The following is a 461,373-nucleotide window of genomic DNA, read 5'->3' as shown; positions in this document are numbered from 1 at the left end:
TGAGCGAACGACATTTCGCCCGCGCCTTCCGCGTCGAAACCGGAACCACCCCGGCCGCATTCGTAGAAGACCTCCGCATCGAAGCGGCCCGCCGCCTCCTGGAATCCACCGAACTCACCATCACTGCCATCGCCCGCGCGGTCGGCTACCGCCACGGTGAAACCCTCCACCGAGTCTTCACCCGCCGCCTCTCCACCACCCCCGAGCGCTACCGCCAGCACTTCGCCACCAGCGCAAGCCTCGCCGAAGACCGCCCATGAGCCCGATGCACAACAGCTGATCCTTCGGCGACCCGTCGCACTCCTCGTCGAGTTGTCCTAGCGCTTACTGCGGTGTCTCCCTGAGACGACGGCTGCCGGTAGCGTGACGATAGCCGTGCTCGAATGCCGACCGTCTCAACGGCGTCCGGTTCAGCGCCGGGAACCCGGAATCGTGCAACTGGATCATTACCGAGAGCGGGCTATCGAATAAGCATCTGACATGCGATGATCGGATACCCAAGTTTCCGATCGCACTCGAGGAGTCCCACGATCGAGCGCTACGAGATCGAAACGTTCCTGACATTGGCCGAGGAGTTGCACTTCCGACGGACCTCCGAACGGCTCGGGCTGTCGACGGGGCGGGTCAGCCAGACGATCAAGAAGTTGGAGCATCGCGTCGGTGTGCCACTGTTCGACCGCACCAGCCGCCAAGTTGTTCTCACCGCTACCGGACGACGACTCCGTGATGACCTGCGGCCTGCCTACCAAAGCGTCCAACTGGCGATTGTGCGGGCAATCGAATTCGGTCGTGGAATCACGGGCACACTCCGCGTCGGATACTCCACACCATGGGTAGCCGACCTGCTCGGTCTCGCCGCCGAAGCCTTCCAGCGTTCCAATCCCGACTGCGAAATCAAAGTCCACGAAATACAGCTCGGAAATCCGCTCGGCCGGCTCCGATCGGGCGACCTCGATCTACAGATCAGCGAATTCCCCGTCGACGAGCCGGACCTCACGGTCGGCCCCGTAATCTTCTCCGAACCACGTGCGCTCATGGTTCCGGCGCAGCATCCGTTCGCACGCCGGGACACCGTCTCGCTGGAGGATCTCGCGGACGCCCCGCTGGTGTCCATCCACGGCGACATCCCTGCGTATTGGCTGGACTTCCACCTCCCCACACACACCCCGTCAGGCCGGCCGATCCCGCAGGGACCGACCGCCACCTACTGGACGGAAGTACCTTCCCACGTCGCGGCTGGCCGCGGCGTCTCCCCCGTGGCTGTGCGAGGCCTTCGGTACCACGCTCGCCCCGGCATCACATTCGTTCCGTTCCGTGACGCTCCGCCCATCGAATACGGCCTGATCTGGCCGACGACCGGGGAGTCCGCCCTGGTGTGCGCATTCATTCAGACGCTACTCGAGATAGCTGCGGCGCAACGTATCGACGCGCTGGTCCCGACGCATAGCGCGAGCAATCGAGTCGACGATACGTGCGGCGCGCACTGCCTGCGTGACGTCGGACATTCGACCGAACCGGTCGCCTGATACTCCCCCATCAGTCGGCCTGCTCTTGTTTGCGCCCGGACCATTTTTCTTCGATACGGCCATAGCGCCAGACAAGCAGCGCCACCGCCCAGGTCAGGACGAACAGGCCAACGATGACGAACCCGACGCTGTTGAGGTTCAGGCCGCCGATCCAGTCCCAGAGTCCGCCGCTCCATCCGAGTTGGTCCACGAGCAGGCCGAGCAGTTCGATAGTCCCGATGATCAAGGCAACCACCACCGACAGGGCGGTGATGGTGATGTTGTAGTAGACCTTGCGAACAGGTTCGGACAACGCCCACCCGTAAGCGAAGTTCATGAACGAGCCGTCGATGGTGTCGAGCAGGCTCATTCCTGCGGCGAAAAGAATTGGCAGACACAGGATTGCATACCAGGGCAGTCCAGCGGCTGCGCTGGTACCTGCCAGGACCAGGAGCGCGATCTCGGTGGCGGTGTCGAAGCCTAGGCCGAACAGCACTCCGACCGGGTACATCTGCCACGGCTTGGTAATCGATTTCATCAACCCGCCGAAGAACCGGTTCATGAATCCGCGTTTTTCGAGCTGTTCTTCGAGTGCCGCTTCGTCATAGCCGCCTGCGCGCATCGCGCGAAACACTCGCAGGATTCCGACCAGGACCGTGAGGTTGATGATCGCGATGAGGTAGAGGAAGGCGCCCGACACGGTGGTGCCGATCAAACCGGTGTAGTGGTGCAGCACCGACGAGTCGTCCTGTACCGGGCCGACGATTGCCTTCACTCCGACAGCGAGCAGCAGCGCCAACGCGAACACGACGGTGGAGTGGCCGAGAGAGAAGAACAACCCGACCGACAATGGCCGCTGCCCGTCGTTCATCAGTTTGCGGGTCGTATTGTCGATTGCCGAGATGTGGTCGGCGTCGAAGGCGTGTCGCAGACCGAGGGTGTAGGCGGTCACGCCGACACCGATGCCGAGTGTCTGGTCGCCGAGATCGAAGTGTTGCGGGGCAACGAACGTCACCAAGGTGCCCCAGCCGATCACGTGTAAGGCCGCGATCAGTGCCACCATCGCGGCGACGCGGATCCATTCGCGTCGAGTCAGCGAGGCGCGAATTGTGATGCAGCGAGACGCTTTTCGGTCGATTGCCGGGGCCGCCATGGCATGTTCCTTTCGATCAATGCGCCGGACTGGGCTCGGCGGCCCGGCGGATCGGTTGCAGGGTCGGCGCGGGTTCGATGGTCAGGAAGTCGGCGATCAGCGGGTAGACCTGGGCCGGTTTCTCCACCACAAGCAGGTGCGAGGCGCGGGGCACGACGGCCAATTCGGAGTCCGGAATCGCGCGGTAGAGCGCGATGGTGTGTTCGAGTGTCACCGCGTCGTCGTCTGCGGTGATCACCAGGGTGGGGCTGGCGATGTGCGTCAGTTGCTGCTCGGTCAAGGTCGGCTCCTCGGCCATCATCCGCAGCAGTTTGTCCACTACGACCGGGAAGTGCTCCTCGCCGTCGGGGGACACCTCGCCGTATCTCGGTCCGAGCCGCTGCACCAATCCACCGGTCATGAACCCGTTCAGCAAGCCTGGTGTCATGCCGTCATAGTGGAAATTGCCGCTGATCAACACCAGTCTGCGCACGAGGTCGGGTCTGCGGATCGCGACCAGCATCGCCACGATCGCGCCGTCGCTGTAGCCGACCAGGTGGGCCGAGGCGCCGACCACCTGATCCAGGAACGCGATGGTGTCCGACGCCATCAGGTCGTAGGAGATCGGGCCGGGAAGGTCGGGCGTCCGGCCGTGCCCTCGCCGATCCGCTGTGAATACCCGCAATCGGTCGGTGAGCATGGCAACCGCCGGTCCGAAGGAGCGCGAGTCGACAAAACCACCGTGCAACAGCAGCACCGGCTCGCCGTCTCCATGAACGTCGTACCAGGTGCGAACGTCGCCGTGCTGGAAGTAGGGCATTGCGTCCTTCGTATCGTGCGAGTCGGGTTTCGAGGTTCGCGTTGGTGTGCGGTCAATCGACGGTGAGGACGATCTTTCCCGCAATGCGTCCACTGTGGCTGAGTTCGTGTGCCTCGGCGGCCAGTTCGAGGGGCAAGACCGTATCGATCTGTGGACGCAGACGGCCGGTTTCGACCAACGCGGCGATCTCCAGCATTCCGGCCCGGTCGGCTTCGACGATCATGAATGCGGCGCGCAGGCCGAGCGGGCGCGCCTCGTCGGCCAGATAGGACTCGGACGGCGCGGCCAGGGAGACGAGCAGACCGCCGGCGCACAGGGTCGTCAGGGAACGCGGACCGTACTCGCCACCGATCGTGTCGAGGACAACGTCGATGTCGCGGGCGACGGTGCTGAAGTCGACCTGGACGTAGTCGATGACCTCGTCGGCGCCGAGTCCGCGCACGAAGTCGTGTTTGACGGAGCGGGCGGTGCCGATCACGTAGGCGCCACGCGCCTTCGCGATCTGAACGGCCAGGTGTCCGACACCGCCCGCCGCGGCGTGGATCAGCACCCGCTGGCCGGGCCGGACGTCGGCGGTGTCCACCAGCGCCTGCCACGCGGTGAGCGCGGCCAGGGGCAAAGCGGCGGCCTCGGTATGCGATATTCGCGACGGCTTGCGGACAAGGTGCCGTGCGGGGGATGTCACGTACTGCGCGTAGGTGCCCGCCGGTTGTGGGTGCCGTGGCAGACCGAACACCTCATCACCTGGCGCGAAGATGGTGACGCCAGGTCCGACGGCTTCGACGACGCCGGATACGTCCCAGCCCAGCCTGACCGGTGTCTGCCCGCCCGCCAGTCCGCCGCTGGCTCGATGCCACGAGTCGGTCGGGTTGACCCCGATCGCGCACACTCGAACGAGCACCTCGGCGGGCCCGGGCTCGGGCCGCCGCACCTCGATGACCTTCAAGACCTCAGGTCCACCGAAGGTGTCCTGCGCGATAGCGCGCATGTTCATTTTCTCCATTTCCCCATACCGGGTCGCCGAGGGCGGCGGTTGGTCGATCAGACGGGCAGATTGTGCTGCTGCGGTGCGAGATCGGGTTGCGCTGTACTGGTGGGGATCTGCTTGCCGAGGTTGATGAAGAACAGAATCAGACCGATGGTGAGCACAATGTGTCCGAGCCCGGCAAGGCCGGAGATCGCGGCGCTGGTCTCGGCGCCGACGACGGTTTGGATACCGTGGGTGGTCATTATCGCGACGGTCAGTGCGAGACCCGCGTTATAGACCCAGAAGAACCAGTCGAACAATTTGCTGGTGCTCAGGGTGAACGCTTTCTCCAATGCCAGCACGATGAGATGGAACAGCATCCCGAGGGCGAGCAGGTGGGTGTGCACCAGACCGAGTTGGGAGTTGCCGGTGAAATCGTGCAACTTGGTGAACTCGCGATAGAACAAGCCGCTGATCACACCGATGATCATGTAGGTGTGCGCCGCGTAGTAGATCTTCTTCAAGATGGCCTTCGTTGAGTCAGGGTTTCCGGGTGGGCGGGCCGCCCGCGTGCGATCGGCCCGCCCTTTGTCGTTCAGGATCTGGCGTCGTTCCAGGTCGTGCTGTTGCCGAAGTAGGTGTCATAGATCTCTTGGACATCCAGCAGGGTTTCGGGCGGAACCTTCCCGTAGGCGATGCGCTCGAGGTGCCGGAAATACTCGAACCGTTCGACCCCGGGGGTGATGATGATGAGAATGTCGGCGTCGTGTCCCGGCGCCGCGGCGAATGCGTGCGCGAGGCCGGGCGGCACGACGACCACATCGCCGCGTTCGGCGGTCACCACCTGGTCGCCGGACAGCACCTGAGCTGTGCCGTCGAGCATGTAGAAAAGCTCCGCCGAGCGCGAATGATGGTGCGGGCCCGCACCATTCGCACCATCCCGCAGCGTGACCCGATGCGTGGACAGTGCGCCGCCGGTCGAGCTGCTGTCGGCAAGCAGGCGGATGGTTATGGGGGCCTGGCCGATTACTTCGGCGTCGTCGGAACGCACGATGGTGGACTCGGCGAATTCCGGCACGTTCAGTGACATGTGGGTGACTCCTTCGACAAATGGTTCTCGGTTCAGGCTGCTCGGTCGGCGGTACGCCGGAAACGCAACAGTGCCAATGCGAAGCCGCCGAGCGCACCGACGTTCACGATCGCGCGGGCGATATTCCAGGCCACCCACGGTCCCTCGAACTGCGCACGCACCGCGGCCAGATCGGCGATCTGAGCCGGGTCACCCGCAGCAGCCAACTTGTCGTTGAGCGGAACGTTCGCGCCGCTGGTGATCCCGAACATCACCACGTAGCAGACGAACCCGGCGATGGCCCAGTACCGAACCGCCGGATCATCCGACCGCCAGTTCGTCACCACAGCGGCCAACCCCGCAACCAGCCCACCCATGAACAAGGTCATGAACAACGGGTTCACAATGACCACGTTGATGTTCTGCATGACCTCGACGAAGGCGGTATCGCTGCTGCGGCGCAAGCCGGGCATCACGGAGTAGGCGAACCCGGCGAACAGCCCTGCCGTCAGACCGGCCGACACCATTGCCAGGACCAGCGTGGCCGCTCGGGCCGTCCTCACTGTGCGGCCCCGGCACCGATAAGCCGTGTGGCGGTTGCCTTTTCGCGGCCGGTCCGCAGCACGCGCTGCTCACGGAGCAATAGGCCACCGGTAAGCGCGACCAGCACCGCGGTGAGGCCGTGCACGCTCAGAGCGGTCGAGGTCGACCCGTGGTAGCGCAGCACCGTCAGCATGTCGGCGAACGGGGTCAGCGCGATGACCAGAGTCGCCAGGCCCAGCGCAAACCGCTGTCGAGCGGCAAGCAGGGCGAGGATGATCAGTCCCTCCGTGATATCGCGAATGCCCTTGATATTCAAGAAGGCGACCGCGTCACCGTGTGGCCACTCGGGGAGCCCGAATTGCGGGGCCATGGACGCCGGCGTGACCAGATAGCTGATGCCGACGTAGATGATGAACGCGGCGCCGATCAGCGAAAGGGTGGTGGCGATGCGGGAGAGATTCAACTTTGGTGCTCCAGAATGTCGATCGTCGAGCTGGCGATGCCGGAGTTGGGGTGCGCCCCAACGTCATTGAGCGCTGTCCTGCCAGATCCCGGTGGCGGCCGCTGTATCGGCGTAGTCGGTGAAGTCGCGCGGTGGCCGTCGATCCACATCCCGGCTTCCGGTCTTGCCTGTGTCACCGAGCACAAGGACGCTTTTGGTTTTCTCGGACATCGCTTCTCGTCTCTCATCTCTCTGGAAAACTGCGTCTCCAAGAATTCGGGAAGAGAGTCCCGGGAACAACAGCCCGTTGCCTAACAACCGTTTAGAACGACTCAACGATCCGTTCAGCGGTCTCGTTCGGGTGACCTCGGCAAAGGTCGCCCGGACGATCAGGAACAAATCCCGCTTCTCGGCGGTAGTTAGTAGGGCCCTCGAGTTGGCGGGCCTGAGCACGAGCGAGACGGAGTAGCGGTGGAACGGTATGAGATCGAGGCCTTCCTGGCGCTGGCCGACGAGCTGCACTTCGGTAAGACCGCGCAGCGGCTACAGGTGTCGACCGGACGGGTCAGCCAGACGATCCAGGGGATAGAGCGCCGCGTCGGCGCTCCGCTGTTCGAACGCACCAGCCGCCGCGTGGCGCTGACCCCGGTCGGCAAGCAGTTCCTCGACGACCTGCGCCCCGGCCACGACCTGATCCAACTGGCAGTCGAGCGCGCGACCGCCGCGGGCCGGGGTGTAACCGGCGTACTCGAGGTCGGCTTTGTCGGCGCGGGGGCAAGCACCTTCGTGCTGGATGCCGCCGACAGGTTCACCGCCACCCACCCAGGCACCGACGTCCGAATCCGGGAACTGCCCCTCTTCGAGGGTTCGGCAGCCCTGCGCGCTGATCTGGTCGAGATGGTGCTCATGTTTCATCCCGTAGATGGGCCCGACCTCGGCATCGGCCCGGTACTGCGAAGCTTGCCTCGGCTGCTTGCCCTCCCGAACGGACACCCGTTGGCCGCGCGCGACTCTGTGTCTCTGAACGATTTGGCCGACATCACGCTGATCGGAGCGCCCGACTCGACGCCGTCGGTCGTGGCCGACGATCGAGTGCCGAAGCGGACACCCGATGGCAGATTGATCCGGTACGGCAAGACTGCCAACACCTTTCAGGAGGCGATCAGTCTGGTCGGGGGAGGCGAGGGCGCGTTCGTGGTGGGCGACGAGGGTTCCTGCTACCGCGCCCACCCGCGCATCACCTACCTGCCCATCGATGACGCACCGCCGCTGGAAGGCCGCCTCATCTGGCGCGAATCCCGGGAGAACGCCCGGATCCGAGCGTTCAACGAGGCGGCAGTGACGACGAGCAGAAGCGACTGCCGCGGACCACAATCGGCGCAAATGGCCAGCGCCTGCATCGCCGCCGCGGCCCGGCACCCGAAAGGCCAACTGCGCCAACGCCGGTAGACCTCAACGGCAACGGGGACACCTGACCACCCCAAGCCACCTCGATGACGTCCTATTACTGGTGGCCGAGGTCGCCGAGCCTGGACACCTCTGCAACTTCACCGTCCCGATGCCCGGAATCGAGGCTTGTTGGACGCCGGAGTGGTTCGTCGACCTCGACGGCCGCGTCGGCATCATCGTGTCGCTGTTACTCGGTATGAAGTAGGTCCAGGGTGTCGAACCGGTGTGTATGCCAGATGTGGCGCGAGCGTTCCTCGGGGTAGGGCTGGGTGATCGGCTCGGCGGTGTAGACACAGGTGGATCGTGTGTCCGGATCGTAGGGCGCCCAGCCGGGGTTGCCGGTGGTCGCGAAGTTCAGCCAGTCGGTGCGCATGTGGTGTGCGACGCCGATGACCTCGTCTGCGGCGTTCATGCCGGCGGACGGATGGCTGCGCACATCCTCAACGCTGAGCGTGCCCAGGACGAGCAGCAAGTCGAGGCTGTGCGAGGCACCCTGCTCTTGGTTGTAGCTCCAGCAGAGTTCGTAGGTCCAGGCCTGCCCACCCCCGGCGTGCTGGGCGTCCGCGAGATGCAGACTCGGCATCCGAAACAGCCAGTCGGAGTTGACGAGTTCATACAGCTGCGCGGGGGTGGCCTCGGGATAGACGGTGCGGTAACCCCCGCTGCTGTTCGAGGCCGGCGCGAGACCCACGAGTGTGGCGGAAACCTGCTCATCGGTCACCTCGCTGCCCAGCCGAGTATTGAACAGCCGGAATTCGTCTCGGGTGTGCCCCACGAGAAGATCGATGCCCCGCGCGGCGCCGCCGACGAGCGCACGCCAGGGCGCGTGCGGGAGGACGTCACCGTCGACGATGGGTGAGAACGGCGTGGGGGTCAGTGCCATGGGGCCCCATGATTCGACGAGTTCCGGCATCCTCTGGATGATTGCGTCCGTTGCGTTGATCAGCGCGCGCGGAGAGATACGGGCCAGCTCACCAACAGTGGCTCGCACACCGAGTTCGGCGGCGATCGTTGCCGAGATCGCGGCGGCGAGCCTTCTCCGGCACATCCAACGGGTGCATCAATCTTGGCTGCCGCGCTCGGGGTGTGCGTCGTTTTCCTTGATCACGGCCTCGACCAAAACCCTTGCGACCCAGGTGACGGCGTCTTGTTCGGCCTACGGGTCCAGGCCGCGCACGTCGTGCAAAGCGATTTGGGCCTCCCAGCCGACGAGGATGGTGAGGGTCGAGATCAAGCGCTGGTACGACTGTTCGTTCAGGTTCCGCAGCGGTTGACAGGCATGCCGAACCCACACCCGTGGAGTGACATGCCTCACGCACTGTCACAACGATCCAGCACGCGGTGTCTTGTGCCCGAACCCCTTGTAAACGAAGGAGACACCATGACCGAGAACATCGATGTGGTCGTGATCGGCGGAGGATACGCCGGCGTCATGGCGGCCAACCGCCTCACGCAGCGCGACGACGTGACGGTGACCCTGATCAACCCGCGCCCGAGTTTCGTCGAGCGAATCCGCCTGCACCAACTGGTGGGCGGGTCCAACGACGCGGTCGTCGACTACCGAAAAGTCCTGGCCGAGGGCATCCGACTGACGGTCGACACCGTGACACGGATCGACGCGGCCGAGCGCAGGGTGGAATTGGCGGGCGGCGGCACGGTCGACTACGACTACCTGATCTACGCAGTGGGCAGCGGCAGCGCCGACCCCAGCGTGCCCGGAGCGGCGGAGCTCGCCTACCCTATCGCCAGCCTGGAACAGGCGCAGCGGCTGCGGCGGGTCCTCGACGCCGCGCAAGCAACGGCCGCGGTGACGGTTGTCGGCGCGGGTCCGAGCGGTATCGAGACCGCTGCCGAGCTGGCGGAACAGGGCCGCGCGGTGACCCTGGTCTGCGGCGAGGTACTCGGACCGTACCTGCATCCTCGGGGTCGACGCTCGGTCGCCAAGCGGCTGACCGAACTCGGCGTGACCGTGCTCGAAGGCCCCGACGCAAAGGTGACCGGTGTGACTCGCGATACCGTAAAGCTCAGTGGCGGCCACACGCTGCGGAGCGCGGTAACCATCTGGACCGCCGGATTCGGGGTGCCGGACCTGGCCACCCGTAGTGGGCTGAGCACCGACACCGTGGGCCGCCTGCTCACCGACGAGACATTGACGAGCGTGGACGACGCGCGCATCATCGCAGCCGGGGATTCGGCGGCACCGTCGGACCTGCCGTTCCGGATGGGCTGCCAGTCCGCAGTTCAGCTGGGCCCGCAGGCCGCCGAGACCGTCCTCAGCCGAATCGCGAGTGAGCAGCCCGCGACCATCGACGTAGGGTTCGCCGGTCAATGCATCAGCCTCGGTCGCCGCGCCGGCATCTTCCAGTTCTCCAGCAAGGACGACACCGCCAAGAAGTCCTACCTCGGCGGCTGGCCGGGCGCGAAGCTCAAGGAGCTCGTTTGCTGGAGCACCGTCTGGCAACTGACGTACGAGGCGCGCAAGCCCGGTGCGCGCACCTGGTGGGCCAAGGACGACAAGCGCCGGCAGCAGCTGCAGGCCAAGCACGAGAAAGCACTGACCACCGCTGAACTGGCAGCCTGACCCAAGTATCTGTTGGCCGATCCGGTCGATGACGAACGGATCCATACCGCATGCGTGTGGCGGTGCCCCGATTGCAGGACACCGCCACCTGACATGCATTGATCGACAGACCGCCGAGCAGCGGACCCATCGTCCAATCGGCATGTCACAGCCGCACGCCGAGTGTCCACTCTCGATCGCACCAATCGGGCGGGTCGGATCGAATGGCTATCAACGAAAGGACCATGCTGTGGATGCATGCTTGAAAGCCTTCGGCCACCAGGACCGCCCGCGAAGGATGAGCGCGAGATGAGCGACCACACCACCGACCCGGCGACCGAGGCCTTCGTCGCCTACCGCAACCTGCTCTTCACCATCGCCTACGAGATGCTCGGATCGGCGGCCGACGCCGAAGACGTCCTCCAGGAAACCTGGCTGCGCTGGGTGAAGGTCGATCTGGGACAGGTGAGCGACCAGCGCGCCTACCTGGTCCGGATCACCACCCGCCAGTCGCTCAACCGGCTGCGCACCATGAACCGCCGCAAGGAGTCCTACGTCGGCCCGTGGCTGCCCGAGCCGATGCTCACTGCACCGGACGCGTCCCAGGAGGCAGAACTCGCCGAGAGCATGTCGATGGCGTTGATGCTCGTCCTGGAAACACTGTCACCGACCGAGCGCGCCGTCTTCGTACTGCGCGAGGTCTTCGACATCGGCTACGACGAGATCGCGGCCGCCGTCGACAAAACTCCGGCGGCCGTCCGCCAGATCGCGCATCGCGCCCGTCAGCACGTCGATGCCCGCCGCCCGCGCTCGGTGGTCTCCCCGAGCCAGACCCGGGCGGCTCTGGAGTCGTTCCAGCGCGCGCTCGAAACCGGGAACCCACAGAGCCTCCTCGACGTGCTCGCCCCCGAGGTCGTCCTGATGAGCGACGGCGGCGGCATCAAGCGAGCTGCGCTGCGGCCGGTCATCGGCGCCGAGAAGGTAGCCCGCTACATCATCGGCGGCACCGGCAAGTTCGGAGCCACGCTCGCCATCGACCCCACCGTCGTCAACGGCAACCCGGCACTGCTCGTACACCTGGACGGCGAGCTCGACGGCATCATGGCGATCCGCGTCGAGGACGCCCGCATCACCGGCCTCTACTACATCCGCAACCCGGAGAAGCTGACCCGCATCGAATCCGAGACCCCGCTCACCCTGCGATGAATATCGGTGGCGGAATAGCCCTCTGGGACAGGAATATCGCAAGCGGCGTGTCTGCGACCCCAGGACGATCCGGCCTGAATAATTCGGGCGATGACGTCGGGAAGGGTCTGTCGGAGGTCGGTGCTGACGCTGGCGGCCGGTCTGCCGTTGGCTGCGCTGTCGGTGGGGCGCGCCGCGGGAGGCGCGACTTCGGTGCGGTACACGATGTCCGCATTCACCAACAGCAGCGAAACCGATTTGTATGTCTACGAATCCACCGATGCGACCGCATTCCAATTGCTGCGCGGCTCGGCCTATCGGCCGCCGAGCGGAGTAATGCGTGACCCGAGCATCTTCCGGAATGTCGACGGCGACTACTACCTCGCCTACACCGCGTCGGGCGACGGTCAGATCATCGGATTCGCGCGGAGCAGCGATCGAGTCACCTGGACACACCTCTTCGACTTCACGGTCCCGATGCTCGGTGTGGAGGCATGCTGGGCACCCGAGTGGTTCGTCGATGTCGACGGCCGTATCAGCATCATCGTGTCGCTGACCAACGGGCGCCGTTTCACGCCGTATCTGATGACGGCCACCGATGCGTCGATGCGTTCGTGGAGTGTGCTGACACCGATGGCAGGGCTGGCACCACCCAACCCGTTCGACACCGCCGCAATCGGCTACATCGACACCACCGTGGTCGCACACGGCGGCAAGTACTTCGCGTTCACCAAGAACGAGACCACCAAGTACATCGAGCTCGCCGTCGCCCTCAATGCGGCCGGCCCGTATGTCTTTGTCGCGACGGGCAATTGGGCAGGCTGGGGCACCCCACGCGAAGGCCAGTCGCTCATCCAGCTGCCCGGTGGCGGCTGGCGTATCTATTTCGACGCCTACACCGAGGACAAATACTTCTACAGCGACAGCCACGATGGTTTCCGCACCTGGACCGCGCCCCGCGAACTCCCCGGCCTCTCCGGAACCATCCGCCACGTCACCGTCTTCCCGGAGAACCTGCCAGAATCCGAAACCTGAGCGACGGTTCAAAACCCCACCCGGCCACCAGAAGATCAGTTGTCTTCGCAAACACCTATTGAAGATAAGAGTGTGGACATAGACGAGCAGTCCGAGGTGCGCGGCTACTTGCCTCCGATATCGAGAATTCGCTGGGTTTTTCGGTACAGGTCGCTACCGGGGTAGGGGATCGATGGCAGACGTTCAGTGAGCGGACGGGTAGTCCGTTACCGAATTCTTTGGTGAGCATCGCGGTACCGGATGCGGGGACTACCGCAGCCTTGATCCCAGCGGACCGGATAGTGCGACTGCCGAAGGGTTTGCGATGGCGTTGACGCGAATTTCTGCAGGACGACATCCAAATCCACATCCGCGAGCCGTGGCCGAGGGATCCAGCCGTCAGTGGTCGGGCGCTGGAACCGACCGAGCAACGCTGGCAAAGCCTAAAGGACCCTGCGTATCTCGTGCCGTACGGCCGACTCGGCACGCCGCGGTCACGACTAGCGCTGTACTCGATCTGCGGGCGAGCGCTGAGGGCGGTGAGCGCTCAGGACAGAGAAAGCCCGATCTACCCCACATCCCGGCGGAGCCAGGTGACTTCGGCGCCGGATTCGATGCCGTGACGGTAAATCTCCAGGTCCTCGTCCCATGCGGTGCCCAGGGCTCGGTCGATTTCGGCGGCGAGGTCGTAGCCTGCGTATTTGCCGAGTTCGCGGGAGGCTTGCAGGAGGGCGCGCAGGCGCATCTCACCGAGGGTGACATCGCCGTTGGCGCTCGTGGAACCGTGCCAGAGGCCGAGGTTGGGCACGAAGCTGTAGCGCTCGCCGTCGACGCCGTCGCTGGGGTCTTCGGTGACCTCGAAGCGCAGCACCGGCCAGGACCGCAAGGATTGGGCTATCCGGGCCGCGGTGCCTACCGGCCCGACCCAGTCACTGGTTGCGCGCAATTGGCCGTCGGCGGGCTGCGCGGTCCAGCGCAGTTTCGCGGGAGCGGCCAGGGCCGAGGTGAGTGCCCACTCGATGTGTGGGCACAGCGCGGCAGGCGACGAGTGGATGTAGACCACACCCGCCGTCGCGTCCGCGAACTGACTCGATGCGCGCACCACTAACACCTCCAGTTTCGACGAGGGACGTCTTCCCCAACGACCCGTCGAATCCGGCGTTGCCTGAGTGTACTGGAGTGCCCGGAGTTACACGTGTTACTTCGGAAGCACGTTCCGTGGTGTTACTCAGGCGCCTCATTTCGTGCAAACGTCGACTCCGCTATCACCGCATCGGAGAAGACCGGCCAAACCTCCCGCGCCCAGTCGCCGAAATTCTCGTCGGTCAGCGCGATACTCGCCACCCCTATTTTGGGATCGACCCACATAAACGTGCCGGACTGTCCGAAATGGCCATAGGTACCAGGCGAATTACCGCGACCGGTCCAGTGCGGCGATTTGCCGTCACGGATCTCGAAACCGAGCCCCCAGTCGTTCGGCCGCTGCGAACCGTAACCGGGCAGCACACCGCCCAGCCCAGGAAATTGGACCGACGTCGCTTCGGCGTGCGTCTGCGCGGAGATCAACTGCGGATTCAGCAACTCCGCGGCGAAGCGCGTCAGGTCGGCGACAGTGGAGCGGCCCGCGTGTCCGGCGGGGCCGGTCAGCACCGAGGCGGTCATGCCGAGCGGTTCGAAGACCGCGTCGTGCAGATATTCGGGGAACCCGATCCCGGACTGCTCGGCGACGAACGCGGCAAGCACCTCGAAGCCGATACTCGAGTAGATCCGTCGAGTCCCCGGCGCGGCCAGCACATCGGTGGTATCGAAGGCGAAACCGGAGGTGTGCGCCAGCAGATGTCGCACCGTCGATCCCGGTGGGCCCGCGGGCTGGTCGAGCTCGATCGCGCCCTCCTCCGCCGCGACGAGCACCGCATAGGCGACCAACGGTTTGGTCACCGATGCGAGCGGAAACACTCGCTCGACATCGCCCTCGGTCGTCGCGCCCGCGCTGGTGACGACGCCTGCCCCCGCATGCCGAACCGGCCAGTCCCTGATCTGCTCGAGTGAACGCACCAGGCGAGCGTACGAGACACCCGACAGGCCGGGGTAAGCGGACACTTCCACCGATTCCGCGACGTCTCCGGTGACTCGGACGGGTCCGCGCCGACCGACACCCACAGACTCCGGTACCGCCGGTACCATCTACGAACCATGAGCGCACAGCCCACTATCCATGGCGAGGTGGAGTCCGGTTTCGAACCCGTCGCCGACGCATTTCGCCGCAACTTCTCCCAGCACGGCGAAATCGGCGCCGCGGTAGCCGTCTACGCGGGTGATCGCCCGGTCGTCGATCTGTGGGCGGGTCATCGCGATCGGCGCCGGACGCTGCCGTGGGAGCGGGACACTATCGTCCCGGTGTTCTCCTCGACAAAGGGCATGGCCGGATTCGTGATCGCCGCGTTGGTGTCGCGTGGCCTGCTCGATTACGAGGAACGGGTCGCGACGTACTGGCCGGAGTTCGCCGTCAACGGCAAGGACGCCGTCACCGTCCGGCAGCTGATCGACCACCAGGCGGGCCTGTCCGGTCTGGACACCGTGGTCCGCCTCCCCCAGCTCGCCGACCTCGACGGGCTGGCCACCATCCTCGCCACGCAGAAACCTGCATGGCGTCCCGGCACCCGGCACGGCTATCACGCCATCACCCTCGGCCTCTATCAAGGCGAACTGGTGCGCCGCGTTGATCCCGCACGTCGCTCGCTGGGTCGGTTCTTCGCCGAGGAGATCGCGAAACCGCTCGGACTCGACTTCTTCATCGGCCTGCCCGCCGAGCAGAGCATGGATCGCATCGCGACCCTCGCCGCCACCGAAGGCATGGACATCCTGCGCTACGAGCGCGACATCCCCATGCGGATCGGCGCCGAATTATTCGCCAAGCGCGGGTTTTCCTATGCGGCGCTGAACAATCCGCGGGTGGGCGCGCCGGCAAGGGCGGCTCGGCGCGAGTTCCTCGAGGTCGAGATGCCCGGCTCCAATGGTGTCGGTAATGCCAGGTCGCTGGCCATGGCGTACGGCGCTGCCGCGGGCCGCACCGGAGCACTGCCGATCGACAACGACGTGCTCGACCGCCTCGCCGCCGCGGACACGGCCGATGATGTGCCCGCCGAGGATCTGGTGCTGCACACCAAGAGTCGCTACCACCTCGGTTTCCGCAAGTCGCGCGGCTCGTTCAGCTTCGGCTCCGACAAGCGGGCCTACGGCACAACGGGCCTCGGCGGCTCGTTCGGATTCGCTGATCCGGCAACCAGTCTCGGCTTCGGCTACTCGATGAACCGCCTCGGTCTCGCGGTGCTCGACGATGTCCGCAGCCGCAATCTGCGCGCGGCGCTGCTGCGCTGCTACCCCTGACCACCTCGCCGGATCAATCCATCGCCAACCGTGCACCGAATCGAGGAGCTCGTGGCAACGAAACCTGCGAATATCGACGCCTACATCGCCTCGTTCCCAGCGGATGTGGCAACGGTCCTCGAGGAAATCCGGCGCACCATCGCCGGCGTGCTACCGGACGCGACAGAGGCAATCGCCTACGACATCCCGACCTTCAAGCTGAACCGTCATAACGTCGTTCATTTCGCGGGCTGGAAACAGCACGTCAGCCTGTACCCGATCCCGGACGGCGATGCTGCGTTCGAACGCGAGGTCGAGCCGTACCGGGCCGGCAGGGGTACGGTGAAATTCCCGCTCGGCAAGCCGATTCCGTACGACCTCGTCGCACGAATCGCTGCCATGCTCGCCGAGCGGTGACCGCCGCGACTGTTACCAGTCGGCCTCGGTGTACTTGATGATGCCGCGAATGTTCTTGCCGTCCAGCATGTCCTGGTAGCCCTGGTTGATCTCCTCCAGGGAGTAGCTGCGGGTCACCATGTCGTCCAGGTTGAGCTGGCCCGCCTTGTACAGCGACAGCAGGTGCGGTGCGTCCTGGCGGGCGTTGCCGCCACCGAAGATGCAGCCCTTCACCGTCTTCTGCAGCATGGACAGCAGGAAGGTGTTCATCTTGACATCGCCGGCGTCCATACGGCCCATCGAGGTGATCACCAGGGTGCCGGCCTTGGCCGTCAGGATCAGGCCCTCTTCGACGTAGTCGCCGTGCATTTCCCCCATGGTGAGGATGACCTTCTGCGCCATCCGGCCCTCGGTGGCCTCGATCAGCGGCATGATCGCGGCGGCCATGCTCTCGTAGGTGTGCGTGGCGCCGAACTTCTGCGCCTGCTCGCGCTTCCACGGGTTCGGGTCGATCGCAACGACTTTGGAGGCGCCGGAGAGCACCGCGCCCTGCAGGGCGCTCATGCCGACACCGCCGATGCCGGCAATCACCACGGTCTCGCCCGGCTTGACCTCGGCGACATGGGTGGAGGACCCGAAGCCGGTCGGCACGCCACAGCCGACGAGGCAGGCGACCTCGAACGGGATGGTCGGGTCGATCTTCACCACCGAGGTGTGGTGCACCGTCATGTACGGCGCGAAGGTGCCCAGCAGGCACATCGGGATGACATTCTCACCGCGCGCCTGGATTCGATAGGTGCCGTCGCTGATCGCCTGACCCATCAGCAGCCCGGCGCCCAGGTCGCACAGCGCCATATTGCCGCTCACGCACGCCGGACAGCGGCCGCAGGCCGGGATGAACGACAGGATCACGTGGTCGCCGACCTGCAGGTCGGCGGGACAGTTGGGCCCGAGCTTGGTGATCACGCCCGCGCCTTCGTGGCCGCCCATCACGGGATAGCCGGGCATCGGGGTCGCACCGGTCACGATGTGGTGGTCCGAGTGGCACATTCCGGCGGTTTCCATCCGGATCTGGACCTCACCGGCGACCGGGTCACCGACCTCGATCTCCTCCACCGACCACGGCTGGTCGATCCCCCACAGGATCGCGCCTTTCGTCTTCATTCGTGTAGACCTCTCGCATGCACGGGCTTCTATGTGACTGCACCCACACTACGAGAAAACTGGAACGCGTTCTAGTACCGGGTCGAAAATTCGTCGGTACGGATCAGCCGAACCCCCGAACCGGTTCCAATTCCCGCCGCCCCCAGACCTGCTCGCTTCAGATCCTGCCCGATTTCACCCGCGCACGTCGTGAACATGGTGAATCACGTCATGCACGAAATAACCCGCGAGAGTCTCCACGGTGAAGGTCGAGCCGTCGCTGCGCCGCACCTGGAATCCACGGTCGGCAGCAGGCACCGATTCGAGCGCGCGCGCCACCTTGTCGGCGGCTTCGGCCAGCTCGGCGGCCACGATGGCCGGGTCCTGCTCGCCATATCGGTCAACGATCGCCGTTTCGTCCTGGTCCCAGTTCGAGAACACCGGCACCCCGTCGGCAGCCTCCGCGGCATCGAGCCCCCGCGCATCGAAGGCGGGCACCCGGGGGTCGACCGCCTCGACACGGGCCGCGACTGCGGTCCGATAGGCGAAGATTCGGCACACGTCGCGCACATGGGCGGCGTACTCCAGCGTCGACCACGTTCCCTCGTCCGGGCGGGTGACCGCGTCCGGCAGCGCCAACCTCGCCGTCAACCGACGGGCATACTCCCGTGCCAGCCCGGGGACCGCCTCGTACGGCGTCGCGGCCGCGTCGAATCCGCATTCCGGACAGGACCGCTCGAGGACCCAGGTCCAGTTCTTCACGTCAGGCACGATTGGCATGCGGCCCACCCTATTGCTGGCTGAATATCATCAGCCACACATATACAGCCACATGTCCGCAAGATTCCGACAACCAAAGGCCCGGATCCGTCGAGCCGAGAGAATGGCAGCCCCGGATCACCGACAGCCGCCATCCGGCTCCGTCGGACTACTCCATCAAGCTTTGCGCACGCTCGAAGAGCTCGAGAGTGATGGCGTGCAGGAAGTCGCCGACCTGCTTGGGCGCCTTGCCCGCGAAAGCGCGGGCATGGGTGCCTTCCAGCACGATGCCGAGCTTGAAACAGGCCAGCACCGTGTACCACGGAACCACGCTGAGATCACGGTCGGAGAACTTGCCGTAGTGCGCGATCATCTCCTCCGGGGTCGGCAGCCCGCCGACCGCGCCGAGCTTGCCGACCAGCGCCGCACCCGCGGTGCCCGGCACCGGACGGGTCGCGATCTGCCAGCCGAGGTCCAGCAGCGGATCGCCGATGGTGGACATCTCCCAGTCCACCATCGCCGCCACCTCGGGGCCATCGAAGGAGAACATCATGTTCGCCAGGTGACAGTCGCCGTGCAGGATGCCGGGAGTCCACTGCGCGGGCCGATTGCGATCGAGCCACTCGCCGACCTGCCGCACACCCGGGATCTCCGGGCCGGGGTAACCCTCGTTGGACGAATAGGACTCGAGTTCACCGAGCCAGCGCGGCACCTGCCGTTCCAGGAAGCCGTCGGGCTTGCCGTAGTCGGCGAGTCCGAGCGCCTGGTAGTCGAGCGCCCCGAGCCGTGCGATGGCCTCCACCGCCGACAGACCCATCTGCCGCCGAATCTCCGGATCTCCCGCGTGCAACTCGGGCAGCTCGTTCTGCGGGTTGAATCCGGTGATCGGCTCCATCAGATAGAAGACCGCGCCGAGGACCGTTTCGTCGGGGCAGGCGGCGATCACTCGCGGCGCGCGCACATCGGCGCCGTCGAGCGCCCCCAGCAGCCTCGCCTCGCGCCGGATCACCTCATTGCTCTTGGCACGCAGATGCTTGGGGCCGCGGCGCAATACGTAGTCCCGGCCACCCCTGGTGAAGCGCAGCATGATGTTCTGCGTCCCGCCCCCGAGGGGAGTCACCCCCTCGAACTCACCACCAGGCAGACCCTGCTCACCCATCCACTTCCCGACCACGGTGAAGTCGACAACGTCACGATCCACGTCGACCGGCTGCGCAACAGACATGTCCGACATTGTGCCTCATCGGCTCGCTCCAACTGAAGGCAGTCGACAACAGTTTGCCGTTCCGGGCTGCGCGTAGGGTTCCAGACACCATGCACACGTTGTTGATCGACAATTACGACTCGTTCACCTATAACCTGTATCAGCTGATCAGCGAAGTGAACGGCGTAGAACCGACGGTGGTGCGCAACGACGAGGTCGACGATCTCACGCGGCTGGATCTCGCCCGTTTCGACAACATTGTCATCTCCCCGGGCCCCGGCCGACCCGACGTCGCCCGTGATGTCGGCATCTCGGCAGCAGTGATCCGCGAGACGGAGCTGCCCTTGCTCGGGGTGTGCCTCGGGCACCAAGGGATCGTGGTCGCGGCCGGCGGCGTGGTCGCGGGCGCACCCGTGGCCCGGCACGGCTATCTCGACCACATCGAACACGACGGCAGCGATCTGTTCGCCGGACTCCCCCTCGGCTTCACCGCCGTGCGCTACCACTCGCTGTGCGCCCAACGTCCGCTTCCCGACAGCCTGGAAATCACGGCGGTCGCCGCCGACGGGGTGATCATGGGCGTCCGTCACCGCAGTAGACCGCAGTGGGGCGTGCAGTTCCATCCCGAATCGATAGCCAGCGAGCACGGCGCGGCGCTACTGCGCAACTTCGCCGAACTCACCATGGCCCAGCCGGTGGCACCGCATGTGCACCGGTTCGTGGCAGGCAGATCGGGGACCGGGCGGCCCTCGACCATCGGACAGTCCGGATCCATCACCAGGGTGCGCGAGCAACACGCTTCCGGCGCAATGGGATTCGTCCGAGCAGCCGAGCGGTTCACGCCCGCGATCGAGCGAGGAACCCGGCTCGGCTACGGCGAACCCGTACACCCCCGGCAGATCGAACACAGCGTCATCGAACGAGCCATCGATTCCGAGGCCGCTTTCCTCCGGCTGTATGCCGACTCGCCGACCGCATTCTGGCTCGACAGCGAGCACGTCGAACCCGGCCTGGACCGGTTCTCCTTCCTCGGCGATGCGGGCGGCCCGCTGGCCGAGGTAGTTCGCTATCGGGTCGGCGAGGGCGCGGTCACCGTCGAGTCCTCCGATGGGGGCCGACACCGCGTCCCCGGCACGATCCTCGATTATCTCGCCGCCGAGACCCGCCGAAGATTTGTCGAACTGCCCGATCTGCCTTTCGATTTCGCAGGCGGCTATGTCGGGTACCTCGGTTACGAAGTGAAGGCCGAGTGCGGAGCCGAGGCGGCACACCGTGCGCCGACGCCGGACGCGCAGTGGATCTTCGCCGATCGGATCGTCGTCGTCGACCATGTGGGTGGGCGCACTCATTTGCTCGCGCTCACCGATCCCGCGCCGGAGGCGCTGCGCGCGAGCGCGGACTGGCTGCGTGATACCCGTGAGATCCTGGAATCACTGCCCACCTGGGCGAATCCACCGACGCTCGAGGCGTTCTCCGACACCGCCGCCGTGGCGCCGCTGTTCACCAGGGGCCGCGATCGCTACCTGGCCGACATCGCCGTCTGCCAGGACCGGTTGCACGCAGGCGAGTCCTACGAAATCTGCCTCACCGACACCGCAACCTTCGCCGCCGCCGAGTCCGACGGCCTCGACTTCTACCGCCGCCTGCGCCGCTGCAATCCCGCGCCCTATGCCGCATACCTGCGCTTCGACGACCTCGAAATCGCGTGCTCCTCACCGGAACGCTTCCTCAAGGTCGATCGGGCACGCACCGTGGAGAGCAAACCGATCAAAGGCACCGCGCCCCGAGGCGGCAGTCCCGCCGAGGACGAGCGGCTACGCCGCGAGCTGGCCGACAGCCCGAAGACCCGCGCCGAGAACCTGATGATCGTCGACCTGCTGCGCAACGACCTCGGACGGGTGTGCCAGATCGGCAGCGTGCACGTCCCGAAGCTGATGGCCACCGAGACGTATTCGACCATGCACCAACTGGTCTCGACCGTCCGCGGCACGCTGCGCCCGAACATCGATGCCGTCGACTGCTTGCGCGCGTGTTTCCCCGGCGGCTCGATGACCGGCGCTCCCAAGAAGCGCACCATGGAAATCATCGACGAACTGGAAACCGAAGCGCGCGGCGTCTACTCGGGCACCATCGGCTTCCTCGGTCTGGCAGGCACCGCCGACCTCAATATCGTCATTCGCACCGCCGTCCGCCACAACGGTCTGTGGCGCATCGGCGCGGGCGGCGCCATCGTCCTCGACTCCGACCCCGAGGACGAGTACCACGAAACGCTCCTGAAGGCGGCCGCCACCTACCGGGCCGCGCGATAGGCAGCATCGGCTTCCGGCTTCGAATCCGCGCCGTGTCATAACAGCCGCTTTTCGGGTTCCGGATCGGTTGCGGGCAACTACTGCGGGCGTGAACGTCGACGGTTGACGCATGTTCACGGCCCTGCTGTCGCTTTCCGGCCGGCCGGGTTACTTCTTTCGGCCGCGCGACCGTGGTGGTTCGGGCTCGACCGGCGGCTCCGGAACCCGACCGGCGAATCGGCCGAGGATCGAGACGCCCGGTAACCGGGACAGGGCGGTGAAGAGGTCTTCGCCGAGCCCGATCATCGCCTCGAGCCTCGGCAGCAGTCGGTCGTAGGCCGCGAATGCCGGATCCGCGAGTGCCAGGGTGCGGTCGAGACGGTCGATGGTGGAGTTGAGGCGGTCGACCGCGGTCGAGAGATTCTCGATCAGGTCGGGCAATTGAGCCGCCAACTGTGCCGACGCCGGTGGCAGCCGCACTGCGGCGTCGAATGCCTGCCCTGCCGTCAGCTGAGCCGCGTCCAGCGCCGCGCCTGCCGCCGACTGGGCCGCGGCCGCCGCGGACTGAGCGGCGGCCAGGATGTCGCCCGCACTCGGCACACGCGGACCCGACGCTTTCGGAGGCGTCGTTCTACGGCCTTGCCCTTTTGGGGTGCTCATGACACCACTGTGCCGTACCCGACAGCCGATCGACCGGAAGCCGTACCGGTCAGTCCGTGACCGGTACCGGACAAGGCCGTCGCGGTGTGCTCGGGTACTGCCGCGCTCCACCGAATGAATCCATGTGGATCGGACGGCGCATGCCCGACCTGCTTTCGCTGACTCCGCTGCGCCTCGCACCGCCGAGCATCGACCTCGCGGAATTCGGCGTGTCGGACCCGCGTGGCATAGTTCCAGCACGATGGAACTCAGCAAAGGCGCCAACGCACCGGTACCGACATCCCTTCTTGCCGTGGTTGTTTCATGGCGGTCGGACCATGTCGTCGATGCGCATGCGCTGTTGCTGAGCGACTCGGGCTCGGTACGGACCGATCGCGATCTCGTGTTCTTCAATGCGCCACGGCATGTCTCGCAGGCGGTGACACTCGACCAGGAACCCGCGCCGGGCACGGCCCGGCTGAGCGTCTCGCTGCCGCGCACCGAAACCGACGTGCAGCGAATCGTCATCGCGGGCTCGGTCGACGAAGGCACCTTCGGCGACATCATCGGTTTGACGCTCACCGTCCACGCCGCCGACGGCCCGGTGACGCAGTTCGAGGTCACCGACACCGACTCGGTGGCCGCGATGATGTTCGGCGAGTTCTACCGCAGGGATGGTCAGTGGCGGTTCCGCGCCATCGGACAGGGGTGGTCGAGTGGGTTGGCGGGGCTCGTCACCGAATTCGGTGTCAGCGTCGACGATCCGGCCGAGCGGACCCCGGCGCGCCCGCAAGCCGCCCGGTCCGCGAACCCGTTCGGCAGGACACACCCTCCGACGACACCCCGACTGGTCGGCGACGCCGGCGGGAACCGGTCGGCGGCAACCGCTCCCCGATCGGTGGCCCCGCTCGACCGGGCTCGCGCGGCGGAGCGTGAGTCCCGATCCATCGAACACGCGCAGGGTGCCCGGATGCCCGCGCACGCCGACTCGTTCAATGACGCCGGACTACCCCCAAGTGCCGGCCGGTCGAGCGACCCGTCGGACGGAAGTCGAGCGGCGGCGCCATCCCGTCCGGTCGACCTCGAGCGCCACCGCGGATCGGTCGAACAAGCGCCACCGCCGCCCCCGAATCCACAACGTGCCGACTGGCATTCGGACCCGGAAGACTCCGCCCGGACGCGCTGGTGGGACGGGAACGAATGGACCGGGGCCACCTACCCGCGCAGGCAACTGGGTCCGCGCGACTGCGCTCGGTGCGCCAATCCGCTGCGCCGCAAGCTATTCGGCGGTCTCGCGCCGTGCCAGGTCTGTTCGGTCGAGATCGAGGAATTCCTCACCCACTGGCACACGCAGGCCTGGCGGGTGCTCACGACGTCGGGGCCACGCGGTGACGACTGGGCCGCATTGTGGGCGTCGCTGCGATATCAGCGCATCGACGAGAGCGCGGGTCGCGAAGCCCTGCGCGATGCCGCACTCAGCTATGTGGAGCGACTGGTCACCTTTGCCTTCACCGACGGCGAGGTGGAGCTCGCCGAGTTCGAGGCGTTCGAGCATGCCATCGCGGAGCTGGCGCTGAGCGGGCCACTGATCGAAGACCTGCACAGGCGAATGCATCGCGGCCGCACGCTGTCTCGACTGCGGGCGGGCGATCTGCCGATGATCCGAACTCCGGGACTGCACCTCGATCCGGAGGAGAAAGTGCACCTCGATCTGCCCGCGGTCCATGTCCGGCAGTTGGCACGTGGCCCGAAACTCACCGACGGCCGGCTGATCGGCAGCAATAAGAAGCTCCGCTTCGTCGGGGCCGACACCGGCATCGAACTGCCGTGGGCGCGAGTCGTTTCCGTGCGCCGGGAACAGAACACGGTTGTGCTCGCCGCCACCTCGGCACGCGGCGGCGCGACCTTCGAAGTCGCCGACCCCGACTATGTCGCCGCGGCTTTGGAAGGCGCGCTGCGGGTGGCCAAAAGACTGATCCTGACCCCGGGCCAACGTGACACCCGCAGCATCCCGCAGGAGGTCAAAGCCGAAGTGTGGCAACGTGACGGCGGGAAATGCGTCGAATGCGGCGACGGCCACTACCTCGAGTTCGACCACATCATCCCGCTCAGCCGCGGCGGCGCGACGAGCGCGTCGAACCTCCAAATCCTGTGCCGCGCCTGCAATCGCACCAAGGGCGCCCGCATCTGACCGCCGCAGGCACACACCCCTCTACCGAGGACCGCACTCGCCCGACGATTGCCTAGTCGGCGATCAATCCGGCGGTCCGCCCCAGTTCCGCCAGCATCGTGTCGAAAAGGATCTCGGGGTTGGACAGCGGAATCGGGTAATTGCCGAAGACTTCGAGGGTTACGTGGCCGTAGAGGCGGGCCCAGATCTGAATCATCAGATAGGTCACCCCGAGGTCCAGCTTTTCGGCAGGGAACTTCTGGCCTGCTTCCGACATCGCGGCGAGCAGCTCGGTCTGAAAGCCGACGAGATCCTCGCGCAGGTCCGCGGGAATCACATCGGTCGGCGGCGTCACGACGTCGTAGGTCGCGAGCAGGCGGCCCGCGGCGGCCAGAAATATACGGCCGAACGGTTCGTCGAAGCGCCGCATCACGCCCGAGCGGCCCGCGCCGGGCGAGGCGAACACCAGGGTGAACTCCCTGGTGTGCGCCAGCGCCCAGCGCCGGAAACCCTTGCAGATGGCGAAGAACTGCACCGCGCCGTCATCGGGCAGGGTGTCGATCTCGGCCGACAGCTCGGCCGCGAGATCCGCGCAGAACTCCAGGCGCAGGCTCTCCAGCAGATCGTCGAGCGACCGGTAGTAGCGGTACAGCGCAGGGGCGGTGATCCCGAGTTCGCGGGCGATGGCCCGCAACGTGACCGCCTCCGGCCCCTGCTCGACCAGCAGCGCACGGGCCACCCGCCGGATGTCTCCGTCGGAGACCACCGGCGCGCGGCCGCGCGGTTTACTCATACTGAGATTCAAGCGTATTCGACTTCCCAGCGCTTGATGCCGTTGAGCCAGCCCGAGCGCAGCCGCACCGGGTCGGACACCTGGCGCAGGTTCGGCATGACGTCGGCGATGGCGTTGAACATCAGGTCGATCTCCAACCGGGCCAGATTCGCACCGACGCAGTAGTGGGTGCCGGTGCCACCGAAGCCGACGTGCGGGTTCGGGTTGCGCAGCACGTCGAAGGTGAACGGGTCCTCGAAACCCTCCTCGTCGAAATTGGCCGAGCCGTAGAACAATCCGACCCGCTGCCCCTTCTTGATCTCCTGGCCGCCGATCTCGGTGTCCTGCGTCGCGGTACGTTGGAAGGCGGTCACGGGGGTGGCCCAGCGCACGATCTCGTCGGGCGCGGTCCGCGGCCGCTGCTGCTTGTAGAGCTCCCACTGGTCCGGATTGTCGACGAATGCCTTCATGCCGTGGGTGATCGAGTTGCGGGTGGTCTCGTTCCCCGCCACCGAAAGCAGGATGACGAAGAACGCGAACTCGTCGGAGCCCAGGTTCTCGCCGTTGATATCGGCACTGATCAGCTGGGTGACAATGTCGTCGGCCGGGCATTTACGCCGCTCTTCGGCCATGTTCCAGGCGTAGCCCATCACTTCGGCGGTGGCGGTGTGATGGTTGCCGTCGAACTCCGGATCGTCGTAAGAGATCATCTGGTTGGTCCAGTCGAAAAGCTTCTTGCGGTCGTCCTGTGGGACGCCGATGAGCTCGGCGATGGCCTGTAACGGCAGCTCGCACGCAATCTGCTCGACGAAGTCACCGCGGCCGGACTTCTTGGCGTCGTGCACGATCTTGGCCGCCCGCTCGGTGAGTGCAGCGCGCAGGCTCTCGACCGCGCGTGGGGTGAAGCCTTTGGAGATGATGCGGCGGATCTTGGTGTGCTGCGGCGGATCGAGGTTCAGCATCAGCATGTTGCCGAGCATGTCGATCTGCTCGCGCGTGGTCTCCTCGTTGAACCGGATGATCGCCGTGTTCTCATGCGAAGAGAACACCTCCGGATTCTTCGAGACCTCCTTGATGTGGTCGAGCTTGGACACCACCCAGTAGCCGCCGTCGTCGAAGCCGCTGGCCCGGTCGGACTGGGCGCACCACCACACCGGGGCGGTGCGGCGCAGCTCGGCGAATTCCTGGATAGGCAGACGGTTGGCGAGCAGGTCGGGGTCGGTGAAGTCGAATCCTGCGGGAATCGAGGGGGTGGTCACGGCTATCTCCTACCGGTCTGGGCTGCAGACCTCACAACGTTGTGTGGAACACGTTCCATAGGAGATAGAACCACAGCACACCCCCTTGTGAACAGTGTTTACTAAAACCTGTTTACTTTTCTTTGAGTGCGCTCAGGAAACCCTGACAGTTCGCGCGAAACGGTGCACGGTGACCGCGACCAAGGCTGTAATGGGGGTGACAGATTCGCCCGATGCTCCTTTCGGAGGCTCTCACCATGACCAGCCTGTACGAGCACGCCGGCGGCGACGAGGCACTGCACCGCGTCGAAGCGGCGTTCTACGAGAAAGTTCTCGCCGATCCGGTGTTGAAAACCCAGTTCACCGAACGGCTCCCCGGCCATGTCGACCACCTCACCTGGTTCACCGCCGAATCCTTCGGTGGCCCAGCCCGTTTCACCGAGCAACTGGGATTCGACTACATCATCGCCGTGCACCGCGGCCTAGCCATCACCGACGAGCAGCGCCAGCGGTTCGCCGAACTGTATATCGAGGCGTTCGAGGAGGCAGGCCTGCTCGACAACGAGGCCTTCCGGGCCGCCGTGCGCTCGCACGCCGAGTTCGGTGCGCAAGTGGCACAACAGAACTCACACGCCGAGACCGACGAGCAACTGCACCCGATCCGGGCGGTGCCCCGATGGACCTGGGAGGGCGACGATTGAACCGTTAGCCCCGCGGGATCCGCCCGGCTATCAGATCGATCATCATCTGTGCCAGCGCACCGGTGACATCGGCGGTCTGTTCGTCCGGGGTGCCGTGGGTGTGGGCGGCCACGGCGAAACCCTGCCCGAACGAGGCCGAAGCCACCTCCTGCGGCCCGGAATCAGACCAGCCCCACTTGGTTCCGATGACACCGGGCAACCTGCCGGTGCCCCAATCCTGGGCGGTGCCGTCGGAGGCTGTGGCGTCGGCCGCCGCCATCCAGCCGAAGATCGGCGACTCGGGGTCGGTGCGCTGCTTGATGTGCAGGAAGGTGGCCACGTCCGCAGTGCTGGTGTACGACATGCCCCAATTGGCGCCCGCCTTGGTCGCGGTGAGCCGGTATTCCGCGGCGACGGCGTCGATCGCCTGCGGATACTTGGCTGCCAGCAGCTCGGCCGCGCCGTCGTCGGAATCACGGATCATGCGCTCGGCGAGCGTCCGATCCGGCGGCGAGCCGTCGCCGTGTCGCAGCGCGTAGTCGACGATGTAGAGCTTGACCATCGACAGCCCGGTGCGGATCTCGTGCTCGTTGGCCGTGCCCCACTCGATACCGGGAATTATCGACCGGAACGAGATCGCGGTGCGCGACGGGACCGCACCGGGGTCGGTGGTGTCCAGCGCGCGGCTGAGCACCGCGGCCGCGACATCAACCCAGTCGGCCACGGTCGAGCTCGCGGATGCACCGGACGCATCGCCAACGGGGGTGCGCGGCGGCGCACCGGGGAAATCGGCGGCAGCACCGGGTGCCGCGAGCGCAAGAAGCGCCCCCGTAGTGAGGACCGAGAAGACAACAGCCCGGCAGCCCATCGCCACCCCTACGGCGCCACGTTGAGCACGGGCGGCTTCCACTGTCCATCGAGCGCAATAGGTTTCGGCACGTACAGACGCATCGTCAGCGAGAACTGGCCCGCCTCCGGTATCGGCAGCCAATTCCCGGTGGGCACCCGAGCGCCGGGGTCGCGGTGCTGGATCGCGAGATCCACTGAGCCGTCGGCATTGTAGGCAACTGGCACCTGGTGGCCGATCGCGTAGATATTCGCCGGGTTGGGTACCAGGAAGCCGTCGGCACCATAGGCGGTCAGCGACCAGAATGCCTCGACCGGCGGCAGCTGGCCCGGCGGGAAATGCAGCCGGAAGTTCGCGGGCACGCCGTTGAGGTCGGCGCTGCCGAAGAGGGTCGGATAGATCGCATCCTCGGGCAGGTTGGCGCCCAAGCCGTGCCATGCGACGTTGGCGCGCAACATGTAGTTGGTGCCGTAGGTGCCGATATCGCGGTCGAATACCCACCCGTTCTGGTTCACCGCGCTCGGGTCGGCGCTTGCGGGGATCACTTGCTTCGCTCGGTCCGCGGCGACGGTCAGATCCTCGGCGGAAATACCGGTGACGCTGCCACCCGGCCGGATCCCGATGGCCGCGAAGCGGTTCATCGCGAGCTGATCTTCGGCCCGCGGCGGATTCACCGCCATCACCGCGCACAACCGTTTGAAGAAAGTGCTCGCGTCCATCTCGACAACCTGTTTCGGCGGATTCGCCGATTCCCGCGTCGGCATCGTGGCAGACGGGGGCGCGGCTTTGCCCTCGATCCAGTCGGCGAGCCGAACGAGCTTCAGTTGCTGCTGGATGGCCTGCACGACGGGGAAGTCGTCGCTGCCGTTGACCTGTATCCGGCTGACCAACCACACCATCGGTGTCGGCACGGACAACTGCGTCACACCCTCGGGCAGGCTCCCCGCCCACTGCGGTCCAGTAATGGCATAGGTGTAGGGCGGCGCGGCCGCATCCGGCTTCACCTGCGGTCGAACGCTACTCGGGTTGTGCACGGTATTGGTCCAGGCATCCATCAGCTGCATCAGCCAGAATCGGCCGGGCTCGACAGCAGGCACTTGCAGCACCATGGGCTCGGTGGATACATCGAGCCATGCGGCGGAGTACAGCGTGTCCAGATTCGATCGAACAACATCGTGCTGCTCGGACGTCGGCAGCCCGGCGGCGTGCTGGAAGGTGTTCACCGGAGTGATCTTTTCGGCCGCGACCCTGGTCACGTCCATCAGCACCAGGGGGTAGCCGAAGATATAGGCGTCCGTAGCGATCGTCTTCGGCTCGTCCGGCATCAGAGTCACGGTGGTCGAGGAGCTCTTCTCCGACGTACTGCAGGCCGCGAGGGTGGCACTCGCCATGGTCACAGCGGCCACGCCGAACATGGTCCGGCGCGAGAGCTGCGCGAGTGAACGCTCGTCGCCCATGGTCTTTCTCCCTACTCCCCGATCGAGCCGGACACTTTCGAGAGATCCAGGCGGAAGTATAGCCACATATTTGCCAGACCTGCGGTTTTAGCGCACGCCGTCCGGGATACGGGCCATCAGCGCGAGCAGCATGGTCGTCAGAACGTCGACCAGATCGGCAATCGGCGGACGTGGATCGTCCAGGCTCCATTGATGCACGGTGGCATTGACCGCGCCGATGAAGGCGGTGGTCGCCATCCGCAGGCCACCGGAGGGCAGCTCCGCCACCGCGGCGGCACCCGCCAGCTCGGCCAGCACCTGTCCCCATTCCTGGCGCACCAGCAGCCGATGCGCTTCGACTTCGGCGCCGACCCCCACGATCTCCACGAAAGCCAGCTTCGCCCGCCGAGTATCGGTCGCCATGGCGGACACATACGCGGTCACCGCCGCGACGATGATCGCGGACAGATCTGCCGATCCCACCGACGCGACCGCGGTGCGCACCGCCGCGCGCGCGTCCTGCTGGATGTCGTCGTACACGGCGACCAGCAGTTCCTCGTGGCTCGCATACTCCTCGTAGAACTGCCTGCGCGACAGTCCCGCAACAGCACAGATATCGGTGACCGAGCTCTTCGCGTAGGTCCTTTCGGCGAAGACCGACAACGCCGCCTCCGCGAATCGCGCGCGGCGCTGCGCTCGACGCTGCGCCACCGGCAGGCCGCCGTAGCTGCGATTCGACTCCACCACGCTCATCACCAACAACCCTAACGGCGCTGTCGGGCGCAGTCCGCCGACAACCGTGCCGGGCTGCGCGAAGGCGAGGAAGCCGCCTGACCGGAGCGTGCCACTGCCGAGCCGCCTGCAGTTGCTGACCGGATGCCCGGCTCAGGCGCCGATGACGGCGTTCATGATGGTGCCCGCGCTGGTGGCGACAACACCGCCGATCATGGCTCCGGCCACCATCTTCGGTGATTCCAGGCCGCCGCCTGACCATTTCTCCCAGGCGAAGTGGCCACCGGCGTAAATGATGCTGAGGACCCCGGACAGGGTGGCGAACCAGGTGATGTACCGCACCAGCTGCATGATCTTGTCCGAGAGGGGCGGCGCTTCGGCGGTCGGGTTACCGACCTGCGCCAGTGTGGTGAAAGCGTCTGCAACCGACATCAGGATCGTGCTCACGGTCTGCTCTTCCGGTCGACAGTTGTTCGGACACCGGCGAATTCGTCTCGCTCCAGGACCAGCCCCTGCAGTGGCAGCATCACCCCCATCGGCGGGATCACCGGCTCGCGGCGGCCACCGTTCGACCACACGCGCTACCCATCATCCCATCGGCACCGACTATCGCAAGGTGTCGCGCGTTGCACTGTTGCCTCGACGTGCCTGCGCCACTTCGGATTAACCGATACCATCCCTGTGAGCGAAATCCATCCTGTCCCACATCCAGAATGAGCAGCACCACGATGATCCTGGCCGCCGTTTACGACACCTGGGCACAGATCGGCAATCCGACCCCAGAAGCCCCGCCCATCTCGGACAAGTTCCTCCAACTGGTCCGCTACCTGACCTGGTTCGTACTCTTGGCCGGTGTCTGCGCCATCATCTACGCGGGCGGTCGTTTCGCCTGGGAGAAGTGGTCCGGCGGCGGCCTGGAATCACCGAAGATGGTGGCCGGAGCCATGATCGGCGGTGTTGTCGCCACCAGCGCGGGCACCATCATGAACGCGGTCATCGGCTGACGCACGGCCGCGCCGCCATCGGGTAGTGGCTGCGCAGGCGAATCAATGCAGGATTCCCGCGGTTTTCGCCGCGCGGATCCAGTCCGGGAATTCGCCGAGCAGCCGCCCGTACAACTGGGCGTCGTCGACCTGGTCGATGTCATCGAGGGCGAAAAAGCCTGCATTGTCGACAAGCCGGTTGGCCATCTCGTCGAGCGAACGCAGCAGACCGTAGTTGGCCTTGCCGAGGCCGATGAACTGCCAAAAGGCAGGCAGGCGTGAGGCTTCCCGCATGAGTGCGGCGATCTCGCGTTTCTTGGCGAAGCCGCCGTCGGTGAAGAACAGCACCAGCGTCGGTGGATCTCCGGGTCGCAGCGACGCGATGATGTCGCGCATGATCGGCAACTCGTCGTTGCGGCCGCCCATCGCGTCGTAGCTGATTCCGGCGTGCGTGCCGGACAGATGCAGGAACGTCTGCGCCCACTGCTCGCTGTGCTCGACCGTGATGTCGGGCAGCTTCGCGAATGACAACGCAGAGAGATACGCCTCCAGCGTCCCGTCGTGATCGAGCTGTGTGGCCACCGGAATCATCCGCTGCACCACCCGGTGCACCACTTGTTGCCGATACTGCCGAATCATGCTGCCGGTCTTGTCGATGACCAACACCACGCGCGCGCGAACCCCGAAGGCGTTCTTGGTGATCAACACCTTCGCCACTTCTCGTTTGCGCATGTCCAGCCGGCCGCGCTTCTCGAACGACAGCTTCTCCTCACCGGGCACGGTGCGCACATCGAGGGCGTTCGGCGCCGCAGTCCCTGGCTGGGTCGCGGGTGCGGACACGATCGCCCCGGCGCCATTGCCCGCTCTGCTGGAGGCCGCAGCACATGTCGCATCAGGCGCGGACTGCACCTCGAGCGCCGGCAGTCCCACCCCCGCCGGGGGCGGTTCGTCGTCCACGCTAACGCCGTGGTCGACGACCAAAGCCGCAAATCCGCCTGCGTAGCCCTGCCCGACGGCCCGAACCTTCCATTCGGCATTGCGTCGGTACAACTCGAGTGCGATGACCACCGACTCGGTGCCGAGACCATCGATCACGTACTCGTACAACACGTTTCCGGCATCGTCACCGACGACAGCAACCGGCGGCGCACCCTGCCCGAAAGTAGCCGTCGGATCGTCCAGGGTGATCACCGCACGGATCTGCGCGATGTCCGCAGGCACATCGGCGAAGGAAACCGCCAGCAACGCAGGCATTCCCGGCCGTAACTCGACACCGGGCGCGCTCGGCTGATTGAAGAACACGAAGTCGGCGTCGGAGCGGACCCGGCCGGACTCGGTCACCAGCAGCCCCGAAACGTCCGCCACCATGGCGAGCCGAACCGACACCACGGCCGTCGCCACTGCGAGCGACCCGTTCTGCCCCTTGACGAGCGCCGTGCCCACCGATTCTCCTGCCAGTAGTGACCGACCGCCCGTGTCGTGCGATTACGAGTAGAGCTGCTCGACAACCCATTTCGCGGTGTCCGGGCTCGACCGAACAGTGGAGTGGTCGACGGCGGGGCTACCGGGAAACAGGTCTTCGTAGAAGACGTTGGTGACACCCGGTTCGGTGATGAACGAGCACACTCCAGGCGGTGTCGCGACCCCGTCGTTCTTCGTCGCCAGCACCGAGTACCGAACGCCCGGCTGCACCAGCGGTCCGTCCATGACGGCCTTGTAGACCTCGGAGGCCGGAGTCAGCTGCAGCGCATTGGCCATGCTCGGCATCAACGTCGACAGCACCGGCACCAGGAACGGCAGCGCCGTCACGAGTTGCACCGGCGTAATCGGCAAGTCCTTCAACCCGTACTGCGCAAGGAAACCGACACCGTCGCAACCACGGGCCTCCGGAGTCAGCAGCACCATATTCGGCACCTCCGCAGCGCCCCCGAGCACCTTGACGAAGTAGTTCGCGACGAAGGTGCCCGCCGAGTGCGCGACGATATCGACCTTGGCCGCCCCGGTGGTCGCCTTGACCTTCGCGATGAACTGCGCGAGCTGCCGAGCCGCGCTGGGCATGTCGCCCGCCCATCGCTTTCCGTCGACGATGCCGCCCTGGAACACCAGCGCGCAGGCCCCTTCGTGGCGCAGCGCCGAAACCATCGGCCCCCATTGTGCCGCGGTGTCCGCCGTGCCACCGTCCGCACCCGGCAGCACTATCACCGGATTCGGTCGGGCACTGCTGGGCAGGCAGTCGATCGCCGGTTCGATCACCGTCCCCGCGGACACGACCGGTGCAGCCGAGCCGCTGCCGGGGGCGGCCACCGCCGGTGCCGCTGCCATCGTGAGCGCCCCGGCGAGCAGGACCCCCACCATCCCCGCCCGCGCCGGAGCAATCCACTTCTGACGCCTGAAAATCATGTCCTGCAAAGCCTTTCGACATGTCGGCCGCCAATGCCGGCGCCAACCGAACCGGCCCCGACGACAGGCGCGAACCAACCGAACTCCAAGTCCCGACCAAGTCCTTTCGCCCACATGCCAACAGCTCCCACACCAGATGTCAACACCACTCCCGCAACCCCCGCTGTAGGAACAGGACCTGGCTGCACGGTCACTCGCCCGTTCGCCTCGGCCAGCGCCCGTTCGCCGGAAAGGATGTCAGGCGACGAATTCGCGGTCGCCGTAGCGGAGGGAGTCGGGGGTCCAGGTGCCGCCGATGCCGGTGACGAATTGCTGAGTGAGGGTCAGGTCGGTGAGGTCGGCTACCAGGATGAGGGTGCCTCGGTCGGTGATAGAGCCGCCGACGAGGTGGCCCCTTGCGGTCGGGTCGGCGACCAAGGCGTCGCGGAATCGGTGTACATCGACACCGGCAACCTCGATGGTGAACGCGTCGATTTCCGGTGCGCTCGGCGCCAAGTGCTGGAAGGTCAGCACCGATTCCTGATGGAAGCGGGTGCGCACCTGATCGGCGATGCGGTGCAGATCGGCGGCGTCGACACAGGCCAGGTGGAACTCGCGCGAGCGCTCGTAGGTCGCCTGCTGTCGCTCTTCGGACCAGAAGACGCCGCTGACCAGTGTGGAACCTACGGGAAGGCCGATGTTCTGCACCGCGATCCCGTCGACCGTGAGTTCGAACCCATCCAGCCGCGCGCGCAGCCGCTGATCATCGGGATCGGTGATGGTTGCGGTGTTGTCGGTCGCGAATAGTTCCGCGGTGGGCCGCAGGGGATTTCCCGCCGCACAGGCGGTCGGCGCCGCCTGCGCCGCTCGTGCTCCCCCGACCAGACCTGACGCGACGAACAATGCCGCAACCGCGGCCATGACCCGTGAGGTGATCATCCCGATCCTTTCCGGTCCTGAGTGACCATCCGAACCAGCACAACATGTTTCGACGACCATCGGATCGAATCGGGCATCACATGCTCGGCCCGGTCAGCCCGCGATGAGCACCGCGGTCAGCGCAGCAGCCCCGGGCACCGCCTGCGCGAACAAGATCCGAGGATTCGCCGTCACCGCGCCGTACACCCCGGCGATCACCACGCACGCCAGGAAGAACACCTGCACCCGGAAACCCGTCGGGTCCGCCGCGATCAACCCCCACACCAACCCCGCCGCCAGAAACCCGTTGTAAAGCCCCTGATTAGCAGCCAACGGCGCAGTCGCCTTCGCCATCTCGGCATCGAACCCGGACAACTCCCGCCCGGGCTTTCTCTCCCACAAAAACATCTCCAGCACCAGGATGTACGCGTGCAACACGGCCACCAAGCCGACCAGGATGTTCGCGATAATCGCCATTGCTCGAACAGTACTCACCCGAGTGCCCCATCGGCCGACGAAACGCTCGCCGGCCGAATCCGATGCCATTGCCCTTCTGGGGTCGGCGCCGCCGGGACCACGGCTGAACCGCCACCCGCCGGCGCCGACTATCCGAGATCCGCCTCCCGGTGATCGCAGAGGCGGTACGAGCTGAAGGGCAGCTCATAACTGCTGCATCGACCGCTACGGACGCCTCCGCCGATTCCCATCGAAATGCGCCGATACACCAGCAAATCGAACATAGCGAGCCAGAATCCGGTACACAGCACCGTTGCAGCAAATTAGGGGTTGTCATACACGTTACTGACAGTAACGGCTGAGGTCGAGCCGCTATCGGTGCGTAACCCGGGAGCAGATCCGACCAAAGGTACGAACTACTCCCATTGCTGGCGACCACGATGCCGGGGCAGAGGACTGCGCTATCCCGTCGAACTGGGATTGCGCGCCGGCCTGATCCGGACCGCGAACCCGGGACGACAATGGTCGTATGACCGCCAGTGTCGAACTGCGCGTATACGCCGAACTGAACGACTTCCTGCACCCGCAGGCGCGGTATGCGACGCAGCTGCGACCGATCCGTCCGCACCAGACCGTGAAAGACATCGTCGAGGCGGCCGGTATCCCGCACCCCGAGGTCGACCTGATGCTGGTGAACGGTGAATCCGTCGACTTCGGCCACCACCCGCAGCCGGGCGATCGGCTCGCCGCCTACCCGATGTTCGAGACCCTGGACATCGGACCGCTGACGCGAGTGCGTCCCCACCCGCTCCGCGATCCGCGTTTCGTCGTCGATGTCAACCTCGGCCGGCTCGCGCGGCTCATGCGATTGATGGGACTCGACACCCGCTACGAGTGGACCGCCGACGACACTGCGCTGGCCGAGACAGCCGCCACCGAGCATCGGGTCTTGCTCACCCGTGACCGCGGACTGCTCGAGCGACGCAAGGTGACCCACGGCGTTTTCGTGCGTTCGGACCGGCCGTTCGAGCAGATCGTCGAAGTGATCCGCCGGCTCGACCTGGCCGATCGGCTGGCACCGTTCAGTCGCTGTCTGCGTTGCGGCGGAATTGTCACCGCGGTGGCCAAGCAGGACATCATCGATCGGCTCGAACCACTCACCCGCCGCTACTACGACACCTTCCGGCGCTGCCCGGATTGCGGCCGGATCTACTGGGAGGGTTCGCATCAGCAACGGCTGAACGACCTCGTTACCCGGATCCGCGCCGCGATCAGGCCGGCGTAGACCGTGTCTCCCGTCGCTGATCGGACAGCATATGGATCTTCGATCCGGCTTACCGCGGTCGACCGGGCTAGGCCCGGGTCATGGCGCCCCCTTTCGTGCGCTCGCACCGACGCCGCGTCGATCACCACCTGGGACCACGATCAAGACGTAGCTGGGTAGGTGGGTTGCCGCGGCGGCGATGGTGAGGTGATCGACTGGTGGCAGCGTGGGGACAGGCCGGTCACTTCGCATCAGCCGGCGCACGGGGTAGCGGCGGGCGGCCAGGCCCGACGTGATCACGCCCGAGCGTCGCGATCAGATACTCGACCAGATAGTCGATCCGCGGGAGGTAGCCGTCGATCGTGACCTTTCAGCATCGTCACCGTTGCCCCTACCGCGCAAGAAGATGCCAGCCGGCCCATGCCCACACGAGCACAGCCGCAATCCTCACCACCCGGGTGCGCGTGAGGTACGCGATCGTTTCACCCACGGGCGCGACCAGATCCCGGCGCACATGCGTGACCACAACAACGCCGAGCGTGACCACCAACACCAGCACGAACCCGACGAGGACGATCACCCGATCGCTCATCTCGACACCAGCCACCAGCCGGCACCCAGCCACACCAGCCATCCGGCGAACCGCAGAGGCCACTGCTCGAGTGCCGGATCCAGCAGCGTCGACAATGTCGGGTGTACGTCGCTCGGCCGCGTCCAATCCGATTGCCGCGCAAAGGCATAAACCTCCCACACCGACGCCGTGACCAGCAGCGTCGACCACACGGCCACTCCGCGCCGCAGCCGGGTGGTGCGTGGAATCTGCACGGACCGCACGCGGAAGGCCAGCACCGAAACCACGACCACCGGCACCACCACCAGCACGGTTGCCGACCAACTGAACGGTCGGGTGGCGGCCCCACCCGCCGCCAGCACAGCACCGACAGCCAGTAGCCGCATCCACCGCCGGAATGGTCGCGCCGAGACCGTCGGTTCGCCTGTCACATGGGCAGAATAAGTCCCTGAACACCGGATTCGGGCAGGTATCGCCTACTCCTGGGCAACCGGTGCGCGACCAATTCGAGTAGCGCTCTACTCGTGATGCTCTGCGAGGCACTCGAAATGCTGGAGCAGCCAAGCGTAGAGGCACAACCCCTGACGTTCGGTAACAGCAGCACGGCGCCGATCGGTAGGGCGACAAGTCGCTGTCGGCGGCACTGGTTGTGAGCAACTCTCGATTCGTTCTCCGATGCTGCGGCACGTGCATACACATAATTGACGATCCCTGCCCTCCTGGGCGCGGCTTTCTCGATCCTTCGAGCCTGCCGGTCATGCAGGAGTCGATCGCAATGAGAAGGTCCGGAATCACCGATTCGTCGGGGCGTCGGACATCGACAATAACTATCGTTAGGGGGCAATCATGCCCGAGAGCAACAATCCGATGGCGAGCGCTGCCGTTTTTGATCCAAGAATTATCGCCCAGATCAATACTGTAGGTAACCTGGCAGATCTTCAGAAGAAATTGGCTGCGGTGGGCCAATTGGCTGCCGAATTGGTTTGGCTCGGCGAACCGGCAAGCGCTGCCGAGTCGACGAATAACATGGGCGGGAAATATCGTCACTTCACGAATGGAATTCTCTACAGGTACACGCATAACGACGGCAAGGAAGTCGTCGGAGGTGTCCCACGAGGTGGCGTATACGAACTGTGGACCAAGACGCACTGGGAATACGGGCCGTTCGGCTATCCCATCGACATGCCCGAGGTGAGCGGGAAGAAGACGGTGTGCCGATTCGAAGGCGGCACGATCACCTCGGTCGCAGAGAAACCGCGCTCTGTCATGTTCTACAACACCGCACTCATCGGCGTGGACGTCGATGGTGTCACTCAGAACAAGATCTTCGGGATCGACAAACAGATCTACACAGGTCGTGGGCGCGCCGCGCAGCTGAAGGCGTTGATCGACACGGTGTCTCGCTCGAAAGCCGACGTGGTGGTGCTTGCCGAGATGATGGGCGACGCAGAGCGCGCTCAGCTCGTGAAAGCGGTCAAGGGAACATTCCCGCACAGCGCCGAGGGACCCGACGAGAAGGATCCCGAGGAAGACAGCGGTTTGCTCGTCGTCAGCCGCCACCCGATCAAAGAGCTTCGGACCACGATCTTTCGGTCGTGTTGCGGTGAAGACTGTCTCGCCAACAAGGGTGCGGCGATGGTGCGCGTATCCCCAGCTGACGGGCCGGAGTTCTACGTGGTCGGCACCCACTTGCAGGCCGGCAATGCTTCCTCGTGTTCCTGGCCGACAAATGCCGGCGTCGGAACCGGCGCGAAGGGAAAACGGGAGGCTCAGTTGCGCCACCTCGACTCCTGGATCCTGGCGTCGCGCAACCCCGAACTTCCGGTGATCATCGTCGGCGACTTCAACATCGACGCCAAGAAACCGGCCAACCGCAAGACTCTCGCGGACAATCTCCCCAACGCCAGGGACTTGTGGCCCGAGTACCAGATGTGGCTCCCCAAGGACACCAAGCGATACGACCCCCTCACAAACGACGACGCCAGCGCATACCGACCAGGAAAGGAACCGCTCCCATTGTTGAGCCCCAAGCGCGGCAAGGAGGGTGGACGGATCGATCTGGCCCTCCTCGACCAAGGCGACCACATCACCGCCCACGTCACTCATATGGCCGTGTACGCCTACGAGCTCACTCCTGGTATCGACCTATCGGACCATTACGCGATCTATACCACCTTCGACATGTCGACGGTCACCCACAAACTGAATCGGAAAGTCCAGAAGACGACCGCCTGGCTGAAGTACAATCACGCACTCGAATTGACCGACGGTGCGGGCGTGCCGCACTGGTCGAAGAAGGACCCCGACGAAGTGGACGTCTCGGCACGCATATACAAGGGCAAGCCGGGCACGGCGGATCGCCCGTCTGTGAAAGTCGAGTATGACCCGCGCACAATGTCGATGGGCGAGCGTCACGAGTATTCTTACAAACCGGGAAAGACGCTGATCTTCGACGGAAGCGATGACGTCAATATGGATATTTCCCTTGTCGAAGTCGACACAGTCGGACCGATAACGACGGATCGGACAGCGATCGGGAAAGACCGTGCCGTGGTAGCGCCGAAAGCCTCACAACTGCTCCACGCATTCGAGGGACGCCGATACGCACCCAACGTCATGACCGGCGACGGCTCGGAATACGTCGCAATCATGCAGGTCTACGTCACTCTCGAACCGTTTGCGCATCGGCGGGAATACGAACCACCGTGGGGGCGAATCCTGATTTAGCAAGAGAGACTGTCAGTCATCACGCAGCGGCTCCGGGCCCTGCACGGACAGATCCGCCCCTTCGGGAAGTACTGGCGTAGCAGGCCATTGATGTTCTCGCGGCACAAATCCACGGCGTTCCCGGGTGTGCATGGCAACGGTCTCGTCGACCCGAAGTACGTCAGGCGAAGGCCCAAGCGTGCGGTCAGCGGCATGTACGCCGAGGAAGGTCACCGCCCCGACCACCCAGAGACGGGGTGCATTTCTCGAACGCCAGCCCGGAAAGCAGATTGCTGGAGATACGCTGATTGTATGGTGACAGTGCCAGCGCCGATGCTGGCCATCGAAGGGCAACCACCGGACACGGCTGGCTGGGCCATCGAGATGAAATGGGACGGCGCCCGCGCAATTGCTCTCTGTGAGAGCGGCGAGTGCCGCTTGTACAACAGGAATCGTCATGACGTCACCGACTCCTACCCAGAGCTAGCCTTTGCGCTCGCAAATCTGTCCGGCAGTCGGCAGCTTGTTGTCGATGGCGAGATCGTCGCGCAAACCGCCTCCGGCACACCGTCATCCGGTTTGCTACAGAGGCGTATGCACGTCACTCGTCCCACCAACGAACTGATTCGCACGGTGCCAGTCCGGCTTTATCTCTTCGACTTATTGTCTGCTGACGGCGAGTCGACGATGACGATGCCGTACCTCGCGCGCCGCCGCCGACTGGACGACCTCGAACTCTCCGGACCTCTGGTCACCGTGCCACCGTTCTGGGTGGACCTGGAAGCCGACCGGCTGATGGCGATGGCTCGTGAGCATCACCGCGAAGGCATCATGTCCAAGCAGACCACCTCCACCTACCAGTCTGGGCGCCGATCACCGGCCTGGATCAAATCCCCATTCTGGAAGACCACCGAAGCCGTCATCGCCGGATGGATGCCAGGCACCAGGATGACGGCGGCAACATTCGGATCACTCGTCCTCGGTGCCTACGACAGCGCCAGCCGGCTCGTCTACATCGGCAACGTCGGGACGGGATTCACCATGGCCACCCGCCGCCAACTGCGCAATGAGCTCGACTCGTTGACACAACCGAACAGCCCGTTCGACATCCAGCCACCTCCGGCCAGCATTGGTGCTGCACACTGGGTCCGGCCCCGACTGGTCGGTGATGTCGAATACCGAGAGTTCACCGGTGACGGGCTACGCCACCCCAGCTGGCGCGGCCTCCGAACTGACAAGGATCCCGAGCAGATCCGTCTACCACTTTGACGTCATGCATTACCGAGCCCTGCGCTTCAACTGTCGACGCGCCCCGCGCCTGACCGGCCGCGGACACGGTGCGCCTCGTCCACCGATTGTTCGCTGACCAGGCTCTTTGTTGCGAGTATTCGACTACTCGATTTCTCTCCGGCGCGCCCGGTCGGCACGCTGGCACTCGGCGGCGCCAGCGGATGCCGACCAGCCTGGGGGAAGGTGTCAGGTCCGGGCTGCAGGCCGCGCGGACGTCGGTCGGCCAGATGAAGAGCCGGTAGGTGGGGTCGACGTCGAAGTAGTCCTCGGGGCCGACCAGCACTCGCGTCCGCATGTCGGCGCAGTATCGTTCGCGCCAGGCGAAAGGATCGGCTTGTGCACGAACAGTGTTCGCCAGGTCTCGTCGGTCGTCTCAATAGTTGGGCCGCATTGGCTTTGGCGAAATCGGCTGCCCGCGTGCCAGGAGGAGATCGGCGAACCGGCGCGACACCGGTACGTCGTTGCAGATGGGCCGCCTGCCACTGCTCGGCGGGGCGTCCTTAACGAACACGATCTCGTCGACGGCGCCCAGGTCGCTGCGTTGCCGCCCGGATAAGACCACCCGGATCGTCAAGGCCATCCATGTTCTGCAGGACCGCGAGCTGCCTGAAACCGCGACGCCACCTGTCCACCACTCGGGTGAACCTCACCGCGATCACCGACTTCATCATCGCCCGCTGGATCAACCCGACCCCGCTGACGCTCGCCTATTCCTCGAAAATACAGCAGAGCATCAGGAGCCGATTGATACGGGCATCGTGCACAGAAAAGTAGTTGGTCCCTGCCCGGCCGAAGGGCTTGACCATATCGAAGCCAGGGCTTGAATCGCTGCGAAAATGAACATCCACCTTGGCGATCATGGTTGCGAGACCAGCGAGTGGGACAAAATCCAATCCGCGCCGACTCATAAACTTCGCGCTGGCGCCGACTTCTTTCCCGACAAGTTTACCCAACCCATCCTGGCGCAATTCTCGGATACGACCTAGGCTACCCAAACGGGTCTTCCGGGAATCGACATATCCGACACTTCTACCGTCCGCGTCGTATGCGGAGCGGGAGTTGATTGAACCGGCCCGATAATCGAGATTCGGCCCGGTATACACACCCAGGTCGCAATCCAGATCATCACCCCAGACCAATGATGACAACTTGTCGCGTCGGTGAATTCGAGCCACGGGCCTACCAGATCCGGGCACCAAGACGTCAAAAGTGGTGTCGCGGACTCCAAGTCTGGCGACCACTTTGAACTCGGAAATATTTTCCAGCACCGTCTACCCCGTCGCCGAAGGCAGCATCGTCATCCGGCCGACGCCGAGCAGCGGCGTCCACGCAACGTTCTTTTCGAACGCAAACCCGCGCTGTTCGACGTCCTGGACCACGCTGCCGATACTTACGCTAGTGGTTAAGCCCTCGATGGAATGCTTCGCTTCATCCCAAATCTTTGCGGCTTCCGCCTCGATCAATTGATAAGTCTGGTATATCGTCGCCACGATACCGACCACCAACTTGACTTTCTCGTATATCTTGACCATTCGCCAGGCAGTCCATGCTGCGGCCACAATATCGGCGAGCGGGTCTTCCGGGCCTCCGCCGACGGCTATGATTGCCGCGTCGCCGGCAATCATTTTCAGAGCTTCTTCAGCCAGCGCCTTGATGGCGGTACTGATGGCGCGATCGATCGCGGATACGACGACCCTCACCAGATTTACAATTGCCTCATAACCTGCTTTATAAGCATTTGCAACCACCTTTGCTCCATCCCCTATGCCACCGATGCCACTAGTCCAGCGGAACATGTACGAGTCGAATGCCTTGCCTGTCTCGCCTTGCCATTCACCACCTAGCTTCCAGGATCCCTTGCGCAATGTCGCCGCGACGGTGTAGCACGCGTCACCCAGCGTGTCATATGCGTCGTGCAGATACATGAGACGATCCCAGTCGCCAGCCAAGGGCTTGAACAGTTTATCTATGAGACTGTCCCCGGTCACCATCTTATATGCCTTGTCCGCGATCCATAGATGATTACCACCCATTACCGCTGACCATTTTCCACCGATGCCCTTAGCCTTGAGTGGACTACGGTACTCCACCAGATGCCCGAGCAGGCCCTTGTTGATCGAGTCCGGCTTCTCGGGTGCCTTCAGCGTGACACTCTCGTCATTGAAATTGCCTAGTGACGACGCTCCCGGTATCGCGGAGATATCCGGAAAAGAAGAGATGTCATCGGGAAAAAGCTTCACAATATCAGCGGCTCTGGCCCTATCCTGGGCGCCGAATCGATCGTCGACAATGGTGATCTTCCCTTGGATTGTCCCCATACCGGCCTGGCATTGTTTCAGTTCTTCCGCGAAGAAATCCGCAGGCTCATGCACATGTGGCTTCAAGAGCGATAACAGGCCATCCAAGCCTTCGGATTCCGTACACTCCTTGCCGGCCCAGTCGATCATCGGCGCGAAGTGCTCGGCCTGTTCGGCCAGCAATGTGTTGAAGGCCGTGAAGTCCTCGGTCGGCGGCACGTTCAGTACATCGGCCACGTAGCCTCTCCCAATCTTGTTGCAGGACAACGCATGCTATCCGACCGCGCCCAATCCCCAAGGGGCAGTGCGCAAGACTCCACAGGCCACAGCTACCATCGACGGCAACAGATACGGGTGTGGGAGTGTGACGTGGACGAGTTCAACCCCCAGGCTCTGCTGGCCGAGATCGATCGGCGGGAGGCCGAACTGGAAGAGGCAAACAGACAACTGTCCTCCATCTCCGCCACAGCACAATCCCAGGACGGCTTGGTCGAAGTCGTGGTCAGTGCGACCGGAGCGGTGAAGACAGTGCGCCTCGCTCCAGAAGTCTTTCGCCGTAGCAGTCCGCAATACCTCGCTGGCTCGCTGGTAGCGGCCATCCAGCAAGCCACCCGCAACGTAGCTCCGTCCAGAAAACAGGCGACGGCGCCGAGCGCCGCGATCCGCAGAGACTTCTCGGACCTGGCGGAGGCGAACCCGGAACTGTCGCCCACAACCCTGATTCCTGCACCACGTCCTGACGCCCTTCGTGCGGAGGTCGGCGGCCACGGGACCTCGAACGACCGGACGATCCGAGCAACGGTGAATTCGATGGGAATCATTACCGCCATTGATATTTCGCCGAGCGTCTTTCGTGGAAGCACCGTCATGCGGTTGGAGACTGCGATCGTTCAGGCGGCGCAAAGAGCGGCGCGTGCACTGTTCGAATCCCGATCCGATGCACTGGAGCCAGACCTTCGAGAATCCGAGACGGCGCCACAGGCCCCCGATCTGGATGCGCTCTACCCGGTTCCCGCCGCAGTCGAACCTCCTGCGCCCCCGACACATACGTTCACGCCCGAACCACCACAGCCCCGGCCCGCTCCTGCGGGTCCCACTGGACACGTCATTCCAGGAACACGCAAGCCTAATCGGGATGCGCTATACACCCCGCATGATCTAGACGACGAGGACGACTACTACCAGCACCACCGAAAGAACGGGTGGTTGGTCTGACCACCGAGAAGGGGTTTCTGGGCCTGGACCGTCACCACCCCCGCTCGATCTGCTCGTGGCCCGGATTCTAGATCGAAACCTCTCCAGAAAAACAAAAACCAGCTGGTCAGCGCGTTTTGTGGGGCAGGTGGGGCTCGAACCCACGACCAATGGATTAGCAGTCCATGGCTTGCCGCTCTGGTGCAAACCTCCGATGGCAAACGACACCGCACGGATCATGGCATCGTGATCCGTGCCGCTAGTCCGTTCAATTCGGAAAGACCATACCTGACACGATCCTTATTCCAGCGCTCGAACCAACTCCACCTGAACCTCTCGAGGCGCGGCGTCGACGACGTCCACCGAGCACACTGCTTCGAACAGGCGGCCGGATCGAACCACTGGACCGTCAAGGAACACCGCCTTCTGACACAAGCTGGCCGCGCCCGCGGTGCCGTACGCCGTCCCTCTCGCAAGGATCAGGACACGTCGACCCCGAGGTCATCGAGACGGTCGCGGACTGGCTGAAGGCGCGCTGACGCGGCTGGCATGATCGCGGTGTGAACCTACGATTCGGTATTCAGTTGGCGCCGACGGCGACCGAGCTGCCGCAGCTACGCGCGATGGCCAGGGTGGCGGACCGGGAAGGCCTGGACCTGCTCGGCATCCAGGATCATCCGTACTCGGGCGGGCTGGCCGATACGTTCGCGGTGATCGCCACGGTGCTGGCGGAAACCGAAAGGCTGCGGGTGTTTCCGGATGTGGCCAGCCTGCCGTTGCGCGGGCCCGCGATGCTCGGGAAGCAGAGTGCGACCTTGGATCTGCTCAGCGGCGGGCGATTCGAACTCGCTATGGGAGCGGGCGCGTTCTGGCCCGCGATCGGCGCCATGGGCGGCCCAGTGCGGTCGAATCCCGAAGCGCTGCAGGCGCTCGAGGAGGCCACCGCGATCATCCGGGCCATGTGGCGGCCGGGGACGAAGGCGAAAGTCGAAGGCACGCACTACACCGTGAAGGGCGTGCAGTCCGGACCCGCGCCCGCGCACCCGGTCGGAATCTGGTTCGGCAGCGTCGGCCCGAAGGCCAACGCCCTCACCGGGCGTATCGCCGACGGGTGGGCCGCGCCCATCCCGCACTATTTACCGTACGAGAAATGGCAAGCGACACAGGACATCATCTCTACCGCCGCGATCGACGCGGGACGTAACCCGGCCGACATCACCCGGATGGCACAACTCGTCGGAACGATCACCGACACTCCGGGGCCGGTCACACTGCGCGGCGAGGAACCGATTCGCACCGACGCCGCGGGCTGGGCCCACATTCTGGTTGATCTCGCCATGGAAACCGGCTTCGACACCTTCGTGTACTGGCCGGAATCTGCCGACGAAACCCAGCTCCGCCGCTGGATCGGTGACGTCGTTCCTTCCACCCGAGCCTTGTGCGCCTGACCATCCCCGGTGCCCACCCGCATTCGGTTTCCTACGTTGGACGCACCGATTCGACACCACCTCCGGCGACACACCTGCCGGGGTGGTGCCGAATTTCGCGATCAGAATCGGGTCGCCGGGCGGCCCGACCCGATGCCCGAATTCGCGACCAACTGACGCCGGATTTCACGACTGAAGCCAGTTCGGAAGCGAGCCTGGCGGACTTCCGCACTTGACGATTCGATTACTGCGATCAGAGGAGTGTGACTTCGTCGAGTTACTTGTCGCCAGGACCCCAAACGGAGAACTCCCTGCTGGCGCCAGCACCAACAGGGAAGTTCTCCGTTCGACGGTTGCCGTAGGTCAGCCTCCGGTCTGCGCGCCGTCGAGATGTACCGCTATCAACCTCGCCGTAGTACTCTCCGAAAATCGGGCGGATATCGGAGCAACCGCAGCTGAGGTTGCTATCGGTCGTGACGCCGGGTCCAAAGAGGCGCTGCCGATAGATCATCACCCCTACCAGTAGATATGCCGAACTTCGTTGGATTCTCGGCGATTACTACCGGAACCCCGATTTCTCGCAGATACTCCGCAACCCCTGACCAGTTGGCCGCTATTTCACCTGCCCATGATCACGGCTGGCCGGCGGCGAACGCCTGTACGGCGTCGAGGAACTCGGGGCCGCCCACGACGTATCCGCCGATGGTTCCACCGATCAGCGCCCCCACGGGGATGCTGATCCCCCATATCAGGGGCATACACGCCCCGAGGATGCCGCCCACGAGGGCACCGCCGACGACGCCAGGCAGGTTCTTGTTGATCTGCTCCTTGAGCCGGTCGTAGGAGCTGATGTCGTTCAGTTGCGCAATATCTTCTGCCGTCGGGGTCGGTGTCACCGCCGCTCCGTCGCTGGACTCGAGCACCACCGCACCGTTCTGCGCGATCTCGAACTTGCCATTCTCGACGGTGGAGACAATGACCCTGTCGACTGGCGAAACGGTGATCTGGTAGTTGATTCCGTGATCCACACCGGAAGTCGTGTCCCCCGCACTCACCGCAGTCGGCTGCTCCGTTACGGCCAGCTCTGCATGGGCGGTTGCCGCACTGATACCCACGGCCGAGATGGCCATAAAAACGGCAGCAGTGATTTTCTCGAACTTCATTCTTCGAATCCCTCCACTCAACTGCCCCTGATGGGCGGACCGAGTTCAGACCTTAGGCGGTAAGGACTTGGGCTCCGTCAGGCTGGCCGGAGGACGCGCTGTAGCGTCACGCCAGACCCCTTAACATGAATTATGTTCGCGAACAGTATTCACATTCCGGCTCGTCGGCCCGTCCGCCATCGCCCGCGATAGCGGATTCACCCGCGAGTACGTCGCCAAGATCCGTGACGGCAGAGGCCCGAAGGGCGTATAGACGGTGAGCACCAGCGAATCCCAGTGGCCCGACCACGGTCTATGTCTCAGCGAGTTCGAAGCGAAGCTTCGAACCAGGTTGTCACTCCAGGAAGTGCAGGTCTCGGGCACTCCCAACCAGTTCGTTGTGATTGCAGTCGGCGAGGTGTTCGCTGGCATGAGCCGCGTGCAACGCCAGCTGGCGGTGCAGACAGCGCTGGCGGAGTACATCTGCGATGGAGATGTTTGCGCTGTAGCGGTACAGGCTTACTCACCGACCGAGTGGGCGGAGGTCAGCTCGCCACCATCGTGAGTCGTCGATTCTCACACACAGTCCCATCAGTGCCCCGCGAACGGACTCGGAATCCGGCGGTTCCTCGGTCCGCCGATTCGCCCGGCAGAAACACAAAAACCCGCTGGTCAGCGGGTGTGGGGCGGGTGGGGCTCGGAGAGCAAACACTACAAACACTGTCCTGACCAGGCAATACACCGGTCAGCGGTATGCAAAATAGTAAAATACATTGCTGTCAATCGGTACACATCGCGATCTTGATGCGTTCCAGGGCGGCCCAGGTTCAATCCCAGTATTGCGCACGACGGGACTGCTGCACGATCGGGTGACAGGCTGGAACCCGACAGGCAGCCATACCAAGGACCGGAATAGATGGCGCGAAAGCCCTCACCGCAGGGATGGTGGGCGCGGCGGCGCGAGCGATCGTCGTGACCGTCTCCATAGGACATTTGCCTCCGTTCGCTGGTTGCCAAGGTTGATCGAAGTGCAGCGTCAGCGCACGACCCGGGACAGATCACACGGTCTACTATTCGAATCTATGTTCGATGAGTGGCAGGATGAGTTCGACCCACCCTCGTATCGCGTGGTGGACCCGCCGATGCGCGTTGTCGTCGACTTAGGACGGCTGATCTCGATGCCGGACGCCGTGTTCAATGCCAGCAGTGTGCCGTTGCGCGTGAAGAATGGCGGCTTGGAGCTGGCAGGAAATGCGCCGGGTCTATTGCATGCGTGGGCGCGGACTTCTTCACTGCACTTGGCAAGCAGCTCAACCGAATCGGCCGCAGCGCTCACCATAGAACGGCCGCACGCTGCGCCAGCTCGGCACGGTTAGCGACGCACTCTCATGCCGAGAAGCGCGCATCCCAGGTGGACACGCGCTTCTGCCGAATGCAGGCAGCGGGCGTCGCTACTTGATGCGGGCGACGTACTTGCCCGCCCCGTGACCCGATGCCAGCAGGTCGTGTGCGCCAGTGACGTCGTCCAGTGAGGGCAGTTCGGTGACCGGGAGCGAGAGTTCGCCCTCGGCGAGGTAATCGAGCACACGGCGGGTAGCGGCGGCGACCTTCTCCGGTGCGCCGGTCACGAGACTACGATGACTGAAGCCGGTGAGGGTCAGATTGCCGCCCAGCAAACGGCCGAAGGGCGGCAGGGAAGCGGGTGCGCCGCCCCCGGCATTGCCGAACAACACGATTCGGCCGGTAGGGCCGGTGACCGCGAGATCCAGGTCCAGGGCGTCGGTGCCGAGCGGGTCGAGCACGAGGTCGACGCCGCGGCCGTCGTTCGACGCGCGGATCTGCTCGGCCAGGTCGCTGCCACGGACAAAGACGGTGTCGTAGCCAGGCACTGGCCGGCCCGCGCGGCTGACGGTGCCCAGGAGACGGCCACCACCGAGTAGCGGCACCAACTGTGCCACCGCGCTACCGATGCCACCAGCGGCGGAGTGGACCAGCACTGTGTCACCGGGGGTGAAACGTCCGGCTTCGGTGAGAAGCAGTAACGCGGTGGCCAGGCCGAGGGGGGCGGCGGCGGCCAGCTGCAACGGGACCGCGGCTGGCACCGGGACGGTGAGTTCGGCTCGGGCTGTGGTGACTTCGGCGAATCCACCACCGCCGAGCGCAACCGCGGCGACCCGGTCACCAACGGTGAGATCGGTGACCCCGGCGCCCAGTTCGCGTACGGTGCCGGCGATTTCCAGCCCCGGGCGGTATGGCCAGGACGACGCGTAGCCCGCATCGCCGCGGCGGGCCATCACGTCCATGAAGTTCAGTCCCGCGCAGGCGACGTCGATGCTGACCTCGCCCGCAGCCGGTCGAGGCGTGTCCACCTCGCGGATCTCAGAGTTTTCCGCGCCGCCGGGGGCGGTCATCACCAGTGCACGCATCTTCACTCCACAAACTCACTGCCGTTGGTCGAATCGATCACCCGTGAGGGCTCCACCTTCATACACGATGGCTTGTGCTGGGATATCGATGGCGGTGATCACGCCAGCAATTCGAGGCGAGGTGTCCGGTTGCGCGGCAATGATTTCACCGCGAGCGAGGACATTCTCATTCCGACCAACCCTCGGCCGACGAGCATCTGAGCCAGGCGCGTCACCATCCGCTACTGCCGCATACCGCGCTGACCGAACCGGCCATGGGCCTTGCATCGGGTGCGCGGTCCGCGTCCGTGGCGGCGACGATTTTGGCCCACACCGCGGTCAACCCTCAACGGGTCGGGACTTCTGGTGTCCCGAGTGCTGTGGTGCGGTTGGACAGCCGGCTGGCGTCGTCGCGTTTGTGGCGAAGGAAGGTCAGGGTGAGGTCGATGCCTTCGATCTCACCGAGCCACCCTTCCTCGTGTGCCCGTTGGCGGCGTTGTTCAAGGTCGGTTTCAATGTCGTTGAGCCTGTGAATCATTCGCGGGTCGAATCGTCACCGGCAGCATCGGAGCGGGTTCCTCATCGGGCACTGTGCCTGTGAGACCGAGTGCGGCGGCGAGCTGCTGGCGCTGGCGCAATGGCAGCGAGGCGACGAACTCCCGCACGTCGAACACATCCTCGGGGTCTGGCTCATCGATATCAGCCCACGTCCCCGGTGAGACCAGCCAGTGAGGATCGCCGGCGCGCGGGGGCCGGTATTTGATGACCGGGTCTTTTACCGGGCGTGCACCGCAATCCCACAACCGGCGCGAGACCTGCCGCAGATGCTGGATCGGCAGCAGCGGTGGCGCGCCCTTCAATCCGGGCAGGCCGACGAGCATCCAGAGGAAGGCTTCTTCGGGGTCGGTGAGGTCGCAGTTGTCGCGGGTGGGGAACTGTCCGTCCGAGCTCATGCGAGGACCCCCAGTTCGTGCACACCGGAGACGAGGTCCGAGACCATGTCCAGGGTGCGTTGGCCGCGGTCCTTGTTGCTGGTGGGGTCGCCGATCACAGGCCGCCATTCGGGGAATTGGTCGCGGTCCCAGGCGAGGGTGAGTTCGCGGACGCGGTCGACGCGGATGGTGTAGGTGTCGTCGCCGGGTGCGGTGGCGCCTATGCGGTCGCCGAGGAACCAGTGCCCGTTCTCACCGATCACATAGCGTGCGCCGTCGCGGACGGTGATCTCATGAGAGAACCAGGATCTGGTGTCGTGGAAACCCTTGCGCAGGGCCATCATCGCGGCGATCGTGTAGACGCGGCCGGGCGAGTCGGCCATGTACTCGAAGAACCGCGACCAGCCCGAATTGCTCTTTGGGGAAGTTCACACCCCAACGCTGCGGCAAGGAGGTGGTAGTGGGTGGGTGCCCAGGTGGTGCGGCAGGCTTGGCAGATGCAGCCGTCCACGGTGACCTGAAGGGCCGCTTGGCGGACGAGTTCACCGCTGGCGTCGGGCCGATGGACGGTGCGGACTCCGCAGGCCGGGCAGGCGGCGACGAGTTCCCAGCGGTGCGCGGGCTCGAGCAACGCCTGCCGCTGGCTGCCCGCCGTTGCAGATCGGTGATCCACTCCTCGAGCATCGGCGTGTCCTGCTGGGGCTAGGACGTCGTGGCAAGCAGGTTGAGTCTGCGCACGGTGTCGGGTTGGCCGTTGTCCTAGCCGGCATCTGGGCACCATGCGCCGATGGTGGTGTCGACCTCTGTCAGCCAGTCCAGGCCCTCGACGCAGGCTGGGGGCAGTCTTCCCAGCTCCTCCAGATCAGCTTTGAACGTACCCATACGCCCCAGTCAACGGTGGAGCTGTCCAGCTTGAACCCCCCAAGTTCAAACGGTCCCGACTTCGTCGAGGATCCGCATAGGATCGACGTTCTCGATGAAGATCTCTATCCGTTCGGCAGGGGCCGGTAGATAGGGGCGATATTCGGCGACAGCGAAAACGAATGTCCACGCGCACAAACGGACGTGGTCCAGTAGCGGGTGACTGTTCAGGTGATCCAGTCGTTCCGAGATGGAGGTAGGGCCGTTCTGGATCGCAATCCACAGGGCTGCTTCGGCGTTGATGTCACCGACAGCGCCGAGGGGGTCGATGGCGTACCAGGTGCTGGGGCCTTGAAGGATGTTCTTGGCTTGCAGGTCTGCGTGGAGCACGTGCCGGGCCGAGCTTGTGCGCAGCAGTGCGTCCAGTACGTTCTCGGCGTGTGCGAGATGCGTTGTGGCGCCGAATCGCTTCATCGCTTCGGCGTATTGGGGGTCGGCGAATCGTTCACGGGCCCAGTCCATGCGCATGTGCGCGATGTCGGCGAGGTCTTTCAGCTCGGGTGGTTCCGGCAGGTGGGGTTGATTCAGCTGGGTGAGTAGCTCACCGAATTGGGTTGAGTCGGTGCCGTCATTGTCGGGCCAGGCGATGGCGCCGGGGATGATGCGAGTCATCAGGAACACTCCGGATGTGCTGGCGCGCTGCAGGACTGCTGGTGCGGAGTTTGCTGCGGCCCAGCGTTCGAGGAGCGCCATCTCGGTGTGTCCGGATTCTTGGTCGACGGGAATCTTCAGCACCGCTGGCGTGCCGTTAGGAGCTGTGCAGTAGACGCAGCAGGACATGGCTCCGCTGTCAGCGATGCTGTCGAGGGCCAGATCCCATTGCCGGGCGTAGTTGGCGATGCGCGCAGGCAGCGCATCGAGCCAGGATCGTCCGTCCTGCTCGCCGCGCAGGAAGATGATCGCCTTCTCGAGCCGGTTGGGAATGGCGGGCACGATCATCGGGCGAGTACCTCCTGAATCCGGGTGGTGAGGGTTTCGATGTCGTGCTGGTCGTTGTAGATGTGGGTGGATATCCGCAGCAGGCATTCACCTGCTGGACCGGGACCGACCCATGTTCGCACGTCGGCTGGGTGCAGGGCTGCTTTGACCTCGGCCACGGTCACACCGTCGAGGATGAACGATCGCATCCGTGGTGGCAGGTATTCGGTGGTCGCGGTCGGTCGTGCGCCGAGGCCGGTGATGGCATCGGATGCGTTGTCAGCGACCTTCTCACAGTAGGAGAATTGGTCGCCGCCGCGCCATCGGTTCCACTGCGCTATTGCGGTGTCGAGGCATAGGCGTGGGACGGGATCGAACGTTCCCGGCCACGAGAATCGTTCGATCAGGTCAGGAGAGTCCCATGTCAAGGATACTTCGGCGGGCCGGACTTGGGCCGTGAGTTCCGGTGCGAGCCAAAGAAATCCGACGGGTCGCAGTGTGGGTAGCCATTTGTGGAGGGTGCCGAACATCGCTGTGACGCCCCATTCCGTCGGGGCCATGGGGATGTGGCCGGGACCGTGGGCCGCGTCGAGAATCAGTTGGCCGCCGCGGCGTCGCACCCACTGTGAGATGTCGGCTACGGGTAGCCGGATGGCCGCCGATGAGGAGATCAGGCTCATCTGCAGATACGTCACCGAGTCCGGGACGCGAGCCTCGAGCTCGTCCAGTAACTGCTGCGGACCGTGGAATGGCAGCGACACCGAAATGATGATCAGGCGTGCACCGGTCTTGGCGCACGCGAGCTCCCAAGCTCGCTGGATAGAGGAGTATTCGGTGTCGAGCACGACGACCGTGTCGTCGCCCGCCAGTGGAAGCGACTCGATGATCGCAGCCGCGCCGGATGTGGCATTGGTGCACAACGTTGTTCGGTCCGGATCGATGCCGAATGTTGTTGCCGTGAGAGTGGTTTGGGCGGTGAGGCGTTCGGTGAGTTCGGTGCCGAGGTGGCGGGTCGGGTCGGATTCGATGTGCCCGCGGATGCGTTCGGCTTCGATCATCACCTGTCGTGAGGTGAGGCCGTAGGAGGCATGGTTGAGCTGGATCAGGCCGGGCGCGAGAGCGAATTCCTCATACGCGGCAGATTTCACGACCCGGCTCCGTTGCTTCGGACCGCGGTGCGTAGTTGGGACAGGCTGGGCACATCGAACCGGAAGATCGCGTCTGCGGCCTGCGCATCGTCTTGTGCGACGCCGAACTCCGTGACGGCGAATGCGACGGGGTCCCACTCGCGAGCCCGGTGACCGAGTGCGCGCAGGTAGTCGGCGAGTCGGTTGCATCGGTCGGCGGCGATAAGATCCTCACGGCACGCGTTGCGGAGTTCGATGAGCAGACGCTCTCCAGCGATTGGCCCGTACAGGTCTTCGAGTTCGCGGATCTGGCAGGCCAGTGTGGTTGCGACCCGACCGAGTGCCGAAGGCAGGCTGACATCGAGGTAACGGGCGAATGCTTCGGCGGATTCGGTGAGCCGGTGCTGCAGGCCGAGGACGCGGCTGGAATCACGCAAATGTGGCGGATTCTCGCTGGCGACCCCGGAGGTTTGCGACATCTGGGCCAACTCTTCGAGCAGCTGCCAGGAGCGGTCGAGTTCCAGGCAAGCCATAGTCTTCTTGCTCAACCAGTGCAGCGCTTCGTATTCGGCGTATGGGTGCCCGGTTGTCCGAGCCACCTCGATCGCGAGCGTCAGCCAGCGCTCAGCATCCACGGGCTCGTAGGCAGCCAGGTGGGCGAGTCCGCGATGCCCATATGCTCGCGACTGCACTTCCGCGTCGGCACCCATCGCCGTGACCGCATCGCACAGCTCGATACACCACGATGTGTCTTGTATCGGACCGCACAATTCGACTTCAGCCTTGAGGATCAGCGCCTGCGCCCGGATGTCGCTCGGTTCGGGATGGGCAGCGATCAGCCCGTCGAGCACCTGGCTGGTCTGATCCCAGCGGCATGTCATGCGCAGGTTGCGGGCCCACAGCAGCCGCACGTGCGCCTCGAGCGCTGGGGCTACCGTTTCGGTCCCGACGCAGGCGAGTGCCGCTGCGCAGGCTTCGGTGCCACCGACATGATCGCCCTCGGCCGACAAACATTCGGCCAGCAATGCGTATGCGTTGAATGATGGTGTCTGCTCGACGGCGATTCGCGCGAGGTCACGAGCCTTGGACACTGCGCCCAAGGTGAACTGGCGGCGCGCCGCAGCCAACGCCAGCGCGCCGGCTTTCGCGCGGTTGCCTGCGGCAACGGCTACCGCCGCGGCCCGGACCTGTAATTCGTCGTCCCAGTCCGGTTCGGCCTCCAGGATCTCCAGCAGGCGGGAGTGGTGTCGTCGCCAGCGAGGTGCGTTGGAAGCCCCACGCTCGCGCAGGATTTGGGCGAACAGCGGATGGTGGATGAGATAACGGTCGAAGTCGGCGCGCGGCTCCGCGGGCCGCACCAGTCCGTGTTCGGTGAACAGCAGATGCAGACGCTCGTATACGTCGTCGATATCCATGCGGGCTAGTTGTGCGAGGTAGTCGACCTCGAAGCTGTACCCGATCAACGCAGCGATCTCGAGCAGTTGCTGATCCGCTCCGGTCAGATACGACAACCGCTCTTCCAGGACCGCCGTGATCTGCCGCGGTGCTGACCTGCCCGCCCGATCGCCCAGACGCACCAACGACTCGGCGAACAATGGGTTGCCCGCACTCAGGCGGACAATCCTGGACACCACGTCACGGGCGACGGCGGTGCCGCTCGCGGCCTGGCGCACAAGCAGTTCTGTATCCGAGTTCGACAACCTGGGCAGATCTATCACCCCGGTCTCCGGGCGGTACCGGCACAGCCGAAACACTGCCCGCTGCAACGGATGTGTCTGTTCGGCCGAGTGCAGCTGATCAGGGCGGTAGGCCAAGACTAGGATCAACGGACCTTTGACCCGAAGCGCGATCGTGGTCAGCAAGTCGATGGTGGCGGTGTCGGCCCAATGCAGATCGTCGAGGACCATCAGCACGGGGCTGTCGGTGAGCAGGTCTTCGATGAGGCGTAGGAGTTGGTCGAGTCTGCTGTCGATTTCGGTCCGATCGTGGCCGGATGCGGCAAAGGCTTGCCCGGTGCGCACACCCGCTGCAAGGAGTTGGCCGACTACGGGAACCGACTCGATCCAGTCCGGGGCGTGCTGGCGGAAGGACGATGCGACCCGGTCGAGTCGAGTCCGCGATCCAGAACGCTCGGCCGATGAGGTCAGAGATCGGAGACACTCTCGGACGGCTTGAAAAGAGTCTGAGGCAAGGGAATTCAGCATCGCCTGCCCATAACCGGACAACAGACCAGCCTCCGCGTGCTGTTGCACCGCGCGGTGGGCAAAGGTCGCCAGCAAGCTGGTTTTGCCGACGCCGGCCTCACCGCGCAGGACGACTACAGCGCTTTCGTTGGCTTGTATCGCGAGGTGTACGTGATCCAGTAGTTGGGAAAGCTCGTCGGTACGGTCGACCAAGGGAGGGGGCGCAGCGAGGCCCGACAAGATTTCCCCTCCCACTCGTCCGACGGGTGTGATCACGAATTGTAGTCCTGGACTAAGGAATTCACCGAGCAATAAACGAGGACGAGGTTCATCGCGGACACGCCGAGTCTGGCGATGCAGGCCCTTGGTGGAGGCAGGAGTGCCGACCAGGCTGGCTTCCGCCCAGGTTACGTGAGCGATGATGGGTCTGTGTGGCGGAGGTCGAGTGTCGACTGGGATCTAGCGCCACACGAGTCACCCGCCGGTTAGACCCGCACCACCAAGCATGCGTCAGCTGTTCGGCTAGCTAGTGCCTCGTCCAGAAGGTTGGTGCTGTAGCGATTTTCAGTCTCGGCGTCGGTGTCGTTGCAGGTAGAGAGGAACTACGGGTGTGATGGTTGCCGATGCTCCGCTTTGACGTGGTGTAGCTTCGGTCTGTGCTGCGCTGGTTCCGGGTTCACGCTCCAGTGGAGCTATAGCGAGGTGCTCGACCTTTACATCGTGCCCAGGCTCGGGAAACTCAGAGTCGCTGAATGCACGACCGCCGTGTTGGAAGGCTTTCTCAACGACTTGGGCGACAACGTTGGCAAGCAAGCCAACCGCGAAACTGGCGAAGACCTGCCTGTCCGGGATGTGGACCATCGCGAGCCGCTACGGCGCCAGTCCCGGAAACATCGTCAAACTCCTCGCGCCCATCATCGTCGAGGACAAGCCCGTAGTCGCGTGGTCGGTCGAGGAGGTTCAGCGCATCCGCAGCGGCCTGCGCGACGACGAACTCGCCAGCGTCAACGGGATCACCGACCTGGTAGACCTCCTACTCGCCACCGGCTGCCGCATCGGCGAAGCCATGGCCTTGAAGTGGAAGCACTTCGACCTCGATGCAGCCAAGCCAACCGTCTTCGTCGAGGGCACTGTCGTCCGGCTGCGCGGCGGCGGAATGATCATCCAACCCCATCCCAAGGGAGGTCCGAACGGCAAGCGGCGTCTCATACTGCCCGCCTGGGCGGTGACACGGCTACGAGCCCGACGCACGCTTCTCCCCAACGATCCAGAAGACCTCGTGTTCCCGTCTACACGTGGCACACTGCGCGACCCGCGCAACGTGCGCAAGCAGCTGCTGCGGGCACTGAACCGGATCGGCGTCACCGACATCCCCACGAACCCGCACGCCGCCCGCAAGACCGTGGGAACACAGTTGTCGGAGGACGAGGACGGTGGCCAATCCGACGTCGCCGTCGCGGCAGCGCAGCTGGGCAACACCGAGGCAGTCACCCGACGGCACTACATCGAACGAACCCACCAAGGCCCTGACGCCCGGGATCGGTTCGACGCGTTTCGGCTCCCGGACGAAAACGGAGAGTAAATGGAGACCTGGCCGTTCCAGGCCAGGTCTCCAGCACCCATCCACCCTGCTCATCAGGGGTTTTGTGGGGCGGGTGGGGCTCGAACCCACGACCAATGGATTATGAGATCAAACACTCCGAACCGTGTGCTGACCAGCATTAATAGTGCTGCCTGACGAGCAAATAGTGAAAATACATTGCTGTCGAAAACTAGGTTTCCAGAGGCGGACAGATCGCCTCAGATCGTCACCAACACTGGGCATTGATCACCACACCCATTGGCACAGGACTGCGATCGCTACTCCTGCAACCAACAGCGGACCGTAGACAGGCGCGACGGCCCACGACCAGAGGTCTCGGCGGTCAGGCCAGTAGTTACTTTGGGTTGCCTCGGTGGCAGCGAGCGATACGTTCATAGAGAAGGCCGGGATGTCTCCACCACGGGCGACCCTGTCGTACAGAGTGCGAAACGCACGTTCCTGCTTGAGGTAGTTGGCGTCTAGAACCCCGAAGATCAGGACAGCCAGCACGCCCAGCAGGGCAGTCAGAGGTGCATCCTTCGTGACCGCGAAGCCGTAGGCGGCGGTCACGATAGGTAGAAGCCAGGCTTTTGCGGTCGAGGATGCCTGGGACATCCGTGCCACAACCGACTGGATAAATGCCAGGTGCTGCCGGCGGTCTTCCGCAGATACGTTCAGGTGGCTCCGGGTGAGAGCAGCACCGATATCGAGTGCGGCCTGATCCAGTGTCCGGTCTGTTTCGTCGGTCCCCGCGGGCCAGATCTCCGGCATACGATCCGCGTGCCCTCGCGGGACTAGGTGAATGTGCAGGTGTTCCACCGTTTGGGTCGCAGCCCGGCCATTGGACTGGATGATGTTGAGCCCCTCGGGTGCCAGTGCTGTCCGGATCGCTTGGGCGACTTTCATGGTCGTGCGCGCCAACGGCGACAGCTCTGTCTCCAACAGTCCCCAGACATCCGGGACGTGCCTCGTCGGGATGACAAGGGTGTGCCCGTGGGTTGCAGGTTCCAGCGGAAAGAATGCGACCGTATGGTCGTCGCGGTAGATCTCACGAACACTGAGGTCTTCGCCGGCCACGACCGCGCAGAACGGGCACCCGAGACTGCTCATCAGCTTCTCACAACACCTTGATTGGACCAGCCCTCAAGATCACGTTCGAGGACCTTGTACGTTGCTTGGGAGTCTATGTTCCCGTTCAGGTTCCGGACTGTCGGGTCGAACACCGGCACGCCGGAGATGCCAGCCTTGAGGAAGGGGTCAGCACCCTTGCGGTCAACCGAACCCATGCTTGAGAGGCCATAAATGTGGACGCCGAGCAGTGGTCTCTTCAGGTCCCACGCTCTCTTGATCTCGTACTGCACCCACGGACGGGACGCAGTCTCTTGGCCGATCAGCACGATCACAGCCTTCTTGTACTTCATTTGCTCGTCGATCCACGCCTCGATGGCGGCGTTGCCCTTCGCTTTCACCTCTTCCCACTTTTGGGCTCCGAGTAGGGGCTGCCCCTCAAGAGCACCGATGTTGCGAACAAGCTGGACGCGGTGCACATCTCGCTGGTAGTGGAAGCTGTAGAAGACGGTCTTAGCCAACTCAGTACCCTTCGCTCCGTAGTGATATCGCTTACATGTCGGTTATGCACGGCGGCTGTTACACCCTTCTCGGCGTCTCCTCCGCGACCTACCGGCGCCGAACCCCATAGCCGGGCAACGAGATTCCCAAACTGTGGTGTCTCATGACGTTTGGCTCCACGAGCGTGAACTCGAAGACGAATCGATCGGGTCCTGGGATCGGGCGGCGGGGATGGCAATCTCGGTGTCGGTAAGTCGGTAAGCGCATAGCTGAACACGGCTGATCGACGGGCGGTCCCTGACCTCACCCCGGTATCGGACACCGATCACCCAGTAACCGCGTCCCACAACGCAGCTACCGACTTACAGGTCTCGGCCGCACGGCTGCACCCGACCCACTCTCGTAACGAGAGCCACCCCCCATGAGACACTCCGCCTACTCCTCGACGATCGTGGTCAACCCCCAGCTGGAAACAGCAGCTTTGAAATGGTCGGTCAGTGCCGCCGTGCTGATGCCGGCTACCTTTACCTGCGTTCCGCGCAACTCGCTGTAGGCCGGGTAGGCGTCGAGCTGAGGCGACACGACCACTTCCATCGTCGTCGGATCGATCGCGATCAGCCCCGCATCGAACAGCTTGTGGATATCTGCCCGCAGCGGCAAGCCCTCTTCTGGCAGATGCTTTCCGTGGTCCGCGAACTTGCGCAGGTGCGCAGCTTCCAACGCCGTGGGATGGCAGCGGCCCGTGATCGCACACACCAACCCGTCGCGTTGGAGCACAGCATCCCGAAATTTGTCCTGCCCGTAGCGTGCCCGCGACGTCACCATCCGGTGCCCACCCGCGATTGGCTTCGATGCTTTGGCCTGCTCGCCGGTCGGTTGTCCGGATAGCAAGGTGGGACGGACGACGGCGGCCCTGTCGAGTAACCGATCGAGCAGCTCCATGTCGAGCGGTCGGATCGAGCTTTGCCGATCGTTGTTCGGCCTCGCTGTCATGAGACGTTCTGTCGACAGGGCACCGTCGATGGCCTGCCAGTGGTTGGCGATATGCGCGGTATAGACGGTGCGCGTCTCGTCGCTCAAGACTGGATCGTCGAACTTGTGGCCGCCGCGGTCGCAGCGGAACTTCGTCGGACTGCGCTTGAGCCGGCCGACCGAGGCTTTGCCACACTCCGGGCATCGTTTGATCTGAACCGGCACATCGTGTTCGATCGTGATTGCATCCACGACTGAAACACCATGCACGAGCGCACGATCATGCACCACAGCTGTGTCGCCGACATCCACGCGTCGGCAGTTGCCCACCGTGTTCGTGTAGACGTACTGCACACCCGGTACATCGGGGTACCCGTCGTTGCTGTGCCAGTCCCGATCATCGCCCACCGACTTGAAGGCCCATGCTTGCATCGGCGCCCCTCCCTTCAGCTAAATGTGTGCAGCCGAGACAGCATCGACCACGGCGCTAAGCGTACGCAGGCCCGCCGATAACACCTGACCTGCGGAGCAGGACCATCGACCCCTGACGACCTCGGCGTTGTCGAAGATCCCGATTCGAGATCAATGTTGACCGATGGCTACTGCACCACTCCTGGACTTGGGACGGGACCCAACCCTCACCCTTGCCAGAAGCTAACGATGCGCATGCGCCAACACGCCCCGTTTCGTCTTGACGCATAGGCATCAACTCGACCGTGCGGCTGACTCACGAGTCTTCCGGCCGGTGGGTTGGTGCAAGCAGCCCATTTTGGCGGCCGTAGGCCAGGTAAACGCAGTCGTCGCATACGACACGGTTACGGCCGCCGGGGTCGTAGATGAATCCTCCGTCGGCGCCGACCCCTCGATTGCATTCGATGCACAGGCTGCCGAACTGATTGCGTTGCATAACGTTCTCCCCTAAACAGGTTGGTTGATCCGGATCAGCGGGGCATAACTTGGCGATGCCAGTCGGCACCGCGACCGGTCGCAAGCGGGGGGCTCAGAGCATGATCAGCAGCGCCAGCAGGATTGCTGCGATGCTCCCGAGGGTGACGGCGAGTTTTCGCGCGGTCCGCGCCGCGCCGGTTTCGCTGTGAAGGGCTGTGGAGAGCCGTCGATTCTTGTCCTTCAGCTGATTCACGGCCGTGATGACTTTGTCGAGATCTGCTGTCGCCTTGTCGACTTCGGCGCTCTTGGTGCCGAGGTCGGCTTTGAGCTGACCGATCTCGTCATCCCGGGTTTGAAGGTCGCGTTTGAGGTTGGTGATAGTGGCGGATTGTTGTCGGGTGCGTTCTTCCCAGTCAGTCACGGTGGCCCATCCTCGACGGCTGAGGTCGATGTAAGCCCAGCCGAGTTCGTTGTCGATCCATTGCTGCAGAAAAGAACTCACCGACAGCTGCGACTCGCGCATCCCGCGGCTGTGCGCGCGGTAGAAGCCGGTAAACGCGGTGTATTCGTCGTCGGGTGGGTCGAAGTCGGCGATACCGAGCGCCGGTATGTGCGACAGCCAGTCACAGTGGCGGGTCAGCCAGACGATGTGGTCGACGCCAGCGGTTCTCAGTCCAGTTGTGCGCTCACGGGCGGCCTTTTCGGCCAGCGGCGACCATTGCACCTCGACGGCGAATGATCGGTCCTGGTAGTGGCCGTAGACATCCGGGGTCTGGTTGCCGACCGATTGTTCGACCTGGGCGTCGGTCATGCCCATCTGGCGCAGTCGATTGCGCACCCAGTGCTTCATCCGATTGTGCAGGAACGTTTCTTCACCGCTGTGGGCCTCGGACCCGCCGGCCGCGACCGTGCCAGGTCGGTGGCGCAGGAACCGGCTCTGGTCGCGTTCGACGACAGTGAGGTCGTTCTTACATCCCAGGCAGCTCAATCCTTTGCGGCGGTGCCAGCTGTTGAAGACAGCCGGATCGATGATGTCGACATACTCACCGCCCGGTGTCAGAGCTGCGGTCATCATCTGCCGGGCGGGGCGCCCCGCAGCCGATGCTTCGTTTCCGTTCCCCGCCATCGCCCTGCCCCTGCGTATTCTGATCCGGGTCCTACGATCGCTGACTGTACGGGTGGGCACCGACACTTTTACGGTCGATAGATTTTCTAAAGACGCGAAAGACGCTGTCCCCATTGATGTCTATGCCTCAAACGGTTTGATGCATAGGCACGATTTACGCCGCTGCGACGCCGAACGGCTGTTGGCATACCCCGCAGAGGATCGGCCCGGCGTCGATCGTGCGCTGGGCCGCCCGTACCCGACGCACCGGATTGCATTCACACGTCAGGGCTCGCCCGCTGCGCGGGGCGCGCTCCTCCTCGCCTTCGCCATCCTCACCGCCGTTGGCTCCGGTTCCGGCTTTGCCTCCTGGCCCCGGGTCATGCTCGGAACGCCGGTGCGCGATGAGCACGGCTTCCAATGCTTCGATCTGTTCTCGGTACGCGCGCGCGGTCGCGTCGGTGATGCTGGTCTCCGACCATCCACGGTTGGCCTGACGCGCGATCGCCAACCCGAGCTCCTTCGCGATGGACCGATATTTCGCGTTGTGGTAGGCCCCGCCGCGGCTGGTGTCCTGAATGCCTCGTGTGCGGGCAACCCCGTGGGCAGCTTCGTGAAGCAGTGTGCCGAGCACGTCTCGTGCACCGAGTGCGAACCCTTCGCCGCCAACGAACAGTTCTGGCATCCACTCCTCACCACGTACCCAGCGGTCCGCGCCGAAGTGACCCAACCGCACCCCGCGTGGTGAGCCGATCGAACCGGCCGCCATAGTCACGACCACGTCGGGAACGTCTGCGTGCTCGGTGCGGATGCTCGCCCACACCGCTTCGATGACGGTCACGACTGACCCCGCAAATGCATTCATCGCAGAACCTCCCCGGGGCTTGATGCTTATGCATCAATTTTACTCCCGAAAACTGTTGCCTACCAGTACTTTTCATGAATTTGATGCATAAGAATCAAGTTGATGCACAAGCGTCAATCTCCCGAATTCGCGTTGATGCGTATGCGTCAACGCACGCCATCTCCGACTTGACGCATACGCATCAATCCACCCCGAGCTCACTCCTCTGTTGTGGTCCCTAACTGCCCCAGCACCGACCGCCGCTCGCGTTCCACCACGGCCCCTATGCGCTCCTCGCGGCCTGAAGGTCAAGCCCAAACGCGTGGTGTAGCGGGGATGGTCACCGGTGATCCGGCTTTCATTAGGCGGTGAGAGCTGCGGGGGTGGTCTCCTCCTGTTCGGTGGGGTCGGTGGTGTCACGTGAGCGGGCCAGGACATCGAGTCCGAGGTAGCGGCGGCCTTCGATCCATTCGTCGTGCTGTTCGGCCAGGACGGCCCCGACGAGACGGATGATGGCGGTGCGGTCGGGGAAGATGCCGACGACGTCGGTGCGGCGCCGGATTTCCTTGTTCAACCGTTCTTGAGGATTGTTCGACCAGATCTGGCGCCAGATCTGTTTGGGGAAGCTGGTGAACGCAAGCAGGTCGGCGCGGGCCGCATCGAGGTGACCGGCCACCTTCGGCAGTTTTTCGGTCAAGGCGTCGAGCATCCGATCATATTGTGCGGCAACCGATTCCGGGTCGGCTTGATCGAAGACTGAATGCAGCAACGTGCGAACCCAGGGCCACGATGCCTTCGGTGTGATCGACATGAGATTGACCGTGTAGTGGGTGCGGCAGCGCTGCCAGGAGGCGCCGGGAAGGGTGGCGCCGATCGCGGCCACCAGTCCGGCGTGGGCGTCGCTGGTGACGAGGCTGACCCCGGACAGGCCGCGGGCGACCAGGTCGCGGAAGAACGCCAACCAGCCCGCGCCGTCTTCGCCGCTGGTGACCTGGATGCCCAGGATTTCGCGGTAGCCATCGGCGTTGACGCCAGTCGCGACCAGGGTGTGGACATTGACCACGCGGCCGTTCTCGCGGACCTTCAACACCAGGGCATCGGCAGCGACGAACGTGTAGGGCCCCTGGTCGAGCGGGCGGGTGCGGAACGCCTCGACCTGCGCGTCCAAGTCGGCGGCCATGATCGAGACCTGTGATTTGGAAAGCTTTGTGACACCGAGTGATTCGACAAGGCGCTCCATCCGTCGGGTGGACACACCGAGCAGATAGCAGGTCGCCACCACAGAGGTCAGGGCCCGTTCGGCGCGTTTGCGGCGTTCGAGCAGCCAGTCCGGGAAATACGTGCCCTGGCGCAGTTTCGGGACCGCCACGTCGATCGTGCCGACCCGAGTGTCGAAGTCGCGGTGGCGGTAGCCGTTGCGGTGGTTGACCCGATTCTCGCTGCGTTCGCCGTAGCCGGCACCGCACACAGCGTCGGCTTCGGCGCCCATCAGTGTCTGGATGAACGTCGAGAGCATGTTCCGCAGCAGGTCAGGGCTGGTGACAGCGAGTTGGTCGGACAGCATCTTGCCCGGGTCGATAGGCTGGACAGAGGTCATCGCGTGAAACTTCCTTCTCATGACTTGGTAGGTCTTCTGAAGGATCACGCGGTGACCATCCCATTCACGGTTACGACACACCCTTGCGCTGCAAGGGCGTTCAGTTCGTACACCATCTTGATGGACTCAACCGGCCTGAAACCTCCGCTCACGCACCTGACTTGCTTCCCCGCACTGAGCGCGTCCTGACGCGCTCACACGCCACCGAAGGTGGCGCTGCTCTGAACGTAACTTCCCCGCCTGATGCAACCCCGCTCCCAACCCTCCCTTTGTGGTCTCTCTTCTCCCTTGTGGTTTCTTTTTCTCTTCCTCTCTTGTCTCTTGTTCTTTGTGTTTTGTGTTGTCTCCTGTCTGCCCCGGTCCCTACTCTCTATGAACAGCGAAGCCATAGAGAGTAGGGACCGGGGCAGACAGGAGACGGCACAAAACACCCCAGGTCAAGCCATGTTTTCGGTGTGATTTGATCCGATTTTGATCGGACGGGGAGTCGTATCAAAATCGGATCAGGTCCGGATCAAATCCGAATCAGGTCCGGATCAAGATTCGTGCTCTAGCACGGGCGCAGTCCGGGCGCTGACAGCTGAAGGCCCGTAGGCGGGGTGCCTACGGGCCTTCAGCCGGGGTGTTATTCGGTTGTCAGGTCGGATGTTGGCTGCCTAGTCGAGTACGCCGAGTAGTCCGATTACGCCGTTGATGATGGCCAGGTAGATCAGGATGGGAACGCTCCAGCTGCTGAGGCCGCCGCCGCTGAGGCGGGTCAGTGGTTCGGCCATCATGACGAAAGCCAGCCCCATCAGCATCAGCGACGACGCCACATAGATCGCGCGCTTTCCACGGGTCCAGGGCAGTTGGGTGTTGCGGGCAATGCCGAGGCTGAGCAGGAACACCATGGCGGCGGGGACTGCGCCGATGCCAGCGGCGATCCCGGAGTTGAGCGTCGTGTCTTCGGTGTAGTCGATCGTGCTGGCCGCTCCAGCGACGGCCATCATGAGGCAGCCGAGAATCAACCAAGCCCAGAAGTATCGTCGTCTAAGCCCCGTACCGGGTCCGATCATCTGCTGGTCCCTTCCTCCCAGAGGCGCCTGCGCGAGCATGCTTCGCCCCATGCTGATCATGTTCATCGAGTATCCCTTCTCCCGATGAAACTGACTGCCGTGCAGCCGAACTCGATTTGTCACCGTCGCATCACCCATGGTGCTCGGTGTAGGGCTGAGCGGCGGTCAAGGTGCGAGTGACGGTAGATGCACTGACGTTCACTTCGTGGGCAATGCGGGCGTGTGACCAGCCTTCCTCCCTGCGGAGTCGCAGGATCGCTGCGACCTTGTCGGGGTCTCGGCGACCGGCGGGGTCGGCCTCGCAGATTTGCTCGGCGACTGCTGCCCACTTGTCGCTGCTGTGCAGCACCTCGATGCATTGCTCATCTGCCGGAGCTTCGATCGCAGTCGACTGGATCTCGGCCGGCGGCAGTGGACCATCCAGAGCGGTTACCCCACTTGTGGTGGATCGGGTCTCGGTGCGGACCTCGCGCACCGAGACGGTGCGTACTGGGTCGGATCGGTGCACAGGCTCGGTCTCGGTGCGCACGACTGGTGCGGTGTGGTGCTCACGGCTGATCATGTGCGCAAGGGCCGCCCCCATGCCGAGTACTGCGACTGGCAGGCAGGCGACCAGGACGGTGACCGGCGCGGGTGCATGGGTGACATTCGCTGCCTTCATCAGGTGGTAGGCGACCTGTCCGACGGCCCCGAGGATGAGGCTGCCGAATGCCGACCACTTCGCGTACCTGCGGGTTCGATCTGAACTGATGCGGCCCGACAGCCACACGGACAGCGCGTAAGACGCGTACGCTTCCATCCCGATCGGCAGGGTGATCGCGGTGTTGATCTCGAAGCCATCGGCGATTCCGGGCAGCGGGTGGACGGGACCGAACCCGGTCAGCTCTCCGAGCCCGACCCAGCCGGACCAGATCGCGACGAACGCCGGAAGCGCCAGCAGCAGCACCGGCCACGCCCGCAACGATCGCTGCGGGACCTGCTGTGCCCCATCGTGTGCACTGCCGTGCGCACCGTGGTGCGCAGCGTTGTTGCTGCGCACCACGTCCGCACCGGAGTTGAATCCGGTCACGCTCCACCTCCACCGACGGCCGGTTTGCTGGTGGTGTCGTGCTCGGCCAGCGCAGCGGGTAGTGCGGTGGCCAGTGCGCGGGCATCGTCGATGGTGAGGCTCAGGCGGGCATGCAGCGGACCGACGAGGGTCACCTCTACCGATGCCTTCAGAACATCGCCGTCGTAGACAGTTCGCTCGGGTTGATACCCGACCGTCACACCGCCGGTGGTGTTCGCGGTCATGACGCTCATGAAGCTGGCCATCATGCACCTGCATTCGTGGCAGGGTTGTAGACCGCGGTGAAGAGGCGGGCTTTCGGGTAGGTGGGATCGGGTCCCGTGTAGGTGACCGACAGGGTCGCACCGATCTCGAAGTCCTCGCTGCCCGCGTTCTCCAACGCGAGGCCGATGGCCTGTTCCATGCGCCACGACACATACAGGTTCCGGGGTCCGGCGCCGGTGTCGAGCGTGACGACGGTCTGCATCACGGGCTGGCCGTCATCGTCGAGTTCGACCTCGCCCGGCGCGCCGCCGAACTTCAGTTTCGGCTCTTCGACCGCGGCGGTGATTCGGCCGTAGACGGTGGTGCCCGGGTTGCTGGTCTTGGTGAACGCGCTCGCGGGGCGTGCAGCGCGGCGGAAACGCTGTCCGAAAGTGTTGGTGGTCATGACGGGTGGTCCTTCCTGTTGTGGTTGGCGGTTCAGCGGTCGCGACGAAAGTCGCGGTCGCGGTGCTGCGCTTCGGGGTTGCCGGAGTCGGCGTGCAGATCGGCCAGGTCGCGGCCTTCGGCAGCGAGGACGTCGAGCACGCCGTAATCGATCTCGAAATCGGAGTGCTGCTCCAGCTGGGCGCGGTGAGTGTCAAGGAAGCGGTAGTAGGCGTTCTCAGCGGCGACCTCCCGGTCCCAGAGATCACGCATTGGGTAGCCGCCGGAGAAGTCGGGGTACACCAGCTCCGGGTTGTTCGCGGCGGCGGTCGCGTTGAACGACCCACGCTGGAGTTGCAGTGCGCGCTGGTAGATCTCGCTCGGATCGAATGTCATGGTGCGGTGGTCCTTCCTTTGTGGTTGAGGTGGTCAGCGGGTGCGGGTCCGGTCGGCCCGGCTCGGCGCCAGGTCGTGGACGGCGCGGCGCGGGCGGGGCCGGTCGAGGTAGCGGACCGGTTCGAGTTCGGACAGGTCGTATCCGGCGTCGAAGTGGTCGGAAAGGTCCTTGCCGCTGCGGGCCTGCATCACCCGGACCTCACCGACGCGGTCGGCGAGGGTGTCGGCGACTTTGGCGGCGTGCCGGTAGCCGGGCCGGTCGCGGTCGGCCACCACGATCACCCGGCCGATACCGCGCAGCCAGCGGGCGTGCTCATCGCTCCATTTCCCGGCGCCCATCGCGTTGCACGTCGCCAGCTGTCCGGCCGCGCGGGCTCGCTGTACGTCCTTCTCGCCCTCGCACACGTACAACTCGCGGCCGGTGTCGATCGCCTCGCGCACGTCGCCCAGCTGCCACGGCAGAGGCGCGAAACCGGTATTGACCCATTCGGTTCCGGTCCAGCGCCGCTGGTAGAACGACTTGGCGTGCCCTTCTTCATGCGGGGTGTGCAGGCGCACCACCGCACCCTCGACCCGACCGTTGGGCCACCGGTAGACGTAGGTGTCCACCGCCTGCGGTTCCCCGGTCTGCCCGCCCAGGTCTCGCTTGGTGGGCAGCGGGAAATGCGCTGCCAGGATGGCCTTCTCGACGGGAGAGACGACGTTCGCTGCGGGGCGGGCGGGCCGCCCGCCGGCCGCGAACGGCCGACGGGCAGGGCCCGGCTGCGGGTTGGTGCGTTCGGGCAGGCGATCCCACAGGTCCCGAACCCGCAGCCCGACCCGGTCCAGCACCTCCTCGTCGTTGCAGCGCGCCCAGCACCGCACCATCGTTTTGCCCTGCTGCGGGTCGTACCGGACCCCCAGCGACGGGTTGTGGTGGTGACCGTCGCCCTCGTGCACCGGGCACAGGTAGTTCGTCCACTGCTGCGGCGCCCGCGGCATCGGCGGTGGCCCGACCCTGCGGGTCAACGCGGCGGTGACCACCTCGTACGAATGCCCTTGGGGCTGTTGCGGTTCCATCTCACCGCTCCCGCTCGATCCGAGGGCGGGTCCGGTCGTTGCCGGTCAGCTCACGAGCCTGTTCCTGACTTCGCCGTTGGATCTCGGTGAGCCCATGTCCGCCGTTGTGGTCGACGTCCTCCATAAATCGGGACATGGTTTTAGGAGCGCGCTGCCAGTCGGACTGGGCGTCTTCGAGGTAGTTCCAGTGCTCGGCGTGCGGGCCGGACCGCCACCGCTTCTCGATATCCACCCGATCCACATCGAGGCGCTCGATATCAGCCTCGGTCACTCCAGGGCCGTACATGTCCCGGCCCAGCTGGTAGTGCTGCTGGAAGTCGAGGCGCATCGCTTCTTCGTGTTCACGTTGCATCTCAACGGCTCCTTTCGATCCCGTTGTTGCGCGGCGCGGGCCACGGCTGGGTGTTGTGGGTGTTGGCGAGGTTGAGTGGGCGTGAGCCGCTGATCTGGGAACTGCCAGTGGTGTTTCGTGCCGAGTCGGTGACGTCGCGCTGCTTGGAGCGCTTTGCGCTGATTACTTGCAGCAGTGCCGCTTTCGGGTGTTCGATGTTGCGGTCGTTGCTGGGCTCGGGGTTGTGCCGGTCGTGGATGTAGACGTGTACGTCGCTGGTGCCGGCGTCCAGGGCCGAGACGCGGTCGTGGATCCAGTCGTACATTTCGCCCTCGGTCCCGAACTTGCCTTCCACGCTCCGCTGCGACTCGGGCAGCTCACGAACCTTCAAGCCCTGCGAGCGGGCCAGTTCCAGCTGGTCTGCACGGGCCACGACCACATCGAAACGGTGGTTAGCTCGTGGCGCCGATGCACCGTTGCGGCCGTTGGTATTCCGGTCGCGGTTACCGAAGCGGTCTTTGTCGGGGGTGCGGTCGATGAGTTTGCGGACCGCCTCGTCGCGTTCGGCCTTGTACTGGTCACGCTCGGCAGCGACCCGCTCGATAGTCGGACGCTGCCGCAGTTCGTCGATCTCGGCACTCAGCCGGATGTTGCGGTTCCTCAGTTCGTCGATCCGACCGTTCGCGCTGTCGAGTTGCCGCTTCATCTCGTCGCGAGCGGCGGTGACCGAATCCAAGCCGCGCTGTAGCACCCCGACCCGCGACTCCAACCGGTCTCGATCGGCGAGGACGTCTCTAAGCTGCCGTTCGATCTCGGCAAACCGTGCCTGAGCTCCCGAATCCTGCTGGCCACGGTCGGTTTCGGAATGTGCTTGATCAACTGACAGCTCGGCGGCCTGTGACCACTGGACTCCTCGCTGGCGGCCGTTGTGTGTGTTCGGTTGCTCGCCCGGGACGTGGTGAAGGTGCTCGGACAGCTCCGGTTGCAGCAGTTCGGTCTGCCGTTCAGCCAGCCGTTCGGCGACCTCGAAAGGATTTCCGTCGTCGCGGAAGAGCACGCCGCCGCGCTCAGCGCGGGTGTCAATGGTCTGCGCCTGCACGGTCGTGCCGGACACCCAGCCTGAATCGTTGATCGTGCGGTGCATCCACTCGGTAGCGACCTGTTCACTCGGGAACGACCGCGACTCTGTCGTCACCCCACCACGCAGGTCATTCCACGTCAGCTGCCCGTAATACCGTCCCTGACCTGGTCGATCGCCCATGCGCTGCCCCGGCGTCGGCTGCTCGACGTGACTTCGGTGATTCTTCTGGAGAGCGGTTGGTCGCTGTTCAACTTGCCTTGCGAGGGCGGCCGATTCCCGAGCGACGTTGGCGCGGTATCGCAATGCGTCCACACCCTTCACACGGTGGGAGCGGGCGAACAGATTCCCAGTCGGGAACTCTGGGAACACGGTCGCGGCGTCCAGACCGTCCAGGGCGATGCCCTGCTCGGTGCGCGACAGGTGCTCGTTGTCAATGAACTGCGCCGCCAGCCGGTTGCGGTGCTCGGCGAGAGCGTAGGTGTCGCGGGCGCGGCGTTCGTGATCAACAGTGGGGTCGTTGGCCCGCTGAGCCACCACCTGGGAGTGCACACGGTAGCGGTCGACAGCTTGGGTGCTGAACGTCAGTTGGTGAGCCCGCAGGATCTGTTGCTCGCGGCGCTGATGCCGGTTGAGCAGGCTGATCTCGCGGCGGACGCGGCGGCGTTCGGCCCAGTTCGATGCCTTGGCGTGCCGCTGCCACAGCATCTGCATCTTCGCAGCGAAAGTGGTTGCCTCGCTGATGATCTCGTCTTCGGGACTGCGCTCGGTCATGATGTGTTCTTTCCTTTCTGAGGGTTACTGCTGGGTCGCGGGAGTTGTGCGGTGGGCTTCGTGCCTGGTGCGGGCGGCATCGGCGCGGCCGATCGCTGATCGCGTGCCCCGGCACAGGGCGCGGGCAGGAACGGCCACGGCACTGCTGAGGGCGTGGGAGACGTGCCCGAGGGCGAGCGGGATCGGTGGCCGCAGGGCGGCGTTCCACCACAGGTAGGCCAGCCAACCTGCGCCGTAGACGGCGAGCGGGCCGGTCACCAGCAGCGGCTCACCCCACCCGGCGGTCACACCGAGGCCGACCACAACGGAAGAGCTCGCCGCTGTGCGGCCCAACATCCGGGCTCGCGGCCGGGCTGGGACCGGTGGCGCCGCAACATGTTCGGCGGGCTGGTCTTCGGTGTTGGGTACGACGGTCGGTGCGGCCCGACGGACCGACTGATCGGTGCTGATGGGTGGTTCGGTCGCGGCGACCGGAGCAGTACGGTCGGGGTTCGCCAAAGCGGCGAGGAATTCCTCGACCTCATCGGCGAACAGCTCCCCCGCGATCGCGGGGTCCGTCGGCGTGGCGGCCGGTTCCTGAGTGCGTCCGTGCTGACGGTCGTCGTCGTCATCGGGGTCGTGGGGTCGGATAATGCGCATTCGGTTGACTTCCAATCTGTTTCGGATCAATGGAGGGTTCAGGCAGTGGCGTCGGCGGTGACGCTCTCGACTACCGGATCGGTGGCGGTAGTGCCGGGAAGGGGTCGCAGAGTGGCGGGGTCGACAGGCACGACGTGCCCGAACACCGCGCGGCCACGGGCGGCGTAAACGAACTGACCGGTGGTGAATTCACGGACCCGGTTCGGGTCGACCAGCCACTTCTCACCGACAGACACTTGGCCTTCATCGCCGGTGCGCTGGCCCTTGATCAGGTGACGTGAGGGCAGCATCCGGTGGATCGGGCCGAAGTGTTTGCACAGCTCGCCCGCGTTCTCCGAATAGCCGATGAGTACTCCGCCCGCGCAGGACTTCAGGATTCGGTTGAGCGCCCACTGGTCCCCCGCCACGCCTTCTGGAGATTGCGCGGCGAACAACACACTCACGCCTTGGGAGCGGCCGCGCTCGCATACCTCTTCCAGCCCGATCGAGCCCTGGGAGGTGGTCAGTGCGCTGAGCTCGTCGATGATCAGGGTCACCGAGCGGCGCTGGTCTTTCGCGGTGCGACCGGCGCGTTGCATCAGCATCCGCAGGATCGCAGCGACCTGAGCGCGGGCGGCGTCCTTGTCCAGGCCCGGCACGGTCACATACAGCACGTCGAGGGCATCGAAGTCGACGCCACCGTCGAACACCATGCGCCCGTTCTCGTCCTGGAGGCTGTCGAACAGGTTGGTGGCCTTGATCAGCATGTCGTCGATCTGGGGAACCTTCTCCGCCTGCAAAGCGGCGACCATCCGCTTCACGTCCGGCGCGTTGCCCCACAGGTCGAGCAGCTTGGCGGCGTCCAAGCGTTCCAGGAACTCCGACGACGACCGCGGCGGACCGGCCGGCGCGTCCACGACCAGGGCCACGACGCGGCGGCGCAGCTCGTCGAAGTGTTGGCCCTCGCTGGTGGAGGCTTGCCCTGCGTTGAGCATGTCGCCGAGGACGGCACGCTGATCGCGGGCGGCCATGTTCCACACGTCCAGGCGAGCGCCGTGCGGGACCTCCGCGATCCGATCCGCGTCAATGCCCTTGCGCTGCGCGATATCACGCAGCTCGCGACCCAGGACCTTGTCGTCCTGACCGCCTTTGCAGGAGACCACGACCAGCAGCGGACGCGGGTGCTTGCCGCGCATCCCCGGCACGTCTATCCAGCGCTGCCAGGCGTTCCACTCGTACTCCAGCATCCCGACCGCGTACCGCTTGATCAGCTCGGTCTTGCCTGAGCCGGTCGAGCCGATCGCAGCCATCTGGCGGCGAGCTTCCTTGTGTGGCACCACCATCCACGGCTCGTGCCTGGTCGTCAGCTCCGACCACAACCCGAGAGGCCGCGAGGAGCGCCGGTCCGCGCACGGCCCCAGCACGATCCCGTCGTTTGTGGTGAACGGGGCGCCGGACTTCGCTGCTCGCGCGGCCCCGGCCAGCTGCCGCTGCGCCAGGGCGGCCTGTACTCGTTCGGTGCGCCCGAGGTCCTTCAACCCGACGGTGTTGGTTTTGTGAACGAACTGCGCCCACCAATACGTCGCCGTCAGTGCGGCGACCGGTGCGCCGAGCACGACCATTGACCGCAACCCAGTCAGGTCGCCGTCGGCGACCCGCGCCGCACCCGACCACAACAAGGAGGCCGGGGTCGACCACGACCCACCCGCTACCACCGATGCGACCGGTAGCAGCAAGGACCCGATCGTGAAGTTCCGCAGCCGGTGTGGGGCCAACGGTCGCCGCGCAGCGACCGCGACGATCATCACCAGCATCGCCACGACCACAACCCCGCACACGGTCGCCGTCGTCGCCGCATCACCGGCCGCCGACAGATCGAAACTCGGCAGATCCCAGCTCTGCACGTGCTTAACCGGTGGTGCCTCCGGCACCATCGGGCCAGCCGTCCCCGGGTCGGCGGCGGGAGGAATCTCGGGCTCGCCGGTGACGGGTACCTGTGCGGCGCCGTCGGGGTGGCAGTCCTCGGGGGTGATGATCGACTTGCAGTTGCTCATGACGCTTCCTGAGTGAGAAGAAGATTCGGGCGGCTGGTCTTGCGGGCGCGACGGCCCTGGTTTCGGCGGGTGAGGAACTTGCCCCACTCCTCGTCGAAATCCCCGATGGCGAACAGCAGCTTGACGGCGGCGAGTTCGGCAGGCAGCCGCTTGTACGCGGCATCCACTGTGTTCATGACGCGCGGGGACCGGCACAGGTAGAGCAGGCCCAGCACGGCCTCGTCCTCGCTGTCACGCGCGGCACGGATCGCGCCTTGAAGCGCGGTGTCCATGTGCACGCGGTCCTTGGCGCTCAACTCGATCTCCAGTGCCCACCAGCCGTGCTGACCCTCGACCTCGCCGAGGAACCGCCCGTCATGCACATGCGGGCGGCCCTTGTGCGGAGACCGGCCGTCGCTGAACACGATGTGACCGGACTTCGACTCGAAGGCAGCCACTTCCGCGCGGCGCCGCAACACGCGCTCCGACACCCACAGCTGCGGAGCGGAACCGACCAACATGACCCGGGCCTGAGCGACCGCGCGGTAGTGGTTGGCGAACATCAGCGGTGGCTTCCAGTCCTTCGGCCGCCAGCCCAGGTACCGCTCGGCCACTTCGCGTTTCGGGTACACCCACGCCCGGCCACGCTGCACCGACAGCAAGGGATGGACCATCCGCCGCTTCAGCAGGGCATCGGCGAGGTCATAGGCGCTGCTGAGGCTGTTGAAGCTCAGGAACTCGGCCAGTACGTCAACCTGCATCCCGTGCATGTCGACCAGCGCGGCCAATGCGGCGTCTTGCTGGAACGACAGACCCCTACTGCCATGCACAACCAGCACCCGACCCAAAGACCCGTAGGGGATGCCGATCTCGTCCGCAACCTCTTGCTTCGTCAGCCCCTGCTCACGCAGTCGTGCCGCCTCGCCCAAGCACGCCTCGACCTGAGCCAACGAAATGCCCAGCCGCTGGCCGATCTGCCGGTAGGACATGCCCTGATCGCGTAGTCCGCCGACGATCTGAGCACGGTGCCGACGCTCCAACGCGGTGTAGCGGTCGGCACTCTTCTTGTTGTGGTTCATCGGGTTCGCTCCCTTTCCTGCCGCAGTTCGCGGCTGTGACCGGCCGCGCGGCGACGCTCGGCGATATCGGCGCGGGCTTGCGCGATGAACTCGCGCATCTCCGTCACATCGACCCCATGCCGTTCCGCGGCGATCGCTGACCGCGTCCACCGCGCCAACTGCAATGCCTCCAGCTGCGCTTCACTCGGAACTCGTTTCGGGACAGCCGATTCCGCGTCGTACAGGTACGCCTTCAACGGCTCGCCACGGCGACCCCGCAGCACTTGCCCCTCGTACTCGTCGCCGGGTCGTAACCCCTCCCGCGCCAGCTGACGATTCGTCCGCAGATGCTGCGGCGCCATCCCCCACGGCCACGTCGGAATTCCGTACCGGCGGCCCTCCGGATCGAGGAACTTGCTCATCGCGACCGCTCGATCCCGCGCATGGTCGGCTGGCTCAGGTCCGGCGCCGTGCGACCTTCGGCGAATTTCTGTGCGGCTCGGGCACGAATGCGATCCGCAGTTTCCTGCCCGAAGTGGGCATTCATCCAGCCATGCCATGCGTCGCGCTTCTCGTCCCTTACGGACGGCCCGACCTTCTTGAGGTAGGCCAGCTTGGCGCGCTCACCCTCGGTGTCGGCGAAGTCGTTGCGCTCCATCGACTCCCACGCCGACTGGTTCATGTCGAAGAGGACTTCATCGATGGTCGAGAGCCGCTCGAACCGCGCCCACGCCTCAGCCTCCGTGCGTTTCTCGCTCGACGTGCTCATCGGTTTGCTCCCGATGCCTTGTCGTGCGGAACGCACGAACCCGGCTGCTCCGCGGGCACGCCAGCATTCGCGGATCGGCAGACGTTGATCGACGGCTGGTAGTCCTGCTGATCAACCCACGCGATGCTGCAACCGGCCATCCCGATCGAGATCAGCACCGCCAGCGCCAGCAACTGCGCACCCAGCGGCAACACCCGCAGTGGTGCGTAAACCGCACCCACACCGGTGAACTCCGGTCCCGCCATCGCCGACAGCGCATGCTGCCCGGTCCGATCGCGCCCAACCCCCGTCACCATGTACCCGGCAGGTGTCGGCTCGCGCCTCCAGTCGGTGTTCATCGCCGAACACCGACCCGACGAGTGGTCCGCCAGATCCACAGCGCCGCAGCGAGCATTAGCACAAACCCGACAAGATCGAGCAGCTGACGCGGCGCGGTCAGCAGTGAGTAACCGACGAGGATGACCGCGATCGCCAAGCCGACTGTCTTCGCGCGCATCAGAATTCACCGCCCCTGCGACGGTTCTCGCAGCGGCGACGACGACTCTGAGCCGACTTCAGTGCCAACCGCGTGTAGTGCGCCTTCCGCGCCTGATCGGCCCGATAAGCCCGTTCCTCCGGGCTCAACAGCCCGTCCGGATCGACGAGCCGATCGAACTTGCTGGCCATCGCGGCGCGCGCCTTCTCGGTCCGTGCGGCGCGGTCATCGGTCTTGGCCCATGACTCGTGCGCAGCGATCCGGGCTTGCAGCGTCCTCTCCACCGGCGTGCTCATGCCGCACCGCCGTCCGCGAGCATCGCGGCTGGCCGAATCAGCGCCAGCAGCTCGTCACGTTCCACCCGCAGGAGGTGACCGTTCACACGAAACCCGTTGAGATCACCGGCCGCGATCCAGTTCCGAATCGTCTTGGTATCGACGTCGACGAGCGCCGCCGCAGTCTTGAGGCTGATCAAATTCCGCGCCTCGTTAGAAGTCCTGTTCATTGATGTCCGCTCCTTCGAAAGTGGGAAATTTCTTGCTGTTCACCACTTTTCGCGGAATCAGCGGGCATAAGCACCGCCAGGATGGACTTTGTGCAGACATCTCAGGTACTGTTAAGAAGTCCCAAGACGTCCCTTCGATTGGAGACGACATGGCGAACGAACGCCTTCGCAGCGCGATCCAGCGGGCCGGCCTCGACATCTCGGATGTCGCAGAAAAGGCCCGCGTGGAGACCAAGACCGTTGAGCGCTGGATCACGAAAGCGCGCACGCCATACCCGAAGCACCGGCACAAGGTCGCCGCCCTTGTCGGAGAAACCGAGAATTACTTGTGGCCGGACGCGCTTGCACCGGAACGGAAAGTCGAGGTTGCCCAGGCAGAGGTGCTGACGGTCTACCCACACCGCAGTGCAATTCCAAGCGACCTGTGGAAGCGCCTGTTGTCGAGCACAAGCGAGCAACTCGACGTCCTGGTTCTTGCGGGCCTATTTCTCGCCGAGGAGCCCGAATTCGCACGAACGCTGCGCAAGAAGACCTGTGAAGGCCTGAAGGTCCGACTGCTGTTCGGTCGCCCATCGGCAGCCGAAGCCGACAAACGCAGCGCCGAGGAACGCTTGGCCGTGGGCACCGTGCCCTCGCGCATAAACAACGCACTCGCACTGGTCGAACCGCTCGCTGACATCGACGGCGTCGAACTCCGGTACCACGACACGACGCTGTACAACTCGGTATTCCGATTCGACAACGAGATGATCGTCAATATGCACGTCTACGGACTACCGGGCGCACACGCACCAGCCATGCATCTGCGCCAGCTTCCCGCCGGAGACATGTTCGAGACGTATATGACCAGCTTCGAGCACGTGTGGTCGAACGCGACTACCGAAGGGTGATCGCCCCATGAGCCGGACCGACTATTTCCATGACCCCGACGCTCCTGAGGCAAACAGCATCAAAGTAGCCGTGAGCGCACTCGTGCGTGATGCGCAGGGCCGAATCCTAATGATTCACCGCACAGACAACGACCGCTATTCGATCCCCGGCGGCGCGCTGGAGGCTGGTGAGACGATCACAGAAGCGCTCACACGAGAGGTCAAGGAAGAAACCGGAATTGACGTGCGAGTGGCCGATCTCATCGGCATCTTCTCCAATCCGGAGCATGTCATCGCCTATGACGACGGAGAAGTGCGCCAGGAGTTCTCGATCTGCTTCCACGCAGACCCGATCGGCGGCGAACTCCGAACCAGCTCAGAGTCGAAAGATGTCAGATGGGTTGAGCCGAACGAGATTTCGTCCTTGAACGTCCATCCCTCGATTGTGCTGCGAATAGAACATGGTCTGAGCACCTCAGCAGACCCGTACTACACGTGATAGCCGAACTATCCCCATTAGCCTTGCAGTAGCTTCTCGGTACGCTCAGCTGCCTCGATCAACGCAGGCGCCGCCTCGTCCAGGGACTTGGAGACGACATGGTCCGGGCCGTAGCGCTCGCAAACCTCGGCGACGCGACTGCGAACATCCGTTGTTTCTCCGGTTGGGGTCGTCGTCATATCAGCCCACCAGAGAGCATCACGCAGCGCCGTGTGCTCGTCCGGCCAACCAATCTCGATATCTCGATTTCGCGCCTCTATGCGAGCACAGGAATGGTTGGCGACGAGAGCGCACAGGCGGGGCGGCGCTCCCTGCTGGCGCAGGAACTCGGCACCGTCAACGGGGTGGAATCCAGTCCGACAGATCGACGGCGCATAGCCGATGTCGTGCAGCCAGGCCGCGGCAAGCAGCAGGTCTGCATCATCAACTACATCTATCGCCTGTCGGGCCTGTCGAGCGACGCCCTGAACGTGCTGCCACCGTCGAGACATACCGACAAGACTTTCCTGGGCAAGCCGCGCAGCCCAGGCGACGAAGTCTTCGGTCATAGGTGCAACCGTAACGCCTCGCTGAATGGCTCGCTGAGGCCGCAGAGTCCAATTGGCGACCAGTGAGGCCGGCCTACAGCTTGTCGCCCAGCCGTGCCCGGCGGTGCGCGGACTTCGCCCGGCTGTCCGCGACCGCGGCGCCGTACCGCGCAAGCATCTGACGCGACCGCCATCCCGCGAGCATCATCAGGTCTTGCTCCTGGCCTCCACTGTCGAGCCACGTATGGGCGAAGAAGTGTCGAAGCTGGTGCGGATGCAACCGCTCGATTCCAGCCGCGTCGCAGCGGCGTTCGAGCATCTGCCGTATTCCGGAATCAGTCATCGAGCCGCGGTACCCGAGCCAGAGGGCGGGATTGTCGTTCTTCGCGCCGGAATGCTTCGCCCGCACCCGGAGGTATCGCCGCAGCGCCGTTCGGGTCTTGTCGCCGAACGGGCACGTTCGCGGTCGGCCGCCCTTGCCTATCACCAGCACCGTGTTCTCGTTGAAGTCCAGAGAGTCCACCTCGAGCGGTGCGAGCTCTCCACACCGCATCCCGGTATCGGCGAACAGCCGGATGATGGCGTTGTCACGTCGATCGACGAAATCGACACCGTCGCACTCTGCGAGGAGTGCCTTTACCGCGTCCATACTCGGCACTGGCACTTGCTGATCGGGCACGGCCGGCGGGCTCATCTTGTCGAACGGATTCGCATCGATGATCTCCTCCGCGGCAAGGTACTTGAAGAACTGTTGCAGCGACCGGTACTGCCCGCGGGCGTACTCCGGCGACAGCGGCTCGCCGGTGCGCTGATTGGGCCGCGTGAGCAGGTCCTCGATGTAGCCGCCGATGTGGGCGCGGGTGATGTCCGGTGCCGTGGTCGGCAGCTCGCGCTGCTGGAGGAAGTCCGCGAAGTACCTGATTCGGATGAGGTAGCCGTCGATGGTCTGCTTGCTCCGGTTCTTGCGACGCAGCTCCGTCGCGAAGTCCTCCGCAAGCTCTCGGATGTCGTCCAGATCCAGCCCCATGTCCGGATTCTACCGGCAAAATACATTGCTGACCGAGCGTTGTTCTGGATCAACTCGGCTGTCGAGTTCACCATTCCCGCTGGTCAGCGGGTGTTTGTGGGGCGGGTGGGGCTCGAACCCACGACCAATGGATTATGAGTCCACGGCTCTAACCGACTGAGCTACCGCCCCTCTTCTGCGGGTGTCCCGCAGGCGTGGGGGATGCTACCGGGTGCGGCGTGGCTTGCACCAGTCGGATACCCAGGAGTGGTTAGGGTGGGGCGTCAACACCACCATTTGGAGGGTCGGGCCGTGGCCAGTGTGTTCGAGAATGTGCTGAAGGTTCATCAGTGGGTTTATGAGAACAGTGGCGGGGTGGTGGGGCATCGGGTGTTGTTCGGGAATCCGACCTTGTTGTTGCGGACGGTGGGGCGCAAGACGGGGCAGGAGCGGACGTCGGCGTTGACGTACGGGCGGGACGGGGATGACTATCTGGTGACCGCGTCGAATGGTGGGTCGCCGCGGCCACCGGGGTGGTTGGCGAATCTGAAGGCGAAGCCGGAGTGCGAAATTCAGGTCGGACGACGGAAGATGAAGGTTGTTGCACGGCCGACGTTGCCGGATGATCCGGATTATGCGCGGCGGTGGGAGATCGTGGACAAGGTGAATCAGGGGCGGTACACCGCGTATCAGAAGTTGACCAAGCGGCCGATCGCGGTGGTGGTGCTGACGCCGGTCGGCTGAGCGCCCTCAGTCGTCCTCGCTGTCATCCCAGTCTTCGTCGGAATCGCCGCTGTCCCAACGACCGTCGTCCTCCGGTGGCGTGCTGGCGAACTGCACGACCGCGGTGACGAGGGCCAGCACCGCGACAACAACGACAACGACAATCAGAGTTTGCACGCAGGCACATTAGCGCCCAGTCGGCCGGTCTGCAGCCAGTCTGACGACCAGTTGTCCACTGCCGCAGCTACTTTGCGAGTCTGCCTGTCAGCTCACACATTGAAATACCGCCGTCCGCTGTGCGATGTACCAGCCGACGATCGAACCAGCCTGCCCTTGTAAAGAACCGACTGGGCCTGAAGCCCAGACCAGCTGTCGCCCAGGCTCCGCCGGTCCCAGCTCACACCGTCAGCAGGGTGCGCCCCACCGTGGCGCGAGAGGCGATTGCGGCGTGCGCACGATCGGCCGCCTCCAACGGAAAGGTCTGGCCGATAACCACTTCCACGTTGCCCGCCACCACCGCGGACTGGGCGCGCTGTGCTAGCGCGTGCCAATCGGTGCTGTCACCGGTGATGTCGAACAACCCGAGCGCGCTGATGCCACGGGCTGCGGCATCGGCCTGATCCACCTCGGCGAATCCGCCTGCGGCAGCGCCGTATCCGATGAATCGACCACCATCGGCGGCAGCTTGGACGGCGGCCCCACCCAAAGCGCCACCCGCACCGTCCAATACGACGTTCGCACCTGTCCCGCCGGTCGCGGCACGCGCGGTAGCCTGCCAATCGGGCTCGGAGTAGTCGACGACGACCTCCGCACCGAGCCGGGTGGCCAGCTCCAGCTTCGCGGTACCGCGCGCAGCGGCGATCACGTGTGCGCCTGCGGCGCGGGCGAATTGGATCAGCAGGGTGCCCAAACCGCCACCCGCCGCGGTGATCAACACCCACTCCCCCGGCTTGATCTCTGCCCTGTCGAATACCGCGAGGGCCGTCTTGCCGTCGTGGGCCAGCGCGACCGCCTGCAGCACGCTCAGGCCGTCGGCGACGACGACAAGAGTGTCCGCCTTGGCCAGTGCCTTTTCGGCGTATCCCCCGATCGGCCGCCCACCGCCGATGCCACTGGCCGCGGTGGCCGTGGCAACCCGCTTCCCGAGCCAGGATTCCTCGACGCCCGCACCGACCGCCGAGACCACCCCGCCGATGGCGCCGCCCGGCACATACGGCGGTTCCAGCTCGAAGAATTCGGTGCCCCAACCGCTACGCAACTGTGTGTCGAGGAACATCACGTCGGCGGCCGAGACGTCGACGACAACCTCACCCGGCCCGGCCACCGGTTCCGGCACCTCACGCACCGCGAGTACTTCCGGTCCACCGAATTCTGTTGCCTGCACGGCCCGCATGACATCCTCCATCGCTTCTTGCTCGATCGGTTCGTGAACGAGCATGAAACCTGAAGCACTGTTCAGGTCAAGCCGACGACTGCCGATTGCGCTCCGAGCAGAATCACCGACGGCGGGGTCGACACCGGCCACGACTCCGAGCCGCTCGCTGCTGCCACGCTTCTCGATTGCCGAGAGTGCGCGTCGAGCGTCGCACGGACGCGCCGTCACGCCGACGCTGAACTGTCAGGGCCGCAGCAGTTCCGGCGGCCGCCGGAATCGGTCAGGAGCCGCCGCCGCCACAGCTGCTGCCCCCGCCCCCGCAACTGCTGCCGCCACTACAACTACTTCCGCCGCCGCCGCAGCTACTGCCCCCGCCACAGCTGCTGCCGCCACTACAACTACTTCCGCCACCGCAGCCCCCGCCGGAATCACTGCCACCGCCCGAGCCCCCGGCCATCCACGGCGAACCACGCCCGGGACGCCGGCGGCGCGGTGGCGGCGTACTGGACGCCTTGACGATTACCAGGATGACGACCGCGATTATGCCGCCGACCCCAGCCACCAAAACAAACAAAACGACGAGCGCGAGGCCGATCGACGACACCATACGGAAATCGTATCGGCCCGCACCGTCCACGTGCACGGATCGGAGCCGTTTATTTCACCGGCGAGCAGCGGTTGTGCGCTGTCCGGCCGACGATTTCCGCACCACCAAGATCGCGGCGGAATACGAAATAGCCGTACAGTGAATTGTGGTCCTCTTGCGCCTCCGAAACCGACTACGGCGTCGAATCGATCTCCACGAAGTCGACAGCACCGTGGCCGCGCTCGAATTGCCCGAGGCCGTCTTCAAGACCAGCCCGTGGCAGCCACGCGACCTGGTGGAAACCGGCCTGCGACAGTGGTTGCGCTGCTGTGGTGCCGCGATGCGCGACGGCCAGGTGATCGGAATGCCGTCGCACGCCGTCGACGAGGCATGGCACGGGTTCATTCTCTGCACCGAGCGCTACGCCGCGTTCTGCGCTACCGCCTACGGGCGGTTTCTGCACCACTATCCGGACGGCGTTGGACCACCGGAGAATTCGCCGAAGAAGTCCTCCCACGGCACGATGGCGGAACAACTCGGCCGCACCGTGGTCGCCTGGTCCATGGTCGCCGCGCCCGGCGAAACCTGCGTGCTCTGGGACCTCGACACCAAGGTCGGCGTCGACCATCCGTGGGGCATCGACGCCCGGCGAGTCGCGGCTATCGAAGCCGAACTCGGCCGAGCGTCGGAGTCATCCGGATGAGACTCAGGTGAGCTTCACCCGCGCGGCTACGAGCCGGACGATCGCCGGAGCGAACTTGTTGAACTGGTACTGCAACCGCGCCTCCGGAGTGACCGGGACGATGCTGCGGTCGCGTTCCACGGCCCGCACGATCTGCTCGGCGACCTTCTCCGGCCCGTAGCGCCGCATCCGGTAGAGCTTGTCGTACTGCTCCTGCTTGCGCTTCTCCTCATCGGCACTGACACCCGAGAAGGTCGTGGTGGCAACGATATTGGTGTGTACGACGCCTGGGCAGATGGTGTGCACGGAGATATTGTTCGCGGCCAACTCCGCGCGCAGGCAGTCGGAGAACATGAACACCGCCGACTTGCTCGTGGAGTACGCGCTGAACCCCTGCTGCGGGCTGTAGGCGGCCATGCTGGACAGGTTGACGATGTGCCCGCCGAGCCCACGCTCGGCCATGGCGGAGCCGAAGGCGCGGCAGCCGTTGACCACACCGCCCAGATTGATCCGCAGCACACGATCGAATTCCGCCGACGGGGTGTCGAAGAAGCCGCCCGCCTGGCCGATTCCGGCATTGTTGATCAGGATGTCCGGCACACCGTGCGCCGCGAGCACGGCCGCCGCATGCGCCGTCATGTCCGACTCGTTCGACACGTCCAGCGCATAGGCGTGCGCAACGCCGTGTTCGGCGGCGATCAGCTCCGCGGTTTCCTTGGCGGCCACCAGATTGATGTCCGACAGCACGATCTCGGCGCCGAGCCGGGCGAAGGCGAGCGCGGTCTCGCGGCCGATGCCGCTGCCGCCGCCGGTGATGACAACCAGCTGGTCCTCGAAGGGCCGCTTGCTGCGGCCGACCTCGGCGCGACGCAGCCCGCGCGGCATCGATCCGCCGTTGAGCGTATCGATGAGCTCGGTGGTCGCGGTGGCGAGCAGCTCGGGGTGCGAGAACGGCATCCAGTGCCCGGCCGGGATATCGCGCCGCCACAGCCGCGAGGTCCATTTGGGCTCGTCGTCGAAGCCCGCCGGTCGGACGGCGACGTCACGACCTGCGACGATCAGCTGCACCGGGACCTCGGTATGCCGCTCGCGCGGGGCAAGCATGCGCTGCACGATATTGGCGCGGTAGATGAGCAGACCGTCGACGATGTCCTTGCGGAAGGTCGGTCCGAGCGTGATGTTCGAGGTCGGGGTCTCGTTCATGATCGAGACCACCCGCTGCCACCGCTGCTCGGTGCCGAGCAACCCGAAGGTCGCCCGTGGTAGTCCGGGTGTCATGAAGAAGAACGTGTACGCCGAGGAGAGCAGCTGACTGAACGGCTGCCAGACATTGCGCGGCGTCGGCCGGGAAAGCCTGTCGCGCATCCACTTTCCGATGTGATCGAGGTTGGGACCCGACACCGAGGTGAAGGATGCGACCCGCTCGGCCGCCTGCGGCTCACAGACCGCCTCCCACACCTGCACCGAACCCCAGTCGTGCGCGAGCACGTGTACCGGCCGGTCGGGGCTGACCGCGTCGGTGACCGCGAAGAAGTCGGTCGCGAGGGCGTCCAGCCGGTAGTCCTCGGTGCGCCGGGTGCGGGTGGATCGACCGTGACCGCGGGTGTCGTAGGCGACGACGTGGAACCGTCCGGCGAGCAACGGCACGACCGCGTCCCAGAGATGATGGGTGTCCGGCCAACCATGTACGAGGACAATGGTTTGCGCGCTCGGATCGCCGTATTCGTATACCGCGATGTCGAATTCGCCGCTGCGGACGATGCGCTCGGTGACCGCCGAGCCGATGTCGGTCGTCGTCATTGCCGTGTCTCCTTGTTCCCCGGTTTCGTGCTCATGACCGCGCCGTGCGGGCGCTCGGATCCGTTGCGCCCGGCGGCGTGCTGTCGGTGGTCGGCCGGTCGCTCGCGGCCGCTGTGGCGCGGGTGCGCGCTCATAGGTCGAGCACCAATCGCCCGCCCTGCGACCGCGAGACACAGACGAGCATGTCGCCCGCCGCGTGATCGGCCGCCGTCAGCACGGTTTCGCGATGATCGGGCGTACCGGAGAGCACCCGAACCTTGCAGGTGCGGCAGAAGCCCTGGCGGCACGAGTACGGCCGGTCCGGGCGGCTCTCCAGGATGGTGTCGAGCGCGGACCGATCCGCCGCCACCTCGACGACCTCACCGGTAGAGGCGAATTCGATTTCGAAGGGTTGGCCGTCCACGATCGGCGGCGGTGAGAACCGTTCGGAATGCAACTCCACGCCCGGCATTTCGCGCACCGTGTCGGTGATAACGGTGATCATCGGCACCGGGCCGCAGCAGTACACGGCGGTATCGGCGTCGACGCCCGCCAATAGTGCTGCGGCAGTGGGCAGCCCGTGTTCATCGTCGGTGCGGATGGTGACACGATCGCCGAATGTCTCGATCTCGTCGAGGAAGGGGATGGTGTCACGGTTGCGGCCGGTGTACACCATCGACCAGTCGATGCCGAGGCGCATTGCCAGTCGTGCCATCGGCAGGATCGGCGTGATCCCGATACCGCCCGCGATGAAATGCAGACGGACGGCCGATGATCCGTGGCCGGGCACCGCGAACGGAAAGGCGTTGCGCGGCCCGCGCACCATGACGCAGGAGCCGACCGGCAGCTCGTCGTGCACCTCGATCGAACCACCGCCGCCATTCGGAATACGGCGCACCGCAACCCGATAGGCACGGGCGTCGGCCGGATCACCGCACAGTGAGTACTGCCGCAGCCGTCCCGAGGGCAGTTCCAGGTCGAGGTGCGCGCCGGGACGCCACGGCGGAAGTTCGCGACCGTCCGGCGCTTCCAATCGCAGGCTCACCACGTCCTGATCGTGCGCCTCGATCCGTCGGCCGGTCAGTATCAGCGCCAGTCGACGGTCGTCGATCCGCGGCGCGAGATCCTTGCGGTTGATCAGCGTGCTCCAACGCAGCCGCGCGGAGGCGACCACGTCGAGCACTCGAACTGCCCGGTCGCGATCGCGCTTGCCGAACAGGTCCGCCGGCAGTTGTCCCGGGGCAGGCAAGAAGCTCACAACGCCGCCTGGCTCGTGCTCAACGCCACCGTTTCGTGACGCCCGGCAACCAGGTTCCGCTCGCTCACGAGGCGATCGCACGGGCGGCGGGAGACTTGGCCAGATAGGCCACCGCTTGCGCGGTAGATCCGACCGATTCCGGGTTGTAGCCCGGCTTGAAGGTCGTCAACGCGCTCCACAGCAGTGACGGCACACCGGGCAGCGCGCCTCGCCACATCGATCCGAAGACACGTGTGATCAACCGTGGGTAGCCGAGGTCGGGCAGCGCCGGATCCTGATACACCATGAATTTGGTCCCGCGCACCACCAGGGTGATGAAGATCGGGAACACCATCATCATCACCGCCGCACGCCGGACGTAGCCCGCGTTGAAGTAGACCGCTACGTCATGCGCGACATGCCGGTGTTCTACCTCTTCGGCACCATGCCAGCGGAAGAGATCCGCGACGCGCGGGTCGGCCTCGAACCTCTCCAGATCCGCATTGAGCACCCAGTCACCGAGGTAGGCGAAGAAGTGTTCCAAACACGCGATGACCGCGAGTCGTTCCACCATCACCTGACGCTGCGCGATACCCGCTACGTCCTTCGGCCCCAGCGTCTTGCGGAACAGGAACTCGGCCTGGCGCACATACGGCCCGGGGTCGATGCCGTTGGCGGCGAGCACCTCGTGCAGCACCTTGTCATGTGTTTCCGCGTGCATGGACTCCTGGCCGATGAAGCCCAACATGGCCTCGCGCAGCTTCTCGTCCTTCACGAACGGCAGCGCCTCGGTGTACGCGGCACAGAACATGCGCTCGCCCTCGGGCAGCAGCAGATTCAGCGCGTTGATCAGATGCGACGCGATCGGCTCGGCCGGCATCCAGTGCAGCGGCGTATCGGCCCAGTCGAATTGCACATTGCGGGCATGCAGCGCGACCTCACCCGGATCGATGTCCGGTCGCCGCTCAGCCCGGCGAAGTAACTTCATCGGTACTCCTTTTCCGCACGAGCCACACCGCTTCGTTGCACACCTTCCTGCGTGGCTGTAGCAACGATCATACACATACATGGAACCACGGGTAACACACAATACGTGCCGGATATACCGCGCCCACCGGCCGCATCGACCGACGTGACAATAGAGACCCCCACTGTGATCCACTTCCCTCCTATTACCCAGAACGCTAGAACGCGTTCTAGTAGGGTTTTGCTATGGAGCGACTAACCGGATTGGATGCCAGCTTCCTGTACCTCGAGACCGGGACCCAGCACCTGCACGTCTGTGCACTGCTGATCCTCGATCCCACCGCAGGAGGCACGCACTACTCGTTCGACACGTTCAAAGCAGAACTCGGCAGACGATTACCGCTGGTCCCGCAGATGCGCCGGCGCGTGCACGAGGTGCCTTTCAATCTCGACCATCCGGTCTGGGTGGAGGACCCGGATTTCGACCTGGACTACCACATTCGACGCATCGGCATTCCGAGCCCCGGCGGGCGCGAACAGCTGGCCGAACTGGTCGGCGATATCGCGAGCAGGCCGATGGATCGCGACCGTCCGCTGTGGCAGATGAACGTGGTCGAGGACTTCGCAGGCGACAAGATCGCGGTGATCTGCAAGTACCACCACGCGGCCGTGGACGGCATCACCGGAGCCAACATGATGATGCACCTGTGCGATCTGGAACCCGGTGCGACGCGACCCGAACCGACCGAGCAATGGCAACCGGAGCCGAAGCCGAACGATTGGAAGCTGGCTGCCGAGGGGCTGATCAATTTTCCGAACAAGGCGGGCCTGGTCGGCATGGTGCCGAAGACCCTCGGCATGGTGGCCGGATTCGTACAGCGACGCCGAGAGAACAAGGCGGGCATGGCTTTACCGCTGACTGCACCGCGGACACCGTTCAATCGGGCGATCACCCCGCACCGGGCGGTCGCGTTCACCGAGACGAAACTCGATGCCATCAAGGAGATCAAGACCGCCTTCGGGGTCAAGGTCAACGACGTGGTGCTGACCATCGTCGCCGGAGTGCTGCGCACCTACCTGGAGAAGCATGACGAGCTGCCCGACCGTTCGCTGATCGCCTCGGTGCCGGTCTCGACGCACGAAGACTCCCGCCACGACGAGGGCATCAACAAGGTCTCGACGCTGTTCTCGCGCCTCGGCACCGATATCGCCGATCCGGTGGAGCGCCTGCAGCAGGTGGCCGAGTTCAATCGCGGCGCCAAGGAGGAGTACCAGCTCATCGGCGCCGATTTTCTGCAGGACTGGTCGAAGTACGCCCCGCCGAACACTTTTCAGCTCGCCGCCCGCGTCTACTCGTCGCTGAAGTTGGCCGAACACCATCCTGTGGTGCACAACCTGGTGGTCTCCAATGTGCCGGGCCCGCCGATGCCGCTGTATTTCCTCGGCGTCCGCGTGGACGGCATGTATCCGTTCGGTCCGGTCTTCCACGGCGCCGGGCTCACGGTCACCGTGCTGTCCAACAACGATGATCTGGATTTCGGCTTCATCGCCTGCAAGGAATTGGTGCCCGACGTCGCGACGCTCGCCGACGCCGTACCCGGTGTAGTCGACGAATTACTCGCCGCGGCACGCACCTTGCGCTGATCCACCACCGCCCTGTTCGCCATCGCCGCCGAACAGGGTCTGCCAACCAGGCTCACCGGGCATCGTCGCCCGAGCCAACCGGCGAAACCCCTCCCCGCGCCCGGCAGGTTGTAGCCCGCCGCCCGGCGCGAAATCGTCTTCCCGAGGCCCGCACGAGACCGATTAGCCGCGCGCGTCCGGTGCGTGATCACTCCCCTGTCGCAGCCTTGCTCGAGGTCACTCGGGCGGCAACCGCGGCGCACGCGTCCAGCAGTACCGGCACGAAGCGGTCGGCCGCCAGCACGCATGACGCGTGGCCGCCCTTGACCAGGTGAATAGTCGCACCGGGAATCAAGGTCGCCATCTCGAGCTGGCGATAGACGGGAATCGCCCGGTCCCGGGTCGTGATGACAACAGCTGTCGGCATTTTCAGGTCGGCGAGCCACGGGGTCGAATCGAATCGACCGACCTCCGCGATGACCTGCGCAAGCGCCCATCCGCTCGTGCTGCGGAATTCCGCCAGCGCCCACCGTTCGAGTTTGCCGGGCGGCCAGGTGTGATCCGGCAGTTCCGGCAGCCGTTCGTGATACAGCTCGGCCCGCTGAAAGGCGTAGGGGCCGAACGCATCCGCGAGTACACCGAAGGTTTGATGAAAGGCCCGCTCGCGCAACTTCTCCTGGAACCGATACGGCGTCGCACACAACACCAGACCGCTCACTCGATCCGGATGACGGTGCGCGGCAAGCAATCCGACGACTCCGCCGAGGGAGTATCCCGCGCAGATGGCGCGTTGCACACCCACCGCGTCGAGCACCGCGACGACATCGTCGGCGCAGTCCTGGACCGAGAACCGCGGTGAGCGAATGCCGCGGCCGTGCCAGCGCTGGTCGAACACGATCACCCGGAACCGCTCGGCAAGCGCGTCGAGCGCGGGAAACCAGGTGAGGTATCCGGTGCAGGCCGTCGCGTGCAACAACACCAGCGTCGGCGCACCCGCAGGCCCCGGTATGTCGACCACGTAGGTCCGCCCGCGCCCCGGCAAGTCCACCAATCGCCCACCCGGCACCTCGGCGATATCGGGCACCCGAGTGCGCCGCCCGAACCGTCGCATCGCCATCGCCGCATCGCGGTTCGGGTGCGTCATCGGGAGCCTCCTTCCGCACGGTCCACCGAACAGAATTAGAACGTGTTCCATATCGATGATGCCACAGGACCGCGCAGTGCTCCCGACGGAATCTCGGCTTCAGTCCAGGGCGCGGACGATGTATTCGGCGACGCATGCGGGCTTGTCGCCGCCCTCGCGTTCGATCGTCACCCGCACGACGGCCTGCAGACCGCCACGAACCTCCTCGACACTCACAATCCGGGCGCGGCCGCGGATGCGCGACCCCGCGGGCACCGGCGCAGGGAACCGCACGGTGTTCAGGCCATAGTTGAGTCGCGCCGCGGCGTCGGTGACGACCATCAGATCGGCCATGATCGGCGGGAGCAGCGACAGCGTGAGATAACCGTGGGCAACGGTCGTGCCGAACGGGCCGGTCGCGGCTCGCTCGGGGTCGACGTGGATCCATTGCCGGTCCTCGGTCGCCTCGGCGAACGCGTTGATGCGGTCCTGGCCGATCTCGACCCAGCGGCTCACGCCGAGCTCGGTACCCGCGGCTTTCCGCAGCGATTCCATGGTGAAAGAGGTGGGCTCGCTCATACGCCGCACCTTACGTTCCACCCGGAATATCGGCCCGAGACACTGCGCGAGCGGCCGCCGGTAGCTTCGTCGACGCAGCGCGATCGACACATTTCTGCAACGCGTTCCAGTAGGTTGACGGTGTTCGGCAACAGACGAGAAACGGAGGTGCCGCGATGGCGCGGTTGACCGGCAAGGTGGCATTGATCAGTGGCGGGGCGCGCGGCATGGGCGCCGCACACGCCAAGGCTCTGGTGGCCGAGGACGCGCGCGTGGTGTTGGGCGATCTCCTCGACGACGAAGGCGCCGCGCTGGCCAAGGAACTCGGCGACAACGCCGCCTACGTTCACCTCGATGTCCGCGAGCCACAGCAGTGGCGCGACGCGGTCTCCGCAGCGGTCGACCGATTCGGCTCACTGAACGTGCTGGTGAACAACGCGGGCATCGTCAACGGCAACCTGCTGGTCGACTTCGAACTGTCCGAATGGCAGCGGATCGTCGACATCAATCTCACCGGCACCTTCCTCGGCATGCAGGCCGCCACCCCTGCCATGATCGAGGCGGGCGGTGGCTCGATGATCAATATCTCCTCCGTGGAGGGCATGCGCGGCAGCCCCGGGCTGCACGGCTACACCGCGACCAAGTTCGCCGTCCGCGGCCTGACCAAGTCCACCGCACTCGAATTGGCGCAATACGGAATTCGAGTCAACTCGGTGCATCCCGGCCTGATCCGCACCCCGATGACCGAGGGCATTCCCGCCGACTTCCTGCAGATCCCGATGGGCCGCGCCGCCGAATCCGCCGAGGTCTCCGCACTGGTGACCTTCCTGGCCAGCGACGAGTCCTCGTATTCGACGGGCGCCGAATTCGTCATCGACGGCGGCCTCACCGTCGGCATCCCGCACAAGACCTTCTGAGCACCTACGGCGCTACCACGCGGCGGGCGGCAATCCCCATGCACTGGTCGCCGACCACCGGACGTGCCGGTGGACCACCACCATTCGGGATACCACCCGCTTCGCAATCGGCATGCTCGAGGCATCGGAGTTCGCCTACCTCATCCATCCCGAACACGGTGCGAGCGCAATTGCACCGGGGCGCTGTGCAATCCGTCACCAATGCGAATACGGACGGGCGCAGCACTACTTGGTTGCCGACCGACCGTCAAGCCAGCCATTACCCAGCAATGGGGGGGCATCCGTCCGATGCCGTGCTGCGGGTCGAGCCCGTACTATAGCGCCGGACTGTGACTAGCGTTAAGGACTTTCATTGAAGGGCTCGACCATAGCGATGCTGAGCGTCGCTGCGGTGGCGGCATTCGGCATGACTGCCGCCACCGCCACCGCGGATCAACTAGCGGACAAATCCCGCTCCATCAGCACCGAAGACGGCTGGGATCTGCAGGTCAGTAAGACTGCGGAAGACGTTCAACACGTCCCCAATCTGGCAGCGACGCCTTTTACCCGTGAGGGTTTCGTCAGCTTGTCGGCAGCCGCCGACATCGGTGGCGAAGGCCGGGCTGCGGTGAATTCGGGGACGGTGCAGCTGGGATACCAGATCGGATGCCAGGCGGATGTGACAAATGGCCTGTCTATGGGACTCTCGGCCGCGATCGGCCCGAACGCGATGGTGACCATCGTCCCGCAACCCGGCCTCGCGGTCGGCGGCAGCGCGCTCGTCCTGCCGAATATCTCGGCGACGATCAAGCCGGGCACCATCAGCAGCATCACGCTCGGCACGAAAACGCTTGCCGGAGCACATGGTTCGATCTCGGTCGACCAGGTGCAGATCAAGATCGATGCGTGTGCCGGTGCGGTCAGCCTGCGCTCGTTCGCGATCGTCTCGATATCCACGGCGACCGCCGACAATTCGGTCGCGGTCTACGGTGACCCGATATGGCTGTGATTCGATCGAGCGGGTGGCGCTCGTGGATCGTGCCTGCGGGGGCATCGGTCACGCTCGTCTTTGCCGCGGCGACCGCCGCTGCCGAACCGATCGTTCCGATCGGTCCGGCGGCGTGCAGCGAAAGTCAGGCCGCCGCATGCGAAAACGCCGGTCCGCCGCCCGCGCGCGGCCCGGCGCCCCAGGCACCGCCGTTGCCGTTACACATGCTCGCACCCCCGCCCGCGAAGTCCGCGCCGAGCGGGAATACACCGGCCGGCGCCCTGGTTCCCCCCGCACCGGGTCCCGGTGGCAGCACACCGATCGTCCCTGCCCAGCAGTGAGCAGGCTCTGACACAGGCCACGCTGCGCCGTGCGTGTCCGGCGGTCCGGGCACGCACGGGGCTGCGACGCGCCAGCTGATTGCCGGATGGTTGTCGTAGCCGGACCGGCGGGCAAGACTGAGCGGATGGCGGACCACACCATCGCGATGACCGCGCAGGCCGCTGCGAACATGGGCCGTGCGGCCCGGCGGCGGGTCCCCCGTTCCGCGCTCGGCAGCTGGGCGGCTGCCCCGGACCGCGCCGACCCGATTTCGGTGCTCGAGCGACAGGCTGCCACCCGGGTGCCAGAGCTCGTCCCCCTCCGCTACGCCCGGATGGCGGCAGCACAGTTTCCATTCCTGCGCGGCGCGGCGGCGATCATGGCCGCCGACCTCGCCGGCTCGCCGAATACCGGGCTGACCGTGCAACTCTGCGGTGACGCACACCTGTCCAATTTCGGGCTGTTCGCCTCGCCGGAACGCTCGCTCGTGTTCGACCTCAACGACTTCGACGAAACCCTGCCCGGCCCCTTCGAGTGGGACGTCAGGAACGGCACCGCGTGCTGGACATAGCACGCAAAGTGGTCGGGGTGGGCAGCGTCGGCACGCGCTGCTTCATCGTGCTGTTGGCCGGCCGCCAGACCGGCCATCCGTTGTTCCTTCAGGTGAAGCAGGCCCAGGCATCGGTGCTCGCACCACACACCACCCCCAGCAAGTTCCGCCACCATGGACACCGAGTCGTCAACGGACAGCGGCTGATCCAGGACGCGAGCGATATCTTCCTCGGCTGGGCCACCGGATCCGACAAACGCCACTATTACCTGCGGCAGCTACGGGATATGAAGGGCTCCGCGGTGATCGAGGACCTGTCTCGCACAACGTTGCGCCGGTACTCGGCATTGTGCGGGCTCGCCCTGGCCCGTGCCCACGCCCGCTCCGGCGAGCGCATTGCCATCGCCGCCTATCTCGGCCACCCGAGCCTTCGACCGTGCCATGGGTGAATTCGCCCTCGCCTATGCCGACCAGACGATCGCCGACCATCGAGCCCTCGTTGCGGCGATCGCGTCGGGGCGGGTGCCTGCGGCCGTCGACTGACCGCGCGCTCAGCGGTGTTGGCGCTGTTCGATCACCCACCGGCTGAGGTCTTCCGGTGTCGCGTCGTCGCCGAGCACGTTGTCGATCACGACGCGACCGGCGCAGGCCGCGCGCATCACTCGATCCGCGACGGCTTCCAGATCACCCCACGGCAGATACGGTTTGGCAATCAGCAGCGAGGCGATGCCGTGCGCGCTCGCCCACAGTTCAAGTACCACGGGGATGGGGTCGGCCGGTTCGAACAATCCGGCGGCCATGCACTCGCTCACCGCGGCGGCGAAATGCGTGAAGGCGCCGCTGCCGAGCACCTGATCGACCGCACCTGCGGTCTGACCGGGGGTGGTGGCCAGCCGGTATTGCTCGGGGTGTTCGATGGCGAACCGGACGTAAGCCAGGCCCTGTTGACGCAGGCGTTCCATCGGCGAGGCCGCAGGGTCGCCCACGGCGCGCATCACCGCCTCCAGGTCCTCGAAGACCTGCGCGACCACCGCCTCGATGAGCTGATCCTTGTCCGCGAAATGCCGGTAGATCGAGGGCGCGCTGACACCGACCATTTTGCTGATTTCGCGGATCGACACCGCTTCGACGCTGCCGGTGCGTGCCAGCAATTCCTTTGCAGCGCTGAGGATTTCGGCACGCAGCTGCTGTCCGGAGCCGCGGGCCGACCGTTGTCTGCGCGCAAAGGTCATCGGCGACCGGCCAGTGTGTGCTCGTCGGATGCGGGGACGACGGGCTCTTCGCTCAACCCGATCTTGGCGTGCAACCGAGCCAGCGGAGCCGGCGCCCACCAGTTCGCAGTGCCCATCAGCCGCATCAGCGCGGGCGCGAGCAGACCGCGGATCAGTGTCGCGTCCGCGAGCACCGTCAAAGTCAGCCCCAGGCCCATCATTTGGATGAACGACACCTTCGAGGTGACCATGGCGGCCATGATGATCGCCATCAACAACGCGGCGGCGGTGAAGATTCGCCCGGTGCGCGCCACGCCGATCGCGACCGCGCGCACGTTGTCGGCGGCGGTGCGTCCCGAAGCCAGCCATTCCTCGCGGATGCGGGATAGCAGGAATACCTCATAGTCCATGGACATACCGAAGGCGAGGCAGAACATCAGGATCGGCATCGTCGGGACCAGATATCCCGTCGCGGAGCTGCCGAGCAGGCTCGACAGGTGCCCGTCCTGGAAGATCCAGACCATCGTGCCGAAGGCCGCTGTCAGCGAGAGTGTATTGAGGGCAAGCGCTTTCAGCGGCAGCAGCACACTTCCGGTGAACAGGAACAGGACGACGAAGGTGGCGAGCACGATCAACGCACCGGCCAGCGGGATCCGAGCGCCCAGTGCGTCGAGCGCGTCGACATTGGTCGCCGCGGCGCCGCCGAAGAGCGCGGGCACCGGACTCGGCACCGCGCGCAGCTGCGCCAGTTGGGTCTTGCCCGCCGCGGTGAACGGATCGACCGTCGTTGCGACAGTGAGGAATGCGCCGGTGTTGTTCGACATGGTCGGCGGGCCCGCCGACACCTTCATGCCGCCCGAGTACACACCGACACCGGAGAGCACACCGGCCACGCCCTCCACCTTCGACAATCCGGCGGCATAGTCGCCGAGCGCGGCGGGGCTGCCCCGGTAGCCGTCCAGCACGATGGTGGTGTTCGCGGCCACATCGGCGGCGAAGTCGTTGCGCAGCGCGTCACCGACCTCGCGGCTGGTCGCGGCGGCGTTGGCATTGAGCACCCGATCATCCGGGTAGCCGAATTTCACCGAAAGGAATGGGGACCCGACAGCGAGCAGCAGCACGATGATCGCGATGGCAACCGGTGCGGCATGGCGCATCACCCGGCTGACCGTCCGATACCAGAACGTCTCCTCCAACGGGACATCGGCACGTGGGGCTCGACCGAGCAGGCGTCCCAATGGCTTTCGGACATCGGCCGCGTTCACCCGCTCTCCGAGCAGCATCAGGACGGCGGGCAGGATCAGGATCGAGGCCGCGGCGGCCGCGGCGACGACCGCGACGCCCGCGTAGGCAAAGGATTTCAGGAAGTACAGATTGAACACACCGAGCGCCGCCACCGACAGCGCGACGGTCAGCGCCGAGTAGAGCACCGTGCGCCCTGCGGTCTGCACCGCACGGACCACGGCCGCTTCCACCGCGAGGCCGTTGGCCAGTTCCTCGCGGTAGCGGCTCACGATGAACAGGCTGTAATCGATGGCGAGGGCGAGTCCGAGTGCGGTCGTCAGGTTCAGCGCGAAGATCGACACGTCGGTGAATACCGTCAGAGTGCGCAGGATCGCCAGCGTGGTGAGGATCGCGAAGATGCCGACGGCCAGCGGCAGCATCGCGGCGACCAGGCTGCCGAAGACGAGCACCAGCACGATGAACGACAGCGGGATCGCGACCCCCTCGGCGACCGCGAGATCGTGGGTGATCTGGGTGTTCACATCGTGATAGACGGAGCTGAGGCCGCCCTGATCGACGGTGACGCCGTCGGTGGTCCCGGTGAGCTGGTCGGCGATATCGCCCGCCACCTCCTGGGCCGCGGTCTCGTCGCCGGTGATGTACCCGAGTACCAGTGCGCTCTTGTTGTCCTTGCTGCGCAGCGCGGCGGCGAGCGGTTGTGGCGTGTTCCAGTAGGACTGGACGCCGATCACGTCACCGCGGGCCCGCAGGGAGTCGACCAGTCTGGCGCCCGTGGCCCGGGCCGCCGGGCTGTCGGCGCCCGCTTCGGCGCTGACCAGCAGGATGATATTGGGTTGGGCGCCGCCGAAATTATCGGCGATCAGCTGCGCCACCCGCGTCGATTCGGCATCGCCGGAGGTGAAGCCGCCCGTCTTCATGTGCGAGGTCGCCGAGGCGCCGAACACCCCGCAGAGCACCGCGAGCAATGCAGCGGCCAGCAAGATGGTGCGCGGGTGCCTGGTGGCCGCGTGCGCGATCCGAACGAGCATGAGCAACTCCCCTTGTTCGATTGCCCGTGGGTTTAACAGGGTTAGCGTAACGCCGTTAACACAGAACGAACAGAGCCCGTCGGCAACCGTTCAGTGACCCCCGACTCACTCGGTCCGATATGCCGGAATCGCCCATGCGCCGTCGACCGACTGCCCGGACACCACACCCGTCGGCGTCTCCGCACCGACCGGCCGGATCAGGCAGGCCAGAAAGCGGGGCAGGCCGTGCGGCAGCCGAATGCAATAGAGCTCGACGCGCAGCCAGTCGCGATCCATTGTCAGCAATCGCACCACTGCGCGCGCGTATTCGATGCGGTGCGCGGCCAGCTCGGCCATGGCGGCGAGATAGCATTCCCTATCGTCAGGGTGGATGAGATGTGTTGTGGCCAAATTGAATTCATCGCGATCAGTCGGATCCATATGCTTCGAGGCGGGATGGTGCCGCCAGGCGATTGCGGCCAGCGGCGGCGTCAGCCATTCGATGATCTGCATGCTCTCGATATCGATCAAGGCGGTGGTGCCGCCGAGCAGGGCGGCGGCTGCGTCATTGTGGTAGGTCGGCAGCACAATGCCCGCCACCCGTTCGGCTTCTACCTGCAACAACAGACCACGCAGCGCATGCGGTCCGTGGTAGCGGAAGAAGCCGAACACGCGGGTGGTCCGATCCCCTTCGGCGGTCAGCATCCGCATCGGGCCCTGCCATTCGACGCCCGGCCGCGGGTCGAGGGCCGCGGTGATCAGCCGGTCTCGTTCCTCACACTCGATGATCCGTGACAGGAACCACGCGCCGTGGAGCAACTCGTGACCGGCGGGAAGCACCGCGCCACCGGAACCGTGACTCATCAAGGTCCACTGCCTGTCGTCCCACACGAACAGATCGATGCCCGGCGGATCTACCCGGTCAGCGGGTCGTGCGCCCGCCCACAGCTGCACGGCCATCGGCTTCCCGTCCGGACCTGCCACCGGCACCGCCAGCACACCATGTAGCTCGCCGCGAATACGAACTTCACGTGCGCACTGCTCATTGGACTCGATCGCCTGTGCGAGAGCCGAGTTCGCCAAGACGGCGAGAGAACTCGGCCGGATCGCCCGGAGCAGCGACCGCTCGCGGGCCATGCCCTCCTCCGGCATGTACTGAATTCCCCGATCCGGCTCGGCGACGTCGATCAGATACCACATCCGGCCCACCCCTTCCCGTGCCCCGTCGGGCTGCGTGAACTCTCCTAGCTACCGCACCGCCGTATCGGCGGGATCAACGATGTCGAACGGGCAGGCTGTGCCGCCGGAGTGCGAGTCTAGTAGGACCGATGGTGGCCGGTCGCCGCTTCGTCGGCCACCGGTCGTGATCGGCTCGCCGCACCGAATCCGCATGGCAGACTGCGATTTATGAACGATGGTCCGGCCGGTTCACCAATCCCCACCATCGGCTGTGGCGCCCGCACCAGGAAGCAGGCGGAATCACATCGGCGGGGCCGGACAGCTCGCGGCAGCTCTCGCCGCCGCCGACCTCGCCCGCGGCGACCGCGTTGCGGTCATGCTGCGCAACGACATCGAGTTCCTCGAGGTCTCGCTGGCCATCGCGACGTGCGGGGCGAATCCCGTGCCCATCAACACTCGGTGGCAGGCCCTCGAGGTCGCACATGTACTCGCCGACAGCGGAGCCCGTCTGATCATCGCGCAATCCGAGTTCATCGGCATCGTCGAAGACGCCATTGCCCTGGCCGGTGTCGACCCCCGCCACGCTGCGCATCGTCACCGCACTGCCGCGCGACGACTCCGGCAAGATCTACAAGCGGCAGCTACAGGAGCTGTATCCGGCCTGAACCCGCCGAGCGCGGCATCCGTTACTCCGGCGGCATCCGCAGCACAGCCACGCACAGCCGAGCGCATTCGGCGGCGAGTTCCGCAGCGGTCAAACAGAACCCAGTACCCGCCAGGCGAGCAGCCGGACGGCTTCTTCGCTCGGCGAGCCATGGACCGAGCGCTGATCAACCGGTGAGCACCAACCCCAGGGCAAGACCGCACATCACCAACGCGATAACAGAATCCAGTACCCGCCAAGCGGCGGGACGGGCGAACAGCGGGCCGAGCAGCCGGGCCCCGTAGCCGAGTGCGGTGAACCAGATAATGCTGCCGAGCATCGCGCCGACCCCGAGGAACCAGCGGTCCGGGGTGGCGTAGGTGCTGGCGAAGGAACCGAGCAGCACCACGGTGTCCAGGTAGACGTGCGGGTTGAGCCAGGTCAGCGCCAGGCAGGTGGCGACGGTCGCGCCGAGGGCGACCGAGGCGCCGGTGGCTGCTGCGGCGAGCGCGTCGTTCGACAGCGCCCGGCGCGCCGCGAGCACACCGTATCCGGCCAGGAAGACCGCCCCGCCGTAGCGCGCGATCTCGACAACTGCGGGGACGGAGGTCACGACTATCCCGAAGCCGCCGATACCCGCGGCGATCAGCACCACATCCGACACCGCACACACCGTGACGACAGCCAGCACATGTTGCCCGCGCAGCCCTTGTCGCAGCACGAAAGCGTTCTGCGCGCCGATCGCCACGATGAGCGAGAGCCCGAAACCAAGACCTGAGATAGCAGCCAGGGCTGCCGAGGAAGCCGTCACGTCCGCCGACGTTAGGCGGGTAATCGAGGCAAGACCAGCTAAAGATTCTCACGTACCTTTACGATTTCTTAATGGATCTCCAGCTCGACCAGCTCCGTGCCCTCAACGCGGCCGTCACCGAGGGCACCTTCGACGCCGCCGCGCGCAGCCTGCGGGTCACCCCCTCGGCGATCAGCCAGCGGATCAAGGCGCTGGAGGATGCGGCGGGTCGCATCCTGTTGCAGCGCACCAAGCCCGTGCGCGCCACCGAATCCGGATTGGCGGTGCTGCGGCTGGCCAGGCAGATCGAACTGCTCGCCGGTGACACCGCCCGCGAATTGGGCGACACCGGCCAGGAGCCCAGCATCGATCGGCCGATTCGGCTGCCGATCGCGGTCAACGCCGACTCGTTGGAGACCTGGGTGATGCCGGCGCTGAGCCGAGCATCGTCCGGCGTGTGTTTCGAGATCCACCGCGAAGACGAGGAGCACACCACCCGGCTGCTGCGCGACGGGACGGTCATGGCGGCAATCACCGCCACCGCGGCGGCGGTGCAGGGCTGCAAGGTCGAACGGCTCGGCGCGATGCGCTACCGGCCGATGGCCAACCCCGACTTCGCCCGAACCTGGTTCGGTGACGGTGCCACCGCCAAGACCTACGCGGTGGCACCGGTCGTCCTCTTCGACCGCAAGGACGACCTGCAGGACCGGCACATGCGACGACGCAGCAGGCAACTCATCGACCCGCCCCGCCACTACATCCCCTCCTCGACCGGCTTCGGCGACGCCGTTCGCAGCGGGCTCGGCTGGGGCATGCTTCCTGACCTGCAAACCCAGGCGGATCAAGCCGCAGGCCGATTGGTGCCCATCGACGGCGACGCCTACATCGATGTCCCGCTGTACTGGCAGCAGTGGCGGCTCGAGTCCCCCGCACTGAGCGGCATCGCCACCGCAATAGCCGCAGCGGCCGCCGCCGCACTACTGCGATAAGGGTTGCACGCCAGCATGATTCATCCGAACTACCCGAGATACCTGACTATCGCAGCCGCAATGGCGTCGGCGAATCTCGCTCGCCCGTCGGGTGATTCGAGCATTGCCGCATCACCGGGATCACGCATGTTTCCGCACTCCACCAGCGCCACAGGGCGTTCCGAGAAGTTGAGGCCCGCCAGGTCCGCGCGAGGGTTCAGCCCGTCGGAACCGACGTAGGTCGAGGTGACGAATCCGAAACCGACCATGGTGTCGCGCAACGTCGTCGCCAGCCGAATCGACGGCTCACCTTGGGCTGGATTCAGCGGCGGCGAGGAATACGCGACATGGAAACCGTGCGCCCCCGCAGCCGCGCCATCCGCATGAATCGACACGACCGCCGCCGCTCCACTGCTGTTTCCAATGGCGGCACGCTCACCGATGCATGGCCCGACACCGGCATCGTCGGGCCGCGTCATCACGACGCGGACACCGCGGGCGACGAGTGCATCACGCACCAATGTCGCGACATCCCAGTTGAACTCGTGCTCGGTGTACCCGTCGCTCGCAGAGGTCCCAGTCGTATTGCACGGCTTGGTCCTGCCCCGGCCATCCGGGACCTGCTGATTGATCACTTCGGGATGGGCGGCGTTGCCACCGTTGTGACCGGGATCGAGCACCACGACACGGTCGTCGGCGATGGGGACTGTCGAGGCATCGGGCGAACCGGCAGCCGACTCCGGCGCTGCGCTGGTGGTCCGCTTGCTAGGGCGCGCAGTCGCCGAGTCGTGCGCGCATCCGACGAGCAGCACGCACCATACGCTGATCCCCGCAGCTACCTTCCAGTATCGATATCCCACGACGCCACAGTGCCACAAAACCAGGCGCGGCGACCGGCCACCTGTGTCCCACGACGACTGTTGTGAGTTGTCGGTCGAGATTTCACCCCCGTCGCTCGACATTTCACCTCTGCCAGTAAAGATTTCACCTTGTGGCAATGGGTGCGAGTCGTCACCAGAGTGTCGGTGTGTGACTACAGGCCGTAGCTGTCACCAGCGAGTTTCGTCGACCTGGGATTGGTGTCGTTTCTACAGGCGATGGTTGACACCGAATGTAGGTCGGTGAACGGTTCGGCGAGCGGCCATGAGAACCGCTGCCCAGCTACCTAGGCCGCTTCTGCAGCACTTCGGTCAACTGCTCGCCGATCGCCGGTGTCAATCTGCCCGTCAGCTCGAACCCGAGCTGGTTGGCGACGTCCCGGGCGTACAGGTCGACCGAGGCCTCCACGAGGTCCGCGTATACCCCCACCGCACGGCGAATCCGACGGCGTGACACCAGCAACGCGCACACCCCCGACACGAGCGCCGGCCACCAGTACACACCGACTGCCAGATAGGCCAAGCCCCACACCGGGGTGCGGGCGGCGGAGGCACACCGTTCCTGGACCATCGTCACCTCGGTCCGCGCCGCGTCGGGCAGCACCAGCCACAGCCGCGGCCACGTCGTGGTCAGGTCGAGTCCCGTGCCACGGCTGACGCGATCGTCCACGGTCCGCAGCCGGTCGCCCGCCCACGTTGGGCATACCGGTTCGATCTCGGAGATCGCGTCGCGCCTCAGCACGGCCCGACGCGCTTTGCTCTTGGCTCGCCGGTCCGATCGGTCGACCAGCACCGCCTTGACCGCGGCGTCCGCCTGCGCCGCCGCACGCCGCCAACGGCGGTGGCGCAGCGCGACGAACGGCCTGCCGGCACCCGTGCCTGTCGCTCCCCATGCGGCGATCACGACGCCGCCGAGCGCGGTCATCGCCAACCCCACCACGGCGGTCGCAGCGAGGAACGCCGCCGCGGCCCACACCAGCGCGGGCCCGGTCGACACCGCCGTCACCCGCGTCCGCAACAGGTTGACATCGAGTGCGTGAGAGGGCCCGAGCACGACCGCCACAACCACAACGGCCACGAACACCGCGGCGGGCAGCGCGACCGCGGAAGCCCAGCGGGTAGCCAGGTTCTTGCCGAGCTCGGTGAGAAACGCGTTCACAGGTCGATCCTGGTCTCGCGGAACGGCCGCCCGGTGAGCCGGCAGAACGGACGTTCGTCGGTCGCGGCACGCGTGCACGCACTCGTGGGGCACACCCATGCGGTGACCACGACGTCCCGCGCTCCCTTCCACGGCTCGAAGCCGCGGTGCGCCCGCGTCAGGTTGTCGATGCCATGCCGGGCGAAGGCACTGTCGAGCAGGTCGAGGTCTGCTTCGGACACCTCGCCCCGCTCGGCCGCCGCGACGATGCCGGCCAGCACGTCCGCGACGCCGTAGCGGGAAGCGCGTTCGGCCAGCGCCTCTCCAGCCTGCGCGCACAGGACTTCGACCCGAGGACCCGTCGTTGGTGCCATGCCGACTCCGAACCTCCTTCTCCGCCAACCAGATCACGCTACCGTGGACTGAAAGGGATTGGGGCTGCGCGTGTACGACGACGTCCGGTTGGTGGTCGAGAATTTCGAGTACACCGGCGACGTCGGCGCACTGCTCGCCGCCGGCCTGCCGCCACCGCAGCAGTGCCCTCGGCACCTGCTGCCGCACCTCGCCCAAGCGCACTGGCACCGGTTCCAGGCGCAGAGCGGGTTCACCGGCCTGGTCGACCGGGAGATCGCGGCCGCCCTCGCCGACAGTCCGGGTGATCCCACGGTCGCGCGCGTCACCGCCATGCCGCAGTACCGGGCGCTGGACGAGGCACGCGAGGAGTTCCAGAACTACCAGGACCGCGAGTCGCTGGCGCTGCTCGCGAACGCCTACACGACGTTGATGAACGCGCTGGACGACGAGCGAATGAAGGCCGCGCTCACCGCCGACCACGCCACGTTGCTGCTCATGCTCGACGAGCACGACGGTACCGACGCCTACCGCGAGATCGTCCTCAACGGGCTGAACTGGATGATCGCCCGCACACCCCGCGACGATCCGCAACGCGCCCGCAGGCTGGTCGACCGCGCCCGAGCACAGGTGAACGCAGGCAGGCGGCCGGGCAAGATCATCGCCGACTACCGGGCCGCTGCTCAGCTGGCGCTGCGGGAACGCCCGGTCTGGCGCGACGTCGTGCTCGAGCTCGCCCAGTACCAGTTCGATCTCTGCGCGGGCGGTGGGGCACCCATCCACCTGGCAGGTGCGCTGGTCGCATGCCGTGACCTCGCCGACGCGTTGGAGCGGGACTTCGGCAACACGGCTACCGTGCCCGAGCTCCGGCAGCTCGAGCAAGAGGTAAGCAGCGGGATCGGTCCCGAAATAGCGCGGTTCCTGCTGACATGCCATCGCGATCCCCATGCTCTCCAGACGCAGTACGACCTGGTCGGGAGCCTGCAACAGCAGCCGGTCACGCTTGATGTGCTCGTGCAGCGACGTGATCAGGCGTGGGTGCTCGCCATCGGGCTGCCGCTGGACCACGACGGCAGACTGGACGCGCTGCTGGACCTCTACCACGCGCACAACGACCTCTGGGAGATCGGCGGCGACACCGACGCGATTGCGCTCGCCTACGACACGGTGACCGAAGCGCTACTCACCACGTCACCGGACGACGCAGGCCGGGCGGAGCTGCTGACGGCACTCGCCAACTCCGCGACGACCGCCGCCATGCGGACCGGCTCCCGAGACGAGGCGAAGCAGGCGGTCGACGCCGCCCGCACCGCGCTGGACCTGCCGACCGCAGACCATGGCCAGCGTGCACTTCGGCTCTCCACACTGGCGTCCGCGCTGATCATGCAGTTCCAAGTCGGCGGCAACCCCGCGGCGGGCCAGGAGGCCATCACCGTCGCTGAGGAGGCCGTCACGCTGACCCCAGCCGGCGACTCGAACCTCCCGTTGCGCTGGTCGACGCTGTCCAGGGCGGCCGAGAAGGTGGCCGAGGCCGGTGACCACGACATGTTCACCAAAGCTGTCGACGCGGGTGCATCCGCCGTGGCCACCATCCCCACGGACGATGTACGCCGGATCGGCATGCTCTACAACTACGCCGGCGCCGTGCAGACCCAGGCGGTCAACACGAACGTGACGGACGCGGAACCGTTCCGCGAGGCCGAACGCGCCTACCGGGCCGCACTCGCGCTGGTGGGTCCCGATCACCCCGACGTTCCGCGGATCGAGAGCACCATCGCCGACGTGCTGTATCACCGGTATCGGCAGTGCGGCGACCTCGACGCGCTGGAGGACTCGCTCGAGCTCGCAGAGAAAGCCGTCGATCAGACACCGCAGGCCCACCACTGGTGGCCGTTGCGGGCGATCGCATTCGCGCGCTCGGCCCGTGAGCTCGCCATGTTCGGCGGGCCGCGTGCCGACCAGCTGCGCCAGCTCGCGATCACCCACTACCGGGCAGTCTCCGCGCACCCGGCCACCAGCGCACAGCACCAGATGATCTGCGAACAGGCCCAGGCCGCGATGCTCGCCGAGGCGGACCCGGCGACGTGGCTGGACGCGCAGGAACGAGTGATTGCCGCCATCCCCGCGACCGTCAGCCGGGCACTGTCGCGGTACCGCAGGCTGGAGGCCGTGCGGCAGCTGGACGGCCTCGCCGACCGGGTGGTGGACGCGGGGGTGCGGTCGGGCCAGCTCGACCGGGCGCTGGAGCTGGTCGAACAGTGCCGCGGCGTGCTGTTCGGCGACGCGTGGGGTATCCGCCGCGGCTGGGCACGACTGCGCGAGATACGGCCGCAGCTGGCCGAGGAGCTCAGCGAGGTCGAGCGCAAGCTGGCTGATGCCGACGGGTACGCCGACGTGACGTTCCACATCGAGGTGGAGTTCGACAGCCGGACCTCCACCCGAGACTGGGACCCGCGACCACAGGCCGTCGAACAGATCCGGCAGCTCGCGGGGCGGCGGGACCGGCTGCTTGCCGATGCGCGGGCGGTGCCGGGGTTCGAGGATCTACTGGCGCCGCCGAACCTCGAAGTCCTGCGCACGCGCACGGCCGGGCACACCGCGGTGGTCGTCAGCGCCGAGGGCACCGCGCTCGTGATTCCCGCCGACTACTGGCAGCCCGTCGAGGCTGTGCCGCTACGGCAGATGACCGAGACCACCGCCCGCGCCCAGGTCAGGCGGCTACGAGCGGCGCTCGCCGACGTGAAGGACCCGGCGTGCTCGTTCGACCGACGCGAGCATGCCCAGCTGGACGTGCACGCCGTGCTGGAATGGCTGTGGGACACCACGGCCGGGCCGGTGCTGGACCGGGTCACGACGACGCGGCTGTGGTGGTGCCCGATCGGAATCACGGCCCAGCTGCCACTGCACGCGGCGGGCAGGCACCGCGACGGTGCGGGACAGACCGTGTTCGACCGGGTCGTCTCCTCGTACACGCCATCGCTGACCGCGCTCGCCGACACGTTGACCACGCCTCGGCCGCACCACGCCCGCCACACCGCGCTCGTCGTCGCTGTCGGCGAGCGGAAAGGCGTGCCTGTGCTGCCGAGCGCCCGCGCCGAGGCCGAGGCGGTGGCGGGGCTGCTGCCCGGCTCCACTGTGCTCATCGACTCCGCCGCCAACCCGGAGGCCATCAAGCAGGGCCTGCACGAGCACGCGATCGCCCACTTCGCCTGCCACGGCCAGGCGGTCAGCTCGGCCAAGCACCCCGACCAGGGCGGACTGGTGCTCAGCGACGGGATGTTCGTGCCCTCGTTCGTGCGCGACCTGCGCACCACCCAGGCACAGCTCGCGTTCCTGTCCGCGTGCGACACCGCGGGCCCCGACCCGGCACTGCTGGACGAGCCGCTGAACCTGGCGTCGGCGTTCCACCTCGCGGGCTTCCGCGGCGTCATCGGCACGCTGTGGCACACCGCGGACAGCACCGAGACCGCCGAGGCGGTCTACGCGGCGCTCACTGCGCACGGCACCCGTCCTGCCGACACGGCCGAGGCGGCCACCGCGCTCACCGAAACGTTGCGCCGCATGCGGAACGCCTATCCAGCCGTGCCGACCAGGTGGGCCGCCCACGTGCACGTCGGCGACTGAGTTACCCGTGGTGGTGGAACGCCTCGGCCACCCGCGGACTTGCAAGGAAGCTCAACTGTTGCTTCCGGTTGACTCCGAACACCGCATCCGCGCGGCTGGCTTCCCGCGCGACAAATCGTCGCTCAGACCTGGTGGTGGGCAATGGCGCACTAGCTCCTGATCGTGAGATCTCCAGCGCTGGAGGCGAACTACGATGCGGATGGTGAAGCTCCTGGAACGTCCGGTTGTACTCGCAGTGCTCTATGTCGTCGGCTCGGTCTATCTCGGGCCAGCCCTCTTCCTGGGTGGTTATGCACTCTTCGCCGGAGGAGTCATGGATTACTGCGACTGGGTCAACGGTGACCCAGCTTCACGCGACGCGAAGTTCACAGCTGTTCAAAACTCTCCGGTCATCTGCGCCGTCACCATGCTGGCTGTCGGACTTGTCCTGCTGGCTAATCTGTGGGGCCGTCGCCATCAGGTCAGCCGACTTCGACTTACTTTGAGTAGCTTGGGGATTCTCGCCATGATGTGCGGGTACGGCTGCCTCATCCAGATGGGCAGCCTTCCAGGTCCCAGCTGCTGGCCGGAATGACACCTCGCAATGTGACAATCCCGTCGCCGATGCCTTGCCACTCACAGCGAGCCACCGAGAATCCCTCCCGAAAGGAATCCGTCCATGCCGAACCGCGAAGCCCTGCAACCCGCTGGTCTCGCCATACCGAAATCGCCCTATTCGAGCGTAATCGTCAGCGGAGACCTGGTTTTCACGGCCGGCCAGGCACCGTTCGACAGCGACGGCAACCTCGTCTCCGACGACTTCGCCGAGCAAACCCACCAGACACTGCGCAACCTGCGTAGCTGCTTGGAAGCGGCCGGTTGCAGGGTCTCCGATGTCCTCAAGGTCACGGCCTACATCGTCGACCCCGCGGACTTCGCCACGTTCAACGAGATCTATCAGCAATACTTCACCGAGCCGTATCCTGCTCGCGCCACCCTCGTCACCAACCTTCTGGGGTTCAAGGTGGAGATAGAGGCGATCGCGCGCAAACCGTAGATCATCAAGCGCCCGTGTGTATTTCGACGGAGTCATCACGGAGGTTGAGGTATATCCAGGATTCGGGCTGACACCCGACTGACGTGAACGGCCCCCAGCATCCGAGCTAGGGCCGTTCTAGTCTTTGCGCACTACGGGCGGTCGAACTCGCCGTCTTGCATGCCAACGGTGAAGGCTTCCCACTCGCCAGGGGTGAAGATCAGCGCAGGGCCAGTCGGGTTCTTACTGTCCCGCACGCCCACCAGTCCGCCGTCCAGGTGTGCCACCTCGACGCAGTCCTTGCCGCTGGCGCTGCGGCTGCTCTTGAACCACTTGGCCCCGGACAGGTCGATGTTCACGCTTCAGACTCCTTCGCTACCGCCTCGATGAGGCTCACTGTCTCCTGCTCGCTCAACGCTACCCGTTGGATGGCCGAGCACGCCGCCCGATACGGCTCCACCTCGCTGGCCTTGTCCAGGTACAGCACACCGGTAAAGCCCTCCACGTAGACCACGGGAGGCTCGGTCAGTGCGGGGTTCTGGTGGTTCGGGAACTCCATATATACGAAATCCTTGGTCACCAGTCCAAGGTGATTCGGAGCATCGAACCTGACAACCCGAATCGACACATGAGGTAGGTCGCTGATCTCTATGAGCCGGTTCAGTTGGCCTGCTACTACCTCTCTGTTTCCGATGCGGTGCCGTACGACCGCCTCACTCAACAGAACATCCAATGTGAAGGTCTCCGAGTCGCGCAGTCGGTCTTGGCGCTTCGCGATCAGATCAATCTCGCGCTCGATGTCCACCGGTCCGCCTAACTCTGCGGACACGCCCCACATGGCGCGACGGTAGTCGGGTGTTTGTAGCAAGCCGGGCAACGTCGTCGACTGCCAAGAGATGATGCGGCTTGCGGATTGCTCGAGCCCTACGAACATCTCGACTTCCGGAACCATCGCATCGGTATAGGACTGCCACCAACCATCTTTACGGGACTCCTGAGCAAGCCAAAGCAGTACGCGCCGCTCGTCGTCGGTCGCGCGGTACAAGTCACATAGCGCGTTGATGACCATCTTCTTGACTTCACTGCTACGTCCAGACTCCAAGCGCCACAACGTTTGTGAGCCCATCTCGCACTCTTCAGCGGCACGTGCTCTGCTCAGCTTGCAGTTCTCTCGCAGCTCGCGCAATCGTCGACCTAAGACCCGGCGCGGCAGCGTGGTGTTGTTCGACTCGGTCGGCAAAGGAAGCCACCTTTCGTTAGCTAGCGTCTCGGCTATACCAGGCTACGTGGAGTAATCAGACCGTTTGGAGTGATTTCAACTCGAGCTGAACCTCTTTGGAGTACTCCACCTTTACATCATTCAGTGTTTCACTGGACATGCGCCTCGAGCGACAACTCTCCCACTTCCTCATCGAGGACAGCTTTCCCAGGGGCTGGGCGCACCTACAGCCGCAGTCGATGCACCGGAGGTCGGCAAATGCCGAACAACCAGCTCCCGCAACGAGATCCGCTCAACGCTCCACCTGTCGCCTACGTCGGGGCAAAGGCCGACGTGGTCGATCGCTTCGCAACCGCGCTACGGGAGTGGGCAGGCCCGCCCACCGCAACCGAATCAACGCTGCGCTGGGCTGGCGAGTCCGCGGTACCAGGCGCACCTAACCCACTGTCGAACTGAGCAGAGGCCAAACCCGATGGACCACATACCGTTTGGTGACACCCCGATATCCCGCTGCGTCTTCTACAGGCGGGTATGCGACCTGCCCGCGACCATCGACCCACCGAGCCTGGGCCGCATCATCATGAAAGCCACCCACGTCGGAGGACTCACGATGCCCGCACCGCTGGGCCAATCGGTCAAACACGACATGAATCGACGCGGAGCCGCTATCGGCCCGATCCTGTCACACCCACGATCGAACCGATGGACCTTCTTGATCCGACCCGACGTACCCGACGACGTGCCGCTCTTCGCTGATCTGTTCCGGCACAACATATCTGTGATCCGCGACGGCGGAACAGTGGCACTACCGTCACCGACCACGCAATCCGGAGCCATCAGGCAATGGATCGAACCACCACAGGACACTTTCCGGCCCTCCGGCCTGCTGGTCATCGAATCGGTTCGCGCATGCGTGGGTCCAGGCCGGGTGCGCGCGGTGTCACATGCCTGACAACGACGGCAGGCCAGCGATCGCGTGGCCTGATCGCACCCGTCTCGGCGACACGACGAATACGTAAACCGATGTGCGACATAATCCCTCACCTGCCACCCGGCGAGATCGCCCCAAGCGTGTGGGCGCTACTCGCGGTCTTCCACGAGGACACCGCCCACAAACTCGCGATCGCCCCCACCGACAGTCGGCCCATCGTCCACAGGTCAGACGGCACCCTGTGTGCCGTCGACGAGAACGGCTGGCCCGAACTGCACGACAACCTCGACGAGCTCGAAGCGCTTCCGGTACGCCCCACCAGCGTCCGGGACACGGAAACATCATGAGCCCCAACGGTTCCCCGATGCCGGACGAGGCGGATGTACACCTGAGCGTGTTCCTGCATGGTGTGCGGCTGGATTTCGTCGCGTGTGTGACTGCGGCCCTGCGGTTCATCGAAGACCACCGCGCACGCCACTACGTCGATGCGGTGCACGTGATCCCCGGCGACACGACCGGGTTGGCAAGGCTGCCCAACGAACGGCTATTTCTGGAACCCTCAGCAACGACACTGAGTGGTTCGGCGGAAACACCGACCGGGGCAGCTGACGAATGGCGATGATGAACCGCTGAGAGACGCCGAGCACCGGTCCTACCGCCAGTCTCGAGTAGCCGATGAACGTGCGGGTCACAGGCCGCACGGAACCTCGACCGCAGGTGGGTTGCGCGGCTATCGCTCAGTTCGAAAACGTACGAATGAATCTGCCCCACCACTAACCGACCTCGATCCGCACATCACGTAATCGCCGAACGCGAGGGGCAGTTTCCTTCCTCAGTCCAGGTAGTCCTCTTCAAGGCGCTCCAACGCCCAAGCCCAATACGCCGACTCCGCCCACTCGTGGGCGCGGATCGCGGCGATCAGCTCCCGCGCGGCCTCGTCCGAGTCGGGACCCTCCAGCTGCGCGGCGAGTCCCGCCATCAACGCGACCGCCCCGGCCGCCTCCCGCACCGAGGCGAATGCGACGCCCTGGTCGCCCTCGCCGTGGTCCCAGCCGCTGGGCGCGTAGACCTGGACCACGCCGGTCTCACCGTCCAGCATCAGGGTCATCTCACCGTAGAACTCGCCCAGACCATAGGCGTACTTCGCGGGCGGGGAGTCGTCGTCGGGATAGCGGCGGCCGAACAGCTCGTCCGGGTCGGCCTCCCACATGCCCTTCTCCGGCAGGTCTGCCGAGTCGAACCACTCGCCGTCCAACGCCACCGCAGGAAACCCCACCTCGGTAAGGAAGGCCCGCGACTCGGCGTGCTCCAACCGCTCGGGCAGCTCGACCGGACGCCACAGGGCACCGACGCCGACCTGCGCGGCAAGCCACTCGAAGGTGGGGTCCGCCGCCTTGGTGATCTCGATTGTCATGGTGCCATTGAACATTGCGCCGACAAACCGAATCCGGTTCGGACCAGCCCTCCGCAGCGACCTCCCGCTGAACGCTCCCTGCGGGTTCGCGTGGGTGGGTGGGCTCGCGCTCTGCGGGTGGCGACTTCGTCACCCACCTACGCCGACTCGGCATGCCAGAATTCGCGGGTGTGCAGTCACTTGATCGACAGTGCCGCGGGCAGCGATATCGGCAAACGCTATTCGGCGAACTTCGATGTCACCTACCTCCGTGAGCGACCGCTGCTGGCGGTGCTTGCCGACGGCATGGGAGATGGACCGGGCAGTGCGGCTGCGGGTCGGACCGCAGTCGATATCTTCGTCGACCACGTCATGCGTGCGCCGGAACCAACCCCGGACACGCTGCGGGCTGCGGTGGCGGCGGCTCATGACCAGGTGAGCCGAATCGGCCACGAACTGCAGAGTCTGGCCGGATGCACGCTGACTGCCATGGTCGCCGCGTCGCAAGGCTGCTGGCTCGTACAGATCGGTGACTCCCGTGTGTACCGGTTGCGTGCCGGGCTGCTCGAACTGCTGACGACCGACCACACGATGGCGTGGTTGGGGGCCGTGCACGGCTGGTACCCGTTCGACTCGGCGCAGGCCGCGTCGGCGCGGTATCAGCTGACCCGTTATATCGGGCATGGGGGCGCACCGGAACCGGATGTGCTGAGCGTGACGATGAGACCGGGCGATCGATACCTGATGTGCACCGACGGCGTGTCCGATCAGGTCGACTACGACGACCTACGGACCTTCCTCGGTCGCGATACACGGCCACAGTCCGTCGTCAGCGACACTCTGACTGCCAGCGATAGGGCGGGCGGGAGCGACAACGCCACCGCCATCGTGATCCGCGTCGACTGAGCAGTGCCCTCGTAAGTAGCCGATGTCAGTGCCTACACCGAGTGGCATCTTGTCGATGATCTCGGCATCAGACCACAACCTCGAGTCGACCCTGAAGCGAATTGCGCTCGAACCATCCCGTTTCTCAGCTGATGCTCTGTTGGTCGGGCTCGATGAGAGCGACGACCCGATCCTCGCCGCGCGAGTAGGGACGGCCGATGTACTTCGTCGAGATCCGGTCGATAACTGCCCAGGCGGCGTCGCCCTCGATCCACTCGACGACCCTGCCTCGGATGGTAACCGGCTGAAATGGGTTGTCGGCCGGGGTCAGTGAGAGCGCGACCCGCGGGTCTCGCCGCAGGTTGCGGGCCTTGTGGGAGCCCGGCCCGGTGAGGATCGCGATGTGGTCACCGTGCGTGCCGATCCAGACCGGAACCGAGTGGGGAGCACCGTCGGGGAGGATGCTGGCAAGGTGGGCGAGCGGGGTGCCATCGAGCACCTGACGGACGGCGGGGTCGAGGATCATCGCTGGACCTCGTAGTGGAGATGGGTGACACCCGGCGCCGGGACGGCTTCGACGAGACGCAGGTGCACGTGCTCGGGGAGCGACCGGAAGAAGGGCCGGCCGCCGCCGAGCAGGATCGGCACCTGATGCAGGATCACCTCGTCGACGAGCCCGGCCTGCAACGCCGCGGTCAAGACGCCGCCGCCCATCAGACCAACGTCCTTGTCTCCGGCCGCCTTCCGGGCCGCCGCGATCGCCTCCTCGATCCCGGTGACGAGGGTCTGCCGCTCGGTCATCTCCGGTGCGGGCCGGTGACTGAGGACGAAGAGCCTGGCCGTCGGATGCGGGCTGCCGCCGCCGAAGCGCTCGGAGTCCTCGTAGGTATTACGTCCCGCCACGACCGCACCCACTCGCCCGGCCAGCGCGTCGAAAACGCGGGCGCTCGACTCGCTCAGCTTGAACATGTCGAACACCCGGCTGGAGGTGTCCCCGTCGGTGTACCAGTCGAACAGTGTCGCCCCGTCGCCGAGTCCGTGGCCGGCACCAGGATCGCGACCGGTGATGTACCCGTCGACCGAGACTGCGTGGGCGCTGAAGACCTTGCTCATCGCCGTGATCCTTTCGAAGTTCCTTCAAGAGACTCCAAAACCGTAGCAGTCGCAGTTCCTTAAGGGAACCCCAATTGCTAGACTGCTGGACATGCAACGGACGAACTTCGGCGAGATGGCCTGCTCGATCGCGCGCACCCACGATGTCATCGGCGAGGCGTGGTCACCGTTGATCCTGCGCGACGTGTGGGTGGGGCTCACCCGGTTCGAGCAGATCCAGGCCGACCTTGGCATCTCACGCAAGGTGCTGACCGAGCGGTTGAACCACCTCGCCGAGCACGGCGTACTCGAGCGAAAGGCCTATGACCAGCGGCCACGCTACGAATACCACCTCACACAGCAGGGCACAGAACTCGTCGACATGCTCATGGTCATGGTCGGCTGGGCAGACAAGTGGCTCGCGGGCGCGGCCGGTCCCCCGGTGCTCTACCGCCATCACGCATGCGGTGAGATCAGCAGAGTCGACCTGCGCTGCGCCCACTGCGGCGAGCCGATGCACGCCGGCGACGTCGATCTCCTTCCAGGCCCCGGCGCAGCCGCGTGATCGAGAGAAGGCGCTTCGACTATCGGCAAGTCAATCCTCACCAATTCGACATCGCCGCCAGCAGGCTCAGCCGCGGACTGCGCCCGCTGCGTGCCCGCCGTCGCAAGCGATGACGACGGCGAAGGAGAGTGGCAACCTCGAAGCCAATGGGTACAGCGTTGGACTCTCCCATCGCAGGAGGGTCCACCATGATGGCGTGCAAGACGAACTTCTCACCATCGGGCGTCTCGCTCGCGCCGTCGGACCGACAGAGGCACCGCAAGAAGCACTGATGACCCGGCTGATCATCCCCGTCCAGGAGAGCACGGCGTGACCACGGTAATAGACATCGATGCCCGCGATACGCAGCACTGCGAGACGACAGCTCTAGGGGTGCTGCTGCGGCACCAAGGACTCGATCTGTCCGAGCCCATGCTCTTCGGCCTCGGCTCCGGTCTGTCCTTCATCTACTGGGACAGCAAGAACATAGGCTTCCCGTTCCTCGGGGGACGGGTCAAGCCTTTCGACCTCACCAGAAACGTGGCCGCCAGACTCGAGCTGGAGCTCCTGGTCCAGGAGACCACCTCGCCCCGCAGAGCATGGGAGAACGTCGTGGCTCCCATCAATGCCGGTCAACCCGTCGGGCTGCAGCTCGACAGTTACTACCTGGACTACTTCGGTTCGAAGGTGCACTTCGGCGGTCATGTCGTGGCCATGTACGGCTATGACGACCACGACGCCTACCTGGTGGACACCGACCAGCAAGGCATAGCGGTATCCACCAGCCTGACCAGCCTCGCTCAGGCCAGGGCAGCGCGCGGTCCGATGACCGCCAAGCATCGGTCCTTCACTCTCACCGCTCCGAGAAACCTGCCCTCACCACAGGGCCAGATCATTCCCGCCATCACCGCCTGCGCCGACGCATTCCTCGACCCGCCTATCGCCAACCTCGGTTACCGAGGCATCGAGAGGGCCGGCAAGCTGGTACGCACATGGCTCCAGCGCACTGACAACCCGCAGCGGGACCTGCCGCAGGCCGCCCTCTTGATGGAGAAGGCCGGCACCGGTGGCGCCCTGTTCCGCAACCTCTACCGCGACTTCCTCGACGAATGCACCGAGCGACTCGACAGCAGCCACCTGTGCACCGGCCACAGGCTGTACATCGAGGCAGCCACTCTGTGGACAGAAGCCGCAGCACTGATCACGAAAGCTGGCGAATCGGGCGATGCGCAGTACCTCGTGCAGGCAGGCACTATCCTCTGCGATCTTTCACGAATAGAGCGCGAGGCCATGCAGGCGCTGAGCTGCCTGGGAAGTGCGACCCCGAGGACGAGCCGGCCCTGACCGTCTCCAAACGACCACGGTGCAATAAACGTGCCGAAAATGGTTGGTGTTCAACAAGTCCTGTCGGACGTACAGTCCGCGCGCGAACCCGGCCTGCAAAATGCCTGGGTGGGCAAGTTGCGTACCACTCATCGGTCCGGATCACGAAGGCCCGACGTCCGAGAATGCCGCATGGCCCACGGTCGGCGAACGTCCCAGAATGCCGAATTGAGGACGTTTTCGGTTCGTATGAAGGGTGGCTCGGTCGTGAGTTGTGTCCGGAGCGTCGTGCCGCCCGCGCCCGTCGAGGAACCGCCGGTCGATCAGAATCGGCGGCTACGGCCGGCGACCGTCGCGGAGGTCCGCGATATGGGGGGCTCGGAACCGATCGCCTGCCGTGGGACGACCCCGGCCTCGTGGGCGCTGACCAGGAACGGTTCGGATCGACCGATGTGCAACATGGACATGTTGAGCTCCTTCCCTCAGGGGCAATGACGAAAAGCGCAGTGTGCGTGCGGTATCGGACGAACTGCACTGCCGGAGGTCAGGAGGGGACCACCTCTTCTCGGCGAGCTGTGATGGCCTGGTGCACGGTGAGGAAGAACAGCACGAATCCGATCGTCAGCAGGATGTGACCGCCGCCGGCTAAGTGCGACAGCGGCCTGTATTCGCCGTACCCGAGGACGGTCCGGGCACCGATGATGGTCATGCACGCCACCATCCAGAGGACACCGGCGTTGTAGACGGCGAAGAACCAGCGATAGGCGCGGGTGTTCGACAGGGCGAGTTGGTGTTCGAGCACCAGGACGATGAGGAAGAACAGTGTTCCCAACGCCAGCAGGTGGGTGTGGACCACGGCGAGTTCGGTCTTGCCGGTGAACTGGTGGGCTTTGGTGAGTTCGCGGTAGAACAGGCCCGACGGCAGTCCCAGCGCGGTGTAGCCGACGGCGGCCCAGTAGAGCTGTTTCGGCCCAGTAGAGCTGTTTCATCGAGTCCTCGTTCGTGAAATATCGTGCGGTCTTTCGGGGGCGTGCAGAGGTCAGGCGGGCTGCGCGGCGGGCGCTGGGGCGGCGGCCTGCTGGGCCTTGGGCGCCTTGCTGGTTTCGCGAAGGATCAGCAGGCCCGTGACCGCGATCAGCGCCGAGGTCAGGCCGTGGACGCCGAACGCGGTGGCCATGGAGCCGTGGTGGGCCAGGACGGTGACCATGTCGCCGAACGGGGCGACGGCCGTCATCAGCAGGACCCAGCCCAGGGCGCGGCGCTGGCCCGTCACCAGCAGAATGCCCGTGCCCAGGCCCATCGCGAGTTCGCGGCAGCCTTTCACGATGAGGAAGCCGTCGCCGTCGCCGGCGGGCCAGTTCGGCAGGCCGAAGCCCTGGGCAACGGTCTCGGGGGTCAGGACGAACGAGATCCCGAGATAGAAGGTGAACAGAACGACGGCGGCGGCCAGGACGGTGTTGAGGGTCTTGCGCGACATGGCTGTTCTCCTGTGACGTTGAGACGGTGAACTGTTGTCCGACAAGGCATCCGGCCCTGCCGTGGGGTAATGCCCGGCTGGCTGCGCTCTCGTGCGAGTCGGCCGGGCGTTGAATCGTCGAGTTACCGATCGGCGGTCACTGGGACAGCATGTCGCCGGGTGCTAATTCGAGGGTGAGGTGGTAGATCATCGGTCGTGCGGTGAGGTCGAGGCCGTCCTGGATCCGCAGAGTCAACTCACGCCATTCCGGAGTGCCGAGGGCGTTGCGCAGGGCGGTGCCGCTGTCCCAGTCCCCGACGTTGACGAACACCACCTCGGCCGCCTCACCGGCCGCCTGGAACATCCGGGTTCGGCGGAAACCGGACGCGGCCGCCATGTACTGGGCACTATCGCGCCAGCGCTGCAGGAACAGGTCCCGCTGTGCCGCGGGTACCGACATCGTGTTGATCACTGTTACCGGGGCGTCGGTGTCAGGGACGGCCGGGGTAGTGGGAACCGCGGGGTTGGTTGGAATCGTCACATTGTCACCGTAAGATACAATCTTGTTAGATGTCAATATAGTTACATGGCAATCACGTTGAGTTGCTAGTATCGGGTCATGACAAACCGGCCGCTGGACTCACGCGGGGTATTCCTGTTGTCGCAGATCGGTCATCACGTGGCGTACCGGTTCACCGAGCAGCTGGCGCGATTGGATCTGGATCCGGCCCACTTCGCGGTCCTGGGCCACCTGGCAGCCACGGATGGCCGCAGCCAGCAAGAACTCGCGGATCTGCTGCGGGTGCACCGCAACGCGATGGTCGGACTGGTCGACGAGCTACAGGAGCGCGCACTGGTGGACCGGCGTCCGCACCCGATCGACCGTCGCGCACACGCGGTCCACCTCACCGATCACGCGCGCGAGGTGCTCGAGACGGTCCAATCCGAGGCCGATGCACTGGAATCGGAAATCCTCGCACCACTCGACGAGACCGAGCGAACTCTGTTCGTTCCGCTGCTTCAGCGCATCGCCGCGCACGCCAACCTCCCCGCCGGAATACACCCCGGCCTGCAACGACGGCGCCGCGCGCGCCGAGAACCGCAGTGAACTCAGCCCGTCGAGCATCCCACGGGCACCGGGACCCAAGGCGCCGGACAGGAGGGCAGGCAATTGCCGTATACCGCGCTGATTGAGCCGGCCAGCGAGTAACGGGGCGGTAGTTGGCAGGGCATTATCTCGTTGCGAGCCATCCGATTCGGGACCTAGAGTGTCTGCTGTCCTCGCCTAAGGCGCACTGGCTCCGGATGAATGCGCCCGCAGTTCGGAGAGGGAAGCTGCCTGTTCAAGTCGGGCCGAGTCCGAAGAGGAAGTCTGTATGCGTGTGCGGACTCCCTTGAGCCTCAGTCATCTTCGTCTGTGACGCCTACCCGGCGCCTACTCACCGAACGTCCTGTCATGCCGCGTGGCGCGCGTTCTCGAACGTCCGCAACTGCCGACTACATCGCAGTCGATCGCAGGGCGCATGCCGAGCTGCCCTCTCGAGTTTGTCCCGAATCAGGAAGACGATCGCCGAATCGGCCGCCGGACGGTGACTCGTGCCAGGCTCATGACAACCCCGCCGACTCCGACCCCCACACCCCATCCGGCCAGCACATCGGTCGGCCAGTGCGCCCCCAGGTAGACCATCGCGATACCGATCGATACGACAAGCATGGCAATAACGCCCACGATCCAACGCCGGCGCTCCGTCGGCCAGGGCAGCGCCAGATAGGCAGTGACCGCGACAGCCGCCGTCATCGCGGCCACAGTCGACGGCATCGAGAACGCACCGACCTGAACTACCGACAGATCTACCGGTGGGCGCTCCCGCTGAATCATATGCTTCACAGTCCTGGCTGCCGACTGCGCCGCCACTACCGACACAGCGATCGTAATCCCTTGCCACCACCAGTGTTTCGTGACCACAACAACCAGGCCCACCACACCGGCCGCAGCTATGACCGTGTTGCTCATCCCAGCATCCATTGCCAAACGCGCCACCGTTGTCAAAGCCGGTGTCCGATGTTGAGAAAGCCACCGCAGGATATCCATGTCCAGACTCACCGTGCACATTCTGCTCTGCCCTGCGACCGCTGCCGGATGCGATCGACTCAGCGAAACACCGTCCACCACTACCCGGAGAGACCAACGTCGGCACATGCCGCTGGGTGCGCGGTCGACCCAACGCACGCACATGGCCGGGATCAGGTCCTGGCAGCAGGGTTAAGTAGCCGATCAGCGAGCAATCCGGTCAGCTGCTTCCTTTCCTGCCGCATCGATCCGGCGACTGCGGTAAAACCCTGCGGTCACAGAGGTCGCGCTGGCGATCACCATGTCGGTGGACCATAATCCGGGCTCCCCAGTCGAACTTCGCTTCGAGTGATGCGCCCTCCGGGCTCTTTGTGATGCCATCCGTCGGCCGCTGTTTTGCAGGCGGCGTAGCGCTAACCTGGCAGGCGTGACGACTGACGCGCTTTCTGAGGTCCGCGGCCCCGCGCGGACACCGGTGGCGTGGATGCGGCCTGGTCACATCGGATACGTCGGGCCGGATCTCGGCGTCGACCCGCATTCTCCCTCGGTCGCGATGCTCAGCGTCGGGTTGGACGCGCCACTTGTGCTGCATACCGGCGCGCATGGGCGGATACTCACCGGCAGTTCTTTCGCTCCCGCCCGCACGACGTAGCGCATAGTCGCCACCGAGGGATGGATCCCGGCGCTGTTCGTCGAGCCCGCGGGCGCACCGGCCACCACAATTGTTGACGAGATGACCTCTGCTGCAGGATCTTTCGGACTCAACCATCGCCGGGAACGTGAGTTGGCCGAGCTGTGCCGAGCCGAGCGAGTAGACCCCGACCACATCTACGCCCGTGCCATCGCCGGCACCGCACCGCCCGCCGATCCGCGAATCGAGCAGGTCGCCGCCACTATTCGCACTGACCCGTCCCGAACCTTCCGCGCCGACCGGATAGCCGCGAACCTGGGCCTGTCCACCACCCATTTCCTGCGGCGATTCACCCAGCCGTATGGCACCACATTCCGCGGGTATCAGCGGTGGAACCGCATGACCCACACGGTCTCTAAGGCTGTGGCCGGACACGACCTCACCCGATCCGCAATCGACGCAGGCTTCGCCACCCCGTCCCACTTCAGCGAAACCTTCCGCGACATGATCGGACTGTCTGCCACAACAATGCTGCGTGCCGGTATCCGCTTCGATCTCGGAACCTAGTCCGCGCATTGATACTGCTGGGATAGTCGCGGAGCGCGCCTACATGGCCTCGGGCACATAACAACTCAACACGCGCACATGTCGGTGACAGGATCGGGGCCCGGGCGCTGCCGCTCCTCGGCGCGGTGTGGCTGCCAAGATGGCTCCATGGTTGACCGTGGGAATCGCGTAGGACCGGACTCGAACAGAGTGTTCGACTACGACGCTGAGCTACGCCACTATCATCAGCGGCTGGGCGACGCCATGGACGTGGCACCCGACGACAACGTCCTCGACATCGGTTGCGGCGCCGGGCAGACCACCCGTGACGCCGCCAGGCTCGCGATCCGGGGCAGTGCACTCGGCGTTGACGCGTCCTCGGTAATGGTGGCGCGTGCTCGCCGGCTCGGTGCAGCCGAGGGACTCCACAATGTGCGATTCGAGCAGGCGGATGCACAGGTCCATCCGTTCCCACCGGCGCATTTCACTCTCGGGGTCAGTCGGTTCGGCACGATGTTCTTCGCCGATCCGGTCGAGGCATTGACCAACATAGGGCGCGCGCTACTGCCCGGGGCGCGGCTGGTGCAACTGGTCTGGCAGGACAGTAGTCGACAAGAGTGGGTAACCGCGATACACCGCGCACTCGTGGGTGGTGACCCGCCGGTCCCCATTGCGGGTGACGGCCCGTTCTCCCTGGCCGATCCGGCCACAGTGAACGGCATTCTCACCACGGCCGGGTTTACCGACGTACGCTTCACCGACGTGTGCGAGCCCGTCTATTACGGCGTGGACCCCGATGCCGCTGTTGACGCGGTGCTCGTGTTGCGCATGGCCAGCGATCTGCTCGTGCAGCTCGATGCCGACGAGACCGAACGGGCGCTCGAACGACTGCGCCTGGTGATGGCCGCGCACAGCACAACCGGCGGCGTGTGGTTCGACTCGCGCGCCTGGCTGATAACGGCTCGCCGCTAGGCGAGGATCTCGATCTCGGCGATCTCCGGAAGGTCAGCTCAGGATGTGCGGTGGATGCTGGCGCGTACGGGTTGCACCACACGACCTTTACCTGAGTCGAACGCACCTTCAGCTACGGCGTTACCCGTGCATACGCCGGTGTTTCGCCGATGCGGGTCCAGAAGGGGTACGAAGTCGGCGTGCGGTGATGGGCTATGGACGGCCGATCACCATCTGCCGACCGTGGTAACCGCTACCGGCACCGACCAGTTTCGCGACGTACTCCCGACCGCGGCGGCGTTGGCGCGGATGGCATTCGGCGTTGAATGCTTGTGGGCTGGCCGGTGACTCGGCGAGGCGAACCGTTCACCCACCCGGGGCAGGCACATCGAAATGCGCTAGCGCCCCGAGGCGTCCGACACCGGGAATGACCGGTGCGGTTCTGGCAAATTCACTGCAATAGCGCGCGCTCGCTGATGCGTAGCGTAGCGGCACAAAGAAATCCGGCCCCGACGGACGAAGCGGTGCTCTACCGAGACCGAATCAGGCGGCGGGCTTGGGCTGGCTCAGGTCCCTGACGCCGGTGATCGCATCGATGATGTTGACGATGGCGGAGGTGCCGCCGTCGAGGGCCGAGCTGCCGGAGTCGAGCATGGCCGAACCGGAGGACGAGCCGGCCGAACCGGTGGAGGAGCCGGCCGAACCCGAGGCCGAACCCGAGGCCAGGCCCGCGGAGCCGGTGGCGGCGGAGTCAGCGGAGGTGGCGGCGGAGGCCACCGCGACCGGGCCGAAGAACAGGGCGGCGGCGGACAGGGTGCCGGCGGCGGCGAGGATCTTACGAGAGAACATGTACGGAGCTTCCTTCCACGGATGGATAACGACGCCATAACGGGCGGCACCAGCAACGTTATGAAATAGAGATCTGTAAATCCACTTATATTATTGTGAGATGAATCACCGTTAATAATGGGCTAACACTCTATTGTGTCGAGGTAACGCAATTTGATCTTCACTCCGGATGCGATATCGAAGATCAAATTCGGTTCGATTTATTCGACGGCGCCGTATCGGCGTGCGGCGGAGCCGATCTCGCATTTGATCTTCACCTCGGACGCGGATTCGAAGATCAAATTCGGTGATCGAATTCGGTTGGTTTATCCGACGGCGCCGTGTGTCGGTGTGCGGCGCAGCCGGCGGACCTTCGATCCCGGCGCGGCGCGACCCGAGCCGACGACGCGCTCGGGGGCCCGCTGGTATGACGCTGATCCGGCGCTACCAGGCGAGGTGGCGCGCCGCGCGACGGCGCGACACTCGAGACCCGATGTCGTCGTGTGCGGTCTCTGCCCTGCCGTGCAGCAGCGGGGATTCGTTATGGTCTCCGGTACCGGTCCGGGCGGGGATCCCTCTCACCTGCAGGTTCACAACATGTCGCTGCATCCACCACAGAACGCTGAACCGCGACCGGCCGGGATCGGGTCCTGACATCAGTCTCTAACTAGCCGATGAGCGTTCCGACCCGGCTCACACGGCTGGTAATCCGGCGACCGGGGTGTCGACGTGCTCGTGTGGACTTCAGGGCGCCGGGCAGACCGCGGCACTGAGCGCACGACTTCCAGCGGGCGAACGCTCTTCATCGGTGAAGTCTTGGTTGAGCGCGATGGTCACTGTCCGCCCTGTAGCCGGAACCGCGCCGGCATAGGTCAGCGACCCCGGTATGCCACCGGCGTGCCCCCAGAATTCTCTTTCGCAAGGCATCCAGATCCGTATCAACCCGAGACCGTATGCCATTTTGCTGCTCTCTCCGGTGGACCTGACATTCTTCATTTCTGCCAATTGCACTGGCGGAAGCAGTTTTCCGGCCAGCAGTGCGGTGAAGAACCGGTTGAGGTCCGCGCCGGTGCCGACCATCGCTCCCGCTGCACCAGCCGACGACACATTCTGGCTTGTGTAGTCGACCCGTTTGCCGCCGACCTCGCTGTAGCCGACGGGATGCGGACCGCGGATATCGGTTTCGTCAGGATCCGGATAGTAGGTGCCACGCAAGCCGAGCGGCTCGATGATGCGGTGGGTGATCTCCGCGCCGACCGAGCCTCCGGTGATCTTTTCGATCACCATCCCCGCCAGGGCGTAGTTGGTGTTGGAATATGCCCACTGTGCTCCGGGTTCGAAATCGGCGGGCGCGGTCAGCGTATTGCGCACCGCTTCGGCCATATCCGTTTTTCCCCACCGCACCTGCTCGGTGCGGATCTCGAGTTGTCCAGGCTTGGGGGTCGCCCCGAACTCCGCCGCGTATTCGGGTAGTCCGCTGGTGTGCTGCAACAGATTTCGGATCGTGATCCGATTCCCGTCGATACCCGGCCCGCGCACCGCTCCGGGCAGATATCGTTCCACCGACGCATCCAATTCGACCTTGCCCTCGGCCACTAGCTGCAGCATTACCGTCGCCACGAATGTCTTGGTGATGCTGCCTATCCGTACCCGGGCATCGTCGGGGAACGGCTCGCCCACTGCCAGGTCACCGACGCCCGCGGTGACCGTCCAGGTGTGACCTTTATCGCCGATCACGGCCTGCGCACCCGGATACCCCAGACGCACAGCATCATTCAAGGCAGCGGTGACCTGCTCCCGACCCGCTTCCCTCGTATCGGCCGAATTGTCCACGCCGCAGGACGTCGCTGTCGAAATCGCCACCACTAGCAACGCAAGTTTCAACCTCACGGCATCAAGCTACGGAAAGCGACCTGCAGCGAGCAGCCTGCTACCGCCCCAATGGCAGGTAGTGTCAGCACTACTCGCGACTACGCGAAACGGAACGTTCTGGTCAATCGATACAGGTTCGAGCCGCCGGCTGCGTCGGCTCGCAGAATCGACGACATCGTGACCCGAAATCCAAGTCCGGCCATGCCGCTGCGGGATGTTCGGGCGAGTACAGCCGATGGCTGTACTCGATCTCGCGAACGTCCTACTACCGGCTGGACAGTCGTCGCGATCTCTCTAGACCGGGCAGATGTCCTGAGCCGCAGCGGATTCCGTATGCGAGTCGGGCGCATGACGATGCAAGCCGGGCGCAAGGGCGGTGCAATCGCCGGCCAGCACCCTGGTCACCATGACCACTCCAGTAACGATCATCGGCGCCGGACTCGGCGGCCTCACCCTCGCCCGGGTCCTGCACGTTCACGGCATCGCGGCCACGGTCTACGAGGCAGAGTCCTCACCGACGGCACGCGCGCAGGGCGGGATGCTCGACATCCACGACTACAACGGGCAACTCGCTCTCGAAGCGGCCAGCCTGATGGACGAGTTCCGCGGCCTCATCCTGGAGGGCCGCCAGGCAATGCGGGTCCTCGACCGGGACGGCACCATCCTGCTCGACAAGGCCGACGACGGCACGGGTGGACGCCCCGAGGTGCAACGCGCCGAGCTGCGACAGATCCTGCTCGACTCACTCCCGGCCGGCACCGTCCAGTGGGGCCGCAAGCTCAGCGGTGTTCGTGCCCTGGGCGAGGGCCGCCACGAGCTCGCCTTTTCCGACGGCAGCACCGTCGTCACGAGCCTGCTGGTCGGCGCGGACGGCGCGTGGTCACGGGTGCGGCCACTGCTGTCCGCCGCCACACCCGACTACACCGGCGAGTCGTTCGTCGAGATCTACCTGTTCGACGCCGACACCCGGCACCCGGCCGCCGCGAAAGCGGTCGGCGGCGGATCGCTGATCGCGCCCGCACCGGGCAACGAGATCCACGCGCACCGGGAAAAGGACGCGACCCTGCACACCTACGTGGTGCTCGCCAGATCGCAGGACTGGTTCGCCGCCATCGACTTCACCGATGCCGCCGCGGCCACCGCGCGGATCGCGCAGGAATTCGACGGCTGGGCACCGGAACTCACCGCACTGATCACCGACGGTGACACCGCACCGGTCTGGCGCCCCCACTACGCTCTGCCGATCGGGCACCGGTGGGATCGGGTGCCGGGCGTGACCCTGATCGGCGACGCGGCCCACCTCTGCGCCCCGAACGGCGAAGGCGCCAACCTGGCCATGCTCGATGGCGCCGAACTCGCCAAGGCCCTCGCCGCACACCCCGACGACGTCGAGGCCGGCCTCACCGACTACGAGCAGGCCATGTTCCTCCGCAGCACCGAGATCGCCACCGAGACCACCGAATTCTTCGAAAACCTCTTCGACGGCACCGCCCAAAGCCTGGCCACCACATTCACCGGACACGAGCAAACCCCATGACTTCAGGCCACCGCGTCGGCAGCGGAGCCGCCCGTGCTGCCGGCGTACAGCAGCGCACAGTCATCGGCCCGGCGGTCGACCTTCGAGAACGTCCGCATCTGCCGATGTGCGGGCCTTCATGAACGGGAGTGCCGGATTTGTTCCGGCACTCCCGTTCGACGGGTCAGCTCAGCGGCCTGGTCTCCGGATGCGGCATCCGCCACGCTCCGGCCAGCCGGGACGGATGCAACTGTGTACTGTCGCCGAAGAACTCGCAGAACTTCATGATCAATGGATCCCATCCCACCGGGTCGACGTACTGAGTGCCGGGAATGACCAGATCGTCGGCCACATGAGCGCGCATAATCCGCACGGTGTGCGCGGTCGCATGAGTATCGATGCCGAACGGCTCGGCGGATAGCAGCTCACACTCCAGCTGAATCGGGCACTCGGCCACACGGGGTGCCGCGACGACATCTCCCGGGAGAGGGGTGAGGCCGGCAGCGGCGAACTTGTCCGGCTCGTACCGATATCCCTTCTCGATCTTGTGCGGCGTCATCACCGGCGAACCGGTCAGCAGCGCCAGCCGATCCACCGCCGCCACGAAGTCCGAGGACGGCAGATTCAGCACGCACTCGCGCTCGCGGAGCAGGTTCTGCGTCGTCTGTGACGCCGTATTCATCCCGAGCATGCACTGATCGCCCAGCCACCACGCCGAGGACATCGGCGCCAGATTCGGCGTCCCGTCCGGGTTTCGCGTGCCGATCAATACCACGGGCGTACCGAAGTAGAGAACCTTGAGATCAACCACTCGATGCATGCTGCCCACGATGCCGTCCGCGGGCGTGGGGGCGCTGGCGGTAAACGGACTCGACGTAGATGACCGGGTCGCACTTTCCGCTGCCATGCCCCGCTGATCATGCAGTCCTCCCGTATCGCGACTGAGTCCGACGAACACGCGCTCATGCCGCCTATCGCGCGTCCAGTGGACGAAACACGCTGCGGCTCAGGACATCCCCTAATGCCGATTATGTGGCGCCTGCACGCAAGGGCCTGTGTAGTCGGCAGCCTCTGTGGCACGGTCAGTGGTCAGCGGCGAGACGGTCGAGCCACTCTCGCAGGAGCTGTTGTTCGGCGGTGGTGAGTGTTGTTTCCTCGGGGAGGGTGGCGCGCAGGGCGCGGGCCGCGCTGGCTGGGCCGGTGTCTTGGAGGGCCGGGTGTTCGTTGGTGACCGCGGTGACCATGGCCTCTCGCAGGGCGGTGAGCAGGGCTGGGTCGCGGTTGGCTTCCGGGACGGACAGCCAGGTCAGGACCGCGCCCCGGCCTGTCGCGTGGATGATCCCGGCCGCAAGCCGCTCATCGACACGTAACCAACCGCCTGCGGCGAGGCGACGGACCCGTCCGCGCAGGATCTGCAATCCAGCCTGGAATGCGGCCGATTCGGTGCCAGCAGGCTCGCTGTACATGAGGGAGTAGAGCGCCGGGTTGGACAGGCCGAACTCGACCGCGAGGTCCCACCCGGCCCGGAGGTCCTCGATGGGGTCGGCTGGGTCGGGGTCGACGTGTTTGCCAGCGACGAACTTCGCGAAACCGTACTCCGCGACCGCTTCCAGCAGCCCGTCCTTATCGCCGAACAGCCGGTAGATCGCCGGCGGTTGCAGCCCTGCTGCGTCGGCAACCGCGCGAGTGGTTACCGCGCCCCGACCCGCATGCTCGAGTAGGTCGGCGGCGGCTTCGATGACGCGCTGCCGGTGCTGTTCGCGTCCCGACGCCGTGTCGCCGGGGTCGGCGGTGGTGCCATTCCTGCGCGGGATGGGCGATGTCATGAATCAAAGATAACGCTTGACTGTTTCCAGTGGAAGTATCATGGTTAACGTATTGTCGTTTCCAATGGAAACAGGATGGGGAACAGTATGATCATCGTGACCGGAGCCACCGGGCAGCTGGGCAGTCGGATTGTCGAGAGCCTGCTGACGCGGGTGCCTGCCAACCGGGTGGGTGTGAGCGTCCGCGACCCGCGAAAGGCGCAAGGCCTGGCCGAGCGTGGAGTACGGGTGCGACAGGGCAGCTTCACCGACCAAGACAGCCTGTCTCACGCTTTCGAGGGTGCTGGACAGGTGCTCATCGTGTCGGTCGACAAGCTCGGCACGGAGGCCATCCGACAGCACAGGGCGGCCATCGAGGGCGCCGTCGCGGCAGGCACACGCCGCATCCTGTACACCAGCCATATGGGTGCCGGCCCGACCTCGCAGTTCGAGCCCTGCCGCGACCACGCCGCCGACGAGGAGGCGCTTCGGGCCTGTGGTGTGCCGTTCACCTCGCTCCGCAACGGGTTCTACGCCGCCAGTGCAATGCGGTTGTTCGGGCAGGCCGCCGAGACCGGACGACTTGTGGTACCCACGGATGGGGCGGTGAGCTGGACCGCGCATGCCGACCTCGCCGACGCGACCGCGGCGATCCTTGCCGAGGAAGCCCGATTCGACGGTCCCACACCGCCATTGACCGCTGCGCAGGCCATCGACTTCGACGAGGTTGCCGCCCTCGCGGCCAAAGCCACGGGCCGAACCATCAAACGCGTCACCGTATCCGACGAGGAATTCCGTCAACAGATGGCGGGCTACGGTATCCCCGCCGCGCAGGCGGACATGATGGTGGATATCTTCGCCGCCAGCCGAGCCGGTGAATTCGCCACGGTCGACCCGACATTGGCGAAGTTGATCGGCCGCGAGCCAATCGGCTTCGACACGGTTCTGCGCGAGGCGTTGTCAGCGAGCTGACCACCCTCGGCCAGCGATCAATGCCCGGACGACACCCATATGCAGGACGGTACGAAACTCCCGGACGAACGTCCGCTCATGGCTCCCCTTTATGTCAAGACATGGCTGGGAGACGGTGGTTAGGCTGGGTGGTGGTAGGTCCGGGATGTGGCTTGTTCGAAGGGCCGGTGTGCGGGGTCAGGCCGGTCGCGCTGGATTGCAGAGCCGTTCCCGATTGCCCTCCCGGGCTTGCCGTTTCGCTTCGTTTCTGGTCGGCGAGTATGCGCGTGTAGACGACGTTGGATAGTTGTCGTTTGAGCGATCGCATGGCTTCCATCGAGGTCTTCCCGGCTGCTTTCCTGGTGTCGAAATAGGTGCGTCCTGGGGTGGGGTTGCGTAGTTGAACCACGGCCATGATGTGCAGGACTCGGTTGATTCGTCGGTTCCCGGCTCGGGAGAGGCGGTGTCGTTGCTGCTCGCCTGAGGATGCGTCCAAGGGTGCGGTGCCGTTCCAGGAGGCGAATCGGTCCCGGTTGCGGAAACGGTGGACGTCACCGGTGTCTGCGAGAAGTCGTGCGGCGCTGGAGGGTCCGATGCCGTGCAGGTCGGTGAGGGTCGAGCCGCGGTCGGTGACCAACTGCTGGAGTTCTTTGTCGGCGGCTTTGATCTTGCGGTCGATACTTTCGAGCTCACCGATCAGCTCGACGGCGAGGCGACGCCGGGTCTTGCCGACCGGATCGCGCGGTTTGATCGTCGCGATCAGCTTGCGTGCCTGCATGGCGGAGAGGAATTTCTTGGCGCCGCCGGGGAACAAGTCCAGCAATATCCGGTGCAGACGGTTGACGGTCTCGGTGCGGGCCGTGCCGAGACCATCGCGGCGATCAGCGAGCATGCCCAGCACGATCAGCTCCGAATCCGCCTCGACACGATGCAGATTCGGTGAATGCAGTGCTGCCAGTGCTACCGAGTGCGCATCCACTGGGTCGGTTTTGCGGCCGTTGCCGGTGGCGAACACGCGTACTTGCGCTGACAGTTTTGCCGGCACATCCAGCACCGTTTCGCCGTCGTGGACCAACCGGTGTGCGATATGGCGGCCGATGCCGTTGCAGCCTTCGATCGCCCACACTCGATCGGTGAATCGACGCCCGGCGCGCAGCATGTCGGCATAGCCGGTCTTGTCGGTGCCGTACCGGCCGAGGGCCAGAACCTTCCCGATGTCATCGATGATTTCGATGGTGGCCGAGCGTTTGTGTGGATCCATTCCGATGATGACCGCCACTGGTGTTCTCCCTGGCTAGCGTGTGTTTTCAGGCTAGGGAGGGCACCGCTACTTCGAGCCCGGGCAAACCCCTTTCGAGCCACTCCCCGCACGGCGCCCGGTGAGACGCAAGCCATGAGAGAGCCACACCGATCACGATGGTGGGCAGCCGCATTGGGGGAGCGTCTCACCGGGCACCTGGACCAGAGCTTGGCCGAGCACCGGTCCTATCGCCAGTCTTAAGTAGCCGAAGAGCGTGCGTGCATGGCGTCCGCCGACGAGTGTGCAGCATGTCGGTACCGGCAGACACAATGCAGGACATGGAAAACGGTGATGACAACGACGCGGCCCAGCCCTCCCCGGCCGTGAACAGATGGACGGTGGGTCTCACCTGCGCCGCGATCGTCGCGACCGGCTACCTTCTCGCCTGGCTGGTGCACGAGCCGGAGCCGTCGGAGCCCACAGATCGGGCCGAAAACTCCTATGTCACTCCGCCGGTCGCGTTTCCGGTGCAGATCCCAGGCTGTGATGTCGTGGAACCTCCGCGGGAAGGGCAAACGTTCGGGATGGTTCACTCCGTCACATACGAATACGACAATCCGTCCTATCCGTGGTTCTCCGGTCCCAAGGCGGGCGCGATGACGCAGGCGCTGCAGGATGGGCTGCCCGGTGATGTCGAGATCGCCTTCGCCCCGGTAACGCGCTCGCTGGTGTTCCAGCCGATCCTCGGCGATGCCACGCAGAACAAGGAATTCGGCGGTTGGACCAGTGCGAACGCCACGCTGCTGCGCGGTGACCGAGCGGGCGCGCTGTCGGTGACCGTGCGCCAAGCCACCAAGCCGATTCCACCGTGCGTCGCCGGCGAACTCGACGAACGGCGCCACCTTCCCGATGGCACGATCGTCGATACCGATGACACCTGGTATGAGATCAACGGGGTTCGCACCCTTACGCGCGACGCCACCGCTTATCTGCCCGACGGATCCGTCGCCCACGCGAACGCCACCGATCAACCCGCTGAGGGCAGCGGCCGTCCCCGAGCCGTCCCCTTGGCCATCGATGAACTCGTCGCGCTCGTGACCGATCCCGAACTACGCATCAGCGCGCCGGTTCCGCCCGGAACATCGAGCCCGCCCGAGGTCTGCCTGCCCTTCTCGAAATCCGGCGCGGTGATCGATCAAGCCCAGGCACGTCGATGGGATGCGGTGCTGGCCCAGATCCCGCTCGACGGTGTGACCCTGGACCGGCCATTGGGGACGCTGCTGCAAGGGCATAGGGGCGGCGGCGTGTGCCAGGCGGTTCAAGTAACCACGCCCGGCCGGCAATCGCGGTTGAGCGTCGTGATCAGCACCGAGCAACCCCTCCCGCAGGAGCCCGATACTTCCTCTTACGGCGGCGCGACGCGGCGGCTGCCGGACGGGACTGTGGTCGAGACCCACGAAGAGCGAAGTGCGGCGCTGGCGTCCACGCCGCGAACTGACCGTACGGTCACCGTCACCCGCCCGTCCGGGACACAGATCGAAATCTCCTTCGCCGACGCCCCCGCCGAGCTTCTGCCGTTAGCGCTGCTCGAGGAGATCGCCCTGAATCCGGGACTCGACGTGTCGTGATGAGAACGATCCGTGCTGACTTCAGTCAGCGCGAGTGAGCGATAATGCCGCGACCCGCGCGGTCCGGAGCTGCCAGGCGTGGGTTCGCGAAAGATCAACGGGCAGAGTTCATCTCGGCTTCAGCAACACACCATATTGCCGATGAGCGCGCACTTCGACCAGGCGGCTGTCCGAGAATCGGTCGGCTCATCTTGTCGGACGGGTTGTCTGTTCGACACGTTTAATCGACAGCGTCTGGCACGACGGCGCAGGGGATTCGCTGGTTGGGTCGGTGTGCAACAACCGAACGATTCTCGACACGAGGCGCGGGCGGCGGTTCCCATGCTCGTCCGCGCGGACCGGACACAACGGATACACCGGCAGCGGCCAGTCCGACCCAAGAGACGCGTTACGGGCTTACGGTCGTGGGACAGCGTCGAATATGACCGTCATGTCGGCCGTGTAGAGGCCATTACGGGCCGCGACTATCGGGATCGGCGTTGCCGGTTCAGCAGCGCCAGCCGTGTACGTGGCAAGCAGGTTGCCGGCCCATCGGTGACCGGGAGAAGCGTCGGGACGACGCGCCCACCGGTGAGCACCAATTCGGGCACACCATCGGTGTATCGAACCGACAACGCGCCCACATCCTCCGGCGCCACCTCTGTTGCCGGGATCACGATCAGTTCGGCGCCTGTCAGTTCGGATTGCGACTCAGTCATATCCAGTCCTCCCGTGGCCCTTGAACGTTCGCGAGCGCAGTTCACCCGCCAAAGACAGTCTGATGCCTATATCCGGCGGCTGTCTCGATTACGACCGCAACGGAGGTGGGCGCGCCGGGGCACCTGCATAGGCAGGACCGCCGCGAATCGATCGGTTCTTGAACACCTACCCAGGGCGGCCGGAATCGCCCGTCCAGTCCCGCCAGAGCGCTGCGACGAGCATCCCGCCCAACCAACGTCCGCACATGGCTCCCCTACTTATCCCCGGACGATCCGATCTGTGAGCTCGTGTCGTTCAGGTCTGGCGCGGTGACCCCTTTGGCTCCCCTTGGACTTTGAGACCTCACTAGAGGCCGCGGCCGTCGAGGCCGGACCTCGATCTGACGGCGGATCCGGTTGGCGCGGTGTGTCTTCCGGATCCGGCGTTGGTGAGCAGTAGAGATTGTTCGTGGTTCGAGCCCGCCCGCGCGACCAGACGCCCTGCTGAACCGAGAGCCTGTCGAGCTCTGACGCAGACCGGTGCCGTGCGGGTGCGCTGGGATCGCGAACAGCTCATCGGAGGCAAGCCCGAGAGGCTCGTAAGTAGGGTGCTGCGCGTTCTCGCCTGGGTCTTGGACCAGCGGAAACCGTCTGATGGAGGACAGATTTGAACCGATACTGCGGAATCGACTGGGCCGAAGGCCATGTGCGCCACGAGGCGCTTGAAGTCGAGCGGAGGTGAGAGACCTTCGCCATCCGGCCGTCGCAGCGGCCGGATGAAGCTGAGGACAGCCTGATCCGGGAGACGCCGGTGAGGGTGGGAGCAGTCCTGACAACGCCGGGACGTGCCAGCACTGCCAGATGGCGCGGGTCCGGTCAGCAAGACGGAAAGGTGTACGCGAGAAACCAGTGCTTGACGCCCCTTAACGGCCCTCCAGCTCAAATCTGGCGGATATGGGCTGGTCGCGGTGCGCACCCGACGCTGATGGAGGGTCGGGGAACTCTTGGCGGGGATGTGACAAGCCGTCAGGAGGCCACGGTGAATGCCTGCGGCGTAACCGTGGCGATGCCGCAGGGGTAGAGCTGGGCGCCTAATCCGTCGATCGACTCTCGAGTGAACGTGGGAACCGTTCGATGTCGTCCCTGTCTCGTGCAGCCAGCACGAACCGGGGACAGGCCCGTCGTCGGCTGACGACAGCGAACGGGGCGGAGGCTCCGTAGTAGTCCGAGATCGGGAAAGCCGATCACATGGCGAAGGGAGCCAGCAAATCAGCAGCGGAAGTATTGGAAGACCAGGAGGGCACTCGTGAATACAAGTGAGCTGTCGCTCAACGCGATTCGTGCTGAGCGGCGGGTACTGGAGATTCAGACCAAGCTGCATCGTTGGGCGAACGACGATCCTCATCGTCGGTTCGACGATCTGTTCAACCTCGTCACCGATCCCAGCTTTCTGCTGATGGCCTGGGAGAGGGTTGCGGGGAACAAGGGCGCGCGCTCGGCCGGAGTCGACGGCATGACCACCGCCTTCGTCCGGGACAGGATCGGCGAGGACCAGTTCCTCGTCGAGCTGCGGGATCAGTTGAAGGCCCGCAGTTTTCACCCGACACCGGTCCGAGAACGGATGATTCCCAAGCCAGGGTCGCGCAAGCGGCGTCGCCTGGGCATTCCGACCGTGGCCGATCGGGTGGTCCAAGCATCCTTGAAGCTGGTGCTGGAGCCGATATTCGAGGCGGACTTCGCTCCGTGCTCCTACGGCTTCAGACCGAACCGGCGTGCGCACGACGCGATGGCCGAGACGCGCTTCCTGGCATCCAAGACCTACGAATGGGTGCTCGAAGGCGACATCAAGGCATGCTTCGACGAGATCTCGCATTCGGCCCTGCTGGACCGGGTGCGGGCTCGAATCGGCGACAAGCGAGTGCTCGCGCTGGTGAAGGCGTTCCTGAAGGCCGGCATCCTCACCGAGGTCGGCACATCCAAGGAAACCGTCACCGGCACCCCGCAGGGCGGGATCCTGTCTCCGCTGCTGGCCAACGTGGCCCTGTCGGTTCTGGACGAGCACTTCACCAGAATCGAGGGCGGCCCGCAGACCAGCCCGAAGCGACGGTTCACCCGACGCCAGAAGGGGTTGCCCAACTACCGGCTGATCCGGTACGCGGACGACTTCGTCATCCTGGTCTCGGGCACCCGAGCCCACGCGGAGGCACTGCTTCCCGAAGTCTCGGAGGTCTTGTCCACCGTCGGCTTGCAGCTGTCGCCGGAGAAAACTCTGATCACCCACATCGACGAGGGTCTCGACTTTCTCGGCTGGCGCATCCAGCGCCACCGAAAGCGAGGCACGACAATGCATTTCGTCTACAACTACCCAGCTAAGAAGGCACTCCGGTCCATCAAGGCCAAGACGAAGACGATCTGCCGAATGAACGTCAGCCTGTCGCTGGCAGTCCTGCTGCACAAGCTCAACCAAGTGCTGCGGGGCTGGACCGCCTACTTCCGTCCCGGAGTATCGGCCCGCGCCTTCCAATATCTGCGCATGATCGTCTGGCGACAGGTATTCGGATGGCTGCGGCGCAAGTACCCCAACGCAGGATGGAAGGAGCTTCGCCGCCGCTTCTGCGACGGCGGATGGTGGCCACACGATCGAGAAGTCGTGCTGTTCAATCCCGGCTCGGTGGTCACGACGCGCTACCGACCACGGGGCACGACAATCCCCTCGCCATGGCCCAGCACACGGTGAGATAAACGACAGCTCAACGAGATTTGTGGAGAGCCGGATGCGGGGACAACTCGCACGTCCGGTTCGGGAGGGCGGCGTGGAGAAACGGACCGGGAGCAATCCCGGCACCGCGCTCCACGTCGACCCCACCACGACATCGCGATTGTCGATCGTGACGGTGTGCTGGTGGCGAAGAAGCGGATCAGCGACGACCCGACGGGTTTCGCCGAGCTGATCGAACTACTCGCCGACGCCGGTGACACCGCCGAGGAACCGATCCCGATTGCGATCGAAACCTCCCGCGGGCTGATGGTCGCCGCGCTGCGCGCGACCGGTCGACCAGTGTTCGCGATCAACCCGATGGTGGTCGCGCGTTATCGCGAACGCCGCAGCCTGGCCCGCGCGAAATCAGATCACCTCGACGCGATGACATTGGCCAACATTTTGCGCGTCGATGCCCATATTCACCGACAGCTGCCCGCCGACAGCGAACTCGCCCGGGCGATCACGGTGCTGGCCCGGGCGCAGCAGGATGCGACTTGGCGGCGAACCAAGGCCAGCAACGAGTTGCGCTCGCTGCTGCGCGAGTACTATCCGTCGTTCCTGGCCACCTTCGCGGCGAGATCTGTCACCAACCTTGCTAAAGCTGAAGCGCGAGCTGTTCTTTCGATCGCGCCGACTCCGGCGCAGGCGATGAAACTGACCAAGACCCGCGTCGCTGCGGCATTGCGCCGGGCCGGGCGTCAACGCGGCATCGACCAACTCGCCGCCGACATCGTGGACGGATTGCGCAAACCCCAACTGCGCCAACCCGAGTTGGTGGAAAAGGCGATGGGCCGCCAAGCCGAGGCGCTGCTGGCCATGCTCGATGCCGCCTGCGCCGGCGCTGCCGACCTGGAGCAGGCCGCCGCCGAGGAGTTCCGCAAACACCGCGACTACTCCATCATCACCAGCTTCCCCGGCTTGGCCGACCTCACCGGGGCCCGGATGCTCGCCGAACTCGGCGACGACCGCACCCGCTTCACCAACGCCCGAGGGCTGAAGGCTTATGCCGGCTCAGCGCCGGTCACGCGAGCATCCGGCAAGACCATTTCCATCACCCACCGCCGGATCAAAAACGATCGCCTGGCGGCCCTGGGCTGGGTGTGGGGCACCACCCTGATTGTTTTGTCCGGTCCTGCCTATGAGCACTACCGACGTCGTCGCGACCACGGCGACCGGCACGCCCCCGCGGTCCGGCACCTGTTCAACAAGATGCTCGGCCAGCTCCATCACTGCCTGCAAACCCGTCAAACCTACGACCCCGCAAAAGCTTTCAGCGAACCTCCCACGACGTCAACGGCATCCGCTGCAGCTTGACAGTTAGCGGAATCGGAGGTCTCTCGTGTCAAGACGTGGGTTCCAGGTCGGGGCTATTCTGGTTGGCGGTAAGTCCGGGTTGTGGCTTGTCCGAAGTGCCGGTATGCGGGGTTGAGCCGGTCGCGCTGGAGTCAGTAGTCGCCCCCGATTGCCCTCCCGGGCTTGCCGTTTCCCGTCTGCGCTAGTCGTCGAGCATGCCTGCTTAGACGACGTTGGAGGGGCGCCGTTTCAGTGCCCGCATCGCAGAAACTGATTGACAGCGCGCCGGGACATGTCGCACATGTGCGCCGACTCGTGTTCGACCCGCTGACCACCGTGCAGCGCCGAAAGCTCCGCGCCGCACTTTCCGGCATCGCGGAGACGGTGCGGCGGGAGGCGGCCGGTGGTCCCACCGGGTAAGCGCGCTCACCCGCCCGCTCGGCGCAGCCTTCGCTGCACGGCGCGGCCCGATGCGACGCAGGGTTCAAGTTTGTCGAATACTGCCGAGGCGGGCATTCGACGCTGCCGAATAGATAGCTGCGCCGCCCTTCGACAGTCCTGATCGCGATCATTCCGGGCGGCAGGTCGACCCTCGCCCCTTGACTTTCCCAGTAGGAAAGTGGAGACTCACTTTCCTACTGGGAAAGTGAGTTCACCATGGAAAACGTCGCTCCGGATCAGGCAAGCGCCGCGCTGGACACGGTCGAGCGGGCGCGCCGCCGTGTGGCCGAGGAGGTCGGGCTGCCGCGCGGATACTGGTGGGCAATGGCCGCCGGCTGGGTCGTGCTCGGCGCGATCGGGGACCTCGGGCCGCAATGGCTGATCATCGCCGCGACACTGATCTTCGGCGCCGGGCACTCGTTCGTCGCCTCGCGGCTGCTCAACGGGCGTCGCCGCACCGATCAGGTGCAGGTCAGCGCGGCCGTGGCCGGACGCCGCACCCCGATCGTGGTTGTGGGCATGCTGTTCGCGCTCGTCGCCCTCACCATCGGCCTGGCGATGGCTCTGGACGCGGACGGCGACCGCAACCCCGGAATCTGGGCGGGAGTGCTGGTGGCGGCGATCATCGGCTTCGGCGGCCCGGAAATCCTTCGCGTCCTGCGGCATTGGTTGCGCGCGTGACGCAGGCCCGCTTCGACGAACTCATCCACCCGAGCACGCGTCTCTCGCTGGTCGCGACACTCGCAGCCGCCGACTGGGCCGAGTTCGCCTTCCTCAAAGACCACCTGGGGCTGTCGGATTCGGCCCTGTCCAAGCAGCTCGCCACCCTCGAAGACGCCGGTTATATCGCCACCGAACGCCGCCTGGACGGCAGCCGCCGCAAGGTCCGTGCCCGGCTGACCGAGCACGGAAGGGCAGCCTTCACCGGCCATATCGCCGCCCTACAGGAAATCGTCGCCGCAGCGACACCCGCGGACCCGGCCACAACGTCCTGATTCGAAACCTCGGCGGAGGCCGCTGATCGCTTCGAATCGCCCTACCTAACAGGAGCTCGACATGGGAATCTTCCGCAAGACCAAACGTGACCCCGAACAGCCGCCCCAGCAGCAGCCTGCAGCGACGCCGCCCCGGCCCGACCAGGAAGCCAAGCGCCGCCGCCGGCGTCGCCTGCTGGGCGGCGCGTACACCGGCGGCTGGAGCGGGAGCTGACCGCGCCGCGCTGGATCCGCGGCCCAGCCTGCGCTACTGAACGCGCCGCCCTGAATCAGGTTGCCGTGCAAGCCGACCGAAGCAGGAACTACACGTTCTCGAGGGCCTGTTCGATCTGCTCGGCAGATTCCTCGCGGCCCGCGAAAGCACTTTGTGGAACGTCCGCACATCAGCGTAAGTGGTTTTGTGTCAAGCGGTTCGGTCGGTGCCTCGCCCGTCGTCGTCCCTGCATAGCGGTAATGGGGTTGAGCCCGGCAGCGTGTAATCGGGTTGAGGTGACGACGGACGGGGCTGCCCGTGATGTGCGTCGAGATCACGGTGTGTCTCTATGCCGCGTGGGGCTCGCCCTGACCGACCGCTCGGTGGTCGCCGTAATGTTCAGGCGGCCACCGGGATTGGGGGTCGTGTGCCGTGGGTTGCGGTCTGTGGATCCCAGCGTTGGCCGGTGGTGATGACGGCGTGGAGGTGGCGCAGGATCGTCGCGGCGATAGCGGCTTGGGTTTGGGTAGGGGTGAGTTTGTTGGTTTCGCGCCCGGTCAGGTGCTGGTAGCGGGCGGCATAAACAGGGTTGGCGCGTTGGGTGCCCCACACGGCTCGCCAGGCGGCTAGACGCAGGCTGGGTCGGCCTTGGCCGGTGAGTTTGGTGCGCCCGGTGAACGCGCCGGAGAGTTTCTCTCGTGGTGCCAGCCCGGCGTGTTTGACCAGCGCTCGGGCCGTCGCGAAGCGGGTGGGGTCGCCGGTTTCGGCCAGGATCGCCGCCGCCCCCACGCCGGAGAGCCCGGTGATGGAGGTGACCAGGTCGGTGAGTCGAAGGTCGTTGAGCACGTTGATCATTCGAGTCTCGGTGTCGGTGAGTCGTCGTTGGTTTTCGGCCCAGTCGCCCAGCAGTAGTTGTACTCGTTCCAGCGCGCCGCGCCGGTGCGCGATCACTCCGGCCGGATCGCCGAGGGCGGTGAACAGGTTTCGAGTGATGCGCAGCGATGGCTTCTGACCGCCTCGGCGGGTGATCTCGCGGCGCACCGCATGCTCGAAGCGGGTCGAGCCGAGGCGGCGAGTGCGCGTGAGGTCGCCGTTGTCGCGGTCGCAGATCACGCTCATCGCCGCGACCCAGGTGCGGGACCGAAACGGTTGTCGCGCGGTATCGAGTGCGGCCGGCCATACGCATTCCAGCAGTGAGCGCAGCTGCTGGATTTGGCTGACCATATCGACAAGTAACTGCTCGCGGCGAGCACCCAGATGCCGCAGCCTGCCCCAGGTCTCATCGACAGGTTCGGGGATATAGCAGCGCAACTGCGCGGTCAACCGGGCGATCAGCACCGCGTCTTTCTCATCGGTTTTGTCGCAGGTCAAATCCTCAGCACGGCGCGACCACGAAGTCATAGACGGCTGGACACACACAAACGCCATGCCACGATCGGCGGCCAGCTGTCCCAACACCCGCCACCGATGTCCGGTCGGCTCACACGCCACTGTCACACCCGCGAACCCCGCCGCGGTTGCGCGTTGGCCAGCCCAGTCCAACGCAACCCCTAGGTCCCACGCACGGCATCGGAATATTTTGCGGGCCAATACTTTCGAGTCGTGATCGGTCACCACGACCATTTGTTTGCGGTCGGCCAGATCGATCCCGACGATGGCATTGTTGACCGGGACCAGCGCTCGAAGCCGCGCCAAACGAGCGTTTCGGTTGCGATCACCCCGCGACAAACCATTACCGTTACCCATGAACGTCCTCCTCCTGCGATGGGACACCAAGCCCGACAAGCGCATCAGGAGGACGTTCGTCCGTTCCACACCGCAGCGCAGAACGTCTTTCTATGCCGCATATCGGGCGTTCGATCAGGGACAAACGTTGGCCAACAGTTGATCTCGCGATCGCGCGCTCATGCCGATGTCCGAGCAGTCAGAGCCGTCGATAGACGGAGCCTGTGCGGCTCGCGGGTTCGCCCATGACGACAGATTGGTCAACCTCCGCGAGCTGATTATGCAGATCGGCGAGCACGCTGGGCCGCCACCGCAGCAGGGCTGAGGCCGAGAATGGGACCGGTCGGCGAGTGTGGATTCGGGAGGTGATGCCGGTCTGCTGCTCGAGTGTGGCGAATCCATTTGCGATCACCTGCTGCCGAATGCCGTGCCAACATCGAGGTATGACGCAAATCCCTGTAGGCAGAACACCTTTCGACGACATCTATGACCAGCCGGACCCGCGGGGGTTCTTCGGCGGTCTCGGCCGGTTCGACTACCAGACCCCGCAGCATGCCCAACGGGTATTCCGCCGTCTGGCCGCGGCACGCGCACGATCGGGACCCGTGACGGTGCTGGACCTGTGCTGCTCGTACGGCATCAATGCGGCGTTGCTCAACCACCACCTGACCCTCGCCGACCTGTACGCCCGCTATACCTCCCCGGGGGTGGCCGCGCTGGACACGGCCGAACTGATCGAGTCCGACAAAGACTTCTACGCCGCTCGTCGCCGTGAAGATGCCGTGCCGGTCGTCGGGCTGGATATCGCCGCCCCGGCGATCGACTACGCGCTGGCCGTGGGTCTGCTCGACGCCGGCTTCTCCGAGAATCTGGAGACCGACACCGCTTCCACGGCCCTGCTGCGCGCGGCCGGAGCCGCCGGTTTGATCACTGTGACCGGTGGCGCGAGCTTCCTGACCGCCCGCACCATCCACCAGTTGCTGTACGCCGCAAAGGAACCGGTGTGGGTTGCCGCGTTCGTGCTGCGCACCGGCTCCTACCAGCCCATCGCCGACGCTCTGGCCGAGCATGGGTTGGTCACCGAGGTCGATTCGGAACGCACGATCGTTCAACGTCGATTCACCGATCCCGACGAACAGCGCTACGCCGTCGCGGCCGTCGCCGCGACCGGCGCCGACCCCAGGGGGAAGGAGACCGAGGGCTACTACCATGCCGCATTGCATCTGTCCCGGCCTCGGGACCGGACCTTGCCCTACGCCAGCCTCGCCGGGCCCGAAACCAGCTGAGCGATGCCTGGATACCACGCGAGACTCACACACCCGCCATCCGCTCACGCCGCTGGCGCGCGCCGAAGCCCGGCTGCGGCCCGCGCTCAGGTCGACTCACCAGCGGACGTGCGCACATGCCGATGATCGTGCGGGTTCTGTGACCGTCCCAAGGCGGCTAGTTCACCCTTAGTAGATGGATCCGGCCCCGCAGTATCGCATCGACCCGGCCGGACTGCCTGGTGACACTGCCCGGACGCTGTTCGAGGCGTGGGTTCTCGATCTGTCCCGCGAGCGATTTGGCAACCCGGGATGGGGAACGGGTGGCGACGGCGAGGGACCTACCTTCACGGTCGGCGACCAGGAGGGGGACCACTTTGTGCTGCGCTGGACAGGGCTGGACATCTCGATAGTGGCGTCGACCGGCATTGAGAGCGACATCGTTCAGTCGATTCTTGAGAGCGCGTCGGCCAGGGTCGCCGCGAGGGACACCGGAACACCGGTGATCTACAGCGTGGAGATGAAGCTGACCGGGCTCGACTTCAATTCGGGCGCAGCACACTTCATACGCGTCTTGGGCGACCAAGTCCATATCGAGGGCAGTCGTCGGCTGGGTGACGAAATCCTGCTCGACTTCGAGGAAGGGCGCTTGAGCGATACGCCCGTCCAAGGTCTGCTCTTGGCACCACCGAGCAAGGTACAGGTGACCATCTTCGCCCCAGGGCCTGGACCCAGCGAGTGGTCCCAACGCAATGTGGCGGGATGCGCCGAAGTGGTGGCGGCGATCTGCGCATTTGCCACCGGCCGTCCAGTCGAATACCAAGTGCCGCAGTTTCCAGCAAAAGATACCTACGCCGAACGAGCCGTTGCACGCCGGCACAGCCCGGAAATCATGGGGCTCGCGCGAGATTTCGTCTCCTTGGATGTAGTCGGTGACCTGCCGATGCGGGGCGGCCTGGATGCTGTGCTCCGGGTTCGCGGCGCCCTGCTCGCCTATCACGCGGCACTCAAACAAACCACCCCGGACGTCGCCGTGATGCTGTTCGTGACCGCGATCGAGTCACTGATCGCACCACACCCCGAATGGGGAAAGGACAAGGTGACAACTCGGTTCATAAAGTCGCTGATCGACCTCTGCCCGTATGCAGTAGATGCGCTGCTCGCGCACGACAATGTCGAGCAAGCTTTCGAATACCGGAAGCGAGGAAAGGTCAATCGGCAACGGCAGGACCTAGTCAATCGGATCTACCAAATGCGATCTACTCCTACTCACACCGGACTTGCCTTGTCGGCGACGGGCATGGCCATTCTCGGAACGCCGAGCAGCATGCGCGTCGCCTTGCTCTCCGATCTCGCTCGGGCCGCGATCTTGAGCTTCATTCGCGCGCCTCGCTCGTCAGTAATCGGTCACCCGATGATCGATCAATCAACTGATCGCCAGATGACGTACAAGCACCTCCCGATGCTGACAACCGTCGTTGACCCCCGGCATGCCGCCGGTCAGTACGTTTTCTCGATACCGCACTCATGAGTGGGAGCGATCTCACTCATGGTCAGCCACGATCCAGTTCGTCGGCGCTGGCGGGGATTCGGCAGGTAAGGGGGTGCGAGACGGTCTCGTCCCCCACCGCGTTCCCCGACGAGGTACACCACAATCCTGTCCGGTCCTTTTCACCGGGTGATTTCCTTCAGGATGCGCCCAGGTGCGGATGGTCGAAGCGGGGATACGCCAGAAGTATTCGATGTCGGCGGCGGACAGTTCGGCGTCGAGAGTCCGCAAATGCCGCGTGGCGCGCGTTCACGAACGTCCGCAACTGCCGAATTCCGGACATGCCGTCGATCCGCTCCGGCGGGCTGAGCGGGTACTCCGAATTGGTGCGGGGCTGCATGCCAGTGGCGTGTGAGGGCGGTGCAAGAGCCCGCTGTAAAGGTCGATGGCATGACGTGGCATAGCGGCCAGCAGGCCGAGGGGAAAACAATTCTGATTACCGGCGCTAACGCGGGCATCGGGTATTTCGCCGCCGAGCAACTCGCGGCCAACGGTGCCACGGTGGTGCTGGGCTGCCGTGACACCGCCAAGGGCGACCTCGCAGTACGTGCGATCCGGGCACGGGTTCCCAGCGCTCGACTGCGGTGCGTGCGCTTGGATCTGGCGGATCTGTCCGCACTGCCTGCGACAGTGGACGCCCTCGATGCCGACCGCCTGGACGCGGTCGTGCTCAATGCCGGGGTCCTGCTGTCGGGTCCCGATCGCCGCATGAGTGCTCAGGGGCACGAATTAATGTTCGCGACAAACCATCTCGGGCACTTCGCGCTGGTCGCTCAGCTGGCGCCGATACTGACCGCCACCGCGAACAGTCGGGTGATCACGGTGGGCAGCTTCGCCGCGCGGTCGGAGCGGCTGGATCTCACCGATCTGCAATCGGAGCACGACTATCGGCCCAAGCGCAGCTACGGGCGATCGAAACTGGCCCAGATGCTGTTCGGTTTCGAACTGGATCGCCGTCTGCGCGCACACGCTGCCGGCACCACCAGCATGGTCGTCCATCCCGGCGGTGCCCTGGACTCACTGACCCCGTCGCGGCCACCGTTGTTCATCCGCACCACCGCCCAGCGCCTGCGCGGGCTACCCGCAAGCGTTGCGCTGCACGGCAAACACGCAGGGGCCGAAACCCTTGTCCGAGCCGTTCTGGACACCGAAATCACCGGCGGGCAACTGTGGGGCCCAAGAGTTTTCGGTCTCCGCGGACAACCACACAGGGAAGCACCCCACGCGCATATGACCGACCTCGACACCGCCGCCGGACTGTGGGCCGCTAGTTCGGCACTCACAGGCGTCGACCCGCTCGGCGTTGGCTCGGCCTGAGACGGCTGCCGTGTCCTACCGCCGTATTTCGAGTGCCAACAGAACACAGGCAAACCACTTCGACTTCTCCAGTCTGAACGAATCCTCGAACTCCGACCAGGGTAAATCTCCGATCAGGCATGGTCGCCGAGGCCGCCCTCCTCGAATTCGACTTCGGGGCAACCCGACCGGACACTCGAGCGGCGCTACTCCATTACCTCCGCTGGTCAGCCGAACTCGGCGGGGTTCACCGCGGCCGCCATGGCGGCATAGCCCGCATCGCTCGGGTGGATGTGATCGCCGCTGTCGAATTCCGGGGCGAAGCGCTGGGGATCGGCCGGATCGCGTAGGGCGGCATCGAAATCGACCACGGCGTCGTATGCACCGGCGGTGCGGATCCAAGCGTTGAGTGCCTGGCGGGCGGACTCGGCCGCGGGTGAGAAGTAGGGCGAGCCGTGGATGGGGGTCAGGGTCGCACCGATTACCCGCAGGCCCTTGGCGCGGGCCTGGCGGATCAGATCGAGATGCCCGGCTACGAGTTGGTCGGTGGAGACGGGGACGACGGTGTCGGCAGCGCCCGGACCGTCGGTGCTGAGGCCGATGTCGTTGATGCCCGCGAGGATGATGACGGTGCCGACACCCGGCTGGTCGAGTACATCGGTGCGGAATCGGCGTTGAGCACTGTCCCCCAGCCAGGACGAGTCGACGGTGACCCGGTTGCCCCCGATGCCCTGGTCGATGACCGCGCGTGGATTGCCTTCGGCGGTAAGACGTTCGGCTAGTTCGTCAGGGTACCGGTTGTCGGCGTCGGGGGTCGAGCGGACGCCTTCGGTAATGGAATCACCGAAGGTGACCACACCGGAGCGGTGCGGGAGCACATCGAAGACCTCGACGCCCGACAGGTAGTACCAGGACTGGGTGGTCTCGGTGAAGGCGGTGCCGACGCCGTCCGCGCGGTGGTCGCCGGTCGCGCGGTAGGTGGCCGCGAGGGCCTGTGCATGATGGGTCGCCGGGCCGGTCGGCTCGGCGAGGTGGAGTGTGATGGTCAGTGACTGGAAGGGCGCGACCGGCAGCAGCACCGGATCGGTGGTGAGATCGGCCCCGGCCGGGATTCGGAATTCCGAGGCGAGACCGAAGGCCAAGGGCCGCAGGGTGTCCAGGCGAATGTTCGCGCCGGCATCGGTCACCGCGATCGTGGCCCCGGCGATTGCCAGTGGCTCGGTGCCATATCGATTGGTCAGCCGTACCCGGGTGGCGACACCACCCTGGCTCACCCGGACTACCTGCCGCAGAGTGTGATTCGAGAACCCCCCCTCGGACCAGTTGGGTCCCATTGTCTTACTCGGCATTTGTGCCGAGGTCGCCCACACTGCGGTCCACCCCGACTCCTCCACCGGTGCCGCATGCGCGGTTACGGCGGCCGCGAGCAGAAAGAGGCTGGTCACCAAGGCCCGAAGAAAACGCATGACGAAGTCCGTTCAACAGCAGGGATTCCGGATGGGTCAGAGAGCGGGAGCCGCGACTTCCGCAGGGGCGGAAGCGGTGATGGCGGGCCGACGCAACACGGTTAGGCTGACCACGAGCGCGGCGGCCAACAGCCCGGCCGCGACGGTGAAGGCCAAGCGGTAACCGCTGGTCAATGCCGCGGCCTCGGAAGCACCCGAAACCAACCGGCTCCCAGTGCGAGAGGCGGCGAGCGTGGACAGCACGGCAATGCCCAGCGCCATGCCGACCTGCTGCGTGGTGTTGAACAATCCGGAGGCCAGCCCGGCATCCTCGGCATCCGCATCGGACATACCCAACGTGGCCAGCGCGGGCAGCACCAGCCCGCCACCGGCGATCAGCACCATCATCGGCAGCAGATCGACGACGTAGGAGGCATCCACCGGAAGCCTTGTCAGCCAACCCATTCCGGCCAGCAGCAATACCAATCCAGCAACCAGCACGGCACGTTCACCGAAGCGGGTAATCAACCGAGCCGAGGCGAACAGCGACACCCCACCGATTGCGGCGGCCGCGGGCAGCATGGCCAGCCCGGTGGCCAGTGCGCTGTAGCCGAGGACCTTCTGCATGTACAGCGCGACAATGATCTGGAAGGCGAACATGGCCGACAGCGTCAGCATCTGCACCAGATTGGCGCCGGATACATTGCGGGAATGGAAGATTCGCAGCGGCAGCAGCGGCGTAGGCGCGGTCTGCTGACGCACGACGAAGGCGACGAGCATGCCGACCGCAACCGCTCCGAGCCCCAGCGTGTGCGCGGAAGTCCAGCCGTACTCCTCGATCTTCACCACCGTGTAGATACCCAGCATGAGTCCACCGGTCACCAGCAGCGCACCGAGCGCATCCGCACCCGCGGCCAACCCGATACCACGATCGGCAGGCAAGGCCTTCACCGCCAGCGCGACGGTCACCACCCCGATCGGCACATTGATGAGGAAGATCCAGTGCCAGTTCAGCGCATCGGTCAGCACCCCGCCCAGTACCTGGCCGATGGAGGCGCCGGCCGCACCGGTGAAGCTGAAAATCCCTATGGCCTTTGCCCGTTCACGATTCTCGGTGAACAAAGTGATCAGGATTCCCAGCACCACCGACGAGGCAATAGCACTGCCCACGCCCTGGAGGAAACGGGCGGCGACCAGCAGCTCCGGCGTAGTGGCCGCTCCGGCGAGCAGCGAGGCGACGGTGAATACCGCATTCCCGGTGAGGAACATGGTCTTTCGGCCGATCAGATCACCGAGCCGCCCGGCCAGCAGCAGCAATCCACCGAAGGCGATGAGGTAGGCGTTCACGGTCCAGCTCAGTCCGGCCGCAGTGAAGCCCAGATCGTTCTGGATGGCGGGCATCGCGACGGTCACGATGCTGCCGTCGAGGATGGTCATCAACGTCGCCGCCGACAGTACGGCGAGGGCGAGGCGCTTGGACATTGTCATGGGTCATCTCCCGTTCGGAACCAACAAGAGAGACCGTACTAGATAGTTCCGTTGCAGACAATATTGAAGCGGACTATTGCCTGGCGCGCCGCGCCGCCGACGCCTCCGCCGGTGCCGCGAGATGCCCTTCTGCCAGGGAATTCAAGGCGCGCAACAAGTTTTCGCGATCCCCCTTCGGCAGGGCCTCCAGAGCCTTCCGATGCACCCCATCGACAATCTTCTGACTCCGCTTGGCGACCTTCTCCCCCTCCGGGGTAACCGCGATTATCCGAGCCCGCCGATCCGTACTGGATGGCCGCCGCTCCGCCAACCCGGCCTTCTCGAGCGCGTCGACAGTGACCACCATGGTGGTCTTATCCATATCCCCGATCTCCGCGAGCTGAACCTGGGTCCGCTCTTCCTCGAGCGCATGCACCAGCACGCAATGCATGCGAGCGGTCAGCCCGATCTCGGCCAGCGCCGCCGCCATACGAGTGCGCAACACATGGCTCGTGTGATCGAGCAGAAACGACAGGTCGGGCTCATCACGCTTGGGTGCCAGTGCAGTCATACCCCCAATCATAGTTTTGTTGCAGATAATCTTCACACCCCACATCTTCCCCTCCCACGTGGAACGCACGCCCATGCCGCGATCAGCGCGGCTCGAGGTCCTGATCGGGTGCATCGTTGTTCATGAGTACTTCAGTGGACATCGATGTCGCCCTACCGCGCGGTCGGCAATGTCCGCTTCTGCCGATTTCAGGATGCTTCCGCGCCTCGCCCCTGACTGCCGATAACCGGGCTTACCAGCGGCCAGGTGCACACATTCGCGGCGATCACCGGCACCCAATTGGCCGGGATCCGCCTGGGCGCGGGCCGTGTCGGGTCGTCGTCCGACAGGGCCCACGCGGTGGTGCGGCGTCACGCGGTGACGGCGAGCGCCTCCGCCGCCACGATGATGTGGCGGCGGCGGGTCGGGAGCATATTCGTCGGGTGGGTGATGCTCCAGGCTGCGGACTTGCAGACGAACTCCTTGATGCGGGCGGCCGTCTTGCCGGTGATAGCGGAGGGCTTGGGTTGGTCGTCGGGGGTGACGAATTGGATGATGGCGTCGTAGCGGCCGAGGCTGATGCACTGGACGGTATAGCCGATGGTCTTCTGGGGAACCTTGCGGCCGGTCAGGCGGGCGGCGATGGCGTCGGCGGCATGATGGGCCATGGGGACGCCCGACGCGCAGGACATGCGGAGCGGTTTATTGCCCGCGCCCTGTGCCAGTGCGGCGTCGCCGACGGCGTACACGTCGGGATGCGAGACCGAGCGCATGGTTGCGTCGACGACGATACGGCCCGTCGCATCTACCTCGAGGCTGGTGGCCGCGGCGATGGGGTGGACCGCGAAACCGGCCGTCCACACCGTCGCCTGGGCAGGGATCACGCTGCCGTCGCCGGTGACCGCACCCTCGGCTCGGACGCGCGTGATGTCAGCGTGCTCGTGCACGGCGATGCCGAGGCGATCGAAGGTACTACGCAGGTGCTGCTGGGCCTTTGGGCTGAGCCAGTCACCGAAACCGCTACGGGCCGCGATCGATACGCGCAAATCGAGGCGGGACTCGGCGATCTCGGTGGCCACTTCGACGCCGGTGAGGCCGCCTCCGACAACCAACACGGCACCGCTCGCGCCGAGGTCTTGCAGCCGCTCATGCAGCCGCAGCGCGGACGGCTTGCCCGCGACGGCGTACGCATGCTCGGCGACGCCGGGGACGCCATTGTCGGCCGAGGTGCTGCCGAGGGCGTAAACGAGTGTGTCGTAAGCGATCTCGTTGACGCCCTGATCGTCGATGAGCGCGACTGTCTTGCGGTCCGCGTCGACGGCGGTCACCCGTGCGATTCGCACCTGCACGCCGGTACCCGCGTAGACGTCGATCAGCCTGCGGCGCTGCAGTTCCTGTCCGACCGCGAGCTGGTGCGAGCGGACCCGCTCCACGAAATCGGGATCAGCATTGACGACAATGATCTCGGTGTCGTCGAGGTGCAGCCGCCGAGCCAGGCGTCCGGCGGCATTTGCTCCGGCGTACCCGGCTCCGAGAACGACAATGCGGTGCTTCATGGCTTGCTCCTATCGGGTTTGACTCACCTCCTGAACCGGACAGCTCCGCAAACCCTGACAGCCATGGACTGTGAAGTGGATCACCACCCCGTGGTGAAGGGCCGCTGAGGTTCGGCGGCCTGCCACTGGCGCGTGATGTGTTCCAGCTTGTCGGGGTTGAGCTGGATGTGGATATTCGCGACGCCCTCGGCGGTCGTATCGAAGCCGAAGACGCCGTACACCCGCCCGTCGACCTCGACCAGCGCGGCCGGAGCGCCATTGACCTCTACGACATAGAGCGACGGCTCGCCGCCGACCAGATCGCGCTTGACCTTGGTTCCACGGAACACGTCGCGCAGGTAGCGCGCGATGCCCAGGGCACCGAGGACCGGCGTCCTGCGGGCGGGCACCTTGCCGCCGCCGTCGGCGATACTGACCGCATTGTCGGTGAGCAACCGGATCAGCGGCTCGGTATCGCCGCTGAGGGCCGCGGCGAGAAATTCCTCGACGATCCGGCGCGCGGCTTCCGCATCGACCGTGGTCCGGGAGCGCTCGGTGCTGACATGCTGTCTGGCGCGCCGATAGATCTGCTGGCAATTGACCTCGGTGAGGTCGAGGATCTCCGCGACCTCGCGATGCGAGTAGCCGAACGCCTCACGCAGCACATACACCACCCGCTCATTGGGCGTGAGCCGCTCCATGACCGCGAGCATCGCCATGGAGACCGACTCGCGCTGCTCGACGGTGTCGGCCGGACCGAGCATCCGGTCACCGGCGAGTACCGGCTCCGGAAGCCATTGCCCCACATAGGTTTCCCGTCGCGCCCGCGCCGAGGTGAGCTGATTGAGACAGATATTGGTCAGCACCTTCGTCAGCCACGCCTCGGGCGTCTCGATGTGCTCCCGGTCCACGGCATGCCACCGCAGGAACGCATCCTGCACCGCGTCCTCGGCATCGCTCGCCGACCCCAGCAACCGGTAGGCGATCGCCTCCAAACGGCCCCGGTAACTCTCGAACAGATCGGCCTCGCGTGTACTGAGCGACATCTGCCCATCGTCGTCCACGCGCACGGGCCGCGTCCACCTGCGCTGGGCTCGGCGCGGAATGGTGGCCGTCACGAGAATATTCGCCGGCAGGTCACCGGCCGCGCTTGTTATGGTCGCAATCGTGAGCTACCAGTTGTAGCTCTGATTCCTATCGAGTCGGGTCTGTTCACCGCGGCCTATCGGCTCTCTACCGGCTGATCCGGCGCGGAACCGCCGCCGTGACGAGTTTGTCCGGGTTGCGGATGGCATAGAAGTTGGTGATCGTGCCGTCGATGATCTCGATCAGGTAGATCCCTTCCAGGTGGTCGTCGCTGTAGACGGCGATCGCGGGCGTGTTGTTGCAGTTGACCATCTCGATCCGTAGGTTCGGCGTCCTACTCGCCCTGTGGAAAAGGTGCATCAGGTACTGGGCTATCCGCTCCGCGCCCACCACCGGCCGGCGCGCCGCGATGACCTTGCCGCCGCTGTCGGCGGTCCAGGTGGCGTCGGGAGCGAGTAGCGCGAGCAGTCCCTGTGTGTCACCGGTAGCCGCCGCTGTCATGAATTGTTCGGTGATCTGTGCGATCTGCGCCGCGTCGAGCGGCTCGAAGCGTTTACGCCGCGCCTGCACGTGCTCGCGGGCACGGTGCGCCACCTGGCGCACCGTCATAACGGACTTGCCCACGGCTGCGGCGATCTCGTCGTAGTCGAAGCCGAACACCTCACGCAGCACGAACACCGCACGCTCGTCGGGAGTGAGTGTCTCGAGCAGCACGAGCATCGCCATCGAGACCGACTCGGCGAGCACCATGTCAGCCGACGCGTCGTGCTCGTCGAGCAACAGCGGCTCGGGCAGCCACGGACCGATGTAGTCCTCGCGACGGCGCCTGCTGGCCCGCAATGCGTTGAGCGCCTGACGGGTCACCAGTCGTGCCAGATACGACTTGGTGTCGCGCACCGTCGCCAGGTCCACCTCGGCCCACCGCAGATAGCTGTCCTGCAACACGTCGTCGGATTCGGTTGTCGAGCCGAGGATTTCGTAGACGATCGTGAACAGCAGCGGCCGCAGCAGGGTGAACCGCTCGGCATGCTCGTCGGTCATCATCAGGATGTAACCACCAGCGCAGCGGAGGCCGACTGCTCGGGACGCGGGCCGCCCTTGGGCCAGATCAGCGAACCCGGCTTGCGGGCCTCGCGACGTATCTTCCACACCGCGACCTTGCAGGTCATCTCCTTGATTCTCGCGCCCATGCGGCCGCCGATGTAGAGGTTCACCGCGATGTCGTCTTTGCGGGCGAGCTGTCGGATGCCGACGCGACGGCCGAGGCTGATGCACGACCCCGTGAGGGCCAGGTCGATCACCGCGGGTTCGGTCCCCGCGATGTGACTCAGCACGGTATTGGCGGCCTGTGCCCCGAGCGCCCCCGCGCCCTGGCAGCTCATCCGCAGCGGCTGGCCCGACGGCGCGGCGGCGTCGCCGGTCGCCACGATGCGGTCGTCGTCGATACTGGTCAGCGTCTCGTCGGTGAGCAGCCGGCCGAGCGCGTCGGTCTGCAGCCCGCTCTCGGCCGCCAACTCCGGCACACCGAAACCTGTCGTCCAGATGGTGAGTGCGCTCGGACGTACCACGCCGTCGGCGAAGACGACCGCATCCGGCCGAACCTCGGTCACCGCGTCGGCCTCGAGCACGGTGACACCGTGCCGGGACAGCCACTTGGCGACGTGCCGGCGCCCCGACGCACTCAGTGACGGCATCAGGGTTCCTCCGCACACCAGCGTCACCGTGTGTCCTTGTTCGGCCAGTTCGGCGGCCGTCTCGATGCCGGTCGGTCCGCCGCCGACCACGGTGACCGGAGCATCGAGGGGCAACTCCTCCAGCCTGGCGCGCAGCCGTTGCGCGTACTCGAATTCAGCGAGGGGGAAAGCGAACTCGGCCGCGCCGGGCACTGACGACGGTATCGCAGCGGTGCTGCCGACCGCATAGATGACGTGGTCGTAGTCCAGCGCGTGACCCGACCCCAGCCGCACCACACGGGCGGCGGTGTCGATGCGGGTGGCGCTGTCGACAACCAACCGGATGCCCTCGCCGAGCAGTGTGCTGTAGTCCACCGTCGCATCGCCGGTGCCAGCCACGAACTGGTGCAGCCTGACTCGATCGACGAACTTCGGGCGGGGATTGACCAGCGTGATATCGACATCGGTACGCATCCGCAGATGGTTGGCCGCAAGTGTCCCGGCATAGCCGCCGCCGATGACAACGACCTTGTGGCGTGTGTTGTGTTCAGTCATGCCCTCGAGACACCGCGCATCGCCGAAACATGACACGAATGAATGTGATGTGCATCACTCGACTCGAGAGCGTGCGGACGCGCCGACCGTGCAGGTCGATGCGCCTGGACTTGTCGCAGGATACGACCGGCTCAGGCGACGATGCTGCTCCAGTGCCCGAAGCGTCCGGCCGGGAAGTCCACCATGTTGACGCATTTTCCGTCGGCGTCGATCCGAGCCGTTCGCGCTCGCCCCCTGCGTGGGTTGTAGAAGAAGACCACCATCGACGGAGACGATGTGCTGCCAGTCCTCCCCGTCGAACGTTCCAGACGCGTAGTCCCTCACATGCGTGTAGTTACCCGCCGCATCGATCCTCCCGAGCGAGCCATAGAACCTTTCGCGTAGAAGAACAGCCGGCCGTCGCCGAGTGACACGATGTGGTCCCAGAATTTCGAAAACTGCGGCGGCGGGAAGTTTTGCAAGTTGGTGAACTTTCCATCGGCGGCCACCTTGCCTGTAGCGACTTGTCCGGTGATCGAATTCGATTCGCCACCATTCGCCGAACGCTCCAGGCGGGAAGGTGTTCAGGTTGATGTAATTGCCATCGGCGTCGAGTTTCCCACCGCGCCCGCATGGGTCGAATAATCGTAGAAGAACATTGCATTCCCTCTTGTGCCGGTGTATCGAATTCTCGGCGCACCCGGCGGCTCCGATCACGAACGCACTGCTCGTCAGTACTACTGCCAGACATGCGCCGAATACTCTCGAGATTTGCCCCCGGCCCCCTATGCAGGAATGGGAACTATCCAGGCATACGACTCATGGGCAAGATCCATTTGAGATTCGGGTGCAGCGTGAGCACCGGATGTCCTCGGAACGCCCGCTCGAAGCCAAATCATGGCGCGACCTGTAGGGGTGGCCGCTGTTCCCGTGACCGGCGCGGCTGCTGCTACTCCGCGAGGTGTTCACCGCAGCAGGCGGCGTTCATGACGACCGGGAGGATCCGCGTGTCATGGCGCGGGCCTACCCGCTGGACAGCTCTGCTGTCTCACCAGAAAAGGCCCAGCGCTGCCGAACAACCTGCCCAAGGGCCCCAGCCCTGAGCGGCGAGCACCTGCTCGGCGACGGCGATCTGCTGTTCACGGGTGGCTTTGTCGGCAGTCGGCCCATACGCGACACCGCCATATGCAGCCCAGGTGCCCGGCGAGAATTGCAGGCCGCCCTGAAACCCGTTACCGGTGTTGATACTCCAATTACCACCCGACTCACACGCGGCGAGGCGGTCCCAATCCTGATCGGTAGCGGCGGAAGCTTGGCCAACGAATGCCATGCCGGCCCCGCCAATAATCGCGCTGGTAGCGACGATCTTCTTGATTGGGGTGCCCAAAGCGCTCATTTCGCAGTTCCTTTCGAGTCAGCAAACCTATACAGGTGTCCAAGCATGAAAGGTGATCACTGGATCTTTGGCCCGTTCGAGTCTGTGCTGGGCGCGATGAGCTGAAGTGGCAGTCCTCGATATCGTGTCCACATCGAAATACAGACCCATGTCGTGCGTGAACATATTGGCGGCCGCCGGTCGGTCGAAAAGCTGCATCGACCGGGCGGATGAATGGCGGTGTGCACGCGCGGTAATCCCGATTTCCGCGTGTTTCGCGATGTCCGAATCTGCCGAGTTGCGCGATCAGGACGGCTGGTATGTGATCGGCACTGCGGCCGGGTCGGGGGTGCGGACGCTGATGGCGTCGATGATGCGGGTTGCCCAGTCGATGGGGCGGTCGTGGCCTAAGAGGTCGGCCAGACGTTTCGCGCGAGTGCGGCGCTCGGTGCGGTCGAGGGACAGTGCGCGGGCGAGTGTGGCGGTGAGGTCTTCGGGGGAATGCGGGTCGGTGAGTAGGGCGGCGTCGCCGAGTTCTGTTGCGGCACCGGCGTAGCGGGACAGCACTAGCACCCCGGGCCGGGAGCCGGGTCCGGTCACTGCCGACTGGGCGGCGACGAATTCCTTTGCGGTCAGGTTCATGCCGTCCTGCAGGGATGTCACCCAGAACACGTCCGCGGCCAGGTAGTGGTCCATCACCTCGGAGAGCGGCAGGTTGTGCGGGATGTAGTCGATCGGTTGCCAACTGCCGACACGCCAGACGTCGTTGATCTCGGTGATGCGGCGCTCGAGAGCGCGGCGAGTGGTGTCGTAGGCGGAGATGCCTGGTTCCGGTGGTGGGCAGACGAGCCGGAACACCAATCGGCCGTGCAGGTCCGGGCGGTGCTCCAGCAACGCCGCTATGGCGTCGACCTTGTGTACGGGGGCTTTGGTGTAATCGAGACGTTCGACGGAGAGCACCATCGCGTGTCGGCTTGGCCGTATGCGCGAGGCACGGCTGCGGGCGAGTGTTTCGATGGCTGGACGATCGATACCCAGCGGATGGACACCCAAGACTGGCAGTGTGGGCTGGCCAACCAGGGTTTGTCGAAAGTTGTCGGCGAAGGCATTGGTGTGAAATCCAGCCCAGTCCAAATGTATGAGCGAGGAACGAACTTCGTCTGCCGTGGGCAGGGCGGCGAACACCTCCGGCGGCGGAAACGGAGTGTGGTGGAACAGTCCGATGCATAGATCGGGTCGGACCTGGCGAAGCAGGCCGGGGACGAGCCATAGGTTGTAGTCGTGTAGCCAGACGGTCGCGCCGTGTGCTGCTCGCTCGCCGATACGCTCGGCGTATCGCTGGTTGATGACACGATAGTGGGCCCAGGCCGCGGTATCGAAGCGCATGCGGTGCGGCTCGGACATGAGGATCGGCCACAGTGTGTCCTTGCATGCACGATGGAAGTAGCCACTCCATTCGTCGGGGGTCACCGGCAGCAGTGACAACGGGGCCTCGTGCTCGCGTGCGTCGACACCATCCTCGCCGACCTGAGCGGCGATCCAGATGCCCGGCAACCCCTGAGCGAACAGGGCGGTCAGGCTGGGCAGAATCCCGTTGGGGCTGGACGGTGATCGTCGCTCACCCCGGGGGACCGGTGGTCGGTGATAGCCGACTATCAGGCAGTGCCGGTCCTCGGTGCGGTTGTCCGGTGCGACCCACCCCAGCGCGTGTAGTGCTGTGAGAATCCCGCCCGCGCCCGGACGCTCGGGGCGATGGATACGCGCGTCGAGGGGAACCGCCCGGTATAGGGCCGGCTCGGCGGCGCCGACTATCACGCCGTGTGTGCCCAGTTCGAACAGCGATGCATCGTTGAGCGAATCACCGGCCACCAGGACGGAATCCATTGGCCAACCGAACTTTTCGGCCAACGCCGCCACGGCGTTGCCCTTCGATGCGTTCGGCGGCACGACGTCGAAGTAGCGGTCCGCCGAGTACAGCCACCGGCATCCGAGCGCGCGGACAGCGGCGGTGAGTTCGTCGGTCAGCTGGCCCGATGCCAGGTGATACGAGCAGCGCCCGTCCTGCGCCACCCGCTGGTACGTCAGTTGCCCGAAGCGGCCCAACGCATGCCGAACTTGTTGTGTCCCAGGCCATCCGGTACGAAGGTGGGCCTGAATATCCCCGACCGGCCGCAGGTCGGTGCCGTCGACCACGGTGGCACCGACATCGGCGATGATCCAGCGTGGTCTCGGCACCAGCGGGTCACACAGCACATCGGCGACCGACGCCACGCCGCGGCCGGTGGCGAAAACCACCGTCACCTCGGGATGGCGGGCCAACACCGCACACAGCCGACGCCGGTCGGCGATCTCCCCGCCCAGCAACGTACCGTCCAAATCGGTGACCAGAATTCTCATCACCAATCCAAAGCTAACACCCGCAACATGAATCCCTGTGCCGCCGTGACCGTCTCGACCTCCCACATCCGGCACCGCACTCCCGGTACGCTCATCGGATGGGCACAGACGAGCCGGATGGGCGGGAAATTCTCGTGGTGGGCGCCTATTTCGTGGATCTGATCTTCCACGGGCTACCCGAGCCCGTCCGACCCGGCCGAGAGGTCTTCGCCGATGGGTTCACAATGATGCCCGGTGGCGCCTACACCCTGGCCATGGCCGCGCATCGGCTCGGGCACGATGTTGTGTGGGCGACCGACTTCGGCACCGACCCCTTCAGCACCCATGTCCTCCACGCGGCACGCGCAGAAGGATTGGACGAGAGCGGCTTCCGACATCAGCCGACCCCGCTGCGTAGCCTGACCGTCGCCCTGTCCACGCCCGAGGACCGTGCGATGGTCAGTTTCCAGGACCCGAGCTCCCCGCAACCGCTCTCGTCGCTGCTGCGACAATACCGACCACGTGTCCTGATGGTGCCGCAACTACGCTACGACGCCGACACCGTGCACGCGCTGAAGCTCGCCCGCCACCTCGGCATCACCGTAGTGATGGACTGCCAAGACGTCGCCGTCGATGTCGACACCCCCGGAGTGCGAGCCGCGCTGGCTTCCACCGATATCTTCGCACCCAACGCCGAGGAAGCACTGCGGCTGACCAGGGCGCCGACCATGGATGATGCGATATCGCGGCTGACCGAACTTGTGCCGACCGTGGTGATCAAACTCGGCAGCGCCGGAGCCACCGCAACACACGACGGCGAACGTTACGACATTGCCGCACCACAGATTTCGGCTCTGGATACCACCGGAGCCGGGGACTGCTTCAACGTCGGTTTCGTTCATGGCCTGCTCGCCGGCTGGCCGCCGGCGAAATGCCTCGCCGCCGCCGTGGCGTGCGGAACGGCAGCCACCACCGGCCCAGGATCCAGCACGGCTCCGGGGACCGCCGACCTCGAGCGGTGGCTCGCGCGAACCACAATATCGAGTCGCGCGGCTGCGGCCCGCGAACAACGCCGGCAACCGGTTCAGCCTCCCGCAACGCACTGAAATGCCGACTAGCGGATGCTGAGGCTGACAGATTCTGACCGTCACGAGGTGGTGAGCCGGTAGGTCGTGAGGGGCGCGTCCACTGTCGCCCGCGTCAGATCTATTGAATGGCCGACCGCTGGATCCTGGAATGCAGGATTGTCCAAGCGACTGCCAGAAGCGCCGCAAGACCGAGGGCGGCAAAGGTCAGTGGCAGGTAGGTGAGGCGGACCAAGAGGAAGTCCTCGTCGACCATCGCGTGGTCAGTGTCGTCGGGGTCGTAGCGGACCGAGACATGGTCACCCGGATCGATATATCGCGACGCCGATCCGCCGTCGAACCGTACTGTTTTCCCGGATACGGTGGTGAACTCGATGACGGCGGAGGTGCCGTCCGGGCGGCTTCCTTTGGTGTTGTCGCTGAGTTCCCGCCCGTATCCGACCCCGGTGCCGCTCGCGAGTCGCGAGTTCGCCAGGAACAGCGCGTTGTATCCGATTGGAACTGCGGCGAACAGGATTGCTACCACAGCCATCAGTGAGATGGCGAGACCATTGGAGTTGACGTGAGCGGCGAGTGAACGTTGCACGTAGTGTCCTTCCTGGAAACCCCTAGCCTTCCTGGAAGTTCCGCGCCAGTAATCCTACTGGCGGGGCGAGATCAGCCGGTCATAAGCCGTAGCTCCTCGTCCGGCGCGGCAACGCACTGTAATGCCGCGACCCGCGCGTTCGATCAGGGACAAACATTGGCCAGCAGTTGATCTCGCGAACGCACGCTCATGCCGATGAGCGAGCTGCTATCACAGCGTGCGGGACCTGACTCCGGGATTTCCAGCTCTGGGAAATGGATGGCTTGCGGCGAGAATGGACCGCTGATGAGAGCGGACATGGATATCGAGGAAATGCTGGACAGGCTCGGCTCGGTGATCGGGTCACCGCCCGCGGGTGGAGTTGTTCCGGTTCCGTGGGAACTCGGCCCCGAGATGATGGGTTTTCAACTGCCTGCGGACTATCGGGCGTTCGTCGACCGGTACGGGATGGTGAGCATCAGCAACGAGCTGCACATCTACGCACCCTCGGCAGCGCCTAGTTCCCATATCGGGGAGCCGCCCGGTTTCGAGGGATTCCTGTACAACACCACGGACCCCTACGGATACTGCGCCATGCTGGCCCAGGCCTACCAGGGCGGGGACTACGACGAGTGCCCCTATCCGCTGTTCCCGGCCGAGGGTGGGCTTTTGAAGTGGGGCAACAACTACAACTCCGACCACTTCTTCTGGCTGATGCGGGGCCCGGACCCGGACCGGTGGCCGGTCGCCGCCAAGTTCGACGCGATGATGATGTGGGACGTGTTCGAGGGCGGCTTCCTCGAGTTCGTGTTGGCAGCGGTGACCGAACAGTATCCGTACCACGGGGCAGTCCTTCCCGGAGGGATGACGCCGGTCGGCGATGGCCGTGGTTACCGCCCTCGAGGCGACTGGTCCAAGCAGCTGTGAAAGCTGAAACCGCGAAAATGGTGAACAGCCATTCCCGGGGAGTCTCGGCGTGGTGACCTGAGGATCCCGTTTCCATCGGAAGTGGCGTCCTACGGCGGCTACGTGCCCAGGATGCATTCGCCAGGCTGACTTCAGTCAGGGCGAGTGAGCGGTAATGCCGCATATCGTGCTGTTCGAACCGGCCACGATGCGGCGACCTGACCCCTACGGCTGTCGCCGAATCGACGCCGGCCAGCCCCTCGAAAAGGCCGGGCCGCGCCTGGTGACAGCGACCATGGGCTGAACTTGCCGCGGCCAGGAAAAACGCTCGAACGCTGCACATCTGCCACTCCGGGTGCCGCCGAAGTGACCGCGCTTGCGACAGTCGGGGATCAGAGCGGCGGGTGAGGCGATGGCTGGGCTGGGAGTCGGTAACTTGTAGCATCAGCTGGTGAAAATTGGAATGTGCTCTGTCGCATGCGCTCTCGCAATCGCTGCAATGTCCGTCGCGGCTCCCACTGTCTCGGCCCTCCCCACCGGCTCAGCCGGGAGTGGAGACGACCGAGAAGTGGTGATCATCGAAGGCACTCTGGAGCTGAGCAACCTGGACTCGTGCTGGGCTAGTGGTTTCCCGCATGACATACGCTTCGAAAATCGCAGTAAGCGCAATTTCCTGGTGTACGCATCCAACGATTGCACAGGCGAGCCCACTGCGACCGTGGCTCCAGGTGGATTCGCGACACATTACGGCTGGTCGGCCGTGGCGGCCAGGTAAGAAGCGGTCGAACGCGCAAGGAGCAAGCTCCGAACGAAACTGGTTTCGTTCGGAGCTTACGTTGCAATAAACCGCGTCGCTCAGTCTGGTACGCCACCACCGGTGCTCAAACATTTTCAACGGCTACGGAGGTCCACAACCATGCAGGCATCGCAGGATCCTGCTTCCCCGACAGCTGAGCCCACTGGCCCTGGTGCCGCAGATTCTCCCACGGCAATGGAGCAAATAGTGGACTCGATCGGTGGACGAGCCGGTGCAGCAACAGTTTTCGGCGAACCGATCACCGCCGACGGCATCACCATCATCCCCGTTGCGCGCGCAGGCTTCGGATTCGGGGGCGGGGGCGACAGTGTCGGCGGCGGCACCGACGTACGCCCGCTGGGCTACATCGAAATCAGTCACGGCGTCGCGCGCTACCACCCGATCCGTGATGCATGGGGCCAGGTCATCGTGCCGCTGACCGCGATCGCTGCCGGACTCGCTGCGCCGTGGATGATCCGCTCGGCGATCAAATTTCGCCGCACTCTTCATCGATAACACCGCTGGACCTGAATATGGGTGGCGACTGGGCAGGCGTGGCGGAATCGTTCGAGCTGTTCGAGTCCTGATCAACTCAGTGAGACCGGCAGCGATTGCAGCCCGCGGAAGGACAGCCCCGACCGCCATATCTGTTCTCCCGCAGGCGCTATGGCAGGGAGCCGGGCCAGCAGGCGCGGGAAGAGTTCGATGCCCTCCATGCGGGCCAGATGTGCGCCGAGGCAGAAGTGGATGCCCGAGCCGAACGCGAGATTCGGGGAGCCGGAGCGGGTGAGATCGAGGCGGTCTGCAAGGAAGTCGCAGACCTGACCGGCGACAAGCCCTTCCGCGCAGCCGCCGACGCCTACCGCGACTGCGCCGACATCTGGAGCCGCTTCGCCGCGCTCGCCACCACCGACTCCCCCGACCACAACGACCTGGCAGCCTGCATAGCCGACCTACCTGCGGCCGAACACCGCGCCGCCGACGCCCTGTCCCTGGCCGCCGCCGCACCCTGAGACGATCGCGACGAGCGTGCACTCAGCGCGCCGACTACGTCGTGGCACCGAAATGCCTACTGCCACAGACTCGATAACCCCTGCAGCAGGTCGCAGTCTAGATCCGTTTGATTGTCGCGAACCAGGCCGGTGCGCCGTCGTCGTGGAATCTCGTGTGAATCCGGTCGGATTCGATTGCGGCGACATTCCATCCATTGCTGGGGTTGAACGCCGCCCTCAGCTCGTCCCGGCTGACGGGGTGCGGGCCGGTATCGGGACCATCGTCACTGAAGCACAACACATACAGGGTTCCGTTGTGCTCGGTCGCCGACGCCAGGCTCGCCACGTATCCGGGTCGCTCGTCGCCGTCGAAGGTGTGGAACAGTCCGCAATCCAGCACCGTTTCGAACCTGCGCCCCAATCGCTCCAGCTGGAACGCGTCAGCCGCAGCGAACTCGACCTCGACCTCGATCCCACGGTCCTGCGCCTTCTCCCGGGCGATCGCCAGTGCCGTCTCGGCCACGTCGACGCCCAGCACCGACAATCCCAGCGAAGCGACGTGCAGCGCGTTCTCGCCGGTCCCGCAGCCCGCATCGAGCACCGCTCCGACGAATCCGCCGTCGGATGCCACCCGCACTATTGCCGGCTGCGGCCGACCGATATCCCAAGGCGCAGGACCGTCGTGGTACGACGCATCCCAGGACAGTCCCGCCAGCCGCTCGTGACTGGTTGGGTGCCGACCACCGAACGGATCATCAGCGAGGGTTCCTGATCGCTCCGACAACTTCGTCCCCTTCCTGCAGAGTCAGGCCTGGTCGGTGCGGGCGGCGTTGCTGGCTGCCGCGGAGTCGCCGCCGTTGAGAGTCAGCGTACGGGCTTGTTGATAGGGGCAGCAGGCTGTTTCGAAAGCGGCTGCGATGGCGAGTAGCCGTGCAGGGTCGTTGTCGAGCAGAGCCGTGGCTCGGTCGACCATCGCACCGGCGATCGGGTTACCGGCCACCACGGTTCGAGCCGTGGCGAGGTAGTCACGGGCATCCGGATGACCGGCGAGCGCCGCGGCTTCGGCACGTAGTGCGAAGTACCAATGCCGCCACACCCAGATGGCCTGCTCGTCCATCTCGTCGGGCTCGGCCGATAGTTCCGCCAAGGCTCGGTCGGCCTGTCCGTGGTGAAGCAGGACGATGGCGTCGAACACGGCGCTGTAGGCGGCTTTCTGCTCGGGTGTCACACCGAGTTCGTCGACGATGGCCAGCCACTCGGCTCGCGCCGCGTCGTCACCGCGCAGGCCGTGGACCAGCGCCACCGCAGCCGCTGCCGTGGCGAGGTTGGGCGCGTGCAGGCGTCCGGAGAGCTCCCATGCGTCGATGAACCGTCTGCTGCCGGCGAGCACGTTGTCGACATTGCCCGCCAGCGCATCCGCCACCAGCAGCCGCGATGTCGCGAAGTCACCCCGTTCGGCCAGCAACGGCAGGTCGCGAAGCTGCTCACCCCACCGGCGAGCCCCCGCCAAATCACCCGCTCCGATGCAGGTCTCGGACGCCTCGGAGAGCGCGTTGACCCGCTCGAGCGCGCTGGCCGGTGTCATCGGAACCGCAGCGAGCAGCTCGACTCGCCGATGGGTTGTTGCCGCGGTGGCGAAGGGATCTCCCGCCCAGCACTGGGCCGCGGCGAGCGCGTCGAGAGCCGCACTGTGGGCCAGTGGATCGCCGGTCCGGTCGGCCAGGTCGACTGCCCGCTCGGCGAGCGTGATCGCCTCGGGCACACCGTGATCCGAATCGACGGCGTCGACGAGAACACCGCACTCGGCCAGGGCTACCGCGGCCTTTGCGGCCGGGTCGTCGCCGGCCAGCTCGCGTGCCTCCGACAGCAGCGCCGCGGCCTCACCCGAGGGCGGCGACTGGGAGAATGTGTCGGCCATCCGATAGACAGTGATTGCGGCCGTGGCCAGATCGCGGGCGGCGCGGGCCGTATCTCCGGCACTGCGCGCGGTGTCCGCGGCGGCGCGGTACAGGCGGTACATGTCCTTGCCGCGCATTCGACAACCGGCCACCACCGCGGCGTTCCGAAGCGCCGATGCCGCGACGACCGGGTCGTCGGTGAGCGATGCCGCCTGTTCGTACCGCTGCTGGGACTCGCCGACCAGATTCCGGGTGAAGGTCAGCTGAGCCAGGGCCAGTGCCAGGTCGTGCGCGTCGGCACGGTGATCGGACTGTTCCGCCGCCCAGGCCAGGGCTGCCCGGATGTCGTCGACCGCGGCCTCGAACCTCTTGCGCCAGTCGCCGCTGGCGGGCAGCGATTCCTCGGCCAACGCGGCGGCGGTCGTCGAGCACCAGCGCAGGTGGCGCGCAAGCATTTCGCGGAGCTCACTGTTCGCGATGAGTTGCTCGGTCTCGTACTGGCGGATTGTCTCCAAGGCTCGGTACCGAGTGCCGCCCGAGGAAGCCACGGTGGTCAGCAGGCTCTGCTCGGCGAGCCGAGCCAGGCCATCTGCGACCGCGTTCGGCTCCAGCGGTGGATATCCGGCCACCTCGGCGGCGTCGGCGGCAGTGAACGGCGAGACGAGGACCGAGATGCGCCGGAGCAGGCACCGGTCCGAGGTGGTGAGCAGGGCCTGGCTCCAGTCGAGCATGGCCCGCACAGACTGGTGCCGCTCGTCGGCACGACGTCCACCGACCAACAGCCGCAACGGATCGGCGAGGCTCGCGGTGAGACCGTCGAGACCGAGCGTGGGCAGCCGGGCGGCCGCAAGCTCGATCGCCAGAGCAAGCCCGTCGAGCCGCTGGCAGACCTCATTGACCCGGTCCAATTGCCCCGGATCTACGGGCCAGCCCAGGGCAGCGGCTCGTTCCAAGAACAGCGCAATGGCGTCCGCCGCGGCGGCGTCGCCGTCGAGGGACAGCGGGGGAACCGCATAGACCTGCTCGAAGGGCACCATGAGCCGGGCCCGGCTGGTGGCCAGTACGGTCACGCGCGTGCAACGAGCGAGTAGGCGCTCGATGAAGGGCACCGCGCCATCGAGGAGGTGCTCGCAGTTGTCGAGCACGAGCAGGACCTGGCGATCGGCGAGGGCGGTCAGCACCGAATCGTCGAGGCTGCGGCCCTGTTGCTCACCGAGGCCGAGAGCACTGGCCACCGCGGATCCGACCATCGCCGGATCCGTGACCGGCACGAGGTCAACGAACCAGACGCCGTCCGCGAAATCACCGGCCAGATCGGCAGCGACGGCCAACGCCAGTCGGGTCTTGCCGACCCCGCCGGGACCGAGGGCGGTCACGTGACGGTGCATGGAAACGGCCTCGCGCAGTGCGATGCGCTCCTGGGCTCGGCCGACGAACGACGTCAACGGCGAGGGAAGGGCGACCATCGTCTCGCTCATCTGCTCCGCACGGGCGAGCTTGACCGCGCGGGCAGCGAGCGCCCGCCTGTCGGGAACACCGACCTTGCGCAGCAGCGAGGACACATGGGTCTCCACGGTGCGCACCGAGATGAACAGCTGCGCGCCGATCTCGGCATTGCTGCAATGTTCCCCGACCAGGGTCAGGACCTCGGCCTCCCGGTCGGAGATCCCGGCGGCAACCTTCTGCTGTGACACTTCCCCATCTTCGCGCACCGGTCTCTTCCCGTCGCGCGGGCATAGCTACGTACTCATTCAGTGGAACGTTCCGTGCTCGACACGGATGTGACGCCGCCGAGCCGTGCCTACCGTAATTGCCATGGACGCAAGACGAACGGTTCAACGGCGAAGTCGCCATCCGAGTGAGCGGACTGTCGATTCCCGGCCTTCCCATTAGCCGTCACCCCCGACCGCACCCACGACATCAGGACTCATCATGACTGCCGCTTCCACCTTGGGAATCAAGACCGTGCTGTATCCCGTTTCCGACCTGGCGACGGCCAAGAGGGTGTACACCGCCCTGCTCGGCCTACCACCGCAGACCGACGGAACCTACTACGTCGGCTTCGAGACCGAAGGCCAGCACATCGGGCTGGTGCCGGGCGGTGGACCGCAGGGCATGACCGCACCGGTGGCGTACTGGCACGTGTCCGACATCGAGGCGAAGCTGGCCGAGGTAACCGCTGCGGGCGCCACCGTGAAAGAGCCCGTGCGCGACGTCGGTGAGGGCCGTCGGGTGGCCACCGTTACCGATCTCGATGGCAATGTCCTAGGGCTGCTTCAGGACCGGTGAGTGCCGCCCTCGGCGCTGCTGCTGCCGATCACCGACACCAACGTCTACAACTGACTCAACGCCCCCACCCCGCAGGTCGCCCGGGCTACTGATGCCCAGCATCAAGATCATCCCCAGCAAAACTGACACGAAGGAAACCAGCAATGAATGCGCAGAAGTCCACCACACGCACAACCGCGAAAAGCAAGACTTCCGTGGGTTTCACGGAGGAGGAGCGTGCCGCGATGAAGGAGCACGCCCAGGAGTTGAAGACGGCGGCGCGCCGCGGCTCGCGGGCATCGAAGGCGGACGGGGAGACCGACGTGCTCGCGAAGATCGCCGAGATGGCGGAATCCGATCGTGTCCTGGCCGAGCGGGTCCATGCCATCGTCAAAGCCAGCGCACCGGACTTGTCGCCCAAGCTCTGGTACGGGATGCCCTCGTATGCCAGGGACGGCAAGGTGGTGTGCTTCTTCCAGAGCGCGGAGAAGTTCAAAGCGCGGTACGCGACGTTCGGGTTCAACGACACCGCGAACCTCGACGACGGCACTATGTGGCCGACCGCTTTCGCGTTGACGACGTTGAGTGCCGCCGACGAGGCACGGCTCGGCGAGCTCGTCAAAAAAGCGGCGGGCTGAGGCCTATGCCTGCCACTGCACCCAGTGGCAGGCTAGCCTGCGTCAGCGCACTGCAGGAGTGCCGATCAACGATCGGCACTCCTGTTTTCAGGGTGCGCCGAACCAGCCGGAGAGCGCATCCCGCAGCGCGAGCGCGGCGGTATCGGCAGGTTCGTCGATCGTTGCGGCCCAGGCGATGTGGGCATCCGGGCGGATCAGAACGGCGTCGGCCGGTCGGTCATCGGTTTTTGCGATGCGGATTTCGATCCGATCCTGCCAGTCACCGGCGACCTCGCGGAGCTCAGGGCGGTCGGCGAGATCGAGGAGGATGGGCCGCGCGGTGTGCATGAGTTCCGCGACGCTGGTGACGCCCTGGTCGGTGTGCAGGGTGAGGTCGGGTGCGAAGGTGCCGGTCAAGGCATGGTGATTGGAGCCCGGCATCGGATAGCGGATGTCAGCGTGGCCGACAAGGGCTCCCATGCGACGCAATGCCGGCTCGTCGAGAAGCAGTTCCTGGAAGACTTCCCGCAGTGCCTCAGCGGCCAGGTCCTGTCCGCGCCGCAGTGCCACCTGGGCCCGGGTCTGCTTCAGTGCACGTGCGCCGGCGAAGTGACGCTCGTCGTGATACGTGTCCAGCAGGCCGGCCGGCGCCCAGCCGTGGATATCGGCGCCCAGCTTCCAGGCAAGGTTGACCGCGTCGAGCATGCCGACATTGAGCGCCGTGCCGGTGGCGGGAAGCAGGTGGGCCGCATCGCCGGCCAGCATGATCCGCCCATCGCGGTATCGTTCGACCTGCCGATCCTTGAAGGTGTAGCGCGACAGCCGAATCGGTTCTCCCAAGGGGAGATCCGCGCCGAGCACACGGCGAGCACTGTCGGCGAGCTCGGTCATGGTCAGCGGCTCGTCGTCGTCGTATTCGGTGGACTCGTCTTCGGTGGTCTGCATCGACAGCATCCCGTCCATGACCGCGAACGCGAACACACCGCGGTCTGTTCGGGTGAAACCCGCATGGATCGTGCCCAGCCCGGGGACGTCGATGTCGCCGTTGTCGAGCACGGTCACCGAATCGTGCACGGCGACCTGGGCCAGCCGGTTGACCTCCGGATATGTGATGCCAGGGAACGGGATGCCTGCCATATCGCGGACCCGGCTGCGCCCGCCGTCGCAGCCCACCAGGTATCGGGCGGTTACCTGATACGGCCCGTCCGGCCCCCGCACGTCCGCGGTCACCGTGGCATCGTCCTGGCTCACACCGACCACCTCGTGTCCGCGACGGATGTCGGCGCCGAGTTCAAGGGCGCGTTCGCCGAGTAGTCGCTCGATTTCCCGTTGTGGGAGCGGCAACGCCCGCATCGGGGGATCTACCAGTTGCGTGAGGTCCAAATACACATTGCCGAACGGGAATCGGGGAGCCACGTGGGGGGCGCTGCTGGCTGCTTCGAATCGGTCCAGAATGCCTCGGTAGCGCAGCAAGTCCAGAATCCGCCCGCCGATACCGCTGGCCTTCGGGGTGTCTCGCGGCTCCGGCTGCCGCTCCAGTACCAGCGTTCGCACTCCGGCCAGGCGTAGCTCACCGGCCAGCATCAGGCCACTCGGGCCCGCGCCCACGATGATTACGTCGATGTCCGTCACTCATTACTCCAATTTCCGCAGGTTCTGGCTTCGGCGGACGAGTATGCCGCACAACCCGGGCCTTGCCGCAAGCCCGCCAGTGCGCTATATATTGGGAGTGGAAAGGACTATGTACTCTCCTTTTCCGTTATCGCCCGCACTGGATGGGCAACCTCCTCGCTAAGCAGCGGCTTGCCGCGTACGTCGGCACAGTCAGCTCTCTATGAGCCTCCGGACGCAGCCGCGGTCCGAGAAGTTCTTCGCACCTTTGGGTGGGGCATTCGCCTGACCGCTGGTAGAGGCCGTCAGAGAAGCCGAGCCCGTTCGACGCGAGTCGTTCGCAACTTGTCGGGGGCAGCTATCGAGCTTTCAGCCGCGACGGATGAACTGCGCCTCACCCAGCGACTTACGAAATCCTTCTCGAAGCGCAACGCAGTGAGCGAAGCCCCTTTACGAGACCGCAGCGCATGCTCGTGACGTGATCCACAGCGGATGGGGCCTGAACCCCCAGCCGCTAGTTCGCCGGACGATCGGGCAGCAGCCGATTGTGGAGTCGCTGTCGTATCCGCCGAACGCCGGGGGCCTGTGATCCCGGTAGCAGCGGGCCTGGATATCTGCTCCGCAGATCGCCCACAGAGCCATTCGCGACGTCTGCTTCCAATTGCTGGAAATCGGTACGGATTCGGCTGTCCAGGCGGTACGGATCCGACGAGAGGCGATAGCCGACGATTCGTCGAAGCCGGGCGAGCTCCGCGCGCACCGTCACTGTTTTTCCGGCATTCCCGTACAGCTCTTCGGCCAATGCCGCCGCAGTCAATCCATCAGGGTTGGCGAGCAGGAGCACCACCAGCTCGCTGTGCCGGAGACTGAGCTCATGGACGACCCCATCCATCCACAGTTCGGCGCGGTTACGGCCCAGCGAGGTCACGTGTGGGGCTTGTCGGCCAGCAGCGTGGTCCGGCAGGGCATAGACGGAGAACGGTCCGCCCAGCGAGAGTCGTTCGACAACGACCCTACGTCCATCGGGTAATTCGGTTTCGCCCTCTATCACCGGTACGGGCCAGTTAGCAGGCAGCCAACTCGACGGAGCGGCATCCAACAACCGCCCCTCTTGCGAGATCAAAGCACAGTGGCCGCCGACACGATTGAGGACGCGGTCGCGGTAGCGGGTAAGTATCTCGGCATGACGTTGCCGGGCGAGATCACGCAGATGCGCCTCCGCGAGTCGCGCTGCTGTGGTAACCAGCGGCAGCGCAAGCGAATTCATGTTGCGGAGCTTGCAGGTGACGTCGACGACACCGATCACCGCACCACTGACCGGGTCTCTGATGGGTGCCGCGGTGCAGGTGAAGTCCGCGGCAACCGACAGGTAGTGCTCGGTTCCGCGGACTTGGAAAGGTCTGCTGAGGGCCAGGGCCGTGCCGACACCATTGGTACCGGCTTCGGCTTCGTGCCATCGTGCTCCTGGGACAAGGTTTGCTCGTTCCGCCACCCGGCGAGTCGTGGAATCACCCTGGACCCACAGCAGATGGCCGTCGGCGTCGCCACCGAACAACACGTGACCCGGTTCGAACGCGGCACTCTCCAGGCTCGCGAACAGTATCGGCCATACCGAAGCCATCTGATGGTCCCTGCGCCAGGTCCGGACCTCGTCTTCGGCCAAACCGACATCGGGCAGATGCCGGTCCGGATGCAGACCTCGACGTTGTGCACGATCCCATGAGGCGCGCACGTCTGCACGCATCAACTGCGTCTGCCCTGTCACCAAATGCGTTCGCCTCGTGGTATTCCGGTCGATTCGGAGTGGTCCCGCCGGCCGCCGTGTCAGGGCGTTCATCGGGCTCGAAACAAGAGTAAGCACGTCGCCATGGTCTGACAACGGGTTGCCTCTCGCTGCAACGTTGATGCAACCCCTGCTGTCCACCTTGGCCTTGCGACTGCAGGCACGCCATCGTGTGGGAGCACTTCTTCTCACGAGCTGGAGGTTGTTGATGCCTTACCTGGAACTGCCTGATGGTGTGCCGATGTACTACGAGGATCACGGTGCCGGTCGTCCCGTCGTGCTTATTCACGGCTGGACGATGAACACCACCTTCTGGGCACAGAACGTGCCTGCGTTGTCGGAGGGGAATCGGGTGATCAATGTCGATCTTCGTGGGCACGGTGCCTCCGGGAAAACCGACGAGGGCCACACCCTGGCGCAGTACGCGCGTGACATCCGTAGCCTGCTCCAGCATCTCTCGCTCGAGGACGTGTCCCTGGTGGGGTGGTCGATGGGCACCGCGGTGATCCTCGCCTACATTCAACAATTCGGGTGTGCGCAGCTGCGGTCGGTGACCTTCGTAGATCAGTCACCGCGTTTCCTCGACTCGGCAGGGTGGGAGTTCCCGCTGCAAGGTGGCTACTCCCAGAGCGACCTCGCCGTGTTCGTGCAGGCGGTGAAGCACGCCCGGCCGTCGGTGGTCAAGCCGTTCATCGCTGCTTGCTTCGCCGAAACACCGCCCGACGAGGTGATCGACGCCGTGTATGCGGAGACGACGAAGATGTCGACGTCGGCGGCATGTGCCATTTGGTACGACATGGCCTTCGCGGACTTCCGCTCGGTCCTGCCCGAGGTGACCGTGCCCGCACTGCTGATCTACGGCGCGCGCAGCAAAATCTTCCCCGGTGCACTCGAAGAATGGCTCGCAGGGCAACTGCCGGCTGCGAAGGCAGTGCGGTTCGAGCACAGCGGTCATGCGCCGTTCTCCGAGGAACCGGAGCGCTTCAACGAGGTTCTCTCCGATTTCCTTTGAAGAGCTGGCACAAGACAAATTCCGGCGGCGATCCTGTCCTTCCCGGCGGCACCGTCGGCAAAACGTCCCTCGGTAAGGGCATGTCCCGCACGATCGCCTCGGGGAATGCGCCATGCTCGGTGGCGGTGCCGATGAGAACCGTCGGATGCACGCGAGTGCTACCTCGGCCAGGCCGACGACGGATGCTGTTGCGCACTAATCCCATTCGCGGACCCCGGCGACAGGGCGAGCGTAGGGGACCTGGAAGTCCACGGAACCCGGGCATGCCCTCGGTGAGCAGGCCATAGCGGTCTATGCACCAGAATCGCGACCGCCCCTGGTCGCGGCCGTGCCCATCGACGGTCACGACGGCGCGGAGTTGGTCGGCGATGCCGATGCCGGCTGTGCCCCCACCGAGCAAGACGATCCGATGCTCGGTCAGCGGGGCACGGCCGGCGGATTCCGCAGTTCGGGGTTGACGCACTCGAACAGCAGCGTGATGAGCACGCCGCCGAGCACCATCAGTGCGGCGCCGGCCCACCCATCGCAACCGGATCAACCCTGCGCTTGCCTGTCGCGTCCGTGGCACCAGGCGCACCCAACCCCCTGTCGAACTGAGCAAAGGCCAAACCCGATGGACCACATACCGTTCGGGGATTCTCCGGTATCCCGTTGCGTCTTCTATCGGCGGGTATGCGATCTGCCCGCGACCATAGATCCGCCGAGCCTGGGGCGCATCATCATGAAAGCCACACACGTCTGGGCACTGACGATGCCCGCACCACTGGGCCAGTCGGTCAAACACGACATGGGCCGACGCGGAGCCGCCATCGGTCCGATCCTGTCGCATCCCCGGTCGAACCGGTGGACCTTCTTGATCCGGCCCGACGTACCCGACGATGTGCCGCTCTTCGCTGATCTGTTCCGCCACAACGCATCTGTGATCCGGGACGGAGGCACCGTGGCGTTGCCATCGCCGACTATCCAATCCGGAGCCATCAGGCAATGGATCGAACCACCACGCGACACTTTCCGGCCCTCCGGCCTCCTCGTGATCGAGTCCGTTCGCGCATGCGTGGGACCGGGCCGGGCTCGGACTGTGTCGCATGTCTGACGACATAGTCCCGCACCTCCAACCCAGCGAGATCGCCCCACCAGTGCAGGCGTAACTCGCGGTCTTCCACGAGGACACCGCCCACAAACTCGCGATCACTCCGACCGACAGTCGACCGATCTCCCGCGGTGGGTGGTGTGCATCCACCACCCACCAGCTCATCCTGCTTGTTGCCGCTCCAGCCGTCTCTCGAGCTGGTGACCGGCGATAGTGGGCAATCAGGATCGAGATGGGCAGCCGATTGCGAGAATTGGAGTCATGTCGACAGGGGTTGTTTCAACGTTGGTTACGGGCCTGCTACCACTACTCGGCGCGGGGCTCGGCTCATCGGCAACGCTTATGGTGCAACGGAGTTCGGCGCGTGCCGCGAAGCTCAAGTTCCGCGCGGAGAGTCGCCTTGCCCGCAGAGAAGAGGTGAAGTCAGCGATCATCGACTACTTCGAGACAACGCAGCGACTGCAGGGAGAACTCGATATCCGCGAGCGCGGAGGTACCCCCGCCGACATGAAGCCACTGATCGAAAGCGTTTGGCTAGCAGAGAAGCGGGTCGAGATCATCTGTTCGGACGCTCTGCGGGACCGCGTAGTTGCTCATGCCCGGGGATTGCACGACGCCGTTCGGGACCCTGTGACCTACCCTGACTGGTGGGCTCATTGCTCGTCGCTGCAATCCGACCTCCTCGCAGAAGCAAAGGCAGAGCTGAAACCAACGCACGATTGGTGAATGGGTTCAGGGCGCAACCTGGAGAAACTGGCCGACGACGGGCTGGCCGAGTGCCGAGCTGATTACGGCAGGGCAGGGCGGCCGAAGACTCGGTATCGCTGGAAGGGCTGAGCGCCCGTCCCAGGTGTCAGCTGCCGAGCATCCGGTCGCTGGATACCGTGGACGGGACAGCCCGCGCAACCGCCGGTCGCCCCAGCCGGGCAGGCAGGCATGTGCTCGTAACCGTGCAGGGTGGACAGGCCGCGGCGGCGTGGTTCGCACTGCCAGCGCAAGAGCATGAGCGAATCAAGGCCGATGATGTTGCGGCCGATCCCGCGAAGGCGGATACGAGAATGCTTGCGCAACACCCCCGTCCGCAGCAAGGTCGACTCACCCGTCAGCCCGCTGACGATCACCCCGACACACTGGGTCTCCCTGTGCTGCTAGTCACCGCATCAGATGGAACCAGGCGCGCCGCAGTCGAGTCGAAGACACGTAAAGGAAGATCTCGAGCAGGACGGGTCAAAGGTGGAGAAGCCCGCGAAATAGACTGTCCAACAACATGCTCCGGAGGCGACTACGCTCACCGCAATATCGGCATAGGTCACGTGATCAACGAGGGGAAGGCGTAGTGGAGGATCTCGCCGCGCGATTCGAGGAGCTGGGTCGCCTGGTACCGATCCCCCACCCATGGGACATAACGGAATACATCGCGCGGGTGGCAGAGTACCGGGGACGGCCGATCACGTTGTGCCCGATCGACGTCGGCGCACTCTTGGGTAACGGATGCGGCACCGGAAGCGGCCTGTGGATTGCCCGGGAAGGCGACGACGTGATCATGTACGGGGCCGACACCGCATGGCATGCCGATCACATCATCGCCCACGAGATCGGTCACATGCTGCTCGGCCACGGAGGGACTGCGAGCGGTTCCGGTGGTGCCGCGGCTGATCTGCCGTTGCGCGAATTGATGCCCTCGCTGTCGCTGGAAACCATCCGCAGCGTACTGCGCCGCCAAGACTACGGCAGTGAACGCGAGCGCGACGCCGAAACCTTCGCCGACCTGCTGCTGGTCGAAGCGATGCTGCCGAAGCGGTCGGCGAGCCGGTTCCGCTCGACGTTCTTCCGAAACCGGCATCGATGAGATGACCTCCCCGATCCCGGGTCTGATCACCTGGCCCGTCCTGACCGGTATGACGTTGGTGCTCGCCGGTCGGTGGTGGCTGTTGCGGGACAGCATCATCGACCGGCTCATCAACCGCGGGCTCGCCGCCGCTCTCGTCGAAAACCTGTTACGGGAGGCTTGGTTCGAACAGTCACTGGCCTGGCTGCTGCCCGGCGACGACAGCGACGTGGTGAACATCGCCCGACAGCTCTCGCTGGGAGCAACCGTGTTGACCATGTCGAATATCTACGGCCTTGCCAAGTTGTGGGCAGGCGCCGATCCCGCCCACACGTGGCGCAGGCAGCGGCGCTATTACCTAGTCACGATCACCGCCACCGCCGCCATCCTGATCGCAGGGACGCCCGCCCGCCACGCCGACCAGTTGATCGACCAAGCCCTCGGCTGGCCAGCTGTCGTGGTCTGCGTCGCGCTTTCCCTGCCGCTCGGCGCTACAGCCCTGCTCCTCGGCCGGGTAAGTGTGCGCGAGATGCGCACCGCAGGCGACACCACCTGGCAGGAACGTGCACTGTACACAGCGGTCCTGGGCACCACAGTGGGCCTGGGAATCGTAGCGGTTGGATACCCGCTCGGGACCATCATCAGTCTCATGACAGGCCAACCGTCATTCGACCCCGAAATGCGCTGGGAAGCATGGAGCGCCTTCCTTCTCTCTGCCGTCGGCGCTCCCGCCACGATCACCGTGCCGCTGATCAGCACCCTGCTCACCCACATCGGATGGGACCGCACCGGCCGATACTGCCGCCGCCTACGGCCGATGTGGGCCGATCTCACCGCAGCCGTACCCGAAATCGTCCTAGAGATGCGGCGCGACCACAACGGCCGAACAGACCCGGCCATCCGTCTGCACCGCATGACGGTCGAGATCCGCGACAGCCTGCTGCATCTCGAGCGCTACAGCGACAGCCCTGACGATCTGGCCGTTACAGGCGGTGACCCACATTTCTATGCCCGCCGCATCGCCGAGGCCATTGCCACCAAAGCTGCCGGGCACCCCCCGAGCGCGAGCCGGTTCACGCCCCACCAAGTCCAACCGGGGGCACGGGATCTCACCGCGGAGCTGCGCCAGCTACTCGCACTTGCCAAGGCATGGCCACACGTCCGCGGCCTGACCACCACCATCGACCATGGTCCCCCAGCCGACTCGGCCGCTGGCTGGATCCGCTGATCGAGTGGATTCCCCACACGCCCGGTCGCTGCACTCCGGCGCTTCGGCGGTGCGCCGATGACCGGTCCCCGACGACGAGACCACCCGGTGGTCGAGTCCGGTTGTTTTTTGACGCCGAACTCGAGGAATGGCAGGACTAGTACAAGTACCACCGGCCCCAGAGCGGTCTCGACGGCAGACCCCGATGGGCATGATTTAGCTTCCCGGGTTACATTTAAGATGGTTACACTAAATCTAACGAAAGGCTCTATAACCTATGGGTAATAGCTGGCTGCGGCGCCTATCCCCCTCCCCAGGGAATGGATCCCATAAATTGGTCTGCTTTCCCCACGCCGGCGGCTCCGCCATATCTTTCGGACCATTGGCCAAGTGCATAGGATCGGAATATGACGTTCTCTCTGTTCAGTATCCGGGACGACAGGACAGAAGACATGAACCGCTCGTGGACAGAATTTCAGACCTCGTCGACGGCCTGCTGCCCGAGCTGATCGAAACGGTCGAGGACGCCGAGAGCTTTTCCATCTTCGGCCACAGTATGGGATCTGTCGTAGCTTTCGAGGCCTGCAGGCGGCTCGAACAGGAAGTGGGAGCGACCGCGAGAGTCCTGTTCGCCTCCGGTCGGCGCGCCCCTTCGTCAACGCAACCCGGGACCGTGCACCTGCTGAGCGATCGAGAACTATGTGAACAATTACTGAGCGTCGGCGGCACACCACCGGCATTGCTAGAGGATCCTGAATTTCGGGAAATTATCCTCTCGACCACCAGAAACGACTACCGGGCTATCGAGACCTACGAGTGCACTACGGACGCAATCGTCAGCTGCCCCATCGTCGCAATTGCAGGCAACCGTGACCCCGATGCAAGTCTCGCGGACATCGAGGCGTGGAGATCACACACCTCTGGAAGATTTTTCGCGAAGTCATTTCCAGGCGGTCATTTCTTTCTCGATTCAAATTGCGGCCCAGTAGGGCAGCTGATCCGCGATCATAGCTCGCCAGCGCTCTCGAGCTAGGCGAGAATCGTTGGCGGATCATATCGAGGGGCTTCTGAACGCGGCCGCGCCGCAGTGAAGCCCGCCGTGTGCATGGAAATCACGCCCCTGCGATCGCACGACGGCGACGGCGGCAAACGCAGTCAATAAGCATGAAGACACAGAATGCCGAGCTATCGACAGCGGAAATCGCCCCGATCGTGCACCCCGACCAGCCGAGTAGCTCCGACCGCCTCCCGCTCCAGGTCACCACCAGCTCGTCGCGGGCCCGGCTGGCGGCGACGTACAACAGCGAGCGTTCGCGTTGCATGGCCTCGGCCTGCTCCTCCTGAGGATATCCACGCAGGGTTGCAGCAGAGGGGACGTGGCGTTCTTGAAATCGCGAAAGGTGCTCTGAACAGCGATAGTTCTTCTTGCTGAGGGAAGAAGGATCGAGTTCGAGGAGAACCTTTCTGGTGAGTGAGTCTATTGGATTGCGTACGCCGCGGCCATCGATGCATTACCAATCGCTACTTCAGCCGATAGTGTCCGGCAGCGCCGCAGCGAACTTCAGACCGCGCAGCACGCGGTCATCGACGTCTGGCAGTGGCCGCTCATCCGATCTCCGGACTCGATCGAGCGCGCGTTGTGCGCCTGCTCATTGCCCGCCGCCTAACCAGGTCGGCGGTCAGTGGCCACTAGCCGACCGACGGCGGGCTCATGTGTGCGGCATCGGGTTTGCAGCCTGCGGATAAGAGAGGTTGGCCTGAGGGGCGGCATCCCGCCGCTGCTGGGCGGCCTCTCGAGGTGGTCAGCGAGAGGCATACCTCTGCCTGTGTTCGAACTTGTTGGGTGAGAAGTGATGTGCGCCCGACCTCGACTGTGATTTATCCCGTATATCCGGTTCAATGACACGTTCCGTGTCGATACAGGCTTAACGTCGCGACGGCACAACAGTCGGTTTGGAAGGTGGCAGCGAGCGTGGCAGGTACCCAGGCGAAGATCGATGAACTGGTCAAGATCCTGACGATCGCTGCGGAACCGGCAGGTGAGGCCGGTGCCGCCAAGCGGGAGAAGAAGGGCATTCCGAGCGTTCGCCAGCGTGTGGACATGCTGCTCGACCGCGGGACGTTCCTCGAGACCGGTGCGTTTGCTCGTCAGCCCGGCCAACCTGATGCTCTCTACGGTGACGGGCTGGTCACCGGTCGCGGGCTGATCGGGGGCCGTCCGGTGGTGGTGATCGCCCACGATCAGACCGTCTACGGCGGGTCGGTCGGTATCACGTCCGCCCGCAAGTTCATGCGGGCGCTGCAACTCGCGTTCGACACCGCGTGCCCGGTGGTGACGATCAATGATTCCGGCGGTGCGCGTATCCAGGACGCGGTCGGTTCGATCGCTTCGTTCGGTGATATTTCCCGGGTGCTGGAGAAACTGTCCGGGTATGTGCCGCAGGTGTCGATCATTCTCGGCAAGTGCGCCGCGGGTTCGGTATACGGGCCGATCAACACCGACGTGCTCATCGGCACCAAGGATTCCTACATGTTCGTCACCGGGCCGGAGGTGATCAAAGCCGTCAACGGCGAGGACATCACCGCCGAGGAGCTCGGTGGCGCCAAGGTACAGGCCGAACGCGGCACCCTGCATCACGTGGCCGACACCGAGCAGCAAGCCTACGACTGGGCCCGCAACTACCTGAGCTACATGCCGACGAGCTGTCTCGAGCAACCGCCGATCGTGAACCCCGGTCTGGAGCCGGAGATCACTGCTTCCGATCGGGAGCTCGACACGATCATCCCGGATTCCGATCGCGCCGGTTATGACATGCATGAGATCCTGCTACGGATCTTCGACGACGGTGAATTCCACGAGATCCGTGCCGCGTTCGCCCCGAATCTGATCACCGGGTTTGCCCGGGTCGACGGATATCCGGTCGGTGTGATCGCCAACCAGCCATTGGTGTTGGGTGGTTCCATCGACGCCGCCTGCTCGGACAAGTCGACCTACTTCATCCGGCTCTGCGACGCGTTCAATATCCCGCTGGTGTTCGTCGCCGACACCCCGGGCGTGCTGCCGGGCCTCGAGCAGGAAGCCAATGGTGTGATCATCCGCGGCGGCCGGGTCCCGCGCGCGATCATCGAGGCGACGGTCCCGATCATCAACCTGGTCGTGCGCAAGTCCTACGGTGGCGCCTACGGCATGATGGCGGCCCGGCAGGTAGGTGCCGATATCAGTTTCGCCTGGCCGACGGCCCGGATCGCGGTGATCGGCGCCGAAAGCGCGGTCGACCTCATCGGCAGGCGGCAATTGGCGGCGGTGCCGGAAGAGCATCGGGCAGCAGCGCGCGAGTTCATGATCAACCAGTACAACGAGACGATCGCCACCCCGTGGATTGCCGCCGAACGCGGCTACATCGACGCGGTCATCGAACCGGCGCACACCCGTCTGGAGATCCGGCGCGCACTGCACCTATTGCGCGGAAAGCCGCCGGTCAAGCCGGAGTTCAACCCGCGCAAACACCCGGTGTATCCGATGTGATCCTCCCGAACCGCTCATCCATCCGGTCAGTAACAGCAGATCCATCGTGGCCATGAAGTCCGGGGCGAACGACCACCCACGCCCGGTGCGTGGGTGGAGCACCGGCGGCCGTGTCTTTGTGAACGGTTTTCGCCACTTGTCAACTCCGGTCCGAACGTGACCCGTATCTTCCGGGCGAATCGGGACCCGGCCGCCTACGTGGACGTCCGGAAATGCCGAGTTGAGCGCGGTGTGACGCTCACTCATGGCGCGGCCGCTACATCGATAATTGATCCAGCCACTGCTGGTACAACGGATTCTTGACACGAGATCGACTGCCCCGGTCAGGGGGCTCAGGCAGATGACCACTTCCGGCAGTTCCCAGGCGGTCTTGATTACGGGATCGGTTGTCTGCCGCGTCGGCGAGCCGAGTTCAGCAGTGAGGCTGTCGCACAATGTTGAAACGGCATGGTTCATCGGGTCCGGGGCCGACGTCGCGCGGGGGCGGTGGGTTTGCCCGTATTCCCACGGTCTCAGCTCAGTGGTGTGTTCCGTGGTCGGCACGGATGTGACCGTGGCGGCCCGTGTCTAGCGTTATGAGCATGGAAATCAACGCGACCATCGGCACCGGCATCAACGTTCACCTCGAGGTGGCCGATCCCCAGGCCGCTGCCGTGATCTACGACGCCGCGTTCGGACTGGGTGACCGGCTCGGGTTCCGGGCTTCGGCGGCGCCGGCTACAGGTTTCCGTGGATTCATCTTGTCGCTGGTGGTGTCGCAGCCCTCCACCGTCGACAGCCTCGTCGGCACCGCGGTCGACGCCGGGTTCACCGTCCTCGAGCCCGCGAAGAAGAGCCTGTGGGGTTACAGCGCGGTGGTGCAGGCGCCGGAGGGCACGATCTGGAAGATCGCCACCTCGAAGAAGAAGAACGTGGGCCCGTTCACCCGCGAAATCGACGACCTGGTGTTGCTGATGGGCGTGACGGATGTGAAGGCCAGCAAGCAGTTCTATGTCGATCGCGGCTTGACGGCATCGAAGAGCTTCGGCGGCAAGTACGCCGAGTTCGCGGACTCGGGCTCGCCGGTCACCCTGGCGTTGTACCCGCGCAAGGCTGCCGCCAAGGAGGCGGGGGTCTCGCAGGAAGGCAGCGGATCGCACCGCATCGTCATGGACAGCGGCATCGGCTCATTCACCGACCCGGACGGGTACGTGTGGGAGGCAACGGCCTGAGCTGGTCGAACCGTTCGCTCAGCCAGTCCTGCTCAACCACCGGTTACCTTCCTCATCCGGTCCTGTCATACCGATTGACCGGTACGTATACCTCCATAATGCAAGGAGTAAGACATGAAAGCGCACGTCAGCTCGATCCTCCTCGGTGTCCGGGACATGGACCGGGCCAAGCAGTTCTACACCGAGGGGCTCGGCTGGAAGATCAAGAACGACTACGGCATCTCGGTGTTCTTCGAATCGGACGGCGCCTCACCGGTCGGCTTCTACGGTCGCGAGGGTCTGGCCGGCCAGGTGGGCACGGACCCGGAAGGCAGCGGCTTCAGCGGGCTGGTTCTGACCTACGTCGTCCGCAGCGAGGCGCGGGTCGAGGAGATCATGGCGGAGGCCGAGAAGGCCGGCGCCACCATCCTCAAGCCCGCCGGTGCGCTGCCGTGGGGCGGGTACGGCGGCACCTTCGCCGACCCGGACGGCTATGTCTGGAGTCTCGGCTACAGCGCCCAGGGAACCGACCAGCCCTACGCCGAGTAACCGCGTTCTCTTGCCTAATGGCCCCCCGGGACGGCGCGGTGCATGCCGCAGCCGTCCCGGACACGGCGATGGTCCCGGTGTAGGAAGTGGGAGCGGCTCTCGGAGCCGGACGGGCCGGATCCGCGGTGAGCCGGTACAACAACAGGAGAAAGATCATGAAGTTTCGGACCCACGTCGAGCCACCCGAGCCAATGCGGGGCCTGGAAGTTCCGTCCGAGGTGGTAGCAGCGCTCGGAGAGGGCGCGCGGCCGCCAGTGACGATCACGATCAACGGGCATTCCTGGAAGAGCCGGGTCGCCCTCATGCGCGGCCGCTACCTGCTCGGCCTCAGCAACGCCAACCGGCAGGCCGTCGGTGTCGCGATCGGCGACGAGGTCGAGGTCGAGGTCGAGCTCGACACCCAGCCGCGCGTCGTCGTCGAGCCCCCGGACTTCGCCCAAGCCCTGGACGACGACCCTGTCGCCCGCACCGCCTACGACAACCTCGCCTACAGCCGCAAGCGCGAGCACGTGCACGCCATCGAGAGCGCGAAGAAGCCCGACACACGGCAACGGCGCATCGAGAAGGCCATCGTTACCCTGCGGGGCTGAAACCCGAGAAACGAGACGCCGCCGGCTATGAAATCGCCGCGCGGAGTCCTGACCCGGCGAAACGATATTCAGCGCGGCGTAGTGCTGTCTCGAAGCCACTGGACAAGTGTGCCGCGCGCGAGCTCGCCGATGCCTGCCGTCAACCTCGAACCACGCGACACAAACGCACTGTCATGCCGCCTATCGCGCGTTTAGTCAGTCGTTGGTCTTGGCCGCGGAGACGCGTCCGAGGTCGCGGTCCTCGAGGCGGTAGCTGTCTCCCTCGAGGGAGATGACCTCGGCGCGATGGACGAGGCGGTCGATCATGGCCGCGGCAACGATGTCGTCGCCGAACACCTCACCCCATCGGCCGAAGGGTTTACGTAATGGTCGCGAGGCAGCCGCGTCGATATCCGCCACCCAACGACCGAGTCGACCGGTCGGCAGTTCGAGCATCGCGGCTCGATCGCCAGACCAACGATCGACAGGTCGACAGGTCGACAGCCGATGCTGGCGCTGGTTGGCCCGGTCAAGCCACTCGGCGAGCTGGGTATTGAAATCATCAGGGCCAGTGAAGCTTCGACCGGGAAGGAACGAGGTCTCGAGGTAACCGTTCGCGCGTTCGACGAGCCCTTTGGCTTCAGGATCGCCGGGACGGCATTGGATTATCTTGATGCCGAGGGTTCCTCTGAAGGCGTTCAACGCGTCGGTCAGCTGGGGTTTGCCACCGCGCCATGGTCCGACTGCGGATTCGTTGTCCCACACCAGCGCTCGCGGCACTCGACCCCAATGCGAGATCAACGCCCAATGCGCAGCCAGCAGATCCGGGCGTTGCCGGGTCGGGAGCATCACCGCGGCGATCACCCGCGAATACCCACTCACCATGACCAGCACCGGTGGTCGGCCGACATGACCGAACCCCAGCGGGATATCAGCTGGCGGGAACCACAAGTCGCACTGAGCGAACTCACCAGCCTCATACTCGGTGCGCGAGGCCGGGTCCGGTGGCTTGAACAACGGCCGCAGCTGCTGCACCCGTTCGAAGAACACCGTCTTGCCGCGCTGCCAACCGACCCGTTCCATGATCACCGTCGTCGGCATGTCCGGGAACTCCGCTAGCAGCACCCGGATCTGCGGCTCGAAAACATCCACCGACGAACCCTTCGACACCCGTTGATATCTCGGTGGTTCGTGCGAGGCAAGCGCCTTCTTCACAGTAGTTCTTCGAGACGTGCAGATGCCGGGCGATGGCCCGGATCGGCATTCCCTCGGCCCGATGCAATCGGCGGATTTCCGCCCAATCCTCCACGTTGAGCACCTCATGATTCGTCACAGGGTGGGTCAGCGTTCGCCCGGAACTACCGGGTCAGGATCGCACTGGAATCGACAGACGGCGTCAGCAGAACACGCTGACCGGTTGCGGCAACGAGTCGACGATATCCGTGCAGGCAATCGGAATCGGAATACGTCTTGGAGCCAGTACATTCCGCATGGCCTCTAGCCGCTGGCGGGACCGATCGGGCCTGGTCCGTTGCTCTAAAATCTGCCCGGGTGTCCGATGCCAGATGACGGGACGCAGATCCAGCGCGGTGACCTGCAGTGTGTCAGGTATGTGGCAGATCGTGACCGCTGGTCTTCTGTCAGATTGCCGACGCAAGTCACCGCCCAGGTTCACGTGCGTTTCCGGCGGCGCCGACCACCCAAAACGTGGCCGGGGACGAGATCATCGCCAGGTACCGTTGAGCGGTGAACCCAGCCGATGCGCGACGCCTCAAAGACGGCGATCTCGAGACCCGCGAGGAAAATCTGCGGCACCTGCTCGCGCGAGCTGCTGACGGCGACACATCCGCCAAGGAAACACTGTGCGCGCTCGTCCGCGACTATCCCGACTACCACCGGTCGCTCTACAGCCGGGCGTTGAACCAGGCGGCGGTCTTCGGCGACGACACTCTGAAGGCACCACTGCTCGCGTCACTCGCCGACACTCGATACAACTGCCAGGCATGGGCCGCGATGGGCTGCGCGGCGCTCGGCTTCCGCGACGCGGTTCCCGGCTTGGTCGCGATGCTGGACCACCCACAGCAGATGGCTCGAGAGCAAGCGGTGATCGCTCTGGGCACCCTCGGCGACGAATCGGTCGTCCCGGCACTCACACCCCTGCTGCAGGACTCGATCGCAGGAATGCGCGAACGTGCCGCCGAGGCCCTCGGCATGATCGGTGGCGATGCAGCCCTGGCCGCACTATGGGACGAACTCGAGAACCGCCGGTACTACCGCATCGGCTATATCGCCAGCGCGCTGGCCAAATTCGCCCCGAACGTCATCCCGAGGCTGTGCGAGGCGGCCGACAGCGACGACCCGGACCAGCGATACTGGGCGGCTGTCGCGCTCGGCTCGACCGGCGACGATCGTGCCGTGCCGACGCTGGAACGGCTGATGGCCCAAGACCGGGGCTCAACAGTCTTCGACGGCATGGTGAGCGTCGCCGCGAAGAAAGGCCTGCGCACGCTACGACGAATCCAAGCCGCAATCGCAGCCCGCGAATCCTGAAAGTGCAGCGGCCGCGCTGATGAACTCGGCCCAGCAGTCCTCGTCAACCCCGCTCGCAGCGGCGACAACACGACCCACGACGACCACTCCAGGCAGGTAACTACCAACAACCTGCGTCAGAGTTGGTGGCAGAAACCGCGTGTTTGCGTCAGACACGCTGGCAATGTGTCAGGCCAACTCGCAAAGGACACCGGTGTCCTGTCTCGTTGATCATGGGCAGGGTGTGGGCGTTGACCTGCGGTGCCTCAGGTGTATGAGACTTGCAGTCCTGCAGCGTGTCTCACTGATCTGAGGCAAGTATCCGTGGCTGGAGACGCATTTCGAGGGTCAGTTCGTGGTGGAGTTCGGTGCGGTGGCTGCCGATGTCAGTTGTGGAGTTGGTGGCTGCGATATTCGGCTGGCGGCGCGCGGAATTCCAGCTGGTTCTCGTCCATTCCGTTGCTGATCGTCACCCGGTCGTCGGCAAAGATGAAACTGACCGCGACCATGCCGTTGGCAATATCCCCGCCGGTCCACTCGAGCAACTCGACCGCTTGCAGTTGCCGGCCTTCAAGGGCCGCCAACTCGCGGCAGGTGTCATGCCGCCAGCTCAAATGGAAGGTATGGACGTCCGGGTCATCGTCATCGCCGTTCGACCAGTTGGCCTGCACGACGGGGTCGATGGTGTTCCAGGTGATGGATAGATCGGCGAACTTCTGGTGATTGAGCTCTACCTGCTCGCCTTCGAAGTCCAACAGAACCGGGCCGTCGGCGAACCACTCATCGTCGTCGCGGTCCCAGATGAGCCACCCGCGGTTGAGGTGGCGCCCGACCAGCGCCTGGAGTCGCCGGCCATGAGCGGTGGCGATCGCGCGGCGGCCGCTGAGCCACTGCGGTTGGTAACCCTCGATATCGAAGTACGACATGTCCTGTTCCGTTTGATCGTGAGGCAGGGTTCGGGTGCTGAGCTGCGGTGCCTCAGTCTTGTGAGACAGCAGTCCGGCGACTTGTTTCGTCGATCGTGGGGCACGTTTCGAGCGCCATCAGGACGTCGTCGACGTAGCGGTCTTCGAGCAGGAACTGGCCGACGAGTCTGCCTTCGATGCAATAGCCGTGTGCGAGATAGAGTGCCTGAGCGCGAGTGTTGGTGCCCAAGACTCGCAGGGTGATCCGGCGGGCTCGGCGTTCGATTGCTTCTTGGTGGACAGCATCGAGGAGTAGGTGGCCGATACCGCGTCCTTGATGGTGTGGAGCGACGGCGAATCCGTTGATCTCTTGGACATGTCCGCCCGATGCCGGCATCAGAGAAGGCCGGAGTTTCACGTATCCGAGGATGTGGTTGTCCTCGTGTGCGAGCAGGACGTTCTGCGGTGATGTCGCGTCGTTGAAGAAGAGTGTGTCCAGCGGCCAAAGCGGGACAGGATGCACCTGCGTCGACCAGGTGGCGTAGTCGATGGCGGCCAGTGCCCGTTCATCGCTTTCGGTGGCGGATCGGATACCGATACCAGCTAGGCCGTCCATGTATAGCGATCTTTGTCGCCAACTGGTCTGACTGACGACCGAACTCGCTTGCCTGGGCGTAGTTGGGTCTGTGACCGCTGGTGTTTCGGTGTGGCCGATGACCAACAGGGGTGGTCGGGGTGCCGGGCCGCGGCGGCTGGCGACGTAGCCGCGGACCGATTCGTAGGTGACCGCGGCGTGGTGGTCGTTGAGCAGGTGTTCCCAGATTTCGCGGACCGGCATGGCCGGGGTGGCGGCCAGGACGGCGTCGATGTGCGGGATGAGCCCGTGCAGGCGGGCTCGTTCGCGGGTCGGGTATTCCTTGCGGGCTGGCGGGACCGGAGATTTGAGCGCCGCTTGGATAGTGCGGTGGCCGACATTGTGTTTGCGTTCGATCGCCCGGCCTGGCATTCCGGCCGCCGCGTCTGCGCGGATCGCGGCGTAGCGCTGCCGTTTGGCGTCGTCGTTGCGTTGTCTGCGGTTTCGCTGTTCGGTGGCAACGCCGGGGCGTCGTGGAGGGTGGCGGCGTGCCGCCAGTTCGGGGAACATGCGCAGAACGACCGGAGTGGTTCGGTCGCTGACGGCGGCGAGTTTGTCGGGGTCGATGGCGCCCATTCCCCGTCGGCCCGGAGTGATGTGGCGGCGTAGGTGGCTGGGCTTGAGGTGGTTGGCAACGGCCAGGCGCAGCACGAACGATTCGGCGGTTTCTGCGGGGGTTGGCCGGAGCCGGACCGGCAGTGGAGCGGGAAGGCTGTCGATGATCATTCGATCTCCGCGAATGCTGGTGCGTCTAACTGGATTTGGTGTGGGCGGCGTGGTCGAGGTCGATGGTGTCGAGAGCGGATTTAGTGATCTTCTCGGTCCCGGTGAGGATGGCGTCGAGCGCGGCTTCGCGGATCAGCGCGGACAGACTGCCGATCATCCCGGCGGTGCGCTGGTGTAGGTAGCGGTCCAGGCCGGTCAAGGTGCCCAGTCGGTGGTTGTGCAAGCGCAGAGTGTGTTCGATGGAGGCGACGACGCTGCGCCAGTCGTCGGTGTAGGGGAACCCGGTGGTGGCGATCAGGGTGTGACGCCCGGCGATCTGCTCGCCGCGGGTGCCGGTGAACAACCCTTCGCGTTCGACGTTGATCCCGGAGTAGATAAAGGTGGCCGGGACGCGCTCGGAGAAGTATTTCAACGTGTCGGAGACCTCGGCTCCGGCGCGGGTGGCCAACGAAATATTGTGCAGCTCATCGCAGATGACGACGCTGGTGCCGGTGTCGCAACAGACCCCGCAGACCGCTTCGATGAGGTCGGTCAGGTTAGCGCGCTGGGTGACGGGCAGGCCTAGGAAGCGGGCGAACTCGGCGGCCAGCATCCGTGGCGTCGCGGCGGGCGGGACGGTGACGTAGAGGACCGGGATGCGGTCGCAGGAGTGCGGGTGGCGTTGCCGGTCGGCGACTTCGTGCATCTTGCCGAACTGGGTGATCGCGGTGGTCTTTCCGGTGCCCGCGGCACCGGACAGGATCAGCCCGCGCCGCGCGCTGACCGCGTGCCGGTTCAGCAGGGTCAGCCGACGGCCTTTCTGCGCAACGGCTTTCACCGTCGAGGTCGCGATCACCGTCAGCCGGGTGTGGTAGTCGATGCGGTCCTCCTCGTCACGGTCACGCGTATCGGCGTCGAGGCCAGCTCGGTCGGGAGGTGGTAGGAGTTCGGGGATCATCGGCTGGTCGAGGGTGAATTGCCGCCATCCGCTCAGCGTGGTCAGCTGCCGTCTGGGTTGGGTGGCCGCATCATTGTCGGCCGTGGTTGTCACCAGCGTTTTCTCGCTTCCTCGAATGGGTCGAAGATCCCCAGCGGAATCACCTTCGCAAGCTGATCGGTGTCCTGGTTGTCTTCCAGCGGCGGCGAGGGCGACGGTGGAGGCAGCCGCCGATCGGCGGCAGTAACCGCCCTGGCCCGGCCGGCGACCCGGCGATCCTTCTTCGTCGGTTTCTCCCGCCCGGTCCCATGCTCGGCTTTGTCCAGCAATGCCGCTGCGGCGGTAGCGATCTCGGATTCGGTGGCCGGGTCCTGACCGCGTCGGGCCAGCATCTGGCGTGCGTGGTCCCAGGCTTGTTCACCGAACGGTGTCGGCTCGCTGCGTAGATGTGTCCATGGGGCTTGGATCCAGCCGCCGTCGCGATGGTTGCGGACCCAGATCCGGGTGACGTCGTAAGGGTCGTAGTGGACCTCCCACAACCCTTTCCGAGTATCGACCCCTGAATGCTGACGACGGTAAGGAGTCAGCTCGGCGCAGTCGTAGCTGCGGTGGTCGATCTTCACCCCGTAGGCGTTGATCGCCCGCCAGCGGACCGGCAGCAGTTCGATGTAGTCATCGGCTCCCAGTCCGACCGGCACGTATCCCGCGGTTTCCACCAGCGCGGAATACATTTCGTTCGGAGACAAGGCTTTTCCCGGAATCAGTGGGTGCCGTAGCCCGTCGTGGGGCCGGTTCGACCAGGTCGTGACCAGCCATTCATCCAGGAGTTCCTGTAACTCGAGCATCGACCAGACCGCGCCGGCCTCGGCGTCGCGCCCGCGACGTTCGACGCTGGAACCGACGTAGCCGGCGACGTATTGTGCGAACAGGGTGCCCACTGCGGAGAAACTGGTTTCGACGGTGCCCTTCTCCCAAGGCGAGCCCTCGTGGGACGGCTGCAGGGTGATGCCGATCGCGCGGCAGGCGTTGCGAAATGCTGCGGACATGTAGGCCATACCATGGTCGCAGACAATGGTTTCCGGCACGATCACCGGCCGCGCGGCCGCGTGTTCGAGCCGCTCGTCGATCGCGGTGAGCCGCCGGTGCGGCAGCACCGACCGTGACATCCGCAGCGCGTCGGGCCAGCCCGGCCGCATCGGTTCCGGGGTCATCGCGCGTGCCAGCAGCAGTGCCGCATCGACCGCCTTGGTCGTGGGCCGCAGCACCGCCGCCGGGATCGTGCGCGTGGCAAGGTCGATGATCCAGGTCAGCTCGACCCGGTCGACGACGCCGTTGTCCAGCACCACCCGGACATCCAAAGGGGTGGAGTCGATTTGGGTCCACTCACCCGGGCGCAGCGCGGTGACCGTGCCGAACGGGCCGTTGGGCCGCTGCGCCAACGACCGGCGGGTGCGCGCCGACTCGAAGGTGTGCTTGCCTGCCGCGACCTGCTCGACCAACCGGTAGAACGTCGCCCGCGCCGGCATCACCACCACCGGATCCACCCCGTCGACGGCCAGCAGTTGCTCCACCCGCCGCCGCAACCTGGTCACCGTGCCCGTCGACTGATCGGTCTGCTCGGCGACCGCTTTCCCGATCGCGGCCAGGACCCGCTCGTCGGTCCGCGCGCCCGGACGCTGCGTCGTGCGGTGGTCGAGCAGACCCCACACGCCCTGCTTCTCGTAAGCCAGCCGCAACCGCTGAAATGTGCTCAGCGGCACCGCGTTCTCACTGTGCGCCAGCTCGTCCACCTTCGCCAGCTCGCGGCGACGAAGACTGCGCGTAGCCGGGTCGTATTCCGGTTTGGGCCGCGCGGTGCGTCCGGCCTCGGGCGGTGTCCCAGTGATCACCTCGACGATGTGGTGTTCCCACCACCGCGCCTGTTCGACCAACTCCGCAGAGACATCGTCGAGCAGTCCGCGCGGCGGCAACGCCGCCGGTGACCGCGTCACCACCGCGAAACCGTTCGCGGACAACAACTCCGGCAACGCGACCTCGCACTCGATCCCCGTCACATCGGCCAGCCGGGCGCCGGTGCCGGACAGGGCGATGACCATGTAGGCAGCACCGTCCAGGCGGACCTGCGAACCCACCCGCAGTCGCGGCGGCCTTGACACCATCATCGGCCGCCCTTCGGCGCCTGAACCATCGACGCCCCAGTCAGCGGTGAGGACTCCAGATCCGCGGTCAAGACCTGCGACCACATCAGGTGGAACAGCGACGGCAGCACCGCAAGCCGATCACCGACCGTTTCGACCCCCTCCAGCAACGGCCGCGGCGCGGCGAAAGCTTCCTCCAACGCGCCCCGATGCTGATCGCGCAGGCACCGAGCATGCTGATACCCGGCCAGCCAGCGCACATTCGCCACCAGCACTGCATCCAGCACACCGACCCGGCGATAACCCCAGCCCACCGATTCACACGCCGTTGCGGTCACCGCGAACGCCTCGGCGTCATGGGGCTCGATCCGATCATCGGGCCGGACATCGATCACCACACCACCACCGTCGACCAAGCGGACGAAGAAATCCGGTGCGTGACGACGCATCCTTCCACCCGAGGGCCAGGACAACCAGAATGGCTGCGCAGCAAAAGATCTCACTCGTGGCGAATAGTCGAGCATCATCAAGTGATCACGCTCGAGCCACGACTCGAACCCCACATGACGGCCCGAGCACCCGGCGTAATACAGACCCGGAAAGTTCTTCTGCCCCTTGTGCGACGGGAACTGCCGCACCGGCGGCGCATCCTCAAACCGCGTACTCCAGCAGGCTGCCAACGGACCGCGCCGCTCAACAGCGCCAGCACGACCGATCTCCAAGTACCGCAATGAGAATGAGTCAGCTCGACCACTGGCAGCCGTCACCGCCGATACACCGCTACCGGCCATGGCAACCCCGGCCCCTCGTCGCTGCACGAACCGGCTCACCGTATCCGCCATGCCTCGAGTGCATGAGACGAATCAGCAAATGCCTCAGATCAACGAGACTGCCTCAAAACCAATGAGACAGGACAACCGGGTCCGGCCGCGTTATCGCGTGTCCTGTCTGGCTACGCTGGTGAATTCCGACGTCAATCATCGGTGAACTGTGACGTCGGTCGACCCAGTGGCTCGGTTCACCAACTGTGACGGCGGTTGTTCACGAATCTTGACGGCATTGAATCCGCACCGACCGGTACCTAAGTGCCTGTGAACAAACTGATCGTTTAGTGGCTTCGGTGGGCGGAGCTGCGGAAAGACTTTGGGCCCCTGTTGTGGTGGGCTCCGGTGGGACGTTCAGCGATTCCCGGCCCGATTTTGCTCGACCGCGGCCACGAAATCCAGGTGCGCGAAAACGATCAGCTGGTCGGCTGTTTCGTTCATCCAGACATCGGCGAAATAGCGGGAGCGACTCCAGGACAGCATCGCCACCAGCAATGCGATCGGCATGCATCCGGGCACGATCACGAAAGCCAAAGGTAGATAGAGCGGTTCGAGTTCGAGCGCCCGTACGATGAGAACGGCCGCGATTGCCAGTGGTATCGCCAGCAGTGCCAGCAGCGCGATTCGACGGAAGCGCCGGACCTCGTGGAGACAGAACTCGCAGGCCGGGCAGCCGAAGCGGACGCGCGCCAGGACGGGGTCCCGCCGCCCGGGTTTCATGGAGCGCAACATGGCTCGCGGTGTCGGCAGCTCCGATAGTGGGCCACTGGAATTGACTGCGAAGGAACGGGTCTCAATAGCGGTGAAACCGTGCTCGCTGCACAACCCCGGCATCGGCTCGGTGACAACGAGCTCCGTCGGTGCCGTCGCGAGAGTCGGCGTCCAATCCGGGTTGATCTCAGTGTCGAAGACCACCTGCGCCCGGGTCACTGCAGCCATCCGCGCTGCTGGCGGTCGCGGAAGTATTCGTCGTCCTCGTCGTCGTCATCAGTCGGGGTTACGATGCGATCGCGGTTGGGCTTGCGGGTGCCCGGGATAACGGCGTTCCCGGCGAGCGCCGGCCGATCCGCGGGAGGGGGCATCGGCCGGTCCGACGGCCGCTGGTCCCCTAGTGGTTCAGACCGGAGTCGCACCAACTCGGCTTCGCCCTGGGCGGCCAGCCGTTGCCGTTCCTCCTCCGGCATGTCCGCGAACTGCTGCATGGCGGCGGGCACCGTGCGATCGAGCACCCGATTGAATGCCTCGCTGTGCATCAATTCGCGTGCGCTGCCCTTGCCTTCGAGGACACCGCGCAGCTGCTCCTTCAATTGCGGATCGGTGGCGGTATCCATCAACACCCGAATCGCCCGGGACAGTTGGCGCGAGGCCCCGAGATCGCCATGGGCCAGATCATGAATCGGCTCGGGCGCGTTCATTCAGGCTCCAGGGTGGTCGTAGGTGGCGGTGGGCAGGCTCGGCATATCGGCGGACTCGACCACCGCGACCACGCCGAAACCGACCCCGGCGATGGCCTCGAGTGCTACATACGCGGCGTTGAACTTCTCGACCAGCAGGCCCCATTCCGCGATCACCTTCGCCGTGGTTGCGGTAGCAGCGGCGACCAGGGCCGCCGTTGCGAAAATTCCGACGCCGGTGAGCGCGGAGGCCTCGGCCGCGGCCCACTCGATCACCGCCATGGCGCCCCAGTCCAGCAAGGTCTGCAAGGCATTACTCATGGCGGTGGAGAGGTGGTACGCCGTCGACGCGAAGCGGTTGATCTCGGTCGCCATCTCCTTCAATGGCTCGACCTGCGCGGAAATGGCTGCCGAGAGCTTCGTGAAATAGGCTTGGGCGCTGGTCGCCGCGTTACCGTCCCACGTCGCGTCGACAGTCGTCGCGGCGGACTTGACCGATTCGGAGAAGCTCGCGCTGTAGGAAGCCAGGTTTTCCACCGCCTTGCCCGCCGTCTGCAGGGCCTCCCAATCACCGGAGATCTTGGTGGTGAGCCACTTCAGCGGGTCTGTCCCGAGGACGTTTTCGCACCACTTACAAGCCCAGTACGTCGGCGAAATGGCGTTCGAGGTGATGAGGAACTCGAAACTGTCGTTGAGCGGGTCCTCGAGCGAAGGTTCCGCCAGGTGCTCGGACGGCGTCTTGGTCATCAGTTGCTGCCTGTGGGGTACGTACGGTCCAACTCGTCGGCGCGCGCGTCGTCGGTGGTCCGGTAAACCTGCGCGACCTTGGTCAATTCGGTCGCCGCAGCCTCGGAGAGGGTGCCGAGGGTGGCGTAATTGGGCTTCAGCTTGTTGTGCGCCTCTGCAACGGCGCTCAGCCCGATACGGATGAGCCCGCCGTCGCCCCACACGGTGTTGTCCAAGACCAGCCACTTGTCCAGATAGGTCGCGACATTCGCATTGGCCTCGGCCAGCGTCTTCAAAGCCGCGGCGAACGTGTCCACTGCGGCTGGGTCGACTTTGAAAGTCTCCGACATCAGATCCCCCTCTCGGCCGCGCGCCGGCCGCTCTACACCGAAGCACCTTCACACAAAATGCCTGCTCAGCGCAACTTTCGCCGATATCTCGGGCGGCGGCGCGTGGCAACCGTCCCGACTGCGGACGATCTGCGGCACCCCCTGTGCGCGTCTTGGTGCCTGTGAGCCAAGCTGATCGTTTAGCGACCCGGGTCGGCTGACCTGCGAAAACGCTTGGGCCACTGTTGTGGTGGTTGCCAGGAGTTTATCGTCGACGCGGGGTGGGCGATGTAGGCGGCGATGGTGTCGTGGCGTGAGGAGCTGCACCGGCGTGAGGCGGCCGCAGCTGAACAAGTCGAGCAGCTGCGTCGCCAGATCGCGGAGCTGACCGAACAGCTGAATGCCGAGGAGCATCACTTGTCGCGGCTGGCGATCACGCGGGAACCGATGAGCGAGATCTGCGCCGAGACCGCCGAACCGACCACACCCGAGGTGGGCGAAGATTCGGCCGGTAGAGCGGGAACGGTTGCGTCGCAGCCGATTCCGGATGGATCGCCGATCGGGTTGGTGCTGGTGCCGCAGCGGGCAGCGGGGATGAACGCGTCGGCGCTGCCGGAGGATTGCGGCGAGATCCTGGCGGTGTTCGCCGAGTCCGGTGGCGGGTTGCGGGCCGGGCAGGTCGCCGCCGAGCTGGGTATCGATCGGGTCGATCGGTCGAAGGTCGAGTCGTTGCGGGGGAAGCTGAAACGCCTGGTGGCGCGTGGCTGGCTGGAACAGGAGCCTTCTGGGGTGTTCACGATCGCCGAATAATGCTGGTGCGGTGGGTGATTCATTGCCGGGTGCGGGCCAGGCGCCGCGACATCAGGATGATCATCGACCAGGTCACGAGGGCTTCGTGGTGTTCGGGTAGTCGTTCGTAGTCGCGGACCAGGCGGCGGCGCCGAGAGATCCAGGCCAGGGTCCACTCGACCACCCAGCGGCGGGGGAGGACGACGAATCCTTTTGTGTCGCTGCGTTTGACGATCTCGATGGTGAGGGCGAGCTCGTCAGCCGCTGCCTCGTCTCCGGCTTGGAACTGGACTCCGTCGGCAGTTGCCGTCACCTCGACGAGACCGACTCGAAGCATCAGGTCCAACCCTGCTTCGACGGTCTCGCGCTTAACACCGAGTGGCACCCTGGAAGTCCAGATAGGAAATCGTGTCGGCATCGTCGAGGATCTCGATTTTGGCGCCGCGAAGATCGGTATCGGGAGCGTCAAGTAGGTCTGGGCATGCTGACTATCGGTTGCCCCAGTCATGAGACCCTCTCCCCACCGAGATCGCCGTGACGGCGCCTCCCGCGGCGGCCCCACTGCCGGCACCGATCCCCAGGTTGGCCCGGGTTGACGAGAGGCTCGCCGCCACGCAGGATCGATCGTGAGATGAGCGATTCATGCTGGTAGGACTATTGGGTCCGGTGATGGTGGAGGCCGCGGACGGGACGAGGGCGTCGGTCGGGGGGCCGCGGGTACGGGCATTGCTGGGGTTGCTCGCGCTCGAAGCCGGGCGAGTGGTTCCGGTGGCGCGACTGGTGGACGGGGTGTGGGGAGAGGACCCGCCGGCGGGGACAGGGAATGCGTTGCAGACCTTGGCGAGTCGGTTGCGCGCGGCGGCGCCGGGGGTGGTGCGGAGGGATGGGGGCGGGTATGTGCTCGAACTTGCGTCCGAGGACGTCGACGCGCATCTGTTCACGCGTGAGGTCGAGGCGGGGCGGACATTGCTCGCGGCCGGGGAGACAGAACGAGCCATCGCGCGCTTCGATACCGCGCTCGCGCTGTGGCGCGGGGAGCCGTTGATCGATGTGGGGGAATCGGACGTATTGCACGCTGCGGCACTGCGATTGACCGAACAGCGGCTCGAAGCGATCGAACTGCGAGCGGACGCCTTGCGAGCCTTGGGCCGAGGCGGCGAAGTATTGCGTGAGCTCCGCACGGAAGTCGCGGCACATCCGTTCCGTGAGACGCTGGCCGCGCGACTGGTGCTGGCACTGGCGGCAGCGGGGCGCACATCCGAGGCGATACAGCAGTTTCAACGCACCGAGGCCCTATTACGGGAGGAGCTGGGCACGACACCCGCCGAGGTGCTGCGCTCGGCCCTGGCCGAACTTCACACCAACGCATCCCATGATCCCACCGTCGACGGACCTGTCTCCGAGACGACGTCCGGATCGGGTCGCACGGGAGTTGTGGCAGCATCCCCGACCACCGGGGCATCGATGGTATCCGCGCCGCTGCTGCCCGGGCGTCGCACCAGTTTCGTCGGACGCGGACACGATGTGGACGGAGTGCGGCAGGCGTTGCGCGAGTCCCGACTGGTGACACTGTCGGGTAGCGGGGGCGTGGGGAAGACTCGGCTGGCCGCCGAGACAGTCAGGGCGCACGCCGTGGACTGGGTGGATGACTACGCCTTCGTCGAACTGGCCGCACTCGAGCGAGAACGAGCCGGCCGATCTGCCGTGACCGCGGTCGGAGTGGCGATAGTGAACGCGCTCGCCGGGTTCGAGCGACCCGACGAACTGTGCACTGAGTGGGCCGAAGTACTGGAGCGGACGCTGTCCGGCCGCCGAATGCTGTTGGTACTCGACAACTGCGAGCATGTCGTGGAGGCGACCGCGCGCCTGATCGACGATCTATTGCAACGGCTACCCCTGCTGCGGGTCCTCACCACGAGCCGGGAGCCGATCGGCGTGGACGGCGAGCGACTGTATCCGGTCCGGACCTTGGACCTGCCCGAAGCCGACGTGGATTTCCCGGCGGCAGCCGCATCGCCCGCGGTCCGGCTGTTCCTCGACCGCGCCACCGCGGCCCTCCCGGATTTCGCGCTGTCCGAAAGCAATTCCGCGGATATCCGTGCCATCGTGCGCAGCCTCGACGGCATGCCGCTGGCCATCGAGCTGGCCGCCGCTCGCGTGCGGAGTCTGCCGCTGCCGGACCTCAGCGCGCGGCTCACCGATCGCTTCCGGCTGCTCACCAACAGCACTCGTCACGCGGTCCCGCGTCATCGCACCTTGCACGCGGCTGTCGCCTGGAGCTGGGAACTGCTCACCGATGCGGAAGCCGCAGCAGCCCGGCATTTTTCGATTTTCGCGGGCGGCGCGACATTGGACGCCATCACCAGGGTGTGTGGTCCGGACGCCATCGACACGGTCACCTCACTGGTGACAAAGTCGCTGGTGGATTTCGACGGACAGCGCTATCGAATGGCGGAGACCATCCGAGCCTATGCGACCGCGGAATTGACCGCAGTCGGCGAGGCGGACGAGGTCGCCCGCATCCATGCCGACTGCTTCCTGGACTTCACCGACGCCGCCGCCCCCGGATTACGCACTGCCGCACACCCCGATTGGCTCGCGCGTCTGATCGCCGAGCACGCCAATTGCGAAACCGCGCTGCGGTGGGCGCTGGACGCGGGCGACGGCGAGCGCGCGGTTCGCCTGTACGGGAATCTCGTCTGGTACTGGCTGCTGCGCGGGTTGCACGGCGACATCTCCGAACGCCGCCGCGAGGTCCTCGCCCTGCTCGGCGACACACCGCCGCCGGGGTGCACCGGGGCCTACCTGGCCTGCCGGTACGGCGAGGAGCTGCTCGCGTACTTCACCAACATCTGGTGGGGCCAAATCCGGGAGAACACAGGGCAATTCGAGCGACTGACCCGTGCGGCCCTCACCGAGGATCGGCCCCCGCACCCGATGTTCGTGCTCATACTGGCGCTGCGTGACCTGCTCGGCGACGACGACAGCCTGTTGACCGCCTGCACCACCTCCGACGATCCATGGCTACGCGGAAATGCGCTGATAGCACAAGGTTTCGATGAACTGGGAGGCGACCATCCGGCCCGCGCCCTGCCCACGTTGGAGGCGGCGCTGACCTGCCTGAGCGCGCACGGTGACGCCCGGTCACACAGCCGCGCCCTGATCTCCCTGGCCAGCTACCGGACCCGGATGCTCGGCCTGGACAGCGCCCGCCCGCTGATCGCGCACGCGCTGGAACTGCTCAGCGCCGACCTAGGCGCCGGTGAGCGCATCGGCGTGCTGCTCTTCGCGGCGGAGATGTACCTGGTCGGCGGCGATACCGACAGCGCGGCAACCTATCTCGACCGGGCCGAGCCCCTGATCACCCCGCACATCATCCCCGCACCCGGGCGCTTCCTGGCGGCGACGCAGGCGCACCTGGCGCACCTGCGCGGCGACAACGACCGCGCGATGGAACTGTTCCGGCGGATGTCCGAGCAGCCGCTCCCTGCCGGCCCGCCGCCCGCGGGACGCCACGATACCGTCCGCTTCGTGAACCCGGTCTTCGTGAGCACCGTGCACGCGGCGACCCTGGTCGCGGCGGGGCAGCCGGACGACGCGCTGCGAGAGCTGGCCATGCCTCGCGATCTGGCCGCCCAGACCTCGGCGGCGCTGCTGGCCGAGGTCGGTATCGGTTACGCCCTGGTCGCGCTGGCGAAGGATGCCCCGGGGCGCGCGGCCCGCATTCTCGGCGCCACCGACCGGATCAACCGCAGGGCCGGGGTGATTCGCATCGGCCCGTTGCGGCGGCGAGCGCTCGACCAGGCGGAAGCGGCGCTCGGGCCCGCGCGTCTGGGCGCGGAATTCCTCGCGGGCGCCCGGCTTCCGGACGAGGCGGTGCTCGAACTGCTGCGTACCGTTCGCTGACAACGACTGTCAGCGAACGGTACGGGCAGCACTGGATGCTCTGGACGCGTATCCCACCGATCCAGGAGTGCTCATGTCCGTTCCCTCGAATGCGGAATCAGTTGTTTCCGTGCGTAATTTCCGCCGACTCGGCGAACGTGTCGGCATGGCCGGCGCCGTACTGGGTGCCGGGTTCATCATTGCCGTCGGCGGCGGTTATCTGCTCGTCCCACAGCAAATGGCCCAGGGGTTCGGCTTCACTGATTGGCCGCACAGCGAAGCCGACGGTTTCCTGAACGTCAAAGGCGTCCGCGATGTGGTCTCCGGCCTGATCTTGCTCGCCTTGCTCGCGGCCGGGCAGCGGCGCGCCGTCGGCATCGCCACGCTCACCGTCGCCCTCATCCCGACCGGCGACATGCTCACCATCCTGCTGCGCCACGGTTCCACCGCCACCGCCCTGGGCGTGCACGGCTTCACCGCCGCCCTTGTGGCCGCCAGCGGCGCGCTGCTGCTACGCCGTGAAAACCGTTGAGCGCCCGATGAAGACGCTGGTCAATACCGCTCACATCTACATGATCATCGGCCTGATCTCCGGGTTCTACTACCGCGAGATCACCAAGATCGAACATTTCACCGGGAAGTCGCAGCTCAGTGTCGTGCACACCCACCTGCTGGCGCTGGGCATGCTGTTCTTCCTCATCGTGCTGGCCTTGGAGAAGCAGTTCACGCTCAGCGCCCGGAAAAGCCTGTACGGCTGGTTCTTCCGGCTGTACAACATCGGCCTGGTCATCACCGTCGCGGCCATGACGCTGCACGGCACCCTCACCGTGCTGGGCAAGAGCAGTGGTGCGGCAATCGCGCTCGTCTCGGGTGTGGGCCACATCCTCCTGACCGCCGGGCTGGTCCTGTTCTTCATCACCCTCGGCAAATCCATCGACGACAGCCGAACACCGCGCACCACAGCGGTATTCGCCGAACAGGAGGCATCGTGACCACCGGCCGGGACAGCGCGCTGTGGACGCGGGATGCGGTCTCGCTCGCTGCGCTGATCGCCGAGGGCGCCGTCACCGCGGCCCAGGTCGTCGAGGCGCATCTCGAGCGCATCGAGCAGGTTGATTCCGAAATCGGCGCGCTTACAGCGGTATTCGCCGACGCCGCGCGTACGGAGGCGGCCGCGGCCGACCGCAGGAGGCCGACCGGGCCGCTGCACGGGGTTCCGGTCACCGTCAAGAACAACCTCGATGTCGCGGGCAGCCCGACCACCTGGGGCGTGGCGGCCTTCGGACAGGCCATCGCGACAGCGGACGCACCCGCGGTGTCCGCACTACGGCGAGCCGGGGCGATCGTCATCGGGCGAACGAACATGCCGGACTTCGCCACTCGCTGGCACACCGACAACGACGAGGCGGGCCCGACGGTGAATCCGTGGTACCCGACCCGCAGCCCGGGCGGTTCCAGCGGCGGTGACGCCGCCGCGGTAGCGACGGGCATGACACCCCTCGGCCTGGGCACCGACTTCGGCGGTTCACTGCGGGTACCCGCCGCGTTCTGCGGAGTCGCCTCGCTGCGTACCACGCCCGGCCGGGTGGCGGTGGCCTCGAGCCTGCCCGGGGCCGCGCCCGCACCGACAAACCAATTGTTCGCGGCGCCAGGGCCGTTGGCGCGCAGCGTGCGCGATCTGACGACCGCCTTGGAGGTCCTGCGCGACAGCGCTGACGTGCGCGATCCCGGATGGATTCCGGTGCGTGACGCGACGGACACCGCTCTGCCCGCGGTCGCCGTCACGCTCGGTGACGATATCGATCCGCAGGTGCGGGCCGCGGTGCTCGGCTGCGCCGACGCCCTCGAACGCGCGGGATATCCGGTAGCCGAACTGGATCCGCCGCACTTGGGCGAGGTGGCGGCGGACTACGGCCGATTGGTCTCCACCGAGGTGGTGGTCCAGCGCCGCGAAGCCATGCGGCATGTCGGCAGCGCCGGACTGAACACCTTCGTAGACGCCGCGATCAACCTGTTCCCGCCGTTGGATCTGGCGGGCTACATGACCGCGCTGAGTGAGCGACTCACCCGCCGCGCGGCCTGGTCCCGTTTCCTCGCGGAGCACCCGATCGTGCTCGGCCCGGTCTCGACCGAACTGCCCTGGCCGGTCGGCTACGACCTGGGCGGCACCGCACAGGTCGCGACCATGTATGCGGCGCACCGCCTCACGATCGCCGCCAACTACCTGGCCCTGCCCGCGGTCACGGTCCCCGCGGGCGTCTCGGTCGAGGGTCTTCCCATCGGGGTCCAGTTGATCACCGCCCCATTCGCCGAGGTCCGCGCGCTGACCGCCGCCGCCCATATCGAAGCGGCCTTTCCGATGCCCACGCCCATCTCCCCGGCAACCGACCCGACCACCCGGCGCCCTGCCCCGAGCCAGGCTCCGTCCAGTGGCTCGGGCACGACGCGGTGAATATTTCGTAGCGAAGGAAATCCAGATGTCACACAACACATTGCGATCCGCCGTGCGCGGCCGAGTACTGCTGCCGGGCGACGAAGAGTTCGATACCGCACGGACGCCGTGGAATCTGAATATCGACCAGCCGGTCGCGGCGGTCGTGCACGTCGAAGACGCGGACGATATGGCCGCGGTGGTCGGCTACGCACGCGCCGCAGGTCTGTCGGTGACAGCTCAGCCCAACGGCCACGGCGCTTCCGGTGATACCGCCGGCACCATCCTGGTGCGCACCCGCCGACTCGATCGGGTCGAGGTGGATCCAGCGCGGCGACGTGCCCGCGTCGGTGCGGGAACCAATTGGGGCCAACTGCAGGCGGCGGCCGCCCCACACGGCTTGACCGGGCTGGCCGGAAGCTCCCCGGTAATCAGCGTTGTCGGCTATACCCTCGGCGGCGGATTGTCGTGGTTCGGCCGCAAATACGGTTGGGCGGCCGACAGCGTCCGAGCTTTCGACATCGTCGATGCCGACGGTCATCAGACCCGGGTCACCGCTGAATCCGACCCGGAGGTGTTCTGGGCATTGCGCGGCGGCGGTGGGGATTTCGCACTGGTGACGGCGGTGGAGTTCGATCTGTTCGCGGCTCCGGCCCTCTTCGGCGGCCTGATCGCCTGGCCGGCCGAGCAGACCGAGGCGGTCCGTGATGCCTTCCAGGACATCACCGATCACGCACCGGCCGAACTCACGGTCTGGCTCAATCGGCTGCAGCTGCCGCAGGCTCCGCCGGTAATCGCGATTGCCGCCACTTACCTGGGCGAATCGGCGCGCGGGCGGGAACTGCTGCGACGGCTGGACACGATCGACGGCATCCTCGCGGACACGCGCCGGGAATTGTCCCCGGCCGAGTTGGGCACCATCGTCAACGAGCCCACCGCACCGGGCCCCGGACTGGTGCGAACCGAGCTGCTGACCACACTGGACGAGGCCGCCGTCGAGATTCTGCTGCACGCACCGATCGATCCACTGATGGGCATCCAACTCCGGCAGCTGGGAGGCGCGCTCGCCGAGCCCACCCGAGGCGCGGTCCCGCCGTTCGCGGAGCCCTACGCACTGTCTCTGCAGGCCATCGGCTCGGACCCCGACACCCTCGCCGCGGTAAACTCCACTCAGAAGCGCATCATCGCCGATCTGGGCGCGCGAGTCAGCGGCCGCAAACCGTACACCGTCCTGTCCGCCGGCGACAGTGTCACAGAGGTTTTCGACACCAGCACCTTGGACCGGCTGCGAAAGCTCAAGCAGGCCCGCGACCCACACGGCGTATTCCGCGCCAACTTCCCGATTCTCCACTGAACCTTCGGTTTCGAGCCCGAGGTCAAGCACCTCCGCACCGCTGTGCCCCGCCGATCGTGATCGGCGGGGCAGCACCAGGTCGACACCGAAATACGGGACCGCCCACAACGGCGAATCCCGCAGCCTCGTTGGGGTCCACGAAGGTGCGGACGGCGACCATGACGTAGCGAGAGCACCGCGTCGACTCCGTCACCCCGGCAAGGAACGAATCGGCACACCAACGACGCCCGAACTATCCAGAGCCGCACGGTTCGGCGCTCACCACGGTGGACGACTCGGCCGAACCGCTCGACGGCGTCGGCCAAGTCGTCCGATCGTCACTTCGGCGGTGGAATGACCGGGGTGAGGAGCATTCGGCCTGCGGTGGAGACGGTTTCCTCGAGGGATCGTTTCGTCAATTTGAGGAGCAGGGTGTTGTCGCGCTGTATCCAGAGCATCTGGGTGGTGGCCCAGGCAGCGTCTCGGGCGCGGGTGATGCTGAAGCTGCTGAGGATGTGCTTCAGCGCTTCAGCGTCCCTGGTACTCAGTTTGAGCAGCGCGGGCTCGTATTCCGCCCGGATCTCCGCCTCGACCTTGGCCAGCAGTTCGTTGACCCTGAGGTAGTCGGCGTGCACCGGTTTGGTGTCGGGGGTGGTGGCCCGTTCCTTGCACGTTTCGACCACCGCGACCGCCAGATCGTGGTTGATATGGGCGTTCATGCCCGCCAGTGCGAATTGCAGCGGCCACACGGTGCGGTTGGCGCGGGAGTCGAAGACCGGTTTCCAGACCGGATTGGGCGGCTTACCGCGTTTGGCGGCGTCGACGGCGTCGAAATACAGCTGCGCGAAGATCACGTCGAGGCGTTCGACGAATCCGGGGTCCTTGAAGAAACCTTCGGTGATCTGTCGACCCACCAACTCGGTGACACGCAGGTACATGTTGTTGAAGCTCGCGACACCGTCTCGCGGGTCGAGTTCGTCCTTGATGGCGCGCATCCGCCGGATGACCTCTTCGACGGGTGCCGGAATCTGGGTGATTGCCATGATGTTCTCCTCCGCAGGGATCGTTCTATCCGTCACACGACATCGCGCGGATGCCGCACTGAAACGTGCATCACGAAATCCATTGGAACAGTGCCACTTTCACTGCAGCACAAACCTGAAGCCAAATGCGACGCTCCCCAGTGCAGCCGCCCCTCGTGGCAGCGACCCCTAGCGCTCGAGGTCGAAACCTCAGTACGGCGGCAGAGAGCGAAGCTCGGTATCTGCACTGAACACCGGTTCGCTTTCCCTGAGCAACATCATGATTGTCGCACCGACAGACGGTCCCGGGGCCGAATCGCCCGAAGCCTGCACCGCCTCCCCCGAGTACACGCCACAAACCGCTGACAGCTGCCCGCTAAGACCGTGTCTCACGTGGTCGCTTTGGCGAGTTTCTTGTAGCAGGTGAGTGTGGCCCCGAGGGTAAGGAAGGCGCAGAAGTGGTTGGCGTAGCGCTCGTATCGGATGCTCAAGCGGTGGTAGCCGAACAGCCAGGCGATGGACCGCTCGATCACCCAGCGATGCTTTCCGAGTTTCTGGCTGGATTCGATGCCTTTGCGGGCGATGCGCACCGCAATTCCCCTGTCGCGCACCCACTCTCGCAGCTCCGTGTGGTCGTAGGCTTTGTCGGCATGCAGCTTGTCCGGTTTGCGGCGACGCGGTCCGCGTCGGGATTTGATGGCGGGGATGGCCCTGACCAGCGGTTTGAGAGCTGCGGCGTCGTTGGTGTTCGCGGCGGTCACGGCGACCGACAGCGGCAGGCCGGCCCGGTCGGACAGCACGTGGATCTTCGATCCCGACTTGCCTCGGTCGACCGGGTTCGGGCCGGTCATGGGTCCCCTTTTTTCGCCCGCACGGACGCTCCGTCACAGACCGCGCGTGACCAGTCGGCCAGGCCCCGGCTGCCGAGTTCGTCGAGGACCGCGCAATGCAACTTGCGCCACAGGCCCGCTTCGGTCCAATCGCTGAACCTGCGATGCGCGGTGGGGACCGTCACCCCGAACGACGGCGGCAGATACCGCCAGGCACATCCACTGGTCAGGACGTACACGATCGCGGTGAGCACCGCACGGTCGTCCACCGGTGCCGTGCCGCCGCCCTGGGGGCTAGCGTCGAACTTCGGGATCAGCGGTTCGGCCAACTCCCACAACTCATCCGGCACCAACCGCCGCGAAAGCTCCTCCACCACAACAGATTAACCAACACCGATCAGCTAATTACAACCACGTAAGACGCGCTCTAAGGGATCGGATACATGGTGATGACGCCGCCGAATCGATCGGTTACCACCTTGTAGCGTCTGGTCGCGGCGCCACCGAGTTCTTTGCCCGCAGTTGGTGGCGTCGGGAACGCTGACGGTCACCCCGATGCTGGAGAGGACGCCCGTTCCCTCCCGTCTTGGGCCCTGCACCGACCGGTCACTTGATCTGCTCCGCCAACGCGACGATGATGCCCGCGGGGCCGCGCAGGTAGCAAAGCCGGTAGCTGTTCTCGTACCGCACCAGCTCTCCGACGAGTTCGGCTCCGTGTCGCCGCAAGCGGTCGACGATGTCGTCGATGTCTTCGACAGCGAACATGATGCGATGTGCGCCCACCATATTCGCGGGAGCGCGCGGGGCACCGTCTCGGCTCGACGGCGTGTGGTACTTGGTCAGCTCGAGCCGCCCGTGGCCGTCGGGGGTGCGCATCATCGCGATGTCTGATCGGACTCCCTCGAGTCCGACGAGGCGATCCACCGTGCCGCCCTCGACTGTCGCCTCGCCTTCCAGCTCCAGTCCGAGTTCGACGAAGAACGCCTTGGCAACGGCGAGGTCGTCGACGACGATGGCGACGTTGTCCATCCGCTGGATCGTCCCGCGCCCGAGGTGGGGGCCCTGCTGGTTGGTGTCGTCCATGATGATCTCCCTTCGGTTTGCGACCCTAGCTGGTCGCTCACCCTAGGACGGAGCTATCACGCCGTTCTCGACATCGACCGCGTAATTCGGCTCCTACGTCCGGGCTGCATCTCCTCGACCTCTTTGATGCAAACCGTCGTCAGGACGGCCGCACCAGATGGCTTGCCGTGCATGGACCAAGACCGACTCCGGCTACCGGACAGTCGTCCTCCCTCAGTTCGTCATCGACACCCTCCGACGGGTCGAAGCCGAAGCAGTCACCAACGAACTGGACCTGGTCTTCCCCAACCGCGACGGCGGCATCTGGGATCCCCATAACTTCAACCGCCTGTGGCGCCAAGCCCGCGGCGAGAAGTTCGCCTGGGTCACCCCCAAGACCTTCCGCAAGACAGTCGCATCCCTCATCGCCGACCAGTACGGCCCCCAGGCCGCGGCCCGGCAACTCGGCCACGCCAACGACTCCATCACCAAACGCCACTACATCGACCAACCCACCGAAGCACCCGACTTCACGGCGGCCTTGGGCCACCTCGCAGGCTGAAAGCGTGTCGTTCTACCCCAAAAACGACTAAAACCAGGGTCGAACGGTAACGTTCGCCCTGGTCAAAGCTCCCCCATCTGGACTCGAACCAGAAACCTGCCGATTAACAGTCGGCTGCTCTGCCAATTGAGCTATAGGGGACTATCCTTGGCTCGTCCGTGTCGGGCGCGCCGAGGAGAAACTTTAGCGTATTGCCGCGCGGCTTCCCAAATCGTGTCACTACCTGGGGACATGCGTCCAGTTCAGTATGTCCGGGCGGGTCGTGGGGTGCGGGCTATCCGGATCGACAGGCGGATGGGGCGTCGGGCAGGATAGGTGGGCGCGGACAGGCTATTGGGAGGAGCTCCAGGAGATGCTGCGGTTGATCATCGGCGTCGCGGCCGGCTATGTGCTCGGCACCAAGGCCGGGCGGGTTCGCTACGAGCAGATCAGTGCGGCGACCCGCGCTGTGACCGAAAGCCCGGTGACTCGCAAGCTCGTGCTGGTCGGCAGGCAGAAGCTGTCGGACAAGTTGAGCACCCGGCCGCAACTGGAGCCGATGGAGCCGCTCGATGAGCGGACCACCATTCTGGTTCCGCAGGATCAGTTGCGGCGCTGAGCAAGCCGGGCAAGGTGTAAACGGGAGGGCCGACCGAGGCAAGGGCGCGGTCGGCTACCCGTTCAGCTCGGTACGAAGTCGTCGTGGTTGCCCATGGCCTGCTCCAGCAGGCTCTTGCGGTACTGCTCCAGCGCGACCAGGTCGCCGAACAGCGCCATGTACGCCTCGGGTTCCTCGGTCGAGGACACCCGCTGCAGTTTCGATTTCAGCTCGGCGGTCTGACGACCGACCCACGCCTCCTGGGTGCGCGCCAGCACACCCGCGATGAAGCGGGGAATGCCATTGGCGGTCTTCACCGGCAGCGGTTCACCCGACAACTCGGACACCAGGGCACGCATGGTCAGGTCGTCGGTGCCGTCACAGACCGCGTTCACCCATTCCGCACCGCCCAGCCCGGCCGCCGTGCCGCCTGCCTTGGCGATCAGCGCACGCACCGCCGCGTAGGCGGGGTGGGTGAAGGCTTCGGGTTCGAGCGAGTCGAAGACGGCACCGGCCATCGCGGGATACTGCAGGGCCGCGCCGAGCGTCTGACGCTGCGGCAGCAAGGTGGGATCGTTCGGTTTCGGACGCGCAGCGGGGTGCTCGGCGACGGTGGCGCTCGCTTGCGCGGCAGTGCGGCTCGGTATTCCGGTGCGGCCCCCGCCATTTCGGTTCCGCTTGGCTTCCTCGCCTACCCGGCGCACGACGGTCTGGATATCGTCCCAGCCGACCCAGCCCGCCAGCTTCGTCGCATATGCCTTGCGCAGTGCGTTGTCTTTGATCTGCGCGACCACCGGCACCGCACGCCGCAACGCCTCCACCTGGCCCTCGGCGGTGTCGAGGTTGTGCTCGGCGAGCAGGCCGCGCACCACGAACTCGTACAGCGGGGTTCGCCGGGCCACCAGATCGCGGACGGCGCCGTCGCCGGAATGCTGCCGCAGCTCGCACGGATCCTGGCCGTCGGGTGCGATGGCGATATAGGTCTGTCCGGCCAGTTTCTGGTCCCCTGCAAAGGCTTTCAGCGCCGCTGCCTGGCCCGCCGCATCGCCGTCGAAGGTGTAGATGATCTCGCCGCGCCAGAAGTTGTCGTCCATCAGCAGGCGGCGCAGCAGCGCGAGGTGCTCGTCGCCGAAGGCGGTGCCGCAGGAGGCGACGGCGGTCTTCACACCGGCAAGGTGCATGGCCATCACGTCGGTGTAGCCCTCGACCACGACGGCCTGGTGGCCCTTGGCGATCTCACGCTTGGCCAGGTCGAGACCGAAGAGCACCTGAGACTTCTTGTACAGCAACGTTTCCGGTGTGTTGATGTATTTGCCGGGCATGGTGTCGTCGTCGAAGAGTTTGCGCGCGCCGAAACCGATGACGTCGCCGCCGAGATTGCGGATCGGCCACAGCAACCGCCGATGGAAGCGGTCGATCGGGCCACGCTGCCCCTGGCGCGACAGCCCGGCGGCCTCGAGCTCCTTGAAGTCGAAGCCCTTGCGGAGCAGATGCTTGGTGAGCCCATCCCAGCCTGCGGGCGCGTAGCCGCAGCCGAACTGCTGGGCGGCATTGGCGTCGAAGTTGCGTTCGGTGAGGTATTTGCGCGCCGTCTCGGCCTCGGGCTCACGCAGCTTGGCCATGTAGAACTCGTGCGCGGCCGCGTTGGCGGCGACCAACCGGGAGCGGGTGCCGCGATCACGCTGCACCGAGGTGCCGCCACCCTCGTAGTTGATCTGGTAGCCGATCCGGTCGGCCATCTGCTCGACCGCTTCGACGAACCCGATGTGCTCGATCTTCTGCAGGAATGCGAAGACGTCGCCGCCCTCACCACAGCCGAAGCAGTGGAAAAGCCCATGATTGGGCCGCACATGGAACGACGGTGACTTCTCGTCGTGGAACGGGCACAACCCCTTCGCGGAGTCCGCGCCCGCGCGCTTCAGCGCGACGTACTCCCCCACGACATCCTCGATCCGAACGCGTTCACGTATCGCCGCGATATCGCGATCTGGAAGTCGTCCGGCCACGGAGAGAGTCTAGGCCAGTCCGCCCTCGACGCGCCCAGCGGCTGGTCATGCCACTTTCGTTCCGGTTACGCACCGTTGGCGTATGGCTCGGTCAGCGCCATCGGGGTGCGGGCGATCTCCAGGGCCGCTTCGGGGAACCGTGATCCGGCGACGTAATACCGGGCACGAGTTCGCCCGACCGATTCGAGCACGCCGGCAGTGGCCAGGTCGCGCAAGTCCCGTTGCGCCTGTTGCATGCTGAGGCCCTCGGACTGTTCGTATCGGGTGCGGCGGACACGTCCGGCCATGGCAACGTCATGTAGCGCGGTGACCATGCGATCGTCCAGTTTGCGTTGCCGCGCGAATTCGGCCAGCGCCTCCCAGGCACGACTTGACCGATCGAGGCGAGCGTGCACGGATTGTGCCTGCTGGTGGTAGGCGGTCAGGTTGAACCGGATCCAACTGGCGACATCCTGATCCGGCCGGTAGGCACTGCCTCTGAGGGCGAGTTCCCGGTAATACTCCCACGTATTGCCTGGACGCCCCAGCCACGCTTCGATCGATGAAAACTCCGGAGCCAGCACGCCCTCACGGGCGATGATCAGCGTTTGCAGGGACCGGGACATACGCCCGTTCCCGTCCGCCCAGGGGTGGATGGATACCAAGTGCAGATGCGCCATCGCCGCCCGAATCAGCGAATGCGACTGGTCGTCGGCGTTGAGCCAGTCGACCAATTCCCCCATGAGTTCGGGCACGATTTCGGCGTTCGGCGCGGTGTATGCGGCGATACTCGGGTCCCGGGCATCGGTCACATAAACCGGTCCGTGACGCCACTGGCCTGCAGGTTTGCGCGGACTGTTGCGATGCCCCTGCAGCATCCAATGCAGCGCATTCAATTGGCCCTTGCTGTACTCGAAGTCATCGACGTCGTGCAGGGTCTGGATGTAGGTCATCATCCGCTGGTAAGCCAAGGTCTCGTCGCGGTTCTCATCCGAGACATCGACGTCACTCTCGCCTGCCATCAGATCCTCCACGTCGACCGTCGAGACCTTGAATCCCTCGATCGAGTTGGAAGCAGCGACCGCGTCGGCCTGGAGGAACTTGCGCAACCCGCCGGACCACTTCGCCGGGGTAGCGAGCAGCTGATGTCGGAGTTCACTACGCATCCGATCGACTTCCGCCAAGACACTTTTATCGCTCGGCGTCAGGGCAGGCGTAGGAAACAGCATGACGCTATCATAATATGACGTAATGATTACGTCAACGAATTTGTCGCGACCGTTAGTCGCCGAGCAGGGTGGCGACCCGCTCCAACCTGCTCTCGGTGTAGGAGGCGATCTGGTCAACGATGACGCGGACTCGGGCGGTGTCGTCGGTGGCGGCTTCCCACCAGGGCAGCAGGAGTGGGTCGAGGTGGGTGGGGGCGGCGGACAGGAGGCGGGTGGCGACGTCGAGGATGAGGTCGCGCTGGGCCGCTTGGCGTTGTTTGTGGTCGGGGTCGGACATGACGTAGCGCAGGGCGATGGTTTTGAGCATCGCCACTTCGGCGGCGACGATGCGCGGGATTTCGAGGTCGGCGGCGTAGCGGGACAGTGGGTCCGGGCCTGCGACCTCGCGGGTCGCGATGATGGCCGCGGTGGCGAAGCGGCCGACCAGCTCGCTGGTCAGGCGCTTCAGAGCCACCGAGCTGGTGAGGGTGCCATCGTAGTCGGTGACGGCGGCGACGACGGGCAGCTCCGAAAGCCGTTGAGCGGCGGCGACGAGTTCCTCCACCGACGACGCGGGGTGCTGGGCGTGGCCGAGGCGGGCCAGCGCTGCCTGCTCGGTCGGATCCGCGAGTGCGTGCAGTTCGATCCGGCCGGCGATGACGCCGTCTTCGACGTCGTGCACCGAGTAGGCGACGTCGTCGGACCAGTCCATGATCTGGCATTCGAGACTCTTGGTGCGATCGGGCGCACCCTTGCGGACCCATTCGAGGCGGTCGGCGTCGATGTCGTAGGCACCGAACTTGGTACTGGGTCCCGGTCTCTCCCATGGATATTTGATGGCGGCGTCGAGAGCGGCGCGGGTCAGGTTGAGGCCTGCGCTGACGCCGTCGGCATCGAGCACTTTGGGTTCCAGCCGAGTGAGGATGCGCAGGTTCTGGGCGTTGCCCTCGAATCCGCCGTAGGCGTCGGCGAAGGTGTCGAGTGCCTGCTCGCCATTGTGACCGTAGGGCGGGTGGCCGATGTCGTGCGCAAGGCCGGCCAGGTCGACGAGGTCGGGGTCACAGCCGAGGCCGTCGGCGATACTGCGGCCGATCTGGGCGACTTCGATCGAGTGGGTCAGCCGGGTGCGTGGTGTGTCGCCGTCGCGTGGACCCATGACCTGGGTTTTGTCGGCGAGCCTTCGCAGTGCCGCGGAATGCAGCACCCTGGCGCGGTCACGCGCGAATTCGGTGCGGTGCCCGGTTTCGAATTCGCTGCGCGGCGGACCGAGTCCGGCCGTTTTGGTTCCCTCGACGACCAGGCGCTCCCTGTCGTGCTCGGTGTAGCCGTCGCTCATCGAATTTCACTGCCCTGCTGTGTATTTGAAGTCTGCCGAGAAATGGGTGAGCTGGTACCAGAGCAATGCGCCGGTCTCGCGCAGGATGCCGTGGGCTTGCGATTCCCTGGTGTATACCGCAGGTCCGGTGCGGGTCGGTGCGGTCCATGCCTTCAAACCGGCGTCGCGCGCCATGGTCCGGGTGCGCAGCGAATGCCACGGATCGCTGACCAGCACCGCGGAGGACAGCTCACGGGCGTCCATTTCGGACGCGACCGCTTCGATACTGCGCAAGGTGTCCGATCCGGTCTCCACCGCGAGGATGTTGTCGGCCGGTATCCCCCTGGCCTCCAGATAGTTCTTGCCCGACGCGGCCTCGGTGTACAGATCACCGTCCTGTTTGCCACCGACGGTGATCACTCGGGGCGCGACACCGGCCTCGAACAGGTTGTAGGCCCGGTCCAGCCGCGCCTCGAACACTGTCGAGGGTGTTCCGGAGTACTGCGCGGCCCCGAGCACCACGATCGCGTCGGCCTTCGTGTAATCGTCGATGCGGGCGACCTGCCACACCCGAAAGGCAGTCCCGCCCACCAGTACCGACCCCATGAGCAGTGCGCCGACAACGAGCCGTCGCGCCCACCGCAGTAGCCCGGCGCCACAGCCACGCTGCTTGCCGGGTTCCATCGCGGTGCGCTGGGGAGCCATGGTCACTCCACCCAGTTTGCCAGGTCACCTGCGGTGTCGATGTGCCTCGGGTTACCGCTGGATCTCGATGGCGCGATCGCACCACCGCGACCCGATACTTACCTATGGGTAAGTACCCGACCAAATAGTAGGTACTTGCCGCTGCCGCGGTATGTGCCGAGAATTGGTTCCGGCGCGCCACACCGAAGTTCTTCCGCTCGACCGAACCGGACCCCCGGACGGCAGAGCGATTCGACAACACTGAGGAGTGGACAGGATGGCGGAATCTCCGCGCACAACGGTGACGGTGCTCGGGCTCGGCGCGATGGGACAGGCGCTGGCCGCGGCCCTCGTACGAGGCGGGCACCAGACGACGGTCTGGAATCGCAGCCCGGGCAAAGACATCGAACTCGTTGCGGCAGGGGCGAAGAGCGCGACGACCGTCGCCGAGGCGGTCGCGTCGGGCGACCTCGTCGTCACCTGCCTGTTCGACCGTCAATCCGTGCACGACGTGCTGGACGCGGTGGCCGATCAGCTGGCCGGGCGGTCAGTGGTGAACCTGACGAGCACCGAACCGCAGGGCGCGCGCGAGCTCGCCGAATGGGCGCAGCGGCACGGCATCGACTATCTGGACGGTGGCATCATCGCCACTCCCCCGATGATCGGACAGCCGGGGTCCTCGATCCTCTACAGCGGATCGCAGCGAATCTTCGACGATCACCGCGAGGTGTGGAAGCTGTTCGGATCCGCCGAATACTTCGGCACCGACGCGGGCAGCGCGTCGGTGGTCGATTTCGCGCTGCTGGCCGGGATGTACGCCATGTTCGCGGGCTTCTATCACGGCGCGGCGATGGTGCGGACGGTAGGAATCTCCGCGGCGGACTTCGGGCAGCGGTCCGCAGGGTGGTTGGCGGCGATGACCGCGTCGCTGCCCCGGGCCGGGGCCCAGATCGACACCGGCGACTACACCACGGTGTTCCAATCGCTCGACTTCACCAAGGCCGCGATGGACGCGATCGTGTCGGCCAGCCGCGACGCGGGTGTCGACCTCGACATCGTCGGCCCGCTCAAGAACCTCGTCGACCGCCAGGTCGCCGACGGCTACGGCGCCGAAAGCACCGAGCGGATGTTCGAAAGCCTCAACCCGCGGCCGGGAGGCAAGCCGCGCGCATAGCCTGTAAGTAAGCCGCGCGCGTAGACAAGGCGGCACCAACCTTTTTCGCACCACTCGGCCAGGTGCGGACGCTCGGTGCCGAGGTGGTGTCGTCGCCGTGACCCGGATAGATGATTGCGTCGTCCGGGTACCGGTCGAAGATGAGATCCACAAGTTCGTTCTGAAACCTAATTTGAACGAGAGTTTGGGCCATGCGAAAGTTTCCGCGCCCAGCCACTTCAGCCCATCTTGCAGCAACGGCAACAGCAGGCCACAGCGGGATTGGACCACTCGTCGTCTCGCAGATCACCACCAAGGAAGCACACAAGGTGTCGGACAGTCTCACCATTACCCAACGGATCGTTGTCCTGAAGGCACTCGGCATTCGTGTCACGATCCTTCCGGCTCGAGGCGGGCCAGGTTTCAAGCCGAAGAGCGTGCACATCAACCGGGATGGGGCTGACACTATGCGCGCTTGATAGCGCGGCGCAGCAGCAATGGATTATGAGTTCAAACGGAATAAACACTGCCCTGACCAGCAAGAAGACTGCTCACCGACGAGCGTGATCTCGTAATACATTGGTGTTCAACAGCTACCGCAACGATCTTGATCACGATGGATCCTTAATGCTTCGATCCCAGTATCGCGCACCACCGAATCATCGTGATTGCCACTTAGGCAGTACTTTCTCATCATGGGCGGGAGACTGGCACTGATCGTCGGATCCGAGTGTGACGCGCTGGCGCAGTTGGGTTTCACTGATGAGCTGGCGACTCGCCTCTACGACGATCTGCGCCGACTCGGCGGCTGGCAGTCTGCCACCGCAGACGACGGGCCGCTGCTCAATCCCACAATCAGTCAACTGAAGTCGGCGGTCAATGCCGCGTTCGCTGCCGCCGCTCGGCAGCAGGCCACCTTATTGATCAGTTTCATCGGACATGGCCAGTCCACAATCCGCGACCAGTTCTATCTGCTCGCCAGAGACTCGGATCCAGCAAAGGGCTTGGACTCCGACACAGCTTTCAACCTCGGCCACACAGTTCTCGAAAAGCTCGTTCCCGCCCGCTTAGATGGCTTGATCGTGCTGGTCGATGCTTGTGAAGCCGATGCCGGGGCGCGAGCAGCCCATGGTTGGACCGAAGGCATCGATCCTCGCTCTGGCCGGATCGAGTTGCTGGCAGCATCGAGCAACGGAAACGCATACGGCGGGTGCTTCACTCGCACGATGCTCGAAACCTTCAAGGACGGACTCCCGCAGCAAGGCACGTACCTGCTCCCAAGCGACCTCCGTCCCCACATTGCAGCGCACTGCACACGACAGACACCGCGACAGTTCAGCACGGCAGTCGGTGGTGACCCGGGATTGTGGCTGGTGCCCAACGCCTCCCGGATCAAAGATGCCGTATTCGGTCGTCCCTCAGCGGGATTCATCGACCAGCTCATCAATGGGCCAGCAATCAGCTCCACCCTGTGCGACCGCGCTGAACAGGTTTACGCCGACAACGCGCATCGTTTACGGACGGTGATCGGCCCCGCTGGGTGCGGCAAGTCCACCCTCATGGCGCTGCTGATCCGCCCCACACTGCTACCAGAGGCAACATTCAACTCCAAATACATCACCGCGGCAGTGTTTCTGGACTTGGCCAGCACTATCGAATCACTTACGCAGGAACTGTCGACCCAACTATCGTCACGGCTAAAGGACTACGCAACCGCCGTCGCCACTGTTGCCCAGCGCTACGATGGCCACGATGGTCCGCGGCCGGACAGTACCGAACTGCTCGTGTTGCTTCCACTTGAGCTGACGAAACCACGTTATGGCCAGACGGCCATCATCATTGACGGGCTCGATCAACCCGAAGATGGCGCTAAGAGACAGATCTTGGCTCTCCTCGGTGAATTGACCAATCGCGCCACTCTGTCCCACATCCGGGTCATCGTCGGAATCCGTGAGGGAACCGAGACTGAAACATCGTCCCATCTCGCTGGACAACACACCCACTATCTCACTGCCCCTACCGACTACGACATCATCGCCACAGTCCGCCAGGCACACGGCATACTCCGCCAACGAGACGGTGGACCCGAATGGCGCCAATGGCTGAACTCGCTGATGGACCGAACCAGTGCTGGTGGTTGGCTACTGGCGCGCTTGATGACTGAGATCCCTGGCTTCGACGCCGACGACATCAACAACCAAATCCAGCTCGGCAAGCTCGTCCAACGACGCGTCCACGCTGCCGTCAAAACCTCGGGGCCGGACTCCAGTCAGCCGATTGGTGCCATCCTCGGTGTCCTCGCCGCGGCAGGCACCGGCCCGGTACTCCCACTGACTTTGCTTCACGCCGCGCTCCCCGCGCTCGGTATACACACGCACACTTCTCAGATCCGCGATCTGATCGCCAACCTCGGCGTTCTCATCAGCCGCAGCAACCCCGGCACACCCGAGGAAAACCTGGGGCTCGCGCACACTGACTTCCTGGCACCGATACACGAAGTAGTCATCCAGCTCGATATCCAAGTAACCGAAACTCACCACGCCATCCTTACCGCAATCAGAACAGCCGCTAGCGAAGCGACGGGACGCTACGCCCGAACATCCGCAGTCCGCCACTTGCTCGCCATCGGCGATTCCAGTTCGGCCGTCACACTTCTGCGGACGTTGGACACAGCAGATTCGGCGGACAATCGCCAACGATGGGCTACTTGGCTACCGCTGTTTATCGAATCCCTCGGTCCAGACCACCCCGACACTCTCATCGCCCGAAACAACCTCGCCGCGCGACGCGGCGAGAGCGGCGACCTCGCCGGCGCCATCAACGACTTGACACAACTTCTTGCCGACCAACGACGCGTGCTAGGCCCCGACGACCCCATCACCTTCGCCATCCGAAACAACCTCGCCTCCTGGCGAGGCGAGAGCGGCGACCTCGCCGGCGCTATCAACGAATTGACACAGCTTCTTGCCGACCAACGACGCGTGATGAGCCCCGACCACCCCGACACCATGAGGGTCCGACACAACCTCGCTGCCCGGCGAGGCGAAAGCGGCGACCTCGCCGGCGCCATCAACGACACCGAACAACTCCTCACCGACCAACTCCGGGTGGCTGGCCCCGACCACCCTGCCACCCTCAGCATCCGACACACCCTCGCCCTCAGACAAGGCGACGTCGGCGACCTCGCCGGTGCCATCAACAACTTTGAACAACTCCTCACCGACCAACTCCGCATGCTCGGCCCCGATCACCCCGACACACTCGCTACCCGAAACAACCTCGCCTCCCGGCGAGGCGAGAGCGGCGACCTCGCCGGCGCCATCACCGACTTGACACAACTTCTTGCCGACCGTCGGCGTATCTCGGGCCCCGATCACCCCGCCACGCTGATCACCCGAGGTAACCTCGCCTCCTGGCGAAGCGAGAGCGGCGACCTCGCCGGCGCCATCACCGACATCGAACAACTCCTCACCGACCAACTCCGCGTGCTGGGCCCCAACCACCCCGACACACTCACCACCCGACACAACCTCGCATCCTGGCGAGGTCGAAACGGCGACATCGCCGGCGCCATCAACGACATCGAACAACTCCTCACCGACCAACTTCGGGTAGCAGGCCCCGACCACCCCGACACCCTCACCACCCGAAGCGCCCTCGCATCTTTACGAGGCGATGTCGGCGATCTCACCGGCGCCATCAACGACACCGAACAACTCCTCACCGACCAACTTCGGGTAGCAGGCCCCGACCACCCCGACACCCTCACCACCCGAAACAACCTCGCCTCCTGGCGAGGTCGAAACGGCGACATCGCCGGCGCCATCAACGACTTCGAACAACTCCTCACCGACCGCCTGCGCGTGCTGGGCCCCAACCACCCCGACACCCTCACCACCCGACACAACCTCGCATCCTGGCGAAGGCGAAACGGCGACCTCGCCGGCGCCATCAACGAATTCGAACACCTCCTCACCGATCAGCTCCGGGTAGCGGGCCCCGACCACCCCGACACCCTCGCTACCCGAAGCGCCCTCGCATCTTTACGAGGCGATGTCGGCGACATCGCCGACGCCATCAACGACTTCGAACAACTCCTCACCGACCGCCTGCGCGTGCTAGGCCCCAACCACCCCCACACCCTCACGAGCCGACACAACCTCGCCACTTTGCGAGGGCAAAGCGGCGACATCGCCGACGCCATCAACGACTTCGAACAACTCCTCACCGACCGCCTGCGCGTGCTGGGCCCCAACCACCCCGACACCCTCACCACCCGAAACAACCTCGCCACTTTGCGAGGGCAAAGCGGCGACATCGCCGGCGCCATCAACGACTTCGAACAACTCCTCATGGACTATCTGCGCGTGCTGGGGCCCGATCACCCCCACACCCTCACGAGCCGACACAACCTCGAACAGCTGCGTCGTCGTTACCAACAGCCCTGATGACTGGACCCCTTTGAGCAGGTCCAGCGGTTGTGAGAGTTCTGATGCACCAGAATGGGTGCAGGAGGACGAGATCACGACATGGCGCGACGACGACACACCCCCGAGCAGATCATCCGCAAGTTGCGCGAGGGCGAGAAGCTGATCGGGGAGAAATTCTCGATCGAGGAGGTGTGTAAGCACCTCGAGATTTCCGAGGCTTCCTGGCATCGCTGGCAAGCCCAGTACGGCGGCATGAAATCCGACGATGCGAAACGGCTCAAGGAGTTGGAGCGCGAGAACGCGCGGTTGAAGAAGATGGTCGCCGAGCAGGCCCTCGATATCGACATGCTCAAGGAAGTGAACCGGGGAAACTACTGAGCCCGGACCGCCGTCGCAGGGCCGTGGTGGTTTTGCAGCAGCGGTTTCGGGTCTCGCAACGCCGCGCCTGTGCAGTGGTGGGGCAGTCGCGGTCGGTGCAACGTCGGTCGCCGGCGGTCGCCGAGGTCGAACGGACGCTGCGGGAGCGGCTGCGCGCGATCTCCCGGCGTCATCCGCGGTGGGGCTGGCGGAAGGCCCACGCTTTGTGCCGCAGCGAAGGTCTGGTCACCAATCACAAACGCACCCAACGACTCTGGCGTGAGGAGGGATTGAAGCGACCGAGTCGAGTGCGTAAGAAACGCCGCATCGGGCCGGGTCGGAATCAGCGGTTGAAGGCGTCGTTTCCAGATCAGATGTGGGCCCTGGATTTCCAGGTCGATATCACCGTCGACGGCCGACAAGTCCGGTTCCTCAACATTGTCGACGAGTTTACGCGGGAAGCTTTGGCTACCAGGGCATTCCGGTCGTGCACCGCCGATCAGCTGGTCGGTGTGCTCCACGAGATCATCGTGGCAACCGGGCGGAAGCCAACACACATTCGCATGGACAACGGCACCAAGATGACCGCACACGCGATGCGGGATTGGTGCCGGTTCACCGGGGTCGATGCCTCGTTCATCGATCCGGGATCGCCGTGGCAGAACGGTGTCTGCGAGTCGTTCAATGGGCGTTTCCGCGACGAGTTCCTGTCCTGCGAGGTGTTTCATTCCCTGACCGAGGCGCGGGTCCTTGCCGAGGATTGGCGCATCGAGTACAACAGTTACCGGCCACACGGATCGCTGGGTTTCCTTACCCCGCAAGCATTCCGTGAGCAATGGGTACCGACCGAGTTCGAGCAGCAACTACAACTCGCATAGCCGGTGGACCTGCCATCGGGGCCCAGTCACTGACGTTATGTCCGCTCACCAACAGAACCGATGCGAAATCTAAAGCGCGACAACGAACCCAGTACATAGCCCCGGCTTCCGCCGCAGCTGATTCGGTACCCAACGGGCGCCCAGCACCTCGCCGGTCGGCGACGTCTGAAGCACGCCACTGGTGGCAGTTGACTGGTGCTTGTGCCTCAACGGAATTGATGCACACGCATCAATCAACCACGGGTTGCCGCCCTGAACACCATCACACTGCGTGCCCCAGGCAGGCCTAACGCCTATGACGAGGACACACACCGACCCCCTTCCGGCTACCGTAGTCAACGATCGCGGTAAGCAGCTTCGCCGCATTGATATACTCAAAGCGCGCAATATCGAGCCCAGTATCATCGCGGATGAGAGTAGCCGCAGACGATATGCGCATAACTGGGAGGCAATGGAAGATAATCTTGGAGAACGGAACTTCGAGGATCTATTTCACTTGCTTCGACTGATCTACGTCAAAGACAAACCTCAACAAGACCTGTTGAATGAGTTTCAGCATCGCGTTTTCGATCGGCCAGCAATGCCCACTCGCGGCAAGCGCTTTCTCGACGAGCTCGACGACTTTGCCCAGTTGTATCAGCAACTCTTTGTTGATCGGGATTTCATGGAAGGAGACGAGGAAGATACCAGATTCAAAACTATGATGTGGGCAATGGTTGGCCATTTTCACGCCTCCGAGTGGAAGGCTTGCGTCCTGTCCTACGCCCATTCGTTCGGCAAGGAAGGCATTTATACCTACCTGCTCTTTATCGAGAAAGTCTATCTGGGACATTGGGCAATGGCGATGCGCAAGGACGAGCGCTACGCCGTATATACAGATCTATTGAAGGCCATCGACTCCGGCAGGTCGGGCTCCGATGCCGTCGCAGCAGTAAAGCCTTCCGTCCACGACATCCGCGACGCTTGCCTTGTACCTAACTTCTATTCAACAGGGTACTGCAAATACATGCTTCTGCGAGCAGAGATATCCGCTAGCGAGCTTCATGACCCAAGATACTTTACAGTGCGTTCCATCGAGCATGTGCTACCACAGAATCCAGGGTCTGGAAGCCAGTGGCGGAAATGGTTCAATCAACGCGAAATAGATGATTCTGTAAACAAGGCCGGGAATCTCGTTCTATTGAGTAAAGGCAAGAATTCATCGGCAGGCAACCGCGAGTTGACAGAAAAGCAGGAAAAGTATCTGAAGCCTAGAGTTTCAGATTTTTCTCGGAGCATGCAGGTCCTCGGATACAGCGAATGGTCGAAACAGGCTATAGATGAGCGTACCGAGGCTTTCGCAGACCTCATACTGGCGAACCCCTAGATTGCAGTGATGTGGCGTCGGCGTGCCAGCCCAGCACGTCGGCGCCACTTCGAAACCACTTTGATCAATGAAGCACCGCAGTGAGCGGCACCACCGCACCAGCCGTCCGGTGAACTACCAGCTCGCGGTGGCCCAGGTGTAGTGCTCCCGCACCGCATCGCAATCCAGCTCTGCCTTCACTTCGGTGTCCCGCAACTGGTCATAGTGGAGGTAGGACGCCAGAGCAGGGGCGACAACCAGGCGCATGGTGTCGGGTGACACTGCCATGCGGCCGCTGTCGAACATCTTGTGGATGTCCGCGCGCAGAAGCAACCCTTGACGGGGGTCGTGGGACTTGTGGTCGGCAAACTTGCGCAGGTGCGCTGCCTCAAGGGTTTCCGCGGGATTGTCGCCGGTGATTGCGCAGCGAAGACCATAGTGGCGCAACAGCACCCGACGGAACTTGTCTTGGTTGATCCGCACGGCAACAGTCCTCACGCGATGCCCGCCGGCGGGAGTGGCAGCCCACTCGCACGTGTGCTTGGGCACGCGGGCGTGGATGCGGTCGAGGAGCTTGGAGAGTTCACCGAGATCGCAACGCCGGATCGCGCTTTGCCGATCGCGTGTCTTCACCGCGGTTTCGAGGTCGTCGGTTGTAAGCGCACCGTCAATCAACTGCCAGTGTGTTCCATAGCTGGCGGTGTAGAGAATGACCGGCTCCTGGCGCTCTTCAGGCACGTCGAACTCGCTTCGACACTTGCCGCACAAGTACATCGGCCGCTTGGTGACGCGCCGATCGATGCTTGTACGCCCGCAGTTGGGGCACATTCGTCGCAGCTTTCGTCCCGGGAGAGAGTCGATGTGGTCGATTAGGGACACCCCGTGCACGACCTCTCGACCGTAGACCACGATCATGTCGCCCACAGTCACCATCAAGTGGTTCCCGACGCCGCTGTCGTACACATACACCGAGCCGAGCACATCCGCATATCCGTCGTTGCTCTGCCAGCTGCGTTCCTCCCCAACGGATTTGAAAGCCCATGCTTGCACAGTTGCCCCTTCATCATCGCCAGCCACACCAGGTCACTCAAGCATACGAATCGGGTCCGACAGGACAATTGAACTGACCAGCTGGGCGTTATCCAACCCAGCGCGGCCGGCACCAGCCTGACGAGGTTGCACAATGGGCCCCGCCGCAACGACGGCGAAAGTTGTTACCGAATGCAGGACGCTGTTGTCACCGATCGATGTGAGGCGGGTGTATCACAGGCCGACCACCGCCCGTCGACGACAAGACCTCCGCCGCGGCGGGTTTGATAGAGGTATCCCGGCTCAACATGGCGGCTGTTGATCTCGTACACCGGCCCCAATCGTCGTGAGCATGAGCGAATGCGAGCCCATTCGGCTTTCCGTCCGCTCCGCCGCCTCCAGCAGATACGGCGCGGCCTCAGCGACCGATCGAGCAACTATGTGCTCCAGTCCGTAGCGTTCCTGAACCTCAGCAATACGCTCCCGAACCTCGGTGACGTCCCCTGACGGAGTCGTGGTCATATCCGCCCACCACAGCGCGTCTCGCACTTCTGATTCCTCGTCGGGCCAATCGATACGAACTCCACGGTGCCGGGCCTCGACGCACGCGCAGGAATGATTTGCGACCAGACCACACAGCCGGTCACTGATTCAGCGTTCGCGTAAGAACTCAGCCCCGTCGACCGGATGAAACCCGATTCTCGCGATATCTGGGGCGTAGCCGATATCGTGCAGCCACGCAGCGGTCACCAGCAATGAAGGATCGTCCACACGATCGCTGCCCGCGCGGCCTGCCGAGCCACACCCTCGACGTGTGCGAGGCGTCGCGGCAGGGGCGCTAGGTACTCACGGGCCAGCTGCTCGGCCCATTCCGCAGTCTCCCTGCCGGTCATAGTGCGACCGTAGCGAGCCAGAGTGCACCGCGAAACAGCGACCCGGCGACTCGACATACTGTGTTCGACTCGCGAGACGATTCGATCACCAGCCCCGGCTCCGCCACTCCCCCAGCTGCGGCCGTTCAGTACCGAGCGTGGTGTCATCCCCGTGACCCGGATAGACGAACGCGTCATCCGGGTACCGATCGAAGATTTTGCTGGTCACGTCAGCGAACAGCGAGTCGAAGTCGTTTGGATTTGTTGTCCGCCCAAGACCCCCCGGAAAGAGCGAATCACCAGTGAACAGGTGCGCGACACCGCTGTCGTCGATGAGAGCCAGCGCAACAGAGCCCGGAGTGTGGCCGCGAAGGTGGATTGCTTCGAAACTCAGGTCGCCGATGTCGATGAGGTCGCCGTCGTCCAGCAAGCGGTCGGGGCGGATCGGCAGGGCATCGGCGTCGAGGCGGTGGGCGGCGGTGGGCGCGCCGGTGGCGGCCGCGATGTCCTTCAGCGCCAACCAGTGGTCGCGGTGCAGGTGGGTGGTGACGATCAGGACTATTCGACCGGGCGCTTCCTGCGTGATCAGCGCCTCGATGCGGTCGGGTTCGTCGGCGGCGTCGATGAGCAGTGCGGCTCCGGTGGCGGTGCACTGCACGAGATAACAGTTGTTGTCCATGCCGCCGACGGACATTTTGACGATTCGGCCACCGGGAATATCGCGCTGCTGCGGATTCGATCCTGGGGATACATGACCGGTGTACGGGAGATCGATCGTGATCACCCCTCGATCGTATCCAGGGTGTCTGCGACAGGTGGGTGCTCGCGATACATTCGTGCCATGCTGCTGCCGCATCGTCGAGCCCGCTGGTCTGTCCGGGCGACGATCACCTTGCTGCTCGCGGGTATCGCACTGCTCGGCGTTGCGACCGCGACGGCCGAGCCACCGAGCCGGTTGGGCACCTATGTGGTCGACTCGGTGGAGGTACTCGACCGCGCACAGTTCGACGATGTGCGCTCGGCCGTCGACCAGTTGTACGCCAACCAGCAGGTTCGACTGTGGATCGTCTACGTGCAGGACTTCGACGGACTCGGTCCCGAGACATGGGCCGCGCGCACGGCGACGCTGTCCGGTTTCGGCAGGCGTGACCTGTTGCTCGCCGTGGCCACCCAGACCCGCGACTACTGGTTCTACGGCGACTTGCCGAGCGGCGTCAGCGATTCCGAGCTCGACAGCCTGCTCACTACGCGTGTCGAGCCCGCGCTGCGGGAGAGCAGATGGGCCGAGGCCGGGATCGCGACCGCCGAGGGCCTGGATTCGGCCATGCACGGCGATGGCGGCGTCAGCGTTCGCGCGTTGCTGATCGTCGGGCTGGTGATCGCGCTCGTCGTCGGCGGGCTGGTGCTGTATTCGCGCAAGCGGAGCAAGGACCGCAGCACCGCCGAACTGCGGGCCGCGCGGCAGTTGGATCCGGACAACAGCGTGGCGCTCGGGGCGTTGTCGCTGGAGGTGCTGCAGGTGCGGTCGCGGGAGGTGCTTGTCGAGATCGACAATGCGATCCGCACCAGCGGTGAAGAGCTGGAGCTTGCGACCGGCGAGTTCGGGGCCACCGCGGTCACCCCGTTCAGCACTACGCTGGCCCACGCGAAAACGGCCGCCTCCAAGGCATTTTCGATCCGTCAGCAGCTCGACGACGACATCCCCGAAACCTCCGACCAGCAGCGGACCATGCTCGTCGATCTGATCGGCACGGTCGGCCGCGCCGACCGGGAGCTCGACGCCCAGGTCACCGAGTTCGACGTGATGCGCGACCTGCTCATCAATGCCGCCGACCGGCTGGACGCGCTGACCAGGGATCTGGTCGAACTCACCGGACGCACACCGGCTTCGGAGACCGAGCTCACCCGGCTCACCACCGCCTACCCGGCCGGCGTGCTCGCACCGATCCGCGACAACGTGACCATGGCGCGTGCGCGAATCGCCTTCGCGGAACACAACATCGACAACGGGCGTGCCGTTCTTGCCCAGCCGGTCGGCAAGCAGGGCGGCGCGGTCGCCGCGATCCGCGCCGCAGAGGCGGCGGTCGGCCAGGCCCGCGCCCTGCTCGATGCCGTCGACAATGCGGCCGCGAATATCCAGCAGGCGACCGACGGGCTGCCTGCCGCACTGCAGGAGCTGCGCTCCGACATCGCGACCGCGAAAACTCTTGTGTCCTACGGTGGTCCGGAATTCGCCGTCGCCATCACCGCGGCGGAGGCGGCATTGGCGAAGGCAACGGCCAACGCGACGGATGATCCGCTCGATGCCTTCCACGACGCGATAGCGGCCGATGCCGAACTGGACCGAGCCAACGCGGCGGCGACGGATCGCAAACTGGCCGTCGAGGACCTACGACGCAGGCTGGAGCGGGCGCTGACCGACGCGCACACGCGGCTCGATGCCGCGACCGACTACATCACCACCCGCCGCGGTGGCATCGACGCCGACGCGCGCACCCGGCTCTCGGAGGCCCAGCGCAATCTCGATGCGGCCCGGCAGCTCGATGCCACCGATCCGGTGCAGGCGCTCGCGCACGCGCAGGCCGCCGCAGACATGGCCGGGCGCGCGCTGCAGGAGGCCCAGGCCAGTGTGCGGGCCTGGGAGAGCCGTCAGGGACCGTCCGGCACCGCGCAGGCAGGAGCGGTGCTGGGCGGCATCCTCATCGATGGCCTGTTGCGTGGCGCGGCGAGCGGTGGCAGGTCCGGGTCGGGCGGCTATCGCCCGGGCTCCTACGGCGGCTCTTCCGGGTCCCGCCGGACTAGCCGCGGTGGCCGATTCTGACGAACACCGGGTGGTTCCGACAACACCCTTGACCCTGACACCGTGTCAGGCCATAGACCAGGAGTCGTCATGTTCAGTATCGGAGACTTCGCCAGACACGGACGGGTATCGGTGCGCATGCTGCGGCACTACGACGCGACCGGGCTGCTGCGCCCGGATCGGGTCGACGCGGTGAGCGGCTATCGCTACTACGAGGCCGGGCAGTTGGCTCGGCTCAATCGCATTGTCGCGCTGAAGGATCTCGGCTTCACGCTGGAACAGGTGGGCCGGATCCTCGACGACCGGGTCGACAGCGCCGCGCTGCGCGGCATGCTCACGCTGCGCCGGGCGGAACTGGAGCAGCGGATCAGCGACGATCGCGCCCGGCTCGTCCAGGTCGAAACGAGGCTCCGCATCATCGAGAAAGAGGGCGCCATGCCTGCCAATGATGTGGTGATCAAGTCCATCCCCGCGGTACGAGTAGCCGAATTGACCGGCGTAGCCGGTGATTTCGAACCACAGTCGATCGGGCCTGTCGTCGGCCCGTTGTTCGAGGAAGTGTGCAAACGCCTGGAACAGGCCGGGGTGGCGATCGCGGGTCCCGCGATCGCGTACTACGACGAGAACACGACGGGCGACGGCTCGGTGCTCGTGCATGCGGCCGTTCCGGTCGACATCGAGCCCGATGCCGCGCACGACTTCGCTGTCGTCGATCTGCCCGCCATCGCACACGCGGCGACGGTCATCCACCGGGGCAGCATGGACAACGTCCTGGAGCCGTGGCAGGCGCTGGGCCGCTGGATCGACGCGAACGGCTACAAGTCGGCGGGCTATGCCCGTGAGGTGACTCTCGAATACACCGAGGATCCGAGCGGCTGGGTCACCGAACTCCAGGAGCCGATCACTACCGTGTGACCGTAATCAGCTCGGCCTCAGGGCTTTCGGTGGCGCGCAGTGCGTTTCCGGCCGCTGCCGTGCGACGCGGTCACGCTCTACCGCATGTCCGGCGGCGGTCGCCTGCTTCAGGAAGTCCGCGCCCCGGAAGCCAACCAAGGACGCCAAGAACTCCGCGACCCAGAGACCGACCAGCGAGAACGAATGGGCGGCGTCCCCGAGCCGGGATGCGGAGAGCTGAACTCGGGGCCGAATGTGTTCGGCTCAACCGGTAGTGCCGACGACCTGCCTCCGGACGAATGTCCTGGGGCAGGAACGCCGCCCTCAGACCCGAACCGTCACGGTGTGGAAGCCGCTCGGTCCAGCAGGGAACGCCGCGCGGTCCTTGCCGTCCTGAACCTCGCCGGAGCGGCTGATCGCGCGCGCCTGCACGGAGTGTGCACCCGCAGGCAGTTCGATGGTGGTGCGCCAGCGACGCCAGGCGGCGGGGGCGAGTTCGGTGCCGAGATCGACCGCGCGCCACTCCCCCTCGTCGACTCGGATCTCGACACCCGCGACACCATGCGGCGGCGCCCAGGCGACACCCGCGACGGTGGTGGTACCCGCCGCCGCACGACCGGGCGCGGCAACATCGATGCGCGCCTGTGGCGTGACCCAGATCGGCTCCGAGGGCCAGCCGCGCCGCACCCAGTAGTCGACGTGGGTGTCGTCGGTGAGTTGTAGTTCGGCAAGCCACTTCGCGCCGGTGTACTGGCCGTAAAGACCGGGGACGAAGACGCGAGCCGGGAAGCCGTGCTCCGGTGCGAGCGGTTCGCCGTTCATGCCGACCACCAGGTACCCCGGCCACGCCCCGGAGCGCAGTGGCTCGATCGGCAGCGAAATGGTGTAGCCGTCGACGGCCCTGGTCACCAGCCTGGTCGCGCCGACTTCCGGGATCGCGTGCTCCAGCAGCTTCGCCAGCGGGACACCGAACCAGCGGGCGTTGCCTGCCCGACCCTCACCGGGACGGTTGTGCACGCAAACCATCACCGCATCGAATTCCAGTGCGTCGGCGGCCAATTCGGCCAGCGAGAGCCGCAGCGGATGCGCGACCATGCCGGTGACCGACAGCCGCCAGCGAGTCGGGTCGATCCGGGGCGGACTCGGATTGACGTCGGCCACATAGAAACTGCGGTTGCGGGTGATCAGCGACGACAGCCCCGGCTCGTCCTCGAGCCCGTCCTGCGGCACCGCGGCGAGACTGCCCATCGGGCCGACCTTCTGGATCGCCTCGTCCCGGCGACGGTCGAGGTCACGATGCAGCGCCCGCGCGGCCACGAAGAGCCCGGCACCCACACCGGCCGTCGCGAGCGAGCCGATCAGTCCGCGCGGCTGCTTGCGCAGGCCGACACCGAGCACACCTGCGGCCGTGACCGCACCCGCGAGGGTGGCCGCGGATCGAGTCGCCTGCCGCAGCCCGAGCGCGGCCGCGCCGGCGCCGAATGCGGCGACAGCGGCGGTGCGCGCCCGATCTGGCAGTACGCCGAGACCGATGGTGGCCGCGAGAGCGCCCGCACCGACTCCGATTCGAATGACGGCCTTGTCGTGCCTGCCGGACAGCGCGACGGTGGCCTCGACGACCGGAACCGGCGCCACATCGGTCAACGCCCGGCCGATGGCATCGATCAGCGAATCGCCCCGCGTCGCGGCGACCACTTCGCCGACGCCGAGCGCCGCGACACCGACGGCGGCGGCACCGAGCCCACCGCGTCTCCGGTCTCTCTTGCTCCGCACCGTCGCAACACCCGCTTCCGTCGATCGCCACCTGTGCCGTGCTATCCAGCATTCTCCACGAACCCACCGACCCGACAGTCTTTTCCTCACGCGGCGTCGGTGCGGTGATGCCGCCACCGCGGCCAGTGCGAGACGGAAGACCAGATCGGGCACCCGAGCGGCTTCCGGCACCGAGCACCCTCAGTCGAGGTTCCTGGAGATTCGGATGAGGTGCCGATCCGCGCCCTCCACTTCTGTTATATCCCTTTCGTTACACCACACGCCGCTGAGCTTCAGCAGGTGCTGGAGGAAGCTGCTGTCGAGGCCGAGAGCCGGTCACCGGAGCGCGCGAGCAGGTTCGCTCTGCTCGTCGAGCAGTTCCAGGCTGCCGCTCAGGTGATTGCTCGGGCCGCCGAGTCCATCGCGCCAGATGCGCGCGCGGTTATCGAGGCAGCCGGAGCGGCGGGCGCGGCGGAGCACGAGATCATCCATATGGTTACCGTCACCGATGAGGAGCTGACGCACGCGCACACTCAGCTTCGAATCGCCGAGGCGCTGGCTGAGGAGCGAAAAAGCTGGCCGACAAGCACGCCGATGAGCGGCATCGGACGGCCGTGGAGCGCGATGAAGTGCGGGCAGCCGCGACCTCCGCGAAAGCGGAACCTCGCACCAATTCCCGACAGCCGGGCCTCGGTTGCCAGCGGCTCGGCCTTCTTCGGTCGGCCCGGTCTTCGACTCCGCCGAATCATGTATTTATACAACGGGTTTCAGGAGGGGATGCTAGTCGGCGACCAACTCGAGATCGGGGAGGCACTCGCCCCCAGCGGGACTCACCAACCCGATCTCCCCCAAGCTGCGGAGGCATCAAAAATGGCCGATACCAACATCTTCCGCGCCAGGTGGTGTCGAATTGCCATTGATCGGCGGTGTTGTAGATGACCGATGTAACCAGTCAGGAGTTCCCGCGTGCCACGTGAAATAGATTCCGCTGTCTTCCCGCACCTGGATGCCGACTTGGACCGTGTCCGTGACGTTCTCGGACCGGTGCGGTTCGAGGGCCGCCCCGAGTTGACTGCGCTCACCGATGAAGGGCCCGACACATCTCGTCGTCTGGTGCGTCCTACGTTGACGTTGCTGTCGTATTACCTGCTCACCGGTCCCGCGGCCCCGGCCGACGACCGGGTGGTGCGCGCCGCTGCTGCGGTGGAGTTGCTGCATCTGGGCTCGCTGTATCACGACGACGTCATCGATCACGCGGATCAGCGTCGCGGCCGCCCCAGTGCCAACACGGTGTGGGGTTCGCATATGGCCGTATTGGGTGGGGACTGCGTGACGTCCTCGGGCGGGCGCATACTGATCGAACTCGGCCAGCGCGAAGGGCTCGCGGGTGCGATCGCTGGTGAGCAGATGTGCGCGGGCATGGTGATCGAGGCCGCCGACCAGTATGTGGCCTCCCGCAGCGAGCAGTCCTACCTGGACGCGATCGACGGCAAGACAGCGGCGCTGCTCTCGCTGGCATGCCGGGTGGGCGCGATGCAGGCCGGCCGCTCCGATGAGCACGAACAGACACTGGCCGGGTTCGGTCGACACTTCGGGCTGGCCTACCAGCTGTATGACGACATCCTCGATTTGACTTCGACTGCCGACGAGATGGGCAAGCCCGTCAACGCGGATCTGCCCGAGGGCATCTACACGTTGCCCGTGATCCGCGCGGCTGTCCGCGACCGAAGCCTTGCCCGCCTGCTGCGCAGAGCAATGACGGGTGAGCAGGCCGCACGTGCCCGCGAGCTCGTCATCGACTCCGGCGCCGTGGAGGAAGCACAGGCGATGGCCGAGGAATTCATGGATCAGGCTGCCGGTCAGCTTGCCGCCGTCGCCGTCGACCCGCGCGCCTGCCACGCGATGAGCACCTACGCTCGGTCCATACTCGACCGGCGAACGCCCCGCTGTGTCGTCTCCGGGCCCTCAACGCAGTTACCCCTCGCCGACAGTAACCTCTTCTCGCCGCAGGCCATGTCATGGTTGAAGAGCTGGATGGTGGACACCGGCCTTGTCGCCTCCACCGCCGAAGCCGACTACCACCGGTGGACAGGAGCGTTCCGGTTCCCGGCACAGGCCGCCCTGACCCCGGCGGACGCGGCCCATGAACAGACCTCCGTCGCCATCGCCGTGCTGATCGCTGCGTGGGACGACCTGTTCGAAGATTCGCGGCTGACCGATCCGGAAGCCGTCACCGCGCTGCGGCGGGGCGCGGTGGCAATGCTGCGCCAGGACCCGGAGAAACCGTTGGGGCCCGGCGCGCTCCCGACGGCGTGGGCGAGTTTGTGGCCGCGCCTGCGCGAGGGCCGCACCACCCGCTGGCGGGAGCGGTTCCTCGACGACCTCGAAGAATGGTTCAACGCCTGCGAACGCGAAGCCCACCATCGCATCAACCGCTACATTCCCGCCACGGCCGACTACCTGCCGCTGCGGATGTCGACCAGCGGGTTCGACATCATCCTCGCCGGCCTGGAGGTGTACCAGGACCGGGAACTGCCGTCGAAGCTGCGCAACCACCCCGTGATCCGCCGTATCGAGGAACACGTCTTCTGGGTGACCTCCATGGAGAACGACCTGGCCGGGTTCGATCGAGACGAGGCAGACCATATCCCCTACAACCTGGTAAGGGCGATCCGTCACGAGACCGGCTGCACCCGGCGCGAGGCAGTCGAGCAGGTGCAGCGCCAGATAGCCGAGCAACGCGCCCAGCTCGACGCGGTGGTCCGCTACCTCCCCGCGCTCGTCCGCATGATTCCCGGCCTGCCCGGCCAGGTGAAGGAGTGCGTGTCTGTCTACGAGAACGTGACAAACGTGCTCGAGGTGCATCAGTCCGAGCGGTACACACAGACCTCGGCTTCCGCAGCGCCGGACCTGGAACGCTTGCGTCGCGAGATCTACTACTACCCGGCCGCCGACCCGGCTCCTACCGCACCGTAAGCCCCGCAGCCGGCAAAGCAGGGTGTGTCCCGCGCGATCCATCGTGGTGGTCGCGCGGGACGTCCCCTCAGTGCTTCGCCGACTGTGCGGCCTCGTCCGGTCCGGGGATGCGAGGTCCGGGGCTGCCGATCCGCATCGTGGGTCGAAGAGACGAGCGGGTGCGCAAACGGAAAGCAGCCGAGTCCACTTACACGCGGCCGCGAGTCACCGCGAACGCGTGGCATCCCGCGGTTTGATTCGGTGTGGCGGATCGCTGTGGTATTGGCCCCAGTTTGGTTGTGCCGGCGAACTCTGACGTCGTTCGTCGGCGAAATCTGATCTCGCGTGGGTTCGTGCGACGTGGTCGTGACGAGCCTGGGGCGGCCGGCGACTGCAAGCTTGCCGCTCACTGGATGTGTGTCAGGAGACCCTGAATGCTCGCCGGTAGGCGCTCGGGGTTGTGCCGACCTGAGCGCGGAAGCGGCGGCGCAGGTTGACCGCCGAGGTGAGCCCGACACGGGCCGCGATCGACTCCACCGGCAGGTCTGTCTCCTCCAACAGAGTGCGTGCCTCGGCCACTCGGCGCGACAGCAGCCACGCGCCCGGGCTCGTGCCGAGCTGGTCGGCGAAGCGCCGGGCCAGTGTGCGGGACGAGACGCTGAGATACGCGGCCAGCGCGCCCACCGACAACGGTGTTTCCAGACGCGCGCCGGCCCATTCGAGGAGGCCACCCAGCGCGTCCGCGGGCGGTGGGGGTGGCGCGTACTGCGCCTGACCGCCCTCGCGGTGCGGCGGCATCACCATATGCCGCGCGACGAGGGCCGCATGCGCGGCGCCATGGTCCTGCCGGACGAGGTGCAGGCACAGGTCGATTCCCGCACCTGCCCCGGCGCTGGTGGCGACATCGCCGTGGTCGACGTAGAGCACATCCGGCTCCACGCGCACCCGCGGGAACTCCTGGGCCAGCTGTGCGGCGCGCGCCCAGTGCGTGGTGGCCGAGCGGCCGTCCAGCAGCCCCGTGCGGGCCAGCGCGAACACTCCGGAGCAGATCGTGACCAGCCGTGCCCCACGGGCGTGCGCCCGCAACAGTGCGCGGCGCACGCAGGCCGACAGCGGCGCCTCCACTGGCGTCCAGCCTGGGATGAGCACGGTGTCCGCGCACGCGAGCGCCGAAAGGCCACGCGGCACGGACATCGCGTATCCGGCCGTCGTCGGCACCGAGCCGGGCGTCTCCGTGCACACCTCGAACTCGTAGTGCTGCGGTATCCCATCGCGCTGTGTAGCGAAAACCTCGACAGCGCAGCCGAGCTCGAACGTCGACTGCACCGGCCGCACCAAGGCCACCACACGATGCATGGCAGAAAAATACCCTATGGTGTCTTACTCGACACTTTCTCGGCGCCGCCGCGCGCGGCACCGTGGAAGGTATGCACCTCGAGATCCTCGCCCAGGAGGGATACACCTCCGCCTCCGTTACCGAATCCCCTATCCGAGAGCTCTTCCCCGGGATCCGGGTACGTCCACTGTGGAAAGGGCCGTCCGGTGCGCACGCCAACGTGTTGGAGATGGACCCGGGCACGGCGTGGCCGCGCCGTGATGTCCACGAACCCGGCCCGGAGGAGGTCTACGTGGTCGCGGGCACGTTCAACGACGGCGCTCGTGACTACCCCGCAGGCACATTCCTGCACGCACCAGCCGGGTCATGGCACGTGCCCGCCACCACAACCGGCTGCACCCTGTTCCTCTTCTACCCCGAAGGCTAGTTCGATGCTCAGGCAGCAGGCCGGCGTCATAGCAAGCCGTTGTCGACTGTTAGGGCTCAGGAGATGCTTGACCGCTGGTTCTCGAGAGACGCTTGACGTTCGGCGTGATCGAGCCGCCGCCGCACTCCATCGGCGGCGGCGCTGCGGTCGAGTTCGACCTGCGCGTGCCGCCTACCAGCAACCTGTCGGTTCGGTCGGGCCGCCAGATGGTGTCGCTGCACGAGAGCATGGCTCGGCAATGCCTGCGCATCCAGACCACCGGTCCCCGTACTGACGTCCGATCTGGACGATCTGACTCTGCTGTGCGGCAACGGGATCAGGATTGTCAAGGTATAGCCCCCACCATGGAGCTCATCCGTCGAGCGCTTCCTCCGACAAGGCCGTCAGTTCTTTGCGGACGGCGGAGAGGAGTCGGTCGGCGCTGGGGCCGCCGCCGAGTAGGCCGACGGTGAGGCGACCGGCGAAGGTGTAGACCAGGAAGGTGACGGCGGCGGAGGCGCCTGCGGAGGGGCGCGGATGGGCCGAGAGATAGACGATTTCGTAGTCGGAGAGTTCGAGGTTCGCGGGGACTCGGAAGGTGGGGACGACGCCGGTGTTGGTCACGGCGATGTGGCCGGCCAGGGAGTGGACTCTGGCGGGGCCGAAGAAGTCCGGGAAATGGAGCACCGACTGCTGGGTGATGCCCGCGGCCAGGTCGTGGTGTAGTCGGGACGAAATCCGTTGGGCGAGTTCGATGATTCCGGCCGAGACGTCGATGTCGGCGGCGAAGGAGGCCAGGCCCGCCATATTGGTGCCTGCGGCGGCGGGGGCGGGTGGGGTCAGGCGCGAGCGCATGTCCACGGGGTACAGACAGCCGAGCGGGACCGGATCGCCTGCGGCTCCGTCCTTTTCGGATGCGTAGGCGCGCAGCAGTGCGGCGGTGACCAGCCCGTTGACCGTGATGCCCTGGTGGCGACCGAGTCCGACGATGCGCGTGGTGGCCGCGCGGTCCAGCACCGCCCGCCGCGGTCGGACGAGCGCGCTCGGCGCCGGAGTGGCGGGGTCGGCGGGAACCGACCGCTCCTGCGGCGTGAGCGGCCGCGCGACGTCTTCGAACCCCGACGGCGTGCTCCGGCTGATGCCACGCGCCGCCGCAAACCATTCCAGCGCCTGCGGATACTCGTGCGGCACAACGGTTGTCGTTCCGTACTCGACATAATCGGTGTAGTGGTCCCAGAGCCGCGCCAACAACTCGACGCAGTGGCCCGCGTCGGCGATGCTGTGATGGGCGAACAACGTGATGCGCGACCGTGCCGTGTCCGTCCGCACGACGTCCAGGTAAACGAGCTGGAGCGCCGGATCGATCGGCTCGGCGGGCAACCGCACGGTATCGGGATCACCGAAGTTTGCCCAGACGCCGACCGGTGACTGCACCCCGGGACGCAGCAGATAGCCCTGACCTGCCGCATCCTCCACAATGCGGCAGGTCGCGACCGGATAAGCCTGCTGCAGCGCGGCGAACGCGGCGCTCAGTGCGTCTATATCCAGATCGCCGACCACCGACACGGAGCGACCGGTGTAGGTCCCGTGGCGTACAAATCGCTCCTCCGAGGGTGCCAGTACCCGCACCACATCGTCCTCATCCCGCAACACACCGCAAGCGTGCGGCAACTGCGAGCCGGGTGCAAACCGGAAACCGCGCAGGCTGCGAGAGACTGCATATATGAGTCTCGCGGCACATCTGGAGAAACTCGGCCGTCCGCTGGTCGAGCAACAACTCACACACCCCACGGTCGCCGGTATCGCCACCGGCGACCTGGCCGAGCCGATCTTCCGATCCTGGCTCGAGCAGGACTACTTATTCCTGCTCGACTATGTCCGGGTGTTCTCCCGACTGGCCTGGCAGGCGCCGGCAGCGCACCTCGGCGACCTGGTGGATCTGGCCCACGCCACCTATCACGAGGAGCTGTCGCTGCACCGTTCGCTGGCCGCCGAGTTCGACGCCGACCTCGACGGCGCGACGAAAGGCGGTCCGTGCGTTGCCTATACGGCCTTCCTACTGGAGTCGGCAGCCGATTACGGCGAGGGACTTGCCGCGCTGTACCCGTGCATGTGGGGCTACTCGACACTCGGTAGCATCCTCGCCCGCAACCCACCGGCCGAACCTCGCTATCGCCGCTGGGTCGACACCTACGCCGACCCCGGATTCGCCGCGCTGACCCGGCGCTGCGCCCAGATGCTCGATGAGGCCGGCATCGAGCAGGCCCGCGCCGAAGAGCTCTTCCTGGCAGGCATGGACCACGAACTCGCCTTCTGGGACGTGCCGCGCTGATCTGCACAACGCCCAGTTCCGAAGTCGCGCATCGTGATGGCCGACTCACCCGGTGACCGACTTCATCGCTGTCGTCCGAAGTCGTCCACACTGACGCGCTGGGCTTTGCGCGCCGCATCGCACCGGCCGTTCGGCTTCCCACACGTTCTGGCCAGATTACGAACGGCCCGAATTATGGGGAGACGCCACCTATCGGCGCACGGTGTAGTCGGCCAGTCCATGCTCCAGCACTTCGACCGCGCGCTCGCCCTGAGCGAGTACGTCACTGATCAGGTCGGGGCCGCGGCGGCCGGCGAGCACCGCACGGTGGATGTATTTCTGCATGGCGCGTAGTACGCCGATCAGGCCGTTGGCCACAACCCATGCGGCGATATCGGTGTCGGTGGCGCCTGCCTCTTCGGCCAACAGGGTGGCGAGGCTGTCGGTGCTGGCGTCGAAGAGTTGTCGTTGACGGGTTTGCAGGGTGGTGCTGTCGTCGATTATTCGGGCCACCGCGGCCAAGCGTTCGATGGCGTCGGGGTCTTCAGCAGCCAGCAGGCCACGAGGTTGGACCACGAATTCGCCGAATGCGGCGAATGGCGATACACCGTGTGGCCGTTCCCGGATCGCCTGCAGGAGGGCGGCGCTGAAATCGTCCATTCCGCTGAAGATCAGGTCTTCCTTGGTGCCGAAGTAGTTGAACACGGTCTTCTCGGAAACGTTTGCGGCGCGCGCGATTTCGGCCACCGTGACGTCGTCGAAGCCGCGTTCGGCGAACAGTACCGCCGCGGTGTCGACGATCTGCTGCCTGGTCTGGAGTTTCTTGCGCGCCCGCAATCCGAGTTCGGTCACCGGTTCACGGTAGCATTTGACGTACAGTCACAATATTTTTACAGTTCCAGCAATTTAGAGATTGCGGGAAGAGAACCGGACCACGACGGCCACGGATGACATCCCGGAGCCGGGCACTCGCCCGACTGAATCCATACCAGCCGAAGCGCTCGCCCATCAGTCTCGAGTCGGCGCGAGAATCGACCGCGCGATCGAGCTCACCCGCCTTCGCGAAGTGCCGACAACCGATTCGATCGCACGACAGTCGCTCCGAGTTACGCATCCCTGGCCGATCTCACGTCTCACAAACCGTCTCATAATTACTCTCCCGGCGCGTGCGACTCCCCCCGCACCGACAAGTGGCGATAGAGGGTTGCGCGCGAGACGCCCAGCTCGGCGGCGATGCCATCGACTGTGTACGCGCCGGCCGCGCGCATCTGCCGCGCGGATTCGACCATCGCTGCGCTCATCGTGCCCGGTCTGCCTCGAAGATTGCGCCGATCCGAACTCGACTGCGGCGTCGCCGCGACGACCGGTGAATCGGTCGAGATTCCTTGTGGCACAGCCATACCGAGGAGACGACGTGCCCCTTCCAGGATCGCGGCGCGCAACTCGGCGGTCGGCCGATCGGCGAAGATGACCACCGGGTCGCTGAGTGCGGCGTAGACCTGTGCGGCGTTCACCCGCGCGGCCAGGTCGGCGTCTGCGCCCGCGATCAGCTCTTGCGCGCGGAGAGCCGCATCACGCAGCCTGCCGAAGGTCGCGACGTGCGCCGAGAGCGCCTGGTCTCGCATGTGCATCTGCAGCAGCAGGCCATGTGAGAGCCACAGATCCAGCAGTCCGACCACAACCGCCCACCGCGCGCTCTCGGGATCGGACTGCCCGCCTGCCGTCGTGAGCACGGCGTCCATCTCGGTCAGCAGCGGCTCGGCCAGCGCGGGGATGATGTCGCTCTTGCTCGGAAAGTGGTAGAGCACAGCAGTTTTAGTCAAACCGAGATGTTGGGCGATCTCCCGCACGGTGACGGCGTGATAGCCGCGTGCGGCGAACATGTCCAGCGCTGCCCGCAGGATGCGGGCGCGAGTGTCATCGGTCATCCGCAAAATTCTAGCCCTTGACTGACCCATGGTCAGGAGCCTATGGTCGCGACTGACCATAGGTCAGTATTTATGAGATGCAGGAGCGGACATGAAGAACGAGCGAATTCTCATCTCGGGCGCCAGCATCGCCGGGCAGACACTGGCGTACTGGCTTGCGCGACACGGGTTCCGGCCCACCGTGGTCGAGCGAGCGCCGCAACTGCGCTCCGGCGGACAGGGCGTCGACGTCCGCGATCAGGCCATCCAGGTTGCCGAGCGGATGGGCGTCATGCCGCAGATACGGGCGGCCGCCGCCGATGTCGCCGGTATGCGGTTCGTCGACGCGCAGGATCGCGGCCTGGCCCGCATCGATATGTCCGGTATCCAGGACAAGTACGGCAGCGGCGAGGTGGAGATCATGCGCGGCGACCTGGTCGAGATCCTGCACGACGCCAACGCCGATCCCGTCGAGTATCTCTTCGGCGATTCGATTCGATCCCTCGAGCAGGACGACGACGGTGTCGCGGTCACCTTCGAAAACGGCCGGCCCCGGCGCTTCGACCTGGTCATCGGCGCGGACGGCATGCATTCGACCGTGCGCGGTCTCGTCTTCGGTCCGGAATCGCGGTTCGTGCACCATATGGACCACTACTTCGCTTTCGGCAACGCCGATTCGGCACATGGCCAGGACCGGACGATGACGGTGTTCAACACGCCGGGAACGATGGCGGGCGTCTACCGCTCGGGCAACCATGCCCAGGCCAAGGCGTACTTCATGTTCCGCAGCCCACAACGCGACTACGACCATCGCGATCCCGCTGCCGAGCGCCGCCTGCTCACCGACGCGTTCGCGGACCGAACCGATTGGCGGATACCCGAGCTCCTCGCAGGCGCGCTCGCCGACCCCGACCTCTACGTCGATGCCCTCAGCCAGGTGCGCATGGATTCCTGGGCGACCGGTCGCATCGCGCTGGTCGGGGACGCCGCGTACTGCGCATCGCCCGCCTCGGGCGCAGGTGCCGAGCTGTCGCTGATCGGCGCCTACCGGCTGGCGGGCGAGCTGACGGCCGCGGGTGGCGATCATCGAATCGCCTTCCGTCGCTATGAGGAAACCCACCGCGAGTTGGCGGACCGCAAGCAGAAGATCGGCCCGAACCTGCGCCTCATGGCCCCCAAGACGCGGATCGGCATGGCGGTGCGCAACACCATCGCGCGATCGCCGCTGCTGGAGTCCCTTGCCGGCATGGAGCGCATCATGGCGCCGTCGACGACCGCCGCGCTGCCCGAGTATCGTCCAGTGCCCTCGACGTCGGCGATCTGATCGCCGATGCGATGACTTCTGCTCGGCTGCCCGGTCTACATACGCAGACGTGTGTTCATCGGAGCCCGAGGAGAATTGTCATGAATCGTCCGACCGTGGTTTCCCGCGACGAATGGCTGACGGCGCGTGTGCAGCTGCTCGCCGAAGAACGGGAACAGACCCATCGCCAGGATGCGCTGGCCGCCCGGCGTCGCGAACTGCCGATGGTCGCCATCGACAAGAAATACGAATTCGAGGGGCCGAAGGGGAAGGTCGGCCTGGCCGAGCTTTTCGACGGGCAACGGCAGCTGATCGTCTATCACATGATGTGGCGCTGGGACCTCGATGCGGGCTGTCCCAGCTGCGCGCTGCTGCTCGACAACGTCGGTCACACCGAGCATCTCGAATACAACGACACCAGGTTCGTCGCCGTTTCGCGCGGGCCGTGGGACACGCTGAACCGCTACCGGGATCGCATGGGCTGGACCTTCCCGATGTACTCGTCCTTCGACAGCGACTTCAACTACGACTTCCACGTGACACAGGACGAGTCCATCGCACCCGTCGAATACAACTATGCGAGCAAGGCGGAAATGCAGGCCAAGGGACTCACCTGGCAGGCCGAGGGCGAACAGCCCGGCACCAGCATCTTCTGGCGTGACGACGACAACGCGGTCTTCCACACCTATTCGTCCTACGCCCGCGGCGGCGACATCCTCATCGGCACGAACAACTACCTGGATCTGACCCCGCTCGGCAGGCAGAAACACGTCGCCGAATTCCCCCACCACGACCGCTACGGCAGCACCGCAGACCACTGCCACTGACCCCACACCCACCGGGTCTGGAGCACAACCGAATCCATCGCCGGGACACCAGCCGACATCCGGACGGCTCGGTCGATTCTGTGACTCGAGGCCCGCATTTTCGCCGAACCCACAGATCACTGTGCGCACGAGCTCGATGTGCCATGGCCTGTCGAATCACGCTGCTGCCGAACACATCAGCATCTAAGCTGACCTTCGTGGGTGAGGACACGCTGCGCGCATCGGACGCAGACCGCGAAAAAATCGTCGAGCAACTGCGGCAAGCGATGGATGACGGGCGGTTGTCCCTGCACGAATACGACGACCGAATCCAGCAGGCCTATGCGGCCAAGACCTATGGCGAACTGACTCCGCTCCTGTCGGACTTACCTGTTCGCCAGAATCCGCCGAAGGCGGCGCCGCGCATACCGCCGTGGGTCGTCATCATGTGGATTCCATGGGTCGCGGTCAACGCGCTGTGCCTGACGATCTGGGTGGCGACCGGCGCCGGGTATTTCTGGCCGTTCTGGGTTGCGGTGCCTTGGGGTTTCGCGTTGCTGATCCCGACCGCCATCGGGCTGACCGTCGGATCACACACGACGTCACAGCGTTGAAACAGCGAGGCCGCCAGCACCTCTGCTGACGGCCTCGACGGTTCTGTTGGTCTCAGGAACCGATCAGGTGCTGAGCGAGGTAGCCCTCGACCTTGTCCAGCGCGATTCGCTCCTGCGCCATCGAGTCGCGCTCGCGGATGGTGACGGCCTGGTCGTCGAGCGTGTCGAAGTCGACGGTGATGCAGAACGGAGTGCCGATCTCGTCCTGGCGACGGTAGCGGCGGCCGATCGCGCCCGCATCGTCGAACTCGACATTCCAGTTCTTCCGCAGCTGCGCGGCCAGGTCTTTCGCCTTCGGCGTCAGATCCGCGTTGCGCGACAACGGCAGCACGGCCGCCTTCACCGGTGCGAGCCTGCGGTCCAGCCGCAGCACCGTGCGAATATCCACGCCGCCCTTGGCATTCGGAGCCTCGTCCTCGGCGTAAGCATCCACGAGGAAGGCCATCAGCGAACGGGTCAGACCGGCCGCCGGTTCGATGACGTACGGGGTGTAGCGCTCGTTGGTGTTCTGATCGAAGAAGCTCAGGTCGGTGCCGGAGTGCTCCGAATGCGTCTTCAGGTCGAAGTCGGTGCGGTTGGCGACGCCCTCCAGCTCGCCCCACTCGCTGCCCTGGAAGCGGAAGCGGTACTCGATGTCGACCGTGCGGGTCGAGTAGTGCGAGAGCTTGTCCTTGGGGTGCTCGTAGAGCCGCAGGTTCTCCGGGTCGATGCCGAGGTCGGTGTACCAGGCCAGCCGGGTGTCGATCCAGTACTGGTGCCACTGCTCGTCTTCGCCGGGCTTGACGAAGAATTCCATCTCCATCTGCTCGAACTCACGGGTGCGGAAAATGAAGTTGCCCGGCGTGATCTCGTTGCGGAAGCTCTTGCCGATCTGCGCGATACCGAACGGCGGCTTCTTGCGCGCGGTGGTCTCCACGTTCTTGTAGTTGACGAAGATGCCCTGCGCGGTCTCCGGGCGGAGGTAGTGCAGGCCCTCCTCGGACTCGATCGGGCCGAGGTAGGTCTTCAGCATCATGTTGAAGTCGCGCGGCTCGGTCCACTTGCCGACGGTGCCGCAATTCGGGCACGCGATGACGTCCATCGAGACGCTGTCCGGGTCGTCGAAGTTGTTCTTCTCGGCGTAGGCCTCCTGCAGGTGATCCTGCCGGTGCCGGTGATGGCAGTTGAGGCATTCGACGAGCGGATCGTTGAACACGCCGACGTGGCCGGAGGCCACCCAGACCTGGCGCGGCAGGATCACCGAGGAGTCGAGGCCGACGACGTCCTCGCGGCTGGTGACCATGGAGCGCCACCACTGCCGCTTGATGTTCTCCTTGAGCTCGACGCCGAGCGGACCGTAATCCCACGCCGATTTGGTGCCTCCGTAGATCTCACCGCACGGGTACACCAGACCCCGGCGCTTGGCGAGGTTGGCAACGGTGTCCACCTTCGACTTGGGTGCCACGCGAGAATTCTCCATCCACTGCGAGTCGGATTGGTAGTGACGACGGATTCGCGTAGTCACTACGCTGCAAGTGTCACCAGACTATCGGCATCGGCCAATGGGATTTCCACCGCACAGGGCGACACCGGCGGCGAGCCCGTTTGACATGCGCAACTGTGCATATCAAAATGGAATCGCTTTCCAATAAGGAGTTGGTTCGATGACCGCCGAGACCGCCACCGCTCATCCCCACAACCCGTATCGGTCGCCCGCGCCCGCCGCGGTGCCCGCACGGACCGTCCTGGAGGACGCAGGCGAACTGCTGCGCGCCCTCGCCGCCCCGGTCCGCATCGCGATCGTGCTGCAACTACGCGAGTCGCCGCGCTGTGTGCACGAGCTGGTCGATGCGCTCGGTGTCACCCAACCGCTGGTCAGCCAGCACCTGCGCATTCTCAAGTCCGCGGGCGTCGTGCACGGCGAGCGGTCGGGCCGTGAGGTGCTGTACGAACTCGTCGACGACCATCTTGCACACATCGTTGTCGACGCCGTGGCGCATGCCGAGGAAGGGTAATTCGTGACGGACAAGACGGTCTTCCCACAGAAGCCGGTGGGCATTCGCAGTACCCGCCAGCGCAGTGCGATCGCCGCGCTGCTCAGCGACATCGAAGAGTTCCGCTCCGCGCAGGAGCTGCACGACGAGCTGCGCCGCCGCGGCGAGGGCATCGGGCTGACCACGGTCTACCGCACCCTGCAGTCGCTGGCGGACGCCGGCCTCGTCGATGTGTTGCGCACCGACACCGGGGAGTCGGTCTATCGACAGTGCTCCACCGGACATCATCACCATCTGGTCTGCCGCCATTGCGGGCGCACCGTCGAGGTGGAAGGTCCCACGGTGGAGGCATGGGCCGAATCCATTGCGAGTGAACATGGTTTCACCGAGGTCAGCCACACTATGGAGGTCTTCGGCACCTGCAAGTCCTGCGCGAAAGCGGGTCGCACCGTCTGACAAGGATCAGGACCACGCGTCGTTCGCGGACCCCGGGTGGCCTTGCCTTGTTTGTTGAAGGCCACCAGCACTCGGCAGACCGGGCGGTGGTGGCCTTCGGGTTGTGCCGAGCGAGTCAGACGGCCGCGACCGGCTCGGGTGTGGCGGCCCGCGACTGCGGGGCGTCCGCGCGGGTGCCGCGCAGTGCGCCGACACCGAGCAGAGCCAGCGCCGCGACAGCCCAGATCAGCAGGACCACAAGGGGTTTCGTGGCACCAGCACCGTCGAAGTAGGCGACCGAGCGCAGGAGCGATGCGGCGGCGCCCGGCGGCAGCAGCTGACCGATGGCGCCCCACGGCTGCGGCAGCAGCTCCGGGGCCGAGGTGGCGGCGGAGAACGGGTTGCCGATGAGCAGCATGGTCAGCGCGGCGAGGCCGATGCCCGGTCGGCCGATGGCGGTGGCAAGGCCGACAACCGCACCCGAGACGGCGAAGGACACCAGTCCCGCGACCGCGGCCAGCCCGAGATAGGGACCCGGCACCACCGACATCCACCCCTCGACGATCGCCATGCTCAGCAGGCCACCGGCGACACCGAAGGTCACCAGACCGACCACTCGGCCACCGACCGCCGGAATCAGCAGGCTGAGCAGCACGCCCGCTGCGATACCCGACATGACCAGGGGCAACACCATGGCCCCGAAGGCGGTGCCGCGCGGGTCGTCGGAGTCGGCCGCGACCACGTCCTCGACCTGCGTGGCCGGTGCGCCGGAGAGCTGTTGCGCGATCGCGGTGAGCTGCTGAGCGACGGCGGGGCTTGCGCCGGAGGCAACGAGCACCCGCGGCGCGCCACCACCGGTGATGATCGCGCCGTAGACCTCACGGTCTTCGATGGCGGCGCGCGCGGCGGCTTCGTCGGCCGGGTTCGAGATGTCGAAGGCATCGGGGCTGTGCTGGCCGAGCTTGTCGGCGACCATGGCGGCCTGCGGTCCGGTGACGGCGAGCGGCACGTCGCGCGGCGCGATATTGGCGGCAGGCCAAGCGAATGCGATCAGCATCAACGCTTGGAGCAGGGCGGCACCGAGGCCGACAGCGAGCGCCCGCTGGGTGGTGTTCATGTCAATCTCCCGAAAATCGAATGTTCGTTCTCTTTCGATGAGAACACCGTTACACGGGGCAGGAAAGTTGTCAAGAACGGACATTCGTTTTACTTTGGAGACATGCCCCGAGTCAGCGAAGAACACCTGGAACGCCGTCGCCAGCAGATCCTCGACGCCGCGCAACTGTGCTTTGCCCGTAAAGGCTTCCACGAGACATCCATGCAGGACGTCTTCGCCGAATCCGGGCTGTCCGCCGGGGCGGTCTACCGGTATTTCAAAAGCAAGAACGAGCTGATCTCGGCGCTGGCCACGCAGACCATGGTCGACGTGCGCGCGACCATGTCGACACTGATCCACGGCGACCCGCTGCCCACCCCGGCCCAGTTGGTCGCCGCTCTCGCCCAGCTGATCGTCGCGCAGAGCGGGCCAGAGGGCACAATCCGACTTGCTCCGCAGGTCTGGGCGCTGGCCATGGTCCATCCCGAGGCGTCCGAGTACGTCAAAGACGCCATCCTCGCGATGCGCGAGCTGTGGCACGAGTACGCCGACCTGATGCACGCCGCGGGCTGGCTGCCCACGGACGCCGACACCCACGCGGTGGCGACCGCGATGATCTGCTTCATTCCCGGATTCATGTTGCAGCACTTGATCATCGGCGATCCGGACCCCGAAACGCTGGCTCGCGGCGTCCGGACCATGCTCCCCTACGGCGAACCTGTCGCACAGCCCGTGACGACCTGACCGACCTCCGCCGTGTCGGCGCGGGGCCGGGTTTCCGGCTCAGCGCCAGCCGCGGCGTTCGGCGGCGCGGACCGCTGTCGTGCGGGTACTCGTTCCGGGTGCGAAGCACAGCCGCTACTTCCGACCGCCCGATCATTTGCCGAGCATGCGGCCGCACTCGGCGATACCGCCCTGGCGAGCGTCTCTTCGACCGGACGCGGTCGACATGCTAGGTGCCGATCAGTCGCACGCTTTCGACGACAGTGAGATCGGGCAGCCGACCGATCAGGGCAGCAGACCCTGTCTGGCCCGGCCCGCGCCCGACAGCACCAGCAACAGCATGGTCGCCAACGCCTGATCGTCCAGGCCCGCGGCCGGGAAGGTGTAGCGCAGAATCACATCGGCCAGCTGCCCGTGTGCGATCAGGGTGATCGAGCCGAACTGCAGCGCACTGTTGCGTTCGGCGACGCGCTTGTGCAGCTGCGTTTTCAGCGGACGATCCCAGGCCAGCACACAGGTCAGCGTCAGCACGTCCAGTCCGGGCGCCAAGTTGACCGCGCGCAGCGAGCACAGCGCGCCTTCGTACTCGAAACCGAGCGAACCCTCCGGGTCGACGCGTACGTCGACGTCGTACAGCGACATACAGGCGCCGGCCCGCGCCTGTAGCTCCCGCTCCGGGGTGACCGCTGCGTCCATATCCGTGCCGCCGTTCAGTTGGTGCCGTCGTTCATTTGGTCCCACCGAAGCGGCGGTCACGCGAAGCGTACTGGAGGCATGCCTCCCACAGGTTGCGCCGGTCGAAATCGGGAAACAGTGTGTCTTGATAGACGAATTCGGCGTACGCCGACTGCCAGATGAGGAAGTTCGAACTGCGGAACTCCCCCGACGGCCGCAGGAAAAGGTCGACGTCCGGCATATCCGGCTCGTCGAGATACTTGGCGACCGTCGCCTCGGTGACCCGCTCGGGGTCGATCTCGCCGGCCGCAACGCGACGCGCGATTTCCCTTGCCGCATCGGCGATTTCGGCGCGGCCACCGTAGTTGACACACATGGTGAGGGTCATCACGGTGTTGTCCTTGGTGAGTTCCTGCGCGGTCTCCAGTTCGTTGATCACACTGCGCCACAACCGCGGCCGCCGACCGGCCCACCGAACGCGCACGCCCATCTCGTTCATCTCGTCGCGCCTGCGGCGGATGACGTCACGATTGAAGCCCATGAGGAAGCGCACTTCCTCCGGGCTGCGCCGCCAGTTCTCGGTGGAGAAGGCGTAGGCCGACAGCCACTTCACGCCGATCTCGATGCAGCCCTCGACGGTGTCCATCAGCACCGCCTCGCCGCGCTCGTGCCCCGCGGTGCGCGGCAGCCCGCGCTCCTGCGCCCACCGCCCGTTGCCGTCCATCACCAGTGCGACGTGGGTGGGCACCAACTCCGGCGGCAACTCCGGCGGCCGCGCCCCCGAGGGATGCTGCGACGGCGGACGGACGATGCGCTGGGCATCCGGCCGCGCGCTGTTCGACCTGGTCCCGGAAGAGTCTCGACGGAGGATCACGGCCTCCATCCTGCCTGATGCCACCCGCGCTTCGGAACGCCCTCCACCCTCGCCGGCCGGGAGGCACACCACTGTGCCGACGGTGGCGTGGCGCACGCCATGAGGTGCCGCTCAGCCGGGGTATCCGGAGGGGCCGGGGCGGTTGATCAGCCGGTGTGGCCGGCGGCCGCGGGTTGCGGGGCCGCCCCGCCGAGCGCCTGCTGGGTCTGAGAGCGTTCGATGAGGGGCAAAGTGCGCAGCTGACGCTCGAGGTGCCACTGCAGATGGGCCGCGACGAGACCGCTGGCTTGCCGGCGAACTCCGTCGGAGGTGGTCTCGATGTCGTCCCACTCGCCGCGGCGCAGTGCGATCAGCAGATCGAGCACTCCCGGCGCGGGGGTGGCCGCACCGGGCGGACGGCAGTGCACGCACACCGCGCCACCGGCGGCGACATGGAACGCTCGATGCGGACCGGGGGTCGCACACCGGGCGCATTCGTCCAGCGCGGGCGCCCAACCCGCGAAACCCATGGCGCGCAACAGAAATGCGTCCAGAATCAATTCGTGCGGCCGCTGCTTGGCCGCGATCGCCCGCAAGGCGGCCGCGGTCAGCGCATGCAACCGCGGCGCGGGTGCGCGCTCCTCACCGGCCAGCCGCTCGGCAGTCTCCAGCACCGCGCACGCCGTGGTGTAGCGCCCGTAGTCGTCGACGATGTCGGAGGCGAAGGCCTCCATCGTGTGCACCTGGGTGACGGTGTCGAGATTGCGTCCCGGATGCAGCTGCACGTCCACGTAGGCGAAGGGCTCCAGCCGAGCACCGAACCGCGACTTGGTCCGCCGCACGCCCTTGGCCACGGCGCGCACCAACCCGTGCTGGCGGGTCAGCAACGTGACAATGCGATCCGCCTCGCCCAGCTTGTGCTGGCGAACCACCACCGCCTCGTCCCGATACAACCGCACCCGGCCATCCTCCCACGCCCACCCGACACCCACCCTCCGACGCACCCACCGCTTCATCCCGCCGAGCGGGACATGGTGACGCGGCCTCTCGGCGTGTGCGCGGCCACGCCCCGTTCGGCGCTATCCGTTCTGGATGAGGCCGGCGACCAGCAGCATCAGGGATTGCTGGGCCTGGGAGCGGGCGGCGGCTTTGTCGGCGGCGTGGGCGACGATCAGTCCGGCCTCACTGACGGCGCTGAGGATCAGTTGGGCGAGCACAGTGATCGAAACGTCGGGGATCAGCCCTTCGGCGCGGGCGCGTTCCAGTTCGGAGATGATCAGTCCGAGTCCGTGGCGGGCCTCGAATTCGCGCCAGGCCTGCCAGCCGAGCACGGCGGGGGCGTCGAACAACCCGATCCGGATCATCTCGGGACGCTGGCAGATTTCCAGAAAGACGCCGAGGCCGATGGCCATGGAGGTCATGATGTCGTCGGGGCCTACCGCGCCGATGGCGTTTTCGATCTCTGCGGTGCTCTCGATCTCCAGTTGCTCCAGCACCGCGAGGAACAGACCGCGTTTATCGCCGTAGTGGTGGTGGAGCGCGCCGCGGGTGACGCCGGCCTCGGTGACCAGTTCTTCCGCCGAGGTAGCAGCGAAGCCGCGCTCGGCGAACAGGCGGCGGCCTGCCTGCTCGAGCGCGGCTTTCGTGGTGCGGGAGCGATCCTCCTGGCTACGGCGTGGCATGCAGCCGAGTGAACTCCAGAATCGTTTCGGCGAGCAACTCGGGCTGATCTTCCGGCAGGAAGGTGTAGGAGTCGTCGATGAGGGTCATAGTGGCGTTCGGCAGGTCATGAGCCAGGCGCTCGGCGAAGGAGACCGGGAAGAATTTGTCCTCGCGGGCCCAAGCGACCAGCACCGGAATCCGGACCGCCGCGAAATGGGTGGCAGCCTCCAGTGTGTAGCGGCGGTGCACCGACGTGATGAAGCGCCGCAGGTCCTTGCGGATGGCAGCGGAATTGCGGCTCGGCAGCAGATAGGAATCGACGATCTCGGGTGCCACCGGGTATTTGGCCGCCCACCCGAAGGCGATCGGCAGTCGGTGCAGTGCGCGGATGCGCATCAGCTCGGTCAACGGCCGCAGCGAGCCGGGGATGCGCGCGATCGCAGGCAGTGTGCTGAACGGCGGCGGGAAGAAGCTCTCATAGGAGTCGACGGAGGCCAGCACCACGCGCCCGATGCGGTCCGGTTTACGGGTCAGCAGGATCTGGGTGATCGCGCCGCCGGTGTCGTTGGCGACGATGGTGACGTCGGTGAGGTCGAGCTGTTCCAGGAAGGCGGCGATGAGATCGGCTACGCCGGTCGGCGTGAGGTCCGCGTCGGGGACCGGGATCGAATGCGCGCCGAGCGGCAGATCCGGACTCAGGCAGCGATAGCCCGCCGCGGCGACGACCGGGACGACCTCCCGCCATAGATCGGCATTGACCAGGAGGCCGTGTACGAACACGACGGGCGGCCCCTCTCCCGTGTCGTGATATCGGATGCGGCCGCCCGGTAGATCCACCTCATGCGTGCGGCCGAGTGACGTACTGATTCCCATGGTTCCTCCAAGGTGCTCGCGGTACCGATCCACTGTTACATACATACCGTATGTATGTCTACAGATTCGCGACGAACCCCTGGGCCTGTGCGCACGTAGACCCGACAGATCGCACCGATGTGGACGGTTGACCAAATGCGCGCTACCGTGCATATGCAGAGAATTAGAGACGGAGCTCACATGTTCGTAGCGGACCCCACCCAATTGCCGACCGACGACCTCGGACTTGCCGACCTCGCGGCCGCGATCGCCAAGGGTGCCGTCGGCTCCGTCGCGGCAGTTGGTTCGGTCCTCGATCGCATCGAAGCAAGCCAGACGACGCTCAACGCCTTTCGTCACGTGCGCCGTGCAGAGGCACTCGCCGAAGCAGCCGAAGCGGATCGGCGACTGGCCGCGGGTGAGCGCCTGCCGCTGCTCGGTGTGCCGATCGCGGTGAAGGACGACACCGATATCGCCGGTATGCCGACAGCATTCGGCTGCGGTGGCGACTTCGCGTCGAAAACCGAAGACGCCGAATCGGTTCGGCGACTGCGCGCGGCCGGTGCGGTGATCGTCGGGAAGACCAACACCTGCGAACTCGGACAGTTGCCCTTCACCAGCGGCGCGGCCTTCGGCCACACCCGCAATCCGTGGAACGCCGCGCACACACCTGGCGGCTCCTCCGGTGGTTCGTCGGCCGCGGTCGCCGCCGGATTGGTGCCCGCCGCACTGGGTTCCGACGGCGCGGGCTCGATTCGGATCCCTGCCTCATGGACGAATCTCGTCGGCATCAAGCCACAGCGCGGCCGGATCTCCACCTGGCCGGAGGCCGAGGCATTCCACGGCCTCACCGTGAACGGACCGCTGGCCCGGACCGTCGGCGATGCCGCACTGCTGCTCGACCTCGCCGCAGGCCCGCATCCCGGCGACAAGCACACCCCAGCCCCCTTACGGGTCTCGGACGCGGTCGGCCGCGATCCCGGGCGGCTGCGGATCGCACTGTCGCTGCGAATTCCCTTCACCGCCACCAGGACTGCGCTGCACCCCGAGGTCGAGGCCGCGGTCCAGGGCATCGCCACCGCGCTGCGCAGGCTCGGCCACACCGTCACCGTCGCCGACCTGAACTACGGCGTCATGATCGGCGCGACGTTCCTGCCACGGTCGATGGCGGGCATCAAGGCGCGGCACGAGCAAATGCCCGGCGCTGTCGTCGACCCGCGCACCAGCGCCAACGTCCGCGTCGGTCAATTGCTCAGCGGCCCTGCCCTGTTCGCGGCCCGCCAGGCAGAACCGTTGCTGCACAAACAAATCGGCAGCTTCTTCCGCGACTTCGACGTCGTCCTGTCCCCGACCACCGCCACCCCGCCACCCCGCGCCGAAGACATCGACGGCATCGGCGTCAATGCCACCAACAACCTCATCACCGCGGCCTGCCCCTACACCTGGCCGTGGAACGTCCTCGGCTGGCCGAGCGTGAACGTCCCCGCCGGCTTCACCGACACCGGCCTGCCCGTCGGCGCCCAGCTGATGGGCACCGCGAACTCGGAGCCATTGCTCGTTTCCGTTGCCGCCCAACTGGAATCGGAACTCCGTTGGGACCGACACCGGCCCGACCCCTGGTGGTGAACCAACCCGCTGCGGGGTTTACCGCCGTGGCCGTGCGCCACGACCGGTCGTGACCCCGCCGTTCGCCCCTGCCCACCGGGTGCGGACGCACACCGTCAGAAGCCGAGCTTGCCGAGCTGCTTCGGATCGCGCTGCCAGTCCTTGGCCACCTTCACATGCAGGTGCAGGTAGATCCGGACGCCGAGGATGTGTTCGATCTGGTGGCGGGCATTGGTGCCCACCTCCTTCAGGCGCGCGCCGCCCTTGCCGATGACGATGGCCTTCTGGCTGGGGCGTTCGACGTAGAGCAGCGCGTGCACGTCGAGCATGTCCTCGTTCTCTTCGCGCGGGAGAACCTCTTCGATGACGACGGCAAGCGAGTGCGGCAGTTCGTCGCGGACACCCTCGAGCGCCGCCTCACGGATGAGCTCGGCCATCAGCGTTTCTTCCGGCTCGTCGGTGAGTTCACCGTCGGGGTAGAAGGCCGGGCCCTCGGGCATTTTCGAGGCGATAACGTCGACGAGGACTTCGACCTGCTCACCCTTGACGGCCGAGACCGGCACCACGTCGGCGTCCGGGCCGAGCAGTTGCGAGAGCGCCATCAGCTGCTCGGCGACCTGGTCGCGGCTCACCTTGTCGATCTTGGTGACCACGCCGAGGACGGTGGTTTTCGGCGCCATCTGCTTGATCTGCGCGACGATCCACTTGTCGCCGGGGCCGATCTTCTCATCCGCCGGGATGCACAGCGCAATGACATCGACCTCGGAATAGGTGTCGCGCACCAGGTCGTTCAGTCGCTGGCCGAGCAGCGTGCGAGGACGGTGCAACCCGGGCGTATCGACCAGGATCAGCTGGGCGTGCTCGCGGTGCACGATGCCGCGGATGGTGTGCCTGGTGGTTTGCGGACGCGAGGAGGTGATCGCGATCTTCGAACCGACCAGCGCATTGGTCAGCGTCGACTTGCCGGTGTTCGGTCGACCGACGAAACAGACAAAACCGGAACGGAATTCAGCCACGGTGCACCTCGGTGGCCGCAGCATCGTCGACGATGTCGAAGACCGCACCGTCACGATCGGTGAAGACGATCCGCGCCTCGGCGGACACTTCCCGAACCGCCGAGACTCCGGCGTCGGAGAACCGGCCGCCGACAACCACCGCCGCCTCGAATCCCTCCGCGCCACTGGAGATCGCGGCAGCCACCGCGGCCTGCAGCGCGGTCAAGCGCAGCGATTGCAGTGCGACCTCGCCCGCCGCGTAGGTCCGGCCGTCGGTGTCGCGGATCGCCGCACCCGCACCACCACCGGTGCGGCCCAACGCGCCTCGCGCAAGAACCACGAGTTTGGTGTCCTCGGCATCCAATTCAGTCATCGCTGTCTCCATCCTGGTCCCGATCGGGCACGGTCTCCCGCTCCGATCCATTGGCTCTGCGTTTGCCGTTCGATTTCTCGGACTCGGCTTTGTCGCTGCGTGATTTCTCGAGTGCCCTGCGCACCACGATGGTGTTCACCCGCACCCGACCGCGGGCATCCGGGCCGCCTTCACCGCGCAGCATCAGGCCGTGCACGACGACCTTCGAACCGGGCAGCGGCACCCTGCCGAGCGCGTGCGCGAGCAGGCCGCCGACGGTGTCGACGTCCTCCTCCTCGATCTCCATGCCGTAGATCTCGGCGAGGTCGTCCACCGACAGCCGGGCCGACACCCGGTACCGGCCGTCGCCGAGATCTTCGATGGGCGGGGTCTCGTCGGTGTCGTATTCGTCGGCGATCTCCCCGACGATCTCCTCCAGCACGTCCTCGATGGTCACCAACCCGGCGATGCCGCCGTATTCGTCGACCAGGAGCGCCATATGGTTGCGCCTGCGCTGCATCTCGTCGAGCAGGCTGTCGAGCGGCTTGGAGTCGGGCATGAAGACGGCCGTGCGCATCACCTCGCGCACGTGCACCTTACGGCTCCGATCTGCGTACGGCACAAGGTCTTTCAGATAGACGACGCCCAGAATATCGTCGACGTTCTCGCCGACCACCGGAATCCGGGAGTGCCCACTGCGCACCGCGAGCGACATCGCTTGGGCCGCGGTCTTATCGGCCTCGATCCAGACCATCTCGGTGCGCGGGACCATGACCGCACGAGCTGGGGTGTCGCCGAGCTCGAAGACCGACTGGATCATCCGGCGCTCATCGTCGGCCACCACGCCGCGCTCGGAGGCCATCTCGACCACCTCACGCAGTTCGATCTCGGAGGCGAAGGGCCCGTTGCGAAATCCCTTACCCGGCGTAATCGCGTTACCGATCAGAATCAGCAACCTGCTCACCGGGCCGAGCAGCGCGCCGATGAACTGCAAGGGCACCGCGGCCGCCAAGGCAATGGAGTACGCGTGCTGGCGACCGAGGGTGCGCGGGCCTACCCCGATCACGACATAGTCGATGAGCACCATTACTGCGGCGGTGAACAGCAGCGCCCAATCGTCGTCCCAGAGCGGGATCAGCGCCGCCGCGAGCAGCACCGTCGCACTGATCTCGCACAGGATGCGCAGCAGCACAAGGAGATTCACGTACCGAGGCCGGTCGGACACGATCCGGCTCAGCCGGACGGCGCCGGCCCGTTCGATACGGACCATATCGTCGAGACGAGCGGGTGAGACGGTATTCAATGCCGCATCCACGGCGGCGAACACGCCGCCTACCGGGACCAGCAGGACTGCCGACAAGATGAGGGTCAGCGAACTCACGCGGGGCCCAGCGCGTCACCCGGTGTAGTGAAACCCGCCTTCCCCAGCAACCTGGCGTCGCGGGCGGCGAGTTCGGCGCGGCGCTGCTCCTCGCGCAGGCTCTCGTACCACTCTTCGAGCAGCCGGGCCTGCAGCGCGAACATCTCTTTCTCCTCCTCCGGCTCGGCATGGTCGTAGCCGAGGAGGTGGAGCACGCCGTGCACCGTGAGCAGCGCTAGTTCGTGGTCGAGCGAATGGCCTGCCTTGCGGGCCTGGGCCGCCGCGAACTCGGGGCACAACACGATGTCGCCGAGCATCGAGGGGCCGGGTTCGGGGCTGTCGGGCCGTCCGCCCGGCTCCAGCTCGTCCATCGGGAACGACATCACGTCGGTCGGACCGGGTAGGTCCATCCAGCGCATGTGCAGGTCCGCCATGGTGTCGAGATCGACGAGCACCATCGACAGCTCGGCCGCCGGATGCACGTCCATTTGGGTGATGGCAAAGCGCGCGACACTGACGAGGTCTTCTTCGGGCACGTCCATACCCGATTCGTTGGCGATCTCGATACTCACCCGATAAGACTACGGCCCGGCGGTTGTGCCGTCGGACCGGAGGCTGCGTGGCGGTTGGAAATCACCGCGGGACACGAAAGGCCGACGCCGCCTCGAGGCGGCGTCGGCCTTCCTGCGCTGACTATCGCCGATCGTTGCGGCCCGCGGCGCGGCGCTGTGCCCGGTTGCCCGCATAGTGCGGCGCGACCTGTGGCCTGTTCTCTTCCTCGAACCGGCCGTAGGCGTCCACGATGTCCGCGACCAGCCGGTGTCGCACCACGTCGCTGCTGGTGAGCGTGGCGAAGTGGATGTCGTCGATCTCGGTGAGGATTTCGCTGGCCATCCGCAGGCCGGACCGGGCGCCGCCCGGCAGGTCGACCTGGGTGACGTCACCGGTCACCACGATCTTCGAGCCGAAGCCGAGGCGGGTGAGGAACATCTTCATCTGCTCGGCCGTGGTGTTCTGCGCCTCGTCCAGAATGATGAATGCGTCATTGAGGGTACGACCACGCATGTACGCCAGCGGGGCTACCTCGATGACACCGGCCGCCATCAGCTTCGGAATGGCCTCCGGATCCATCATGTCGTGCAGCGCGTCGTAGAGCGGGCGCAGGTACGGGTCGATCTTCTCGTTGAGCGTGCCGGGCAGGAAGCCGAGGCGCTCGCCCGCCTCCACCGCGGGACGGGTGAGAATGATGCGGGTGACCTGCTTGGTCTGCAATGCCTGCACGGCCTTGGCCATCGCCAGATACGTCTTGCCGGTGCCCGCGGGACCGATGCCGAACACGACGGTGTTGGCGTCGATCGCATCGACGTAGCGCTTCTGGTTGAGCGTCTTGGGCCGAATGGTCTTGCCTCGCCGGGACAGGATGTCCAGGCTCAGCACCTCTGCGGGCGACTCCGAGGAGCCCTCGGTGAGCATCGAGAAGGTGTGCCGGACGGCCTCCGGTGTCACCACTCGATTACGCCCGGTCAGCGCGACGAGCTGTTCGATGACCCGCTCGGCGAGCGCGACATCGGGCGCCTTGCCGGTGAGGGTCACGGAGTTGCCGCGTACGTGAATGTCCGCATCCAGCAGCCGCTCGAGTTCACGCAGGTTCTGATCAGCCGAACCGAGGAACGGGAACACGGATTCTGGAGCGAGTTCGATGCTGGAACGCACGGTCCGTGCTGCGGGACCCGTACCGTTGTCACCGGCACCGATGCCTGCCGTGGGTGTGGATGGGTCGCCGATCTCGCCTTGTGTTCTCAAAAGTGGCTACCGCCTGCTTTCCGGTCTCGACTGCCTTGATGATGAAAGTTTAACGCGCCCCACTGACAACACACAGTGAATAAGTCGCTACCGCAGGGCACCCGATTACCGCCGCGGTAGCTGGATTCCCCGCCTGCGCACCGCCCAATCCTCGGCGAAATCACGGAACCGTCGCACCGCGTCCGAGGACGGACCCGCCGCAGACCAGATCAGCCCGACATCCCGGGCCGAACCCGCATCGGCCAGCGGCAGCGTCACCACTCCTGGCAGCGGGGCCGGATCTTCGAGCGGAACCACCGCGACACCGAGGCCCGCCGCCACCAAACCCGCGACGGTGACGAGATCGCTCGATTCGAATGCGATGCGAGGACGGATATCGGCCGCGGCGCACATTTCGTCGAAGATCCGGCGCATACCGAAGCCGGGATGCATCGTGATGAATTCCGCGTCGGCGACGGCGGCGAGCCGGATCTGCCGCCGCCCGGCCAACCGGTGGTCGGCAGGTACGGCCAGCACCAGCGGTTGATGCAGCAGGCTGCGCCAGCCGATGCCCGCCTCGGTCGGCCGCGGGGAGACGATGCCGAGATCGGCTTCCCCGTCGAGCACCTGCGCGGTCACCACTTCGGCGGCCGCCTGGCGCAGGGTGACGGTGATGCGGCCGGAACCGCGGCGGAAACCACCGACGAGCTGCGGCACCAACCAGCCGCCGAAGGAATGCAGAAAAGAAAGTCGCACAACACCTTTGGCTGGATTGGCCAGATCGGCAATGGCGTGTGCCGCGGCATCCAGTTCGGCGCGTGCGCGGCGCGCGTGCTCGTAATAGATCCGACCGAAATCGTTGAGCGCGATGCGTTTTCCGTTGCGGTCGAATAATTCCACACCCAGCCTGCGTTCGAGTCGGCCGAGCATGCGCGACAGCGTGGGTTGAGCGATGTGCAGTCGCTCGGCGGCAGCGCCTACCCGCTCCAATTCGGCAAGTGTCGTGAACCACTCCAGATCGTCACCCAGCACGGCCTGCCCTCTCTATATGCACTCAGTGCATCAGCAGACCAATTATTATTCATTTCCCTTCATAAAGGTGGATGGCAATCCTGGAGGACAGGAGGAGCCATGACCACAACCGCAATGCCCGGTGTCGCACCCTCGCACGAGCGCCGGATCACCACCGCGCTCTTCGCCGCAGGGCTGACCACCTTCGCGTCGATGTACAGCGCTCAGGCGTTATTGCCGAGCCTGTCCAGCGCGTTCGGCGCCACGCCCGCCCGGGCCGCGCTCGCGGTTTCGCTCACCACCGGGTTCCTTGCGCTGGCCATCGTGCCGGTGAGCGCACTCTCGTCGCGGATCGGCCGGACCCGGGTGATGATCGGGTCCGCAGTCACCTCGGCCGTCATCGGGCTGCTGCTTCCGTTCAGTCCGTCGCTCGATGTGCTGCTGGCCGGGCGTGCGCTGCAGGGTCTCGCGCTGGCCGGAGTGCCCGCGGTCGCGATGGCCTATTTGGCCGAGGAGATCGGCGCCGAGGGGCTCGGCGCCGCCATGGGCATCTATGTCGCGGGGACGTCGATCGGCGGATTGGCCGGTCGGGTGATTCCCGCCGTCACCCTCGACCTGACGTCCTGGCGCTGGGCCGAAGCCGCCGTCTCGGTGGCGGCCGCGGCATGCACCGTCTGGTTCGTGCGCGGCCTGCCGGAATCTCGCGGTTTCCAGGCCCGCCCCGCCGGAATCCGCACTGTCCTGAGCGATCTCGGCACTCCCCTGCGCAACCCCGGCCTGCTTGCCCTCTTCGGCATCGCCTTCGTACTGATGGGCGCTTTCGTCTCGGTCTACAACTTCCTCGGCTACCGCCTGACCGAGCCACCGTTCGAACTGCCCGCCACCATATCGGGATCGGTGTTCCTGCTGTATCTGGCCGGTACCGCAGCCTCGGCGGCGGCTGGACGACTGGCCGACCGACTCGGCAGACACCGGATGCTCGCCGCCTCGGTGGCCACCATGGGCCTCGGGCTGGCACTGACCATCCCCAACCACCTGACCGCCGTCATCTTCGGCGTATTACTCTGCACGGCAGGATTTTTCGGTGCACACACCGTGGCGAGCGCCTGGGTCGGCAGCATGGCGACCGATAACCGCGGCGCAGCATCATCGCTCTACCTGTTTTCCTACTACCTGGGCAGCGCGATCATCGGCGGCGCGGCGGGCATCGCCTACGCCGACGCCGATTGGATCGGCCTGGCCGTTTGCGTCGCCACCCTCATCACCATCGCCGCGGTCCTGTTGTGCACCTTGGCAACCCGGTCACGGCAGCTACCTCGCCACCTAGACACCACACCGGAGCTACCAGCGCGGAGTCAGGGCGCCTAGGGCGCCGAGGGCTACGGCGGCGGCGGTCGAGGTGCGCAGGACGGTGGGGCCGAGCAGGGTCACCGCGGCTCCGGCGTCGGCAAATGCCGTGAGTTCGGAGTCGTCGAGGCCGCCTTCGGGGCCGACGATCAGCATGATCTCGGCGGCCTCGGCGAAGGGCAGCTCGACGAAGCGGGCCGTGCCGGATTCGTGCAGTGCCACCACTAGTCCGCCCGAGTCCACGACCTTGCGGATCGCTTCGAGCAGGTCGCGGGTGCGGTGGAGGTCGGCGACCTCGGGGATATAGGCACGACGGGATTGGCGGGCGGCCGCGCGGGCGGCGGCGCGCCACTTGTCGACGGCCTTACCCGCCTTGCCTTCCCAGTTGGCGATACAGCGCGATGCCTGCCACGGGGTGATCGCGTCGGCGCCTGCCTCGGTCATCAGCTCGACGGCCAGCTCCGAGCGGTCCGACTTCGGCAGCGCCTGCACAACGGTCACCCGCGGTGTCGCGGGTGCGGTGAGCACGCGGTTGTTGACCTTCAGCTCGAGCCGATCTTTCTGCGCCGCAACGACTTCCGATTCGGCGAGCAGGCCGCGACCATCGGAGAGAGTGATCGGCTCGCCGACCCGGGTCCGGCGCACTGTCGCGGCGTGCCGTCCTTCCGGGCCGTCGAGGACCGCGATGGAGCCGGGCTCCGGGATGTCGTCGAGGTAGAAGACCGTGGCGGCCAACGACTATCGCCCGCTGAAGGACGCCCGCAACCGGGCGAACAGGCCGCTGTTGTGCTCGGACTGGGCCGACATCACCTCGGCGCGCTCCCGTTCCCGGGTGCCCTTGTACTTGCGCAGCAGGTCGGTCTGCTTGGCGTCGAGCTTGGTCGGCACCACGATGTCCAGGTGCGCGAGCAGGTCGCCGCGCGCGCCGGAACGAAGGCGGGGCATCCCGTGGCCGCGCAGCACCGAGATCTCGCCGGGCTGAGTGCCGGCCTGGATGGTGAGCTCGGTGGGGCCGTCCAGAATGGTGTCGATGACCACAGTGGTCCCGAGCGCGGCGTCGACCATCGGGAGCCGGACGGTGCAGTGCAGGTCGTCACCGTCGCGGACGAAGACATCGTGCGGCTGCTCGACGATCTCCACATACAGGTCGCCCGCATGCCCGCCGCCGGGGCCGACCTCGCCCTGCGCGGCCAACCGCACCCGCATGCCGTTGGCGACACCGGCCGGAATCGGCGCGGCGATTTCGCGCCGCGCCCGCACGCGGCCGTCGCCGCCACACTTGTGGCACGGGTCGGGGATCGTCTCGCCCGCACCGCGACAGGTCGGGCACGGACGCGAGGTCAGTACCTGACCGAGGAACGAGCGCTGGACCGACTGCACTTCACCCGCACCGCCACAGGTTTCGCAGCGCACCGGCTTGGAATTGCCGTTGGTGCCCGAACCGGTGCATACATCGCACAGGATGGCGGTGTCGACCGTCAGGTGCTTGGTGACACCGACCGCGCATTCGGCCAGGCTCAACCTGGTGCGCAGCAGTGAGTCGGCGCCGGGCTGCACTCGGCCGCGCGGCTTGCGGGTGGCGCCGGTGCCGCTCATTCCACCGAAGAACGCCTCGAACACGTCGCCGAGACCGCCGAAACCGGCGCCGGAATAACCCGCGCCGCCACCGGATTCGAGCGGGTCACCGCCCATGTCGACGATGCGCCGCTTCTCGGCGTCCGACAGCACCTCGTAGGCCGCCGACACTTCCTTGAATTTGGCCTGCGCTACCTCGTCGGGGTTGACGTCGGGATGCAGTTCGCGCGCCAGCTTGCGGTAGGCGCGTTTGATTTCCTGGTCGGTCGCGTTCTTCGCAACACCGAGCAGTCCGTAGTAGTCCCGTGCCACTTGAGTTCTCTAGTCCTTGGTCGCAACAGCATTAGTCGGATGCACTCAACTTTATCCGGCCGAAAGTTCGAGGGTAGCAGCGACGTCGGCGGACGCCGCTCCTCTTCAGCGCTCGGCGAGCACCTCACCGATATACCGGGCAACGGCCGCGACCGAGGCGATCGTTCCTGGGTAGTCCATGCGCGTCGGACCGAGCACACCCATACCGCCGAGCACCGCACCCGCCGCACCGTAGCCGGTCGACACTACCGAGGTCCCCCGCATCTGCTCGACCTGGGTCTCCTCACCGATGCGCACCGTCACGGTACCGGGGTGCTGCGCGGCCGCCAGCAGCTTGAGCACGATCACCTGCTCTTCGAGGGCCTCCAGCACCGCGCGCAACGAGCCGGGGAAGCCGAAGTCGGCGGCATTGCGGGTCAGGTTGGCGGTGCCGCCGAGAACCAGGCGCTCTTCCGGATGTTCCACCAGCGTCTCGACCAGCACGGTCGACACGCGCACCAGCACATCACGCAGCCGCTGCGGAGCCCGCTCGGGCAGTTCGGCGACCGCCGCCGAGGCCACGGCCAGGCGCTTGCCGTCCATCGCGCCGCCGAGCATGCCGCGCAATGCGGCCAGGTCGTCGTCGCCGATGAGCGCACCGAGTTCCACCAGGCGTTGGTCGACGCGACCGGTGTCGGTGATCACAACCAGCAGCAGCCGGGCCGGATTCAGCGCGACGACCTCGATGTGACGCACCGTGGACGCCGACACCGTCGGATACTGCACCACCGCGACCTGCCTGGTCAGCTGGGCCAGCAGGCGCACACCACGGCGCAGCACGTCGTCGAGGTCGACCCCCGATTCCAGGAAGTCCATGATCGCCCTGCGCTCGGCTCCCGACAGCGGCTTCACCTCGGAGATCCGGTCGACGAACTGCCGGTAGCCCTTGTCGGTGGGAATGCGGCCCGAGCTGGTGTGCGGCTGCGTGATGTAGCCCTCGGCCTCCAGCACCGCCATATCGTTGCGGACCGTGGCGCTGGACACACCCAGGTTGTGCCGTTCCACCAGGGTCTTCGACCCGATCGGCTCCTTGGTCGCGACATAATCCGCGACGATCGCGCGCAGGACCTCGAAGCGCCGATCCTCGGTGCTCGACATCGGCCCCACCTCCTCGCTTCGTCCACGGGTACGCCCCGCACTGATGGCGCAGCCGGAATTCCGGTTCGCTATTCACCCAGTCTAATTGCCAGGCCACCGACCGCTCGTTCACGCACCTGGGGATACGGGTCGAGCTCGGCCGATGCCCCGACCTCCAGCGGTACACGGCCGACGAATCGTCTTTCGACGGAAGCCATACGGCTGATAGCGTGCCCGACATCGTTCGCAGGCACGATGATCAGCAGGGGGGATCCTGGTTTGCTCCACGCGAGTGGTCGAACGCCGACCGTGAACCGACCGCCGGTGTACCCAGAGCTGCGGTGATCCCGTGCCGGCGGCGCAGGCGTTGTGATGGCAACCGACGGCGCGATTACCGGAACAACTGCGTGCCCATCGAAGCCGGCCGCGGCTCGGTCCCCGAGCCGGCGGCTCGCACCCGCCAGACTCATCCGCGCCTCGACCTCGGCATCGCCGTCTCCAGGTCCTTGGAACTCGACGAAGAACCACGCGCGGCCCATGGCCGACATCGCGGGCACCGGCAGCCCGATCGCTACTGACACAGCCGGATTCGAGACAGAGGTAGAGCTATGAGCAATCCCCTTGGTGAACAACAGAATTGGCAGCCGAGCAGACCAGGTCCGCAGCCACACCAGCCGTATGCGCAGCCACACCAGCAGCACCCGACGCAGCAGCAGCCACAGGTCACCGCACAAGCACCCACTACCGCGGGCCCATTGTGCCGATCCTGAACGACGCACTCGCACCACAACAGCCGAAATCGCCGGGTAGGACGTGGTACCTCATCGTGTGGGCCATCGTCCTCGTGCCCATCGTGCTCGCCATCGTCGCCAACTTCACGAACTGACGCCGAGTGGCACACCCCCGTGGTGGTGTGCCACTCGTGCGCCGGATCAGTGCGCGGCGGTTTCGACCAAGGCCGCCACCTCGCCGGGGTGGGAGACCAGAGACGCGTGGGATGAGTCGATCTCACGGGTCTGCGCGCCCATGCGGTCGGCCATGAATCGTTGGGACGCAGGCGGAATGATGCGATCGGCGCCGGAGACCAGATACCAGCTCGGCGTCGATGCCCAGGACGGCGCACCCGACGGTTCGAGATTCGCGACAACGGCGATCGAGCGCTGGTGGGCGAACATGTCGGCAGCGGTCGCGTCGCTGACGTCTTGGGCGAAGACCTCGTGGAAGTAACCGGGCGCGACGTATCCGTCGATGTTCTTGCCCGCGACGCCCTTGGGGTCGTCGACGACCGCGACCTGCAGTACCGGCGGCAGCAATCGGCTGCCGGGGAAGCGGATCGGGTCCAGCTCGGCTTGGGCGATCTCCGACTGCACCGGAGCGAAGGCCGCTACATAGACCAGCGATTCGACCTTGGGGTCGTGCACGTTGCTGATGACGAACCCGCCGTACGAATGCCCAACGAGCACAACAGGTCCCGAGATGGTATCCAGCGTCCGCTGCACGGCCGCGGCATCGTTGGCCGGGCCGCGCAGCGGGTTGTCCGGTGTCACCACCCGGTAGCCATCGGCGCGCAGCAGCGCCGCGACACCGTCCCAGCTCGTCGCGTCGGCGAACGCGCCGTGCACCAGCACGATCGTCGGCTGGTGCTCGGCGGTCGCGGGCGCCGCCACGACGGGCGTCAGAGCGAGAGTCAACGCGACCAGGCAGGCGCGCACGCTACGGGTGATGGTCATCAGTCCCTACCTATCCGTTCTTGATGAAGTCGAGCAGGTCGGTGTTGAAGAAGGTCGTCTCGAAGTCTCCGCACAATCCGTGCGGCGAATCAGGATAGGTCGGCGGCCGACCGTTGAGCGGTAGCCGCGCCGACTTCGCGCCCCGCCGCGACCGGCACGACCTGGTCGTTTCACCGAGTGCGACCAGCACCAGAACCTGGATGCCCCGCAAATCCCCGGTGGCCGGAGGCGGAAACGGGATTCAGGCCTCGACCTGCGCGGGCAGGCCGTTCTTGGCCAGAAAGTCCAATGCGGTGTCGGCGAGTTCGCCCCACCCGTGGTCGGCGGGCATCGAGTGACCGCGATCTTCGAGAACCACGAGCTCGGTCACACCGGGATTGCGCCGCTGGATGCCGAAAGCCGAGCGGGGCGTGCACGCACAGTTCGATGTGGAAGTTCGGCGACGCCAGCATTTTCCGTGCGCAGATGTCGGGCATCCAGCTGGTCCGCACCCCGAAACAGGTACTGACAACGCCTGCGCCGGTGCTGGCAATTGCCGACTGACCCGCGATGCCGATTCGCTCAGTGACGATCCTGCCGCACTGCTATCGGGCTGCGCCAGTATCGAACTCGTTCGCGGGTTGTTGTTGTCGGCCGGAGGCTCCGGCCGTGACGGTGGCGTTGTCCCCGCCGACATCATGCTGAGCCGGATTCGAGCGCACGTGCGCCGCAACCTCACCGACCTCGACCTCAGCGCCGAACAGATCGCTCGCGCGCACAACGTCTCGGTCCGGCACCTGTACAAAATCTGCGCGAGCGCCGAGTACAGCCTCGAACAGTGGATCATCAGCCAGCGGCTCGGTCAGGTGCGCGCCGAACTCGCTCGCGCGGACAGCAGACACCGATCAATCGCGATGGCGGCGCGCCGGTGGGGTTTCCGCGATCCGTCGCATTTCGCGCGACGCTTCCGCGCTGCCTTCGGCATGTCACCCGCGAATGGCGCCGGACAGCGCTGGAAGAAGCCATCCGCCGACCGCTCCGCGGGGAACGGGACACTCTGCTTCGACCGTGTCCCGTTCGCGGCGCGGGTGGAACTACAGCTCAGGGCCGGTGGTGACCCTGGCGAGCTTGCCGGCGAGGGCATCCAGACCGAGCATCGCCAGGAGGGACACGCAGTCCTCGGCGTTCTCGGAATGGCTGGCGACCGTCCTGGCCGCGATCGCGCTCTGTCGCGCGGTTTCTGCTTTTTCTGCGGCCCGCGCCTCAGCGAAGTCGCTTTGTTCGTGAATCAGAGTGATGTGTCGTGCCGGGGGCATAAGACTCCTTGGGTTACTTCGGAGCCTACGCGGGTTGACCGAACCGTGATAGTGCAACCATCGCAACACGCGCGCGACCGACAACAGATAGGCTGCGTCGGGCGCTCGGCCCGCCGACGACAGCGTGGTCGTCGAGGCGCCGCCGGCAGATGACCCCGCGCCACCGGATGACGCGCGGCGAACTCCACACAGTCGCACGCAGCGATCGGCGTGCCCCGCGCCGAAACCGCGGCCACGCCAGGATGCGCCGCGATCGCTGTCCAACGCGCACGCAGGCACCGCTCGATGCCCACGGAGGCAAGGGATTCCGATGCCTGGAAACGGCGCGGCGCCGCAGGCGAACAGCGGCGGCGCTGCTCAGTCCAGCAGCGTCCGCACCACACCGTCGGCGAGCAGGCGACCGCGATCGGTCAGCACCAGATGATCGCCCGAACGGACGGCGAGGCGGTCGGCGACAACACGTTCGGCCGCCGCGGTTTCCACCGCGTTCAGCTCGGCCAACGGCAATCCGCTGCGCAGCCGGGCGGCCAGCATGACGCGTTCGGTGTGGCGCTCCTCCTCGGTCAGTTCCTCCCAGCCCGCGGCAGGCAGGCCGCCGAGCGCGACGCGATCGGCATACCGTGCGGGGTGCTTCACGTTCCACCATCGGACGCCGCCGACGTGGCTGTGCGCGCCAGGGCCTGCGCCGAGCCAGTCGCCACCGTCCCAATAACCGAGGTTGTGTCTGCAGCGCGCGGAATCGCCTGCGGCCCAATTGGATACCTCGTACCAGGTGAGTCCGGCCGCGCTCAATCGCGCGTCGATGCGTTCGTAGCGGGCGGCGAGCACGTCGTCGTCGGGAGCGGGCAGTTCGCCGCGGCGGACGCGGCGGGCGAGGGCGGTGCCGTCCTCGACAATGAGCGAATACGCCGAGACGTGGTCGACGCCGGCGCTGAGTACCGCGTCGAGGCTGGCGTCGAGGTCGCCATCGCGCTCGCCGGGGGTGCCGTAGATCAGGTCGAGGTTCACGTGGTCGAACCCGGCCGCGCGCGCTTCCCTGGCAGCGGCGACGGCCCGGCCGGGAGTGTGTGTGCGGTCCAACACCTTCAGCACGTGCTGTGCCGCCGACTGCATACCGAGCGACACCCTGGTGAATCCGGCCGCGCGGATCCGCTCGAAGAATTCGGGCGAGGTCGACTCCGGATTCGACTCGGTGGTCACCTCGGCATCGGACTCGAGGGTGAAGTTCGCCCGTACCGCATCGAGGACCGCGGCGAGCCCGTCGCCGCCGAGCAGCGAGGGCGTCCCGCCGCCGACGAAGATGGTGGCAACCTCCGGAGTCGCTGTCGGCAGCGCGGCAAACCGCTCGGCCGCCGTGGCGAGTTCACCGCGCAGCGCCTCCAGCCAGGACTGCGGCGATGCCGACGTACCGAGCTCCCCCGCCGTGTAGGTGTTGAAGTCGCAGTACCCGCACCGCGTCGCACAGAACGGCACGTGCACATAGATCCCGAATGCCCCGCCCCCGAAATCACGCAGCACGAGGTCAGCAGTCTCGGCATCGGTCGCGGTAGCAGCAGAACTCACCCCACCAGTGTGAACGCCGCCCACTCGGCCTTCGCCCTCGGGCAGCCCGATCGGCCGGCCTGACACGCAGGACGCCGCGACCATCATCGGGATACGCCGCCTTGCGGCTGCCGGGAAGAGGACGGATCTCGATACAGGTGCGGCTATGGACCCGGTGTCGACGGCGGGCGTCAGGAATCGGCGACCACGGTGTTCTGGTTGGCGGTGAGCAGCCAGCGGCCGTCTTCCTTGGACATGACGTACATAGGGCTGCCCTGGCCGGCCTGCTGGCCGTCCGCTGCGAAATAGCGCTGGACGACTTTGACGGCGGCGACGTCAGGGCGGATGAACAGCACGTGTTCGACCTCGTAGGTCGCGGTGCCCGTACGCATCGCGCCGGGCAATACCTGGGCCGTGAATTCGGCGATGGCGCTACGACCGAACAGGCGTTTGCCGCCGCCGGTGGTCCAGATGGCGTCGGCACGGAACAAGCCGACGAATTCGTCGACGAGTTCGTTCTGCTGGGAATGCTGAATGGTGGCGACCACCTGGCGGATCGCTTCGATGTCGGTGTCTACGTCGACGGCTGCTGTGCTCATGACACCGAGCCTGCTACCTCGAGTTAACTTCAGGTCAATGAACGTGCGCCAGTTCACAGCGGACTCATCTGACGCATCACCGCCCGCATTCGTGCCACGAACTATGACAGCCATCACAGTTGCCGCCATCGGTCCAGGGAATTTCCCTCGAATCCGCGGGAAATATGGCCGCGCGGTCGGAACGTCCACCCTGACGTGGCACAATGGCCGCATGCGCGGATCCGGAGTACGACTTGTGGCACGTCGCCACGTCGACTTCAAGCGCGTCTGTAGCGCCTGCTGTCTGCCCGGTTGTCCCCGGTAGTTCAGCGGCGCGCATTCCCGGGTCTCCCCGGCGATCTTCCGATTTCGATGACATCGGCCCGCTGATACCGCAGGCGTGAGTCAGCCCCTCGCGCCCTCAGCACGGATGTTCACTCACCCCGCAGGAGCGACCCCATGACGTCGAGCACCGACGCCGGTCCAACCGATCAGCCTTCGCCGGAGTCCCGGCCCGGGCATCACACCCGCCCGGACCGCCCGGCCTCCGAGCGACGCGTGCGGCCGGACCGGCCACGCGCCGAGGCCGGTGCGGCCCCGCGCGCCCGCACCGGTAAGCCCGTTCGCCGCAAGGCGGAGGGCCAGTGGGCGCTCGGCTACCGCGAGCCGCTGAACCCGAACGAGCAGTCCAAGAAGGACGACAACCCGCTCAACGTCCGCGCCAGGATCGAGAACATCTACTCGAAGCAGGGCTTCGACAGCATCGATAAGGGCGATCTGCGCGGCCGGTTCCGCTGGTGGGGTCTCTACACCCAGCGCGAGCAGGGCTACGACGGCAGCTGGACCGGCGACGAGAACATCGACATTCTCGAGGCCAAGTACTTCATGATGCGCATCCGCTGCGATGCGGGCGCGCTCACTGTCGAGCAGCTGCGCACCCTCGGCCAGATCTCCACCGAGTTCGGCCGCGACACCGCCGACCTGTCCGACCGCGAGAACGTCCAGTACCACTGGATCGAGGTGGAGAACGTCCCCGAGATCTGGAAGCGGATCGAGGCCGTCGGGCTGAAGACCACCGAGGCGTGCGGCGACTGCCCGCGTGTGGTGCTCGGTTCCCCGCTGGCCGGTGAATCGCTGAACGAAATCATCGACCCGACGCCCGCCATCGACGAGATCGTGCGCCGCTACATCGGCAAACCGGAATACTCCAACCTGCCGCGCAAGTTCAAGTCCGCGATCTCGGGCCAGCAGGACGTGGTGCACGAGATCAACGACATCGCCTTCATCGGTGTGAACCACCCCGAGCACGGACCGGGTCTCGACCTCTGGGTCGGCGGCGGTCTCTCGACCAACCCGATGCTGGCTCAGCGGGTCGGCGCGTGGGTGCCGCTCGACGAGGTGCCGGACGTGTGGGAGGCCGTTGTCTCGTTGTACCGCGACTACGGCTACCGCAGGCTGCGCACCAAGGCCAGGCTGAAGTTCCTCATCAAGGACTGGGGCATCGAGAAGTTCCGCCAGGTGCTCGAGGACGAATACCTGAAGCGCAAGCTGATCGACGGTCCCGCGCCGGAGCAGCCGACCAAGCCGATCGACCACGTCGGCGTGCAGAAGCTGCGCAACGGGCTCAACGCCGTCGGCTTCTCTCCCATCGCGGGCCGGGTGTCGGGCACGATCCTGACCAAGGTCGCCGACGCGGCGGCCAAGGTCGGCTCGGATCGGATCCGGTTCACGCCGTACCAGAAGCTGATCGTGCTCGACGTCGCCGACGACAAGGTCGACGAACTCATCGACGAGCTGGCACCGCTGGGCCTACAGGCCCGCCCGTCGCTGTGGCGGCGCAACCTGATGGCCTGCTCCGGCATCGAGTTCTGCAAGCTCTCCTTCGCCGAGACCCGCAAGCGATCCCAGGTGCTCGTTCCCGAGCTCGAGGAGCGGCTCGCGGATCTCAATGCGCAGCTGGATGTTCCGGTGACCATCAACATCAACGGCTGCCCGAACTCGTGCGCGCGCTCACAGATCGCCGACATCGGGTTCAAGGGTCAGCTCGTCGATGACGGCAGCGGGAATCACGTCGAGGGCTTCCAGGTTCACCTGGGTGGCAGCCTCGGATTCGACAGCGCTTTCGGGCGCAAGCTGCGCCAGCACAAGGTGACCAGTGACGAACTCGGTGACTACATCGAGCGAGTGGTGCGCAATTTCATCAAGCACCGCGAGGACGGCGAACGGTTCGCGCAGTGGGCGGTTCGAGCCGACGAGGCCGACCTGAAGTGATGAGCGCGGCGAACAGCGGCGATCGGGCAGAGCTGTGCGACGGCTCGGTACGGGAGATCTGACATGACAACACAGTTGGTGGGCAAGCTGTCCGAGGACGAGCTGCGGGCGATCGCCGAGCGCGGCGCCGCGGAGCTCGACGGCGCTTCGGCCGCGGAACTGCTGCGGTGGACCGAGGACAACTTCGGCACCGGGTCGAACGGAGCGCAAGGCGATCGCGCCAGCTACATCGTCGCCTCGAACATGCAGGACGGCGTGCTGGTTCACCTTGCCGCGCAGGTCCGTTCGGGAGTCGAGGTGTTGTTCCTCGACACCGGCTACCACTTCGCCGAAACCATCGGCACCCGGGACGCGGTCGAGGCCGTGTACGGCGTGAACGTGATCAATGTGCGGCCCGAGCATTCGGTGACCGAACAGGATCAGCTGCTCGGCAAGGATCTGTTCGCGCGCGATGCCGCTGAGTGCTGCCGGCTGCGCAAGGTAGTGCCGCTGAAGAAGTCGCTCGCCGGCTACAACGCCTGGGTCACCGGCATCCGCCGGGTGGAAGCACCGACTCGGGCCAACGCGCCACTCATCTCGTTCGACGAGGCGTTCGGCCTGGTGAAGATCAATCCGATCGCCGCCTGGTCCGACGACGAGATGCAGGCCTACATCGAACAACACGGCATCCTCGTCAATCCTCTGGTGGAAGAGGGATATCCGTCCATCGGCTGCGCTCCGTGCACACGGAAGCCGGAGCCGGGTTCCGATCCGCGAAGCGGCCGCTGGGCCGGCCTCGCCAAGACCGAATGCGGGTTGCATCAGTCATGACCGAAACCATCGTGGGTGAATTTGTGAACGAATCGTCGAACACCGCCGAACGTGCCCTTGGCATTACCGAATTCGACACCCTCGCGGCGCTCGAATCCGAGTCGATCCACATCTTCCGTGAGGTGGCAGGCGAATTCGAGCGGCCGGTGATCCTGTTCTCCGGCGGCAAGGACTCGACGGTGCTGCTGCATCTGGCGCTGAAGGCCTTCTGGCCTGCGCCGCTGCCGTTCGCGCTGCTGCACGTGGACACCGGGCACAACCTGCCCGAGGTGCTGGAATTCCGCGACAAGATCGTCGAGAAGTACGGTCTGCGGTTGCACGTCGCGAAGGTCGAGGACTATCTCGCCGACGGACGGCTGACCGAGCGGCCCGACGGCATCCGCAACCCGTTGCAGACCGTCCCGCTGCTGGACGGCATCGCCGAGCACCGCTTCGACGCGGTATTCGGCGGCGGCCGCCGCGACGAGGAACGCTCCCGCGCCAAGGAGCGAATCTTCTCGCTGCGCAACGCCTTCGGACAGTGGGATCCCAAGCGGCAGCGTCCCGAGCTGTGGAACCTGTACAACGGGCGGCACGCACCCGGCGAGCACGTGCGGGTGTTCCCGCTGAGCAACTGGACCGAGCTCGACATCTGGCGCTACATCGCGCGCGAGGACATCGACCTGGCGAGCATCTACTACACCCACGAGCGCCCGGTGTACCAGCGCGACGGCATGTGGATGACGCCCGGCGTGTGGGGCGGCCCACGCGAGGGCGAGGTGCTGGAGACCCGTTCGGTGCGCTACCGCACCGTCGGTGACGGATCCAGCACCGGCGCAATTCTTTCCGAGGCGGCTGACAACGAGGCGATCCTCGCCGAGGTGGCCGCCTCCCGATTGACCGAACGCGGTGCGACGCGCGGTGACGACCGAGTGTCGGAAGCCGCGATGGAGGACCGCAAGCGAGAGGGTTATTTCTGATATGTCCGACCTATTGAGGCTGGCCACCGCCGGTTCTGTCGACGACGGCAAGTCCACTCTGGTCGGACGCCTGCTCTACGACACGAAGTCCGTGCTCGCCGATCAGATCGACGCCGTCACCCGCGCGTCGGTGGACAAAGGTCTGGCCACCCCGGATCTTTCGCTGCTCGTCGACGGGCTGCGGGCCGAACGCGAGCAGGGCATCACGATCGATGTCGCCTACCGCTACTTCGCTACGCCGCAGCGGTCTTTCGTGCTCGCGGACACCCCCGGGCATGTGCAGTACACCCGCAATACCGTGTCGGGCGCGTCCACCGCACAGCTGGTGATCCTGCTCGTGGATGCCCGCAAGGGTGTCATCGAGCAGACCCGTCGCCACGCCGCGGTGCTCGCACTGCTCGGCGTGCCCAAGCTGGTGCTCGCGGTGAACAAGATCGACCTGGTCGATGACGCCGCGACCGTGTTCGCCGAGATCTCCGCCGAGTTCAATCAGCTCACCAGCACGCTCGGGTGGGCGAGCGAGGACGTGCAGGAAATCCCGGTGTCCGCGCTGAACGGCGACAATATCGCCACCCGCTCGGCGAACACCCCGTACTACGACGGACCTTCGCTGATCGAGCATCTGGAGTCGGTTCCGGTGGATGCCGACAGCTCGGGTGCGCACGCGCTCGGGCTGCGTTTCCCCGTGCAGTACGTGATCCGGCCACGCACCGCCGAGTACCCCGACTACCGCGGTTACGCCGGCCAGATCGCGGCGGGTTCGGTCGCTCCCGGCGACGAAATCGTGGTGTTGCCTTCGGGTATCCGTTCCACGGTCGAGCGGGTCGATACCCCCGACGGTGAACTCGCGGTGGCACAGACCGGGCGCAGCGTCACGCTGATACTCGCCGACAATGTGGACATTTCCCGCGGCGACATCATCGCCTCGGTGGCCGACGCCCCCGAGCCCATCGATGCCTTCGATGCGACCGTGTGCTGGTTGGGCGACCGGCCGCTGCGCCCCGGCGCCCGGCTGCTGCTCAAGCACGGCACCCGCACCACCCAGGCCATCGTCGGCGCCCTACTGGAGCGGTTCGACGAGCAGCGCCTGATCGCCGACCCGAACCCGGAGTCGCTGGAACTCAACGACATCGGCCGCATCTCCGTGCGCGTCGCCGAGCCCGTCGCGGCCGACGACTACCGCGTGAACCGGCACACCGGCAGCTTTCTGCTCATCGACCCCGCAGGCGGCAACACCCTGGCCGCAGGCCTGGTCGGCGACGTGCTGTCGGCGGTCGAGGTCGGTACCGGGGTCTGATATGCGGTCCGCGCCAGCTCTTTTCGACCCCGCGCAGGCGCGGACCGCTGCCACAGCGCACACCACGTTCGGTCTCCCCGCATCGACGCACACCGCCACGGCCCTGTGCGCTTGCGAACCGATCGAGCCCACGCCACCGGAGGCCGCCGCAACGTCCTCGGCCAATTCCACACTCGCCGTGTCGACACCGACGTGGACTGCTGAGACCCACCCGCCGGCGCCTGACGTCGATCTCTCCACGTCGACTCGGCCCGGTGCGAAACTCCACGCACCCGCGGCGGCGTTCCCGACGGCCGCGTGGACGGTGGCACCGCGACCGGCACTGATCGCCGTTGCCCACGGCAGCCGCGACCCGCGCTCGGCCGCAACCATGTCCGATGTCGTCGCGCTGATCGCCGCAGCGCGCCCGGACGTCGACGTGCGGCTGGCGTTTCTCGATCTGAGCACCCCTTCGGTCGAGCAGGTCGTCGATGCCGTCGCCGCAGACGGCCACACCCATGCCGTGGTCGCACCCCTATTGCTCGGCAATGCCTTCCACGCCCGAATCGACCTACCCGGTCTCCTGGACACCGCCCGCACCCGCCACCCCCGCCTTCACCTCACCCAGGCCGACGTCCTCGGCCCCGACCCCCGCCTCGTCGCCGCGCTCCGCGACCGTGCTCTGGAAGCCCTCGCTTCCCACCCCGCCGGCGCCCCGCACCTCGCCGATGGCCACGCGGTGAGTGGCACATGGCTGCGGCATATCGCGAGAGACGCCCACGATGGCGTGCCACTCGGCACCCGCACGGAACGACCCGAGCGGGTCGGGATTGCGGTAGCGGCGGTGGGGTCGTCGTCGGGGGCGGCCAATGGACGGACGGCGCTGGTTGCGCAGCGGCTGTCCGCTGCGACGGGGTGGCGCACCGAGATCTGCTTCGCCACAACCGAACCCGGTGTCACCGAGGCGGTTTCGCGCCTCCGGTCACGCGGGGCGGACCATGTCCTGGTGGTCCCCTGGTTCCTGGCCCCAGGCATGCTCACCGACCGACTGGCGGCCGGCGCACCGGAACTCGTCCACGCCGAGGTCATCGGCGCGCACCCCGCCCTCGCCGACATCGTGTGGAACCGCTACGACGCCGCCTTCGCATCCACACTGACCCTCTCGGCCTGAACCAGAGCTCGTCGACGCCGAGGTCAACGGCCGGAACCTCGCTCTCGCCGGCAAGTCCGGACGCCGCGCACCAGTGATGTATTCCGTTGCGCCGACCACTGATCGATAGTGCGACCTGAGCGTCCGACAATGTAGAACCCACGTGAGCCACCTCACATGAGCCAGCCTTGCTTGATACCCCCAGGGGGTATACTTTCGATTCTGTCGGAACGAAGAACAAGATCAGAGAGGCCGAGCAATGAGCACTCAGGCGAATACCGCGCAGCACAACACCCCCGTGGACCACGAGGCCACTGCCGACCCTTCGACGCACGCGACCTCCGGCGCTCACACGGGTCATGACACCCACTCAGGTCATGACACCCACTCAGGTCATGACACCCACTCAGGTCATGACACCCACTCAGGTCACGACACCCACACAGGTCACGACACCCACAACGCTCATGCAGCGCACATCGCGGCGGGGATCGGTGGGCAACAGATCGCCCAGAACGGAATTCACGAGAACCACGCAGGCGACGACGACCACGCAGGACATGGGGACCACGCGGCCCACGGCGGCCACGCGGGTCATGGGGACCACGCAGGCCACGGCGACCACAGCGCTCATGCGGCGACGGGGCCCGGCGGGCTGCAGATCACCCAGGATGGGTACACCTTGGAGTTGGCGAGCACGATTGTGCAGGCGGGTGAGATCGACTTCCGGTTCCGGATTGTCGGGCCCGACGGGCTGCCGGTCACCGAGTTCGCATCAATCCATGACAAGGAGCTGCATCTGATCGTTGCGCAGCGGGAGCTGACCGGGTTCTGGCATGTACATCCCGAGCGTGCCGCCGACGGCACCTGGTCGGTGCGGCTGAATCTGCCTGCGGCGGGGGCATATCGGGTGTTCACCGATATCGCGCCGCGAGCTCTCGGGCGGACGATCACGCTGGGTGCGGATCTCGCGGTCGCGGGCGACTACGCGCCGCAGCCCACACCGGAGGTGGCTCACACCTACGTGGTGGACGGCTACGAGGTTGCACTGGATGGAGAGCTGGTTCCCGGCGCCGGCCGGCTGATCACGCTCACCGTGTGCAAGGACGGCGAGCCGGTCACCGACCTGCAGCCCTATCTCGCCGCATTCGGGCACCTCGTAGTGCTGCGCGCGGGTGACCTCGCCTACGTCCACGTCCACCCGAACGGCGAACCCGGCGACGGAGTCACCGCACCTGGCCCCGAAATCACCTTCCACACAGTGGTTCCCGGCCCCGGCACCTACCGCCTCTTCCTCGATTTCAAGCACGGCGGCACCGTTCGCATCGCTGCCTTCACCCTGGCCACCACTGCCACCCACGAACACTGAACCACTGCGGGTGCAGGACTCCAAGCGAGATCCAAACAGCTCACCACTACTGAAATACCCGCGAGCGGGCGCCCATTATCGGGCGCCCGCTACGGTTTTCGCCGATCGAGGTCGGCCGATCAGGGCGCTGGCTCACCTATGAGGTTGTCGACGATGGCACGAGCGGTGGCGACACCCCAGTCCTCGCCCATCTGCTGGGCGGTGTTGGCGGCGCTGAGCACGGCCTCGATTTCGAAGGCGATGATATCCGCGTTGCGCTCGCCGAGATGACCTTGCTCCTGGGCCTGGCGAATCTCTTTGGCCAGGAACGCGAGCCAGTCCCTACGGTCCTCGGCGATGGCGTCACGGACCGGGCCCGGCTTGCTGTCGAATTCGGCGATGGTGGCGACGCGGAAACATCCGCCGGGGAAGGTCGGGTCGGTGATGTGCCCGAACCACAGCTCGATCAGGACCCGGAGGCGGTCGTAGCCCCGCGGCTGGGACATGCTCGGCCCGATGACCCGCTCGATGAAGACTTCGCGGGCCGACTTCACCGCGGCTACCTGCAGCGCCTCTTTGGTGCCGAACAAGGTCGCGATGCCGCTCTTACTCAGGCCGAGATCGGCGGCGAGCCTGCCGATGCTGACCCCGGTCAACCCTTCGACGGAGGCCACTTCCGCGGCGTGCCTGGCGATAGCCGCCCTGGCTCGTGCGCCCTTGGCCAGGCGCTGGTCGGTGCCGGGCGGCAGCTCTGGAGGGATTGTCAACTCGGCCATGGCTGCCATTGTTCCACCTAGGGGTTGCAAATACGAACGTACGGTCGTACGTTAATTGCACGAACGATCGTACGCTTTGTTCGTCCTCCTCGCTAAAGGATCTCCCCCATGACCGAAGTGACCGCGCGGATCGACAATCCTCCGACCACGAACACCGCAGCACGCACCCTCCTGATCGCATCCGGCGCCGCGTTCATCGCCTTCCTCGACCTTTCCGTCGTCAACATCGCCTTCCCCTCGATCGCTCGTGACTTCCCCAGCACCCCGGCCACCACGCTGACCTGGATCGTCAGCGGCTATGCAGTCGCGTTCGCCGCACTGCTCACTCCGGCGGGCCGGTTCGCGGACACCCTCGGCAGGCGCAAGCTCTTCTTGATCGCCATGGCCGGTTTCGCGCTGACCTCCCTACTGTGCGGACTCGCGCCGAGCGCGCCATGGCTGATCGCCGGCCGCCTACTCCAGGGCGCGACAGCGGCACTCATGGTGCCGTCCGCGCTCGGGCTCGTACTCAGCGTCACTCCCCGCGAGAAGATCGGCGCGGCGATCGGAGCCTGGTCTGCCGCAGGCGGATTCGCCGCCGTAGTCGGTCCCGCGATCGGCGGCGCGTTGGTCGAGACGTTCGGCTGGCGCTCGGTATTCATGATCAATATCCCGATCGCGATCGCGCTCATCGTGCCCGGTCTGCGCATTCCGGTGCCCGACACCCGGCAGCCGGGCGGCGCCATGCCCGACCCGCTCGGCACGATGGCCATCGCGCTCGGACTCGGCGGCCTTGTCGTCGGAGTCACCGAGGGACAAGAGTGGGGTTGGAACGCACCGGTCACGCTGATCGCACTGATCGGCGGAACCCTGCTGATCCTCGTCGCACTGCTCCGCTCGACCCGCCACCACAATCCCGCCATCACCGTCCGGTTGTGGCGCAGCCGGCCGTACGCGCTCGCTACGGCTTCGACCTTCGTGTTCGGCGGGAGCATGTTCTCCTGGCTCTTGGCGGGACCGCTTTTCCTGGATGCGATTTGGCAGTACTCGGTGCTGGAATCGGCCGGCGCGCTGACCGTCGGCGCGGTGTCCTCGATGGTGACCGCCACCATTGCCGGTCGTATCACCTCCCCCACCACGCGGCGCTGGGTCGGTGTGCTCGGCGCGCTGATGTACACCGCCACCACGGCGTGGATGAGTACTGATGCATTCGGTTCGACACCGGCGCTGTGGTCGGCCTGGATCCCTGCGGGACTGCTCGGCGGCGGCGGCGTCGGGATCGTTGTCACGGTGCTCGGCACCGCTGCGGCGAGTTCTCTTCCGCCGCAGGAGTTTGCCGCGGGTATCGGGATGAACCTGACCGCGCGGCAGGTCGGCGGTGCGCTGGGCATCGCGGTGCTGGCCGCAGTGTTCGCGGCGCATCCCGGCGATCCGCTCGGCGGATTCCATACCGTGTTCGCCGTCTCCGCGGCCATCGGCGTGGCGGCTGCGCTGCTCATCGCGATCCCGGGTCGTACGCCCGCTACCGCACTCGCGACTCAGTAGGAGCAAGCATGCCGCACCACAGCATTCGGCCCGCCGACGTCGCCGAACCCTCAGCTCGAGAATTGGGAGTCACCGTGACCGACAACATTGTTCGTACTGAAGCCGACGACCCTATGCTGCTGCCCGCCGACGAAGCGCGGCGCCTACTGGTCGGCGCACCGTGGCAGCGTTACGCGGTGCTCGGCGACTCCATCGCCCAGGGCGTCGGCGATCCGAGCCCCGGCTATGCGAGCACCGCGTGGGCCGACCGTGTAGCGGGAACGCTTTCGTCGGTGAATCCCGGTCTGGCGTATCTGAATACCGGCCAGATCGGCGCCACCACCGCGCAGGTGCTTGTCGAGCAGCTGCAGTCGGTTCTCGATTTCGAACCCGACCTGGTGCACCTCAGTTGCGGCGGCAATGATTTGTTCCTGCCCGGCGGCAGTGTCGAGGAGTTGCGCACGAATCTCGATGCGCTCTTCGGCGCGCTGGCCCGCAGCGGCGCTCAGGTATGCACGTTCACGCTGGCCGATGTGTGGGAAGTGGAGCGAATGCTGCCGATGCGTCCGATGCGGGATCGGATGGCAGCGCTCAATGATGTTGTGCGTGAAATGGCCGCGCGCTACGACGCCATCCTGGTGGAATTCTGGGATCACCCACTGCGGTTGCGCCCCGACGTAATGAGCGCCGACCTCATCCACTTCACGATGAGTGGACATGCCGTGGTGGCAGCCGAGATGGTGCGCGCACTCCACAGTCGCTTCTCCACGCGCGCCGAAGAGCACGCACACTAATTACCCGCACGGCCATACTTATTCGAAGAATGCTCCCCGCAACGACGCTGGGCCGGGCCAGGACATTTCTGTCCTGGCACGGCCCAGCGTTCGCTAATTCGCCCCAGGAATCAGGGCAGCACCTGCGGCACCATCTCCGGAGCGAGCGCACCGACCAGCAGACCGATCACCGTGCCCCACAGCGCACCGTTCAGCGCACCGCTGATCGCACACGGGATCGCGCCGACGATGAAGGCGGGCAGGCACGCGACACCCGCGAGGACGCCCGAGCCTGCGGCGCCCGCGAGAGCACCGCCCGCCGCACCGTTGGCCAGCGGATCGTGGTTTGTCGCTTCCGGATTGGTCGCGATCTCTTCCAGCGGGATCCCGGCGGCCACCGGCGCAACGACCGGCTCGGCGACCAACTGCACCACCGGTGCAGGCGCCGGAGCGAGCTGCCCCGGATCGGCCGATGCCCCACCGGCGACGGTGACCGCAACCGCCAACGGCATCGCCGCGGCAACCAGCTTGTTCACGAAGGTCCGACGGACCATGTCTTTTCTCATTTCTCCCCGACCTCCGATATCGAATCGAACGTCTCCGAATTACTGTTCGGCTCAGGATGATCCGAACAGCTCAACGTAACGGACGACTGTTCAGATTTCAAACCGTGCTGCCGCAACCCTTTTCACCATTGGGAACCCGCCGCCGAGATCACGGCGGCACCCGCCGAATCAGATCGGGCACGACCGCGCCGATCGAGAATCCCTGGGCCACATCAATTAATCGCCGATGATTCGAAGACGAAATCTTGACGATTCGATGTGCAGGACTCATTCTGCGAATCCGATTCAGGTCCGATAACTGTCGACGAGTTCGGTGCCGAGTACCGCAAGCTGGTCGCGCACCGACTGCGGACCGAGCACTTCTATTTCGGCCCCCCAACCCGCCAGCTGCTGGGCGATCATGCGCGGTGTCGGCGCGGTGACACGGACTTGGATGCGGCCGTCCTCGACCGGGCCGTCCACCACACAGTGCCTGCCCTGCTGATTGTGCAAGACGGGCAATAGGTGCTCCGCGATCAAGGCGGTTGCGGAGGTGGCCGCCCGACGTTGCTCCATCTCGCCGACCACTTCGCCCCATGCGTCGGACAGATCGAAATCGGCGGGGCGAGGGGCTGTTTCGTCGGTGACGAGCGCGTCACGGATGCGGTCGACACGGAAGGTGCGCTTACCGCGATCAGTGCCCGCGATGAGGTACCAGATGCCGTCTTTGTCGACCAGACCCCACGGATCGACCAGCCGCTGCGTTTTCTCACCCTTGCGGTCGTAGTCCAGGCGCACCTTGCGGCGTTCGACGACGGCCCGCTGCAACCGGGTGACCATTTCCGGGCGTGTCGGATCATGGGCGCCCCAGCGCGCGGGATCGATGACCACGGCGTCGGCCGCGGCCTGCGCATCGTTGCGAAAGGTCTGCGGCAGGGCGCGCACCAGCTTCCGTAGCGCGGACTTCAGTTCGGGTACCGCGTTCGCCGACGGGCCTGCCAGGAGGAACAGTGCGCGCGCTTCCGATTCGTTCAGGCCGCTGAGATCGGTGCGTGCGCCGCCGATCAAGGACCAACCGCCGCCGCGCCCCATCTGCGGGTACACCGGAACCCCCGCCGCCGACAGCGCTTCGAGGTCGCGACGCGCGGTGGCGACCGAGACCTCGAGTTCCTCGGCGATCTCCGCCGCCGTCACCCGTCCACGCGCCTGCATCAACAGCAGGGTCGCCACCAATCTGTCTGCTCGCATGTTTTTCATTCTCCCCGTAAAAGTGCTCATTCCGTGAGCACTTTGGGTTGGATGATGGTTTTTACAAGAAGACGAACACCGACGAAGGAGACCGAAAATGCTGCGTGGAATGGCGACCGTGACGTACTGGGCCGAGGACTTCGAGGGCGCGAAGGACTGGTACACCGAACTGCTCGGAGTCGAGCCCTACTTCCACGTGCCCGGCGCGTACTACGAGTTCCGCATCGGCGACTACCAGCACGAACTCGGCATCCTCAACCGGCAGTTCGCCCCGGAGGGCGCACCTACCGAGCCGGGTGGCCAGGTCTTGTACTGGGCCGTCGACGACCTGCAGGCCGCCCTGGACCGGCTGATGGAACTGGGCGCGAAGGAGTACCAGCCGGTGCGGACACTCACCCAGGGATTCGCCGTCGCCTCCGTGGTCGACCCGTTCGGCAACGTGCTCGGCGTGATGAGCAACCCGCACTACATGGAGGTGCTGGCCGAGACCGGACCCGCGTAGCCGACTCGAGCAGTAGTCATCGGTGGTAGTGAAATGGTGGTTGCGTCAGACGCCATTTCACTACCCTCGATGCCGAAAGCGACGGTGTCCGACAAGGCCGGTTCGTCAAGCACCGAACCAGCGCTCGAGCACCTTTGCGACGCCGTCGTCCATGACGTCGTCGGCGATTTCATCGGCGAGTACTCGAATTTCGTCGGGTGCGTTTGCCATCGCCACGGAATGCCCGGCCCAGCGCAGCATTTCGCGGTCGTTGTAACCGTCTCCGATCGCCAGGGTTGCGTCGCGGGGGATGCCGAGGGAGGTGCGCAGGCGTTCCAGGGCCCAGCCCTTCGAGACACCCTGGCGCGAGACTGTCAGCCACGGACCGAATTCACCGTGTACCCAGCTCGCGCCGGGCACCTGCAGCGAACTGAGCAATCGCAGCATTTCCTCCAGCGCGCCGTCGGGCCACCAGCCGTTCAGTCGCGGCGTGGGCTCCTTGCTCAATTCACCGTCGTCGACCAGCAGGTATTCACCGATGGAGAACTCCCCCGGGCTGATACCGGTCGCCCAGGTGCCGATGCCGACCTTCTCCACCGCGAAGATCATGTTCGGGAACAGCGCACGCAAGGCGGTGACAGCGGGCGCGGGATCGAACGCCTGCACGGTGACCGGCTCGCCCCTCGCCACATCTATGTGGACGGCGCCGTTGGAACACAGCGCATGCCCTTCTATCAGTCCGATCTGCTCCAACACCGGACGCGTTGTCAGCAACGTCCGCCCGGTCGTCACGACCACATGCGCACCCGCCGCGACGGCTGCCCGCACGGCATCGGTCACCCGTTCGGTGACCGGCGATCCCGTCTGCAGCAGCGTCCCGTCCACATCCAGCGCAATCAGCTGGGGTCCCCCGACTACAACCACCCACCCATTGTGCATCGGCGCGCCGCCGGGCGTCATCCGATCAATTGTCACCGGACTTCCACGCGCACTCGGTCATTCAGACCTACCGACCCGGCGCGGGCGCGGTCATCCACTCGCTTGCGGGGGAGTAGGCCACACGACTTGATTCGATGTGCCGGCCGATCGCACGAGAGGCCGTTTCCCTATGACGTCCCGGGCCGACACCGCGAACACCGCGGGACCGACCAGAGCGAAGGCGGCGATGACGACCATCGCTCGAGCGACTCCCCGCACCCGTCCGATGCGCACCGACGAACAGCGCGTACACGGCCGGATACACCTAGCAGAGTTCGGTTGGCGTGGGTCCGCCGCATCCACGTCACGCTCGCCGCCGCCCTGGTCGTCGGCCGACATTCTTGGTTGCCGGCAGGCCGATGGCCAGGTAGGAGCTGGACCGGCGGATGGCATGGCCGACAAGCGCAAGGCAATGGCACGCGACCAGCTCGCGGACGGCCGGTGGGCAGTCGCTTACGTACGCGTCGGTGCAGCTCTCGAAGTCCTCGACTCGACTTCAGCGGCCGCGCGCACCACCACCGAAACCACCTGCGCCGCCCAAACCACCCGCGCCACCCGCGCCGCCCAAACCACCCGCGCCACCCAAGCCACCCGCGCCACCCAAGCCACCCGCGCCGCCCGAGCCACCAGAGTGGCCCGAGAAACCACCACTCGACGAAGCTCCACCTGAACTCGCGCCACCCGACGAAGCTCCACCCGAATCCGCACCGCCTGGGTAAGCACCGCCGGTCGAGACCCCACCCGAGGACGCACCACCCGAAGTGGCTCCGCCAGACGATGTTCCGCCAGTCGAGGCAGCACCGGGCGCAGCTCCCCCAGAGCTTGGACCACCCGAAGATGTCCCACCGGATGCACCCGACGACGAACCGTCCGCACCTCCGGAGGACGCGCCACCGGACGAAGCTCCTTCGGAGGAAGCACCACCCGAGGTGTCGCCGCCGGACGATGCGCCACCCGAGGCTGTGTCGGAGGACCCGCCGCCGGAAGTCGCACCACCGGGCGTTGTTCCCGACGTGGAACCGGAGGTGCCCCCGGAGGCTGGAGTGTCGGTCGCACCACCGGACGTCGGACTACCAGTCCCACCGCCGGACGTCGGGGTACCAGTCGAACCACCGGACGTCGGACCACCAGTCCCACCACCAGACGTCGGACCGCCAGTCCCACCACCAGACGGAGTTCCCGTGCCGGGAGTCGTTGGGGTGGTGGGGCCCGGATTGGACGGGGCGGGAGCAGGAGTCGTGCCCGGGAAGCCGGGCGGGAAACTGATCCTGGGAATGACGGGGACACCCGGCGGCAGGTTGAGGTCGGGTGCGGGAATGAAAGGCAGCGGGTTGATGAATTGAGCCGGGTTGGCGTAGGTGCCCAGGCCGGATTGCGGTGTGTCGCAACAGGATCGTTGGTTCTCGTGGGGGCGGGGGCCGGATTCGGCCAGCGTAGGGCCGAATCGGGTCGACCGGGCGACAGGTGCGATCGCCAGACCGGAGGGGATATAGGTGACCGGCCGCGATCCCGCGCCCCCGGTTCGCCAGAGCTTGTCGAGCGATCCGTCGCCGCTGGGTTCGTACAGCAGCGCGTCCGCGGGAACGTCGATGCCCGGTAAGAGCTCGAGCGCCGGGGATAGGCCGGTGTCGACAGGTCCGCCGAACACGGTGACGGCCGAGACGGCGATCGCGGATGCGACTGCGGCGCTGGAGAACACCGTGGGGTGCGGCACAAAATGATTGCCGGTGACGGCGGGGACGAAGGTGCGCGCGGCGTAGTAGGCGGCGCCGGCGGCGACGGTCTGACCAGGATCGGCCGACATCACCACGGGGCGACCGAGTTCGGCGAGCGTCCGCGCGACCTCTGCCGGCCGGCCTGCACCGCCGATGAGCAGGATGCGTCCGATATCGGAGAGGGTGAGGCCGGTCGACTGCACACACGCCCGCACCACATCGAAGGAATCGCGGATGTGCTCGGTGCGCAACCCGTCGACGTCGACGATCGACGTCAGCGATAGCGGCGCGGTGCGACCGGGCTGAGCGTATCGAGCGATCATCGACCCGAGCGGGCGGCCGCCGAAGTCGTAGGAGCGCAGCGGCTTTCCCACCATCGGATGGTCTTCCCAGTCGGGCCCGACCCGGACGACGGTGACATCCAGACAGGTGCCGCCGAGGTCGTACACCAGCATGAAGCCGGATTCCAGCGGACCCTGCTCCTGCTCGAGCCACTCTGCTGCGGCCACCGGTTCGGGCACCAGCAGCACGTCTCGCGCTCCGGCGAGATCCATGGCCTGACGCAGCAGCGCGACCTGTTTGTCGGAATACGCTGCCGGATAGGTCGATACGGCGCCCGCGATCGGCTCGACCGCCTCGATCAGGCCGTTCACCACGGCGGCAACCAGATTGGCGGGGGACCAGATCCGTCCGCCGACGATCACCGGCTCCGGATCGCGCGCCAGATCAGCGAAATCACTGACCGCCATACTGAATTGGGGTATCCCCCCGATTCTGATGCCGCCCGCGCTGTCGAACGTCACCGCCGAACGTCGAGTGCGCACCGATGGCCGGGAGCGTCCCTCGCTCACCGAAGCCGATACGGAGTTCACTGAACCGATGCTGAAGCCCACGCCAGTAGTCATTTGCTATCCCGTCAACGCACCGTGACCACGTCCATCACACAGGAAATCCATGTGGCCGCGGTCGTCTTCCAAACAGCCCCCACAGGTTAACTGGTTACCGGCCAGTACGGATGCTGAATTGATATGGAAAATTTGGCCGCCGTTGACATTCCATCATTTGCCCAGGTAGACGGGTTGCATAAGCGCGATTCAGACCCCTCGACGACGGCGATTCGACTGCGGCAAGGCGGATTCCGCTACCACACAGCGACCTGGATATCCATTTTGGATGCACCACTGTCGCCACTTGGCAGCCTTCGATCAAACCCGGACAACACACACCGACCGGTCGGTAACCAAATCGTTGCCAGTGCCGTGAATTTCGTGGCACGCGCGCCCCGTTCGATGAACATGACATGTCAAATGCAACGGCGGTTTTCCGCCAGCACCGCACTACCGCTGCGGCTTGACTGAGTACAGCGATGCGGCGCACGACCGAGACAAGATCCAGGTCTGCAGCTACATCCGACATGAAAAGGCAAGGACGAGAAGGGAACTGAAGACGATGTCTACACGCTTCGCGGAGAAGGTCGTGCTGATCACCGGAGCGAGCTCGGGGGTGGGCAAGGCTGTGGCCCTGCGCGTCGCCGCCGAGGGCGCGGCAGTGGTACTCGGCGCTCGTGGCAAAGACGCAGGCGAGCAGGTCGCCTCCGACATTCGCGCGGCGGGCGGCCGCGCGCTGTTCGTGCCGACCGATGTCACCGTCGAAGCCGACGTGGCCCGGCTGACACAGGCCGCGTTGACCGAATACGGCCGCCTGGACGGAGCCTTCAACAACGCGGGCGCGATCAACGCCTTCGGTCCGGTCTCCGATATCGAGGAGTCGGGCTGGCGCGCCGATATCGAGCTCAACCTGACCAGCGTGTTCTACGGTCTGCGCCACCAGGTTCCGGCATTGGTCGCCTCCGGCGGCGGCGCGATCCTGAACAACGCCTCGAACCTCGGCGTGGTGGGCATGGGCCAGGTGGCCCCTTATGTCGCGGCCAAGCACGGCGTGATCGGGCTGACCCGCGCGGTGGCGTTGGAAACGGCCGAACAGGGTGTGCGGGTGAACGCGATCGTCTCCGGCGCGATCGACACGCCTGCCTTCCGCAACTCGATGGGCGCGACACCGGAGGGCGAAGCGGCCATTGCCGCACTGCATCCCCTCGGCCGAATCAGCAAGCCCGAGGAAGTCGCCTCGTTCTGCGCGTACCTGCTCAGTGCTGAAGCAAGCTTCGTCACCGGCGCGGCACTCGCGATCGACGGCGGGTTCACAGCTCGATAAGTATCGCGTCCTTGTGGACAGGCGCGGCACCTCGGCTCGAACACGCCCTCATCGCGTGGCCGCCGGCCGAGGTGCCGACAACCGCTCTGGCGACCCTACCGCGTGATCGCGGCCGCCGGACCGAGTCCGGACAACAGTCCCGCATTCGGTCCGAGAGCGCGCCGGCCGAGGGCAGAAGGCGATCCGGCAGTGCCATGGCGGTCTGCGACTGTGCGTATCAGACCGCCCCCGCAGCCGTTGCCGCCCGTACCCACCGATCTGCGGGTTGCGAGGGGCAGCTCGGCCTGCGATCAAGCGCGGGCAAGCAGTCGGCGGATCGGGCCGGGACGCTGAGCCGCCCCTGTCGCGTGCACCGCAGGCTGACGGTTGCGCACCAGGCGATCGAATTCTTTGGCACTGCTGCGGGGTTCGCGCAGCAGACCGGCGTTGAAATCGTCGGCCAACTGCTGCACCGTCTCCTGCGCACACGACTTGTTGGTGCCGATGAAGCCGGTAGGGCCGCGCTTGATCCAGCCGGTGACGTAGGCGCCAGGAAGCACCGATCCGCCTGCCTCCTGTAGGACACGTCCGTTCCGGTTCGGGATCACCGCGGTCTGGTCGTCGAATGGCAAGCCGGGCAACGCAACACCGCGATAGCCCACCGATGTGAGGACAAGTCCGGCGTCGATCCGCTCGGTCTCCCCCGTTGCGACGGCACGTACCCGGCCGTCCGGATCGGTGCGGAGTTCGTTGCGACCGACCTCGATACCGGAGACCTCATCGGTGCCGAGAATTTCGGTCGGTGCGGCCAGGTAGCGGAAGATGATCCGTTTGCGGGCACCGAACGGCCGGTCGGCCACGCTGCGCAGCAGTCGCAGCTTCTGCTCCACCTGGTAAGGCAGGCCCTCGGCCGGTTCGGGCAGCTCGCCCTCGATGGCGATATCGACATCGGCACCGAGCAGACCCACGAATTCCGGAACGGTGAAAGCAGATTCGGCAGGACCACGGCGGCCGAGGATGACGACCTCCTCGATCTTGCTGTGCCGCAACGCCCGCAACGCGTACGGCGCGATATCGGTGCCTGCCAACGACTCCGGATCGCTGGCGAGGATGCGCGCGACATCGAGCGCCACATTGCCGTTGCCGACGATGACGACCCGGCGTTGCGACACATCGAAGGTGTCGCCCGCATGATCGGGATGCCCGTTGTACCAGGCGACGAAGTCGGTGGCGGAGACATTGCCCGCCAACCCCTCACCGGGGATACCGAGCTTGCGATCCGAGGACGCACCGACCGCGTAGATCGCCGCATGGAAGTGCCCGAGCAGCTCCTGATGCGAAACATGCTTGCCCACTTCGACATTCAGATAAGACCTGAACCCGGGCTGCGCCGAGATGACGTCGAACAGCTCGCTGACCTGCCTGGTCTTGCCATGGTCCGGCGCGACGCCGTGGCGGGCGAGCCCATAGGGCACGGGCAGGCGATCGAAGACGGTCACCGACACGTCGGGCTGGGTCAGCAGCTCATCGGCCGCATACATCGCCGACGGCCCCGACCCGACGATCGCCACCCGCAGCGGCTGGCGTTCGGTATGGATCTCGGCCGCGGGCACCGGCCGCGCGAGCAGCGGACGCGGGCGCGCCTGCCGGTAGAAGTCGGCGTTGATCTCGATGAACGGCTTCTGCTCATCGGTCAGCTTCTTCGACGAGGTGATGGCATCGACAGGGCAGGCGCTGGCGCAGGCACCACAGTCCACACACGCCTGCGGGTCCACGTACAGCATCTCCGCCGTCAGGAAGTCCGGTTCGTCGGGCGTGGGATGGATGCAGTTGACCGGGCAGGCGTAGACGCAGGACGCGTCGCTGCAACAGGATTGCGTGACAACGTAGGGCACGTCAGGCAGCCTTGCCCGCGCGCAACGGCTCCGAACGGTAGCGGGTGGTGTGGCCGTCGATCCGGAGCAGCTTCCAGACCGCCTTGGAGATCGGGTTCATCAGGCCGATGTCGTTGGCCAGGGTGCGCACGTCGGCGAAGTAGTCGCGGAAGACCTGCTTGGCTTCCTTGGAGCCGTAGAACAGCTCCTTGCGGACCGACTGCGGGATGTCGAACTCCTTGAAGAACGTCTTCGGCGGCGTCGCGATCGAGCGACCGAGGATCCACATGACGATCGGCATCGCAACCGACAGCACCAGCTTGCTGGCCGGGTTCGCCTCCGGCACATGCTTCTTCAGGAACTCGTGCGCGAAGGAGATATGGCGCGCTTCCTCGGCGACGTGAATGGCCATCACGCCGAGCATGATCGGATGGACCTCTTCGCCGGAGCGCAGGATGGCCTTCTGGATGTGGTCGATCGGCTCTTCGCCGGCCAGCACCGCCATGAAGAACAGATTCGGGAACAGCCCGGCCACCGGAGCACCGAGGTACTTGAACTTGCTCACCAGCGGGCCCATACCGGGAACGTCGACGCCGATCCGGTTCACCATCTCCTGGAACATCAGGGTGTGGTTGTGCTCCTCGATCATTTCGTGGGAGCAGTAGCGGAATTCGGGCGAGCCGTTGGGCAGGCCGAAGTTGTGCGTCGCCATACCGCTGATGAGGATCGACTCGAACTGCAGACCGACCTTGGCTACGTTGGCCTGACGGTACTTGCCGATCTTGATCTTCTCCTCGTCGGAGAGCGCGAGGTACCAGGGATGGCGGCCGAGGGTGTCGCCGGACATCGGCAGGATCCACCGCTCTTCGCCGGCGTCGGCCGCGTAGTCGGGGTTGTCCCAGTCGATGTCCTCGAACGGGTCGAAGTGCTTGTTGACCGAACCCTCGGAGAGCAGCAGCAATTTCGCTGCGTACTCCTGCGCCTTCTCCAGATCGGGATCGACTGCGGGCGTCACGGCTGCAGACATCGTCGTCACTGCCTCTCCTCATGGGACCAGTTACCTGTTTCCCATGGTTACACCAACGACGGCGGCAGTCAACCCGGCACCCACTCGGCCTCCCGGCGGCGAGCCGGATACTCGCCACCGCAGCCGCTCTCCCCCCGCGTGATCACACCCCGAGCTGCGACAATCCTGCGACCACCGAATCTGCGGACAAGGCGAGGACAAGCGCGACACCCCCCGCCGACATCCCCGCCGCAATGGCGACCTTCGTCAGCCTGCGCCGCGTCCGTCGTGACAACAACAAGGCCCTCGTCGTCGCCCTGCGGTGCGACCCGCGATGTTTGCGCCCGTGCGGAACGCCCGCTGCCTCCTCGACAGCGGCCGCCGACCTGCGTGCCATGATCGCGGCACCGTCGGCGATCGTGCGCTCCGGATCCGGGGCTGTGATCACCGGGCGCGCCAACTCACCTGCCAGCACCTGAGAGACCTCGATCGGCCGAGCCGCGCCACCGACCACCAGTACGCAGTCCACATCGGCCATCGTCACGTCGGCCATGCCGAGGCAGCGATACACCAGTTCCAAAGAGCGGCGCACATGCTCGGTACGCAACGCGTCGGCGGTCGTGCCGGTGACCGCCCCCGACAGCGAGGCGGCGACAACACCGGTCCCGACCCGCTCGGCAACCAGCGCGCCGAAGGCGCGGCCGCCGAATTTCGGTGAGCGCAGCGGGACGCCGACGATCGGATTGTGCGGACGGCCCGCGCCGACTCGGACCAAGGTGACGTCGAGGGTGGACCCACCTAGGTCGTAGACCAGCGCCAGCCCCGGCATGAGCGGGCCGCGCGTGGCTTCCAGCCAGGTCGCGGCGGCGACCGGCTCGGCGATCAGCGCCACATGCCCGAGAGCGACGGCATCCAGTGCCGCGCGCAACTCGGCCAGGTGATCGTCGGTGTAACCCGCCGGATGGGTCAGCGCGATCCCGGCCTCGACCGCCCGGCGATCGCGCCGCGCCTCGGTGATCAGACATTCGGCGACCACTGCGACCAGGTCTGCGGACGACAGGGCGCGGTGCCCGACTCGGGCCCGCAAGGTGGTGCGCTGGGTGAGGTCGGCGAATTCGGTGATGGCGCGACCGTGCCGCGGAATCATGCCGACCCGCGCCATTCCGGTGCTATCGAAGATGAGTGTGGTGCGGCGGGTGATGGCGGGCGAACGCTCGGCGGCGGAGCGTCGCCCCGGCGGAGCCTTGGCCGAACCCTCCTGCGCCAGAGCGGAAACCGTGTTCACTGTGCCGATGCTCAAACCGAGACCAACCGCCATCGCAATCCACCTGATCGCCGAGCCGATTTGCTTCGAACCCTACTAACGCAACCATTTGGCGACCCGCCTGCCAACCACCGGACATACGATTGTCCGCATCCCGCCTGCACCGACACACGTCGTATAGCGAAGGCACCGAGCGCCGCTCACCTGCCGCGTTGGGCCCAACTTTGCGCAGCCAGCCGGATTTCCTTACGGCGCGGCGAAATTCGAGGATGCCCTGTCCGAGTTAGCCAGCCGCGGAGCAGACCGTCCAGTTGCCAACAAATACACGTTCCGCCCCGCAATATGGGCACAGCGCCATCCCGTCCGGCAACAAGACAGCACCGACCCAGTTACCACCTGGCTGAATCCCTCCACGGCACAGGCACTTCCGGATCTCCACCGGGTGCACATTCGCCCGGTGCGTGACGATTTCCGTGACCATGTCCGCCGCCTACTCCTGCCGCCTGAGCAAAGAGCGTCGGGAACGCTGGGTTGCGACCTTCCAGAGGGGCCCGTGCACGAAGTCCCGCACGTGCACCTGAAGTGCCTTATCCGGCGGGCAACTCCGGAATACGGGTGGCACGGGCGAAGACCGTCTCCCCCTCGTTCAGGTGCAACGCCTCGGCATCGCCGCGAGTCACCTGAGCCGCGAACAGATCGCCGGTGGCGGCGTTGCGCAGCTCGACACGCACCTCGAAGCCCAGATGCACGATACGTTCCACGGTCGCCCGGGTGACACCCGCCGATTCCGCGGTGCCCTCGTGCGCGGCCAGCGCCATGCTCGCGTCGCGGCCGACTCGAATATCGTGCGGACGCACCAGGTGTCCGTTGAGCCGAGCCACCGCACCGAGGAACGACATCACGAATTCGTTGGCGGGACGGTCGTACACGTCCTCCGGAGTACCGACCTGCTCGATGCGCCCCTTGTTCATCACCGCGATCCGGTCGGCGACGTCGAGCGCCTCCTCCTGATCGTGGGTGACGAGCACGGTGGTCACGTGGACCTCTTCATGCAACCGGCGCAACCAGGTGCGCAGATCCGCGCGAACCTTGGCGTCCAATGCGCCGAACGGCTCGTCGAGCAGCAGCACCTGCGGGTCGACGGCCAGCGCGCGCGCCAGCGCCATGCGCTGACGCTGACCGCCCGACAGCTGTGCAGGGTAGCGATGCTGGAAGCCGTCGAGGCCGACGATGCCGAGCAGTTCGTCGACCCGCTTGGCGATTTCGCCCTTCGGGCGCTTGCGGATCTTCAGCCCGAACGCCACGTTGTCGCGCACCGTCATATGTTTGAACGCGGCGTAATGCTGAAACACGAAACCGATGTCACGCTTCTGCGGCGCCACCCTCGTGACATCGCGCCCCGCGATCACGACGACGCCGGAGTCGAGCGACTCCAGCCCGGCGATCGACCGGAGCAGCGTCGACTTGCCCGAACCCGACGGTCCGAGCAGCGCGGTCAGCTCTCCGGAGGGGATGTCGATGGAGACATCGTCGAGAGCGGCGAACGAACCGTAGTTCTTCTTCGCGTTGTTCACGGTAATCATGGGTGGCCTCCGGCAAGGGTGATCACTTGGTGCCCCGCTTACGTTCGAGGAGGGTCATCAGCAGCAGTACGACGAGCGCGATGCCCATCAGCAGGGTGGCGGCGGCATATGCGCCGAAGGTGTTGTGGTCGTTGATGTATCGGCCGTGCACGAGCAGGGTCAGCGTCTGCGACTTGCCGGGCAGCGCGGAGGACACCATGATCACCGCACCGAATTCGCCGAGCGCGCGAGCGACGGTGAGCACAACGCCGTAGGTCAGGCCCCAGCGAATCGCGGGCAGCGTGATGCGCCAGAAGGTCTGCCACCGGGATGCGCCGAGCGTAGCCGCGGCTTGCTCTTGATCGTCGCCGATCTCGTGCAGTACCGGCTCCACCTCACGCACCACGAACGGCAGTGTGACGAAGATGGTGGCGATCACCATGCCCGGCAGATTGAAGATCACCTTGAAGCCGAGGTCCTCCAGACCGCCGAACCAGCCGTTGGCGCCCCACAGCAGGATCAGCGCGACGCCGACCACGACCGGCGAGACGGCGAACGGCAGGTCGACGATGCCCTGAACCAGCGTGCGGCCGGGGAACTTACCGCGCACCAGCGCGAGCGCGGTGACGATGCCGAAGATGACATTCACCGGCACCACGATCGCCACGATGATGATCGAGAGCTGGAAAGCGGAGATCGCCGCGGGCGTGGTGATCGAGTCGATGAACGCGCCGACGCCCTTCTCGAAGGTGCGCCACAGGATGATGATCAGCGGCAACACCAGCAGGATGAACAGATAGCCCAGCGCGATGATCCGCAACGAAATGCGGGTCAGTGGAGAAAATTTCATCGAGCGGCCTGTTCTTTACGCGCACTGCGCTCGGCAAGCAGCCGCAGCACGAACAGCGCCACGAACGAGATGGCGAGCAGCGTGACCGACACCGCCGCCGCGTTCACCGGCCGGTCGATCTCGATCTGCTTCTGGATGTACTGCGAGGCCATCTCCGTCTTGCGTGGAATGGCCCCACCGATCAGCACCACCGAGCCGTATTCGCCGATGGCACGGGCGAAGGCGAGGCCGCCGCCGCTGATGACGGCGGGTGCCAGGGTCGGCAGCACAATCCGTCGGAAAGTGGTCCAGTTGTCCGCGCCGAGTGACAGTGCGGCCTGCTCCACCTCGCGGTCGGCCTCGATGAGCACCGGCTGCACCGAGCGCACCACGAACGGCAGCGTGACGAACGCCAATGCCACGATCAGGCCGGGCTGGGTGGCGTTGAGGTGGATGTCGATCGGGCTCTGCGGCCCGTACAGCGACAACAGCACGATGCTGGCCACGATGGTCGGCAATGCGAAAGGCAGGTCGATGAGTGCGTTGACGACGCCCTTGCCGGGAAATTCGTCGCGGACGAGCACCCACGCGATCAGCGTGCCCATCACAACGTTGATCACCGCGACCACCACCGACACCAGGATGGTGATCCGCAGCGAGTCGAGCGCGGCGGGTGCGGTGACGGCGTCCCAGAACCCGGACCAGCCGTTGTCGAAGGACGTGACGGTAAGGGCGGCCAGCGGCAACAGCACGATGATGCTGAGCCACAGCACGGCGGTGGCGATGCCGAGCGGGCCGACCGAGCCGGTGACCCGCAGCCACGACCAGTTGACGCGCCCGGGCGCTGCGGCGGGCACTTTCGCGCCCGCCTCTACGGAAACGCCGGAACCGGGCGCGGGCCCGGTTCCGGTGTTGCTGCTGTCTGTCACAGTCTCGAGTATCCCGTGTGGCTCAGGTCACCGAGCTACTTGGTGGCCTTGTCGTAGATGACCGCGACAGAGCCGGTGTTCGCGGTGAACAGCTCCTTGTCCACGGTCTTCCAGCCACCGAGGTCGGCGATGGTCCACAGCTTCTGCGGGGTCGGGAAGTCCTTGGCGTAGTCGGCGGCCACCTTCGGGTCGACCGGGCGGAAACCGGCCGAGGCCCACGCCTTCTGGCCCTCGGGGGTGAACAGGAAGTCGCGGAAGGCAGTGGCCTTCTCCAGGTTCTTGCTGTTCTTCAGTACGGCGACCGGGTTCTCGATCTTGAACGTGGTCGGTGGGACGACGTGCTCGATCGGGTCGCCGTTGCGCTCGGAGAAGAGCGCCTCGTTCTCGTAGCTGAGCAGCACATCACCGGTGCCTTGCAGGAAGGTCTCGGTGGCCTCGCGACCGGACTTCGGCTGGACCTTCACATGCTCCTTGGAGATGAGCTGGCTCAGGTAATCGAGGCCGGCCTGCGGGTTCTTGCCGCCATCGCTCTTGGCGGCGTACGGGGCGAGCAGGTTCCACTTGGCCGAGCCGGAGCTGAACGGGTTCGGGGTGACCACCTCGACGCCCGGCTTCAGCAGGTCATCCCAGTCCTTGATGCCCTTCGGGTTGCCCTTGCGGACCACGATCGCGACGACCGAACCGAACGGAATTCCCTTGGTGGCGTCGGCATTCCAGCTCGCGTCGACCAGACCCGCGTCGACCAGTCGGGTGATGTCGGGCTCCACCGAGAAGTTCACGATGTCGGCCTCGGCGCCGTCCTTGACCTTGCGGGACTGGTCGCCCGAGGCACCATAGGACCCGTTGACCTGGACGTTCTTGCCTTTTTCGGTCTTGTTGAACTCGGGGACCACCTTGTCGAAGCCCGGCTTCGGCACGGCGTAGGCAAAGAGGTTCAGGGTACCGCCGCTGCCGTCGGAACCACTACCTCCGACGGTGTCACTGGCTCCACCGCCGCACGCGGTGAGTGCAACCGCCGCGATCGCTGTGAGAGCGGCAGCGCCGTAGCGTCGACGCGGCGAGAGCCAAGATTTGCGAGACATCTGGGGTGGACCTTTCCAACGGAACCGTCACTGCCGGCACGGCGATCGATGACGGAGGAGCTGATGCTGATCGGTAGACCTGCCGCTGCGGCAGTGGCGCGACTCTCGGCCGGACGGCCGTCGGGGTTCGGACACATCTGCGAAAAAGGTGCGTGCCAGTCTACGAGGAAACGACGCGCAGAAGTGCCGGGTTACCGATCAACGACAGTGAATATCGGCGACATCGAGGTTGCCGACAGCGATCAACGCCAATTGATGGCGGACCAGCGGGACGGCACTCGAAGACACGGGCAGACTGTAGCAGAGCGGACGCCACTGTCTCGAATTGTGACTGCGACTGCTTGCAGGTTGCTGACAACAGGCAGAGTTCCAGGAAGAGGGGGTTTTCATCCCATGACTACCAGCCCGGATCGTGTCCGCATCTGGTTCCCGGGCATCAGCACGCGCGCCTGGGAACATCCGGCCGACCGCACCGCCCTGGTGACACTGCGCTCGCTGTCCGGATTCGACGTGGTGCTGCGCGCACTGTCGGGGTTGTTGCAGGAACGCCAGCACCGGCTGCTGTATCTGGCGACCGCCGTCCGGGTCGACGAGCGCCAGTTCCGTTCACTGCACCAGTTGCGCGAGGACTGCGTCGAGATCCTCGACGCGCGCACGACGCCCGAGATGTTCGTCTTGCAGAGCCCGGACGTCAACGCCTTCACCATTGGCATGGACACCCCGTTCATCGTGCTGACCACCGGACTCATCGACCTGATGGACACCGAAGAGTTGCGTTTCATCGTCGGCCACGAACTCGGCCACGCCCTGTCCGGCCACGCCGTCTACCGCACCATGCTCATGCACCTGTTGCGGCTGTCGGCCAGCATCGGCTGGATGCCGGTGGGCGGCTGGGCATTACGCGCCATCGTGGCCGCGCTGATGGAGTGGAGTCGCAAATCCGAGCTGTCCGGCGACCGGGCCGGACTCCTGTGCGGTCAGGACGTCGAAGCCTCGGTACGGGTGCACATGAAGACCGCAGGCGGCACCTGGATCAAGGAAATGAACCACGGCGCATTCCTGGCCCAAGCCGACGACTACGAACGCTCCGGCGACCTGCGCGACGGCGTCCTGAAACTGCTCAACCTGGAGCTGCAAAGCCACCCGTTCTCGGTGCTCCGCGCCGCCGAACTGCGCCGCTGGATCCAATCCGGCGAATACAACCGCATCCTGGCAGGCGAATACCCACGCCGCGAACACGACAAGAACACCAGAATCAGCGACGAAATGAAAGAAGCCGCCCGCACCTACCGACAGAACTTCGACCAGTCCGAGGACCCACTGATCCGCACCGTCCGCAACCTCGGCAAGGACGTCGGTTCCGCCGTGAGCACAGTAGGCCACGACGTCGGCGAAACGGTGTCCAAGATCGGCAAACGATTCAACGATTGGCGCACCGGCGAACGCGACAACCAACCACCGACAGACTAGGCCGATAACGCTCGAGTCGACGTGACACCAACCGTCCCGAGGGAGGGGTCAGCGGGTGAAGAGCCAGGCGACAAGTACGAGGACGAGTAGGGCGACGAGGGCTAGCTGAACGCGTGAGCGGGGCATCAACGGGCTCCGCTCTGGGCCGGCTCGCGCACTTCGGCGACGGGGAGGGCCGGCTCTTCGAGCGCGGCGGCGGCTACCACACGGTCGCGGCCGAGGGCGTGCATGGCGGCGCGCAGGATGCGATCGAGGCCGTAGGCGATGGCGAAGCTGGTCGGGACCATGCCGACCAGGACAACGAGGAACTGCGGGATGAACGGCAACCCGGCCACCCAGAGCTCGAACCCGTCCCACCAACCAGCAATCGCATGCACAGCGACAGCCTACTCACGCCGGATAAACGAGCCATAAACGAGCGCGGCTCGGCGGCCGGTGGACGTGTGGGCGAGCTGGAACGAAGATGAGGTATGGCGTCTTACGATGATCTGACCGTCCAGGAACCCGATGGCCTGCCGTCGTTGAGTCCGATGACGGTGTCAACGCACCACGCCACCTATCCGCCGATCGACGACTATGCGTTCCTGTCGGATTGCGAGACCACCTGCTTGATCGCCAGCAATGGCGCAGTCGAGTGGATGTGTGTGCCGCGCCCGGATTCACCGAGCATTTTCGGCTCCATGCTCGATCGCAGTGCCGGGCATTTCCGGATCGGTCCGTACGGCGTCAATGTGCCTGCCGCGCGCAGGTATCTGCCCGGCGGGATGATCCTGGAAACCACCTGGCAGACCGAGACCGGCTGGATCATCGTGCGCGACGCCCTGGTACTCGGGCCGTGGCACAACAACGATCAGCGCAGCAAGACCCATCGCCGCACCCCGATGGACTGGGATGCCGAGCACATCCTGCTGCGCACGGTGAAGTGTGTGAACGGCACGGTGGAGCTCGAGATGAGCTGCGAACCGGCCTTCGACTACCACCGTTCGACGGTGAGCTGGCAGTACACGGGCAAGGTCTACGAGGAAGCCACCGCGGTGCGCCCCGTCGACCCGGGCGCGGGTCCGACGCTGGTGCTGACCACCGATCTGCGGCTGGGGCTGGAAGGCCGTGAGGCGCGCGCCAGGACCAGGATGAAGGAGGGCGACGAGATATTCGTCGCACTGACCTGGTCGGAGTTGCCTGCGCCACGCACCTTCGAGGACGCGGCCCAGAAGATGTGGGCGACGACCGAATGCTGGCGGCAGTGGATCACCCTCGGCAAGTTCCCGGACCATCCGTGGCGCAACTACCTGCAGCGCAGCGCGCTGACCTTGAAGGGCCTCACCTACGCGCCGACCGGCGCACTGATGGCCGCCGCCACCACCTCGCTGCCCGAAACGCCTGGCGGCCAGCGCAACTGGGACTACCGCTACAGCTGGGTGCGCGACTCCAGCTTCGCACTGTGGGGCCTCTACACCCTCGGCCTCGACCGCGAGGCCGACGACTTCTTCGCCTTCCTCAACGACGCCACCACCGGCGAAAACGGCGAACCTGTTGCACTGCAGGTGCTTTACGGCATCGGAGGCGAACGGGAGATCACCGAATCCACCCTCGACCACCTGGCCGGCTACGACGGGGCCCGCCCGGTTCGCATCGGCAACGGTGCGTACAACCAAGACCAGCACGACATCTGGGGCACCATGCTCGACTCCGTGTACTTGCATGTGAAGTCGCGCCAGCAGGTACCGGAGACGCTGTGGCCGCTGCTGGAACGCCAGGTGCACGCGGCCATCATGCACTGGCAGGAGCCCGACCGGGGTATCTGGGAAGTACGTGGCGAGCCACAGCATTTCACCTCGTCGAAGGTGATGTGCTGGGTGGCACTGGATCGCGGCGCGAAACTGGCCGAACTGCACGGCCAGTTCGAGCACGCCACCGAGTGGTACACCATCGCCGAGCAGATCAAGGCCGACGTGCTGGCCAACGGCGTGACTGCCAACGGAGTGTTCACCCAGACCTACGGCGGCGACACCTTGGACGCCTCACTGCTGCTGGTGGTGCTGACGCGGTTCCTGCCACCCACCGACCATCGGGTCCGCGCCACCGTGCTCTCGATCGCCGACCGGCTCACCGAGAACGGCCTGGTGCTGCGCTACCGGACCGAAACCACCGACGACGGGCTCAGTGGCGAGGAGGGCACCTTCACCATCTGCTCGTTCTGGCTGGTGTCGGCGCTGGTGGAAATCGGTGAGCTACAGCGAGCCAGGCACCTGTGCGAGCGACTGCTCGGCTACGCGAGCCCGCTACGGCTCTACGCCGAGGAGATCGATTCGCGCAGCGGCCGCCACCTGGGCAACTACCCGCAGGCATTCACCCATCTGGCGCTGATCAACGCGGTTATGCATGTGATCCGCGCCGAAGAATCACGCCACACCGGCGCCTTCCAACCCGCCCACACCCCCGCCAGCCACCCCGGCTGAGCGGGGTTCGAAATCCCGGCCGAACACGACCTTCGCAACCCCGGGAGCGGGACTTTCGCTAGGCCGGGGCGAGATCGTCTGCGATCGAGCGCAATCCGCGCAGCTTGCCCAGTTGGAGGTCGAGGTCGGCGATCCGCTGTTCTCTGCGGTCGCCGTACTTCCCCGATGCTTCCTCGGCGGTGCGCAACGCCTCGTCGGCCGCGCGCAGCACGTCGGTGGCGATATCGGTGAAGTGGTCGCGCAGTGTGCGCTGCATGGCGCGCAAGCGGTTTCGCGATTCCTTGCCGACCTGGAAGACCACATCGTCCATCAGTCTGGCGACCGCGACCTTGGCCTCGGCTTGGCGGCGCTGCTTGCGGGCCTTGCGGTCGTCCCACAGCGCGTTGACGCCGAGCAGTACGGCGGCCGCGGCCGAATACCAGTTCACCAGTGGCATTTTCAGCAGGCTGGTGAGCAGGCCGACCATGAGCAGACCACCGTAGGAGCCGCGCATGGCGGTCAGCAGTTGGGTGAACACGCCGGCTTTCGCGCTCACCAGCGATTCCAGCGGTGCGACCGGCCCGAGTACTTCCCCGGGGTTGGTCAGCCGTAGATCCGGCAGCGATGGGGCGCGGTTGTCGGCGGGAAACCGCGCGGCAACCTGCTCGCACAGCTCGACTGCCCGGTAGTGCGCCATCACGAAGTTCTCCTCGACGGCCTCGCAAATGCGTGCGTCGAGATCGGTGCCGAATTCTTTCCACCGGCGGGCCGGATCGGTCTCGGCGATCTCGGCCTCGGCGTCCCGGACCAGGCTGCGCAGCCGATGCCGCAGGTCGTGTTCGATGTCGGCCATCAGTTCGGTGCTGCCGTCGACCAGGGTGACCTGCCAGTTCGCCGAGCGCTGCCGCAACTGGTCGGCCTGATCGCGGGCGATGACCAGCCGTTCGGTGATCTCGGCGCGCTTGCGCGGATCACGCAGTGTTTCCGCCTCGGTCCGCAGCGTCATGGCCAGGTGGTCGGTGACCAGGCGGATGTCCTGCACCGCAGCGTCGATCGCGACGGTGTCGGCCCGCGCCACCACGTAGTCGCGCAGGTGATCGATGAGCTGCGGGACGCCGGACTCGATGTCGCGCTGGTAATTACCCGCCTCGCGATGCAGCTGCGCGGACACCGGCGCGACCGCGAAACCGAGCCCGGCCGCGTCGAGCAGATCCCGGTTGCGCTGCTGAACCTGCGCCCACTGCGGGTATAGGTCGATCTTGTTGAGCACGCAGATCACCGTCGGGCACACCTGCTGGATGCGCTGCAAATGGGCGATCTGATGCGCAGTGAATTCGGTGCTCGCCTCGCCGACGTAGAGCACGGCGTCGGCGGCGGCGATCATCGACCAGGTGGTGTGGTCCTCACCATTGGCACCAGGGGCATCCATCACGACCACACCGTCGGCGAGCAACGGGCTCGGCTCGGTGAATTCGGCGCGGATCACGCCCTCGGCGTTGAGCGCGGGGGCCGGGTCGAGCGGATCGACCGCCTGGCGTTCGATGCGACCATTGCCGACCGACTTCACCAGGGTCGCAGAGGCTTCCGGCGCGTACTCCGCGATCACCGGAACGCTCAGCGCACTGTCGGTTGCGCTGACCTGCGCCCCGACCAGGCTGTTGACCAGGGTGCTCATGCCGTTCTTGGAATCACCGACCACCACGAGCCGAACCCGAGGATCGCTGACCCTGGCCCGCACCATATTGAGGCGCCCACCGAGATCTTCGCGACCGGCGGATCTGGTCATCTCCCGCAGTTCGTCGAGAATCCGGATGAGTGGCGCCATCGCGTCCGGGTGTTTCACCGTCACGGCCTCCAGCCCGGCTGCGGCAGACAACACTCCTCCTGACTATGGTTCGCTTCGCTCAACGATGACATGACGGTGCGCGGGCTCGTGCACGCACCCCGTATCGCGCTCTCGATGCGCTCCGACTACAGCAGCGCGCTGTCGAATCCGCCGGCCAGCTGGTGGTGCGCGTCGTGCATGCTCGCCTCCGGCATCAGCGGGGTGGCCAGGCCGCCCGCGGCCAGCAGCGTGAACGCCGAAGGGTCGTAGTACATCGACGGATCGGTGTGTGACAGCAACGCGCTCATTGGGTCGTCGAGCTCGCCCGCGACCCCGTGCGGCTTCGGGTCCACGCCCATCGGAGGCTTCATCGGGGTGACAGGCCCCGCTCCGGTCGGGAGGGGGTTCTGCGCGGTCGGCAGTTCGACGTCCATCGTCGGCGTGATCGGGATCATCGTCGGCGCGGGCGCGGCATGCGAGACCGTCGGCTGCGGCAGCGAAGGCTGCTGGGTCGGCACGACCACCGTCGGGATCTCGGCACTCGGCTGAGTGTGCGTGGAAGGGGTGGTGTGCCCGGTGCCCGCGCCGCCGCCGGTGCTCGGCAGCGTCATGTCGTCGTCCGGCGTGGTGGGGCGCGTCGGAACGGCGGTCGTGCCCGGGGTCTGGGTGCCGGGCAGGCCCGGTGTCTTGGTCACGTCGATCCCGGTGCCCGCGCCCGGCGTCGGCGTGAGAACCGCCGTCGGCAGCTTGGTGGTGCCGAGGTCGGGCAGCTCCGTGGTGCCGGGATCGGTGATGACGTTGCCCGGGGTCGGCACGGTGAGGGTGATGGTGGTCGGGATGGTCGGCAGCGTCACGGTCGGCACCGGGGTCAAGGTGGGCAGCAGGTCCACCACCGGCTTCACCGGAACCGGCGGCACAGGCTGGTCGAACAGTGTGGGCAGCACCGCGGCGGGCGCGGTCAGCGGCGACGGACCCGGTGGCGGCGCAAGCACATTGGCGATCGGCGTGCTCGCCGCGTCCGGCTGGATGGTGGTCTGCAGCGGCGTGGCCGCCACCGGCTGCACGACATTCACCACGGGTGCGGACGGCGCGATCGGCGCGGGCACCGGCGCGATCGGCTGCGCCGCGACCGTGGACAACGCGGGCGGCGCCACCGCAGGGGCAACAGCAGGAGCCACCGGCTGATGACCTACCCCGCTGTTGCCGAGACCCGAAGTGCCCGAACCACTTCCGTGCTGATCCGCCGTCGCGCGCCCGGACGGGCTCGCCGGGTGCGTGCCGTGCCCGTCGTGGTCGAGCCAGTCGTTGAACCGATCGACCTGATCACCGACGTTGCTACCCGCGGCCGCGACGACCTTCAGACCCGCGGAGGCTTCCACCTTCAGGTCGGTGCTCATATACGCACTCTTGGGGCCGATGCCGACGTCCACGGTGAACTCGGTGTGCACCTGCACCCCGGCTTGTGCGCCGAGGTATATGCCGAAGTCGCCGTTGCCGACTCCGTCGAAAGGATGGCCCGACGCCCCGTCGGACATCCCGTCCAGGTAGTGACCGGAAGTCCCGTCCACGTAATGACCTGACATCCCGTCGAACATGTGGCCCGGCACCGCATTCGGCGTTTCGTCGTACACGTGGCCCGGCACGGTGTCGGTCGCTTTATCGCTGACCGCTTGCACTTTCGCGCTCTCCGCAACCGGAACCTTGGTCAGGCCGAATACGTTCCCCGGCGGGACGAAACCACCGCCATCGGGAAGGCCGAAGCCATGACCGGAGGGGCCCAACCCGTGCCCGGGCAGCCCGAAACCAGGTCCGCTCTCGGTCGAATCGTCTTCTTCCGACTTGTCGGCCTTGCCGCCGGTGATCGCGTCCCACCAGTTGGGCGCGTGCCACTCGGGCAGCTGGAATCCGGGCAGACCCGACGGTGCATGCGTTTGCGGTGTCGGGTCACCCCATTCGGTAGTGGACGGCGCGCGCAACGTGGGTACGTTGCCGGATTCCGACCAATTCGGTTTGGTGGACTCCGACCAGTTCGGCGTCGAGGGGGTGTGCCCCTCGGGCGCGCCCACCCGAATGTAGGGACCGTTGGACGGCGCGTGTCCGTTGGGAGCCACCGGCGCGGTCGGGAAGGACGGCAGCTGGAAGCCGTGGTGGCTGTCGCGAGCGAGCGGCGGCGCGGGGATCGAATGCAGGTCCGGCTCCGGGAAAGTCACCACCGGGCTCGGCGCATCGGGTTCCGGATCGCTGCTGCCCGCGGCCCAACCGGTGTGCCAGCTGTCGAGCCGTTGCGAACCGGGATGGGTGGGTGCGCCACCGCCGTTGGACGCCACCAGGGCGCCGCCGGTCACGTAGGCGCCCGCCCTTGCCACCCGCGCTACGCCGGTGGCAATGCGGTACGCGGTATCGCCCGCGCGGTCGTCAGCTTCGGTGTCGTTGCTGTCGAAGGGCAGGTCACTCGTCATGCAAGCTCCACTCTCAGGGTTCCAGCATCCTCACCAACGCCGGGCAGACCCGAGTGAAGATCACCTAACGATATTTCCGGAAATCACAGCTGTCACATTCTCCGGCCACCCTGCCATGGCAATTACCAGAACGGAAGCCCTTTTTCCCCGGGCATTCCAAACCGGACGCAGCCTCAAATATATGCCGCGACCGGGGCCGATCCACACCGCAGACGCCCCCTTGCGCACGCGCACCGAAGTCGTGTCGACGAAGATTAAGAGATCTCTAACGAATGCTCAAGGGGCGCTGAAGATCCACTCCCTACCTTCGATCTCGCGCCGCCGATCGGTCGGCAGCATCGCAGCGAAGGAGACCTCAGCATGACGGCACTCACCGGACGCCGCCGAGCCCGCATCGCCGCCGTCCTCACCGGGACGACACTCGCAGGCGCGGCGGCCGCCATCGTCGCGGGCGCCGCGTCCGCCCACCCACCGCTGCCGGCCGAACCCGGCGGCCCCACCATTGTCTGCACTATCCAGGCCCCGCCGGATATGCCGCTGCCTCCCGGGCCTGTCCGCATCGAGCAGATCGAACCGCTGCCGACCGAGCCGGGCCCGCACGTCCGCATCGAACGCGCCGAACCGCTGCCGCCGGGCGTTGCTCTCCCGGACTGCCCCGATATCGGCCCGCACGGCATCATTTCGGTCCGGCCTGCGGAGCCCGGTGGGCCGCAGGTGACTATCGAAAGGGGCAGACCAGGCGAATCCGGCGTCGGCTACGTACAACCCGCACAACCTGCGCGGATCGCGCCGACCGGCAGTAGCGGCAGCTGATCGATCAGCGGCTCTATGGTGGCCCCATGACCCGACAACGCATCTTGGTCGTGGACGACGAGGTTCGAGTTCTCGCGTCCCTGCGACGCGGGCTCGAACTCTCGGACTTCGAAGTGATCACCGCGGGCGCACAGGCGTCGAAATCCTGATCGACGACGACGGCACCGGCATCCGCAACGACCTGCGCCCGGATGCCTTCGACCGTTTCGTCAAAGGCCCCGGCTCCCCCGGCTCCGGCCTCGGCCTAGCACTGGTCCGCCAGCAAGCCGAACTCCACTCGGGCACAGCCGAACTCGACGACAGCCCACTCGGCGGCGCCCGCCTTCGAGTACGGATCGCGACACCGAAGTCTCAGATGGAACTCAGTCGACCCAGTCTTTGAGCGGTGTGGTGTCCAGTGTGATGCCGACCGGTTCCGGAAGCGTCACCTCGCGCCCAAAGGCATAGCTGTGCGTGTCCTGGTAGTAGCCATCCTCATCGGGCTGGCTGTGTACCACGACTTTGCCGGCCTCACGATCGATGAGCAGATAGATCGAAATCCCGGCTTGCGCATAGGCAACCGGCTTCTCCACCCGATCACGCTGATTGGTGTCCGAATCGTGCGAAGTGACTTCGACGGCCATTGCGACGGCCTCAGGTGACGCCCATTCACCGGCCCCGACAAATGCATCAAGGGGCGCCAGAATTCCATCAGGACGTGCCCGACCTTTGCGTTAGGCCCCGACGGCCAACCCTTGCCCGATGACGTGCAGAAACAGCCCCGGGTTCAGCGGTAGCAGCAGCAGAAGCAGCCAGTTGAGGATCCGACCATGGTCGCCAACGGGCACTCGCTTGACCCCCAGTCGTCCGCCGATCAGCTCGACATGGACACCCGCTGTCTCGCGCTCGACCGCACGGGCGATCGATTCGAACTCGGTTGTGACGATTAGATCCGGCTCCACCGCAGGCATCGCCCTCCTCCTGGTACCTGCTCGGCACGCGATTCAGTCGGTAACCCACGCACTACCAGCGACGAGTCCGCGCGAATCATGGACACAGTACAACTGTGTCCACTGATTATGCGGCCCAACCTGGTCTACTACTTGCCCTTCGGCTTATCGGACGCCGCGTCCGAAGACAACGCCGCGACGAAGGCTTCCTGCGGAACCTCCACGCGACCGATGGTCTTCATCCGCTTCTTGCCTTCCTTCTGCTTCTCCAGCAGCTTGCGCTTACGGCTGATGTCACCGCCGTAGCACTTGGCGAGCACGTCCTTGCGGATGGCGCGAATGTTCTCGCGGGCAATGATCTTCGAGCCGATGGCGGCCTGGATGGGCACCTCGAACTGCTGGCGTGGGATGAGCTCGCGCAGCTTGGTTGTCATCTTGTTGCCGTAGGCCTGGGCGGCGTCCTTGTGCACGATCGCGGAGAACGCGTCCACCGCCTCGCCCTGCAGCAGGATGTCCACCTTGACCAGCTGCGAAATCTGCTCGCCCGACTCCTCGTAGTCGAGGCTGGCGTAGCCACGGGTGCGCGACTTCAACGAATCGAAGAAGTCGAAGATGATCTCGGCCATCGGCATGGTGTAGCGCAGCTCGACGCGGGTCTCCGACAGGTAGTCCATGCCGCCCAGGTCGCCGCGGCGCTGCTGACACAGCTCCATGATCGAGCCGATGAACTCGCTCGGCGAGATGACAGTGCACTTCACCTCCGGCTCGAAGACGGTGCGCACCTTGCCTTCCGGCCAGTACGAGGGGTTGGTGACGATGTGCTCGGTGCCGTCCTCCATCACCACGCGGTACACCACGTTCGGCGCGGTGGAGATCAGGTCGAGATCGAACTCGCGCTGCAACCGCTCACGGGTGATCTCCATATGCAGCAGGCCGAGGAAGCCGCAGCGAAAGCCGAAGCCGAGCGCCACAGAGGTTTCCGGCTCGTAGGTCAGCGCGGCATCGTTGAGCTGCAGCTTGTCCAGGGCGTCACGCAGATCGGGATAATCCGAGCCGTCCACCGGGTAGAGACCCGAGTACACCATCGGGCGCGGCTCGCGGTAACCGGTGAGCGGTTCGGTGGCGCCGTTGCGAGCGGCGGTCACGGTGTCGCCGACCTTGGACTGGCGCACGTCCTTCACACCGGTGATCAGGTAGCCGACCTCGCCGACGCCGAGCCCCTGGGTGGGCTTGGGTTCCGGGGAGACGATGCCGACCTCGAGCAGTTCGTGGGTCGCGCCGGTCGACATCATCTTGATCTTCTCGCGCGGCACGATCTTGCCGTCCACCACACGGACGTAGGTGACCACGCCACGGTAGGTGTCGTAGACGGAGTCGAAGATCATCGCGCGGGCGGGCGCGTCGGGATCGCCGACCGGCGCGGGGACGGTCTTGATCACCTCGTTGAGCAGCTCCGCGACACCGACGCCGGTCTTGCCGGAAACGCGGAGCACATCGTCGGGTTCGCAGCCGATGATGTGCGCGATCTCGCTGGCGTAGCGATCGGGGTCGGCGGCGGGCAGGTCGATCTTGTTCAGCACCGGGATGATCGTCAGATCCTTGTCCAGCGCGAGATACAGATTCGCCAGCGTCTGCGCCTCGATGCCCTGCGCCGCGTCCACCAGCAGCACCGCGCCCTCACACGCCTCGAGCGCCCGCGACACCTCGTAGGTGAAGTCGACGTGGCCGGGTGTGTCGATCAGATGCAGCACGTAATCGGTGCCGTCCACCTGCCACGGCAGCCGGACATTCTGGGCCTTGATGGTGATACCGCGCTCGCGCTCGATATCCATCCGGTCCAGATACTGGGCGCGCATCTGCCGCTCTTCGACCACACCGGTCAGCTGCAGCATGCGATCGGCCAGCGTCGACTTTCCATGGTCGATGTGCGCGATGATGCAGAAGTTCCGGATCCGCGCGGGATCGGTGAACGTCGTGTCGGCGAAGCTGGCGGGCACTCCACTCCTCATTGGTATCGGCAAACTGTCGTCTATCGTCCCATGGGCGGTGTACAGCGATCGCCATCGGTTGGCCGTTGTCCAGGTCACAATCGATCTGTCCGAGCCATCAGGTATCCCCGTTGCGCCGCGCGATCGGCACATTCGCCGCCGTACCAGTCGAATTCCCGCGCGGATGTCAGAACGGCGGCGCGCCGTTATTCTCCAGAGATGGCCCGAAGTTGGAACTCTCTCGGCAAGCAGTTAGGCCTCATCGCGAAGGAACAGGGTCCCAGGATCGTCAAGCAGCAGGGACCGCAGCTTGTCGACAAGCTGCGACGCTCGTCATTGCTGGAACGTGCGGTCGGCTCGATCGCGCAACGCAGGACACCCGCCGTTGCCGTGCGCCCCACTGCCTCCAGGCCCGTACCGACGGCCGAGCGCGCCAGGCAGATCGTCTACGCACCGCAGCTGGACGGCCGCGCCGACCCCGGTGAGATCGTGTGGACCTGGGTTCCCTATGAAGAGGACCCGAATAACGGCAAGGACCGTCCCGTCCTGGTCGTCGGGCGCGATCGCAAGACCCTGCTCGGGCTGATGCTTTCGTCGAATCCGGAGCGGGCGCACGACCGCAATTGGGTCGGGATCGGCAGCGGCAGTTGGGATCACGCGGGCAGGCCGAGCTGGGTCCGCCTCGATCGGGTGCTCGATGTGCCCGAGGACGGCATCCGTAGGGAAGGCGCCATCGTGGAGCGCAAGACATTCGACCTGGTCGCACACCGACTGGTTATCGAATACCACTGGAGCTGAGAATGATCGACAGGGTGCTCGGGCCGACCAAAGTCGCCATGCTGATCACCGACATCGGCTTTCTGATCTATTGGGCGATCGCCTTCGCCCATTTGATCCCGCCGGAATTCGCGTACAAGGACTACACCGATCCGGTGCTCAGCGACTGGAACTTCTCGTTCGTCGCGCTCGACCTGGCCGCCAGCGCAACCGGCCTCGCCAGTCTGTGCCGTGGCAACGGCTCGCGAACACTGATGACGGTGTCGCTCACCCTGACCAGCACCGCGGGACTCCAGGCGATCGCATTCTGGGCCCTGCGCGGCGACTTCAGCCTCACCTGGTGGATCCCGAACCTCGTCCTGCTGCTGTTCCCGATCCCCGCCCTGGTCACGCTGACCTGCGGCGCGGCACCTCGATCCGGTGCTGCGGCCGAACCGGGAGCGGTCCGCTAGCGACGTGCTCACCGAACGAACTCCGCTGCTCACTTCGCGGGAGCGGCCGGCATCACACGAGCCCGGGCCGACACGTCCATCGGAACGTGCGACCCGGGCTCGGGTTGTTCGATAGGCCGGATGCTCAGCTGATCATTTCGCGAGAGCGGCCGAAGAGCAGGCCGTAGACCAGCGCACCGAGGACGCCGCCGATCAGAGGGAAGACGACGAAGGCCCAGACCTGGCCCATCGCGCCGTCCTGATAGGGCGCGACGGCGAGGGCACGGGCCGGATTGATCGCCGCGTTGTCCACCGGGATCGCGACCAGATGGATGACGGTCAGGGTGACGCCGATCGAGAGGCCGGCCAGCGGGACGTCGGAAAGCTGGTCGGTCGAGGCGAGCACCACGAACACCAGCAGCGCCGTCAGCATCACCTCGATGATGATCACCGCGGCCAGGCCGTAGCCGTTTTCGATGATGACCTTGCCGAGGGGGCCGGTCTTCGCCGACGGGCTGTGCTTACCCCAGCCGTTGGCGGCGAGCCCGTCGGCCGCGCGATCGTAGGACGGCAGGTTCTTCGCGAGGGCGAACAGCACGAGACCGGCCAGGAACGCACCGATGAGCTGCGCGATCACGTAGCCTGCCGCGGTGAGCGCCGACAACCGGCCGAGCAGCAGCTGACCGACGGTCACGGCCGGATTCACGTGGCAGCCCGAGATCGGCCCGATCGCATACACCAAGAACAACAGGGTCAGCCCGAAGGCGAACGCCACCCCGAGCGCACCTACCCGCTGACCGGCCAGCACCGCGGTGCCGACACCCCCGATGACAAGAACGAACGTGCCGAGCGCCTCGGCGGCCCATTTCTTGGAGTCGGGAGTCGGTGCTAGCTCTGTGGCTTCCTCGATGACTTCCTGAGCAGTGGGCATACATGTCACCTTCCGAGAGAACACCCCGCGTGCACGGGGAGCACACTGGTTCTGCCTGAGGTCCTGCTGCGTTCGATAGTGCCGAGTAGTCGATCCGTTCGGGACGTTACGCGAGGTAGTAGTGCTCCACAACAACCCTCGACCTGCGACGACCGAATTCCCGAACCCCTGGGTGGCTCGCCGGGTGCGCCCAGAACCCGGCCGATCGCCGATTCACGGGCATCGGCGACTGAATAAAGCGCGAAAAGGCCGCAGTCTAGGCGAGACGGGTGATCTCCACGACGACCTCGAGGTCCGTGGAGCCGCCACCGGAAAAGATTCCCTTCAGCGGCGGCACATCCGCGTAATCGCGGCCGACCCCGACCGATACGTGCTGTTCGTTGCTGGCGATGTTGTTGGTCGGGTCATAGCCCCACCACTGGCCGGTCCATGCCTCGATCCAGGCATGCGATTGACCGGCCACCGTGGAGTTGATCTCGGCGTCCGGATGCGGATGCAGGTACCCGGAGACGTAGCGGCTCGGTATGCCCATGCTGCGCAACAGGACAAGGGTGAGGTGCGCGTAGTCCTGGCAGACGCCTTGCCGCTCGGCGAACGCCTGCACGGCCGAGGTGTGCACGGAGGTGGTTCCGGCCAGGTAGGTCATCTCCTGATGCACCCATTCAGCCGCTCGCACCACAGCTTTCGCCGGTGGCACCCCGCGCGCCAGCTGCCGCGCGACGGTCGCCAGCTTCCGATCCGTCGGCACATAGGTGGTGGCGGCGAGCATTTCGTCGAACCGGTCGGCGATCTGTTCGCGGCGCAGCTCTTCCCAGCCCAGTTCCTCGGCCGGACCGGCGAACGGCTCGGTCTCCACCACCGAGGAGCCGGTGACCTCCAATTCGGTGTGCGGCGCATGCAGGTCGAAGGAGGTGACCGCGGTGCCCCAATAGTCGGTATAGCGGTAGGAGCGGGTCGAGGGCACCGTCTCCACCCGATTGAGGATGACGTTCTGCCTGCTGTCGGCGCGTGGGGTGAGCCGGGCCTCGTTGAACGACCGGGTGACCGGCGCGTCGTACACATAACCGGTGGTGTGCACCACCCGAATCCGCCAGCTCACAGTTCTCCCTCCACCTGCGCGTGGTTGTCGTGACTGCTGCGCAGATCGGTCCACGCCACCCACGGCGCGGCATGGAAATATTGCAGCGCGATCGCCTCGCCGACCTCGCGGAAGTTCCGCTGCAGCAGCAGCAACCGATTCTGCAGGTCCTCCAGCAGCACACCGGGCGGCAGGAATTCGAGTTCACTGCGGGCCCGGCCCAGTAGTCGCTGTGCCTCGTGCCGTGCGCCGACCCGGCTGGTCGGCCGTTGGTCGAGTTCGGCGAGACAGTCCTCGGCAACCCGCACCGAATGGAACAGTGACCGCGGGAAAAGCCGGTCGAGCAGAATGAATTCGGCCACCAGATTGGCGTCGAGCGCACCGCGATGGGTGCGCAGATAGGTGTCGTGCGCGCCCGCCGAGCGCAGCACCGTCACCCAGGCCGGTGACGAGGTGCGGTCACCAGCTCGCGAAAGCAGTAGCCGCACAGTCATATCCGCACGTTCGATGGAGCGGCCGAGCAGCAGGAACCGGTAACCGTCGTCGCGACTGAGCGTCGAATCCGACAGTCCGGCGAACATCGCCGCCCGGTCCTTGATGTAGTGGAAGAACTCGTGCGGCCCGAGGCTGCGGGCGGCGCGTTCGGCGGCCGCCAGCCCGATGTAGGTGGCATTCAGGCACTCCCACATTTCACTGGAGGCGACTTCTCTTGCGCCCCTGGCATTCTCGCGAGCATTTGCGATCGAGTTGGTGATCGACGCACCGTGCTCGGGAGTGAACGCCACCAGATCGGTGACCGACCAGACATCGAGTTCGCCCTCGGGCGGCTCGATACCGAGCACCCGCAACAACACTCGCGAAGTACGGTCCGGATCGACCGTCGCATCCTCCAGCAGCTGATGCACCGCAACGTCGAGGATGCGTGCGGTGTCGTCGGCGCGCTCGACGTAGCGTCCGATCCAGTACAGCGATTCGGCATTGCGGGCCAGCATCAGCGCACCACCCTCGCACCGGATTGTCGCTGCTCTTGTTGTTGCTGCTGCTGTTGCTGATTCGACTGCTCGGCAGTCAGTTCCCGGCCGAGTTCACGCGAATCCGATTGCGGCGGTTCGCTGACCAGCTCCGCACCCGCCAGTTCCCGGTCGGCGAGCGAGTCGCGTCCGGACAACACCCAGGTGTCCTTGCTGCCGCCGCCCTGACTCGAGTTGACCACCAGGGAGCCCTCCGGCAGCGCGACCCGGGTCAGCCCGCCGGGCAGCACCCAGATGTCGTCACCGTCGTTGACCGCGAAAGGCCTCAGGTCGACGTGGCGCGGCACCAGTTCGTTGCCGATCTTGGTCGGCACGGTGGACAACTGAACCACCGGCTGCGCGACCCAGCCACGCGGGTCCGCCTTGATCCTGCGACGGGCGGCGTCCAACTCGCGCAGCGTGGCGTCCGGTCCGATGACGATGCCGTAGCCGCCGGAGCCCTCCACCGGCTTGACCACCAACTCACCGATCCGGTCGAGCACCTCCGCACGCTCGTCTTCCAGCCAGCAGCGGTAGGTGTCGACGTTCGGCAGCACCGGCTTCTCGCCGAGGTAGTACTCGATGATCGTCGGTACATAGGCGTAGATCAGCTTGTCGTCGCCGACGCCGTTGCCGATCGCGCTGGAGACGACGACATTGCCCGCGCGTGCGGCATTCAGCAGACCCGCGACGCCGAGCACCGAATCGGGACGGAAATGCATCGGGTCGAGGAAAGCGTCGTCGATGCGCCGGTAGATCACGTCGACCTGCCGCTCCCCCGCCGTGGTGCGCATGTATACGACGTTGTCCCGGCAGAACAGGTCCCTGCCCTCGACCAGCTCCACGCCCATCTGCCTGGCCAGCAGCGAATGCTCGAAGTAGGCCGAGTTGTAAACGCCAGGGGTCAGCACGACGACCGTCGGATCGGCCTCGTTCGGCGCGGCCGAAGCGCGCAGCGCCCGCATCAGATGACTCGGGTAGTCACCCACCGCACGCACCCGATGCGAGGAGAACAGGTCCGGGAAGACCCGTGCCATGGTGCGGCGATTCTCCATTACATAGGAGACACCTGATGGGGAACGCAGGTTGTCCTCGAGGACCCGGAATTCGCCGTGCTGGTCGCGGACCAGGTCAATGCCCGCGACGTGGATGCGCACGCCGTTCGGCGGCACCAGCCCAGCGGCCTCCCGGTGGAAATGCTGGCAGGAGGTGACCAGGCGTTTCGGGATCACCTCCTCGCGCAGAATGTTCTGCTCGCCGTAGATATCGGCGAGGAACAGCTCCAGCGCGGTCACCCGCTGCTTGATGCCGCGCTCCAGTTTGTTCCATTCGGCGGCCGCGATGACCCTGGGCACCAGATCCAGCGGGAACGGCCGCTCCTGACCAGACAGCGAGAACGTGATGCCCTGATTGATGAAGGCGCGATCGAGGGCGTCCGAACGCGCCGCGAGGTCCGCGACGTCGATGGGCGCGAGCGCGGAGAAGATGCCTTTGTAGGGCTGCCGGACCCGGCCCGAGCTGTCGAACATCTCGTCGAAGGCCTGGTCATAACGGCCGGGTCGATAGCCCTCGAACAGTCCGGTAGAAGGTGCTCGCCCATGGCCACCCGCACGTCCGTTCGACCGGACCGGTGTCGGCACAGGAGATCGGGCCGATCGCGGCGGCGAGGCGGAGGTCATGCAAGAATCGTGCGCCATGCAGCGGCTTTGCCGTGTGAGACACAGGTAAATTTCTTGCATCACTCGTGCGTTGCGTGTGAAAATTCTGTTCGACAAACTGGCGGGTCCGCAGCGGTGACTCGGGCGCCGGATGCACCGATTTCGTGTGCCAAGCCGTGGCTGGTACCCTCGATCTTCGGCGTTGCGTTACCGATTTACTTCGGGTGTGTCGCACGCTCGCAAACTTTTCAGCACAGTCCATTCAGCGACAGGAACACGAGGAAACAGGCGTGGCCAACATCAAGTCCCAGATGAAGCGGATCCGCACCAACGAGGAAGCGCGCAAGCGCAACCAGTCGGTCAAGTCCGCTCTGCGCACTGCGATCCGCAGCTTCCGCGAGGCCGCGGCCGCAGGCGACAAGGACAAGGCTGCCGAGCAGCTGCAGTTCGCCAGCCGCAAGCTGGACAAGGCTGCCTCGAAGGGCGTCATCCACGCCAACCAGGCTGCCAACAAGAAGTCGGCGCTCGCGCTGGCCCTCAACAAGATCTAGTCCGCCGGTATCGCGAGATACCGCATGTGCTTTTGACGCAGCCGCCGTGGCCTCGATGACCACGGCGGCTTTTGTCGTGCCCACCGACACGAGCTGGCCACACGACGCCGTGTCGACGCACCGCCGAGACCGTGATCTGCGGGGACGAGCGCGGCAGGAGAATGATGTGTGAACGGTTTCGGGCAAACGCCCGGCGTCCTCCGAATCGGCGGTAGTGTCTGCCAGGCGAGGGCACTCGTCAGCAATGTTTTCACCAATGATTGGAGTTACCGTTGGACGGCGACCGCAACACCATTACGTTGTATGCCAACCAGACCGTGGTTCGGTCCGAGGACCTGCCCGATGTCATCCGGGCTGCCGACGTTCTCCAGATCGGTCTGAAGATCGAGAACATCATGGTTCCCGCCGGTGAGGGCGCGTACTCGTTGGAGTGGATCGTCACCCGTGACGACGACGTGCCGTTCTACGAGGAATGGGACGGCCGCTACGAGGACTCCGACGAGGAAGACGAGCTGACGCTCGCCTCCGTCGAGTAGTTCTCAGGACTCGGCCAACCGGTCCAGCGCCGTTTGGGAATCGGCGTCCGCGGCTCGATAGATGACGATCCGCTGGTCGGGGTCCTGGATCGGCATCAGTACTTCGTAGTTGACGACCAAAGGCCCCACCACCGGATGCCGCAATGGCTTCCGGCCGCGACCGTTCACCCGCACATCATGCCTGTCCCAGGCCCGTGCGAATTCCTCGCTGCGGGTGAACTCGGCAATCAGGTCCGCAAGGGCCTGATCGTCGGGATGCGCCGCCCATGCGGCTCGCAGGTCAGCGATGCCTTCTCGGATGATCCGTTCCCGGTCGGCATAGAACTCGCGCATATCAGGGTGCATCAGGCACAGCCACATCGTGTTGCGCTGGCCCGGCGGCAAGGTGTCGAAATCGACGATCAACCTGGCCATTTCCCGGTTCCACGCCAGAATGTCGTAGCGATGATTGACCAGCATGGCAGGCAGTGGGGAAAGATCCTCGACCAGCATGACAAGCGCAGGAGCGGCCACCGTGCTCGGTTTGCCCGTGTCGGGTTGACGCTGCTGGGCCAGGTCGAACAGATAGGCGCGCTCGTCGGTGTCCAGCCGCAACGCACGCGACAGCGCCTCCAGCACGTCCGCGGACGGGCGTAATCCGCGCCCCTGCTCCAGCCGGACGATGTAATCGATACTGACCCCTGCCAATTCGGCGACTTCCTCCCGCCGCAGCCCGGGCGTGCGGCGGACCTGCCTGCGCTCGGGCAGCCCGAGGTCGCCGGGGGTGAGGCGCTCCCGCCGGGCCCGCAGGAAGGCCGCAAGTTCCTGTGTCGCGTTCACCGTGCCAGTCATCACCTTCGATCCTACGGCTGGGTGGTACTGGCCTTCCCAGGAAGAACCTTCCCTTATCGTCGGCCTCGCGCCGTTCCAGACTTGTTGCCGAACGAACGACGACAGGAGCCCGACATGTCCACAGGCCTCACCCTCGACACCTACCGGCTGCTCGGCCGCTCGGGGCTGCGGGTTTCCCCGCTGTCCCTCGGCACCATGACCTTCGGCGCCGACTGGGGCTGGGGCGCCGACAAGGACGAAGCCCGCAAGATTTTCGACACCTATGTGGAGCGTGGCGGCAATTTCATCGACACCGCCAGCCAGTACACCAACGGCACCTCCGAGCAGCTGCTCGGCGAGTTCACCGCGGACAATCGCGAAAGCCTTGTGCTGGCAACCAAATACACGATGCTGCGGCGACCGAGCGACCCCAACTCCGGGGGCAACCACCGCAAGAGCATGTTCGCTTCGGTGGAGGCTAGCCTGCGCAGGCTGAACACCGACTACCTCGACGTGCTGTACCTTCACGCCTGGGATTTCCGCACCCCGGTCGAGGAGATTCTGCGCGCGATGGACGACCTGGTCCGTGCGGGCAAAGTGCTCTATGTCGGCATTTCCGACGCACCGGCGTGGCAGGTCTCGCGCATGCAGGCCATCGCGGATCTGCGGGGCTGGTCACCGCTGATTGCGCTGCAGATCGAATACAGCCTCATCGAACGGACCGTCGAGCGCGACCTCATTCCGATGGCGCAGGAAATGGGTCTTGGTGTGATCCCGTGGTCGCCACTGGCCAGCGGCGTACTGACCGGCAAGTACAGCAGCGCCGACCTGGCGCATGATGCGGAGGCATCGGCGGAAGGCTCGCGCAAGAATGTGGCCGCCGCCAACGGCTCGCTCACCGCGCGCGGTCTTGCCATCGCCGATGTGGTGAAAGAGGTTGCGGCGCAACTGGGTAAGGCACCGTCACAAGTGGCGCTCGCCTGGACGCTGCGCAACCCCGCGGTTACCGCACCGATCATCGGCGCCCGCACAGCCGCACAGCTCGAGGACAACCTCGGTGCCCTCGATGTCGAGTTCGACGCGGCGCAGGTGGCTCGGCTGGAACAGGCCAGCGCTATCGACCTCGGTTTCCCGCACGAGTTCCTGGCCAGGCCGATGACGCAGAGCGTCACCTTCGGCGATCTGAAGGTGCAAGAGCGCAACTGAATTCGGCACGGTTCGCGGCGGCGCAGAGCTGGCTTGCACCGCCGCGAACCGCTGTCCTATGCTCGGTGCCACGACATCGCGTCGCCGTAAGCGTTCACGTCAACCAACGCGCCGATTCCGCCGCCCGGCGGAATCGGCGCTGTGACGACCTTACGGAGTGAACCGATGACTTCCGCGAACACCAACTCTCGCACCGGTTTCAAACTGCCCGCCCGCTATGCGTCGGTGCTCATGCCGATGCTGCTGTCGATCCTGATGACCTGCATCGTCTCCCTGATCAGCACCCTGATGAGCGATGGCCTCGCGGTAGGGATGTGGCTGCGCTCGTGGGTGGTGTCCTGGCCCATCGCCTTCCCCACCCTGCTCCTGGTGCTTCCGCTGGTACGCCGGGCCACGGCGGCACTGGTGCAGGCACCGAAAGCGGTGTGAGGCAACGCCTTACCTCGGATAATGCTGATCCGGCGGCGCCGGGGCAGGTGGCTGCCACGCACCGTGCCCCGCACCCGCCGTCTGCGCCTGGTGCAGCAGTTCGGGGACACGCTGGTGAGGCACTTCCGATTCCGCTCCGCACCACGTGCACTGCACGGTGTGCTTGGTCTTCAGCGCGAAGAGCGGGATGAAGAAGAGCGTGAACTTGGTGACAAGTTTGCGCAGAGCGTGCGCCGCCGGATTGTGGCAGTTGCCGCATACCAGCGTGAGCATGGCGAGTTGCTGGACGGTGCGCCGCCAGCCCCAAATCAACATAGGAAACCCCCAGGATGGAATCGAACGACGTCGACAGTACTCGCATGATCGAGGACCAGCGCACCGTCGGTGGAGTCGGTAGTGCGCTGTCCATGCCGCAGACGTCGTGCAGCGGTTGTGAGGGAAATACATGCCGCTGTTGGCCACGATGCCGGTGCGCTGAACAGGCCGGAGCCCCGTTCACTAGACCGGCCGGAAAGCGCGGCGCTTCGGTCAACCTGCGGAGTGCAGGTCGAGGATCTGGGTGAGAGCGTGTTCCAGGGCGTAGCCGGGGTCGGCGGCGCCGCCCTTGACGTCGGCGTTCAGGCTGGCGACCACTTGGAGGGCGGAGCCGATGGTTGCCGAGCTCCAGCCGCGGGCCTGGGCTTGGGCTTTCTTCACTTTCCATGGGGGCATGCCCAGCTGTTGGGCCAGCTTGAAGGGGTCGCCGCGACCCGCGGAGCCGACGCGGGCGATGGTGTGTACAGAGTCGGCGAGTGCGTCGGCGAGTAGGACATGCGGGACGCCGCGATCATTGGCCCAGCGCAGTGCTTCCATCGCGCCGGGACGGTCACCCGCAACGGCCAGCTCGGCGACGTCGAAGCCGGAGACCTCCGCTTTGCCGGAGTAATAGCGGCGAACGGCCGCGACGTCGATCTTGCCGCCGGTGTCGGCGGCAAGCTGCGAACAGGCGGCGGCGAGCTCACGTAGCTCCGAACCGACCGCCTCCAACATCACCTGCACAACCTCGCCCGACACCCGCACCCCTGCGGCCCGGAACTCGTTACGCACGAATTCGACCCGCTCGGCCGCCTTGGTCAGCTTGGCGCAGTTGTGCACCTCGGCGCCCAGCTTCTGCAGCGCAGGCGCCAGCGCCTTGGCCCGGCCACCTCCCGAATGCAACACCACCAGCACCGCGCCCTCGGGCGGATCCCCGGCAGCCTCGGTGATCACCGTGACGGCGTCCTTCCCCGCCTCGGCCGCCGACTCCAGCACGATCAACCGCTCCTCGGCGAACAACGAGGGGCTCAACAACTCGGCCAGCTCAGCCGTGCTGGCATCCCCCGCCCGCAACCGATCAATCGGCACCGCGTCACCACCCGACGCACCCGCCCGAACCTGCGCAGCGATCTGCGCGACCGCCCGCTCGATCAACAACTCTTCTTCGCCGAGAACCAAGTGCACCGCCGCAGCTTGCTCGCTCACGACCGCACCCCGCTGACGCTGGGCTCCCTGGTGCCGGCAATCGACCGCGACATGATCCGCTCGCTGCACACGCTCATGACTGCACCTCGCCGACGCTCGGCTCCAGCGCACCCGAAGGCGCCATGTCCCTGGTTGGCTCGCCGCGCTCGCTCACGGGCCCGATCCTACGGTCCGCCACCGACATCTTTTGCCACGACCACGCTGCTCGGCTGTCCCAACCAGAGCTGCCGACATCGACGGCGAAGAGAGCAGCCCGGGCCCAGACGAGCAAAACCCGATCAAACGCCCCGACGCTTGTCACACATGCCTTTGATCGAGACTGTCCGTCAGATTGTCAGCATGTCAGCTCGCGACTTTGGTGTTGTGGCCGGTCCAGCGATTGTTGGCGATCGCGAGACGCGGGTTGACGACAGCCGAGCGGACAGTATTTCTTTTCAGTTTTGCTCAGAAACATTATGAGCAAGTTTCGGTATCCAATGCGCAACGATCAAGGCCGGACTTCAGGTAGTCGCCTTCGGCTGGTTTTCAGGGGATAAAAGAGGTCAACGGTATCTCTTTCTCCGGCTGGCATTCGTCATCGACTGGGTGAAGACTGAAGAGGGGTGATGAGTTATTACAGTCGGAAATATATCCACACCGGAGGACGCAAAATGTCTACCAAAACCGTCAAAATCTTCGCCGCAATCGCCATGGCCTTGTCCCTGGGTGTCATCGCAGCTCCCGCGGCATCGGCCAACACAGTTCCATCCGCTGAGCCAACGTCGACCTCGGCCACTCCCACGGATGGATCAATCGCGCTGTGCTTCCCTCTCGGCAGTGTCGTCTGGTGCATCTGAGGCCACCGCCCTGAGAAGCCCGCAGAGGCGGGGCTGATGCGATCAGCTCCGCATATGCACTTCGGCGGACAACTTCGCCGTTTCGGCTGGTCCAGCGATTGCTTCGGCTGCGGCCTGCGGTTGTGATGCCCGAATGCTCAGCCCCGCATGCTGAGCTGCTTCCTCGTTGCTCCCACCCGCATGCCGAGCTGTCTTCTCGCTGTCCGCATGCCGAGCTGTCTCCTCGTTGCTCCCGCATGCCGAGCTGTCTTCGACGCTCCCGCATGCCGAGTCTGCCTCCTCCTTGCTAAGGAGATCCGACCGATTGCAATGTCACCACTCACACTTTCGATCCTGCACCGATGATCACAATGTCGCCGAACTGATCGGTGCGGATGATGCCGCTGCTTACGCATGCCAAGCGGCGAGTAGGCCGTGACGCGGGTGACCCAAGGCGTAGTCCGCACCGACGCCGACTATCGCGAGGCGCGAGCAAAGGATGAAGAAAGTGATTCTTTTCAGTTTGCTCGGCAACATTCCGAATAAGCTTCGGTCTCCAGTGCGCAACGATCATGCACCGAATCCAGGTGATCACCTTCGGCCAGACTATAGGGGATAAAAGAGGTCAGCGGTATTTCTTGACCCAGTCTGGCATTCGTCGACGGCCGGGGCCACACTGAGGAGGATGACGAGTTATTGAAGTAAGAAGTTTATCCAAACCAAAGGAAGCAAAATGTCTAACAGAACCGCCAAAATCCTCGCCGCGACCGCCATGGCTTTGTCGCTGGGTGTGATCGCAGCTCCCGCAGCTTCGGCCAGCACGATTCCATCCGCTGAGCCCACATCGACCTCGGCCACTCCAACCACCGGTGGATCAATCGCACTGTGCTTCCCTCTCGGCAGTGTCGTCTGGTGCATCTGAGGCCACCGCCTGAGAAGCCCGCAGAGGTGGGCCGAATGTAGTCCTTTCTGGGCCTCCGTCCAGTGCGTAAACGCACTGGACGGAGGCCCAGAAAGATCTCCGGACAACGCCTCCGAGTGCGAGTTGGATTCGCTGAAGGCTGCCGACCACCATGGCGGAGAGAACCGAGCCACAATTCAGCGCAATGTCACCACTTGCATTTTCGATCCTGCACCGGTGATCACGACGTCGCCCAACTGGTCTGTGCGGATCACGCCGCTGCCGGCGCGTGCCAAGTCGGCGAGTAAGCCGGGATGCGGGTGACCGAAGGGGTTGTCCGCGCCGACGCTGACTATCGCGAGGCGAGGGTGGACGGCGGCCAAGAATTCCGCTGCGGTGGTTCGTGATCCGTGATGTGGGACCTTGAGGATGTCGGCCTGGACCGGGGCTCCGGAGTTCAATAGGCGGTGTTGGGCGGGAGCCTCGATGTCGCCGGTCAGCAGGATCCGGCCCGCGGGCGTGGTGGCGGCGATGACGACCGACCGGTCGTTGGCGTCGTCGGCTGCCGCGCTGCCCGCTGACGGTCGCAGAGATGCTGTCGGCGCGAGAACCATCAATTCGACTGCGCCGAAGCTCATTACGTATCCCGCCGACAGTTCCACAACAGGAACACCGGCCCGCGCGGCAGCGGTTGCGACCTGGACCGGCCCATTGGTTGCGGCACGCGCGTGGCTGGTCGGAGCCCGCGGCTTACTGGTCGAACCGCGCGGATCGCCAGACGAGGCACGCGGCCCACTCGTCGTCACACTCGGATCGCCGGTCATGGCGCATGAGCCGGCGGTTCTCGGAGGGGGATCGCCGGTCACGGTGCACGGGTCGCCGACTGCGGCGTGTGGGCAGCCGCCCGTCATGCCGCACTGGTCGCCGATCGGGGCACACCGGTCACCGGGTGAGGCGCCCGGGCCGTCAGTCGCGGCACGCGAGTCGCCGATCGAGCTGCACAGGTCACCGGGTGTGACGTGAGAGTTGGCCGCAGGCGCTGAACTGGCGGTGTCATCACCCGTGCCGCCGTTGACGCTGGCCGCGATGTGACGCAAACCGGGTACTGCGGGGAGTTCGCCGGGGCCGACGGCCAGTGCTGCGACCGAGCGTCCTTCGAGTGCGCCGGTGAGGCCACCGATGTGGTCGGCGTGCGGGTGGGTCAGGACAAGCAGCGGGATTCGGGTGATATGGAGGCGATCGAGGCAGGTGCGGATGGCACGGGGTTCCGGGCCGACGTCGATCACTATCGCGGCACCGTCGCCGATCGACAGGACTAGCCCGTCTCCCTGTCCGACATCGCAGGCGGCAAGTACCCAGCCGGATGGTGGCCACCATGGGTGCCAGATCCGGAGGGGAAACAAGACGGCCGCTATCCCGAGAAATGTTGCGGCCGTGAGTCGGCGCACGATGGCCGACCGTAGGGACCACACGAATACCGCAACGACTGCGGCGGTGATCGAACCGCCGTACAAGCCACCGGGAAGGTCGATCGTCGCGCCGGGTATTCCTGCCGCGTGTTCGGCAATCGTCAGCAGCCACCACATCGGTGGTCCCGCACAGCGCAGAACCAATTCGGCAGGCAGTTGCCAGATACACGACAACACAGCACCGGTTGCGCCGATCACCGTGATCGGCGCGACAACAGGTGCGACAAGAACATTCGCGAGAACTGCCACGAGACTGAGCTGTCCGGTCAGCGCGACCATGAGCGGAGTGGTCACCACGAACGCGCCTGCCGACACGGCGACGATTTCGGCGGGCATCCGCCACCAACCGCGGGCGCGCAGCCAATCGGCCCAGCTGGGCGCAAGGAGTATCAAGCCGGCCGTGGCGACAACCGACAGCGCGAAACCGGCCCGCACGGCCAGCTCGGGCCATATTGCAAGCAGTCCGAGAACCGCCGCGCACAACGCGGGCAACGCCTGCTTCCTGCGACCGGTGACCAGTGCCAACAAGGTGATCGCGCCCATCGCACCGGCCCGCAACACACTGGGATCCGGCCTCGCCAGCACAATGAACATGAGCAACGCCGCCGCTGCGACCATCGCGGCAAGACGTGGACCGAGGGTGAGGGCACGCACTACGAGCAGCACTACCGAGAGCAGAATAGTGAAGTTCGCACCGCTGACGACGCACAGATGTTGCAGCCCAGCTATTTTGAACTCTTCCCGCACGTCATCAGGCAATGCCGAAGTGTCCCCCACGACGAGTGCAGGCAGCAGTCCGGCTGGATCCGCGGGTAGGGCACGAGACGCAGAGGCAGCGAAATCCGTACGCACCGCGGCGGCCACGCGTTGCCACCACGGCAGCCTTCCGACCACGACCGGCCTATCGAGCGCCCGCAACGTGACGACCGAAAGATCCTGATGCCACGGCTGATCTATTTGCGCGCGGAATTCGACCGGTCCGCCGGGCAACAGCTGCGCCCACTCCACACCCGAAGCCAGAATCACCACCACACCACCGGTCCGCACGGTCACCTCACCCTGTCGGTACTCGCGCAGCTCCGCGCGCACCGTCCACCGCCGCTCGCCCGCGAAAGAATTGGTGCGCACCGGTTTCGGATCATCGATCGGTGTCGCCACAACCCGCACCGACGCACCGATCGCTGTCCGCAACGGATGCGTGGCCACCCGATGCTCCCGCCACGCCCCCGCGATCGCGAACCCCACCCCGAGCAACACCGCCGCGAGCGCGACCACCGCGACGACCCGCCAACGTTCACTGCGGTGCGCAACCGCCCACAGCAACAACACCCACAACCCGATCGCCAGCACCGACAACCCCGCCGCGACCACAAGCCCAACCACCCACCCACTGGTGACCGCCACAATCGTTGCGCTCCAACAACACAGCGTCGCAGGCAGCAGCCGCGCATCGAGCACCTGCGGCTCGTCATCCCGATCTTCGTCCCGGTTGTCGCTGTCGCTTGGTCGACGGTCTACCCCAGGCCCGCTACTCATCGGACATGCACCTCTCATGCGCCACCGCTGAGGGCCTCTCGCCGCGTTGTGAAACCGGCGGACACTGCCGGTCTGTAGTCCTGGGTCTGCACAATCCCCGTGCTCGACCGACCGGCTCGCGCCCCTCGAGCCTCATACCTTCACCAGCCCGCGCAGGCGGGCAAGTCGAGCGGGTCCGATGCCGTCTATTTCGCCGAGCTGTTCGATATCGGTGAAGCGGCCATTCTTGGTGCGCCAGGCGATAATTGCGCGGGCAGTCACCGGCCCGACGCCCGGCAACGCGTCGAGGTCGGACTCGGTCGCGATGTTGAGATCTATGCGGGCGGTGATGGACGGTGACGATGCGGAACCCACATGCGGCGCCGGGCGGGTAGCGGTGTGGCCAGCACTGATGGTGGTGCTGCCCAATTGCATCGGCCCAGGACTTGGGCCGGTGGCGCCGACCAGCACCTGATCGCCGTCCTGCAAGCGCTGGGCCAGGTTGAGCCCGCTGAGATCGGCGCCTTCTTTCACACCGCCCGCCGCCGTGATGGCGTCGGCCACTCGAGATCCGTTCGGTATCCGCAACAGGCCGCCGTTGTGCACCAGACCGACAACACTGACGACCAGTTCGACGCCGGTGACGCCCTCGGGGCCGTCGGGCGACACCGGCGCTGCACCGGGTGGCGCAGCCACAATCGGCGCCGAAGTCAGCTGCGCCGAGGCGCGAACAGCGGTCGTCGTGCGTACTGCGGGCACCGGTGGAACGGGCTGCGCGACAGGCCGTTCCCGCAACACGACCACCGTCGCCGCGAGCATCGCCGCCAGCCCGACCAAGGCCAAAGTCACCACACCCCGCCAGCCCGGATCGAACCGCGCACCCCGAAACCGCTCCGGCACAATCCGGTCCCGCCACACCGAGCGGCTCCCTGCCTCCTCCAGCCACCCTGGCACGCGGACCTCACCGTCCCCGCCTGCCAGGTCGTGTTCGCCACCGGGCTCACCGTCCGACCCATCCGACTCCATTCCTCTCGTCGGCAACCGGTCGTCATCCCATCGCCCGCCACCGCGCACACCCTCTGCCCGCCCGATCTGCCCCACCCGCTGCGCCTTTCTCGATAGCTGCACTCCACCCGGCGACTGTGTCTCCCATGCCCGCTCGCCGCCTTCCGATCGCCCATGGGCCACGCGCAGCGCGATACCCTCCGGCCGCCTACGACCTACTGCCCGGTCGTTTTCGCCGACCAGCTCGCCCTCGCTCGCCGCTGCGGCGATCTCTGTCGTCGACCATCGCGTATGACTGCCGTCCCGCGATGTGGGCTCGATCGCGCCGCGAATCCCGGACCCGGCTGTCCTGCTCGCGCCGACCCGGCTCGTCAGTTCGCTGAGGCGCTGGCGGATTCGCCGGCGTTCGTCGTGTCGTGACATGGCGGTGACGGTAGTGCGATTCGAATTCCTGGGATCCGCGCTGAACAGCGGATTCGATGGATCTGTTGATAACCGCGTGGCTGTGGACAACCGCGTCGCGAACGATACCGACAAAGGCAGACCGGTCGGTACTATTCGGGGAGTTGCCAGCACAGCGTTCGAGTTCACGAAGGGACCGGCGATGTCGGCGAGGCGGGTGTGACACGACTGCCGCACTACGCGGCGATGCTGGCGATGGCGGGCGTTCTCCCCAGCGACGAACAGGGCTGGGCCTACGAGGCCAAATTCGACGGCATTCGCGCCATCGGCCACATCGAGGACGGCCTGCGACTGATGTCGCGCAACGACAAGAACATCACCGCAGCCTGGCCCGAGATCGCAGACATTGCTCCCGCGGCCCCTCGATTCGTCGTCGATGGCGAAATCGTCGCCTTCACGGCCGACGGCAGACCTTCGTTCGAGGCCCTGCAACTCGGATGCACCAGCGCAATCCCGCCAAGATCCACGCGCTCGCCAAGGCCGTCCCGGTCACGTACCTGATCTTCGACCTACTGCACATCGGTGATCGATCGCTGATCGGCCTGCCCTACCAGCAGCGCAGACAGCTGCTGGAACAGCTCGGCCTCGACGGCCCGCACTGGCAGGTCCCACCCCGCCTGCCCGGCACCGGTGCCGACGAGCTCGCTGAATCGAAGCGCCTGCAATAAAAGGACGTGCTCGACGTCAGAGAATTCGAACAGGAGCGAAGTCCACGTCGGCAGGGGTGTCGGTGACGGATACCGAGAGGCCGGTGATCCGAGGGGTTCCTCTCCGGATGGGGTGGTCCGGTCATCGCCCGGGCCGTCTCAACCGGAGCGGAATCCTGTGCACCCCGAGTTCGGTTGCGGTGTCGCTGAACTCGGGGTGCGCCGGTGGCATGGCCCCTGAGTGTCGGCGCATGGCATCTACCTCCGTTTCGGGTCGGCAGCATGTGCTGCCTGCTGGATCGGGTCGGATTGCGGTTAGGTGTAGAGCCTCGCGATGAAGGCGTTCATGTTGTCCCGGACCCGTTCGACCTTGGTTTCGACGGAAATGAGGTCTTCGCGGTACCGATTACCGAGTGCGGGCGTTCTCTTGCCGCGCGCATACAACGAACACGCGAGGTCGGTGCACATATAGGTGCCGACCGAGTTGCCGCGGCGGCCGGACTCGCCCGCCTTGTGCGCGGTCATCAACGAGACACCCTTGCTGGTGTGCGTGGTCATGCAGATCCCACACATCTGAGCTCGGCCGAACCCACCGATTTCGTAGCGCAGTGCGACACCGATGAGGCGATCATCTTCCTGCGGGACGACGAGGTAGCCGCGTCCGGGCAGCGATGGATCGCCCCAGCCGAGGAAGTCCAGGTCATCCCATGGACGATCGTCCAGGTTCCGAGGTGCGGGCAGCTTCTTGGCGGTGGTTTTGGAACAGTTGACGAACGACGACCTGATGTCGCGTTCGGTGACGGCTTTCATGACAGCATCGACTCCTTCGGTTGATCCGTTGACAAACCGAAGTGACGTTACAGCTGGTCGCAGCATCGAACAAAGGAATTTCCCGGTCATGGCGACGGAGTGTGGCCGCCACCATGACCGGTGCAAATGGCGCGACGGGTCAGACCCGGCGCATCACCGAGACCACCTTGCCGAGCACCACGGCCTCGTCGCCGTCGATCACAGCGTAGGCGGGGTTGCGCGGCTCCAGATATACGTGGCCGTTGCGACGGCGATACACCTTGACGGTCGCCTCGCCGTCGATCATCGCGGCGACGATCTCACCCGAGTGGGCTTCATGCTGTTTCCGGATCACCACGATGTCACCGTCGCAGATTGCGGCGTCGATCATCGAGTCACCGCGCACTCGCAGACCGAAAACCGTACCGCGGCCGACGAGTTCGCGCGGCAGCGTCATCATGTCGTCGGTGTGCTCCTCGGCAAGGATGGGACTACCCGCGGCAATGTCACCGACGACCGGCACGGCCACCGAGTCGTCCGACGGCTCCCGCGGCGCGGCAGCAGCAAGAAACATCCGGACATCGATCGGCCGCGACATCGTCTCGCTGCGGCGCAGGAACCCCTTGTCCTCCAGGCTTTTCAGATGCTTGGACACCGACGAGGAGGAACGCAGCCCCACCGCATCGCCGATCTCCCGCGTGTTGGGCGGATACCCGTGCCGGACAACGCAGTCCCGAATCGTGGTGAGAATCTGCTGCTGTCGCACTGGCAGCGTCGAGGTGTCGAGGTGCTCGAACGCGTCGAGGTGGTCGTATCCGGTCACCCGGGAATCGTAGATGGCACACCGAACCCACCAGCCGCACATCATGGACGACCATCGGCGTGTCGCCGACCTACCACCGAGTTCCCTCCGCATCCACTCCTGCGCCGCCGACCTCTGGCCACGCGGCACCGAACGGCACCACGGCGGGAAATCCTCGCGCTTCGCCGCAGTCATGTCCCGTTCGTCAATGGATCGCGTGGCGGAGGTCTGTCAGGGCAGGGCTTTGGCGAAGCAGTTGGAGAGAGGGAGGGGTTCGTAGGGGGAGAACAGGGGGATTCGGTGGTAGCCGCTGCGTTCGTAGAAGCGGACCGCTTCGGGCTGGAGGTGGCCGGTTTGCAGGATCAGGCGGGGTTGGCCGAGTTCGCGTGCGGCATCTTCCGCGGCGGCGAGCAGGCGGGCGGCGACGCCGGAGCCGCGGTGGGCGGGACGCACGAACATGCGCTTCAACTCCAGGTCGCCTGCATTCCATCGCACCGCGGCATGCCCGACCGGCTCGCCCGAATAGGCGACGAATGTCCGGTGCACCGTCGCGGGATCGACCGCTTGCGGATTGACGCGCAACTGCTCGGCCAGATAGGCGTACCGGGGGCCGACTTCGGCAGCCATCTCCGCACGAAGGATTACCGCGTCCTGATGCTCCCAGTCCGTCGACTCCACAGTCAGCGGCGGACGGGTCGGCGGCTGCGCAGAGCTCGTCATATCGCGACCCTAACCCGCCCCACCTCCACTGAACCCCGTTGCGATCAAGCAGATTGGTTTACTCACCGAGGGCCGACGGGCGGGTGATTCAGGCGCAGCCGCCGGGGACAACCAGGACGCCGACGGCTCCGTGGCCGAGGTGGACACCGAGGGCGGGGCCGAATTCGGCGATGATGAGTTCACGGATGCCGGGGACGAGGTCGCGGAGTTGGGTGGCAACGGTGTTGGCCACTTCTTCCGCGCCGAGATGTTGGACGGCTACCGCGGCGCCGTCGTCGCCTGCCGCATCGACTGCTGCCGCGACGAGTTTGGCGTAGGCCTTGGAGCGAGTGCGGACCTTTTCGCGAAGCTCGAGACGGCCCTCGACGATCTGCAGCAAGGGTTTGGTGACCAGTTCGCTGCCGAAAAATGCGGCAGCGCTGCTCAATCGGCCGCCACGGCGCAGCTGTTCGGTGCGGCTCACCAAGATGAAGGTGCGTGCGCGGCTCGACGCGGCAACGGCGGTGTCGTAGACGATGTCCAGTGCGGCGCCGCCGCGGGCTCGGCGGGCCGCCGCCAGCACAGGCAGCCCGGTGGCCAGGCCGGCGCCGAGCGAGTCGACCAGACGCACGCGGTCGGCGGCGTCCATATCGCGGACCGCCTGCCTGCCTGCCTCCCAGGTCCCCGAGAGCTGGCGCGAAATATGCACCGCGACAACACCGTCACCACCGCTGCGATCCAGCGCTTGCTCGTAGACCGCACGTAGTTCGCCGGGCGAGGCGGCCGAGGTGGTCACGGTGTCGGAGGAGTAGTCGATATCGATGGGGTCGACGCCCTCGCGGATCGCGCGATCACCCACCAGGACATGCAGCGGTACGACGGCGATGTCCAGCTCGTCGACGAGCTCGGCGGGGAGGCTGGCGGAGGAATCGGTGACGACCACAACGGCCAACTACCGAACCTCCTGCAAGGTCTTCACCATCGCAGTGGCCACCGCGGTGTGTCCGGCCCAGCCCCAGTGGATGCCGTCTGGGTTGGCCTCACCGGAGAAGATGTTGTCGCGCACCGCTTCGCCGAGATCGACCAGCGGCACCGAGGTCTTGGCCGACCATTGGCGCAACGCCTGCACCGCGCGCTCGCGGCCCGAGTGCACGCGACCGTAGGCAGCGCAGTTGTGCACCGACGGCAACACCGCGACGACCGGCAGGTCGGGACGCAAGTGCGACAGCGCTTCCCGCGACTGCTCCAGGTAGTCGACGCTCACCCTCGGCGGCAGCGCCACCGGACGGCCGAGCTTCGATAGCTTCGGCTGCAGCCAGTTGTAGGTGCCGCGCACCGCGCGGCGAATGGCAGGCGGACGCACGTAGCGGATCAACTCACGCAACGCGGTCGGCAGCGGCGACGGCAGCGTGTCCATCCCGCCGACCGCGAAAACCACCGCACCCGCACGCGGGACCGCGGCCCACACCCGAGGATCGCCGATCAGCGCCCAATACGCATCCCGGCAGGTCCAGCCGATCCGTCCGACCAGCTCGACATCCCAATCGAGTTCGGCGCCGACAAGGTTCGGCCAGATCTGCGGATGATCCGCAGGCAACCCGCCCTTCGGGCCGAAGTAGGACAGCGAGTCCGCGATCACCAGCAACACCGGCCGCGCCGGAGACTGCTTCGCCGCGACGATCGAGTCCGTGCCGGAAGTCACAGCGGCATCTGCATCAGCCGAGTCCGCACCAACAGCCGCCGGCGCGTCGACCTCGGCAGCTCCAACCGAGTCCGCACCAGCAGTCACAGATGACGTCTCGACCGCCACGGCGGAGTCCACCTCGGCCAACGCGGCCGAGTCAGGCCCAGTAGCCGCAGCGGAGGCCGCGCCGGCAGCCACAGTCTGCACGGCTGCGGCGGAACTGCCGGATTCGCTTGCTGTGGTATCGGATTCGGTATTCGAAGCCTCGGCAATGGACGGGGCGGTTCCTGCTACCGCGGACGCCACGTCGATAGTCGGGACGGCCGAGCCCGCGTCGTCCAACGGTGCCGCGGCGGTTTCGGTAGGCGCGCCTGCACCCTCATCCGACCTGACCGCGTCGGCCACCGATACCGGGTTGGGTGCGGATTTCATTGCGGCAGAGGAAGACTCTCCACCAGAAGCCGCCGAGTTGACGGCAGCAGCCACCGAATCCGCCGGGGGAGTTACGGAATCGGTGACTCCGGGAGGCTCTCCGGCAGCGGGTGCGACCGCACCTCCCCCGGATTCGGCTGCACTGGACGCGGACTCACCTGCACCAGCGACCGACCCAGCAGCATCGGACGCAGGTTTCGCGGCACGGGCTACCGCCTCGACAGCACCGGATACGGACTCGCCAGCACCAGACACCGAACCGGCAGCACCAGACACGGACTTACCAGCACCAGACACCGAACCGGCAGCACCAGACACGGACTCACCAGCACCACACACCGAACCGGCAGCACCAGATGCGGATTCGACTGCACCGCTGGCGCCGGACGCGGATTCTGCTGCGGCGGACGCAATCTCGGTTGCGTCGCGCGCGGATTCCGCGGCGTTCGCCTCGGCCTCCGCGGCGGCTACGGGTTCGGGTTCGACCGGCTCGACAGACTTCTTGACCGGAGGGGGTCCGAACAGCGCGTCGGGGGCAGCCCGTTCGGGCTTGGCCGATATGCGCCGGAACAGTTCATCCGGAACCTGTCGAATCGGTTCTTCAGAGGACATCGGGGGCCACCTTCGCCGCTGCGTTCCACACATCCAGGCGCCAACCGGGTTGATCGATGCTCGGGCCGTGGCTGCTCAGCTGCACCCAGCTGGTATTGGCCAAGCCCCCAAGGGCAGGCCAGTTCCGCGGCGGCAGGTCGAGCAGCGCGGCCGTGAGGGCGGCGATCAGCCCGCCGTGCGCCACCAGGATGATAGTCCGGCCCGGCCAATCCTGCCGGTCGGCGAACAATTCTTGTACCACCGGAAGTGACCGCGCACCGACCTCGAGCTTGCTCTCGCCGCCGGGCGGGGTGTACGTCGCGTCCAATCGCCAGGCCACGCGGGCACCGGGGTAGTCGGCGTCCACGTCGAGGTGGGTCAGGCCCTCCCAGTCACCGAGGTCGGTTTCGCGTAGCCGCGCATCCGTGACGACTGGCACCGTGGTGTGTTCGGCCAGCGCGGAGGCGGTGTCGAAGGCGCGCCGCAGATCGGAGGAAACGATGGCGATGGCGTTGCGCGAGACCAGCTCACGGGCAGCCTCTTTCGCCTGGCGGCGGCCCAGTTCGGTCAGGTCGGTGTCGATCTGGCCTTGCATCCGATCGGAGGCGTTCCATTCGGTCTGCCCGTGCCGCAACAGGATCAGGGTGCGGACGCCGGCATGTCTGCTCACTCGGAGTCGTCCCCCGCTTCACCGCGCACAGGCTCGCCGTTCACGGATTCACCATTGCTCGCGACCGGCAGCTGCTGCGGTGCGCCGATGCCCTCCACGGGAACCACCGGGCAGTCCTTCCAGAGCCGTTCCAGCGCATAGAAATTGCGCTCGTCGTTGTGCTGGATGTGCACCACCACGTCGACGTAGTCGAGCAGCGCCCAGCGACCCTCGCGGGTGCCCTCGCGCCGGACCGGCTTGTGCCCGGCCTCGCGGAGCTTCTCCTCGATATTGTCGACGATGGCGTTCACCTGCCGCTCGTTCGGCGCGGAGGCGATCACGAAGCAGTCGGTGATCACCAACTGCTCGGAGACGTCGAGCACGACGACGTCGGAAGCCAGCTTCTCGTCGGCCGCACGTGCGGCAACCTGCGCCATCTCCACCGATTCGACAGATGCGCTCATGCCGCAACCTCGCTGCGCTTGCTCACGTTCAGCTACCTTCCGCTCCTGCGGTCACGTAAAGGTGCCGCTTCGATATGTACTGCACAACCCCGTCGGGGACGAGGTACCACACCGGCCGATTCTCGGCCGCGCGGCGACGACATTCGCTCGACGAGATCGCCAAGGCCGGGATTTCGATCATGGTCACCGCGTCGACCGGCAGGTCGCGCAGATGCTCCGCGAGATGATCGGCATTCAGCTCATACCCCGGTCGACTCACCCCGACAAACTTCGCCAGTTCGAACAGTTCGGACCAATCCTGCCATGTCAGGATGTTGGACAGAGCATCCGCTCCGGTGATGAAGTACAGCTGGGCGTCCGGATGCTTGCTGCGCATCTCGCGCAGGGTGTCGACGGTATAGGTGACTTTTCCCCGGTCGATGTCGGCCCTGCTGACCGAGAATCGCGGGTTGGAGGCGGTCGCGATCACTGTCATCAGATAGCGATCCTCGGCCGGGCTGACCTGTTTGTCCGCTTTCTGCCATGGCTGTCCGGTCGGGACGAAGATCACTTCATCGAGGTCGAATCGATTCGCGACCTCGCTGGCGGCGACCAGGTGACCGTGATGGATGGGGTCGAATGTGCCGCCCATCACGCCTAGCTTGCGTTGGCGCCGACCTGTCTCGTGCATGAGTGCCGAGCTTAACGGGTTACCCGCGTGCGAGGTCGTCGAGCGTGCACGGAACCGGCTGCACGAGCGGGTGCGCGACGCACCGATTCGCTGTCAACTGCTGACGACTGCCCGCAGACCCGGCTTCAGCACACCGTCGAGCGCCGACCACGGCACGGTGATGTCGATGTAGCCCATCGCGTGCGACGCGATCTCGCCGAGATAGATGCGCATACCCGCCGGGGTCGCGACCCAGCGTTCATAGTTCTGCACCCTCGGCTCGAGATCTTCCTTGAAGTAGAAATTCGTGCCGACCCGCGTCTTCGGCAGCAGTTCCGCCGCCTGTATAGAAAGCACGTTCAGTCCCTGCTGCAGGTCGGTGAACAGATCGGGCAGGGTGAGCGCCGTCGCGGTGTCGACATTGGTCACGTGGGTGGCCTTGTAGGTGGCCGGATGCGCGCCGCCGGTGTCGACCTCGATCCCCAGCACGCCGCTGAGCACATGACGGCCGATTCGGGCGACCTCGCTGCGGAACCCGGTGACCTTGATGTCCGGGCCCGCGTCCCGGATGAACTTGTCCGCCTCGGCGTGCATCCCATTGTCGAATTCGGTTCGCGCGTCCTCTTTCCCACCGGCGACCTGCGGCAGATCGACGCTGTATCCCACGCCCTCCAAGCGCACCGTGGTCGCGGTGAACCCCCAGGTCGTGTCGGGCGCGGGCGACCCAGCAGCGGCGGACGTGGCGGACACCGTGGTGGCCGGGGCGGCCTGATCGGTGGATCCACACGCGGTGAGCACGGCGGCCAACGCTGCGGCCACGATGGCGGCGACGGTCTTCTTCATTCGCGGAACCCTCCCAGACGATGCCCGGTACAGCCTAGTGATTCGCGGCCGGATCGTCGGTGGACGACTGCCCGCATGTCGCAGCAGCGATCAGGAGCCGACGACCGCCCGCATGCCCGGCTTCAGCACACTGTCCAGCTCGGACCACGGCACCGTGATCTCGATCTTGCCCAACGCGTGCGGCCCGATTTCTCCGAGCACGATCCGCATGCCCGCCGGAGTGGCCAGCCAGTTCTCGTAGTTCCGCTCCTCGGGGGCGATGGCTTCCTTGCGGTAGTCCGCGCCGGCCCGTGTCTTCGGCACCAGCAGCGCGGCCTGCGCCGACAGCGCCTCCAAACCCGTGCGTGTGTCGGTGAACAGGGTGGTCAGCGTGATCGGTTGACCGGTGTCCACGTTCGTCACGTGGGTCCCGTAGAAGTTGTTCGGATGCGCGGCGCCCTGCGCGTACACGATGACGACCAGCTCGCCGCTGAGGACGTGCGTGCCGATGTGCACAACCGCGCTCTCGCCGCCGGTGATCGAGGTGCCGGGAACGAGCTGCGCGATCCATTCGCCCGCCAGCGCGCCCATTCCGTCGTTGAATTCCGCTCGCACGCCGGGGTTCCCGCCGTTCACCTGCGGTACGTCGATGGCGTAGTTCGGGCCTTCGAGCCGGATGGACGACGGGGTGAAGGCAGCATTCGGATCGGCCTGGGGTGAGGTAAGCGCGGTCGAAGGCGCGGTCGACCCTGTTGACGGTGCGGTCCCTCCCACCGATGGCACCGACGAACCCGCGGCACCGACCGACGACGGCGCGCCACCGGAGTTCGGAGCGTCACCCGGCCCGCAGGCCGTCAGCACAGTGGTGAGCGCGGCTGCCACGGCGGCTGCGGCAATTTTCTTCATGTGGAAGCTCCCGAATCGGCGACGCACCGAGCCCATCCCGGTGTCCATTCTCGACCATGCCGGGATCGCCTAACGATTCCCTTATCAAGGAGTAATGGACGTCAGGAATCCGGTGCACCCGTGTCGCCGACTTCGCGCCGCATATCCGCCAACTGGCTGTGGGTGTGCGCGAGTTCGTTGGTCACCTCGGCCGACGGCGCGGTGCCTGCGAGTTGTTCCAGTTCGGCGAGCAACCCACCCATCGTCGCGAGCCAGGGTCGCTCGTCGGATTCCGCGCTTCGGCTCCATACCTGCACCCAGGCGGCCGAGCGCAGGCACCTGGCCCGCGAACCCACTCGGCCGAGCTCGCCCCAGAGCTGAGCGGCACGCAGATAGGCCACCAGCGCCTGGTCGTCTTCGTCGCAGTTTTCCAGCGCGGTGGCCGCCGCCCAGGCAAGGTCGGCCTGTAGCTCGATGCGTTCGGGGTCGTCTTGAACCAAACGTGCGGCTTCGACGAATTGTCGTGCCGCAGCGCGGAATCGGCCGAGCCTGCGCAGTGATTCGGCATACTGCCTGCGCAGCACGGCCATCTCGGCGGCCGGGTAGGGCGCCTTTCCCGCGCCAATCGGCTGCTCGAACAATGCGGCGGCCTCGCCGTGCCGTCCGGCCCGATGGAAGGCACGCGCCGCAACGAAGGTGAGATGCACGGCGTCTGCGTCGGAAATCCCCTCCCATCGCGCGACGGCGTCGAGGGCCGCGTCGGCCAATTCGGATTCGCGCCCCGGCTGCCCGGACAACACCATGACGAGCTGCGAACCCAGCCGCGCCAGGTGCTCGGCAGGCAATACGGTCGCACCGATCGACAGTGCCCGCCGCAGATGCCGTTCGGCGACCGCAGGCTGGTCGATGAGCCGGGCCGCGGCCAGACCTGCCAGCCACAGTGCCTCGGCCTCCCGTTCGGTGCCAGCGGTGACCCGCGCTGCTGCGGTGGCGGGGCGGGCTGCGCGCGGCAATGTGTTGCGCAGACCGAGGGGAAGGTGTTCGAGCAGCGGTTGTTGTGCCAGTCGCGTCGCGACGCGGGCACTGACAACGGTGCTGTCGTTGCGGGCATCGAAGCGGTCCGACAGCTCACCGATCTCGATCTCGAGGTCCGCGCGCACCGAGCACACCGTTCCGGCACCGATGGCGAGATCACCGAGGCCGAGGGCTTCGAATCTGCGTAGCAGCACCGACACTCCCGCCGTGAACGACAGCCGGGCGGCGGCGTCGGCGCCCGGATCGGTCAGCCACGCGGCGTGCACGGCGAGGATGTCGAGGCCGCGCGCTTCGTTGCCGGTGAGAGCACAGAACTCGATGTGTTCGGCGACCGAGTGCCGGAGATCGGGACTGTGTCGGACCAGTGGATACCCGGTCAAGTGCGCATTGCGCGCTTGCGTGGTGCGGCCGGTACGCACCAGCGGAAGCAATGCATGCGCGAGCACCCGGTGCGGCTGCTCTGCGCAGCTGCGCGCACCGTCGAGAACCGGCTGCCAGTGGGCGAGTGCGGCCTCGTCGTCACCGGCCCGGGCACTATTGACGCCCCATTCGTTGCGTTCGCACGCCTCGCAGTCGGACATGCCGTCGCGCGGCGCGGCCATCGCGGTCTCGAGCAGGCGCGCGGCCTGCTCGTGCTCGCCCAGTTCCCGAGCCAGATCCGAGCGCAGCGCGAGCACCGGACGGGCACTGTAACCCTGCTGGCGATAACGGTTTTCGAGCTCATCGAGCCACCGGTAGGTTGTCGGAAGCGGCACCGCGGGGTTTCCGATCAAACCCGACGTCATCCACTTCAGATACCAGTGCACCGACGGCGCGATGGCGCCGAGTTCGGCAGGAAAGTCATCGTGGATCCGCAACAATCTCGCGTAGACGACCGGAGCCAGATCCCGTTCGCCCCCTTGCGCATACGCTTTGGCCAACTCCAGCAGCACCGCCCCCTCCAGGGCCCGGTCCGGCCCTACCTCAGCGGCCGCGGCGAGCATCTCCAATCGCTGCGTTCGTCCGCGCCCGTCCGGCAGCGAACAACTGAGCGCCAATGCGCTGCGGATCTCTGTCGCGTCCATCTCACGCCTCCCCTACCTGTCTCATATCACCCACACACCACCGCAACCTCACCCCGCCGCAGCCCACCGACCGAGCCTTGTGTCGCCCAGTCGAGGAATTCACCGAACGCTCGGTTGGCCAGCAGTGTGTCGGCCGGACGCAGCGGACGGTGGGTCATCAATAGCGCTCGGCCGTAGCAGGATTCGATCGCCGTCATGGTGAGGGCGGGGTCGGCGATTCGGCTCAGTCCGCGGACCACTGGTCTCGGCCACCGTGAACCAGGCGAGCAGCCCGGCGTTCTGTTCACCATGGCGACCGATAGTGCTGCTACCCGCCAATGGTCGGCTTAACGAAAGCTTGACAACCTTCAGGCGGTGGGGCGTTTCGACTTCGCCAGCTTGCTCACGACTGCGTCATAGGACTGGTCGACGAGTTCGGTGAGCTCGTCGTCGGGAACCGCGCCGCCGAGCTCGACACTGTTCCAGCCGTACCTGCCGATGTAGGCGGAGGCCGCTACGTCCTGCGGGTAGACCCGGATCAGCTCGTCGGCTTCCTCTCGGTTGCGGCCGCATTTGAGCCCGACCGAGGTCGAGCCCAGGAACGCGAAGATCTTGTCGCCGACCTTGGCGACGATATCGCCCTCCCACGGTTCGTCCTGCCAGGCGCCGGGTTTCGCCAGGCAATACTCCAGCAGTTTCGTCTCATCCATGTCGGCTCCTCACACCGGCAGCAGCCGAGACACCACCGCGGTCAGCTGGCTGGCGGAGCGACATTCGTGCATCTCGATCACCTGCTGGTACTTGTCGGCGGCGGAATCGCCGGAACCCCAGTTGACTCGCATCTCCGGATTGAGCCAGTGCGCATGCTTGGCGGTGCGCACCAGCGACCGCAACGTATCCAATTCGGGGTCACGGTAATTGGTGCGCGCGTCACCGAGGATCAGCAGTGAGCTGCGGGCAGTGACGGCATCGGGAAAGTCTCTGACGAATCCGGCCAGCGCGTTGCCGTAGTCGGAGTGTCCGTCCATGCCGACGACAGCCGCCTCGGTGAAGATCCGGGTCATTGCAGTGTCGAGCTGCGTGCGCGGATCGAAGAATCGGGTGACCTCATCGGTCTGGTCGACGAACGCGAAAATCCTTACCCGCGAGAATTGTTCACGCAGCGCGTTGACCAGCAGCAGGGTGAAGTTGCTGAAGCCGGCCACCGAGCCGGACACGTCGCACAGCAGGACCAGCTCCGGACGGCCGGGCCGCGGCTTGCGATTCACCAGGTCGATGGGCACGCCACCGGTCGACATCGACTTCCGCAGGGTTTTGCGCAGATCTATTTCGCCGCGACGGGAATGTCTGCGCCGCACCGCGAGTCGAGAGGCGAGGATGCGCGCGAGTCTTTGGGTGCTGCGCCGCATCTCGATCAGCTCGGATTCCGAGGCGCGCAGGAAATCGACGTCCTCGGATTGCCGCGAGACGGCGTAGCTCGCGACGCGTTCGCGGCCGATCCGCTCGGCCACCCGCCGTCGGGTTTCCGCTTCCACTGACGCACGGAACCCGTTGATGCGGCCGCGAGCGGCCCGCCTGGTGATCTCGGTGTCGAACGCGCTGGCGTCCGGCCCGGCCGCCAAGCCGGCCAGGATCTTGGCAAGCAGGGTTTGCGGCTGCACGTCTTTCAATGCCTTGTAGGCCGAAAACGACGACCCACTCGCGGACTGATACTGACCGAGCTGCTCGACCAGCTGGGCGGCCAGCGCCTCCAGCTGCGCCTCGGCCGATTCCTGGGCCAGCAGTTCCGCGAGCAATTCCCGCAGGGCTTGGATGTCTACCTCGCCCGAGGGTGTCTTGGGAATCTCGACCTCGTCGCCTACCGCGGTACGCTCACCCACCGCGATCGGAAACCACAGGTCGAACAGCCCGTCGAAGGTCGTGCGATGCGTGGTGCGGCGCAGCAACGCACACGCCAGCCCCTCGCGCAGCACGTCACGGTCCATCAGGTCCAGCACGGTCACCACCCGGCCCGCGTCCACGGTCTCCGACGGACCCACCGGAATACCGCGCGTCCGCAGCGCCTCGACGAATCCGACCAGGTGCCCGGGTAATCCGTGCGGCGCATCCATCAGCGCGGCGTCCGCAGGGATCGATCCCGCCGACATGGCTCAGGCCAGCTTCAGCTCGGCGACCGCACGCTGGTGGTCGGCCTGATGCTTGAGCACGACGCCGAGCGTGGCGCGCACGGTCTTGTCGTCCAAGTCGGTCAGCCCGAGCGCGAGCAGCGTGCGACCCCAGTCGATCGATTCGGCGACCGAGGGCAGCTTCTTGAGCTGCATATCGCGCAGCACGTGCACGATTCGCACCAGCTGGGTGGCGACCGCGGCGGACAGCTCCGGCACCCGGCTGGCCAGGATGCGGCGCTCCAGCTCTTCGTCCGGGAAGTCCAGGTGCAGGTAGAGGCAGCGACGCTTGAGTGCCTCGGACAGTTCACGGGTGGCGTTGGAAGTCAGCACCACGAACGGTTTGCGCTCGGCGGTAATGGTCCCCAATTCCGGGACGGTGACCGCGAAATCGCTGAGCACCTCGAGCAGCAGACCCTCGATCTCGACGTCGGCCTTGTCGGTCTCGTCGATCAGCAGCACCGTAGGTTCGGTGCGCCGGATCGCGGTCAGCAATGGCCGGGTGAGCAGAAACTCTTCGGTGAAGACGTCGGCTTTCGTTTCTTCCCAGTCGTTTTCGCTGGAGGCCTGGATGCGCAAAATCTGCTTGGCGTGGTTCCACTCGTACAGTGCGCGGGCCTCGTCGACACCCTCATAGCACTGCAGGCGGACCAATTCGGCGCCTGCGGTCTGCGCGACCGCCCTGGCCAGCTCGGTCTTTCCGACACCGGCCGGACCCTCGATCAACAGCGGCTTGCCGAGCCGGTCGGCCAGGAACACCGAAGTGGCGGTGGCCTTGTCGGCCAAGTAGCCGGTGGTCGCGAGCCGTTCGATCACATCGTCGACCGACGTGAAAATCGGCTGCTGCGGTGCTTCCGCCACGGGTTGTCCTTCCTCGGGGGTGAGCGGAACGGGCCGCCGCACTCCTTATCTATCCAGAGCTCTAAACCGGCCGGATCTGGCCGTCGCCCCACACGATCCACTTGGTGGAGGTCAGTTCCGGCAACGCCATCGGGCCGCGGGCATGCAGCTTCTGGGTGGAGATGCCGATCTCCGCGCCGAAGCCGAACTGCTCGCCGTCGGTGAACGCGGTGGACGCGTTCACCATGACCGCGGCGGCGTCGACTCGGCTGGTGAACTCGCGTGCCGCGGCGACCTCGCTGGTGACGATGGCTTCGGTGTGGCCGGTGCCCCAGGTGTTGATGTGCTCGACGGCCGCGTCCAGGTCGTCGACCACCTTCAGCGCGATGTCGAGGGTCAGGTACTCCTCGCCCCAGTCCTTCTCGTTGGCGGGCACCAGACCGGGCAGGTCACCGTGGACGGTGACGCCGTGCCGTTCCAGCGCCTCGATCAGGCGCGGCACCGCGGTGGTGGCGATCGCGTCATCGATGAGCACCGTCTCGATGGCGTTGCACACGCTCGGGCGGCGGGTCTTGCCGTTGATCAGGATGTTCTCGGCCATCTCCAGGTCGGCGGCGGCGTGCACGTAGACGTGGCAGTTGCCGGTGCCGGTCTCGATGGTCGGCACCGTCGCGTCGCGGACCACGGCATTGATCAGACCGGCGCCGCCGCGCGGGATCACCACGTCGACCAGGCCGCGCGCCTGGATCAGGTGCGTCACGCTGGAGCGGTCGGCGCTGGGCAGCAGCTGCACGGCGTCTTCCGGAATGCCTTGCGTGGCAAGCGCTTCCCGCAGCACGGCGACAAGGGCGCTGTTCGAATGCGCCGCCGAGGACGAGCCACGCAGCAGCACGGCATTGCCGGACTTCAGCGCCAACCCGAACGCGTCGACGGTGACATTCGGCCGTGCCTCGTACACCATGCCGACCACGCCGAGCGGCACCCGCACCTGGCGGATCTCCAGCCCGTTGGGCAGCGTCGAACCACGCACCACTGTCCCGATCGGATCCGGCAGCCCGGCGACCTGCCGCAGCCCGGAGGCAATGCCGTCGATCCTGGACTTGGTCAGCCGCAGCCGGTCCAGCAGCGACTCCTCCACGCCCGACGACTTCGCGACCAGCAGATCTTCGACATTGGCGTCGAGCACCCTGTCCGCGGTGGCGAGCAGCGCATCGGCCGCGGCATGCAGCGCGGCATCCTTCTGCGCAGTGGTCAGTCGAGCCAGCGCACGGGACGCGACGCGAGCCTTGCGCGCGGCCTCGTGCACCACTTCGCGAGTGTCCTGCTCGGTCGTCGTACCTGACGTCATGGGTACAGCCTACGCACCCGGTTTTGCACCGGTTTCACCCACTCGAGGCCCCGGTACAGCTGCGCAGCCACTTGTTAGAGGGCGATATAAAGCCGGGGTAGCGCACCAACGGCAACGCCGTGCTCACTACGTTGAACCCACTGGGACCGCACACCGGCCGGGTCTCCGGTGCCGAGGCACACGCCGCACCCCCATGTGACACGGAGCTGCGCAGGCTGGGACTACCGTCGCGCGTATGACCGCCGACCCGAGCAAGCCCGCAATCGCCGTGCTTGGCAGCATCAATATGGACCTCGTCACCACCACCGAGCAGCGCCCCGCTCCTGGGGAGACCGTGCTCGGCACCGGGTTCGCCATGGTGCCCGGCGGGAAGGGCGCCAATCAGGCGATCGCGGCCCAGCGCGCAGGCGGGGCTGTCGAATTCCTCGGCGCGGTCGGTGACGACGTCTTCGCCGGTGGGCTGCGGGGCGTGCTGAACGATTCGGGCGTCGGCACCGGGCGATTGCGCACTGTCGCCGGTCCGAGCGGAATCGCCGCGATCGTGGTCGATGCGGGCGGCGAGAACAGCATCATCGTGGTCGGCGGGGCCAATGCCGCCATGTCGGCACTCACCGACGCGGATCTGTCCGTGATCGCGGCCGCCGATATTCTGCTGTGCCAGTTGGAGATTCCGGTCGACACCGTGGCAGCCGCGGTCATGCATGCCAGCGCGAACGGGACCGTTGTGGTGCTGAATCCTTCTCCGGCACAACATCTGATGGCCGACCTGTGGGCACATGTCGATGTGGCGGTGGTGAATTCGGGCGAGGCCAAACACCTCGGCTCCGATCTCGAGCCCGTCGCGCATCTGGTGATCACCCACGGCGCGGACGGCGCCACTTACCGCGGACCCAACGGCAGGGAGCTGTCACAGCCCAGCCCTCGAGTCGAGGCGATCGACACCACCGGTGCGGGCGACACCTTCACCGGTGCTCTCGCCGCGGCCTGGCACCGCGGCCCCGAGGCCGCATTGGCATGGGCGAGCACTGCCGGTGCGCTGGCAACGACCACACTCGGCGCGAGTTCTTCGATACCGACACGGGAACGCATCGAGGCGGCGCTCCCGCCGCGGTAGCGCACCCCGGTTGCCCGATATCGAACATGCTGCCGCCGAGTCTGCTCCGACCGCGACCGTCGCCGACTATCGTTGCGGTTCATGCCAACCATGCCGGAACGCATACCCTCCGACGGCGACGCGGAGGCCGTCATCGGCAGGCTGGATGCCGATATGGTCGTGCTGTCGTTCGTGGACAACGCCGGTATCACCCGAGTCAAGACGGTGCCGAAATCCCGGCTCGCGCATGCGGCGCGGTATGGCGTCGGGGTGTCGCCGTGCTTCGAGACGTTCGCGTTCGACGATCTCATGGCCGTCGGGCGGTATCTCGGCGGCCCGGACGGCGATCTGCGTCTGGTTCCGGATTTGTCGAGGCTCACCGAGCTTGCCTGCCAGACCGGCTGGGCCTGGGCGCCCGCCGATAAGTTCACCCAGGACGGCATGCGTTTCACCGCCTGCCAGCGTGCCTTTGCGGCGCGGCAGACCGAGGCGGCGCAACGGGTGGGTATGCGGTTGTCGATGGCCTTCGAAACCGAGTGGTCGGTCGGACGGGACGATCCCGACGGCCACAGTTTCATTCCCGCCGTGCCCGGCCCGGCCTACAGCATCATTCGGTTCGGCCAGGTCGGCGACTACGCAAGAGACCTGGTCACCGCGCTGCAGCGGCAAGGAATCACGGTCGAGCAGTTCCATCCCGAATATGCGCTGTCGCAACTGGAATTATCGGTCGCGGCGACGGATCCGGTCGCGGCCGCCGACGACGCGGTGCTGGTCCGGCACACCATCCGACAGGTCAGCCTGCAACACGGTTGGCGTGCACTGCTCGCGCCCTGCATCGAACCGAACGGCGCGGGTTCCGGTGCCCACCTCCACCTTTCGGCACACGATGAGGACGGTTCGCTGTTCGTCGGCGGCCATGGCCCGTACGGTATGCGCGGCGCGGGCGAATCATTCCTGGCCGGTGTGCTGCGTGAACTGCCCGCCCTGGTCGCCGTCGGCGCGGGTAATCCGGCGAGCTTCCTGCGTCTGGAACCGTCCCGGTGGGCCGGGGTGTGGCAATGCTGGGGCCGCGAGACACGGGAGGCGGCGCTGCGCTACGTCACCGGGGTGCGCGGCACCGAACCATGGGCGGCCAATGCCGAGGTCAAATGCTTCGATGCGACCGGAAACCCCTACCTGATCGTGGGCTCGGTCATCGCCGCCGGGCTCGCCGGCATCGCTGACGAACTCCGACTGCCCGCCGAAATCACCGGCGACCCAGCGACATTCGATGCCGAAGCACTGATGATCTCCGGTGTGCGCCGACTGCCGACCGCGCCGTCGGAGGCCGCGGATCGACTTGCGGAGTCGGCCGTGCTCGCCGAAGCCATGGGACCCGAATTGCACGACGCGCTGCTCACCGTGCGCCGCGCCGAGGCCAAGCGCTATCGCGACACCTCCGCGGCAGAACTGGTCGAGCTCACGCGGTGGCGGTTCTAGCGATGCTCACCGACGGTGTCCCGCTCACCGACCACCATTGCCACGGCGTGGTCACCGACGACCTGGACCTGCCGCACTTCGAGGAGTTGCTGGGCGAAGGGCAGCGCGGAACGTTCGAGTCATCGATCGGACTCGCGGTGCGGCGCTGGTGTGCGCCCGTGCTCGACCTGCCGCCGCACGCCGAACCGGACGACTATCTGACCCGTCGCACCGAACTGGGCTGGCGCGAGGTCTCGGCGCGCTTATTGCGTGCGGCCGGCACGACTCGATGGTTCCTCGACACCGGTTTCGGGTCCGATGATCTGGCGGCCTTTGCCGAGCTCGCCGCGGGAGAGGTCGGCGAAGTTGTGCGCCTCGAGCAGGTCGCCGAACAGGTTATTGCCGAGATCGGCACGCCGGCAACACTATTCGATCATGTTGAAGCCGCACTGCGCGAGCGAGCCCGACATGCTGTCGGCTTCAAGACGATAGTCGCCTACCGGTGCGGCTTGGATTTTCCACTCGTGCACACGGACCCGACTACGGTCGCCTCCGAGCAACGCCTCACCGATCCGCAGACACTGGGCCGCCTTATCGGACTCGGCGCGCGCCTCGGCGCCGAGCTGGGTCTCCCGCTACAGTTCCACACCGGATTCGGCGACACCGACCTGCGCTCGACACGCGCCGATCCCCTGTTGCTCACCGATTTCCTGCGTTCGACCGCGGATACCGGGCTCACCGTCGTGCTCTTGTACTGCTGGCCCTTCCACCGCAACGCCGCGTATCTCGCGCACGCGTATCCACATGTGCTGATGGACGTCGGACTGGCGATTCCCTATGTGGGACACCGCTCTTCGGCTGTGCTGGCCGAGACGCTCGAGCTCGCGCCGTTCCGATCGCTGTGCTACTCCTCCGACGGCTACGGACTGCCCGAACTGCACTATCTCGGTGCGAAACTCTGGCGCCGCGGTCTCGGCCTGCTGCTCGACGAATGGCTGGCCGCGGACGCGATCACCGTCGCCGACGCCGAACGGCTGGTCGCCGCTGTCGCGCACGGCAATGCAAAGCAGCACTACCCGCCCATCCCGTATCACGGACCGACGTCGAGCACTCATTGGGGATGAATTCGGCCGCAGTGTTCGACGCACCGGACGCGCGGATGACAACGGGCACTCCGATCGACCAGCACCGACCCCGCGCTGGTTCGAGCCACCGGGACGAAGGCGCGTCGCGCGGCGGGGCCTGGAAATTTAGTGGTCTCGCGCCCTACTTCATAGAGCCCTGACGGCGGATAATGGAATGCGAGGCCGGCGCAACGACTCTAGCGTTGGGGGAACAGATCAATCGAGAGAAGGACGTTCCCATGTTTCCCGTCGAGCTGCGCGGTACCAGGGCGCAGACGCTGATGTGGGCCCACGAGCACGACATCGACCAGGCCGCGCTGCGGCAACTGCGAAATATCGCGCAACTGCCCTGGGTGCACGGCGTCCGCGTGATGCCGGACGTGCATCTCGGGAAGGGCGCGACGGTCGGCTCGGTCATCGCGATGAAGGACGCGGTGGCGCCCGCCGCCGTCGGTGTCGACATCGGCTGCGGCATGGAGAGCGTGAAGACCGACCTCACCGCCGCCGACCTGCCCGACAACCTGCATTCGCTGCGCTCGCGCATCGAGGCGGCGGTTCCGGTCGGTTTCCATGCGCACAAGGACGCGGTCGATATCACCCGGCTCGGCGCGGAGTTCACCGCATCGCACGGCGACCTCGCGCGGTACAAGACGGGCTGGGATCGGTTCTGGTCGTCCTTCGGGTCGCTGGACCCGGGAGTGCAGGCGCTGGAGTCCAAGGCGCACAGGCAGATCGGTTCGCTCGGCGGCGGCAACCACTTCATCGAGGTATGCCTGGACGAGAACGACTCGGTGTGGATTCTGCTGCACTCCGGCAGCCGGAATATCGGCAAGGAACTCGCCGAGCGGCACATGACCGTCGCTCGGGGGCTGCCGCACAACGCCGATCTGCCGGATCGCGATCTGGCCGTATTCCTTTCCGGCACATCGGAAATGGATGCCTACCGGCGCGATCTGACCTGGGCGCAGGAGTACGCCGCACGTAACCGCGCGGTGATGCTGTCGCTGGTCTGCCGTGCGGTCCGGAACGAATTCGCCGGACGTGTGGTGCGTTTCGACGACCCGATCTCCGCCCACCACAACTATGTGGCCGAGGAGACGATCGACGGCGTGCCGATGCTGGTGACCCGTAAGGGCGCGGTGCGCGCCGGGGCGGGCGACCTCGCGTTGATCCCCGGCTCGATGGGCACCCGCTCCTATGTGGTGCGCGGCAAGGGAAATCCCGCCTCGTTCCAGTCGGCCTCGCACGGTGCGGGACGGCGGATGAGCCGGACCGCGGCCAAGAAGCAGTTCACCGTCGCCGACCTGATCGCCCAGACCGAGGGCGTCGAGTCCCGCAAGGACGCGGGCGTGGTCGACGAGATCCCGGCCGCGTACAAGGACATCGACGAGGTCATCGCGGCGCAGCAGGACTTGGTCGACATTGTCGCCACGCTGCGTCAGGTGCTCTGCGTCAAAGGTTGACGGGTGGCCCCGCCCATCGAGTATGGGCGCGGCCGACCTGACAAGCGTGCCGGATTCGGATCGCCGATTTCTCGTTTCGCCACTGGCGACTGACCCGGCTGTCCGAGGTAACCGCAGGGGCAAACCGCGAGCTGGGTGAGGGCCGGGTTCAGCGACGTCTCATGGTGGCGGCGATGCCGGAGCCGACCAGCATCATGCCGGTGATGAGGGCGAAGCCGTTCATCAGCCAGGCGTGCAGCGCTTGGTGCATCTCGCCGGACAGACGGGGTAGGTCTTCGACGATTCGCCAGGTGTCGTCCGGGAAGCTGACGTGCGCGATGCCCGGGATGAGGCCCCAGACGAGGCCGGCGATCACGGTGCCTGCCGGGGAGTACCCCGCCAAGGTTGCCACCAGGAACAGCAGTAGCGCCCCGCCGACCATTTGGAAAGTGGATCCCCACCGCGCGCCCGCGTCACCGAAGATGACCCATTGCCGGGTGTCCAGTGCCCCGTGTGCGGCAAGCCCGATCCCGATCGGCGTCACCACCAAGCCGATCACGGTGCCGACCACGGTCCGTGAGGCATTGCCCCTGGTGCGGAACTGGGCACCGGGCGGCGACCAACCGGGCGGTGGCTGATAGCTGCTCGACATGGTTGCCTCCTGCGCGGTCCCGCGGTGCCGAGGAAATCCTCTCATCCTATTGTCCGGTGTCCAGCGGGATTTCACGTTTCGTAACGGGATCGGCGCAGGACAAAGCAGTGCCCGCGCATGTCCTGACAACCATCCGGCACTCGCCCTGGTCGCCATCGGGCACGCGGGTGCCCGCCGGCACCGGGCAGAGGTGTTTCTTGCGTCGGCGTCGGCGCGCACCGGTTCGTGCGCAGCGACACATGTCGGCTCGGATCACGTCCGCGGCGACTACCCCGGGATCGGCGGCGACGACGCGGCCCGAACCGCTGTCGGTGCCATCCGGCACGATGGAGCCCATGACCACGGCCGCGCACAGCGAAGCGATCGACCTCACCTCGCCAGATCTGCGCGAGCGTGCCGAAGAACTGCTGCGCGAACTCGCGGGGCCGCAGGCGCGGCTACGCGAGGACCAGTGGACGGCAATCGAGGCGCTGGTGGTGCAGCGGCGCCGGGCGCTGGTGGTGCAGCGCACCGGCTGGGGTAAGTCGGCGGTGTATTTCATCGCGGCCAAGCTGCTGCGCAGGGCGGGGCGCGGGCCGACGGTGATCGTGTCGCCGCTGCTCGCGCTGATGCGCAACCAGGTCGCGGCCGCGCAACGGGCGGGCGTGGTGGCGGCGACCATCAACTCGGGCAATGTCACCGAATGGGACGAGATCCACGATCAGGTGGCCGCGGGCGATGTGGACGTGCTGTTGGTCAGCCCGGAACGGCTGAACAACCCGGACTTTCGCGACCAAGTGTTGCCGAAACTCGCCGCCGACGCCGGACTCGTCGTCATCGACGAAGCGCATTGCGTCTCCGACTGGGGGCACGACTTCCGGCCCGACTATCGGCGGATCCGCACACTGATCGCCGATCTGGGCTCCGACGTTCCGGTCCTGGCCACCACCGCGACGGCCAACGATCGGGTGGTGACCGATGTGGCCACCCAGATCGGTACCGACACGCTGGTGTTGCGCGGCACCCTGGATCGGGAATCGCTGCACCTGTCGGTGGTGCGTTTCGCCGACGCGGTCGAGCGCACCGCCTGGCTGAGCGGACACCTCGGCGAGCTGTCCGGCTCCGGCATCGTCTACACCCTCACCGTCGCCGCTGCACACGATCTCGCCGACGTCTTGAATTCGCACGGGCACAATGTGGCCGCCTATACCGGGCAGACCGATACCGCCGAACGCGAAGCGCTCGAGACCGCGCTGCTGAACAACGAGGTCAAAGCGCTTATCGCGACCTCCGCGCTCGGGATGGGCTTCGACAAACCGGATCTGGGTTTCGTCGTGCATGTGGGCGCGCCGTCCTCGCCTATCGCCTACTACCAGCAGGTGGGTCGTGCGGGTCGTGGAACCGAGCGCGCCGAGGTGGTGCTGCTGCCCGGCCCGGAGGACGCCAGGATCTGGAGTTACTTCGCCTCGGTCGCTTTTCCACGCGAGCACATCGTGCGTGCCGTGTTGGATGCGCTGGATTTCGATCGGGCCATGTCGACCGCGGCCCTGGAGCCGTTGGTCGAATTGAACCGCTCCCGGCTGGAGATGGTGCTCAAGGTGCTCGACGTGGACGGCGCGGTGCGCCGGGTCCGCGGCGGCTGGATCGCGACCGGTCAGGAATGGGCCTACGACACCGAACGCTACGAGCGCCTCGCCGCGGCCCGCGAGGTCGAGCAGCAGGCCATGATCGACTATCAGTCCACGTCAGGGTGCCGGATGCAGTTTCTGCGCCGTCAGCTCGACGACCCGGGACTCCCTGCTCTGGAGGGGAATTCTCCCGGCTGCGGCCGCTGCGACAACTGCACGGGCACCCGGCCGGACGTCACGGTCGACGCCGCGGCCATCGCCGCGACCCGGGCCCGACTCGACCGCCCCGGCCTCGATCTCGCGCCACGCAAACAGTGGCCGACGGGCATGGCGAAGCTCGGAATTCCGCTGTCCGGCAAGATCTCCGACGGCGCGGAAACCGGCCGCGTCCTGGGCAGGCTCACCGATCTGGGCTGGGGCCAGCGCCTTCGTGCCCTGCTCGACGCCCCCGACGACCCCATCCCCGACGCGGTCTTCGATGCCTGCATCGCCGTGCTGCGCGACTGGAACTGGACCACCCGGCCCACCTCGGTCATGGCCCTGGAATCCCCCCGCTACCCCGTGCTGACCGCCACCCTCGCCGCCCGCCTCGCCGAGGTCGGCCGCCTCCGCGACCTCGGCACCCTGCAAACCCGCCCCGACAGCCCACCCGTCTCGGCCGCGAACTCCGCCCACCGCGTCGCCGCCCTCTACGACTCCTGGTTGCTCCCCGACCTCAGCTCGGTAGACGGTCCGATCCTCCTGGTGGACACCCTCACCGACACCGGCTGGACCATGACCCTCGCCACCCATGCCCTCCGCACCGCAGGCGCACCCGCAGTACTCCCCTTCGCCCTGGCGACACCCACCTGACAGACCCAGACGCAAGATCCGCACCTCATCTCAGGAATCCAGATCCCTTCAGCGCACCCGCAACGAGTACGGGCCCAGAGAAGGTGCCGCTGAACCCTGGCTGCTCGAGGACTGCTGGACACGCTGCACGCGGCCGGGCGAGCGGTGCGGGCATCGCTGTGATCCAGCCCGAGTCAGTTGATCCATGGTCAGCCCTGTTATGGCCTCGTACCGCAACGGCACCCGGTTCTCGTTCTTGGAGTTGGTCTTCGACACGCGATACGGTGGAGCCGTTACCAATTCAGGCCGCCGTATTCTGTGCCGACCCGTCCACGGCTGTGTATGTATTGGCGGAGTTGATTGCCAATCGGGTGCTGCCGTCGCGAGAGTGCTCCCCTGGTACACGCCCAGGTGTGCAACGGCGGGCGGATGCAAGAGGAAAGTGGTTGTAATAGACGCAATGGACGCACAGCTGTCGCGGATCGCGGACAAGCTCGAGCGGGCAGCAGCAGACCCGAGACTGCTGGAATCCTTCGGTGCACACAAACATGGCTTCCGACTGAACCCACCGCTGTCGGAGTCGACCGTCGCGGCGTTCGAAACCGAACATGGTGTTGTGCTGCCCGAAGGCTATCGTCGGTTCCTGCTCGAGGTCGCAGATGGCGGTGCCGGGCCGAGCTATGGGTTGCTCACATTGGCCGACGCACACGATATGTTCGCGGACTGCTTCGCCGGACACCTCACCGAGCCGAGCCCGTTCGTGCCCGGAATTGTGTATTCCGATGACTGGTGGGACCGGTTCCAGGGACCACAGGGCCGCCCGGACCCGATACAGGGAACGCTGTCCATCGTTCATCACGGCTGCACCAGCTGCACCCAGCTCGTGATATCCGGACCTGGGCGCGGCCGACTGGTTGCCGTCGATTTCAACGGTGTCCCGGCTCCGTATGTGCAGGAAGATCCCGACTTCTTGACCTGGTACGAGCGCTGGGTGGATGAACTGCTCGCTGGTTACGACGTCGCCGAGTTCGGACACAAGCTTCCTGGAGACGAAGCCACACTGCTCGGGATCCTGGCCACCGATCCGTCGCCCGAGCGACGTGCGCGCGCAGCCACATCACTGCAATGTCTCCCCCAGCTCTCTCCGACAGCTGTTCAGGCCTTGGCGACTTCGACTGGAGACCCTTCCGCACTGGTGCGGGCCACCGTGCTGGGATGCGCTTGGAGATCCGGGATCCCGATCGATGCGGCGGCGCGAGCGGCATTGAACGATCTGGACGCCTCAGTCCGCGCCGAGGCGATCAGTGTGTTGCGAGTCTCGAGAACAACCGATCTCGCCGAGCGAGCCCGTGCACTGCTCGAAGACCACGACCGGGAGGTGACGGGGCGAGCGCTGTGGGCATTGGCCGACAGCGGGGACCTGACGGTCGCGGACCTTGCCCCGTTGGCCGCACGACCTGATGCACGCGCCCGCGAATTGTCCCTGTACCGCCTTGCCGAAGCACGCGGTGACGCAACGGATCTGATCGCACGTACTCTCGCCGACGAACAACCGGAAGTACGCCGCGGAGCGATCCAGGCGGCAGAGACACGCGACGACCGGGTACTGCTCCCGATCCTGCAACACATGATCCGGTCCGAAACCGACACCTATGTCCTGATCAACCTTCGCCGCGTCATCTCCGCGTGGACGGATACCCCGTCGATCAATCAGACCAGCTGACCACGCGGGCGACACTGCACGAACCCACCCAGCCTCGTTGTGCTGGCAGCCATCGGGGCAGACGACGAGTTCGCCGACCTTCGGACACCGCTACCCTGTCCGTCACTGTGCTCGTCCCGGCGCCGATAAGCCACCATCCGACATGCCGCAGCCACAAGCCGCGCGAGCGCAATGAAATGGCGGCTCCCACCCCAAGAACCAACCACCATTCGACTACCCTCGCCACCGAAAATGCTTGGAGCGCAACCCAAGCCAGTCTTCACGCTGGAAGTTTTTGCCTGCCTGCCCAGCTTGCGGAAGAGAAAGTCGGGTACGGCGCACGACGTGCCCAGCACTGCCCGGAACACCGCTGGGACGTGAGTTCACGTGTCGAGCCGCGGCACGCCACCCCGCTTCGGCTCTGTCCGGCGCGGATTCACAGTGGTCGCGGGATGTCACTGTTGGGGTCCGGCAGGATGATGGTTTTGGGGTCGGGGTCTGGGGTGAAGGGGCGGGTCGCGCTCAATGGGTCTTCCGGTGGGATTGGTCGGCGTGGCTCTCTGACGCCTGCCGTGCCGCCGCTGTCGGGGCCGTCGCGGCCACCGGGGTTTCCGGCCGGTGCCTTCCTGCCCATCAGTCTGCGGATCGCCCGCATCAGTTTTTGCTTCATTCCTCCAGTGTGCTCGCGCAACACCACCTGGCCGACAGTTTTCGCAGGTAGCGAAGCGGCCGGAGGCTATTGCGACCTGAGTGGAACGACGGACACGGTTTCGGCGGCGCGGGACCCGTGATCGCGGGCGACCGCTTCGATGTGGCGAGGCCGAGAGTGCGCGGCATATCGCGCCTTGACTTCGGGACTGCCGAGTCAGCGAGCCGAATGTTCCGGCCTGCCCCTCGGCCGTTCAGAGGCTGAGCGTGGCGCGCAGGCGGGCATCCAGGGAGTCGGTTTCCGTGGGCGTCAGCTCGCCGAGGTGCTCGGCCAACCAGGGGCGGTAGATGCGGTGTAGCTCCAACGCATCGGCCCAGCCGTGTGCGGTCTCGGCGGCCAGGACGTGGCCGGGATCGTCGTCCATCAGCGGGACGGCGCTCAGCCAGCGATTGGGCGAGGTCATCACCGCGGTATCGGATACCAGCACAACTCTGGTTTGCCGCGGAAAAGGCGTGCCGTCACACAACGTCGGTGCGTAGCGCCAGATTTCGCCGCGCCTCATGCCGCGCCGCGCGGGCCGCGGTCATCGGACTCGGCCGCCCTCGTGTGGTCCAGATCGGCGTAAGCGGCCGCCAGCTCGGCGTCGTCGTCGACCACCAGCTTCGCCAGGCTGTCGTGCACCAGTGCGGTGCGCAGCGCGGAGTTGATCACCGACGACAGGCTGCGTTGCTGCCGGTCGGCCGCCTGTTCGGCCCATACGGCCACCTGCGGGTCCAGCGTGACCGTCACGCGCTTCGCCTTGCTCATACCGAAATGCATACCAGTTCGGTACCAGGGTGGATCGGCTATGGTCGGACTCGTGGCCAGCAAATCTGCGACGCCCGCCATCGAGCTGGATGTCGGCGACCGCACGATTCGTATCTCCAACCCGGACCGGGTCTACTTCCCGGAGTCCGGCGCGACCAAGCTCGATTTGGTGCAGTACTACCTGAGCGTCGGGGACGGCATCGTCAACGCGCTGCGCGACCGGCCGTGCATGCTGCACCGGTTCCCGAAGGGGCTCCCGGGTGACAAGGTGCACCAGAAGCGGCTGCCCGCAGGCGCGCCGGACTGGATTCCGACCGTGCGAGTCTTCTTCCCGCGCTATGGAAGACATGCCGACGAGCTGTGCGTGCGCGAGCTCGCCGATGTCATTTGGGCAGTGCAGATGTCGACGGTCGAGTTCCATCCGTGGAATTCGCGGCGCGCCGACACCGAGCGCCCCGACGAATGGCGGATCGATCTCGATCCGATGCCCGAATGTCCGTGGTCGCGGGTCCAGCGCGTGGCGGGTGTCGTGCACGAGGTGCTCGACGAGCTCGGCGCGGTCGGCTGGCCGAAGACTTCCGGGGGCAAGGGTCTGCACGTATATGTGCGCATCGCACCCGAATTCGGTTTCAAGCAGGTGCGCCGGGCCGCGCTGGCGTTCGCGAAAGAGGTCGAGCGGCGGGTGCCCGACGACGTGACAACCACGTGGTGGCGCAAAGACCGTGATCCGAAACTGCTGTTCGTCGACTACAACCAGAATGCCCGCGACCACACCATCGCGGCCGCCTATTCGGTGCGCGGTGTGCCGGAGGCCACCGTCTCCACACCGATCCGCTGGGACGAAATCCCCGATGTCGATCCGCACGACTTCACCATGAAAACGGTGCCCGCCCGCTACGCCGAACTCGGCGATCTACATGCGGGCATCGACGATGCGATATTCCGCATCGAGCCGCTGCTGGAGTGGGCGGAACGCGACGGCGTCGATGTCGACTTGGACACGGAGTAGCGGACCGATCCGACCCGGGACGACCCCAGCGCCGGGACCATCACGATCACGCAGATTCTGTCGCTGAGGTCCGACGGCCTCAGGTGCTACCTTCGCTTCTGGACACCCGCGAATAGTCCGCGGGCCGTCACCCTCACCGCGAACGCACCGTCGTACCTACTGCAGGAGGTCTCGAGATGAGCCGACCCGAGTTCCCGGTGCCAGTCGCGATCGGCCCGGCCGCCCCCGCCCCGACACTGCTGCAGAAGGCAGTCGTCGAAGGCGGGGCCACCCTGACCGAAATGGCGCAGGCCCGAGGATTGATCTGGGTCGGCGGCCCCGGCGAATTCCCCGACGAACTGCCCGAGCGCATCGAATGGGTGCAGCTGCCCGCAGCCGGTATCGAGGACTGGTTCACCGCTGGCATCTTCGCCAGGCACCCGGATATTCGATTCACCTCCGCCGCAGGCGCTTTCGCCGCCAGCGTGGCTGAACACGCGCTGATGCTGCTGCTGGCCGGCGTGCGCTACCTGCCCGAGCACCTACATGCGGCGAGCTGGCGGCAGCAGGACTTCTTCCCGCACATCGGCACCTTGCGCGGCAAGACCGTCACCATTATCGGCGCAGGCGGTATCGGCCGCGCCCTGATTCCCATGCTGGTGCCGCTCGGCGCGCACATCATCGCCGTCAACCGTTCCGGCGGCCCGGTGACCGGCCCCGGGATCCCCGACACCATCGAGACTATCGCCGCCGACCAACTCGGGAAGGTCTGGTCGCGCACCGACCATGTCGTGATCGCCGCTCCGGCGACACCTGCCACAGAGCGCCTGGTCGGTGCGGAGGAACTGGCTCGGCTGAAGCCGTCGTCCTGGGTCATCAACGTGGCCCGCGGCAGCCTGATCGACACCGACGCGCTGGTCGCGGCGCTGGCATCGGGCGCGATCGCGGGCGCGGGCCTCGATGTCACCGACCCGGAACCGCTGCCCGACGGCCATCCCCTTTGGGTCCTGCCGAATGCCATTGTCACCCCGCATGATTCGAACCCGCCGCAACTGCGCTTGGCGGCCTTCGCCGACCATGTCGCCGCGAATGTCGCACGGTTCGTCGAGGGCAGAGATCTGCTCGCCCCGATCGATACCGAGCGCGGATACTGAGGCCCACCCGACGGATCGCCCATCACCTGGGGATACGTGGTCCGGCCTGGCCGACGAGTGACGGCGACGACCAGGCCTGCTATTCGAGAAGCCGGCGGCCGAACTCTTTCGGCGGCCACCTGCTGGCCTACGGCGGGTCGGCCGTGCTCGCGGCCTGTGGCCGGTTCGGGAGGGGGCGCACAGGCGGGTGCTGTCGAGCGCCGTCGACATTGCGGCGGCGAGCCGACTCGACACAGTAATGCCCTGAAGCCGCGCCCAACCGAGGCCGGGCAGCCTCGAGGTGTGCCCCACCGCCCCAATCAGCCTTTTTTGAATGTGCCATTGACAACTGGCACATTTATAGATGACTCTTAATGCATGACAAGGTCAATGAGGACCTCGGTCCCCGGCGTTCCCTCGGCGCCATCCGCGCGGTCCCGGCTCGCTGCCACGGCAGCGGAGATCGGGATGCGGCCACTGAACAATGTGGTGCCGATGAACACCCCCGGCATCTGGTTCGCCCGGAAGCTGATCGCGACCGTTATGGCCGCGGCGGGGCCATCGCTGCGCGGCACCGCCGTCACCCAGGTCCGATCCGGTGCGGTCCGCGGCGAATGGGTGCGAGCGCCCGGCGTCGATTTCGGCAAGCGCGCCATCTACTACATTCACGGCAGCGGATACGTGCTGTGCTCGGCCCGCACCCATCGCGGACTTGCCTCGCAGCTGTCGAAAAAGACCGGGCTGCCGGTCTTCCTCACCGACTACCGGCTTGCGCCGGAGCATCGGTTTCCTGCCGCCGCCGACGATGTCGAGGCAGGATATCGGTGGCTGCTCGACCGCGGCATCGCCCCGCAAGATCTGGTGATCGCGTGCGATTCGGCGGGCGGACATCTGGCACTCGATCTGCTGATCGAAAACGGCCGCCGGGCCAGGCCACAACCCGCTGCGGTCGCCATGTTCTCGCCACTGATCGACCTCACCCTCGGGCTGGCCGCCGAACAGGAACGGCGCCAACGGGATCCGATCATCTCGGCACGTGCGGCGAGCAGGCTGCCCCACGCCTACACCCGAGACCTGCCCGCCGACGCACCCCGGCTGCGGTTGCGGGTACCACCCGGCACGGCGCTGCCACCGATGTTGGTGCAGGCCGGCGGCACCGAAATGCTCAGTGCCGACGCGCGACACCTGCACGACATGGTGCGCGCCGCGGGCGGCAGCTGCGAACTCGAGATCTGGCCGGGCCAGGTGCACGTGTTCCAGGCCCTGCCGCTACTAGCTCCCGAGGCCGACCGCGCGCTGGACCGGGTCGCCGACTTCCTGTGTGCCGCAATGGTTTTCCCCACCACCGTCTCGGAAAAGGTGAGCTGACATGTTCGGACTGGAGAGACTCATCCCCCTGGGTATCCGCTCGCGCCGCACCCACGGGGCACGAGCCGTGGTGACGGGCGCCGGCAGCGGCATCGGCCGCGCCTTCGCGCTCGAAATCGCCGACCGTGGTGGGCAAGTGATCTGTGCCGACATCGATGAGGCACGTGCGGAGGAGACCGTCGCCCTCATCGAACGCAAACACCCTGGTGCGGCGCATGCGTTCCGATGCGATGTCGCCAGCAGGGAAGACGTGGAAATCCTTGCGCGCTTCGCCGAATCGCTCTTCGAACGCCCCGTCACGCTGGTGATCAACAATGCCGGCGTCGGCATCGGCGGAAAGCACGTCGGCGATATCGGATTCGACGACTGGGAATGGGCGCTCGGCATCAACCTGTGGGGCGTCGTGCACGGCTGCGAGATCTTCGCGCCGCAACTGCGCGCGGCCGGACGCGGCGGCATCATCAACGTGGCCTCGGCGGCCGGATTCGCTGCCGCCCCCTCGATGGCCGTCTACAACACGTCCAAGGCCGCGGTGATGTCACTGTCGGAGACGATGGCCGCCGAAATGAGCGGCACCGGCATTGCGGTCACCGTACTGTGCCCGACCTTCGTCAAGACCAATGTCGCTCGCGACGGTCGCATTACGCAGGAGGCGACCCGACTGGCCGACACCCTCATGCGTTGGACCGGCTTCTCCCCCGAGCATGTCGCGCGCACCACCCTCGACGCGCACGACCGCGGCCAGCTGTATGTGCTTCCGCAGCTGGACGCACACCTCGTGTGGCGGCTCAAGCGCTACTTCCCCGCCCAGTACACCTATGCCCTCGGCCTCCTGGATCGACTACTGCCACAGGAGAACTCGACCACCACCGACCGTGTCACGGTCACCGACAAGACAGGAGTCTGACATGGCGACCGCTATGGACTTCGACGACATGCTCCGCAAGATCAAGGATCGGCAGTGGGCGCTGGCAGATATCGACTGGGACGCCCCTGGCGCGGAGACGATCTCGCCCGAACTGCACGCCAAGCTCAAGCCCTTCATGGCCGACCTGATGTGGATCGAGAATGTCGGCGCGCGCGGCTTCGCGGCAATGGCGAAGAAGGCGCCCACCGAAACGCTGCGCGAGATCTACCGCTACTTCCACGCCGAGGAGCAGAAGCACGCCAATGCCGAACTCGCGCTGATGCGGCGCTGGGGCATGCTCGACGGTGACGAGATCCCACAGCCGAATGTGAACGTCAAGCTGGTCATCGACTTCCTCGACAAGTACTCCGACGACATGTCGTTGTCGTTCCTCGGCACCGTGATCCCGATGCTCGAGGTGACTCTGGACGGCGCGCTGGTCAAGTTCATCATGGACGAGATCGAGGACCCGATCTGTCAGGAGGCGTTCAAGAAGATCAATGCCGACGAATCACGGCATCTCGCAGTGGATTTCGCGGTGATGGATCTGCTCGGCCACGCCACGCTGCGTAAGCTGCTCGTCGATCTGGTCGGTGGCTGGGCCAAGCCTTCGCTGCTCATCGGAGTGTTGAGCTACGTGCCGCTGCTGAACAAGATGCGCGACAACATCGTAGAGATGGGTGTCGACGAGGAGAAGCTGTACGCCGCGCTCAAGCGTTACGCGAATGTCGGTGAGCGTAGCGAATTCGCACGACGGCTGCCGATGTACCAGCTGGTCAAGATGCACGGTGGCTGGGTGATCAACCGCGATCATCCCTACCATCTGGTGGCCGACGCGCTGGTCAAGATCACTGCCCGGGTCCCCAAGCGGCTGCTGCGGCCGCAGCCGACCTGGTCGAAGGAACTCACCTACGAGCCCGCGGCGTGAGCACGATGAGCACCACGACTCTCGACATCGCTGTCATCGGCGGCGGGTTCGCCGGCATCGGCACCGCAATTCGCTTGAAGCAGCACGGGATCAGCGATTTCGCGATCTTCGAACGCGGCATGGCGATCGGCGGCACCTGGCGCGACAACACCTATCCCGGTGCGGCTTGCGACATTCCGTCGCGGCTGTACTCCTATAGTTTCGCGCCGAACCCGAACTGGTCGCACACGTATTCCGGGAGCGACGAGATCCTCGGGTACATCGAGTCGATGGCCGCGGAGTTCGGGCTGCACAGCCATTTCCGGTTCGGCCACAACATCACCGGCATCGTGTTCGACGAAACGACCGGGCGATGGGACATCACCGTCGAGGGCCGGTCGGATGCCGTCCATGCTCGCACGGTGGTGCTAGCCTCCGGACCACTGGCCAATGCCAGCTTTCCCGCCATTCCCGGGCTGGAGAACTATCAGGGCCACAAAATCCACAGTGCTCGTTGGGATCACGACTACGACTTCACCGGCAAGAAGGTCGCGGTGGTCGGCACCGGGGCCAGCGCGGTGCAGATCATTCCGGAACTCGTCGACAAGGCAGCCTCGGTGAAGGTGTTCCAGCGGACGCCGGGCTGGGTGCTGCCGCGAGTCAATCGGCGCACCAACGCACTGACCAAAGAGCTCTACCGGCGGGTGCCCGCCGCCGAGAACCTGGCCAGGCGGGCCTGGTTCTACGGGCACGAGTCGGTCGCGCTCGGCGTCGTCTGGAATACGCCGTTGACCAGGGTGGTCGAGCTCGTCGGCCGGGCCCAGCTGCATCGACAGGTGAAGGATCCGTGGCTGCGACGGCAACTCACCCCGGACTTCCGGGCCGGCTGCAAGCGTCTGCTGATGACCGACGACTACTACCCGGCATTGCAGCAGGACAATTGCAAACTGATCACCTGGCCGATCGCCCGTATCGCCGAGCACGGCATTCGGACCGCGGAAGGTGTTGAGCACCGGGCGGATTGCATCGTCTTCGCCACCGGATTCGATGTCTCCAAAACCGGCACACCGATCCCGATCACCGGACGCGACGGCCGGGTGCTCGCCGAGGAATGGCAGCGCGGCGCTTACGCCTACAAGAGCATTGCGGTATCCGGGTATCCGAACCTCTTCTTCACCTTCGGCCCGAATTCCGGCCCCGGCCACAACTCGGCGCTGGTCTATATGGAAGCGCAGATCAACTACCTGGTCGGTGCGATCGAGACCATTCTCGACAGAGATCTGCGGATGCTCGATGTGCGGCGCGACCGGCAGGACCGCTACAACGCGGGAATGCAGCGGCGGCTCACCGGGACCACGTGGAACTCGGGCTGCCGCAGTTGGTATCTCACCGAGGACGGATTCAACGCAACCATGTACCCGGGCTTCGCGACGCAGTACGTCAATCAGCTGCGGATGGTCGACCTCGACGACTACAACGTCGTGCCCGCCGATGCGCGGACGCCACGGATCGCGGCGGTCTCCTGAGGTGACGGTCGCCGGCCGCCGGAACGTTAGACTCGGTCGATCGATGACCGTGTTGTTCGGCTGCCGGCAGACCGGCGCCGCAGTGGGCGAGGGAGGTGAGGCCGATGCCGGAGTACCGGATCGATGACCTCGCTCGCGCCGCGGGCACCACCACCCGCAATGTGCGCGCCTACCAGGAACGCGGCCTGCTGCCGCCGCCCGCGGGCAAAGACGGGCGGGCCAGCATCTACGACGACGCGCACCTGGAGCGCCTGCGCCTGATCGACGCGCTGCTGCAGCGCGGCTTCACCACCGCGCACATCGCCGACTTCATCACCAGCTGGGAGACCGGCAAAGACCTCACCGAGGTGCTCGGCCTGCAGCACGCGGTGGCGGCCTCCTGGGCCAAGGACGAGACCTTCGAGGTGTCACGCGAGCTCATCGGCACCATCCTCGGCACCGACACCGACGAGCTCGTCGACCGGCTCGCGGAGATGAAACTGGTCCGGTTCGAGGGCGACACCGTGGTGTTCACCGACACCCAGCTGCTGGCCTCGTTCGCCGAACTGCACGAGTACGGCATCGAACTGCGCACCCTCATCGAGATCTACGCCAAGGTGGCCGACCGGATCGACGACATCACCCAGCTCATGATCACCGCGGCCAAACAGCACATCGTGGATGAACACGGCCCCGGCTGGCTCCCCCAGACCAGCAGCGAAATCGCCGACACCACAACAATGCTCAACAAAATGCGCGAGCTGGCTGTCGCCTCGGTGCACACCACTCTGGCCCGCTCCCTCGACGTCACCCTGCGCCGAGAACTCGGCGACTACCTCGCCACCGCCGCCGAACGCGAACGCCAACGCCACGCCGACCGCTGAGTTTTTGGCAGCGCTGTGTTTTTGGCCGCGCCTGCGGCGCGGCGTGTTCGCGGCCCCTTTGGTCTCGCTTCCGAGCGGCCGAGACTCGCGCCTTCGGCGCATGCGCTTCGGCCGCTCGGAAGCGAGACGGGCCGCGAACTTTAGTGCTCGGTCTCGCTTCGCTCGGAAGGTGTCATCGTGCCGAGTGGGGGCGTTGGTAGTTGAGCTTGCGACTTTGGTGGATGCGCTGCGGCTGTTGCGGAGGCGGGACGGGCCGGGACATCACATCTAGTGCTCGATCTCGCTGCGCTCGGAAGACATCATCGTGCCGAATGGGGGCGCGGGTGTGCCACAGTCGAGTTCCGTTCGCTGGCCTTCTGAGGCTGGCGGCCCCGACCCCCGACAACGACGAGTGATGCGGCCTGCGTCTTCGCAGGGATTGTGTCTGCCACGATGGACAGCGTGGGCGAGATCCGGATCGGCACATCGGGGTGGGTGTATCCGCCGTGGCGCGGCACCTTCTATCCCGAAGGGGTGACCCACAAGAACGAGCTCGCCTATCTATCGCAGCAACTCGACAGCGTCGAGATCAATGGTTCGTTCTATGCCTTGCAGCGTCCGTCGAGCTACCAGAAGTGGGCGAGCCAGACGCCGGAGGACTTCGTGTTCGCGGTGAAGGGCAGCAGGTTCATCACCCATATGAAGCGGCTGCGCGACGGTGACGCACTGCTGGCGAACTTCCTCGCGTCCGGTCTGCTTGCACTCGGCCCCAAGCTGGGGCCGATCCTCTGGCAGCTGCCTCCCAACTTGGCCTTCGATCCGGTCCTATTAGCCGAATTCTTCGGCCACCTGCCCCGCACGACGACACGGGCGGCCGAGATCGCAGCACAGCACGACCATCGGGTCGACCCCGGATTCACCACGACCGACGCCGAACGGCCGATGCGGTACGCGCTCGAGATCCGACATCCGAGCTTCGTCACGCCGCAGTTCACCGAACTGTTGGCCGCACACGACATCGCACTGGTCGTCGCCGACGCGGCAGGCAAATACCCGCTTATCGAGGAAGTCACCTCGGATTTCGTCTACATCCGGCTGCACGGCCACGACGAGCTCTACGTCAGCGGCTACACCGACGATGGCCTCGACATGTGGGCGGAGAAGATCCGCTGATGGGCCGCGGACCGCGATGTATTCGTCTACTTCGACAACGACGCGAAGGTCATGGCACCACGCGACGCCCTCGCACTCCAGGCGCGCCTCGGCGGCTGACCCTGCAGTCGGCATCGCGGTGCGAGGCGGCTCACCTCCGATACCGCCTCGTGTACCGGTCGGCCGAACCGGGTAGCGTGCCCGTCTCGACAAGCAAGCTCACGTCACCAGCGGTGGTCCGGCCAGTGCAGGGCGCACCACCTGCTCGCGGGAGCCGCGATCTGGGGGGCAGCGCCGCTGGCGGCGTTGCTGCTCATTCAGCCGCGCGAGCGGCGAATCGCCACGTAGCCTCCTGATAGAAAACTTCTCGATTCCCGACGGGATGGAGGCACGGTGGCATCCAACCGATCGAAAGTTCCACCGCAGGCGCTGTTGCGGGTGATCGAATTCGCCCGCAATTCGATGGCGGGGCTGCACCGGCGACTTGTGCCAGGGCATATCGCGCTGCTGGAAATGATCGTTGCCGGGTTCTTGACCCAGGCGGTCCACGCGGCCGCCGCACTCGGCGTGGCAGACGCACTAGCCAATGGTCCGCGTAGCAGTGCGGAGTTGGCGCGCGCCACCGGCGCGAACGAGGACGCGCTACGGCGCCTGCTACAGCTGCTGACGAGCCACGGCATCTTCGCTCGCCGATCGGACGGCAAATACACGCTCACCCCGATGGCACAGGCGCTGCGTCGGGATGCGAGCGTTTCGCTGCGCGATACCGTGCTCTTCTTCGGCTCGCCGATGCACCGCAATCATTGGACGCATCTAGTCGACGCGGTGCGCACCGGTGAAACCGTCGGCACAGATCTGGACGGCATGTCGTTCTTCGACTACGTGCAGAAAGACCGCGAGCTCGGCGAACTGTTCGACCGCGCCATGACCAGCATCGGCACCCTGGCGATAGAACCGCTGTTCGCCGCCTACGACTTCGGCCAGTACGGCACGATTGTCGATGTAGGTGGTGGACAGGGCACCCTACTCACTGAAATCCTCTCCCGCACACCGACATCACGCGGCATCCTGTTCGATCTGCCGGAAGTGGTCGCGTCGGCGCCCGCCCGCCTCGCCGAACTCGGCCTCACCGACCGCTGCACGGTCGAAAGCGGCTCCTTCTTCGAGACGGTGCCCAAGGGCGGCGACGCCTACATTCTCAAACACATCATCCACGACTGGTCCGACGACAAAGCCAAGCAGATCCTGCACACCCTGCGCGAGCAGATGCCCGATGACGCGACGCTGCTGCTCATCGAACTCGTTCTCCCCGAAGACAATCGACCGCACCCGGGAAAATTCATCGACCTGGAAATGCTCATCAACGTAGGCGGCCGCGAACGCACCGAAGACCAATACCGAGACTTCCTGGCCGCCTCAGGATTCACCCTCGTGCGCCGTATCCCCACCGTAGCCCCCGACAATGTCCTCGAAGTGCGCCCCAGTTAGGCGCCGAGTGGCACCTGGCTGCGGCAAACGTCGAGAGACGCACTCCACCATGTGCAACGCGCCGAAAGGCGTTCGCGGCGGTGGGCTGCGAAGGAAGATGATGCGATGACCACGGATCAGTCGGCGGAGTCCAGCGAGATGAATGACCCGCTACTGCTGGATGCGAGGCGGGCGCGGTTGCTCGAGCGAGTTCGCGAGTTACGAGGTGACCTCGAGGCGCTCGGCGCGGAATACCAGGCGTTGCCGGGTTCAGGAGTGCTGGTCGATACCGAAGGCGTCGGAGCGTTGACCACACCCGGGTACTGCATCGCGGGCGCGGTGGAAGTCTTCGAGGAGGCACAGATCGAGTTGGATGCGGCGGCGGATGCACTCGATCGGGCCGGAAGATTCACGACTCGACTGCGGCCTGTGGTGTTCGACTGACCTCGGTGATCAGGTCAGGACCAGCGCCTGAACGATCAGCACGAGGTAGAGGGCAAGAATGAACAGGACCGCGGGTAAGACCGGGTAGTCCGGTGTGCTCGCGCGTCGGAACTTCGATGCTGCCGTGGCTGGAATCAGTAGGAGCACCACAGGAATCCAGGCGATCAGTGCTTGCGGCCCGGAGTAGGTCCACGGCCGAACCAGGGCGAGGTCGCCGAAAACCGCTATCGCGGCGCACACCAGCGCAGCAGTCGCGCTGCCGTTGGCACCCAAGGCATTCGAGTAATACATCTCGCCGGGGCGCGGCGACTTGGATGTCTTGCGGGCGAATTCGAACTGGAGGAAAGCACCGGCGAAGATGATCGCGACGGCCGCTGCCTGCCAACGGGATCGGACTTCGCCGGTTCCGATCGCAGAAACGACGACGTACGCAGTGACGAGTAGCTGGACCGGGTAGGTGATGGCCAGGTTCAGCACGATGTCGGTGCGCACGGTTGTCGAAAGATTCTCCAGACCCCAGAGGACAAGGCCGTAGGCGAGTACGGCGGCGATCAGCACCGCCGAACCGATCGAGAGTGTCAGGCTGGCGGCGATGGCGCCCACCGCGATGACCGTCATCGCGCTGCGCAGCTCGTTCGCGCTGATCGCGCCGGTCACCAGGGGGCGGTCGGGGTTGTGCACCCTGTCGTAATCGAGGTCCTTCTGTTCGTCGACCATGCGCAGGTACAGCAGGACGAAGGCGACGACGACGATGCGGACAACAGTGGACGCGGTCGGATGCCACGACGAATCGGGCTGGGAGACAAGGGCTGCCGTGCCTTCGAGTGCGAGCACCCAGAGCACGCCGTACAGCAGGTAGTGCGGCTTGTACATCACCGCAGTGAATCGGGCGATGCGCGCGAGGGAGCCGAGCACGGGCGGAGTCGACGGTGTTGCTGCTGCACTGCTCATTCCGCGCCCCGATGCTCGCGACTCGCCGCACCCACCGATACGCCCCTCACTCCTCGCTCCAGCGGTTCCACATCGTCACCTCGGCGGCCGGAATGCGGCGCGGGCCTCGGCTTCTGGTACCGGGCAGCAGGTGTGCCACCGGGAGCATAGCGACCTGGGTTATCTGGTCGAAGGGGATGCCGAGGAGGTCGGCGATCTCTTGCTCGTATACCAGGTGCGCGGTGGTCATGGTGGATCCGAGGCCGCGCTCGTGCAGGGCCAGCATGAAGTTCCAGACCGCCGGGTAGACGGAGCCGTAGAAGCTGGCGAGTTGGAGGGCGGCGGCGTTCGCGGGTGGGCGGCCGAGCGAGCAGACGACCACCAGCGCCGGGACCTCGTGCAGGTGGGCGGCGAGGTAGCGGCCGGAGGCGAGGTCACCGAGTTGATCGGGGCGTGGAGTGCGAGCGGACAGGTAGGCGGCAAAGCCTTTTCGGTAGTACTCGGCGATCTGCTGTTTGGTATCGGGGTCCTCGACCACGAGGAAACGCCACGGCTGCCGGTTGGTGCCGCTCGGGGCGTGCACCGCGACGTCGAGGCAGTCGAGCAGGTCCTGCCTGGCGACCGGCCTGGTGAGGTCGAGGCGGCGCCGGAAGGCCCTGGTGGTGGTCAGCAGATCGTTGCCCATCGGGCTCCTGTCCATCAGACGATTACCGAGTCCGCTTCGGCCTCGGGATCCAGTGTGTCCTGCGCGAATTCGAGATCGACTTGGGCCGCGACCGCACCGGCCTGGTGGATCTCGCAGTGGATCACCACGGTGCCCGCACCCTGTTCGACGAATTCCGCCACGCATTCGGCTGGCAGGTCGAGTTCGACGAATCGATCGAAAGTACTTGCTACACAATCCAACCGCGGCAGTTCGTCGACGATCATCGATAGTGCGGTCTGGCGGCACGCTTCGATGAGCAGACTGCCGGGGACATGGTCGAGCTGATGATCGAACAAGAACGGGTGGCCGAGGTCGGCGACCAGCACGGCCCGCGCGGTTGCGCCGTCCCGGCGCGGTGGACCGATGACGACGTTGTGCCAGTTCTCCCGGCCCACCGCGGCGGGCACGGCGCGCTCGGTCAGTGCCGAAGCGCCGTGGAAAGGTCCGAGCCCCAGACTGTCCCGGAACGCGGAGCGCAGGCCCGACCACTGTCGCGAGGTGACCCAGGAGAAGGAACCGTCGACGGTCAGCATCGGCTCGCCCGCACACTCGATATCCAGCACCATGTCGAGGCCGTGCAGCACGCCACCGCGGCGATGCTGCTGTGGCACCCGTACCCGCATCACGAGGTCGGCGGGCGCGGTGCGGACTTCCCAGGCCGGGGTATCGGAGGCGGTGCCGTTGAAAGTCCTGACGACGAACGCCATTTCGGGCGGCACACCGTAGAACTCGTGGGTCAGCGCGATCGCCGCCTGCCTGGCTGCCTCCATCACCAGCAGCGGATCGTGTCGCATCGCGAGCGAACCGTGGTGGTCGCCGTAGTAGGCGTGCATTCTCGGTAGCTGTGCGCCCGCGACGAACTCGTCCGGTGCCGCGGTATCCAGCGAGGTCACGAAGACCTCGGAGACCGCGCAGCGATGAGCTAGTTCGCGGGAGATGGTGCGGACGTGGCTTGCTGCCCGTACCGGTGCTGCGTCTGTGGTCACGATCGACCCTCCAACCAATCTGTCGCGGACACGGGCCGCAAGGTCTGCGGCTGAGTGCCGGTCCGCATGGGAAGTACGTATGAGCCGAGCACGATCACCGACCACGGATCCAGGTCCTGGTCGGCGGCCCATGCCGAGTACAGCAATTGCGCGCAGCCCGTGTCGGATTCGAGGTCGAGCTCGGGCGGGAGCGTGAAACCTGGGCGGTCGAGATCGCTCAACAGTCGTGCCAGTGCGTCGGCACGATCGAAGCTGCGGGCAGGAGCGTGGGTGTACAGGTCATGAGCGATCGCGACGGCATCGGCCGAGCGGTCGACACCCGTGTCTGCCTGCGCGATCACCGCCGCCCGCGTCCGCTCGTCGAAGTAGATGGCGAGCTCGCGCAGCACATCGGCGGGATCGTCCGGCGAGTGCACAAGATTGAGCAGATAGTTGTGCCTGCCGAGCAGATACCGCAATTCGCCGGGCCGGCGTTTGCGTGGATCGGTCGCGCCTTTGGCCTCGGTGAGCCGCACCGAGACCGGCAGCTCCCCGTCGGGACCGTGCACCACCAGGACAAGCACATCCGAGATGCCGACCAGCAGATCGGCAAGCCGCCTGCGTTCGGGTGAGGCGATATTCCATGCGAAGTACCACAGTGCACGGGCCAGATGTCGATCTACCGGAACGCGGTAGGCGCCGACCACACGAAAACCGTTGTCGGCCAGCCATTGCAGCGTCGGTTCGACGGCGCGGGCGACGATCGCATCGGGTTTGAGCAGCAGCAGCGAATGTTGCATGGCAAATTTCGCCGCGTCGACACCCAACCGGTCGAGCTGGTCGACCGACTCCTGCACGTAGGTGTCGTCGAGGTAGACACCGGCTTTCTCCGCCGACGGTGTCGAACCCGCCAGCAGCTCGCGCAGCGAATCGCCGACGATCCCGTCACGCCCACCCGGTGATCCACTGCTCATCGCCCGCCTCCGAAGTCGTTGCTCGCCAATACATCTTCGATCGATGGCAGCGGAACGCCCAGGTATCCCGATTCCAGGCAGTAGTCGAGTAGGAGACGCAGGTAGTCCTTGCCGCTCGGTGGCGACGGCTTGCCCAGTAGTACCTCGGCATGGGCGGTGTCGAATATCAGACGCCGCTGGAAGTAACTGGTGTAGAGCGAGCCGATGCGCCGGTAGTACTCCCGTTCTACCGGGTCCAGGTCGTCCTCGGCAAAGGTCGCTTCCGGCACGAACGTGGCCACCTCGAAGGAGGGATATTCGGCGAGCACATCCGATACCTCGCGCAACGACAAAGTGTCTCGGCCGAGCGCGTGGAAGGTGCGGCCGTGCGCGGAGTCGAAATCCAGGACGGCCGCGGCGATGACGTCGGCGACGTGATCCACCGGGGCCAGCGACAAGGTCGCGTCGTAGCGGCCCGGCAGTGCCCGGAGTTTGCCTTCCACCATGAGTTTCACGACGGTGTAGAGGTTCTTGTATTCGCGGATCGCGCCCGAGTCGCCGATGCCGGTCACGATGCCGGGCCGTACGATCGCCCAGCGCAGGCCATGCTCACCTGCCGCGTGCACCAACTGTTCGGCGCGAAACTTGCTGTCCTCGTACCCATTCCCGAACGACTGGCCCGCATCCAGCTCGTCCTCGGTGACCACGCCGCCGCGCCGTCCGCACACATACGCGGTGCTGACGTGCACAAGCGGAACATCCCACTGCCTGGCCAGCGCGATGGCGTGCACGGTGCCGCGCACATTCAGTTCCTCGTAATCGGCATCTCGCGCGTCGAACGCGGTGGTCGCCGCACAGTGCACGATGGCGCCGACGCGCTCGGCCAGGTCGGCGGTGTCGCGCTCCGACATGCCGAAACCGCGTGCCCGAATATCGCCCGCCACCGGCGTGCCCGCCTCCAGCACTGTGCCGTCGTTACGGACAATGCTCGAATTGCTGTGCAGCACAGCAGCCACCGGTCGGCCGGCGGCGGCCAGCCGCGCCACGACTTCGGCGCCGACCAATCCGGTCGCGCCGGTGACCAGCACGGTGTCGCGCGCGCTCGTGATCGCACCGCGCTGCCGGTCAGCCCTGGCCTGCTCGCTCATGATGGGCCGCCTTCAGCCAGCGTCCCCGAGACGAGGGCGATCACTTGCCCGACGCGACGCACACCGATCAATTGCTCCGGGCGATAGCGCGGCAGGTCGAAGGAGCGCTCCAGCACCACCGTGAGTTCCATCAGGCGCAGAGAATCGAAGCCGAGGTCTTCGACCAGCCGCTTCTCGTCGTCGGTCGCCGATGGTCGCGGCGCCATCGCGAGGACGAGGCGGCGGACCTGCTCGGCGATCGCGGTATCGGCTACAGCGGTCATGCCGACTCTCCTTCCCGTAGATGAGGCTGGTGGCCACCAGAGGTCAGCAGATCGCGGGCCTCGTCGAGCGGCAGGTCGGTGTTCAGGTAACCGGCCAGGCGCAGCCAGTCGTAACCGATCGCCAGGGTCCGACGCCATTGCTCGCGCGAATCGAACGAGGCGGGGAAACCGGTCGCGGACTCCGAGCCGCCGGCGATCCGCCGCACCAGGGCGACGAAATCGTCGAGGACCGCAAGACCGGCGCTGATGTCACCGCTCGTGCGAAGGATGTCCGAGAAGCACACCTGCTGCACCGATTTCAGCTGTGTCAGTAGCTCATCGCGACCCGACGCGTGCGAGGGAAGTATGCGCAGCACGGTTTCGACGGGTGCCACGTCGGCGGGCAGTGGATGAATACCGAAGGCGGACAGCACGACCCGAACAGCCATCGCGATCAGACGGTGGGCGGCTATGTCGGCGACCGCGCCCTGGGAGTTCTTCACCGCACCGGCCAGGTCCTCCCTGGCATTCTCCAGAACGATGTTGGACCACACCAGATTCAGTGCGCATTCGGTGAATCTGGTCGCCGGCAGTGCAGAAAGGGTGACGATCGGATCGTCTCCCGCGGCTCCGGTCACGCCGAGCGCAGGGGCGCTCATACTCGGCACCGGCGTGTAGTGCTGCACCGGCTTGCACATTGCCAAGGCGGGTTCGATGAGTTCGCCGCCGCGCCATTGCAATCCGACGAAACCGAGCCGGACGAACTCGGACAGCTCGGTGGCGATGTCCGACTGGGCGCGGGCGAGCACGTCACGCACCGAATGCCGGAACACCACCGACCGCCAGGCCCGTGCAGCCGGGTCCGAGAGCACGAAGACATCCCGATCGTCGCGCACGACATGCACGCGCCCACCGATCGTCCAGGTGGTGACGCGGGGGCGGCGCGCGAACAAGATCTGATGCGGATCGTCCGCCACCGCGGGCACGCCGAGTGCGGCGGCCAGTTCCCACACCTTTTGCCAGGTCAGCTGTTCGGCCGCTGCTCCGGCTTGCGCGTCGCCGGGCCGATCGGCTTCAGCTACGGACACGGGGACGGCATGGTGCTCAGCTCCAGAACCCGGTTCCGCGTCGCCGACCTTCCGCGCCTGGTCGTCGAACGCCCAGGCGGCGGGATCACTGGTGTCCCGGTAGCGATCGATGAGGTCGTCGCGCCCGATCCGGTCCAGCTGCTGCGGCAGCCATTTGGTCTCCAGATAGCTTTCGCCGTGCCGCGCCGCCCACCCCTTCATCGCCTGCAAAAGACCATCGCGCGCCCAACCACCCGCTTCGGCGTGCGCTCCCAGCGCGCGCAGTGCGACCGCGAATCGCAATGCCTGCGTGGCCCGCGCGGTCCACCAGTGCGCCATCAGCTCCGTGAAGCCGGAATAGGGCAGCAGCGAGCGCAATTCGGCTACCTCGGGAGTGCCCGACCGGACCACGGTCGCCCGCAGGAATCGCTGACACCGGTTGAGCAGGTCCTCGTCGAGTTCTGTGGGGTTTCCCGCCGCCGCGACCTGCGCCAACTGTCTGCACAGCTGTGCCTGCGACCGGGTGCGCACCTCGACTCGACGCCCATCGATGAACAGCACTGTCGGCAGTGTCGGCATCTCCTCGTCGCCGGGCGCGAGGACGAGGAAGTCCACATCGGATCCCTCGTTGCCGAACCCCTCGGCCAGCGAACCTTCGAACAGCACCGTCGAATCCCGCGGTACCACTATGGTTTCCAAGGCTCGCTCGAGCAGCTGGCGGACCCGCTCCGCAGCCAGCGTGGGCTCCGGTGCGATGTCCTGAGCGGCGCGGCCAGCGCCGGCTTCGATGTTGTCTGCCCCGCCGGCGCCGGTGGTGCCGTCTGTCTCGTGGGCGATGGCGCCGTCGAGGACTCCATCGCGAAACAGCTGCCACATATGGCGGCGGCGCGGTTTGCCGCTGGAAGTGCGGCGAATGGTGCCGCGCGGTCCGGTGACGATGGTGACGGACTGCGCGGGGCCGAGCTCACCGCGAATAATGCTGCGAGCCTCGGAGATCCAGTCACCCGGCGCAGATTCGGCGAACAAGGCGATGCCCTGCGCACCCGCCTCGGTGATGGTGACCGCGGCAAGTTTGCCTTTGGTGATCCCGGTCTCCTGAGCGACCCGGGATTCGATGTCCTCCATGAACACCGAGCGACCGCGCACCTTCAGGCTCGAGCCCATCCGGCCGAGCACGAAAACTTCACCGCGATACAGGAATCCCGCGTCACCGGTGTAGAGCCTGCCGTCGGTGATCCGGGTGGACGAACCCGCTGCGGGCTCGCTGGAATCCGTCACCGAATACCCGAGCGCCACCGAATCGCCGACCACGACCATCTCGCCCAGGGTGCCGTCGGGGAGCTCGCGACCGTCCTCGTCGACCACCGTGACCGTCGACTCCGGCGTCGAATAGCCCAGGCCGGTAATCCATCCCGCGCCTTCGACCCGACGGGTGTCGTCGAGCAGTTGCTCGTCCAGGATCGTGATCCTGGACCCGAAGCGCAGACTCGGGTTGTCGAGGCGCAGCGCGGTGACAGGGCGGTTGCGTGCCGACGAGGTCACCATCAGCGTTGCCTCCGCGAGCCCATAGGCCAGCGTGTACGCCTTGGTCGAGAAACCTTGTTTGCCGGCGAGATTCGCAAACGACTGTAGATCGGCGGCCTCGACGGGTTCGGAGCCGACGGCGAGCGTGCGCCAGCCGGAGAGGTCGAGCTCGGCGATGTCCTCCTGCGGCACCCGATGCGCTACATAGCCGAGCGCGAACGAGGGTGACGACGAGTGCTGGGCATGGGTCATCGCACGCAGCCACCGCACCGGGTCGCGGACGAACTGGTCGGGTCGCATCAGGTACAGATCACCCTGATTGGTCACGGCAGTGAGGAAGGCGCCGACCAGGCCCATGTCGTGATAGAGCGGCAGCCACGAGACCACGGCCTCCCCAGGCCGCCAGTCGACGAGGGTGGAGATCATCGCGATGTTGTTGGCCAGGTTCTGCCAGCTGACGCGCACGCCGCGCGGTGTGCCGGTGGAGCCGGAGGTGAATTGCAGCAGCGCGCACTCGTCCGGCTCGCCGAACTCACGCGCCGCGGGTGGCGGCCCCAGGGTCTGAGCGTTGATCACCAGTGGCTCGTCGGTGCGGCCCGCTTCGATCGCCGCCCTGCGGACGAGTTGCTCGAACTCCGTCGAGGTCACCACCAGTCGCGGGCGGGCCTGCGCCAGGATCGCCGCGATGTGGGCGACGATCTGGTCGAGGTCGCCGAACATCGGCGGCGCGACCGGCGTGAAGACCCCGCCGCAGGCCCACACGGCGTAGAACGCTGCGGCACAAGGGAATCCGGTCGGCATGATCACACACGCGCCGTCGCCGCTGCCCATGCCTTGCGCCCGCATCAGGGTGGCGATGGACCAGGTCGTGTCAGCGAGGTCGCGATAGCTGCGATAGGTCCAGCCGTCGGCCTCGTCGGCCAGGTATACCCCGGCGTCCGCCGCGGGCTCGGCAAGCCAATTACGCACTGCCGCAACATATTTGTTATGCTCCATCGCGGAAGTCTCCTTCGGACAGCACGGTAACCGTCCCATTGGTTCCATCGACCCGAATCCGCATACTGGACCGTATCTTTTTCGTGAGGTCCTTGACCTGTACCACGGTGGGGACTCCTAATTCACGCGCCACGATCGCGACGTGCGTGAGGGGGCTGCCGCGCTCGATCACCAGCGCCGACGCCGAAGGCAGCGCAGCCACCCAGCCGGGGTCGGTTCGATAGGCCACCAGGATGCCGCCTGCGACGTCGCGTGGCTCGTCGACGACGATAGCCGTACCCTCGACAATTCCCGACGCCGACGGCGTTCCGGGCAGCACTGTTCCGACCGTTGCGGCCGGAGTGTCGGTGACCGGCACCCAGCCCTGAGCCGCAAGCTCGACCCGCCCGAAGGTCGGACCCGCTGTGACGAAGCGAGCCGGCGCGACCAACTCACCGTCCCTGGCGCGCTGAGCTTTTCGCGTCGCCACCAGATCGCGCAGCGTCTTGGTCTGCGCGCCTTCATAGCAGCCGCGCAATTCCTGCACGGTCAGGAAGAACACGTCGCCGAACTCGTCGATGACCTCGCGCTCGACCAGGTCGCGGCCCATCACCCGGATCATCCGCTTCACCATCCCGAAGGCTCGCGTCCGGCAGAAGCGCAGCCGTTCGCGGTGCGCGGCGCAACGATTCACCTTGGCGCGCAACCGTTCATAGATCCGACGGCGCAAGCCGTGCAGGTGCGCGTCGAGATATTCGTCGGCCTCGGCGCTGCGGCTGTGCTGTGCGGCGTCTCCTACCCGCCCGATGGCGCTGCGCAGCATGACGAACAGGCTGGCCGGGTCTTCCCGCAGATCGGGCGTCTCCAGTTTCAGCTCGTCGAGACTGCGATAGCCGTAGCGATCGATATAGGCATCGACGCGGGCCAGGAATTCGGTGCGCTCCGATCCGCGCAGTGCCGGGTAGATCTGTTCCGGCGGAGTCGAATTGACCAATGCCACGAGTTCCGGCTCGGCGCGCACGAACTGGGCCAGCTCGGTCATCGCGCGCGCGGGCTCGGCCGATTCGACATCGGCACCCGGGCCCACCACGGCATACAGGAACCACTCCGGCGCCTTGGGCAGCAGCAGTTTCGTCAGCAGGAACATCAATCCGGTGCAGGTCAGCAGGATCGCGTCCAGCACCATCAGCGGGCCCCAGCGCTGCACCAGGTCACGGTCGACGGTGCGGTAGGACGCGTAGGCCTGTTCGCCGGACAGGGTCGTGTAGTCCATGGCGTCGTATTCGTCGTAGACGCGATAGAACTCGGTCAGGAATTGCTCGACCATATCGTCGATTCCCCACAGCCGCCGCAGATAGGTCACCGTGGTGACGGTCCTGGAGCGAAGCCGGGCGAATTGCGTTCGGAAAGTGAACGGCCGCAGCGTCTTCGCGAGCTCGTCGGCGAGCGGTTCGTCGACGCCGAGCGCCGCCTCCAGCACCTTCCTGTTCAACGGGTAGCCGGGCGCGATGCCCACCATCCGGTACCAGTGCAGGAGGTTGTAGTAGACGCGGCCGTGAAAGTAGCCCAGCAGCACCGGAGTCCAGCGATCGGTCTGGCGCAACTGCTCATCGGGCACCCGCAACGATTTCGCGTAACCGTGATAGACCCGGCCGTAGATGTCGGCCGCCGTGGTGAACGTCAACGGCGAGGTGATGCCGCTGAAACTCTCGATGATGTTGGAGTTGTCCCAGATCCGCTGCTCGTCGTCTTCGAGGACCTCACCGGCGCCGCGCAACAGCGCGTCACCGGATCGGGAGGTGTCGCGCACGGCGGTGGTGATCGGTCGTGTCTGCAGCAACCAGAGCCCGCCGTCGTCGATCGCCCACTCGACGTCCTGCGGCGCGCCGAGGTCGGCCTCCAGCTTGCGCCCCAGTTCGACGACCTCGAGGAGCTCGGCATCCGACAGCGCGGCACGGCTGCGACGCTCCTGATCCACCTCATCGACCGCGACGCCCTGGTCACCGGCGGGTGTGTAGGACCGCTCCTTGTCCCCCAGCACCGTTTCCAGCACCGCGCCGGAGGATTTGTCGACGATTACCGAGTCGGCGTCCACCGCGCCCGATACGAGGCCTTCACCGAGCCCGTAGACCGCACTGATCACCAACTCCTCCGCCGTCCCGGTGATCGGGTTCGCGGTGAACATCACGCCGCTGGTCCGCGCGGAGATCAATCGCTGGAGGACGACGGCAGGAGCGCCGGTAGGCGGCAGCTCATGTGCGAAGGCGTAGCGGATGGACCGCTCGGAGAACGCCGACGCCCAGCACGCCCGCACCCGGGATGTCACCGCGTCGAGGCCGTTCACGTTCAGGAACGAGTCGAATTGGCCCGCGTAAGAGTGGCCGGGGCCGTCTTCAGCGGCCACCGAGGAGCGCACGGCGATCGAGCCGCCGTCGAGCCGGTCGTAGGCGTCGGTGATCAACGCGAGGACCGTCGGCGGCAGCGCGGCGGCGGCGACCTGTGTGCGCAGCGCTGCCCCCGCCGCCAACGCCGTTTCCAGGTCGTCGATGGCGAGAAAAGCCGTCAGCTCCTCGGTGAGGTCGCCCGCGTGCAGCACCTGCTCGAACGCGTCGATACCCAGCACGACCCATTCCGGTACGCGGAAACCACTGGTGTGCAAGCTGTGCAATCCGCGCGCTTTACCTCCCGCTAGCGCGGCGATCGTCGCTGTATCGGTCCACGGTCCAAGTACCTGCAAGGTGTCTCCCATCGCCCCCTCGGGACCGGGCAGGAGCCGGATGCTCCGGCACAAGGCACGCCGAACAAACAAAGGGGACTGTTTGGATATATCCGAGAATTCACCTCGACGTTAGCCCGCAATCCTGCGGGCTCGCTTGCCGACGAGTTGGTCGCAATCCTCGACTCGCCGCTAAGCTTCAGGCTGATTCGGTGGGTTCGGTGAGGATGTGAGTCTGCGTGGGTTGGACATTCACCCCGGATGAGTTCGCTCATGTCTGGCAGGAAACCAAGGTAGATCGCCATCCCTACCCCATCCGGATCCTCGAGACACCGCGCACGGAGCGTGACGCCGATGCGTTGCGCGCGCAGCTGGACGAGCGACTGCCGCCCGGCAGCGATCCGGACCTGACCGCATGTCTGCGGATCCTGGCCCAACCGCACACGCGGATAGTGGCTATCGGCGGGGCGCACCGCCCCGGCACCGAGATCCGATTGTTGGCGGGTGCGATCTTCGACCATGCCGTGCTCGCTCTGCAGGAGCCGGGCACCAGCCCGGATTTCGGTGGCCGAGTGCGCATCTCGATCGGGCACAGCGCCAAACTCGGCGCCAGGATCGCAGCGCTGCTGCCGAAGACCCCGCCGGGACGGGAACCGGCCAGAGCCGCACCTGCCGACACCATCCGCGACGAAGAGATAGTCGCGCGCCGACCGGCCGCGCCGCCGATCCGCAGGCTGTTGCTGAAGCCGCACACCGCGGAGGGACACATCCGGATCGAGGCACGGCTGGATCGGGCGGAACCGGCGCCCCCGATCCACTACACCTGGATCGATGTCGAAGGCGATGGGCGCTACCTGATCAAGGCGGGTTCGACCGTGCATGTTGTGCCCGCTTCGGCCGAGCAACTCGCCGCTCAGCTGCAGAAACGCGTTCCAGCGCAGGCCGGATGACTAGCGCCGCCGGGTAACTATTACTGACCGGAGACTTGGCTTCCGGTTAGTCTGGGTCGGACCGACCGATCTCAGGGGTGCGCATGACGATCGAGACCAGCCGAGCCGAAATCGCCCGGTTCAAGCAGCAGGCGCAGGCAGGAACAGTCAAGTTCGATCCGGCCGCGGCACGGCGCTGTGCCGAGATGTACGACCAGCAGGCCGATCGACTGATCTATCTGCAACAACGCCTCGAAACCGCGTCCGAAGCACAGGGCTTCGGCGGGTTCGTCTCCGCTCAGCAGCTCCAGGCCGGTTTCAGCCACAAGGCCCGCGACGCCGCCGCACTACTCGACAATTACATCGAGGCCGCCTACCGGATGAAGGAGGCGTTCCTGATCAGCGGCGGACTGCTCGAGGAGGCCGACGCCGCGAATGCCGCCGCGTTGCGGGCCATCGAAACGAGGGTGCCGCGGTGAACGGGAACGACCCCGACTACATCAGCTCGATGGAGCATTTCGAGTCGATGCGGCACGAGGAGATCTACGCCAAGACTCAGCAAATCGACGCCGCGCAGATCCTGAGTGCCTCGGCCGCCTGGCTGGAAGTGGCAGGCACACTTGCTACTTCGTTCCCGCTGACCCGCGCGAGCTCGGATCGCGTGATGAACTCCATGGAGTGGGAGGGCGCCACGGCCGACGCGGCATACGCCAGTGCCCGCAGCTACGCCGAGTCGGTGGACGAGCTCGCCGCCATCATGGGCCAGGTGGGCGCGCGGCTGGGTGGGGTCGCCGCGGCCGCCGAGGCAGTGAAGATTGCCGTGGTTCCCCCCGGCAGCTCGGGCCCGATCGGCGCGATCGCGAAACTGCTGGAGGCCGGCGGCATTATCGACGCACAGATGGCGGCGGAGACACTGCGCCAGGAAGCCGTCCTCGCGATGAACATGGTGTACAAACCGGCCTACAACGTGGCAGGCACCGGCGTTCCTGCCCTTCCCGAACCCCCACAGCTGCCCGGCGAGATAGCACCGCGGCCGAGCAGCCCACGACAGATCACACCGGAATACTCCGAACCCCCACTGCCGCAACAGGATCAGCAGTCGGCCACCCCGGTTCCATCCACCCCCGCCCCGATACCACCCGGCACCACTGTGCCCCCGGCTGCGCCGCCGACACCGGAACAGCAAGCCCCCCAGCCCGTTCCGACACCACCGTCCACCCCGACACCATCGACGCCGGCTGCTCCAGCACCGTCGACGCCTGCACCTGCGCCCGACCCGCAGCAAACCCCCAGCCCCACGCCGGAGCCGACCCCTCCGCCGACCCAGCAAACCCCGCCGCCCACACCAGCACCGGCTCCACAGCCGGAATCACCCTCTCCCGCACCGGAGCCCATTCCATCGACGCAGCAAGCACCGGAACCACCACCGGCCCCACAGCCCGAACCATCGGTCCCCACAGTCGAACCAACTCCGCAACCTGCTCCGCCGACACAACAAGCACCACCACCAGCCCCACAACCCGAACCACCGGTCCCCACAGTCGAACCAACTCCGCAACCTGCTCCGCCGACACAACAAGCACCACCACCGGAGCCGCCGCCGGCCCCACAGCCGGAACCATCAGCTCCTACACCCATACCTGCCCCGCAGACACAACAAGCACCACCACCGGAGCCACCCCCCGCCGCCCCGCAACCGGAACCACCGGCCCCCCAGCCGGGAGAACCCACTCCCCCACTTGTCGACCCCGGCGGCCAGCCCGGCGTCACCGGCCCCATCACAGAAGACCAAGACCAGTCACCTTCGACCACCAACCAGCCCGGCGTCATCCCCACACCCCACAAGTAGGCCACCGAGAGCACTCGCCGCTTGTAGTCGTGGGTCTGTCTCGCCCGGCCCTTCGACCATCGGCAGCGACGGCTGGGTGCGGTCCAATGCCTGCACCGAGGACTTCTCGGCCGCGCCCAGCACGATCGCCTTCTCGGGCGGATTCAGATACAGCCCGACGACATCGACCAGTTTCTCCTCGAAGCGCATCGTTGGACAGCTTGAACGTGTCCACCCGATGCGGTTTCAGTCCCCGCGCGTGCCACACCAGTTGCACCGTGGACTTCGACACCCCCGCTGCGTCGGCCTTTGTTCTACAGCCCCAATGGGTTTCACTCTTGGATCGGTAGTTCAGTGTCAGATCGAGGATCTCGTCGATCTTGGACTGCGGGATCGACGGTTTGCGGCCACGACCCTTGCGGACCTGCCCCAACTTCGTCAAACCCTCCTCGGCGAACCGCTCACGCCAGCTCTTCACCGACAACGGCGACACCGACAACGCCACGGCGATCGCCGTGTTGGCCACGCCGTCGGCCGCCATCAGCAGCGCCTTCGCCCGCACGACCTCCTGTTGCGCACCCGACTGCTACCGAGCCAACGACTACAGGCGCACCACTAGTTCAGGACCTCGGCGTCGCGACGGGCACGACCACAGGGGGCACGACCACGGCTGACGTCGGCTTGCGGCGGCGCAACAGGACGATCGTCGTCACGGCAGCGACGGTCGCGATCGCCGACGCCGTGGTGGTGGCGGCGTCGAGTCCGGTCGCGAACGCAGCCCGGACGACGCCACCGTCGTGGGCCTCCGTAATCGCCAGCGCGGCATGACCGCTGGTGAGCTGGTCTATCGTGGTTGAGACGTTGCTGACTTTGTGCTCCAGGGAATGCCCTACCGCTACTCGGAAGACACTGCCGAGAATTGCAATCCCCAATGCGTAGCCCAGTTGACGGAAAGCGCTCACGGCACCGGCGGCCATCCCGCCCCGCTCCGGCGGCACGGCGGCCATCGCCGCCGCCGTGACGCTCGGCAGGGCCATCCCGACGCCTACCCCGGTGATCGCGAAACCGGGTATGAGCGCGACCCAACCCGATCCCGCAGTAAGTACCGCCTGGCTCAACGTCCCGACACCGACCAACAACAGCCCGACGCCGATGGTCCACCGGGGCGAGAACCCGTGCAGGAAACGTCCGGTAAGCCAGGAGGCCACGAACGCCAGGCCGCTGATCGGGAGGATCACCAGACCGGCGCCGATCGCGCTCAACCCTTGTACCGTCTGCAGCCACAGCGAGGTGTAGAGCAGGTAGGCAAAGGCCGTCCCGGACATCACCAGCGAGGCGATCATGACCCCGGCAAAGGTCGGGTCACGGAACAGACGCAGATCCAAGATGGGATGTTGGCTCCGAATCTCGACTATGACGAAGACGAGCAGAGCGGCCGCCCCAGCGGCGAGCATTCCCACAGTCGTTGAAGCGGTCCATCCGACCTCACCCGCCTTGGTCAGCGCGGTGGTCACCACTGCGGCGACCACCGCAAACGACACGACCCCCGGCACGTCGATTCGCCGCGCCGCCGAACTGCGCGACTCAGCCACGACCCGCAGCGTCAGTACTACCGCCACTATGCAGACCGGCAGATTCACCAGGAAGATGCACCGCCAGCCGAACTGCTGCGTCACCAGCCCGCCCAAAATCGGGCCGACCCCGGCCGCAGCGCCATTGACCGCACCCCAGACCCCGAACGCCACCGCCCGATCGCGGCCCTCGTATGAGGCGTTCACCAGTGCCACCGTGGTCGCGAACATCATCGCTGCGCCCGCCCCCTGAATCGCTCGCGCGACGATGAGTGTCACCGCGTCCGGGGCCAGACCACAGATCAGTGACGCGAGCGCGAATACCACCAGCCCGGTCACGTATACCTTGCGGCGTCCCACCAGATCCGCGAGGGCGCCCGCCCCCATCAGCAGCGCCGCCAGCACCAGCGCATATATGTCCATCACCCATTGCAGCGACGAAAACGACGACGCCAACCCCGTCGACATTTCCGGCAATGCCACCGTCACGATGTTGACGTCCACCAGCAGCATGAACGCCCCGAGGCACACGGCCGTCAGCGGTAACCACTTGCCCATCTCGATCCTTTCGATCACTCGTATAGACCAGGCAACGATCACGGATGATCTGCGAGATAGCCACATACTCAGGTCATTTTTCAAACTTCTCGACATAAACTAGCCTTGGATGGTGAAATCCCCCACCGCTGACGACCTGGACCGCAGGCTGATCCACGCGCTCCAACTGGATAGCCGAGCCTCGTTCAGCCGCATCGCCGAGGTGCTCGGCGTTTCCGACCAGACCATCGCCCGCCGTTACCAGCGGATGCGCGCTCAGGACCAGCTACGAATCGTCGGCTCGCCTCCTGCCAACTTCGTCGCACACGGCCGATGGCTTCTCCGGCTCCGATGCGTCCCCGGTGCGGCTCCGAGCGTCGCCGCTGCTCTTGCCGACCGTCTGGACACCGCATGGGTTCAAATCACCTCCGGCGGCACCGAAATCCTCTGCATCACACGGGCCCGCAGCCAAGACGAGAGCGAACACCTGCTTCTGGACAAGCTGCCACGGCGCGGTCGGGTCGTCACAATCGCCGCCTATTCGGTCCTCCACACCTATTACGGCTCGCCGCAACGGATCCGAAGCCTGAACGCCCTCACGCCACACGAGATCGAACAGCTGAGTATCACGCAGGCGCCCGAGATCGATGACGTTCCGAACGTGGATCCTGGCGACCAACGCCTCCTGGACGTACTGGCCCGTGACGGCCGGGCCACCCAAGCCGAAATCGCCGCAGCGACCGGCTGGTCGCAGTCCACCGTCGGCCGCCGTCTCGACTGTCTCCAGGCCACCGGCCTTCTCCACTACTACGCCGAGTTCGATCTGCCATATGTGGGGCTGCACACCGCCGCGCGCCTCTGGATCACGGTCGCGCCCGGTGAACTGGTCGCCACCGGTCAGGCACTGGCCGAACACCCCGAGATCGTTTTCGTCGCAGCCACCACTGGCCCCACTAACCTCGCCGCCCAGGTCGTCTGCCGGAACTCCCGCGAGCTTTACCGCTACCTCACCGAACGAATCGCTCCGCTGAAAGCGATCGGCCACCTCGAGACCGCACTCATCGCCCAGAACGTCAAACGCGTCGGCGCCATCCTCGACCCCACCTTTCTGAATACAGCCAGTGGTGTGTCCTAGTCGGGTTCACATCGGGAGGTCGAGACGTTCAAGTTGTCCATCGCCAAGCACTTCGAGGAGAAACTGGTCGACTTCGTCGGCCTGTATCCGGACCCACCCGAGAACGCGATCGTGTTGTGGGCGCAAGCTGACCGACAGGGCGTTGCGGCGCGGGGTGTTCCGCTGCGTCCCGGAGCTGATCACCTCGATCCAGGAACACATCGGCGCCCACAATGACGACTCGAAGTCCTACCCGCGTCACCGGGCACCCACTTAACGAAGTGCCCTGCGGGATCCGGAGGCCAGGTGCGGATCTTGCGGAGTGCGGGTCAGACGTTGACGAGGTCGTCGGCGTGGATTACCGGGCGCTGCATGGTGTCCGGAAGTTCGGCGGTGGAGCGGCCCAGCATGCCGGCGAGTTCGGTGCTGTCGTATTCGATTACGCCGCGGGCTATTACGTGGTTGTCGGGGGCTACGAGGTCGACTACGTCGCCGCCGTGGAAGCGGCCGCGGACGCCGGTGATGCCTGCGGCCAGCAGGGAGCGGCGGCGGTGGGCCACGGCTTGGACCGCGCCTTCGTCGATGAGGACGGCGCCGCGACTGTCGGCGGCGTGGCGGACCCAGAACTTGCGGGCGGACAGGCGGACCGGGCGGGCGGCGAAGGCTGTGCCGACGGTGCCGGTGGTCAGTGCGGTGGCGGCTTCGGTGGCGGCCGCGAGCAGTACGGGCACGCCCGCGTCGGCGGCAAGGCGGGCCGCGGACAATTTCGAGGCCATCCCGCCGGTGCCCAGTGCGCCACCACTGCCTGCGATGACGCCGTCGAGATCGGCGCTGCTGCGGACCTCGGGAATGAAGTTCGCCGCACCCTTGCGCGGGTCGCCGTCATAGAGGCCTTCGACGTCGGAAAGCAGGATCAGCGCGTCGGCGCCGACCAGGTGGGCCACCAGCGCTGCGAGCCGGTCGTTGTCGCCGAAGCGGATCTCTTCCGTTGCGACAGTATCGTTTTCGTTCACTACGGCGACCGCACCGAGCGAGCGTAACCGGTCCAGGGTGCGTTGGGCGTTGCGGTGGTGCTCGCGGCGGGCGAAGTCGTCGGCGCTGAGCAGCACCTGTCCGACGGTGCGTCCGTACCTGGTGAAGGAGGTGCCCCACGCATGTGCGAGCGCCAGCTGGCCGACACTGGCGGCAGCCTGCTTGGTGGCCAGATCACGCGGGCGGCGGGTCAGCCCGAGCGGCGCGATTCCCGCGCCGATCGCGCCCGAAGACACTACGACCACTTCGGATCCCGCGCGCATGCGCGCTTCCACCGCATCGGCAAGCCGATCGAGACGCACGGTATCCAGCCCGCCCTTCAGGCTGGTGAGCGCGGACGAACCGATCTTCACCACCACACTTCGCGCCGAAGCGATCGCCTGCCGAGCCTCACTGAGCCCATCCTGCGACATCGCCTCGGCCATACCAGAACTCACCTGCATAGCAACCGAACTCCCTGCACCGCACCAGAACACACCGTCGCCCCGCCGAACACCGGGGCTCGAACGACACCAATGGCACCGCGAGACTCCAGCTTCCGCCCTGACGACCAGACGGCTCGCAAACGCACGACGCCTGCACTGGAACCCCAACACGTACCGCGCAATCCGGTCATAACCCGCCACGCAACAGCAGCGCGCGACCGCACCGCATCCACACCGGAAGCACCGGAACCCCAACGCACACCACCAAATTCCGGCGTGCGCCGCACCGACAAGGTGGCAGTTCCCGCGCCCCCGGGCAACATCACTGGTCCTCTTCCTCTTTCACCAGACCACGGCGCACTCGGGACGCGTGCTTGCGTTCGGCGGCGCCGATCCGGTCGTTCTGTTCCAGCCGCAGATCGGTGCCGCGGCCGGTCGGCACCATATCGATGCCCGCCGAGATCTGCGGCTCCCATTCGAAGGTCACATCGCCGATGGTGACCGGCGCTCCAGGCTCGGCGCCCTGTTTCACCAGGGCATCTTCGACACCGAGGCGGGCGAGCCGGTCGGCGAGGTAGCCCACCGCTTCGTCGTTGTCGAACTGGGTCTGGCGCACCCAACGCTCGGGCTGGCTGCCACGCACGATGAAGCCGCCCGGCTCGTCGGGATCGGCGATCACGCTGAAACCGGTCTCGTTCGCCGCGATCGGCCTGATCACCGGGCGTGCGGGCGCTGCCTTCGGATGTGCCTCACGGTACTTCAGCACCAGGTCGGCGAGGGCAAAGGTCAAGGGCCGCAGGCCTGCTCGGCTCACCGCGGAGATCTCGAACACAGGCCAGCCGCGCGCGGTGAACTCCGCCGTCACCATCTCCGCCAGCTCCGCGGCATCGGGCACGTCGATCTTGTTCAGGATGACCACACGGGGCCGATCAGCAAGGTCGCCGAGACCAGTGTCGGCGTTGAGCATGGACTTATAGGCCGCCAGCTCCGCCTCCAGCGCGTCCACGTCGGACACCGGATCGCGACCTGGCTCCAACGTGGCGCAGTCGACGACATGCGCGAGCACCGCGCACCGCTCCAGATGGCGCAGGAATTCCAGCCCGAGCCCGCGGCCCTCGCTGGCTCCAGGAATCAGTCCCGGCACGTCGGCGATGACGAACGTGGTGTCGCCACTGGCGACCACGCCGAGGTTTGGCACCAGCGTGGTGAAGGGGTAGTCCGCGATCTTCGGCTTGGCCGCCGACAGCACCGACACCAGCGAGGACTTGCCCGCCGACGGGAACCCGACCAGACCGACGTCGGCGAGCGACTTGAGTTCGAGAACCAGGTCGCCTTCTTCACCGTCCTCGCCGAGCAGAGCGAAGCCGGGAGCCTTGCGTGCCTTGGACGCGAGTGCCGCATTGCCGAGGCCGCCACGACCACCGCGGGCCACGATGAACTTGTTACCCGCGCCGACCAGGTCGATGAGGACCTTGCCGTCGTTGTCGAGCACCACGGTGCCGTCGGGCACCTTCAGCAGCAGATCGCTGCCTTGCTTACCGTCGCGGTTGCTGCCCTCGCCCGGCTTGCCGTTGCCCGCCTTGGCGTGCGGATGGAAATGGAAGTCCAGCAGGGTGTGCACATTCGGGTCGACCTCGAGGACCACATCCCCACCGCGACCGCCGTTACCGCCGTCGGGCCCGCCGAGCGGCATGAACTTTTCGCGGCGCACGGAGGCACAACCGTGACCACCCTTGCCCGCATGCACGTGCAATACGACACGGTCGATGAATTTGGACATAAGCCGAATCATCCTCCTCGGTGGTTGTGGTTGTCGGTGCCGACGCGATCGTTCGAAAACGCGAAAACGGGCCAGGGTGTGTCACCCTGACCCGCTCGGCTGTTGTCTGGAGTAGCAGGCGGCTGCCTCGCCTGCGCTCGGTCGGCGCAGTCGGTGGACGGACGCCTATCAGGCGGTCAGGCCTGAACCGGCTCCGGGACGACGATGTTGACGGTCTTGCGGCCACGCTTGCTGCCGAACTCGACCGCGCCCGCCGCGAGGGCGAACAGGGTGTCGTCACCGCCACGACCGACGTTGACGCCGGGGTGGAAGTGGGTACCGCGCTGACGAACCAGGATCTCGCCGGCCTTGACGGCCTGGCCGCCGAAGCGCTTGACGCCGAGTCGCTGGGCGTTCGAATCGCGACCGTTGCGGGAGCTGGACGCACCCTTCTTATGTGCCATTTCTGAACTCCTGTGAAGTAACTCGAAATCGAGGAGGCTTACTTGATGCCGGTGACCTTGATGACCGTCAGCGGCTGACGGTGGCCCTGCCGCTTGTGGTAGCCGGTCTTGTTCTTGAACTTGTGGATGCGGATCTTCGGGCCCTTGGTCTGCTCGACGACCTCGGCGGCCACGGAGACCTTGGCCAGCTTGGCCGCATCGGTGGTCAGCTCGGCGCCATCGACGACGAGAACCGGAGCAAGCGCCACGGAAGTACCCGGCGCACCCTCGATCTTCTCGACCTTCACCAGGTCACCGACCGCGACCTTGTACTGCTTTCCGCCGGTCTTGACGATCGCGTACGTTGCCATCGGTCGGCTGCCCTTCTTCCTGTAATGCGCGCGGCTGATGCTCACGCGGCTGCATGCTCCCACCCGGACAATTCCGCTTGGAAACCACAGCACTCTGGTCTGGTTGTCACCGCCGCCTCAGTAAACCTGAAGGCCCTCGGCCTCGGGGCCGAGTCACAAACACAGCGCAGTAGAGCGCTGTCGCCGGGCAGCGACTGTTCGAGATTACAGGACGCCTACCACCGGGTCCAAACCGGCGTCTCCCGAACAGGCGTACCTCCGCCTTCGCTCCGGCCATGCGCGGTAGTCCGGCACGCCCGAAATACGAGACCCCCGCCACCATCGTGACGGGGGTCTCGGTCGTTCGGCACGATCCGATCAGCTCGGACCGGTCAGTTCGCCTCGTCCACCGGCGGCCCCGCGGGACGTCCCGCGGCCCGGCGGCGCGTCTTGCGCACAGGCACCGCTACCGGAGCCTCGGCCGCAAAGTCCACGACCGGCGCTGCGGACGGCTGATCCGCCGACAGCACGAACACGGCACCGCTGCTGTCGGCTGCGGGCGCCGCGGCCGAACGGGCCACCCTGCGCCTGCGACCGGTCGTCCGCGGTGCGGCGGGCTCGGGAACACCGTTTCGGGCAGCAGGCTCCCGGACGGCGACCGGCTCCTGTGCAGCAGGGGCTGGGGCCTGCGGCTCCACCACGGCTGCAACAGGCTCGGCGGCCACATCGACCGGCTCGACCTCGGTCGCCACGGCCTCCTCGGTCACTGCCGCAGCTGTTTCGGTCGGCTCCTCGGCTACGGCCTCGGTCACCACAGCATCGATGTCGGCAGCTTCTGCCTCGACCAAGTCGACTGCTTCGGCGTCGGCCTCGGTCGCGTCACCGTGATGTGCTGCCATTGCCAACGCGACCGGATGCGCCCGCTTGACGGCGGCATCCTCCTCGACGGCCTCGGTCACCGGCGCAGTGCCGTTGGTCGCAGCGGGTGCGGCGGCCGCACCCTTGTCCCGGCCCCTACGTCGCCGCGAACCGGTCTCCCGGCTCTTCGCGCCGCCGTCCTCGCCGGCGGACGACGACTCCACCGGGTAGGCGTGCACCAGGATGCCGCGGCCATGGCAGTGCTCACAGGTGGTGGAGAAGGCCTCCACCAGCCCGGTGCCCAGCTTCTTGCGGGTCATCTGCACCAGGCCGAGCGAGGTCACTTCGGAGACCTGGTGGCGAGTCCGGTCGCGGCCGAGCGCCTCGGTCAGTCGACGCAGCACCAGGTCGCGGTTGGACTCGAGGACCATGTCGATGAAGTCGACGACGATCATGCCGCCGATATCGCGCAGCCGCATCTGGCGCACGATCTCCTCGGCCGCCTCCAGATTGTTGCGGGTGACCGTCTCTTCGAGGTTGCTGCCGCCCGCACCGGTGAACTTGCCGGTGTTGACGTCGACCACCGTCATCGCTTCGGTGCGGTCGATCACCAGGGTGCCGCCCGAGGGCAGCCACACCTTGCGATCGAGCGCCTTGGCGAGCTGCTCGTCGATCCGGTGGGTCTCGAACACGTCGATACCGTTGTTCTCGTGCCGGGCGACCCTGGCGAGCAGGTCCGGTGCGACGGTGCCGATGTACTTCTCGACGGTGCTCCATGCCCGGTCACCTTCGATGACGAGCTTGGAGAAGTCCTCATTGAACAGGTCGCGGATGACCTTGACCAACAGGTCGGGCTCTTCGTACAGGGTCTTCGGCCCGCCGGAGTCCTTACCGTCGGCAGCCTTCTCGATGGTGCGCCAGGTCGCCTGTAGCCGCTCGACGTCGCGGGCGAGCTCGTCCTCGTCGACGCCCTCCGACGCAGTGCGGATGATCACGCCAGCGTCGGCGGGCACGATGTCGCGCAGGATCTCCTTGAGCCGCTTGCGCTCGGTGTCGGGCAGCTTGCGGCTGATGCCGGTGGACGAACCGCCCGGCACGTACACAAGGAAGCGGCCGGCCAGGCTGATCTGCGTGGTCAGCCGGGCACCCTTATGCCCGACCGGGTCCTTGCTCACCTGGACGAGCACCTGATCGCCTGGCTTGAGCGCCTGCTCGATCTTGCGCTCCTTGCCGCCCAGTCCGGCGGCCTCCCAGTTCACCTCACCGGCGTACAGCACACCGTTGCGGCCACGGCCGATATCGACGAACGCCGCCTCCATGCTGGGCAGTACGTTCTGCACCTTGCCGAGGTAGACGTTGCCGACCATCGACGCGGAACCGGTGCTGGTGACGAAATGCTCGACCAGAATGTTGTCCTCGAGCACAGCGACCTGGGTGGCGGTGGGGAGATCGGGGAACGCCTTCTCGCGCACCACCATCACCCGGTCCACCGCCTCGCGGCGGGCCAGGAACTCCGATTCGGTCAGGATCGGCGGCCGACGGCGACCGGCCTCGCGGCCGTCCCGCCTGCGCTGCCGCTTGGCCTCGAGCCGGGTGGAACCGGTGATGCCCTGCACCTCGTCGGATGCGGCGGCGCGGTTGCGGCTCTTGTTCCGCGGTTCACGTTCGTGCACGACGGTGTTCGGCGGGTCGTCCTCGGAGACGGCTTCGGACTCGGCGCCCTCCCCTGCCACCTTGCGGCGACGGCGACGACGGCGACGGCGGGTCGAGCCCTCCGGCAGTTCGGCCTCGTCGTCATCGGACTCGGCGGTCTCGTCGGCATCGGCAGGCTCGGCGACGGCGTCACGCGATTCGGCGGGCTGCTCGTCCTCGGTGTCGGCATCGGAGTCCGCGGTGTCGTTCTCGTCACCTTCGGCATCGCTGTGCTGCTCGCCCCGACCACGACCGCGGCCACGACGACCACGGCGCCTGCGCCGCGGCTGGCCGTCGACATCACCCTGCTGGTCGGATGAGTCCTGATCGTCTTCGGTGGTGTCGACCTCGTCCTCGACCACCTCGACCGGCGGCTCTTCGGTGCGACGGGTATCGCGCTCGACGCGACGCTTACGCCGCGTCTGTTCGGCGGCGGCAGCGTCCGGTGGCAGGAACAACGGCGCCTGCACCGTGACGGCGGCCTCGAACACTGCGGGCGCCGCGACGTGCGGCTCCTCCCGGTCCAGGTGTGTGAACAGCTGCACCGACGGCTGGTGGGCGGGCTGGACCGCACCGGTAGCCGCCGAACCGGACTGATCGATCACCGGGTCCGGTGCCGAGAACAGCAGCCCTGGCTCTCGGGCCGGGGCAGCAGGCTCGGGCTCCGGCGCGGGACGCGTTGCCTCGGGCGCAGGAGGCGTTGCCTCGGGCGCGGTGACGGTGGCGGCGGGCTCGACCAACGCGTCGCGGACAGTCTCCGCAACCGCTCTGTCGACGTTCGACTGCGCACTGCGCGCATCGGACCCCAACTCGGTGAGCTTGGCCAGGATGCGCTTACTCGTCACTCCCAGCAGCTTGGCAAGCGCGTGAACTCGGATTCGCTCCGGCAATTGTTCGGCATCCTGTGATGTTGTTTCCAGCGGCTCTTGATCGGCCACGAAGTCTCCTCGGGACCCCCGGGCGCGTCCCTCCTGGCAGAAGTGACGCGGCCGACGCGGGGGCACTAATCGTTCGCCTCACGTGGTTGACGCAAGGTCATCTGGTCTCGCCCCGCATGCCCGGTTATCACCTGGTTGTTCGTCGGGCTAACTGGTCACGCGGCGCCTGGCTGTTGGCTGAACTCCACGAAGCGAGCGCTCATCCAGCGTGCCGACGCGAACAATCAACCCCCAACAACCGGGCTGTTTGTCCGTGGCAGCGATGATCGGCATCGAACCGCGGTGTCATCCGGCTGCTTCCGTCACCGATCGCTCACGTACCAGCGCGAACAGTCGATATCGGTTGCACCCGATGCCAGTATCCCACACCGTGCGCCAACAGTTCGCCATCGGCGCACGACTAGACCCCGCATTCGCGTGGTTTCGTCGTACGCCGAGGGCGCTGTGCCCACCGGTGCGCTCGCTACGCTCCCGCACGACTCGACCCCGCATTCGCGCGGTTTCGTCGCATGCCGAGGGCGCTGCGCGCACTGCGGACGTGACGCGTGGCGGAATTGGGTCAGGCCGGGAACTCAGGGAACCAGAGGGCAATCTCGCGCTTGGCCGATTCCGGCGAATCGGAGCCGTGGACCAGGTTCTCCTGGGTCTCCAGGGCAAAGTCACCACGAATGCTGCCGGGCACGGCCTTCTCGACCGGATCGGTACCGCCGGCGATCTGCCGGAATGCCGCGATGGCGCGGGGGCCCTCCAGGATGGCCGCGACGACCGGGCCGGAGGTGATGAACTCGATCAAGGAGCCGAAGAACGGCTTCTCGGCGTGCTCGGCGTAGTGGCCGCGGGCCACCTCTTCGGAAACCTGCTTCAGCTCCAGGGCGGCGATCTTCAGCCCCTTGCGCTCGATCCGGGCCAGCACCTCGCCGACCAGGCCACGGGCCACGCCGTCCGGCTTGATGAGTACCAACGTCTGCTCAGTCACGGCGCACAGCCTAACCGGCGGTCGGGCGAAGTATTCAACGGGCAACTGCGCAGCGGGCCGGACAGGCGGCTAGGCGGAGCGCCGAGTGCGCTGACTCGGCAGCAATCCCTGCTCCATGCGGCGCTTGACATCGTGACGCAAGACCAGGATGAAGCCCCACACCACGGCGAACAGAATCCCCATCACCCCGATGGAGACGTGCACGAATACGCCGAGTATCAACAGCACCTGGAGGCCGAGGTTGAACGGTATCGCCCACGGGCGGCGCTGGAGTCCCGCGCCGAGAATCATGACCAGCGCCAAGATCACGAGGTAACTGCCGGAGAACCAGCCCACCCCGCCGCCGACGGACCCGACGACGGGCAACGCGAGCAGAACCGTGATCGCCTCGAGAATCAGCGTGCCCGCCATGACACCGCGCAGCCCCTTCCATGGGTCCGGGGCAGTGGGCGCGGCGGCCTGGTCGCCGTCGGTCGGCTCACTCATGCTGTCTCCTTTGCCGCGGATCGAACCCTCATGCCGGATCCTTTCCGAACAGCGCACGGGCCGCGCCCGCCGTGACCACCGAACCGGTCACCACGACACCGGCGCCGGAGACCATCTCGCCGGGCTCGCCGACTTCCTCGGCCAGTGCGATAGCCGTTTCCAGGGCGTCGGGCAGTGTTTCGGCGGTGACGACCCGCTCGTCGCCGAAACGCTGCACGGCCAGGTTGGCGAGGGTGTCGACGTCCATGGCACGCGGCGATCCACTGCTGGTGACGACGATTTCGTCGAGGACCGGCTCCAGCGCCTCGAGGATGCCCGCGGCGTCCTTGTCGCCGAACACCCCGACCACACCGACCAGTTTGCGGAAGTCGAACTCCGTGGTGAGCGTCGCGGCCAGGGCTTTTGCGCCTGCGGGGTTGTGCGCGGCGTCGATGAAGATGGTCGGCGCGCTGCGCATACGCTCGAGCCTGCCCGGGCTGGTGACGCTCGCGAAACCGGCTCGGATCGCGTCGATGTCGAGCTGGCGGTCCGCGCCCGCGCCGAAGAACGCCTCGACCGCAGCGAGGGCGAGCACGGCATTGCGCGCTTGGTGCTCGCCGTGCAGCGGCAGGAAGATCTCGTCGTACACCCCGCCGAGGCCTTGCAATTCGAGCTGCTGGCCGCCGATCGCGATCTGCCTGGCCAGCACCCGGAACTCCGAGCCCTCGCGAGCCACCGCGGCGTCGACCTCGACGGCGCGCCGCAGCAGCACCTCCATGGCTTCCGGCTCCTGTTCGGCGATCACCGCGACGGTGTCGCGCGGAATCAGGCTGTCGGGCGCACGCTTGATGATCCCGGCCTTCTCCCCGGCGATGGCGGTGAGGTCGGGGCCGAGGTAGTCGGTGTGGTCGAGGCCGATCGGGGTGATCACCGCGACCTGCCCGTCGATCACATTGGTCGCATCCCAGGTGCCGCCCATGCCGGTCTCGACGATCGCGACATCGACAGGCGCCTCGGCGAAGGCCGCGAAGGCCATGCCGGTGAGTACCTCGAACTTGCTCATCGCCGGGCCGTCCGCGGCGTCGGACTGCTTGTCGATCATCTCGATGTAGGGCAGCAGCTCACGGTAGGTCGCCACGTACTGGGCGGGCGTGATCGGTTTGTTGTCGATGCTGATCCGTTCGGTCGCCAGCTGCAGGTGCGGGCTGGTGATCCGGCCGGTCCGCCGGTGCAGCGCGGTAAGCAGTGCGTCGATCATCCTGGTCACCGAGGTCTTGCCGTTGGTGCCCGCGACGTGGATCGCCGGATAGTGCTGCTGCGGTGAGGCGAGCAGATCCATCAGGGTGGCGATGCGGGTGAGCGACGGCTCGATCTTGGTTTCTGGCCAGCGGCGATCGAGTTCTGCCTCGACCAGGGCCATTTCAGCCAGGTCGACAGGAGAGGGCCCGGCACCGAGCCGGGTGGCGGGGATCGGTGACCCGTCGTCGTCGTACTGTGGTTCCGGCTCGGCGTTCATTTGCCGCTCAATTCCGCGAGCCGGGCGCTGATGCGGGTGACTTCGGACGCGGCGACATCGCGCCTGCCCTTGATCTTGTCGACCACCGGTTCCGGCGCCTTGGCGAGGAAGGCCTCGTTGCCGAGTTTGGCCGTGGTGGCTGCCAATTCCTTCTCGGCGGCGGCCAGGTCCTTCTCCAGACGACGGCGTTCGGCATCCAGGTCGACGGAGCCGGAGGTGTCCAGTTCCACGGTGACGGTTGCCGCGCTGAGCCGAATCTCCAGGGACGCGGTCGCCGCGAAATCCTCGCCCGGCTCGGTGAGCCTGGCCAGGTTGGCCACCGACGCCTGCTGCTCGGTGAGGCCCGCCGCGTCGAGGCCGATCAGCTTGGCCGCGACCTTCTGCTTGTCGGCGAGGCCCTGATCGCTGCGGAACCGACGGATCTCGGTGATCAACCGCTGCGCATCCGAAATACGCTGCGCCGCAGCCACATCGGTCGGCACGCCGCTGGCCTGCGGCCACGCGGCGATAACGACCGACTCTCCGCCGGTCAGCGCCTGCCACAGCGATTCGGTCACGAATGGGATTACCGGGTGCAGCAGTCGCAGCACCGCGTCGAGGACATTGCCGAGCACCACGGCGGTCGACTCGGCGCGCGGACCCGCCGCGGCGAACTGCACCTTCGCCAATTCCAGGTACCAGTCGCACAGTTCGTCCCACGCGAAGTGGTAGAGCGCCTCGCAGGCCTTGCCGAACTCGTAGGCGTCGAACGCCGAATCCACTTCGGCGCGAACCTCTTCGAGCCGGTCGACGATCCAGCGATCGGCGTCGGTGAGCTCGGCGCGCGCCGGTAGCTCACCGGTGTGCGCGCCGTTCATCAGCGCGAACTTGGTGGCGTTGAACAGCTTTGTCACGAAGCTGCGCGAGGCGAGTGCGTGCGGTTCGCCGACCGAAAGGTCACCGCCCGGCTGTGCGCCGCGCGCCAGGGTGAAGCGCAGCGCGTCCGCGCCGTAGGAGGTGATCCAGTCCAGCGGGTCGATGCCGTTGCCGCGCGACTTGGACATCTTCTTGCCGAACTGATCGCGAATCAGACCGTGCAGGAACACATCCTTGAACGGCACCTGTTTCGCGCCGTTCTTGCCCGCCGTGAGCACCGGGTCGTCGGAAACGAACGTGCCGAACATCATCATCCTGGCCACCCAGAAGAACAGGATGTCGTATCCGGTGACGAGCACGCTGGTCGGATAGAACTTCTGGAGTTCGGTAGTGGAGTCGGGCCAGCCCATGGTGGAGAACGGCCACAGCCCCGAGGAGAACCAGGTATCGAGCACGTCGGGGTCCTGCACCCAGCCTTCCGGCGCGGTCTCGTCCGGCCCGACGCACACCACTTCACCGTCGGGGCCGTACCAGATCGGGATGCGGTGGCCCCACCACAGCTGTCGCGAAATGGTCCAGTCGTGCATGTTGTCGACCCAGTCGAACCAGCGCGGCTCCTGGCTTGCCGGGTGAATGACGGTGTCGCCGTTGCGAACCGCGTCACCGGCGGCCTTGGCCAGTGCCTCGACCTTGACCCACCACTGCATCGAAAGGCGCGGCTCGATCGCCTCGCCACTGCGCTCGGAGTGCCCGACGCTGTGCAGGTAGGGCCGCTTCTCGGCGGCGATGCGGCCCTCGGCGGCCAGGCGCTCGCGCACCTTGACCCTGGCCTCGAACCGGTCCATGCCGTCGAATTCGGTACCGGTGTCGGCGATCCGGCCGCGCTCGTCCATGATGGTCGGCATCGGCAGGTTGTGCCGCAGCCCCATCTCGAAGTCGTTCGGATCGTGCGCGGGGGTGATCTTCACTGCGCCGGAACCGAATTCGGGGTCGACGTAGTCGTCGGCAACGATCGGGATCTGCCGTCCGGTGATCGGGTGGTACAGCGTGGTGCCGATCAAGGACTGGTACCGGGGGTCGTCCGGGTGCACCGCGACGGCGGTGTCGCCGAGCATTGTCTCCACACGGGTGGTCGCCACGATCACGTGCGGCTCGTTGTCGTCGAGGGAGCCGTAGCGCAGCGAGATCAGCTCGCCCGGCACCTCCTCGTGCTTGACCTCGATATCGGAGATGGCGGTGCGCAGTTCCGGCGACCAGTTGACCAGCCGCTCCGCGCGATAGATCAGGCCCGCGTCGAAGAGCCGCTTGAAGATGGTCTGCACGGCCCTGGACAGGCCTTCGTCCATGGTGAACCGGTCGCGACTCCAGTCGACGCCGTCGCCGAGCGCGCGCATCTGCCACTGGATGGCGCCGCCGGACTCGTGCTTCCAGTCCCAGACCTTGTCGATGAACAGTTCGCGGCCGAAGTCTTCTTTGGTCTTGCCGTCCACCGCGAGCTGTTTTTCCACGATGGTCTGGGTGGCGATGCCCGCGTGGTCCATGCCGGGCAGCCATAGCACCTCGTAGCCCTGCATGCGCTTGCGGCGGGAGAGGGTGTCCATCAGGGTGTGGTCGAGGGCGTGTCCCATGTGCAGGCTGCCGGTGACGTTCGGCGGCGGCAGCACGATCGAGTAACCGGGCTTGTCGCTCGCGACATCGGCGGTGAAATAACCGGCGGCTACCCAGCGCTCGTACATTTCGGCCTCCACCTCGCTGGGGTTCCAGCTTTTGGGGAGGGCATCGGCACGATTACGCGAGTTGTCAAAGGCTGCGCTGGTCACCCGACGATTCTAGTGGCCGAGTTCGGCGCGCTCACACCGCCCACCAGGCATAGAAAAAAGGCGGAGTCTTCGGTGGATGAGGGACACCGAACACTCCGCCTACAGGTGAGAGCTTACCGTCGATCCGGGGCAGGCCCCGGAATCCATAAGTAATTCTCAGCTTCTTTGCGCATTCAATGCGTGGCTGCCACAACGCTGGTGTCCTGCTCCACCAGATCGGCGTTTATCGCGATAGCGGCGGCCGATCCCGCGCCCGCGGCGGAGATCACCTGCGCGGCCGGGTCGGCCACATTGCCCGCGGCCCAGACGCCGGGCACGCTGGTCCGGCCCGACTTGTCGGTGTGCACCCAGCCGTTGCCGTCGACGTCACAGCCGAGCGCGAGGAGCACATCCGCATTGGGCACAAAGGGCGGCGCGACGAACATCGCCGCTCGCGGCACCGCGCGCCCGTCGACCAACTCCACACCCCGCAGCCGGTCCGCCACGACCAGCCGCGCGACCTGTCCGTCCACGACACGCACGCCACGACCAGCGAGCCTGGCCCGGTCGGCCTCCGACAGCGCCATGGTGTGCGCGAAGAAGATCACGTCGGCCGACCATTGGGGCAACAGCAACGCGACATGCACGGCTCTGGCACTCGCAGCGGGCTCTGTTCCGCCGAGGATCCCGAGCGGCTGGTCACGCACCTCGTAGCCGTGGCAGTACGGGCAGTGCAGTACGTCGGCACCCCAGCGCTCCCTGATGCCGGGTAGTTCGGGCAGCACGTCGCGCAGACCCGTCGCCACCAGCACCCTGCGCGCACGCAGTTCCCGCCCGCTCGCCAGTCGCACCGTGAAATCACCTGGCTCGCCGGTCTTTTCGGCGCTGGTGACCATATCGTCGATCAGCTCACCGCCGTATCCCGCGACCTCGGCCGAGCCGCTGGCAATCAACTCACCGGGGGGCATGCCGTCCCTGGAAAGAAACCCGTGCATGTGCTCGGTCGGTGCATTGCGCGGAGCACCACCGCGCACCACGGCAACCCGCCGCCGCGCCCTGGTGAGCACCAGGGCAGCGGACAGTCCCGCCGCACCGCCACCAACGATCACTACGTCATATGTTTCGCTCATCTGCGATCACCTCCGCGGTCACCCTGCCGCCGTCCACACGATTTCGGCAACAAATGTTGCTGATTCCGGGAATCAGCGGTGCACTGGTGGGATGAAGATTCAGCCGGGCATCACCCAGGCCATCGCCGACATCGGCCCGCGACTCAAGGCGTTGCGCACGCACCGTAACGTCACGCTGACGGCGCTGTCGGAGGCCACCGGGATCTCCAAGAGCACCCTGTCGCGCCTGGAGTCCGGCCAGCGCAAGGCCAGCCTGGAGCTGCTGCTGCCGATCGCGCTCGCCCATCAGGTGCCGCTGGACGAGCTCGTCGCCGCACCGAAGATCGCCGACCCGCGCGTGCACTCCAGTCCGCGGAAGATCAACGGCACCACGATCATTCCGCTCACCCGGCAGCCAGGTCCGCTACAGGCGTTCAAGATGGTCATCCCGGCCGAGCGCACCGAGCCCGATCCCCGTGTCCACGAGGGCTTCGAGTGGCTCTACGTGCTGTCGGGCCGATTGCGCCTGGTCCTCGCCGAACACGATGTCGTCCTCGGCCCCGGCGAAGCCGCCGAATTCGACACCAGACAACCGCACTGGTTCGGCAGTGCCGGGCGCGGGCCGGTGGAGATACTGAGCCTGTTCGGTAGTCAAGGCGAGCGCATGCATCTGCGGGCGCGCTCCCGCGGCCGCGCGACGACCTAGCATCATCAGGGAATTCTCAGCCGAAATCAGGGTTTTCCCTGTTGCCGAATCGAATTCGGCCCGCGACGCTGGAAAGGGTGAACCCTCCGCTCGACGGGCCGCCCTTCGCCGCTGCGCAATCGCGGCCGCCGCTCGCCGAATTCCCTGTCATCGCACCGGATTCCGTCCACGATCTGCGCGGACTGATCGTCGATGAGTTGCGGTATCCGGCGACGGCCGCGCTGATCGTCGCGGGGGTGCCCGGCGCGGGCAAGAGCACCGCGCTGCGAATGTTCTTCGGTGCGACAGCGGATGCCGACCAAGCGACGAGGGGACCGCAGGGTTCGGTCGTGCTCGATTCGAACCAGACCCGCAACTGGTGGCGACACCGGGTCGGCTGGCTGCCCTATCTCCTGTGGCGACCGGTGGTGCACATCGCGCATTTCGTCCGGATCCGAAATGCGCTGCGCGACAATGCAGGACCGGTGGTGATCCACGATTGCGCGACCTTCGGATGGACGCGCCGACTACTCACACGGTGGGCCACCGGGTACCACCGGGAAGTGCACGTGATCCTGCTCGATGTGCATGCCACCGCGGCCCGCGCAGGCCAGTTCGCACGCGGGCGCCGGATCAACGGGCCCGCGTTCACCCTGCACTGCCATCGATGGCGACGACTGATCCGCGAACTCGGTGCGGGCCGCGTGCCACAGCCCGCACCGGCCTCGACGGTGATCATCGACCGAACCAATGTCGACCGGATCAGCCGAGTCGGCTTCGCCGCCCAGGGATCCGACGACTAACGGCGAACCAGCACGGTAAGCGCGCCGGGTACGGCACTGATCGTGACCGGCAGCGTGCCCGCTGGTTCACCGTCGGCGGTGGCCGGGGCGCCTGCGGCGGTCAACGTCACCTGCGCAGTTCGATACTGCTTGGTCGCCGGATGGTCGATCCGCTTGCCCGCCGACAGGGCGGGAAGCAGCCGGAGCATGTCCAGTCGCGATACCGCGCCGACCACGGTCAGGTCGAGCAGGCCATCGTCCATGATCGCGTCCGGGCAGATCAGCATGCCGCCGCCGTAGGTGCGGGTGTTGCCCACCGCGACCATGACCGCCGCCGTCTCCACGACCGTGTCCGTCGCCGGATTGTCCAGTGCGCCCGGCGCGACCCCGGTCAGCTCGATCCGATAGGGCACGGTGAAGCGACCGGAGATCTCGGCCAGCGCCGCGAACGTGTACCGCAGTGGCCCCTTCGGCCAGCGCATGCCGTTGGCGCGCAGGGTGACTCGGGCATCGAACCCCGTGCCGGCCACGGTGGCGAACCACATCGGCTCCGACCCGGGCGATTCGATCCGGCCGAGATCGATGGTGCGAGTGTGGCCGTCGAGTACGAGATCCGCGGCGGCCACCGGATCATCGGTGGGGACGCCGAGTTCCCTGGCGAGGTCGTTGCCGGTGCCCGCGGGGACGAGCCCGAGCGGCACTCCGGTCTGTGCCAGTGCCTCGAGGACGACGTTGACGAGCCCGTCCCCGCCGATGCACACCACCGCGTCCGGTACCTGATCCACGCGGGAGATCGAATCCCGTACCAGGCGAACAGATTCGGCGGCAGATGGTGCGCGCACCTCGGTGACCGCGACACCACGCTCGGCGAATCGGGCCAGCGTGGCGGCCGCGACGTCGTGCCCACGGCCGACCCCGGACATGGGGTTGGTCACCACGGTGACCGCACCGATGGTGCGTGTCGAGTCCTGCGTCACGGGACCAGCTTTCCAGGATTGAGGATTCCTGCGGGGTCCAATTCCTGTTTCACCGCGCGCAATACCCGGACACCCAGGTCGCCGACCTCCGCAGACATCCAGGGGCGGTGGTCGGTGCCGACCGCATGATGGTGGGTGATGGTGCCGCCTGCGGCCACGATGGCGTCGCCGACCGCGTGCTTCGCGAGGCCCCACTGCGAGATCGGATCGTCCAATTGCTTGGCGATGATCGTGAAGTACAGCGAGGCGCCCGTCGGGTAGGTGTGCGAGATGTGGCACATCACCAGTGGCGGCGTGCCCTGTCTGCCCAGTGAATCCGTCAGTGCCGCAGTGACCTTCGCCTTGAGGTTGTCGAGATTCGACCAGGTGGTGGCGGTCTCCAGCGTCTCGCACAGCACCCCGACGTCGAGCAGCGCGTCGCGCATGTAGGGCGCGGCGAAGCGGCCGTGCTCCCACTCCTCGGCAGGAGTCGCACCCAAGTCCGTGCCGCCCGCCGCCGTCAAGAGCGCACTCGCCTCGGCGCTGCGCGACGCGACGTGGGCTCCGGTGCCTTCGAACGTGGTGATGGCCAGGCATCCCGACACCGGGGTGCCGCCGACATCACCGGAGCGGGCCAGGTTGATGCCGGTCTCGACCTCGTCGGACAGGCGCAGCACCGTCGGCGCTGCGCCCGTCTGCACCACCGAGCGCAGTGCGGCTGCGCCCGTGGCGAAGTCGGGGAACGACCAGGCCCGGTAGGCAATGGTTTCCGGCACCGGATGCACCCGCAGGGTGACCTCGGTGATCACGCCGAGGGTGCCTTCCGAACCGACGAACAGTTCGCGCAGGTCCGGACCCGCGGCCGAAGCGGGGGCACGGCCGAGCTCCAGCGTGCCGCTCGGCGTGGCGATCTTCAGGTGCTGGACCATATCGTCGAAGCGACCGTAGCCCGCGGAGGCCTGTCCGGAGGACCGGGTGGCCGCGAAGCCACCGATGCTCGCGAATTCGAAGCTCTGCGGGAAGTGGCCGAGCGAAAGTCCCCGGTCGGCGAGCAATGCCTCGGCGCGCGGGCCGGTGAGACCGGCGCCCAGCGTGGCGGTTCCGCTCACCGGATCGATGTCCGAGACGGTGTCGAGGCGACGCAGGTCCAGCGCGATGACCGCCTCGAAGCGGCCGCGCACCGGGTCGACGCCGCCGACCACGCTGGTGCCGCCACCGAAGGGAACCACCGCGATGGCGTGTTCGGCGCAATAGGCCAGGACCGCGAGCACCTGCTCGTGGCCGGCGGGGAACACGACCGCATCCGGTGCTTCCTGTGGCTCGGCGGCGCGGCGGCGCAGCAGGTCCGGGGTACTTTTTCCGCCTGCGTGCAGCAATCGATCGCGGTGGGCGAGCGACACGTTGTCCGCGCCGACCACCTCGACCAACCCATCTCGTCGGGCCGGGGTCAGCACCGACTCGCGCAGCGGTACATCGCCCTCATCGCGGCGCGCCACCGGGTCGCCGGACACTCCGAAAACCTGCGCCAGCAGGCCCCGGATCTGTGCCGAAAGCGGCTTGTGTCCGGCTGGAATACCCCAGGCGTCCCAAACCATACTTGCTGCGTGCTCCGGTACGCCCGGCTTTGCCACGTGGGCGTCCGAGCGGGGCGCCGAATCCTCGTCGGCATGCTGTTGCGTCTCGACCATGCGTTACAGTTTGACATATACTGTCAAGGAGTAACGATGCTTGCCCACTTCGACACCCGGCGGTGACACCCGAATGCCTGCCCCCGAAGAGCCCGACACCGCAGTGTCGGCCACCGACCTTGCGATTCTCGACGCCGCGCGAGACTGCGTCGAGGAATTCGGCGTGCGCCGCACCACCCTCACCGAGGTGGCACGGCGAGCCCGGGTAAGCAGGCCCACTGTCTACCGCCGCTGGCCCGATACCGGCGCCCTGGTGGCCGAACTGCTGGTACGCGAATTGCGTGCAATCGTCACCACGACCATGCCGGCCGGGGGGCCGGCGCGCACCCGCCTGGTCCGAGGCATTGTCACCGGCGCAGCGGCGATCCGGGAAAACCCCTTGTTCGGCAAGATCTTCCGCACCGACACCGACCTGATGCTCACCTACGTGTTCGGCCGCCTCGGCCGCAACCAACGCCACCTGATCGAGCTGTTCACCGCGGGAATCCACGAGGGCCAACAGGATTCATCGATCCGCGACGGTGACGCCGAGCAGATGGCGACCATGCTGCTGCTGATCGCCCAGTCCGCGGTGCAGTCGGCGGGCACCGTCGCCGCCCTGCTCAACGGAGCAGCACTCGACGCCGAATTGATGCGCGCTATCGACGGATACCTTGTTCCACCGGTCGGCTCGGCCGCGGCCGACACCAGCGGCGTCGAATCGTCGGACGCCGCACATGAGGAACGGACATGAGCGAGCGGACATCGGCCAGCACCGAGCCCGCCGACGGCAGTCCCCCTGACGCCCGATCCGCATTGTCAACGATCGATCACCTCCGCACCGGCGGCAGGTCCGACCCCGGAAAGAAGCAGTGATGACCGCTAATTCGGCCACCGTCGGCAACTCCGCACTGAACGCCGCCCGGCGCTCCCGCGAGCTGGCACAGCTCGGCGATGACACCGAGATCGATGTGCTGGTGATCGGCGGCGGTGTCACCGGCGCGGGCGCCGCACTCGATGCCGCCGCGCGTGGCCTGCGCACGGTGCTGGTCGAACGGCAGGACCTGGCGTTCGGAACCTCACGGTGGAGCTCGAAGCTGGTGCACGGTGGACTGCGCTACCTGGCGAGCGGTCAGGTCGGCATCGCGCACGAGAGCGCCGTCGAGCGCGGCATCCTGATCGGCACCACCGCACCGCATCTCGTACGTCCGCTGCCGCAGCTCGTGCCGCTGCTGCCGGAGATCGGCGTTGCGCAGAGCACGCTGATTCGGGCCGGTTTCGTCGCGGGTGATGTGCTGCGGCGCACCGCAGGCACCCCGGCCGCGATCCTGCCCCGTTCGCGTCGCGTCGCCACCGCGGAAGCGCTGCGGCTGGCGCCGACTGTCCGGCGCGATGGGCTGCGCGGCGGTCTACAGGCCTGGGACGGACAGCTCGTCGACGACGCCCGACTGGTGGTCGCGCTCGCCCGTACCGCGGCGGCCAACGGCGCAACAGTGCTCACCCGGGTGGAAGCCGTTGCTGTCGAAGGCAATTCGGCGACCCTGCGCGACACGCTGACCGGCGAGTCGATGACCATTCGCCCCCGCACCGTCATCAACGCCACCGGCGTCTGGGCCGACCAGGTGGACCCGAGCATCGAGCTACGCCCCAGCCGCGGCACCCACCTGGTGTTCGACGCCGAATCCTTCGGCGGCCTCACCGCCTCCCTGACGGTGCCGATTCCGGGTACCACCAGCCGCTTCGTGTTCGCGTTCCCGGCCGCGCACGGCCGGGTGTATCTCGGCCTCACCGACGAGGACGCCCCCGGCCCGGTTCCGGACGAGCCGCAGCCCACCGAGGCCGAGATCGACTTCCTGCTCGACACCATCAACACCGCACTGCGCGAGCCGTTGACCCGCGCGGATATCCGCGGCACCTACGCAGGACTGCGCCCGCTGCTGAAAACCGCGGACAACGCCACCGCCGACATCTCCCGCCAACACGCGGTCCTGCACTCCCCCACCGGCGTCATCACCATCGTCGGCGGCAAACTCACCACCTACCGCCAGATGGCCGAGGACGCCGTTGATGCCGCTGTCGCCCACGGCGACCTCGCCGCGGGGCCCTGCCGCACCAAGCGACTCCCGCTGGTCGGGGCGGTGTCGGGAGCCGCACGCGACCATATCGCCGCCCCACCGGTCCTCGTCGAACGCTACGGCAGCGAAGCGCCCACCGTTCTCGCTGTCGCACAAGATAATTCGGCCGCGCTCGAGCAGGTCGCCCCTGGCATCGACGTCACTGCCGCAGAATTCGCTTTCGGCATCACCCACGAAGGCGCACTGGACACCGACGACCTCCTCGACCGGCGCACCCGCATCGGCCTGGTCGCCACGGACCGGGCCGCCGCTCTGCCCGCGGCGGCAGCCGCCTTCGCCCGGGCTCGCGGTTAGTCGAACACCCAGCCCACCAGCTCCGCGCGCATGCAGGCGCGGGGCCATTGATCCAGCCCGTTGGCCGCCTCGGCGGCGCGGATCTCGCGCAGTCCCCGCGTCTCTTGCGCGGCGGTGAGGTAGCGAAAACCGAGCCGCTCGTAGTAGGGGCCGTTCCAGGCGACGTCGGTGAACGTGGTCAGGGTCATGGCCGGCAGCCCTTGCGCTTTCGCCCAGTACACCGCGTGGTCGATGAGTCGCTTGCCGATTCGGTTGCCGGCATACACGGGATCCACCGACACCTGATCGACATGTGCGTCGCCGTCGACGATTCCGAGAATCAGGTAACCGATCGGGCGGTCGGCGTCATCGGCGTACACCCACGCGCGCCCCGCGCGCAGGAACTCGCGCAGGGTGTCCAATGGCGGCGGATCGTCGTCGGCGACGGCCGTCATGCCGATGTCCGCGAACGGCTTTCCCGCCGCGCGCTCGATGTCCTGCAGGACCGGCAGGTCGTTCTCGGTCGCCGGTCGAATTGCTTGCATTGCCGCTCCTCGCGCGGGGCTCACTCGGCCGGGGTAGCCAAGATGCCGTTGATCAGCACCCGCAGCGCCCATACTTCACGGTCGTCGCCGTTGCCGCTCATCATTTCTTCCCGCAGACCGACAAGCATCGGATACCGGTCGGCAGGCAGTTCCGCGAAATGCCGCTGGACCTCGGCGACGTAGTCGTTCTCCTCGCGCCCTCCGACGTTGTAGGCGCTCTGCTCCGCAGCCTGCGCGGTGATGTGCAGGTAGAGCAGGTCGACGGCCCAGGAATTGGTCCTCTTGTCCAGACCGCCCTCGTCGAGCAGCGTCAGCATCCGTTCGACGAGCAGCAGCGCGTTCGGGCTGGTGGGAATCGAGCCGAGCGCGACGAGCGCCAGACCTTCGTGCTTGCTCATGGCCGCCACGGTCGACGCGACGAGGTCGCCGAGCCGTTCGCGCCAGGTGCCACCGGCCGGCTCGGGCACCGTGCCGAGCACGTGGTCGAGCATCGCGGCCATCAGATCGTCCCGGTTGGCGACATAGACGTACAGCGACGCCGCACCCGTATCCAGCTCCTGAGCGACGCGACGCATGGTGAGGGCGGATAGGCCGTCGTTGTCGAGGATGCGCAGACCGGTTTCGACGATGACATCACGGCTGAGTGGAGCCTTTGCGGGACGGGCCCGGCGGCTGACGGGTGCGGAGCTCATGCCGCCGAGCATACGCCGAAACGAACACCGTTTGACACGAACAGTGTTCGTCTCCTAGAGTTCGAACCAACCGAACAACGTTCGTCACGATCGATGTTCGCTCGATTTCTTCCTCGAAGGGGAACCTCATGTCCACCATCACGCATCCGGAAACGGCGGCAAACACCAAGGTCGGAGCCCGCATGTGGGCGATACTGGCCGTCATCCTGGCGGCCGACGTCCTCGATCTGCTCGACTCGACGATCACCAATATCGCCGCGCCGACCATCGCGAACGACCTCGGCGGCGGCCAGTCACTGATCCAGTGGCTCGGCGCGGGCTACGCCCTCGCACTCGGCGTTCTACTCGTCGTCGGCGGCAGACTCGGCGACCGGTTCGGCAAACGCCGCCTGTTCCTGATCGGCGTCGCCGGCTTCACCGTGGCCTCGGTCGCCTGCGGCCTCGCCATCGACCCGACCTCGATCGTCACCGCACGACTTGTCCAGGGCGCGTTCGGCGCGCTGCTCATTCCGCAGGGTTTCGGCATCCTCACCCAGGTCTTCCCGCGCGAACAGCTCGGCAAAGCCTTCGGCGTGTTCGGCCCTGCCCTCGGCCTTTCCGCGGTCGGCGGCCCGATCCTCGCGGGCTTCCTGATCGACGCCGACCTGTTCGGCCTCGGCTGGCGAGCCATGTTCCTGATCAATATCGTGCTCGGCTCGCTCGCCTTCGCCGCCGCATACCGCCTGCTGCCCGCCGACGACGGCGATCGCACCGTCGCCATCGACGTGCTCGGCTCCGCCCTGCTCGGCGCGGCTATGTTCGGCTCGCTGTTCGGCCTCATCGAGGGTTCGGCCAACGGCTGGACCGCCGCACCCTTCGGCTACCTCGCCGCAGCCGCCGTGGCCTTCGCACTCTTCGCCCGCCGCCAACTCACCGCGACGAATCCGCTCATCGAGCCGTCACTGTTCGCCAACCGCGGCTTCACCTCGGGCCTGCTGCTGGGCCTGGTGTTCTTCGCCGCGGTGTCCGGTCTGCTCTACGTGCTCTCGCTGTTCATGCAGACCGGCCTCGGCTACACCCCGACCGGCGCCGCACTCGGCCTTGCGCCACTCGCCGCCGGCATCATCGTTGCCTCGGTCGCCGCACACCAACTGCTTGCAAAACTCGGCCGCACCCTCATCCTTATCGGGCTGCTGATCACCCTGGCGGGCACCGGCCTGCTGCTCGCCCTCGCGCTGACCGCCGGAACCGGTATCACCGCATGGGTTCTGGCCGTACCCGTCTTCATTCTCGGTGTCGGCATGGGCACCTGCTTCGGCACCATCTTCCAGATCACCATCGGCGATATCGACCCGGCGGAGAGCGGCAGCGGCAGCGGTTCTCTCTCGGCCGTGCAGCAACTGGCCAACGCCATCGGTGCGGCCGCCGTCACCACCGTCTATTTCCGCACCGTCGGTCCCGGGCAGGCGCACGCGCTGACCGTCAGCCTCCTCGTCGTCGCCGCGATCACGCTGGTCAGCTGCGGCCTTGTCCGGCTGCTTCCCCGGCGAGCACCGGCAGCAGACCACTGATCGGCACGCCGATCGAACATCATCAACCGCACGACCCCACGGAGTTGTCATGATCCTCATCACCGGAGGCCGCGGCGCGGTCGCCACCAACCTGCTGTCCCTGCTGCTCGCCGACGGCCACGCCGTCCGGGTCGGCTCCGGCCGACCCGACCAGCTCGAACTCCCCGACGGGGTATCCGCCGTCACCTGCGACCTGCGGGACCCGACGACTTTCCCCGCCGCGCTGGCCGGCGTCACCTCGGTATTCCTCTATGCCGAGCCCGCGTGCATCACCGAATTCGTCACCACCGCAACCGAAGCCGGGGTCGAGCACATCGTGCTGCTGTCTTCGTCCTCGGTGCTCGACCCCGACACCAATCCGGTCGCGAAGTCGCACCTCGATGCCGAACTCGGACTCGCGGACGCGCCGATGGCCGTCAGCGTGCTGCGACCGGGCGCTTTCGCAGGCAATGCCCGTGGCTGGTCGTTCTCGATCAAGACCGACCGCCCGGTCGCCCTGCCCTACCCCAACGCCTACGCCGACCCGATCCACGAACTCGACATCGCCGAGGCCGTCCACGCCATGCTCACCGAGCCCGAGCACCGTGGCGAGGTCTACCACCTCACGGGCCCACAGACCCTGACCTTCACCGCGCAACTCGACCTGATCGCCGAGCTCACCGGCCGCAGCGTCACCATCGACCACGTCACCCCCGACACCTGGCGGCAGGAGATGGCCGAGTACATCCCCGCCCACTATGCCGACGGCCTGCTCGACTACTGGCGGCGTTGCGACGGGGTGCCCACCGTGATCACCGACACGGTCGCCACCCTCACCGGCCACCCGGCACGCACCTTCGCCGACTGGATTCGTGACAACGCCGCGGTATTCGCCGTCTGAACTGCGAACGCACGCAAGATGACTCGATAGCGCCACCTCCCACACCACCGACAACAGGGCGGGCACGGACGATTCCGTGCCCGCCCTTCGGTTGTTCGCCGCGCCCGTTCCGGGTGCCGTCCACGCTCTATGCTGGGGGCCGTAGTGCGCCGGGAAGGAGGGCACGGGTGCCGAAGGACCCGTCCACCGTTGGAATCGCGCCGGGCGATGGTTTGATCGCACGCTTCGGTGCGGTCGTCGTGTACTTGGCCGGCGAAACGTCTTCCACCGACCGCATACTCGGTGCGATCGAAGCCGTCGCCGATGGCGAGCATCCCGGCGCGGCGATTGTGCAGCGCCTGGCCGCGGTGGTGTTCGGCGGCGGGTCGGAGCCACCGCCGTTCGGCGTGGTCGCGCCGACCGGCGATGGCACGGTCATCCTGTTGCGCGGGCCGGTGAGCGCCGAGATCCAGGGCGCGGAGGGGACCAGGCGGCTGGCCGGTGCGCGTGCGTTCACCTGGGTCGACGAGATCGTGCGCGAGCCGGTGCGGCAGATTTCGGTCGGCGCCGACACCGCGCTTCCCTTGACCACGCACCCGCGCAGCAATTTGCGCGACGGCGTGGTTCCCGGAGGCGGTTTCGTGTTTCGTGTCGCGGTGCGGAAAACCGGGAAGGCCGCGCGCCCGGCGCCCGCCGCGCCGCAGTCCGCGGCCGGGGACGAGCCACCACCGACGGCTCCGGCCGGCATGGTCGCGCTGTCGGAATCCGATACCCCGTCGAGCCACGAAGCTCGGGCAAGTGCGGAGATCGGCACCCGGGCGGGGCCACTGGCCTGGTCCGAGACATCGGACGCGACCCGGCCGACCACCTCCTCGCGACCACAACCTGTTGCGCTGGACAAGGTTCCGACGCAGGGCGGCGCGCGACCGCGGCGCGTGCGTCCCACCGGCAGCGCACCGGCGCCGGCAACCTCGACACTCGGTCCGGCCACCGGCGCGCTCGTCTTCGAGGACGGCGCCGCCTACCCACTCGACCGCCCATACGTCATCGGCCGCAGCCCCATGTCCGACGATTCGGTGCGCACCGCCGCCGCCTCACCTATCGCCGTCCCGCGCGATCGGCATGTCTCGCGCGTGCACGCCTATGTCTCGCTCGAACGCGGCAAGGTCTATGTTCGCGACGCTTCCACTCCCGCGGGAACTTTCATCGCGGCGCCCGGCGCCGAGCAGTGGACCCGCGTCGGCACCGCACCCATCGAACTCCCGCCCGGCTGGAGTGTCCGCATCGGTGAGCGAATCGCCACCCATCGCATCGAAGATCGGCGCAAGGACGCCACGGAGATCTCCGGTGAACGCCACGCTCGCGGTTTGTCGTGACCGCCGCCGGAGTGCGGACCATTCGCGCGCGCAGGTCGTTCAGTGCGGCGCCGGGAACCTTGACTCGATACCGCACAGAATGCTGGGCCGCGGCCAGGTCGGCGGGGTGATGGCCGAGCACGGTCGCACCGACTGCCCTACCCTCTGACAAGCCGCAGTCGCACCATCCCACGTACCGCGGCCGAGCCGTTGCCGGGTGCCGCGGTCACGCGTCACGCGCTGCCCAAGCCGTCCCGCATGCCGCACTCAGGCCTTTCCACGTGCCCAGTCGCACCTCCCCTGCATACCGCTGTCGGGTCATCTCCCTTGCCGCAGTCGGGGGTCATGTCACGCCCACGCAACCGGGCCTTCTTGCGCGCACCGGTTGCGGAGCGGACCCGCGGCGGGTACGCACGATCGGACAGGCTGATCTCGGCCCCGCCGAGACAGCCTCCCTGCGGAGAGGACAATGACGACCATGCACCGTAATGGGCCGACACGCGACATCGACGAGACCGCGCTGAGCGTGACCGAACCGAAGGAGCAGGCGGCCGGGGTCACGGCCGTCGCCGTCGCGCTCAAACGCGCGGTCGAGGAGATGGGCGTGGTCCGCACCGCCCGCACGCTGGCCAGGGTCAACCAGGTACACGGTTTCGACTGTCCCGGCTGTGCCTGGCCCGAGCCGTCCGGCCATCGTCGCCCTGCAGAGTTCTGCGAGAACGGCGCGAAGGCGGTCGCCGAGGAGGCGACGCTGCGCACCGTCACCCCCGAATTCTTCGCCGCGCACTCCATCGAGGAGCTGGCAGACAAGTCGGGCTACTGGCTCGGTCAGCAGGGCAGGCTCACCCATCCGATGGTGCTGCGCCCCGGCGCCACCCACTACTCCCCCATCGAATGGGACGACGCCTACCAGCTGATCGCGGAGCAGCTGCGCGCCTTGACGACTCCGGACGAGGCGCTTTTCTACACCTCGGGGCGCACTGCCAACGAGACCGCGTTCCTGTATCAGCTGCTGGTACGCAGCTACGGCACCAACAATCTGCCGGACTGCTCGAACATGTGCCACGAATCCTCCGGCGCCGCGCTGACCAGTTCCATCGGCATCGGCAAGGGCTCGGTCTCGATCGACGACTTCGATGCCGCCGACCTCATCATCGTCGCAGGCCAGAACCCGGGCACCAATCATCCGCGGATGCTCAGCGCACTGGCCGGGGCGAAGGCAAAAGGCGCCAAAATCATCGCCGTCAATCCGCTGCCGGAGACCGGGTTGCTCGGCTTTCGCGATCCGCAGACCGTCAAGGGCTTCACCAGCGGCGTGTCCATCGCCGACGACTTCCTACAGATCCGCCTCGGCGGTGACATGGCGCTGTTCCAGGGGCTCGGCCGCCTGTTGTTCGAGGCCGAGGACGCCGCGCCGGGAACGGTGGTGGACCGCGAATTCGTCGACGCACATTGCGCGGGCTTCACGGAGTACGAAAAAAATGTGCGGGCCGTCGATTTCGACACCGTCCTCGCGGCAACCGGGCTGACCGACGACGAACTCCGTCGCACCGCCCGGCTGCTGGCCGAATCGCAGAACATCATCATCTGCTGGGCGATGGGCCTCACCCAGCAGAAGCACGGCGTCGCCACCATCGAGGAGGCGACCAACCTGCTGTTGCTGCGCGGCATGATCGGCAAGCCGGGAGCGGGTGTGTGCCCGGTACGCGGCCACTCGAACGTGCAGGGCGATCGCACCATGGGCATCTGGGAGAAGATGCCCGACTCCTTCCTCGACGCGCTCGATCACGAGTTCGGCATCACCAGCCCGCGCAAGCACGGCTTCGACACCGTCGATGCCATCCGCGCCATGCGCGAGGGCACGGCGAAGGTGTTCTTCGGGATGGGCGGCAACTTCGTCTCCGCGACGCCCGATACCGAGGTGACCGAGGCGGCGCTGCGCGGCTGCGCGCTCACCGTGCAGGTCTCCACCAAACTCAACCGCAGCCACGTTGTGCACGGGCAGACCGCGCTGATCCTGCCCACCCTCGGCCGCACCGACGAAGATCTGCAAGGCGGCGTGAAACAGCAGGTGTCGGTGGAGGATTCGATGTCGATGGTGCATCTGTCCACCGGACGGCTGAAGCCGGTGAGCGACCAGCTGCACAGCGAGGTCGCCATCGTCTGTGAGCTCGCGCAGAGCCTGTTCGGCGCCGACCACCCGGTGCCGTGGGCGCAGTACCAGCGCAACTACGACAAGATTCGCGATGCGATCGCGCGCGTGGTGCCCGGCTGCGCCGACTACAACACCCGGGTCCGGCAACGCAACGGCTTCGTGCTGCCCCATCCGCCGCGCGACTCCCGCGAATTCCGCACCACCACAGGTAAAGCCAACTTCGCGGTGAACGATCTCACCTGGACTCCGGTCCCCGACGGCAGGCTGATCCTGCAGACGCTGCGCAGCCACGATCAGTACAACACCACCATCTACGGCCTGGACGACCGGTACCGCGGCGTGCACGGGGGGCGCAAGGTGATCCTGGTGAACGCCGAGGACATCGCCGAATTGGGTTTCGCGGACGGCGAATTGGTGGATCTGATCTCCGAGTGGACGGACGGCACCGAACGCAAGGTGACCGGCTTCCGCATCATCGGTTACTCGACCCCGCGCGGCAACGCCGCCGCCTACTACCCGGAGACCAATCCGCTGGTTCCGTTGGATCATGTTGCGGCACGGTCGAATACCCCGGTGTCCAAAGCGGTGACCATCCGGCTCGAGCGGCACACGCATATCGGGCAGCCATCGTGACCGCGCAGACCGTCGCCACCGATCGCCTGCCGAGAGCAGTGAGGTGCCGCCGTGAGTAGAGTGACCGCGCGCCGGCCGACGATCCGCATCACCTCCCACGGTGAGATCACCAGGCCCGACACCCTCGCGGTGGAGGAGCCGCTCGAAATCCGCCTCGGCGGAGAGCAACTCACCGTCACCATGCGCACTCCGGGCAGCGATATCGACCTGGTGCACGGATTTCTGCTGGGCGAGGGCATCATCGGCGCCACCGACGATGTGGTGAGCGCACGCTACTGCGCGGGCACCGACGAAAACGGGCACAACACCTACAACGTCCTCGACGTCCACTTGCGCACGCCGGTCCCGGTGCGCGGCCGCCACGTTCTCACCACCGGCGCCTGCGGGCTCTGCGGCAAGACCGCACTCGATGATGTGCACACCCGCACCCGATTCCCGATACCGGCCGACGGCCTCCTCGTGGACATCGCCACCCTTGCCACCCTGCCCGACGAATTGCGCACCCGCCAAGGCGTTTTCGACGCCACCGGTGGTCTGCACGCGGCGGGGCTTTTCACCGCGGACGGCACCGCCCTCGTCGTCCGCGAGGATATCGGCAGACATAATGCCGTCGACAAGGTGCTCGGCTGGGCACTGCGCGAAAACCGTATCCCGGCCCACGATCTGGTGCTGATCGTCAGTGGCCGAGCCTCCTTCGAATTGGTGCAGAAAGCGGTGATGGCAGGCATCCCGATGCTCGGCGCCGTCTCCGCACCCAGCTCGCTCGCCGTCGACCTGGCAGCCGAATCCGGCCTCACCCTCGTCGGATTCCTGCGCGGTCGGACCATGAACATCTACACCGGCGCGCACCGGCTCGACCGCACGTCGGTCAGCGATGCGCCGATTGCGCCCACCAACGTAGGGACCCGCCCCTGACGGTGCGCCTATTGCCCGTTCCCGATGTCCGAATTACGGTTGCTTCACCCGATCCAGAAATTCGGCTTGAACGGAGCGCCCGATGCGGATTTCGGTGGAAGGCAAGTCCGGCGGCGTGCGCGTGCGCATGCGGTTCGAACAGTTTCGACGGCGGCTGCTGATCGTTCGGATCATGCTGGCAATCCTCGCGGTTCAGGGCGCGATCGTCGGCCTGTGGGCGGTCTTCGCACCGCACTCCTGGTACACCAGCTTCCCCGGTTTCGGCATGCACTGGATTTCGGTGGATGGGCCATACAACCATCACCTCGTAGGTGACGTCGGCGCCTTCTTCCTCGCCTTGACCGCGATCACCATCGCCGCGCTCGTCATCAACGGCACCGCGGTCGCCCGATTGGCGGGAATCGGCTGGCTGACGTTCGGTCTACCGCACTTCATCTACCACGCCTTCCACAAACCGGCCGAGATGGGCGCGGGCAGCTTCACGCTCAGCCTGCTCGCCGCCGCCGTGCTGGTCATTCTCGGCCTCGGCTGTGTAGTCATCCCGCCGCGCGGCGACATCCCCATGTCCGATCCGGCGCCGATGGACATCCGGTTCCCGCGCCGCCGCCCGCGCTGATCGATCGGCACCACTCGTTTGCGGGCCGTCGCTGCCGAGCAGCCGAACGACTTACGGCGAGCCCCAAGCATCGATGGAGGTGAGGTGGTCCAGGGCCTTGCCGACGGCCGGGGCGCATAAATGATGGTCCGCAGGACCGAGCCACGTCATTTCCGCGATCTCCGCGGCTGGAGCTGGGTTGCCGTGGCCCGGCGCGGTGAAGCAGTGCATTTCGACGAGAGTGCCGGGACGCCCGTGGGCAGGAGCGGTGATGGTCACCACGGGCGCGATCCGATGCGCCTCCAACTCGACGCCGACTTCTTCTCGAACTTCACGAACGAGCGCTCCCGCCAGGGTTTCACCCGGCTCGGGCTTGCCGCCCGGTAGGTAGAAGGCGTCGCGTCCTCTGGTGCGGACCGCAAGCAAGCGGCCGTTCTCGACGCACAACCACGCCACCGACGTGAGCGTTCGTTCCTCGATCATGGTTACCTCGACAGTTGAGACGCGATCAGGCGTCCAGTGCCTCGAGCAATGCGGCACGCTGGCGAGCGCCGAGTCCACCGATGCGGCGGTCCTCGGGAATCTCGGCCTGGTCCAGCAGCTTGGCGGCCTTCACCGGGCCGACGCCGGGCAGGGCCTTGATCACGGCCGCGACCTTGGTCTTCTTGACCAGCTCGTCGCTATCGGCCTTCTTCAGCAAATCGGCAACCGAAACCTTGCCAGCCTTCACTTTGCCGATCAGTTCGGAGCGCGCCTTGCGGACCGCAGCCGCCTTGGCCAGCGCCTCAGTGCGCTGCTCCGCGGTCATGGTAGGCAGTGCCATGTCTCCTCCGCTTTCACTCGTCACTCGAACATCTGGTTGACCGGACCGATTCAACAGCACGTCGCCGAGAGCGCAAGTCCGACACACCGGGGCGCGACCGGCGGAAATAGCGATGAGTTTTCCGGGCCCGCGCCGTCGAATCAGGTGAGAAGCCCGCGCGCGGCGGGCGACAAGGACGAAAGGAAGCCCCGCCATGGAGTTGTCCCTCACTCAGTTCGTCACCCTCGACGGCGTCTATCAAGCGCCCGGCGGACCGCAGGAGGACCCGAGCGGCGGGTTCACCCACGGCGGCTGGTCGGCACCCTACGGCGACGCGGACTTCGGCGCCTTCATGACCGAGGTGTTCGGCAAGGTCGACGCTTTCCTGCTCGGTCGGCGCACCTACGAGATCTTCGCAGGCTACTGGCCGAAGGTCACCGACCCGACGGATCCCATTGCCACCACACTGAATTCGCTTCCCAAATACGTGGTGAGCACCCACCTGGACAGCGCGGGGTGGGGCCCGGCCGAGATACTGCGGGGCGATCTGGTCAAGGAGGTGACCGCACTAAAGGAAAGCCCCGGTCGCGAACTGCAGGTGCACGGGAGCGGCAATCTGGCGCAGGGTCTGCTGGCCGCAGGCCTGATCGACACCATGCACCTGCTTACCTTCCCGGTGTTGCTCGGCACCGGCAAGCGGCTGTTCACCGAGGATGTGCAGCCCACCGGATTCGACCTCACCGATTCCCGCACCACCGCTTCGGGCGTTGTCATCGCGACCTACCGCAATGCGGGCGCCCCGAAGTACGGATCGCTTGAATAAGTGACGGGCGTAACATCGAAGGCCCCGCGTACGACACCATCAACGACAGCACCCGAATGGGACGAAGGTTCAATGGCGAACCAGGCGGATCAACGGCGATCCCCGACCCCGGGCGCGATCGAACGGCAGCAGCCGGCCGATCGTCACCGTGTCCCCGAGGGTGCTACTCACAGGGAGTTCCGGGGCCGTCCGCGCGCACGCATCCGCTCGGCGGCCGATCCGGTAGGTATCGAGAGTGCAATCCGCGACTCCGGCATCGTGGACACTGCTACGCTCCGAATTAGAACATGTTCCAATTCGGCAGGAGTTTCCATGGCACAGCAGATCCGCGATGTTGTCGAGCAGTACGTCAAGCTGGTCGGCTCGGGTCCGACCGAGGATATCGTCAACCTCTACGCCGCCGACGCGACCGTCGAGGATCCCATCGGCTCCGAGGTCAAACAGGGCCACGCTGCCATCCGTGAGTTCTACGACGTGCTCGCCAACCTCGATCGGGAAACCGAACTGAAGCCGGAGACCATTCGCATCGGGGGCAATCACGCCGCCTTCATGTTCAGCATCATCACCAAGTTCGGCGACCAGCGCTTCACGCTGACCCCCATCGACGTGATGGAATTCGACGACGACGGCAAGATCATCAGCATGCGCGCATACTGGGGCCCTGACGATATGCACACCGAAGCGGTGTAGCCCGACGGGCCAACACGTGCGGTGGATCACACCCGGCTGCCCGTCACATTCCATGATCCCTCCTCGTCCGAGTAGCAGGACAACGTTGGATCGAAGGAGAACCGTGATGGACACAACCCGTATCCCCGCCGTCACCCCCGAGCAGGCGGGGCCGCTCACCAAACTGTTGTACCGCATCGCCGAGCGACGCTTCGGCGCGGTGCCCGAACCGTTCGCGGTGACGGCCAACCACGGAAAGCTGCTGGCCGCCAGCGGTATTCACGAAGTGCTGATGGAACGAGCATGCACAAAATTGCCTGCCGCCATCCGCGAGATCGCCGTATACCGCGTGGCCTGGATCGTCGGCTGCTCTTGGTGCATCGACTTCGGCGCCATGCTCATGCGGCACGGCAATCTCGATGTCGACCGCCTCGAGCACATCGCGGAGTACGAAACCTCACCGCTCTACAGCGCCGGCGAACGCGCCGCGATCGCCTACGCCGACGCCCTCACCGCGACGCCGACCACCGTCACCGACGATCAGGTCGCCGACCTCGAAAAGCGTTTCGGCCGTGCGGGTGTCATCGAACTGACCTACCAGATCGGCCTGGAGAACATGCGTTCACGCTTCAACTCCGCGCTCGGAATCACGACACAGGGATTCAGCACCGATTCCTGCCGAGTTCCCTGGCCCCAGGACTGACCCCCGCGAAACGACCGTGCCGCCCGTCGAACAATGTCGACGGGCGGCACGAGAAAGCCGCTATGCGGCGTCGGCTATTACCTCGGCCAGGCTGGTCACCGTCTGGAAAACCGCCACATCGCCAGCGGCGGCGAGCAATCGGTCGACACAGCGTCGGCCGGTGATCAGCACGAACTTGCCTCCCGCAGACCCCACCACTGCCTCGGCCTCGATCAATACCCGCAGACCTGCGCTGCCGAAGAACGTCACCCTGGACAGATCGACCACCACCACAGACCCGGCGGTCCCGAGGGATCCGATCAGACTGCTCCGGAAGACATCGGCGCTGTAGTAGTCCACCTCGCCAACGAGGGCACACAGCGTGACCGAATCCGTGGGTGTCATCAGGGTGACCCGCAGGCGGTCGGACGGACCGCGACCGGACGGCCACGGCTCCGCGAAGTGAGTGGCGGATTGGCTGGAAGTAGCAACAACAGTCGACATAAGGACCTCGGTCCGGTCGCGCACGGCACGCTCGAAACATTGCCGGCGTTGATTTCGCCCGGATGCCTCAGCTCCAGGACTGGGCTGGTTGCTCAACCCTGGATAAGGACTACCCCAACAGACAGGTCTGTACACCTCTGATATGACCTGATGTCCACAATGGGCGACGACACGTCGCCTCTACTGCCGCTGGCCTCCATTACGACGACGCAGCATGGCGTAATAGATGTACTGCATCTCGAGCGGGTTGGTGAACACGCTCACCAGCTCGAATCCGAAGTGTTCGTCGAGCCATTCGACACACGTTGTCAGCCTCGCCAACAGGCCCTCCTGATCCGGGCCCGGGTCCCGGAGCATGCCGCCCGCAGTGCGCGAGAAGACCACGAGATGTGTGTGCTGATAGGTCCGCATGTCGACGGTGCCACTGAGCACGCCCCGGACATCCAGCAGCTGACCCGGCCCCGCCGGATGCCGCAGTGGCTGCGGTTGCACCCTGAAATCCCTTGCCGTTAAGCGACTACGCCGACTTCTCGCGCCGCTCGGTGCGCTGCGCCTTGCGCGGCACGATGGTGGGCAGCACGTTGTCGTTGACCGTGTCGGCGTCGACGACCACCTTGGCGACATCATCGCGGCTGGGGATGTCGTACATCACCGGCAGCAGGACCTCTTCCATGATGGCGCGCAGACCGCGCGCGCCGGTGCCACGCAGGATGGCCTGATCGGCGATCGCCTCCAGCGCGTCCGTGGTGAACTCGAGGTCGACGCCGTCCATCTCGAACAGTCGGATGTACTGCTTGACCAGCGCGTTCTTCGGCTCGGAGAGGATCTTGACCAGGGATTCCTTGTCAAGATTGGTCACCGAGGCGACGACAGGAAGGCGGCCGATGAACTCGGGGATCAGACCGAACTTGATCAGGTCCTCCGGCATCACCTCGGCGAAGTGATCCGAGGTGTCGACCTCCGCCTTGGAGCGCACCTCGGCGCCGAAGCCGATGCCGCGGTGTCCGGTGCGGTCGGAGACGATCTTCTCCAGCCCGGCGAACGCACCCGCCACGATGAACAGCACGTTGGTGGTGTCGATCTGGATGAATTCCTGGTGCGGGTGCTTACGTCCACCCTGCGGCGGCACGCTGGCCTGGGTGCCCTCCAGGATCTTCAGCAGCGCCTGCTGCACGCCCTCGCCGGAGACATCGCGGGTGATCGAAGGGTTCTCGCTCTTTCGAGCGATCTTGTCCACCTCGTCGATGTAGATGATGCCGGTCTCGGCCCGCTTCACGTCGTAGTCGGCGGCCTGGATCAGCTTCAGCAGAATGTTCTCGACGTCCTCGCCGACATATCCGGCTTCGGTCAGCGCGGTGGCATCGGCGATCGCGAAGGGCACATTGAGCATCTTGGCCAGGGTCTGCGCGAGGTAGGTCTTGCCGCAACCGGTCGGCCCGAGCATCAGGATGTTCGACTTGGCGAGCTCGACCGTCTCGCCACGGCTGTCGCGACCCTTGTCGCCGGCCTGGATGCGCTTGTAGTGGTTGTAGACAGCCACCGCGAGCGTGCGCTTGGCCGTGTCCTGCCCGATCACGTAGTTCTCCAGGAAGTCCCGGATCTCGGCAGGTTTGGGCAGCTCATCGAGTTTGACCTCGCTGGACTCGGCCAGCTCTTCCTCGATGATCTCGTTGCATAGATCGATGCACTCGTCGCAGATGTACACCCCTGGTCCCGCAATGAGCTTCTTGACCTGCTTCTGGCTCTTTCCGCAGAACGAGCACTTGAGCAGATCGCCGCCGTCTCCGATGCGCGCCATCTCGTGGGTCCCTACTTCCTTGTCCGCGTGCAACCGTCCGTCCAGGTTGCCGGCAATCCGCCACCCTCGGGTGTAATCACGAACACCTCGAGCGTTCCGGCGGGTCGAGCACTGCCGTCAACCGGGAGCAAAGGCCCCTAGGTTGACCGTACCCGGTGTGCGCGACGGAGGTCGACAACTCGAGCATGTTTCTCGCCGGGGTTGCGCGAGTTCTCACGGCACTAGAACACGTTCTCCCCGAGCTGCGGCCGAAACCAGGTCCGGCCGCCCGCCTCGTGGCCTATCCCGCCGGACACCCTTCCGGTCGGTCGGTTCCATCGAAGCAATCCGGCCGGAACGGATGCCGAGCGGCACCTGTCCCGGCCGGATTTACCTGACTAACAGCAACATACGAGCGACCGGCGCACCCGTATCCCGGGCTTACCCCGGAATCACTGCCTGACACCTGATCGCGCGCGGAGATTACTTCTGTGCGCTGAGCTTGCGGTAGTCGAACACCGTGTCGATGATCCCGTAGTCCTTGGCCTCCGCGGCCGTCAGGATCTTGTCGCGGTCGGTGTCCTTGCGGATGGTGTCCGCGTCCTTGCCGGTGTGGTAGGCCAGCGTGGTCTCCATCAGGCGACGCATGCGCTCGATCTCGGCGGCCTGGATCTCCAGGTCCGAAACCTGCCCCTGGATACCACCCTCCAGCGACGGCTGGTGGATCAGCACACGGGCGTTGGGCAGGCAGGCACGCTTGCCCGGGGTGCCCGCGGCGAGCAGCACGGCGGCCGCGGAGGCCGCCTGGCCGAGGCAGACCGTCGCGACGTCGGCACGCACGTACTGCATGGTGTCGTAGATGGCCATCAGCGACGTGAACGAGCCACCGGGCGAGTTGATGTACATGGTGATGTCGCGGTCGGGATCGAGCGATTCCAGCACCAGCAGCTGCGCCATGATGTCGTTGGCCGAGGCGTCGTCCACCTGCACGCCGAGGAAGATGATGCGCTCCTCGAACAGCTTGTTGTACGGGTTGGACTCCTTGACACCGAAGCTCGAGTGCTCGATGAACGACGGCAGGATGTAGCGCGCCTGCGGGCTCTGCGGTGCAATACCGCCGAGGCCGGCGCGTGGGTCGATCAGGTTGGCCATCTTCGTCTCCAAAGTCTGAGTGGGTGAGCGGTTCTCAGCCGTTGCGACTGGGTGCAGGTCGCTCGAAATGGTCGGCTACTTCGCGCCGTTCCCCGCCTGATTCGCGTGGCTGATCACGTGGTCGATGAAGCCGTACTCGAGCGCCTGCGTCGCGGTGAACCACCGGTCGCGATCGGCGTCGATGGTGACCTGCTCGACCGACTTGCCGGTGTGCTGCGCCTGCAACTCGTTCAGCTCACGCTTGGTGTGCGCGAACTGCTCGGCCATGATCGCGATGTCGGCCGCGGAACCACCGATGCCCGCCGAAGGCTGGTGCATCATGATGCGCGCGTGCGGCAGCGCGTAGCGCTTGCCCTTGGTGCCCGCGGTGAGCAGGAACTGCCCCATCGAGGCGGCCAGACCCATGCCGTAGGTGGCGATGTCGCACTCGGCGAACTGCATCGTGTCGTAGATGGCCATACCCGCAGTCACCGAACCGCCGGGCGAGTTGATGTAGAGCGAAATGTCCTTGACCGGATCCTCCGCCGAGAGCAGCAGGATCTGGGCGCACAGCTTGTTCGCGATGTCGTCGTCGACCTGCGTGCCGAGGAAGATGATGCGCTCACGCAGCAGGCGCTCGTACACCGAATCACTGAGGTTGAGACCAGCAGTAGCGGCTGTCATGACCCCTGCCTGGTTGATTGTCACGGATACCTGCCTTCTCTTCTCACCGGCTTGTCACTGAAACCTACACAGCGCTGATTGCTACAGAGCCATCACCGTTCGCTGTCACAAACATTAACGAAACAGGGCGGCACCGAACTCCCGGCACCGCCCTTATTCGCTCACAGCACAATCACACAACCACTCGGCCGTCGATCACGCTGGCATTCCATGGAATTATTCGGCGCTCGCGGCGGCGGTTTCTTCGGCGTCGGACTCGGCCGCGGAACCCTCAGGGGCGCCGAACATTTCGGCGGTGTCCACCGAGTTGCCCTCGGAGTCGGTGACCTTCACCTGGCCGACGACACCGGCGAGCGCCTTGCCGCGGCGCACATCGGCGAACACCGCGCCGAGCTGGCCCGCCTGCTGCACCTGCTGGATGAACTGTTCCGGCGACAGGCCGTAGCGCTGGGACTGGAACAAGATCCGCTCGGTGAGCTCCTCCTGGCCGACCTGGGTGTTCTCCGCCTCGGCGATGGCGTCCAGCAGCAGCTGGGTCTTCACCGACTTCTCGGCGGACTCCTTGGTGTCGTTGTCGAACTCTTCGCGGGTGCTGCCCTGCGCCTCGAGCGCGGCGGCGAAGGCGTCCTCGTCGTGGTCGAAGCCGTGCACGGCGTCGTGCAGCACAGCGTCGATCTCGGCTTTGACGACGGCCTCCGGCAGCGGCACCTCGACCTGCTCCAGCAGCGCCTCGAGCACCTTGTCGCGGATCTCGCCTGCCTGCTCGACCTTCTTGACCCGCTCGACGCGGGTGCGCAGGTCTGCCTTCAGCTCTTCGAGGGTGTCGAATTCACTGGCCAGCTGGGCGAAGTCGTCGTCGGCCTCGGGCAGCTCGCGCTCCTTGACCGAACCGACGGTGACGGTGATGACCGCTTCCTTGCCCGCGTGCTCGCCGGCGACCAGCGTGGAGGTGAACTCGGCGGACTCACCGGCCGACAGGCCGGTCAGCGCCTCGTCGAGACCCTCGATCAGCTGGCCGGAACCGACCTCGTGGGACAGGCCGGTGGTGGCGGCTTCCGGCACATCCGCACCGTCGACGGTGGCCGACAGGTCGATGGACACGAAGTCGCCGTCCTCGACCGGACGCTCGACACCGGTCAGGGTGCCGAAGCGCTGGCGCAGCGACTGCAGCTGCTCCTCGATGTCCTCGTCACCGATGCTGAACGCGTCGACCGACACCTCGATGCCGTCGTAGGCGGGCAGGGTGATCTCGGGACGCACGTCGACCTCGGCGGTGAACGCGAGCTCCAGGCCGTCCTCGATCTTGGTGATCTCGATCTCGGGCTGACCGATGACCTTCACCTCGGAAGTGGTGACGGCCTCGCTGTAGCGCGCAGGCAGCACATCGTTGACGACCTGCTCCAGGATCGCGCCACGGCCGACACGGGCCTCGATCAGCTTGGCCGGAGCCTTGCCCGGGCGGAAGCCGGGGATACGGACCTGGTTCGCCAGTGCCTTGTACGCCTTGTCGAAGTCGGGCTTCAGTTCCTCGAAGGGCACCTCGACGTTGATCCGGACCCGGGTCGGGCTCAGCTGCTCGACGGTGCTCTTCACGGACATGCTCCTTGTTCGTTGGTGGTTCTGGTCGACTTGCTTCTCATCGACATGGGCGCCTTGCTCTCATGGACATGGACGCAGCGCGCCCACGCGCACGCATCCCGACAAGGTTAGTTGACCGGTCGCGGCGGGTTGCGGGCAGCACCGTCCTAGACCGTCCCAGCGGCTGCTTGCGAGTCGCAGGCGAAAGATCAGCTCTTGGGAACGGTGACCGCGTCGGTGACGAAAACGAGAGTCTCGTTCGGCTTGATGCCGTTGCCACCCGCGCCGTATCCGAGGTCCGGCGGGATGATCAGCAGCCGCCGCGCGCCCTGCTGGACACCGACCAAGCCCTGGTCCCAGCCGGGAATGACCTGCCCGGCACCGAGGGGCAGCTGGAACGGCTTGCCGCGGTCGAAGGAGCTGTCGAGCTTCTTCTTGTCCGACCAGGTGACCAGCGAGTAGTTCATGGTGAGTTGCTGGCCCGCGACCGCGCCCGGTCCGCTGCCCTCGACCAGGTCCTTGACGATCAGCTGCTTGGGCGGGTCGCAATCGTCGGGGATGGTGATCTTCGGATTGGCGCCGAACCCACCGTCGACCTTGATGTCGTCGGCGGTGCATTCGCGACCCTTGCTCTGCGGCGCGCCGGCCGCGGACGAGGCCGTCTTCGCTGCCGCGGTGGTCGTCGCGGACGCCGAGTTGTTGTCGTCCCCCGACCCACACGCGGTCAGTGCGAACGCAGCCGCGGCGATGGCGCCGAGGCCGATGATCCTGCCGAGTATTTGCATGCGGCGCACCCTAATCCACGCGCGGCCACCGGCATCGTGCCGCCCTGACCACACGGCGGGTCGAACGGTCGACCGTCACGGAAGGACAAAGCAGGATTCGTACGCGTGCACAGAAGCCTGACTCGCAGGCCGGCTGCCGGTAGCCTGACGAGGAATTCTCCATCCGGTGTTGTCGATCGTTCTTCGACAGCCGTGCAGGACCCGGCGATAGCGGTTCCTCCGGTACCGCTCCCGATGCCCCGAGCGTGAGGAGAGTCGGCGTATGACGCAGATGGCCAATGTCGGGGGCGATACCTCGGCCGACAATGTCGACAGCAGTGGCGGTGCGACGATCGCGCCGCGGCCCTATCGGCTGGTGCAAGTGCCCGGTCCGCTCGACCGCGGCGAACTGGAGTCGATCGACGCGTGGTGGCGGGCGGCGAACTATCTCGCGGTCGGCCAGATTTATCTGATGAGCAATCCGCTGCTGCGGGAACCGTTGCGGGCCGAGCACGTCAAACCACGGCTGCTCGGACATTTCGGCACCGTGCCCGGCTTGAATCTGGTCTGGGCGCACGCCAATAGGGCCATCCAGCAGCGCGATCTGAACGCGGTGTTCGTCGCGGGGCCCGGGCACGGCGGGCCGGGCCCGAATGCGTGTGCCTGGCTGGAGGGCACGTATTCCGAGCTCTACAGCCATGTGCCACAGGACGGTTCGGGGATGGGTGCGCTGTTCGCGCAGTTTTCCTTCCCCGGCGGCGTGCCGAGTCACTGCGCGCCCGAAACGCCTGGCTCCTTTCACGAGGGCGGCGAACTCGGCTATTCGCTGCTGCATGCCTTCGGCGCGGCGCTCGACAATCCGGATCTCACCGTTTTCTGCGTGGTGGGCGACGGCGAGGCGGAGACGGGTCCGCTGGCCACCAGCTGGCACGCCGATAAGTTCCTCAACCCGGGCCGCGACGGCGCGGTGCTGCCGATCCTCGCGCTCAACCAGTACAAGATCGCCAATCCGACGGTCCTGGCACGCATTCCGGAATCCGAGCTGCTGATGCTGCTGCGTGGGTACGGCTACGAACCGATCGTCGTCTCGGGGGACGATCCGGCGGCCGTGCATCAGGCGATGGCCGCCGCCATGGACGACTGCTTGGACCGCATCCGGCAGATCCAGCGTGCCGCGCGCGCTGGTGCCGACGGGGTGCGCCCGATCTGGCCGATGATCGTGCTGCGCACACCGAAGGGCTGGACCTGCCCACCGGTGGTCGACGGCAATCAGGTCGAGGGCACGTTTCGTGCACATCAGGTGCCGTTGCCCGCCGCGCGTACCGACGACCGGCACCGAGCGGTGCTCGAACAGTGGCTGCGCTCGTATCGACCGGAAGAGTTGTTCGACGAAGCGGGCCGACCGGTGGCTGTGCTCGGCGAGCTGGTGCCGCGCGGCGATCGACGGATGAGCGCCAATCCAATTGCCAACGGCGGCACGCTCGTTCGGGATCTTCGGCTCCCGGACTGGCGCGACTACGGCGTCGAGGTCGGGTCACCCGGCGCGAGCAGTCACGAAGCGACCCGAGTGCTCGGCGGCTGGCTGCGCGACGTCACCGCCGGTAATACCGACAACTTCCTCACCTTCGCGCCCGACGAGCTGGCCAGCAATCGGCTGCAGGACATCCTGGAGGTCACCGGGCGCAATTGGCAGGCGGAGATGGGCGAATTCGACGTCGACCTCGACCGGTTCGGCCGGGTGATCGAGGTGCTGTCCGAGCACATGTGTCAGGGCCTGCTCGAGGGCTATCTGCTCACCGGCAGGCACGGAGTTTTCACCTGCTACGAGGCGTTCATCCATATCGTCGACGCAATGTTCAACCAGCACGCCAAATGGCTCGACGCCAGTGCGGAAGTTCCGTGGCGACGTCCCATCGCCAGCCTCAATTACCTTTTGTCGTCGCATGTTTGGCGTCAGGACCACAACGGATTCACTCATCAGGACCCCGGATTCCTGGACGTGGTGCTGAACAAGAAGCCGTCCATCGTGCGCGTGTATCTGCCACCGGACGCGAACACGCTGCTGTCTACCTTCGACCACTGTCTACGCTCCCGGCACTACGTCAATGTGGTGGTGGCGGGCAAACAGCCACAGGCGGACTGGCTTTCGGTGCCCGATGCCGCCGTGCACTGCGCCCGCGGCGCAGGCATCTGGGACTGGGCCGGGCACAATGACGATCCCGGCACCACACCGGATGTCGTGCTCGCCTGCGCAGGCGACGTGCCGACCTTGGAAACCCTTGCTGCCGCGGCCATCCTGCGCGAGCGGCTGCCCGAGCTGCGCATCCGGGTGGTGAATGTGGTCGACCTGATGCGGCTGCAGCCGCCCGACGCACATCCACACGGCCTGCCCGATAGCGAATTCGACACCCTGTTCACTCGCGGCCGTCCGGTGATCTTCGCCTTCCACGGCTATCCCTGGCTGATCCACCGCCTGACCTACCGTCGCGCGAACCATGACGAAATGCACGTCCGTGGATTCAAGGAAAAAGGCACCACGACAACTCCTTTCGATATGGTCATGCTCAACGACCTCGATCGGTACCACCTGGTGATGGATGTCGTCGATCGGGTGCCGACACTGCGGGACAAGGCAGCGGGCCTGCGTCAGGAGATGGTCGACGCCCGCTGGAATGCGCGTGCCTGGACCCGCGAACACGGCGAGGACATCCCTGCTGTCGCCGACTGGACCTGGCCGAAGCTCAGCCTCTGACGCGGAATACGGCCGCCGGGACCGCGAAACTTCCTTGCGGCGCCTGCCCGGCTGGGCCACGATCGCAGGATGCTCTTGACGATCACCTGCACACCACCGGAGGACGCCGCGTGGCCGGCGACCGACCTGGGCTTCTTGCTGCACAAGAACCCCGACCGGGTGCAGGCGTTCGAGCAGTCCTATGGCGTTGCGCATGTGCTGTACCCACAGGCCGACGCCGCACGGTGCACGGCGGCACTGGTGCTCGAGGTCGACCCGATCCGGCTGGTGCGCGGACGCTCGCGCAGCACACCGGATTTCAGCCTCGGACAGTACGTCAACGATCGGCCGTACGCGGCGTCGTCGCTGCTGTCGGTCGCGCTCGGCGCGGTGTTCCGCACCGCATTGCACGGGCGCTGCGACCAGCGCCCCGAACTGGTGCGCACCGCGCTGCCGTTGCGCATCGAACTGCCCGCCGTGCCGTGCAAGGGCGGGCCGGAGGCAGCCGAACGCGTCTTCGCCCCGCTCGGCTGGACTGTGGCGGTCACTCCCCTGCCACTGGACCCGGCCTTTCCCGAATGGGGCGATTCCCATTACGTGCGAATCGAACTCACCGGCACCCTGCGGCTCGCCGACGCCCTCTCGCACCTGTATGTCCTGCTGCCCGTCCTCGACGGCGCCAAGCATTATTGGGTGGCCGCCGACGAGGTCGACAAGCTGATCCGCGCAAGCTCGGGCTGGCTCGCCGAGCACCCTGATCGGGCCTGGATCACCCGGCGCTACCTGGCCCGGCGGCACTCCCTGGTCCGCACGGCGCTCGCACGTCTCGCCGAGATCGATGACACCGACCCGGAGCAACTGGGCGCGGTCGAAGACACCGGCGACGAGTTCGGCAAGGACACCGGCGCCGCAAGCCCGGCAGCCGAGCAGACCACCGTCGAAACAGCTGAACGCACACCATCGCTGGCAGTACTGCGGCGCGAAGCGGTACTTGCTGCACTGCGTGAGGCCGGCGCGCGGCGAGTGCTCGATCTCGGCTGCGGTGACGGGGCGTTGCTTCGAGAGCTGCTGGCGGAGAAAGCGTTCAGTGAGATCGTCGGAGTCGACGTGTCGATGCGGTCGTTGAACACCGCGAAGCGGCGGCTGCGGCTGGACCGGTTGCCGGAGCGGGTGGCGCAGCGGCTGACCCTGCGCCAGGGCGCGCTGACCTACACCGACACGCGGCTACGGGGCTACGACGCGGCGGTGCTGATGGAGGTCGTCGAGCACGTGGACCCGCCCCGCCTCGGGGCGCTCGAACACGCTGTATTCGGTTCCGCCGCACCGAGTTCGGTGATCGTCACGACTCCCAATGCCGAGTACAACGCGCTGTACGAGGGACTGGCGGCCGGCACCTTCCGGCACTCCGACCACCGGTTCGAATGGACCCGTGCCGAATTCGCGGCGTGGGCCCATCGAGTCGCGGCGCAACACGGATACCGCATCCGATTCGTCCCGGTCGGACCCGAGCATCCCGACGCCGGTTCATCCTCCCAGATGGCGGTGTTCACCAAGGCAACCACCGACGGCGCAACGAAAGGAGTCGCGCAATGACCGAGCTGTCCGTCCCCGAGCTTTCGCTCGTCGTGCTGATCGGCAGCACCGGCTCCGGGAAATCGACCTTCGCGCACAAACATTTCCGCTCGACGGCCGTCGTGTCCTCGGATGCCTGTCGCGGGATCGTCAGCGATGACGAGAACGATCAGTCGGCGACGCCGGACGCCTTCGCCCTGCTGCACCACATCGCGGGCGTGCGGCTGCGCCGCGGACTGCGCACCGTCGTCGACGCCACCAATGTGCAGCCGAAGGCGCGTCAGGAACTGATCGCGGTGGCCCGCGCGCACGATGTGTTCCCGGTGGCGATCGTGCTCGACGTGCCGGATTCGGTATGCCTCGAACGCAATGCGCTGCGCGCCGACCGATCGCACCTCGGGCGGCATATCGTCACCAGGCAGCAGCGCGAACTGCGCCGCGGTCTGCGCAGCCTGGCGCGCGAGGGCTTCCGCAAGGTGTATGTGCTGCGCGGAGTCGAGGAGATCGAATCCACGACGATCGTCGACGAGCGGTCGTGGAACGACAAGCGCGAGCTCACCGGCCCATTCGATGTGATCGGCGATGTACACGGCTGCCGCGCCGAACTGGAGACGCTGCTCGCCCGGCTCGGCTATGAGCTGCACCGCGACGACCTCGGCCGCGCCGTCGGCGCGAACCATCCGGGCGGGCGCACCGCGGTGTTCGTCGGTGACCTGGTCGACCGTGGCCCGGACACCCCCGGCGTCCTGCGGTTGGTGATGGGCATGGTGGCCGCGGGTACCGCGTTGTGTGTCACCGGCAATCACGAGAACAAGCTGGTGCACGCACTGGAGGGCAGGAACGTGCGCGTCGCACACGGCCTCGCCGAGTCGCTGGCCCAGCTCGAGGCGCAGGACGAGGACTTCCGCAAGGCGGCCACCGAATTCTGCCGCGGTCTGGTCAGCCACTATGTGCTCGACAGCGGCAATCTGGTGGTCGCCCACGCCGGGCTGAAGGAGGAGTACCACGGTCGCATGTCCGGCCGGGTCCGGTCCTTCGCCATGTACGGCGAATCCACCGGGGAGACCGACGAATACGGCCTGCCGGTGCGCTATCCGTGGGCCGAGGACTATCGCGGTCGCGCCACGGTGCTGTACGGGCACACACCGGTCACCGACCTGCAGTGGGTGAACAACACGCTTTGTCTGGACACCGGCGTGGTGTTCGGCGGCCGCCTCTCGGCACTGCGCTACCCGGAGCGGGAATCGGTTTCCGTGCCCGCCGAACAGGTGTGGTACGAGCCGGTGCGCCCGCTGCAGGCCACCACCATCGCGACGGCCGAGGGCGTGGTGCGCCGCGATCCCGGCGTACTCGACCTCGACGATGTGATCGGCCGCCGGGTGGTCGAAACCGGCCAGCACGGCCGCGTCGGCGTGCAGGAGGAAAACGCCTGCGCCGCACTGGAAGTGATGAGCCGCTTCGCGATCGACCCGCGCTGGCTGGTCTATCTGCCGCCGACCATGGCGCCCTGCGCGACCTCGGAGCTGGCGGGCCTGCTGGAGCACCCCGCGGAAGCCTTCGCCTATTACCGGTCCGAGGGTGTCGAGCGGGTCGTGTGCGAGGAAAAGCACATGGGCTCGCGCGCCATCGTTCTACTGGCACGCTCGGCAGCGGCGGCGCGTGACCGGTTCGGCGTCGAGGACGGCGGCACCGGCGTGATCTACACGCGCACCGGTCGTCCGTTCTTCGACGACACCGCGCAGACCGAGGCCTTGCTGGCCCGAGTACGTGCGGCCGCCGAAACCGCCGGGCTTTTCGAGGAGCTCAACAGTCAATGGCTCCTGCTGGACACCGAGTTGATGCCGTGGTCGGCCAAGGCGGTCGGCCTGCTGCGCAACCAATATGCGGCGGTAGGTGCGGCGGCACGGGCCTCGCTCGGCGCGGCCACCGAATTGCTGGCCGCAGCAGCAGGCCGTGGCCTCGACATCGCCGACCTCGCGGACCGCACTGCCGCCCGCAAGTCGGACGCGGACGCATTCACCACCGCCTATGGCCGGTACTGTTGGCCGGTCGACGGGCTGGCCGGACTCCGGCTCGCCCCGTTCCAGGTCCTGGCCGCCGACGGCGTCAACTACGCAGTGCGCGAACATGATTGGCACCTGGAGCGGGTCGACCGACTGGTCGCGGCGGATGGCGATCTGTTCGCCGCGACCGCACGGATGATCGTCGACCTCGCACAGCCCGACTGCGAAGCAGCGGCCACCGCGTGGTGGTCGGAACTGACCGCGGCGGGCGGTGAGGGCATGGTCGTCAAGCCGGTCGAGGCGCTGGTGCGCACCGCGGCGGACCGGCTGGTCCAGCCGGGCGTGAAATGCCGTGGACCCGAGTACCTTCGGATCATCTACGGCCCGGAGTACTTGCGCGAGGACAACCTTCGACGCCTACGCACTCGCGGCCTCGGCCGCAAGCGGTCGATGGCGCTGCGCGAGTATGCACTCGGCTTGGAGGCGCTGGATCGTTTCGTCGCGGGCGAACCGCTGTGGCGTGTCCACGAGGCCGTCTTCGCGGTCCTCGCCCTCGAAGCCGAGCCGGTCGATCCTCGGCTCTGACCGCCGAAAACAAGCCGGTCGCTACCCGGTGAAGCCGGGTAGCGACCGGAATCAGTCGCTGGTCGACGGCATCGTGTCGCCGGGCGGCAGTGGTCTCGACTGCGGTTGAGCAAGCGACCATTGCCGCCCGTAAGTGACACCCGTTACAGTTTGCGTTAGCACGCTGCTTGCAACTGTTACGTGCCAGCTTGCAGGCATTTTTGACAGACAAAGGAGTCTGACCATGCCCGCTGCGAGCATCGACGCGCCAGGCCACATGCTGATCGACGACCGGTTCACCGCGGTCGCCGCCAAGTTCTTCTCGATGTTTCGCCGCAAGAGTCAGGGCGGGGGCGGGCTTGCGGTCTATTTGCACGGCGAGCCCGTCCTCGACATCTGGGCGGGTTGGGCCGACACCGACCGACGCTGGCGGGCGGACTCCATGGCGCTGTCGTACTCGACCGGCAAGGGCGTCGCAGCGACCATCGCACATCGCCTCGTCGAACGCGCCGTGCTCGACCTGGACGAGCCGGTGGCGACCTACTGGCCGGAGTTCGCGGCGAACGGCAAGGCGGACATCACGATTCGTGAGGTCCTCAACCATCGCGCCGGGCTGCAGCGCACCCGCGGCCTGGTCGAGAACCCGGACGACCTGCTCGACCACGACGCCGTCGCGGCCGCCATGGCCGCCTCCGCGCCCGACCCGATGCGATTGCGCGCGTCCGGCTATCACGGCCTGACCTTCGGCACACTCGTCGCGGAGATCGCCCAGCGGGCCACCGGCCGCAGCTTCCTCGAGGTGGTGCGCAACGAACTCGCCGAACCGCTCGGCGACAACGACTTCTGGTTCGGCGTGCCCGAGCATCAGCGTCACCGCCTGACCCAGCTCGCACCCCGCCTCGGCGTCGCGGGAGTGCCGTTCGACACGCTGATCGCCCCGTTCGCGGCGGTGCGAATCGTCCGCTCGGCGCGCAGCGCCATCTACGACGGCTGGGCCGACATGACCCTCGGCCGGCGTCCCTACGACGCCATGATGCCTGGCTGGAACGGCGTTTTCACCGCACGCTCGCTGGCCAAGATGTACGGCGCCATCGCCAACGACGGCATGGTCGGCCACCGCCGCCTGCTGCGGCCCGAGACCACCCGCCGCATCGCCGAGATGCCGCCGAACGGCCGCTACGACTACGTCCTCGGCGCCGCACCCCATTTCGCCCTCGGCTACCACCGCGCCATCGTCGGCGCCAAACTCACCAGGCATGCATTGGGCCACTTCGGCATCGGCGGCTCCGGCGGCATCGCCGTACCTCGACTCGGCCTGTCGATCGGCTTCGTCACCAACCACCTCGGCAACCACGCCATGTCACTCGGCGACGCCCGCCTGCCCATGCTCGCCGCCATGTCCGAGCGCGCCGCCTGCTCGGCAGACACCGACAGCGCCTCCGGTCACCTCGATACCACCGCGGCGGCGAGCTGACCGGCCCGAGCCCGCCGCCGCTCGGCAGACACCGAGCGCCTCCGGTCACCTCGACGCATCGCGGCGGCGAGCTGACCGGCCGGGCGTCGGCAAGGACAGGCCGCCGCTCGGCGTGAATACACGGTCGGCTGTGGAGGCCCCCTCCAGGCGTCGATGGCCGGTCAGGTCGGCTGTTTCGGCAGTGTGAGGCCGAGGGAGCGCACGAGGTGGCCGATTTCGTTGCGGTAGAGCTTGTCCGGGGCATTTGTTTGTGAGCGCAGGTGGCCCAGGATCTCCAAGGAGACCAGGCCGTGCAGGTGGCCCCAGATGCGTAGCGCGATCGCGATGGCGGCCGGGGGCAATCCCGGGAAGTCCTGCGCGACCTCGCCGACGAGTTCGTCGTCGAAGTCCGACCACTCGAAGCCGCTGTCCGCGTACAGCTTTTCGGCATGCGGCCAAGCGCCTGCCGCCAGGCCGGTGAGGCCCGCGCACACCCGATGCTCGGCCTCGGGGGCCGCACCGCCCGCCGGTGGCTGATAGCCGGGCACCGGATCGCCGTAGATGAGGCGGAAACCCTCGGAATTGGCCAAAGCCCATTCGCGGAAGGCGCAGGCCCAGGCCAGGATTCGGCCTGCGGGGTCGGCCGGCGGGCAGGCGTCCCGCGCCGCTTCGACGGTGTCGGCGAGTTCGCTGTACACGTCGTTGATGAGCGCGGTGACCAGGTCATCGCGGGTGGCGAAGTAGCTGTAGACCGCGTTGGCGGTCATGCCCATCTCGCGGGCGATCGCTCGCAGGGTGATCGCGCTGGGTCCGCCATCGGCCATCAGGCGCAGGGCAACCTGCTTGATCTCGGTTGTCGTCTCGGAACGTCGTAGTTCCCGCCTGCTCGGCGCCGCAGTGGCCACGGAGGCCACTTTACAGCGGTGTGCAGAAACTAGACGTAGCATAGAAACTTCACGGCGTATAGTTTTTACACGCCGTACCAAACAGCTCTAGGAGAACCATGTTCATCGGAATCATCGGCGCGACCGGCACTATCGGCAGGCGGGTGCACGCCGAAGCCGTAGCCCGCGGCCATCACGTCACCGCGTTCAGCAGAGATGCGAGTGGACAGGCCGCCGATCAGCCGAACGTCGCCTGGCGCAGCCTCGACGTGTTCGACAGCGCCGCCGTCGCGGCCGCCCTGCCCGGGATGGACGTGCTGATCAGCTGCTATCAGCCAGGCAATGCCGCAACGGATTTCGCGGGCACGGTGGCGACATCGATCGCCGACCCGACCGTCTACGCGACCGCGGCGCGCTCGCTGGTCCAGGCGCTCGGCAGCCATCCACGCACCCGCCTGATCGTCGTGGGCGGCGCGGGCAGCCTGGAATTCGCGCCGGGCCGGGTCACCGCCGACGACGACCAGCGCCTCACCGACACCCTCGACAGCGTCGGCCTGCCCCGGGAGTACGCGGCGGCGGTGCGCGGCCACCGCGACGCACTGACCGTGCTGCGTAGTTCGAACCGGTGGTGGACCTACTTCAGCCCCGCCGAACTGATCGCACCGGGCGAACGCACCGGCCGCTACCGCGTCGGCGGCGATCAGCCGGTGCTCGATGCCGACGGTCACAGCCGCATTTCGATCGAGGACGCCGCCATCGCGCTGCTCGATGAGGCCGAGCTGCCGCGATTCGTGCAGCGCCGCTTCACGATCGGCTACTGACCCGACTCCTGCGCCTTCAGCTTTCGCCACCCACCGGCGCGGTTGTTGGCGATGATCTGGCGGACCATGGTCAACAGCGCCGGAGCATTGAGGGTTTCCCCCTCGCGGATCGCCACCGTGCGCGCGGTCTTGTTGTCGTGACCTGCGGTGATGATGCCCTCGGGGTCCGGCACGATGGCGCCGTCGTAGAGGAACACATTGACGTGCAGTCTCGCCGCGAGCAGCGCGCAGATATTGCCATCCAGCACGAAGTACGGCTGGACGTTCCGCTTGACCGTCTCGACGACCTCAGAGTCCGCCTCGTGCACCAGTTCGCGAACCTCCCGACAGATCCGCTGCTGCCACTCGGGTAGCGCGTCGATATAAGCGTCGACGCGTGGGTCGGCCTTATAGGACATGCGAATAATCCAAACACAGACACCCGCCGGCGCGTGCCGTGTTGCGGCAGGCGACGGCGGGTGTTCGCGCTCAGTAGTTGTGGCAGGTGTCGGCCACGGTCTGCATCTTGTCGCGCATTTCGGTGAAGCGCGGGTCGTTGCGGCGTTCCTCGATCTTCCCGCGGTGCTCCTCGATGCGCTCCTTGACCTTGGGATCGTCGAGACGCTGCTGGATGGCAGCCTTGCGCTGCTCGGGCGGCAGATTCAGCAACTGCTCCAGCTTCGCCTTGCGATCAGGGTTGGCGTCGAGGCGGGCAGCGAGCTCGGGGGCCGCCGCGTGCAGCGCGGCATCCACCTGAGCGAAGGAGCACGTCGTTTCGGCGAGCAGGTGGCCCGGCCCGCCCGGCGCTGCCGCGGCGATTCCGGGAACCAACAGCGCCGCCGATGCGCCGACGGCGAGCACGCCGCCCGCCACGGCGATCCGGATACGACTCGATGTGGACCTCATGTTCGAAACCTCTCCCAGTGGGTGAATCCGATGTCGATCAACGACACCTGGGATCGAACCCGCGAATTCTAAGACCAGCCTGGGAACCAGCTGCGAACCACATCCGTATCGAACCCGAGGTCGGTAACAGAAGCTCGGGACGCCGAATGCACCGGCCGCTACCGCACCGCTTCTTCCCAGCACGCCCGACAGCTACAACCGAGGGGGTGGGGGACCCGCTGCCGGAACCGGGCGGGCTGGCCGATCACGGCAACGCCACGGCCGACAGGCCGGAGAACATTGCTGTCGAACTGTTGTCGGGGTGACAGGATTTGAACCTGCGACCCTCCGCTCCCAAAGCGGATGCGCTACCAAGCTGCGCTACACCCCGTTGCCCTCGCGGCGGTATCGGCCGCCGCAGAGGATGAATAACCCTGTGTGGAGCGGGTGACGGGAATCGAACCCGCACCATCAGCTTGGAAGGCTGAGGTTCTACCATTGAACTACACCCGCAGGCATACGACATCAATGGGATCGCCACGATGCCGTGTGCGTACCGACTGTACCGAACGTCGCTTCGGAAACGCTAATCGCCCCACGCGGACCGGTGCGCCGCAATCGTTCTCGCCGGTACGGCCCCGGGTTGACCTCTGGTTGTAGGTCGCGGCTATGGCCGACGAGCAGGGTGGGTTCGCTCCTACTTCGGACCCGCTCCGGCGCGCCGTCGGCGTGTCGGTTCGCGACTTCCCAGCGAACGAAATTCATGTGTAACGCCCGGACCTCGATAGCGATGACATACCCGATCGCCATTCGTATGGGTTCGGGAACACGTTGTAAAACAGCGTTTTTCGAAGCCGGGTGGCTTGCTAGGATCCTTTTTGCCGGACGGGGGTATCTGGAAAGGGGGCGGTGAGCGTGCACCAGGCAAGGTGGACACAGCCGCATGGCAGTGAGAACGATCGGGGTGAGGCCGGCGCCGGTGTGGGTTCAACACACCGCGCTACCGACTCGAGCTGTGCCGGGTGAGTGCGATGGCGACCGACATCGAGCCCCCGGTAGCCGCCATGGCCCGAGCCTGGGCGCGTGCTGTCTGCGCCGAGCCGGGTTCGCACGCGGCACCCAGGCAACTGGAACCGGTATTGATCGAGATCATCGAACGACTGCTGCAACTGGCCAAGTCCGAGCCGTTCCCCGTGCCAGAGGCGCGGATGCTCGGCGCCCGGCTGGTCGAGGCCCCGTTCGAAAGGACCAGGATGTTGGCGCAGGCCACCAGGTGGCTGCTCGGCTTCCCGGCTGGCGCACCGGGATCGTTGGTCGCCACGCGCTGGCCGTTGGTCGCCAGCCAAGCCATCGACAGCTATGCCCAGGCCCTACAGGAGCGCGCACTCGCGCAGCAGGAACAACATATTTCGGCCGCGGTGTCGCTACGGGTGCAGGAAATTGCCGCGTTGCAGCATCGACTGCGCCACGAGGCGACCCACGATGCGCTGACCGATCTGGCCAACCGCACACTGCTGCAGGACCAGGTCCGGCTGATGGCGGCCGATCCGACCCGCGGCGTCGGCCTGCTGCTGATCGACCTGGACCGCTTCAAGCAGATCAACGACAGCTTCGGCCACGCGGTCGGTGACGAGGTGCTCGTCGAGCTCGCGCGCAGGCTGCGTGAGATCTGTCCGCCGGACACCGTGATCTGCCGCTACGGCGGCGACGAATTCGTACTCGCCACCAATCCACATCACAACACCCTCGGCGATCTCGCGCACCAGATCGTCGGTGCGCTGCGCGACCCGGTGTGGTCGACGGCCGGGCCGGTGCCGGTCTCGGCCAGCGTCGGCACCGCCTACTGCGCACCGGGCAGCCCCTGCGATTTCACCGACCTGCTGCGCCGGGCAGATCGCGCGATGTACTCGGCGAAGACCGCGGGCGGCAAGCGGTTCGCACTCGCCGAATCCGACGAACCGGAGATCAAGACGGCCGTCGCAGGCTGAGGACGACCCGCACAGCGTTCTACGTCCGCACTGCGGCTGTGGGTCAGCCTGCTTGGCAGCTGGGGCACCAGAACAGGTTTCGCGTCTCCAGCACGGCATGCCGGATCGGAGTGCCGCAGACACGGCATGCCGAGCCGGGACGGCGGTAGACGTAGGTCCGTGGCCGGTCGACCGCGTAGGACGGTTCACCGTGGTCGTGTTCGGGCCGGACGACGACCATCTTGCCGACCCGCACACCGACCCGCATCAGCGCGACCAGATCGGTCCACATCGCGGCCCACTCGTCGGCGCTCAGCGCAGTCCCTGGCCGCTGTGGCGAAATGCCGTGCCGGAATAGCAGTTCCGCCCGGTAGACGTTGCCGACACCGGCGAGCACCTGCTGATCCATCAGCAATGCGCCGATCGACCTGCGCGAGCGGTGAATTCGCTGCCAGGCCCGATCCGGGTCGGCGCCGCGCCGCAGCGGGTCGGGGCCGAGCCGATCGGTCAGCGCCGCCACCTCGGCGTCGGTGTACACCTCGCAGGCAGTCGGGCCGCGCAGGTCGGTGCCGAAGCCGGGCTGCTCGCCCGATCCGCTGCCGAACATCCGCATCCGTACCTGCCCGATCGGCTCACCCATCGGCACCGGCGCCTCGGTGAACTTCCCGTACAGTCCGAGATGCACGTGCACGACGAGCCCCGACTCGTAGTGGTGCAGTAGGTGTTTGCCCCACGCCTCGGCCCGCACCAGCAGCTGGCCATCGACCCGCGCGGCCCCGGCTGCGAACTTCCCCTGCGGGCTCGACACCCGCACCGCACCGCCCGCGAGGCGCCGCTGATGCAGCTTCGCGAGACGGTGCAGCGTATGTCCCTCAGGCACAGTTGATGACGACCGCGCCCGGATCAGTACGCGGGAACGGCCGGTGCGACACCGGTCTTTTCGTACTCGGCGAGGATGTCGATGCGGCGCTGGTGGCGCTCTTCGTCGGACCACTCGGCCGCGAGGAAGGCATCGACGATGGCGAGTGCTTCCTCGGTGGAATGCATGCGGCCGCCGATGCCGATCAGCTGAGCATTGTTGTGCTCACGCGCCAGCGTCGCGGTCTCGACGCTCCAGGCAAGAGCGCAGCGGGCGCCGGGCACCTTGTTCGCGGCGATCTGCTCACCGTTGCCGCTGCCACCGAAGACGAGCCCGAGGCTGCCGGGGTCGGCGACGGTACGGCGGGCCGCCTCGATGCAGAACGCGGGGTAGTCGTCGACAGCGTCGTATTCGAGGGCGCCGCAATCGACGGCCTCGTGGCCCGCCTGCTCCAGATGGGCCTTGACGAGATTCTTCAGTTCGAAACCGGCATGGTCGGCACCCAGGTATACGCGCATGGCAGCGATTGTGTCAGGCCGCTTCGGTGGGGTCGCGAGAGGGATCGGGAGACGACACGGCACAGGATCAACACCCGCACCGCCCTCCCCCGAAACCAATTGTGCACGATGCGCGACGGCGCCGATGGTCGCCCGGCACCGCGTGCGGCAAGCCTGTCCCGCCGACCGAACAGAGTGGCTTCCCATGCCCAACGATCCTCAGCCACAGGCTGATCCAGCGCCCGAGCCGGGCCGCCCACCGATCGAGGCCGACCGGTGGGCGGAGCCGATGGCCGGACCCGCAGACCGGATTCTGAATAGAGTTCTTCCCATGCAGCCGCACGAACCCCAGCAGGCAGGCCCGCCGGTCGACCCCTACACCCCGCAGCGGGCCGGGTGGGCACAGGCTCAGGACGCGGCCGCGGCACCCTACGGCTCGGCGCAGTATCCGCCGGTGCCCAATCCCTATCCGGGCGTGCCCTATCCCACCGGTCCTTATCCCACGGCTCCCTACGGCCCCGCACCGTACGGCGGGGCGCCGATGCCGCCCGCGGTGCCGCCGCAACAGCAGCCGCGCGGGCTGTCGCCCTTCGGGATGCCGGCTCGGCACAGCTGGGAGATTCCGCTGCTGATCGTCGTCGTCATGCTCACCGTTGTCACGTTCATGTTCGCGATCCTGTTCGCGGCGCTCGGCACCATCAACGAGTACATCCTGTTGTTTCTCGCCGCGCCGCTGCTGGTGTGGCTGGTGCGCGGTCAGACCTTCGCGAGTCTGCGGGTCAACGGCGTCAAGATGTCGCCGACTCAATTTCCCGAGGGCTATCGGATGGTGGTCGAGGCGGCAGCCAGATTCGGTATGAAGAAGGTGCCCGACGCCTACGTGCTGCTCGGCAACGGCCAGATCAACGCCTTCGCCTCCGGGCACGGATTCCGCCGCTTCGTCGCGGTCTACAGCGATCTCTTCGAAGTCGGCGGGACGGCGCGGGAACCCGATGCGCTGGCCTTCATCATCGGCCATGAGGTCGGGCATATCGCCGCGGGCCATGTGTCCTATTGGCGGCAGCTCGGCATGTACCTGGTGCCGTTCCTGCCGATCCTCGGCAGCTCGCTGATCCGCGCACAGGAGTACACCGCCGACAATCACGGCTACTGCTACCGGCACCTCGGCGCGCCGACGGCCATGGGCACCCTCGCCGCGGGCAAGTACATGAACACCCTCGTCGGCTACGACGAGATGGCCGACCGGGCGGCGACCGAGAAGGGTTTCTTCGTCTGGATCGTCAACGCCATGTCCTCGCACCCGGTGCTGACCTGGCGCATGTGGGCGCTGCGTGATCGCAGCAGGCACGGCAATATGTTCCTGCGTCCGAGTCGACCCGCGGGTGCTCCCCCGGCGGGCAACTACCCGGGCAGCTACGGCGAAGTCCCGGCGCTACCGCCGAAACCCGTGCCGTAACCGGGCGCGATCGGTGGCATCGCATGCTGCGCTGCCACCGATCGACGGCGAACAGCCCGTCTAGTCGAAGGCGGGGTCTTCGGTGCGGGTGCGCTTGAGCTCGAAGAAGTGCGGGTAGGACGCCAGCGCGACCGCGCCGTCCCAGAGCTTGCCCGCTTCCTCGCCGCGCGGGATCCGGGAAAGCACCGGACCGAAGAAGGCGTTGCCGTTGATGTGAATCGTCGGGGTGCCGACATCGGGGCCGACCTTGTCCATGCCCTCGTGGTGGCTCTTGCGCAGCGCCTCGTCGTAGTCGGTGCTTTCGGCGGCCTCGGCCAACTCGGCGGGCAGGCCGACCTCGGCGAGCGAATCGGCGATCACCGCGGCGAGGAATTCCGCCTGCGACTCCCGCTCGTACTCCGCGCGCCGGTTGTGGATACGTGATCCCATGGCGGCATAGAGCGGCGCGAGCACCTTGTCGCCGTGCTCCTGCGCAGCGGCGATCGCGACCCGGACCGGGCCCCAGCCGGTGGCGAGCAATTCCTTGTACTGCTCCGGCAAACCATCCCGGCCCTCGTTCAGCACCGACAGGCTCATGACGTGGAATCGGACCTCGATATCGCGCACCTGCTCGACCTCGAGGATCCAGCGCGAGGTGATCCAGCACCATGGGCACAGCGGGTCGAACCAGAAGTCGGCAACATCCTTTTCGGCGCTCACAGGTCGCTTCCTCTCGATCACATGCTCGTAGCGCGGCGGAAATTCGCCTCGCCGCCATTTGGGCCAACCACCCGATCGCGCGATTCGTTCCCGACTTCGGGTCCATTTTTCCGGTGGGTCGTTTTCGAGAACGACGACGACCTGTCCCAGTAGGGTGAAAGCGCAGGAGTCCGGTTCCCTCTCGACAAGGAGTCCGCAATGACCTCTGATCGGCGTTTCGTCATCGTCGGCGGCGGGCTGGCCGCAGCCAAGCTCGCGGAAGCGCTGCGAGACAACGATTTCGACGGGGCCGTCACAGTGATCGCCGCCGAGGAGCACCTGCCTTACGAACGACCACCGCTGTCGAAAGAACATCTGGCAGGCAAGAAAGCGCTCGCCGATTTCACCGTGGATCCGGCGCAGTGGTACCGCGACCACCACATCGATCTGCGGCTCGGCACCACCGTCACCGCGATCGATCCGGTGGCGAAGACCGTCACGCTGCCGGACGATTCGACACTGCCCTACACCAAGCTGGCATTGGCGACCGGTTCGACGCCACGTCGGGTGCCGATTCCGGGGGCCGAAGCCCCCAACGTCTACACATTGCGCACCATCGCCGACTCCGACACCCTCATCGACCTCTTCGGCAAGGCCCGCAGGATTGTGATCATCGGTGCGGGCTGGATCGGGCTGGAGGTGGCCGCCGCGGCCCGCGCGGCCCGGGTCGAGGTGACGATTGTCGAAACCGCCGAGTTGCCCTTGCTCGGGGCGCTCGGACCGGAGATGGGCGCGGTGTTCGCGGATCTGCACCGGGCGCACGGAGTCGATTTCCGCTTCGACACTCAGGTCACCGAGATCGTCACGCACGACGAGACAGCCACGGGGGTCCGGCTCGGCGACGGCAGCGTTGTGGATGCCGACGCGGTGCTGGTCGCGGTCGGCGCCCGGCCGAACATCGAACTGGCCGCCGATGCCGGGCTCGCCGTCGACGGCGGGGTGCTCGTCGATGCGAGCCTCGCCACCAGCGACCCGGATATCGTCGCCGTCGGTGATATCGCCGAGCAGCAGCACCCTGTGCTCGGGCGCCGAATTCGGGTGGAGCACTGGGCGACTGCGCTCAACCAGCCCGCCGTCGCGGCCGCGACCATGCTCGGCAAGTCCGCGTCCTACGACCGCATGCCCTACTTCTTCACCGATCAATACGACCTCGGCATGGAGTACACCGGGTACGCCGCACCCGGCGACTACGCGCGCGTGGTGGTGCGCGGCGATCTGGCGAAGCGCGAGTTCGTTGCGTTCTGGGTCGATGCCGACAACCGGGTGCTCGCCGGGATGAACGTCAATGTCTGGGATGTGACCGAACGGATCAAGGACCTGATCGGCGAACAGGTCGACCCGGAACGGCTCGCCGACACCACCGCGCCCCTCTGACCAATTCTTGTGATGCAAATCACATTTCGAACACCCAGAATATGTCGAACCGGAACCGCGGGCTCCGACCTCACCGCGAGAGCGTCGCATGGACGCACCGAACGGCAAGGAGCCGTGCCATGAAGTACATGCTGCTGAAGACCTACAGCCCCGCCGCCCACTGCGACACCCCGATCACCGAGTGGACGCCCGAGGAGATCCAGGCGCACATCGACTTCCAGCGAATGCTCGGCCAGGAGCTGACCAAGTCCGGCGAGCTCGTCGACGCGCAGGGCCTGGCCGGACCCGACCAGGCGCAGCTGGTCAGCTCGGACGGGCGGTCCGCGCCGGTGATCACTGACGGACCGTTCCCGGAGACCAAGGAGTTCCTGGCCGGGTATTGGATTGTCGACGTGGACAGCCCCGAGCGCGCCGTGGAGATCGCCGCCAAGGCGTCGGCAGCCCCCGGCCCCGGAGGCCAGCCGATCGGCGAGTACATCGAGGTGCGTGCGGTGATGGGCGCTCCTGCCAGCGAGCAGTGACCGGACCCGGCGCGGCGGCCGTCCGGATCAGCGTTGCACTAGAACGCCGCGGCGCAGACGGCACCACCCAGCGTCGAAACCGAACACGCCGACGCCAGGACCGCACGACGGGCCGAGCCGGCGACACCACCGAAAACCCCGACGCCAGGACCGCATGACCAGCCGAGCCGGGAACACCACCGCTCGGCTCACCACAGCGACTGCCGAGGGCACTTCACACCGTTGCGCACCTACCGAGCGAACAGGTGCGCTGTGATCTTGTCCCCCATCGTCGCGTCGCGGACAATCGCACAGTGACCGGGACGCTGCCTGTCGGCACGGAGGATCTGTTGCGCGAACTCGCACCGCAGGTCCTCGGCATCCTGGTGCGCCGATTCGGTGACTTCGACACCGCTGAGGACGCGCTGCAGGAGGCCATGATCGCGGCGGCGACGCAATGGCCGACCGAGGGACTGCCGGACACCCCGCGCGGCTGGCTCATCCAGGTGGCACAGCGCCGGATGGCCGACGTGGTGCGCGCCGAGGTGGCCCGGCGGCGCAGGGAGACAATGGTTTTCGAGCAAGACGTGTCCGGCGCGGAAGCAGTCGATCGCGATGACACGCTTGCCATGTTCTTCCTGTGCTGCCATCCGGCACTATCCTCGGCGAGCGCGATCGCACTGACGCTGCGCGCCGTCGGGGGTCTCACAACGAGCGAGATCGCCCACGCCTTCCTGTTGCCGGAGACCACTATGGCGCAACGTATCTCGCGCGCCAAGAAGCGGTTGTCCACTCTCGATCGCCCCTTCGCGCGACCGGGCGACGCCGAATGGCGGGAACGGCTCGGAGTGGTGCTGCACGTGCTCTATCTGATCTTCAGCGAAGGCCACACCACCAGCTCGGGTCCGAATCTGCATCGCACCGATCTGTCCACCGAGGCGATTCGCCTGAGCAGGTCGATCCACCGGCTGCTGCCCGGGGACACCGAGGTCACCGGCCTGCTCGCGCTGATGTTGCTCACCGACGCCCGCCGCGCCGCGCGCACCGGGGCGCATGGCGAACTGATTCCGCTCGCCGAGCAGAATCGCGCGCTGTGGGACCGCGCGGCGATCACCGAAGGTGTGACGCTGACGACCAGCACCCTCGCACGTGGCCTCACGGGCCCCTACCAACTCCAGGCCGCGATTGCCGTCCTGCACGCCGAAGCCTTACGCCCCGAGGACACCGACTGGCTCCGAATCCTCGTGCTCTACAACATGATCGAACGCATGGCCCCGAATCCGATGGTGACCCTCAACCGCGCCGTCGCCACCGCCATGGTGCACGGCCCCACCGCCGGTCTCGAACTGGCCGACACCCTCGACAACCAACTGGCGGGCAACCATCGGCTCGACGCCGTCCGTGGCCACCTCTACGAAATGGCAGGCGATGTCGACGCCGCCATCACCTCGTACACCGCCGCAGCGGGCCGCACCACCAGCACCCCCGAGCGCGACTACTTGACCATCCGCGCCGCCCGACTCCGTCGCATGCCTCCGGAGCACTGACCGGCCGAACTCGTCGGGATCACGAGCGGCCCGTCGACTTCCCGCCTCTCGACCGATCAGCGGCGTCGGTTCCCGACGGGTGCGGAACACACCTATCAGAAGGCAAGCGCGAACGCGGCTCTGCGATGTGGAGGGCGCAACCGCCGTGTCCGTCCGGAGCGTCCCGACAGTGCACGGCAGACTGCTTGCTGTGGCAGGCAAATACAGCGCGGGAATTCTCTTGTTCCGCCGGACCTCGGGCGACACCGAGGTCCTCATCGGACATATGGGTGGACCGTTCTGGGCGCGTAAAGACAACGGCGCCTGGTCGATTCCGAAAGGCGAGTACGAACCGGACACTGAGGACGCCGCTGCTGCGGCGCGTCGCGAGTTCACCGAGGAGCTCGGCCTGCCCGTGCCGGACGGTGAGTGGATACCGCTGGGTGAAGTGCGCTACGGCAGCGGCAAGAGCGCAAAGAACCTCACCGTGTGGGCGATCGAGGCGGACCTGGATCCGGCACAGGTGGTGCCGGGAACATTCGAGATGGAGTGGCCGCCACGTTCCGGTCGGATGGCGCTGTTCCCCGAAATCGACCGCGCGGCATGGTTCGACCTTGCCACCGCACAGGACAAACTGGGCACCGGCCAGCGGCCGTATGTGGACCGCCTTGTCGAATATCTCACCGGCCGGACACCGGCCTGAGCGGACATCTGCACACCCACCCCACCGTTCACCACGGAAGTGAACGGTGCCCGCCCGCGTCGCAACTGCGAGCTACGCGCTCCAGGTCTTTCCGGTGATCAACTCATAGGCCTGCATATAGCGCTGCCGGGTCGCTTCGACAATGTCGGCGGGGATTTCCGGGCCGGGTGGCTCCTTGTCCCAGCCGGTCGAGGTGGACCAGTCCCGGACGAACTGCTTGTCGAAGGAGCGCTGCGGGCGGCCCGGCTCCCACTCGTCGGCAGGCCAGAAGCGCGACGAGTCCGACGTGAGCACCTCGTCGCCGAGCGTCAGCGTTTCACCGTCCCAGCCGAATTCGACCTTGGTATCGGCGACGATGACACCGCGCTCGGCCGCGTGCGCCGCGCCGCGGGAGTACAGGTCGAGGGTCAGATCGCGCAGCCGCTCGGCGACCTCGCGGCCCTCCTGATTCACGACATCGTCGAAGGTCATGAACTCGTCGTGCCCGGTATCGGAGATCTTGGTGGTCGGAGTGAAGATCGGCTCGGGCAGCTTGTCGCCCTCGCGCAGACCCGCGGGCAGCCGCACGCCGGAAACCGCGCCGTCACGCTGGTACTCGCGCAGCCCCATGCCGACCAGGTAACCGCGCGCGATGCATTCGACCTGCACCATCTTCAACGGCTTGACCCGGATGGCGCGGCCTGCGAATTCGGCGGGTACATCGGTGGTGGACAGCACATGGTTGGGGATGTCGGCGAAGAACTCGAACCACCAGTTCGACAGCTGGGTCAGCAGCTTGCCCTTGTCCGGGATGGGGGTGGGCAGCGACACGTCGTACACCGACACCCGGTCGGTGGCCACGAGCAGCAGGGTATCGCCGTCCTCGTAGAGGTCGCGCACCTTTCCCGCGTGGATGTGCTTCACGTCGCAGCTCCGATCCTGGTCGATAGGGTTTATGAGAAAAAGTTCCGCGCGGGCAACCTTACCGAGGTGGCATTGTGGTCACTGTCGTGCCTGCCCGGGCACAGTTCTTCGACCAACGAAGGAGACTCATGTCTGCACCCAACCTGACTCGTGACCAGGCGATCGAACGCGCCTCGACAGTGTCGGTCGAGAACTACCGCATCGAACTCGACCTGACCGACGGGGCGGGCAAACCGGGCGAGCAGACGTTCTCCTCCCGGACCACGGTCACCTTCACCGCCACCCCGGGTGCGAGCACCTTCATCGATATCGTGGCGCGCGGGGTCGGCTCGGCGGTCCTCAACGGCCGGCCGGTCGATGTCGCCGACTACGACGAGTCCACCGGGATCACGCTGATCGACCTCGCCGAGCGCAACGAGCTCGTGGTGGAGGCGGACTGCCAGTACTCCAACACCGGTGAGGGCCTGCACCGCTTCGTCGATCCGACCGACGACACCGTCTACCTGTACTCACAGTTCGAGACCGCCGACGCCAAGCGCATGTTCGCCTGCTTCGACCAGCCGGATCTCAAGGCCACCTTCGACATCTCGGTCACCGCGCCTGTCGACTGGAAGGTCATCTCCAACAGCGCTGTCGTGGAAACCCTTGCCGCCGACCCCGGTAAGCACATCTTCCGCACCACCCCGAAGATGAGCACCTACTTGGTGGCGCTGATCGCCGGACCGTACACCGCGTGGACCGATGTCTACACCGACGACCACGGCGCCATCCCGCTCGGCATCTACTGCCGCGCCTCGCTGGCCGAGTACATGGACGCCGACCGGCTCTTCACCGAGACCAAGCAGGGATTCGGCTTCTACCACAAGAACTTCGGCGTGCCCTATGCCTTCGGCAAGTACGACCAGCTGTTCGTGCCCGAATTCAACGCGGGCGCCATGGAGAACGCCGGCGCGGTGACTTTCCTGGAGGACTACGTCTTCCGGTCCAAGGTCACCCGCGCCTCCTACGAGCGGCGCGCGGAGACGGTGCTGCACGAAATGGCGCACATGTGGTTCGGCGACCTGGTCACCATGAAGTGGTGGGACGACCTGTGGCTCAACGAGTCGTTCGCGACCTTCGCCTCGGTGCTGTGCCAGTCCGACGCCACCGAATACACCAGTGCCTGGACCACGTTCGCGAATGTGGAGAAGTCCTGGGCCTACCGGCAGGACCAGCTGCCCTCCACCCACCCGATCGCCGCGGACATCCCCGATCTGGCGGCGGTCGAGGTGAACTTCGACGGCATCACCTACGCCAAGGGCGCGAGCGTGCTCAAGCAGCTCGTCGCCTACGTCGGCCTCGAGCCGTTCCTGGCCGGGCTGCGCGCGTACTTCGCCGAACATGCCTACGGCAATGCCACTTTCGACGACCTGCTGAGGGCACTGGAGAAGTCGTCCGGCCGTAACCTGTCGACCTGGGGCACCCAGTGGCTCAAGACCACCGGCCTCAATATCCTTCGCCCGGACTTCGAAGTGGCCGCCGACGGTACGTTCTCGTCGTTCGCGGTCGTCCAGGAAGGCGCGGCGCCCGGCGCGGGCGAGCGGCGCGTGCACCGTCTGGCCATCGGCGTCTACGACGACCAGGACGGAAAGCTGGTCCGCACCGAGCGCATCGAACTCGACCTAGAGGCGGCCGAGCGCACCGAGGTCCCCCAACTCGTCGGCGTTGCGCGCGGCAAGCTGGTGCTGGTCAACGACGACGACCTCACCTACTGCTCGGTGCGCCTCGACCCCGATTCGCTCGACGTGCTGGTGAACCGCATCGGCGATATCGCACAGCCGCTCCCCCGCACCCTGGCGTGGTCGGCCGCGTGGGAAATGACACGGCAGGCCGAGATGCGAGCACGCGACTTCGTCGCACTCGTCCAGCGCGGCATCGGAGCGGAGACCGAAATCGGTGTGGTGCAACGGCTGCTGATGCAGGCCAACACCGCCATCGGCAGCTACGCCGATCCCGCGTGGGCCGCGGCCACCGGCTGGCAGGAGTTCGCCAACCGTCTGCTCGAGCTCGCCCGTGAGGCCGAGCCGGGCTCCGACCATCAACTCGCCTTCGTCAACGCACTCACCGGCGCCAAACTGTCCGCATGGCACACCGAGGTGCTGCGCGAAGTGCTCGACGGCGATCCCGCCGAGGTCGGCCTCCCCGGCCTGACCGTCGACACCGACCTGCGCTGGCGGATCGTCACCGCACTCGCGGCCGCAGGCGAGATCGACGCCGACGGTACGAGCACCCCGGTGATCGACCAGGAACTGGCCAACGACCCGACCGCGGCAGGCAAGCGGCAGGCCGCCGCGGCCTCGACGGCGCGACCGATCGCCGAGGTAAAAGAGCAGGCCTGGGCGACGGTGATGGGCGACGATTCGGTCGCCAACATCACCGCCCGCTCGATTGTCGGCGGCTTCGCACCGGCCGGTCAGGACGAGCTGCTGACGCCCTATCTGGACCGGTACTTCGCCGAGGTCCCCGGTGTCTGGGAGCGGCGCTCCAGCGAGGTGGCGCAAACCGTGGTGATCGGCCTCTACCCGGCCTGGGCGATCAGCGCGGACGCCGTCGCCGCGGCCGATAAGTTCCTTGCGGGCGATCACCCGCCCGCACTGCGCCGCCTGGTCACCGAAGGCAAAGCAGGCATCGAGCGCTCGCTGCGTGCCCGCGCGTTCGACGCCGAGTCGTAGAGACCAACGGCGGATTGGCGAAACGAGGCGTGCTCGTCCACCACAGCGGTGGGCGAGCACGCTCGTCGGGAGCAGCGTGGAACTTCGCGAAATCGGGATATTTTTGGTCCTGGCCGATGAACTGCACTTCGGCAGGACAGCAGAGCGGCTCGGGGTATCCCCGGGACGCATCAGCCAGGTGATCAAACAGCTGGAAAGCCGGGTCGGCGCACCGTTGTTCGTGCGCACCAGCCGTCAGGTGACACCCACCCCGGTCGGACGTCAGCTGCGTGACGATCTGGCCCCCGGCTACCAGCAGATCAAACAGGCGATCGCCAAGGCGACCGCGAATGGGCACGGCATCACCGGGGTCTTGCGGGTCGGCTTCTCCGGCGCCTGGTGCGGCAACCTCATCGTCGCGACGGGTGATCTGTTCCAGACGCGCTACCCCGGATGCGAAATCCAGATCCAAGAGGCGGCGCTCAACGATCGCTTCGGGCCGTTGCGTACCCGTGAGCTCGACCTCCAGCTCACCGAATTTCCTGCCGACGAACCCGATGTCACGACCGGCCCCGTCATCTTCTCTCATCCGCGCGCACTCACCGTTCCGGCGGCACACCCCCTTGCCGGTCGCGAATCGGTGTCTCTCGAGGACCTTACGGACTACCCCCTGATCACGATCGACGGGCCGCCGCAGTATTTTCTCGACTTTCATCTGCCGCGCCGCACTCCCTTGGGCCGACCCATCCCGCGGGGCCCGGCGACCACTGCGTGGCAGGAAGTCCTCTCCCTCGTGAGCGCGGGTAAAGCGGTCTGCCCCACCTCCATTCGCTCGGCCGACTACTACAGCCGCCCCGAACTCGCCTTCGTCCCCTTTCACGATGCCCCGACCATCGACTTCGGACTCACCTGGCTCACGTCGGCCGAGAACACTTACATTCGAACCTTCGTTCAGACGATCCTGGAGGTCGCCGCGGACTTCCCCGGCGCGGTCGACGCCGGACAGATCGTCAGCGAAACAGGTGGGCGTTAGCGGCTGCCCACCGGGCGAAGGTAGTGGCCGGGGCGCCGGTGATGTCGGCGACCGCGGTGGTCGGCTGTTGCGGATGCTCGACCATCATCTCGAGGCCGTCGACATACCATTCGGCGAACTCGCCCATGGTCGGCGTGAGCTGCTGGATCGCTGCTGCGCGTGACACTTTCACGAAGTCGATCGGGCTGCCGATGGCTTCGGCGAGCTGCCTGACCCGGTCGGCTCTGGTCAGTGTTTCCGGGCCCGTGAGGTGGTGGATTCGGCCTTCGTGTCCGTCGGACAGCAGGATGGCGGCGGCCACCCGTGCGATGTCGTCCATGGTGATCGGGGCGTTCGCGGAATCGGGGTATGGCTCGCGGATCTCACCGGTCGAGCGGACCTGGTCCGCCCACATGAAGGTGTTCTCGGTGAATTCGCCGGCGTATAGGTGGGTCCAGTCGACTCCGGACTTCGCCACGGCGGTGGCGATCGGCTGCCATTCGGTGTGCTCGTCACCCGAGAGGTCGACGATGTGCCGGATGCCCGCATCCTGTGCCAGCGCGACGACTTCGTCCACGGTCTCGAGCACCGGGGCGAGATACATCCGGTCCACACCGGCGAAGGCCGCGGGCAGCGACGAGACGCGGCGCAGGTAGCCCTCGGCGACCTCGACACCGGCGGGAAGTGCAGCGCGCTGCGGGTTGTTGGTCAGCGCCCGTACCTGCTCGGCTCCGGCGGCCAGCAGATGATCGACGACCATTCGGCCGATGTTCCCGGTCGCGCCGGTCACCAGAATCTTCATCTCCCTACTGTTCGCAGGTTGCCGGGCATCGCGCAAGGGGCACTTTCGCGGGCAGACACCGGGGACGTGCCCACCCCTCGTGATGAGCACGCCCCGTTCGTCTTTCGGCTCAGCCGAGCTTGCGGCCGAGGAAGTCGCGGATCAGCGCGGCGATCTCGGGGCCGTGCGTCTCCAGTGCGAAGTGGCCCGCGTCCAGCAGGTGCAGTTCGGCTTCGGGCAGGTCACGCAGGAAAGCGCGGGCGCCGTCGGGACCGAAGATCTCGTCGTGCTCGCCCCAGGTGATCAGGACCGGCGGCCGGTGTTCGGCGAAGTACTTCTGGAAATCTGGATAGCCGTCGAGATTGAGCTTGTAATCCGCGAACAGCTGGAGCTGGATCTCCTTGTTGCCGGGGCGATCCAGGTAGTGCTGATCCAGAGTCCAGGTGTCGGGGCTGACCAGCGCCAGCCGGTCGGCCGGAACACCATGCGTGTACTGCCATTTCGTCGCGTCGAGTTCGAGCAGCTTGCGCACGGCGGGTTCGTGGGTGGCCCGGTCGTTGGCGTGCGCGAAGAGCACCTCCCAGAACGGCGTGAAACCCTCCAGGTAGGCATTGCCGCTCTGGGTGATGATCGCGGTGACGCGCGCGGGGTTGCGGGAGGCGATCCGCAGCCCGATCGGAGCGCCGTAGTCCTGGATGTAGAGGGCGAACCGCTGGATGCCCAAGGTGTCCAGCAGTTCCAGGGTGATCTCGGTCAGCTTCTCGAAGCTGTAATCGAAGGCGAGCACCGACGGCATCGCCGACTGGCCGAAGCCGATATGGTCCGGCGCGATCAGGTGGTAGTCCGCGGCCAACTCGGGCAGCAGATTGCGGAACATGGCCGAGCTGGTCGGAAAGCCGTGCAGCAGAACAAGTGTCGGCTTGGACGGGTCGCCCGCTTCGCGGTAGAAGACCGGCAGGCCCTGGATCTCGACGGTGTTGTGGCGAACGTTGGTCATGTCATTTCTCCTGTTGGTGTGATCTGTTTCTGTTCGGGACGGACTATCGGTGGGTCAGCGGTCTCGACGACCCCGAGCTGCGTGACCGGGTGCTCGGCGGCGCGTTGGCCTGAGTGGCGCTCATGGATTTCCTCGGGGTTTCGGCGGTCAGGCCGCGCTGGCGACCAGTTCGATTTCGGGTTTCCTGGTGGGGGTGAGCAGCAATGCCGCGGCCACGCTGAAGGCCAGCCCGAGTGCGAAATAGCCTCGGTAGCTGTCGGTTTGGGCGTGGATGAGACCGGCGACGGCTAATCCCGCGGCGGCGGCGAGTTGATGGATCACCCATGCGGGCGACAGTGTCCGTCCCATTCGAGCGGGGTCGAGACCACGCGAGATGACGGCCATCGTCAGTGGAACGATCGGGAAGGAGGCCGCACCGAACAGCGTGGCAACCGCAATGAGCGCGGCGGGTGCGGTGGACGAAACAGCAAGTGTCAGTGCGACTATGCGCACGAGATAGAGAATGCGGAGCAGGGTTTCCTGGCGGTGTCGACGTTGCAGCCGAACCATGGCTGCGGAGGTGATCCCGGCGGCGAACGCGGCCAAGGCCACCAGGCGTCCGGCCCCGACCACCGACCAGCCCGCCTCGACGGCATGCTTGGGCAGCATCAAGATCACCACGTAGAGGGTCGCCGAGTGCAGGCCGAACGAGACCAGCACCTTGCCCCGGCCTGCCAGTGACTCCCCGCGCCTGGCAACGGCATTGGTGACTCGATCGGCGGGCAGGACGGCCCACAGGATTCCGGTGACCGCGAGCCCGACCGCACCGAGCAGGGCATAGGTCGCCCGGACGCCGACCGGTTCGAACAGCGCGGTCGCCGCCCACGGCCCGATCAGCTGACCCAGGTTGATGCCGACCGCCGCGCGGGTGAGAGCGGGCCCCACCTGGTTTCCGTGCGATCGCCCGATCAGCGTGGTGACCGTCAACGTGGACGAGGCCGCGAAGCCGAGCCCGCCGAGCAGCATGTAGGCGACCACGAATTCCCAGGTCTCACGCACTACCGCAAGTGCGAGGTAGCTGCCCGAGATGAGCGTGAGTCCGCCGATCAACACCAGCGTGGAACCGACGCGGTCGAGCAGCCTGCCGACGAACGGCTGAGCGAACCCTGTCACCGCGGTCCCCAATGCGGCAGCGATCGCCAGCACCGATGGGCTCACCCCGTAGGAGGCTGCGGTCGGTGCGAAGAACACACCCATCGAGAAGTTCAAGCCGAACGACACGGTCATTGCCGCCAACCCGGCCCAAGCGACCTGTTCGTGTCGCATGCTCACCACTTCCTAACTATCTAAACATTGTTTAACGGTTATAGCAAGTGGTGCGAGACCACTTGTGCGGCAATATCAATACCCTCGTGACCGCCGCGTCACAGAACGCCAGGGCCGATGCGTGCCACGCCGCAGCTCAGCGCGGCTCAGTTCGGACGCGGCGGTCCATCACTCGCAGCCGATACTCCCCCGCAGCTTCGCGTTCTCCCGTTCGAGCTCCGCGATCCGGTCCCGCAGCGATTGGACAGCGTCCAGGACTTCTTCGCGTGGATACAGCTCGGGGATGTGCTGACGGCAGTTCCAGTCGAACGCCTCGACCTGGATCAGCACCGCTCGCTCGACGCGCGCCTGGTAGCCGTCGACAGCCAGCGCCGCCATCAGCTCCGGATCATCCACCGCCTCGACAGCTTTGGCCCGTCCGAAGATCTTCATTCGAGTCTTGGCCGAGTAGTCCATCAGGAACAGCGCCACCCGGTCGTCATGATCGAGATTGCCGCGGCTGATGTACTGCCGGTTGCCACGGAAGTCGGCAAACCCGAGCGTCGATGAGTCGATGACCTTCAGAAACCCCCTCGGACCGCCCCGATGCTGGATATAGGGCCAGCCCGTCTCGCCGACTGTGGCCAGGTAGAAGCTGTCGCGCTCCCCGATGAACCACGCCTCGTCCTGACCGATCCGGTCGGCCACCGCGGGCACCTCGGCCATCCGCTCGTAACTGCGCAGGCTGCCGTGCTTGCGCTGATGCTCGCGGACGGCCGGGGTGAACGCCACCTGTGCGTAATGCCCGGTCATCTCGACGACTTTCGCTGCGGACGAATCTTTGACATGTCCGGATTCCCTTCTCGGAAGCGGCTATTCGCGCGCGCTCAGCACGGACTCGCCGCAGCGGCCGACGCTAGCTCGCGCGCTCGATCTTGACGGCGAGTACGGTGAGCAGGCTCTGCAGCAGCTCGATTGTGGTCTCGTCGACGAGGTTGCCCTCGTCGTCGAAACGCTCGTGTGAGCGGAAGGCGATCACCTCGGGCTTCACCACGACGTCGCTCTCGGTCCACACGAACACCTGACGCAGCGCGAGTTGCGCACGCACCGAACCGAAGTTGGTCGGCGCAGCCCCGAGGATCGCGACCGGCTTGCGCAGCAGCGGCAGCCCCTCGGTCTTGGTCCAGTCGGTGCTGACCCAGTCGATGGCGTTCTTCAGCACGCCGGGGATGGAGTAGTTGAACTCCGGAGTGGCGATCAACAGACCGTCCGCCTCGTTGATCCGCCTGCGCAGATCCACGACCGCGGCGGGCCGGTGCTGCGGGTTGTCCAGATCCATGTCGTACGGCGGGATTTCACGAAGCCCCTCGTAGATTTCGATATCCAGGCCGGTGTTGAACTTCTGCGCCGCGCGCAGCAGCGCGGTGTTGTGCGAGTCGGCACGCAGGCTGCCGGAGATGGCAAGGATCTTGAAGGGGGTCATTGTCATTCCTTGTTCGTCGTACTTGGTCGAAACAGCAGGCGCGCTCGGTCTTGCCTCGTGAGCAAGGCCCAGCGGGCCGCTGGTCAGTGCTGGTGGTGGCGCACGACCGGCCAGTCGATATCGGTGTCGACGGCCTTGTTCAGGTAGTTGGTGAACACATTGAGCGCAACGCCTGCGATGACTTCGGTGATCTCACCATCGGTCAGACCGGCGGCCGTCGCGGCTTTCAGGTCGGCCTCGTCGACACCGCCGCGGGTGCGGACCACCGCGGTGGCGAAGGCCAGCACGGCTTCGGCTTTCGGATCGGCGGACCGGCCGCGCCTGTTGCGCTCGATCTCGTCGGCGTCGAGCTTGGCGATATTGGCACCGATGTAGGTATGCGCCGAGAGGCAGTAGTCACAGCCGTTTTCCTCGGCCACCAGCAGCGCGATCCGCTCCCGGGTCGCGGCGGAGAGCTCACCGCCGGCCAGTGCGCTGGAGAAACCGAGGTATGCCTCGAGGACGGCGGGGCTGTTGACCATCGCCCTGGTCATGTTCGGAGTGACACCGAGCGTCTGCTGCACGCGTGCGAGCAGGGTGGCGGCCGCGTCGGCGGCGACATCGGACTGGATGAGCGGCACACGGGACATGAGGAAACCTTCCGTCGAAGCGGAGACAGGGTGATGACCGGTTGAGCAACAGATGCAGCCTAACTGCTAACGATCATATTAAAGGTTAGAACCATCCCGTTGATTCCCATTCCGTAGAAGTTTTTTCGCACTTGCGGCCGTTCGGCCTACATCCATGAATCTAGGGCGCACAGCGACCCCACCCTGCGGACCCGAGACGCCGCGATGCGGACCGAACACGACACGGGGCACCGAGCAGAACGCCATACGACCCCCCAACCCCAGGGCAGGTCCGGACCGAAGCGGACCCGACCGACCGGGATGCGGACTTTTCACGCCAGATATCCCGGATCAGTTGCCCCGACGGGGCCGGATATGCTCACGCCGGTGATAGCCGGCACGGTGTCGACCCAGTTGACTCGACTGCTTCGAACGACTGCCTTGCAGGGCGGTGTCGCACCGGAAGAACTCGCCCACCTGCCGGGGCTGACCCCGGAGCTGCTCGGTGACGACCTGATGCGGGTGCCGGTCGAAACAGCCTTCCGGATCTGGGAGCTGATCGGCGCCCGCGCCGGGCGGGGTTCCGGTTTGCGGGTAGCGGCCGGCGCGAACATCGGCAGCCTGCACGTCTGGGACTACTTGTTCACGTCAAAGGCCACCCTCGGCGCTGGCCTCCAGGCCGCATTCGACTTCCACGCCGCGATCACCGATCCCGCCGTCGGCGTGGAGGTGATCGATACCGGTCGGTTGCTCACCATCCGCTACACCGGGATCGATCCCGACTACATCGTCGCGTCGACAGAAGAGTTCGCCCTTTCTTTGCTGCTGCGGCGGATCCGCGAGGCCACCGGCCGACCGCTCGTTCCGGTCCAGGTGACCTTCGGTCATCAGGTGGACGGGAGATACCAGCACCTCATCGACGCATTCGACACCGGCCGTATCGACTTCGGCGCACAGCACACCGAACTCACGTTCCTCGACGCCGGATCACTGCCCACCGGAGCCGACCCCCATCTCGGCCGCATCATTCGGCAGCACGCCGAGCTAACCATCGCCGCCGCCAAGACCGCGCCCGGCTGGCACGATAAGCTCCGCGCCGCCATGACCGACGCCCTGATCCGCGACCAGCTGAGCCTTGACGTCGTCGCGCACCAGCTGGCCATGAGCCCGCGCACGCTGCAACGCCGCCTCGGCGAGCAAGCCACCAGCTGGCGTGCAGAGGTCGAGGCCGTCCGGCACGCACACGCCACCGCACTGCTGCGCGATACCGGACTACCGATGCAGTCGGTGGCTGCCCGGCTCGGCTACACCGATGCCCGCGCGCTGCGCCGCGCCTTCCACCGGTGGACCGGTCAGAGTCCCGACGCCTTTCGCCGAGCGATCGCGATCACCGCCGACGCCTGACCGAGGGCGAGATCAGCCGTAGGCGAGCCCGTCGCGAACCGCCAACGGCGGCAACCGCTGCCAGCTGCGCACGGCTCGGCACGGTATCCGACGTGAGCGGCAATCGAGCGCATCGACAGGTCGGTATCGATCAGCAGGATCAACGCTCGTTTTCCTGGCGCACCTGCTCGACCTCGGCGCGCCAGATGGTGTCGTGTTCGGCGAAGGGGCACTGCAGGGTGCGCGGGCTCATCGCGGGCCGCTCGGCCACCGGCGTCCAGAGCGTCATTCGCCCGCGCGGGCCGCGGCGCGGGTCACGAGAATCGAACGTTCCGTGTCGGCACGGAACGGGTGAGCCGTTCCGCGCCTTCAGGATTCAGCGACCGATGGCCGCGGCCATAACGCGGACCGCGGAGACGAGACCGTCGATGAGCTCGCCCTGGCGGAAGGAGCTCAGCGCAGCGGTCACGCCGAGCTGGCAGACGCGATCGTTGGCACGGTCGGCGACATCGCTGCCGGAACGGACCTCGATCGCGCGATCGTTGGGCGAGACAGCGATGAGCACCGAATGCGCCGCCTCGGGAGTCGTGGGGAAGATCGCGTCCGCGCCTGCGGCCGGGTCCTCGCCCAGATCGCCGACGTAGACGTTGAAGCGGACCTTGGTCGCCCTGGTCGCCTCGGTGAGCACGTTGTCCACCGTCAGCCGCTCGTCATCGCTGAACGGCGCTTCCTTGAATACATCGCCCGCCTCGTGCACGCCGGAAACCCGACCGCTCGTGGTGATGACGTACCCGTGCGGTAGATCGGCCTCGACCACCGCGGGCCAATTAGAACTTGCCACTTGCCCGGCCTCCGATCAGCTCCGCCTGTGCGGATTCGATAGCCGCATGGGAGCCATGCGGGGTCTCAGCGTGGTGACCCTGGGCGGTCACCTCGTCGGTAGCACTCCACAGCACCGGCGGCTGTGTCCACTTCTGACCGAGGTCGTAGTGGACCGGCTTCTCACCGGCCAGTGGCTTACCGAGAAACGACAATCCGGCGATCGCGCCGTAGATCACCAGCGGGATGCCGACGAAGATCAACACTGTCTCGAGAATGCTCACGGACCAACGGTAGACGATCGCGTGTAGTAGATCGCCTTCTGGTCGACACCGCCCGCCGTTCGTGTCGAAGTCAGACCAGCCAGGCCGCGGCGTTGGGGGGCAGCTGTCCGTTCTCCGGTGGCGCGCTCGCGAGAAGTACGTCGCCGGGCGGCAACGAGATCGGGACGGCCGAGGCATTCAGCACACAGACCAACCCACCAGGTCGCCGGAAGGCGAGGCAACCCGCAGGGCTGCCGTACCACTCGATCCGCGGACCCGCGAATTCCGGTCGCACGCCGCGCAATTCGATCGCCATCCGGTAGAGCGACAGGGTGGAACCCAGTTCTTCCAGCTGCGCCTCCACCGTCAGCGCCGCCCACTGGGGTGGGATCGGCAGCCAGGATGTCGCGGCGGTGGTGAATCCGAACGGCGGTGCGCTCCCCTCCCACGGCAGCGGCACCCGGCAGCCGTCGCGACCGCGTTCGGTGTGCCCGGAGCGTTCCCAGACCGGGTCCTGCAGCACCATCTCGGGCAGATTGTCCACATTGGGCAGGCCGAGCTCGGAGCCGTTGTAGATGAACACCGCGCCGGGCAGCGCGAGTTCCACCATGAACATCGCCCTGGCCCGCGCCACGCCTTCGAAACCACCGCCGTAGCGGGTGACCTCCCGGGCGATGTCGTGGTTGGACAGGGTCCAGGTGGGCACTGCGCCGACCGGCGCGACCGCGGCAAGGGAATTGTCGATCGCCACACGCACGGCATCGGCCGTGAACAGGGTCTGAGCGAGCCGGAAGTTGAAGGCCAGATGCAGTTCGTCCGCACGCACGTATTCACCGAAGCGGATGTTGTCGTCCACCCACACCTCACCGATGGAGACCGCGTCCGGATATTCGTCGAGCACCTTGCGGATGCGGCGGTGAATATCGTGCACACTCGGATTGTTGAAACGCGGGTCGCTGTCGTCGTTGACCAGCAGTTTGGTCTGTACGAGCGCCATGTCCGGCAGTCCGTCCGGCTTGGCCATCCCGTGCGCGACATCGAGCCGGAAACCGTCGACGCCCCGATCGAGCCAGAACCGCAGCGTCTCCTCGAAGTCGGCGGCCACCTCCGGGTTTTCCCAGTTCAGGTCCGGCTGCTCGGCCGCAAAGATGTGCAGATACCACTCGCCTGGCATGCCGTCGGCCTCGATGACCCGAGTCCAGGCCGGCCCACCGAAGATGCTCGGCCAATTGTTCGGCGGCTGCGCGCCATCGGGACCTCGACCGGGACGGAAGATGTAGCGGGCGCGCTCCCGACTGCCGGGCGCGGCGGCGAGTGCCGCGATGAACCAGGGATGTTGGTTGCTGGTGTGGTTCGGCACCAGATCCATGGTGACCTTGAGGTGGCGGCCGTGCGCCTCGGCAATCAGCGCGTCCATCGCCGCGATGCCACCGAACAACGCGTCGATATCGCGCGGATCGGCCACGTCGTAGCCGCCGTCGGCCATCGGCGAGCGCATCACCGGACATATCCACAGCGCGTCGACGCCGAGTAGTTCCAGATAGCCGAGCCGCTCACGGACACCGCCGAGATCACCGATGCCGTCACCGTCGGAGTCCGCGAAGGATCTGGGGTAAACCTGGTAGAACACGGCCGACCGCCACCATGGTTGCGTGGTGCGATCCACCGGCGCCGGAACGGCTGGTGTATCAGTCACACCCGCAATAGTGCCAAAACTATGCGGCAAAATCGCTCAGGCGGCGCAGTGTCCTCGACATCGGGCAAATCACCAGCATTCACCGACGCAGGTCGAAAACCCTGCCGCCATCCTCATACTCGACAGGAACCGCCTCAGAAGGTGGCGTTCATCAGCGAATTCGCCGCCATCTCCAAGTAGTCGAGCAGCGCCTTGCGATGCTCGTCGTCGAGCGTCGCGGGCTCTATCTCCGCCACGCCGATGTGCATGCAGCGCAGCCATGCGTCGCGTTCCACCGGACCGATGGTGAAGGGCATGTGCCGCATCCGCAGCCGCGGGTGCCCGCGCTCCTCGGAGTAGGTGCGTGGACCGCCCCAGTACTGCTCGAGGAACATCCGCAGTCGCCGCTCGGCCGGACCGAGGTCCTCCTCCGGGTACAGCGGACGCAGCACCTCATCGGTCGCCACCTCGCGGTAGAACGCGGCGAGGATCCGCTGGAACGTCTCCGCACCACCGACCGCCTCGTAGAACGACTGTTGTGCCGTTTTCTGACCCGCCGCTTGCTCGCCGGAAGTCATCAGGTCCTCTCGATCGGTCCGAATCCACCGCAGTCCATTGTGCCCGCGTCACGAATACGCGGCCCTTCAACCACAGTTCATCCGACATTGTGCGAAATCACCGTGCAATAGCCGTCGTTCCATGGTCAACTGGGTGGCAGTGTCTGCCGAGATACCACATGATCTTGAAATCAACGAAATCGGGGTCCCCATGAAGCAGCGGCACGGCCGATCACACGAGGCCAGGACGCACCGACAACTCCAGCCCGCCGACGTCCACAATCGTGGGTCGGGGGCTACTCCGCTGCACATTTTGTCCGATCACTATCCGGGTGCACATCGCACCGATGAGATTCCTCATCACGGTGACCCCTCCCATCACGGTGAGCATGGTCACTATCTCGCGTCCGTCCCGAGCGACGGCACCAACTGGTTGAAGCGCCGGGTGCTGCTTCTGAACGCCACCTACGAGCCGCTCACCGCCCTGTCCGCGCGCCGCGCCGTCGTCCTGCTCATCTGCGCCAAGGCAGACACCGTCCACCACGATCCCGAGGGCTCTGTAGTCCACTCCGCCGAAGCTGCCGTCAGCATTCCGTCGGTGATCCGGCTGCGCAGCTACGTGCACGTGCCCTATCGAGCCCGAGTTCCGATGACCCGCGCGGCCCTCATGCACCGCGACCGCTACCGCTGTGGCTATTGCGGCGGCAAAGCGGAGACCATCGACCACGTCATCCCGCGCAGTCGCGGCGGCGAGCATTCCTGGGAGAACTGCGTCGCCAGCTGCGCACCGTGCAATCACCGCAAGGCCGACAAGTTGCTCAGCGAACTGGGTTGGACGCTGCGCTCACCGCTGGTCTCACCGAAGGGTCCGCACTGGCGGCTGCTGTCGACCACCGCCGATCTCGACCCGGTGTGGTTGCAGTATCTCGGCGAAGGCGCCGCCTGAGCGGCGACCGCTCGGCTCACGTGTACTCGGCCACCAGAATTGCCCAGGTGCCCGGTTCGAGTGCCTCGAAAACATGCGGGACATCGCCCGGGTAGGAGATGTAGTCGCCGGGGTGCAGTTCCACCGGCGCGTCGATGAGGCCGACGAGCGCCCGGCCGGTGGCGAGCAACACGTGTTCGACGACACCGGGAATGTGTGGGTCGGATCGGCGTGCATGCCCCGGCTCGGCCGTGATCCGGAACAGGTCGCGGCGGGAACTGATCGGCGCCGCCGCGAGCAGGGTGGCGCGGTAGTCGGATTGTTCGGCGACCACCACCGGCCCCTCCCCCGCACGAATCACCTGAACGTTGGGGCGCGGCGGGTCGAGCAGGCGCGAGAAGGGCATATCCAATGCGACACACAACGCCCAGAGCGTCTCCAGACTCGGATTGCCGGTGCCCGATTCCAGTTGGGACAGAGTCGATTTCGCGATGCCCGCCCGGCTCGCCACCTCGGTGAGCGACAGGCCGGCCCGCGTGCGTTCCCGGCGCAACGAGGCGGCGATCACCGCCTGCGGCGTCGCCACCGTCGATTCTTCCGGCACCATGCCCGCTCCCGTCGAGTAGAAGACCGCCCAACAGAAAACCATATTGACGAACGGCTCGACCATGTTCAGTATAAGAAACATGCGTTCGATATGGCGAACACTCGATCGGGGCACGCTCTCCGGCATCGCGGCGGTGTGCGTTGCGGTCGCACTGATCGGTGTTTCCTACGGCGCAACGGCCGTGACCTCAGGTTTTCCACTCTGGCTTCCCATTGTGCTCGGTGTGCTGATTCTCGCGGGCGGCTCGGAATTCCTGTTCATCGGCATCGTCGCCGCGGGCGGCAGTCCGATCGCGGCGGCATTTGCCGGACTGCTCGTGAATGCCAGGCATGTGCCCTACGGCTTGTCGATTCCGGACGTGGTCGGCACCGGCTGGCGGCGGCCGATCGGCGTGCATGTGATGAACGACGAATCCGTCGCACTGGCCATGGCACAGCCCGACGTCGCCCGCAGGCGGGCCGCATATTGGATCAGCGGGCTCGGAGTGCTCTTGGCCTGGCCCGGCGGCGCCGCGATCGGCGCGGTGATCGGGACTGTGGTTCCCGACACCTCGGTGATCGGGCTGGATGCGGTATTCCCCGCGGTGCTGCTCGCACTGGTCGTTCCTGCGCTGCGGGCCAGAACGGCGACCATGCGCGCGGCATTGTTCGGTGCGGCTGCCGCCGTGCTCAGTTCGTTGTTTCTGCCCGCGGGCATGCCGGTACTCGTCGCACTGATCGGCGTCGTCTTCGCCGCGTGGGACCGGGGCGAAGCCGCCGCGCCGGAACCGAGCATCGAATGAGTGCACCTTCGGCACTTACGTCCGACCCGAACATGTTGGATAACAATAGCTTTCGACAGCGCGCGGCTCGATAGGCGGATGTGCACATGATGTCGCCGTTATTGCTTGCTGCCGCACTCGTGCTCGCGGTGGGAACCTACGCGTTCCGGTGGGCCGGGCCTGCGTTGCGGACTCGGATCCGATTCCCCGCTCGGGCAACGGCATTGCTCGATACGGGCGCGGTTGTTCTGCTCACCGCACTGGTGGCGATCACCACCCTGCCCGTCGGATCCGGCCACCTCGGATTCGCCCTGCCCGCAGGGGTTCTCGTCGGCGGCCTGCTGGCCTGGCGCAGCCAACCCATGCTCGTGGTCATCCTCGCGGCGGCGGGCACAACCGCCCTGCTTCGCTTGGTGGGCGTCAGCTGATATGAGTCAGCTGGGGGTGAGCGGGATGGCGCCGCCCATGCGGCGGGCGACCGAGCCATAGCGGGCATCGATGCGCAACCAGGTTTTGGTGGCGCGGACGCGGACTATTTCGGTGGGCAGGATGCGACGGGAGTCGGCCTTATCACCGGAGTGTGGGATGAAATCCATTGCAGTGAGGGCGAAGACGACTCGCATCGGCACCTCCACCTGCAGGTCCGCGGCAGAGACGGTCAGCACCGTCTGGTCGAGCAGCGAGGCGGGCGGCCCGTGGCTGCTGCCGTGCTCCTTGGCCAATTGCGCGCCTTGTTCGGCGAGTTCGACCAGGGTGCGGGCGGGCACATCATCGACGTGGACGAAACCTTCGGTGGGTGGCAGGGCGCCGCGCCAGGCCGAGTCCATCGAGTAACCCAGGTCGATGGGACTTCCGGTGGCCAAGCCCGCAAGCACCAGATCGGCGCCGACGGTGACATCGTCGACGCCGAGCTCGGCGACCACGGTGCGCGCGGCCAGCGCTTCGAAACCCGTTGCCACCCAGCCGGACACGAAACGATCCCCGCGACGGCGCAACCGCACCACCGTCGCGGGGTCCAAGCGCACCGCCCTGGTGAGAAAAGTTGCGAGGTTCTCTCGCTCGGCTGGATCGGACACTTCCAGCACGCGTTGCCCGGACATCACGCTGTTGTCACCACGCAGCTGTCACCGATTGCGCGACCTTTCACTCCATCCACTCGGCGAGGTAATCGCGCTCGGTGTCGGTGATCCGGCGCAGCCGCTGCTGCTGGATGTCGAATGCCGCGATCTGCGTCGAGGCGATCACCGCCGGCGGTGAGTCCTGCGCGGCGCCTGCCGCGCGCACCTCGTAGCCGATGGTGAAGTCGACCGCGCGCAGCTGCTCGATCCACATGGCGATATCGAGCGGGGTGTCCTCGTGACGCAACTGGCCGCGATAGCGCACCCGCAGGTCGGCGAGCACGCAGCCCTCTCGCAATGGCGCGGTCGGGCGGCCGTCCTCGAACAGCCACGGGATCCGCGCCTCTTCCAGCAGCGTCACCATCCGGGCGTGGTTGACGTGCTGGAACACGTCCATATCCGACCACCTGACGTCTACCTTGGCGTGGAAGCGCTTCGGCAGCACGATGCTGCTGCCGCGCGCCGACCCGCTACCGTTCAACGAACTCGTCAACGTGGTACCTCCGATTGGGCGCCCACCCCGCTCACCATGCTTCGCACTTGCCGCGCTGCAACCGACAACGTGGCGAGATCGTGGGTTCCGGACTCGAACAATTCCGACAGTGCGGCACGGGCACGCCCGAGCCGCGACTGATTCTTCGACTCCCAGTATGCAATCTTCTCGTCGGCAGTCTCTTCCGGGTCACCGCCGGAGAGCACGTCGAGGGTCAGCGAGCGCAGCGAGCCGTACATGTCGTCGCGCAGTGCCAGCCGGGCGAGTGCATGCCAGCGATCACCGCGTTCCAGGTGGCTGACGGCCTGCAGCAGCCAGTCGATCTTCAGGTGTTCGTTCAGCGCGTAGTACAGCGAACCGACCTCGTCGCCGCCGCGATCGGTGATGTCTGCGATATCCAACACATCCAGCAGCGGGAAAAGATTCAGCAGGCCGAAGATCTCGGTGGCCAGATCGGTTGGCGCGCCTCGGGCGATCACTTCCGCCGACTGATCGGTCAGCGTCGTGACGTGGTGACCGCGCAGCCAGCCGGGGACCTGCGGTGCCAGCTCCCGCACGCCCCTGCTGTACCTGTTGACCTCCGCACCGACCGCGATCGGCTGCGGCCGGTTGCTCAGCAGCCAGCGGGAGGCACGGTCGAGGATGCGCTTGGTTTCCAGCTCCAGTTCGTCACGGACCGCGACCGAGGCGTCGGTGGCGCGGATTCGCCGCCATACGTCATGCAAGTCGAAGATCTCGGTGGTCGCCGCGAACGCGCGCACCGCGTCGGTCGTGGTCGCGCCGATCTCCTCACTCAGCCGATGTGCATAGGTGATCCCGCCGTAGTCGACCATCTCGTTCACCACCACCGTGGTGACGATCTCGCGCCGCAGCCGGTGCTTCTTGATCGCGGTGCCGAACCGGCCGCGCAGCGGCGTCGGGAAGTAGTCGGGCAGCCGGGCCGCGAAGTAGGTGCTATCGGGCAGGTCGGTGTCGAGCAGATCGGCCTTGAGCGAAAGCTTCACGTGCGCCATGAGATTGGCGAGCTCGGGGGAAGCAAGGCCGGAACCCTCCTCCATCCTGCGCTTGATCTCGGCATCCGAGGGCAGCGCTTCCAACTCGCGGTCGATGCCACGGCGTTCCTGCAGGTGTTCGATGAGGCGATGGTGCACATTCATCATGCGCGGCGCCTCGGCCCGCGAGATGCCCATCAGGTAGTTCTGGGACACATTGTCCTGCAACACCATCTGCGCGACCTCGTCGGTCATCGAGGCGAGCAGCGGATTGCGGTCGGCCTCGACCAGCTGGCCCCCGCTGACCACGCCGTCGAGCAGTACTTTGATGTTGACCTCATGGTCGGAGCAGTCCACACCCGCCGAATTGTCCAGGGCATCGGTGTTCATCTTGCCGCCGTTGCGGCAGAACTCGATGCGGCCGAGCGCGGTCGCGCCCAGGTTGCCGCCCTCGCCGATCACCTTGACCCGCAACTGGTTTCCATTGACCCGCACCGGATCGTTGGACTTGTCGCCAACCTCGGCGTTGGTTTCGGTGCTCGCCTTGATATAGGTGCCGATGCCGCCGTTCCACAGCAGCCCGACCGGTGCGAGCAGGATCGCGCGCACCAGTTCCGGCGGTGACAGCGCCTCCACCCCGTCGGCCAGGCCGAGCGCCTTGCGCGCCTGCGGGCTGATCGGAACGGACTTCACCGTGCGGTCCCACACGCCACCGCCCTCGCTGATGAGCGAGGTGTCGTAGTCGGCCCAGGAGGAGCGGGGCAGCTCGAACATCCGCTGCCGCTCGACGAAGGAGCTGGCCGCATCCGGGTTCGGGTCCAGGAAGATGTGCCGATGGTCGAACGCCGCGACCAAGCGGATGTGCTCGGAGAGCAGCATGCCGTTGCCGAACACGTCGCCGCTCATATCGCCGACGCCGACCACGCTGAAGTCCTGGGTCTGGGTGTCGATGTCCATCTCTTGGAAGTGGCGCTTCACGCTCTCCCACGCGCCCTTGGCGGTGATACCCATCGCCTTGTGGTCGTAACCCGCCGAGCCACCGGAGGCGAAGGCGTCACCGAGCCAGAAACCGTAGCGCTGTGCGACGTCGTTGGCGATGTCGGAGAACGTCGCGGTGCCCTTGTCCGCGGCGACCACCAGATAGGTGTCGTCGCCGTCGCGGCGGATCACCCGCTCGGGCGGCAGCACAGCGCCGGTCGCGAGATCCACGTTGTCGGTGACATCGAGCAGGCCGGAGATGAAGGTGCGATAGCAGGACACGCCCTCGGCACTGAGCGCCTGCCGATCCACGCCGGGATCCCCGGTGGCCGTAGGCGGCTGCTTGACCACGAAACCGCCCTTGGCCCCAACCGGGACGATGACGGCGTTCTTCACCGCCTGCGCCTTCACCAGACCGAGGATCTCGGTGCGGAAATCTTCCAGACGGTCCGACCAGCGCAACCCGCCGCGCGCCACCGGCCCGAAGCGCAAGTGCACGCCCTCGACCCGTGGCGAGTACACGAAGATCTCGAATTGCGGCTTGGGCTTGGGCAATTCGGCGATCTCGCGCGGCTCGACCTTCACCGATATGTACGACCGCGGTGTGCCCTCGGCGTCGGTCACGTAATAGTTGGTCCGCAGCGTCGCCTTGATCAGCGACAGGATGGCGCGCAGGATGCGGTCGGCGTCGAGGCTGACGACCTCGTCGATGCGGCCGCGCACCTGGGTCTCCAAGTCGCCGACATGCAACGACGTTTCGGTGTCCGGATCGAATCGGGCCGCGAACAGGTCGACGAACAGCCGCGCGATGTCCGGATAGGTGAGCAGCACCCTGGCGATATTCGCCTGGCTGTACGGAAAATCGGCCTGCTGCAAGTACTTCGAGTACATGCGCAGAATCGACACCGCACGCCACGGCAGCCGGGCGCGCAATACGAGTTCATTGAGCGCGTCCGCTTCGGCGCGGTCGTACCAGACGGCTTCGAAGGCCTCGGTGAACCGCTCGCGCAGGCCACGCACCTCCGATGCCAAGGCGGCGACGCGGGCCGAGGACTCCAGCAGTTCCGCGTCCAGGTCCCGATCCAGGGAGCTGCGCAGCAGCTCGGGCCTTGCGACAAGGCCGAAGTCGTAGATCCAGCGTTCGACAGCCTGATCGCCGCTGGGCGGTGCGTCGAGCTGGACCTGGTACGGCCGCTCGTCGACCACCTCGACACCGAGGCTCTGCAGTACCGGAAGCACCTGACTCAGCGACACCCCGGTGCCGCCGATGTACAGCGTGAACCGCCAGGAACCCGGGTCCGAATCCGCACGGCGATACAGGTTCTGGTCGATGGAGCCTTCGGAGAGCCGCTCCAGTCGGACGACGTCGAACAGCGCACGGTCCGGTGTGAAGTCCTGCTTGTACCCCTCGGGGAACGCCTCGGCATAGCGCTGGACAACACCGGGATCGAGCACCGTCGAGGTGCTCACCTCATCATTGAGGTGGTCGTCCCAGGTCCGGCTCGCCTCGGCGAGCAGCTTCTGGATGCGTAGGCGGTTGTCCTCGGAGGTGTCGGCAACCGCCTCGGAGGTGCGCGGCACACCGAACTCGGCCTCCGGCATCCGCACCGTGAAATAAACGCTGGCCAGCTCGCTTTCACTGACCCGCGCCGAATAGTCGATGGAGACGCCGCCCAGTTCACGCACCAGGATTTCCTGCATCTCCAACCGCACCCGTGTGGTGTAGCGGTCCCGGGGCAGATAGACCAGGCAGGCGACGAACCGGCCGTAGCCGTCCGAGCGCAGAAACAGCCGAACCTGTCTGCGCAGGCCGACATTGAGCACCGCGGTCGCTGTCCTGCGCATCGTCTCGGCGTTCGAGGAAAACAGCTCGGTACGCGGGAACGACTGGATGACCTCGAGCATCGCCTGCCCGGAGAAGGAGTCCAGATCGAACCCGCTCTCCTCGATGACCGAACGCACCCTGCGCTCGATGACCGGAATGTCCAGGACGTTCTCGTGCACCGCCGTCACGGTGAAGACACCGATGAACAGATGCTCACCGATGATGGTTCCCGCCTCGTCGAAGTCCGCGACGCCGACGAAGTACGGGTACACCGAGCGATGCACCGTCGCGGGCACCAAGCCCTGGGTCAACATCAGCAGTGGCCGCTCGCCCGCGTTGACGGGCACCCGGAAATCGGTGCCGACATCGGGACGCAGCACGCCGAGGCAGGTGCCCGGCAGTGCGGCCGACACGGCCTGGCCCTCCGTGATGCTCTGCCGGTAACGGGCATAGCCGAGTACGGTGAAATTGCCACTGGCCAACCAGCGCAACAGGTTCGCGCAGTCCACCAGGTCGGTGCCGGAGAAGGGCGCGGTGCCGGCCTTGGCCGCGATTTCCAGCTCGTCGGCCAGCTTGCTCTGCACGTCGCGGATGGCTTCGGTGTCACCGGTCACCTGGCGCACATCGGCGATCACATCCGGCATCGCCCCCTCGATCCGGTCAAGCAGCGCCCGGCTGGTCGAGGGATGCAGCTGGATGTGCATCCATGATTCCTGCAGCCCGGTATTGCCGTTGCCGTCGACCTCGTGCGGCACCGCCCTGAGCAGTCGGCCCTCCGCGTCGCGCTCGACCTCGAAGATCGGGTGGATCACCTCGCTGACGCTGACGCCCATCCGGCTCAGTGACGAGGTGATCGACTCCACCAGCAGCGGCATATCGTCGGTGACCAGCTGCACCGCGGCGCCCAGCCCGGATGCGTCGTCCGGGTGATACACCCGAACCAGCGCCCGACCGGCCGAGCGGGTCATCGCCAGCTCTGTGTGCCGTCGGAAGATCTGGGTGATACCGGTGATCGCGCAGTCCACATCGCCCGCGTCGACGTGGCGGAAATACGCCTCCTCGAGTGGCCCGAGGTCGCCGCGCAACGCCTGCGGCAAACTCGCGGCCCACGCCGCACTGGACAATTCGGACGAGACCGTCATTTTTTCGCCAACTCCCTCGGATTCGGTTCCGCACCAAAGTGACGCCGGTCCGAGAGTAGCTGCGAGTCGCGGACATAGGGGTGAATTCCCTTTCGAACCCAGGGTGTTCACCGCGAACGCGAGGTTCGCCACTCGATTGCCGCAGTCGACGATCCCGGCACGGCAACCGATCGGACCGACGAAGTTATGTAGCCGCGTCGGCGATAAAACCTAACCAGTCCTCGGACTGCGCCTTCGCATGCACAGATCCCACCCTAACCAGATCCGATCCGTGGCGCGGGCCGACCGTATTTCCTTCGGCAACTGGTCCGTTCCGGCGGAGTTGTCCGTATTTCCTTCGGCAGAGTCGGCAGTTACTCGCCAGTCTGCTCGACCGCCTCGACAGGCCGCACCCGCAAGTGCGGCCTGTCGAGGCTCCGCTCAGTCGCGAGTGAGCTTGCGGTGGGTGACCCGGTGCGGGCGGGCCGCTTCCAGGCCGAGGCGTTCGATCTTGTTGGCCTCGTACGCCTCGAAGTTGCCCTCGAACCAGAACCACTTGGCGTCGTTGTCGTTGTCGCCCTCCCACGCCAGGATGTGGGTGCAGGTGCGGTCGAGAAACCAGCGGTCGTGGGAGATGACCACGGCGCAGCCGGGGAACTGCTCGAGCGCATTCTCCAGCGAGCTCAGGGTTTCCACATCGAGGTCGTTGGTCGGCTCGTCGAGCAGGATCAGGTTGCCGCCCTGCTTGAGGGTGAGCGCCAGGTTCAACCTGTTGCGCTCACCGCCGGAGAGCACACCGGCAGGCTTCTGCTGATCCGGACCCTTGAAGCCGAACGCACTGACGTAGGCGCGCGACGGCATTTCCTGGTTGCCGACCTGGATGAAGTCGAGGCCCTCGGAAACGACCTGCCAAACGTTCTTCTTCGGGTCGATGCCCGCCCGGTTCTGGTCGACATAGCTCAGCTTGACCGTCTCACCGACCCGCACGATGCCGCTGTCCGGATCCTCCAGCCCGACGATGGTCTTGAACAGCGTGGTCTTACCGACACCGTTCGGGCCGATGACGCCGACAATGCCGTTGCGCGGCAACGTGAACGACAGATCCTTGATGAGCTGCCGATCGCCGAAGCCCTTGTCCAGGTTCGCGACCTCGACCACCACATTGCCCAGACGCGGACCGGCCGGGATCTGGATCTCCTCGAAGTCCAATTTCCTGTGCTTGTCGGCCTCCGCCGCCATCTCCTCGTACCGGCCGAGGCGGGCCTTGTTCTTGGCCTGGCGGGCCTTGGCGCCCGAGCGCACCCAGGCCAGCTCGTCCTTGAGCCGCTTCTGCAGCTTCTGGTCCTTCTTGCCCTGGACCTCCAGCCGCTGGGCCTTCTTCTCCAGGTAGGTGGAGTAGTTGCCCTCGTAGGGGTAGGCGCGACCACGGTCGAGCTCGAGAATCCACTCGGCGACGTTGTCGAGGAAGTACCGGTCGTGGGTGACGGCGAGCACGGCGCCCGCGTACGCGGCCAGGTGCTGCTCCAGCCAGAGCACGCTCTCGGCGTCGAGATGGTTGGTCGGCTCGTCGAGCAGCAGCAGATCCGGCTTGCTCAGCAGCAGCTTGCACAGCGCGACGCGGCGGCGCTCACCACCGGAGAGGTTGGTGACCGGCTCGTCCGGCGGCGGGCAGCGCAGCGCGTCCATCGCCTGTTCGAGCTGTGAGTCGACATCCCACGCATCGGCATGATCCAGGTACTCCTGAAGCTTGCCCATCTCGTCCATGAGCTCGTCGGAGTAATCGGTGGCCATGAGCTCGGCGATCTCGTTGAAGCGATCCAGCTTCACCTTGACCTCGCCGAGGCCCTCCTCGACATTGCCACGAACGGTCTTCTCTTCGTTCAGCGACGGCTCCTGCATAAGGATGCCGACCGTGGCGCCTGGCGCGAGGAAGGCGTCGCCGTTGTTCGGCTGGTCCAAGCCGGCCATGATCTTCAGCACGCTGGATTTACCGGCGCCGTTGGGGCCGACGACGCCGATCTTGGCGCCTGGAAGGAAGTTCAAGGTGACATCGTCGAGCACGACCTTGTCGCCGTGCGCCTTACGAACTTTCTTCATTTGGTAAATGAACTCAGCCATATACACAAGCCTATCGGTGTGAGGTTTGGTGGAACGAAGCAGAGCTACCACTGCCGCCGAGCGCAAACCAGCCGTGCGGTCAGGCGTCTGCCGACGCGGATTCGGTGATCCGGGCCGGTACAGCAGGCATGGGCGACGCGCCCTCCCCCAGCGCCTCGCCGTCGACCCGTGCACGGTCTTCTGCGCTCGATCGGTCACAGGTATTGCGCCCTAGATTACCCGGGCCGAATGAACGGCCTGCTTCGGTCCGGCGGATCGGCTGCGCGGTGCAGCGCGACAGGTCGGGGCCCAATGCACTGGCTCGCATTTCGAGGTCGCGCCGTTCGACGCCATCCTTGGTCCGGTATTCGTGCGACCGCAGCTGGCCGTAGACGATGATCGGGTCACCCCGGCGGATCGACGCATCGACCCCGGCCACCAGCCTGCGCCAGCAACTGATGGTCAAATACAGCGTTCCACTGTCGACCCACTCCCCGGTCGCGGGGTCGAGCCTGCGGGAATTGCTGGCCATCCGAAAAGTGACCACCTGCTCCCCGTTCGTCAGATCCCGCTTGACCGGCTGGGTGACCACATTGCCGATCACCGTTGCCATTGCCTCGTACATGATCCCGCCCCTTCATTCATGTTTCGCCCCTCGGCCATCCGCCTCGGTCGCTGCCTCCCCCGCCAGGAGGGCACCTCCAGCCTGACCGATCCCGAGCCCGAACGGACCCCTGAATTCCGAACCTGTGGACAACTTTCCCGGATGTGGACAACGGCCATTTCCAGCGTTGTCGGCAGAAACCGGCCCTCGGATCAGGCGGCGACCGACACCAGCTGTCTCCGCGCTGAGATCCCCTGTGGTGTAACCGAGTCCGTAGCGGAACGGATATGCGAGCACCGCACGACTGCCGACCGGCACGACATCGAGCGGTTCGCTGTGCCGCCATCGGCCGATCTACGCTCCCGCAACGATCCAGCGATCCGACTTCGCCCAGCGACGAAACCGCGACATCGGCATGGGCGCACTCGCGATCCGCCCGGATCCGTTCGGAGCAACCGGTTTCCGCACGATAGCGGGGCAGCCGAGCGCTACAGGACCGCCAGATCGGTGTTTGCCCCACACAGCACCACTATCGGTCGCTCACCTTCCGCAGGAACATAAGCCCCACTCTGCACCGCCGCCAAGGCAGTCGCCCCAGCGAGTTCGACAACGACCCGGAACTCCCGCCACAGATACTCCCGGGCGGTCGTGATGGCATCATCGGTGACCAGTACCGAACGCACCTCGTGACGGCGGGCGACATCGAGGGCGATATCGCCGATCCTGGTGGCGCCGAGGGAATCCGCCGCGACACTCGACACATCGATGTCCACCGGCCGGTTCGCGACGAGCGCGGCGTGCAATGTGGGGATGCCCTCCGGCTCGATGCCGATCACCTGCTGGCGGCGACCGACTGCAGCGGCGATCCCGGCGACGAGTCCGCCGCCACCGACCGCGACGAGCACCGGCGGCCTGCCGCGTACCTGCTCCTCGAGCTCCAGGCCGACGACACCGGCGCCCGCTACGACGGCGGGCAGGTCGTAGGCGTGCAACTGCAAGGCCGCGCGCTCGGCGGCCAGATCGGTCGCATAGAGGTACGCCTCGGCGTATGTGGTTCCGTGCCACAGCACTTCGGCGCCGTATGCCCACATCGCGGCCACCTTGGTGTGCGGCGCCGATTCCGGCACGACCACGGTGCACGTCTTATTGAGGCGTGCCGAGGCCAGCGCTGCGGCGATGCCCGCGTTGCCACCGGAGGCGATGACCACCTGTTCGACGTCCGCGCCCGACTCGAGCAGCGCATTGAGACTGCCCCGCACCTTGAAGGTACCGCCGTGCTGGAGGTATTCGAGTTTCAATGTCACCGGTACCGGTCCGTGCGGACCCGAGACGGTGGTGTGGAAGACCGGCGTCTTGCGGGTCTGCCCGGCCAACCGCTTACGCGCGGCACGGACATCCGATCGGAATACCCGCCGAGACGTTCGGTGCTGCGGCTCAACTAAAGCCCGCTCGATCACTTGCGCACCTCTCGGTCACGTTTTGCCAGCTCGGCGAACATCGCGTTGTGCGCGCTGAGGTCCGCGTCGTTATCACGGTCGGCGGCTCGGTCGGTCCGCTTCGCGAGTTTCGCATCGCTGCGCGACCACTGGATCAGCAGCGCGAGCATTACGACAACCAACGGCACTTCACCGCTGGCCCATGCCAGGCTACCGCCGGTGCGCTGATCTCCGAGCAAATCGTTGTTCCAGCCCAGGCCGAGACTACGGAAGAACCACCCGCCCATGACGGTGGTCATGCTCATCAGCGCGATTCCGAAGAAGGCGTGGAAGGGCAGCGAACCGAATACCATGCCCAGTTTGGTCAGCGGTTGCACCTGGCGCGGCTTGGGATCGATGCCGATCACCACCCAATAGAACAGATAGCCGCTGAGCAGGAAGTGCGCATTCATCAGCAGGTGCGCGGCGTGCGAGTCGACGAACGAGTCGTAGATGCCGCCCATGTACAGCGCGTAGAAACCGCCGACGAAGATCACCGACGCGACGATCGGGTGGGTCAGGAAGCGCGACACGGGGTTGTGCACCGCAGCCTGGATCCATTCCCGCGGCCCTGGAGTGCCACCGCGCCCGGCCGGCGGCAGCGCGCGCAACGCCAGCGTGACCGCGCCGCCGAGCGCGAACAGGATGGGCGCCAACATCGACAACGCCATGTGCTGGCCCATGTGCACGCTGAACACGGCAGGCGAATAACGCCCGACGCCCGAGGACGTGGCGAACAACAGCACCGCGCACCCGGACATCCAGGCAAGGGTTCGACCGACCGGCCAGGCATCGCCTCGGGCACGCAGCCGTCGCACCCCGAGCAGGTACAGCACCGCGAGCACGATGGCCAGCGTGCCGAACATCAGGTCGAAGCGCCAGTCGAACAGCAATCGCATGGCCGTCGGCGGCCCGGCGAGGTTGTAGCCGAGCTCCACTTCGGCGGGTGTCGGCACCGATGTCGGCGGGGGCGGGGGCGTGCGGCCGAGGCCGACGGCCAGTCCCACGGTCGCGGCGAACACCAATGCCTCTACCCCACCGAACCGGATCAGTGCCGCGCGGTCACGTGGGTTCGCGGCCAGCGCAGGCAACGAAGCACGGCGCTGCAGATAGCCGAACACACCCAGCGCGACCAGCGCGGCGACCTTGGCAAGCACCAGCCGGCCGTAGGTGGTGGTGAACAGTTCATCCCAGCTCGGCACCCGGACCCACGAGTTGATCACACCGCTGAACCCGATCACGACGAATGCGATCGTGGCGGTCATCGAGAATCGCCGGGCGGCGACATCGGTGTGCGCGCCGTTGCGCATGGCGTGCGCGACCAATGCGAACAGTCCGCCGACCCACACCGCGGCGGAAACCAGGTGCAAGATCAGGCTGTTGGTGGCGAGATCGTGCGCACCGCCGGAGGATGAATGCCCGGTCAGCGCCAGCGGCATCATGGTCAGGATCGCGCCGCCGAACAGCACGGGAGTCCAGCCCCAGCGCAGCGCAAGGCGACAGCCGACCGCGACGACCAGCGCGAACACCATTGTGGTCCGCCAGGCCTCGGCCAGGTCGATCTGTCCGATCGCCCGCCACAGCTGTTCGGGCCGCCAGACATCGGCGACCGGTTGACCGGTCGTGTCCGAGACGGTCAATGGGATCAGCAGCGCCGCGCAGCAGGCCCAGACGACGGCGAAATTCGATGCACGTCGCACCGCGCGATAACCGCCGACATCCAGCAACCCGTTGGCCTGCGGCGGTACCAGAAATGCAGCGAACAGCAGCGAGCCGACGGTCAACGCCGCGGACAGGTCGGCGAGCGCGCGGATCGCGGGCAGACCGTAGGTGGTCAGCGGACCGGGATCGGGAATGCCGAGCAGGCTCAGCGCCTGCGCCGCGGACAGTCCGACCACCAGTGCGGCGACCACCGCCGCCGTCGCACCGGCCAGTGCGGTCAACATCGCGAAGGCCGACCAGGAACCCGACTTACCCGTCTCGACGTCGAGTTCTAATGGCGGGTCCTGCGCTGACGACATACAACTGAGCGTAGTTCGGTCGGGAATGCGTAGTCCGGTGGGGTTTGGGCCGATACTGTGGGGCGCGGACCCGGAGGTGCGATGTCGATCGTGTTGATTGCCGTGGTGGCGTTGTTCTTCGCCGGCATGGGAATTTATGGGCTGTTGCGGCCCAGCCAGCTGGTCGATCCGCTCGGCCTGCTCGCCGATCGCCCCGATGCTCGTGCCGAAGTGCGTGCCGTTTACGGCGGCTTCGGCATCGCGATCGCCGCGGTCCTCGGGTTCGCCGCCGCCGATGTCGGTGACCTGAGATATGGAGCATGCCTCGCCGTGGCAGCTGCGCTCGGCGGTATGGCGTTGGGCCGGGTGTGGTCGGCCTTCGTGGAACGCCCCTCCGCCTTCTATCCGGTCTGGTTCTTCCTGATCCTGGAGCTGATCATGGCCGGAATGCTGGTACTCGCCGTACGTGTCGACTGAGGTGACTGGAATGTTGCTAACGCTAAGAACCTAGCAATCTGGACAGTCGCTATACTTGCTGCGCTGGACAGCGCGGCCAATGTCGGCCATGGTGGATGCCACTGCCTCCGTAGCTCAGTTGGATAGAGCAAGGGCCTTCTAATCCCTAGGTCGCAGGTTCGATTCCTGCCGGGGGCGCAAAACCCGCTGTGACCTGCATAAACAGCAGGCCACAGCGGGAATACCCGAAGCGCACAATGCTTAAACACCTAGGGATTCAGCCGCGTAGGCCCCTGCTACCGGGTGGAACACACCCTCACTCGCCGTGCCGGCCGCCCCGTCACCCCGGCGTAGCCAGCTGCGGTTACCGCAGCCTCCAGCAGTTCTGCAAGTACCTCGTCCGCGAGGACCTCCTACCGGATGATCCGTTCCTCGAGGTGCGCCGGCCGACCGTCCCGAACAAGCCGATACAGGTGCCTCGCACCGAAGTGCTCCGAAAATTGCTGATCGAGTGCGAGGGAACAGATTTCGCGGCTCGACGGAACACCACGATGATTCGGCGCGGGCGAAAAACATTGACGACGACGCGGTCTCGCGAAGAGCACCGACTGTTCGGTGGGCCGCGAGGCCGCGCCCCCATCGCCGGACGACGGGCGATCGGTCGCCTATTTCGGAGTCGTGGCCTGTGCCAGGAAGGGTGTGATCGCCGGGAGCAGTAGGTCGGCGCGGAACATCATGTCGTAATGGGTTGTGCCCGGCGCGACTACCATGCGAGCGCCGAGAGCGGGACGGCTGCACCGAACCGGTCCCGGTGACCGGGCAATTCCCTCCCGCAGCCGGGCCCGCCACCGTACTTTCGGCGAGGTGGAGAAACTGGTCTTCGTCCTGCGGCATACCGATAGCGATGCCACCGAGTCGTGGTGTACCGCACTGCGCACCACCGTGGCCGACCGTCTCGTCGAACTCGGGGCGGCGGGTGTCACCGTCTACGTCCGCGATGCCGCGGTGCACGGCGCGCTGATGCGCTACGCAACGATGGATCCGCCGATCGCCGCGGTCGTCACGGTCTGGGTCGAGCAGAGCTACGGCGCCGAGGCGGCGGCGGACATCCTCGGCGAGGTCTCTGCCGCGGTGCACGGCTATCTGGTGACCGAGTCGGTGCCGCTACGGCTGGACGATTCGATCCCGGCGCGGACCGAAGGCTTCGGCAACCTGGCATTCCTGCGCAGGCCCGCCGAGCTCACGCCGGAGGAATGGCTGAGCCGCTGGCAGGGGCAGCACACCGCGGTGGCGGTCGAGACGCAATCGACGTTCGGCTATACGCAGAACGTAGTGGTCCGGGCGATCACACCGGACGCGCCGGTCATCGATGCCATTGTCGAGGAACAGTTTCCGGCCGCGGCGCTCACCGATCCGATGGTCTGGTACGGCGCCCGGGACGCGGCCGAGTTCCAGGATCGGGTCGGGCGGATGATGGCATCGGTCGCGCGGATCGGGGCCGATCGCAACCTCGATACCGTGTCGGTGAGCAGATATCCGGTCCGCAACCCGTTCGTTGTGACGAATCCCGCTGCGGTACAGAAGAACACCGGCGCATGAGATTCACCTACTCGCAGGCGATGACCGATCCGGCGCATTATGTGCCGCTGGCGCGGGCTGCCGAGGCGGCCGGGTTCACCAGCATGTGTGTGGCCGACAGCATCGCCTATCCGGCCGAGTCCGACTCGACCTACCCGTACTCCCGCGACGGCAATCGCGAATTCCTAGAGGACAAACCGTTCGTCGAGGCCTTCGTGCTGTCGTCGGCTTTGGCAGCCGCGACCACAACGCTTCGGGTGCTGCCGTTCGTGCTCAAGCTGGCAATCCGGCCGCCGGTGCTGGTCGCCAAACAGGCCGGTTCGCTGGCCTGTTTGAGCGGCAATCGATTCGGGCTCGGCGTCGGAATCAGCCCGTGGCCAGAGGACTTCGCGATCATGGGCGTCCCGTTCGAACGCCGCGGCAAGCGGATGGACGAATGCGTGCAGATCATCCGTGGGCTGTGCGCGGGCGGCTACTTCGAGTTCCACGGCGAGTTCTACGACATCCAGCGGATCAAGCTCACGCCCGCGCCGACCGAGCCACTGCCGATCCTGGTCGGCGGGCACAGCGATGCGGCATTGCGCCGGGCCGTGCGGCTCGGCGACGGGTGGATGCACGCGGGCGGCGACGATGCCGAGCTGACCCGGCTGCTCGACCGGATCGATGAACTGCGTAGCGAGCGTGATGATCCGAGGTCTCCGTTCGAAATCCACGTCGTCGCATCCGATGCCTACTCCCTCGACGGGGTGAAGCGGCTGGAGGATCGGGGCGTTACCGATGTCATCGTCGGGTTCCGCCCCTCCTACCGGCACGGACTCGACGTCGAGCCGCTGGCCGCAAAAATCGACCGGCTGGAGCAGTACGCGGAGACCATTATCGCCAACTCACCACGATGATCCGCGCGCGGCGCTGCCGGCGGGCTCCGGGTCAGGTGGCCGTGGTCGTCATCGGTGGAAGGTACTCGCCGACCAGCTCGCGATGCCACCATTGTCGTTCGCGCCGCAACTCGTCGCGGGTTGTGTAGCGGTACACGTAAATCCGCGCCCGCACGAACCGCGGCGGAGCGTCGGGGAAGGGGCACCGGCGCAGCAGTCGCAGTGTGGCGGGGTCGTTTCGCAACAGTCGCTCGACGAAGGCGAACAGCCAGCCGCGCGCGTACATCGGCGAGATCGCGGCGAACCACATCAGCCAATCCAACCGCAAATGGTAGGGGGCCCATTGCCTCGGCAATCGGCGCGGATCACCCGGCTTGCCTTTGAACTCGTACTCCCGCCACCGCGTCCGCTCGGTGATCTCCGCGTCTTCGGTGCCCTCGAACACCACCTCCTCGCGGATGCGGCCGATACTTCCGAAGGCCCCGTAGGCGTTGACCAGGCGAAATGGATTGAAGGACGTGTTCATTCGCTGATGCCGCGAGATCAGATTGCGCGCGGGCCAGTAGCTCAGGAAGACCACCGCGACGGTGAACGCGATCACCAGACCCGCGAACCACGGTGGTGCGTCAGGCAATGACGGCGCGTCCGGCACGGGCAGCACGGCCGCGGCCGACGGTCCATCGATCGCGGTGGCGGCCAGCAGAATCGTCACCCAGTTCAGCCAGGCGAAGTTTCCGGACAGCACCAGCCACAGCTGGGTGACGATGAGGAACGCCGCCGCCACACTCGCGACCGGCTGCGGTGCGAACAGCCCGAAGGGCACGACGAGTTGAGCGAAGTGGTTGGCCGCTACCTCCACTCGATGCAGCGGCTTGGGCAGATGGTGGAAGAACCAGCTCAGTGGACCGGGCATCGGCTGGGTCTCGTGGTGGTAGTACAGGCAGGTCAGATCCCGCCAGCAGGAATCCCCGCGCAGCTTTATCAGTCCCG

At 66.0% G+C, this 461,373-nt stretch carries 439 protein-coding genes, 5 tRNA genes and 10 pseudogenes (2 of these 454 running past the window's edge); 182 read left to right on the top strand and 272 right to left on the bottom strand.

Annotated elements, in window-relative coordinates; translation table 11 throughout:
- Both OHA42_RS14880 and OHA42_RS14875 read left to right on the top strand, forming a co-directional pair.
- Positions 1-260: the end of a GlxA family transcriptional regulator gene (locus OHA42_RS14880; protein ID WP_406237605.1), read on the top strand. It extends 733 nt beyond the left edge of the window; the window shows 260 of its 993 coding nt (coding positions 734-993); its start codon lies off the left edge, out of view; the stop codon is at positions 258-260.
- A gap of 225 nt (positions 261-485) precedes the next feature.
- On the top strand, positions 486-1,526 hold the full coding sequence (locus OHA42_RS14875; protein ID WP_406237604.1) for a LysR family transcriptional regulator: 1,041 nt from the start codon (positions 486-488) through the stop codon (positions 1,524-1,526).
- Positions 1,527-1,536: 10 nt separating this feature from the next.
- On the opposite strand, the gene OHA42_RS14870 is transcribed toward OHA42_RS14875, so the two are convergent.
- The 8 genes from OHA42_RS14870 to OHA42_RS14835 form a co-directional block, all read right to left on the bottom strand.
- On the bottom strand, positions 1,537-2,658 hold the full coding sequence (locus OHA42_RS14870; RefSeq protein WP_406237602.1) for a HoxN/HupN/NixA family nickel/cobalt transporter: 1,122 nt from the start codon (positions 2,656-2,658) through the stop codon (positions 1,537-1,539).
- Between the two features lie 16 nt (positions 2,659-2,674).
- Positions 2,675-3,457 (bottom strand): alpha/beta fold hydrolase, encoded by a 783-nt coding sequence (locus tag OHA42_RS14865; RefSeq protein ID WP_406237601.1) that lies wholly within the window; start codon positions 3,455-3,457, stop codon positions 2,675-2,677.
- A gap of 52 nt (positions 3,458-3,509) precedes the next feature.
- Positions 3,510-4,451 (bottom strand): NADP-dependent oxidoreductase, encoded by a 942-nt coding sequence (locus OHA42_RS14860; protein ID WP_406237600.1) that lies wholly within the window; start codon positions 4,449-4,451, stop codon positions 3,510-3,512.
- A gap of 47 nt (positions 4,452-4,498) precedes the next feature.
- Positions 4,499-4,948, bottom strand: a complete 450-nt coding sequence (locus OHA42_RS14855; RefSeq protein WP_406237598.1) for a DUF2871 domain-containing protein — start codon at positions 4,946-4,948, stop codon at positions 4,499-4,501.
- Between the two features lie 71 nt (positions 4,949-5,019).
- Positions 5,020-5,514, bottom strand: a complete 495-nt coding sequence (locus tag OHA42_RS14850; RefSeq protein WP_328411096.1) for a cupin domain-containing protein — start codon at positions 5,512-5,514, stop codon at positions 5,020-5,022.
- A 32-nt stretch (positions 5,515-5,546) separates the two neighbouring features.
- Positions 5,547-6,056 (bottom strand): DUF1772 domain-containing protein, encoded by a 510-nt coding sequence (locus tag OHA42_RS14845; RefSeq protein ID WP_406237596.1) that lies wholly within the window; start codon positions 6,054-6,056, stop codon positions 5,547-5,549.
- Positions 6,053-6,499 carry a DUF4267 domain-containing protein gene (locus OHA42_RS14840; RefSeq protein ID WP_406237594.1) on the bottom strand — a complete coding sequence of 149 codons (447 nt, stop codon included), beginning with the start codon at positions 6,497-6,499 and terminating at the stop codon, positions 6,053-6,055. Before OHA42_RS14840 ends, OHA42_RS14845 begins: the two co-directional genes overlap by 4 nt.
- 63 nt (positions 6,500-6,562) lie before the next feature.
- Positions 6,563-6,709: a hypothetical protein gene (locus OHA42_RS14835; RefSeq protein WP_328411090.1), complete on the bottom strand. Its 147-nt coding sequence runs from the start codon at positions 6,707-6,709 to the stop codon at positions 6,563-6,565.
- 240 nt (positions 6,710-6,949) lie between these two features.
- Between OHA42_RS14835 and OHA42_RS14830 the strand changes: the two genes are divergently transcribed.
- On the top strand, positions 6,950-7,927 hold the full coding sequence (locus OHA42_RS14830; RefSeq protein WP_406237593.1) for a LysR family transcriptional regulator: 978 nt from the start codon (positions 6,950-6,952) through the stop codon (positions 7,925-7,927).
- 61 nt (positions 7,928-7,988) lie between these two features.
- Positions 7,989-8,132: a hypothetical protein gene (locus OHA42_RS14825; protein WP_406237591.1), complete on the top strand. Its 144-nt coding sequence runs from the start codon at positions 7,989-7,991 to the stop codon at positions 8,130-8,132.
- On the opposite strand, the gene OHA42_RS14820 is transcribed toward OHA42_RS14825, so the two are convergent.
- Positions 8,115-8,975, bottom strand: coding sequence for a carboxylesterase family protein (locus OHA42_RS14820; protein ID WP_406237589.1), 861 nt, complete (start codon positions 8,973-8,975; stop codon positions 8,115-8,117). The two genes, OHA42_RS14825 and OHA42_RS14820, sit on opposite strands and share 18 nt — an antisense overlap.
- A 333-nt stretch (positions 8,976-9,308) precedes the next feature.
- On the opposite strand from OHA42_RS14820, the gene OHA42_RS14815 reads away from it, so the two are divergent.
- The 3 genes from OHA42_RS14815 (at position 9,309) to OHA42_RS14805 (ending at position 12,707) form a co-directional block, all read left to right on the top strand.
- A complete protein-coding gene (locus tag OHA42_RS14815; RefSeq protein ID WP_406237587.1) occupies positions 9,309-10,508 on the top strand; it encodes an NAD(P)/FAD-dependent oxidoreductase in 1,200 nt (399 codons plus the stop codon).
- A 288-nt stretch (positions 10,509-10,796) separates the two neighbouring features.
- On the top strand, positions 10,797-11,693 hold the full coding sequence (locus OHA42_RS14810) for an RNA polymerase sigma-70 factor (RefSeq protein WP_406237585.1): 897 nt from the start codon (positions 10,797-10,799) through the stop codon (positions 11,691-11,693).
- A 90-nt stretch (positions 11,694-11,783) separates the two neighbouring features.
- Entirely contained in the window at positions 11,784-12,707 is a 924-nt protein-coding gene (locus OHA42_RS14805; RefSeq protein ID WP_406237584.1) for a glycoside hydrolase, read from the top strand.
- Between the two features lie 547 nt (positions 12,708-13,254).
- Here OHA42_RS14805 and OHA42_RS14800 read toward each other — a convergent pair.
- On the bottom strand, positions 13,255-13,788 hold the full coding sequence (locus OHA42_RS14800) for a DUF3145 domain-containing protein (RefSeq protein ID WP_406237583.1): 534 nt from the start codon (positions 13,786-13,788) through the stop codon (positions 13,255-13,257).
- A 122-nt stretch (positions 13,789-13,910) separates the two neighbouring features.
- On the bottom strand, positions 13,911-14,741 hold the full coding sequence (locus OHA42_RS14795) for a serine hydrolase domain-containing protein (RefSeq protein ID WP_406237581.1): 831 nt from the start codon (positions 14,739-14,741) through the stop codon (positions 13,911-13,913).
- A 138-nt stretch (positions 14,742-14,879) separates the two neighbouring features.
- Between OHA42_RS14795 and OHA42_RS14790 the strand changes: the two genes are divergently transcribed.
- On the top strand, positions 14,880-16,073 hold the full coding sequence (locus OHA42_RS14790; RefSeq protein WP_406237580.1) for a serine hydrolase domain-containing protein: 1,194 nt from the start codon (positions 14,880-14,882) through the stop codon (positions 16,071-16,073).
- 51 nt (positions 16,074-16,124) lie between these two features.
- On the top strand, positions 16,125-16,469 hold the full coding sequence (locus OHA42_RS14785; protein WP_406237579.1) for an iron chaperone: 345 nt from the start codon (positions 16,125-16,127) through the stop codon (positions 16,467-16,469).
- 12 nt (positions 16,470-16,481) lie between these two features.
- On the opposite strand, the gene OHA42_RS14780 is transcribed toward OHA42_RS14785, so the two are convergent.
- From OHA42_RS14780 to OHA42_RS14770, 3 genes are all read right to left on the bottom strand, one after another.
- Complete coding sequence (locus OHA42_RS14780) at positions 16,482-17,612, bottom strand: NDMA-dependent alcohol dehydrogenase (protein ID WP_366527801.1); 1,131 nt, start codon at positions 17,610-17,612, stop codon at positions 16,482-16,484.
- Between the two features lie 174 nt (positions 17,613-17,786).
- Complete coding sequence (locus tag OHA42_RS14775; protein WP_406237578.1) at positions 17,787-18,371, bottom strand: DinB family protein; 585 nt, start codon at positions 18,369-18,371, stop codon at positions 17,787-17,789.
- Between the two features lie 148 nt (positions 18,372-18,519).
- Positions 18,520-19,584, bottom strand: coding sequence for a phosphotransferase family protein (locus OHA42_RS14770; protein WP_406237577.1), 1,065 nt, complete (start codon positions 19,582-19,584; stop codon positions 18,520-18,522).
- A gap of 80 nt (positions 19,585-19,664) precedes the next feature.
- Here OHA42_RS14770 and pabB point away from each other — a divergent pair, with 80 nt between their 5' ends.
- On the top strand, positions 19,665-21,863 hold the full coding sequence (gene pabB, locus OHA42_RS14765) for an aminodeoxychorismate synthase component I (protein ID WP_406237576.1): 2,199 nt from the start codon (positions 19,665-19,667) through the stop codon (positions 21,861-21,863).
- A 147-nt stretch (positions 21,864-22,010) separates the two neighbouring features.
- Here the strand turns inward: pabB and OHA42_RS14760 are convergent, their stop codons facing one another.
- Positions 22,011-22,502: a hypothetical protein gene (locus OHA42_RS14760; RefSeq protein ID WP_406237574.1), complete on the bottom strand. Its 492-nt coding sequence runs from the start codon at positions 22,500-22,502 to the stop codon at positions 22,011-22,013.
- A 241-nt stretch (positions 22,503-22,743) separates the two neighbouring features.
- Here OHA42_RS14760 and OHA42_RS14755 point away from each other — a divergent pair, with 241 nt between their 5' ends.
- The gene (locus OHA42_RS14755) at positions 22,744-24,672 is read left to right on the top strand and encodes a TerD family protein (RefSeq protein WP_406237573.1); all 1,929 of its coding nucleotides are present in this window, start codon (positions 22,744-22,746) and stop codon (positions 24,670-24,672) included.
- 52 nt (positions 24,673-24,724) lie between these two features.
- Here the strand turns inward: OHA42_RS14755 and OHA42_RS14750 are convergent, their stop codons facing one another.
- Positions 24,725-25,444, bottom strand: a complete 720-nt coding sequence (locus OHA42_RS14750) for a TetR/AcrR family transcriptional regulator (protein WP_406237572.1) — start codon at positions 25,442-25,444, stop codon at positions 24,725-24,727.
- 8 nt (positions 25,445-25,452) lie between these two features.
- A complete protein-coding gene (locus tag OHA42_RS14745; RefSeq protein ID WP_406237570.1) occupies positions 25,453-26,682 on the bottom strand; it encodes a cytochrome P450 in 1,230 nt (409 codons plus the stop codon).
- 236 nt (positions 26,683-26,918) lie between these two features.
- Between OHA42_RS14745 and OHA42_RS14740 the strand changes: the two genes are divergently transcribed.
- Entirely contained in the window at positions 26,919-27,362 is a 444-nt protein-coding gene (locus tag OHA42_RS14740; RefSeq protein ID WP_406237569.1) for a group II truncated hemoglobin, read from the top strand.
- A gap of 4 nt (positions 27,363-27,366) precedes the next feature.
- On the opposite strand, the gene OHA42_RS14735 is transcribed toward OHA42_RS14740, so the two are convergent.
- From OHA42_RS14735 to OHA42_RS14720, 4 genes are all read right to left on the bottom strand, one after another.
- A complete protein-coding gene (locus tag OHA42_RS14735; RefSeq protein WP_406237568.1) occupies positions 27,367-28,209 on the bottom strand; it encodes a hypothetical protein in 843 nt (280 codons plus the stop codon).
- 8 nt (positions 28,210-28,217) lie between these two features.
- On the bottom strand, positions 28,218-29,645 hold the full coding sequence (locus OHA42_RS14730; protein ID WP_406237567.1) for a DUF1254 domain-containing protein: 1,428 nt from the start codon (positions 29,643-29,645) through the stop codon (positions 28,218-28,220).
- A gap of 87 nt (positions 29,646-29,732) precedes the next feature.
- Complete coding sequence (locus OHA42_RS14725) at positions 29,733-30,377, bottom strand: TetR/AcrR family transcriptional regulator (RefSeq protein WP_406237566.1); 645 nt, start codon at positions 30,375-30,377, stop codon at positions 29,733-29,735.
- A gap of 132 nt (positions 30,378-30,509) precedes the next feature.
- Positions 30,510-30,803 (bottom strand): hypothetical protein, encoded by a 294-nt coding sequence (locus OHA42_RS14720; RefSeq protein WP_406237564.1) that lies wholly within the window; start codon positions 30,801-30,803, stop codon positions 30,510-30,512.
- 281 nt (positions 30,804-31,084) lie between these two features.
- Here OHA42_RS14720 and OHA42_RS14715 point away from each other — a divergent pair, with 281 nt between their 5' ends.
- Entirely contained in the window at positions 31,085-31,360 is a 276-nt protein-coding gene (locus OHA42_RS14715) for a hypothetical protein (protein ID WP_328412847.1), read from the top strand.
- A gap of 42 nt (positions 31,361-31,402) precedes the next feature.
- Here OHA42_RS14715 and OHA42_RS14710 read toward each other — a convergent pair whose 3' ends face one another.
- The 4 genes from OHA42_RS14710 to OHA42_RS14695 form a co-directional block, all read right to left on the bottom strand.
- Positions 31,403-32,782: a vWA domain-containing protein gene (locus OHA42_RS14710; RefSeq protein ID WP_406237563.1), complete on the bottom strand. Its 1,380-nt coding sequence runs from the start codon at positions 32,780-32,782 to the stop codon at positions 31,403-31,405.
- A gap of 42 nt (positions 32,783-32,824) precedes the next feature.
- Positions 32,825-33,739, bottom strand: a complete 915-nt coding sequence (locus OHA42_RS14705) for an esterase/lipase family protein (RefSeq protein WP_406237562.1) — start codon at positions 33,737-33,739, stop codon at positions 32,825-32,827.
- 237 nt (positions 33,740-33,976) lie between these two features.
- Positions 33,977-34,657 (bottom strand): hypothetical protein, encoded by a 681-nt coding sequence (locus OHA42_RS14700; RefSeq protein ID WP_406237561.1) that lies wholly within the window; start codon positions 34,655-34,657, stop codon positions 33,977-33,979.
- Between the two features lie 93 nt (positions 34,658-34,750).
- The gene (locus tag OHA42_RS14695) at positions 34,751-35,113 is read right to left on the bottom strand and encodes a DUF1304 domain-containing protein (protein ID WP_328411040.1); all 363 of its coding nucleotides are present in this window, start codon (positions 35,111-35,113) and stop codon (positions 34,751-34,753) included.
- Positions 35,114-35,621: 508 nt separating this feature from the next.
- Here OHA42_RS14695 and OHA42_RS14690 point away from each other — a divergent pair.
- Entirely contained in the window at positions 35,622-36,377 is a 756-nt protein-coding gene (locus OHA42_RS14690) for a Mut7-C RNAse domain-containing protein (RefSeq protein ID WP_406237560.1), read from the top strand.
- 370 nt (positions 36,378-36,747) lie between these two features.
- Here OHA42_RS14690 and OHA42_RS14685 read toward each other — a convergent pair whose 3' ends face one another.
- Both OHA42_RS14685 and OHA42_RS14680 read right to left on the bottom strand, forming a co-directional pair.
- Positions 36,748-36,948 (bottom strand): DUF6186 family protein, encoded by a 201-nt coding sequence (locus OHA42_RS14685; protein WP_406237558.1) that lies wholly within the window; start codon positions 36,946-36,948, stop codon positions 36,748-36,750.
- On the bottom strand, positions 36,945-37,358 hold the full coding sequence (locus tag OHA42_RS14680; protein ID WP_406237557.1) for a hypothetical protein: 414 nt from the start codon (positions 37,356-37,358) through the stop codon (positions 36,945-36,947). Before OHA42_RS14680 ends, OHA42_RS14685 begins: the two co-directional genes overlap by 4 nt.
- 415 nt (positions 37,359-37,773) lie before the next feature.
- Between OHA42_RS14680 and OHA42_RS14675 the strand changes: the two genes are divergently transcribed.
- Together OHA42_RS14675 and ligD (OHA42_RS14670) are read left to right on the top strand one after the other, a co-directional pair.
- The gene (locus OHA42_RS14675) at positions 37,774-39,654 is read left to right on the top strand and encodes an endonuclease/exonuclease/phosphatase family protein (protein WP_406237556.1); all 1,881 of its coding nucleotides are present in this window, start codon (positions 37,774-37,776) and stop codon (positions 39,652-39,654) included.
- A gap of 90 nt (positions 39,655-39,744) precedes the next feature.
- Complete coding sequence (gene ligD, locus OHA42_RS14670) at positions 39,745-40,902, top strand: non-homologous end-joining DNA ligase (RefSeq protein ID WP_406237554.1); 1,158 nt, start codon at positions 39,745-39,747, stop codon at positions 40,900-40,902.
- 728 nt (positions 40,903-41,630) lie between these two features.
- Here the strand turns inward: ligD (OHA42_RS14670) and OHA42_RS14665 are convergent.
- Positions 41,631-42,191: a hypothetical protein gene (locus tag OHA42_RS14665; protein ID WP_406237553.1), complete on the bottom strand. Its 561-nt coding sequence runs from the start codon at positions 42,189-42,191 to the stop codon at positions 41,631-41,633.
- A gap of 3 nt (positions 42,192-42,194) precedes the next feature.
- Entirely contained in the window at positions 42,195-43,457 is a 1,263-nt protein-coding gene (locus OHA42_RS14660) for a hypothetical protein (RefSeq protein WP_406237552.1), read from the bottom strand.
- A 132-nt stretch (positions 43,458-43,589) separates the two neighbouring features.
- Here OHA42_RS14660 and OHA42_RS14655 point away from each other — a divergent pair, with 132 nt between their 5' ends.
- Both OHA42_RS14655 and OHA42_RS14650 read left to right on the top strand, forming a co-directional pair.
- Complete coding sequence (locus tag OHA42_RS14655; protein WP_406237551.1) at positions 43,590-44,435, top strand: YbaB/EbfC family nucleoid-associated protein; 846 nt, start codon at positions 43,590-43,592, stop codon at positions 44,433-44,435.
- 539 nt (positions 44,436-44,974) lie between these two features.
- On the top strand, positions 44,975-45,862 hold the full coding sequence (locus OHA42_RS14650; protein ID WP_406237550.1) for an LLM class flavin-dependent oxidoreductase: 888 nt from the start codon (positions 44,975-44,977) through the stop codon (positions 45,860-45,862).
- Positions 45,863-46,473: 611 nt separating this feature from the next.
- Here the strand turns inward: OHA42_RS14650 and OHA42_RS14645 are convergent.
- Positions 46,474-47,004 (bottom strand): hypothetical protein, encoded by a 531-nt coding sequence (locus OHA42_RS14645; protein ID WP_406237549.1) that lies wholly within the window; start codon positions 47,002-47,004, stop codon positions 46,474-46,476.
- Between the two features lie 409 nt (positions 47,005-47,413).
- Here OHA42_RS14645 and OHA42_RS14640 point away from each other — a divergent pair, with 409 nt between their 5' ends.
- Entirely contained in the window at positions 47,414-47,548 is a 135-nt protein-coding gene (locus tag OHA42_RS14640) for a hypothetical protein (protein ID WP_406239365.1), read from the top strand.
- A gap of 517 nt (positions 47,549-48,065) precedes the next feature.
- Positions 48,066-48,359, top strand: coding sequence for a hypothetical protein (locus OHA42_RS14635; RefSeq protein ID WP_406237548.1), 294 nt, complete (start codon positions 48,066-48,068; stop codon positions 48,357-48,359).
- A gap of 75 nt (positions 48,360-48,434) precedes the next feature.
- Here the strand turns inward: OHA42_RS14635 and OHA42_RS14630 are convergent, their stop codons facing one another.
- The 3 genes from OHA42_RS14630 to OHA42_RS14620 all read right to left on the bottom strand — a co-directional run bounded on the left by OHA42_RS14630 (position 48,435) and on the right by OHA42_RS14620 (position 50,703).
- Positions 48,435-49,409 carry a zinc-binding alcohol dehydrogenase family protein gene (locus OHA42_RS14630; protein WP_406237547.1) on the bottom strand — a complete coding sequence of 325 codons (975 nt, stop codon included), beginning with the start codon at positions 49,407-49,409 and terminating at the stop codon, positions 48,435-48,437.
- A gap of 491 nt (positions 49,410-49,900) precedes the next feature.
- Positions 49,901-50,341, bottom strand: a complete 441-nt coding sequence (locus OHA42_RS14625) for a DUF2744 domain-containing protein (protein ID WP_406237546.1) — start codon at positions 50,339-50,341, stop codon at positions 49,901-49,903.
- Complete coding sequence (locus OHA42_RS14620) at positions 50,338-50,703, bottom strand: hypothetical protein (RefSeq protein ID WP_406237545.1); 366 nt, start codon at positions 50,701-50,703, stop codon at positions 50,338-50,340. The genes OHA42_RS14625 and OHA42_RS14620 overlap by 4 nt, the downstream gene beginning before the upstream one ends.
- A 107-nt stretch (positions 50,704-50,810) precedes the next feature.
- Here OHA42_RS14620 and OHA42_RS14615 point away from each other — a divergent pair, with 107 nt between their 5' ends.
- On the top strand, positions 50,811-51,026 hold the full coding sequence (locus OHA42_RS14615; RefSeq protein ID WP_406237544.1) for a hypothetical protein: 216 nt from the start codon (positions 50,811-50,813) through the stop codon (positions 51,024-51,026).
- A 53-nt stretch (positions 51,027-51,079) separates the two neighbouring features.
- On the opposite strand, the gene OHA42_RS14610 is transcribed toward OHA42_RS14615, so the two are convergent.
- From OHA42_RS14610 to OHA42_RS14595, 4 genes are read right to left on the bottom strand one after another with little or no spacing between them, the layout of a single operon-like run.
- On the bottom strand, positions 51,080-51,202 hold the full coding sequence (locus tag OHA42_RS14610) for a hypothetical protein (protein WP_406237543.1): 123 nt from the start codon (positions 51,200-51,202) through the stop codon (positions 51,080-51,082).
- Positions 51,203-51,247: 45 nt separating this feature from the next.
- Entirely contained in the window at positions 51,248-52,180 is a 933-nt protein-coding gene (locus tag OHA42_RS14605) for an aminoglycoside phosphotransferase family protein (protein ID WP_406237542.1), read from the bottom strand.
- Positions 52,177-53,307, bottom strand: coding sequence for an aminotransferase class V-fold PLP-dependent enzyme (locus OHA42_RS14600; protein ID WP_406237541.1), 1,131 nt, complete (start codon positions 53,305-53,307; stop codon positions 52,177-52,179). The genes OHA42_RS14605 and OHA42_RS14600 overlap by 4 nt, the downstream gene beginning before the upstream one ends.
- Complete coding sequence (locus OHA42_RS14595; protein WP_406239363.1) at positions 53,304-55,724, bottom strand: ATP-binding protein; 2,421 nt, start codon at positions 55,722-55,724, stop codon at positions 53,304-53,306. Before OHA42_RS14595 ends, OHA42_RS14600 begins: the two co-directional genes overlap by 4 nt.
- Positions 55,725-56,271: 547 nt before the next feature.
- Between OHA42_RS14595 and xerC the strand changes: the two genes are divergently transcribed.
- The gene (gene xerC, locus OHA42_RS14590) at positions 56,272-57,051 is read left to right on the top strand and encodes a tyrosine recombinase XerC (RefSeq protein WP_406237539.1); all 780 of its coding nucleotides are present in this window, start codon (positions 56,272-56,274) and stop codon (positions 57,049-57,051) included.
- Between the two features lie 246 nt (positions 57,052-57,297).
- Here xerC and OHA42_RS14585 read toward each other — a convergent pair whose 3' ends face one another.
- The 23 genes from OHA42_RS14585 to OHA42_RS14475 all read right to left on the bottom strand — a co-directional run bounded on the left by OHA42_RS14585 (position 57,298) and on the right by OHA42_RS14475 (position 75,873).
- A complete protein-coding gene (locus tag OHA42_RS14585; RefSeq protein WP_406237538.1) occupies positions 57,298-58,161 on the bottom strand; it encodes an HIT family protein in 864 nt (287 codons plus the stop codon).
- Entirely contained in the window at positions 58,161-58,640 is a 480-nt protein-coding gene (locus tag OHA42_RS14580) for a TIR domain-containing protein (RefSeq protein ID WP_406237536.1), read from the bottom strand. The genes OHA42_RS14585 and OHA42_RS14580 overlap by 1 nt, the downstream gene beginning before the upstream one ends.
- A gap of 415 nt (positions 58,641-59,055) precedes the next feature.
- A complete protein-coding gene (locus OHA42_RS14575) occupies positions 59,056-59,946 on the bottom strand; it encodes an HNH endonuclease (protein ID WP_406237535.1) in 891 nt (296 codons plus the stop codon).
- A 646-nt stretch (positions 59,947-60,592) separates the two neighbouring features.
- Complete coding sequence (locus OHA42_RS14570; protein ID WP_406237534.1) at positions 60,593-61,606, bottom strand: hypothetical protein; 1,014 nt, start codon at positions 61,604-61,606, stop codon at positions 60,593-60,595.
- A gap of 154 nt (positions 61,607-61,760) precedes the next feature.
- Positions 61,761-62,450, bottom strand: coding sequence for a hypothetical protein (locus OHA42_RS14565; protein WP_406237533.1), 690 nt, complete (start codon positions 62,448-62,450; stop codon positions 61,761-61,763).
- Between the two features lie 340 nt (positions 62,451-62,790).
- Positions 62,791-64,026 (bottom strand): IS256 family transposase, encoded by a 1,236-nt coding sequence (locus tag OHA42_RS14560; protein WP_406230349.1) that lies wholly within the window; start codon positions 64,024-64,026, stop codon positions 62,791-62,793.
- A gap of 656 nt (positions 64,027-64,682) precedes the next feature.
- A complete protein-coding gene (locus OHA42_RS14555) occupies positions 64,683-65,147 on the bottom strand; it encodes a hypothetical protein (protein WP_406237531.1) in 465 nt (154 codons plus the stop codon).
- A 64-nt stretch (positions 65,148-65,211) separates the two neighbouring features.
- Positions 65,212-66,150, bottom strand: coding sequence for a hypothetical protein (locus OHA42_RS14550; protein WP_406237529.1), 939 nt, complete (start codon positions 66,148-66,150; stop codon positions 65,212-65,214).
- Positions 66,147-66,383 (bottom strand): hypothetical protein, encoded by a 237-nt coding sequence (locus tag OHA42_RS14545; RefSeq protein WP_406237527.1) that lies wholly within the window; start codon positions 66,381-66,383, stop codon positions 66,147-66,149. Before OHA42_RS14545 ends, OHA42_RS14550 begins: the two co-directional genes overlap by 4 nt.
- A gap of 11 nt (positions 66,384-66,394) precedes the next feature.
- A complete protein-coding gene (locus OHA42_RS14540; RefSeq protein ID WP_406237525.1) occupies positions 66,395-66,799 on the bottom strand; it encodes a hypothetical protein in 405 nt (134 codons plus the stop codon).
- Between the two features lie 32 nt (positions 66,800-66,831).
- Positions 66,832-67,173, bottom strand: a complete 342-nt coding sequence (locus tag OHA42_RS14535; protein ID WP_406237524.1) for a hypothetical protein — start codon at positions 67,171-67,173, stop codon at positions 66,832-66,834.
- Between the two features lie 33 nt (positions 67,174-67,206).
- Complete coding sequence (locus OHA42_RS14530; RefSeq protein ID WP_406237522.1) at positions 67,207-68,232, bottom strand: toprim domain-containing protein; 1,026 nt, start codon at positions 68,230-68,232, stop codon at positions 67,207-67,209.
- A 1-nt stretch (position 68,233) separates the two neighbouring features.
- A complete protein-coding gene (locus OHA42_RS14525) occupies positions 68,234-68,584 on the bottom strand; it encodes a hypothetical protein (RefSeq protein WP_406237520.1) in 351 nt (116 codons plus the stop codon).
- A gap of 1 nt (position 68,585) precedes the next feature.
- Positions 68,586-70,415 (bottom strand): hypothetical protein, encoded by a 1,830-nt coding sequence (locus OHA42_RS14520; RefSeq protein WP_406237518.1) that lies wholly within the window; start codon positions 70,413-70,415, stop codon positions 68,586-68,588.
- 24 nt (positions 70,416-70,439) lie between these two features.
- Positions 70,440-71,054 carry a hypothetical protein gene (locus OHA42_RS14515; protein WP_406237516.1) on the bottom strand — a complete coding sequence of 205 codons (615 nt, stop codon included), beginning with the start codon at positions 71,052-71,054 and terminating at the stop codon, positions 70,440-70,442.
- A gap of 38 nt (positions 71,055-71,092) precedes the next feature.
- Positions 71,093-73,087 carry a hypothetical protein gene (locus tag OHA42_RS14510; RefSeq protein ID WP_406237514.1) on the bottom strand — a complete coding sequence of 665 codons (1,995 nt, stop codon included), beginning with the start codon at positions 73,085-73,087 and terminating at the stop codon, positions 71,093-71,095.
- Complete coding sequence (locus OHA42_RS14505; RefSeq protein WP_406237512.1) at positions 73,084-74,145, bottom strand: hypothetical protein; 1,062 nt, start codon at positions 74,143-74,145, stop codon at positions 73,084-73,086. Before OHA42_RS14505 ends, OHA42_RS14510 begins: the two co-directional genes overlap by 4 nt.
- The gene (locus OHA42_RS14500) at positions 74,142-74,546 is read right to left on the bottom strand and encodes a hypothetical protein (protein ID WP_406237510.1); all 405 of its coding nucleotides are present in this window, start codon (positions 74,544-74,546) and stop codon (positions 74,142-74,144) included. The genes OHA42_RS14505 and OHA42_RS14500 overlap by 4 nt, the downstream gene beginning before the upstream one ends.
- The gene (locus OHA42_RS14495; protein ID WP_406237508.1) at positions 74,543-74,893 is read right to left on the bottom strand and encodes a hypothetical protein; all 351 of its coding nucleotides are present in this window, start codon (positions 74,891-74,893) and stop codon (positions 74,543-74,545) included. The genes OHA42_RS14500 and OHA42_RS14495 overlap by 4 nt, the downstream gene beginning before the upstream one ends.
- A complete protein-coding gene (locus OHA42_RS14490) occupies positions 74,890-75,231 on the bottom strand; it encodes a hypothetical protein (RefSeq protein WP_406237506.1) in 342 nt (113 codons plus the stop codon). Before OHA42_RS14490 ends, OHA42_RS14495 begins: the two co-directional genes overlap by 4 nt.
- A complete protein-coding gene (locus OHA42_RS14485; RefSeq protein ID WP_406237504.1) occupies positions 75,228-75,389 on the bottom strand; it encodes a hypothetical protein in 162 nt (53 codons plus the stop codon). The genes OHA42_RS14490 and OHA42_RS14485 overlap by 4 nt, the downstream gene beginning before the upstream one ends.
- Positions 75,389-75,664 carry a hypothetical protein gene (locus OHA42_RS14480; RefSeq protein WP_406237502.1) on the bottom strand — a complete coding sequence of 92 codons (276 nt, stop codon included), beginning with the start codon at positions 75,662-75,664 and terminating at the stop codon, positions 75,389-75,391. The genes OHA42_RS14485 and OHA42_RS14480 overlap by 1 nt, the downstream gene beginning before the upstream one ends.
- A complete protein-coding gene (locus OHA42_RS14475; protein WP_406237500.1) occupies positions 75,661-75,873 on the bottom strand; it encodes a helix-turn-helix domain-containing protein in 213 nt (70 codons plus the stop codon). Before OHA42_RS14475 ends, OHA42_RS14480 begins: the two co-directional genes overlap by 4 nt.
- A 149-nt stretch (positions 75,874-76,022) precedes the next feature.
- On the opposite strand from OHA42_RS14475, the gene OHA42_RS14470 reads away from it, so the two are divergent.
- A complete protein-coding gene (locus OHA42_RS14470; protein ID WP_406237498.1) occupies positions 76,023-76,763 on the top strand; it encodes a helix-turn-helix domain-containing protein in 741 nt (246 codons plus the stop codon).
- A gap of 7 nt (positions 76,764-76,770) precedes the next feature.
- Positions 76,771-77,241 (top strand): NUDIX hydrolase, encoded by a 471-nt coding sequence (locus OHA42_RS14465; protein ID WP_406237496.1) that lies wholly within the window; start codon positions 76,771-76,773, stop codon positions 77,239-77,241.
- 17 nt (positions 77,242-77,258) lie between these two features.
- Here the strand turns inward: OHA42_RS14465 and OHA42_RS14460 are convergent, their stop codons facing one another.
- From OHA42_RS14460 to OHA42_RS14450, 3 genes are all read right to left on the bottom strand, one after another.
- The gene (locus OHA42_RS14460; protein ID WP_406239361.1) at positions 77,259-77,732 is read right to left on the bottom strand and encodes an HD domain-containing protein; all 474 of its coding nucleotides are present in this window, start codon (positions 77,730-77,732) and stop codon (positions 77,259-77,261) included.
- Positions 77,733-77,862: 130 nt separating this feature from the next.
- Positions 77,863-78,795, bottom strand: a complete 933-nt coding sequence (locus tag OHA42_RS14455; RefSeq protein ID WP_406237495.1) for a tyrosine-type recombinase/integrase — start codon at positions 78,793-78,795, stop codon at positions 77,863-77,865.
- A 97-nt stretch (positions 78,796-78,892) separates the two neighbouring features.
- Positions 78,893-78,966, bottom strand: a tRNA-Ile gene (locus tag OHA42_RS14450).
- A 120-nt stretch (positions 78,967-79,086) separates the two neighbouring features.
- On the opposite strand from OHA42_RS14450, the gene OHA42_RS14445 reads away from it, so the two are divergent.
- The gene (locus tag OHA42_RS14445; RefSeq protein ID WP_406237493.1) at positions 79,087-79,518 is read left to right on the top strand and encodes a nitroreductase family deazaflavin-dependent oxidoreductase; all 432 of its coding nucleotides are present in this window, start codon (positions 79,087-79,089) and stop codon (positions 79,516-79,518) included.
- Between the two features lie 6 nt (positions 79,519-79,524).
- Here the strand turns inward: OHA42_RS14445 and OHA42_RS14440 are convergent, their stop codons facing one another.
- Positions 79,525-79,674, bottom strand: a complete 150-nt coding sequence (locus tag OHA42_RS14440) for a hypothetical protein (protein WP_406237491.1) — start codon at positions 79,672-79,674, stop codon at positions 79,525-79,527.
- A 220-nt stretch (positions 79,675-79,894) separates the two neighbouring features.
- A complete protein-coding gene (locus OHA42_RS14435) occupies positions 79,895-80,935 on the bottom strand; it encodes a zinc-binding dehydrogenase (RefSeq protein ID WP_406237490.1) in 1,041 nt (346 codons plus the stop codon).
- Positions 80,936-81,633: 698 nt separating this feature from the next.
- On the opposite strand from OHA42_RS14435, the gene OHA42_RS14430 reads away from it, so the two are divergent.
- The gene (locus OHA42_RS14430) at positions 81,634-82,161 is read left to right on the top strand and encodes a hypothetical protein (RefSeq protein WP_328410947.1); all 528 of its coding nucleotides are present in this window, start codon (positions 81,634-81,636) and stop codon (positions 82,159-82,161) included.
- A 3-nt stretch (positions 82,162-82,164) separates the two neighbouring features.
- Here the strand turns inward: OHA42_RS14430 and OHA42_RS14425 are convergent, their stop codons facing one another.
- The 3 genes from OHA42_RS14425 to OHA42_RS14415 form a co-directional block, all read right to left on the bottom strand.
- Entirely contained in the window at positions 82,165-83,940 is a 1,776-nt protein-coding gene (locus OHA42_RS14425) for an SDR family oxidoreductase (RefSeq protein ID WP_406237488.1), read from the bottom strand.
- 130 nt (positions 83,941-84,070) lie between these two features.
- Complete coding sequence (locus tag OHA42_RS14420; protein ID WP_406239359.1) at positions 84,071-85,168, bottom strand: PDR/VanB family oxidoreductase; 1,098 nt, start codon at positions 85,166-85,168, stop codon at positions 84,071-84,073.
- Positions 85,169-85,241: 73 nt separating this feature from the next.
- Positions 85,242-86,144: a metal-dependent hydrolase gene (locus OHA42_RS14415; RefSeq protein WP_406237486.1), complete on the bottom strand. Its 903-nt coding sequence runs from the start codon at positions 86,142-86,144 to the stop codon at positions 85,242-85,244.
- A 224-nt stretch (positions 86,145-86,368) separates the two neighbouring features.
- On the opposite strand from OHA42_RS14415, the gene OHA42_RS14410 reads away from it, so the two are divergent.
- Positions 86,369-87,766 (top strand): WS/DGAT/MGAT family O-acyltransferase, encoded by a 1,398-nt coding sequence (locus OHA42_RS14410; RefSeq protein WP_406237484.1) that lies wholly within the window; start codon positions 86,369-86,371, stop codon positions 87,764-87,766.
- Positions 87,767-87,953: 187 nt separating this feature from the next.
- On the opposite strand, the gene OHA42_RS14405 is transcribed toward OHA42_RS14410, so the two are convergent.
- Together OHA42_RS14405 and OHA42_RS14400 are read right to left on the bottom strand one after the other, a co-directional pair.
- Positions 87,954-88,889: an alpha/beta fold hydrolase gene (locus OHA42_RS14405; protein WP_406237482.1), complete on the bottom strand. Its 936-nt coding sequence runs from the start codon at positions 88,887-88,889 to the stop codon at positions 87,954-87,956.
- Between the two features lie 99 nt (positions 88,890-88,988).
- Positions 88,989-89,447, bottom strand: a complete 459-nt coding sequence (locus OHA42_RS14400) for a MaoC family dehydratase (protein ID WP_406237480.1) — start codon at positions 89,445-89,447, stop codon at positions 88,989-88,991.
- 155 nt (positions 89,448-89,602) lie between these two features.
- Here OHA42_RS14400 and OHA42_RS14395 point away from each other — a divergent pair, with 155 nt between their 5' ends.
- The 4 genes and pseudogenes from OHA42_RS14395 to OHA42_RS14380 all read left to right on the top strand — a co-directional run bounded on the left by OHA42_RS14395 (position 89,603) and on the right by OHA42_RS14380 (position 92,724).
- Positions 89,603-90,343: a glucose 1-dehydrogenase gene (locus tag OHA42_RS14395; protein ID WP_406237478.1), complete on the top strand. Its 741-nt coding sequence runs from the start codon at positions 89,603-89,605 to the stop codon at positions 90,341-90,343.
- A gap of 352 nt (positions 90,344-90,695) precedes the next feature.
- The gene (locus tag OHA42_RS14390; RefSeq protein ID WP_406237476.1) at positions 90,696-91,331 is read left to right on the top strand and encodes an MspA family porin; all 636 of its coding nucleotides are present in this window, start codon (positions 90,696-90,698) and stop codon (positions 91,329-91,331) included.
- Positions 91,322-91,651 (top strand): hypothetical protein, encoded by a 330-nt coding sequence (locus tag OHA42_RS14385; protein ID WP_406237475.1) that lies wholly within the window; start codon positions 91,322-91,324, stop codon positions 91,649-91,651. Before OHA42_RS14390 ends, OHA42_RS14385 begins: the two co-directional genes overlap by 10 nt.
- Before the next feature lie 146 nt (positions 91,652-91,797).
- Positions 91,798-92,724 (top strand): annotated as a pseudogene (locus tag OHA42_RS14380) (DUF2252 domain-containing protein).
- Between the two features lie 8 nt (positions 92,725-92,732).
- Here OHA42_RS14380 and OHA42_RS14375 read toward each other — a convergent pair.
- From OHA42_RS14375 to OHA42_RS14365, 3 genes are all read right to left on the bottom strand, one after another.
- Entirely contained in the window at positions 92,733-93,413 is a 681-nt protein-coding gene (locus OHA42_RS14375) for a TetR/AcrR family transcriptional regulator (protein ID WP_406237473.1), read from the bottom strand.
- Positions 93,410-95,665, bottom strand: coding sequence for an MMPL family transporter (locus OHA42_RS14370; RefSeq protein ID WP_406237471.1), 2,256 nt, complete (start codon positions 95,663-95,665; stop codon positions 93,410-93,412). Before OHA42_RS14370 ends, OHA42_RS14375 begins: the two co-directional genes overlap by 4 nt.
- Before the next feature lie 105 nt (positions 95,666-95,770).
- Positions 95,771-96,844, bottom strand: coding sequence for a hypothetical protein (locus tag OHA42_RS14365; protein ID WP_406237469.1), 1,074 nt, complete (start codon positions 96,842-96,844; stop codon positions 95,771-95,773).
- A 214-nt stretch (positions 96,845-97,058) separates the two neighbouring features.
- Between OHA42_RS14365 and OHA42_RS14360 the strand changes: the two are divergent.
- Positions 97,059-97,346, top strand: a pseudogene (locus OHA42_RS14360) (AMP-binding protein); the annotation flags it as partial.
- A gap of 307 nt (positions 97,347-97,653) precedes the next feature.
- Here the strand turns inward: OHA42_RS14360 and OHA42_RS14355 are convergent.
- A complete protein-coding gene (locus OHA42_RS14355; RefSeq protein WP_406237467.1) occupies positions 97,654-98,277 on the bottom strand; it encodes a LysE/ArgO family amino acid transporter in 624 nt (207 codons plus the stop codon).
- A 71-nt stretch (positions 98,278-98,348) separates the two neighbouring features.
- Between OHA42_RS14355 and OHA42_RS14350 the strand changes: the two genes are divergently transcribed.
- Complete coding sequence (locus OHA42_RS14350) at positions 98,349-99,245, top strand: LysR family transcriptional regulator ArgP (RefSeq protein WP_406237465.1); 897 nt, start codon at positions 98,349-98,351, stop codon at positions 99,243-99,245.
- A 29-nt stretch (positions 99,246-99,274) separates the two neighbouring features.
- On the opposite strand, the gene OHA42_RS14345 is transcribed toward OHA42_RS14350, so the two are convergent.
- The 3 genes from OHA42_RS14345 to OHA42_RS14335 all read right to left on the bottom strand — a co-directional run bounded on the left by OHA42_RS14345 (position 99,275) and on the right by OHA42_RS14335 (position 101,614).
- Entirely contained in the window at positions 99,275-100,033 is a 759-nt protein-coding gene (locus tag OHA42_RS14345; protein ID WP_406239357.1) for an N-acetylmuramoyl-L-alanine amidase, read from the bottom strand.
- Between the two features lie 352 nt (positions 100,034-100,385).
- Entirely contained in the window at positions 100,386-101,261 is an 876-nt protein-coding gene (locus OHA42_RS14340) for a hypothetical protein (RefSeq protein WP_406237463.1), read from the bottom strand.
- On the bottom strand, positions 101,258-101,614 hold the full coding sequence (locus tag OHA42_RS14335) for a hypothetical protein (protein WP_406237461.1): 357 nt from the start codon (positions 101,612-101,614) through the stop codon (positions 101,258-101,260). The genes OHA42_RS14340 and OHA42_RS14335 overlap by 4 nt, the downstream gene beginning before the upstream one ends.
- A 70-nt stretch (positions 101,615-101,684) precedes the next feature.
- Here OHA42_RS14335 and OHA42_RS14330 point away from each other — a divergent pair, with 70 nt between their 5' ends.
- The 3 genes from OHA42_RS14330 to OHA42_RS14320 all read left to right on the top strand — a co-directional run bounded on the left by OHA42_RS14330 (position 101,685) and on the right by OHA42_RS14320 (position 106,251).
- Entirely contained in the window at positions 101,685-105,215 is a 3,531-nt protein-coding gene (locus tag OHA42_RS14330) for a CHAT domain-containing protein (RefSeq protein WP_406237460.1), read from the top strand.
- A gap of 199 nt (positions 105,216-105,414) precedes the next feature.
- Entirely contained in the window at positions 105,415-105,789 is a 375-nt protein-coding gene (locus tag OHA42_RS14325; protein WP_406237458.1) for a hypothetical protein, read from the top strand.
- An 84-nt stretch (positions 105,790-105,873) separates the two neighbouring features.
- Positions 105,874-106,251 carry a RidA family protein gene (locus OHA42_RS14320; RefSeq protein WP_406237456.1) on the top strand — a complete coding sequence of 126 codons (378 nt, stop codon included), beginning with the start codon at positions 105,874-105,876 and terminating at the stop codon, positions 106,249-106,251.
- A 131-nt stretch (positions 106,252-106,382) separates the two neighbouring features.
- Here the strand turns inward: OHA42_RS14320 and OHA42_RS14315 are convergent, their stop codons facing one another.
- Both OHA42_RS14315 and OHA42_RS14310 read right to left on the bottom strand, forming a co-directional pair.
- On the bottom strand, positions 106,383-106,589 hold the full coding sequence (locus OHA42_RS14315; RefSeq protein ID WP_406237454.1) for a DUF397 domain-containing protein: 207 nt from the start codon (positions 106,587-106,589) through the stop codon (positions 106,383-106,385).
- Positions 106,586-107,470, bottom strand: a complete 885-nt coding sequence (locus tag OHA42_RS14310) for a helix-turn-helix domain-containing protein (protein ID WP_406237452.1) — start codon at positions 107,468-107,470, stop codon at positions 106,586-106,588. The genes OHA42_RS14315 and OHA42_RS14310 overlap by 4 nt, the downstream gene beginning before the upstream one ends.
- Before the next feature lie 237 nt (positions 107,471-107,707).
- Between OHA42_RS14310 and OHA42_RS14305 the strand changes: the two genes are divergently transcribed.
- From OHA42_RS14305 to OHA42_RS14295, 3 genes are all read left to right on the top strand, one after another.
- Complete coding sequence (locus tag OHA42_RS14305) at positions 107,708-107,905, top strand: hypothetical protein (protein WP_406237450.1); 198 nt, start codon at positions 107,708-107,710, stop codon at positions 107,903-107,905.
- Positions 107,906-108,472: 567 nt separating this feature from the next.
- Complete coding sequence (locus OHA42_RS14300; protein ID WP_406237448.1) at positions 108,473-108,727, top strand: hypothetical protein; 255 nt, start codon at positions 108,473-108,475, stop codon at positions 108,725-108,727.
- A complete protein-coding gene (locus OHA42_RS14295; RefSeq protein WP_406237446.1) occupies positions 108,724-109,002 on the top strand; it encodes a hypothetical protein in 279 nt (92 codons plus the stop codon). The genes OHA42_RS14300 and OHA42_RS14295 overlap by 4 nt, the downstream gene beginning before the upstream one ends.
- A 210-nt stretch (positions 109,003-109,212) precedes the next feature.
- On the opposite strand, the gene OHA42_RS14290 is transcribed toward OHA42_RS14295, so the two are convergent.
- Positions 109,213-109,794: a hypothetical protein gene (locus OHA42_RS14290; RefSeq protein ID WP_406237444.1), complete on the bottom strand. Its 582-nt coding sequence runs from the start codon at positions 109,792-109,794 to the stop codon at positions 109,213-109,215.
- Positions 109,795-109,962: 168 nt separating this feature from the next.
- Here OHA42_RS14290 and OHA42_RS14285 point away from each other — a divergent pair, with 168 nt between their 5' ends.
- Complete coding sequence (locus OHA42_RS14285) at positions 109,963-110,679, top strand: PP2C family protein-serine/threonine phosphatase (protein WP_406237442.1); 717 nt, start codon at positions 109,963-109,965, stop codon at positions 110,677-110,679.
- Between the two features lie 124 nt (positions 110,680-110,803).
- On the opposite strand, the gene OHA42_RS14280 is transcribed toward OHA42_RS14285, so the two are convergent.
- A complete protein-coding gene (locus OHA42_RS14280) occupies positions 110,804-111,181 on the bottom strand; it encodes a PPOX class F420-dependent oxidoreductase (protein WP_406239355.1) in 378 nt (125 codons plus the stop codon).
- Positions 111,181-111,771: a dihydrofolate reductase family protein gene (locus OHA42_RS14275; RefSeq protein ID WP_406237440.1), complete on the bottom strand. Its 591-nt coding sequence runs from the start codon at positions 111,769-111,771 to the stop codon at positions 111,181-111,183. Before OHA42_RS14275 ends, OHA42_RS14280 begins: the two co-directional genes overlap by 1 nt.
- 91 nt (positions 111,772-111,862) lie before the next feature.
- On the opposite strand from OHA42_RS14275, the gene OHA42_RS14270 reads away from it, so the two are divergent.
- Together OHA42_RS14270 and OHA42_RS14265 are read left to right on the top strand one after the other, a co-directional pair.
- A complete protein-coding gene (locus OHA42_RS14270) occupies positions 111,863-112,315 on the top strand; it encodes a winged helix-turn-helix transcriptional regulator (RefSeq protein WP_406237438.1) in 453 nt (150 codons plus the stop codon).
- 309 nt (positions 112,316-112,624) lie between these two features.
- Positions 112,625-113,638, top strand: a complete 1,014-nt coding sequence (locus tag OHA42_RS14265; protein WP_406237436.1) for a BtrH N-terminal domain-containing protein — start codon at positions 112,625-112,627, stop codon at positions 113,636-113,638.
- A 302-nt stretch (positions 113,639-113,940) separates the two neighbouring features.
- On the opposite strand, the gene OHA42_RS14260 is transcribed toward OHA42_RS14265, so the two are convergent.
- The 4 genes from OHA42_RS14260 to OHA42_RS14245 all read right to left on the bottom strand — a co-directional run bounded on the left by OHA42_RS14260 (position 113,941) and on the right by OHA42_RS14245 (position 115,614).
- Positions 113,941-114,084 (bottom strand): hypothetical protein, encoded by a 144-nt coding sequence (locus OHA42_RS14260; protein WP_406237434.1) that lies wholly within the window; start codon positions 114,082-114,084, stop codon positions 113,941-113,943.
- A gap of 77 nt (positions 114,085-114,161) precedes the next feature.
- A complete protein-coding gene (locus OHA42_RS14255) occupies positions 114,162-114,530 on the bottom strand; it encodes a DUF2871 domain-containing protein (protein WP_406239353.1) in 369 nt (122 codons plus the stop codon).
- A 126-nt stretch (positions 114,531-114,656) separates the two neighbouring features.
- The gene (locus OHA42_RS14250; protein WP_406237432.1) at positions 114,657-115,094 is read right to left on the bottom strand and encodes a DUF4267 domain-containing protein; all 438 of its coding nucleotides are present in this window, start codon (positions 115,092-115,094) and stop codon (positions 114,657-114,659) included.
- 136 nt (positions 115,095-115,230) lie between these two features.
- Entirely contained in the window at positions 115,231-115,614 is a 384-nt protein-coding gene (locus tag OHA42_RS14245) for an antibiotic biosynthesis monooxygenase family protein (protein WP_406237430.1), read from the bottom strand.
- Between the two features lie 78 nt (positions 115,615-115,692).
- Between OHA42_RS14245 and OHA42_RS14240 the strand changes: the two genes are divergently transcribed.
- Positions 115,693-116,181: a MarR family winged helix-turn-helix transcriptional regulator gene (locus tag OHA42_RS14240; RefSeq protein WP_406237428.1), complete on the top strand. Its 489-nt coding sequence runs from the start codon at positions 115,693-115,695 to the stop codon at positions 116,179-116,181.
- Between the two features lie 447 nt (positions 116,182-116,628).
- Here OHA42_RS14240 and OHA42_RS14235 read toward each other — a convergent pair whose 3' ends face one another.
- Positions 116,629-116,952, bottom strand: a complete 324-nt coding sequence (locus OHA42_RS14235) for a phosphatase PAP2 family protein (RefSeq protein WP_406237426.1) — start codon at positions 116,950-116,952, stop codon at positions 116,629-116,631.
- A gap of 619 nt (positions 116,953-117,571) precedes the next feature.
- Between OHA42_RS14235 and OHA42_RS14230 the strand changes: the two genes are divergently transcribed.
- From OHA42_RS14230 to OHA42_RS14220, 3 genes are all read left to right on the top strand, one after another.
- Positions 117,572-117,796 (top strand): hypothetical protein, encoded by a 225-nt coding sequence (locus tag OHA42_RS14230; RefSeq protein ID WP_406237424.1) that lies wholly within the window; start codon positions 117,572-117,574, stop codon positions 117,794-117,796.
- An 81-nt stretch (positions 117,797-117,877) separates the two neighbouring features.
- Complete coding sequence (locus OHA42_RS14225) at positions 117,878-118,342, top strand: helix-turn-helix domain-containing protein (RefSeq protein WP_406237422.1); 465 nt, start codon at positions 117,878-117,880, stop codon at positions 118,340-118,342.
- A gap of 147 nt (positions 118,343-118,489) precedes the next feature.
- Positions 118,490-119,293 carry a class I SAM-dependent methyltransferase gene (locus OHA42_RS14220; RefSeq protein ID WP_406237420.1) on the top strand — a complete coding sequence of 268 codons (804 nt, stop codon included), beginning with the start codon at positions 118,490-118,492 and terminating at the stop codon, positions 119,291-119,293.
- Between the two features lie 522 nt (positions 119,294-119,815).
- On the opposite strand, the gene OHA42_RS14215 is transcribed toward OHA42_RS14220, so the two are convergent.
- Positions 119,816-120,121, bottom strand: a complete 306-nt coding sequence (locus OHA42_RS14215) for a hypothetical protein (RefSeq protein WP_406237418.1) — start codon at positions 120,119-120,121, stop codon at positions 119,816-119,818.
- Positions 120,122-120,844: 723 nt separating this feature from the next.
- Positions 120,845-121,990, bottom strand: a complete 1,146-nt coding sequence (locus OHA42_RS14210; protein ID WP_406237417.1) for a serine hydrolase domain-containing protein — start codon at positions 121,988-121,990, stop codon at positions 120,845-120,847.
- Positions 121,991-122,378: 388 nt separating this feature from the next.
- On the opposite strand from OHA42_RS14210, the gene OHA42_RS14205 reads away from it, so the two are divergent.
- The gene (locus OHA42_RS14205; protein WP_406237415.1) at positions 122,379-123,509 is read left to right on the top strand and encodes an FAD-dependent oxidoreductase; all 1,131 of its coding nucleotides are present in this window, start codon (positions 122,379-122,381) and stop codon (positions 123,507-123,509) included.
- 163 nt (positions 123,510-123,672) lie between these two features.
- Here the strand turns inward: OHA42_RS14205 and OHA42_RS14200 are convergent, their stop codons facing one another.
- Together OHA42_RS14200 and OHA42_RS14195 are read right to left on the bottom strand one after the other, a co-directional pair.
- Entirely contained in the window at positions 123,673-124,308 is a 636-nt protein-coding gene (locus OHA42_RS14200; protein ID WP_406237413.1) for a flavin reductase family protein, read from the bottom strand.
- A gap of 262 nt (positions 124,309-124,570) precedes the next feature.
- Complete coding sequence (locus OHA42_RS14195) at positions 124,571-125,314, bottom strand: TetR/AcrR family transcriptional regulator (RefSeq protein ID WP_406237411.1); 744 nt, start codon at positions 125,312-125,314, stop codon at positions 124,571-124,573.
- A 75-nt stretch (positions 125,315-125,389) separates the two neighbouring features.
- Between OHA42_RS14195 and OHA42_RS14190 the strand changes: the two genes are divergently transcribed.
- Entirely contained in the window at positions 125,390-126,265 is an 876-nt protein-coding gene (locus OHA42_RS14190; protein WP_406237409.1) for an SDR family oxidoreductase, read from the top strand.
- Between the two features lie 94 nt (positions 126,266-126,359).
- On the opposite strand, the gene OHA42_RS14185 is transcribed toward OHA42_RS14190, so the two are convergent.
- On the bottom strand, positions 126,360-127,523 hold the full coding sequence (locus OHA42_RS14185; protein ID WP_406229495.1) for an IS110 family transposase: 1,164 nt from the start codon (positions 127,521-127,523) through the stop codon (positions 126,360-126,362).
- 299 nt (positions 127,524-127,822) lie between these two features.
- Here OHA42_RS14185 and OHA42_RS14180 point away from each other — a divergent pair, with 299 nt between their 5' ends.
- Positions 127,823-129,112, top strand: a complete 1,290-nt coding sequence (locus OHA42_RS14180; protein ID WP_406237407.1) for a hypothetical protein — start codon at positions 127,823-127,825, stop codon at positions 129,110-129,112.
- Positions 129,113-129,576: 464 nt separating this feature from the next.
- On the opposite strand, the gene OHA42_RS14175 is transcribed toward OHA42_RS14180, so the two are convergent.
- Complete coding sequence (locus OHA42_RS14175; RefSeq protein WP_406237406.1) at positions 129,577-129,810, bottom strand: hypothetical protein; 234 nt, start codon at positions 129,808-129,810, stop codon at positions 129,577-129,579.
- Between the two features lie 1,285 nt (positions 129,811-131,095).
- Between OHA42_RS14175 and ltrA the strand changes: the two genes are divergently transcribed.
- The 6 genes from ltrA (at position 131,096) to OHA42_RS14145 (ending at position 135,493) form a co-directional block, all read left to right on the top strand.
- Entirely contained in the window at positions 131,096-132,526 is a 1,431-nt protein-coding gene (gene ltrA, locus OHA42_RS14170; protein WP_406237404.1) for a group II intron reverse transcriptase/maturase, read from the top strand.
- Positions 132,527-132,661: 135 nt separating this feature from the next.
- Positions 132,662-133,864 (top strand): IS110 family transposase, encoded by a 1,203-nt coding sequence (locus OHA42_RS14165; RefSeq protein ID WP_406239351.1) that lies wholly within the window; start codon positions 132,662-132,664, stop codon positions 133,862-133,864.
- Between the two features lie 231 nt (positions 133,865-134,095).
- Positions 134,096-134,263, top strand: coding sequence for a hypothetical protein (locus OHA42_RS14160; protein WP_406237402.1), 168 nt, complete (start codon positions 134,096-134,098; stop codon positions 134,261-134,263).
- A 237-nt stretch (positions 134,264-134,500) separates the two neighbouring features.
- A complete protein-coding gene (locus tag OHA42_RS14155) occupies positions 134,501-134,965 on the top strand; it encodes a hypothetical protein (protein ID WP_328401007.1) in 465 nt (154 codons plus the stop codon).
- On the top strand, positions 134,962-135,279 hold the full coding sequence (locus tag OHA42_RS14150; protein ID WP_328401005.1) for a transcriptional regulator: 318 nt from the start codon (positions 134,962-134,964) through the stop codon (positions 135,277-135,279). Before OHA42_RS14155 ends, OHA42_RS14150 begins: the two co-directional genes overlap by 4 nt.
- Positions 135,280-135,340: 61 nt before the next feature.
- Positions 135,341-135,493 (top strand): hypothetical protein, encoded by a 153-nt coding sequence (locus OHA42_RS14145; protein ID WP_328401003.1) that lies wholly within the window; start codon positions 135,341-135,343, stop codon positions 135,491-135,493.
- Positions 135,494-135,871: 378 nt separating this feature from the next.
- Here the strand turns inward: OHA42_RS14145 and OHA42_RS14140 are convergent, their stop codons facing one another.
- Positions 135,872-137,218: an IS110 family transposase gene (locus OHA42_RS14140; protein WP_406237399.1), complete on the bottom strand. Its 1,347-nt coding sequence runs from the start codon at positions 137,216-137,218 to the stop codon at positions 135,872-135,874.
- A gap of 422 nt (positions 137,219-137,640) precedes the next feature.
- Here OHA42_RS14140 and OHA42_RS14135 point away from each other — a divergent pair, with 422 nt between their 5' ends.
- The 3 genes from OHA42_RS14135 (at position 137,641) to OHA42_RS14125 (ending at position 141,328) form a co-directional block, all read left to right on the top strand.
- Positions 137,641-138,483 (top strand): hypothetical protein, encoded by an 843-nt coding sequence (locus OHA42_RS14135; protein WP_406237397.1) that lies wholly within the window; start codon positions 137,641-137,643, stop codon positions 138,481-138,483.
- 175 nt (positions 138,484-138,658) lie between these two features.
- Complete coding sequence (locus OHA42_RS14130) at positions 138,659-139,993, top strand: hypothetical protein (protein WP_406237395.1); 1,335 nt, start codon at positions 138,659-138,661, stop codon at positions 139,991-139,993.
- A 408-nt stretch (positions 139,994-140,401) separates the two neighbouring features.
- Positions 140,402-141,328 (top strand): SDR family NAD(P)-dependent oxidoreductase, encoded by a 927-nt coding sequence (locus tag OHA42_RS14125; RefSeq protein WP_406237393.1) that lies wholly within the window; start codon positions 140,402-140,404, stop codon positions 141,326-141,328.
- Positions 141,329-141,534: 206 nt separating this feature from the next.
- Here the strand turns inward: OHA42_RS14125 and OHA42_RS14120 are convergent, their stop codons facing one another.
- The 10 genes and pseudogenes from OHA42_RS14120 to OHA42_RS14075 all read right to left on the bottom strand — a co-directional run bounded on the left by OHA42_RS14120 (position 141,535) and on the right by OHA42_RS14075 (position 153,369).
- The gene (locus tag OHA42_RS14120; RefSeq protein WP_406237391.1) at positions 141,535-142,773 is read right to left on the bottom strand and encodes an SGNH/GDSL hydrolase family protein; all 1,239 of its coding nucleotides are present in this window, start codon (positions 142,771-142,773) and stop codon (positions 141,535-141,537) included.
- 36 nt (positions 142,774-142,809) lie between these two features.
- Positions 142,810-144,240, bottom strand: a complete 1,431-nt coding sequence (locus OHA42_RS14115; RefSeq protein WP_406237389.1) for an MFS transporter — start codon at positions 144,238-144,240, stop codon at positions 142,810-142,812.
- 73 nt (positions 144,241-144,313) lie between these two features.
- On the bottom strand, positions 144,314-144,790 hold the full coding sequence (locus tag OHA42_RS14110) for a MarR family winged helix-turn-helix transcriptional regulator (RefSeq protein ID WP_406237387.1): 477 nt from the start codon (positions 144,788-144,790) through the stop codon (positions 144,314-144,316).
- Between the two features lie 350 nt (positions 144,791-145,140).
- Positions 145,141-146,325, bottom strand: coding sequence for an NAD(P)/FAD-dependent oxidoreductase (locus OHA42_RS14105; RefSeq protein ID WP_406237385.1), 1,185 nt, complete (start codon positions 146,323-146,325; stop codon positions 145,141-145,143).
- An 80-nt stretch (positions 146,326-146,405) separates the two neighbouring features.
- Positions 146,406-147,350 carry an RNA polymerase sigma-70 factor gene (locus OHA42_RS14100; RefSeq protein WP_406237384.1) on the bottom strand — a complete coding sequence of 315 codons (945 nt, stop codon included), beginning with the start codon at positions 147,348-147,350 and terminating at the stop codon, positions 146,406-146,408.
- Between the two features lie 187 nt (positions 147,351-147,537).
- Complete coding sequence (locus tag OHA42_RS14095) at positions 147,538-148,434, bottom strand: RNA polymerase sigma-70 factor (RefSeq protein ID WP_406237382.1); 897 nt, start codon at positions 148,432-148,434, stop codon at positions 147,538-147,540.
- Positions 148,434-149,618 (bottom strand): NAD(P)/FAD-dependent oxidoreductase, encoded by a 1,185-nt coding sequence (locus tag OHA42_RS14090; RefSeq protein ID WP_406237381.1) that lies wholly within the window; start codon positions 149,616-149,618, stop codon positions 148,434-148,436. The genes OHA42_RS14095 and OHA42_RS14090 overlap by 1 nt, the downstream gene beginning before the upstream one ends.
- 131 nt (positions 149,619-149,749) lie before the next feature.
- Positions 149,750-149,881, bottom strand: coding sequence for a hypothetical protein (locus tag OHA42_RS14085; protein WP_406237380.1), 132 nt, complete (start codon positions 149,879-149,881; stop codon positions 149,750-149,752).
- A 773-nt stretch (positions 149,882-150,654) separates the two neighbouring features.
- Positions 150,655-150,993, bottom strand: a pseudogene (locus OHA42_RS14080) (transglycosylase family protein); the annotation flags it as partial.
- Between the two features lie 285 nt (positions 150,994-151,278).
- Positions 151,279-153,369, bottom strand: a complete 2,091-nt coding sequence (locus OHA42_RS14075) for a trehalose-6-phosphate synthase (protein WP_406239349.1) — start codon at positions 153,367-153,369, stop codon at positions 151,279-151,281.
- Between the two features lie 98 nt (positions 153,370-153,467).
- Here OHA42_RS14075 and OHA42_RS14070 point away from each other — a divergent pair, with 98 nt between their 5' ends.
- Positions 153,468-154,454 (top strand): carbohydrate kinase family protein, encoded by a 987-nt coding sequence (locus OHA42_RS14070; RefSeq protein WP_406237378.1) that lies wholly within the window; start codon positions 153,468-153,470, stop codon positions 154,452-154,454.
- A 100-nt stretch (positions 154,455-154,554) separates the two neighbouring features.
- On the opposite strand, the gene OHA42_RS14065 is transcribed toward OHA42_RS14070, so the two are convergent.
- Positions 154,555-155,019, bottom strand: coding sequence for a DUF3592 domain-containing protein (locus OHA42_RS14065; RefSeq protein ID WP_406237376.1), 465 nt, complete (start codon positions 155,017-155,019; stop codon positions 154,555-154,557).
- Between the two features lie 297 nt (positions 155,020-155,316).
- Here OHA42_RS14065 and OHA42_RS14060 point away from each other — a divergent pair, with 297 nt between their 5' ends.
- The 3 genes from OHA42_RS14060 (at position 155,317) to OHA42_RS14050 (ending at position 157,713) form a co-directional block, all read left to right on the top strand.
- Complete coding sequence (locus tag OHA42_RS14060) at positions 155,317-155,925, top strand: hypothetical protein (RefSeq protein ID WP_406237375.1); 609 nt, start codon at positions 155,317-155,319, stop codon at positions 155,923-155,925.
- A 982-nt stretch (positions 155,926-156,907) separates the two neighbouring features.
- Positions 156,908-157,216, top strand: coding sequence for a hypothetical protein (locus tag OHA42_RS14055; protein WP_406237374.1), 309 nt, complete (start codon positions 156,908-156,910; stop codon positions 157,214-157,216).
- 95 nt (positions 157,217-157,311) lie between these two features.
- On the top strand, positions 157,312-157,713 hold the full coding sequence (locus OHA42_RS14050) for a DUF4872 domain-containing protein (RefSeq protein ID WP_406237373.1): 402 nt from the start codon (positions 157,312-157,314) through the stop codon (positions 157,711-157,713).
- A 97-nt stretch (positions 157,714-157,810) separates the two neighbouring features.
- Here OHA42_RS14050 and OHA42_RS14045 read toward each other — a convergent pair whose 3' ends face one another.
- Positions 157,811-158,476, bottom strand: a complete 666-nt coding sequence (locus OHA42_RS14045; RefSeq protein ID WP_406237372.1) for a class I SAM-dependent methyltransferase — start codon at positions 158,474-158,476, stop codon at positions 157,811-157,813.
- 21 nt (positions 158,477-158,497) lie between these two features.
- Entirely contained in the window at positions 158,498-161,284 is a 2,787-nt protein-coding gene (locus OHA42_RS14040) for a LuxR C-terminal-related transcriptional regulator (protein ID WP_406237371.1), read from the bottom strand.
- A gap of 238 nt (positions 161,285-161,522) precedes the next feature.
- On the opposite strand from OHA42_RS14040, the gene OHA42_RS14035 reads away from it, so the two are divergent.
- Together OHA42_RS14035 and OHA42_RS14030 are read left to right on the top strand one after the other, a co-directional pair.
- On the top strand, positions 161,523-161,879 hold the full coding sequence (locus OHA42_RS14035; protein ID WP_406237370.1) for a VOC family protein: 357 nt from the start codon (positions 161,523-161,525) through the stop codon (positions 161,877-161,879).
- Between the two features lie 143 nt (positions 161,880-162,022).
- On the top strand, positions 162,023-162,496 hold the full coding sequence (locus OHA42_RS14030; RefSeq protein ID WP_328410852.1) for a DUF1801 domain-containing protein: 474 nt from the start codon (positions 162,023-162,025) through the stop codon (positions 162,494-162,496).
- 87 nt (positions 162,497-162,583) lie between these two features.
- Here the strand turns inward: OHA42_RS14030 and OHA42_RS14025 are convergent, their stop codons facing one another.
- Positions 162,584-164,107 carry an FAD-dependent monooxygenase gene (locus tag OHA42_RS14025; RefSeq protein ID WP_406237369.1) on the bottom strand — a complete coding sequence of 508 codons (1,524 nt, stop codon included), beginning with the start codon at positions 164,105-164,107 and terminating at the stop codon, positions 162,584-162,586.
- A 493-nt stretch (positions 164,108-164,600) separates the two neighbouring features.
- Positions 164,601-165,851 (bottom strand): GAF domain-containing protein, encoded by a 1,251-nt coding sequence (locus OHA42_RS14020; RefSeq protein WP_406237367.1) that lies wholly within the window; start codon positions 165,849-165,851, stop codon positions 164,601-164,603.
- Between the two features lie 226 nt (positions 165,852-166,077).
- On the opposite strand from OHA42_RS14020, the gene OHA42_RS14015 reads away from it, so the two are divergent.
- Positions 166,078-166,881 carry an alpha/beta fold hydrolase gene (locus tag OHA42_RS14015; protein WP_406237365.1) on the top strand — a complete coding sequence of 268 codons (804 nt, stop codon included), beginning with the start codon at positions 166,078-166,080 and terminating at the stop codon, positions 166,879-166,881.
- Here the strand turns inward: OHA42_RS14015 and OHA42_RS14010 are convergent.
- Positions 166,853-167,710 (bottom strand): malic enzyme-like NAD(P)-binding protein, encoded by an 858-nt coding sequence (locus OHA42_RS14010; RefSeq protein ID WP_406239347.1) that lies wholly within the window; start codon positions 167,708-167,710, stop codon positions 166,853-166,855. The two genes, OHA42_RS14015 and OHA42_RS14010, sit on opposite strands and share 29 nt — an antisense overlap.
- Positions 167,711-168,232: 522 nt before the next feature.
- Between OHA42_RS14010 and OHA42_RS14005 the strand changes: the two genes are divergently transcribed.
- From OHA42_RS14005 to OHA42_RS13965, 9 genes are all read left to right on the top strand, one after another.
- A complete protein-coding gene (locus OHA42_RS14005) occupies positions 168,233-168,697 on the top strand; it encodes a hypothetical protein (RefSeq protein WP_328410842.1) in 465 nt (154 codons plus the stop codon).
- 610 nt (positions 168,698-169,307) lie between these two features.
- Positions 169,308-169,820 (top strand): hypothetical protein, encoded by a 513-nt coding sequence (locus OHA42_RS14000; protein ID WP_406237363.1) that lies wholly within the window; start codon positions 169,308-169,310, stop codon positions 169,818-169,820.
- A gap of 1 nt (position 169,821) precedes the next feature.
- Complete coding sequence (locus OHA42_RS13995; protein WP_406237362.1) at positions 169,822-171,027, top strand: MAB_1171c family putative transporter; 1,206 nt, start codon at positions 169,822-169,824, stop codon at positions 171,025-171,027.
- Positions 171,028-171,283: 256 nt separating this feature from the next.
- A complete protein-coding gene (locus tag OHA42_RS13990; RefSeq protein WP_406237360.1) occupies positions 171,284-172,039 on the top strand; it encodes a thioesterase II family protein in 756 nt (251 codons plus the stop codon).
- Positions 172,040-172,170: 131 nt separating this feature from the next.
- A complete protein-coding gene (locus OHA42_RS13985) occupies positions 172,171-172,350 on the top strand; it encodes a hypothetical protein (protein ID WP_406237359.1) in 180 nt (59 codons plus the stop codon).
- 628 nt (positions 172,351-172,978) lie between these two features.
- On the top strand, positions 172,979-174,532 hold the full coding sequence (locus OHA42_RS13980; RefSeq protein ID WP_406237357.1) for an acyl-CoA carboxylase subunit beta: 1,554 nt from the start codon (positions 172,979-172,981) through the stop codon (positions 174,530-174,532).
- A 581-nt stretch (positions 174,533-175,113) separates the two neighbouring features.
- Positions 175,114-175,743: a glyoxalase gene (locus OHA42_RS13975; RefSeq protein WP_406237355.1), complete on the top strand. Its 630-nt coding sequence runs from the start codon at positions 175,114-175,116 to the stop codon at positions 175,741-175,743.
- A gap of 114 nt (positions 175,744-175,857) precedes the next feature.
- Positions 175,858-176,271, top strand: coding sequence for a VOC family protein (locus OHA42_RS13970; RefSeq protein ID WP_406237354.1), 414 nt, complete (start codon positions 175,858-175,860; stop codon positions 176,269-176,271).
- Between the two features lie 155 nt (positions 176,272-176,426).
- Positions 176,427-176,861 (top strand): YdeI/OmpD-associated family protein, encoded by a 435-nt coding sequence (locus OHA42_RS13965; RefSeq protein WP_406237353.1) that lies wholly within the window; start codon positions 176,427-176,429, stop codon positions 176,859-176,861.
- 195 nt (positions 176,862-177,056) lie between these two features.
- Here the strand turns inward: OHA42_RS13965 and OHA42_RS13960 are convergent.
- Both OHA42_RS13960 and istA read right to left on the bottom strand, forming a co-directional pair.
- Positions 177,057-177,221 (bottom strand): annotated as a pseudogene (locus tag OHA42_RS13960) (ATP-binding protein); the annotation flags it as partial.
- A gap of 117 nt (positions 177,222-177,338) precedes the next feature.
- Positions 177,339-178,163, bottom strand: a pseudogene (istA, locus tag OHA42_RS13955) (IS21 family transposase); the annotation flags it as partial.
- Between the two features lie 423 nt (positions 178,164-178,586).
- On the opposite strand from istA, the gene OHA42_RS13950 reads away from it, so the two are divergent.
- Positions 178,587-179,390, top strand: a complete 804-nt coding sequence (locus tag OHA42_RS13950; protein ID WP_406237351.1) for a HEAT repeat domain-containing protein — start codon at positions 178,587-178,589, stop codon at positions 179,388-179,390.
- 365 nt (positions 179,391-179,755) lie between these two features.
- Here the strand turns inward: OHA42_RS13950 and OHA42_RS13945 are convergent, their stop codons facing one another.
- The 9 genes from OHA42_RS13945 to OHA42_RS13905 all read right to left on the bottom strand — a co-directional run bounded on the left by OHA42_RS13945 (position 179,756) and on the right by OHA42_RS13905 (position 187,982).
- A complete protein-coding gene (locus OHA42_RS13945) occupies positions 179,756-180,295 on the bottom strand; it encodes a hypothetical protein (RefSeq protein ID WP_406237349.1) in 540 nt (179 codons plus the stop codon).
- A 52-nt stretch (positions 180,296-180,347) separates the two neighbouring features.
- Positions 180,348-181,634 carry a GNAT family N-acetyltransferase gene (locus tag OHA42_RS13940; protein WP_406237347.1) on the bottom strand — a complete coding sequence of 429 codons (1,287 nt, stop codon included), beginning with the start codon at positions 181,632-181,634 and terminating at the stop codon, positions 180,348-180,350.
- Positions 181,635-181,659: 25 nt separating this feature from the next.
- On the bottom strand, positions 181,660-182,667 hold the full coding sequence (locus tag OHA42_RS13935; protein WP_406239345.1) for a TniB family NTP-binding protein: 1,008 nt from the start codon (positions 182,665-182,667) through the stop codon (positions 181,660-181,662).
- Positions 182,661-184,712 carry a Mu transposase C-terminal domain-containing protein gene (locus tag OHA42_RS13930; protein WP_406237345.1) on the bottom strand — a complete coding sequence of 684 codons (2,052 nt, stop codon included), beginning with the start codon at positions 184,710-184,712 and terminating at the stop codon, positions 182,661-182,663. Before OHA42_RS13930 ends, OHA42_RS13935 begins: the two co-directional genes overlap by 7 nt.
- Positions 184,709-185,479 carry a TnsA-like heteromeric transposase endonuclease subunit gene (locus OHA42_RS13925; RefSeq protein WP_406239343.1) on the bottom strand — a complete coding sequence of 257 codons (771 nt, stop codon included), beginning with the start codon at positions 185,477-185,479 and terminating at the stop codon, positions 184,709-184,711. Before OHA42_RS13925 ends, OHA42_RS13930 begins: the two co-directional genes overlap by 4 nt.
- 387 nt (positions 185,480-185,866) lie before the next feature.
- Complete coding sequence (locus OHA42_RS13920) at positions 185,867-186,451, bottom strand: hypothetical protein (RefSeq protein WP_406237343.1); 585 nt, start codon at positions 186,449-186,451, stop codon at positions 185,867-185,869.
- Positions 186,439-186,927 (bottom strand): hypothetical protein, encoded by a 489-nt coding sequence (locus OHA42_RS13915; RefSeq protein ID WP_406237341.1) that lies wholly within the window; start codon positions 186,925-186,927, stop codon positions 186,439-186,441. The genes OHA42_RS13920 and OHA42_RS13915 overlap by 13 nt, the downstream gene beginning before the upstream one ends.
- Complete coding sequence (locus OHA42_RS13910; RefSeq protein WP_379062702.1) at positions 186,928-187,653, bottom strand: WXG100 family type VII secretion target; 726 nt, start codon at positions 187,651-187,653, stop codon at positions 186,928-186,930.
- Positions 187,653-187,982 (bottom strand): type VII secretion target, encoded by a 330-nt coding sequence (locus tag OHA42_RS13905; protein ID WP_406237339.1) that lies wholly within the window; start codon positions 187,980-187,982, stop codon positions 187,653-187,655. Before OHA42_RS13905 ends, OHA42_RS13910 begins: the two co-directional genes overlap by 1 nt.
- A gap of 279 nt (positions 187,983-188,261) precedes the next feature.
- Here OHA42_RS13905 and OHA42_RS13900 point away from each other — a divergent pair, with 279 nt between their 5' ends.
- Positions 188,262-188,771 (top strand): hypothetical protein, encoded by a 510-nt coding sequence (locus OHA42_RS13900; RefSeq protein ID WP_406237337.1) that lies wholly within the window; start codon positions 188,262-188,264, stop codon positions 188,769-188,771.
- Positions 188,772-188,790: 19 nt separating this feature from the next.
- Here OHA42_RS13900 and OHA42_RS13895 read toward each other — a convergent pair.
- Positions 188,791-188,994 (bottom strand): annotated as a pseudogene (locus OHA42_RS13895) (transposase); the annotation flags it as partial.
- Between the two features lie 398 nt (positions 188,995-189,392).
- Here OHA42_RS13895 and OHA42_RS13890 point away from each other — a divergent pair.
- The 5 genes from OHA42_RS13890 (at position 189,393) to OHA42_RS13870 (ending at position 196,420) form a co-directional block, all read left to right on the top strand.
- Entirely contained in the window at positions 189,393-192,656 is a 3,264-nt protein-coding gene (locus OHA42_RS13890; protein ID WP_406237336.1) for an AfsR/SARP family transcriptional regulator, read from the top strand.
- Positions 192,657-192,729: 73 nt separating this feature from the next.
- Complete coding sequence (locus OHA42_RS13885; protein ID WP_406237334.1) at positions 192,730-193,167, top strand: DUF4267 domain-containing protein; 438 nt, start codon at positions 192,730-192,732, stop codon at positions 193,165-193,167.
- A 7-nt stretch (positions 193,168-193,174) separates the two neighbouring features.
- Positions 193,175-193,627: a DUF2871 domain-containing protein gene (locus tag OHA42_RS13880; RefSeq protein ID WP_379062718.1), complete on the top strand. Its 453-nt coding sequence runs from the start codon at positions 193,175-193,177 to the stop codon at positions 193,625-193,627.
- Complete coding sequence (locus OHA42_RS13875; protein ID WP_406237332.1) at positions 193,624-195,087, top strand: amidase; 1,464 nt, start codon at positions 193,624-193,626, stop codon at positions 195,085-195,087. The genes OHA42_RS13880 and OHA42_RS13875 overlap by 4 nt, the downstream gene beginning before the upstream one ends.
- A 25-nt stretch (positions 195,088-195,112) precedes the next feature.
- Positions 195,113-196,420 carry an FAD-binding oxidoreductase gene (locus tag OHA42_RS13870; RefSeq protein WP_406237330.1) on the top strand — a complete coding sequence of 436 codons (1,308 nt, stop codon included), beginning with the start codon at positions 195,113-195,115 and terminating at the stop codon, positions 196,418-196,420.
- A 317-nt stretch (positions 196,421-196,737) separates the two neighbouring features.
- Here OHA42_RS13870 and OHA42_RS13865 read toward each other — a convergent pair whose 3' ends face one another.
- From OHA42_RS13865 to OHA42_RS13855, 3 genes are all read right to left on the bottom strand, one after another.
- Positions 196,738-197,442, bottom strand: coding sequence for a DUF5995 family protein (locus OHA42_RS13865; RefSeq protein WP_406237328.1), 705 nt, complete (start codon positions 197,440-197,442; stop codon positions 196,738-196,740).
- A gap of 368 nt (positions 197,443-197,810) precedes the next feature.
- Positions 197,811-198,628, bottom strand: a protein-coding gene (locus OHA42_RS13860; RefSeq protein ID WP_406237326.1) for an IS5 family transposase whose coding sequence is annotated in 2 segments (ribosomal slippage) — positions 197,811-198,272 and positions 198,275-198,628 — 816 coding nt in all. Because the reading frame shifts where the segments join, the coding sequence is not laid out codon by codon here.
- Positions 198,629-198,857: 229 nt separating this feature from the next.
- Positions 198,858-199,334, bottom strand: coding sequence for a VOC family protein (locus OHA42_RS13855; RefSeq protein ID WP_406237324.1), 477 nt, complete (start codon positions 199,332-199,334; stop codon positions 198,858-198,860).
- 157 nt (positions 199,335-199,491) lie between these two features.
- Here OHA42_RS13855 and OHA42_RS13850 point away from each other — a divergent pair, with 157 nt between their 5' ends.
- Positions 199,492-199,875 carry a tyrosine-type recombinase/integrase gene (locus tag OHA42_RS13850; protein ID WP_406237322.1) on the top strand — a complete coding sequence of 128 codons (384 nt, stop codon included), beginning with the start codon at positions 199,492-199,494 and terminating at the stop codon, positions 199,873-199,875.
- Positions 199,876-199,943: 68 nt separating this feature from the next.
- Here OHA42_RS13850 and OHA42_RS13845 read toward each other — a convergent pair.
- A tRNA-Asn gene (locus OHA42_RS13845) sits at positions 199,944-200,016 on the bottom strand.
- 211 nt (positions 200,017-200,227) lie between these two features.
- Between OHA42_RS13845 and OHA42_RS13840 the strand changes: the two genes are divergently transcribed.
- Positions 200,228-200,473, top strand: a complete 246-nt coding sequence (locus tag OHA42_RS13840) for a hypothetical protein (RefSeq protein ID WP_366528207.1) — start codon at positions 200,228-200,230, stop codon at positions 200,471-200,473.
- 62 nt (positions 200,474-200,535) lie between these two features.
- Here the strand turns inward: OHA42_RS13840 and dnaG are convergent, their stop codons facing one another.
- The 4 genes from dnaG to OHA42_RS13820 form a co-directional block, all read right to left on the bottom strand.
- The gene (dnaG, locus tag OHA42_RS13835; RefSeq protein ID WP_406237321.1) at positions 200,536-202,458 is read right to left on the bottom strand and encodes a DNA primase; all 1,923 of its coding nucleotides are present in this window, start codon (positions 202,456-202,458) and stop codon (positions 200,536-200,538) included.
- A gap of 65 nt (positions 202,459-202,523) precedes the next feature.
- A complete protein-coding gene (locus OHA42_RS13830; RefSeq protein WP_406237319.1) occupies positions 202,524-203,666 on the bottom strand; it encodes a Fic family protein in 1,143 nt (380 codons plus the stop codon).
- A 52-nt stretch (positions 203,667-203,718) separates the two neighbouring features.
- The gene (locus OHA42_RS13825; RefSeq protein ID WP_406237317.1) at positions 203,719-204,981 is read right to left on the bottom strand and encodes a deoxyguanosinetriphosphate triphosphohydrolase; all 1,263 of its coding nucleotides are present in this window, start codon (positions 204,979-204,981) and stop codon (positions 203,719-203,721) included.
- Between the two features lie 6 nt (positions 204,982-204,987).
- Positions 204,988-205,665 carry a YdcF family protein gene (locus OHA42_RS13820; protein ID WP_406239341.1) on the bottom strand — a complete coding sequence of 226 codons (678 nt, stop codon included), beginning with the start codon at positions 205,663-205,665 and terminating at the stop codon, positions 204,988-204,990.
- A 256-nt stretch (positions 205,666-205,921) separates the two neighbouring features.
- On the opposite strand from OHA42_RS13820, the gene OHA42_RS13815 reads away from it, so the two are divergent.
- Positions 205,922-206,818: an NAD(P)-dependent oxidoreductase gene (locus OHA42_RS13815; RefSeq protein WP_406237315.1), complete on the top strand. Its 897-nt coding sequence runs from the start codon at positions 205,922-205,924 to the stop codon at positions 206,816-206,818.
- A gap of 35 nt (positions 206,819-206,853) precedes the next feature.
- Here OHA42_RS13815 and OHA42_RS13810 read toward each other — a convergent pair.
- Positions 206,854-206,957 (bottom strand): annotated as a pseudogene (locus OHA42_RS13810) (MBL fold metallo-hydrolase); the annotation flags it as partial.
- Positions 206,958-207,492: 535 nt separating this feature from the next.
- On the opposite strand from OHA42_RS13810, the gene OHA42_RS13805 reads away from it, so the two are divergent.
- The 3 genes from OHA42_RS13805 (at position 207,493) to OHA42_RS13795 (ending at position 213,828) form a co-directional block, all read left to right on the top strand.
- Complete coding sequence (locus OHA42_RS13805; protein WP_406237313.1) at positions 207,493-211,245, top strand: tetratricopeptide repeat protein; 3,753 nt, start codon at positions 207,493-207,495, stop codon at positions 211,243-211,245.
- Between the two features lie 81 nt (positions 211,246-211,326).
- Positions 211,327-212,462, top strand: a protein-coding gene (locus tag OHA42_RS13800; protein ID WP_406237311.1) for an IS3 family transposase whose coding sequence is annotated in 2 segments (ribosomal slippage) — positions 211,327-211,588 and positions 211,588-212,462 — 1,137 coding nt in all. Because the reading frame shifts where the segments join, the coding sequence is not laid out codon by codon here.
- 295 nt (positions 212,463-212,757) lie between these two features.
- On the top strand, positions 212,758-213,828 hold the full coding sequence (locus tag OHA42_RS13795) for an HNH endonuclease family protein (protein WP_406237309.1): 1,071 nt from the start codon (positions 212,758-212,760) through the stop codon (positions 213,826-213,828).
- A gap of 114 nt (positions 213,829-213,942) precedes the next feature.
- Here the strand turns inward: OHA42_RS13795 and OHA42_RS13790 are convergent, their stop codons facing one another.
- From OHA42_RS13790 to OHA42_RS13775, 4 genes are all read right to left on the bottom strand, one after another.
- Entirely contained in the window at positions 213,943-214,857 is a 915-nt protein-coding gene (locus OHA42_RS13790) for an HNH endonuclease (protein ID WP_406237307.1), read from the bottom strand.
- 630 nt (positions 214,858-215,487) lie between these two features.
- Positions 215,488-215,586 (bottom strand): hypothetical protein, encoded by a 99-nt coding sequence (locus OHA42_RS13785; protein WP_406239339.1) that lies wholly within the window; start codon positions 215,584-215,586, stop codon positions 215,488-215,490.
- Positions 215,583-215,729 carry a hypothetical protein gene (locus OHA42_RS13780; protein ID WP_406237305.1) on the bottom strand — a complete coding sequence of 49 codons (147 nt, stop codon included), beginning with the start codon at positions 215,727-215,729 and terminating at the stop codon, positions 215,583-215,585. Before OHA42_RS13780 ends, OHA42_RS13785 begins: the two co-directional genes overlap by 4 nt.
- Positions 215,730-215,814: 85 nt before the next feature.
- A complete protein-coding gene (locus OHA42_RS13775; RefSeq protein WP_406237304.1) occupies positions 215,815-216,492 on the bottom strand; it encodes an MBL fold metallo-hydrolase in 678 nt (225 codons plus the stop codon).
- A 57-nt stretch (positions 216,493-216,549) separates the two neighbouring features.
- Here OHA42_RS13775 and OHA42_RS13770 point away from each other — a divergent pair, with 57 nt between their 5' ends.
- The gene (locus tag OHA42_RS13770) at positions 216,550-218,529 is read left to right on the top strand and encodes a TPM domain-containing protein (protein ID WP_406237302.1); all 1,980 of its coding nucleotides are present in this window, start codon (positions 216,550-216,552) and stop codon (positions 218,527-218,529) included.
- A 69-nt stretch (positions 218,530-218,598) separates the two neighbouring features.
- Positions 218,599-219,423 (top strand): MerR family transcriptional regulator, encoded by an 825-nt coding sequence (locus tag OHA42_RS13765; RefSeq protein ID WP_406237300.1) that lies wholly within the window; start codon positions 218,599-218,601, stop codon positions 219,421-219,423.
- 303 nt (positions 219,424-219,726) lie between these two features.
- Here OHA42_RS13765 and OHA42_RS13760 read toward each other — a convergent pair whose 3' ends face one another.
- A complete protein-coding gene (locus OHA42_RS13760; RefSeq protein WP_406237299.1) occupies positions 219,727-221,175 on the bottom strand; it encodes a molybdopterin-dependent oxidoreductase in 1,449 nt (482 codons plus the stop codon).
- A 279-nt stretch (positions 221,176-221,454) separates the two neighbouring features.
- On the opposite strand from OHA42_RS13760, the gene OHA42_RS13755 reads away from it, so the two are divergent.
- On the top strand, positions 221,455-222,093 hold the full coding sequence (locus tag OHA42_RS13755) for a hypothetical protein (protein ID WP_406237298.1): 639 nt from the start codon (positions 221,455-221,457) through the stop codon (positions 222,091-222,093).
- A gap of 27 nt (positions 222,094-222,120) precedes the next feature.
- Positions 222,121-224,130 (top strand): polyprenyl synthetase family protein, encoded by a 2,010-nt coding sequence (locus OHA42_RS13750; RefSeq protein WP_406237297.1) that lies wholly within the window; start codon positions 222,121-222,123, stop codon positions 224,128-224,130.
- 399 nt (positions 224,131-224,529) lie between these two features.
- On the opposite strand, the gene OHA42_RS13745 is transcribed toward OHA42_RS13750, so the two are convergent.
- Entirely contained in the window at positions 224,530-225,465 is a 936-nt protein-coding gene (locus tag OHA42_RS13745; RefSeq protein ID WP_406237295.1) for a GlxA family transcriptional regulator, read from the bottom strand.
- A gap of 71 nt (positions 225,466-225,536) precedes the next feature.
- On the opposite strand from OHA42_RS13745, the gene OHA42_RS13740 reads away from it, so the two are divergent.
- The gene (locus OHA42_RS13740; RefSeq protein WP_406237293.1) at positions 225,537-225,872 is read left to right on the top strand and encodes a cupin domain-containing protein; all 336 of its coding nucleotides are present in this window, start codon (positions 225,537-225,539) and stop codon (positions 225,870-225,872) included.
- A gap of 351 nt (positions 225,873-226,223) precedes the next feature.
- On the opposite strand, the gene OHA42_RS13735 is transcribed toward OHA42_RS13740, so the two are convergent.
- The gene (locus tag OHA42_RS13735) at positions 226,224-227,504 is read right to left on the bottom strand and encodes a phthiocerol/phthiodiolone dimycocerosyl transferase family protein (protein ID WP_406237291.1); all 1,281 of its coding nucleotides are present in this window, start codon (positions 227,502-227,504) and stop codon (positions 226,224-226,226) included.
- Between the two features lie 70 nt (positions 227,505-227,574).
- Between OHA42_RS13735 and OHA42_RS13730 the strand changes: the two genes are divergently transcribed.
- Positions 227,575-228,183 carry a TenA family protein gene (locus tag OHA42_RS13730; RefSeq protein WP_406237289.1) on the top strand — a complete coding sequence of 203 codons (609 nt, stop codon included), beginning with the start codon at positions 227,575-227,577 and terminating at the stop codon, positions 228,181-228,183.
- Between the two features lie 189 nt (positions 228,184-228,372).
- Here OHA42_RS13730 and OHA42_RS13725 read toward each other — a convergent pair whose 3' ends face one another.
- Complete coding sequence (locus tag OHA42_RS13725; RefSeq protein ID WP_406237287.1) at positions 228,373-229,014, bottom strand: TetR/AcrR family transcriptional regulator; 642 nt, start codon at positions 229,012-229,014, stop codon at positions 228,373-228,375.
- A gap of 299 nt (positions 229,015-229,313) precedes the next feature.
- Positions 229,314-230,090, bottom strand: coding sequence for a TetR family transcriptional regulator (locus OHA42_RS13720; protein ID WP_406237286.1), 777 nt, complete (start codon positions 230,088-230,090; stop codon positions 229,314-229,316).
- A gap of 91 nt (positions 230,091-230,181) precedes the next feature.
- Here OHA42_RS13720 and OHA42_RS13715 point away from each other — a divergent pair, with 91 nt between their 5' ends.
- The 3 genes from OHA42_RS13715 (at position 230,182) to OHA42_RS13705 (ending at position 232,792) form a co-directional block, all read left to right on the top strand.
- Entirely contained in the window at positions 230,182-231,393 is a 1,212-nt protein-coding gene (locus OHA42_RS13715; protein WP_406237285.1) for an FAD-dependent monooxygenase, read from the top strand.
- An 80-nt stretch (positions 231,394-231,473) separates the two neighbouring features.
- A complete protein-coding gene (locus OHA42_RS13710; protein ID WP_406237284.1) occupies positions 231,474-232,199 on the top strand; it encodes a DUF899 domain-containing protein in 726 nt (241 codons plus the stop codon).
- 197 nt (positions 232,200-232,396) lie between these two features.
- Positions 232,397-232,792 carry a DUF1707 domain-containing protein gene (locus OHA42_RS13705; RefSeq protein ID WP_406237282.1) on the top strand — a complete coding sequence of 132 codons (396 nt, stop codon included), beginning with the start codon at positions 232,397-232,399 and terminating at the stop codon, positions 232,790-232,792.
- Between the two features lie 52 nt (positions 232,793-232,844).
- On the opposite strand, the gene OHA42_RS13700 is transcribed toward OHA42_RS13705, so the two are convergent.
- Complete coding sequence (locus OHA42_RS13700) at positions 232,845-234,236, bottom strand: glycine--tRNA ligase (RefSeq protein ID WP_406237280.1); 1,392 nt, start codon at positions 234,234-234,236, stop codon at positions 232,845-232,847.
- Between the two features lie 199 nt (positions 234,237-234,435).
- On the opposite strand from OHA42_RS13700, the gene OHA42_RS13695 reads away from it, so the two are divergent.
- Both OHA42_RS13695 and OHA42_RS13690 read left to right on the top strand, forming a co-directional pair.
- Positions 234,436-234,786: a metalloregulator ArsR/SmtB family transcription factor gene (locus OHA42_RS13695; RefSeq protein WP_328410690.1), complete on the top strand. Its 351-nt coding sequence runs from the start codon at positions 234,436-234,438 to the stop codon at positions 234,784-234,786.
- Between the two features lie 3 nt (positions 234,787-234,789).
- Positions 234,790-235,221 carry a Fur family transcriptional regulator gene (locus OHA42_RS13690; RefSeq protein WP_406237278.1) on the top strand — a complete coding sequence of 144 codons (432 nt, stop codon included), beginning with the start codon at positions 234,790-234,792 and terminating at the stop codon, positions 235,219-235,221.
- Between the two features lie 115 nt (positions 235,222-235,336).
- On the opposite strand, the gene OHA42_RS13685 is transcribed toward OHA42_RS13690, so the two are convergent.
- Entirely contained in the window at positions 235,337-236,317 is a 981-nt protein-coding gene (locus OHA42_RS13685) for a hypothetical protein (protein ID WP_406237277.1), read from the bottom strand.
- A 102-nt stretch (positions 236,318-236,419) separates the two neighbouring features.
- On the opposite strand from OHA42_RS13685, the gene OHA42_RS13680 reads away from it, so the two are divergent.
- Positions 236,420-237,040: a TetR/AcrR family transcriptional regulator gene (locus OHA42_RS13680; RefSeq protein ID WP_406237275.1), complete on the top strand. Its 621-nt coding sequence runs from the start codon at positions 236,420-236,422 to the stop codon at positions 237,038-237,040.
- Between the two features lie 264 nt (positions 237,041-237,304).
- Here OHA42_RS13680 and OHA42_RS13675 read toward each other — a convergent pair whose 3' ends face one another.
- The 5 genes from OHA42_RS13675 to OHA42_RS13655 form a co-directional block, all read right to left on the bottom strand.
- Entirely contained in the window at positions 237,305-237,661 is a 357-nt protein-coding gene (locus tag OHA42_RS13675; protein WP_328412832.1) for a YbjN domain-containing protein, read from the bottom strand.
- 85 nt (positions 237,662-237,746) lie between these two features.
- Positions 237,747-238,577 (bottom strand): isoprenyl transferase, encoded by an 831-nt coding sequence (locus OHA42_RS13670; RefSeq protein ID WP_406237274.1) that lies wholly within the window; start codon positions 238,575-238,577, stop codon positions 237,747-237,749.
- A 137-nt stretch (positions 238,578-238,714) separates the two neighbouring features.
- Positions 238,715-239,506: a DNA repair protein RecO gene (gene recO / locus OHA42_RS13665; RefSeq protein ID WP_406237272.1), complete on the bottom strand. Its 792-nt coding sequence runs from the start codon at positions 239,504-239,506 to the stop codon at positions 238,715-238,717.
- A gap of 120 nt (positions 239,507-239,626) precedes the next feature.
- Complete coding sequence (locus OHA42_RS13660) at positions 239,627-240,229, bottom strand: TetR/AcrR family transcriptional regulator (RefSeq protein ID WP_406237270.1); 603 nt, start codon at positions 240,227-240,229, stop codon at positions 239,627-239,629.
- Complete coding sequence (locus OHA42_RS13655) at positions 240,216-241,082, bottom strand: alpha/beta fold hydrolase (protein WP_406237268.1); 867 nt, start codon at positions 241,080-241,082, stop codon at positions 240,216-240,218. Before OHA42_RS13655 ends, OHA42_RS13660 begins: the two co-directional genes overlap by 14 nt.
- Positions 241,083-241,262: 180 nt before the next feature.
- On the opposite strand from OHA42_RS13655, the gene OHA42_RS13650 reads away from it, so the two are divergent.
- Entirely contained in the window at positions 241,263-242,687 is a 1,425-nt protein-coding gene (locus OHA42_RS13650) for an amidase (RefSeq protein WP_406237266.1), read from the top strand.
- Between the two features lie 95 nt (positions 242,688-242,782).
- On the opposite strand, the gene era is transcribed toward OHA42_RS13650, so the two are convergent.
- The 6 genes from era to OHA42_RS13620 all read right to left on the bottom strand — a co-directional run bounded on the left by era (position 242,783) and on the right by OHA42_RS13620 (position 248,187).
- Positions 242,783-243,706, bottom strand: a complete 924-nt coding sequence (gene era, locus OHA42_RS13645) for a GTPase Era (RefSeq protein ID WP_406237264.1) — start codon at positions 243,704-243,706, stop codon at positions 242,783-242,785.
- A complete protein-coding gene (locus OHA42_RS13640) occupies positions 243,675-244,034 on the bottom strand; it encodes a cytidine deaminase (RefSeq protein ID WP_406237262.1) in 360 nt (119 codons plus the stop codon). Before OHA42_RS13640 ends, era begins: the two co-directional genes overlap by 32 nt.
- Positions 244,027-245,394 carry a hemolysin family protein gene (locus OHA42_RS13635; RefSeq protein ID WP_406237260.1) on the bottom strand — a complete coding sequence of 456 codons (1,368 nt, stop codon included), beginning with the start codon at positions 245,392-245,394 and terminating at the stop codon, positions 244,027-244,029. Before OHA42_RS13635 ends, OHA42_RS13640 begins: the two co-directional genes overlap by 8 nt.
- Positions 245,391-245,945, bottom strand: coding sequence for an rRNA maturation RNase YbeY (ybeY, locus tag OHA42_RS13630; protein WP_406237258.1), 555 nt, complete (start codon positions 245,943-245,945; stop codon positions 245,391-245,393). The genes OHA42_RS13635 and ybeY overlap by 4 nt, the downstream gene beginning before the upstream one ends.
- Before the next feature lie 121 nt (positions 245,946-246,066).
- Positions 246,067-247,128: a PhoH family protein gene (locus tag OHA42_RS13625; protein ID WP_406239337.1), complete on the bottom strand. Its 1,062-nt coding sequence runs from the start codon at positions 247,126-247,128 to the stop codon at positions 246,067-246,069.
- A gap of 153 nt (positions 247,129-247,281) precedes the next feature.
- Positions 247,282-248,187 carry a LysR family transcriptional regulator gene (locus OHA42_RS13620; protein WP_406237256.1) on the bottom strand — a complete coding sequence of 302 codons (906 nt, stop codon included), beginning with the start codon at positions 248,185-248,187 and terminating at the stop codon, positions 247,282-247,284.
- Positions 248,188-248,286: 99 nt separating this feature from the next.
- Between OHA42_RS13620 and OHA42_RS13615 the strand changes: the two genes are divergently transcribed.
- The gene (locus OHA42_RS13615; RefSeq protein WP_406237254.1) at positions 248,287-249,534 is read left to right on the top strand and encodes an MFS transporter; all 1,248 of its coding nucleotides are present in this window, start codon (positions 248,287-248,289) and stop codon (positions 249,532-249,534) included.
- On the opposite strand, the gene OHA42_RS13610 is transcribed toward OHA42_RS13615, so the two are convergent.
- From OHA42_RS13610 to OHA42_RS13585, 6 genes are all read right to left on the bottom strand, one after another.
- Positions 249,508-250,248, bottom strand: coding sequence for a 16S rRNA (uracil(1498)-N(3))-methyltransferase (locus tag OHA42_RS13610; protein WP_406237252.1), 741 nt, complete (start codon positions 250,246-250,248; stop codon positions 249,508-249,510). The genes OHA42_RS13615 and OHA42_RS13610 overlap by 27 nt on opposite strands.
- A gap of 3 nt (positions 250,249-250,251) precedes the next feature.
- Complete coding sequence (gene dnaJ, locus OHA42_RS13605; RefSeq protein WP_406237250.1) at positions 250,252-251,400, bottom strand: molecular chaperone DnaJ; 1,149 nt, start codon at positions 251,398-251,400, stop codon at positions 250,252-250,254.
- Positions 251,401-251,505: 105 nt separating this feature from the next.
- Positions 251,506-252,537: a heat-inducible transcriptional repressor HrcA gene (gene hrcA / locus OHA42_RS13600; protein WP_328410654.1), complete on the bottom strand. Its 1,032-nt coding sequence runs from the start codon at positions 252,535-252,537 to the stop codon at positions 251,506-251,508.
- Positions 252,538-252,605: 68 nt separating this feature from the next.
- Positions 252,606-253,250 carry a hypothetical protein gene (locus OHA42_RS13595; RefSeq protein WP_406237248.1) on the bottom strand — a complete coding sequence of 215 codons (645 nt, stop codon included), beginning with the start codon at positions 253,248-253,250 and terminating at the stop codon, positions 252,606-252,608.
- Between the two features lie 198 nt (positions 253,251-253,448).
- Entirely contained in the window at positions 253,449-254,246 is a 798-nt protein-coding gene (locus tag OHA42_RS13590; protein WP_406237246.1) for an alpha/beta fold hydrolase, read from the bottom strand.
- A 241-nt stretch (positions 254,247-254,487) separates the two neighbouring features.
- The gene (locus OHA42_RS13585; protein ID WP_406237244.1) at positions 254,488-254,616 is read right to left on the bottom strand and encodes a hypothetical protein; all 129 of its coding nucleotides are present in this window, start codon (positions 254,614-254,616) and stop codon (positions 254,488-254,490) included.
- 307 nt (positions 254,617-254,923) lie between these two features.
- Between OHA42_RS13585 and OHA42_RS13580 the strand changes: the two are divergent.
- Positions 254,924-255,178 (top strand): annotated as a pseudogene (locus tag OHA42_RS13580) (helix-turn-helix domain-containing protein); the annotation flags it as partial.
- A 141-nt stretch (positions 255,179-255,319) separates the two neighbouring features.
- On the opposite strand, the gene OHA42_RS13575 reads toward OHA42_RS13580, so the two are convergent.
- The 3 genes from OHA42_RS13575 to OHA42_RS13565 form a co-directional block, all read right to left on the bottom strand.
- Positions 255,320-255,541 (bottom strand): hypothetical protein, encoded by a 222-nt coding sequence (locus OHA42_RS13575; RefSeq protein WP_328410647.1) that lies wholly within the window; start codon positions 255,539-255,541, stop codon positions 255,320-255,322.
- A 357-nt stretch (positions 255,542-255,898) separates the two neighbouring features.
- Positions 255,899-257,059 carry a radical SAM family heme chaperone HemW gene (gene hemW / locus OHA42_RS13570; RefSeq protein ID WP_406239335.1) on the bottom strand — a complete coding sequence of 387 codons (1,161 nt, stop codon included), beginning with the start codon at positions 257,057-257,059 and terminating at the stop codon, positions 255,899-255,901.
- A gap of 215 nt (positions 257,060-257,274) precedes the next feature.
- Complete coding sequence (locus OHA42_RS13565; protein WP_406237242.1) at positions 257,275-257,682, bottom strand: SgcJ/EcaC family oxidoreductase; 408 nt, start codon at positions 257,680-257,682, stop codon at positions 257,275-257,277.
- Between OHA42_RS13565 and OHA42_RS13560 the strand changes: the two genes are divergently transcribed.
- From OHA42_RS13560 to OHA42_RS13530, 7 genes are all read left to right on the top strand, one after another.
- The gene (locus tag OHA42_RS13560; protein WP_406237241.1) at positions 257,618-257,986 is read left to right on the top strand and encodes an Ms4527A family Cys-rich leader peptide; all 369 of its coding nucleotides are present in this window, start codon (positions 257,618-257,620) and stop codon (positions 257,984-257,986) included. The genes OHA42_RS13565 and OHA42_RS13560 overlap by 65 nt on opposite strands.
- Before the next feature lie 134 nt (positions 257,987-258,120).
- Positions 258,121-259,932 carry a nitrite/sulfite reductase gene (locus OHA42_RS13555; protein ID WP_406237239.1) on the top strand — a complete coding sequence of 604 codons (1,812 nt, stop codon included), beginning with the start codon at positions 258,121-258,123 and terminating at the stop codon, positions 259,930-259,932.
- Positions 259,933-259,995: 63 nt separating this feature from the next.
- Complete coding sequence (locus OHA42_RS13550; RefSeq protein WP_406237237.1) at positions 259,996-260,742, top strand: phosphoadenylyl-sulfate reductase; 747 nt, start codon at positions 259,996-259,998, stop codon at positions 260,740-260,742.
- Positions 260,721-261,701, top strand: a complete 981-nt coding sequence (cysD, locus tag OHA42_RS13545; protein ID WP_406237235.1) for a sulfate adenylyltransferase subunit CysD — start codon at positions 260,721-260,723, stop codon at positions 261,699-261,701. Before OHA42_RS13550 ends, cysD begins: the two co-directional genes overlap by 22 nt.
- A gap of 1 nt (position 261,702) precedes the next feature.
- Positions 261,703-262,998 carry a GTP-binding protein gene (locus OHA42_RS13540; protein ID WP_328410636.1) on the top strand — a complete coding sequence of 432 codons (1,296 nt, stop codon included), beginning with the start codon at positions 261,703-261,705 and terminating at the stop codon, positions 262,996-262,998.
- A 370-nt stretch (positions 262,999-263,368) separates the two neighbouring features.
- Positions 263,369-264,148, top strand: coding sequence for a sirohydrochlorin chelatase (locus OHA42_RS13535; RefSeq protein WP_406239333.1), 780 nt, complete (start codon positions 263,369-263,371; stop codon positions 264,146-264,148).
- Positions 264,149-264,386: 238 nt separating this feature from the next.
- Positions 264,387-265,496, top strand: a complete 1,110-nt coding sequence (locus OHA42_RS13530; RefSeq protein ID WP_406237234.1) for a hypothetical protein — start codon at positions 264,387-264,389, stop codon at positions 265,494-265,496.
- A 119-nt stretch (positions 265,497-265,615) separates the two neighbouring features.
- On the opposite strand, the gene OHA42_RS13525 is transcribed toward OHA42_RS13530, so the two are convergent.
- The gene (locus OHA42_RS13525; RefSeq protein WP_406237233.1) at positions 265,616-266,251 is read right to left on the bottom strand and encodes a TetR/AcrR family transcriptional regulator; all 636 of its coding nucleotides are present in this window, start codon (positions 266,249-266,251) and stop codon (positions 265,616-265,618) included.
- Between the two features lie 108 nt (positions 266,252-266,359).
- Here OHA42_RS13525 and OHA42_RS13520 point away from each other — a divergent pair, with 108 nt between their 5' ends.
- Positions 266,360-267,775 carry an MFS transporter gene (locus OHA42_RS13520; RefSeq protein WP_406237231.1) on the top strand — a complete coding sequence of 472 codons (1,416 nt, stop codon included), beginning with the start codon at positions 266,360-266,362 and terminating at the stop codon, positions 267,773-267,775.
- A gap of 8 nt (positions 267,776-267,783) precedes the next feature.
- Positions 267,784-268,548, top strand: a complete 765-nt coding sequence (locus OHA42_RS13515; protein WP_406237229.1) for an SGNH/GDSL hydrolase family protein — start codon at positions 267,784-267,786, stop codon at positions 268,546-268,548.
- Between the two features lie 110 nt (positions 268,549-268,658).
- On the opposite strand, the gene OHA42_RS13510 is transcribed toward OHA42_RS13515, so the two are convergent.
- Both OHA42_RS13510 and OHA42_RS13505 read right to left on the bottom strand, forming a co-directional pair.
- Complete coding sequence (locus OHA42_RS13510; RefSeq protein WP_406237228.1) at positions 268,659-269,081, bottom strand: hypothetical protein; 423 nt, start codon at positions 269,079-269,081, stop codon at positions 268,659-268,661.
- A 297-nt stretch (positions 269,082-269,378) separates the two neighbouring features.
- Positions 269,379-270,320, bottom strand: a complete 942-nt coding sequence (locus OHA42_RS13505; RefSeq protein ID WP_406237227.1) for a helix-turn-helix transcriptional regulator — start codon at positions 270,318-270,320, stop codon at positions 269,379-269,381.
- A gap of 97 nt (positions 270,321-270,417) precedes the next feature.
- On the opposite strand from OHA42_RS13505, the gene OHA42_RS13500 reads away from it, so the two are divergent.
- The gene (locus OHA42_RS13500) at positions 270,418-270,822 is read left to right on the top strand and encodes a VOC family protein (RefSeq protein ID WP_406237226.1); all 405 of its coding nucleotides are present in this window, start codon (positions 270,418-270,420) and stop codon (positions 270,820-270,822) included.
- 105 nt (positions 270,823-270,927) lie between these two features.
- Here OHA42_RS13500 and OHA42_RS13495 read toward each other — a convergent pair whose 3' ends face one another.
- Entirely contained in the window at positions 270,928-271,776 is an 849-nt protein-coding gene (locus OHA42_RS13495) for an HAD family hydrolase (protein ID WP_406237224.1), read from the bottom strand.
- Between the two features lie 499 nt (positions 271,777-272,275).
- Positions 272,276-274,366, bottom strand: a complete 2,091-nt coding sequence (locus OHA42_RS13490; protein ID WP_406237222.1) for an Hsp70 family protein — start codon at positions 274,364-274,366, stop codon at positions 272,276-272,278.
- A 577-nt stretch (positions 274,367-274,943) separates the two neighbouring features.
- Between OHA42_RS13490 and OHA42_RS13485 the strand changes: the two genes are divergently transcribed.
- Positions 274,944-275,705 (top strand): SDR family NAD(P)-dependent oxidoreductase, encoded by a 762-nt coding sequence (locus OHA42_RS13485; protein WP_406237220.1) that lies wholly within the window; start codon positions 274,944-274,946, stop codon positions 275,703-275,705.
- Between the two features lie 290 nt (positions 275,706-275,995).
- Here OHA42_RS13485 and OHA42_RS13480 read toward each other — a convergent pair whose 3' ends face one another.
- The 8 genes from OHA42_RS13480 to OHA42_RS13445 all read right to left on the bottom strand — a co-directional run bounded on the left by OHA42_RS13480 (position 275,996) and on the right by OHA42_RS13445 (position 284,518).
- Positions 275,996-277,579 carry an FAD-dependent oxidoreductase gene (locus tag OHA42_RS13480; protein ID WP_406237219.1) on the bottom strand — a complete coding sequence of 528 codons (1,584 nt, stop codon included), beginning with the start codon at positions 277,577-277,579 and terminating at the stop codon, positions 275,996-275,998.
- Position 277,580: 1 nt separating this feature from the next.
- Positions 277,581-278,585 carry a diiron oxygenase gene (locus OHA42_RS13475; protein ID WP_406239331.1) on the bottom strand — a complete coding sequence of 335 codons (1,005 nt, stop codon included), beginning with the start codon at positions 278,583-278,585 and terminating at the stop codon, positions 277,581-277,583.
- 142 nt (positions 278,586-278,727) lie between these two features.
- The gene (locus OHA42_RS13470; RefSeq protein WP_406237217.1) at positions 278,728-279,882 is read right to left on the bottom strand and encodes an Hsp70 family protein; all 1,155 of its coding nucleotides are present in this window, start codon (positions 279,880-279,882) and stop codon (positions 278,728-278,730) included.
- A 533-nt stretch (positions 279,883-280,415) separates the two neighbouring features.
- Positions 280,416-281,411 carry a sulfate ABC transporter ATP-binding protein gene (locus tag OHA42_RS13465; RefSeq protein WP_328410611.1) on the bottom strand — a complete coding sequence of 332 codons (996 nt, stop codon included), beginning with the start codon at positions 281,409-281,411 and terminating at the stop codon, positions 280,416-280,418.
- A 22-nt stretch (positions 281,412-281,433) separates the two neighbouring features.
- Positions 281,434-282,240, bottom strand: a complete 807-nt coding sequence (gene cysW, locus OHA42_RS13460) for a sulfate ABC transporter permease subunit CysW (protein ID WP_406237216.1) — start codon at positions 282,238-282,240, stop codon at positions 281,434-281,436.
- Complete coding sequence (gene cysT, locus OHA42_RS13455; protein ID WP_406239329.1) at positions 282,237-283,076, bottom strand: sulfate ABC transporter permease subunit CysT; 840 nt, start codon at positions 283,074-283,076, stop codon at positions 282,237-282,239. The genes cysW and cysT overlap by 4 nt, the downstream gene beginning before the upstream one ends.
- Before the next feature lie 107 nt (positions 283,077-283,183).
- Entirely contained in the window at positions 283,184-284,230 is a 1,047-nt protein-coding gene (locus OHA42_RS13450; protein WP_406237214.1) for a sulfate ABC transporter substrate-binding protein, read from the bottom strand.
- A gap of 198 nt (positions 284,231-284,428) precedes the next feature.
- Positions 284,429-284,518 (bottom strand): Ms4533A family Cys-rich leader peptide, encoded by a 90-nt coding sequence (locus OHA42_RS13445; RefSeq protein ID WP_406237212.1) that lies wholly within the window; start codon positions 284,516-284,518, stop codon positions 284,429-284,431.
- A 105-nt stretch (positions 284,519-284,623) separates the two neighbouring features.
- On the opposite strand from OHA42_RS13445, the gene OHA42_RS13440 reads away from it, so the two are divergent.
- Entirely contained in the window at positions 284,624-285,700 is a 1,077-nt protein-coding gene (locus tag OHA42_RS13440) for a M48 family metallopeptidase (protein ID WP_406237210.1), read from the top strand.
- A gap of 125 nt (positions 285,701-285,825) precedes the next feature.
- On the opposite strand, the gene OHA42_RS13435 is transcribed toward OHA42_RS13440, so the two are convergent.
- A complete protein-coding gene (locus tag OHA42_RS13435) occupies positions 285,826-286,077 on the bottom strand; it encodes a hypothetical protein (RefSeq protein WP_406237209.1) in 252 nt (83 codons plus the stop codon).
- A gap of 153 nt (positions 286,078-286,230) precedes the next feature.
- Here OHA42_RS13435 and OHA42_RS13430 point away from each other — a divergent pair, with 153 nt between their 5' ends.
- Complete coding sequence (locus tag OHA42_RS13430; protein ID WP_406239327.1) at positions 286,231-288,159, top strand: glycoside hydrolase family 15 protein; 1,929 nt, start codon at positions 286,231-286,233, stop codon at positions 288,157-288,159.
- Between the two features lie 58 nt (positions 288,160-288,217).
- Here OHA42_RS13430 and OHA42_RS13425 read toward each other — a convergent pair whose 3' ends face one another.
- Both OHA42_RS13425 and OHA42_RS13420 read right to left on the bottom strand, forming a co-directional pair.
- Positions 288,218-290,014, bottom strand: a complete 1,797-nt coding sequence (locus tag OHA42_RS13425) for a dynamin family protein (RefSeq protein ID WP_406237208.1) — start codon at positions 290,012-290,014, stop codon at positions 288,218-288,220.
- 95 nt (positions 290,015-290,109) lie between these two features.
- Positions 290,110-292,422, bottom strand: coding sequence for a hypothetical protein (locus tag OHA42_RS13420; RefSeq protein WP_406237206.1), 2,313 nt, complete (start codon positions 292,420-292,422; stop codon positions 290,110-290,112).
- 360 nt (positions 292,423-292,782) lie between these two features.
- On the opposite strand from OHA42_RS13420, the gene OHA42_RS13415 reads away from it, so the two are divergent.
- Genes OHA42_RS13415 through OHA42_RS13405 form a run of 3 tightly spaced genes read left to right on the top strand, consistent with a single transcriptional unit; the run spans position 292,783 to position 293,617 of the window.
- Positions 292,783-293,235 carry a hypothetical protein gene (locus OHA42_RS13415; protein WP_406237204.1) on the top strand — a complete coding sequence of 151 codons (453 nt, stop codon included), beginning with the start codon at positions 292,783-292,785 and terminating at the stop codon, positions 293,233-293,235.
- Between the two features lie 26 nt (positions 293,236-293,261).
- Complete coding sequence (locus tag OHA42_RS13410; protein WP_406237202.1) at positions 293,262-293,384, top strand: hypothetical protein; 123 nt, start codon at positions 293,262-293,264, stop codon at positions 293,382-293,384.
- Positions 293,378-293,617 (top strand): ATP-binding protein, encoded by a 240-nt coding sequence (locus OHA42_RS13405; protein WP_406239325.1) that lies wholly within the window; start codon positions 293,378-293,380, stop codon positions 293,615-293,617. The genes OHA42_RS13410 and OHA42_RS13405 overlap by 7 nt, the downstream gene beginning before the upstream one ends.
- Here OHA42_RS13405 and OHA42_RS13400 read toward each other — a convergent pair.
- The 3 genes from OHA42_RS13400 to lepA all read right to left on the bottom strand — a co-directional run bounded on the left by OHA42_RS13400 (position 293,598) and on the right by lepA (position 296,173).
- On the bottom strand, positions 293,598-293,918 hold the full coding sequence (locus OHA42_RS13400; RefSeq protein ID WP_406239323.1) for a Uma2 family endonuclease: 321 nt from the start codon (positions 293,916-293,918) through the stop codon (positions 293,598-293,600). The genes OHA42_RS13405 and OHA42_RS13400 overlap by 20 nt on opposite strands.
- 30 nt (positions 293,919-293,948) lie before the next feature.
- Complete coding sequence (locus OHA42_RS13395) at positions 293,949-294,185, bottom strand: hypothetical protein (RefSeq protein WP_406237200.1); 237 nt, start codon at positions 294,183-294,185, stop codon at positions 293,949-293,951.
- Positions 294,186-294,313: 128 nt separating this feature from the next.
- Positions 294,314-296,173, bottom strand: coding sequence for a translation elongation factor 4 (gene lepA, locus OHA42_RS13390; RefSeq protein WP_328410591.1), 1,860 nt, complete (start codon positions 296,171-296,173; stop codon positions 294,314-294,316).
- 198 nt (positions 296,174-296,371) lie between these two features.
- On the opposite strand from lepA, the gene OHA42_RS13385 reads away from it, so the two are divergent.
- Both OHA42_RS13385 and OHA42_RS13380 read left to right on the top strand, forming a co-directional pair.
- Complete coding sequence (locus OHA42_RS13385) at positions 296,372-296,950, top strand: type II toxin-antitoxin system PemK/MazF family toxin (RefSeq protein WP_406237198.1); 579 nt, start codon at positions 296,372-296,374, stop codon at positions 296,948-296,950.
- A gap of 2 nt (positions 296,951-296,952) precedes the next feature.
- Complete coding sequence (locus OHA42_RS13380) at positions 296,953-297,381, top strand: DUF5360 family protein (protein ID WP_406237196.1); 429 nt, start codon at positions 296,953-296,955, stop codon at positions 297,379-297,381.
- A gap of 124 nt (positions 297,382-297,505) precedes the next feature.
- Here the strand turns inward: OHA42_RS13380 and OHA42_RS13375 are convergent, their stop codons facing one another.
- From OHA42_RS13375 to OHA42_RS13360, 4 genes are all read right to left on the bottom strand, one after another.
- Complete coding sequence (locus OHA42_RS13375) at positions 297,506-298,291, bottom strand: aquaporin (protein ID WP_406237194.1); 786 nt, start codon at positions 298,289-298,291, stop codon at positions 297,506-297,508.
- Between the two features lie 256 nt (positions 298,292-298,547).
- A complete protein-coding gene (locus tag OHA42_RS13370; RefSeq protein WP_406237192.1) occupies positions 298,548-299,390 on the bottom strand; it encodes a transglutaminase domain-containing protein in 843 nt (280 codons plus the stop codon).
- Positions 299,387-300,361, bottom strand: a complete 975-nt coding sequence (locus OHA42_RS13365) for an alpha-E domain-containing protein (RefSeq protein WP_406237190.1) — start codon at positions 300,359-300,361, stop codon at positions 299,387-299,389. Before OHA42_RS13365 ends, OHA42_RS13370 begins: the two co-directional genes overlap by 4 nt.
- Positions 300,361-301,908, bottom strand: coding sequence for a circularly permuted type 2 ATP-grasp protein (locus OHA42_RS13360; protein WP_406239321.1), 1,548 nt, complete (start codon positions 301,906-301,908; stop codon positions 300,361-300,363). The genes OHA42_RS13365 and OHA42_RS13360 overlap by 1 nt, the downstream gene beginning before the upstream one ends.
- A 419-nt stretch (positions 301,909-302,327) precedes the next feature.
- Here OHA42_RS13360 and rpsT point away from each other — a divergent pair, with 419 nt between their 5' ends.
- Both rpsT and OHA42_RS13350 read left to right on the top strand, forming a co-directional pair.
- A complete protein-coding gene (gene rpsT / locus OHA42_RS13355) occupies positions 302,328-302,588 on the top strand; it encodes a 30S ribosomal protein S20 (protein WP_366528276.1) in 261 nt (86 codons plus the stop codon).
- Between the two features lie 272 nt (positions 302,589-302,860).
- Positions 302,861-303,124 (top strand): hypothetical protein, encoded by a 264-nt coding sequence (locus tag OHA42_RS13350; protein WP_328410577.1) that lies wholly within the window; start codon positions 302,861-302,863, stop codon positions 303,122-303,124.
- Positions 303,125-303,127: 3 nt separating this feature from the next.
- Here the strand turns inward: OHA42_RS13350 and OHA42_RS13345 are convergent, their stop codons facing one another.
- A complete protein-coding gene (locus tag OHA42_RS13345; protein ID WP_406237188.1) occupies positions 303,128-303,955 on the bottom strand; it encodes a helix-turn-helix domain-containing protein in 828 nt (275 codons plus the stop codon).
- A gap of 114 nt (positions 303,956-304,069) precedes the next feature.
- On the opposite strand from OHA42_RS13345, the gene OHA42_RS13340 reads away from it, so the two are divergent.
- Together OHA42_RS13340 and OHA42_RS13335 are read left to right on the top strand one after the other, a co-directional pair.
- Positions 304,070-305,140, top strand: a complete 1,071-nt coding sequence (locus OHA42_RS13340; protein ID WP_406237186.1) for an aldo/keto reductase — start codon at positions 304,070-304,072, stop codon at positions 305,138-305,140.
- Between the two features lie 165 nt (positions 305,141-305,305).
- Complete coding sequence (locus OHA42_RS13335; protein WP_406237184.1) at positions 305,306-305,569, top strand: DUF2798 domain-containing protein; 264 nt, start codon at positions 305,306-305,308, stop codon at positions 305,567-305,569.
- A 9-nt stretch (positions 305,570-305,578) separates the two neighbouring features.
- On the opposite strand, the gene OHA42_RS13330 is transcribed toward OHA42_RS13335, so the two are convergent.
- From OHA42_RS13330 to OHA42_RS13315, 4 genes are all read right to left on the bottom strand, one after another.
- Entirely contained in the window at positions 305,579-305,884 is a 306-nt protein-coding gene (locus OHA42_RS13330) for a hypothetical protein (RefSeq protein ID WP_406237182.1), read from the bottom strand.
- Between the two features lie 213 nt (positions 305,885-306,097).
- Positions 306,098-307,069 carry a DNA polymerase III subunit delta gene (holA, locus tag OHA42_RS13325; RefSeq protein ID WP_406237180.1) on the bottom strand — a complete coding sequence of 324 codons (972 nt, stop codon included), beginning with the start codon at positions 307,067-307,069 and terminating at the stop codon, positions 306,098-306,100.
- Between the two features lie 1,913 nt (positions 307,070-308,982).
- On the bottom strand, positions 308,983-311,790 hold the full coding sequence (locus OHA42_RS13320; protein ID WP_406237178.1) for a ComEC/Rec2 family competence protein: 2,808 nt from the start codon (positions 311,788-311,790) through the stop codon (positions 308,983-308,985).
- Between the two features lie 132 nt (positions 311,791-311,922).
- Positions 311,923-312,795: a helix-hairpin-helix domain-containing protein gene (locus OHA42_RS13315; protein WP_406239319.1), complete on the bottom strand. Its 873-nt coding sequence runs from the start codon at positions 312,793-312,795 to the stop codon at positions 311,923-311,925.
- A 600-nt stretch (positions 312,796-313,395) separates the two neighbouring features.
- Between OHA42_RS13315 and OHA42_RS13310 the strand changes: the two genes are divergently transcribed.
- Positions 313,396-313,737 (top strand): hypothetical protein, encoded by a 342-nt coding sequence (locus OHA42_RS13310; protein WP_406237176.1) that lies wholly within the window; start codon positions 313,396-313,398, stop codon positions 313,735-313,737.
- Positions 313,674-313,904 (top strand): hypothetical protein, encoded by a 231-nt coding sequence (locus OHA42_RS13305; RefSeq protein ID WP_406237174.1) that lies wholly within the window; start codon positions 313,674-313,676, stop codon positions 313,902-313,904. The genes OHA42_RS13310 and OHA42_RS13305 overlap by 64 nt, the downstream gene beginning before the upstream one ends.
- A gap of 294 nt (positions 313,905-314,198) precedes the next feature.
- Here OHA42_RS13305 and OHA42_RS13300 read toward each other — a convergent pair whose 3' ends face one another.
- The 16 genes from OHA42_RS13300 to OHA42_RS13225 form a co-directional block, all read right to left on the bottom strand.
- On the bottom strand, positions 314,199-314,693 hold the full coding sequence (locus OHA42_RS13300) for an FBP domain-containing protein (protein WP_406237172.1): 495 nt from the start codon (positions 314,691-314,693) through the stop codon (positions 314,199-314,201).
- Positions 314,694-314,832: 139 nt separating this feature from the next.
- Positions 314,833-315,495: a transcriptional repressor LexA gene (gene lexA, locus OHA42_RS13295; protein WP_406237170.1), complete on the bottom strand. Its 663-nt coding sequence runs from the start codon at positions 315,493-315,495 to the stop codon at positions 314,833-314,835.
- Positions 315,496-315,705: 210 nt separating this feature from the next.
- Positions 315,706-316,194, bottom strand: coding sequence for a GNAT family N-acetyltransferase (locus OHA42_RS13290; RefSeq protein WP_406237168.1), 489 nt, complete (start codon positions 316,192-316,194; stop codon positions 315,706-315,708).
- A gap of 88 nt (positions 316,195-316,282) precedes the next feature.
- On the bottom strand, positions 316,283-317,125 hold the full coding sequence (locus tag OHA42_RS13285) for a DegV family protein (protein WP_406237166.1): 843 nt from the start codon (positions 317,123-317,125) through the stop codon (positions 316,283-316,285).
- Positions 317,126-317,854 carry a diglucosylglycerate octanoyltransferase gene (gene octT / locus OHA42_RS13280; RefSeq protein WP_406239317.1) on the bottom strand — a complete coding sequence of 243 codons (729 nt, stop codon included), beginning with the start codon at positions 317,852-317,854 and terminating at the stop codon, positions 317,126-317,128.
- Positions 317,855-318,890: 1,036 nt separating this feature from the next.
- Positions 318,891-319,550: a histidine phosphatase family protein gene (locus OHA42_RS13275; RefSeq protein WP_406237164.1), complete on the bottom strand. Its 660-nt coding sequence runs from the start codon at positions 319,548-319,550 to the stop codon at positions 318,891-318,893.
- Positions 319,547-319,993: a ribosome silencing factor gene (rsfS, locus tag OHA42_RS13270; RefSeq protein WP_366528293.1), complete on the bottom strand. Its 447-nt coding sequence runs from the start codon at positions 319,991-319,993 to the stop codon at positions 319,547-319,549. Before rsfS ends, OHA42_RS13275 begins: the two co-directional genes overlap by 4 nt.
- 28 nt (positions 319,994-320,021) lie before the next feature.
- The gene (gene nadD / locus OHA42_RS13265; protein ID WP_406237161.1) at positions 320,022-320,663 is read right to left on the bottom strand and encodes a nicotinate-nucleotide adenylyltransferase; all 642 of its coding nucleotides are present in this window, start codon (positions 320,661-320,663) and stop codon (positions 320,022-320,024) included.
- Between the two features lie 93 nt (positions 320,664-320,756).
- Positions 320,757-321,485 (bottom strand): RsiV family protein, encoded by a 729-nt coding sequence (locus OHA42_RS13260; protein ID WP_328410544.1) that lies wholly within the window; start codon positions 321,483-321,485, stop codon positions 320,757-320,759.
- 90 nt (positions 321,486-321,575) lie between these two features.
- Positions 321,576-322,370 carry a hypothetical protein gene (locus OHA42_RS13255; protein WP_406237159.1) on the bottom strand — a complete coding sequence of 265 codons (795 nt, stop codon included), beginning with the start codon at positions 322,368-322,370 and terminating at the stop codon, positions 321,576-321,578.
- A 101-nt stretch (positions 322,371-322,471) separates the two neighbouring features.
- On the bottom strand, positions 322,472-324,448 hold the full coding sequence (locus OHA42_RS13250; protein ID WP_406237157.1) for a hypothetical protein: 1,977 nt from the start codon (positions 324,446-324,448) through the stop codon (positions 322,472-322,474).
- Between the two features lie 26 nt (positions 324,449-324,474).
- Positions 324,475-324,687 (bottom strand): hypothetical protein, encoded by a 213-nt coding sequence (locus tag OHA42_RS13245; protein WP_406237155.1) that lies wholly within the window; start codon positions 324,685-324,687, stop codon positions 324,475-324,477.
- 108 nt (positions 324,688-324,795) lie between these two features.
- A complete protein-coding gene (locus OHA42_RS13240) occupies positions 324,796-325,137 on the bottom strand; it encodes an MmcQ/YjbR family DNA-binding protein (RefSeq protein ID WP_406237153.1) in 342 nt (113 codons plus the stop codon).
- A 9-nt stretch (positions 325,138-325,146) separates the two neighbouring features.
- Positions 325,147-326,574 carry a vWA domain-containing protein gene (locus OHA42_RS13235; RefSeq protein ID WP_406237151.1) on the bottom strand — a complete coding sequence of 476 codons (1,428 nt, stop codon included), beginning with the start codon at positions 326,572-326,574 and terminating at the stop codon, positions 325,147-325,149.
- 3 nt (positions 326,575-326,577) lie between these two features.
- A complete protein-coding gene (locus OHA42_RS13230; protein ID WP_406237149.1) occupies positions 326,578-327,453 on the bottom strand; it encodes an AAA family ATPase in 876 nt (291 codons plus the stop codon).
- A 61-nt stretch (positions 327,454-327,514) separates the two neighbouring features.
- Complete coding sequence (locus OHA42_RS13225) at positions 327,515-328,780, bottom strand: glutamate-5-semialdehyde dehydrogenase (protein WP_406237147.1); 1,266 nt, start codon at positions 328,778-328,780, stop codon at positions 327,515-327,517.
- A 235-nt stretch (positions 328,781-329,015) separates the two neighbouring features.
- Between OHA42_RS13225 and OHA42_RS13220 the strand changes: the two genes are divergently transcribed.
- From OHA42_RS13220 to OHA42_RS13205, 4 genes are all read left to right on the top strand, one after another.
- Positions 329,016-329,894 carry a ribokinase gene (locus OHA42_RS13220; protein WP_406237145.1) on the top strand — a complete coding sequence of 293 codons (879 nt, stop codon included), beginning with the start codon at positions 329,016-329,018 and terminating at the stop codon, positions 329,892-329,894.
- An 81-nt stretch (positions 329,895-329,975) separates the two neighbouring features.
- Entirely contained in the window at positions 329,976-331,352 is a 1,377-nt protein-coding gene (locus tag OHA42_RS13215; RefSeq protein WP_406237143.1) for a glutamine synthetase, read from the top strand.
- A 2-nt stretch (positions 331,353-331,354) separates the two neighbouring features.
- Positions 331,355-332,455: an amidohydrolase family protein gene (locus OHA42_RS13210; RefSeq protein WP_406237141.1), complete on the top strand. Its 1,101-nt coding sequence runs from the start codon at positions 331,355-331,357 to the stop codon at positions 332,453-332,455.
- 239 nt (positions 332,456-332,694) lie between these two features.
- Complete coding sequence (locus OHA42_RS13205; protein WP_406237139.1) at positions 332,695-333,918, top strand: RtcB family protein; 1,224 nt, start codon at positions 332,695-332,697, stop codon at positions 333,916-333,918.
- A 148-nt stretch (positions 333,919-334,066) separates the two neighbouring features.
- On the opposite strand, the gene OHA42_RS13200 is transcribed toward OHA42_RS13205, so the two are convergent.
- Positions 334,067-334,549 carry a hypothetical protein gene (locus tag OHA42_RS13200; protein ID WP_406237137.1) on the bottom strand — a complete coding sequence of 161 codons (483 nt, stop codon included), beginning with the start codon at positions 334,547-334,549 and terminating at the stop codon, positions 334,067-334,069.
- A 335-nt stretch (positions 334,550-334,884) separates the two neighbouring features.
- Here OHA42_RS13200 and OHA42_RS13195 point away from each other — a divergent pair, with 335 nt between their 5' ends.
- Positions 334,885-337,008: a RecQ family ATP-dependent DNA helicase gene (locus tag OHA42_RS13195; RefSeq protein ID WP_406237135.1), complete on the top strand. Its 2,124-nt coding sequence runs from the start codon at positions 334,885-334,887 to the stop codon at positions 337,006-337,008.
- 439 nt (positions 337,009-337,447) lie between these two features.
- Positions 337,448-338,710, top strand: a complete 1,263-nt coding sequence (locus OHA42_RS13190; protein ID WP_406237133.1) for a hypothetical protein — start codon at positions 337,448-337,450, stop codon at positions 338,708-338,710.
- A 415-nt stretch (positions 338,711-339,125) separates the two neighbouring features.
- On the opposite strand, the gene OHA42_RS13185 is transcribed toward OHA42_RS13190, so the two are convergent.
- From OHA42_RS13185 to OHA42_RS13175, 3 genes are all read right to left on the bottom strand, one after another.
- Positions 339,126-339,359, bottom strand: a complete 234-nt coding sequence (locus OHA42_RS13185) for a hypothetical protein (protein ID WP_406237131.1) — start codon at positions 339,357-339,359, stop codon at positions 339,126-339,128.
- Positions 339,360-339,591: 232 nt separating this feature from the next.
- A complete protein-coding gene (locus OHA42_RS13180; RefSeq protein WP_406237129.1) occupies positions 339,592-339,900 on the bottom strand; it encodes a hypothetical protein in 309 nt (102 codons plus the stop codon).
- Positions 339,897-340,145: a hypothetical protein gene (locus OHA42_RS13175; RefSeq protein WP_406237127.1), complete on the bottom strand. Its 249-nt coding sequence runs from the start codon at positions 340,143-340,145 to the stop codon at positions 339,897-339,899. Before OHA42_RS13175 ends, OHA42_RS13180 begins: the two co-directional genes overlap by 4 nt.
- Before the next feature lie 40 nt (positions 340,146-340,185).
- On the opposite strand from OHA42_RS13175, the gene ligD (OHA42_RS13170) reads away from it, so the two are divergent.
- The 10 genes and pseudogenes from ligD (OHA42_RS13170) (at position 340,186) to OHA42_RS13125 (ending at position 350,879) form a co-directional block, all read left to right on the top strand.
- Positions 340,186-341,154 (top strand): non-homologous end-joining DNA ligase, encoded by a 969-nt coding sequence (ligD, locus tag OHA42_RS13170; protein WP_406237125.1) that lies wholly within the window; start codon positions 340,186-340,188, stop codon positions 341,152-341,154.
- 176 nt (positions 341,155-341,330) lie between these two features.
- On the top strand, positions 341,331-342,287 hold the full coding sequence (locus tag OHA42_RS13165; RefSeq protein WP_406237123.1) for a D-isomer specific 2-hydroxyacid dehydrogenase family protein: 957 nt from the start codon (positions 341,331-341,333) through the stop codon (positions 342,285-342,287).
- A 357-nt stretch (positions 342,288-342,644) separates the two neighbouring features.
- Positions 342,645-343,634 (top strand): alpha/beta hydrolase, encoded by a 990-nt coding sequence (locus OHA42_RS13160; RefSeq protein ID WP_406237121.1) that lies wholly within the window; start codon positions 342,645-342,647, stop codon positions 343,632-343,634.
- Between the two features lies 1 nt (position 343,635).
- On the top strand, positions 343,636-344,541 hold the full coding sequence (locus OHA42_RS13155) for an SDR family NAD(P)-dependent oxidoreductase (RefSeq protein ID WP_406237119.1): 906 nt from the start codon (positions 343,636-343,638) through the stop codon (positions 344,539-344,541).
- Between the two features lies 1 nt (position 344,542).
- Complete coding sequence (locus OHA42_RS13150) at positions 344,543-345,469, top strand: ferritin-like domain-containing protein (protein WP_406237117.1); 927 nt, start codon at positions 344,543-344,545, stop codon at positions 345,467-345,469.
- 5 nt (positions 345,470-345,474) lie between these two features.
- Positions 345,475-346,974, top strand: a complete 1,500-nt coding sequence (locus tag OHA42_RS13145) for a flavin-containing monooxygenase (protein ID WP_406237115.1) — start codon at positions 345,475-345,477, stop codon at positions 346,972-346,974.
- 104 nt (positions 346,975-347,078) lie between these two features.
- The gene (locus OHA42_RS13140) at positions 347,079-347,837 is read left to right on the top strand and encodes a MerR family transcriptional regulator (protein ID WP_406237113.1); all 759 of its coding nucleotides are present in this window, start codon (positions 347,079-347,081) and stop codon (positions 347,835-347,837) included.
- 441 nt (positions 347,838-348,278) lie between these two features.
- A pseudogene (locus tag OHA42_RS13135) lies at positions 348,279-349,088 on the top strand (DUF72 domain-containing protein).
- 273 nt (positions 349,089-349,361) lie between these two features.
- Positions 349,362-350,456, top strand: a complete 1,095-nt coding sequence (locus OHA42_RS13130) for a methyltransferase (RefSeq protein WP_406237111.1) — start codon at positions 349,362-349,364, stop codon at positions 350,454-350,456.
- A gap of 105 nt (positions 350,457-350,561) precedes the next feature.
- A complete protein-coding gene (locus tag OHA42_RS13125; protein ID WP_406237109.1) occupies positions 350,562-350,879 on the top strand; it encodes a hypothetical protein in 318 nt (105 codons plus the stop codon).
- A 9-nt stretch (positions 350,880-350,888) separates the two neighbouring features.
- Here OHA42_RS13125 and OHA42_RS13120 read toward each other — a convergent pair whose 3' ends face one another.
- The 8 genes from OHA42_RS13120 to OHA42_RS13085 are packed head-to-tail and all read right to left on the bottom strand — an operon-like array spanning position 350,889 to position 362,126.
- On the bottom strand, positions 350,889-351,830 hold the full coding sequence (locus OHA42_RS13120) for a hypothetical protein (protein WP_406237107.1): 942 nt from the start codon (positions 351,828-351,830) through the stop codon (positions 350,889-350,891).
- A 46-nt stretch (positions 351,831-351,876) separates the two neighbouring features.
- Positions 351,877-352,494: a nitroreductase family protein gene (locus tag OHA42_RS13115; RefSeq protein WP_406237105.1), complete on the bottom strand. Its 618-nt coding sequence runs from the start codon at positions 352,492-352,494 to the stop codon at positions 351,877-351,879.
- Positions 352,495-352,508: 14 nt separating this feature from the next.
- Positions 352,509-353,501 carry a ScbA/BarX family gamma-butyrolactone biosynthesis protein gene (locus OHA42_RS13110; RefSeq protein WP_406237103.1) on the bottom strand — a complete coding sequence of 331 codons (993 nt, stop codon included), beginning with the start codon at positions 353,499-353,501 and terminating at the stop codon, positions 352,509-352,511.
- Positions 353,498-354,454: a nucleoside-diphosphate kinase gene (locus OHA42_RS13105; protein WP_406237101.1), complete on the bottom strand. Its 957-nt coding sequence runs from the start codon at positions 354,452-354,454 to the stop codon at positions 353,498-353,500. The genes OHA42_RS13110 and OHA42_RS13105 overlap by 4 nt, the downstream gene beginning before the upstream one ends.
- The gene (locus OHA42_RS13100; RefSeq protein ID WP_406237099.1) at positions 354,451-355,581 is read right to left on the bottom strand and encodes an SDR family oxidoreductase; all 1,131 of its coding nucleotides are present in this window, start codon (positions 355,579-355,581) and stop codon (positions 354,451-354,453) included. Before OHA42_RS13100 ends, OHA42_RS13105 begins: the two co-directional genes overlap by 4 nt.
- Positions 355,578-355,844 (bottom strand): acyl carrier protein, encoded by a 267-nt coding sequence (locus OHA42_RS13095; RefSeq protein ID WP_406237097.1) that lies wholly within the window; start codon positions 355,842-355,844, stop codon positions 355,578-355,580. The genes OHA42_RS13100 and OHA42_RS13095 overlap by 4 nt, the downstream gene beginning before the upstream one ends.
- The gene (locus OHA42_RS13090; RefSeq protein WP_406237095.1) at positions 355,841-359,410 is read right to left on the bottom strand and encodes an AMP-binding protein; all 3,570 of its coding nucleotides are present in this window, start codon (positions 359,408-359,410) and stop codon (positions 355,841-355,843) included. Before OHA42_RS13090 ends, OHA42_RS13095 begins: the two co-directional genes overlap by 4 nt.
- Positions 359,400-362,126: a phosphoenolpyruvate synthase gene (locus OHA42_RS13085; protein WP_406237093.1), complete on the bottom strand. Its 2,727-nt coding sequence runs from the start codon at positions 362,124-362,126 to the stop codon at positions 359,400-359,402. The genes OHA42_RS13090 and OHA42_RS13085 overlap by 11 nt, the downstream gene beginning before the upstream one ends.
- A 218-nt stretch (positions 362,127-362,344) precedes the next feature.
- Here OHA42_RS13085 and OHA42_RS13080 point away from each other — a divergent pair, with 218 nt between their 5' ends.
- The 3 genes from OHA42_RS13080 (at position 362,345) to OHA42_RS13070 (ending at position 364,883) form a co-directional block, all read left to right on the top strand.
- Entirely contained in the window at positions 362,345-363,055 is a 711-nt protein-coding gene (locus OHA42_RS13080; RefSeq protein ID WP_406237091.1) for an ESX secretion-associated protein EspG, read from the top strand.
- A gap of 83 nt (positions 363,056-363,138) precedes the next feature.
- The gene (locus OHA42_RS13075; protein ID WP_406237089.1) at positions 363,139-363,513 is read left to right on the top strand and encodes a hypothetical protein; all 375 of its coding nucleotides are present in this window, start codon (positions 363,139-363,141) and stop codon (positions 363,511-363,513) included.
- On the top strand, positions 363,510-364,883 hold the full coding sequence (locus OHA42_RS13070; protein WP_406237087.1) for a hypothetical protein: 1,374 nt from the start codon (positions 363,510-363,512) through the stop codon (positions 364,881-364,883). The genes OHA42_RS13075 and OHA42_RS13070 overlap by 4 nt, the downstream gene beginning before the upstream one ends.
- 17 nt (positions 364,884-364,900) lie before the next feature.
- On the opposite strand, the pseudogene OHA42_RS13065 reads toward OHA42_RS13070, so the two are convergent.
- Together OHA42_RS13065 and OHA42_RS13060 are read right to left on the bottom strand one after the other, a co-directional pair.
- Positions 364,901-365,448: pseudogene (locus tag OHA42_RS13065) on the bottom strand (helix-turn-helix domain-containing protein); the annotation flags it as partial.
- Positions 365,449-365,482: 34 nt separating this feature from the next.
- Positions 365,483-366,991, bottom strand: coding sequence for an MFS transporter (locus OHA42_RS13060; RefSeq protein ID WP_406237085.1), 1,509 nt, complete (start codon positions 366,989-366,991; stop codon positions 365,483-365,485).
- A 109-nt stretch (positions 366,992-367,100) separates the two neighbouring features.
- Between OHA42_RS13060 and OHA42_RS13055 the strand changes: the two genes are divergently transcribed.
- Positions 367,101-368,105, top strand: a complete 1,005-nt coding sequence (locus OHA42_RS13055) for an AsnC family transcriptional regulator (RefSeq protein ID WP_406237084.1) — start codon at positions 367,101-367,103, stop codon at positions 368,103-368,105.
- A gap of 33 nt (positions 368,106-368,138) precedes the next feature.
- Positions 368,139-368,321: a hypothetical protein gene (locus OHA42_RS13050; RefSeq protein WP_406237082.1), complete on the top strand. Its 183-nt coding sequence runs from the start codon at positions 368,139-368,141 to the stop codon at positions 368,319-368,321.
- A gap of 92 nt (positions 368,322-368,413) precedes the next feature.
- Here OHA42_RS13050 and proB read toward each other — a convergent pair whose 3' ends face one another.
- The 10 genes from proB to OHA42_RS13000 all read right to left on the bottom strand — a co-directional run bounded on the left by proB (position 368,414) and on the right by OHA42_RS13000 (position 382,322).
- A complete protein-coding gene (gene proB / locus OHA42_RS13045) occupies positions 368,414-369,529 on the bottom strand; it encodes a glutamate 5-kinase (RefSeq protein ID WP_406239315.1) in 1,116 nt (371 codons plus the stop codon).
- 334 nt (positions 369,530-369,863) lie between these two features.
- Positions 369,864-371,321 carry a GTPase ObgE gene (obgE, locus tag OHA42_RS13040; protein ID WP_406237080.1) on the bottom strand — a complete coding sequence of 486 codons (1,458 nt, stop codon included), beginning with the start codon at positions 371,319-371,321 and terminating at the stop codon, positions 369,864-369,866.
- A 176-nt stretch (positions 371,322-371,497) separates the two neighbouring features.
- A complete protein-coding gene (rpmA, locus tag OHA42_RS13035; RefSeq protein ID WP_328410470.1) occupies positions 371,498-371,764 on the bottom strand; it encodes a 50S ribosomal protein L27 in 267 nt (88 codons plus the stop codon).
- Between the two features lie 38 nt (positions 371,765-371,802).
- A complete protein-coding gene (rplU, locus tag OHA42_RS13030; RefSeq protein WP_228002256.1) occupies positions 371,803-372,114 on the bottom strand; it encodes a 50S ribosomal protein L21 in 312 nt (103 codons plus the stop codon).
- 371 nt (positions 372,115-372,485) lie between these two features.
- Positions 372,486-375,581, bottom strand: a complete 3,096-nt coding sequence (locus OHA42_RS13025; RefSeq protein ID WP_406237077.1) for a translation initiation factor IF-2 N-terminal domain-containing protein — start codon at positions 375,579-375,581, stop codon at positions 372,486-372,488.
- Between the two features lie 559 nt (positions 375,582-376,140).
- On the bottom strand, positions 376,141-376,557 hold the full coding sequence (ndk, locus tag OHA42_RS13020; protein WP_228002254.1) for a nucleoside-diphosphate kinase: 417 nt from the start codon (positions 376,555-376,557) through the stop codon (positions 376,141-376,143).
- Positions 376,558-376,626: 69 nt separating this feature from the next.
- Positions 376,627-377,043, bottom strand: a complete 417-nt coding sequence (locus tag OHA42_RS13015) for a DUF4233 domain-containing protein (RefSeq protein WP_406237075.1) — start codon at positions 377,041-377,043, stop codon at positions 376,627-376,629.
- Positions 377,044-377,071: 28 nt separating this feature from the next.
- Positions 377,072-378,442 carry a bifunctional folylpolyglutamate synthase/dihydrofolate synthase gene (locus OHA42_RS13010; protein WP_406239314.1) on the bottom strand — a complete coding sequence of 457 codons (1,371 nt, stop codon included), beginning with the start codon at positions 378,440-378,442 and terminating at the stop codon, positions 377,072-377,074.
- A gap of 92 nt (positions 378,443-378,534) precedes the next feature.
- A complete protein-coding gene (locus OHA42_RS13005) occupies positions 378,535-381,213 on the bottom strand; it encodes a valine--tRNA ligase (RefSeq protein ID WP_406237074.1) in 2,679 nt (892 codons plus the stop codon).
- Between the two features lie 173 nt (positions 381,214-381,386).
- Entirely contained in the window at positions 381,387-382,322 is a 936-nt protein-coding gene (locus tag OHA42_RS13000) for an NAD(P)/FAD-dependent oxidoreductase (protein WP_406237072.1), read from the bottom strand.
- A 91-nt stretch (positions 382,323-382,413) separates the two neighbouring features.
- Here OHA42_RS13000 and OHA42_RS12995 point away from each other — a divergent pair, with 91 nt between their 5' ends.
- Together OHA42_RS12995 and OHA42_RS12990 are read left to right on the top strand one after the other, a co-directional pair.
- Positions 382,414-383,007, top strand: coding sequence for a helix-turn-helix domain-containing protein (locus tag OHA42_RS12995; RefSeq protein ID WP_406237070.1), 594 nt, complete (start codon positions 382,414-382,416; stop codon positions 383,005-383,007).
- A 77-nt stretch (positions 383,008-383,084) separates the two neighbouring features.
- On the top strand, positions 383,085-383,789 hold the full coding sequence (locus OHA42_RS12990) for a hypothetical protein (RefSeq protein WP_406237068.1): 705 nt from the start codon (positions 383,085-383,087) through the stop codon (positions 383,787-383,789).
- Here the strand turns inward: OHA42_RS12990 and OHA42_RS12985 are convergent.
- Both OHA42_RS12985 and OHA42_RS12980 read right to left on the bottom strand, forming a co-directional pair.
- On the bottom strand, positions 383,786-384,745 hold the full coding sequence (locus tag OHA42_RS12985; protein ID WP_406237066.1) for a diacylglycerol kinase: 960 nt from the start codon (positions 384,743-384,745) through the stop codon (positions 383,786-383,788). The two genes, OHA42_RS12990 and OHA42_RS12985, sit on opposite strands and share 4 nt — an antisense overlap.
- Positions 384,742-386,319: an FAD-binding oxidoreductase gene (locus OHA42_RS12980; protein ID WP_406239312.1), complete on the bottom strand. Its 1,578-nt coding sequence runs from the start codon at positions 386,317-386,319 to the stop codon at positions 384,742-384,744. Before OHA42_RS12980 ends, OHA42_RS12985 begins: the two co-directional genes overlap by 4 nt.
- 166 nt (positions 386,320-386,485) lie before the next feature.
- Between OHA42_RS12980 and OHA42_RS12975 the strand changes: the two genes are divergently transcribed.
- The 3 genes from OHA42_RS12975 to OHA42_RS12965 are packed head-to-tail and all read left to right on the top strand — an operon-like array spanning position 386,486 to position 388,820.
- The gene (locus OHA42_RS12975; RefSeq protein WP_406239310.1) at positions 386,486-387,145 is read left to right on the top strand and encodes a TetR/AcrR family transcriptional regulator; all 660 of its coding nucleotides are present in this window, start codon (positions 386,486-386,488) and stop codon (positions 387,143-387,145) included.
- Positions 387,142-387,267, top strand: coding sequence for a hypothetical protein (locus OHA42_RS12970; protein ID WP_406237064.1), 126 nt, complete (start codon positions 387,142-387,144; stop codon positions 387,265-387,267). The genes OHA42_RS12975 and OHA42_RS12970 overlap by 4 nt, the downstream gene beginning before the upstream one ends.
- A complete protein-coding gene (locus OHA42_RS12965; RefSeq protein ID WP_406237062.1) occupies positions 387,267-388,820 on the top strand; it encodes a glycerol-3-phosphate dehydrogenase/oxidase in 1,554 nt (517 codons plus the stop codon). The genes OHA42_RS12970 and OHA42_RS12965 overlap by 1 nt, the downstream gene beginning before the upstream one ends.
- On the opposite strand, the gene OHA42_RS12960 is transcribed toward OHA42_RS12965, so the two are convergent.
- Together OHA42_RS12960 and OHA42_RS12955 are read right to left on the bottom strand one after the other, a co-directional pair.
- Positions 388,817-389,344, bottom strand: coding sequence for a GNAT family N-acetyltransferase (locus OHA42_RS12960; protein WP_406237060.1), 528 nt, complete (start codon positions 389,342-389,344; stop codon positions 388,817-388,819). The genes OHA42_RS12965 and OHA42_RS12960 overlap by 4 nt on opposite strands.
- Before the next feature lie 20 nt (positions 389,345-389,364).
- Positions 389,365-390,036: a TetR/AcrR family transcriptional regulator gene (locus tag OHA42_RS12955; RefSeq protein ID WP_406237058.1), complete on the bottom strand. Its 672-nt coding sequence runs from the start codon at positions 390,034-390,036 to the stop codon at positions 389,365-389,367.
- Between the two features lie 128 nt (positions 390,037-390,164).
- Here OHA42_RS12955 and OHA42_RS12950 point away from each other — a divergent pair, with 128 nt between their 5' ends.
- From OHA42_RS12950 to OHA42_RS12925, 6 genes are all read left to right on the top strand, one after another.
- On the top strand, positions 390,165-391,586 hold the full coding sequence (locus OHA42_RS12950; protein ID WP_406237056.1) for a DHA2 family efflux MFS transporter permease subunit: 1,422 nt from the start codon (positions 390,165-390,167) through the stop codon (positions 391,584-391,586).
- A 49-nt stretch (positions 391,587-391,635) separates the two neighbouring features.
- The gene (locus OHA42_RS12945) at positions 391,636-392,466 is read left to right on the top strand and encodes an SDR family oxidoreductase (RefSeq protein ID WP_406237054.1); all 831 of its coding nucleotides are present in this window, start codon (positions 391,636-391,638) and stop codon (positions 392,464-392,466) included.
- 167 nt (positions 392,467-392,633) lie between these two features.
- The gene (locus tag OHA42_RS12940; RefSeq protein WP_406237052.1) at positions 392,634-393,821 is read left to right on the top strand and encodes an FHA domain-containing protein; all 1,188 of its coding nucleotides are present in this window, start codon (positions 392,634-392,636) and stop codon (positions 393,819-393,821) included.
- Positions 393,822-394,278: 457 nt separating this feature from the next.
- Positions 394,279-396,588, top strand: coding sequence for an FdhF/YdeP family oxidoreductase (locus OHA42_RS12935; protein WP_406239308.1), 2,310 nt, complete (start codon positions 394,279-394,281; stop codon positions 396,586-396,588).
- Between the two features lie 51 nt (positions 396,589-396,639).
- Positions 396,640-397,503, top strand: coding sequence for a formate dehydrogenase accessory sulfurtransferase FdhD (gene fdhD / locus OHA42_RS12930; protein ID WP_406237050.1), 864 nt, complete (start codon positions 396,640-396,642; stop codon positions 397,501-397,503).
- 82 nt (positions 397,504-397,585) lie between these two features.
- A complete protein-coding gene (locus tag OHA42_RS12925; RefSeq protein WP_406237049.1) occupies positions 397,586-398,119 on the top strand; it encodes a hypothetical protein in 534 nt (177 codons plus the stop codon).
- A 51-nt stretch (positions 398,120-398,170) separates the two neighbouring features.
- Here the strand turns inward: OHA42_RS12925 and OHA42_RS12920 are convergent, their stop codons facing one another.
- Both OHA42_RS12920 and mihF read right to left on the bottom strand, forming a co-directional pair.
- Positions 398,171-398,581 carry an NUDIX domain-containing protein gene (locus OHA42_RS12920; protein WP_406237047.1) on the bottom strand — a complete coding sequence of 137 codons (411 nt, stop codon included), beginning with the start codon at positions 398,579-398,581 and terminating at the stop codon, positions 398,171-398,173.
- Positions 398,582-398,606: 25 nt separating this feature from the next.
- A complete protein-coding gene (mihF, locus tag OHA42_RS12915) occupies positions 398,607-398,921 on the bottom strand; it encodes an integration host factor, actinobacterial type (RefSeq protein WP_328410432.1) in 315 nt (104 codons plus the stop codon).
- A gap of 193 nt (positions 398,922-399,114) precedes the next feature.
- On the opposite strand from mihF, the gene OHA42_RS12910 reads away from it, so the two are divergent.
- From OHA42_RS12910 to OHA42_RS12900, 3 genes are all read left to right on the top strand, one after another.
- Positions 399,115-399,723, top strand: a complete 609-nt coding sequence (locus tag OHA42_RS12910) for a dihydrofolate reductase family protein (protein ID WP_406237046.1) — start codon at positions 399,115-399,117, stop codon at positions 399,721-399,723.
- 312 nt (positions 399,724-400,035) lie between these two features.
- A complete protein-coding gene (locus OHA42_RS12905; RefSeq protein ID WP_406237043.1) occupies positions 400,036-400,413 on the top strand; it encodes a nuclear transport factor 2 family protein in 378 nt (125 codons plus the stop codon).
- Positions 400,414-400,519: 106 nt separating this feature from the next.
- Positions 400,520-401,095, top strand: coding sequence for a carboxymuconolactone decarboxylase family protein (locus tag OHA42_RS12900; protein ID WP_406237041.1), 576 nt, complete (start codon positions 400,520-400,522; stop codon positions 401,093-401,095).
- Between the two features lie 60 nt (positions 401,096-401,155).
- On the opposite strand, the gene OHA42_RS12895 is transcribed toward OHA42_RS12900, so the two are convergent.
- From OHA42_RS12895 to OHA42_RS12865, 7 genes are all read right to left on the bottom strand, one after another.
- On the bottom strand, positions 401,156-401,578 hold the full coding sequence (locus OHA42_RS12895; RefSeq protein ID WP_406237039.1) for an STAS domain-containing protein: 423 nt from the start codon (positions 401,576-401,578) through the stop codon (positions 401,156-401,158).
- Between the two features lie 180 nt (positions 401,579-401,758).
- Positions 401,759-402,070 carry a hypothetical protein gene (locus OHA42_RS12890; protein WP_406237037.1) on the bottom strand — a complete coding sequence of 104 codons (312 nt, stop codon included), beginning with the start codon at positions 402,068-402,070 and terminating at the stop codon, positions 401,759-401,761.
- A gap of 25 nt (positions 402,071-402,095) precedes the next feature.
- Complete coding sequence (gene clpX / locus OHA42_RS12885; protein WP_328410422.1) at positions 402,096-403,376, bottom strand: ATP-dependent Clp protease ATP-binding subunit ClpX; 1,281 nt, start codon at positions 403,374-403,376, stop codon at positions 402,096-402,098.
- 462 nt (positions 403,377-403,838) lie between these two features.
- On the bottom strand, positions 403,839-404,507 hold the full coding sequence (locus tag OHA42_RS12880) for an ATP-dependent Clp protease proteolytic subunit (protein ID WP_328410420.1): 669 nt from the start codon (positions 404,505-404,507) through the stop codon (positions 403,839-403,841).
- A gap of 75 nt (positions 404,508-404,582) precedes the next feature.
- Positions 404,583-405,170 (bottom strand): ATP-dependent Clp protease proteolytic subunit, encoded by a 588-nt coding sequence (locus OHA42_RS12875; RefSeq protein WP_366528059.1) that lies wholly within the window; start codon positions 405,168-405,170, stop codon positions 404,583-404,585.
- 216 nt (positions 405,171-405,386) lie between these two features.
- On the bottom strand, positions 405,387-406,763 hold the full coding sequence (tig, locus tag OHA42_RS12870; protein ID WP_406237036.1) for a trigger factor: 1,377 nt from the start codon (positions 406,761-406,763) through the stop codon (positions 405,387-405,389).
- Positions 406,764-406,957: 194 nt separating this feature from the next.
- Positions 406,958-407,533 (bottom strand): FKBP-type peptidyl-prolyl cis-trans isomerase, encoded by a 576-nt coding sequence (locus OHA42_RS12865; protein WP_406237035.1) that lies wholly within the window; start codon positions 407,531-407,533, stop codon positions 406,958-406,960.
- A 262-nt stretch (positions 407,534-407,795) separates the two neighbouring features.
- Here OHA42_RS12865 and OHA42_RS12860 point away from each other — a divergent pair, with 262 nt between their 5' ends.
- The 4 genes from OHA42_RS12860 to OHA42_RS12845 all read left to right on the top strand — a co-directional run bounded on the left by OHA42_RS12860 (position 407,796) and on the right by OHA42_RS12845 (position 415,856).
- Positions 407,796-410,264, top strand: coding sequence for a phosphoketolase (locus OHA42_RS12860; RefSeq protein WP_406237033.1), 2,469 nt, complete (start codon positions 407,796-407,798; stop codon positions 410,262-410,264).
- Positions 410,265-410,333: 69 nt separating this feature from the next.
- Entirely contained in the window at positions 410,334-411,836 is a 1,503-nt protein-coding gene (locus OHA42_RS12855; RefSeq protein ID WP_406237031.1) for a 3' terminal RNA ribose 2'-O-methyltransferase Hen1, read from the top strand.
- Positions 411,833-414,403: a polynucleotide kinase-phosphatase gene (locus OHA42_RS12850; protein WP_406237030.1), complete on the top strand. Its 2,571-nt coding sequence runs from the start codon at positions 411,833-411,835 to the stop codon at positions 414,401-414,403. Before OHA42_RS12855 ends, OHA42_RS12850 begins: the two co-directional genes overlap by 4 nt.
- Before the next feature lie 223 nt (positions 414,404-414,626).
- Entirely contained in the window at positions 414,627-415,856 is a 1,230-nt protein-coding gene (locus tag OHA42_RS12845; protein WP_406237028.1) for a serine hydrolase domain-containing protein, read from the top strand.
- A gap of 161 nt (positions 415,857-416,017) precedes the next feature.
- Here the strand turns inward: OHA42_RS12845 and OHA42_RS12840 are convergent, their stop codons facing one another.
- On the bottom strand, positions 416,018-416,740 hold the full coding sequence (locus tag OHA42_RS12840; RefSeq protein ID WP_406237026.1) for a TetR/AcrR family transcriptional regulator: 723 nt from the start codon (positions 416,738-416,740) through the stop codon (positions 416,018-416,020).
- Between the two features lie 98 nt (positions 416,741-416,838).
- Between OHA42_RS12840 and OHA42_RS12835 the strand changes: the two genes are divergently transcribed.
- Entirely contained in the window at positions 416,839-417,540 is a 702-nt protein-coding gene (locus tag OHA42_RS12835) for an NAD(P)H-binding protein (RefSeq protein WP_328410407.1), read from the top strand.
- On the opposite strand, the gene OHA42_RS12830 is transcribed toward OHA42_RS12835, so the two are convergent.
- From OHA42_RS12830 to OHA42_RS12815, 4 genes are all read right to left on the bottom strand, one after another.
- Complete coding sequence (locus OHA42_RS12830; protein WP_406237025.1) at positions 417,534-417,938, bottom strand: DUF1801 domain-containing protein; 405 nt, start codon at positions 417,936-417,938, stop codon at positions 417,534-417,536. The genes OHA42_RS12835 and OHA42_RS12830 overlap by 7 nt on opposite strands.
- Positions 417,939-418,008: 70 nt before the next feature.
- Entirely contained in the window at positions 418,009-418,425 is a 417-nt protein-coding gene (locus OHA42_RS12825; RefSeq protein ID WP_406237023.1) for a hemophore-related protein, read from the bottom strand.
- Positions 418,426-418,721: 296 nt separating this feature from the next.
- A tRNA-Pro gene (locus OHA42_RS12820) sits at positions 418,722-418,795 on the bottom strand.
- 48 nt (positions 418,796-418,843) lie between these two features.
- Positions 418,844-418,917 (bottom strand) — tRNA-Gly (locus OHA42_RS12815).
- Between the two features lie 518 nt (positions 418,918-419,435).
- Here OHA42_RS12815 and OHA42_RS12810 point away from each other — a divergent pair.
- Positions 419,436-420,392, top strand: coding sequence for a diguanylate cyclase domain-containing protein (locus OHA42_RS12810; protein WP_406237021.1), 957 nt, complete (start codon positions 419,436-419,438; stop codon positions 420,390-420,392).
- Positions 420,393-420,435: 43 nt separating this feature from the next.
- Here the strand turns inward: OHA42_RS12810 and OHA42_RS12805 are convergent, their stop codons facing one another.
- Positions 420,436-421,251 carry an Fpg/Nei family DNA glycosylase gene (locus OHA42_RS12805; RefSeq protein ID WP_406237020.1) on the bottom strand — a complete coding sequence of 272 codons (816 nt, stop codon included), beginning with the start codon at positions 421,249-421,251 and terminating at the stop codon, positions 420,436-420,438.
- Positions 421,252-421,274: 23 nt separating this feature from the next.
- Positions 421,275-421,748, bottom strand: coding sequence for a ribose-5-phosphate isomerase (locus OHA42_RS12800; protein WP_406237018.1), 474 nt, complete (start codon positions 421,746-421,748; stop codon positions 421,275-421,277).
- A 310-nt stretch (positions 421,749-422,058) separates the two neighbouring features.
- Here OHA42_RS12800 and OHA42_RS12795 point away from each other — a divergent pair, with 310 nt between their 5' ends.
- Positions 422,059-423,183, top strand: a complete 1,125-nt coding sequence (locus tag OHA42_RS12795) for a M48 family metallopeptidase (protein ID WP_406237017.1) — start codon at positions 422,059-422,061, stop codon at positions 423,181-423,183.
- 60 nt (positions 423,184-423,243) lie between these two features.
- On the opposite strand, the gene OHA42_RS12790 is transcribed toward OHA42_RS12795, so the two are convergent.
- Complete coding sequence (locus OHA42_RS12790; RefSeq protein ID WP_328410396.1) at positions 423,244-423,882, bottom strand: DsbA family protein; 639 nt, start codon at positions 423,880-423,882, stop codon at positions 423,244-423,246.
- A gap of 198 nt (positions 423,883-424,080) precedes the next feature.
- On the opposite strand from OHA42_RS12790, the gene OHA42_RS12785 reads away from it, so the two are divergent.
- The 4 genes from OHA42_RS12785 to OHA42_RS12770 all read left to right on the top strand — a co-directional run bounded on the left by OHA42_RS12785 (position 424,081) and on the right by OHA42_RS12770 (position 428,024).
- Complete coding sequence (locus OHA42_RS12785) at positions 424,081-425,295, top strand: NAD(P)/FAD-dependent oxidoreductase (protein ID WP_406237016.1); 1,215 nt, start codon at positions 424,081-424,083, stop codon at positions 425,293-425,295.
- Positions 425,296-425,414: 119 nt separating this feature from the next.
- On the top strand, positions 425,415-425,816 hold the full coding sequence (locus OHA42_RS12780) for a YciI family protein (protein WP_406237015.1): 402 nt from the start codon (positions 425,415-425,417) through the stop codon (positions 425,814-425,816).
- Between the two features lie 293 nt (positions 425,817-426,109).
- Positions 426,110-427,342 carry an RNA polymerase sigma factor gene (locus tag OHA42_RS12775; protein WP_406237013.1) on the top strand — a complete coding sequence of 411 codons (1,233 nt, stop codon included), beginning with the start codon at positions 426,110-426,112 and terminating at the stop codon, positions 427,340-427,342.
- Positions 427,343-427,532: 190 nt separating this feature from the next.
- On the top strand, positions 427,533-428,024 hold the full coding sequence (locus OHA42_RS12770) for an NUDIX domain-containing protein (protein ID WP_406237011.1): 492 nt from the start codon (positions 427,533-427,535) through the stop codon (positions 428,022-428,024).
- Between the two features lie 72 nt (positions 428,025-428,096).
- Here OHA42_RS12770 and OHA42_RS12765 read toward each other — a convergent pair whose 3' ends face one another.
- Positions 428,097-428,927, bottom strand: coding sequence for a phosphoribosylaminoimidazolesuccinocarboxamide synthase (locus OHA42_RS12765; RefSeq protein ID WP_406237009.1), 831 nt, complete (start codon positions 428,925-428,927; stop codon positions 428,097-428,099).
- A gap of 128 nt (positions 428,928-429,055) precedes the next feature.
- Here OHA42_RS12765 and pepN point away from each other — a divergent pair, with 128 nt between their 5' ends.
- A complete protein-coding gene (gene pepN, locus OHA42_RS12760; RefSeq protein ID WP_406237007.1) occupies positions 429,056-431,638 on the top strand; it encodes an aminopeptidase N in 2,583 nt (860 codons plus the stop codon).
- Positions 431,639-431,714: 76 nt separating this feature from the next.
- A complete protein-coding gene (locus OHA42_RS12755) occupies positions 431,715-432,650 on the top strand; it encodes a LysR family transcriptional regulator (RefSeq protein WP_406237005.1) in 936 nt (311 codons plus the stop codon).
- On the opposite strand, the gene OHA42_RS12750 is transcribed toward OHA42_RS12755, so the two are convergent.
- The 6 genes from OHA42_RS12750 to OHA42_RS12725 all read right to left on the bottom strand — a co-directional run bounded on the left by OHA42_RS12750 (position 432,628) and on the right by OHA42_RS12725 (position 437,803).
- The gene (locus OHA42_RS12750; protein WP_406237003.1) at positions 432,628-433,431 is read right to left on the bottom strand and encodes an SDR family oxidoreductase; all 804 of its coding nucleotides are present in this window, start codon (positions 433,429-433,431) and stop codon (positions 432,628-432,630) included. The two genes, OHA42_RS12755 and OHA42_RS12750, sit on opposite strands and share 23 nt — an antisense overlap.
- Positions 433,432-433,540: 109 nt before the next feature.
- Positions 433,541-434,407: an alpha/beta fold hydrolase gene (locus tag OHA42_RS12745; protein ID WP_406237002.1), complete on the bottom strand. Its 867-nt coding sequence runs from the start codon at positions 434,405-434,407 to the stop codon at positions 433,541-433,543.
- A 147-nt stretch (positions 434,408-434,554) separates the two neighbouring features.
- Positions 434,555-435,712: an MFS transporter gene (locus OHA42_RS12740; RefSeq protein WP_406237000.1), complete on the bottom strand. Its 1,158-nt coding sequence runs from the start codon at positions 435,710-435,712 to the stop codon at positions 434,555-434,557.
- Positions 435,713-435,880: 168 nt separating this feature from the next.
- Complete coding sequence (locus OHA42_RS12735) at positions 435,881-436,504, bottom strand: pyridoxamine 5'-phosphate oxidase family protein (RefSeq protein WP_406236998.1); 624 nt, start codon at positions 436,502-436,504, stop codon at positions 435,881-435,883.
- Between the two features lie 103 nt (positions 436,505-436,607).
- The gene (locus tag OHA42_RS12730) at positions 436,608-437,174 is read right to left on the bottom strand and encodes an NADPH-dependent FMN reductase (RefSeq protein ID WP_406236996.1); all 567 of its coding nucleotides are present in this window, start codon (positions 437,172-437,174) and stop codon (positions 436,608-436,610) included.
- Between the two features lie 83 nt (positions 437,175-437,257).
- Positions 437,258-437,803: a carboxymuconolactone decarboxylase family protein gene (locus OHA42_RS12725; RefSeq protein ID WP_406236994.1), complete on the bottom strand. Its 546-nt coding sequence runs from the start codon at positions 437,801-437,803 to the stop codon at positions 437,258-437,260.
- Positions 437,804-438,169: 366 nt separating this feature from the next.
- Here OHA42_RS12725 and OHA42_RS12720 point away from each other — a divergent pair, with 366 nt between their 5' ends.
- Complete coding sequence (locus tag OHA42_RS12720) at positions 438,170-439,186, top strand: helix-turn-helix domain-containing protein (protein WP_406236992.1); 1,017 nt, start codon at positions 438,170-438,172, stop codon at positions 439,184-439,186.
- 139 nt (positions 439,187-439,325) lie between these two features.
- Here the strand turns inward: OHA42_RS12720 and OHA42_RS12715 are convergent, their stop codons facing one another.
- The 5 genes from OHA42_RS12715 to OHA42_RS12695 all read right to left on the bottom strand — a co-directional run bounded on the left by OHA42_RS12715 (position 439,326) and on the right by OHA42_RS12695 (position 442,500).
- Positions 439,326-439,454, bottom strand: a complete 129-nt coding sequence (locus OHA42_RS12715; protein WP_406236990.1) for a hypothetical protein — start codon at positions 439,452-439,454, stop codon at positions 439,326-439,328.
- Between the two features lie 87 nt (positions 439,455-439,541).
- A complete protein-coding gene (locus tag OHA42_RS12710; protein ID WP_406236989.1) occupies positions 439,542-440,006 on the bottom strand; it encodes a DUF5130 domain-containing protein in 465 nt (154 codons plus the stop codon).
- Positions 439,993-440,268, bottom strand: a complete 276-nt coding sequence (locus OHA42_RS12705; protein WP_366527982.1) for a hypothetical protein — start codon at positions 440,266-440,268, stop codon at positions 439,993-439,995. Before OHA42_RS12705 ends, OHA42_RS12710 begins: the two co-directional genes overlap by 14 nt.
- A gap of 70 nt (positions 440,269-440,338) precedes the next feature.
- A complete protein-coding gene (locus OHA42_RS12700) occupies positions 440,339-441,943 on the bottom strand; it encodes an alpha-amylase family glycosyl hydrolase (RefSeq protein WP_406236987.1) in 1,605 nt (534 codons plus the stop codon).
- A gap of 134 nt (positions 441,944-442,077) precedes the next feature.
- Complete coding sequence (locus tag OHA42_RS12695) at positions 442,078-442,500, bottom strand: globin (protein WP_328410364.1); 423 nt, start codon at positions 442,498-442,500, stop codon at positions 442,078-442,080.
- Positions 442,501-442,690: 190 nt separating this feature from the next.
- Here OHA42_RS12695 and OHA42_RS12690 point away from each other — a divergent pair, with 190 nt between their 5' ends.
- A complete protein-coding gene (locus OHA42_RS12690; protein WP_328412803.1) occupies positions 442,691-443,425 on the top strand; it encodes an HNH endonuclease in 735 nt (244 codons plus the stop codon).
- Between the two features lie 16 nt (positions 443,426-443,441).
- Here the strand turns inward: OHA42_RS12690 and OHA42_RS12685 are convergent, their stop codons facing one another.
- The gene (locus tag OHA42_RS12685) at positions 443,442-444,011 is read right to left on the bottom strand and encodes an XRE family transcriptional regulator (protein WP_328412802.1); all 570 of its coding nucleotides are present in this window, start codon (positions 444,009-444,011) and stop codon (positions 443,442-443,444) included.
- A gap of 79 nt (positions 444,012-444,090) precedes the next feature.
- Between OHA42_RS12685 and OHA42_RS12680 the strand changes: the two genes are divergently transcribed.
- Both OHA42_RS12680 and OHA42_RS12675 read left to right on the top strand, forming a co-directional pair.
- Positions 444,091-444,792: an AzlC family ABC transporter permease gene (locus tag OHA42_RS12680; RefSeq protein ID WP_406236985.1), complete on the top strand. Its 702-nt coding sequence runs from the start codon at positions 444,091-444,093 to the stop codon at positions 444,790-444,792.
- 86 nt (positions 444,793-444,878) lie between these two features.
- A complete protein-coding gene (locus tag OHA42_RS12675) occupies positions 444,879-445,199 on the top strand; it encodes an AzlD domain-containing protein (RefSeq protein WP_328410360.1) in 321 nt (106 codons plus the stop codon).
- 6 nt (positions 445,200-445,205) lie between these two features.
- Here OHA42_RS12675 and OHA42_RS12670 read toward each other — a convergent pair whose 3' ends face one another.
- The 7 genes from OHA42_RS12670 to OHA42_RS12640 form a co-directional block, all read right to left on the bottom strand.
- Positions 445,206-445,871, bottom strand: a complete 666-nt coding sequence (locus tag OHA42_RS12670; RefSeq protein WP_406236984.1) for a hypothetical protein — start codon at positions 445,869-445,871, stop codon at positions 445,206-445,208.
- A gap of 43 nt (positions 445,872-445,914) precedes the next feature.
- Positions 445,915-446,286 (bottom strand): acyl-CoA thioesterase, encoded by a 372-nt coding sequence (locus OHA42_RS12665; protein WP_406239305.1) that lies wholly within the window; start codon positions 446,284-446,286, stop codon positions 445,915-445,917.
- A 92-nt stretch (positions 446,287-446,378) separates the two neighbouring features.
- The gene (locus OHA42_RS12660) at positions 446,379-451,319 is read right to left on the bottom strand and encodes an NAD-glutamate dehydrogenase (protein ID WP_406236982.1); all 4,941 of its coding nucleotides are present in this window, start codon (positions 451,317-451,319) and stop codon (positions 446,379-446,381) included.
- Positions 451,320-451,739: 420 nt separating this feature from the next.
- Positions 451,740-453,416, bottom strand: a complete 1,677-nt coding sequence (ettA, locus tag OHA42_RS12655) for an energy-dependent translational throttle protein EttA (protein WP_406236980.1) — start codon at positions 453,414-453,416, stop codon at positions 451,740-451,742.
- A gap of 79 nt (positions 453,417-453,495) precedes the next feature.
- Positions 453,496-454,020 (bottom strand): single-stranded DNA-binding protein, encoded by a 525-nt coding sequence (locus OHA42_RS12650; RefSeq protein WP_406236978.1) that lies wholly within the window; start codon positions 454,018-454,020, stop codon positions 453,496-453,498.
- 467 nt (positions 454,021-454,487) lie between these two features.
- Positions 454,488-455,456: a threonine/serine dehydratase gene (locus OHA42_RS12645; RefSeq protein ID WP_406236976.1), complete on the bottom strand. Its 969-nt coding sequence runs from the start codon at positions 455,454-455,456 to the stop codon at positions 454,488-454,490.
- Complete coding sequence (locus OHA42_RS12640) at positions 455,453-457,495, bottom strand: cytochrome c oxidase assembly protein (RefSeq protein WP_406236975.1); 2,043 nt, start codon at positions 457,493-457,495, stop codon at positions 455,453-455,455. Before OHA42_RS12640 ends, OHA42_RS12645 begins: the two co-directional genes overlap by 4 nt.
- A gap of 81 nt (positions 457,496-457,576) precedes the next feature.
- On the opposite strand from OHA42_RS12640, the gene OHA42_RS12635 reads away from it, so the two are divergent.
- From OHA42_RS12635 to OHA42_RS12620, 4 genes are all read left to right on the top strand, one after another.
- Positions 457,577-457,951 carry a DUF4345 family protein gene (locus tag OHA42_RS12635; RefSeq protein WP_406236973.1) on the top strand — a complete coding sequence of 125 codons (375 nt, stop codon included), beginning with the start codon at positions 457,577-457,579 and terminating at the stop codon, positions 457,949-457,951.
- 103 nt (positions 457,952-458,054) lie between these two features.
- A tRNA-Arg gene (locus OHA42_RS12630) sits at positions 458,055-458,128 on the top strand.
- A 666-nt stretch (positions 458,129-458,794) separates the two neighbouring features.
- Positions 458,795-459,529: a hypothetical protein gene (locus OHA42_RS12625; protein WP_406236971.1), complete on the top strand. Its 735-nt coding sequence runs from the start codon at positions 458,795-458,797 to the stop codon at positions 459,527-459,529.
- Positions 459,526-460,404, top strand: a complete 879-nt coding sequence (locus OHA42_RS12620; protein WP_406236969.1) for a TIGR03619 family F420-dependent LLM class oxidoreductase — start codon at positions 459,526-459,528, stop codon at positions 460,402-460,404. Before OHA42_RS12625 ends, OHA42_RS12620 begins: the two co-directional genes overlap by 4 nt.
- A gap of 31 nt (positions 460,405-460,435) precedes the next feature.
- Here OHA42_RS12620 and OHA42_RS12615 read toward each other — a convergent pair whose 3' ends face one another.
- On the bottom strand, positions 460,436-461,373 hold the 3' portion of the coding sequence (locus tag OHA42_RS12615; protein WP_406236967.1) for a lipase maturation factor family protein. It continues 493 nt past the right edge of the window; 938 of the gene's 1,431 nt are visible here — the last part of the coding sequence; its start codon lies off the right edge, out of view — the gene reads right to left on this strand; the stop codon is at positions 460,436-460,438.

This window comes from Nocardia sp. NBC_01009 (assembly GCF_045208035.1).
In the GTDB taxonomy this organism is placed as follows: domain Bacteria; phylum Actinomycetota; class Actinomycetes; order Mycobacteriales; family Mycobacteriaceae; genus Nocardia.
The sequence above is the reverse complement of the archived record's forward strand: the minus strand, read 5'-3'. Positions and strand labels throughout refer to the sequence as shown.

Coding starts and splice junctions, on each gene's coding strand:
- OHA42_RS14875 (WP_406237604.1), top strand. CDS start 486: ATGATCGGATACCCAAGTTTCCGATCGCACTCGAGGAGTCCCACGATC.
- OHA42_RS14870 (WP_406237602.1), bottom strand. CDS start 2,658: ATGGCGGCCCCGGCAATCGACCGAAAAGCGTCTCGCTGCATCACAATT.
- OHA42_RS14865 (WP_406237601.1), bottom strand. CDS start 3,457: ATGCCCTACTTCCAGCACGGCGACGTTCGCACCTGGTACGACGTTCAT.
- OHA42_RS14860 (WP_406237600.1), bottom strand. CDS start 4,451: ATGAACATGCGCGCTATCGCGCAGGACACCTTCGGTGGACCTGAGGTC.
- OHA42_RS14850 (WP_328411096.1), bottom strand. CDS start 5,514: ATGTCACTGAACGTGCCGGAATTCGCCGAGTCCACCATCGTGCGTTCC.
- OHA42_RS14835 (WP_328411090.1), bottom strand. CDS start 6,709: ATGTCCGAGAAAACCAAAAGCGTCCTTGTGCTCGGTGACACAGGCAAG.
- OHA42_RS14820 (WP_406237589.1), bottom strand. CDS start 8,975: ATGTGCCGGAGAAGGCTCGCCGCCGCGATCTCGGCAACGATCGCCGCC.
- OHA42_RS14815 (WP_406237587.1), top strand. CDS start 9,309: ATGACCGAGAACATCGATGTGGTCGTGATCGGCGGAGGATACGCCGGC.
- OHA42_RS14810 (WP_406237585.1), top strand. CDS start 10,797: ATGAGCGACCACACCACCGACCCGGCGACCGAGGCCTTCGTCGCCTAC.
- OHA42_RS14805 (WP_406237584.1), top strand. CDS start 11,784: ATGACGTCGGGAAGGGTCTGTCGGAGGTCGGTGCTGACGCTGGCGGCC.
- OHA42_RS14790 (WP_406237580.1), top strand. CDS start 14,880: ATGAGCGCACAGCCCACTATCCATGGCGAGGTGGAGTCCGGTTTCGAA.
- OHA42_RS14780 (WP_366527801.1), bottom strand. CDS start 17,612: ATGAAGACGAAAGGCGCGATCCTGTGGGGGATCGACCAGCCGTGGTCG.
- OHA42_RS14775 (WP_406237578.1), bottom strand. CDS start 18,371: ATGCCAATCGTGCCTGACGTGAAGAACTGGACCTGGGTCCTCGAGCGG.
- OHA42_RS14770 (WP_406237577.1), bottom strand. CDS start 19,584: ATGTCGGACATGTCTGTTGCGCAGCCGGTCGACGTGGATCGTGACGTT.
- pabB (WP_406237576.1), top strand. CDS start 19,665: ATGCACACGTTGTTGATCGACAATTACGACTCGTTCACCTATAACCTG.
- OHA42_RS14760 (WP_406237574.1), bottom strand. CDS start 22,502: ATGAGCACCCCAAAAGGGCAAGGCCGTAGAACGACGCCTCCGAAAGCG.
- OHA42_RS14755 (WP_406237573.1), top strand. CDS start 22,744: ATGGAACTCAGCAAAGGCGCCAACGCACCGGTACCGACATCCCTTCTT.
- OHA42_RS14750 (WP_406237572.1), bottom strand. CDS start 25,444: ATGAGTAAACCGCGCGGCCGCGCGCCGGTGGTCTCCGACGGAGACATC.
- OHA42_RS14740 (WP_406237569.1), top strand. CDS start 26,919: ATGACCAGCCTGTACGAGCACGCCGGCGGCGACGAGGCACTGCACCGC.
- OHA42_RS14735 (WP_406237568.1), bottom strand. CDS start 28,209: ATGGGCTGCCGGGCTGTTGTCTTCTCGGTCCTCACTACGGGGGCGCTT.
- OHA42_RS14730 (WP_406237567.1), bottom strand. CDS start 29,645: ATGGGCGACGAGCGTTCACTCGCGCAGCTCTCGCGCCGGACCATGTTC.
- OHA42_RS14725 (WP_406237566.1), bottom strand. CDS start 30,377: ATGAGCGTGGTGGAGTCGAATCGCAGCTACGGCGGCCTGCCGGTGGCG.
- OHA42_RS14715 (WP_328412847.1), top strand. CDS start 31,085: ATGATCCTGGCCGCCGTTTACGACACCTGGGCACAGATCGGCAATCCG.
- OHA42_RS14705 (WP_406237562.1), bottom strand. CDS start 33,739: ATGATTTTCAGGCGTCAGAAGTGGATTGCTCCGGCGCGGGCGGGGATG.
- OHA42_RS14700 (WP_406237561.1), bottom strand. CDS start 34,657: ATGATCACCTCACGGGTCATGGCCGCGGTTGCGGCATTGTTCGTCGCG.
- OHA42_RS14695 (WP_328411040.1), bottom strand. CDS start 35,113: ATGGCGATTATCGCGAACATCCTGGTCGGCTTGGTGGCCGTGTTGCAC.
- OHA42_RS14690 (WP_406237560.1), top strand. CDS start 35,622: ATGACCGCCAGTGTCGAACTGCGCGTATACGCCGAACTGAACGACTTC.
- OHA42_RS14685 (WP_406237558.1), bottom strand. CDS start 36,948: ATGAGCGATCGGGTGATCGTCCTCGTCGGGTTCGTGCTGGTGTTGGTG.
- OHA42_RS14675 (WP_406237556.1), top strand. CDS start 37,774: ATGCCCGAGAGCAACAATCCGATGGCGAGCGCTGCCGTTTTTGATCCA.
- ligD (WP_406237554.1), top strand. CDS start 39,745: ATGTTCTCGCGGCACAAATCCACGGCGTTCCCGGGTGTGCATGGCAAC.
- OHA42_RS14645 (WP_406237549.1), bottom strand. CDS start 47,004: ATGAAGTTCGAGAAAATCACTGCTGCCGTTTTTATGGCCATCTCGGCC.
- OHA42_RS14640 (WP_406239365.1), top strand. CDS start 47,414: ATGAGCCGCGTGCAACGCCAGCTGGCGGTGCAGACAGCGCTGGCGGAG.
- OHA42_RS14635 (WP_406237548.1), top strand. CDS start 48,066: ATGTTCGATGAGTGGCAGGATGAGTTCGACCCACCCTCGTATCGCGTG.
- OHA42_RS14630 (WP_406237547.1), bottom strand. CDS start 49,409: ATGCGTGCACTGGTGATGACCGCCCCCGGCGGCGCGGAAAACTCTGAG.
- OHA42_RS14625 (WP_406237546.1), bottom strand. CDS start 50,341: ATGAGCTCGGACGGACAGTTCCCCACCCGCGACAACTGCGACCTCACC.
- OHA42_RS14620 (WP_406237545.1), bottom strand. CDS start 50,703: ATGGCCGACTCGCCCGGCCGCGTCTACACGATCGCCGCGATGATGGCC.
- OHA42_RS14610 (WP_406237543.1), bottom strand. CDS start 51,202: ATGGGTACGTTCAAAGCTGATCTGGAGGAGCTGGGAAGACTGCCCCCA.
- OHA42_RS14605 (WP_406237542.1), bottom strand. CDS start 52,180: ATGATCGTGCCCGCCATTCCCAACCGGCTCGAGAAGGCGATCATCTTC.
- OHA42_RS14585 (WP_406237538.1), bottom strand. CDS start 58,161: ATGAGCAGTCTCGGGTGCCCGTTCTGCGCGGTCGTGGCCGGCGAAGAC.
- OHA42_RS14570 (WP_406237534.1), bottom strand. CDS start 61,606: ATGGCGGGGAACGGAAACGAAGCATCGGCTGCGGGGCGCCCCGCCCGG.
- OHA42_RS14565 (WP_406237533.1), bottom strand. CDS start 62,450: ATGAATGCATTTGCGGGGTCAGTCGTGACCGTCATCGAAGCGGTGTGG.
- OHA42_RS14560 (WP_406230349.1), bottom strand. CDS start 64,026: ATGACCTCTGTCCAGCCTATCGACCCGGGCAAGATGCTGTCCGACCAA.
- OHA42_RS14555 (WP_406237531.1), bottom strand. CDS start 65,147: ATGAACATGATCAGCATGGGGCGAAGCATGCTCGCGCAGGCGCCTCTG.
- OHA42_RS14545 (WP_406237527.1), bottom strand. CDS start 66,383: ATGAGCGTCATGACCGCGAACACCACCGGCGGTGTGACGGTCGGGTAT.
- OHA42_RS14540 (WP_406237525.1), bottom strand. CDS start 66,799: ATGACCACCAACACTTTCGGACAGCGTTTCCGCCGCGCTGCACGCCCC.
- OHA42_RS14535 (WP_406237524.1), bottom strand. CDS start 67,173: ATGACATTCGATCCGAGCGAGATCTACCAGCGCGCACTGCAACTCCAG.
- OHA42_RS14530 (WP_406237522.1), bottom strand. CDS start 68,232: ATGGAACCGCAACAGCCCCAAGGGCATTCGTACGAGGTGGTCACCGCC.
- OHA42_RS14525 (WP_406237520.1), bottom strand. CDS start 68,584: ATGCAACGTGAACACGAAGAAGCGATGCGCCTCGACTTCCAGCAGCAC.
- OHA42_RS14520 (WP_406237518.1), bottom strand. CDS start 70,415: ATGACCGAGCGCAGTCCCGAAGACGAGATCATCAGCGAGGCAACCACT.
- OHA42_RS14515 (WP_406237516.1), bottom strand. CDS start 71,054: ATGCGCATTATCCGACCCCACGACCCCGATGACGACGACGACCGTCAG.
- OHA42_RS14510 (WP_406237514.1), bottom strand. CDS start 73,087: ATGAGCAACTGCAAGTCGATCATCACCCCCGAGGACTGCCACCCCGAC.
- OHA42_RS14505 (WP_406237512.1), bottom strand. CDS start 74,145: ATGAACCACAACAAGAAGAGTGCCGACCGCTACACCGCGTTGGAGCGT.
- OHA42_RS14500 (WP_406237510.1), bottom strand. CDS start 74,546: ATGAGCAAGTTCCTCGATCCGGAGGGCCGCCGGTACGGAATTCCGACG.
- OHA42_RS14495 (WP_406237508.1), bottom strand. CDS start 74,893: ATGAGCACGTCGAGCGAGAAACGCACGGAGGCTGAGGCGTGGGCGCGG.
- OHA42_RS14490 (WP_406237506.1), bottom strand. CDS start 75,231: ATGAACACCGACTGGAGGCGCGAGCCGACACCTGCCGGGTACATGGTG.
- OHA42_RS14485 (WP_406237504.1), bottom strand. CDS start 75,389: ATGCGCGCGAAGACAGTCGGCTTGGCGATCGCGGTCATCCTCGTCGGT.
- OHA42_RS14480 (WP_406237502.1), bottom strand. CDS start 75,664: ATGAGCACGCCGGTGGAGAGGACGCTGCAAGCCCGGATCGCTGCGCAC.
- OHA42_RS14475 (WP_406237500.1), bottom strand. CDS start 75,873: ATGAACAGGACTTCTAACGAGGCGCGGAATTTGATCAGCCTCAAGACT.
- OHA42_RS14470 (WP_406237498.1), top strand. CDS start 76,023: ATGGCGAACGAACGCCTTCGCAGCGCGATCCAGCGGGCCGGCCTCGAC.
- OHA42_RS14465 (WP_406237496.1), top strand. CDS start 76,771: ATGAGCCGGACCGACTATTTCCATGACCCCGACGCTCCTGAGGCAAAC.
- OHA42_RS14460 (WP_406239361.1), bottom strand. CDS start 77,732: ATGTCTCGACGGTGGCAGCACGTTCAGGGCGTCGCTCGACAGGCCCGA.
- OHA42_RS14455 (WP_406237495.1), bottom strand. CDS start 78,795: ATGGGGCTGGATCTGGACGACATCCGAGAGCTTGCGGAGGACTTCGCG.
- OHA42_RS14435 (WP_406237490.1), bottom strand. CDS start 80,935: ATGCTCGTTCACGAACCGATCGAGCAAGAAGCGATGGAGGATGTCATG.
- OHA42_RS14425 (WP_406237488.1), bottom strand. CDS start 83,940: ATGACGACGACCGACATCGGCTCGGCGGTCACCGAGCGCATCGTCCGC.
- OHA42_RS14415 (WP_406237486.1), bottom strand. CDS start 86,144: ATGAAGTTACTTCGCCGGGCTGAGCGGCGACCGGACATCGATCCGGGT.
- OHA42_RS14410 (WP_406237484.1), top strand. CDS start 86,369: ATGGAGCGACTAACCGGATTGGATGCCAGCTTCCTGTACCTCGAGACC.
- OHA42_RS14405 (WP_406237482.1), bottom strand. CDS start 88,889: ATGACGCACCCGAACCGCGATGCGGCGATGGCGATGCGACGGTTCGGG.
- OHA42_RS14400 (WP_406237480.1), bottom strand. CDS start 89,447: ATGAGCGAGCCCACCTCTTTCACCATGGAATCGCTGCGGAAAGCCGCG.
- OHA42_RS14395 (WP_406237478.1), top strand. CDS start 89,603: ATGGCGCGGTTGACCGGCAAGGTGGCATTGATCAGTGGCGGGGCGCGC.
- OHA42_RS14385 (WP_406237475.1), top strand. CDS start 91,322: ATGGCTGTGATTCGATCGAGCGGGTGGCGCTCGTGGATCGTGCCTGCG.
- OHA42_RS14375 (WP_406237473.1), bottom strand. CDS start 93,413: ATGACCTTTGCGCGCAGACAACGGTCGGCCCGCGGCTCCGGACAGCAG.
- OHA42_RS14370 (WP_406237471.1), bottom strand. CDS start 95,665: ATGCTCGTTCGGATCGCGCACGCGGCCACCAGGCACCCGCGCACCATC.
- OHA42_RS14365 (WP_406237469.1), bottom strand. CDS start 96,844: ATGTGGTATCTGATCGACGTCGCCGAGCCGGATCGGGGAATTCAGTAC.
- OHA42_RS14350 (WP_406237465.1), top strand. CDS start 98,349: ATGGATCTCCAGCTCGACCAGCTCCGTGCCCTCAACGCGGCCGTCACC.
- OHA42_RS14335 (WP_406237461.1), bottom strand. CDS start 101,614: ATGGCACCAACGACGGGTCCTCGGGTCGAAGTCCTGTGCGCGCAGGCT.
- OHA42_RS14325 (WP_406237458.1), top strand. CDS start 105,415: ATGGTGAAGCTCCTGGAACGTCCGGTTGTACTCGCAGTGCTCTATGTC.
- OHA42_RS14320 (WP_406237456.1), top strand. CDS start 105,874: ATGCCGAACCGCGAAGCCCTGCAACCCGCTGGTCTCGCCATACCGAAA.
- OHA42_RS14305 (WP_406237450.1), top strand. CDS start 107,708: ATGCCGAACAACCAGCTCCCGCAACGAGATCCGCTCAACGCTCCACCT.
- OHA42_RS14300 (WP_406237448.1), top strand. CDS start 108,473: ATGTGCGACATAATCCCTCACCTGCCACCCGGCGAGATCGCCCCAAGC.
- OHA42_RS14295 (WP_406237446.1), top strand. CDS start 108,724: ATGAGCCCCAACGGTTCCCCGATGCCGGACGAGGCGGATGTACACCTG.
- OHA42_RS14290 (WP_406237444.1), bottom strand. CDS start 109,794: ATGACAATCGAGATCACCAAGGCGGCGGACCCCACCTTCGAGTGGCTT.
- OHA42_RS14275 (WP_406237440.1), bottom strand. CDS start 111,771: ATGAGCAAGGTCTTCAGCGCCCACGCAGTCTCGGTCGACGGGTACATC.
- OHA42_RS14270 (WP_406237438.1), top strand. CDS start 111,863: ATGCAACGGACGAACTTCGGCGAGATGGCCTGCTCGATCGCGCGCACC.
- OHA42_RS14260 (WP_406237434.1), bottom strand. CDS start 114,084: ATGTCCATGTTGCACATCGGTCGATCCGAACCGTTCCTGGTCAGCGCC.
- OHA42_RS14250 (WP_406237432.1), bottom strand. CDS start 115,094: ATGTCGCGCAAGACCCTCAACACCGTCCTGGCCGCCGCCGTCGTTCTG.
- OHA42_RS14240 (WP_406237428.1), top strand. CDS start 115,693: ATGACAAACCGGCCGCTGGACTCACGCGGGGTATTCCTGTTGTCGCAG.
- OHA42_RS14235 (WP_406237426.1), bottom strand. CDS start 116,952: ATGATTCAGCGGGAGCGCCCACCGGTAGATCTGTCGGTAGTTCAGGTC.
- OHA42_RS14225 (WP_406237422.1), top strand. CDS start 117,878: ATGACCTCTGCTGCAGGATCTTTCGGACTCAACCATCGCCGGGAACGT.
- OHA42_RS14220 (WP_406237420.1), top strand. CDS start 118,490: ATGGTTGACCGTGGGAATCGCGTAGGACCGGACTCGAACAGAGTGTTC.
- OHA42_RS14215 (WP_406237418.1), bottom strand. CDS start 120,121: ATGTTCTCTCGTAAGATCCTCGCCGCCGCCGGCACCCTGTCCGCCGCC.
- OHA42_RS14205 (WP_406237415.1), top strand. CDS start 122,379: ATGACCACTCCAGTAACGATCATCGGCGCCGGACTCGGCGGCCTCACC.
- OHA42_RS14200 (WP_406237413.1), bottom strand. CDS start 124,308: ATGCATCGAGTGGTTGATCTCAAGGTTCTCTACTTCGGTACGCCCGTG.
- OHA42_RS14195 (WP_406237411.1), bottom strand. CDS start 125,314: ATGACATCGCCCATCCCGCGCAGGAATGGCACCACCGCCGACCCCGGC.
- OHA42_RS14190 (WP_406237409.1), top strand. CDS start 125,390: ATGGGGAACAGTATGATCATCGTGACCGGAGCCACCGGGCAGCTGGGC.
- OHA42_RS14180 (WP_406237407.1), top strand. CDS start 127,823: ATGGAAAACGGTGATGACAACGACGCGGCCCAGCCCTCCCCGGCCGTG.
- OHA42_RS14175 (WP_406237406.1), bottom strand. CDS start 129,810: ATGACTGAGTCGCAATCCGAACTGACAGGCGCCGAACTGATCGTGATC.
- OHA42_RS14155 (WP_328401007.1), top strand. CDS start 134,501: ATGGAAAACGTCGCTCCGGATCAGGCAAGCGCCGCGCTGGACACGGTC.
- OHA42_RS14145 (WP_328401003.1), top strand. CDS start 135,341: ATGGGAATCTTCCGCAAGACCAAACGTGACCCCGAACAGCCGCCCCAG.
- OHA42_RS14140 (WP_406237399.1), bottom strand. CDS start 137,218: ATGGGTAACGGTAATGGTTTGTCGCGGGGTGATCGCAACCGAAACGCT.
- OHA42_RS14135 (WP_406237397.1), top strand. CDS start 137,641: ATGACGCAAATCCCTGTAGGCAGAACACCTTTCGACGACATCTATGAC.
- OHA42_RS14130 (WP_406237395.1), top strand. CDS start 138,659: ATGGATCCGGCCCCGCAGTATCGCATCGACCCGGCCGGACTGCCTGGT.
- OHA42_RS14125 (WP_406237393.1), top strand. CDS start 140,402: ATGACGTGGCATAGCGGCCAGCAGGCCGAGGGGAAAACAATTCTGATT.
- OHA42_RS14120 (WP_406237391.1), bottom strand. CDS start 142,773: ATGCGTTTTCTTCGGGCCTTGGTGACCAGCCTCTTTCTGCTCGCGGCC.
- OHA42_RS14115 (WP_406237389.1), bottom strand. CDS start 144,240: ATGACAATGTCCAAGCGCCTCGCCCTCGCCGTACTGTCGGCGGCGACG.
- OHA42_RS14110 (WP_406237387.1), bottom strand. CDS start 144,790: ATGACTGCACTGGCACCCAAGCGTGATGAGCCCGACCTGTCGTTTCTG.
- OHA42_RS14105 (WP_406237385.1), bottom strand. CDS start 146,325: ATGAAGCACCGCATTGTCGTTCTCGGAGCCGGGTACGCCGGAGCAAAT.
- OHA42_RS14100 (WP_406237384.1), bottom strand. CDS start 147,350: ATGTCGCTCAGTACACGCGAGGCCGATCTGTTCGAGAGTTACCGGGGC.
- OHA42_RS14095 (WP_406237382.1), bottom strand. CDS start 148,434: ATGATGACCGACGAGCATGCCGAGCGGTTCACCCTGCTGCGGCCGCTG.
- OHA42_RS14090 (WP_406237381.1), bottom strand. CDS start 149,618: ATGACTGAACACAACACACGCCACAAGGTCGTTGTCATCGGCGGCGGC.
- OHA42_RS14085 (WP_406237380.1), bottom strand. CDS start 149,881: ATGGTGGTCTTCTTCTACAACCCACGCAGGGGGCGAGCGCGAACGGCT.
- OHA42_RS14075 (WP_406239349.1), bottom strand. CDS start 153,369: ATGAGAATTCTGGTCACCGATTTGGACGGTACGTTGCTGGGCGGGGAG.
- OHA42_RS14070 (WP_406237378.1), top strand. CDS start 153,468: ATGGGCACAGACGAGCCGGATGGGCGGGAAATTCTCGTGGTGGGCGCC.
- OHA42_RS14060 (WP_406237375.1), top strand. CDS start 155,317: ATGGATATCGAGGAAATGCTGGACAGGCTCGGCTCGGTGATCGGGTCA.
- OHA42_RS14035 (WP_406237370.1), top strand. CDS start 161,523: ATGACTGCCGCTTCCACCTTGGGAATCAAGACCGTGCTGTATCCCGTT.
- OHA42_RS14030 (WP_328410852.1), top strand. CDS start 162,023: ATGAATGCGCAGAAGTCCACCACACGCACAACCGCGAAAAGCAAGACT.
- OHA42_RS14015 (WP_406237365.1), top strand. CDS start 166,078: ATGCCTTACCTGGAACTGCCTGATGGTGTGCCGATGTACTACGAGGAT.
- OHA42_RS14010 (WP_406239347.1), bottom strand. CDS start 167,710: ATGCGACAGGATCGGACCGATGGCGGCTCCGCGTCGGCCCATGTCGTG.
- OHA42_RS14005 (WP_328410842.1), top strand. CDS start 168,233: ATGTCGACAGGGGTTGTTTCAACGTTGGTTACGGGCCTGCTACCACTA.
- OHA42_RS13995 (WP_406237362.1), top strand. CDS start 169,822: ATGACCTCCCCGATCCCGGGTCTGATCACCTGGCCCGTCCTGACCGGT.
- OHA42_RS13990 (WP_406237360.1), top strand. CDS start 171,284: ATGGGTAATAGCTGGCTGCGGCGCCTATCCCCCTCCCCAGGGAATGGA.
- OHA42_RS13985 (WP_406237359.1), top strand. CDS start 172,171: ATGAAGACACAGAATGCCGAGCTATCGACAGCGGAAATCGCCCCGATC.
- OHA42_RS13975 (WP_406237355.1), top strand. CDS start 175,114: ATGGAAATCAACGCGACCATCGGCACCGGCATCAACGTTCACCTCGAG.
- OHA42_RS13970 (WP_406237354.1), top strand. CDS start 175,858: ATGAAAGCGCACGTCAGCTCGATCCTCCTCGGTGTCCGGGACATGGAC.
- OHA42_RS13965 (WP_406237353.1), top strand. CDS start 176,427: ATGAAGTTTCGGACCCACGTCGAGCCACCCGAGCCAATGCGGGGCCTG.
- OHA42_RS13945 (WP_406237349.1), bottom strand. CDS start 180,295: ATGTCGTACTTCGATATCGAGGGTTACCAACCGCAGTGGCTCAGCGGC.
- OHA42_RS13940 (WP_406237347.1), bottom strand. CDS start 181,634: ATGATCATCGACAGCCTTCCCGCTCCACTGCCGGTCCGGCTCCGGCCA.
- OHA42_RS13930 (WP_406237345.1), bottom strand. CDS start 184,712: ATGATGGTGTCAAGGCCGCCGCGACTGCGGGTGGGTTCGCAGGTCCGC.
- OHA42_RS13925 (WP_406239343.1), bottom strand. CDS start 185,479: ATGGCCGGTAGCGGTGTATCGGCGGTGACGGCTGCCAGTGGTCGAGCT.
- OHA42_RS13920 (WP_406237343.1), bottom strand. CDS start 186,451: ATGGCTGCAGTGACCCGGGCGCAGGTGGTCTTCGACACTGAGATCAAC.
- OHA42_RS13915 (WP_406237341.1), bottom strand. CDS start 186,927: ATGAACGCGCCCGAGCCGATTCATGATCTGGCCCATGGCGATCTCGGG.
- OHA42_RS13910 (WP_379062702.1), bottom strand. CDS start 187,653: ATGACCAAGACGCCGTCCGAGCACCTGGCGGAACCTTCGCTCGAGGAC.
- OHA42_RS13905 (WP_406237339.1), bottom strand. CDS start 187,982: ATGTCGGAGACTTTCAAAGTCGACCCAGCCGCAGTGGACACGTTCGCC.
- OHA42_RS13900 (WP_406237337.1), top strand. CDS start 188,262: ATGGTGTCGTGGCGTGAGGAGCTGCACCGGCGTGAGGCGGCCGCAGCT.
- OHA42_RS13890 (WP_406237336.1), top strand. CDS start 189,393: ATGCTGGTAGGACTATTGGGTCCGGTGATGGTGGAGGCCGCGGACGGG.
- OHA42_RS13885 (WP_406237334.1), top strand. CDS start 192,730: ATGTCCGTTCCCTCGAATGCGGAATCAGTTGTTTCCGTGCGTAATTTC.
- OHA42_RS13880 (WP_379062718.1), top strand. CDS start 193,175: ATGAAGACGCTGGTCAATACCGCTCACATCTACATGATCATCGGCCTG.
- OHA42_RS13870 (WP_406237330.1), top strand. CDS start 195,113: ATGTCACACAACACATTGCGATCCGCCGTGCGCGGCCGAGTACTGCTG.
- OHA42_RS13865 (WP_406237328.1), bottom strand. CDS start 197,442: ATGGCAATCACCCAGATTCCGGCACCCGTCGAAGAGGTCATCCGGCGG.
- OHA42_RS13855 (WP_406237324.1), bottom strand. CDS start 199,334: ATGGACGACACCAACCAGCAGGGCCCCCACCTCGGGCGCGGGACGATC.
- OHA42_RS13850 (WP_406237322.1), top strand. CDS start 199,492: ATGGCTTGCCGTGCATGGACCAAGACCGACTCCGGCTACCGGACAGTC.
- OHA42_RS13840 (WP_366528207.1), top strand. CDS start 200,228: ATGCTGCGGTTGATCATCGGCGTCGCGGCCGGCTATGTGCTCGGCACC.
- OHA42_RS13830 (WP_406237319.1), bottom strand. CDS start 203,666: ATGCTGTTTCCTACGCCTGCCCTGACGCCGAGCGATAAAAGTGTCTTG.
- OHA42_RS13825 (WP_406237317.1), bottom strand. CDS start 204,981: ATGAGCGACGGCTACACCGAGCACGACAGGGAGCGCCTGGTCGTCGAG.
- OHA42_RS13820 (WP_406239341.1), bottom strand. CDS start 205,665: ATGGCTCCCCAGCGCACCGCGATGGAACCCGGCAAGCAGCGTGGCTGT.
- OHA42_RS13815 (WP_406237315.1), top strand. CDS start 205,922: ATGGCGGAATCTCCGCGCACAACGGTGACGGTGCTCGGGCTCGGCGCG.
- OHA42_RS13805 (WP_406237313.1), top strand. CDS start 207,493: ATGGGCGGGAGACTGGCACTGATCGTCGGATCCGAGTGTGACGCGCTG.
- OHA42_RS13795 (WP_406237309.1), top strand. CDS start 212,758: ATGACGAGGACACACACCGACCCCCTTCCGGCTACCGTAGTCAACGAT.
- OHA42_RS13780 (WP_406237305.1), bottom strand. CDS start 215,729: ATGACCGGCAGGGAGACTGCGGAATGGGCCGAGCAGCTGGCCCGTGAG.
- OHA42_RS13770 (WP_406237302.1), top strand. CDS start 216,550: ATGCTGCTGCCGCATCGTCGAGCCCGCTGGTCTGTCCGGGCGACGATC.
- OHA42_RS13765 (WP_406237300.1), top strand. CDS start 218,599: ATGTTCAGTATCGGAGACTTCGCCAGACACGGACGGGTATCGGTGCGC.
- OHA42_RS13745 (WP_406237295.1), bottom strand. CDS start 225,465: ATGCATCGTGTGGTGGCCTTGGTGCGGCCGGTGCAGTCGACGTTCGAG.
- OHA42_RS13740 (WP_406237293.1), top strand. CDS start 225,537: ATGCACCTCGAGATCCTCGCCCAGGAGGGATACACCTCCGCCTCCGTT.
- OHA42_RS13730 (WP_406237289.1), top strand. CDS start 227,575: ATGAGTCTCGCGGCACATCTGGAGAAACTCGGCCGTCCGCTGGTCGAG.
- OHA42_RS13720 (WP_406237286.1), bottom strand. CDS start 230,090: ATGACCGATGACACTCGCGCCCGCATCCTGCGGGCAGCGCTGGACATG.
- OHA42_RS13715 (WP_406237285.1), top strand. CDS start 230,182: ATGAAGAACGAGCGAATTCTCATCTCGGGCGCCAGCATCGCCGGGCAG.
- OHA42_RS13710 (WP_406237284.1), top strand. CDS start 231,474: ATGAATCGTCCGACCGTGGTTTCCCGCGACGAATGGCTGACGGCGCGT.
- OHA42_RS13695 (WP_328410690.1), top strand. CDS start 234,436: ATGACCGCCGAGACCGCCACCGCTCATCCCCACAACCCGTATCGGTCG.
- OHA42_RS13685 (WP_406237277.1), bottom strand. CDS start 236,317: ATGAACACCACCCAGCGGGCGCTCGCTGTCGGCCTCGGTGCCGCCCTG.
- OHA42_RS13680 (WP_406237275.1), top strand. CDS start 236,420: ATGCCCCGAGTCAGCGAAGAACACCTGGAACGCCGTCGCCAGCAGATC.
- OHA42_RS13675 (WP_328412832.1), bottom strand. CDS start 237,661: ATGTCGCTGTACGACGTCGACGTACGCGTCGACCCGGAGGGTTCGCTC.
- OHA42_RS13670 (WP_406237274.1), bottom strand. CDS start 238,577: ATGGAGGCCGTGATCCTCCGTCGAGACTCTTCCGGGACCAGGTCGAAC.
- OHA42_RS13660 (WP_406237270.1), bottom strand. CDS start 240,229: ATGCCACGCCGTAGCCAGGAGGATCGCTCCCGCACCACGAAAGCCGCG.
- OHA42_RS13655 (WP_406237268.1), bottom strand. CDS start 241,082: ATGGGAATCAGTACGTCACTCGGCCGCACGCATGAGGTGGATCTACCG.
- OHA42_RS13650 (WP_406237266.1), top strand. CDS start 241,263: ATGTTCGTAGCGGACCCCACCCAATTGCCGACCGACGACCTCGGACTT.
- era (WP_406237264.1), bottom strand. CDS start 243,706: ATGCTGCGGCCACCGAGGTGCACCGTGGCTGAATTCCGTTCCGGTTTT.
- OHA42_RS13640 (WP_406237262.1), bottom strand. CDS start 244,034: ATGACTGAATTGGATGCCGAGGACACCAAACTCGTGGTTCTTGCGCGA.
- OHA42_RS13615 (WP_406237254.1), top strand. CDS start 248,287: ATGACCACAACCGCAATGCCCGGTGTCGCACCCTCGCACGAGCGCCGG.
- hrcA (WP_328410654.1), bottom strand. CDS start 252,537: ATGTCGAGCACCGAGGATCGGCGCTTCGAGGTCCTGCGCGCGATCGTC.
- OHA42_RS13590 (WP_406237246.1), bottom strand. CDS start 254,246: ATGACCATCACCCGTAGCGTGCGCGCCTGCCTGGTCGCGTTGACTCTC.
- OHA42_RS13575 (WP_328410647.1), bottom strand. CDS start 255,541: ATGCCCCCGGCACGACACATCACTCTGATTCACGAACAAAGCGACTTC.
- OHA42_RS13560 (WP_406237241.1), top strand. CDS start 257,618: ATGGTGGCGACCACCTGGCGGATCGCTTCGATGTCGGTGTCTACGTCG.
- OHA42_RS13565 (WP_406237242.1), bottom strand. CDS start 257,682: ATGAGCACAGCAGCCGTCGACGTAGACACCGACATCGAAGCGATCCGC.
- OHA42_RS13555 (WP_406237239.1), top strand. CDS start 258,121: ATGACGTCGAGCACCGACGCCGGTCCAACCGATCAGCCTTCGCCGGAG.
- OHA42_RS13550 (WP_406237237.1), top strand. CDS start 259,996: ATGACAACACAGTTGGTGGGCAAGCTGTCCGAGGACGAGCTGCGGGCG.
- cysD (WP_406237235.1), top strand. CDS start 260,721: ATGCGGGTTGCATCAGTCATGACCGAAACCATCGTGGGTGAATTTGTG.
- OHA42_RS13540 (WP_328410636.1), top strand. CDS start 261,703: ATGTCCGACCTATTGAGGCTGGCCACCGCCGGTTCTGTCGACGACGGC.
- OHA42_RS13535 (WP_406239333.1), top strand. CDS start 263,369: ATGTCCGATGTCGTCGCGCTGATCGCCGCAGCGCGCCCGGACGTCGAC.
- OHA42_RS13530 (WP_406237234.1), top strand. CDS start 264,387: ATGAGCACTCAGGCGAATACCGCGCAGCACAACACCCCCGTGGACCAC.
- OHA42_RS13525 (WP_406237233.1), bottom strand. CDS start 266,251: ATGGCCGAGTTGACAATCCCTCCAGAGCTGCCGCCCGGCACCGACCAG.
- OHA42_RS13520 (WP_406237231.1), top strand. CDS start 266,360: ATGACCGAAGTGACCGCGCGGATCGACAATCCTCCGACCACGAACACC.
- OHA42_RS13515 (WP_406237229.1), top strand. CDS start 267,784: ATGCCGCACCACAGCATTCGGCCCGCCGACGTCGCCGAACCCTCAGCT.
- OHA42_RS13510 (WP_406237228.1), bottom strand. CDS start 269,081: ATGGTCCGTCGGACCTTCGTGAACAAGCTGGTTGCCGCGGCGATGCCG.
- OHA42_RS13505 (WP_406237227.1), bottom strand. CDS start 270,320: ATGCGAGCAGACAGATTGGTGGCGACCCTGCTGTTGATGCAGGCGCGT.
- OHA42_RS13500 (WP_406237226.1), top strand. CDS start 270,418: ATGCTGCGTGGAATGGCGACCGTGACGTACTGGGCCGAGGACTTCGAG.
- OHA42_RS13485 (WP_406237220.1), top strand. CDS start 274,944: ATGTCTACACGCTTCGCGGAGAAGGTCGTGCTGATCACCGGAGCGAGC.
- OHA42_RS13475 (WP_406239331.1), bottom strand. CDS start 278,585: ATGTCTGCAGCCGTGACGCCCGCAGTCGATCCCGATCTGGAGAAGGCG.
- OHA42_RS13470 (WP_406237217.1), bottom strand. CDS start 279,882: ATGGCGGTTGGTCTCGGTTTGAGCATCGGCACAGTGAACACGGTTTCC.
- OHA42_RS13465 (WP_328410611.1), bottom strand. CDS start 281,411: ATGATTACCGTGAACAACGCGAAGAAGAACTACGGTTCGTTCGCCGCT.
- cysW (WP_406237216.1), bottom strand. CDS start 282,240: ATGAAATTTTCTCCACTGACCCGCATTTCGTTGCGGATCATCGCGCTG.
- OHA42_RS13450 (WP_406237214.1), bottom strand. CDS start 284,230: ATGTCTCGCAAATCTTGGCTCTCGCCGCGTCGACGCTACGGCGCTGCC.
- OHA42_RS13440 (WP_406237210.1), top strand. CDS start 284,624: ATGACTACCAGCCCGGATCGTGTCCGCATCTGGTTCCCGGGCATCAGC.
- OHA42_RS13430 (WP_406239327.1), top strand. CDS start 286,231: ATGACGGTGTCAACGCACCACGCCACCTATCCGCCGATCGACGACTAT.
- OHA42_RS13420 (WP_406237206.1), bottom strand. CDS start 292,422: ATGACGAGTGACCTGCCCTTCGACAGCAACGACACCGAAGCTGACGAC.
- OHA42_RS13415 (WP_406237204.1), top strand. CDS start 292,783: ATGACGGCACTCACCGGACGCCGCCGAGCCCGCATCGCCGCCGTCCTC.
- OHA42_RS13410 (WP_406237202.1), top strand. CDS start 293,262: ATGACCCGACAACGCATCTTGGTCGTGGACGACGAGGTTCGAGTTCTC.
- OHA42_RS13395 (WP_406237200.1), bottom strand. CDS start 294,185: ATGCCTGCGGTGGAGCCGGATCTAATCGTCACAACCGAGTTCGAATCG.
- lepA (WP_328410591.1), bottom strand. CDS start 296,173: ATGAGGAGTGGAGTGCCCGCCAGCTTCGCCGACACGACGTTCACCGAT.
- OHA42_RS13385 (WP_406237198.1), top strand. CDS start 296,372: ATGGCCCGAAGTTGGAACTCTCTCGGCAAGCAGTTAGGCCTCATCGCG.
- OHA42_RS13380 (WP_406237196.1), top strand. CDS start 296,953: ATGATCGACAGGGTGCTCGGGCCGACCAAAGTCGCCATGCTGATCACC.
- OHA42_RS13375 (WP_406237194.1), bottom strand. CDS start 298,291: ATGCCCACTGCTCAGGAAGTCATCGAGGAAGCCACAGAGCTAGCACCG.
- OHA42_RS13365 (WP_406237190.1), bottom strand. CDS start 300,361: ATGCTGGCCCGCAATGCCGAATCGCTGTACTGGATCGGACGCTACGTC.
- OHA42_RS13360 (WP_406239321.1), bottom strand. CDS start 301,908: ATGTTCGACAGCTCGGGCCGGGTCCGGCAGCCCTACAAAGGCATCTTC.
- OHA42_RS13345 (WP_406237188.1), bottom strand. CDS start 303,955: ATGACTGGCACGGTGAACGCGACACAGGAACTTGCGGCCTTCCTGCGG.
- OHA42_RS13340 (WP_406237186.1), top strand. CDS start 304,070: ATGTCCACAGGCCTCACCCTCGACACCTACCGGCTGCTCGGCCGCTCG.
- OHA42_RS13335 (WP_406237184.1), top strand. CDS start 305,306: ATGACTTCCGCGAACACCAACTCTCGCACCGGTTTCAAACTGCCCGCC.
- OHA42_RS13330 (WP_406237182.1), bottom strand. CDS start 305,884: ATGTTGATTTGGGGCTGGCGGCGCACCGTCCAGCAACTCGCCATGCTC.
- OHA42_RS13320 (WP_406237178.1), bottom strand. CDS start 311,790: ATGAGTAGCGGGCCTGGGGTAGACCGTCGACCAAGCGACAGCGACAAC.
- OHA42_RS13315 (WP_406239319.1), bottom strand. CDS start 312,795: ATGGAGTCGGATGGGTCGGACGGTGAGCCCGGTGGCGAACACGACCTG.
- OHA42_RS13305 (WP_406237174.1), top strand. CDS start 313,674: ATGCACCAGCGCAATCCCGCCAAGATCCACGCGCTCGCCAAGGCCGTC.
- OHA42_RS13300 (WP_406237172.1), bottom strand. CDS start 314,693: ATGAAAGCCGTCACCGAACGCGACATCAGGTCGTCGTTCGTCAACTGT.
- OHA42_RS13290 (WP_406237168.1), bottom strand. CDS start 316,194: ATGACGAGCTCTGCGCAGCCGCCGACCCGTCCGCCGCTGACTGTGGAG.
- rsfS (WP_366528293.1), bottom strand. CDS start 319,993: ATGAGCGCATCTGTCGAATCGGTGGAGATGGCGCAGGTTGCCGCACGT.
- nadD (WP_406237161.1), bottom strand. CDS start 320,663: ATGCACGAGACAGGTCGGCGCCAACGCAAGCTAGGCGTGATGGGCGGC.
- OHA42_RS13260 (WP_328410544.1), bottom strand. CDS start 321,485: ATGAAGAAGACCGTCGCCGCCATCGTGGCCGCAGCGTTGGCCGCCGTG.
- OHA42_RS13255 (WP_406237159.1), bottom strand. CDS start 322,370: ATGAAGAAAATTGCCGCAGCCGCCGTGGCAGCCGCGCTCACCACTGTG.
- OHA42_RS13250 (WP_406237157.1), bottom strand. CDS start 324,448: ATGGACGCGACAGAGATCCGCAGCGCATTGGCGCTCAGTTGTTCGCTG.
- OHA42_RS13240 (WP_406237153.1), bottom strand. CDS start 325,137: ATGGATGAGACGAAACTGCTGGAGTATTGCCTGGCGAAACCCGGCGCC.
- OHA42_RS13235 (WP_406237151.1), bottom strand. CDS start 326,574: ATGTCGGCGGGATCGATCCCTGCGGACGCCGCGCTGATGGATGCGCCG.
- OHA42_RS13225 (WP_406237147.1), bottom strand. CDS start 328,780: ATGACGTCAGGTACGACGACCGAGCAGGACACTCGCGAAGTGGTGCAC.
- OHA42_RS13220 (WP_406237145.1), top strand. CDS start 329,016: ATGACCGCCGACCCGAGCAAGCCCGCAATCGCCGTGCTTGGCAGCATC.
- OHA42_RS13215 (WP_406237143.1), top strand. CDS start 329,976: ATGCCAACCATGCCGGAACGCATACCCTCCGACGGCGACGCGGAGGCC.
- OHA42_RS13210 (WP_406237141.1), top strand. CDS start 331,355: ATGCTCACCGACGGTGTCCCGCTCACCGACCACCATTGCCACGGCGTG.
- OHA42_RS13205 (WP_406237139.1), top strand. CDS start 332,695: ATGTTTCCCGTCGAGCTGCGCGGTACCAGGGCGCAGACGCTGATGTGG.
- OHA42_RS13200 (WP_406237137.1), bottom strand. CDS start 334,549: ATGTCGAGCAGCTATCAGCCACCGCCCGGTTGGTCGCCGCCCGGTGCC.
- OHA42_RS13195 (WP_406237135.1), top strand. CDS start 334,885: ATGACCACGGCCGCGCACAGCGAAGCGATCGACCTCACCTCGCCAGAT.
- OHA42_RS13190 (WP_406237133.1), top strand. CDS start 337,448: ATGGACGCACAGCTGTCGCGGATCGCGGACAAGCTCGAGCGGGCAGCA.
- OHA42_RS13185 (WP_406237131.1), bottom strand. CDS start 339,359: ATGAAGCAAAAACTGATGCGGGCGATCCGCAGACTGATGGGCAGGAAG.
- OHA42_RS13180 (WP_406237129.1), bottom strand. CDS start 339,900: ATGAGGCGCGGCGAAATCTGGCGCTACGCACCGACGTTGTGTGACGGC.
- OHA42_RS13175 (WP_406237127.1), bottom strand. CDS start 340,145: ATGAGCAAGGCGAAGCGCGTGACGGTCACGCTGGACCCGCAGGTGGCC.
- ligD (WP_406237125.1), top strand. CDS start 340,186: ATGGTCGGACTCGTGGCCAGCAAATCTGCGACGCCCGCCATCGAGCTG.
- OHA42_RS13165 (WP_406237123.1), top strand. CDS start 341,331: ATGAGCCGACCCGAGTTCCCGGTGCCAGTCGCGATCGGCCCGGCCGCC.
- OHA42_RS13160 (WP_406237121.1), top strand. CDS start 342,645: ATGACAAGGTCAATGAGGACCTCGGTCCCCGGCGTTCCCTCGGCGCCA.
- OHA42_RS13155 (WP_406237119.1), top strand. CDS start 343,636: ATGTTCGGACTGGAGAGACTCATCCCCCTGGGTATCCGCTCGCGCCGC.
- OHA42_RS13150 (WP_406237117.1), top strand. CDS start 344,543: ATGGCGACCGCTATGGACTTCGACGACATGCTCCGCAAGATCAAGGAT.
- OHA42_RS13145 (WP_406237115.1), top strand. CDS start 345,475: ATGAGCACCACGACTCTCGACATCGCTGTCATCGGCGGCGGGTTCGCC.
- OHA42_RS13140 (WP_406237113.1), top strand. CDS start 347,079: ATGCCGGAGTACCGGATCGATGACCTCGCTCGCGCCGCGGGCACCACC.
- OHA42_RS13125 (WP_406237109.1), top strand. CDS start 350,562: ATGACCACGGATCAGTCGGCGGAGTCCAGCGAGATGAATGACCCGCTA.
- OHA42_RS13120 (WP_406237107.1), bottom strand. CDS start 351,830: ATGAGCAGTGCAGCAGCAACACCGTCGACTCCGCCCGTGCTCGGCTCC.
- OHA42_RS13115 (WP_406237105.1), bottom strand. CDS start 352,494: ATGGGCAACGATCTGCTGACCACCACCAGGGCCTTCCGGCGCCGCCTC.
- OHA42_RS13105 (WP_406237101.1), bottom strand. CDS start 354,454: ATGAGCAGTGGATCACCGGGTGGGCGTGACGGGATCGTCGGCGATTCG.
- OHA42_RS13100 (WP_406237099.1), bottom strand. CDS start 355,581: ATGAGCGAGCAGGCCAGGGCTGACCGGCAGCGCGGTGCGATCACGAGC.
- OHA42_RS13095 (WP_406237097.1), bottom strand. CDS start 355,844: ATGACCGCTGTAGCCGATACCGCGATCGCCGAGCAGGTCCGCCGCCTC.
- OHA42_RS13090 (WP_406237095.1), bottom strand. CDS start 359,410: ATGGAGCATAACAAATATGTTGCGGCAGTGCGTAATTGGCTTGCCGAG.
- OHA42_RS13075 (WP_406237089.1), top strand. CDS start 363,139: ATGACGATCGAGACCAGCCGAGCCGAAATCGCCCGGTTCAAGCAGCAG.
- OHA42_RS13060 (WP_406237085.1), bottom strand. CDS start 366,991: ATGGGCAAGTGGTTACCGCTGACGGCCGTGTGCCTCGGGGCGTTCATG.
- OHA42_RS13055 (WP_406237084.1), top strand. CDS start 367,101: ATGGTGAAATCCCCCACCGCTGACGACCTGGACCGCAGGCTGATCCAC.
- proB (WP_406239315.1), bottom strand. CDS start 369,529: ATGTCGCAGGATGGGCTCAGTGAGGCTCGGCAGGCGATCGCTTCGGCG.
- obgE (WP_406237080.1), bottom strand. CDS start 371,321: ATGTCCAAATTCATCGACCGTGTCGTATTGCACGTGCATGCGGGCAAG.
- rpmA (WP_328410470.1), bottom strand. CDS start 371,764: ATGGCACATAAGAAGGGTGCGTCCAGCTCCCGCAACGGTCGCGATTCG.
- rplU (WP_228002256.1), bottom strand. CDS start 372,114: ATGGCAACGTACGCGATCGTCAAGACCGGCGGAAAGCAGTACAAGGTC.
- OHA42_RS13015 (WP_406237075.1), bottom strand. CDS start 377,043: ATGAGTGAGCCGACCGACGGCGACCAGGCCGCCGCGCCCACTGCCCCG.
- OHA42_RS13010 (WP_406239314.1), bottom strand. CDS start 378,442: ATGGCCCTGGTCGAGGCAGAACTCGATCGCCGCTGGCCAGAAACCAAG.
- OHA42_RS13000 (WP_406237072.1), bottom strand. CDS start 382,322: ATGAGCGAAACATATGACGTAGTGATCGTTGGTGGCGGTGCGGCGGGA.
- OHA42_RS12995 (WP_406237070.1), top strand. CDS start 382,414: ATGAAGATTCAGCCGGGCATCACCCAGGCCATCGCCGACATCGGCCCG.
- OHA42_RS12980 (WP_406239312.1), bottom strand. CDS start 386,319: ATGGTTTGGGACGCCTGGGGTATTCCAGCCGGACACAAGCCGCTTTCG.
- OHA42_RS12975 (WP_406239310.1), top strand. CDS start 386,486: ATGCCTGCCCCCGAAGAGCCCGACACCGCAGTGTCGGCCACCGACCTT.
- OHA42_RS12970 (WP_406237064.1), top strand. CDS start 387,142: ATGAGCGAGCGGACATCGGCCAGCACCGAGCCCGCCGACGGCAGTCCC.
- OHA42_RS12965 (WP_406237062.1), top strand. CDS start 387,267: ATGACCGCTAATTCGGCCACCGTCGGCAACTCCGCACTGAACGCCGCC.
- OHA42_RS12960 (WP_406237060.1), bottom strand. CDS start 389,344: ATGCAAGCAATTCGACCGGCGACCGAGAACGACCTGCCGGTCCTGCAG.
- OHA42_RS12955 (WP_406237058.1), bottom strand. CDS start 390,036: ATGAGCTCCGCACCCGTCAGCCGCCGGGCCCGTCCCGCAAAGGCTCCA.
- OHA42_RS12950 (WP_406237056.1), top strand. CDS start 390,165: ATGTCCACCATCACGCATCCGGAAACGGCGGCAAACACCAAGGTCGGA.
- OHA42_RS12945 (WP_406237054.1), top strand. CDS start 391,636: ATGATCCTCATCACCGGAGGCCGCGGCGCGGTCGCCACCAACCTGCTG.
- OHA42_RS12935 (WP_406239308.1), top strand. CDS start 394,279: ATGCACCGTAATGGGCCGACACGCGACATCGACGAGACCGCGCTGAGC.
- OHA42_RS12925 (WP_406237049.1), top strand. CDS start 397,586: ATGCGGATTTCGGTGGAAGGCAAGTCCGGCGGCGTGCGCGTGCGCATG.
- OHA42_RS12920 (WP_406237047.1), bottom strand. CDS start 398,581: ATGATCGAGGAACGAACGCTCACGTCGGTGGCGTGGTTGTGCGTCGAG.
- mihF (WP_328410432.1), bottom strand. CDS start 398,921: ATGGCACTGCCTACCATGACCGCGGAGCAGCGCACTGAGGCGCTGGCC.
- OHA42_RS12910 (WP_406237046.1), top strand. CDS start 399,115: ATGGAGTTGTCCCTCACTCAGTTCGTCACCCTCGACGGCGTCTATCAA.
- OHA42_RS12905 (WP_406237043.1), top strand. CDS start 400,036: ATGGCACAGCAGATCCGCGATGTTGTCGAGCAGTACGTCAAGCTGGTC.
- OHA42_RS12900 (WP_406237041.1), top strand. CDS start 400,520: ATGGACACAACCCGTATCCCCGCCGTCACCCCCGAGCAGGCGGGGCCG.
- OHA42_RS12895 (WP_406237039.1), bottom strand. CDS start 401,578: ATGTCGACTGTTGTTGCTACTTCCAGCCAATCCGCCACTCACTTCGCG.
- clpX (WP_328410422.1), bottom strand. CDS start 403,376: ATGGCGCGCATCGGAGACGGCGGCGATCTGCTCAAGTGCTCGTTCTGC.
- OHA42_RS12880 (WP_328410420.1), bottom strand. CDS start 404,507: ATGGCCAACCTGATCGACCCACGCGCCGGCCTCGGCGGTATTGCACCG.
- OHA42_RS12875 (WP_366528059.1), bottom strand. CDS start 405,170: ATGACAGCCGCTACTGCTGGTCTCAACCTCAGTGATTCGGTGTACGAG.
- OHA42_RS12865 (WP_406237035.1), bottom strand. CDS start 407,533: ATGCAAATACTCGGCAGGATCATCGGCCTCGGCGCCATCGCCGCGGCT.
- OHA42_RS12860 (WP_406237033.1), top strand. CDS start 407,796: ATGACGCAGATGGCCAATGTCGGGGGCGATACCTCGGCCGACAATGTC.
- OHA42_RS12855 (WP_406237031.1), top strand. CDS start 410,334: ATGCTCTTGACGATCACCTGCACACCACCGGAGGACGCCGCGTGGCCG.
- OHA42_RS12850 (WP_406237030.1), top strand. CDS start 411,833: ATGACCGAGCTGTCCGTCCCCGAGCTTTCGCTCGTCGTGCTGATCGGC.
- OHA42_RS12845 (WP_406237028.1), top strand. CDS start 414,627: ATGCCCGCTGCGAGCATCGACGCGCCAGGCCACATGCTGATCGACGAC.
- OHA42_RS12835 (WP_328410407.1), top strand. CDS start 416,839: ATGTTCATCGGAATCATCGGCGCGACCGGCACTATCGGCAGGCGGGTG.
- OHA42_RS12830 (WP_406237025.1), bottom strand. CDS start 417,938: ATGTCCTATAAGGCCGACCCACGCGTCGACGCTTATATCGACGCGCTA.
- OHA42_RS12825 (WP_406237023.1), bottom strand. CDS start 418,425: ATGAGGTCCACATCGAGTCGTATCCGGATCGCCGTGGCGGGCGGCGTG.
- OHA42_RS12810 (WP_406237021.1), top strand. CDS start 419,436: ATGGCGACCGACATCGAGCCCCCGGTAGCCGCCATGGCCCGAGCCTGG.
- OHA42_RS12800 (WP_406237018.1), bottom strand. CDS start 421,748: ATGCGCGTATACCTGGGTGCCGACCATGCCGGTTTCGAACTGAAGAAT.
- OHA42_RS12795 (WP_406237017.1), top strand. CDS start 422,059: ATGCAGCCGCACGAACCCCAGCAGGCAGGCCCGCCGGTCGACCCCTAC.
- OHA42_RS12785 (WP_406237016.1), top strand. CDS start 424,081: ATGACCTCTGATCGGCGTTTCGTCATCGTCGGCGGCGGGCTGGCCGCA.
- OHA42_RS12780 (WP_406237015.1), top strand. CDS start 425,415: ATGAAGTACATGCTGCTGAAGACCTACAGCCCCGCCGCCCACTGCGAC.
- pepN (WP_406237007.1), top strand. CDS start 429,056: ATGTCTGCACCCAACCTGACTCGTGACCAGGCGATCGAACGCGCCTCG.
- OHA42_RS12750 (WP_406237003.1), bottom strand. CDS start 433,431: ATGAAGATTCTGGTGACCGGCGCGACCGGGAACATCGGCCGAATGGTC.
- OHA42_RS12745 (WP_406237002.1), bottom strand. CDS start 434,407: ATGACCAACGTTCGCCACAACACCGTCGAGATCCAGGGCCTGCCGGTC.
- OHA42_RS12740 (WP_406237000.1), bottom strand. CDS start 435,712: ATGCGACACGAACAGGTCGCTTGGGCCGGGTTGGCGGCAATGACCGTG.
- OHA42_RS12735 (WP_406236998.1), bottom strand. CDS start 436,504: ATGACCGGGCATTACGCACAGGTGGCGTTCACCCCGGCCGTCCGCGAG.
- OHA42_RS12730 (WP_406236996.1), bottom strand. CDS start 437,174: ATGACCCCCTTCAAGATCCTTGCCATCTCCGGCAGCCTGCGTGCCGAC.
- OHA42_RS12725 (WP_406236994.1), bottom strand. CDS start 437,803: ATGTCCCGTGTGCCGCTCATCCAGTCCGATGTCGCCGCCGACGCGGCC.
- OHA42_RS12715 (WP_406236990.1), bottom strand. CDS start 439,454: ATGACGCTCTGGACGCCGGTGGCCGAGCGGCCCGCGATGAGCCCGCGC.
- OHA42_RS12695 (WP_328410364.1), bottom strand. CDS start 442,500: ATGACTTCCGGCGAGCAAGCGGCGGGTCAGAAAACGGCACAACAGTCG.
- OHA42_RS12690 (WP_328412803.1), top strand. CDS start 442,691: ATGAAGCAGCGGCACGGCCGATCACACGAGGCCAGGACGCACCGACAA.
- OHA42_RS12685 (WP_328412802.1), bottom strand. CDS start 444,011: ATGGTGCCGGAAGAATCGACGGTGGCGACGCCGCAGGCGGTGATCGCC.
- OHA42_RS12680 (WP_406236985.1), top strand. CDS start 444,091: ATGCGTTCGATATGGCGAACACTCGATCGGGGCACGCTCTCCGGCATC.
- OHA42_RS12675 (WP_328410360.1), top strand. CDS start 444,879: ATGATGTCGCCGTTATTGCTTGCTGCCGCACTCGTGCTCGCGGTGGGA.
- OHA42_RS12670 (WP_406236984.1), bottom strand. CDS start 445,871: ATGTCCGGGCAACGCGTGCTGGAAGTGTCCGATCCAGCCGAGCGAGAG.
- OHA42_RS12665 (WP_406239305.1), bottom strand. CDS start 446,286: ATGGACGTGTTCCAGCACGTCAACCACGCCCGGATGGTGACGCTGCTG.
- OHA42_RS12660 (WP_406236982.1), bottom strand. CDS start 451,319: ATGACGGTCTCGTCCGAATTGTCCAGTGCGGCGTGGGCCGCGAGTTTG.
- ettA (WP_406236980.1), bottom strand. CDS start 453,416: ATGGCTGAGTTCATTTACCAAATGAAGAAAGTTCGTAAGGCGCACGGC.
- OHA42_RS12650 (WP_406236978.1), bottom strand. CDS start 454,020: ATGTACGAGGCAATGGCAACGGTGATCGGCAATGTGGTCACCCAGCCG.
- OHA42_RS12640 (WP_406236975.1), bottom strand. CDS start 457,495: ATGTCGTCAGCGCAGGACCCGCCATTAGAACTCGACGTCGAGACGGGT.
- OHA42_RS12635 (WP_406236973.1), top strand. CDS start 457,577: ATGTCGATCGTGTTGATTGCCGTGGTGGCGTTGTTCTTCGCCGGCATG.
- OHA42_RS12620 (WP_406236969.1), top strand. CDS start 459,526: ATGAGATTCACCTACTCGCAGGCGATGACCGATCCGGCGCATTATGTG.